This window comes from Amycolatopsis tolypomycina (assembly GCF_900105945.1).
Lineage (GTDB): Bacteria > Actinomycetota > Actinomycetes > Mycobacteriales > Pseudonocardiaceae > Amycolatopsis > Amycolatopsis tolypomycina.
On the sequence record NZ_FNSO01000004.1, the window covers coordinates 5,346,801 to 5,801,862 of the forward strand.

The window sequence follows — 455,062 nt, forward strand, 5'->3', positions numbered from 1 at the left end:
GGTCGAGGATGTCCGCGATCTTCTTCCGCAGCGGCTGGGGGTCGACGCCCCGCTCCTCGTTGTAGGCGACCTGCTTGGCCCGGCGGCGGTCCGTCTCGTCGATCGCGTGCTGCATCGACTCGGTGATCTTGTCCGCGTACATGTGGACCTCGCCCGACACGTTGCGCGCCGCGCGGCCGATCGTCTGGATCAGGGACGTCCCGCTGCGGAGGAAGCCCTCCTTGTCGGCGTCGAGGATCGCCACCAGCGACACCTCCGGCAGGTCGAGACCCTCGCGCAGCAGGTTGATGCCGACCAGCACGTCGAAGTCGCCCGCCCGCAGCTGCCGCAGCAGCTCGACGCGCCGCAGCGTGTCGACCTCCGAGTGCAGGTAGCGGACCCGGATGCCCAGCTCCAGCAGGTAGTCGGTGAGGTCCTCGGCCATCTTCTTCGTCAGCGTGGTGACCAGGACGCGCTCGTCCTTGTCCGCGCGCTCGCGGATCTCGTGGACCAGGTCGTCGATCTGGCCCTCGGTCGGCTTCACGACCACCTTCGGGTCGACCAGGCCGGTCGGGCGGATCACCTGCTCGACGAACTCACCGCCCGCCTGGCCCATCTCGTACGGCCCCGGCGTCGCCGAGAGGTACACCGTCTGCCCGATCCGGTCGGAGAACTCCTCCCAGGTCAGCGGCCGGTTGTCCACCGCGCTCGGCAGGCGGAAGCCGTACTCGACCAGGTTCCGCTTCCGCGACATGTCGCCTTCGTACATGCCGCCGATCTGCGGGACCGTCTGGTGCGACTCGTCGATCACCAGCAGGAAGTCGTCGGGGAAGTAGTCGATCAGCGTGGCCGGCGCCGAGCCCGGCCCGCGGCCGTCGATGTGCCGCGAGTAGTTCTCGATGCCGGAGCAGAAGCCGACCTGGCGCATCATCTCGATGTCGTAGGCCGTGCGCATCCGCAGCCGCTGCGCCTCCAGCAGCTTGCCCTGCTTCTCCAGCTCCGCCAGGCGTTCCTCGAGCTCCTTCTCGATGCCCTGGATGGCCTTTTCCATCCGCTCCGGGCCGGCGACGTAGTGCGTGGCCGGGAAGATCCGGACCTCGTCGACCTCCTTGACGATGTCGCCGGTCAGCGGGTGCAGGTAGTAGAGCTTCTCGACCTCGTCGCCGAAGAACTCCACGCGGATCGCGAGCTCTTCGTAGGCCGGGATGATCTCGACCGTGTCGCCCCGCGCGCGGAACGTGCCGCGCGCGAAGGCGATGTCGTTGCGCGTGTACTGGACGTCGACCAGGGCGCGGAGGAAGACGTCCCGGTCGAGCTGCATGCCGACCTCGAGCTTGCTCGAGCGGTCGAGGTACGACTGCGGGGTGCCCAGGCCGTAGATGCAGGAGACACTGGCGACCACGATGACGTCACGCCGCGAGAGCAGGTTCATCGTCGCCGAGTGCCGCAGCCGCTCGACGTCGTCGTTGATCGACGAGTCCTTCTCGATGTAGGTGTCCGTCTGCGCGATGTACGCCTCGGGCTGGTAGTAGTCGTAGTAGCTGACGAAGTACTCGACCGCGTTGTGCGGGAAGAGCTCGCGCAGCTCGTTCGCCAGCTGGGCGGCCAGCGTCTTGTTCGGCGCCATCACCAGCGTCGGCCGTTGGACGCGCTCGATCAGCCACGCGGTGGTGGCCGACTTGCCGGTGCCGGTGGCGCCGAGCAGCACGATGTCCTTCTCGCCCGCCTTGACCCGGCGTTCGAGCTCGTCGATGGCCGCCGGCTGGTCGCCGGCGGGCTGGTAGTCACTGATCACCTCGAACCGGCCGCCGGTCCGCGGGATCTCCGAGACGGGCCGGAAGTCGGACTGGGCGAGGACGGGGTGTTCGGTTGCGAAAGCCACGTCGACCAGAGTAGGCCGCCCCACCGACAATTTCCGTCGGCCCTGGTCAGCGGGCTCGGAAGACCGTGGTCGAGGTGACATCTGCGCCGTCGACGGCGCAGTGCAGGACCGCGCCGGGGACGGCGTCGTCGGCTTCACCGTCACCTGCAGCGAAGCAGGCGACCAGCACCCGGCCGGGGCCGGTGGCCTGCACCTCGGTGCGCGGGAACTCGGCGAGCACGCCGGCGACCTCGCCTTCGGCCGCCGCCAGGTGCGCGAGGACCACTTCGCGCGGCGACGGCGGCGGCGGGATCGGCAGGCCGTGGCCTTCGAAGAGCCGGTTCAGCTGGTCGGCGGCGGAAACCGCGCGCGGAAACCCGGCGAAGGCGGCGGTCTGGACGACGACTTCGCAGACTTCGGCGGGCGCCAGCCCGGCGGCGAGCCCGGTCCGGAGGTGGACGCTCAGCGGCGGCCCGGCCATCCCGGCGGCGACGATCGCGGCGAGCGTGGCGGCTTCGCGGGTGCGGGCGTCGAGCGCCGGGCGTTCGTGGAGGTGGCCGTAGACGGTGCCGACGGCCAGCTCGCCCAGCGCCGGGACGGTGGCGAAGAGGGCGTCGAGCCGGGCCTCCCCGCCGTCGACGAGCCCGGCGAAGGTTTCCCGGCCCCGCTCGTGGAGGCCGGCCATCGGGTCGGTCATCGTGCCCTCCTCAGCCGCAGTCACAGCAGGAACAGCAGTCACAGCAGTCGCAGTCGCAACCCCAGGCGTCGTGGGGTTTTCCGCTGAAGGGACCAGGGTAGGGGTCGCGGCAGCAGAACTGGCAGGTGCAGCACATGTAGGGGATGAGGGCGCAGCCGAGGAAGGCGTTGCGCTTCTTCGGGGGGACGGCGAATTTGGGGTACCAGAGGCCGCCGCCCTTGCCGTCGTACGGGCCGGATTTGCCGTGCTTCGGGTCCTTGGGGCCGCCGGGACCTCCGGGGTCGTCGGGGCCACCCGGGCCGCCAGGACCACCCGGGCCGCCGGGACCACCCGGGCCACCTGGGCCACCCGGGCCACCCGGGCCACCCGGGCCACCTGGGCCACCTGGGCCACCTGGGCCGCCCGGGCCGCGGCCGCCTGGGCCGTTCGGACCGCTTGGACCGCCCGGGCCACGTCCGCCGGGAGCGCCCGGCGGCGGAACCGGGCCCGGCGGCGGGAACCCGTGCGGCTGCGGAGCGCCCCAGCCGGGCGGAACTTGGTGCGGGTGCTGCTGCGGCGCCGGCCCGCGCCCGATCCACCCCGGCGGCGGCTCGTGCGGGTGCTGCTGCGGAGCGGGCCCCCGCCCGATCCACCCGGGCGGCGGCTGCTGCCCCACGGGACCGCCCGGCCACGAGCCGAGCTCGGGCGGCGTGCACTCGCTGCCCGGTTCGGAGGAGCCTTCCCCCGAGCTCAAGCCGTGGCTGTGGCTGTGGCTGTGGTCGTGGCCGGGCAGACCATGGCCGTGCAGGCCGTGGCCGAAGGCTCGCCGCACCGCTTGTCTCAACTCATGGACCAGCAGCGCGTGCACCAAAGCCGGCTCGGTGAACTCCGCCTCGCGCAACGCCAGCTCCACCCCCAGCACCGCGTCGTCGCACAGGCGGCGGGCCTCCTCCGGGTCCGTTCCCGTCGCCAGCAACGGGTTCCACGCCCCCGCCGCCGCGTCCGCCGGGTAGTCCTCGACCGCGTCCAGCAGGTGTGCCACCCGGCCGAACAGGCGGCCCGCCTCCGCCAGGGCTTCGCGGTTGCCCGGTTTGCCCGCCAGCTCCGCCGTGCGGGCGAAGGCCGCCGCCGTGGCTCGCTCTGCCGGTTCCGTCGCGCACAGCGGCGAGTCGCCCTCGCGGACCGACGACTCCAGTGCGGCCTGGCCCTCGACCGCCTCCGTCAGCACCCTCGTGTCGAACCCGACCCGGCCGCCCGTGCGGCTGCCCTGCTCGGTCCAGCGGGCCGCGACGCGGCGGGCGGCCGCCGCCACCGGGCGCCTGCCGAACGCGCCGTCGCGGTCCTCGACGTGGTCGCCGACCTTCGCCGCCGCCAGCACGAGGGACACCGCCGCCGCCAGCTGGGCTCCTTCGCCGCGGGCCACCGAGGCCGTCCGCATGCCGCGCAGGGGGCACGGACCCGCTTCGCGCCGGCCGTCCGCGCGGGGTGCCTGCGCCTCCACCAGGACGGAGATGATCAGGCCGTCGTAGTTGGTGACGACACGGGCGAGCTGGCCGTGTTCGTCACGCAGCGTCAGGCACAACCCGCACAGGTGCGCCATCCAGTCCGCGTGCAAGCCTTCGGCCAGCCGGTGCCGGCACGGCCTGATGATCCCGAACATCGCCCGTTCCCCCTCGTTCGTCCGGCGCACCCTAGCCCGAACGTGTGACGGCCGTGGCGGGAGTGCGCGTTTCGTGACCGGCCCGGCAAGGATGACCGGCATGGCCGCTCCGCACCCCCCGAAGGTCGAGGTCTTCGACCCCGCCGCGCGCTCGAACACCGACCCGAAGGGCATCCGGCGGGAGGTCGAGGAGTTCCGCCAGGAGCCGTTCGGCCTCTACCTCGCCCGCCCGACGCCGGGCCGCGCGCAGTTCCACTACCTCGAGTCGTGGCTGCTGCCCGGGCTCGGCCTGCGCCTGACCGACTTCTGGTTCTCCCCCGGCCACGAACGCGACCAGGACTTCTACCTCGACGTCGTCCGCGTCCACCGCGACGGCCCGCGCTGGGTCGCCACCGACCTCTACGTCGACATCGTGCTCAAGGACAAGCTCTCCCTGCGGGTGATCGACACCGACGAGCTCCTGGAGGCCGTCGAAGCGGGCCTGGTCACCGCCGAAGAGGCCGAGTACGCGCTGAAGACCACCTACGCCGCCGTCGAGGGGCTGGCCGCGCACGGCTACGACCTCGCCGCCTGGCTGGCCACCCGCGACATCGCGCTGACCTGGCGGCGCCACCCCTGACCCCGGCGGCGCCGAACCCGCACGTAGGGTGCGGGAAGACCGGCGCCGACGAGGAACAGGAGCACGATGGACGCCGTGGCCACGGCCCCCGACCAGGCGAAAACCGCCCTCGCCCCGTTCGCCCGGCGCCCGGTCCTGCTGCTCGCGGCGGGCACGGCCACCGCGCTGCTGCTCACCGCCGGCCGCTACGGCTACTTCGGCGACGAGCTGTACTTCCTCGCCGCCGGCAAGCACCTGGCCTGGGGTTACGCCGACCAGCCGCCGCTCGTGCCCGCCCTCGCCTGGGCGATGAACACCCTCGCTCCCGGCTCCCTGGTCGTCTTCCGGCTGCCCGCGATCGCCGCGACCGCGGCCGGTGTGGTCGTCACCGCGCTGATCGCCCGCGAACTCGGCGGGCAGCGCAAGGCGCAGGCCCGCGCCGCGGCGGCGTACGCGATCTGCGGGCAGTTCGTCGGCAGCGGCCACTACCTCGCGACCTCGACGATCGACCCGCTGCTGTGGACGCTCGTGCTGTGGCTGCTGGTCCGCTGGGTCCGCACCCGCGACGACGCGCTGCTGGTCTGGCTCGGCGTCGTGACGGCGGTCGCGCTCAACGGCAAGCTGCTCATCGCCGCGTTCTGGGTGGTGGCCGGGCTCGCGGTGCTCGTGTTCGGGCCGCGTGACCTGCTGCGCCGCCCGAAGCTGTGGCTCGGCGCCCTGATCGCCGCCGGCTCCCTGGTCCCCACGCTGCTCTGGCAGCGCGCGAACGGCTGGCCGCAGCTCGGCATGGGCGACGCGGTCGGCGCCGAGGTCGACGCGGCGGGCGGCCGGGCGAGCTTCGTCCCGAACCTGCTGGCCGGCGCCGGCTGGGTGATCGGCGCGCTCGGCGTGCTCTACGGCCTCGCCGTGCTGCTGGGCAGCAGGCAGCTGCGGCCGTACCGGTTCCTCGGCTGGACGGCGCTGGGAGTCGCCGCGGTCTTCCTGGTCGCGAACGGGCGGTACTACTACGCGGCCGGGATGTTCGGCGTGCTGTGGGCGGCCGCCGCGGTGCACGTCGAAGCGCGGGAGCCCGCTCGCTGGTGGCGGTGGGTGCCGACCTGGCCGGTGTTCGTCGTGTCCGCCCTGTTCAGCCTGCCGTTCACGCTCCCGGTCTGGCCCGCGCACTGGCTCGTCGAGCACCCGGGCGCGCCGCGGCCCGCGTACGCGGCCGAAGAGATCGGCTGGCCGGACCTCGCCGCCGACGTCGCCGCCCTGTACCGGACGGCGCCGCCGGACACCGCGATCGTCACCGGCGGGTACTGGCAGGCGGGCGCGCTCGACCGGTACGGGTCCGAGCGCGGCCTACCCGAGGCCGCCAGCCCCAGCCGCGGATTCTGGTACTTCGGCCGCCCGGCCGACGACACCCGCAACGTGCTCTTCGTCGGCTACGACCCGGCGAAGATCGCGAAGCACTTCGGCGCCGCGAGGATCGTCGGGCAGGTCGGCAACCGGCTCGGGATCCGCAACGCGAGCGAGCACATGCCCGTCTGGCTGCTCACCGACCGGACCGGGAGCTGGGCCGAGGTCTGGCCGCAGCTCAAGGACATGCGCGCCTAGGGCGTCCAGCCGGTGGCCGCCGCCCACTTCTCCGCGCGGGCGAACACCCCGTTGACCCACTCCTGCTTCTCGTCGGCGTAGGCCGCGACGTTCCCATCGGCGGCGTGCGCCTCGGCCAGCCGCAGCTTGACGTCGCGGTAGTCGTCGCGCTCGTCCGGGTTCACCCGCAGGAAGTCGCGGAAGAGCAGGGCGAGCCGCCACGCGGGCGTCTCCTGCGAGCGGACGTGCAGGTTCACCGCCCGCTTCGGGTCGGCGCCGACGTGCAGGCGTTTGGGCCACGTGCCGTCGCCGTCGAGGGCGTCGTCCCACCAGTCCCCGGCCAGCCGCGGGAACCCGGCGTCGGCCAGCAGCTCCCGCAGCGTGTCCGCGTCGTCCAAAGTGGACACCGTGAGCTGCAGGTCGACGACGTCCTTGGCGGGCAGGCCGGGCACCGCCGTCGAGCCGATGTGGTCGGCACGGAGCGCCAGCCCGCCCGCCGCCGCGCGGACCCGGGCCAGCACCCGCTCGGCCTGGACGGGCCAGGTGAGGTCGTAGCCGGCGATCTTCGGCGACACCGGCGGCCGCGGCCGGCGCAGCCGGACGTTCGCCTCGAACGGCACCAGCCGGTCCGCCCACAGCGCGTCGACCTCGGCCAGCACGGCGTCCTCGGCGCCGCCGTTGTCCAGCCAGACGTCCGCGACGGCGCGGCGCTGCTCGGTGCTCGCCTGCGCCCGGATCCGCGCCCGCGCGTCCTCCTCGGCCATCCCGCGCGCCGACACCAGCCGCCGGACCCGCACCTCGACCGGCGCGTCGACCACCACGACCAGGTGGTAGGCCGTCGCGAGAGCGTTCTCGACCAGCAGCGGGATGTCGTGGACGACGATCGCGTCCGGCTTCGCGGCCGCCATCAGCTCCCCGGTGCGGGCGCCGACGAGCGGGTGCACGATCGCGTTCAGCCGGCGCCGCGACTCGTCGTCGGCGAACGCCTTCGCGGCGAGCACCGGCCGGTCCAGCGAGCCGTCCGCGGCGAGGATCTCGGGACCGAACTCCGCGACCAGCCGGGCGAGCCCCTCGGTCCCGGGCTCGACCACCTCGCGGGCGATCCGGTCGGAGTCCACCAGCACGGCACCGTGTTCGGCGAGCCGGCGCGCCACGGTCGACTTCCCGGCCCCGATCCCACCCGTCAACCCCACACGCAACATGCCGATCACCCTAGTCACGCGCGTGACTCAACCGATATCCGGACACGCCGCGTTGGTTACCCACATCGACCCACGCGGGTGCGTACGGTGCGCGCGACAGCGTCGCCCACGCGGAGGAACGATGGCGGACAGCAAGCACGCCGGGAGGCACCGGCTCGGCACGCCGGGGCTGGTGCACTGCCTTGTCCACCGCCCGGTGGCCGAGGCGCTGGCCGGCTACCAGCGCCCTTGGCTGAGCACGCTGCTGGTCCCGGCCAAGCACAGCTTCGCCGGCCTCCGCCGCAAGGCCCGCGTGGCCGCCCTCGAGCGCATCTGGGTCCCGACGGTCGGCCCGCGGCCGGCCGCGGTGACCGTGCGCGCCGCCTGACCCAGTGTCAACCGAGGCTTCGCCTCGGGCCGGGGGCTTCGCCACCCGGGCCCCCTTGAAAGCGGCCGATTCCCCGCGTTTCGATCGCGATCTCCGACGACAGCGTCCGGTGCACCGGGCACTTGTCGGCGATGAGCATGAGCTTGGCGCGCTGCTCGTCGTCGAGGTCGCCTTCGAGCTCGATCTCGCGGGTGATCCGGCTGAGCAGGCCGCGCTCGGTTTCGCACCGCGCGCAGTCTTCGGCGTGGATGCGGTCGTGGCGCAGCCGGATGGTCGCCCTGGTCAGCGGGATGCCCTTGCGGTCGGCGTACATCCGCAGCGTGATGGCCGTGCACGAACCCAGTGACGCGAGGAGCAGCTCGTACGGGTTCGGGCCGGCGTCGGCGCCCCCGACCGCGACCGGCTCGTCGACGAGCAGCGTGTGGGTCGCCGTGGTGACCTGCTGTGTGTAGGTGCCGTCGCCACTCGCGGTGACGACGACGGTGCCGGGCTCGGGGTGATCCATCCGCGTGCAGTCCTCTCGGCGCGCGTCACCGACGATCCGGACATCCGGAACATTCCCAAGACGCGGCGGATATCGTATCTTCTGCTGCGGGTGGGTCACCCGGACGCCGCCCTGCGCCCGGCTGCCGCAAAGGGGGTGCGCCGTGGCTACCAGGCACTTGCCGATGCGCCCGGCCGATCAAGGCGGCCGCGAGCGCTTTCTCGACGCGGCGCTGTCGGTGCTCGTGGACCGCGGGGTCCCCGGGCTGACCGTCCGCGGCGTGGCCGAGGCGGCCGGCGCGTCGACGCTCTCGGTCTACGCCCGCTTCGGCGGCCGCGCGGGCCTGCTCGACGCCCTGTACGAGCGCACGTTCGACTCGCTGCGGGAACTGCTGGAGGGGCTGCCGCCGTCGACTCGGGACGGCCTCGCGGACCTGCTGCACCTCGCGCTGGAGTACCGGCGGTTCGCCCGCGAGAACCCGACCCGCTACGCGCTGATGTTCGAGCGCCCGGTGCCGGACTTCGACCCGGACCCAGGCCTGCGGTCGGCGGTGCTGCGGACGACGTTCACGCTGTTCATCACCCGGGTCCAGCGGGTGTGCCCGCCGGGCACGGACGCCCGCTCGGCCGCGTACCAGCTGTGGACGGCGATGCACGGGCTGGTCGGCGCGGAGCTGATGATGGCCTCGCGGCGGCCGTTGCCGGACTGGTTCATCCCACCGACCGACGAGGCCAACGAGGCCATGTACCGCGACGGCGTCACCGCCATGATGGCCGGACTCGGCCTGCGCAACCACTGACCACGGCAAACGCGAAGAACCCCCGGCCCACGAGGGGCCGGGGGTTCAGCTCAGCTCAGAGAGCTAGTGCTCACGCACCGCCGGAGAGCTTCTCGCGGAGCGCCGCGAGCTGCTCGTCGGAGGCGAGGGTGCCACCGCTGCTCTTGGAGTCGGCCGGGGCCGAGCCCGAGGTGTAGCTTTCCGCGCCACCCTCGATGCCGGTCGCCGCGTCCGCCGCCGCTTCGGCGTCGGCCTCGACGGCCTTCTGGACCTGCTTCATGTGGGCCTCGTAACGAGTGTGCGCCTCGGCGTACTGGCGCTCCCACTCCTCACGCTGCTTGTCGAAGCCTTCCTGCCACTCCTGGGTGTCCGGGTCGAAGCCTTCGGGGTAGATGTAGTTGCCCTCGGCGTCGTACTCGGCGGCCATGCCGTACTGGGTCGGGTCGAACTCGGTGTCCGGCGTGACACCCTCGTTCGCCTGCTTCAGCGACAGCGAGATGCGACGGCGCTCGAGGTCGATGTCGATGACCTTGACCATGACGTCGCCGTTGACCTGGACGACCTGCTCCGGGATCTCCACGTGGCGCTCGGCCAGCTCGGAGATGTGGACCAGGCCCTCGATGCCCTCTTCGACGCGCACGAACGCACCGAACGGAACCAGCTTGGTGACCTTGCCCGGCACGATCTGGCCGATCGCGTGGGTGCGGGCGAACTGGCGCCACGGGTCTTCCTGGGTCGCCTTCAGCGACAGCGAGACGCGCTCGCGGTCCATGTCGACGTCCAGAACCTCGACCGTGACCTCCTGGCCGACCTCGACGACCTCGGACGGGTGGTCGATGTGCTTCCAGGACAGCTCGGAGACGTGCACCAGGCCGTCGACGCCACCCAGGTCCACGAAGGCACCGAAGTTGACGATGGACGACACGACGCCCTTGCGGACCTGGCCCTTGGCGAGCGCGTTGAGGAACTCGCTGCGCACCTCGGACTGGGTCTGCTCCAGGTAGGCGCGGCGGGACAGGACCACGTTGTTGCGGTTCTTGTCCAGCTCGATGATCTTCGCCTCGAGCTCGCGGCCGACGTACGGCTGCAGGTCGCGCACGCGGCGCATCTCGACCAGGGACGCGGGGAGGAAGCCGCGCAGGCCGATGTCCAGGATGAGGCCGCCCTTGACGACCTCGATGACGGTGCCCTTGACGGGCTCGTCCTTCTCCTTGAGCTCCTCGATCGTGCCCCAGGCGCGCTCGTACTGCGCACGCTTCTTGGACAGGATCAGACGGCCTTCCTTGTCCTCCTTCTGGAGGACCAGGGCTTCGACCTCATCGCCGACGGTGACAACCTCAGCCGGGTCGACATCGTGCTTGATGGAGAGCTCACGCGAGGGGATGACACCCTCGGTCTTGTAGCCGATGTCGAGCAGGACCTCGTCGCGGTCGACCTTGACGATGGTGCCCTCGACGATGTCGCCATCGTTGAAGTACTTGATCGTCTTGTCGATCGCCGCGAGGAAGTCTTCCTCCGACCCGATGTCGTTGATGGCGACCTGCTGGGGCCCGGTGGGGGCGGTCGGGGCGGTGGCGGTGTCGGTGGTCATTAGGCGGGTTGCTCCGGTGGATGGGAATCGAGGGTTGGCAGTTGTCGGCGCCATGGGCGGCATGCGACGACCCTGCAAGCAAACGTCCACCAGTGAACGACCGCGGCATGACCCCGCATACGGTGCGCGACCCGAGTCCCAACCAGAAGCTGAGCGGAAGGCAGCGCGAACCCACTGCGCTAACACTTATCCTACGCGGCAGCCGCTAGGCGGCACAATCAGGGTCCCCCTGGCTCGCTAAGGTCCTCGCGGAAGCAAACCGCACGCACGAGGACGCAGGTGGCGCAGGTGAGCCGCCACCGGGACCGGAGACCCCATCATGCCACCGGAGCAGGCGCCCGCGCCGGGGCGCCACGACGCCGCCGAGCACCGGCTGGGCACCGCGGCCGTCGCCTACCGCGAGGTCGGCGGCGCCGAAGCCGCGGCGGCCAACCTCGCCTGGTGGGACGCCGACGCCGACGACTACCAGGCCGAGCACGGCGGGTTCCTCGGCGACGCCGACTTCGTCTGGTGCCCGGAGGGCGTCCGGGAGGCCGAGGCGCGGCTGCTCGGCGACGTCCGGGGCAAGCGCGTGCTCGAGGTCGGCTGCGGGCAGGCCGCCTGCGCGCGCTGGCTGGCCGCCGCGGGTGCCCACGCCGTCGCGACCGACCTGTCGGCAGGCATGCTGCGCCACGCCCGCGCGGGCAACGCGCGCACCGGGCTCGACGTCCCGCTGGTGCAGGCCAACGCCGAGCACCTGCCGCTCGCCTCGGGCAGCTTCGACGCCGCCTGCTCGGCCTTCGGCGCGATCCCGTTCGTGGCCTCGGTCGACGCGGTCTTCGCCGAGGTGCACCGGGTGCTGCGGCCGGGCGCGCCGTGGGTGTTCTCGGTGACGCACCCGATGCGGTGGATCTTCCCGGACGACCCGGGCCCGCAGGGGCTCACCGTCACCCAGCCGTACTTCGACCGCACGCCGTACGTCGAGGTCGACGACGAGGGCACCGCCACCTACGTCGAGTACCACCACACCCTCGGCGACTACGTGCGCGCGCTGGCCGCGGCCGGGTTCACCCTCACCGACCTGGTCGAGCCCGAGTGGCCGGCCGGGCACACCCGCGTGTGGGGCCAGTGGAGCCCGCTGCGCGGCAAGCTGTTCCCGGGCACCGCCATCTTCCGCACGCACCGCTCGTGACCTCCCTCGAGGCGCAGCAGAACGCGCGGTTCGCCGCGCTCGACCCGCTGCTCCCGCCGATCGCCGCCCCGCCGTCGCCGTCGAACGAGCCCCTGGTCGTGACGGTCGGCGGCCGCAAGGCCGGCGGCCTGCTGACGCAGGTCACGCACGCGCCGGGGTCCTGGCCGGCACTGTGGGGGCCCTCGGACATCCGGGACCTGACCGCGGTGCCGGGCGACAGCGGCGCGGCGGGCCTCGCCGCCCTGCTCGGCGCGTGGCGCGACCGGCTGCGCGGGACATCGGCCGGCCCGGACTCGGGCTGCTCGCTGACCTGGCCGAGCCGCGACGCCGAGGCGTCGGCGGTGCTGCTGGCGCACGGGTTCGCGCCGATGACGGCACTGGCCGTGCGCACCGCAGGCCCGCCCGCCGGCCCTGGGACGGCGCGGGTCACCGTCCGCCGCGCCGGGGACGGCGACGTCGACGCGCTGACCGAGCTGCGGCTGGCCGAGTGGACCTACACCTGCCTGGTCGGCACGGCGGTGCCGCGGCCGGACGCCCGCGAGCTGCTGCGTGCCGAAGTCGTCCGCGCCCTGCGCTTCAGCGGGCTGGTGTGGCTCGCGGAGGAGGACGGCGGGGTGCCGGTCGGCATGGCCTCCTGCGCGCTGGCGTCGGCGGCGCCCGGCAACTCGATCCACGGCAGGCTGCACCCGGGCCGCTGGGGGTACGTCGACACGCTGTCGGTCGCGCCCGCGGCCCGCGGCGGCGGGGTCGGCCGGGCGCTGATGGCGGTGGCGCACCGCGAGCTGCTGACGCACGACGTGCAGGGGACGTTCCTGTTCTACCACCCGGCGAACCCGCTTTCGCCGGTGTTCTGGCACCGGCAGGGCTATCGTCCACTGTGGACCATGTGGCTCCGGCGCCCCGCCTGGTCCTGACCACACGCACGAAGGGGGACCCATGGAGATCGCCGAACCGCTGCTCGCGGCCCACCGGGCGCGCTTCGCCGCCGTCGACCCGCTGCTGCCGCCCGCACCGCCACCGGCCGACGGCGAACGCCTGGACGCGGCGACCGCGGACGGCACGCAGGTCACCGGGGTGCTGCAGCGCGTGCGGCTGGCACCCGGCGACGTCCCGATGCTGTGGTCGGCCGCGGACACGTGGCAGCTCTTCCCGTACTTCGGCGACACCGGCACCGAAGGCGTGGACCTCCTGCTGCGCGCGTTGAAGGGCCGGCTCTCCACGGAAGCGACCGGAGACGATTCGGCGTGCGTGGTCGTCTGGCCCAGCCGGGACGCCGAAGCGATCCGCGCGTTCCTCGACCACGGCCTCGTCCCGCTGTCCGCGCTCGGCGTGCGGACCGCGCCCCCGCCGGAGGCCCGGCCGGAGATCGCGGTCCGGCGCGCGGGGCCGGCCGACCACGACACCGCACTGAAGCTGGCCGAGGCGACGTTCGACTACACCGGGCTGGTCGCCGCTCCCCGCCGGGCCAGCACCGCCTCGCTGCTGGAGCCGGCCCTGCGGACGGCCCTCGCCGAGGACGAGCCGCTCGTCTGGCTGGCCGAGGAGGACGGGGAGCCCCGCGCGCTCGCGCAGTGCGCGTGGGTGGACACGACGCCGGGCAGCGAGGCGGCCGAGCTGCTGCCGCCGGGGCGCTGGGGGTACGTGAACAACGTCGTCACCCTGCCGGGTGAGCGCGGCGGCGGGTTCGGGCGGGCGCTGATGGCCCACGTGCACCGGGAGCTGCACCGGGGCGGCGCGAACCGGACGTATTTGTACTACAACCCGACCAACCCGCTGTCTTCGGTGTTCTGGCACCGGCAGGGTTATCGTCCACTGTGGACGACGTGGGAGGTGCGACCGGCCGCGGCGCTGCGGTGAGGAGCGGCGGCGCTCGGTTGCGCAGGCGAGGGCGGGCCGGGGGTGGCATCGTGGGCGCGACTCGGTCCGTCGACGCCGCTCGGCAAGCGCGGCTCGGCAAGGGCGGACCCGCCCGCCGCGGCGGCGGGCGGTGATTGAGGCGAGGAGGCGGCGACCATGGCCCGTACGACCAGCCCGCCGCCACCGCTCGGCGAGCCCGGCTCGGCGGCGGCGCTCGAGCCGCGATACTCCAGCCGCGGCGCTCCAGCGGCCGCGACCGCCCAGCAGCCCCGCAACCGCCCAGCGGCACCGCGGCACAGCCGAGCCGGCGCAGCGCTCCGGTGATCCACTCACAAGTGTGACGTGCGTCCGGTGATCTTGCCGCCAAACCCCGCGCGGACTAACTTTTGAACTGACCGGTCAGTTCAAAAGTTCGCGAAGCGGGAGAAATCGTGCAGGTCCGAGCCGATCGGGTGTCCCTCGAAGGGCACCACGGCACCTTGTTACCGCCCACGTCGCTGACCCTCGGCGAGGGCGACCTGGCGATCGTCCACGGCGAACCCGGCGTCGGCGTCACGGCCTTCGGCCTCGCCCTGGCCGGCCGGCTCAAGCCCACCACCGGCACCGTGCACGCCGAGGGCGTCGACGCCCCGCTGACCGAGCTCGTCGCCGTCGTCGACGCGCCGGGTGTCAGCGAACCCGACGACGCGCTGCCCCTGCGCGTGGTCGCCGGCGAAGAGCTGGCGCTGGCGCACCGCCCGGCGGGCAAGGAGGACGTCGCCCGCTGGCTCGCCGCGCACGATGCCGCGCCGTTCGCCGGCACGCGGTTCGAAAACCTCGCCCCGGCGCTGCGCACGCGGCTGCTCACCGAGCTGGCCGCCGAACGCAAGGGCGTGCGCGTGCTCGTGCTCGACACCCCCGACCGGCACACCAGTGACGTCGAAAGCTGGGCGGCGCTGGCGCGCGAGCACGCCGAGCGCGGCCTGGCCGTGATCGTGCTGACCGCGACGACGCCGCTGTCCGCGCTGCCCTTCACCCCGGCGCGGATCGGCGCGGCCGAACAGCCCGCGCCGCAGCACTGCGCCCTCCCCGCCGCCCCCGAACCCACCGAAGAGCTCGCCGAGAGCACTGACGGAGCCCCCGAATGAACGCCTTCCGGATCGCGCGCAACGAGCTGCGCCGCCTCTCCACCGGCACCCTGCCGAAGCTCGCGCTGGTCGCGCTCGTGCTGGTGCCGCTGCTCTACGCGTCCTTCTACCTCTACGCGAACTACGACCCGTACGGCCGGCTCAACAAGCTGCCCGCCGCCGTCTTCACCAGCGACACCGGCGCGAAGGACTCGAGCGGGCAGCAGCGCAACGTGGGCCGCGAGGTGACCGACGAGCTGGTCAAGTCCGGCACCTTCCAGTGGCACGAGGTGTCCGAGCAGGAGGCCCGCGACGGCGTCCGCGACAGCAAGTACTCGTTCGCCATCGGCATCCCGAGCGGCTTCTCCGCCGCACTGCTTTCGGTCGGCAACTTCCAGCCGCAGCAGGCGACGATCACGCTGACCACCAACGACGCCAACAACTACCTGTCCGGCACGATCGCGAAGCAGGTGGCCGAGCAGGTCCGCAAGACGATCGCGGAGAAGGTCGGCAGCGAGGCCGCGGACCGGTTCCTGGTCGGCTTCTCCACGATCTACGCCAAGATCCAGGAGGCCTCGACCGGCGCGGCGCAGCTCGCCGACGGCGCCGGGCAGCTCAAGTCCGGCCAGCAGCAGCTGGCCGACGGCGCAGCGAAGCTCGCGGACGGCTCGTCGACGCTGGCCACCGGGCTCGGCACGCTCAAGAGCGCCACCGCGTCCCTGCCTGCGCAGACGCAGCAGCTGGCCAACGGCGCTTCGCAGGTGGCCGCCGGTGACCAGAAGGTCGCCGACGCCGCTTCGATCGCCGCGACGGCGTCGTCCGACATCCAGGGCAAGCTCGACTCCTACCGCAGCCAGCTGCAGGCGGACCTGCGCACCGCGGGCGTGCCGGACGCGCAGATCCAGGAGATCCTGGCGCGCGCCGACCAGCTGCGCTCCCCCGTCGACCAGGCCAACAGCAAGATCCAGCAGGCCAACGGCGACCTCGCGAAGCTCGCCGACGGCGCCCGCCAGGTGTCCGACGGCGCGGCCAAGCTCGCCGCGGCGTCCCTGCAGCTGGCGAGCGGCATCGCCCAGGCCTCCGACGGCGCGAACCAGCTGCGTGACGGCGCTTCGCAGCTCAGCGACGGCGAAAAGACCGCGGTGAACGGCACCAACCAGCTCGCGGACGGCGCGGTGAAGCTGCGCGACGGGCTCGCGGCCGGGCTCAAGCAGATCCCGAACCCCGACGACCCGACCCGCTCGGCGACGGCCAACACGATCGCGGACCCGGTGGCGGTGAACGCCAACGGCGAGGCGTCGGCGGGGACGTACGGCGCCGGCCTCGCGCCGTTCTTCATCTCGCTGGCCACCTGGATCGGCGCGTTCGTGCTGTTCCTGATCCTGCGCCCGCTCTCGACGCGCGCGCTGACCGCGGGCGCGGCACCGTTCCGGGTCGCGGTCGGCGGCTGGCTGTCCTCGGCGCTGCTGGGCATCGCGCAGGTGGTCGTCCTGTTCGGCGCGGTGACGTGGCTGGTCGGCATCCACGTCGCACACCCTCTGCCGGCGATCGGCTTCGCCATCCTGGTGTCGTTGACGTTCACCTCCGTGGTGCACGCGCTCAACGCGTTCTTCGGCGCGGTCGGCAAGTTCCTCGGCCTGGTGCTGCTGGTGCTGCAGCTGGTGAGCGCGGGCGGCACCTTCCCGTGGCAGACGATCCCGGACGCGCTGTACCCGCTGCACGTGGTGCTGCCGATGGGCTACGCGATCGACGGCTTCCGCCACCTGTTCTACAGCGGCGCCTCGACCGGACAGCTGCTCGGTGACATCGGCGTGCTGCTGGCCTACCTCGCAGGCGGGATCCTGGTGTCCACTTTGGCCGCCCGCAAGCGTCGCGTTTGGACGGTGTCGGCGCTCAAGCCCGAGCTGAGCCTGTGAGCGGCGCGACGAAGCAGAAGCTCTTCGAGGCCACGTTGGAGCTCTCGAAGAGCCGGGGCCTGGTGGGCCTGACGGTCGACGACATCGCGGCCGCGGCGGGCGTCGCCAAGGGCACGGTGTACTACAACTTCGGGTCCAAGGACGGCCTGGTCGACGCGTTGCTGCGCTACGGCGTGGACATGCTGGCCGGTCGGCTGCGCGCCGCTGTTTCGGACGCGGATCCGCTGGCCGTGATCGAGGCGCAGGTCGACACGACGCTGGAGTTCATCGCGCAGTACCCGGGGTTTTCGCAGATCCTGGTGAGCGAGCTGTGGCGCACGCCGGGCCAGTGGCACGGGACGCTTTCGCTGCTGCGCGAGGAGATCATCTCGATCGTGAAGGAGCAGCTGACCCGGTTGGAGTCGGCCGGGCGGCTGCCGGCGGGCGTGGAGATCCCGACGGCGGCGGCGGGGTTGTTCGGCACGATGCTGGTGGTGGCGCTGGACTGGCAGGTGTTCGGGGCGCACCGGACCCGCGCGGAGGTGCGGGACGCGGTGATGGTGCTGATCCGCGGCCTGGGTCGTCGTTAGCCGGCGGCCCGGGCGTTCGCCCGGTAGCGGCCGGGGGTCTGGCCGAGGAGGTCGGTGAAGGCGTCGATGAAGCTGCCCGGGTTCGCCCAGCCGAGCCGCGTCGCCGTGTCGGTCACCGACGTGCCGTCACCGAGTTCGAGCAGGGACCGCTGAACGCGCAGCAGCGTGCGCCACTGGTGGAAGCTCATCGCCAGCTCGCTGCCGAACAGCCGGCTGAGCGTGCGCTCGCTCGCGCCGGTCCGGCGGCCCAGCTCGGCCAGCGTCGCCGGGCACGCCGGATCGGCGTGCAGCAGGTCGGTGACGGCCTTGAGCCGCGGGTCGGCCGGTTCCGGGAGGCGCAGGGGTTCCTGCTCGGCGCGGACGAGCTCGGTGAGAACGACCTCGAGCAGCAGCCGGGCGCGCGGACTGCCGTCCGGCTCGGTGTCCAGCGCGAGGTGCCGGTCGGGTTCGACGACGACCTGGCCGGCGAAGCCAACCGCATCCGCGGCTGCTCACCGGCATCCACCCCGCCCGGACCGGCGACCGCCGGCTCAAACGAGCGTTCTTCCTCGCCGCCTTCGCCTCGTTGTCCGACCCGACCAGCCGGCCCTAAGGGCGCCCCCCGGTTTCCACGCTACCGCCTGGCACCGACGTTTTCGGCGCCCGGAACGCGGATCGGCCGCGGTTGTCCACACCCGGCTCAGCCGCGGTCCTCGATCCTCGCGCGGACCGCCGCCGCGTAGGTGTCGACCGCTGTGGCCGCCGCCGTCAGCTCGCAGGGGCCGTCTATCAGCAGCCTTCTCGCCGGGATGTACGCCTGCTCGATCTCCGGGTCGCCCGCCAGCCCGTGCTCGCGGGCCAGCTCGTGGTCGCCTGCCAGCCGGGCCCTCAGCTCCTCGCGGCGGGCCACCAACCCGTCGAGGACTGCGCGCTGGCGGCGACCGTCCTCCACGGCCGGGGCCACCGCGTGCTCGTGGCTGTCGATGTGGCGCTCGACCCACTCCGCGTCGCCGTCCACCTCGGCCGACCGGAGCTGCTTCAGCGCTCCCTTGAGCCGCTGTGCCCGGGCCGGCAACATCGCGACGCCCGTGAAGCGCGTGGCCACGCGCAGCTGGTACGCCTCGATCTCCGCCAGCTCCGCCACCGCCTGGGTGAGGACCTCCAGGCGCCCGGCGAGGTCGTCCGGGGCCGGGCGGGCCTGGCCCGTGCTCGCGCGGACCGCCGCCACCCCCGGGGACGATTCCTCCCGGAAGCCCAGCAGCAGACGCAAACCCAGCTCGGCCGCGCGGCCGGCCAGCGGCGCCAGCACTTCGCCGACCAGCCGGTCGGGCTCCGCCGAGTCGTCGATCGCGTCGACGACCAGGGTGCGGCCCGCGACACCGGTGGTGAGCCGGTCGGCGATGCGGTGGCGGACCGCGTCCGCCGTGCGGCCGGTCGCGTCCACCGCCAGGTCGACGCTGCCCGCCGGGGGCATCTGGCCGAACGCCGGCGGCAGGCCGGGGACGCCGAGGGAACGTTCCCGGTCGGCGAGCACGATCCCGAACCGCAACGCAGCCGCCACCGGTGAGCCTGCCTCGCCGGTGTCCACCACCCAGACCGTGCCCGGCTCGGCCTTGGCGAACCAGTCGGCGACGCGCTGCACGAACGACACGTCGACGGCCTCGCCGACCGGGCGCGAGAAGCTCGCGTCGACGGCCGGGCTGCCGGACGTCCAGATGCTCAGCTGGGGCAGGTGCCCGAGCATCGTCTCGACCGGCACCATCCAGGTGCCGGTGTCCTTGCCGACGACCATGCCGACGACGTGACCGGTCGCCTCGTCGATCACCGCCGTGCCGCCGAACCCGGGGCCGAGCGGCTCGGCTTCGGCCGTGCGGAAGAGGCGGACCCACTCGCCGCCGGTCTGTTCCGGGCCGCCGAGCCGGGCGTGCGTCCAGCGGCCGACCGAGCCCGGCGGGAACCCGAACACGCGGACGAGCTGGTGCTCGCCCAGCGGCATGCGGTGCAGCGGGGCACGGAACACGCGCGACTCCGGGCGTTCCAGGCGCAGCAGCGCGAGATCGCCGTGCCCGCCGCCGTCGGAGGGCACCCAGCAGCCTTCGACGACGGTCGCGGCGCCGGGCAGCGCCTCGGCCAAGCCGACGAAGTCGACGCTCAGCGCGGCTCGCGGGCCACCGGCGGTCTCGACGACGTGCGCGCTCGTGAGCACGTGGTACTCGTCCAGTACCGTGCCCGCCCCGCACACCCGGCCGAGTTCGTCGTGCAACCGGACCCGCCAGCGTCGTCGCTCACGCTCGAACCCCATTCGGCGGACCCTACGCCGTGATCGCCGCGCGCCGCCGCCGACCTCCCTACCCAGGGGTAACGGCTCACCCGAACGGAGTCCTCCGTTCGGCACAACGCGCGTTCAGAAGCGGCCGAACACACTGCTGCCCGGTGCGGCCGGGTCGTCGCCTGCCCAGAACTCGAACCAGTGCCGGGTGAACTCCTCGCGGGACAGGCGGCCGTCGCCGTCGGAGTCGAGGAGGGCGAAGACGTCGCCGGACGGCGTGCCGACGCCGTTCCAGGCCGCGATCATGCGGTCGTACTCGGCGGCGGAGATGACGCCGTCGCCGTTTTCGTCGACGGCTTCGAACATCGCCTCCGCCGTGCCGGTGACGGCCTCCGGCATCGCCGGGAGCACGTCGACGACCTCGAGCACCTGGTCGAGACCGACCTTGCCGCCGCGGCCGGCGGCGTCGTCGAGGGTGCCCCACCAGCCCATCATGATCGCGGCGAGCTTCTCCCCCGCCGGCGTGCCCGCGTCGGTGCCGCGGAGGTCGAGCCACCGCGCGGTGAGCGCGCCGAAGTCGGCCTCCGTCAGGAACCCGTCGCCGTCGGCGTCCATGGCGCCGAAGACGCCGGAGATCTTGCGCCGCTGGAAGTCACTGGCCATGGCGCCCAGCATCGTCGCGGCGGGTGACGCCCGACGACGTCCGCCCGAGTACTTCGGCGCCACGACCCGGTGATCCGGGCCGTGACGCCGAGTGAGCAGAACCTAGTGCGCGGCTTCGTTCCACGACCGGCCGTAGCCGACCGACACCTCGAGCGGCACGGCCAGGGCGTACGCCGAGCCCATGCCGTCGCGCACCAGCTTCTCCAGCTGTTCCTTCTCCCCGTCCGCGACTTCGAGCACCAGTTCGTCGTGGACCTGCAGCAGGATCCGGCTCTTCAGCTTCGCCTCGACCAGCGCGCGGTGGACGTTGAGCATCGCGACCTTGATGATGTCGGCCGCGCTGCCCTGGATCGGGGCGTTGAGCGCCATCCGCTCGGCCATCTCGCGACGCTGGCGGTTGTCGCTGTTGAGGTCGGGCAGGTAGCGGCGGCGGCCGAAGATCGTCTCCGTGTACCCGCACTTCGCCGCTTCGCCGACCACCGAGTGGAGGTAGTCGCTGATGCCGCCGAAGCGGGCGAAGTACGCCTCCATCTGCTCCTTGGCTTCCTCGGTGGAAATCCGGAGCTGCTGGGAGAGCCCGTACGCCGACAGCCCGTACGCCAGGCCGTACGACATCGCCTTGACGCGGTAGCGCAGTTCGGGCGTGATCTCCTCCGGCGGCATCGAGAACGCCCGCGACGCGACGAACGTGTGCAGGTCCTCGCCGCTGTTGAACGCCTCGATGAGCCCCTCGTCCTTCGAGAGGTGCGCCATGATCCGCATTTCGATCTGGCTGTAGTCCGCGGTCATCAGCTCGGTGTAGCCCTCGCCGACGACGAAGGCGTCGCGGATGCGGCGGCCCTCTTCGGTGCGGACCGGGATGTTCTGCAGGTTCGGCTCGGTCGAGGACAGCCGGCCGGTGGCGGCGATCGTCTGCAGCAGCGTGGTGTGGATGCGGCCGTCGTCGGCGACGGACTTGATCAGGCCCTCGACCGTGGTGCGGAGCTTCGTCGCGTCCCGGTGCTCCAGCATGTGCTGCAGGAACGGGTGCTCGGTCTTCTCGAACAGGCCCTGCAGCGCCTCGGCGTCGGTGGTGTAGCCGGTCTTGGTGCGCTTGGTCTTCGGCATGCCGAGCTCGTCGAACAGCACGACCTGAAGCTGCTTCGGGGAGCCGAGGTTGATCTGCTTGCCGATCACCGCGTACGCCTCTTCGGCGGCCTGCGTGACGCGCGAAAGGTAATGCGCCTCCAGCGAGGTGAGCTGTTCGAGGTCGACGGCGACGCCGGCGATCTCCAGCTCGGTGATGACCTCCAGCAGCGGCAGCTCGAGTTCGGCGAGCAGCTTCGCGCCGCCGATCTCCCCGAGTTCCTTCTCGAGCGCGCCGGCCAGCTCGAAGATCGCGCGGGCTTTTACCAGCTCCTCCTGGATCTCTTTCTGTTCCAGGCCTTCCGCGCCGCCGTCGAGCAGGGACAGCTGCCCGTCGCCGCCGTCGGTTTCCGAGCGCAGCTCGCGGTGCAGGTAGCGCAGGGCGAGGTCGTCGAGCTCGAACGTGCGCTGCCCGGGGCGGACCAGGTACGCGGCGAGCGCGGTGTCCATGGCGAGCCCGGCGACGGCCCAGCCGCGGGCGCGGATCGCGTGCAGCGGAACCTTGAGGTCGTGGCCGGTCTTGCGGATCTTCGGGTCGGCGAGCCACGCGGCGAGCGCGGCGTCGTCGGCCTGGTCCATCGCCGTGACGTCGACGTACGCGCCTTCGCCGTCGGCCGCCGCGAAGGCGACCGCGCGCAGGTCGGACCGGACCGAGGTGCCCACGGTGCGGAAGGACAGGGCCACCGGCTCGCCCGGGCCCGCGTGCGCGGTCAGCCACGCGCCCAGCGCGCCGGGTGCCAGCGCGGCCCCGGAGACCTCGAAGCCTTCGTCGGCCTCCGGCTCGGCGCTCTGCAGCGTCGCGAACAGCCTGTCGCGCAGGACGCGGAACTCGAGCTCGTCGAACAGCGCGTGCACCGCTTCGCGGTCCCACGGGCGCAGCTCGAGCCCGGACGGCGCGACCTCCAGCTCGACGTCGCGGATCAGCTGGGTGAGCTGCCGGTTGAGCTGCACCGAGGACAGGTGCGCCCGCAGCGCGTCCCCGACCTTGCCCTTGACCTCGTCGACGCGGTCGACGAGGTCGTCGAGCGAGCCGAACTGCTTGATCCACTTGGCCGCGGTCTTCTCGCCGACGCCCGGGATGCTCGGCAGGTTGTCCGAAGGGTCGCCGCGCAGCGCGGCGAAGTCCGGGTACTGCTGCGGGGTGAGCCCGTACTTCTCCTCGACGGCGTCCGGGGTGAACCGGGTCATCTCCGAGACGCCGCGCTTCGGGTACAGCACGGTGACGTGCTCGGTGACCAGCTGCAGCGCGTCGCGGTCGCCGGTACAGATGAGGACGTCGAAGCCGTCCGCCGTCGCCTGCGTGGTGAGCGTGGCGATAATGTCGTCGGCTTCGAAGTTCTCCTTCACCAGTGACGGGATGCCGAGCACCCGCAGCACGTCCTTGACCAGGTCGACCTGGCCGCGGAACTCGTCCGGCGTGGTGCTGCGGTTGGCCTTGTACTCGGCGTACGTCTCCGAGCGGAAGGTCTTGCGCGAGAGGTCGAACGCCACCGCGAGGTGGGTCGGCGCTTCGTCGCGCAGGAGGTTGATGAGCATCGAGGTGAAGCCGAAGACCGCGTTCGTGACCTGGCCGGTCTTCGTCTTGAAGTTCTCCGCGGGCAGGGCGAAGAACGCGCGGTAGGCCATGGAATGACCGTCGATCAGCAGCAGCTTCGGCCGCTCGGCGGTGGCGGTGGTTCCTGTGGCGTTGGCAACGGTCGTCTTCTCACTCGGGCTCACGGGGCCGAGTCTAGGCTGAGGGTCCGACACTCTTACGTGTCGCATAGGAAGAGGAGCTTTGCGTGACCGACGGTGCCGTCCCCATCGACGTGGACCGGTTGGCCGGCATCGACCCGGCGGCGGCCGACCAGCAACTGAACGACAAGATCGGCATGCAGCTGATCGAAGCGACCCCCGAGCGCGTGATCGGCACGATGCCGGTCGAGGGCAACCTCCAGCCGTACGGCCTGCTGCACGGCGGCGCGAACGCCGTGCTCGCCGAAGCGCTGGGCTCGACGGTCGCGGCGCTCAACGCCGGCCCCGGCCGGGCGGCGATGGGCCTGGAGCTGTCCTGCACGCACCACCGGGCCGTGCGCTCGGGCAAGGTGACCGGGGTGGCGACGCCGCTGCACATCGGCCGCGGCACGATCACCGCGGAGATCGTGCTGACCGACGACGAGGGCCGCCGCACCTGCACCGCGCGGCTCACCTGCGTCGTCCGGGACCGGCCGCCGGGCGCCTGAGCCCCCGTGGACCTCGACGTCGCCCAGGTCCGGGCGTTCGTGGTGACCGCGGAGCACCGGCACTTCGGGCGGGCCGCCCAGGCGCTGTTCCTCACTCAGCAGGCGTTGTCGAAGCGGATCCGGAAGCTCGAAGACGCGCTCTCGGTGCCGTTGTTCCTGCGCACGCCCCGCTCGGTGGAGCTGACCGCCGACGGCGAACGGTTCCTGCCGCACGCGCGCGAGCTGGTCCGGGTGGCCGACGCGGCGGTGGCCGCGATGGGCGCCGACGACCGGCCGCTGCGCCTCGACCTGGTCGACCACCGCCTCGCCCCCATGTCGCTGCTGCGCCGGCTCGCCGCGCACGAGCCGGGCCTGCGCATCGACCGCGTCGCCGGCCGCGGGTTCGCGAACGCGATCGACCCGCTGCTGTCCGGGGAGCTCGACGCCGCCTTCGGCCGGGTGTCCGGCTGCGGGCGGCCGCTGCCGGACGAGCTGGAGCACCGGCCGGTCCGGCTCGAACCGCTGGTCGCCCTGCTCGCGCCGGAGCACCCCCTCGCCGTGCAGGACGTTATACGCCTCGACGAGCTGCGTGCCGACGGGATCTGGCTGCCCGGGCTGGGGGGTCCCGCGGAATGGCTGTCCTACCTGCGGGAGCTGTGCGAGGAGTTCGGCCTGCCGATCGACGACTCCGGCGTCAGCTACGACCTGCGGCACACCCTCGAGCAGACGCGGTACGGCAAGCGGCGCGTCACCCTGGCCGGCGCCGACATGGAACTGGCGCCCGATCTGAACCTGAAGGTGCTGCCGTTCGAGCCGTCCCCGCTGTTCCCGTGGTCGCTGGTCTGGCGGCGCGGCAAGGCGAGCCCGGCGCTGCGCCGGCTGCTGGCGCTGGCCGGGCGCACCAGCCGTGACGAGGACTGGTGCGCCTACGACCCCGAGCACGCCTGGCTGCCGGCCGGCGACGTCAGCCTCGCCACCGCCGCGAGAACCACGCGCTGAACGCCGCGTCGACGCCGGCCGCGCCCGCCGACCCCGGCGGGAAGTCGTGCGCCATGCCCTCGACCGTCACCAGCTCGCCGCCCACCTTCGCGTGCAGCGCCGCCGCGGGCTCGCGCACGGCGATGTCGTCGTCGGCGCCGGTGACGAGCAGCAGCGGCGCGGTCAGCTCGGCGGCCCGGTCCACGTAGTCGTGGCGCGCGGCGACCGCGCGGGACCGCTCGGTCCACGAGTAGGTCACGCCGAACCGCCGTTCGTTGGCGGCGATCATCGGCGCGAGCTGGACGACCGGGCTGGCCACCGCGGCGGCCGCGATCGCCGCGTCGCCGCGCGCCAGCACCTCCAGCGCCACGATCGCGCCTGCCGAACCGCCGAACACCCCGAGCGGCCCGGTCGCGCCCGGCAGCCGGTCGCGCAGCTCGGCCAGCGCGGCCGGGAACTCGTCCGCGGCCTGCGCCGTCACCGGCTCGAAGATGTTGAGGACGGCGTCCTCGCTCGCCCGCCGGAAGACCTCTTCGGGACCGCCATCGGGCAGCCGCGCCCCGGACAGCGGCAGCCCGAGGTACACCCGCCACGCCTGCAGGCCCGCCATCGGGACGGCCGCCGCCATCGCCTGTTCGCTCGACGGCTCGTCCATCAGGTGCCAGCCCGCCAGCAGCGCGGCCGGTGCGGCCGGGTCCGCCGGCGCCGCAGCCACGAACGGCACGCCCGCCGCGACGCCCTCGATCAGCTCGCTCATCCGTCTCTCCCTTGTCTTCTCGGTGGTCTCCAGCCAACAGCCGGGGAGGGGGACGGGTCCAACAGCCGTTCCGGCGGCCACGACAACCGTTGGTTGTGGTGACCGGCCCCGCCCGCGCGGCCTTTCGGGCAGACCTGTCAGAAGGGGGTGGTCCGTTCGGCCGCCCGAACCGGACGTAAGGTGCATCCCTACGGCGGTGCCCGCACCGCCACGACCTCGTCAGGGTGAACAGCGGGTCACCGGGAAAGGGGCCACGCTCCGGTCGCCGAAATGGGCGATGACATACCGGTGAAACACGGCTGTCACCCATTCGCAGAACGAGCTCCGATACTTAGCATCGCTGCGTGACCAGCGGCGGGCCGTCGGGAAACTTTGTTCGCCTTTTCGTGCAATTCGTGTCGGTTGCGATCGTCACGATGTGGACACAGAGTAGTGAGGCTGCCTGTGCACAAGACGGCCGAGAGGGATATCTTCCTGCCCTAACCTAGCCCCTGTGTCGGGGGCAACGCCTACCGGCGGCTGGTTGGTCATGGGAGGTAGTCGGTGTCAGGAGTGCGTTTTGGACGGGTTCTCGCCCTCGCAGCGGCGACGTCGCTCGCGCTGGCGGGCTGCGCCGGTGGCGGCTCGTCCAGCAACAGCGGTGACGGCAGCACGCTGAAGATCGGGTTCATGGGCGACCTGACCGGTGAGAACTCCGGGATCGTGATCCCGCCCAACAACGGGGCGAAGCTCGCCATCGACGAGTACAACGCCACGAACCCCAAGGTCAAGCTCGAGCTGAAGAACTACGACAGCCAGGGCAAGCCCGACCAGGCGACCTCGCTGATCACCACGGCGATCGGCTCGGACAAGATCACCGCGCTGATCGGCCCGGCCTTCTCCGGCGAGTCGAAGGCCATCGGCGGCCAGCTCGAGCAGAACAAGGTCCCGAGTGTCTCGCCGTCGGCGACGAACCCGGGCCTGGCGAAGAACAACTGGTCGTACTGGCACCGCGTCGTGGCGAACGACGACGACCAGGGTCCCGCCATCGCGAACTTCCTGATCACGGCGAAGTCGCCGAAGAAGGCGTTCGTCATCTCGGACGACCAGGAGTACAGCGTCGGCCTCGCGGACGCGTTCGAGAAGACCTTCAAGGAGAAGGGCGTCACGGTCGAGCGCGACAAGTTCCCGAAGGACGCGCCGGACTACTCCTCGACCGTGCAGAAGGTCAAGGCCGCGAACCCGGACATCATCACCTTCGGTGGCTACTACGCGCAGGGCGGCCCGCTGCTCAAGCAGCTGCGTGACGGCGGTGTGAAGGCCATCTTCGCCACCGGTGACGGTTCGCTCGACCCGCAGCTGGTCTCGGCCGCGGGTGCCCCGGCCGCCGAGGGCGCGGTCATCGGCTGCCCGTGCAACATCCCGGACGCCGGCACCACCGACGAGTTCGCCACCAAGTACAAGGCCAAGTTCAACGTCGCCCCGGCGATCTACGCCACCGAGGGTTACGACGCCGCGACCGCCATCATCAACGCGGTCAAGGCGGGCAACACCACCGGCGAGACGATCAACAACTTCCTGAAGACCGTGGACTTCAAGGGCGTCTCGAAGCAGATCAAGTTCAAGGCGAACGGTGAGCCCGAGACCGCCGCGATCAACGTCTACCAGGTCGTCGGCGGCGTCATCAAGAACCTCGGCGCGTCGACCGAAGCCAAGATCACCGGCTGACGCAACAGGGAACAGCACTGCACGGGAGCGGGGGCTCTGTGATCACCACAGCACCCCCGCTCCCGGCCCATATCCCTGTCCTCGCCCTGTCTCGTAAGGCGCTCACGTCATGTTGCAGACCCTGCAAGACCAGTTCCTCGGCAGCACCATCGGCGGACTGGTTCTCGGCTCCATCTACGCCCTCGTCGCCCTCGGCTACACAATGGTCTACGGCGTCCTGCGGCTGATCAACTTCGCCCACTCCGAAATCTTCATGATCGGGACGATGACGTCCCTGTTCATCCTGGCCAGCATCGCCACCTCCGGCAACATCGTGGTGGGCCTGGGCGCGATGATCCTGCTCCTGCTCGCCCTCATGCTCGCCTCCGCGGTCGTCTCCGGCGGTTCCGCGGTCGTCCTGGAGCAGGTCGCCTACCGGCCGCTGCGCAAGCGCGGCTCGTCGAAGCTCGCGGCCCTGATCTCCGCGATCGGCGCGTCGATCTTCCTGCAGGAGCTCTTCGCCCTGATCATCATCCCCGAGGTGTTCGGCAAGTCGGGCCGCGTCCCGCAGAACGCGCCGCGGTTCGTCGACCGCGACACGCTGTTCCCGGTCGGCAACGCCGTCGTCCGCACCGACCAGGTCCTGGTCTTCATCGGCGCGATCCTCGTCATGGTGGTGCTGGACCAGCTGGTGCGGCGCACCCGCATCGGCCGCGGCATCCGGGCCACCGCCCAGGACCCCGAGGCCGCCGTGCTGATGGGCGTCTCGATCGACCGCATCGTGCGGATCACCTTCCTGCTGGGTGGCGCGATGGCCGGTGTGGCCTCCGCGCTCTACCTGATGGAACTCGAGAACACCGGCTACCGCGTCGGGTTCGTGCTCGGGATCAAGGCGTTCACCGCGGCCGTGCTCGGCGGTATCGGCAACCTGCGCGGCGCGCTCCTCGGCGGCATCGTGCTCGGCCTGGTCGAGAACTGGAGCGCGATCTTCCTCGGCTCCGAGTGGAAGGACGTCACGGCGTTCGTGGTCCTCGTGCTCGTGCTGATGTTCCGTCCCACCGGCATCCTCGGTGAATCCCTCCAGCGAGCTCGCGCATGAAAGGCGACGGTGTGACTACCCAGGAAAACACTCGCCGCTCGTTCCAACCGGTGAACGGCGCGCGGGAGTGGTGGCAGCACGCGCCGATGTGGCAGCGCTACCTCGTCTACATCGCGTTGATCGTGTTCGCGCTGATCCTCCCGGCCCCCTGGATCGGCTCGTTCATGTCGCCCGCCTCGGACTGGACGAGCGTCCTGATCTTCCCGATCGGGACGTACATCCTGCTGGCGATCGGCCTGAACATCGTGGTCGGCCTGGCCGGCATGCTGGACCTCGGGTTCGTGGCGTTCTTCGCGATCGGCGCCTACACGGTGGCGATCTTCGGCACGAAGTTCGGCTGGAACGTCTGGCCCACGATCCTGGTCGGGATCGTGCTCGCGGCGGTGTCGGGTGTCATCCTCGGCGCACCGACCCTGCGGCTGCGCGGTGACTACCTCGCCATCGTGACGCTCGGGTTCGGCGAGATCGTCCGGATCGTCGCGCAGAACACCGACGGCATCGGCGGCGCCCGCGGCATCACCAACATCCCGCACCCGTCGCCGATCTTCGGTATGGAGTTCCTGCTCGACCCGGCGCCGTACTACTACCTGATCCTGGTCGCGATCGTGCTGGTGATCGTGTTCTCGGTGCGGCTGCAGAAGAGCCGCGTCGGGCGCGCGTGGGCCGCGATCCGCGAGGACGAGGACGCCGCCGAGCTGATGGGCGTGCCGACGTTCAAGTTCAAGCTGCTCGCCTTCGCGATCGGCGCGATGATCGGTGGCTTCGCGGGCGGCATCTACGCCAGCAAGGCCGTGTTCATCGCTCCGGACAACTTCCCGTTCATCCTGTCCGCGACGATCCTCGCCGCGGTCGTGCTGGGCGGCGCGGGCAACCTGCCGGGCGTCATCCTCGGCGCCTTCCTGGTGGCCTGGATCCCCGAGCGCCTCCGGTCCGTCGAGTGGCTGAAGCACCTGCTCGGCGACCGGGACCCGGCGGAGTTCCGGATCCTGCTGTTCGGCGCGGTCCTGGTGCTGATGATGGCGCTGCGACCCGAAGGCATCCTGCCGTCACGACAACGAAAAGCCGAGCTGCGGGAAGGCACCGGCGGCATGGGCTCGCTCGGTGGCGAAGTGGCCGGACCGGGCACCGAAGCCCCGGCGGAGGTGGCCAAGTGAGTCCCTTGCTCGAGTTCGACAACATCACGATGCGCTTCGGCGGTGTCACCGCCCTGCGCGAAGTGAACGTCTCCATCAACGAAGGCGAGATCTTCGCCCTGATCGGCCCGAACGGCGCCGGCAAGACCACGGTGTTCAACGTGGTCACCGGCGTCTACCAGCCGACCGAGGGCCAGGTGCGCTTCGACGGCGACCGCATCGACGGGATGAAGCGCTTCCAGGTCACCAAGCGCGGCATCGCCCGGACGTTCCAGAACATCCGGCTGTTCCACAACATGTCGGCGATCGAGAACGTCATGGTGGGCGCGGACGCGCACCACAAGACCGGCGCGATCGGCGCGGTGCTCGGCCTGCCGTGGCACCGCAAGGAGGAGAAGCGCGGCCGCGAGCGGGCGCGTGAGCTGCTCGACTTCGTCGGCATCGGCAAGGTGGAGCACGAGACCGCGAAGAACCTCTCCTACGGCGACCAGCGCCGGCTGGAGATCGCGCGGGCGCTCGCCACCGACCCGAAGCTGCTGCTGCTCGACGAGCCCGCGGCGGGCATGAACCCGGCGGAGAAGAACGCCCTGCAGACCCTGATCCGCAAGATCAGGGACGACGGCCGGACCGTGCTGCTCATCGAACACGACATGGGCCTGGTCATGCACATCAGCGACCGGCTGGCCGTGCTCGACTTCGGGCAGAAGATCGCGGAAGGGCTCCCTCAGGAAGTGCAGACCAACCAGAAGGTGATCGAGGCGTACCTGGGGGTGGCCGAAGATGCTTCTTGACGTCCAGGACATCAACGTCCACTACGGCAAGATCGCGGCCCTCAAGGGCATGAGCATCCAGGTCGACGAGGGCGAGATCGTGTCGCTGATCGGGGCCAACGGCGCTGGCAAGACCACGACGCTCAAGACGATCTCGGGGCTGCGGCCGCTCACCAGCGGCAAGATCCTGTTCAACGGCCAGGACATCTCGAAGACCCCGGGGCACAAGCGCGTGCTGCTCGGGATCGGCCAGTCGCCGGAAGGCCGGGGCGTGTTCCCCGGCATGACGGTGCAGGAGAACCTCCTGATGGGTGCCTACACCCGCAAGGACGACCTCACCGCCGACCTCGACGAGGTCTACGAGCTGTTCCCCCGGCTGAACGAGCGCCGCACGCAGTTCGGCGGCACGATGTCCGGTGGCGAGCAGCAGATGATCGCCATCGGCCGCGCGCTGATGACGAAGCCGAAGGTGCTGCTGCTCGACGAGCCGTCGATGGGCCTGGCGCCGATGCTGATCGCGCAGATCTTCGACATCATCCGCGAGATCAACAAGCGCGGCACGACGGTGCTGCTGGTCGAGCAGAACGCCCAGCAGGCGCTGAAGCTGTCCGACCGCGCGTACGTGCTCGAGACCGGTCAGGTGGTCAAGAGCGCCCGCGGGGCCGACCTGCTGGACGACCCGCAGGTCCGGGCCGCCTACCTCGGTGGCGACCTGGGCGTCTGAGTGTGTTTCAAGGGGGCCCGGCTGCTTTTCGGCCGGGCCCCTTTTTATAGCTTGATGTCGGTGCCGGTCAGGTTCTTCATGTCGGTGATGCTGGGGCCGCCGAAGGCACGGAGGGTGACCGGCTTCCGGTCCTTGGGGATGTCCCAGTAGAGGTCGAACTCGACGCGCACGCCGTGGCCGAGGTCGAACTGGCGAGGCTGGCGCTTGATGATCACGGCCTGCTCTTCCGGCGGGTGCGCGACGCCCTGGTCGTCGACGAGCAGCTGCCGTCCGGTGTCGAACAGGACGCTGGAGGTGCCGGTGTTGGTCACGACGAGCCGCAGCCGCACGAACTGGCCCTTCGCGGCGAACTCGGTGTGACTCCCGGTGATGCTGGGCAGCCCGGCGGCGAGGCCGATCAGGGTGAACTCGGTGTCACCGTTCTTGGCGGGCGGCAGCTTGAGGGCGGTCTCGTCGGGCCGCACCTGCCGCGGCGGCAGCTCGTAGGTGGTGGGCGCCGCGGGAGTGCTGGGCTGGGCCGTTTGGCAGCCTGCAGCGAGTGCGAGGACGACAACGACCGGCAGGAGTCTCACCTGGGTGATTCTGCCCGCCGGCCGCTGCTCCCGGCTAGCTCCCGATGCTCTCGACGACGGCCTCGGCGACGGCCTTCATGGTGGTCCGCCGGTCCATGGCGGTGCGCTGGATCCACCGGAAGGCATCGGGCTCGGTGAGGCCTTGGCGGGACATGAGCAGGCCCTTGGCGCGGTCGATGACCTTCCGCGTCTCGAGCCGGTCGGTGAGCCCGGCAACCTCGGCCTCGAGGGCCTGCAGCTCGGAGAACCGGCTGACGGCGAGCTCGATGGCGGGCACGAGGTCACGCTTCGCGAAGGGCTTGACGAGGTAGGCCATGGTGCCGGCATCCCGCGCGCGTTCGACGAGATCCCGCTGGCTGAAGGCGGTGAGGATGACCACGGGCGCAATCCGGTCACCGGTGATCTTGGCCGCGGCTTCGATGCCGTCGAGCTTGGGCATCTTGACGTCGAGGATCACGAGATCGGGCTTCAGGTCGGTGGCGAGCGAGATGGCCTGTTCGCCATCCCCGGCCTCCCCGACCACTTCATAGCCCTCTTCCCGCAGCATTTCGACGAGGTCGAGCCGGATAAGAGCCTCGTCTTCCGCGACGAGCACCCGACGCTGCGGCACGCTGGCCTCGGTAGCCTGATCGGTCACCGGGGTCCTCCTGAAAGACTCGGCGGGACGGTGGGTCTCGCGGCTGCCCGCGAACCTGAAGCCTACCGGGAACGATCCAGTAGCAGAGATGGCGTTCACCACGTAGTGGCGGGCATGACACTTCCCCGGTGGCGGGCCCCGGAGGCGGGTGGGTGCCGGTGATCCCGTAGAGTCACGACGTCACGCCCCCGTAGCCCAACTGGCAGAGGCAACGGATTCAAAACCCGTCCAGTGTGAGTTCGAATCTCACCGGGGGCACGATCCAGAACCCCACCGGCACGCCCGTCGAGCGTCCCTTGCGGGTTCATCTGGTCGCCAATCCTCTCTGCTGTGCCCGCCACCTCGCTGACGTGATCGGCGGGCAAGGTGATCGTCATTGTCGCATGCTCGCCCTCGTCGTGGACCTGGACGCTGAGCTGAACCACCTCGAAGAGGGTCCTCAGGAGGTCCTCGGGCGCCTTCGCCAGGTTCACCGCCAGGTACGGCAGCGCGTCGAGGATCGAGAGAGCGTCGGCGCTCGGCTTGTCCGGCTCGGCTCCGGCTGAATCGTCGATGGCCGCGAGCTTCGCGGCCAGATCGGCACGTTGGGTTTCGAGGTCGTTGTAGCGCCCCCTGAGGGCCTTGGTAAAGGCGTCGTCGGGGTCTCCGTTCATCGCTTGCTCAAGGACCGACTCTTGCCTCTTGGCCAGGCCGTCCAGGGCCCGGCGAGGTGGTCACGCCACTGCGGCGCCTGGGCTTGACAACCCTCGGTACGTTCGCCGCGCTCGCAGAAAGCGACACCGCCGACACCGACCGGTTCCCGCAGGATGCGATCGCCGCTCACCGCCTTGCCCGCGGGCTCTTGCAGCGGCCGCCGCCGCGGGGTGCGCTGCCGCCAGAGCTGACGATCACCGAAGACTGCGAGCACCACTTGAAGCGGGTCGACAAGGCCGCTTTCGTCGCCAAGATCCTCGGCGAGACGGGAGTGCTCGACGCGGCCGGCGAAGTACAGCAGGGAGACTGGACGTCGGTCATAGGGGTACTGCGAAGTCGACGAGGAACTCCGGACCCGACCGATCGGCATGAACAACGCCACTGAATTGCGACCACCAGTCTCGGTTTCGTCCGTACCAGTCCAACGTTGCCTCCAAGCCGGCGCCGAGTCCCGTAGCGGGGCGCCAGCCGAGGAACTTCTCCAACCGGGCTGCCGAGGCGACGAGGCTGGGGCCCCTTCCACCATCACTTTCGTCGATCGTACGGTAACGAGAACCCGGAATCCTGGTGGCAATGTGGTCCACAACCTCTTCCAGCTTCACGCCACAACCAGTCGAAACGTTGTAATAATCTTCCGGCAGCCCAGCTTCCACCAGGCCGAGGATCGCAGATACCGCATCGGCAACGTAGAGGAAGTCTCGCAAGCGACCCGTGGTGACGTACGATTCGACGTTGGAGTACGACTGGGCGATAATACGCGGAATGATACGATCCGGCGACTGCCACGGTCCGTACAGATTGGTAAGGCGGACGACCGTAGCCTTCACCGCATACTTCTGCCGGTAGAGCTGGATCAAGTCCTCACAAAAGACCTTTGACTCTCCATATGGCGACAATGGCGCTCGCGGTGACTCCTCCACGAACAGAGGACCGCTATTTCCTCCATACACCTCTATCGAGGACGTAAAAAGTACGGGCGTACGGTTCCGGTTCGCCACCTCCAGGACAGTCCGCTGGACGCAGATGTTGTTCGCCATCACCTTCTCGCCGAAGTGCATCGAATAGTCGACATGCGCGAGTGCAGCCAGATTGACAATGACATCCGCTCCAGCCAATGCGTCACCGTCACCCGCGGCAAGATTGGCTTCAACCAGCGAAACCTTCGAACCCATGCCGCTGCGCACGTATCTCCCCAGCCGATCACCCTTGTCAACCAGGACAACATCGTGACCGGAAGCCGAAGCAACTTCAGCCAGGTTGATACCGACGAACCCGGCGCCACCAGCGATCGCGATTTTAAGACGCACTGCCTCCCCTTTCGAACAACGCCAAATCACCGGGACCAGACCCGGACCGCCGCCGCATCCGCACAGCGGAACACGTCGAAATCCAGGCCGAAATCACTGAGAGCATTTGCAAGAAAATCAGCATCTTGCACGAAGCGCGGCCCGGAACCACTGTCACGGTCGATGCCGGCCAGGTCCTTGTCATACGACAAAGATGAAACGAATATCGCCGACTCGGAAACCCGCATAGCCTCGGCCAGCATCTCGGAAACATGATGCCAAGGCAAGGCACGCCAGACATCGACGTTCACGACATTGCACAGGGAGCCGTCCCCGGCGAGGAATTGAGTTCCACAGAAACTCGACACCGACCGGTCACGCCAGTCGGCCAGCGAAGATCGGCAGGCGGCTGGTATCCCATGCCACCCCGACATCGTGCCCACACCGAGGAGTAACGAGTTTCCCGCTTCCACTCCCGCCCAACGTTCCACCTCCGGCATCTCCCGGCCGACGACGGCTCTTTTCGCAAAGACTTCAGCCAGCCGTTCGGCCATGATGATCCTCACACATTCGAGGTCGGGAGAAGCTGTCCGGTGCCCCTCCCAGTGAAACGACTTGTAGTGACGGAGCAGCGTTACCTGATTGGTCACCAATTCACTCAGGTTGGCACCGAAATCACGCAGATGCGGGATATGTGCCGATCCAGCCTGCGGGGACCAGCGAATCGACTCCCCCGATGCCAGTTGTTCCCTGACACGAAATCCGAACTCCAGGTCCTCCAAACCCCACCCTGTCAGGTCTTCGTTGAACCCGCCCGAAGCAATAACTGTACTCCTTCGAATGGCGACGTTATGCGTATAGAAAAAGAAGTAGCAGATGCGATCGAAGTTCTCCCGAATAACCCTCTGCTCGATGGCAGGAATCCGGAGGTCCTGCTGCGCACAGTCATGCAAGGCGGCAAAAGAGGTGAGAGACGCGCCCGGAGGCAAGGGCTGGGTATGCAGCGTCCCCGGTCGATGCTCCCGCCGCGCCCCGAGGCTTGCCACGACACCTTCGTCGGCCAGCACAGATAAGTGCCGGCGCACCAAGTCGCCGTCCGGCAGGGTATCCCCGTCCAGGAGGAGAACATTCGACTCGACCACCTCGGCCAGCCCCCGGTTACGCGCGGCCGCACGAGAGATCGCCTTGTCGATCCTGATGCAGCCGATCTCCAGCTTCGACCCGAACGACTCGACCACGGGCAACAATGGTTCCGAACTGCCGTTATCGACAACGATCACACGAAATCGACTCAGCGGAATGTCCTGCCGGCACAATGCCGAGAGAACCATCTCGAGATAGCGCCGCCGGTTGCGCTCTAGGACCACGATAGCGATCTCAGCCACGAACATCCTTCTCATCACCGATTTATTCGGCCTCACACGTCCAGTTCCGTCACCTTGCGCCGGACTTCCGCGATAACGGTGCGGCCCAACTCCTCGAAAGTGGCCAGATAACTCCACAGGATGAACTTCCGGGCGCCGATCTTGTAATATTCGACCAGCGCGTCGGACACCGCGTCCAGGCTGCCCACCAACGCCGGATGGGAGTACGGTGATCCCGTCGCTTTCGCGATCCCCAGGTACAGCGCGTTGTCGAAACGTTCGCGCGCGGACGACAATTCCAGAATACGCTGTGATCCGACGTTCTCCGGAGATGTTCCAGCCCTGGCTTTGACATGCTCATCCTGCTCGGCGTCGGCCCGGATTCGCATCGCTTTCTCCCAGGCTTCTTCGTCAGTGTCACCCAGGACGAGCTGCACGTCGATACCGAGCTGCACCGACCTCCCCTGCCTTCCCGCAACCTCGGAAACCCGGGCGAAATGCCGCGCTGCCTCAGCCAGAGGCTCGGCCCACATGAAATACAGATCGGCATGAGTTCCGGCCAGCTCGACCGCCGCGTCGGACGAACCACCGGAAGAAATCATCGGGTACGGCTTTTGAACCGGCCTGATATCACTGAACGCGTCGTGGACCCGGTAGAATTCACCCGTAAAGTCGAACGGCTTCTCTTCAGACAATTCTTTTTTGAAGACCTTCAGGTATTCCATTCCGCGGCGATACCGATCGTCCTTCTGCAAAAAATCGCCATCCCGCTCCTGCCCGATATTGGAAGACCCATTGACGACGTGCAGGCAGGCCCGGCCACCGGAGTACTGGTCCAACGTCGCCAGTTTCCGCGCCGCCACCGTCGGCGCGACGAAGCCAGGGCGGTGAGCGACCAGAACTTTCAATCGCTCCGTTGCCCGCAACGCCTCCATGGCGACCAACCAGGCATCCGGCGAACTGGACTCATAAACCGTCAACCCGTAGTCGAACCCGGCCTCCTCGAGAATCTTCGCCGACCTGCCCGTCCGATCGGGATCAAATTGGCGGACAGCACGCACACCGGGCTCGTAGAGCCGCTCATCGACGATCTTTCCGGACTCGACAACACCAACGAATTCAACCGGCATCTCATCACAACCTTTTCCCAGTGGAGGATCACCGTGCCGGAGACTCCCGCAGCCGGAACGGGCTCAGTCCCATTCCAGATCGACCAGCAGTTCGGCGAAGTTGCGCCCAAAATCACGTTCTCGCATTACCCGCAGGTAAGCCCGCGAACGCATTTCGGCGTTATCTGCCGAAGACATGGTCAAGGCCCTGGTGATTTCTTCCGCCATCGATCCCACATCCGACGGTGTGAACAACAAGCCGTTCTCGCCGTGCGTGATCTGCTGGGCGTACCCGTCACAGTCCGAAGCGACAACGACCGGTCCGCCCCTTTTCGCCCACAAGGCCACTTCCTGGGGCAGCGTTCCGATCGGTTCACCCCGGGACGGACACGCAACCACCTTGCACGACTCCGTCGAGGCCAACGCCCGCAGCAACAGACGATCGTGGTGAGGAACCAGGACGTAGGGGTAGTCGACATCGGCGAGCATGCGTTCGATGTTGATCAGGTTCGGGTCTCCCGCTCGGTAGGGCACCGCGATCGCGACGAGCCGAAAGGGCACCGTTATGCTTCGTGCCGCCTCGACCAGCAGGTCGAGTCCCTTCACCGGGTCCGTCCGGCCGGCGAAGAGCACGATGGGCAGATCACCGGGTAACGCATGATCTCGAAGCTCTTCTTCAGCCTGACCCTCGTCCAGTTCCGCAAAATCGGGACTCGTCAGTGACAGCGATTGGCGAAAGCGGAGCCCACGCTTTCGCAGGCCATAACTGTCCCGCAGGTGAGCAGTGAAGAACTCGTCGACGTCGGCCAGATCGACTCTCGAATCGGAATTCGCACGGTCGATGCAACACTGCTCCGACTCGATACGTTTCCGGAGCTCGTCGACTCCGTCCACCGGCGCCATGCCCTTGATGCGCCCGGAACTGTACAGCGCATGCACGACGCGCACCTGCCCCCAGCCCGCGCGCCCGACCTTCGCGTCCAGGTACTCCGTGAGCAGGGTGAAGATCGCGTCGACCGCGATCACGACGATCTGGTCGTAACGCGGCAAAACGTCCGCGATGCGCGTCGCGAGGCTGTCGCAGAGTTCGCGCCAAGTCGCGTTGCGCCACAGGATTCCGGCCCCGAACGTCAATGGCCAGCCGACCACCCCGCCTTGCCTGCACAGTTCTTCGCTCACCTCGAGGAGCTCGTGATCGACCTGGTAGCCGATCACTCCGGGGCGCGGTTCCGGGTAGGCGAGAAACAGGTCTTCGACATGCTTGTGCACCTGGGTCGAGTCGGCGGCGACGTATCTCATGAAAGACTGTGTCTGCGTCCCGATCCCGTGGTAGTTCGTGCAAACTCCGTCAAAGGTCGCGTAGATCAAGGCACGACGCATCTGGCTTCCCCGCTTCCGTTTGGGCTTCAGACGATGAGGTAGGGGCGATACCGGGCAGCGGCCGGAGGCGACTGGTGAATCCAGACACCGGACGCCGGACGGTCGCCGATCAACTTCTCCATTGATTCGCCCATCGAGTGCCCCGCCGAGCCGTAGCGCACCTGGGCGCGATCGGCGTCCGCGCATCGCCGCAGGTCGAAGAAGGCACTTTCCTGGAATATCGCCCACCTGCTCGCGATCAGCGAACCATCGGCGATCCCATAGGTGGTCATCGGCGAGATACTGCTCTTGACCGCGGCAGCCACGGATGGATCGAACGCGACCGAAAAGATGCATTCCCGCTCCGCGGCCCCGTCAGCCGGGTGCATACACCGCAACTGCCAGGTGCCGACCTCGGGATTGTTCATCGACGGCACGGAAGCCTGCATGGAAGTATGAAACTTCGGTTCGCCGAACAGCCGCTTGCCTGCCGAGATCGCCAGTTCGTTGTCGCAGGCCACCTGCAGCGGAAAAGTGCCGAAAAGCTTCGTCTGCTCCGCTCCTCTTGCGTAATCGGCGAAAGCGACGCGCGGCACCTCGCGCCTCTTCACCGCCGGGATCGCCAGAACACCGAGATCGATCTCGGTGACGACCACGGAGGCATCCGAGAACATCGCCAGATAGGATTGGTAGCCCACGGTCACGCACGCCTGTCCGTCAAATTCGGCCGGCACGAGCGCGTCACCGGGCAGCTCTGCTTCAACCTGCGCGACGTCGGCCGCGTAGGCGATGGTCATAGCGGTGATGGATCCGTAGAAGAACGGGCTGGCAAAACCCTCCGGAATTTCCGGGAGGACGTTGGTAGACACCTGGAGACTCCCTACTTTCGCGAAACGCGGCTCTCCGCAGTGGTCAAAAGCCTTTGGTCGGCCTGATGACAATTTCGTCCACCGACACGTGCCGTGGCCTGTCGACCGCGTATACGATCGCCTCGGCGACGTCGATTGCGGAGAGAATGTCTCCATCGGGCGGTGGTGGAAACCGCGCCATGGTTTCCGGCCGCATCGAGTTCTTCAGCTCGGTTTCGACCGACCCGGGCACGACGACGGTTACCCGCACATGCCGATCCGTGATCTCCGCGCGCAAGGCATCGCTGAACGCCGCCAGCGCCGATTTCGTCGAACTGTACACGCTGCCGCCCGCGAAAGGGGTCCGGCCGGCTGTCGACCCTATGTTCACGATGTCGGCCACACCACGCTCGGCGCCGGCCGCGGCCTTCAGCAGGTGGGGAAGAGCGGCCTGTGTGACGTGGAAAACCCCAGACAAGTTGACCGCCACCATCCGGTCCCACTCGGCGGTCACGGCGTCTTCGGCCTGGTCAAGGAACATGACACCGGCGTTGTTGACGAGGATATCCAGCCTGCCGTGGCGCGCGACCACGTCGGACACGAGCCGAGCGGCCTGTTCGCGGACGGCGATGTCGGCTTCCACCGCCTCGGCCCGGCCTCCTGCCGCCACGATCTCCCGGCAGATCGTTTCCGTGCGTGCCCGACGGCGCGCCGCGGCCACCACCAGGGCCCCCCTCTTCGCCAACGCTCCGGCTGTCGCCGCACCGATTCCACTACTCGCCCCCGTGACCAGAGCCACGGTCCCGGCCGCCGGCGTCACCTCGCACCTCCCGGTTCCGGTCGTTTCGTGAACAGCCCTCGAAGGATCTCCCGTGGGCTGCCGGGAGTGTTCTCGTACGATTTCCGGCCGTGACTTATCCGGTCGTTGGCGAAAATGACTGCCTGCCCCGGCTCGAGCACTGTCTCCCAGTAGCACTCCGATTCCTGCAGCCTGAGATCGAGCAAGAACCTGATCCCGCGCAGAAGGTCGGTACCCGTGGCGTCGTCGCTTACGTGCCAGGTGTCCGTGCTCGACAGGGAAAACCGCGTGACCAGTCCCTCGTCGAGGATGGAGAACGCCGGCCCGGAGACACTTGCGTCGATTCCCGGCATGTTCGCGGACCGAACCAGGACGTCCGGCATCAGCAACGCCCGGGCCGCGGCGGGGTCTTCGCCTGCCAGCTTCGCGTAGGCCCCCGCCGAGTTGAAGAAGAAGGTTTCGCCCCCGGATGCCGCCGCACCGAGGCACAGCAGGGCCGAGGTCTTGACCTCGCCGATCCGCTGCAAGGTGCCGTCCGTGTGGGTGTCCTGCTTGTTCGTCGTCTGAAAAGACGGATGTGGGCTCTCCCCGCCTGGCCCCGCCGACACGGACATCCGGCTCAGGCCGACCTGCCCGATGCTGGCACTGCCGGCATACACCGGCGGCACGAAGGGGTCGCCCAAACCGAGCTTCCCGGCCAGCACGAGAAGGGACTTCTCACTGCTGACCCCGGCTGCGGCCTGCACGATCGCCAGCCCGGACCGGTGGTACCTCGACGCGATCTCTTCACATTGCGCACTCGTGAGCAGTTCGAAGGAACTTACCGACACCGGGGGCGTCGTCCCGAGCTCCGAAAATGACGGAACATTCTTCAGGACCGGCCGGCTGCCGGACGTTGCCGTGAGTTCTCCGTTCATGATCGCCACCTATTCAGGGTCGAACGTTTCAAGGCGCCACTCGGCCGTGCAGGTCGAAAGCCAGGTGCGTGATGGGCATGCGCGCCGACCACGCCTGCTCCATCTGCCGGGCAACCCGGTCGATCTCATATTGCGGATACGACGGGAACTTCGCTTCCTCCGATCGTGTGCGAAGGCTCAGGAAATGCATGAGAGCGCGAGCGTTGCACGTGGCGTACAGCGATGTATATATCCCCGACGGCAGGACCGTCCTCGCTATCTCCCTGGACACGCCCGCGCCCAGCATGGCCGTGTACGCCGACCACGCCGTCCGGTAGGCGGGTACCACCTGCCGGCGGACCAGCCGGTGATCCTCACTCGTGCCGGCCAGGTACCGGTACTCGCCCGGCTTGCCCTCCTGACGCAGCGCCCGCTCGGAGTCCGGCAGGTAGAACACGGGGTACAGCTGCCGATATCTCGCGCTCTCTTCGTTGAACGACCACATGCGATGACGCATCAGGTGGCGCACCGTAAAGATCGGCGCCTCGACGTAAAAGGTCAAGAGGTTGTGCTCGAACGGACTTCCGTGCCTGTTCCTGATCATGTAGTTGATCAGGCCGGTGCAGTAGTCCTTTCCTTTTTCTTCCAGCAACGAATCGGACCCGACGGTCGACACGCGAGCCGCCCGGACGACATCCATGTCCGTTGCGGAACAGGTCACCAGATCCACGGAGAAGTCGCTTCTCAAGACGACCTCGGGAGATCCGGCGACATCGCCGACCGCACCGGCGGCCTTTTCGCCATTGAACATGAGATTGTTTGTCTGCCCGTCGACCATTTCGGCACACCTTCGATAGGGAATGCGGGAAAGACAAAGCGCACGGTCGCGGCAAGAGTTCCTGTCCGCGGTCTCTCGTGCTACGAGATCATCGTAGGTGACACGACTGCGTCCGGGCCACCGTTCAACGTTTCCGCAGAGGACGGCACATCGGCTCGGCGGCCGGGTTCGCAGGGGCGGCCGGCGGGGTGCTACGCGGCAGCCGCGTCGAGTTCGCGGCCGGTCACCGCGTGCTGCGGCAGCCGGGACCTGAGGAAGCAGAGGCCCACCATGGCCACCACGGCACCAGCGGCGACGATGAACCAGGGCAGCCACGACGTCGTCGAGAACAGCGCGACCACCAACGGCGCGAGGACCCCGGCCGCCGTCGAGGCGTATTGGTAGGCCGCCAGATAACGGCCTCGGGCAGCTCGGGGCGCGGCGGCTTCGGCGAGGGCGTTGGCTCGCGGCCCCAGCACCAGGCTCGCGGCCCCGATGACCAGGGTGACCGCGAGCAGGTACACGGGCTGCCAGTTGGACGGAACCAGCACCGCGCCAACCGAGAGCACCGCCCAGGCGGCGTAGAGACCGGTTCCGTACACCATGGCTGTCATCCGGGTGAGGCGGCGAGTGGCTCGCAGCGCGAAGGTCCCGCCGATGCTGGTGACAACCGACAGCAGCGCGAGGACGGCCCCGGGCAGCCACGTGGGACCGCGGAGGACTTCGAGAACGTAAACCGGCACGCCGACCAGGAAGAAGTCCACCGGGACGACGAACAGGACACTCACCACGATCAGGGCCAGGTACGGCCGGTCACGCAGCACCTTCCCGTCGGCGACGCCGGCTTCGTGATGGACGTGCGGCACCTTGAGGAACAACGTCAGCAGCACGGCGGCGACGATGAAGCTCACGGCGTCGGAAGCCACCGCGATGCGGTACCCGGCCGGGCCCGCACCGGTCAGGATGCCGCCCACGACCAGGCCGCCCAGCCCGAAACAGGCGCTGCGCACCATCCCCACGACCGCAAACGGGCGGTCCTTGGCTCCCGGACCGGCCACATCGGCGACCAGGCCGAACAGCGAGCTGTAGAACGTCTGCTGACCGGCCGCGAGCAGAACCGCGGCCGCGAACACGAGCGCGCCGCTGTCCGCGGCCAGGTAGGCCGCGGCTCCGGCCGCCTGCAGGAACTGGGCGGTGATGACCAGTGCACGGGGACCGAACCGGTCGGCGAGCCGCCCGACCACCGGCGGTGCCAGGAGTCCTGCCGCCGTGCCGACGGCGATGATCGTTCCGGCGACACCGACCGGCAGGCCGACGACGCGGGTCGCGTACACCAACGCCAATGGGAGGAAAAGCCCCGAACCGAAGTTGTCGATGCCGAGCGAAACCAGCAGGACCGCCTGATTCTTCGTCACGCTACCCCATATCGAGCCGCCGCCGAACCCTTTCGGACAAGCTAGCACGATCGACCGGCGTTGATCACCCAGCCGCTACGGTTATTCCAGGTCAAACGACATGAGCGTCTTTCTCATCAGATACGGACCGGACCGGACGGCCGGGTACCGAGGCGGGTTCGCCCCGTCCGTGCAGGTCGGAATGCATTCGATCAGAGCATCGAAGTTCGGCTGGTGGAAGAACGCGATCGAATAGCGTTCCGTCAACGCTTTGTCGCGAGGCGGGTTGACGACGCGATGCACCGTGCTGACCCACTTGCCGTTCGTCCAGGTCTCCATCAGGTCGCCGATGTTGATCACCAGCCCACCGGCCACCGACGGCACATCCAGCCACTTCTTCCCGCGACCGAGAACCTGCAGTCCGCCGGCGGCTTCGTCCCGGTGCAGAATCGTCAGGCTTCCCCAGTCGCTGTGCTCGCCCTTCCGCGTTTGCCCCGGCACCGGCGGAACCAGCTGGGGTGGATAGTAGTTCGCAACCAGGTTGGACATGTGCTTGTCCGTCTTGTCGTCGAACCAGTGTTCTTCCAGATCGAGCGCGATGGCGAACAGCCGCATGAGGTCGGCGGCCAGCCGCTCCATTTCCGCATAGTAGCCCCGGAAGGCAGCGGAAAATCCCCGGATGTCCGGCCACCGGTTCGGCAGCCCGACCAGCGGCGAAGTCCCCGGAGGCAGTAAGGCCGCCCCCTCGGGCTCTCCGAGCCGGTTGACCGTATAGGTCTGGGACAGATCGGGAAGGACCCCCGCCCGCTTCGTGACCCCGTTCGACGCGGCGAGGCTGCCCGCCCTGCCGTAGCCACGCATCAGCGGGTCCCGCGGATGGCTGAGCAGCTCGTGCTTCACCGCTACCGGCAGCGCGAAGAAGCTGCTGACCCCGGCCATCAGCTCGGCGACAGCAGCGTCCGGCACCCCGTGGCCGGTCACGACGAAGAACCCGCTCGTTTCGCACACGCGCCCGATCCGATGCGCCAGAGCCCTTCTCTGCCCGGCGCTCCCGGAACGGCTCCCGCGCAGATCGATCACCGGCACGAAGCCGTCGTCCACCATGAATCCGCCCTCTCCTCGAACCGCCGTTTCGGGTTTCATCGCTCACGTCCGGCTTCCGGATCAGCACTCTCTTCCCGTTGCCGCTCGAGCCGGCCGGCGAGCTCGTGCCACGCCGCCGCGTTCATCCGGGAAATTCTGGCCAGTACGTCTTCGCAGTGCGGGGGGATGTCGTTCACGAACCTCTTCCAGCCTCGCACATCCGCGGTATGTGCGACCAGCCACCGCAACAACGCACGGCCTCTTTCGCTGAACCTGAGCGACGGGTCTCTCGCGAGCGTCCGCAGAATCGTGAGTTCCCCTGTTTCCGGCGAATTCCCGTTCCCCGCTTCGCCCGCCCGTGGCACGACGTTCCGGTTCGGGCCCCGGTCGGCGCGACGCTGGTTCTCGGGGACCGGGCTCAGGCCGGCACGAACCCGCTCACGCACGTCCCGTGCCGTCGCCACCGCTATTCCGGCGGCTCGGGAGATTGCCCGCAGGGAGGCGTCCGGGTTTTCCGCCATCAGCTGCGCAGCCAGTCTGCGACCCGGCTCCGTGCTGAGCGGCCGGACCCGGCCGTCCCGGCCGACTCTTGCCGCCGTCCCGGAGTTTTCGCCACTCGACTGCGCGCGGATGCTTCGTATCGTCTTGGTCGACAGGCCCGTGGCCGAAGCGATCGTACGGTCCGACAAATAGGGCCGGACGGCGCAGATCCGGGTCGCGGCGGCGGCGCGGTCGGCCAGCGAAAGCGGCAGCCCGTGCGTGATGTTCGCACGAACACCCAGGATGAACGAAGAGTCGTCATCGCCTTCGTAATACTGCACGTCGATACGATCTTCGCGGCGAAGTTCGGCGGCGCGCAGCCGATGCATGCCATCGATGACCCTCGATGTCGACTTCTGCACGAGAATCGGAGGAAAGGCGACACCGGACTCGGCCAGCAACCGAATGTGCTCGTCGTTCTCGCCGTCCAGCCTCGGTGAGTCGGCCCGGACAAGGGAGTCGATCGGAACGCTTTCCACCGGCACTCGCGCGAGATCATCGGTGCCTCCTGTCATGGGCACTACTCCCCCCCCACGCTCGAATCGTGGTCCGGTCATGAATGTTCGACCGAAACCGCGTTCCCGGTTGAACACGTCAGAAGGACCGGGGACGGTCCCAGCCATCGGGCAGCGACTCCGGTGGCTCCCAGCCGGCCGCGGGGCGGAAGTCACACCAGGTTCCGTCGAAGGGGAACCGGCCGTGCCGGACGAGCTCGAGGGCGGCCTCTCCGGCGGCCCGGACCGCGTCCGCGTCCTCGACCCAGTAATGGTCGTAACGCAGGAATTCGGTGAACAGATCCTCGTCCTTCCACTCCCACCGGCGGTCGGGAGTGACGACGATGTCGAGGTCGTGATCCGTGGTGTCGATCCCGGCCAATCCGTCGTCCGACCACCTTTCGGACGGTCGTTCGAGGTTGACGTACCAGTTGCGGAACTCGTGGCCGGCCCCGAAGAACCACCAGACGGAGAAGCCGGTGCCCACGGGGTGGAACATCAGAGCATCACCCCTCCAAGGGCTTTCGTCGAAGGATTTCGGGGTGGTTTCCCACTCGGCGAACGGGACCTCGGAAAAGGCCCGGCCGTCCGCCGCGATCACGTCACGGCTCGGGCTGCCGTCCGGAACCCACAGCGCGAGCCCGCGCTCGTCGTCACTCACGGTCCGGCCCACCCACACCCGGGTCAGCCGGTCGTGCTCGAAATGCCTGCGCAGCACCGTGCTGCCGGTCGGCAAGGTCATCGGGGCATCGACTCCGGTCGCTCGGCGGGGGCCCGGTCCTCGGCTCGATCGCCGTGGGCGAAAGCGCCCACCAGCAGGGGAACCGCCATGACCGCCAGACTGGCCATGGCGACGGGCAGGGACACCCACCGGGTGAGCGTCCCGACGAACACCGGGCTCACGAGAAACGCGGTGTAGGAGACCGCAGAAGCGATCGAGACCAGGTACCCGGTCGAGTCTCGCGTCCCCGCGTGGCTCAGCAGCACGGGCACGACCGGCCCGAACGCCAGCCCGGCGATGGCGAATCCGGCCAGCGACACCGGCACGGACGGGGAAAGCGACCCGGCGACGATCCCGGCGGCGCCTCCGATCGCGGCGATCACGATCAGCCGGCGAAGACGCAGCCCCGGCATTTTGCGGACAGCGACACGGGACGCGGTCATCGCCGCCATGTACACCGCCGGCGCTGTGCTCGCCAGGGCCGGCGCCGCCCCGCGGAGGTCCTCCAGCACCAGGACCGACCACTGCTCCACCGCGTTTTCCACCACCAGCACACATCCGCCCAACGCACCGAGCCCGGCGCCCAGCAACCACAGCGTCCGTCGCCGCGCACCGCCCGCCGCCGGCCGGCCGTCGCCGGCCGTCACCGGACGGCGCCCGGTCCGCAGCAACGGCAGCCCCACCAGGAAGAGCAGGACCGCACAGACCACCAGGACGACGTGCGTTCCGGCGCCGAGCTGCCGGGCGAGACCCGTGATGGGGGCGGCGGCGATGACGGCGACGGGGAACGCGGCGTGCACGATCTGGAAGTGCGGTGCCGACGTTTCCCGCTCGTGCCGGGCGGTCGCCGCGTTGAGGCAGACATCCACCGCACCACTGGTCGCCCCGACCGCGAACAGCGTGCCGGCGAGGGCGGTCAGGCCGGTCACCGAACCCAGCGCCAGGACGGCGACGGCCATCGCGGCCACGCTGCAGAACAACGCCCGGTACTCGCGGCCCACAGCGAGCCTGCCGATCAGGGCCATGGCGGGGATGGCGCCGAGGGGCACCGCGGTGAGGACGACGCCCAGCATGGCGGGCGTGGCGCTGTCCGTTTCGGCCACGGCGGGCAGCAAGGCCGACCACGTACCCCAGAAGGCTCCCCACGCCCCGCTCACGACGACGAGCCGACGGCCGGTCGCCGGACGCACCGCGGTACCGGCGGTCACCGCGCCTCCCGGACCGCGGTCGCGGTCCCGGCCACGGCCGTGACGGAGAACCGTTCGCCGTCGACGACCACGTCCGTGGGCTCGGCCGCGCCCGCCACGAGCGGGAACGCGAGGCGATCGACGCGCACCGGGCCGTCGGAGCGGACGACCACCGTGCCGTCGCGACGCTGGACCTCCACCGTGGTCTCCCCGTGCTCGTCCCGGAGCCGGGTGCTTGCCACGCCGTCTCCCCACTGGACGAAGGCCGGGCCCGTGAGGCCGCCTTCCGCCATCGGGATCACCGACGCCAGCCGTACGAACAACGGGATCTGCGCCAGCGGTTTGGCCACCTCGACGTGCCGCCCGCCGTCGTGCACCGCACCGGTCCAGAAGTCGGCCCACCGGCCGGGCGGCAGGTAGACGTGGCGCGCCGGGTCCACGGCACTGACCACCGGAGCGACCAGCAGGTCGGGCCCGAGCAGGTATTCCAGGTCCGCCGCCCAGGCTGCGGGTTCGCCGAAGGCGGCCATCAACAGCGGCCGCATCATCGGCTGCCCGGATCGTCCCGCCTCCACGGCCGCCGAGTACAGGTAGGGCATGAGGCGGTAGCGGAGTTCGAGCGCCTCCTTGACCGCCTGTTCCGCGACGGGACCGAAATCCCACGGAAGCCTGCTCGACGTTCCGTGGAACCGCGTCAACGGGCTGAGCGCGGCGAACTGCGCCGAACGCACGTACAACTCGGCCGACGGGGTGCCGGTGAACCCGCCGGCGTCGTGCGTCCAGAACGGCACGCCGCTGAGCGCGTAGGACAGGCCACCCCGAAGTGTGCTTGCCATGGAGCTGAACGTGGCGTTGGTGTCCCCGCTCCACTGCCCGCAATGCCGCTGCCCGCCGGTGAAGGACGAGCGCGCCCACACCACCCGGTGGCCGTGGACCTCCTGGGTGACCTCGGCCACGACGTCGTTGAAGATCAGGGAATACACGTTGTGCAGTTCCTTGCCGGACATGCCGTTGGCAGCATGTGCGTCGACCGGGACTCCTTCGCCGAAGTCGGTCTTGAACGAGCTCACGCCCTGACGGAGCAACGCTCGCAGGATGCCCTGGAACCAGCCGACCGCGGCCGGATTGGTGAGGTCGATGATCCCGCAGGCCGGCTGCGCCCCGTGCCACGAGTCGGCGACGAAGGTCGACCCGTCTTCGTGCCGCATCAGGATGCCCAAGGCGTCGGCCTCGCGGAAGACGGGACTCAGGTGGCTGATGTAGGGGTTGATCCACAGGCACACCTGGAAATCCAGCTCGGCCAGCTCTTTGAGCATGGCGTCCGGATCAGGGAAGCGGCCGGTGTCCCACTGGAAGTCCGACCAGTGGTCGTAGCGCTGCCACTGGGTGTCCACGTGGATGACGTCGCAGGGAATGCCTCGCTCCCGTATCCGGCGCGCGACCTGGATCACCTGTTCCTGCGAATCCACCAGGCCACCGGAGTGGGTCTCCTTGGCCGCGTAGCCCGTGGAGATCCAGGTGCCCAGTGCCCACTTCGGCGGGACCTCGGGCCGTCCGGTCAGCGCGTGATACCGGTCGATGATCCGCCCCGGGTCTTCACCGGCGATCAGGTAGTAGTCGAGCTGGTCGTCCGGGACGGTGATCTGCACGCACGAGTGAGTGGAATGACAGAGGTCGAACTCGGTCGCCATTCCGCTGTCCACCAGCACTCCATAACCACGGGTGGAAAGATAGAACGGCACGTTCTTGTACGCTCGTTCGGACTCCGCACTGAACGCGTCGTAGTTCCAGCTGATGATTCGCTGCCCACGCTTGTCGAACTCGGTGAACTTCTCGCCGAGCCCGAAGAAGTGCTCGTCCGGCTGCGCGGAGAAGGTCTCGTGGTAGGCGACGATCTCACCGGCGACGGCAGACCGGCCGAAAGGCAGGATCCGCAGACGTTCGCTGATGTCGGTCTCGACACCGTTCTGCTCGGTCAGCAACCGCCCCGTCGAGTCGAAGAAACGCAGCTGCCATGGGTCGAGCACGATCTCCGCGACCAGTTCGCCCGCCGACAGCCTCAGCCCGCCGTCGAATTCTTCGATCAGGGCCTCGTCACAAGTTCCCGGCCGTACCAGCGTGGCGACCGGCGCCGACCGGCCGCGGGTGTCCTGTCCGGGAGCCAAGCGCACCCGGATGACACCGTCACCGGCCGCCACGACCTCGGCGAACAAGGTCCCGCCGGTCGAAGCCGAAACCGTCAGCTCGAATCCGTCCCGGCGGCGCCGCAGCACCTTCGCCGCGATTACCTGGCACAACCCGTTTTCGCCGACCGCCCGGAGCGGCAGATCGACCGGATCCGCGACGTGAATCACCGGCGGCACCAGTGGTTGCTGGTACGGCATACAGTCACCTTCGCTTCCCGGAAAGGTCCCGAACACGCCGGTTCGGAAGCTGGATGCCGATGAAGACTGGCACAAGCTGTGATCGAGCGTCCACCCGTTCCGGCTCTTCGATTACCCGTTCTGTCGATTCGAATCGAATCGCAATCGAACGCATCGAAGTCGCTAGATTGGGCGCGAGCACCACCTGCGCCGGCCCTTCCTGGGGAGAAACGCCTTGGTCACGCCTCCTGCCTGTAGCATTGCTTCAGCTCCAGCCCCTCCTCCGATATCGCCGCTCACCGTCCGGGCGGTTGCGCACGTCGAGGTGTCGGCCGTGTCCGGACTGTTCGATCCCGCCAACCCCTGCCTCGCCGACCGGCTCGGCCCTGCGCGGAAGGTTGTCGTCCTCGCCGGTGAGCGTGCGGACATCACCCCTTTGCGGCGCTACCTCGATGAGCTCTGCGCGGGTGACCGGCTGGCCGGCTATCGGGTACTGCCGGTCGACTTTCCCGGTCCACGACCGACGTTGGCCCAGGTGGAGCACCTTGCCACCGCAGCCGTCGCCGCGGGCCTCGGCCGGAAGGACGCGTTCGTCGTCGTCGGTCACGACGTCGCCGGCCAGGCCGGTCTCGCCGCGGCGGCCCTGCTGCGCCGGCACACGCGCGCGGTCCAGATCGTCGGAGACCTGACCGCGGCCGCGTCGGCTGTGCGGTCCGTGGAACGCCTCACCCTCGGCCAAGGCATGTCAGTGCGGCGGAAGGAAGTGTCGATCCTGATCGACGCCGATCGCGTTCTCGGTGGTCCGGACGCGCTGTCCCCGCTCGCCGCCACCGCGGGGACGACCAGCCGACGGCTCATCTCCCACGTCGAATTCCTCGACGGTGTCTTCTCGCGGCCGGATGCGGGACTGTCCTCGTGGCTGCCGGTCCACGGTCAGGTGCTGGCGGTCGTCGACGCCTTCTCCCCGGGGGTTCTCGCCGACGTCGAAGCCTTTTTGGCCGACCAGCGCGCACGGGGTGTCATTTCTCGCGTGCGCACGATTCCCCTCACCAGCTCTCCTTCGACAAAACGGCGCGAACTGGCCGAACGCCTTCTCGCCGAAGCCGACCGGATGAGCCTGGGGCCCGCCGACCTCGTGATCGGTGTCGGTGGCGGCGCCGTGCTGGACCTCGTCGGAACGGTCGCGCTGTTGCGTGGAGGTAGCACTCCTTACCTGCGGATCCCGACCACGCTGGTGGGAATGATCGACGCGGGGATCGGCCTCAAGGTCGGCGTCGACGCCGCGGGCCGCAAGAACCTGCTCGGTGGCTACCACCCCCCGGTGGCCTGCCTGTGCGATCTCGCCTTCCTCCGCACCTTGCCCCGCCAGGAGCTGCGGTGCGGGCTGAGCGAGGCGATCAAGATCGCCGCCGTGACCGACCCGGCCCTGTTCTCGATGCTGGAAACCCACCACGGAACCCTGCTGGACGGCCCGGTGACGGCCTCGACAGCGCAGATCGTCCGGCAGGCGATCGTGGCCATGCAACGGGAGCTGGCGGCCAACCCGTTCGAGGAAGAGGTGTGCCGCCTGCCCGACTTCGGGCACGAATTCGGCCACCTGCTCGAAGTCGCCTCCGGCTACCGGTTGCGGCACGGTGAAGCCGTCGCCGTCGGAATGGCGCTGGCCGGGGCGCTGGCGGTCGAGAGCGGTCGGCTCGCCGAGCCGGAGTACCAGCGGTTCCTGGCCTTGCTCACCGGCGCCGGGCTGCCCGTCATCGACCCCTTGTGCACGCCCGGCCGGCTGTGGCGCTGGCTCCGCGAAGACATCAGCGCGCACAAGGGCGGCGCACCGCACCTCGTCATCCCCACGGCGATCGGCTCCGGCGGATTCATTCACACGATCGAGGAACTGACCTCGTCGATGCTGAAGCGGGCCTGCCGGCGGCTTTCCGGAGTGACCTCATGAGCGAACGCGGAATCGTCGTCGACGTCGGCGGGACGACCACTCTCCTCGCGATGCACCGCAACGGTGCTCTGGCCGGGCCGATCCGCCGTTTCGCGACTCCTTCCCCGCGCAACCGCCAGGCCGGCGTCGACAGCTTGCGGGCGGAGCTGTTCGACCGGATCGCCTCGGCCGCCGTCGATCTCCGCGGCGAGAACGGCGACAGCGTCGACGATGTCGGAATCGCGTTCGGCGCGGCCGTTACCCATCGCGGCGAGGTTCTCGACGCGAGCGTGCTGTGGCTGACCCCCAGCGTGGGCTTCGACGTCGTGGCAGCCGTGCGCTCCCGCCTCCCGTGGGCGAGGGTGCTGGTCCTCAACGACGTCGCCGCCGCCGCGTGGCACTACCGCCACCTCACCCGGTTCGCGCTGGTCACCGTCAGCACCGGGGTCGCCTTCAAAGTCTTCGACGGCCGCCTCCCCGTCGGGCAGCGGGTGCTCGCCGACGAGGACGGGCTGGGCGGGGAATCCGGCCACACCTTGGTCGAGCCCAACCTGCCGGGCGACCTGCCCGCGGGTCTGGGCGCGGCCGCGGCCGCGGGCGACCGGCAGGCACGGGCCGAACTCGAACGACGGGAACTCCCGTGGTGCGAGTGCGGCGCGGTCGCGGACCTGTGCTCCTACGCCAGCGGCCCCGGCGCCGTTCGGCTCACCACGGCCATGGCACGGCGGCAACCCGCCGCCTTCGCCGCGTCGGCACTGTCGGACCTGGTGAGCGGTGTCCCCGAGCGGATCGGCACCGCGGCGCTGGCCGAGGCGGCCGGCGTCCGCGATCCCTTCACCCTGGCGGCGCTGGGCCACAGCACCCGGCCACTGGCGACCCGCCTGCTGCAGCTCAGTGCCGACCTCGGGCTGCATCGCACGGTCGTGGTCGGGGGATTCGCCCACGCGGTCGGCACGCCGTGGTTCACCGCACTCGGCAGCAACGTCGAAGAGCAGGCGATCGCCGCGGGGTGGTTCCGCAACTGGGCGCCGGGAGACTGGACGAAGCTGGTGCACCAGCCGCCGGACGCCGGCCTGTCGTCCCTCGCCGGCATGGCCGCCTACCTGCACCAGTACCGGGAGCAGGTGCGGACGATCGTCAAGCCCGTCGGGGAGGCCAAGGTCGTCCACCGGCTCCGCCCCCGGGCAGCCTGCGGAGCCGGCCATTTCCTGCTGCGCCCGCTCTTCGCCGGGGTCTGCGGGACGGACCTTCAGATCTTGCGCGGCGACCGGAGCGGTGAGCCGGGTATTCCGGGCCACGAGTGTGTCGGCGAGGTGGTCGAAACCGGAATGGGGGTCAGCGGCGTCGACGAGGGCGACCACGTCGTGCTCAACCCGAACAACCCCCTCGATGACGAAGACAAGCTCGGGCACAACCGGCCCGGCGTGCTCGCCGACGTGCTGCGGTTCGACGCGGGCCTGCTCCACCGGGGCCAGGTCATCGGCCTGGACGGCAAGGCAAGCCCGGAGAGCGTCCTGCTGGAGCCGTTGGCCGCCGTGGTCCGCGCGCAGGATCTCACCGCGTCGCTGCGGCCGCCCCGGCGGGTGCTCGTGGTGGGCGCGGGTACCGCCGGCCTGCTGCACGTCATGCTCGCCCGCCGACGCGGCGCGCAGTCGGTGCACTTGCTGACCCGGTCCGCCGCCTCCCGCCGGCGAGCCGTGACACTCGGAGTCTGCGCCCCGGGACAGGCCGTCACGCCCGGCCCCGGGCTTGCCGCCGAGGTACTGGCCGTCACCGGCGGGGAAGGCATCGACACGGCGATCATCGCGGTCGGCGGTCGCGCCGGGCCGGAAATGACCGCCCTCATCCGGCCCCTGCTGGCCGATGGGGCTGTGGTGCACCTGTTCGGCGGGTTCACCGGCGTCAGCACGCTCACCATCGGCCGCCAGGCTGTTCCGCTCGGTGATCTCAGGTCGCGAGCCGGACACCTCGCCGTGACCGGCTCGGCGGGCAGGCCTGCCGTCCTCACCGGAAGCCGCGGCGGGCTTCGGACGCACTTCACCGCGGCGCGCGAGCTCCTTGCCGCGTGGCCCGGCGAGGAGACCCGGCCGGGCACCCTGATCAGTCACGTCATCTCGCTGGCGGCGGTCCCCGAGGTCCTCGCCGAGCTCGCCGGCGCCGGAACCGTGTGCGGGGAGCCCGCACTCAAGGTCGTCGTCGACTTCTCCCTGGATGACGTGGTCGTGCGTGGCTGCCCGGCGGAGGGTTCGCGATGACCGCGCTTCCCCGCCCCGGTCTGCTGTGGCCGGCGATCACCGCCGCGGCCGGCGGCGGAACCCGCGGACTGGCCGGCGACGTCGCGGCGCTCGCCACGCTCGACGGCGTGCCACGCCTCGGCTGGGTTCACCCCCCGCCCTGGACGTCCGTGCGACGGGTGCTGCAGGACTACGAGGCCGTGACCCGGGCGACTGCCCTGTCCGTCCTCGGCACCGGAGGCTGGGCCTTCAGCGCACGGGCCGCAGCGGAATCGGCGACGACCCGGCGCCCCGTGCAGGTCCTGGACCGGCTCGATCCGGCCACCTTCGGAGCGGGCACCGGGGGCGCGGGCGCAGCCGTCATCGCGGTTTCCGAATCGGGCCGCACCCTGGAAACCGCCCACCTCGCCGATGCCGCCCGCGACCGGTGGGGACTGGACCCGGTGTGGATCACCGGGGAGAAGATCGCCATCGAACCCGGGACGCCTCCGCCCGCGATGTTCGGCGCACCCACGTCGAGTCCCTTCCTGGTGACGGCGATGGCGGCCTTCGCCGACGCGACGGAGCACGCCTACCGGCGTTTCGCCGGAATCGCCACCGAAATCGGCGGTTGGGCGGCCACCACCGCGTGCCGCGTTGCCGCGCAGGCGGGCGACCCGCCAACGCTGCCGAGCCCACGGGCCGGCCGAAGCGGCGGTCTCGAGCTGTACACGCTCCAGGCGTTCCGCCAGGCCCTCGGCGGCAAACGCACCGCGGCCGGGCTGCGCATCGACCTCACCGGAGACCACCGTTTTCCCCTGGCCGCAACGGACCCGCCGGGGAGCGCGCTGCCTCCTCCTGCGGGGCTGATGAGCCGGCTTTACGCAGCTTCCGCGCTCGTGGCGTGCCTGGGCGTGCTCTTCGGCGCGGCCTTCGCCGAACACCACGCCGTGCTGCAATACAAGCGCTTGGTCGGGCAGGTCCGGCCCCGGCCGTTCCTTGTCCCTCCGGGCTTCCCGGCGACCGAGCTCCTCCGCGAGCTGCGGTGCGCTCGCCGTCCCCGTGCGGTCCACCTCGTGGGCTACGAACGCTCCCCGGAACGGTTCCTCGCACCGCTCGCGCGGCAGTTGCGTCGCACGACCGGCACGTGGGTGGAAACCCATCGCGGCAGTTCGTGGAACCACCACAGTTACCAAGCCGTCGCGGCCGACCCGGAGATCGCGGTGCTCGCCTCCGTCCCGCCACCCGGCCGCGATGCCCTCACCGGACTGCAACGCGAAATCGCCGCGGCCACCTGCGCCTCGCTGCCCGGCCGGGCCTTACTCATCCAAGGAGATCCGGTATGAACGCCGCCACCGTGGGCCGGCAGGCCAGCAAGTGGGCCGCACCCAGCCGATCCGGCAAGATCCAGGAAGGCGCCGAGCTCGTCACCGGACTCGCGAGCGCGCGTGCGTCTGGCGGCCTCGTCGCGCTGAGCCAAGGCTGCTTCGACCTGGTCCACCTCGGCCACCTCCGGCACTTCAAGGAAGCGAAGGCCATGGCCGGCATCCTCGTCGTGGCCGTCAGCGCCGATGAGTTCGTCAGTTCCAAGGGACCGGACCGTCCCCTGTTCTCCCTGGCCGAACGGATGGAATTCATCGCCGAGCTCGAATGTGTCGACCACGTCGTCCCCAGCCGTGTTCCCACCGCTGTCGAACTGCTGCGGCTGCTCGAACCCGACATCTACATACGCGGCGCGGAGTACCGGGACACACACTTCGACGATCCCCGTTTCGTCGCCGAACGGGCGGTCATCGCCGCTTATGGCGGTGCGGTCCGCTTTTCCGGCGACCCGCTCGTGCGCTCGTCCACCCACCTGCAACAGCAGTGGTCACCGCAGGGAGGGCGAGCATGACGACGGTTTCGGTCAGCGGAGGCGGCGGCTACGTGGGCAGTGTCCTGGTGCCACTGCTGCTCGCCGGGGGACACCGGGTCCGTGTCCTCGACCTCTTCCTCTTCGGCGAGCAGACCCTGCCCGCGCACCCGATGCTGGAAATCCACCGAGGGGACATCCGGGACGACACCGCCGTGAGCCGCTGGCTGTCGGGTTCGGACGTCGCCATCCACCTCGCCGGTATCGCCAACGATCCGAGTTGCGCGCTCGACCGGGCGCTGTCGTGGGACATCAACGTCGGCGGATCGAGCACGATCATCGACGCCGCACGACGATCCGGGGTGCGGCTGTTCGTCTACACGTCCTCGGCGAGCGTCTACGGAAGAGCCGAAGACCGGCCCGTGGACGAAGAGTCGCCGACCGCGCCGATCACCGTCTACGGCGAAACGAAATTGCGGACCGAAGAGCTGCTTCGCGCCGCGGCCGGCCCGGACTTCCGGCCCGTCATCATCCGGCCTGCCGCGCTCTACGGCTATTCGCCGCGCCTCAGGCTGGATCTGACGGTGAACCTGTTCGCGAACCACGCGGTGCACCGCGGAGCGGTCACCGTCTTCGGTGGGGCACAACTGCGTCCGACCCTGCACGTCGCCGACCTGTGCCGGCTGATCCTCGCGCTTCTGCGGAATTCCTGGCAAGCGCAACACTGTGCCGTCTTCAACGCGGGGAACGAAAACTCCACCGTCCAGCAGATCGCGAGCCGGGTCGTGGACGCGGTGAACAGCAGGCTGGGCACCGCACACAGCCGCGCCACCGTGTCCACGGTGGCTTCGGACGACCAGCGCTCGTACGCGATCGACAGCACCGCCGTACGCCGGATTCTCGGTTTCCGGCCGGCTCGGGCGATGGAAGCCGGAGTGGACGGCCTGTGCGACGCCTTCTCCCGTGATCTCGTCCCGGACCCGCTCGACGACGACCGGTACTACAACGTCCGGCGCGTCCAGCGGCTGCTCGGTTCCCTTTCCTGACCGACCTGCGACAGGAGTGCCATGAAAGTCCCTTTCGTCGACCTCGCCGTCCACGACCCCGCGCTCCGGGCCGAGATCATGGCCGCGATCGAGGGGGTCCTGAAACGGGGTGACTACATTCTGGGTACCGAAGTCGACGAATTCGAGCGTGAATTCGCCGGATACTGCGGCGCGAACCACGCCGTCGGCGTCTCCTCCGGCACAGCCGCGCTGGTGCTCGCCCTTCGCGCCGCCGGCGCCGGCCCCGGCACCGAGGTGATCACCGTGGCGAATTCCTTCCTCGCCACCGTGTCGTCGATCCTGCTCGCCGGCGCCCGGCCCGTCCTCGTCGACGTGGGCGAGGACGAGAATATCGACGTCGACGCGGTACGCCGGGCCATAACCGGCCGCACCAGAGCGGTGCTGGCCGTCGATCTGCGAGGCTACCCCGCCCGCCTCGACGAGCTGGCCGCCCTCGCCGGGGAGCACGGTCTTGTCCTCATCGAGGACGCCTCCCAGGCACACGGCGCGTACCTGCACGGGCGGCACGTCGGAACGCAAGGAGACTTCGGGTGCTTTTCCTTGCATCCGTTGAAGAACCTTCCGGCACCGGGGGACGCGGGCATCGTGCTGGCCCGTGACGAAGAGGCGGCCCGGCGGTTGCGGGCACTGCGCAACCACGGCATGGCGGAACGCGGTTTCGCGACCGTTCTCGGCGACAACGCCCGGCTGGACAGCGTCCTCGCCGCCGTGCTGCGCGTCCGGTTGCGGACACTCGACGCTGCCAATGCGCGACGCCGGTCGATCGCGCGTGCCTACATCGATGCGTTCCGGGACCTCCCGATCACCCTGCCACCGGACGCCGTCGGCCATGTCAGCGCTTTCCACCACTTCGTCGTCCGGGTCGACGATCGCCCGGAGCTGCTCCGGTCGATGACGGACAGCGGGGTCGACGCTCGCGTGCACTACCCGGTGCCCGCGCACCGGCAGCCGGCCTTCCGCGACCACGTCGTCGTGCCCGAGCAGCTGCACCGCACCGAGGACCAAGCCGGCCGGATCGTGTCTCTGCCGTGTACGACCTCTCTGAGCGACGCGCAGGCCGGCATCACCATCGACGCGGTACGCCGGCACTACCGCCGTCGCCACGCGGACCGGGCCACGGCCGCGGCAACCGGGAGGGAATGACCATGCTGGGATTGCCGGGGCACATCACGACCTGCCTGTTCGACCTGGACGGTGTCATCATCCGCTCGACCCATCTGCACAACGCAGCCTGGGGCCAGGCGCTCGGCGAATTCCTGGCGTGGTGGAGCGAGCAGGACGGCCGCCGGGCTGTGGCGCCGTACGACGCCGACACCGACTACCGCAGCTACCTGGACGGCAAGCGCCGAGTCGACGGCGCCCGGTCCTTCCTGGCGTCGAGGGACATCACCCTGCCCGACGGACGGCCCACGGACCCGGCAGGCGCACCGACCCTGCACGGACTCGGCAACCGCAAGCACCAGTTGTCCGACCGGTTGATCAGCGAACGGGGGGTCGCCGCCTACCCGGGGTCACTCGAGTACCTGCGGGCAGTCATGGACAGCGGCCTGAAAACCGGCCTCGTGACGTCCAGCGCAAACTCCGCGAGGATGCTCGCCGGCGCCGGGATCGACGGGCTGTTCGAGGTCCGCGTCGATGCCAGGACCGCAGCCAGTGAGGGCCTGCGGGGGAAGCCGTTCCCGGACACGTTCCTGATCGGGGCGCGATGGCTGAACGCCGAACCGCGCGAGACTGCTGTATTCGAGGACGCACCCGCGGGCGTGGAGGCCGGCCGAGCCGGCAATTTCGGCTACGTCGTCGGGGTGGACCGGATGGACCACGCACCCACACTGCTCGAAAGAGGAGCCGATATCGTCGTCACGGATCTTTCGCATCTCCTCACCTCGGACGTGCACTGACTGCCGATACCGCGTCACGGCTCACCAGGCGCGGCGAAAGCAGCCGAACCTCCGGTTCCAAGTGACTCGATAGCTGCGCCACCACCGTCTCGACCGCGACATCGCTGATTTCGCGAACGGGGATCGTCACACTGGCCGACACCGCCGACTCGGCCGTGAGATGATAATCGGCACCCACGGAAACCACGCAGATATCCTGAGGATTGCGCAGTCCACGACGTTTGAGCTCCAGCAACAACACGGACAACGCGGCTTCGTTGTGGACAACGAGACCGCTCAGCATGGGAAGCCGGCGAAAGAGGGCATCAAGCGACTGCGCCGCCCGGTCACCGGACGGGCCGCAGGGCGTCCAGCAATATTGCAAACGCCTCGCACGAGCCCCCCGCTGGAACCCCTCGATCAACCGCCTCGCATAACTGGTCCCGCGCTGGTACACGAGCTCAGGCGAGCCGACCAGGCCGATCCGCTGGTGGCCGACTTTTGCGAGGTAGTCCACAGCCAGGTCGCCGGCCAGGAAGAAATTCATATCCACGCAGTGCAAGCCGGCGACTCGTTCGGGAAGGCCGATGAGCACCGCCGGATGACCCGCCGAATGCAGAGATTCGGCTCGCGATTCGCGCGTCTCGACGTCCATCACGATGGAAGCGTCGACAAGTCCGCGCTCGAGAGCGTGTTCGATGTCCCGCTCGGCATCAGGGTCGGTGAACAACAAAACGTTGTAACCGCGCAGCCTGGCGGCAGCGTTGATCTCGGAAATAAAGCGCATTATGACAGCACGATCAACAGCATCTCGCAATGGCGCAAAGAGACCCAGCGTACCCGACCTGGTCAAGTGCCGTTCTCGCGCGGATTCCCGCGGATCATATCCCAGTTTGCGAATGCTCTTCCTAATCCGAAGCATGGTATTGGTGGATATCTTCCGCTTTCCACTCAAGGCGTACGAGACCGTACTCGGGGCCACTCCGGCATCTCTGGCAACGTCAACTATTGTGACAACCATCCGCTTTTCATCTCCCCCTCAAAGTTACCTCTCCACCAATCATGTTACAATAACGTTACTTGTACACCAATGGTCCGATCAGGTGGATGATCAAAGCACCGAGAGTTGTCGAATTCGTCGAACATGCCTGCGGCGAGGTCAGATAATCGCCAAAGACATCTTGGGCAGCCGGATGTCCGGATTCGTGACACAGCCGGCTGCGCACGTCACACTGATTCCCGGAGATCTCACTGCCGCGCACGACCCGCCCATCCGACGCTTCCGCCTCTTATCGCGTGAGTCGCGTGAGTCGCGTGAAATGCACCAGACGTGACAGCCCGAACGGGTGATTTCGGGTTCGGGCCGACCTGCGGACTCCCGACCTACTGGGGCGACGAAAAGGACTCCGGCACAGCCGCGCCCCCTCGTGAAGGGCGTTATACAGGCGTCAGCGCAGCCTTGCGGGCCTTGTCCCACAACCGCGCCAGAGTCGACTCGGCGACGTCGCCACCATCCATGCTCCAGAACAGCCGGCCGTCTTCGACGACGGCCGCACTGCTCGAGGTGCTGCTGCCCCGGGGCGGTCAGAGGCGGCGGGCACGGCACCGGCCGCACCTCCCCCTTCGCGCGCTGCTTGAGCTGGCGGCGGTCACGCCGCAGCCCGGTGTCGGTCCAGGCTGCGCCGGCGATCGGCGCTGTCTCCGACACCAGCAACTCGCCCCAGCCCCTTCCGCGGGAGCTTCAGGTCGATGTCGCGCATGCATCACTGCTTCCTCGAGCCGCAGCGCCGAGTAGTACATCGTGGCGAAGCAGGCGATCAGCCGCGGCCCGGACGAGCGGCGTTCCACGATCACCGGCTCCGTCGAGCCTCGCGGAACCCGCATGACCTTCTGGGCGGCCACCGCGGCCAGCAGCCGCGGGCCCTGGGTGGTGTTGACGACGACGCATGTGTCGATCGCCCGGACCCCGCTTGGGTGCCGTCCACTTGACCTCCGGCAGCCGGTTCGCCAGCAGCAGATCCCGCTCCACCGCGTACTCGAGCGCGTTGTAGACGACCGCGCGCTTGCGGTACACCGTCTTCGCCGCGGCAGCTGCTCCGTCCATCTTCAGCGTCAGCTGGTCCAGCAGGCCCCTGAGCACAGTCAGGTCACCCAGCCGCGACACGTTCACGGTGTTCGACTCCAGCCACGCCAGTGCGGCCTCGATCGCCGGGGGCTTGTCGGTCTCGCGCCGGACAGTGTTGAACGCCCAGCCCGTCATGGCCCGGCGCAGCACGGCATCGTCGGGCTTGCCCCGCCGGCATTCCAGCAACGCCAGCGGCGCCGTCGCCAGCGCGTCCGCTTTGCCGGACCGCGCCCAGTCGACTCATCAAGTAGTACTGTCGATCGGCGCGGACCAGGCGAGACAGCTCGGCAATTACGAGCCCAAGAGCGCACGGACGCGACGACAGACCGCGACATCGCCGACACCTTCGCCAACCAACGATGGACGAGACGCCCTTGTCCCACATCACTCGACACCATCCGAAACCTCAAGATCACCACTCTCAACCAGCGGGTTCCAACACTCCTGCTCGTTCCTTCACCGCGGTCTCCTCTGTCAGAACAGACCGACGCTGTCCAGCAGTGGGCCACGACGCTGCGCGTCCGTCGGGGCCGTGACCGCTGGCACGCCGCGACGGCGAGCGCCTCGTCCTGCCACGGCACCGACGGGTGCGCGATGATGATCGGCATGTCGGGGAAGTCGACGGCGACGTCGTCGAGGTGCATCGGGTTCGACTACTTCAGCCGGATACCGCCGCCACCGCGCTGCCCCGCACCGACACCGGTCTGTCCACTGTGGAACAGTGCGACCAAGCCAGCCTCCGCGATCACCTCGTACAAGGGGTAGGCGGCCGGGTCGTTGGGGAAGAAACCCTGGTCACTCGGGTGGAACTTGAAACCTCGGACGCCGTAGTCGTCGATGAGCCGCCGCGCGATCCGCACCGCCGCCGCGCCACGCCCCGGATCGACGCTGGCGAACGGGATCACCGTGTCCGGGAACCGGGCAGCCTGCTCCGCGATCTCCTCGTTCGACACCCGCGGGTCGGCGCCGGTCCTGGTCACCGAGTCCACTGTGAACACCACGGCGGCCATGTCGCGTTCGCGGTAGTAGTCGGCGAGCTCCGGCACGGTCAGCTCGGGGATCGAGCCGAAAGACCTTCGCCAGCGATTCCGAAGAAGACCCGCCGCGGTCCTTCTCATTGACCGAGGCGAGAACGTGCGTGTGCACGTCGATCGCGGTCAGCCGGCTGGTATCCATTTCGGCGCTCCTCGTCGAGTCGTTTCTAACCTATTGGTGATCGTAGGTATCCGCCCGAAGCGCGGACATGGTTCTATGACCGGCCCGGCTCGGCCAAGCCCCACAGGGCATCCGTGACAAATGACGTAGACGCCCGCGACATGGGGCCTGAACTAGGGAATACCGGGTGACGGGTGCGGGTGCCGCGTGCATCCTGGGATGCAACCGTGTCCCGTCGGTGGAAGAGTGCCCTGCGCTTCACCGGAGGTTCGGTCATGACCCGCGTTACGAGCCCGGGTGCCGTCAGTGTGCTCCTCGTCGACGACCAAGCGGTGGTGCGGCGAGGAATCCGTGCTTACCTGGAGGTTCTCGGCATCGACGTCGTCGCGGAAGCCGGCGACGGTCGGGAAGCGCTCCGCAAACAGATGGACTGCGTCACGGCTACCGCGCGCATAACCCGCCGCCACCCGGCCGTGCGCGTGGTCATCCTCACGAGCTTCGGCCAGCAGGACCGGATCAAGCCGCTCTGGCCAACGGCGCCGAACACTGCTTGTTCAAAGACGCGAGTCCGGGCGAAGTGGTTTCGGCGATCCGCTCGCCGAATCGAGATCTGCCGATCGCGGAGAAACCGACGGCGTGACCTCCAATTCTTCAGCGCGTCTACGACATGCGACGTAGACGAGCCGGGACACATGCGCGCGCGAATCCCGTCATCGGAGGCATCCCCCGGCGCCGCCGGACCCATACCGTGAGGGCAGGTCGCGGTGCGGCGGCCACAACCGCCGCCCGCGCCGATGGTGATGCCTACCGGCGCCACGCGCGCCGATTCGAGGAGGACAACATGCTCGACGGCAGAGTTGCCGTGGTCACCGGGTGCCGGCCGCGGGCTGGGCCGGTCCTACGCCCGGGCACTCGCGTCGGCCGGCGCGTCGGTCGTGGTCAACGACCTGGACGCCGACGTCGCCGAGGACACCGTCAAGGCGATCACCGACGCCGGCGGAAACGCTGTCGCCGTGGTCGGCGCAGTGGGGGGTGCCGAGCTCGCCGACGCGCTGGTGAAGCGTGCGGTCGACGAGTACGGCCGGCTCGACATCATGGTCACCAACGCCGGCGCCCTGCGGGACAAGACGCTGCGCAACACGACCGACGAGGACTTCGACCTCGTCGTCGGCAGCCACCTGCGCGGCACCTTCACCTGCGGCCGTGCCGCGGTCCGCCAGTTCCGCGAGCAGGGTGACGGCGGACGCCTGATCCTCGTCGGCTCCCCGGCCGGCCAGCGGGCCAGCTTCGGCCAGACCGCCTACTCCGCTTCGAAGGGCGCCATCGTCGCCATGATGCGGACCTGGGCCGTCGAACACCCCAAGCTCGGGGTCACCGTGAACGCGATCGTGCCGACGGCGCTGACCCGGATGGTCGCGACCATCCCCGGCCTCGGCGAGCTGGTGGCCAAGGCCGAAGCCGGCGAGCCGATTCCCGAGAACGTCCGGCGCAAGGGCCTGGGCACGCCCGACGACGTCGCCCCGGTCATCGTGTACCTGGCGTCGAAGGAAGCCTCGCACGTGACCGGCCAGGCGATCGCCGCGGGCGGAGACCGGATCGCACTGTGGTCGCACCCGGCCGAAACCCACGAGCAGATCAAGACCGACGGCAACAGCAGCAGCGGTGTGGCGATGACGAGTTCTGCTACGACCGGTGCTACCTCGCGTTGATCCGTCGCGCCTTCGCGATGCGGAAACGAGGTGGCACCGCCGTGGCGTACGACGACGTCACCGGAATTCTCGGTACCGAGGACATCGCCGTCGAACAGAAGATGCACGAGGATCCGTCACGCGCCCGTCGTTCCGAGGCTCGGACCAAGCGGAACGGCCTGGCAGGGGCGAGCCCAGGCGCGCGGCGCTCGTCCGGCGCGCCGAGCTGAGCCGGGACATCGAGACCGCGCCGGGCGGGGCGGGTGTTACATCCGGATCACCCGGGAAGGCCGTTTTCGACGGGTTTCGACGAGAAAAGGTTCATCTGCGGATAACCAGCCCCGTCGCGAGGTTGCCTATCTTCGGAAGCTTGACGACGAAGACTTCGGGCGACGCGCGCAGCCTGCCAGCCGAAGCGCTGGAAGTCCTGCGTCGACGAGCCGTTGCTGCCGTGGAGGGTGGGGCCTCGCGGGTTGAGGTTGCACGTGCTTTCGGGGTGTCGCGCAAGACCGTTGGTGCCTGGGTGGAGGCCTACCGGGCCGGTGGGGATCCCGCTTTCCGGCCGAAGCCTCGCGGGCGACGGCCCGGTGAGCAGCTGGTGCTTTCTCCGCCGCGGCAGGCGGCCACGATCGAGGCGATCGTCGCGGGGCCGCCGGAGATCCACGGTCTGCCGCATCGGCTGTGGAACCGGCAGGCGGTGGCGGAGTTCGTCAACCACCGGTACCGCATCCTGCTCAGCCCCACGACCGTCACGCACTACCTCGGGCGCTGGGAGCTGATCGAGGAGCACGCGCTGAAACCCGCTCCTGCGCGGCGGCTCCCGGCCTTCGTCCCCGTCCCGCGCCCCGGGGCCCCCGGCCACGGGCCGTGGCTGCCGGATGCCGAACCGCTGTGGCTCGGCTGGACCCGCCCGCACGCCCCGCCGGACGCCGGTCGCGGGGCGGTTGCCGCGGGGCACAACCTGCTCAACGGCTTCCGCAGCCACTTCGGTGACGTGCACGTGCTGTTCGCCGTCACCAGCCGCGGGGTGCTGCAGTTCCTGGCGCGGCGGGGGCCGTTCGACGCCGCTGATGTCAGTGCGTTCCTCCTCGAACTGGTGGCCAGGACCGGCCGCGGGCTCAACGTCGTCGTCACCCGGTGGCCTGCCGGGGCGCGTGGGGTGCTGCGGGCCGTGCCGGCGGGGTGCCCGGTGCGGTTCGTGCTGCTGCCCGGCTGACCGGCGATCGCGCACTCGGGACAAATCCTGGTGTTCGGTTCCCGGTGCTCGGAGACCTGCTGCCCGGCAGGACCGTGTGCACGCGGCCCGGGTAGAGGTCGAACCGGCGGCCGCCAAACCGGGCGTCGAGAATTCCTAATGCAGGAACCGCACGGTGATCCGCGGGTCCGGGGCGGCCGGCCAGGCTCGCACGCGGCCCGTGTGCGCGGCGGGCCAGTGCCGCACGACCACGGTGATCGGGCGGTCGAGCTGGTCGGCCAGCCTGCCCAGGAAGTCCGTCAGCGCCGCGGCTTCGAAGGGGACGGTCCGGAGGTCGAAGAACACCGAACCCCGGTAGCACACCGCGAGCAGGACCTCCTGCCCCGCGGGCGTCCGGTGCCAGGTCAGCCGGACCCCCTCGGCGGGCCGGTGACCCGGCGGGACGCTCCCCCGCGGCACCGGCGGTCCGGGCAGCACACCCCAGCGCGCCAGGTAGCCGCTCACGGTCTTCAGGCTCAGCGTGATCCGGAACTCGCGGTTGACCAGCTCCGCGATCGCCTGCCGCGTCCACACCCGGTACGGCAGCCCGAGTTCCTCGGGGGTCCGCCCGGTCACGGACTCGAGGACGACGGCCTGCTGCTCCGGCGAGAGGGCCAGTTGCTCCCCGGGACGGCGACCGCGGGTACGTGGCCGGAACGCGTCTTCGCCGAGGTCACGGTAGGCGTTGACCCAGGTCCCGACCGTCTTGCGGGACACCCCGAACAGGCGGGCCACCTCGCTGCGCGACCGGCCGGACTCGACGGCCGCCACCGCCCGGCGGCGCAGGTCCTCCAGCGCGGCTCCGGGCAGGCGCCGCGCGTCGCGCCGGACCATCTCTCCCCCTGCCAGCACGGCCGTCACCGGATCCCCAGCGGGATCCGGAGCGTCGCCTGGTCCACTTCGGACGTCCGGACGACGACGGCGAGCTCCCACTGCCCGGGCACGGCGATCGAGGCGCCGGCGACGTAGTGACCCAGCCCGGCGTAGGCCACCTGGACCGGCAGGGGGCCGAGGGCCCGGTCCGGCAGCCGCAGCTCCGCCCGCAACTCCGCCACCTCGCGCGGCCGCGACTGCGCGTCGAGCACCGTCAGGTGCATCTCGTTCGGCCCGATCCGCCCCGGCGAAATCTCGACGCCGAGCTGCCCGGTCGTGCTTCCCGCGCGGAACGGCAGCACGGTGCTCACCGGGCCGGTGTACGCGGGGATCTTCGGCGCGGCGGCTTCCCGGGCCACCTGCGCCTGCGCCGGTTCGACACTGACCAGGGCGGCGGTGAACCCGAGCACGACGACGGCCACGGCGGCTTCGCACCCGACCGCGCGCCGGAAGCGGCGTACCTCGGCCTCCCCCGGGCCGCGCGCGGCCCGCTTGCGCTGCACCGTCGTCACCGGGACTTCGCCGTAGTGGCGGCGCACCCAGCGACGCGCCAGCCCACCCAGGGCGACGAGCACCGCGACCAGGGCCAGCTTGGCGAGCAGGATCGTGCCGTACGTCGTCCCGGCCAGCGCCGACGGCGTGCCGACCTGGCGCCAGGCCTCGAACGTGCCGGTGACCACCACGACGGCCACGCACACCGCGGCCACCCGCGAGAACCGCGGGATCACCTGACGCAGCCTGTCGACGTCGTCCGGCCGCCGCAGCAGCACCAGCAACGCGACCAGCCCGCCGATCCAGACGCTCATCGCCGTCAGGTGCACGGTGTCGGCGGCGAGCGCGAACCCGACGTGCACGCCGGCGGCGCTGTGGTTCGCCAGGCTCCAGGTCAGCGCGAGCGCGACCCCCGCCGTGAGCACGGCACCGCCGTGCCACCACGGGTTCCGCGGCACGCGCGGCCACCACCCGAGCCACCCCGCCACCACGGCCAGCAGCGCCAGCCGCACCGCGAGCACCAGCCCCATCCGGCTGCCGAGCGTCGAGCCGAGCAGCGCGAAGTCGCCCACCGCGGAGAGCGGCCGCCCGGCGGCGTACGGCCCGTAGGCCAGGAAACCCAGCGCGGTCGCCGAGACCAGCACCGTCCAGCCGAGCCACAGCAGCCGTCGGTCACCGGTCCCGGACACGCCGCCCGGGCCGCGCAGCACAGCCGAGAAAGCCGCACCGAGCAGGATCGCGAGCCCGGCGTAACCGGTCCAGCGCAGCACGCCGTACACCGTCGCGGTCAGGCCACCGCCGCCCTCCGCCGACGCCGGCGCGGCGGCCGCGTCCGAGATCGGGGTGGGCCGTCCGACGCTGAAGCTGAACGCCCCCTGCACCGGGTGCGAGTCCGCGGACACCACCCGGTAGGTCACCGTGTGCGTGCCGGTCGCCAGCGCGCTGGGCACGGTCACCGCGACGGCGTCGCGCCGCCCGTCCGGGTGCACCGGCCGGGGCAGGCCCTTGACGGCGTCGCCGCGCGGGCCGAGCAGCCGGATCTCCGCGAGCCCGGCGTCGACGGGTTCGTTGAACCGCAACGAGATTTCGTGCGGCGACGCATCGACGACGGCCCAGTTGCCCGGGGTCGTGTCCAGCAGGATGGCGTGCGCCGACGCGGTCCCCGGGACGAGCACGAGCAGGAGCAGCGCGAGGACCGGAGCCGTCACGGCGGCCGCGAGCCGCCGGGGCGTTGCTGCGAGCACGAGGTTCCTTTCGCGGGCGGAGGGGACGGGCGGGAAGGCGGTGGCCCGGCCGAGGACCGGCCGGCCGGGCCACCGCCCGCTTTCAGACCCCGACTTTCGGCGTGCGCGCCACCGGGGAGGGTTCGACCGGCTCCGGCCGCGCCCGCCGCCGCGACTGCCACGCCCAGCCGCACGCGGCGATCGCGAGGGCGAGCCCGCCACCGCCGAGCACCCGCGCGGTCGGGTCGGTCGCGACGGCCGCCTGCTCGGGGGCGGCGGCTGCGGGCGCGGCGGCCAGTGTCAGCGTCGGGGCGGGGTGTTCCGGCTCGGCGCCGCTGCCGTCCGGTTCGTCGATCCAGCGCACGACCGAACCGTCCGAATAGGTCTGCAAGGCCTTGAACACCAGCTTGCCGGTGTCCTTGGGGAGCGGGCCCAGCCCGACGAGGAACTGCTGGAACTGGCCGGGCTGCACCTGGCCGCCCTGCCACACGATCGAAGTGACGGCCTCGGTCACCGTGCCGTCGTCGGTCTGCACCGGCTGGGGCAGCTTGGTCTTCTGCGGGGTCACCGTCCAGCCGGGCACCGGCTGCACCGACACGGAGGCGAGCGGGTGGCCGGCGGGCAGCACCACCTCGAGCTTCACGGTCGAGGCGGCCGGCTTCTCGTTGGGGACGTTGAACGCGACCCGGGTGTAGCCGCCCGGTGCGGCGGGGCTCGTCGGGGTGACCGTGACGTGCGCGGAGGCGGCGGGCTGCACGAGGAACACGCCTGCCGCGCCGAGCAGGGTCACGACGGCGGCCCGCCGGACGGAGGTGCGGGAAACGGACATGTCGGCTCCAGGGCTCAGTTGTGCGGCTGGGACTCGGTGACGCCCGGGATGCCGGGCAGCGGGACGGTGGCGGGGTGGACGTCGGCGATGGTGACCATGCCGGTCATCCCCATCGACACCTCGGAGTGCGAGAAGACGTGGCAGTGGATCATCCACTTGCCGGGCCGCACCGGGACCCAGATCAGGTCGTAGGTCTGCCCGACCCCGACGGTCAGGGTGTCCATCTGCTGCGGCACCGCGAGCGGGCGGCCGTCCTGGGCGACCACGGTGAAGTAGCCGCCGTGGATGTGGATGGCGTGGAACATCTCCGGGCCGGTGCCGATGAGCCGGATGTGCACCCGCTCGCCGACCTTCGCCGCGAGCGACGTCGTCGCCGGGTAGCTCTTGGCGTTGAAGACGAACCCGAGGGCGCCGTCGCCGGTCATGATGCGGAAGTCGCGTTCGGCCGGGATGTCGCCCAGCGTCGGCACGACTTCGAGGGCGCCGTAGAGGCCGCGGCCCTCCTGGTCGCCGTCCTCGTGGGAGTGGTACCAGTGGGTGCCGGTCGACACCGCCGTCCACTCGTAGGTGAAGCTCTGGCCCGGCTCGATGTCCGGCTGGGTCAGCATCGGCACGCCGTCCTGGTCGTTCGGCAGCTCCATGCCGTGCCAGTGCACCGCGGTCGGTTTCGGCATGTCGTTCTTGACGACGATCCGCACCTTGTCGCCCTGGTTGACCCGGATCACCGGCCCGGGCAGCCGGCCGTTGAACGCCAGCGCCTGCTTGGTGCGGCCGGGCTCGGTCTCCCAGGTCAGCGGCGCGGCGGTCAGGTGGAACTCCTTGACGCCGTCCTTGAGCTCCCACGCCGCGAGCGTGGTGCCGTCACCGAGGTCGGCTTCGGCCTGCGAGCGCTGCCCGAACGCCGTCCCGAGCGGCCGCTGCAGCAGCTGCGTGGCCGCGGCCTGCTCGACGTTCACCGGTGCGGGGCCGGCCACCGACCGCGCCGGACCGGTGGCCACGGCCGCGGTCAGCCCGACGGCCGAGCCGAGCACGACGTAGCGCAGGGCCCGGCTGCGCGGGAGCCGGAACCGGCGGGCCGGGCCCGCGCCCGGCCGTGGTGGAAGAGGCATCGAATTCCCTTCAGCGTGGCGGAAAACGGCGAGGAAGGGCCGGGGACGGCGCGGGCGCCGCCCCCGGACCTCGTGTTCGACGGCTACTTGCACACGGTCGCGAAGGCGACCGGATTGCGCTGCCGGCAGGTCAACTGGTCGTTGACCGCGTTGCTCGGCGCCTGCTGCACCCAGCCCTCGTAGGCGAGCGGGATCGGCAGGACGCCCATCCCGCCCATGCCCGCGTACCCGGAGACCTGGTCGTCGGTCGCCGTGTTCGGGCCGGCGGTCAGCACCATCCGGCCGACCACCGCGGCGTCGGCGGGGTTGCCGTCGCCGTTCGGGTCCGGGTCCACCACGGACATCGCGTTCGAGAACTTGCTGGAGACGTAGGCGTAGTAGCCGCCGCCCTTCTTCGCCCCGTAGTTGATGCCGTGGCAGCCGGAGTCACAGGGCAGCCACTTGACGATCTTGTCCGTCTTCGGGTCGATCACCGTGATGTTGTTGGTGAGCGTGTTCGCCACCAGCACCGCGGAGTTGTCCGGCGCCACGGGAATCTGGATGTCCAGACCACCCCAGTCCCCGGACGGGCCCTTGACGGGGTCGTAGTTGGCCCACAGGTCGATCTTCTTGTAGTGCTGCTTCGCCCCGCCGTCGGCGACGCACGCGTCGGCCTTCAGCGAGATGCACGAAACGGTGGCACCGGAGAAGTCGGCCTCGTACGCCTTCGAGCCGTCCGGCGTCATGCCCGACGCGATCGGCAGCTCGCCGGTCTGCTCGTGCCGGATCTGCCCGCTCGGGATGTCGACGACCGTGGCGTTGTACAGGTTGACGTTGGGCGTGATCATCGTCGACCCGTCCCCGGTCATCCAGTGGGCGTGTGGGTGCGCGACCTTCTCCCCCGGCAGCTGGACCGGGATGCGCCGGTCGATCTTCGTCGCGTCGGGCGAGAGCTCCATCACCGCCCCGCCCGCGTTGAGCGCGACGTGCAGCTGTCCGGTGTCGGTCCGGCTCATCACGTGTGACGGGTCGGGGCCGACTTCGATCTGCCTGATGAACGCGCCGCTGGCCCGGTCGAAGACGTCCAGCTTGTTGCTGAACCATTCGGTCTGGTAGATGACCTTCTCGTCCTTGTCGGTCCACATGTTGTGTGGGTTGTTCATGTTGACCTGGGGCAGCGCGACCTTCCTCTCCACTTCCCAGTTCTGCACGTTCACCCGCGTCGCGGTCCCCGGCTTGGTCTTGCTCGCCGTGGTTTCCATCTCGGTGTCGACCCAGACCTCGCCGACCCCGGGCACCGCCGGTTTCTTGTTGGCGGCCGGGAGTTTCTTCGGCACGCCCTGGTGTTCCTTGAGGTAGAGGCTCAGCAGCGGGATGAGCTGCGGGTTGCCGGCCTCGTCGTAGGTCAGGATGGGCGCCGGCGGGTAGTCCGACGGGTTCCATTCCGTGTCCTGCGTGCCGCTGTAGGTCTGCCAGTTGCCCGGCGCGGTGATGTTGAAGAACTTCGTCACCAGCTGCGTGATGATGTCCGCGTTGGACGGCACCACCAGGTTGCGGCTGTTGACGTGCAGCTTCTTGCCGAAGTCCAGGCCCGGGGTGAGCGGGTCGTCGACCACGACCGCACCGAGCATGTACGGGTGGATCTTGCACTGGAAGGCGTACAGGCCGGGCTCGGTGAGCTGGACGGTCTGGTTTCCCACCCAGGCCCCGCCCTGGTCGTACGGGAAGCCCTTCGCCCCGTCCGGCCAGATCAGGCTGGTCGCGGTGTGCGCGGACGCCGCGGCGGGCTGGTTGACCCCGAAGTTGACCGTGACCGGCAGCGTGATGTCGTTGCTGGCCCACTTCTTCAGCTCGTCGAGCAGGCCCATCAGGTCCGCCCCGACCGGCAGCTTGTCCAGCGACACCGGCACGTTCGCCGGTTGCGCCGCGACCTGCTGCTGGAACTGGTCGAGCAGGGTGTTCGCCTGCGCCGCCCGGGCGTCACCGGCCGGCAGGACCTGCCCGACCGCGCTGCGCAACGCCCCCATGTTGAGCAGCTGGGCGGGATCGACGCCGAGGTTGCCGACCTGCGGCGTGTTGCTCCCGCTCGGCAGCAGCTTGCTCAGCTGCGAGACGGCTCCGCCCAGCAGGTTGTTCGCGCTCGACCCGTCCAGTGCGCCGTTGCCCAGCAGCGGCAGCTTCGACAAGTCCAGCGACGGCAGCAGGCCGAGCACCTTGCCCAGGTTGAGCCGGGGCAGCTCCGCCACGGCCAGCGACTTGGTGCCGAACAGGTTCAGGTTCGTGTTGTACCAGGCCCCGTTGTCGTCGGTGAGCCGGAAGCTGACCGGCAGTGGCCCGACCCCGATCGGGGCCCCGCCGGGCCCGGTGACCGTCGTCGGGGCACCGCTCGACGGCGGCGCCGTCGTGCCCGGTGGTGCCGTGGTGGTGGGCGGGGCCGTGGTGGTCGGTGGGGCGGTGGTCGTGGTGGGCGGGGCCGTCGTGGTCGGCGGCGTGGTGGTGGTCGTGGGCGGTGCGGTGGTGGTCGGCGGGGCGCCGTCACCGACGTGCACGGCCATGAACATGTCGGGGTGGAACCGGCAGGTGAGGTTCACCGTGCCGGGGCTGCCGAAGGTGTGCGAGAACGACGACCCGGGCGGCATGTCGGGCGAGTTGATCTCGCCGCCGCCGGACTGCACGACGCTGTGCACGCTGCCGTCGGTTTCGGTGTTGGTCCACGTCACGGTGTCGCCGACGGCGATCGAGATGTCGGCGGGGGTGAAGCTGAGGTTCTGCTGCTGCACGGTGAACGTGGCCGCCGACGCCGGAGCGGGCCCGGTGAACACGACACCGAGGGTGCTGAGGACCACGGTCGTGGCCAGCACCATGGCGCGTGAGGCTCCGCGGCGGCGCCAGAGCCCGCCGGAGGAGGACCTGCGCAACGGATGCGATGGACGCATCGTCTTCCCTTCTTTTCGCAGGGGCAGCGCCGGCCACCCGGGGTCCCGGTCGGGGTGGGTGCCCTGGTGGTTCCGGTGCTGCACGGTTCTTGGCTGGGGGAATTCCGCCTGCTGCGCGAACACCGTTCCCGGGTCCGGCCACCCGGGTGAGGGGGAGTCGCGAAGCGTGGGCCGCGCCGGCGGGGCCCGGCCGCGCACGGTCCTTTCCGGTGTTCCCCGTCCGCGTGACTGCTGCGCCATCTGGTCTCCAGTGCTCGACCGAACGCCGTGGACGTGGAGCCACAATTAGGGCGGCGGCGCGTGTACAGCACTTCTCGGCACTGTTAACTGTGGATTACCAGGACCCGGTAAAAGGCTGTTTTCGCGGTGAAAGACGTAATTTTCCGCATGGGCAAATGAATGACCGGCAATGCAAATAGGTGACATCGCCCGAGAGTTCCGAAGCGGCGGCACGTGTCGGCATTCCGGCTGATCGCACGGGTTTCTGTCGGCCGACCGACGGCCGCGGCCGCCTGGCACCTGTTTGCCGCGGAAGCGAATTACCGCCCACCCCGCAACGGATCTGCGAACTAGCCCGACCGGCGGAGCGTGCCACTGACCCGAACAGGCTCCTGAACAGCGGAGATCTCTCACAATCTCACTGCTGAGCGGTCGTTTCCGGCAGGTTAACGCCGGCGCACGCCCTGCCCGCAGCCCCATTTGGCGGCACTGGCCAGAACAACCGGCGGCATGCCACTATGTCGCCACCAAGGCGGCGGGTGAACCCGCGCCTTTCGTCTTCCGACCTTCCCATATCACCGCGCCGGACACCTGAGAAGACGCCAAGAAAGCGAGATTCATCCATGATCGTTTCCGCCTGCCGAAGGAGCCGGCCATGACCACGGGAACGGCGAAGCCGAAACCGGACGGAAAACCTTCCCCGGTGCCGCGGAGCCGGACGTTCCGGCTGGCGCAGCGCACGTGGTGGCTGCCCTGGGTGCTCGGCGCGGCCGCGGTGGCGGTCGCCGTGGTCATCACGACCGAGGTGTTCACCCCGGACCAGCCCGCCGGCTGGGACCAGGTCCGGCTGCCCACGGCCGAGCACCAGGTCGTCTACACCGTGACCGGAAGCGGCAAGTCGCCGGAGATCAAGTACGTGGTCGACGGCGTCAACGGCACCGAGACCGTGGTGAACGGGGATCTGCCGTGGCGCAAGGAGTTCACCCTCAAGGTCGGTCCCGGGCTCGGCGTCGTCCAGGTGCTGGCCGCCAACAACGAGTCCGCGGGCTCGATCGCCTGCACGGTCAGCGTCGACGGCAACGTGGTGCACCAGGCGACCTCGCGCGGGCCGGGCACCCAGGTCTCCTGTTCCTCCGTGATCCGCCCGTCCTCGAGGTAGCCGCGATGGAATTCCCCAGTGTGCGGCGTGTTCTCGCGGCCACGGCCGTGTCGGTGGCGCTCGCCGCCACCACCGCGACACCGTCCGGGGCGGCGCAGCCGGTGGTGCTCGACAGCTGCGCGGTGACCGTGCACGGCGAGCCGGGTCAGCTGGTGTCGCTCAAGCCCGCGGCGGTGACCCCGCACCTGCTGTCGGCCCTGGCCCCGCTCGATCCGCTCAACGTGCTCCGCCCGGCCTTCACCGGGGTCTGGCAGGCGCTGCCGCCGATCACGCTCGGGTCGATCGGCCCGGCCGACGGTCTGATCCCGGGCAGCGCCGTGGCCGACGCCGTGCTCGGCGCGCTGCGCCCGATCCCTCTGCTGGCCCCGGTGATCGACGCGCTGTCCCCGGCGGTGCGCGCGGTGCTGGGCGCGAACTGCGGGGTCACGACCAAGCCCGGCACGCCCGCCCCGGCCCCGTCGTCCCTGCCGTCCCGGCCATCCGGCGGGGCGCGGCCACCGGCGGCCGGGAGCACCCTGACGTCGACGGCACCGGGTACGCCCGCGGCGACCGGTCCGACGTTCACCAGCCCAGGCCTGCCCGAAGCGGTGCTCGGGTCGCAGTTCCCGGCCGGGGCCGGGCCGGGCGGGATCCCCGGGCCCGGCATCCCGCCCGACCGGGTCGCCTACGAGTACGGACCGGCCGCGGTGCCGCAGGTCCCCGCGGTCGACGCACGGATGCAGGGGCTCGGCGGCCAGTCGACCGGTTCGGCGGAGGCCCTGCCCGCCGCGGCGGACGGTGGCGTCGGCCGGACCGTGCTGCTCGCCGGCCTGCTCGTGACCCTCGTCGGAACGCAGCTCTTTCGCCGCTGGGCGTTGAAACGCGGTCAGCAGCCCGGCTGACCCCCGGCCACGACACAGGAGAACGGATGGGACTCACCCGGATCGCCACGGCCGCCGCCCACTTCGGCCGCGACCTCGCGTTCGACCTTCGCCGCGTTGCGGCGCTGATCGAGGAGGCCCGCGGGTCGGGAGCGGCGCTCCTCGTCCTGCCCGACGGCACGCTCGGCGGCGCCTTCGCCGACTTCGGCCGGGTCGACCCCGAGCACCTGCCGCCGGCACTCGACCCGGACGGCCCCGAGGTGCGGCAGGTGGCCCGGCTGGCCGCGGACCTGGTGGTGTGCTTCGGGTACAGCGAAGCCGGCGAGAGCGGCGAACGGTTTTCGGCCGCGGCGTGCGTGTCCGGCGACGGCGTGCTCGGCCGGCAGCGCAAGGTGCACCTGTCCGCCGCCGAGGCGCTCCACCTGCAGCCGGGCGGCGGGTTCGCCGCGTTCGACACCCCGGCCGGGCGGCTCGGGATGCTGCTCGACTACGACAAGGCGTTCCCCGAGTCCGCCCGCGCCCTCGCCGCGGACGGCGCCGGCGTCCTCGCGTGCCTGTGCGCGTGGGCGACGAGCAGCCGGGCTCCGACGCTGACCCGGGACCGCCAGGCCCGGCTGTTCGACGTCTACGACTGCGTGCGGGCGGTGGAGAACCAGGTGGTGCTCGTCTCGGCGAACCAGGCGGGGGTCATGCACGGGACCCGGTTCCTCGGCCTGGCGAAGGTGGTCGGCCCGGAGGGCGCGACCCACGCCCGGACCGGCTCGCGGCCGGCCATGGTCGTCGCCGAGCTGGACGTCGACGCGGAGCTGACCGCCGCCCGGCGCGGCCGCCACCACCTCGCCGAACGACGCCAGGAAGCCTACGTCCCGGACCGGGTCAGTCCTTTGTAGACTTGCGGTCGGCAGCCGGGGACGGCCAGCGGCCGTGGATGCGTTCCCCGGCGGGCGCCGGGTGGTGCACGGTTCCGGCCGTCGGCGCCCATCGGGTGCGGGTGAGCACGGCCAGCTTCAGCAGGGGCCCGACCAGCCGGTCGTAAAGCCGGGGCAGCAGCCGGAAACCGCTGATGACGAGGGGGTTGCCCGGGCCGATCGGCACCGACACGTGCCGGCGGGGCCGGTCGGCCAGCCGGGTGATCGCGGCGGCCACCCGTTCGGGCGCCAGGACCGGCCACGGGGGACGGACCGCGCGGCCGGTGTAGTTGGCCGCCTGGTAGTAGATGGGCGTGTTGATGCTGCCGGGGCTGACGATGCAGACCGACACCCCGGGCTCGTCCCGCGTTTCCTGCTGCAGGGTGCGCAGCACCGCACGCTGGCCCCATTTCGACACCGCGTAGGCCCCCATCCGCGGAACGGTGATCGAGCCCAGCAGCGAGTTGACCCCGATGAAGGTGCCCGTGCGCTGGCCGCGCATGACCGGCAGCACCGCGCGGGCCAGGTGGAGGGTGCCGTGGACGGCGGTGTCGACCACGGTGGTGAACACCTCGGCCGGCATCTCCTCCACGCTGCCGTACCCCATCACGGCGGCGGTGTGCACGACGACGTCGACCCGGCCGTGCCGCTCCAGGGTCCGGGCGACGAGCCGCCCGGCGGCCGCGGGGTCGGTGATGTCCTCGGCGATCGTGTCCACCACGTCGGCTCCGGCACGTCGGCAGGCCGCTTCCGCGGCGTCGAGCGCTTCGGCGCTGCGGGAGACGAGGACGAGCTTGTCGGCCAGTGCCGAGAACGCGACCGCCGTGGCCAAGCCGATTCCGCTGGTGGCCCCGACGATCAGCACGACCCGCGCTGTCCGGGACTCGCCGGGCTCTTGGCGATCGCGCATGAGGCTCCATCCGGGGGCCGTGGGAGTGCTCGGGCGTAGTCGACGATCAGTGCGGCGGTGAGCGCGGGCACGGCCCACTGGACCCACCCCAGACCGCGCTCGGCGCGCACCAGGCGTCGATGGCGGTGCGCATCCAGGTCGGCCTCGGTGGTCACCCGGTCACCATCGAGAGCCGCGTGCTGGATCTGCTTGCCGACGACGTAGCTGTAGGTGGAGGCGGCCATCGCTGCCAGCGTGGTCACCGATCTGATCGCGTGGCTGCGCTGGGGCTTTCCGGTGCCGGCGATGCCGAGGAGGTGCACAGCGATGGCGCAAGCCCCGACGGGTGTCCACCGGGACCAGCCGGTACTGGTGATCCGCGCCGCCGCCACCCGGTCCGCGGCGCGCGCCGCGGTGCCGTTCAGCCCAACCGCGCCCATCAGCGACCCGCCCAGCCACACGGCCAACCCGAGGTCACGCGCACTGCGCCAGGCCGTCTCGCGCTTCATCAGTGGTACCCGCCTCTCGGTATGCCCTCGCAGACGTGGTGTACCCGCCTCGGGAAGCGCAAACGTCAGTGAGGCAGAAAACCGGGGTTCTGTCGTCAGCTCGCCGACCAGGCCCGCCCCTGGTGTGCGGGGACCGGCCCCGCACACCAAGGGACCTCAGGCGACCGTCCGTGACGCGGTGATCGCGGCCCGCCGGGCGAGGCGGTGGGTGCGGCGGATCCCGGCTTCGGCGTACCGGCGGCGGTCCTCCGCGGTCTCCGGCACCACCGGTGGCACCGGCCGCGGGCGGCCGTGGTCGTCGACCGCCACCAGGACCAGGTAGGCCGAGGCCACGTGGACCGGGGGCACCGAACTGTCCCAGCGGTCGGCGGTGGCGCGCACGCCGATCTCCATCGACGTCGAGCCGGCCCAGTTGACCTGGGCGTGCAGGTGCAGCACGTCCCCGACCCGGACCGGCACCCGGAACACCATCTCGTCGACCGACGCGGTCACGGACGCGCCCTCGGAATGCCGGGCCGAGACGACCCCGGCCAGCGAATCGACCAGCTTCATCAGCACCCCGCCGTGCACCGTGCCCATGAGGTTCGTGTCGTGGTCGTCCATGATCTGCGAGAGCGTCAGCCGCGACGCCGACGTCGGCTTCCCCGTCACGCGAGCCCCGCCCGGACCTCGCGCACGGCCGCGACCAGGTTCCGCAGCGCCGGTTCGACCTCGGCGTAGCCGCGGGTCTTCAGCCCGCAGTCCGGGTTGACCCACAACCGGTCCGCGGGCACCGTGCCGGCGGCGGCGTGCAGCAGTTCGCCGATCTCCCCGGCGTCCGGGACGCGCGGGGAATGGATGTCGTACACGCCCGGCCCGATGCCGCGGCCGAACCCGGCCAGCCCGGCCAGCACCTCCATCTTCGAGCGGGCCGCTTCGATGCTGGTGACGTCGGCGTCCAGGGCGTCGATCGCGGGCAGGATCTCGCCGAACTCGGAGTAGCACAGGTGCGTGTGGATCTGCGTGGACCCGGCGGCGCCCGAGGTCGCCAGCCGGAACGCCGAGACGGCCCAGCGCAGGTAGTCCTCGTGGCCGGACCGGCGCAGCGGCAGCAGTTCCCGCAGGGCCGGTTCGTCGACCTGGATGATCCGGATGCCGGCCGCCTCGAGGTCGCGGACCTCGTCGCGGACGGCGAGCGCGACCTGCCGGGCCGTGTCGGCGAGCGGCTGGTCGTCGCGGACGAACGACCACGCGAGGATCGTCACCGGGCCGGTGAGCATGCCCTTGACCGGCTTCGGCGTCAGGCTCTGGGCGTGGCGGGCCCAGTGCACCGTCATCGGGGCCGGGCGCGAGACGTCGCCGTAGAGGATCGGCGGGCGGACGCAGCGCGAGCCGTAGGACTGCACCCAGCCGTGCTCGGTCGCGGCGAACCCGGCCAGCCGCTCGGCGAAGTACTGCACCATGTCGTTGCGCTCGGGTTCGCCGTGCACCAGCACGTCGAGCCCGAGCTCCTCCTGCAGCCGCACCACGCGCTCGATCTCCGCGCGCATCGCCGCCTCGTACGCGGCGGCGCCGAGCGTGCCCGCCTTGTGCGCGGCACGGGCCTTGCGGACCTCGGTGGTCTGCGGGAACGACCCGATCGTCGTGGTCGGCAGCGGCGGCAGCCCGAGCGCGGCCTGCTGCGCTTCCGCGCGCTCGGCGTGCGGCGGCCGGACGGCGTCGTCGGGACGCAGGGCCGCGAGCCGGGCGCGGACGTGTTCGTCGGCCAGCTCGGTCGCCGCCGCCCGGTCCGCGACCGCCTGCCGCGCACCGGAAAGGTCGACGTCTTCGCCGCGCAGCGCCCGGCCGAGCAGCACGACCTCGTCGACCTTCTGCCGGGCGAAGGCGAGCCAGCCCGCCAGCCGCGGCAGCCCGGTTTCGCGCTCGACGTCGTAGGGCACGTGCAGCAGCGAGCACGACGTCGACACGCTGACGGACTTCGCCACGCCGAGCAGGGTCGCGGCCCGGCCGAGCGCGCGCTGCGGGTCCGTGCGCCAGACGTTCCGGCCGTCGACGACCCCGGCCAGCACCTCCTTGTCCCGCAACGCCGGTTCGGCCGCGACGGCGTCCACGAACGACTCGTCGCTGACCAGGTCGACGGCCAGTGCTTCGATCGGCGCGCGAGCCAGCACGCCAAGCCCGCGCCCGAGGTGGCCGAAGTAGCCGGCGACCAGGATCTTCGGCCGCCCGGTCTCCTTGCCGAGCCAGTGGTAGGCGCGGATCAGGGCGTTCAGCTCGGCCTCGGTGCGGTCCCCGGCGAACGCGGGCTCGTCGAGCTGCACCCACCCGGCGCCCGCGGCGCGCAGCCGGCGCAGCAGGTCGACGTACCGCGGCAGCAGGGTGTCGAGCAGGTCCAGCGGGCGGAATCCCGCGGTCGTGGACTTCGCCAGCAGCAGGAACGTCACCGGCCCGACCAGCACCGGCCGGGTCTCGATGCCGAGCGCTTTCGCCTCCAGGTATTCGTCGAGCGGTTTGGTCCCGGCCAGGGTGAAGGTCGTGTCCGGGCCGAGCTCCGGGACGAGGTAGTGGTAGTTCGTGTCGAACCACTTCGTCATCTCCAGCGCCGGAGCGCCCTGGGCACCACGCGCGGCGGCGAAGCAGGTGTCCAGCGGCGACGGCCCGGTGAACCTCTCCGGCAGGGCGCCGAACAGCGCCGCGGTGTCGAGGACGTGGTCGTAGTGCGAGAACGTGTTGGACGGGACGGAGTCCAGCCCGGCCGCCACCAGCGTGCGCCAGGTGCGTTCCCGCAGGTCACGGCCGGTTTCCAGCAGCTCGTCCTGGTCGATCCGGTGCGCCCAGTAGCGTTCCAGGGCACGCTTGAGTTCCCGGTCCGGGCCGATCCGGGGGTAGCCCAGCACCGTGGTGCCGATCTCGGTCACAGCTCTCTCCTCGCGAGCTCGTTCCACCGAGTCCGAGCACGCGAGAAAGCCGCGTTTCGGTCGTGCCCATCCCGCGAGGCCCGGACTCGCGCACGCCGTCGGCGCGCGCACCACGGGCAGGTCTTCGGACTCGTGGGCGCCGAGCTCAGGTCTACCGGCCGTCGCTTCCCGGACTGCGTGTCCAGTGCTTGACCACTCGCGTGGTGACGGCTTTCGTTCCCACATACCGCTGCGGGGCAGTCCCGGATTCACACCGGGTTCCCTGTTGCCTCGCCCACGCGCGTCACCGCGCCCGGGCGAACCAGTGGCGTCCGCCAGCTTAGCCGTTCGTGATCACCGTGTCGCGAAGGTCCATTTCCGCCGAATCGAGGACCGCTCCTGTCCGCTTCCGGTGGCAGGGTGGGCAAGGTCAGCCCGACGACGACCGACGGAGAACCCCGATGAGCCGACACGTCCAGGTCACTTTCGACGCCCACGACCCGCGAGCCCTTTCGGTTTTCTGGCGTGAGGTGCTGGACTACGTCCACCCCGCACCGCCCGGCGTCGAGCTGCCCGAGGGCGCCGACCCCCTGGCCGCGTGGGACGAGTTCCTCGAGCGGGTCGGCGTGCCGGCGGACCAGCGCAACCGCAGCTCCGCCGTCGAAGACCCCGACGGTCGGGGACCGCGCCTGTTCTTCCAGCAGGTGCCGGAGGACAAGACCACGAAGAACCGGGTCCACCTCGACGTCCGGGCCGCCCCGGGCCTGCTGGGCGCGGAGCGGATGGCGGCGCTGGAGGCGGAGTGCGAACGGCTGCTCGCCCTCGGCGCGACCCGGGTGCGCCGCTTCGAGCCCGAACCCCCGCTCAGTGCCGGGTTCATCGTGATGACCGACCCCGAGGGCAACGAGTTCTGCCTGGATTGACGGCGACGCCGACCGGACCAGCCGACGGCCGTGTCGGCTGGTCCGGGCTTCGGGAATCCGGCGTGCCGGCTACCGGGTCAGGTGCAACTCGGGTAGAAGTACATGACACTGCGGGTTTGCCGCCCGTAGCCGCCGTCCGCCGTGATGCCGTGGTAACGCTGGACGGTCTTCAGTGCGTTGTAGGTATTGCCCCCGAAATCGCCGTCCGGACCGTTCGGGCCGACGTACAGGCCGTAGCAGTAGGTCAAGGACACCTGCAGGGCCCACACCCCGTCACTGTTGTTGCCCCGGAGCATCCAGCAATTCGTCACGCCGGATCTGGTCGACGGAAGAAGGCCTTCCGAGTTGGACACGTAGGTCGTGCACTGCGGGTCCGCCGCGCTCGCCGGGGCCGCGTTGACCAGCATTCCCGCGAGTATGGCGCCGACCGCGAGCAGCGCTGCGATGCACTTTTTGCCGAAACCGAAACGAGCCATCGATCCTCCTCATTGTTTTTGATTTCTTCCCGTCGGGCGACGCGTGCAGAGGACTTCCACCCGAGAACAGCGTTCGGCCACGGCGTCGTCGTGCGTCGCGACGATGATGGTTTTGCCGGACTCGTTGAGTTTCCCCAGCAGGTCGAGGATGACCTCGCGGTTCTCGGCGTCGAGGGAGCCTGTCGGCTCGTCGGCCAGGACGATGTCACACGGCTTCAGCAACAGCCGGGCCACGGCGACGCGCTGCTGCTCGCCGCCGGACAACGAGAAGACCCTGCGGTCTCCCGCTCCTGGCATCCCCACCCGCGCGAGCGCCTGGGCGATGCGTTCCCGCTTCGGGGTTCCGCGCTCCGCATAGGTGAGTGCGACACGGAGGTTGTGGGCCACCGACTCGTTGTCGATGAGAGCGAAGTTCTGGAACAGGTACCCCAGCCGGTACCGGCGCTGGAGGTTAGCCGCTCGGGTCCGCGGCCTTGGCGCCTGTTCGCCGAGGATGCGGACCTGGCCGGAATCCGGAGCGTCCAGCAGTCCGATGAGGTTGAGGACGGTGGACTTCCCCGTTCCGCTCGCGCCGGTGAGGACGACGAACTCCCCCTTCCGGATCCGGAGATCGAAATCCGTCAGGACCGGGCGGTCGCCGTAGGTTTTCCGGACTCCCAGGAGTTCACAGGCGAATTCCACTGTCACAGCTCCTTCAGCCGCCTACTCGCGTTTCGGCGTTCCACGGCGAGCACGGTTGCGACGACGACCAGAGCCTCGACCACCAAGGTCACGGCGGCCACGGCCGCCAGTGCCGGCCCCTGGTCGAACGAGCTCGCCTGCTCGCCGGACACCGGGTCGGTACTCGTCGCCAGTACGACGAGGGCAAGACCGGCGAGAAGGGTTTGCCCGAGCCACGTCCCGCCCAGCGTCAGCAGCAGTTCCCGGTAGGTTCGAGCGAACCCGACGCCGTGGAACCGGCGCACGGCCAGTCTTCTGCGCAGCCGGTCGGCGCCGATGATCGTGATCGTCGCGGTCAGCGTCAGCATGACGACCAAGGCCGCGCCCCCGAACACCGTCACCTGGGTGAGGCCGCTGTGCACGTCGTTGGCCTGCGTGGTCAGGGCTTCGTGCACGCTCACGAGGTACTGGAGGTTGTCGGCGAGCTTGAGTTCCGCCAGCTTCGGGGCGAGCCCGTTCAGCACGACGGCGGGGTCTGCGTCGACGCGGACCTTCAACCCGGTGTTCAACCCGCCGGTGATCGAGTTCAGCCGGTCGACGGTCAGGCTGTTCGACGGCGTCATGATCTGGATGACGGGATCCGTGATCAGGTTCCCGTTCCCGGGGTTCACCCGGGGGTCGAAGCTGAACACCTGCTGCCCGGACGCCGTCCAGATGATCCGGACCTGCTGACCGGTGAACCATTCCGGTGGCCGCTCCCCGGTTATCCGCTCTTCCGCCTGAACCGCGCCGGTGATGCCCGCTCCCCCGGTGCGCGTTTCCTGCAGCAGTTTCCTGATCTGCGCTTCGCGTGGCTTGAACTGCTCGGGCACGGCGACCACCCAGGCCCGTTCGCCGTCATCGATCTCGACGGCTTTCCGGGATTCGTCCAGGATCGGGTACCGCTCGAGGTAGTTGGTGTTCACCTGGATCGGCGGTGCCGGCCAGCGTGACGTGGGGTCCCCAGGCGCGCTGGGCTCGTAGTTCGCGGCGTCGATGAAGATCGCCCCCGCACGGTCGAGGACGGGATAGAGGTCACGCGCCTCCGCGACCGACGAGGCGTTGCCCCCGGTTTCGAACTCCTGCTGGTCGTTCCCGATGAGCCGGGGGTAGAAGATGCCGTAGCCCTGGACCTTCTCCCACGGCGCGATCTGCTCCCGCTGGTTCTCCAGGTCGGCGAACTGCTGCCACGCCAAGACGGCCAGGACGGTCACCACCGCTCCGCTCACGGCCTTCACGACCGCGAGCGCCGCGGTGGCGAAGCCGGCGGACGAACGACTCCGAGGAGTGCTGTGCCGCGTTCGATCGTTCACTGCAGGCTTCCTTTGACGAGGTCCGAGACTTGCGCGCGGTCGATGACGATCAGCCCGATGCCCAGCGTCGCGGCGAATCCGGCCGCCGTCACCGGGATCACCGTGCCGGCGAGGGAACGCAGGAACAACGCATCGACACCGGGAACGGCGAGAACGATGGCCGCGCAGGCGACCAGCCCGGCGAGGATCGACCCGGCCTGCACTCGCCCCACGACCTGGTACCAGATGCGCGTCCCGGGGTGGCCGAGCAGCCGCAGCACGCCGATGCGCCTCCCCTCGCGCAGGAGGACGAAGAGGACGATCAACGTGGCCGCGACGGCGAGGAGGGCCGTCAAGGGTTCCAGGCTCGCCCGGTTTTCGGCCGGTGACGGACCCGGCTCCGGTGTCAGGTCCGCGGTCGTCAGGCCGGCCACCCCCGCCTCGGCCAGTCGCTGGTGGACCAGGGCGAGGAAGCGGTCCGTGGCGGCCCGGTCGGGAGCCTCGACCACGTACCGGCCGGCGGTCGGCAAGGCGTCGAAGGCCCGGAACAGCGGTGCGAACGTGAGGTCGTACCGGTCGCCGAGGATCGAAGGCACACCCACGTTGCCCGCTTCCCCGGCGCGCACCGAGGAAACGGTCGCCGGACCGCCGCGCGATTCGGCCGCGGTCAGCCAGCGCCCTTCGCGCAACGTGAATTCGTCCGTGAGGGCCGTCCGGTCCTGCCCGAGCAGAACGTAATGCGTGATGCGCTTCCGTGCCGAGGGTGCCGTGTTCACGGCGGTGCGCAGCACGGCGGAGCGCGTCACCGTGGCCGCCTCGGTGAGAATGCGCAGCGCCACGCCGGGATCGTCGGCGCGTGGGCTCTCGGGCCAGGCGAACGCGACTCCGAGGCGATACGCGGCGGTTTCGCCGTCCGATTCCCGCTCGAGGATCTTGTCGAGGAGAACCACCACCGGGATGGCGAGCATGACCCCCGCGAAGAGCAGGCACAAAGTCAGTCTCATCTGCGATCACTCTCGTCGAGTGGCTGCCGCGGGTGCCGGATCCGGCGCTCGCCGGAACCCGGCACCCGCTTCACGCGATCATTCTTCGTGCGTCAGAAAAGAATCACGCGTTCTGGTTGTACCAGGTGTTGCAGGTCCACTTGAAACCGTTCGTGACGTAGGCGTTGGACCAGGATCCGGCGTTGGCGTACCGCTTGTCGTTCGCGGCGCCGAGGGCCGCGGTCGAGCTGTGGTAGTTGGTCGGGTGGTTGTAGTTGGAGTGGCACGACTTCTTGAGGCCGCTGATCCCGGAGCCGTGGCACCAGTCGCCGCCACCCGCCTTGACGCAGTCGGCCGCCGCGGACGCCGGCCGGCTCGGCGCGGCCTGTGCGGTCGAGACGACTCCCACGGACATGAGCAGCGCGAACGATGCGACCGACGCCACCTTCGCGGCTTTCCCGGACGCGAAAACCTTGGACATTTTCAACCCCATTCCCCTCGATTGCGCAAATTCAACTTCGCCGGCGTTGACTGCCAACGTTCACGAGTGGCGGCGGGGCCACGATGCGATGCCGGTGCCCCGCCGCCGTCTCCCCCTTGCCCCCAGTACCGACGGGCCCCTGGCCGGGGAACCCGTCGCGCTGTGGTTCCACCTTGGGCCCGCCCGGTGGCGCGATCCAGGGGGTGGCCGTCGCCTGTCCTGTTGGCGACGGGCGACGCCTGGGAATCGGGTGTTGTGGTGGCCCAGACTGAGTGGCATGCAGCGACAGGGAGAGTCTCGGATCCGGTCGCCGATGGTCCGGTCCCGGGGCTGGGCCATCGGCCTCCTCGGCCGCTAGCCTGGCACTTGTTTGTCACCAGTCGATGGCACCGGGGGTGCACATGGCTGACCAGCCGGACGCTTTTGGCGCGGAACTGCGGCGCCGCCGCACGACTGCGGGATGGTCGCTGGCGATGCTGGCCCAACGCGTGCACTACAGCAAAGGCCATCTCGGCAAGATCGAAACGGGGACCAAGCTGCCCGGCAGTGATCTGGCGCGGCGCTGTGACGCGGTCCTCGAAGCCGGTGGGCGACTGGTGGCCCTGGCCGGCAAATCCCCGCCCGACAGCCCGTCGACGGTTGTCGCGGCCGAGCACGGTGGCGAAATGTGGGTGATGAGCATGGCCCCGGACGGATCGAGCTGGCTGGTACCCATGGCTCGGCGCGAGGCGCTCGCGACCGGTGCCGCCTCGTTGTTCGGGCTGAGCCTCGGCGGCCAGGGCGTCGCGGCCGCGGCCGAGCACGGCGCCACGGTCACGACCTTCCGCGCGTTGTTCGAGCAGATCCGGCAGCTGGGCCAGACCACCAGCCCCAGCGTGGTGCTGCCCACCGTGATCGCCCAGACCCACACCCTGCGCGGGCTGGCGAACGCCGCCTCCTCCCCCGCACGGGAAGAACTGCTCCGGCTCGCCGCCCGCTACGCGGAGTACGCCGGCTGGATGGCCCAGGAAGCCGGCGACGACCGGGCGGCGTTGTGGTGGACCCGTATCGCGGTGGAAACCGGCACCGCCGCCGGTGACGGGGAACTGGCCACCTACGCCTTGATCCGGCAGGCGCTGATCACGCTCTACCGCGACGACGCCGCCGGCACCATCGACCTGGCCAGGCAGGCGCAGGCCGATCCTCGGATGTCACGACGCGTGCGCGGCCTCGCCGCACTGCGCGAAGCCCAGGGTCACGCGCTGGCCTGCGACTACGACCAGTGCCGGCGGGCGCTCGACCGAGCGGCGGAACTCCTGGACGCCCCGGAGAACACCGCACCGGACGGCCCGGTGATGGGTTCGGCGTCGGTCGCGGGCGCCAGCCTGACCTCCCTGGTGACCGGTTGGTGCCTGCACGACCTCGGCCGGCCACAGCAGGCGGCGGAAATCCTCGACGAGCAGTTCCTCCTCCTGCCGGACACCGCTCGCCGCGCCTACGCCCGCTTCGGTGCCCGCCGGGCACTGGCCTACCTCGCCGCCGGCGAGGTCGAACACGCCGGCGCCCTCAGCCGGCGGGTCCTCGACGCCGCCGAACTGGTCGACTCCGCGACGGTCCGCCACGACCTGCGGCGCCTGGCCCAGTCCTTCGGCCGCTGGCGCACCCACCACTCGGTACGGGACGTGTATCCCCGGCTGAGCAACACACTCCGCACCCCGGCCCTGTAGCGCCCGCCCACCACCCGACACAGGGCCATTCGGCCGATCAACCCCTTGCCATCCCAGGACATCACTGCGAGCCTCGGTACCTTCGGCGACCGATCCATCACGCAATGGTGTTCGTGGGAGATCATGTGGGCGGGGTGTTCATCAACTACCGCACCGGAGACGGCGAGTTCGCGGCCACACTCATCACCAGGGTGCTCTCCTCGCGGTTCGGGACGGAACACGTGTTCCTGGCCAGCAGGTCGATCCGTCCCGGCGAAGACTTCGCCAAGAAGATCCTGGAACGCCTGGCCCAGTCCGACGTCCTGCTGGCCATCATCGGCTCACGCTGGCAGTTCGTCACCGAACGGCAACGCCGACGGGAGCGCGAGGCCCCCGACGACTGGGTCCACCGGGAGATCGCCGAGGCGTTCCGCCACGGCCTGCGGGTCATTCCGGTGTTCCTCGACCACGCGGTCGCCCTGACCGAAGCCGAGCTCCCCGCCGACATCGCCCCGCTCGCGCGCTGCCAGTTCCTGCGGCTGAGCCACCGCAACGACGCGCGGGACCTCGCCCGGCTGGTGGAGGAGCTCGGCGACCTGGTTCCCGATCTCCTCCTCGACCGGGTCTTCACCACTTTCCCGGAGCCGAGCCGGAACCTGGAACCCACCGCGTGGTTGCGCCCCGAGTACCGGATAGCGCCCTTCACCGGCCGCCGCAGCGAGCTCGCCGAGCTGACCGGTTGGCTCGGTGCGCCGAAACCCGTGTCCGCACGGCTGATCACCGGACCGGCCGGGCAGGGCAAGACCCGCCTCGCCCAGGAGCTGTGCCAGGACAGGGCCGGATACGGCTGGGTCGCCGGGCTGGTGCACGACAACGCCGCCATCGCCGACCTGACCAACCTCGGCAAGATCGACAGTCCGCTGCTGGTGGTCGTCGACGACGCCGAGGCCCGGTTCGAGGAGATCCACGCACTGGCCGACGCGCTGACGGAGCGGGCCGCCACGGCACCGCCCGCACGGTTGCTGTTGCTCAGCCGGGAAACCGGGGAATGGCTGAGCCGGTTGCGCACCCACACCAACGACCGCGTCAGCAGCCTGTTCCGGGCTCTCGACGAGCTCGCCCTCGGCCCGCTGGCCCCCACCGTGGCCGAACGGCGCGCCGAGTTCCTCCGCGCGTCGGCCGCCTACGCGGACTTCCTCGACCTGCCGGCCACCGAGCTCGTACCACCGGCCGACCTCGCGCACCACCGCTACTCGTCCACCCGGAGCATCCACGCCACCGCGCTCATCACGCTGCTCGACGAACACGGCGGGCGCGCGGAATCCCTGCCGGCCCCGGACCCGGACCTGCACCGCACCGCACGACCCGAATGTCCTTACCGCGGGCTGCAACCGTTCCAGGAAAAGGACGCCCGGTTCTTCTGGGGCCGCGACCCGCAGATCCGCCGGCTCGAAACGCTGCTCGAACAACACACCACGGTCATGGTCACCGGGGCGTCGGGCAGCGGGAAGTCGTCACTCGTGCGCGCCGGCCTCCTCCCGGCACTGCGCCGGCAGTCCATCGCGGTGACCGTGCTCCGGCCGGCCCCCGGCACCGAGCCGATCGAACTCCTGGCGAACGCCGTCGCGCCGATCCTGGGAGGCAACCCGGTGAGCAGGGACATCCCCCTGCTCGCCGACGCGATCGTCGAATCGGCCGGGCACTGGGTGCTGCTCGTCGACCAGTTCGAGGAACTCGTCGCGGCCGACCCCGAGGCCGCGCGGGACATGCTCGAACTCGTGACCGGCCTGGTGCGCGCGGCGCCACCCCGACCGGCGGGGACCCCCGCGCTGCGGGCGGTGTTCACCGGTCTCTCCGCCGACGCCGGCTCGATGCCGCACACCGTCCCGCTGCCCAGGATGGGGCCGGCCGAGCTTCGCGCGGCCATCCTGGGCCCCACGGACCTGGTGTCCTTCGAACCGGGCCTGGTCGACCGGATCATCGCGGACGCCGCGGATGCCCCCGCGCAGCTGCCCCTGGTGGAGCTCACGGTGACGCGGCTGTGGGAGTCCGCGCAGGGCGGAACGCTGACCCACCGCGCCTACGACGACCAGGGCGGGGTGGCCGGGGCACTGGCCGCCTACGCAGAGGAGGTCTGCACCCGGCAACTGCTCCCGGACGAACGGAAGATCGCCGGGCGGCTGCTGGTACAGCTGGCCAAACCGGGTGAGCACGGCACCTTCACCCTCACCCCGGTCCGCCTCGAGCAGCTCGACCCCGAATCACGCGAAATGGCCAGGACACTCGCGAAACACCACCTGGTGGTGCTCCGGCACGACCCCGGCGAGCCGGAAGTCGTTTCCCTGGCACACGAAGCCCTCGTCCGGCAATGGCGGCAACTCCACGACTGGCTTGTCGCGGCCCGGGATTTCCGGTCCTGGCAGGAACAGCTCAGGACCGCGCTCCGGCTGTGGCGGCAGTCCGGCCGGGATCCCAGCGCGCTGCTGCGCGGCGTCCCGCTGGCCACGGCCGAGGACTGGCTGGCCCGGCACCCGCCCGGCCTCACCGGCGAGGAACGGGACTACGTCGTCGCCGGCCGGGTCCGCCAGCGCCGGACCGTGCTCGGCTGGCGGGTGGTCACCGCCCTGATCAGCGTGCTCGCGGTGAGCGCCACCGTGTTCGCCGCGGTCGCCGTCCACCGCAACCAGCAGCTCGAAGATCGGCTGCGCCGGGCGGCCGCGGTCGTCCTCGGGCAGGAAGCGCAGCGCCGCGCGGACACCGACCCGCTGACCGCGCTGCAGTTCGCGCAGGCGGCCTGGCGCCACGACCCGGCCAGGCCGGAAGCCTATGCGGCGCTGCTGCGGCAGTACGCCGGGTACGCCGCGGTCGACGAGATCCGGTCGGGGTTCTGGTCCGGCACCGTCGACGCGGCCGCCAGCACCGAAGACGGCCGGGTGACCGCCATCGCCGAGGAGGACGGGAAGATCACCGTGTGGACCGGCCTGTTCGGGCCGGCGCCGCTGCGCTGGTTCGTGGCCACCGTCCCCCGGCAGCGGGGACTGCTGCTGAGCGCGGACGGCCGGTGGCTCGCCGTCGCGAGCGAACGCAACGGGGTCACGCTCTGGGACATCGACCAGCGCACCGGCCCGCTCCCGTTGCGCCCCGACGAACCCGAAGTCATCGCGAAACACTCCGTGCTCAGCGCGCGTTTCTCCCCGGACGGGACGGTCTTCGTCATCACGCTGCAGCCCACCGGCCAGGGGGACGACCCGCAGGCCGCCAACCTCGTCGAGGTGTGGGACGTGCGGGTGCGCCGGCCGATCGACGGCCACGCCGGCCCGGAACCGGCGGTGACGGCGCTCTACGTGCGGCGAGTCGAACCGGACGGCAAGCGTGCGTGGTTCGAGGAGCACCGCGCGGACCGCACTCGCCGCTCCGTCCTGCGTGACCTGGCGACCGGCGCGGTCCTCGGCGAGAGCGCCGCCGGCTTCATCACCCCGGGCGGCCTGTTCGTCGACTGCCGGGACGGCGGCCCCCGCCGCCTGGCGGTCCTCGACCGCGCCACCGGGGCGGCCGGACTCACCGCACCCGTGTTCGGCTGTCCCGAGCCGGACGCCGGGGGGCTCACCGATCTGAGCGGCAGGTACGCGCTGTCCGGCAGCCGGTCCGCCGGCGACTCCTCGCGGCGGCTCGACCTCGCCGACCTGAACACCGGCCGGTCCTTCCTGCTGGACGCCCCGCCGGACCCGCACCAGCACCGGGTGAACAACCTGACCGGCTACCGCACGGAACCGATACTCGCGCTCCCGGACGCCTCCGGATCGGGGCCGCCGTCGGTCTTCGTGCTCGCGAAGGGAACACTGCTGCGCACGGCCGCACCGAGCCCGGTCGACGACGCCACCGTGGCGGCCTTCTCGCACAAGCTCGCCGCCACCGCGCTCAGCCCGGACGGGCAGGTACTGGTGGCACTGACCGGCGAGAACCCGGACTTCGGCAGCCACGCCGTGGACACGGCCACCCGGCGGCGCATCGCGGGCACCGCCGACAGCACGCTGCACCTGGGCACGAATCCGAAGATCGCCTTCAGCCTCGACGGGAAGACGCTGCTCGCGACCGGCAACTCGGGAGAGCTGACGGTGCTGCTGGCCTCCGACCTGACCGTGGTGCGCACGATCCACCTCGGCGAATCCCGGCTTCCCGACGCGAGCACCTCGATCGTCCCCCTGCCCGGCGACAAGGTCGCGGTGCTGCACAACGGCGGTCTCACGACATGGCGGATCAGCACCGGCGAGCAGCTCGTGTGGGAGCTCTCCGCCGCTTCCGGCTTCCTCGTCGAGGACGGTCCCGGTGCCGAACGACGTCCCACGGCGGTCCGGTGGCCCGCCCGTCCGGAACAGGTGCTGATCTCCACGACCGCCAACGTCGAGCTGTGGGACCTGACCGGCAGTTCGGCCGTCCGCACGTTCCAGAACGGCTTCGGCACCGGGGCGCCGGCCATCCTGGCCGATCCGGCCGGATCACGGGTCGCGGTGCACTACGAGACCTCCGGCCGGCTCGAGTTCTGGAACCCGGAGCGGGCGGAGATCCGGCACCAGCCCATGCCGGTGCCCGGCGGACAGTCACTGGTGGCCTTCACCGGTGACGGCAAACTGCTCACCACGTCGAGCGGCGAGCTGCACGTCTGGGATGAGGGCGTGAGCGCCGAGATCGCGACCCTCCGGGCACCCGGCGCGCCGGCGAACTGGTCGAGCCACGAGAACACGCTGGTCGCACCGACCCGGCAGGGCCTGCTGACGATCGACATGGACCCGCGGCACTGGATGGCGCACCTCTGCCGCATCAACGACCGGGGCTACACGGCGCAGGAAAGCGAGCTCCTGCCCGCCGGAGCCGATCCCGCGGCGCCGTGCTCGGCCACTCCGTGACGGCGCAGCTCACGCAGCTCAGCCGGGAAGGCAGACGACACCACGGCAGCCGAGAGGATCGCCCGACGACGTGTTGCCTCCTTCGTCCACCACCAGTCCCGGTTCCGCGTTGATGCCGTACCTGGCGTTGTCGCTGGCGCGGTTTCCCGCCACCCTGATGACGCTGCCGGGCCCGGCACTTTCGACACGAACACCGTCCAGCCCCGTCCACTCGTCACCCCCGGTCCCGTTGCCGTCGAACACGTTGCCGGAAATTTCGAGAGGACCGACATCGCTGTCGCCTGCCCGCACCAGGACTCCGTTCCCCTGATTTTGCACGAAACGATTGTCCGACACCACCCCTCGACCGGAAAACACCTGTATTCCGCTCATCCCTCCTCCCGTGAACGTATTCCCGACCACGGTGAACGCATTCCACAACGCCAGCGATTCATCCTGGCTGACCGTGTTTCCCGACAGGTAGGTGTTCGTCGCGCTCGCATCGAAGAGGAGATTGATCCTGCTGTCCCGCACCGTGACCGTCGTGCAGTAAGGGCCGAGGAAGGAAACGCTCACGTCGTCGCTTCCGGCAATGCTCAATGACGAGCTCGTCTTCTCGGGGTCGTCGTTGTAGCAGACGAAGTCACCCACGTGAAGGGAACCGCCCTCGATCGAGCACGAGCTGTCGTGCCGGCAGCGCGCCACGCCTTTCCCCGTGCCGCCCGAGATGATCGACTTCGTCATGACGACGGACGAGTTGTGGCTGAAGTCGAACGGGTTGAACGCGGACAAGGCAATGCCGCGCAGCCGCACCTCGCTCGCCCGCACGCCCACGATCCCCCACGGACCGGCGTTGTCCATGCTGGCCGACACCGCGACGTTCTCGACGGTCACGGCCGCCACATCGGTCATGGCGACACCCGTCGGATACCGGCTGACCGAGCCGTTGCGCACGGTGATGTTCCTGATCGGCCGCCCTGTTCCGATCACGATCCCCTTCGCGTCCGCCGTGGGCCGGTCCGTGGTGATGGTGTGGCCACCGAGGTCGAGGACGACGTCGCCGGCGGCGATCGTGAGCCCGGCTCCCGGGCAGACGAGGTCCTGCGTCACGATGGAGTCGGTGGTGACGACGTCCCCGCACCCCACCTCACGCTGTTCGGGCTTCACGGCGAACTGCCTGCTCCGCCGGTCCGACGCGGCGCCGGCGCGCACGGTGAGGGCCACGGTGTAGTCCCCCGGCGCGGTGAAGGTGTGCCCGAACCGCGGCGCGCCCGACGTGGTCTCGGTACCCCGGGGACCGGTCACCGTCCACTCCGTGCGTTGTGGCGGGCCACCGGTCAGGTCGGCACCGAACAGCACCTGCCGGCCGACCCGGGGCGCCTCCGGCTCGACGGTGATCCGGGCGATGCGAGGCGGTGCGTGCGGATCCTCGACCACGACCCGGGTGGTCGCGGTGGTGACCGTCCCCTGCCGCAGCCGTGCCGTGACGCTGACCGGATAGGTTCCCGGCCGGTTCCACCGGTGCCGCACCGTGCTGCCCGTGGCCCCGGAGCCATCGCCGAAGGTCCACCGGGCGCCGGCGATGCCGGCGGACCCGGTGGCCACGGCGGCGAACTCGAACTCCGCACCGACCATTCCGTGATCACGGGGGCTGACCGAAATGGACACCGAGCTCGTCGACCGCGGGTCGGGGCCGGTGCCACCCTGACCTTCCGCGCGCGAAGTGCCGTCGTCCGGCCCGGGAACGACTTCGGTGGGTGCTTCGCCGGGTGAGTGTTGCCCCGACCGGTACTTGACGATGGGCCGCACCCGGCCTCCGGGGTCGATGACGCCGGCCTGCGCGCTGCCGGGGTCGTTGTAGAAGATCACGCCGTCGCGGGTCAGCAGGTCGAACCGCACCGGACGGTCGAACAGCCGCGGTCGCGCGACCACCCGCGACGTCGTGAGGTCGACGATCGAGACCCCGCCGGTCGCGTAGTCCGGTACCACGGCACGGTTCCCGACCTCGACCGCCTGCCCCAGCGTCGAAGGGCCGTCGCCCAGCGAGACGGGTTTCGTGCACGAGCCGGAGCCGAAGGCACAGCTCAGGAACAGCCCACCCGGACTCACCGAGATCAGCAGCCGGTGCTGCCCGGCGGAACCGGTCACCGCCACGGTGTCGCCGGCCCGCAGGTCCACCGCGACGACCCGCTCGACCGCGCCGGTCGCCGGATCGAGCAGGGCCATCGTGCGACGTCCGGGGTCCAGCAGTACCGGCCGGCCGGCCGCGACGGCGAGCCGGCTCTGCCCGGGGGTGGCCGCCCCGGCTCGCGAGTGCCGGCTTTGGCCGTCGAACCAGACCAGGTCGCCGGTGTGGTCGTCCAGTACCCACAAACGTCCTTCGGCGTCGACGACGGCTCCGTCCGGTGCGGCCTCGACGGCGAGCGGATACGGCTTTCCCCGGCTCTCCAGCGTTTTCGGATCCGCGCTGGCGAGCAGGCCGCGCCGCGTGTCGAGCGCGTAGAACGCGTGCGGCGTCGGGAACACGGCGAGCCGATCACCGCTCTCCGCCACCGGCGACGTCGAACGGGACGGCTCCAGCGTCGCGCCGTCGACCCGGACGACCGACCCCCGGGCACGGTTGAGGGCGTATCCGGTCGTCCCCTCCTGGGCGGCGGACAACGCACTTCCCGGCCGGTCGACCCGGACTCCGGCCGCCACCTCGGCCGAGGCCCCGTCCAGCAGGGTCAGCTGCCCCACCTCGGTGGACGCCACCCAGGCCACCCCGGCGTGCAGCCGCACACCCGGGACGTCGTCGTGCGGGCCGTCCCGGCCGACGGCGATCCCGGCCAGCACCGTGACAGCCACGACGATCCCCGTGGCCACTCGCGGCCACCGCGAAGCGGCGCCGAACGGAGACTTCATGTGATCACCTTGTTCCCCCGGTCATCCCGGCGCCTCTCCCCGGCCGCACGCCGACCGGCGACGAGCGGCCGGGGATCCACGCCGGCGCTGAGCCTGCGCCACGAAAGACGCCTTGGGTACAGCCGGCGTCGCAGCTCGGCCTCCAGCTGCCACGCCTGTTCGACGGCACGGTCGTCCGGCTCGTCCGGCGCGTACACGGCTGCCGTGGTCAGCGGGGCCAGCCGCACCACCGGGTCGGCGGCCGCTCCCAGCACGCTCGTGGCCCGGTCCGCCACCTCGTGGGCCGTCAGCGACGCCGGCATCGGAATGCCGCGTTCGGTCAGCCGGTCGACGGCCTCCTGCCAGGCACCCGCCACCCGCGCCGCGTTGCCGGGCGCGTGGCGGTGCCGGCGACGTCGGCGTGCCTTCATCGCCAGGATCGACGTCACCACGAGCGCGGCCACCCCCATCGCCACGCCGGTCACGAGGGCCGCGTCGCCCAGCACGCCGTGCCGGTCACTCCTCGGCCGGACGGCTTTGTCCTGGCGGTCCGCCGCGGGCGGCGGCGGCACCGCCGGCGGTTCCGGCAGTTCCTCGGCGGCGGCCGGGTCGTCCGGCAGCTCGCCCGACCCGGTCGGCATGCCGGTGGGTTCGAACACCACCCAGCCGTAGCCGTCGAAGCGCACCTCCGCCCACGCGTGGGCGTCGCGGGTGGTCACGGTGTGGGTGCCGGTCGGGCTGTCGCCGAGCCGGTAGCCGACGGCGACCCTGGCCGGGAAACCCGCGGCGCGGGCGAGTACCGCGAACGCGGAAGCGTGTTGCTCCGCATAGCCTTCGCCGCTTCCGGTCAGGAGCCGGGTGAGCGCGGCGTAGGAATGTCCCGGTTGCGCGTCCAGCTGGTACGGCAGGCCGCGCAGGTGCTCCTCGATCGCCACCAGCTTGCCGTACGGCGTGGTCCCGGTGGCCGTGAGCTGCCGGGCCAGCGCGTCCAGCACCGGTGGCAGGCCGCCGGGCAGCGCCGTGTATTCCGGGGCGGCGCTCGGCGACGCCCGCAGGAGCCCGTCATCTCGGTCGGCGACCTCCCCCACGAGGTCGTAGCGGACCTCGTGCAGTGCCGGCGCCGTGCTGACGAGGACGCCGGAGGCAGCGCTGAAGCCGATCGGCTGCCCGGCGTCGCCGTCGATGTCGAGCCGGGCAGGCCGGCCGGTCACGGGCAGGAACGGCCCGTCGAGATCCTCCACCTCGAACCGCGCGGACACCGTCCGCGACCTGGTCATGGCCGGGTCCACGGCGAGGTGGTGGCCGGCGACCAGGAAGCGGTCCGCCGAGGTCCACGACACGCCGTCGAACGCGTCGAGGGCGGCGACGCCGATCCGGTCGACCCGGGCCCCGCCGTCGAGCCGGACGGTGAACAGCCTGCGGGGTGGTTCCGCACGCAACTGCCCCTTGAGCCCGGCCAGCGGGGTGAGCATGTCGGTGCCCCGCACGGGCGGCGGCAGCAGCGCACGGAGGTCGAAGCGGTGCGCACCGGAGGCCGGCGGCAGGTACAGCCCGCCGAGCACCCCCGCCAGGGTCACCACCACGACGACCGGCGCACCGAAAGCGAGCCGGCCGGCCGTCACCCGGCTCGGCTCGCCGCCCGTCCGGCCGGCGCGCAGCAACACCAGTGCCAGTGCGGCGCCCAGGACCAGTGCGGTCGCGGTGACCTGGACACCGGGCTGCCTGCCGACGAACAGCAGCGCGGCGGCGAACGCCAGCAGAGCAGGCAACACCGGTACGAACACCGTCCGGGTGCGCAGGACGAGCGTGCTCGCCGTGAACGCCGTCGCCCAGGTGATCAGGACCGGCGTGATCAGCAGGTCGGCACCCGGGTCGGCCGGAGGCGCCACGGCCAGCATGCGCGCCCAGCCGCCGAGCACACCCTGCACGATCTCCGCCGCGGTCTGCCGGGTCGGCAGGCCGTGTTCGATGGTGCCGCGGAAAACGCCGTAGCCGGCCAGGACGACGAAGCCGCCGATCGCCACCAGCAGGGTCGAGTACGTCCGCCATCGCCGCCACCCGGCCACCGCGGCGGACGCCGTCCCGGTCAGCGCCGCGGCACACACCGGTGGCAGGTACTCCGTGCCGGCGAAGAACCGGCCGTACAGCAGGCCACCCGCCACGGTCGCCGCCGCACACAGGAGAACCTCGGTGAGCCGGTACGGCGCCACCGAGTTCGGCTTCTCCCGGCTCACCGCGGGAACAGTCGGTTCCATCTGACCGCGAACTCCGAGCTGGTGCGGGCGTCGATGGTGCAGACGCCGGCCGACAGCGGAATCGGCTCCGTCCGTCCGATCCGGACGAGCGTGACGGTGGGAAAGTCCCGGCGCATCGCGGTGAGGACGGCCGGCTGCCCCGGGCCGGCGCGTCCGGTGACGATCGTGAGAGCGGCACTCTCCCCGGCGGCGACGACGTCGCGGACGACGTCGGTGAGCGCCGGCAAGCCGCGATCCTCGGGGGAACGCTGTGCGCCGGACAGGAGATCGAGCGCGGAAGTCACCTCGCTGGCCCCGGATGCGTCCTCTCCGGCCGGGTTCGCGGTGGTGCGGCAGGCGAGGGGGAAGTTCGACCGGTCCGCCGCCACGCACACCGACGCGGCCACCTGCACCGCCTCCTCGAACGACTCGTCGTCGTAGGGTTTCGCGCTGGTGTCGAGGACGATCAGGTGGCGCGGCTCGTCCGGGATGACGTTGTGCCGGACCATGAGCGTGCCGTTCCGCGCCGTGGACTTCCAGTGGATGCGCCGCCAGTCGTCGCCGGGCTGGTAGCCGCGCAGGCTGTGGAAGGCGACGCCACCCTGCGGCGAACCGGCGGACGTCGCTCCTTCCACCTCCCGGGGCCCGCCGGCGGGCACCGGGGCGATGGGGTGCACCTTCGGGTGCACGTACAGCACCGACTCGCCGCTCCCGGCCCGCTCGACCTGGAACAACCGCAAGGGGTCGGGGTGGCCGACCGTCGGCGCGGGGATGACGTACCGGCCACGACGACCGGTCGGCAGCGGGTACACCGTGGCGAACTCGTCCCCCGCGGCCAGGCTCGGCACCGGCACGGCGACCCGGCGGCCGTCGACGGTCTCGACCACCAGGGAAGGAGGACTGCGTCGCCTCCCGGTGTTCGTCACGGTCAACACCCCGTAGGCGGCAGCCCCGGCCTGCACCCGGCTCGGGCTGACCTCCCGCACCACGGCCAGCTTCGGCCGCGCGAGCATCCACACCCCCGCCACCACCAGCGCCGCGACACCGGCCAGGCCGAGCATGACCAGCTCGGGGTAGTCGGCCCCCAGCCCGGCGAGCAGCAGCACCACGGCGGCCCCGGCGACCACGGCGCCTGCCTGCGTGATCACGACCGCTCCCGCTGTTGCGGCGCACGGGGAACCGGGACGCCGTCGAGGATTTCCGTCACGATCGCCTCGGCCGTCCGCTTCCGGAACCTGGCCTCCGAGGTCAGCAGCAGCCGGTGGGCCAGCACCGGCACGGCGACGGCCTTCACGTCGTCGGCCGTGACGAACTCCCGCCCCATCGACCCCGCGTAGGACTGGGCCGCGTTGGCCAGTGCGATGCTGCCCCTGGGGCTGACGCCGAGGCGGACGTCGGGGTGTTTCCGGGTCGCCCGGGTGATCGTGGCGACGTAGGCCTGCAGGTTCGCGGAAACGTGGAGCCGGCGCAGGTCGCCGATCATCGCGCGCAGCTGGTCCAGCTCGATCACCGGCTTCAGCTCCTCCGGCCTGCGCCGGGCGATCCCGTCCGCGATGATCGCCACCTCGTCGTCCAGCTCCTCCGGGTAGCCGATGGTGACCCGCATCAGGAACCGGTCGAGCTGAGCCTCCGGCAACGCGTAAGTCCCTTGGTGCTCAACGGGATTCTGGGTCGCGATGCAGAGGAACGGGTGCGGCACCGGGTGCGCCACGCCGTCCACCGTCACCTGGTGCTCGGCCATCACCTCCAGCAGCGCCGACTGCGTCTTCGGCGAGGCACGGTTGATTTCGTCGCCCAGCAGGATGTTGGCGAACACCGGACCCTGCCGGAACTCGAAACTCCCCCTGGCCTGGTCGTAGACCTGCACCCCGATCACATCGGTCGGCAACAGGTCGGGGGTGAACTGGATCCGCCGCACCTCCGCACCGGCGATGGACCTCGCGACCGCCTTGGCCAGCGAGGTCTTGGCCACCCCCGGCACGTCCTCGATCAGCAGATGTCCCTCGGCGAGCAAACACACCAGCGCGAGGCGAACCACATCCGGTTTACCCCGGATGAATTCCTCGATGTTTCCGGCCAGAGCGTGCAGGCGCCGTTGAAACGTCGCTGGTTCGGGCACTTGCATTGCTCCAGACCTTCGCTGTTGCTGCTGCAGGGTGCACCCGGCCTCGCGCCGAGGTTTTCATCCTATCCGAGTTTCCGCCTCACTTCGCCGGAATACCAGTCGTCGCCCGTTGTCCATCGCCGAAAACGAGGGCGACGCTCGATGCCGGTTCGCCGCCGTCGCTGTCCGCTACGCTGCCGAGCGTGAGCGCGAGCGAAGGCGGAACGACCGGTCTTCCTCGTTTGCCGTCGCCGCTTCAGGACCTGCGGGACGAACGGCTCGAACGCCGTGGTGTCCACCTCCGGCTCAAGCGGGACGACCTCATCAGCTCCGAAGTACCGGGCAACAAGTGGCGCAAGCTGCGCCACAACCTCCAGGCCGCCCGGGAGCAGGGGTGCACCCGGCTCCTGACCTTCGGCGGCGCGTACTCGAACCACATCCGCGCGACCGCCGCCGCCGGGCGGCGACGGGGGTTTGACACCGTCGGGGTCATTCGTGGCGAGGAGCACCTGCCGCTCAACGATTCCCTTGCCTTCGCCGCAGGTTGTGGCATGACTCTGACCTATTTGGACCGGACGACGTATCGCCGCAAGACCGAGCCCGCGGTGGTCGCCGCCCTCGTTCGGCAGTTCGGTCCTTCCTATGTGTTGCCCGAAGGCGGCAGTAACGGCCTGGCGGTCCGCGGGACCGCCGAACTGGTCGGCGAGATCACCACGGAATTCGACGTCATCTGCTGCGCCACCGGGACGGGTGGCACGCTCGCCGGCATCGCCGCCGGGCTGTCCGGTCCGAAACAGGCGCTCGGCTTCGCTGTCCTCAACGGCGCGCAGTACCTGGACGCGGAAGTCCGCCGGCTGCAGCAGGAGGCTTTCGGCACGGCCACGGCGAACTGGACGGTCGACTTCGGCTTTTCCTTCGGCGGCTACGCGAAACGCACCACCGTGCTCGACGACTTCGTCCTCGACTTCGGCGAACGCCACGGCGTCACCCTCGACCGGGTCTACGAGGCCAAGATGATGTACGGAATCTTCGCCCGGGCCGAAGCAGGCGATTTCCCGCCGGGCACCAGAATCATCGCGGTGTTGAGCTAGGCGCGGACGTACTGCTCCCCGCCCGATGGGCGGCCGCGTAGTGGGCGGTGGCGATCGCGCCGGCGATGGCCAGGACAAAGCCCACCACGGCCGTGGCCGTGAAGCCCTCGCGGACGCGGTCGTCCAGGAGCACCACCCCGATGAGCGAAGACAGCGCCGTGTTCGTGGTGAACATGATGGCGGTGACCGCGGTCGCCCGGCCGCGTTGCAGGGCCATGGCGAACGCCGCCGCCGCGACCAGCCCGTTGGCGATCATCGCCCACAGTGCCGGCTCCACCGCGAGGTGCCAGACCGGGCCGGACGCGTCGAGCGTCCGGGCCGAGATCCCGACGGTGCTGAACCCCAGCCCGGCGCAGAACCCCAGCACGATCGGCGACCAGCGGCCGGTGCTCCGCTGGGCGGTGAACGCGATCGCCGCGATCACCACCGCCACGCCCACCAGCAGCAGCTTCCCCCCGGGCGGCAGCGACCGTGCGGGACCCGGATCCGCGGACAGCCCGAGCAGGACCAGGCCCGTCGCCCCGACCCCCAGCGCGACCCACCCGGCACCGACCAGCCGGACGCCGAGGATCGCGGAAATGGTCGCGGTCACCCCGACGCTGAACGCGAGCACCGACTGGACCAGGAACAGCGGCAGGCGGTGCAGCGCCGCGGCGGCGAAGACGAACCCGAGCAGGTCCACCCCCACCCCGAGGAAGTACAGCGGCTGCCGGCGCAACGCGATCAGGTCCTGGGGCGAGCCACCGAAGGCACCGGCCCGCCGGACGCCGGCCGACTCCAGGATGGACCCGCTGCCCGAGGCGACCGCGGCCAGCACGGCGAGGACGTATCCGAGGATCACGGCCTCGAGTCTGTCAGCCCGGTGTCCCGCGCCCGGCGGGCACCCGCCGAGGGGCGTGGCGCCGGGCACGCGACATCCGGTCGTAACGCCGAGGCACCCGGCGTCGACCTACTACACATTCCCACGCTGCCCCCAACGCAAGGTTGATCCAGTTGAGCAGAGAAATGGTCTCCGTCGAGAATGGCCACGTCGTCTTCGGAAAGGCCGTTTCCCACCTTGCCGAATCGCTCAATCCACTGGGGGCCGCCGCCAGGGCCGTCGCCGAGGTTTCCGCCTGCATCACGGAACTGGGCCGGCTCAAGGTCGAAAGCAAACGGATCGACGCGGACAGCGGCGAGCGGTTGACCGCCCTGGCCGACCGCCGGGCCGCGGTCGGCGCCGCACTGCAGGAAATGCGCACCAGCGGCGCGCTGGCCGGAGTCAGCGCACGGGGCCTGCTGGAGTGCATCGCCAAGGAACAGCAGCACCTCGTCCAGGCGAAATCGTTCGACCAGCAGCAGCTCCACGCGAATCTGGTCGAGGTGCTCGGCAAGCTGCTCGTGACGGAAACCGCCGCGGGCCGGACGGGGCTGGGCGACCACATCGACAAGGTGCTCAACGGGTCCGGGGCGCCGGACCTCGGCCGCGCGCGGAACCGCAGGCCACAACGGAGCGGCAACGGCCGGCGGAAGTAGGACACCGTGGGTCGGCGGAACTCCGGCTGCGGATTCTGGTTCGTGGCGTTGACGTTCGGGCTCCCGATCGTGGCCGGCGCGATCGCGGCCGTGTTGCTGGCCCTCACCGCCCCGGCCATCGTGCCGTTCCTGATCACCACGGATCCGGCGCAGTTCGCCGAACACGGGACGGCCTGGTGGTGCTTTCTCGGCGCCGCACCGTTCGCCGCGCTGCTCCTGGTCGGCCAAGGACACCCGAAGCGACGCACCGCACGCCGGCGCCGAGTGGACTTCCGCAGGCTGCTGCCCCGCGCGGGGATCCTGTTGCTGGCCGTGAACGTCACCGCGCTGGTGCTCCTGCTGGACGGCAACGTCGCGCACGGCCCGCACGCGGCCCGGCAGACCGCGATCCTCTTCGGCGGCAGCGGTGCCGCCGGCGCGGCCGTGCTGATCGCGTTCCGGGTGCGGGACCGCTGGTTCCCCGCGGGGGAGCGCGTCAAGCCGGTCACCCTCGCCGCGGTGCGGGCGGCCACGGTCGAAGCCGAGCAGACGCTGCAGCAGGTCCGGGCGAACAACCTGCGCGTGAGCCGGCAGGCCGCGGCGGTCGAGCGGCAGCTGCAGGCAGCCAGGCTGACCCTCGACTTCGCCGGCCTGTGCGAGCTGCACTTCGAGTCACGCGGCTGCGCCGACAACGCCTACCAGTACTACGACATGAGCCGCGACGTGGCGCGCGGCCTCGCCGGCATGGTCGTCCGGGCCCGTGCCACCGCGACCATGCGCGTACGTTCGGAAACCAACGCGACCACCGGCCGCCGGGAGCGGCCGAACCGGGCGGCCATGACCGCCGCGGCGGCGAGCCTGGCGCGGACCAGAGCGAGCATCGGCGACGAGGTGGGCAAGGGCCTGACGATGGTCAAGAGCCTGAACGCGAGGACCGCCGACCTCAAGTGTTCGATCAGGGACAACTGCGGGAACCGCGGCCGGCGGTGGTTCGACGAGCTCGAGGCGCGGACGGCGGCCCGCCGCCAGGCAGCAGGCCGTCCGGCGTGAGCCCCATCGCGCGCGTGGCCGGCCGGACACTGGGTAACCACCCCGGCATCGGCACCACGTGACGGACGTGGAGCCCGTGGATCAGGAAGGGGTCCTGCCCCGATGCCGACCGAACAGCGGACGACACCGTTCGACGACTCGTTGCGCGTCATCGCCCTCGAGGTCGCCGACGACCTCGCCGAGCTGGCCAGGGTGCGCGCCTGGGCCGATCAGCTGCTGCAGGACCTGCCCGAAGACCAACGGGTGGACGCGCTCATGGTGGTCGACGAACTGGCCGCCAACGCCCTCCGGCACGGCACACCCCCGCGTCAGGTGCGCCTGCTGCGCAAACGCGACTGGCTCTCGGTGGAAGTCGACGACACCTGCGTCGACCCCGCCTGCCCGCGACCGGCTTCGGCCGACGGCGGGCACGGGCTCAAACTCGTCAGTGCCATGAGCGTGTCGTGGGGGCAATGGCAACGTCCCACCGGGAAGACCGTGTGGGCCGAGATCGACCTCAGCCGCACCGCGGGCTGAAGCCGGCGGCCGAAGGTCACCCGAACGGGTGGCAAAAATTCTCGAGGGCTTTCCGTCCTGGCGAGCCGGACGGCCGCCGGGCCAGACTGGGAGCAAGTCACCTGGCAGGGCCTCCGGGCCGGGTTCGGTGGCCCAGGTCCGCGGCCGGTTCAAACCAGAGCCCCCGCTGACCGCCCTTCCCGCCGAAGCACCAGCACGCACAGGGCGATTTGCCCGAGGCACACGACAACCGCAGCCGTGATCCGCCGAAGCCAACGCGACGGAGGCGCGACCCGGCGTCTTCGGCATCTCGGCTCCTCACCCAGGTACCCGAGGGCGGCGCGGTCGGCTTCAGCCCGGGAACAGCGGCGGGTCCGGGAGTTCGAGCCATTCCAGGTCCATCGGCACCAGCGTCGTCGAAAGCACCAGCTCGCGGAGCAGGTTCACGGTCAGGGTCAGGCCCACCGGCTCCCCCACCTCCTCCCGGCGCAGCCCGTGCACCCCGGCGTCGGAAAGCCGTTGCCGGACACGGGAGACGAGGTGCTCGACGCGCTTGGCCGTCCAGTTCTCGTGCGGCCGGCGCTCGGCGAGCTCGGCGGCCGCCTGCTGGCGGGACAGTGGCAGGGGCTGCGGGTCGTAGCCGAGGTACCGCTGCCCGAGCACCGCGAGCACGAGGTGCTCCTCCGCCGACAGCCGCCAGCGTTTCGGTGGTGCCGTCGGGTGCGTCGGGCGGCGCGTGACGAGGCCCGTGTCGCCGTCGGAGACGAGGAGTTCCAGTACGTGCTCGCGGGTGCCGCGCAGGAACAGCGCGGTGTAGCCGGCGGCCAGCGGCAGCGGCTCGGCGTCGCGGTGCAGCAGGACGCTGTCGGACAGCCGGATCGGGGAGCGGCCCGTGTTGGTCAGCCACCAGCGGTCCCGATCGCGCACGAGCTGCCCGTGGATCCGGCTGATCCGCACGTCTTCCTCGCCGACGCAGACGTCCACCTCCAGCCGGTTGCGGCCGAACGTCACCCGGCTGCCGGGTGCGGGCGGCACCGCCACGCCGCCGGTGACGGTCAGCGCGCTCAACGTGCCCGGGACGACGCCGGCGACGCCGTGGCGGAGGCTGTGCTGGCGGTGCGGGTCGAGGCGTCCGGCGGTCACGACGGCGTCCGCTCCCCGGCACCGCGACAACAGCCGCCACGACAGCCGCCGTGGCGCCCGATCCGCGGCCCCGGCCCGGCGGCCCCCTCGGCCGCCGGGCCGGTCGTGACCGCGGCCGGGAGCGCCACGTCGGTCCGTACCGGTTTCGCCATTTCCGCCTTGCCTCCTCCGGCCCGCGTACCCGGCCTCGGCACCATTTCTAGCCCGGGTTGCCGGGGACCGGTCCCCGGCTCACGGCAGCCGCCGGACGAGGACCTCCGCCAGCGACCGCGCGGTCGCGCACAACGCGTCCCCACCGGCCGCCGTCTTGTCCTCGACCGTGACCACGGCGATTTCCTCCCGGGTCGGCGGCGTGCCCTGCAGCACCGGCAGGGCCGGGGTGTAGCCGCGGTGCACCACCTGCACGGCGCACTCCGGGTGCCCGCCGGGCACCGGCGCCACGACGGCGTTGCGGTTGCCGACGCGGATCCGCTCCCCCGGCACGTCGTCGTCCTTCTCGATCGGCCACTCCCGGCTGAACTCGACGGTGATCGTGCGCGGGTTGTGCTCCCAGGTGCAGCCCCAGTTGCCGAACGCGCGGTCGGGTTCCTTGGCCCGGCCGAGCACGCCGGTCGTCGTGGCGCCGTCCAGCAGGCCGCAGGCGTCGACGTGCGCCAGTGACCACTCCGGCAGCGGGGCGCGCCGCGGCAGGGGCCCGTTGGCGAGCGCGGTCAGCACGCCGGAAAGCACGGAGTCCGAGTAGGAGCACACCGGCGCGTCCTGCGCGGCTTCGATCGCGCGTGAAGTGACGACGACCCGGTTGGCGTCGGCCAGCGAGACGGCCCGCTCGCACGAGCCGTCGTCGCGCTTCTCGGGGTATTCGATTTCGCCCATCTTGCCGGGCACCGGCGGCCGGGGCGGGTACCGCAGTGGGCCGGTCAGCTCGAGCCGGGTCTGCACCTTCCCGGCCTCGGCGGGCAACGTGGTCGTGACGACGCAGGTGCCGAAGTTCAGCACCTCCGGGTCCACGAACGGCTCCCCGAACCCGGTGAGCGAGTTGAGCGAGATCGCCGCGCACGGGTCCGTCCCGGCCGGGTCGGCGCCGAGGGTGTTCGCCCCGGCCGGTGTGCCGCTGGCGGTGGTCCACAGCGGCCGGCTGAGGAAGAACCCCGCCACCAGCGCGGCCACCATCGCCACCGCGGCCCCGGCGAGCAGCCGGCGGCGCAGGCGCCGGTGCGGCCGCCGCGGCACCGGCGCGTCCGCGGTGAGCAGCGTGATCGCCTCGGCGGCGGTGGGCCGGTCGGCGGGGTGCCGGGCCATCAGCGCGGCGAGCACCGGCGCGAACCGCCCGGCGCGTTCGGCGGGCACCGGCCGCCCGGCGGCGGCGCGGCGCATCTGCGCGAACGGGCCGTCGGCGCCCGAGCCCCACGGCGACCGGCCCTCGATCGCGGCGTAGAGGGTGGCGCCCAGGGAGAAGACGTCGGAGGCGGGACCGGCTTCGCCGCCGTCGGCCACCTCCGGCGCGACGTACCCGAGCGTGCCGGTGAGCTGGGCGCCGCCGGTGCGGGTGACCTCGGTCCAGCGGGCGATGCCCAGGTCGGTCAGCTTGGCGACGCCGTCCGCGGTCACCAGGACGTTGCCCGGCTTGACGTCGCGGTGGACGATGCCGCGCGAGTGCATGTCCGCGAGCGCCGCGGCGAGCTGCGCGCCGATCCGCCGGACCTGCTCCTCGGGCAGCGGCCCGTCTTCGTCGACGAGTTCCTCGAGGCTCCGGGCGGCCAGGTATTCGGTGACCAGCCACTGGGCGTCGCCCTCGACGACCGTGTCGAACACCGTGACGACGTTCGAGTGCAGCAGCCCGGCCCCGATCCGCGCCTCCCGCCGGATCTGCCCGGCGTCCTCGCCCAGCGCGCGCTTGAGCGTCACCTGCCTGCCGAGCTCGAGATCGACGGCCCGCCAGACGACGCCCATCCCACCTCGGCCGAGTTCCTCCTCCAACCGGTAGCGGTTGGCCACGACTCGCCCCATGCCCACGCAGGCAGTGTACGAAATCGCGTGTCGATCCGCTGACGCCGTGTCACCGCGGCCCGAGTGCCGGGACCGGTCCCGGTGCCCCGGCCCGATACTCCGGAAGGTGACCGACACGGGCGAGTATCCGCGGGTGCGGCTGGCCTGCGTCCGCAGCGAGCGGCACCGCGAGTACGCCGTCATGGCCAGGACCACCATCCGGTACTCGCTGGGCGACATCCCGGTTTCGCGGCCCGCCACCGGCCTCGTCGAAGCCACGGTGACCTGCGGCGCGTGTGCACGCCGGATTCGGGTGCTGGTGTTCAGCGCCGCCCGGCGCCGGTGGTGGAAGCTGGCCTGGTTCGGCTTGTTCCTGCTCGGAGCGCTGGTCGCCGGACCGGCGACCGGCCGCCTGATCGCGTTGGACGCGCTCGGCGAGCCGGCCGCGCTGCCGTACGTGCTGCCCATGCTCGCCGACGTGCTGGGCCTGGGCGGGGCGGTCGTCGGGGCCCTGTTGTTCTGCACCGACGACGGTGTCCGGCTCACCTCGTTCTGGGGTGACGCCGGGCACCGTCTCCGCCGCTGGTGACCGTGCGGCCTCACGCGAGGGTGCAGGCCGCACCGTTGAGGGTGAACGCGGTGGGTGCCGCGGTGTTGCCGGTGTGGTTGGCCTGGAAGCCGATGGTGGTCGACGCCCCGGCCGCGATCTCGGCGTTGTAGGCCACGTTCGTCGCCGTCACCTGCCCGGACGACGGTGCATAGCCGGCGCTCCAGCCCGAGGTGATGGTCTGGCCGCCGGGCAGGGTGAACACCAGCGACCAGCCGCTGACCGCGGCCGAGCCGGTGTTCGTGATGGTGATGTTCTCGGTCAGGCCGGTGTTCCACGCGCTGACCACGGCGCCGACCCGGCAGGCCCCGGTGCCCGGCGGCGGGTCGTCGGGCGGCGGGGTGCTGGAACCGAACTGCGAGAAGAACTGCCACACCAGCGCGGGCACCCAGGTCCGCGGCCCGCTGTCGCCGGTCGCCCCGTCCTGCGGCGCGGCGATGTGGCCCTCGTCGAACGCCGCCCACTGCACCGGGTACCCGGCCCGGCAGCCCGCGTAGCTCGTCACGCGGTGGGTGAGGCTGCCCTGCGCCGGCTCGGGCGGGTTCTGCGCCGTGCAGCCGTTGTTGCGGACGAACCTGTCCCGCATCGAACGGCCGCCGGAGATGTTCAGGACGTTGTCCCGGAGGCCGTGCACGCCGAGGTACGCGATGGGCTGGGTGCCCCCGCTGCACCCGCTGAGCACCCCGCCGGACTGGACCGCCACCGCGCGGAACACCGTCGCCCGGGAACACGCCAGCGAGTAGCTCATGGCCGCGCCGTAGCTGAAGCCGAGGGCGAACCGCTGGGTCGTGTCGACGCAGAGATCGCCTTCGATCTGCCGGATGATGTCGTCGACGAAGGTCACGTCCTCGCCGCCGGAGTTCGCCCAGCCGTTGTTGAAGCCCTGTGGTGCCACGAAGATGGCGCTGCTGTTCGCGAGCCGCTGCAGGCCGTAGTACGCCCAGGTCCCCGTCTGCACGGTCCGGCCCGTGTCGACGTCGGTGGACGTGCCGCCGAGCCAGTGGAAGCCGAAGATCAGCCGGTACGGGTGGGTGCGGTCGTAGCCGTCGGGGATCCGCAGGATGTAGTTGCGGCTCTTGCCGCTGGTCTGGATGGTCCGCGTGCCGCTCGTCAACGTCGGGGCCTTGCCGCAGCCCGCCGTCGCGGCCTGCGTCCGCATCGGTTCGCCGGCGGCGGTTCCGCCCGCACCCAGCACGAGGAGCGCGGCGGCCACGGCCACCACGACCTTTCTCATCATCACCTGGCTCCTTCCGGTCGAAACAGTCCGGTCGGGCCGGGAGCGCTCCCAAGCCACGACGATATCGGTCCTCGCGGTGGAGGAGAAGCGTTGCCGCCGTCTTTCAGCCGACTTGCAGCCGGCGCCCGTCCCGAGCGAGCCGGACCGGTGAAGTACGCCATGCCGATTCCGGAAATTACGGATGGCGCGGCGGGGCCCGCCTCCCGAAAACTATCGCCGAGGTCAATCGGCTGGTCGGTCCGCAACGTGGTCAACGGCGATCGAAAGTGCTCTGCCGGCTCTTCCTTGGCGCACCATCACGGAGGCAGCACTGATGGCGATCTACTTCATCCGGCACGGGGAATCCCTGGCCAACGAGCGGAACCTGTTCGCCGGGCGGCAGAACACGCCGCTGACGGACCTGGGGGTGCGGCAGGCCCACCAGGCGGGCCGGCGCGTCGCGGCGATCGGCGTCCGGTTCGACGAAGTGCACGTGTCCCCTTTGGACCGGGCGAAGGACACCGCGCGGATCATCGTGGAGCGGATCGGCACGCCGCGGGTGACCACCGTCGAATCGGCGGAACTCGTCGAACGCGATTTCGGCGTTTTCACCGCGCAGAACAAGAGCCTGGTCAAGAAAAGCGTCGGGTTCCGGGCCTACACCGAGTACTTCCACAGCTGCACCGGCTGCCCGCCCGGTGGCGAGAGCTGGCCGGAGATGTACGAGCGGGTCCGGGACTACTACGAGGCCGTGCTGCTGCCCCGGTCCCGGGCCGGCCGGTCGGTCCTCGTCGTCGCGCACAAGTACGTGGTGGAGATGTTCGCGCTGGTGGTGGCCGGGATCCGCCCCACGGAATACCGCGACCTGAAGATCCCGAACGCCCGCCCGCTGGCCGAGGCCGACCTGCGGTGGATCGCCAGGGCCACGGCCCGGTCGGCCGCCGTCCACGACTTCGGGGAGATCGTCGAGATCCGGTTGCCCGTGCTGGTCGCCGGGGCCGCCGCGCTCGGCGTCCTGGCGCAGCTCGCGGTGCGGGTCCCGGTTCCGCCGCAGGCGTTCTCCGCGGTGCTGGTCTCGTTGCTGGCGATCAGCACGTTCTTCGGCATGCTCCGGCTGCATTCCGGGGCCGTGCGGGGGCTCGGCCGCGGCCTGCGCGTCGCCCTGCCGCTGACCGCCGCGCGCGTCGCGGCCGGCCTGGCACTCGTGTCCCTCTCGCCGGGCACGCCGGGCCTGCTGCTCGGGCTGTTCCTGCTGCTGCCGCCGGCCCTGATCACGCCGACGTTGTCGCTGCTGTGGGACGGCGACTACTTCACGTCGGTGCGGCAGACGGTCGCGGCCTCGCTGGTGCTGCCGGTGGCCCTGCTGCTCGCGCTGTGGCTGCCGCACCGGCTCGCCGGCCTGGACTCCGCGCTGACCGGGTACCTCGGGGTGCTGGCCGGGGCGATGGCGCTGCCCGCGCTGGCGGCCCAGGTGCTGCGCCGTCGCAACCCGATCCGCGCCGGCTCGCTGAGCACGAACTGGAACTGGGTGGGCGGCTTCGCCCTGGTGCCACTGGCCGGGTTCGTCACGTTCGCGCTGACACCGGCCGGCGCGGACCACGCCGGCGCCCACCCCGGCCTGGTGGCGTGCGTGGCCGTCGTGGCCGCCGTGCTGCTCGGCCTGCGGATCGCGAGCGTCGCGTTCGTGCGCTGGCGGAAGCTGCCGGCCCGGGTCGCCCGGGACGTGTTCATCACGCAGAGCACGCCCAACGTCTTCCTGTGGTTCGCCGTCGTGGGCGGGGTCGGCTCCGCGGTCGCGGACGCGGCCACGCTGCTGGCGCCGATCACCGCGTGCGGGTTCTTCGCCGCGATGTTCGTCGACGAGGCGGTGATCGTCCGCCGGTTCACGCGCCGGCTGCGGGCGGCAATGGCCGACGTCGGTCCAGCCGCCCCCGTCGCGGCCGCTGGCTAGCCTGGGGGAATGAGCCGATCGATCATGTCCTTGGCCGATCTGGCCACCCCGATGGCCATCCGGGTGGCCGCAACGCTCGGCCTGGCGGACCACGCGGGCGCGGAGGGCGCGACGGCGGACCGGCTGGCGTCCTTGACCGGGACGTCGGCCGCGGCGCTGAGCCGGCTGCTCGATCACCTGGTGACCGCCGAGGTGTTCGTCCTGGACGCGGAATCCGGCCGCTACCGGCCGACGGACCTCGGCGCCCAGCTGCGGGAAGACGCGCCCGAGGGGGTCAGGCCGCTGCTCGACATCACCTGCGCCGGGGGCCGTGCCGACCTCGCGTTCGTCGACCTCCTCGAGGTGATGACCAGCGGCGAGCCGGCCTACCCCCGCCGGTACGGCCGCGACTTCTGGGCCGACCTCGACGCCGAGCCGAAGCTGCGGACGTCGTTCGACGCCCAGATGAACTGGCGGTTCCGTGCGCACGCACCGCTGATCGCCCGGAACTTCGACTGGAGCCGGTTCCCGGAGATCCTGGACGTGGGCGGCGGCGACGGACCCCTGCTCGTCGAGATCCTGCGGGCCCACCCGGGCGTCCGCGGCCGGATCCTCGACCTGCCGCCCACCGCCGCGGCCGCCGCCGGACGGCTGCGGGCCGCGGGCTTCGCCGACCGGGCGGGTGCGGTGCCCGGCAGCTTCTTCGACCCCCTGCCGCGGGGAGCCGACGCCTACCTGCTGTCCGACATCCTCCACGACTGGGACGACGAGCACGCCCGCAGGATCCTGGTCCGCTGCCGCGAGGCCGCGGCGCCGGAGGCGTCCGTCGTGCTGATCGAGCCGGTGCGCGGCTACGGGGCGAGCACCGCGATCGACCTGTTCATGCTGATGTGCTTCGGCAGCAAGGAAAGGACGGTCGAGGAGCTCACGGAGCTGGCCACCGGCTGCGGGCTCGTCTTCCGCGGCGCGGCCCCGGTGAGCGACGGCCGCTGGGCGCTGGAGTTCACGGTCGCGCCTCCGGCGTGCGCAGCTACTTCCGCGCGGCCGCCCAGGGCATGAGCTGCTCGGCGAGCGCCCGGCTGTACGGACGGACCAGCTCCTGCAGCTCCGCGCACGCCGGCTCGCCGATGTGCGCGTAGGGCGCCACGCTGTTCTCGTCGGTCGCCTTCTCGAGCTCCGCCCGGCGGGCCGCCCCCTCGGGCGTGAACGTCGGCGCGTCGTCACCGGTGAGCCAGTCCCGCTCGCGCAGGCCGGCGACGGCCCGGTTCCAGTCCTCTTCGGACCACGCACGGGACGTGCGCAGGGTTTCGGCCGGGACGGCGCCGGACGCCGCGTGGGTGACGAGGGCTTCGATGCCGTTCAGCCTCGCCGTCAGGAGGGCGGCGATGTGCGCGTCGCCGCGGTATTCGCGGAGCAGGGTCTGCGCGTGCCACAGCACCAGGTGCGGCTCCGCCGGCCACTCCAGGGCCGCGTGGGCGGCGAAGAGCGGGCGGCCGGTGACGTCCCCGGTCACGGCCTCGGCGGCCGCGCGCGCGAGCTCCGCGGCCCGGCGCATCTCCGGCGACTCGATCGCGTCGCCCAGGACCGCGCGCAGCGCCCGGTCGGCCGCCGCGTGGCGGGCGGCCAGGACCGCGGCCGGGTCGGTCGTGGACCAGGCCGTGGCGATCGACGCGTGCACGAGGGCCGGGTTGAAGTTGTAGAAGGTCGCGACCACGACCGGGGCCGGGACCGCCCCGAGCGCCGCCGACCGCGAGGCGAAGTAGCCGGCGCGGCCGGTGAGGCCGAGATCCGCGTAGGCGGCCGCGGCTTCGGGGGCGAAGTAGATCATCCCGTGGTAAGGCTCGAGGATCCGCCAGGTCCGGCGCGCCGCTTCGATCACCCGGCCAACATACCATCCAGTCGGTACGGCGGGGGCGCGCGCCGGCGGCACCCGTCCGCAGCATCAAAACGGTTCCGCGTTCTGCGGAAACCCCCGGTCTCGCCGTGCACCGGCGGGCGGGCGCCGATAGCGTCACGAGCGCCATGACCAGCACTGTCCTTTTTGTACAGCAGTGGCTCAACGCCACCTATCGCGACGTCGCCGGGTACCAGCCGTGCCCCGAAGACGGCGTCCCCGGCCGGGCCACGACGTTCGCGCTGGTCCGCGCACTGCAGCACGAACTCGGGATCGCCCCGCTCGCCGACAACTTCGGCCCGTCGACGCTGGCCGCACTCGACCTTCGCGGCGGCGTGCGGCGCGGCGAACCGGCGTCGAACCTCGTCCGGATCGTCCAATCCGGACTGATCTGCCGGGGCTACGACGTCGCGGCGCTCGACGGCACCTTCGGCAAGGCCACCGACGCGGCGATCACGGCGTTCACCACCGACAGCGGCGCCGCCGCCCCCGCGGACGGCTCGTTCTCGCCAAAACTGCTGAAAGCCCTGCTGTCCCTGGATTCGTACCGGCTCGCCCACGACGGTGACCGGCAGGTCCGCGCGGTCCAGCAGTGGCTCAACGGGCAGTACCCGGCGCGCCGGGACTTCTTCGTCGGCGCCACCGACGGCCGGGTTTCCCGGGACCTCGTCACGGCGGTGTCCTACGCCATCCAGTTCGAGCTGGGCATGACCGACGACAACGCCACCGGCACCTTCGGCCCGGCGACCCGCGCCGGGCTCAAGACGCACCCGGTCGCCGAGGGCGACACCGGCGTCTGGCCCCGGCTGTACACGGCGAGCCTGGTCATGAACGGCTACGGCTCCTTCACCGACGTGTTCGACCCGGGGATCGCCGCGGCGACCCGGCGGTTCCAGGAGTTCGCCGCGCTGGACGTCACCGGACAGGGCGACTTCCCGACCTGGGCGCTGCTGATGGCGTCCAACGGGGACCCGGACGGCCCGGGCGCCGCCTGCGACTGCGCCACCACGATCACGCCCGCCCGCGCCCGGGCGCTGTACGACACCGGCTACCGGCTCGTCGGGCGCTACCTCGACCAGCGGCCGGAAAGCAAGCTGGACAAGAAGATCAAGCCGGGCGAGCTGGACGTCATCTTCGCCGCCGGGCTCAAGGTGTTCCCGATCTCCCAGTACGCCGGCGACAGCCTCGGCTACTTCACCCGCGAGCAGGGCCGGCGGGACGCCGCGGACGCGCACCGGGCGGCCGCCGGGTACGGGTTCCCGCACGGCACGGTGATCTACTTCGCCGTCGACTTCGACGCGACCCGCGCCGACGTCGACGGCAACGTCGTGCCGTACTTCGAAGGCGTCGCCGCCGGGCTGGCCGCGGCCGGGCACCGCTACCGCCACGGGGTCTACGGCGCCCGCGACGTCTGCACCCGGGTCAGCGAGCGCACGCACGCGTGCTTCTCGTTCGTCGCCGGGATGTCCACCGGCTACGCGGGGAACAAGGGGTTCCCGCTCCCGGAGAACTGGGCCTTCAACCAGGTCCAGACGCTCTGGGTGGGCGAGGGCGACGGCCGCATCCAGATCGACAAGAACACCCACCGGCCCGGGAGCGACCCCGGCGTCGCGTCGGTGACGGCCCCGGGAGCGAACGCATGACGACCTTGTCCCGGCGCAGCGTGCTGGCCGGCGGCCTCGGCGTGGCCGGCGCGCTCGGCGTGGCTTCCGGCGGCCTGCTCGGCACCGCGTCCGCCGACGCCGCCGAGCCCGGCTGGTCCGGTGCCGTCAGCCTCAACGGCTGGCCCGTGGTGCCCGCGGTGCCGTCGTTCCCGGTGGAGGGCACCGACCTCGCGGTGGCCGTGCTCCCCGGCGACGTCGCCACCACGCTGCTGCACTGCGCCCGGCGGTTCTGCTACGAACTCGGCGGTTCCCTCGCGCCGGGCGACATCACCGGGCACACGCCCGGCCGCGCGGTGGCGGCCGGGTACGAGAGCAACCACCTGTCCGGGACGGCCATCACGATCCGGCAGTCCGCCTACCCCCGCGGCGCCGCGGGCGGTTTCTTCCCCCAGGAGCTCGTGGTCGTCCGCGACATCCTCGCCGAGTGCGAAGGCGTCGTGCGGTGGGGCGGCGACCTGAGCCCGGTGAAGGAGTCGCACCTGCAGATCGACGTGCCCCCGGGCGACGCGCGCCTGAGCCGGGTGGCGGCCAAGATCGCCGGCTGGAAGCTCGAGCCCGGGGCGGGCGCGGGCAGCGACCTGGACCCGTTCACCGAGCCCCGGCGGGCGACGGCCCGGCTGCTCGCCCGCGCCCAGGGCGCACGTTAGAAATCGGTAACCGCGCGAGCGGCGCCGGATGGGTGTTTCGTCCCGTTGAATGGAGCCTCCCGAGAGCGACGACGGAGGAAGACGAGATGAACCGCACCCGGCGCTGGATCCTGGCCATCGCGGTGACCGGCGTGGTCGCCGTCGCGGCCGGGCTCTACTGGTTCCAGCCGTGGCAGCTGGTGGTGGACGAGACCGTGCAGGAGGACCTGCCCGCCGCCGCCCCGGTGGCCGCCGCGCCGTCGCCGCCCGCTCTGCCGTCGCCGTCCGCTCCGCCATCGACCTCTGCCGCGCCGGCCGCGCCGGCCGAAGTCGCGAGCGGCAGCCTGATCAGCCACGAGCACCGGACCACCGGCACGGTCCGGGTCCTGCGGGCCGCCGACGGGTCGCTCGTGCTGCGCCTGGAGAACCTCGACACCAGCAGTGGCCCCGACGTGCACGTCTGGCTGTCCGACGCGCCGGTGAAGCCGGGCAAGGACGGCTGGCACCTGTTCGACGACGGCAAGTACCTCGACGCGGGCAAGCTCAAGGGCAACAAGGGAAACCAGAACTACCCGCTGCCCGCCGGCACCGACCTCACCGCCTACACGAGCGTGAGCGTCTGGTGCGACCGCTTCAACGTCTCCTTCGGCGCGGCGGAACTGGCCCGGCCCACGGTCTGACCCGCGTCAGTCCCCCGCCACCGAGGTGGCCGCCAGCATGTGGGGCCAGATCGCCGCGCCCATCCGCTCGGGGCTACCGGGGCAGCCGCGGCGCAGCCAGTCGATGACCGTGCCGAGCACGGCTCCGGCGATGAACGCCGCCGCGGGGTCGTCTTCGTCCTCGGCGAAACCGCGCTTGGCGTGGGCGGCGGCCGTGATCCGCTCCAGCAGGTGGTTGATCACCCGGGCGCTGCCGTCCGCGCCGAGCAGCGCGCGGTAGAGGTGCGCGTTATCGGCGACGTGCGCGAAGAACCGGGGCAACGGGTTGGGCACCGGACCGCCGCCGGCCAGCGGGGCCGCCGCGACCAGCTCGTCGAACAGGGCCGTGCACGCACACGCGGCCAGCTCCGCCAGGTCGGTGTAGTGCTCGTAGAACGTCGAGCGGTTGACGCCGGCGCGCTTGGTGACGTCGGAGATCGAAATCTGCGGCAGGTCCCGGTCCGCGATCAGCTCGCGCAGCGCGGCCTCCAGGGCCGCGCGCGAGCGCCGGGTGCGGGGATCGACTGACGGTGCGGGCACCCGCGCATCCTATATTTTCCGACACATGTTGGTTATCCGCCAGTTGTCGGATAGCCTGGCGCACACGTCGTGTCGGTTCTGGCGCGCACCCGCCGGGGAACGTCGGCTACGCGGTCACCCCGCGGCACCGGTTCCCCGCGCCGCCGAGCACCGGGCCCGCACGGCCTACGCCCCTCGTCGCGAGGCACCTCAAGACGGCCACCACCAGGGAGGAACCATGACCACACCGCTTCCGGTCTACCCCGGGACCCGCTCCCCGCGCTGCCCGTTCGACCCGCCCGCCGCCTACGCGGACTGGCGGCGGGCCGACGGCCTGCAGCGGGTCACGCTGTGGAACGGCGCCACCGCCTGGGCGGTGAGCCGGTACGCCGACGTCCGGGCCGTGCTGGCCGATCCCCGGATCAGCGCCGACGCGCGCCGGTTCCCGGAGCTGAACCCGGGCGCCGGGCAGGGGCGGCCGCACGCCTTCCCGCGGATGGACGACCCCGACCACGCCCGGCTGCGCCGCATGCTCACCGGCGAGTTCACCGTGAAGCGCGTCGCCGCGATGCGCCCGCACATCCAGGAGCTGGCCGACCGCTTCCTCGACGCGATGATCGCCCAGGGGCCGCCCGCGGACCTCGTGCGCGACTTCGCGCTGCCGATCCCGTCGCTGGTGATTTCGCTGCTGCTCGGCGTGCCGTACGCCGACCACGAGTTCTTCCAGGCCCACAGCACCACGATGAACCGCGCGGACGCCTCCGCCGAGGAGAAGGGCGCCGCCGGCGCCGCGCTCTTCGGCTACCTGGCCGGGCTGGTGGAGCGCAAGCAGCGGGAGCCGGGCGACGACCTGATCAGCAGGCTGCTCGCCGACCGCGTCGCCACCGGCGAGCTCGCCCCGCAGGACGTCGCCATGAACGGCATGATCCTGCTGTTCGCCGGGCACGAAACCACCGCCAACATGATCGGCCTGGCGACGCTGGCCCTCCTCGAGAACCCGGCCACGGCCACCCGGATCCGGGACACCGACGACCCCGCGGTGATCGCGAACGCCGTCGAGGAGCTGCTGCGCTACCTCTCCATCGCCCAGGACATGATCCTGCGCGTGGCCGCCGAGGACATGACCATCGGCGGGCAGCCGGTCGAGGCCGGCGACCTCCTGACGATCAACCTGCCCGCCGCCAACCGGGACCCCGAGCTGCTCGAGGCGCCCGACACCTTCGACATCGACCGCGTCACCCGCGGCCACCTCGCCTTCGGCCACGGCGTCCACCAGTGCCTCGGCCAGTCACTGGCGCGGGCGGAGCTCCAGCTCGCGCTGCCCGCCCTGCTGCGCCGGCTGCCGACGCTGCGCCTGGCGATCCCCCTGGCGGAGGTCCGGCTCCGCCACGACATGTCCGCCTACGGCGTCCACGAGCTGCCCGTCACCTGGTGAGGGCGCGCGAACGCGGCGCTTGACCTTGACACTGTGACAAGGTCTTCACTGCGGGGGAGGAGGTGGTCACCATCAACCACACAACGGACACCCGGCTGCTCGACGCCCTCGGCGCCGCGAACTCGTCCACCCGGCTCCAGGCGGCGCTCGCCGCGGGCACCCGGCCCGACCCCGCGCTTGCCGACGCGCTCGTGGCCCGGTGCGCGGTCGAGCCGGACTTCTTCGTCCGCGACATGCTGACCTGGGCCCTGACCCGCCTCCCGGCGGACGTCACCGTGCCCAAGCTCGTCGCGGAGCTCGGCTCGGGGCGGGCGCAGGCCCGCAGCCAGGCCCTGCACACGCTGTCCAAGATCGGCGACCGGTCGACGTGGCAGGCGATCACCCGGTCGCTGCTGCACGACCCCGACGACGAGGTCGCGCGCAGCGCCTGGCGCGCGGCCGTCGTGCTCGTGCCGTCCGGCGCGCGGAGCGGGCTGGCCGAGGACCTGGCCACCCAGCTCGGCCGCGGTGACCGGGACGTGCAGCTGAGCCTCAGCCGGGCGCTGGTCGCGCTCGGCGACGTCGTCGAGCCCGCCCTGCGGCGGCGGTTCACGAGCGCCGACCCGGTGGTCCGGGCGCACGCCCGCGCCACGGAACGGCTCCTGCACGACCCGGACGCCGGCTTCGACCTGGCCGTCGACGAGGCGAAGCGGATCGTCGCGCTCGGCCCGGAACGAGCGGCGAACCCGGCGTGCTGATCGGCGAGGTGGCCCGCCGGTCCGGGGTGAGCACGCGGATGCTGCGGCACTACGACTCCCTCGGGCTGGTGCGGCCGACCGGCCGGACCGTCGGCGGCTACCGCGAGTACTCCGAAGCGGACATCCGCCGGATCTTCCACGTCGAAGGCCTGCGCTCGCTCGGCATGTCGCTGCGGCAGATCGGCCAGGCGCTGGCGGATCCGGCCTTCACACCGTCCACTTTGGTCGGTGACCTGATCCGGCGGACCGAAGACCGGCTGAAGCGGGAGCAGGAGCTGCTCGAGCGGCTGCGCGCGATCGACGCCTCGGAGCCGTCCGGCTGGGACGGCGTCCTGCACGTCGTCGGGCTCCTGCACGGGCTCGACTCCCCCGATCCCTCACGCCGTCAGCGGGCCGCACTGGCCCCGGTCGAGGACGTCCCGCTGCTGGCCAAGGCGGTGCTGAGCGAAGCGAACCCGAACGTCGCCGGCGCCCTGCGCTGGGCGCTGGCCCGCGCGGGCGCCGACGGCCTGGCCGGCCTGGCCGCCGGGCTGCGCTCGGACGACGTCGACGTCCGGCGGCGTGCCGTGCTGGCCATCGCCGAGCTGCCCGGCGACGAGGCGACCGCGGTGCTCGCCGGCGCGCTCGCGGACCCGGACCCGGCGGTGCGCCGCCACGCCGCGCTGGCCGCCGGCGGCCGCGGCACGACCGCCGCCGTCCCGGTCCTCGTCGGCATGGTGGCCGACGGCACCAACGACGTCGAAGCGGCGGAAGTACTGGGCACCCTCGCGGGGGACGCCGGACTCGGCGAGCGGATCGTGCACGCGCTGGCCGACGAGCTCGCCGGGCCGCCGGCCGTGCGGATCCGCGTGGCGCAGGCCCTCGCCGAGCTGCCGGGAACCGCCGCTCAGGACGCCCTGCGGCGCCTCGGCGACGACGAGGACGCGGCGGTCGCGCTCATCGCCTCGGCGCTGGCCGGGGAGCGCTGATCACCGCACCGCGGAATCCTTCGCTCGATAAGTCGACTTTTTCGCCTGGTTGCCGCACACCTCCATCGAGCACCACCGCCGCGTTCCCGGGCGGGAGGTGTCCAGGAACAACGCCCCGCACCGCGGCCCCGCGCACCGCCGCACCCGGGCGAACTCCGGGGAGGTCACCAGCTCCAGCGCGTCCCGGGCCAGCAGGGCCAGCATCGCCGACGCGGGATCCGCGGCCTGCCACCGCAGTTCGCCCGACGGCGTGAGCGACGGCGCCGGGACCGGCAGTGCCGCGAACCGGTTGAGCCGTTGCCGCGTCGAGGGACGCACCGACGCCGTCAGCAGCTCGTGGATCGCCTCGCGGACCGCGCGGGCGTCCTCGGCCGACGCCGGGCGGACCGGGGTCGCGAACGGGCCGAACCGGTCGATCCACGCACCCCAGGCCGCCGCGTCCGGCAGTTCCTCCGTCTCCGACGGCGTCCCCCGGTACCGCAGTGTCCGGATGAAGTCGAGGCACCGGCGGCCCGCTCCCGAGCGGAATCTCTCCGTCATACGGGTCACAGTACGCGGGAACCAGTTTGACTGGTACCGTCGGGAACCGATCAAACCGGTTCCACGATCTGGGGGCACGATGACCGAGACCGAGCAGAAGGCCCCGCCCGGCTGGCTCGTGCTGCTGCTGGCCGTCTCCTGTGGACTGACCGTCGCCAACCTCTACTACGCCCAGCCGCTGCTCGCCGAGCTGCGGCAGACGTTCGGCGTCGGGGAGGCCGCGGCCGGCGGGGTCGTCACGGCCACCCAGATCGGGTACGCCGCCGGGATGCTGCTGCTCGTCCCGCTCGGCGACCGGCTCGAGAACCGCGGGCTCGTCGCGACGCTGCTCGCCGTCGCCTGCGCCGGGCTGGTCGGCACCGGGGTCGCGCCCGGGTTCGCCGTGCTGCTCATTGCCTCGCTGGCCGTCGGGGCGGCGTCGGTCGTCGTGCAGATCCTCATCCCGTTCGCCGCCGACCTCTCCCCCGACGCCATCCGCGGCCGGATCGTCGGGCGGGTCGTCAGCGGGCTGCTCTTCGGGATCCTGCTCTCCCGCGTGGTCGCCAGCCTGCTCGCCGAGGTGACCAGCTGGCGCGTGGTGTTCCTGATCTCGGCCGGGGCGATGGCCGCGCTCGCCGTCGTGCTGCGCTTCATCCTGCCGCCCCGGGCACCCAAGACCGACGTCCGGTACGGCGAGCTGCTCCGCTCGACGTTCGCGATGGCCCGGAAGTACCCGGCCCTGCGCCACCGCGCCCTCTACCAGTCGGCGATGTTCGGGGCGTTCAGCGCGTTCTGGACGACCATCGCGTTCGTCCTCACCGCGCCGCCGTTCAACTACTCCCAGCTGGGCGTGGGTCTTTTCGCGCTGGCGGGCGCGGCCGGGGCGGCAGTGGCGCCGCTGGCCGGGCGCTGGTCGGACCACGGCCACGGCCGCCGGCTCACCGCGGGCGCGTTCGTGCTCTGCGCCGCCGCCTTCGCGCTGGCGGGGTTCGGCGCGCACAGCGTCATCCTGCTGGCGATCGCCGCGATCGCCATCGACACGGCGGTCCAGGCGACGCTGGTGACCGGCCAGCACGTGATCTACCAGCTCGACCCGGCGGCCCGCGCCCGCGTCAACAGCGTGTACCTGGGCACGTTCTTCATCGGCGGCGCAATCGGTTCCCAGGCGGGATCGATCGCCTACCACCTGGGCGGCTGGACGGCGGTCGTCGTGTTCGCCGGCGTGCTGCCGCTGCTCGGCCTGGCCGGGATGACCCGCACCCGCGTCTAGCGCCGGTCGCCGATGATCGTGTCGAGGTTGGCGCGGGTGGTTTCCAGCTCGCCGATCGCCGCGTCGAGCCGGCTCCGCTGCTGCCGCAGCGCGTCGGCGAGCTCCGGGCAGTCCGGCGTCAACCAGCCGTCCTCGTCGACGAGGCACGGCAGGACCTCCAGGATCTGCGCGGTGTTCAGCCCGGCCGCGAGCAGGATCCTGATCCGCCGCACCGCCGCCACGTCGGCCTCGCCGTAGACGCGGTAGCCGCTGGGCCGCCGCTCCGGCGTCAGCAGGCCCTGCTTTTCGTAGTACCGCAGTGCGCGTTCGCTGACGCCCGTGCGCCGGGCGAGCTCCCCGATCCGCATCCGCACCCCCGGACTTGACTCTGACGTCAATGTCAAGGTTTAGCTTAGCCGCCATGACCTCCGTGACCGTCCTCGGACTGGGCCCCATGGGCCGCGCCCTCGCCGCCGCGTTCATCGCCGCCGGCCACCCGGCCACCGTGTGGAACCGCAGTCCCGGCAAGGAAAACGGCCTTCGAGCCGCCGTCGCCGGAACTGCCGCCGAAGCGATCGCGGCCAGTCCGCTCGTCGTCGTCTGCGTGCGGGATTATGCCGCGGTGCACGCGATCCTCGACGTCGAAGCACTCAAGGGCCGCACCCTGGTGAACGTCACCGGCGGCTCGCCCGCGCAAGCCCGCGAGCTGGCTTGCTGGGCCGCGGAGCACGGAATCGGTTACCTCGACGGCGTGATTGTCGCGACGACCGACGCCATCGGCGGCCCGGACGCCACGCTGTTCTTCAGTGGCCCGGCCGACGTCTACGAAAAGCACCACCACACCCTCGCCGCGCTCGGCGGGAACCCGGCCCACCTCGGCGAAGACCCCGGCCGGGCCGCCGCGTTCGACGCGTCGCTGCAGGACATGCTGTGGACGTCGATGAGCGGCGTCGTCCACATGTTCGCCCTCGCCGAAGCCGAGCGCATCGACGCCACCGACATCGCCGGCCACGCGAAGGCGCTGCTCGGCTTCTTCCCGGACATGATCGACTTCCTCGCCGGCCAGGTCGCGGCCGGCAGCTACCCCGGCGACGCGGGCACGCTCGACGCCACCGCGGCCACGATGGACCACGTCCTCGCCGCCGCCCGGGCGAGGAACCTCGACAACGGCGTCCTGTCCGCGGCCCGCGCCGAAGTGCAGCGGGCCATCGACACCGGGCACGGCAGCGACGGCTTCGGCCGGCTCGCCGCGCTCCTGCTCAGTGACGCGGCCGCAGGGAGTGCTTCGTGATGTACTTGCCCACGCCCGTGCCGAGCGTCGTGCCGTCGACGTCGGCGGAACGGAAGTGGATGCCCGCCCAGATACGGGCTCCGATCACTTCGGCGGTCGCCTGGGAGAAGCGCTCGAAGTGGCGTGTGGTGCCGCTGTCGACGCTGTAGGCGCTGAACGAAACCCTGTCCCGGCCGAAGAAGTGCTGGTACGCCGTCATCTGCGCGGCGGTGCGGCAGGTGTGGCCGGACGGGTAGTCGGGGTTCGGCGGGGTGACCACCAGCGGCGTCCAGCCCGGATCCGCCTCCGTGGCCGGGTTCCCGTCGGCCGCGGCGAGCCGGACGGCGGTGACCGGCCGCCAGAAGTGCCAGAACTCCTTGTCGTTCGCGCAGGCGATCGCGCCGTCCGTGCCGGCGAAGTCCGCCAATGCGTAGAGGCGCGCGGTGTCCAGCACGCCGAGCCGCTGGGTGACCGCGAGGTCGCGCTTCATCCCCCAGCTGACGGACCGCCGGTCGTGCCACCAGAGCGCCGCGTCGGTCTGGTCCGCGGTGCGGGCCGTGCTCGTCGCCGAGCCGAGCCGCTTGACCTCCTCGAAATCGCGGGTGTACGCCCGGCTCGTGAGCGACGGCGGCCCCGGCGTGCGGAACATCGTCGCGTCCGGAATGGCGAACGGCTTCAGGAAACCGACCCAGGCGCCCGTGTTCTCGAAGGCGGGCGGGGTCGGGCGGTACTGCCCCGGCTCGGTGCCGACGGTCCAGAGCCGCGGGTCGAAGGCCCCGTCGTGCTGCCGGGCGGCGAGCATCGCGGCGGCCGCCTCGGCGCCGACCCGGATGCCGCCGCGCTTCGCCGGCCCGTCCGGGAGGCCGGCCAGCCACTCGTCGTACTGGACGCGCAGCCTTTCCCGCTGTTCCGGGAAAATCGCGTCCAGCACGCGGTGGGCGGCCGTGCCGACGGCGGCGTCCGCCGACTCCCGGCCGGTGGCCCGCGGGGCGGTGAGGTAGGGCTCGTACGGCGTCCCCTCGATCGCGTTCACCGCGTCGTAGACCGCCCCGCTGACCATGGCGAACCCCCGCCCGGCGACCTGCGGCGGAGCCTGGTGCGCGACGTCCCAGATCGCCGTCTGCGCGTTGAGGTCCCAGACCACGACGGCGTTCGGTGCCGTGTTCGCGGCAGCGGCCGCCGCCGGTGGCGCGGTGAGAGTGAGAGCCGCGAGAACCGCGGCGCAGCGTGCCTTGACCATAGTCAACCCCATGCGTTTCGCATCGACACCGCTACGCAACGTATCGCCACCCGTCCCGCGGAGGCAATCCCCCTTATGCGAAGACTGCCCGGTTCGCCTCGGCCCATTCGGCGTACGTCGTGCCCGGGCGGCCGAGCAGTTCTTCCACCACGCCGGTCGGCGCCTGCGGGTGCCGCAGCGTTTCTTCGAAGCCTTCGAGCAGCCATCCGACGGCGTCTTCCGGGACGCCGTAGGCAATCCACTGCGTGCGCTGCTCGTCCGGGCTCAGCTCACGGAACCGGATGTCCTTGCCCAGCACCGAAGCCAGGGTTTCGGCCTGCCCACGCTGGCTGATCGCCGCCGGTCCACTGAGGACATACGTGGCGCCGACGTGCCCGTCGGTCGTCAGCACCCGCGCGGCCACCGCGGCGATGTCGCCGAGGTCGATGGGGGTCGATGTCGCGTCGCCGTAGGCCAGCGCCACCTCGCCCGCCCGGACCATGGGCGCCCAGTCGAGCGTGTTGTTCATGAACATGCCGGGCCGCAGGAAGGTCCAGGCGAACCCGCCCTCCCGGACGGCCGCTTCGACGGCGGCGTACTCGTGGCCGCTCGACCCCTCGTGCTCGTCCCCGACACTGCTGCCCGACAGCGCGACGACCCGCTCGACACCGGCGTCGGAAGCCAGCTCGCAGAACCGCCGGACGGTCCGCGCCATCGGGGCGAGGTACACCGCCGAGACGCCCTTGAGCGCCACCGGCAGGGTGGACGGCCGCGCCAGCGACCCGACGACCACCTCGGCTTCCGGTGGGAGTTGCGCGCGGTCCGGGTCCACGGTCAGCGCCCGCACGGCCACCCCCGCGGCCAGCAGTTCGTCGACCACCAGGCGGCCGACGCTGCCGGTCGCCCCTGTCACCAGGATCGTCATGAGCACCCTCCTCGTTCTCGTATGCCGTACGAGATAGTACGGCATACGAGAACTCCGGGGCACCCGGAAAACGGGAGATTCAGGAAGTGATCGTCGGCAGCTCAGGCGCCGCGACGTCGTAGACCTTGCCCTCTTGCGTCAGCAGCGCCGCCAGGACCTTGGCCTTGCGGTCCGTCTGCTCCGCGGTCCCCCAGCGGACGATCTTCCCGTTGGCCAGCGTGAACTCCACGCTCGCCGGCGTCTTCGCCGTCGCCGTCGTGACCTGCTTCAGCAGCTGCTCCGGGATCACCCCGAGCACCGCCGTCACCGCTCGGGTCACCGGGTCGTCCGCCGACACCTTCGGCAGCTTCAGCTCCGGCAGGCCCGGTGGCCGCGCCGGGATGGTCTTGAACACCACGCCGCCGCCGTCGACGAGGTGAACTCCGTCGCCGCCGGGGCCGCTGTCGAAGAACGCGATCGCCGTGCGCTCGGTCACCGTGATCTCGACCGTGTTCGGCCACGAGCGCGACACCTCGACCGTCGCGATGCCCGGCATCGCCGCCACGCGGTCGCGGATCTCGTCGGTGCTCAGGCGCAGCATCGGCTTGTCCGCCGGGACCGCCGCCACCGTGCGGATCTGGTCGGCGGACACCGTGCGGGACCCGTTCACCGCGACGTCCCGCACGCCGAGCATCGAGCTGAAGAACAGCAGGTACACCAGCGCCACCACGGTGAGCACCGAAAGCAGCGCGACCCACCGGCGGCGGATCTCCACCTGCCGGTTGGGCCGGTTGCGCGGTGACGGCCGCGCGGCGGCGGCGCGGGTCCGGCGGCGCTCCTCCTCGGAGCGCCGCCCCCGCCGTTGCCGGGCCAGGGAGGCGCGATCCTCTTCCGCGGCGGAGGAGGACGGCGGGCGGCGTTCCCTGGTCGGACTCATGGCCTCAGCGCTTGTCCAGCTCGGCGAGGATCTCCGGGCCCAGCTGCGTGACGTCGCCCGCGCCCATGGTCACCACGAGGTCGCCGGGCTTGGCCAGCCCGGCCGCCAGCGGCGCCGCGACGTCGAACGCCGGCTCGTAGTGCACCGCCGCGGTCACCTTGTCGGCGATCAGCGCGCCGGTGACGCCCGGCTCGGGCTCCTCGCGCGCGCCGTAGACGTCGAGCACGACGACCTCGTCGGCCAGCGACAACGCCTCCGCGAACTCCGTCGAGAACGTCTTGGTCCGCGAGTACAGGTGCGGCTGGAAGACGACGATCACGCGCCCGGACCCGGCCGCCGTCCGCACCGCGCGCAGCTGGGCGGCCACCTCGGTCGGGTGGTGGGCGTAGTCGTCGTAGACGCGGACGTCGCCGGCCCGGCCCTTGAACTCGAAGCGCCGCCGGACGCCGCCGAACGCCGCGAGCCCCTCGACCATGCCCTCGACCGGCGCGCCCAGCTCGATCCCGGCCAGCAGGGCCGCGACCGCGTTGAGCGCCATGTGCTCACCCGGCACGGCGACCCGCACCGACAGCTCCGAGCCGTCGAGCAGCAGCCGCACGACCCCGCCGTCCGGCGCCGGGGCGTAGTCCAGGACCTGCGCGTCGGTGGCCGTGCGCCCGTAGCGGCGGACCCGGACGCCCAGCTCCGCGGCCTGCTTGCCCAGTTCGTCGGCCGCGGCGTCGTCGGCGCAGACGATGAGCAGCCCGCCCGGCACGATCCGGCTGACGAACTCGGTGAAGACCTTCGTGTAGGCCTCGGCCGTGCCGTGGTGGTCGAGGTGGTCGGGCTCGACGTTCGTCACGACCGCGACCGACGGCGAATACGTCAGGAACGAGCCGTCGCTCTCGTCGGCCTCGGCGACGAAGACGCCGCCTTCGCCGTGGTGGGCGTTGGCGCCGGACTCGTTGAGGTCGCCGCCGATGGCGAACGACGGGTCGAGCCGGCAGTGCTGCAGCGCCACGGTGAGCATCGACGTCGTCGACGTCTTGCCGTGCGTGCCCGCGATACAGGCGACGCGGTGGCCTTCCATCAGCCCGGCCAGCGCCTGGGCCCGGTGCAGCACCGGGATCCCGGCTTCGCGCGCCGCGGCCAGCTCGGGGTTCGTCTCCTTGATCGCCGTCGAGACGACGACCGCGGACGGCGGCTGCGAAAGCGCGGCGATGTTCGAGGCGGCCTGGCCGACGAACAGCTCGGCGCCCTGGGCCCGCAGCGACAGCAGCGCGCGCGACTCCTTGGCGTCCGAACCGGAGACGAAAGCCCCGCGCGCCAGCAGGATCCGCGCGATGCCGGACATCCCGGCGCCGCCGATCCCGATCAGGTGCGCCCGGCGCAGCTCTTCGGGCAACTCAGGCACGGGCGGCCTCCAAAACGATCCGGGCGAGGGTTTCGTCGGCTTCGCGGTGGCCCATGCCGACCGCCGCCGCGCCCATCTTCGCGACGCGGTCGGCGTCGGTGACCAGCGGGACGACCAGCTCGGCGACCTTGGCCGGGCTGAGGTCGGCGTCGTCGATCATCAGCGCGGCCCCGGCGTCGACGGCCGGCCGGCCGTTGGTGGCCTGCTCGCCGTTGCCGATCGGCAGCGGGACGAACACCGCGGGCAGCCCGACCGAGGTCACCTCGGCGACGGTCATCGCACCCGAGCGGCAGATCGCGACGTCGGCGGCGGCGTAGGCCAGGTCCATCCGCTCCAGGTACGGCACCGGCACGTACGCCGGCTTGCCCGGGAACTCCTGCACGACCAGCGTGTTCTTCGGCCCGTGCGCGTGCAGGACGCCGACGCCGGCGTCCGCCAGGTCCTTCGCCGCGCCGGACACGGCCGCGTTGATCGACTGCGCGCCCTGCGAACCGCCGAAGACCAGCAGCGTCGGCGCGTCCGGGTCGAGGCCGAAGAACTCGCGCGCCTCGGCCCGCAGCGCGGGCCGGTCCAGCGCCGTGATCGACCGCCGCAGCGGGATCCCGACGACCTCGGCCTTCGGCAGCGGCGTCCCCGGGACGGCGACCGCGACCCGCGCGGCGAACCGGGCGCCGACCTTGTTCGCCAGGCCGGCCGACTTGTTGGCCTCATGCACGACGATCGGGACGCGCCCGCGCGCGGCCAGGTAGGCGGGCAGGGCGACGTACCCGCCGAAGCCGACGACGACGTCCGCGCCGACTCGGTCGAGGACCTCGCGGGTCTTGCGCACCGAGTCGCGGACCTTCAGCGGCAGCTTGACCAGCTCCGGCGTCGGCTTGCGCGGCAACGGCACCGGCGGGATCAGCTCGAGGGGGTAGCCGCGGGCCGGGACCAGCTTGTTCTCCAGGCCGCGCTCGGTGCCGAGGGCGACGACCGTCGCGTCGGGGCGCAGCCGCATGACGGCGTCGGCCAGGGCGAGGGCGGGTTCGATGTGTCCTGCGGTGCCACCTCCGGCGACCACGACCACGGGCGCCTTGCCCGCGGCGGCTCGCTCGGTTCCCTTGACGGGCTTACTCACCTATGACCTCTCCGGTTCGCGGTACTCCGGGTACCACGGCTCGCTGTTGTCCGCGCGGCCCCGCCGCGAGACGTGGCCGTGCTCGTCCGTGCCGCGCTGCGGCGCACCGGTTCGCGGACCGACCTGCGTCGTTCCTGTGCCGGGGCGGGCCGGGCCGCACGGGGCGCCGGCCGGGCCGCCTTCGCCCCACTCCGCCCCGCCGCCTTGCGCGTGGCGGGCGGGCGGTACGGGTCGGGCGCGGGCAGCCGCAGCAGACGCCCGAATTTACCCGGCCCCTGTGTGCGCAGCGCGGCCACCGCCTCCGGTTCGTGCCGGGCGGCGTTCGCGAGCACGCCCATGATGAGCATGGTGATCACCAGCGAGGTGCCGCCGTAGGAGATGAGCGGCAGCGTGACGCCGGTGACCGGCAGCAGGCCGACGACGTAGCCGATGTTGATGCCGGCCTGGGCCACCAGGAACACCGTCAGCGTGCCGGAGACGATCCGGATCCACGGGTCGATGTTGCGGGTGGCGATCCGCAGGCCCACGATCGCGACCCCGCCGAACAGGGCGAGCACGACGACGCAGCCGATCAGCCCGAGCTCCTCGCCGATCAGGGCGAAGATGAAGTCGTTCTGCACATTCGGCAGGTAGTTCCAGCTGGCCGCGCCCTGGCCGAGGCCCTTGCCGAGGACGCCGCCGTCGGCGAGCGCCAGCTTGGCCTGGTTGGCCTGGAAGCCCTCGGCGCTGACGTCGGCGTCCGGCGAGAGGAACGACATGACGCGGGCGAGCCGGTAGGGCGCGATGACGGCGAGCACGAGCACGCCGGCCAGGCCGCCGGCGAGGATGACGCCGAAGAGCCGTTTCGGGGCGCCGGCGAACCACAGCAGCGCCAGCAGGACGACGGCGAGTGTCACCGTGCCGCCGAGGTCGGGCTGCAGCATGACCAGGGCGAACATCAGCAGCGCGATCGGCACCACGGGCACCAGCAGGTGCCGCCACTGGTGGATCACGTTGTACTTGATCACCAGGATGTGCGCGCCCCAGAAGGCCAGCGCGACCTTCGCCGCTTCGACCGGCTGGAAGGTGAACTCGCCGATCTTGAACCAGCCCTGCGAGCCGTTGACCGTCGAGCCGAGCGGGGTGAGCACGAGCACCAGCAGGCCGAGGCAGATCACCGTCGCGGTGGCCGACATCCGCCGGATCCGCTCCAGCTTGACCCGCAGGCCGAGCCAGAACACGACCGAGCCGAGCGCGACGAACACCAGGTGCTTGATGAACAGCGAGTACACGCCGCTGCCGGTCTTCGGGTTGTAGGAGGCGACCGACGACGCCGACAGCACCATGACGATGCCGATGACGGTGAGCACGCCGGTGAGGGCGAGCACGAGGTGGAACGACGCCAGCGGCCGCGAGAGCCACGCGGTCAGCGCGGTCCGGAAGGCGACGAAGCCGCTCTCCTTGCGCTCGCGGCGCGGCCGCTTCGGCGGTGGTACGGGCTTCGGCTCAGCTGTCGTCACTCGGCTCCCCCGCTGCGTCGTCGCGGAGGACATGCACGGCCGCGGCGAACGCGTCGCCGCGCTCGCCGTAGCTCGAGAACATGTCCAACGACGCCGCGGCGGGTGCCAGCAGCACCACGTCACCGGGTCGGGCCATCGCGCTGGCCGCACTCACCGCCGCAGTCATGGGTTCATCGTCACCCGGACGGAGGCTGTTCACCGGGACATCCGGCGCGTGTCGCGCAACCGCGGCGGCGATCACGGGTGAATCGACGCCGAGGAGCACGACCCCGCGCAGGCGGCCGGCGATGCTGCTCACCAGCTCGTCGACCGAGGCACCCTTGAGCTGGCCGCCGGCGATCCACACGATGCTTTCGTGGGCGCGCAGCGACCCGGCGGCCGCGTGCGGGTTGGTCGCCTTCGAGTCGTTGACGTACCGCACCCCGGCCACCTCGGCGACCTCGACGGCCCGGTGCGGCGCCGGCTGGTACTCGCGCAGGCCCTTCAGCACCGCATCGGCCGAGACGCCGTGGGCGCGGGCCAGCGCAGCCGCGGCCAGGGCGTTCGCGACGTTGTGCGGGCCCGCCGGGCGGACGTCCGAGAGCGTGGCGAGCTCCTCGGCGCTGTTCGCCGGGTCGGCGACGAAGGCGCGGTCGACCAGCAGGTCTTCGACCACGCCCAGCTCGCCGGCGCGCGGGGTGTCGAGCTGGAAGCCGACGCGGCGGGCGCTCTCGGGCGCGTGCTCGGCGGCGATCCGGGTGGACCAGTCGTCGTCGGCGTTGTGCACGGCGACCTTGGCGCGGGCGTAGACCCGGCCCTTCGCGGCCGCGTACTCGTCCATGGAGCCGTGCCAGTCGATGTGGTCCTCGGCCAGGTTCAGCACCACGGCGGCGTCCGGGGCCAGCGTCGAGGACCAGTGCAGCTGGAAGCTCGACAGCTCCACCGCGAGGACGTCGTAGCCCGCGCGGACCGCGTCGAGTGCCGCGTAGCCGATGTTGCCGCAGGCCACGGCGTTCGCGCCGGCCGCCTTGAGGATCGATTCGAGCATGCCGGCGGTGGTCGTCTTGCCGTTGGTGCCGGTCACCACCAGCCAGCACGGCGGGTGCTCGCGCAGCTGCCCGACCCGCCAGGCCAGTTCGACGTCGCCGATGACCTCGACCCCGGCCTCGGCGGCGGCCACGAGCAGCGGCGACGTCGGCCGCCAGCCGGGGCTGGTCACGACGAGGACGACGTCCGACGGTGGCTCGGTCAGGCCCGGCACCAGCTCGGCGCCGAGGCCGTCCAGCTCGGCCAGGCGCTCGGCGTTGCCGTCGGTGACGGTGACGCGGGCACCCAGCTCGACCAGCACCGGCACCACGGACTTGCCCGTGACGCCGGCTCCGGCGACGAGAACGTGACGACCCTCGACGTCCAACGTCAGCCTCCGAGACCCAGCTGCTCGCTGTAGAACAGGCCGAGGCCGAACATGCAGCAGATCGCCGAGAGCAGCCAGAACCGGATGATCACCGTGGTTTCGGCCCAGCCGGCGAGCTCGAAGTGGTGGTGGAACGGCGCCATCCGGAACAGCCGCCGCCGGGTCGTGCGGAACACCGCGATCTGCGCGACCACCGAGATCATCTCGACCATGAACAGGCCGCCGATGACGATGGCGAGCAGCTCGGTGCGGGTCGTCATGGACAGCCCGGCGACCAGGCCGCCGAGGGCCAGCGAGCCGGTGTCGCCCATGAAGATCTTCGCCGGGGCCGCGTTCCACCAGAGGAACCCGACGCAGGCGCCGGTCGCCGCGGCGGCGACCACGGCCAGGTCGAGCGGGTCGCGGACGTCGTAGCAGGCGGGGGCGGGCGCGTTCGAGCAGGACAGCCGCTCCTGCCAGAACGAGATGACGACGTAGGTGGCCAGCACCATCGCCGCCGCGCCGCCGGCCAGGCCGTCGAGGCCGTCGGTGAAGTTCACCGCGTTCGACCAGCCGGAGATCACGATGTAGCAGAAGATCACGAAGATCACCGACGGGAAGGTGATCAGCGCGAGGTCGCGGACGTAGGAGAGGCTCTCCGACGCCGGCGTGATGCCGTGTTCGTTCGGGAAGTTCAGCACCAGCACCGCGAAGGCGATGGTGACCACGAGCTGCCCGACCAGCTTGGCGGTCTTGTTCAGCCCCAGGTTCCGCTGTTTGCGGATCTTGATGAAGTCGTCGAGGAACCCGACGATCCCCAGGCCCACCGCGAGCATCAGGACGAGCAGCCCGGAGGCCGTCGGCGCGCCGCTGCGGGAGTTGAACATCCAGTTGATCAGGTGCGCGGCGAAGTACCCGACGACCATCGCGATGATGATCGCGACACCGCCCATGGTCGGGGTACCGCGCTTGGACTTGTGTCCCTGGGGGCCTTCCTCGCGGATCTCCTGGCCGAAGCCCTGCCGGGAGAAGACCCGGATCAGGTAGGGCGTCAGCAGGATGGAGATCAGCAGGCCCGCCGCGGCCGCGATCAGGATGCTGATCACGCGTCACCACCGTTCGAGCGATTCTCGGAGTTGTCGGTTTCCCGGGGTTCGAGCAGGGCTGGTTCGAGAAGGGCTTCCGCGACCCGCCAGAGGCCGGCGGCCTTGGAGGCCTTGACCAGCACCACGTCCCCGGGGCGGAGCTGATCATGCAGCAAGGCGACGGCGGCCTCGACGTCGGGTACCAAAGTGGATTCCTCGCCCCAGGAGCCTTCCTGGAACGCACCCTGGTGCATGGCCGCCGCCTCCGGCCCGATGACGACGAGCTTGGCGATGTTCAGCCGGACGACGAGCCTGCCGATCTCGTCGTGGGCGTTGACCGAGTCCGCGCCCAGCTCGCCCATCACGCCGAGCACCGCCCAGGACCGGCGGCCGGTCTCCCGCGTCATCGCCGCGAGGGCCTTCAGGCCGGCCCGCATCGACTCGGGGTTGGCGTTGAAGGAGTCGTTGAGGATCGTGACGCCGTCTTCGCGCGTGACGACCTCCATGCGCCGCGCGGACCGCCGTTCGAGGCCGGAGAGCCGGGTGGCGATGTCCGCAGGGCGCACGCCCAGCTCCAGCGCCACGGCCGCGGCGGACAGCGCGTTGCCGACGTGGTGCTCGCCGTGCAGCGGCAGCCGGACGTCGGCCTCGCCGGCCGGAGTGATCAGCCGGAAGGACGCGCGGGCCTCGTCGTCGAGCGTGATGTTCTCCGCCCGGACCTGGGCGGAGGCGCTCTCGCCGACGAACACCACGCGGGCCTTCGTGCGGCTCGCCATGGCCGCGACCAGCGGGTCGTCGAGGTTCAGCACCGCGACGCCGTCTTCGGGCAGGGCCTCGACCAGCTCGCCCTTGGTCTTCGCGATGCCTTCGCGCGAGCCGAACTCGCCGACGTGCGCGCTGCCGACGTTGAGCACGACGCCGATCTTCGGCGGGGCGATCTCGGCGAGGTGGGCGATGTGGCCCGGGCCGCGCGCGGACAGCTCCAGCACGAGGTGCTTGGTCTCCGCGTCGGCCCGCAGCGCCGTCCAGGGGTGGCCGAGCTCGTTGTTGAACGACCCGGGCGGCGCGATCGTCGGGCCGAGCGGCTCGAGCAGCTGCGCGATGACGTCCTTGGTCGAGGTCTTCCCGGAGGAGCCGGTGACGCCGACGACGGTCAGCTCGCCCTCGGCGAGGCGCTGCACGACGTGCCGGGCGAGCTTGGCCAGCGCGGCCAGCACGGCGGCGCCGGAGCCGTCCTTGTCGCCGGTCAGCGCGACCGACCGCTCGTGGGCCTCGCCCGCGGGCAGCGGCGGGACGACGATCGCGGGCGCGTCGACCTCGCGGGCGGCCAGCACGGCCACCGCGCCGGCCTCGATCGCCTGCGCGGCGAAGTCGTGGCCGTCGACCTTCTCCCCCGGCAGGGCGACGAACAGGCCGCCGGGCGTGAGCTTCCGGGTGTCGAACTCCACGGTGCCGGTCACCTGCGCGCCCGGCTCGGCGCGGTGCAGCCGGCCGCCGACGACGTCGGCGATCTCGGCCAGGCTGAGCACGATCACACACTCACCTCGAGTTTGTTGCGGATGGCCGCGGCCAGCTCGTCGCGGTCGGAGAACGGGTGCACGACACCGCCGGCCTCCTGGCCGGACTCGTGCCCCTTGCCGGCGAGGAAGACGATGTCGCCCGGCTCGGCCAGCGCGACGGCGTGCGCGATGGCCTCGCGGCGGTCACCGATCTCGACGACCTCGCCGCCCTCGGCGGGCCCGACCGCGCGGGCGCCGGCCAGCATGGCGGCGCGGATGGCCGCCGGGTCCTCGGAGCGCGGGTTGTCGTCGGTGACGATCAGGACGTCGCTGCGGCGGGCCGCGGCCTCGCCCATCATCGGCCGCTTGGCGGTGTCCCGGTCGCCGCCGCAGCCGAGCACGGTGATGATCCGGCCCTCGGTGCGGGCGCGCAGCGCGTCGAGGCCCTGGGCGACCGCGGCGGGCTTGTGGGCGTAGTCGACGACGGCGGTGAACTCCTGGCCGACGTAGACCCGCTCCATCCGGCCCGGCACCTGCACCTGGGCGAGCCCGGCGACGATGTGCTCCAGGCCCACGCCGGCGGTGCCGAGGATCGCGGCCGCGAGCACGGCGTTGGCGACGTTGAACTCGCCGGGCAGCGGGATCCGGGCCGCGGCGCGGGCGCCGTCCGGGCCGTGCAGGGTGAACGTCTGCTCGCCCTGCGGGGTGGCCTCCAGGTCGGTGGCCTTCCACGCGGCCTCGGTGCCGGGATCGGTCGTCACGGTGATCGTCTGCGGCGTGAGCAGGGCCTGGCCCCACGCGCTGTCGACCACGACGACCTCGTGCGTCGAGCGGCCGTCGAACAGCAGCGACTTCGCGGCGAAGTACTCCTGCATGTCCTTGTGGAAGTCCAGGTGGTCCTGGGAGAGGTTGGTGAAGGCGCCGACGGAGAACCGGGTGCCGTTGACGCGGCCCAGCGCGAGCGCGTGGCTGGAGACCTCCATCGGCACGTGCGTGACGCCGCGCTCCAGCATCACCGCGAGCAGCGCCTGCAGGTCAGGCGCCTCCGGCGTGGTGAACCCGCTGACCAGGCGTTCGCCGGCGATCCGGGTCTCCACCGTGCCGATCAGGCCGGTGGTCAGGCCGGCGGCCTGCAGGCCGGCGTCGACCAGGTAGGACGTCGTGGTCTTGCCGGAGGTGCCGGTGACGCCGAGGACGGACAGTTTCAGGGACGGCTCGCCGTAGATCCAGGCGGCGATCTCGCCCAGTGCCGCGCGCGGGTCGGCGTGGACCAGGATCGGGACACCGGCGTCACGCAGGGCGGGCCGCTCGGCGCCGGCGGCGTCGGTGAGCACCGCGACGGCCCCGGCCGCGACGGCCTGGTCGCTGAAGTCGGCGCCGTGGGCGCGGGCGCCCGGGAGCGCGGCGAAGAGGTCGCCGGGCAGCACGTGCTGCGCGCGCAGCGTGGTGCCGGTGACGGTGAGCTCGGCCGCGTCGGGCGAGCCGGCGATGAGGCGGGCGTCCGCCCTGGCGAGCAGCGTCGCCAGCGGGACCGGGTCGATGCGCGCCGGGCGGGGCGGCGCGGGGACCGCTTTCACCGGGCTTTCCGGCACCTGGGAACTGGACGAGGACACGGACACGGCCAAGAGGCTACCGGCGGGGTGTTCGGGCACCCGCACGCGGTACGGCGATTGCGTGCGGGCCGGGCACATGTGCTAAACGGCGATCTGGACCCTCTTGTCCCGCAACGGTTTCCCCCGCGCCGGCCCAAGTGGACTCTGCCGCGGCCGGTCGTGCCTACTGGATGACGAGCGGGACCTGCGGCGAAGGGCCGTCCGACAGCGGGATCTGGTACCGCTGCGTCAGGTACGAGGCGAGGTTGTGGAACAGCGGGCCCGCGGAGTGCCCCACCGGCAACGTCGTGTCGGGCGCGTCGAGCCGGATGGCGACCACGAACCGCGGGTGGTCGGCGGGCAGGATGCCGGCGAAGGTGATGTTGTACAGGTGGTCGCTGTAGGCCTTCGTCCGCGGGTCGACCTGCTGGCCGGTGCCGGTCTTGCCGGAGATCTGGTAACCCTCGACGGCCGCGGTGGGCGCGGTGCCGCTCTGCTGGCCCTTGCCCTTCTGCGCGACCGCGCGCATCATGTCGCGCACCGTCTTCGCCGTCTGCGGGCTGACCACCTGCACCGTCTTCGGCGCCGGCTCCGGCACGGTCGTGCCGTCCGGGTTCACCTTCGCCTTGACGATCCGGGGTTCGACGCGCAGGCCGTCGTTCGCGATCGCCTGGTACATCCCGGCCATCTGCAGGATGGTCATCGACAGGCCCTGCCCGATCGGCAGGTTGCCGAAGGTGGTCGCCGACCACTGGCTGCGCGCGGGTACCGAGCCCGCGCTCTCGCCGGGCAGGCCGACGCCGGTGCGCTGGCCGAGGCCGAACTTCTTGAGCAGCTCCGCGTAGCGCTCCTCGCCGATCTTCTGCGCCAGCAGCAGGGTGCCGATGTTGGACGACTTCGCGAACACGCCGGTGGTGGTGAACGTCTGGGTGCCGTGGTTCCAGGCGTCGTGCACGGTCTTGTCGGCGATCTGCAGCGAGCCGGGCACCTGCAGCGTCGACTCCGGCGTCGCGATGCCGTAGTCGATCGCCCCGGTGGCGGTGACGATCTTGTTGACCGACCCCGGTTCGAACGGCGTGGTGACCGCCGGGTTGGCCAGGTCGTCGGTGGTCCAGGTGCTCTGGTCGTTGGGGTCGAACGTCTTGTCGTTGGCCAGCGCGTAGACCTCGCCGGTCTTGGCGTCCATGACGACGGCCTGCCCGCCCTTGGCGTGCGACTGCTGGACGTAGTCCGACAGCTGCCGCTGCACCTCGTACTGCAGGTCGGAGTCGATGGTCAGCTCGAGGTCCGAGCCCGGGACGGCGGCCTGCAGGTCGCGCTCGGTGCCCGGGATGACGACGTTGTCGCTGCCGTTCTTGGTGTTGACCATCATCCGCCCCGGCGTACCCGCCAGGTCGTTGTCGCGCAGCAGCTCCAGCCCGACGAGGCCGTGCAGGTTGTGCTTGGACACGTCCTTGTCTTCGGACCGCCAGTTCGCGGCGCCGACGATGTTGGCCGCCAGGCTGCCGCCCGGGTACTCCCGCAGCGCGCGCTTTTCGACGCCGATCCACGCGAAGTGCTTGACGATGTCGGCGGCGACGGACGGCTCGACGTTGTTCACCAGGTAGGTGAAGGACGCCTGCTTGTGGAACAGGTCGAGCAGCTGCTGCTCGGTGATCAGGGCGGGCACCTTGCCGGCGATGTACTTGGCGGCCGCGGCGGTTTCGCTGTCGAACGTCTTCTTGGTGCCGGGGTTCTTCACGGCGAAGTCGTCCATGCTCTTGTGCAGCGCCTTGAGGTTCACCGAGAGCGTGCGCACCTCGACGCTGAACGCCAGCTTCGCGCCGTTGCGGTCCACAATGGACCCGCGCTGCGCCGGGATGTCGATGGTCTGGGTGCGCTGCCGCTCGGCCGCCGCGGACAGCGCCGCGGCGTCGAACCACTGCACCTGCACCAGTTTCACGCCGGCGACGAGCAGCACGGCCACGAGCAGCAGGCGCACGGCGGAGAACCGGCTGCGGTGCCCGCCGTTGCCGCGGCGGGCGGCCGCGCTGCGGGTGCCGGCGGCGTACGTCCGCCGGGCGCTGCCCGCGGCGCGCGCCCGGACCTGGCTGCGGCCCGAAGCCATCACTGGCCGCCTCCCGGCTGGGCCGGCGGCTGCTCCTCGGCGGGCACGGCGGGCTGGTCGCCCTCGATCGGCGCGCCCTGCTGCGACTGCGTGCCGGCGGCGGGCGCGGCGGGCGGCGCGGCCGGCACCACGGGGGCGTCCGCCTTGGCCTTCTTGGGCTCGCCGACGAGCGAGGTCTTCCCGTCCGGGCCGACGACGATCCGCGCCGGGTCACCGCCGGGCACCATGCCGAGCTGCTGGGCCGCGGGGGCCAGCGAAGCGGGCGACTCCGCCTTGGCGACGTCGCGCTGCAGCTGTTCCTTCTGCTCGGCCAGGTTCGCGTTGGTGGTGCGCAGCTGCTCGAGCCGGTAGGAGTCGGCGATGGCCTGCGTGGTCAGCCAGAGGGTGGTCGCCACGCCGGCGGCCAGCAGCGCCATCATCATCAGCACGAACGACGCGCGCGACTTCGGCAGCAGCGACTTCAGCTTGAACTTCGGCTTCTCCACCGTCTCGGCGGGCCGGGCCTTCGGCTCCGGCCGCGCCTCGCGCTCCTTGAGCAGGTCGGCACGCTGGGCACGGCGGGCGTAGGCGCGCTCGGCCGCGGACGTGCGGCCCCGCGAACCCCGTCGCGACGGGGCCTGCGCCGGCTGCTGGTCCGGCTCGACGGCGTCCGTCGAGGTGCGGGCGGCCTCGGTGCGCCCCCGCGTCGCCGGCGCGGCCCGGCGGCGGGAGGACTTCGCGGGAGCGGTCATCGCGGCTCTCCGATCCTCTCTGCGGCCCGCAGCCGCACCGAGGCGGCCCGCGGGTTCCGTTCGATCTCCTCTTCGCCGGCCTTCTCGGCGCCGCGCGTCAGGAGCTTCAGCTCCGGTCCGTGACCCGGCAGCTCCACCGGGAGCCCTTCCGGGGTGCGGGACTTCGCGAGCTCGGCCAGCGCCTGCTTGACCAGCCGGTCTTCCAGGGACTGGTACGACTCGACGACGATCCGGCCGCCCGTCTTCAGGGCGCCCAGCGCCGCCGGCATGGCGCGGCGGAGCACCTCGAGCTCGCCGTTGACCTCGATCCGCAGCGCCTGGAACGTGCGCTTGGCCGGGTGCCCGCCGGTGCGGCGGGTGGCGGCCGGGACGGCGTCGTAGAGCAGCTCGACCAGGCGTCCGCTGGTGGTGAACGGCTCCTGTTCGCGGGCTTTGACGACGCTCTTGACGATCCGCTGCGCGAAGCGTTCCTCGCCGTAGTCGCGCAGGATGCGGACCAGCTCGCCGGGCGCGTAGGTGTTGAGCACGTCGGCGGCGGTGAACCCGGTCGTCGGGTCCATCCGCATGTCGAGCGGCGAGTCCTTGGCGTAGGCGAACCCGCGCTCGGCGCGGTCCAGCTGCATCGACGAGACGCCGAGGTCGAACAGGATGCCGTCGGCGTGGCTCAGGCCGACGCTTTCGAGGGCTTCCGGGAGCCCGTCGTAGACCGTGTGGACGAAGTCGACGCGATCGCCGTGGCGCGCCAGGCGTTCGGCGGACTTCTCCAGCGCGGCGGGGTCGCGGTCGAGCGCGACCAGGCGCAGCCGCGGGAATGCCGTCAGGAGGGCGTCGGAATGCCCGCCGAGGCCGACCGTGGCGTCCACGAGGACGCCGTCGCGGTCGGTGAACACGGGAGTGAACAGCTCGACGATCCGGTCGAGCAGCACCGGGACGTGCTCGGTCATCGTTCCCTCCCCCTTTCTCGCCCGATCGGCCCGGGGGAAATATGGCGGATGCCGTCAGGTCCCTGTCCGCCCGCTGCGGACCTGGTACCGGGGAAGGTGCACCAGGGCTGTTGAGCGGACAGAGGCCTCACGGCATCCGGGTGGGCTTCCCCTCCACGCGCGGGCGGCGAACCTCTTCGTCCCCCGACGACGAAGGTGCACCGCGACCGCACGCCTAGAAGACGCCCGGCAGTACTTCCTCTCGAGCCTTCGCGTAGCTGTCTTCGTGTTCCTCCAGGTACGCCTGCCACGCTTGGGCGTCCCAGATCTCCAGCCTGGTGATCGCCCCGATCACCACGCACTCCTTGCTGAGCCCCGCGTAGCGGCGGAGCTCGGGCGCGATGGTGATGCGCCCCTGGCCGTCCGGACGTTGCTCGTCCGTGCCGGCGAACAGGTAGCGCTGGTAGGCCCGAACCGCCTCGTTCGTGAACGGGGCCTCGGCGACCTTGCGCGCCATCTGCTCGAACTCGGCGCGGGGGAAGACGAAGAGGCAGTGGTCCTGCCCCTTGGTGACCATCAGCCCACCCGCCAAGGCGTCACGGAACTTCGCAGGCAGCGCGAGCCGCCCTTTGTCGTCCAGCTTCGGGGTGTGGGTGCCGAGGAACACGGCCTCCACCTCCCTACCGTCCACGGTGGCGAACCACCCCGGACGGCCACGGGGCTTCCCTTCCGCCCCACTGGCCACCACCGTACCCCACTTTTCACCACAGTCAACGCGACAAACGGGCAGACCACTCCGTCGTGTGTTCCGTTTGCGCAGGTCAGCCGCGTGGGGCCAGGTGGGGGGCGTGGTGGGGGACGGTGGCCAAGATCCCCCGCACCGGGTGCCCGAGCAACCTCAGCTGTAGCCCAGACGTCCGCATAACGGCCGCGAAAGAACCCTCCCGCCCCCAGCGGGGAGCCGGGTGGGTCCCAGTGGGGAACCGAGGTGGCAGGAAGTGGGGAGCGGGCTGAGCCCGAGTCGGAACACCGAAACCCCGGCCAACATGTCATGAAAGAGTCGTTCACTACGCCGGACGCCATGAAAGAGTCGTTCACGACGTCCGGAGTTGTCCACAGGCTGCACGTGATCACGCCGAGTAGTCCACAGATCACGAAATGGCCTGGTATCGCGTAGCTCAGCCGGTCACGATCGAACCGTGAGCAGAGGATCTTGGAGACGTGACGCGGAGCTGATCTTCGCGGCCAGCAGGCGGGGCGTGATCACGGTGACGCAACTGGAGTCCCTGGGCGTGCCCCCGGCGACCAGCTACCGGCGCTGCCTCCCTGGCGGGCCATGGCAGCGGCTTCTCCCCGGCGTGGTGCTGCTGCGCACCGGCGCACCGACGCGGCGGCAGCTGGTCGAAGGCGCTCTGCTCCACTGCGGCGACCACGCGGTCATCACCGGGCTCGAATCGTGCCGCCGGCAAGGGCTGAAGCGCGACGCGCGCCCCGGCGAAGCGATCCACGTCCTTCTTCCGCTGCATCTGAAGACCACCAGCAGCGGCTATGTCCTCGTGGAGCGGACCAAGCGCATGCCAGTCCCGGTGCGGTCAGATGGGCTTCCCCTCGCCCCTGCCGTCCGAGCCGTGCTGGACGAGTGCCGGCGCATGCGCGAGCGCCCGCCGATCCGGGCTTTGCTCGCCGAAGCCGTTCAACAGCTGGGACTCGACCCCACCGACCTGAGCGGAGAACTGGAGACCGGCAGCCGCCGGGGTACCGCATTGCCCCGGGCTGTGCTCCGGGAAATCGCCGGCGGCGCCCGGTCGGCCGCCGAAGCCGAAGCCATGGCTGTGTGGCGCCGCACCGGCCTGCCCGAACCGGTGTGGAACTTCGAGCTCCGCGACGAGTGCGGCAACTACATCGCGATCCCGGACGCCTGGTGGGACAACGTGGCTCTGGCCTGGGAGATCGACTCGTACGAGTTTCATTTCGGGCAGCCCGGCTACGCGTCGACACTCGCCCGGAACAACCGGTACGCCGCCGCCGGTGTCGCGGTGGTGCAGACAGTGCCCAGCCGCCTGCGCACCGATCCTGCCGCGGTCGCCGACGACCTCGTCTCGGCTTATCGCGCGGCCGCCGGCCGTCCGCGTCCTCCGGTGGTCCTGACCGGACGTCATGAAAGAGTCGTTCATGACGCCTGACGTTGTGAACGACTCTTTCATGACGTCCGAGAGCGGGAACGGGTCAGGCGTCCGGGGTGAGGAGGGCGGTGACGCGGGCCGCGAGGCGGGTGCTGTCGACCGGGCTGACCGTCACCCACTCCTGCCCACCCCGGCCCGGCGTCTTCGTCGCGCAGTACGCGCCGACGTCGGTGTCGAACCACGTCAACCCGCCGACCCGCTCGACCCGCCCCGACGCCGACCTGCGGCTCACGCTGAACTGTCCCGCCGCGTACACCGGCCGCGCCTGGATCGCCCGGACCTCCTCGAGCTGCCCCGACGCCGTCCCCGAGGCGGCGTCCGCAGCGAGCGTCGACGCCGGGAGGCTGATGCCGTACCCCGGGCCGGCCGTCAGCTCCGGCAGGACGTCGACGATCGCCGTGCCGAGCTCGCCCTCGCGGATGGAGTCCAGGCCGATCGTCTGCTCCGGCTGGGTCGCCAGCACCCCGCGGCGGCCGCGGGCGGCGGTGACCGCGCGGAACGGCGACGACGCCGTCATGTCCGCGAGCGCCTCACACGCCACGAAAACCTCCCCGGACGCGAGCAGGTCCAGCCGCGCCGAAAGCGCCGGCTCCAGCCGGGACCCGTCATAGAGGCCCCGCGAAGCCAGGTTCTCGTAGACGGCCTTGCGCACCTCGGCGCGTTCGGCGTCGGTGACACCCACGCTGCGGACGCTCAGCGGTTCCGGCGGGCGGTCGTGGCCGAGGTCGGTCCAGAGGATGTCGAACGCTGACGCCGAGACCCGGATCAAGCCCGCCCCAGCGCCGGCGGGGCGGGGAACGTCTCGGCCGGCACGTACCCGCGCAGGGCGGTGTCCCGCGTGCGGAGGACGTCGATGGCCTTCTGCCGCGCGGCCTCCGCCTCGGCGCGGCGAGCCGCCATCTCGCCGGCCAGCCCGGCCAGGGCGAACACGCTTCCGCTGGACGCGGCGTCGCGGATCATCGCCGCCGGGTCGTAGGCCACCGGCGGCGGCATGTCGGCCCGCGCCCGCGCCGCGACCTCCGCCTGCGCGCCGACCGCCTGCCCGACCGACGCCGAGACGGCGGCGGAGTGCGACAGCCACCGCGCGGCCCGGCCCAGTGCCGCCCGCGCCGCGTCGCCCGCCTGGCCGCGCCAGTGCTCGTCCGACGCGGCGACCAGCGCGGCGACGTCGGCGGTGGACTCCTGCAGCCGTTTCGCCAGCCCGTCCCAGCGTGCGCCCGCCTCGCCCGCGGCGACCGGGTCGTTGCCGCGCTCGACCTCCGCGGCCATCGCTTCGTGGCTGTAGGCCTCGTACCGCGCGGTGGGCACGGGTGGTTCGGGCACGGCGCACCTCCTGGTCAGGGCAGCTTGGGTTCGACGAGCCCGGCCACCGTGGCCGCGCGACGGCACGCGAGCGGGGTGTCCGAGAAGCCGCTGTTGCTGACGTCGATCTGGACGCTGGCGCCGTCGCCGACCCCGAGCAGCACGGCGCAGGTGCCGTCGGCGGCCTTCTTGTCGGCGACCTTCAGCGCCGGGTGGGTGCCGACCGTCGTCTTGGTGACGTTCTTCGTGGCGACGTCGAGTTCGGCGAGGCCGTGTTGTTCGTCGTAGGTGACGGTGACGCCGAATGTGCCGGGCACGGTCCAGTCGCAGGCCCGGGCCCCGGCGATGTCCTTGGATTTGCCGAGCACGGTGATGCCGGCGGTCGAGCGGTCCTGCGGGGAGAGCAGGGTGCAGAGGTCGGCGAGTCCGGTGGGCACGGCGGACGGCGGCGGCACGGCCGGACCGGAGGCCTGCGCGGAGGTGTGCCCGACGGCGGCCGGCGGGGCGCTCTGCTGCCCGCACGCCGCCACGAAGAAGAGGAGAAGCGCGCACGCCACCGGGCCCCGCGCACCCACCGCACGGCGCCCCGCGGCCGTCCGCCCGGCACGCACCAGCTCACCCACCGCACGGCGCCCCACAGCCGTCCGCCCGGCACGCACCCGCTCACCCACCGGTGCAGTCCACGCCTCGGGCCGCCTGCTCGTCCGCGTGCTGGTACTTCGCCAGCGCCTCCGCGATCCGCCGCTTGAGCGTCTCCAGCTCCTTGCCGAACGCCGTCAGCTGCTGGACCGCCGAGCCCTGCCCGCCGATGCCGTACTCCGCCATGAAGTCGCCGATCTCGCCCGCGTACCCGCCGCCCAGCGGGACGCTGCGCCCCAGCACCTTGGCCTCGCGGACCATCTCGCCCACGACGTCCTGCAGCTGGCCGAGCTTCGCGTAGGCGTCGGTGGCCAGCTCGGGCGCGACCGCGAAACCGCGCACGTCGAACGGCAGCTGGGTTCGCAGCTCGCTCATAAGCGGTTACGCCTCTCCGTAGCCGGGCGACCTCGAACCGCAGCATACGACAGAGCAGGGCGTCAGCGGGAGCACCCAGAATCGGGTGAATACTCACCCTTTCGAGGTATCGTCCCTGCTTGCGCAGTGTCATCGCGGGGTTCCAGCCCCCGGTTCGCCCGGGTTTGACACACTGGGTGGAAGGCTGGTCGCTGCGCGCGGACAGCAGCGAGGGGGCCGTTCGGCCCGGCCGGGCGCACAATGCGCGCGGCCATGCGCCACCAGGAGGTCGAGTGACGTCGAGAATCCAGTCTGCCGCGCCCGGATCGGGCGAGCAGGCATCCGGGCGGCCGCTTTATCCGGCGGAGCCCTCGGGCAACGGCCGGGCCCACGGTCACCCCGGCAGAGTGCCGCTGGACGAACTGCACGACACCGCCCGGCGGATCGCCGCCAACGTGGAGCGCGTGCTGGTCGGCAAGCCCGACGTCATCCGGATCGCGCTGGTCACCCTGCTCGCCGAAGGCCACCTCCTGGTCGAAGACGTGCCCGGCGTCGGGAAGACGTCGCTGGCCAAGGCGCTCGCCCGGTCGATCGACTGCACGGTCAGCCGTATCCAGTTCACCCCCGACCTGCTGCCGAGCGACGTCACCGGCGTCTCCATCTACAACCGCCAGTCCGGCGAGTTCGACTTCCGCCCCGGCCCGGTGTTCGCGAACATCGTGGTGGGCGACGAGATCAACCGCGCCTCGCCGAAGACGCAGTCGGCGCTGCTGGAGTGCATGGAAGAGCACCAGGTCACCGTCGACACCTCGACGTACCGCCTCGAGCAGCCGTTCATGGTCATCGCGACCCAGAACCCGATCGAGATGGAAGGCACCTACGCCCTCCCCGAGGCCCAGCGCGACCGGTTCACCGCCCGCGTCTCCATCGGCTACCCCGACCAGCAGGCCGAGCTGGCCATGGTCGACGAGCACGCCGGCCACAACCCCCTCGAGGACCTGCAGCCGGTGTCCGACGGCGAGACCGTGCACAGGCTGATCGAGACGGTCCGCGGCGTGCACATCGCGCCGGAGGTCCGCCGGTACGCCGTCGACGTCGTCGCGGCCACCCGCGGTGTCCCGGAGATCCGGCTCGGCGCGTCCCCCCGGGCCACGCTGCACCTGGTCCGCGCGGCGCGGGCGCAGGCGGCGCTGTCGGGCCGCGACTACGTCGTGCCGGACGACCTGCACACGGTGGCGGTCCCGGTCCTGGCGCACCGACTGGTGCTGACCACGGAGGCCCACGCCGCCCGCCGGTCGGCCACCGACGTCGTGCGCGCGGTGCTGCACCGGGTGCCGGTGCCGCAGGGCACCCGGCCCTAGCGGTGACATCCGGGGCTTCGCCCCAGGCCGGGGGCTCCGCCACCCGAACCCCCGAAAAATGTCTGTCGCCCAAGGGGAAGAGAACCGCATGCTGCGTGCCCTGTCCGGCCTGACCACCCGCGGCCGCTGCCTCCTGGCCGCGGGGATCGCCGCCGCGGTGTGCTCGTTCGTGCTCGACGAACGCGACTTGCTGCGAGTCGCGATCTTCGTGGTGGCGCTGCCGCTGCTGGTCGCCGCGTTCATCTCGGCGACCCGGCTGCGCATCGGCGCCACCCGCGCGCTGCGCCCGCAACGGGTCGCGGTCGGCGGCAACGGTGAAGTGCAGCTGGAGCTGTGGCGCAGCGGACGGCTGCCCGCCGGCGAAATCCTCCTCGAGGACGGCGTGCCGTACGCGCTGGGCTCGCGGCCGCGGTTCGTCGTCGAGCGCCTCCCGCACGACCGGCGCGTCGCCCTGCGCTACCCGCTGCAGCCGGTGCTGCGCGGGATCCAGCAGGTCGGGCCGCTGCGCGCGACGATCACCGACCCGTTCGGGCTGTGCGAGTTCGAGCGCGAGCTGATCGGGCACTCGCGGCTGGTCGTGGTTCCCCGCGTGGTCGCGCTGTGGGGCCTCCCGAGCGGCGCGGGCATCGGCGTCGGCGACGACGGCACGGTCCGGCTGCACGCCGGCCAGGGCGAGGCCGACGTGATCGTCCGCCAGTACCGCCAGGGCGACGACCTGCGGAAGGTCCACTGGCGCTCGACGGCCCGCCGCGACGAGATCATGGTGCGCGTCGAGGAACGCCCGTGGCGCGGCGGCACGACGGTGCTGCTCGACCACCGGGCGGCCGCCCACCACGGCAGCGGCCCGGCGGCGAGCCTGGAGTGGGCGGTGTCGTTCGCGGCGTCGGCGGCGTTGCACCTGCGCCGCTCCGGCCACCGCGTCCGCCTGGTCACCGAGCACGGAGTGACGCTGGCCGACACCCCGGGCGAGGGCGGCGACCACTACGACCACGTGGTGCTCGACGCCCTGGCGGCGCTGCAGCCGGCACACCAGCGCGACATCACCCTGGCCGGCGACCCGGCCGAGGGCCAGGAGCTGATCGCGGTGCTCGGCACGGTGAGCACGGAGGCGGTGCACGAGCTGACCCAGTACCGCCCTCGCGGGATCCGGAGCCTGGCGGTCCTGCTGGACACGCCGACGTGGTCGGCCGGGGTGACGGCCCCAGAGCAGCGAGCGGCGGCAACGGAGGACTCGGCGGCCCTGCTGCGCGCGGCGGGCTGGGGCGTGATCGTCGCAGGGCCGGGGTCGCCGATGCCCCAGGTGTGGGCCGAGCTCTGCCGCAGCGGCGCCCGCCGGGGCACGCTGATCGGCGGGCCGCGATGAGCAGCTTCCGGCCTGGCCACCACCACGAGTCCGGGACCGCACCCGGCCCCACCGGCACCCGCGAGGGCACGCTGATCGGCCGGGCCGCGCCGACCGACACTGCTCGCCGCGACGGCTCCCGCCGGGGCACGCCGATCGGGCGGCCCACGCCAACCGACACCGCACCCCGCCCCACCGGCACCGCGGCCCGCCGCACCGTCACCCGCCCCAGCACCTTCATCGGGGGTTCGCGATGAGCACCGCCGCACCGCCGCGCACGTTCGAGCGGCCGGCTCCGCGTCCGGAACGTCCGCTTTCCGCCTGGCGCAGCAGCGTTCTCGCGCCCGTCGCGGCCGGCGTTGCCACCCTGTGCGCGGCGACCTCCGTCAGCAGCGTGGTCGCCGGGCTGGCCTGGTTCGGCTACCTGTTCGTCGCCGTCCTGCTGATCGGTGCCGCCGGGCTGGCCCTTCGCTCGCTGCAGGTGCCGACCGTCCTGGTCGGCCTCGGGCAGCTGCTCGTCCTGCTCTTCCTCATCACCGGTGCCTTCACCACGCACGGCATCCTGCAGATCATCCCCGGCCCGGAAGCGTTTTCCGAGATCGGCACCACGCTGACGGCCGCCGCCGAGCAGATCCGTGTCGGGCTGCCGCCGGTCGAGGGCAGCCAGCCGATCCTGTGCCTCGTCACCATCCTGATCGGGCTGGTCGCCGTCCTCGTCGACACGCTGACCGTGGCCGCCGCGGCTCCCGCGGCGACCGGGCTCGTGCTGCTCTGCGTCTACGCCGTGCCGGCCGCCTTGAGCGACGAAATGCTGCCGTGGTGGACGTTCCTGCTCGGCGCGGCCGCCTTCGCCGGCCTGCTCGCCGTCGACGGCAACCACCGGCACCGGCGCTGGCGCACCCGGGAAGCGCCGGGCCGCAGCGGCAAGCCGGCCGTGCTGTCCGCGCCGGTCGCGGTCGTCTCCGCGGCCATCGTGCTCGGCCTGCTGGGCGGGGCGATCACGTGGGTCGGCACCGTCGGGAGCATGCCGTTCGGCGGCAAGGGAAACGGCGCCGGCGCGGGCTCCGGCGGCTTCGGCATCCAGCCGTTCACCGAGCTGCGCGGCATGCTCGACCAGGGCGCCGACCGCGAGCTGTTCAAGGTTCGCGGCCTCGGCACCGACCGGCGGCTGATGCGCGCGATGACGCTCGACACCTACTACCCCGACAAGGGCTGGGGCCTGCGCGACGACGGCCGTTCGCAGCAGGGCGTCCCGGTCTCGCCGCAGCTGCCGCCCGCCCCGGGCGACGACGGCACCGGCACCGCGCGCAAGATCGACGTCGAGCCCACGAGCTGGCGCGACAACTGGCTGCCGGTGTACGGCGCGCCGCGCGTGATCGACGGCGCCACCAGCGGCTACCTCTACGACCAGGTCAGCGGCACGGTGTTCACCACCCGCAGCGAGGCGCCGCAGCCGTACACGGAATACGCGTCGCTGAAGGAACCGACGGCCGCGGAGCTGCGCGTGACCCCGCGGGTCAACGACCTGCCGCCGCGCTACACGCAGATCGACCAGGTCGACGAGCGCGTCCGCGCGAAGACCGAGCAGCTGATCGCCGGCGCGTCCAACGACTTCGACAAGGCTTCGGCGATCTGGCGCTACTTCACGGCGCAGAACGGGTTCGTCTACGACACGAAGACAGCGCCCTCGGACGGCGGCGACGCGCTCGCCGACTTCATCCTCAAGGGCAAGCGCGGCTTCTGCGAGCAGTTCGCCTCGGCGATGGGCGTGATGCTGCGGGTGGCGGGCATCCCGTCGCGGGTGGCGATCGGCTTCACCCCGGGCGTGCAGGTCAACGACTACCTGTCGATCAGCACCCAGGACGCGCACGCGTGGGTCGAGGCGTACTTCGGCACCAAGGGCTGGGTGACGTTCGACCCGACGCCCCTGTCCGACGGCCGCGGCATCACCCCGTCGTACCTGCAGGCCGGCCCGCAGGACGGCACCCAGCCGGACGACACCCAGGTGGCGCCGAGCACGGTCCAGTCGAGCGCGGCGCCGACCGGCGTCCCGCGTGACAACGAGCAGAACCTGCCGGCGCAGGCGCCCAAGGACGCCACGGGCAGCGACGAGTGGCTGGTCAACCTCGCCCTGCTGCTCGCCGTGCTCGGCGCGGGGGCGCTGTTCGTGGCGGCGCTGCTGCGCCGGATGCTCGACCGCGAACGCGCGAACGCCCGGAAGTCCGCGCAGCCGGAAACGGCCTCGTCGGCCGGACCGGCACCGGGTGACCGGAGCGAGGGCGCGCTGCTCGTGCGAGCCCCGGCACCGGTCCCCACGGCGACGCCGTCCCGGCCGCAGGCGCTGGTGGGCTGGCTGCCGCTGCTGGCGGTGGGGTTCTGGATCACCGCACTCGGCCTGCTGGCGGCGACGGTGGCCTGGTGGCTGGGGGTGCTGGTGGTGGCCCTGCTGCTCGTGGTGGCCGGCCCGGCCATCGTCCGCGAGGTGGTCCGCCGCCGCCGGCTGCAGCGCATCGTCCAGCAGCAACCGGGCGCGGCCGACGCGGCCTGGGCGGAGCTGCGCGCGGAGTGCGCGGACCGCGGCCTGCCGATCCCGAGCAGCGACACGGTCCGCGTGGCGGGCCAGAAGCTGGCGGCCAAGCACCACCTCGACGACGACGGCCGCGAAGACCTCCGGACGGTCATCGGCGCACTGGAGCGGTCCTGGTACGGCGGAGACGACGCACCTCGGCCGGAGCTCCCGCCCGCCTTCGAAGGAGTGCGGCGGAGCCTGCGCCGCAACGCGCCGCTGTCGTGGAAGGGCAAGCTCTTCCCCCGCTCGGTCTTCCGCAGCCGCACCTGACCCACGCGGCCCGTGCGCCAACGGGCATCACGCGTGCTTGGCGAGGCATCACGCGAGTCCCGGGCTGAAGCACGCGAGTCCCGGGCTCAATCACGCGAGTCCCGAGCTTGATCACGCGAGTCCCGGGCCCAATCACGCGAGTCACGGGGCTGGGCACGCGGGTTCGAGCCTCGCAGGCCGCGGGTCACCCGTGTGGGGGTCACCCGCTGTCACTGCGGCCGACCACGGCCATCCAGCGGCGGCGGGCGGGTGGTTGAGCACACAAGAAGATCCGCGTCCCTCCGTTCGGCGGGACGCGGATCTCGTCGTCGTGCGGCGCTACTGTTCCTCGAAGCGCTGGCGGAAGCGCTCTTCCATCCTCTGGGTGAAGGAACTCCGGCGGCCTGCTTGCTTGCCGCCCGGTCCTTGCCCACCGCCCTTGCCGTCTCCGTCGGCGCCGTGCCGAATCGATGTGACGGCCATCATGACTCCGAAGAACATCACGAGGAACCCGAGCACGCTGATCAGCGGGATGTCGGCCACCCGGAACTGCGGCACCACCACGCCCAGCACCAGCAGGGCCACGCCCACTACGAACAGGGCAATGCCCTGAATACGCCGTCGGCGAGCGGGGCGACGCAACCGGGTGCCACGCACCGTGGATGCGAACTTGGGGTCCTCGGCATAGAGCTCGCGCTCGATCTGATCGAGCAGCCGCTGCTCATGCTCGGAGAGTGGCATCTTTCCTCCTCCGGCACAGCTGTCGCGGGCGCCGGGCCGCGCAACGTCCTGGACCCAACAGCCAACCCCAGGCGGGGTGGCACTGTCCAGGATACGAGGCCCGCGCCCGCACGACTACCCGATCCCGCATCCAGAAGGGATCGAATTGGGCTAAATCGAGCCGGGCGGGCGTTGCAGACGGTCACCGTCACAGATCGTGACCATATTGCCGCCAACTCGCCGTTGTGAGGGAACGCCGCGAGCCTCGACCATCACCGCCCGTGCCGTCACCCCTCTTTCGGCCCCAGTAACGACGCCGGCCGCACCGCCGCCGAGCCGAACTTCGACCGCGCGACGTCGGCCGCCACCTCCGCGTCCCGCCAGCGCGGTGCCGGCGAGTCGAACACCAGCTGCTCCCCCGCCTCCCCCGTGTCGAGCCCTTCGACGCGGACGCCGATCAGCCGCACCGCCCCGGTCGGCGCGTGCTCGGTGAGCAGCGCCACGGCCACCGCGTGGATCTCGCGCGCCACGTCCGTCGGCGAGACCAGCGTGCGGGCCCGGGTGATCGTGCGGAAGTCCGCGAACCGCACCTTGATCGACACCGTCCGGCCGCGCACGCCCCGCTCCCGCAGCGTCGCCCCCACCCGCGAGGACAGCCGCAGCAACTCGAGCCCGAGCGCAGCCCGGGAATGCAGGTCGACGTCGAAGGTGTGCTCCGCGCCGATCGACTTCTCCGGCGAATCGACCACCACCGGGCGCTCGTCCACGCCGTGCGCGAGCCGGTACAGGTGCTCGCCCACCGCGACCCCCAGCGACTTCTTCAGCCGCTCCGGCGGGAACGCGGCGACGTCGGCGATCGTGGCCAGGCCCAGGCGCCGCAGGTGCTCCTCGGTCCGCGCGCCGACGCCCCACAGCGCCGACACCGGCAGCGGGTGCAGGAACGCCAGTGTCTCCGCCGCGGGCACCACGACCATGCCGTCCGGCTTCGCCATGCCCGACGCCAGCTTCGCGACGAACTTGACCTTCGCCACCCCCACCGAGCAGGTGATCCCGTGCTCGGCCGCGACCCGCGCGCGGATCTCCGCACCCAGCGACGCCGGTGTCGCGCCCAGCCGCCGCAACGCCCCGCTGACGTCCAGGAACGCTTCGTCGAGGCTGAGCGGCTCGACCAGCGGCGTCAGCTCGCGGAAGATCTCCATCACCCCGCGGGACACCGAGCCGTACAGCCCGGACGTCGGCGGGATGTTGATCAGGTGCGGGCACAGCCGCTTCGCCGTCGAGAACGGCATGGCCGAGCGCACGCCGAACCTGCGCGCCGGGTAGTTCGCCGCGGCCACGACGGCCCGCGGCCCGCCCCCGGACACCACGACCGGCTTGTCCGCCAGCTCGGGCCGGGTCCGCAGCTCGACCGACACGAAGAACGCGTCCATGTCGACGTGCAGCAGCCCGCAGCCGGTGTCGTCCGGCACCGGCTCACCCGGCCGGACGCGGAACCGGCCCATTCCGCCCGGTAGTTCAGCATTTCGCCCCACACCGAGGACGCTACCGGCCACCACCGACATTTTTCGGGGGTTCGGGTGGCGGAGCCCCCGACCTGGGGCGAAGCCCCAGTTGTCACCGACAGTTTTGGGCAAAGAGCGAAACCGCAGGTCAGGCCGGGCGTGCGACCGCGTGCAGCCGTCCCGCGACGTCCCGCAGCGCCGGCGTGCCCGCCGCGACCTGTTCGAACTCCGCCAGCTCGTCGTCCCGGACGTCGCCGGAGACCAGGTCCGCGATCACCCGGTCGCCCTGCAGCAGCGTGACTTCCAGGCCGGCGGCCTCCAGGTCGGCGCGCAGCCCGGCGGCGGAGAAGCGGCGCAGCACCGTGTCGCCCGCGACGACCCCGTCGGCGCTCTCGAGCAGCCGTCGCGCCTCGCCGACCCGGCCCGCGAGCGCGCGGTGGAACACGGCCGCGTGCCGGTTCGCCACCAGCACCGACACCGCGCCGCCGGGCGCGACCGCCGTGGCCAGCGCCGAAAGCACCGCGGCCGGGTCGTCGACGATCTCCAGCAGCCCGTGCGCCAGCACCAGGTCGGCCGACCCGGCCGGGACGTGCCTGCCGAGCGCGTCGGCGTCGTCCGCGACCACCGTGATCAGCTCGGAGACGCCTTCCTCCTCGGCGCGCCGCTGCAGCGTGGCCAGCGCGTTCGGGCTCGGCTCGACGACCGTCACCCGGCAGCCCGCGGCCGCGAACGGCACCGCCCAGCCACCGCTGCCGCCGCCCACGTCGACGACGCGGGGCTGCTCGGCACCCCGGGCGCGAGCGGCTTTCAGCTCGGCCTCGAGCACCCGGCGGACGGCGCCCGAACCCCGGGCGGCCACGGTCTCCGTCTTCATGTCGCACAGGGTAGTGCCCGCCCCCGCCCGCCCCCCGGCCTCCTCCCTTCGAGTGAACGGCCCTTGCCCGGCAGCGCCGCCCGCCCGCACCCGTAGGCTGGTGAACGTGCACACGGTCGCCGTACTCAGCCTCAAGGGAGGCGTCGGCAAGACGACGGTCGCTCTCGGTATCGCGTCCGCCGCCTTGCGTAGGGGCACGCGGACGCTGGTGGTCGACCTCGACCCGCAGGGCAACGCCACCACCTCGCTCGACCCGCCCTACACCGACGCCACCCTCGCGGACGTGCTCGAGACCCCGACCCGCGAGACGCTGGAACGCGCGATCGCCCCGAGCGTGTGGAGCGAGGACGTCGACGTCCTCGTCGGCACCGAAGAGCTGGAGCTGCTCAACGACCCGGACGCCGACAGCGAGCGCCTGGCGAACTTCTCGCGCGCGCTCGACGAGCTGCACCGCACGCCGCTGCGCGAAACGCCGTACGAGCTGGTGATCCTGGACTGCCCGCCGTCGCTGGGCCGGCTGACGAAGTCGGCGCTGGTCGCCGCGGACAGCGCGCTGATCGTCACCGAGCCGACGATGTACGCCGTGGCCGGCGCGCACCGCGCCCTGGAGGCGATCGAAAAGATCCGCAAGGAGCTCAACCCGGACCTGCGCCCGATCGGCGTCCTGGTCAACAAGCTGCGGGTGCGGTCCTACGAGCACCAGTTCCGGATCGCCGAGCTGCGCGAGAACTTCGGCTCCCTGGTGATGCCGACGGCGATCACCGACCGGCTCGCGGTGCAGCAGGCCCAGGGCGCGTGCAGCCCGATCCACGAGTGGCACTCGCCGGGCGCCCAGGAGATCGCGCTGACGTTCAACATGGTGCTGGCGAAGATCCTGCGCTCCAACCGGGCGGGCCGGCACCGCATCGCCGGCGAGGACGCCGAGGGCCCGGACTGGCCCGAAGGCCCGGCGCCGGAGACCCCCGAGGCCCCGGACACGCCGGCCGAGGTGTCCGAATCCGCGGGGTGAGCCGTGCCCGAAGGTGACACCGTCTTCCTGGTCGCCCAGCGTTTCGCGAACGCGCTGACCGGGAAGACGTTGCTGCGCGGCGATTTCCGCGTGCCCCAATTGGCCACTGTGGACCTTTCCGGGCGCGAGGTGCTCGGCGTCGGCACGGTGGGCAAGCACCTGTTCACCCGCTTCTCCGGCGACCTGACGCTGCATTCCCACCTGATGATGGACGGCATGTGGGACGTCTACCCGGCCGGCGCGAAGTGGCGGCGTCCCGGCCACCACGCGCGCGTGATTCTCACCGCGGCCGACGTCCAGGTGATCGGGTTCCGGGTCCACGACCTGAAGTTCGTGGCCACGAGCAAGGAAACCGGCCTCGTCGCCCACCTCGGGCCGGACCTGCTCGATCCGAAGTGGACGGACGAGCACCTCGAGCGGGCGGTCGCGAACCTCACCGCCGACCCGGCCCGCGAACTCGGCCTCGCACTGCTCGACCAGCGCGTGATGGCGGGCGTCGGGAACCTCTACAAGTGCGAAATCGCCTTCCTGCTCGGGGTGACGCCGTGGACGCCGGTGTCCGAAGTGGACGCCGGACGCACGGTCGCGCTGGCCCGCAAGCTGTTGCTGGCCAACGCTCTCGCCGGGCGCTTCGACCAGAGCACCACCGGCCACCTCGACCGCAACCGCAAGAACTGGGTGTACGAGCGCACCCGCCAGGGCTGCTTCCGCTGCGGCGGCAAGCTCCTGGTGCGCACGCAGGGCCACGACGTCCAGCGGCGGCCGACGTGGTTCTGCCCGAAGGACCAGACAGGCCCGTACCCGGCGCAGTAAGCTGGGACACGTGACGACGTTCAAGCTCCCGCTCTACGGGGCCGACACCGAACGCGGCGACCTCGCTCCCTGAGCCGCGCGCTCCTTCCGTCACCTTCTCCGCAAGAGCAACAGGGAGCTCAGTCATGCCCGGAATCCTGACCGGGCAGGCGCTGCGCGCGTTCGCGCACGCCCTGCCCAAGGTCGAACTGCACGTCCACCTGGTCGGCTCGGCGAGCCTGCCGACCGTGCTGGAGCTGGCCCGGCGCCGCCCGTCCGCCGGGGTCCCCACCGACGAACGCGCGCTCGCGGAGTTCTTCACCTTCCGCGACTTCGCCCACTTCCTCACCGTGTACCTCGCGGTCACCTCGCTGGTGCGCGATCGCCACGACATCCACACGCTCGTCACAGGGCTGGCGGCGGACCTCGCCGCGCACCACTGCCGCTACGCCGAAGTCACCGTGACACCGTACAACCACCTGCTCGACGGCATGTCCGGCGACGACCTGCTGGCCGGGCTCGAAACCGGCCGGGCCCGCGCTGCCGAGCTGGGCGTGGAACTGGCCTGGTGTTTCGACATTCCGGGCGAAAAGGGCATCCGAGCCGGGCAGGAGACGCTCGTGTTCGCGCTGCGCGAACGTCCCGACGGCCTGGTCTCGTTCGGGCTCGGCGGCCCGGAGCTCGGCGTCGGGCGCGCGCAGTTCGAGCCGTTCTTCACGCGGGCGCGGGAAGCCGGGCTGCACAGCGTCCCGCACGCCGGCGAGACCACCGGCCCGGCCACGATCTGGTCGGCGCTGCACGACCTCGGCGCCGAGCGGATCGGCCACGGCACCAGCTGCGCGGCCGACCCGGCGCTGCTCGAACACCTTGCGGCACAACGGATCCCGCTCGAAGTGTGCCCGACGTCGAACGTGCGGACCGGCCAGGTCGCGGACCTCGCGGCACACCCGGTGCGCCGCATGCTGGACCACGGCGTCGTGGTGACGCTCAACACCGACGACCCGCCGATGTTCGGTGCCACGCTCACCGGCGAGTACGTCGCCGTCGCCGAGACCCTGGGCCTCACCGCGGCCGAGCTGGCCCGGCTCGCGGAGAACGCCGTCGACGCCTCCTTCCTTGACGAGCAGCGGAAAGCCGGTCTGCGGAGTGAGATCCGGGAAATGACGTTGCACGGCACGGCCGACTTCACCTAGCGTGGCAGTACACGAGAAAGGAGGTGGTCCTAAGTTGTATTCCAACAGGACTCGTGAGGTGGCTGTCCGCTAGCGGATGGCACGTGAAGGACTTTGAGCAGCGATACAACCGAGCCACCTTCGGCTCATCGCCTGCTTCACGTGGTGCCTGATAGCGAATACCAGGCAGCCACCGTGCCCCCGGGGCTCCCGAGCACCAGTCCGGCTCGGGCTCAGGCGTTTGACGGCGCTTGAGAGCAACCCCGGGGGTCCCTTTATTTCGCTCATCTGTGCAGCTGGTGCCACCGGGCGTAGCAAGACGACCGTCCGGCGATCAGTGTTTCGGTGTCCTGTCCCCCGAACGGCTGACGCTCGCTAGCCTGGAGGCATGCTCAGGCCCGACTACCCGATCACCACGGCCCGGCTGATCCTGCGCCCGTTCACGCCCGGCGACCTCGACGCGTTGAACTCCTTCCAGTCCCGCGCCGACGTCGCCCGCTACCTGTACTGGGGGCCGCGCAGCCGCGCCGAGTCGGCGGCCGCGCTCGCGAAGCGCGTGCATAGCTCGACGTTGACGAAGGAAGGGCAGTTCCTGGCCGTGGCGGTCGAACTGGCCGCGACCGGCCGGCTGATCGGCGACCTGAACCTCGAGTGGCTGAGCGCCGAACACCGCCAGGGCGAGATCGGGTTCGTCTTCCACCCCGACCACCACGGCAAGGGCCTGGCCGCCGAGGCGACCACCGAGCTGCTGCGTCTGGGCTTCGAAGACCTGGGGCTGCACCGCATCATCGGCCGCTGCGACGGCCGGAACACCGCGTCCGCCGCGCTCATGGAACGCCTCGGCATGCGCCGGGAGGCGCACCTCAAGGAAAACGAGATCGTCAAGGGCGAGTGGACCGACGAGCTGATCTACGCGATGCTCGAGGACGAGTGGAAGGACCGCCCTTAGTGGGCACTTTCACGTGAAAGTGCCCGCTCGGGTAGCGGCGCGCGGGTGGTTTGGCAGCATAGGGGCGTGTTCTTCGACAAGATCGTCCGCCCGGCGCTGTACCGGCTGTCCGCCCACGACCCCGAGCTGGTGCACGAGCGCACGATCGCCGTCCTCGCTCGGCTCGGCAGGTTCGCCCCCCGCGGCGTTCTGCGTGTCGACGACCCGGCGACCCTGCTGGGTCTGCGGTTCCCCAACCGCGTCGGCCTGGCCGCCGGGATGGACAAGAACGGCCGCGCGCTGCCGGCGTGGGCCGCGCTCGGCTTCGGGTTCGTCGAGGTCGGCACCGTGACGCGGCTGGCCCAGCCGGGCAACCCGAAGCCGCGGCTGTTCACCCTGCCCGCCAGCGACGCGATCATCAACCGCATGGGCTTCAACAACGACGGCGCTTCGGCGCTCGCGGCGAAGCTCGCCCGCGACGGGAAACCGGGTGTGCCGCTGGGGATCAGCATCGGCAAGTCGAAGGTGACGCCGCTCGAAGACGCCGTCGAAGACTACCGGTTCTCGCTGCGCGCGCTCCACCCGTACGCGGACTACTTCGCGATCAACGTCAGCTCGCCGAACACCCCGGGGCTGCGGCAGCTGCAGGACCGCACGGCGTTGGCCGAACTGCTCGGCGAGCTGCGTTCGACGTCGCTCGAGCTCGCCGGCGCGAAGAATCCGACGCCGGTGCTGGTGAAGGTCGCCCCCGACCTCACCGACGACGCGCTGGCCGAGCTGCTGGAAGTCGCGCTCGAGCACGGCGTCGCCGGGATCATCGCCACGAACACGACGTTGTCCCGCGACGGCGTCGCCGCAGCGGAAAGCGGCCTGGCCGGACAGGCGGGAGGACTGTCCGGCCGGCCGCTGACCACCCGCGCGGCCGAGGTCGTGCGGTTCGTGCACGACCACACCGGCGGGCGCCTGCCGATCATCGGCGTCGGCGGCATCACGGGCCCGGACGACGCCATCCGGCTCGTCGACGCCGGCGCGTCGCTCGTACAGCTCTACACGGGCTTCGCGTTGCACGGGCCGGGCCTGGTGCGCCGCGTCAGCCGGGGTCTCGCGGCCCGGCGGTAGAGGCGAACCGGACGTACCCGCGCCAGGACTCGTAGCGGTCCAGACCTGGTCCCTCCGCGGCGAGGCATCGGACGGCCAGGGGCGCGGTGCCGTCGTCCAGCACGACGCGGTCGAGCACGAACGGCTCCTTCAGCGTCGCCGCGAACCGTTCGAACGCGGCCGGGGACAGGCGCCAGCGCTCGCCGTCGAGGGTCGTGGTGCCTTCGAGGACGCCCGGCTGCGGCGGTTCGGTGTCCAGGAGCACCAGCCGGTAGGCGTCGGTGGTCCGGACCGGCCCGGTGAAGCGGGCGCCGAGCTCGACGAGGTCGGCGTTGAGCGGCTGGCCGCGCAGGTGCGCGCCGAACACGACGACGTCCTCGCCCGGCTCCGGGTAGGGCGTCATCGGCTCGTCCGTGCAGACGGTCGCGAGGTCGAGGGCGATCTGGTCCTCGAACGCCCGCGTCAGGAAGGTGACGCCGAACGGGCGGCGGTCGCCGGGCAGCACCGGGACGGTGACCGCGGCCAGGTCGAGGAGGTTCGCGAAGGCCGTGCAGGAGGCCAGGCGGTGCCCCACGCCGACCGGGTCGGCCAGCGCTTCGGCGATCCCCGGGTGCTCCGGCACGGTCGGCACGATGAGCGCGTCGAAGCCGTCGAAACCCCGCTCGGGCAGGGAGATCGGGGTGAGCACGGCACCCGCCGCGGTCAGCCGGGCGACGACGATGTCGAGCGCGATGCGCGCCGCCTCGCCGAGCGGCAGGCCGGTGGGGTAGGCGATCCGCGGGTGCTCGCCCGCGCCGAGGCGGACGTCGGCGGGCCAGGTCCGGTCGCCGCCGGTCATCAGCGTGAGCGCGCGGTGGGCCGCGACCAGGCCCTTCGCGTACACGGAGACGGTGTCGGCGGCCGGCAGCAGGCCGCGCGTCGGCTTCACGGCGGCGACGGCGTTCAGCGCGGCCGGGACGGCGCCCCCGGTGCTCAGCGCCAGGTCGACGACGCCGAGCGCGACGGCGACCGCCGCGCCGTTGCCGCCGGCCTTGGTGCGGTCCCAGGCCCCGGAGATCGGGGCGGTACCGGTCTTGCCGAGCACGACGGCACCGGCGGCGGTGAGCCGGCCGACGACCGGGGCGCTGGTCTCCGGGACGGCGTGGCCGGACGGCTGCCCGGCGACGTCGATCAGGTTCTGGACGGCGATGACCGTGCCGGCCAGCGGGAGGTCTTCGCCGGCTTTGACGCGTTCGTCGACGGCCTTGGCGTCGACGAGGACGTCTTCGACGGCGCGGAGGGTGGTCCAGAGTTCGGGACGGCCGGCTTCGGTGAGGCGTTCGAAGGCCGCGATGACGCGCTGGGAGGCGGTGGGCGGGGTGATCGGCACGGGGTCCGGGTCCGGCGGGAGCGTGTTCACGGGGCGTCCTTTCCTCGGCGGTCGAGAAAGTCCACTGTGTACGGTCGGCGCCGTCGAACCTCAGTCCACGGCGGGCCTCCCGGCGAGTGACACCTCGGCATGCATGACAGAAACGTTAGGGCGCGGACGTTTCCGTAGCCATCAGTTTCCGATTACGCGCGGGTTTCGGCACCGGGAGGTGAACAGGGCGCGACGCCGCGGTGAAACGCACGATCACGCACGCCGCGTGACGACGAGCCGGTACCCCCGGACGGCGGCACCCGAACGGCCGAGTTTCGAATCCCAATGGCCCAGCGAAGCCCGGATCTGCGTGATGGAGCCCGGAACTCGTGGAGTTGCCCCGTGGGGCCGGACACCTTGATTCCAGACAGTGGTCTGGAGGGAGGATGTCCTGATGTCTTCCAGGTCGAAATATCCGGAGCAGTTCCGACGGGACGCGGTCGAGCTGGTCAACTCGAGTGACCGTCCGTTGCGGCAGATCGCCCGCGAACTAGGGGTCAACCACGAGACCCTGCGGGCGTGGGTCAACACCGCCAAGCAGGCCGCCGAGGCCGGGCCGCCGGCAGAAGACCCGGCGGAGGCCCTGGAGGTGACGCGGTTGCGGAAGCAGGTCGCTGAGCTGCAGAAAGAGAAGGAGATCCTGCGGAAAGCGGCCGCCTATTTTGCGCGCGAGATGGATCGATGACCTACCGCTACCGGTTCATCTCCGAACACCGCGCCATCTACGGCGTCAAGCGGTTGTGCCAGGTCCTGGGCCTGCGCCGGCAAGGCTTCCACGAATGGGTCGCCGCCGAAGCAGCCCGGATCCGCCGGGCGGAGGCCGAGGCCGAGCTGGTCAGGCTGATCACCGAGATCCATGCCGAACACCAGGGTGCCTACGGCGTCCCCCGTGTCACCGCCGAACTGCACCGCCGCGGGATCGTGGTGAACCACAAGCGGGTCGAGCGGCTCATGCGCGCACACGGCCTGGCCGGGATCACCCGCCGCAAACGCCGCACCACCACCCGGCCTGCGGCCGGCCCGGTCACCCCAGCACAGGACCTGATCCGCCGCGACTTCACCGCCGAGAAACCCGGGACACGGCTGGTCGGGGACATCACCTGCCTGCCCACCTTCGAGGGCTGGCTCTACCTGGCCACCGTCATCGACCTGCACACCCGGGAGGTCGTCGGTCACGCCATGGCCGACCACATGCGCACCGACCTGGTCTGCGACGCCATCGACCTGGCCACCGCCCGCGGTCTTGTCCAGCCCGATGCGGTGTTTCACAGCGACCGCGGCGTCCAATACACGAGCAGCCAGTTCCGGGCCGCCCTCGCCGAGCACCGGATCCGCCCGTCGGTCGGGCGGGTGGGGTCCTGCTACGACAACGCCGTCGCCGAAGCCTTCTTCGCCACATTGAAGACCGAAATCGGTGTCTCGATCTGGCGCACCCGCGCCGAGGCGCGCCAGGACGTGTTCACCTGGCTGCGCTACTACAACCACAACCGGCTGCACTCAACGGTCGGGCACAACACCCCAGCCGAAGCCCGAACCAGCTACCCTCAGGCCCTGGCTGCCTGAAAACCCCGTGTCCGCCTCACCGGGGCAACTCCACTCGCGTGATTGGAGGGTCGACTCGCGTGATTAGAGGGTCGACACGCGTGATCCGGAGGTCGACACGCCGCGCAGAGGGCCGGTTCGCCGTGTCGACCCTTCAATCACGCGTGTCGTCGCTTCAATCACGCGTGTCGACCTGCGGATCACGGTCAGGAGAGTTCGCGGAGGGCCATGGCGAGGCCGGCGAGGCGGTCGGTGGCGTCGGTGAGGGCCTGCTTGGAGGTGACCAGGCCGTCGTCGGCGGCGGCGACCGTGTGGCCGGCCGCGGCGACCAGGCCGCGGTAGCCCTCGAGGCCGTCGTCGAGCTGCTCGCGGAGCTTGCGGACCGCGGCGTCGAGCGCTGCTTGCTCGCGGGCGGGTGCCGAGTCGCGGCCGCGCTCGATCGCCTGGATGCGGGCCGCCAGGCCGCGGAGGGCGGCGGCCGCCTCGGTCGCCGTCTGGCGGGCGTCCGCGACGGACACCTCCGAGACCGGCGGCGTGCCCACCGAGGACGGCACCGAAAGCTGGCGCAGCAGCTCGCTCAGCGACGCTTCGCACTCGGCGAGCCGTTCCATCGGCTCGCGGGCCGCCGAGCGGGCGGGCGGCAGCGGTGGCGGGCCTGCTGGGGCCGCCGGGATCGGGGTGCGCTTGAGTTCGCGCAGCTTCATGCCGGACCGGACGCTGAACGTGCCGAAGATGACGACCCCGGCGAACGACGTGATCGCCTGCGGCATCATCGCCGCGTGGGTCGGGCTGATCCAGCCCAGGGCGGCCGCCACGGTGACGACGCCGCACAGGATCGTCAGGATGATCCACAGCGTCAGGGCGCGGGACGTGCGGCGCTTGCGGCGTTCGAGCTTCGCGGCCGGGTGGTTCCAGCGGTCCCACTTGGCCCGGGCCTCGGCGAACGCCGGGACCTGGTTCGCCACGGACGACAACGACGCCGTGACGTCGGGCCGCCGGACCGGCGGCCGTTGCAAGGGGTTGGGACGTGCGGGCTTCCCGCCGGCCTGGTCGGCCGGCGGGAAGTACTTCTGCACCTTCTGGAGCTTTTCCTGGGCGCGCACGGCGTAGTCGGGCAGCTTCTCGATGTGCTTCTCCAGCTTCGCGCTCAGCTCGCCGAAGTCACGCCGCCTGCCCTGCTGCGCCATGGTGCTCGCCCCCTCTGGAGTCGTCAGGCCGGGTTCTTGCCCTGCTCGGCCTGCACGCGCGCCTGGATCTCGCGCTGGATGTCGGCCGAGCTGCTCGCGGGCTGCTGGGCCGTCTTGCCGCCGTCGGTGACCTGCGCGACCGAGTCGCCCCGCATCGACGCGCGGATCTGCTCGAGCCGCGAGTGGCCGGCCAGCTGCGTGGTGGAGGCCTGGACCTCCATCATGCGCCCCTGAACCGAGTTCTGGGCGAGCTCCGCCTGGCCGAGAGCCGTGGTGTAGCGCTTCTCGATCTTGTCGCGGACCTCTTCCAGCGACGGCGTGTTGCCCGGCGCGGCCAGCTGGCTCATCTGGTTGAGCGAAGCGGAGACCTGCTCCTGCATCTTCGCCTGCTCCAGCTGCGAGAGCAGCTTGGTGCGCTCGGCCAGCTTCTGCTGCAGCATCTGCGAGTTGCGCTCGACGGCCTGCTTCGCCTGCGCCGCGGCCTGCAGCGACTGGTCGTGCAGCGTCTTCAGGTCCTCGATGTTCTGCTCGGCCGTGACGAGCTGCGTCGCGAAGCTCTCCGCGGCGTTCTCGAACTCGACGGCCTTCTGCTCGTCACCCTTGCTGCGGGCTTCGTCCGCGAGGACGAGCGCCTGCCGGGTCGAGGCCTGCAGCTTCTCGACGTCGCCGAGCTGCCGGTTGAGCTTCATCTCCAGCTGCCGCTGGTTGCCGATCACGGAGGCGGCCTGCTGCGTCAGCGCCTGGTGGTTGCGCTGCGCCTCCTCGATGGCCTGCTGGATCTGTACCTTCGGGTCGGCGTGCTCGTCGATCTTCGACGAGAACGCCGCCATCATGTACTTCCAGAACTTCACGAACGGGTTGGCCATCTCCTCCGCCTGCCTTCTTGCGTCCCACGGGCCTAGGTACTCGGGGTGTGGGGCGTCGCTCCCCTGCTGCCTGTTCAACGCACCAACCCCGGCGTCGGGTTCCATCGTGTCAGGTCGGCCACGTCCATTCCAGGCGACCCGGCCGAATTCAGGGATCCCCCCGATCACTACCCGTAGACAACGCCGACGGCCCCGGGCGGGTTGCCCGGGGCCGTCGGACTTCTGCGCTGGGTCTACGCAGCGATGGTCGACGCCAGCTTGGGCTGGCCGATCGTCGTGCGCAGCGTCGTGTTCATCCGCGGTGCCGGGGAAACCCGCAGGTCGGCGAGGTCGTTGCCGATCAGCTCGGACATCAGGCGGCCGCCTTCGATGCCGGCTGCCGAGGCCTCGGCGCCCCGCTTCTCCCGGGGTGCGCCCTCCACGATCCGCTCGTCGACCGGTGCGACCTCGACGTTGTCGAGGGCCGAAACGTCCGCCGCCACGTTGTGCAGCAGCTCGCCGAGCGGAAGGTCCAGGGCCTGGCAGATGGACGCGAGCAGCTCGCTCGACGCCTCTTTCTGACCCCGCTCCACCTCCGAGAGGTAGCCGAGGCTGACCCTGGCGGCGCGGGAGATGTCGCGCAGCGTACGACGCTGGTTGGTGCGGGCATGACGGAGCCGATCACCGATCGCCTCACGCAACAGCACGGTCATCACGCGCCTCCCTTCCGAACAAGTACCCCCTACGTTACCCAGAGCGGCGCCCCGGGCGCAGGAGTTGGTGTGCGCGTACGCCAAGGGCGAACGCGTGTTTCACGCCAAATGTTCCCCGAGCAGGGCAAACGCGGCCAAGACCGACTCGGTCCTGATCAAGTCACGATCGCCTTCCAAGGCCAGCGTACGGACTGTACGTGTTCCCGGCCCGATGAGCCCGACGTGCACGGTCCCCGGTGGGACGCCGTCCTGCGCCGACGGCCCGGCCACCCCGGTGAGCCCGAGGCCCCAGGTGGCCCCGCACCGGACGCGGGCGCCCTCGGCCAGCTGGGCCGCCACCTCGGGGTGGACGGCGCCGTGCTCGGCCAGCAGCTCCGCGGAGACGCCGGCCAGTGCGGCCTTCAGCTCGGTGGCGTAGACGACCAGTCCCCCGCGCAGCACCGCGCTCGCCCCGGGCACGCGCGCGAGGGTGGCGCAGACCAGCCCGGCGGTCAGCGACTCGGCCGCCGCGACCGTCTCGCCCCGCGCGGTCAGGGTCGCGACCAGGGCCTTCTCGTCCACCCTCAGCTCCCGGTGACCCGGCGCCCGGCCGCCCGCAGCCGCACCGCGCGCACCAGGTAGTCGACGCCGGTCACGACGGTCAGCACCAGGGCCAGCCCCATCAGCGCCCACCGCACCGGGTCCGCTTCCACCGGCAGCGGCAGCAGGTACGCCACGATCGCGGCGATCTGCGCCATCGTCTTGGCCTTGCCGCCCCGGCTGGCGGGGATCACGCCGTGCCGGATCACCCAGAACCGCAGCAGTGTGACGCCGATCTCCCGGACCGCGATGACGATCGTGACCCACCAGCCGAGCTCGCCCAGCACGCTCAGCCCGACGAGTGCGGCGCCGGTGAGCGCCTTGTCCGCGATCGGGTCGGCGATCTTGCCGAAGTCGGTGATCAGGCCGTACTTGCGGGCCACCCAGCCGTCCAGCTGGTCGGTGGCCGAGGCGATGGCGAACAGCCCGGTCGCGAGCGCGCGCCAGGTCGTGTCGTGGCCGTCGCCGACGAACAGCGCGACGACGAACAGCGGCACCAGGACCAGCCGCGACAGCGTCAGGAGGTTCGCGAGGTTGAGCGTCGGGACCGGGGTCGGCTCGGGGACCTGGGCGTGGGCTTCGTGGGTGAGGCCCTCGTCGGCGGCGTCGCTGGGAAGCGCACTCACCGGTCGGCGTCCGGTACCGCGCGGACGATCAGGTCCACGCCCGCCGAGTCGACGACCTCGCAGCGCAGGAAGTCACCGACCTGCACCTTTTCCGGCGCGTCGAGGATGACGCACTCGCCGTCGACCTCCGGCGCCTGGTGCGCGGCGCGGCCGGTGAGCTCGCCGTCGTCGTCCAGCTCCACCAGGACGTCGACGAACGTGCCGATCCGGTCCTCGGCGCGCTGCGCGGTCAGCTCCTCGACCAGCGCCGAGATCCGGGTGACGCGCTCGGCGACCACCTCGGGGTCGAGCTTGCCGTCGAAGGTCTCGGCCTCGGTGCCGTCCTCGTCGGAGTAGCCGAAGACGCCCACGGCGTCGAGGCGCGCGCCGGTCAGGAACCGCTCGAGCTCGCTCAGGTCGTGCTCGGTCTCGCCGGGGAACCCGACGATCACGTTGGTCCGGATCCCGGCCTCGGGCGCGTACTCGCGGATCTGCTCGCACAGGGCCAGGAACGAGTCGGTCGAGCCGAACCGGCGCATCCGGCGCAGCACCTGCTCGCTGGAGTGCTGGAACGACAGGTCGAAGTACTCGGCGACGCCCGGCGTGGTCGCGATGGCCTTGACCAGCTGCGGGCGCGTCTCGGCCGGCTGCAGGTAGGAGACGCGGACGCGCTCGATGCCGTCGATCTCGGCCAGCCGCGGCAGCAGCCGCTCCAGCGCGGTGGCGCCGTCGCGGCCGAAGTCCTTGCCGTAGGACGTCGAGTTCTCGCTGACCAGGAACAGCTCCTTGACGCCGTGCTCGGCCAGCCACATCGCCTCGGCGACGACCTCGTCCGGCTGCCGCGAGACGAACGAGCCGCGGAACGACGGGATGGCGCAGAACGAGCAGCGCCGGTCGCAGCCGGAGGCGATCTTCAGCGCGGCCACGGGCGAGTCGTCGAGGCGCGTGCGCAGCACCCGCGGGCCCCAGCCGTGCTGCGCGTGCCCCGGGACCTCGACGGTCTCCGCGGCGGCGGGCCGCTCGACCGGGCTGATCGGCAGCAGCTTGCGGCGGTCGCCCGGCGTGTGCGAGGCGATCTTGCGGCCGGCGACGACGTCGTCGAGCCGGGCCGAGAGGTCGGCGTAGTGGTCGAAGCCCAGCACCGCGTCGGCTTCCGGGAGGCTGTCGGCGAGCTCGTGCCCGTAGCGCTCGGCCATGCAGCCGACGGCGACGACCTTCTTGCCCGTGTCGGACGCGGCGAGCAGCGTGTCGACGGAGTCCTTTTTGGCCGATTCGACGAAGCCGCAGGTGTTGACCACCACGACGTCGGACTCTTCGGGATCGGCCGCCAGCTCCCAGCCGCCGGCCGCGAGCCGGCCCGCCAGCTCCTCCGAGTCGACCTCGTTGCGGGCGCAGCCCAGGGTCAGCAGGGAGACGCGTCGGGTGGCGGCTGGGTCCGTGGCAGGGGAAGGCACAACGCTCAGGGTAGCCGCCGGTCCCGGGCGACCCGACGACGGCGTAGCCCGGGCTGTGACAACCGGGGCTTCGCCCCGGGCCGGGGCTTCGCCACCCGGACCCCCGAAAGCGGTCGTGTCGCTACGCGCACCGGACGATGTGGCAGGGTGGACGATCGTGCCGTCCGACTCGCTTCCCCCGACCGTCCGCCGCGCCCGGATCGCCGACGTCCGCAAGATCAAGGCCCTGGTCGACTCGGACGCCGGCCGCGTCCTGCTGGAGAAGGACCTGGTCACGCTGTACGAGGACGTCCAGGAGTTCTGGGTCGCCGAAGCCGGTGACGAGGTGGTCGGCGCGGCCGCGCTGCACGTGCTCTGGGAGGACATCGCCGAGCTGCGCACGGTCGTGGTCGACAAGGCCGTCCGCGGCCAGGGTGTCGGCCGGGTGCTGGTCGCCCGGCTGGTCGACGAGGCGCGTGAGCTGGGTCTCAAACGGCTGTTCGTGCTGACCTTCGAGACGAGCTTCTTCGCCGGGCACGGGTTCGTCGAGATCGACGGCACCCCGGTGTCGCACGAGGTCTACGAGGAGATGCGGCGCTCGCACGACACCGGCGTCGCGGAGTTCCTCGACCTGCCGTACGTCAAGCCGAACACCCTGGGCAACTCCCGCATGCTGCTCGAGCTCTGACGCAACCCCTAAGCAGGCCGGATTCAGGGGTGAAAAGCGCCCCACAACCTCCTTTCGGGCGGTGACGCGCGCCACGGCGCTGCCCGAAGCTGATCAGGCACTTGTCCCCCGATCGGCAAGGAAGTCATCGATGCGCACGACACTGCGGAACCTGGGGGCCACCGTCACGGTGGCCGTTTCCGTCGGCGCGGGAGCCCTGCTGGGCACCGGCACCGCGGCCGCCGTCGACATCCCGGCGGTCACCGACCAGTACCTCTTCTCGACGTCCCTGTCCGGGTTCGAAACGATCCGGAACCAGGCGCCCTACTCCGGCCAGCTGGACTGGTCGTCGGACGGCTGTTCCTGGTCGCCGGACACCCCGTTCGGCTTCCAGTTCCTGCCCGGCTGCCACCGGCACGACTTCGGCTACCGCAACTACAAGAAGCAGGGCCGGTTCAGCGACGCGAACCGGCTGAAGATCGACGACAACCTGTACAAGGACCTGAAGAGCGTCTGCGGGTCCAACATCGCCTGCAAGGGCGCGGCCTGGACGTACTACCAGGCGGTCCGGAAGTTCGGCGGCTGAGTCGGCAGACCGCGCGGGCGGCACCACAATGGTGATCATGGAGATCGATCACCTGCTCAGCACCACCCGCGCGGTCCGCCGCAAGCTCGACCTCGACCGGCCGGTCGAGCCCGAAGTCCTCGAGGAGTGCCTCGACCTGGCGCTGCAGGCGCCGACGCCCGGCAACGTCCAGGCGTGGCGCTGGCTCGTGGTGCGCGACCAGGACGTGAAGGACCGGCTTTCCGTGCTCTTCCGCGCGGTCGGCGAGGCCTACCTGGCGGAGCGGGCGAGCGCGGCGCCGTCGCGGATGCTGGCGTCCGGGCGGCACCTCCTCGAGGTGATCGACCGGGTCCCGGTGTTCGTGATCCCGGTCCTGGCCGGCCGCCCGGCCGGGGACAACGCGGTCGACGCGGCCTTCTACGGCGGCATCTTCCCGGCGGTGTGGAACTTCCAGCTGGCCCTGCGCTCGCGCGGGCTGGGTTCGACGCTGACGACGTACCACCTGGCGCGGGAGGCGGAAGCCGCGGCGATCCTCGGCATCCCGGAGGGGCACACCCAGGCCGGGCTGCTGCCGGTGGCGTACACGACGGTGCCGGACTTCAAGCCGGCCGCGCGCAGCCCGCTGGCCGAAGTGGCCTACCTCGACCACTGGGGCACGCCGCTCAGCTGATCCGGACGGTGGCCTCCCCGCCGTCCTCGCTGACGGAGACGAGCTCGACCCGGCTGGCGGCGAACGACGTCGCCCGCGGGCCGGTGCGCGGGCCGCTGTGCAGCTCGGCCGTCGTGCTCTCGCCGCGGCCGGGCTCCTTCAGCAGGAAAGCGAGGGTGGCCTCCCCCTGCCAGAAGCACTGCATCCCGGCCCGGCACCGCGAGTCGGCGACCACCCGCAGGTAGCGCACGGTCAGGTCCTTCCCCTGCACGGCGGCCTCCTGCCCGAGCCGCAGGGTGACATCGTGCCCGGCGGGGGCGCTGACGGTGCCCGGGCCCGGCCCCGCCCCCGGCCCGGCGGCGGGCAGCCCGGCGGCGACCGAGCTCCCGGCGCCCACCGTGACGACGGCGAAGGCGAACAGTCCGGCTACGAATCGCGGTAGGTCCACGCGGTCAGGACGGAAGGGACCGTGGCCGGGGTTGCACCGGGTCAAAGAACCTTCTGCACCAGAGCCCAGACTCCGGTCGCGGGATTGTGCTCGTGTTCGGTGGTCAACGTGTGGCCGGGCTTCAGGGCCCGTTCGACGGCCGCGTCGACGCCGCTCGCGTAGTCCGCGAAGTCCAACGCCGACTTGTCGTATCCGGGCACGTGCTTGCGAAGCCGCTTGGCCACGTCCGAGTAGCAGGTCAGCGGCGCGGTGCAGGCCTCGAAGTGAAGCAGGAGCCAGTATTCGAAGCACGGGTTCGAGATCGCCAGGTTGACCCGCGCCCGTCGAGCCGTGACGACCGCTTTCGCCAGGTCGAACTCATCCACGTCGACGACGCACCAGACCTCGTCGTAGCTGTCCGCGGCGGCGTCCCGCAGGCGGGCCGCGTGCCGCACGACCGTGTCGGGATCGGCGGGTTTCGCCTTCACCTTGATCGTCACGGCCGGGTTCCGCCTCGCCTGTTTGAGACCTTGCAGGTAAGCAGGCTCGGTCGCTTCCGCGCCGCACACGACGAGGAGGCACGATCTCGGTTCCCGGAACGCACTTCGCCGGCGACCGGTGTTCTCCCGTCGCGTCATTCGCGGCCGACCGCCGCCACGAAGTCACCCAGCACGGGCACGGCACCGTAGCTGCCGCTGAGATAACGCCGCTCCGTGTTCTGGTCCTTCCGCGGCTTGAAGTCGGTGAGCGGGTACAGCCGGCTCGCTCCTTCCGAGTCCTTCTCCACGAACCAGATCTGGTCTCGCTCCAGCACCTGGTCGCCGAGCATTGTGCCCAGCAGACTCGTGTCGTGCGTCGTGAAGATCAGCTGGGCTTCGTTCGGGTTGGTCTCGCGGTTCTGGAAGATTCCCACGAGCTGAGCCGTCAAGAGCGGATGCAGGCTCGCGTCGATCTCGTCGACGACCAGTACCTTTCCGTAGTCGACCGCGTCCAGCACCTGCGGCAGCAGTGCCAGCCAGTTCAGCGTGCCCGACGATTCGTCTCCGAGAGGGAAAGCTTCACGTCCGGTTCCGTGCAGAAGCTTGAGTTTCTGTTCCCGTCGGAGTGGTGTCTCGCCGGGGCGGTCGGCCGTCAGCTCCCGGCCGTCCTCGACGACCAGGTCGACGACGCCGACGTCGGCAGCCCCGAGCAGGGAAACCAGCCGGGATACCTGCTCCGGCCTCCGCGACAGGTACCGCCCGACACGGTCGCCGACGAACGAAGGAGAAGTTTGCCCGCGGAGTCTCCGCACGGTCAACCCGCGGGCGAACCACTGGTACACAGGCATCAACGGACCGATCGAAAGGTTGTCGCAGGCACTGAGCAGGAGCCGATCCGGCCTGATGAGCTCCTCCAGCACCTCGAACTTCGCCTTGGAGTCCACCACCGTGCCGCCGACCTTGAACTCGGCGTCTGACCGCTCGAAAAGGATGCGCTTGCGCTTCGCCGGATAGGCGTACAGCCATTCATCGACCACAGCGCGCTCGGTCAGCGTGAAACCGTAGGTGTAGGGAACGTCATCCACGACGATTTCCACCACGAACACCGACTGTTCCTGGATCGGCCCGGCACCCAGCTTGTACGGGCAGACCTCGAACGCCGCCGCGGGGGACATCGACCGCCCGAGAACCAGCATCTGCATGAAGGCGAGGCCGTCCAGCAGATTCGACTTGCCGGAGGCGTTGGCCCCGTAGATGGCAGCCACCGGTACCACCGGCCGCTCGTCACCGGGCAGTGCGGGCATGAGGAGCAGCTCCTGCTCGTCCCGGAACGAGCGGTGATTGCCCAGCCGGAAGCTGCGCAGCACCCTGACCACCTCCCTGGCGACGCTTCGAGCCGTTCCGTACCAGTAAACCGCACAGAACGGCTCGAAGCACCAACCAGGGGTCTGCCTGCTATTCGTCCTCGTCGCCCGCGTCGGCGTCCACCGGGCCGCCGCCGCGGATCATGAACAGGACCGACTCCAGTTCCTCCGGCTTGATCAGCACGTCGCGGGCCTTCGAGCCCTCCGACGGGCCCACCACGCCCCGGCTCTCCAGCAGGTCCATCAGCCGGCCCGCCTTGGCGAACCCGACCCGCAGCTTCCGCTGCAGCATCGACGTCGAGCCGAACTGGGACGTCACGATCAGCTCCGCCGCCTGCAGCAGGACGTCGAGGTCGTCGCCGATGTCCGGGTCGATCTCCTTCTTCTCGCCCGCCTTGGCCGCCGTCACGCCGTCCTGGTACTCCGGCTGCGCCTGCTCCTTCGCGTAGTTGACGACCGCCGCGATCTCTTCGTCGCCGACGAACGCGCCCTGGATGCGGACCGGCTTGCCCGCACCCATCGGCAGGTACAGCGCGTCGCCCATGCCGATCAGCTTCTCGGCGCCCGGCTGGTCCAGGATGACCCGGGAGTCGGTCAGCGACGACGTCGCGAACGCCAGCCGCGAGGGCACGTTGGTCTTGATCAGGCCGGTCACGACGTCGACCGACGGCCGCTGCGTCGCCAGGACCAGGTGGATGCCCGCCGCGCGGGCCTTCTGGGTGATGCGGACGATCGCGTCCTCGACGTCGCGGGGGGCGGTCATCATCAGGTCGGCGAGCTCGTCGACGATCGCCATGATGTACGGGTACGGCCGGTACTCGCGCTCCGAGCCCGGCGGCGCGGTGATCTCGCCCGAGCGCACCTTCTTGTTGTAGTCGTCGATGTGCCGGACCTTGTTGACCTGCATGTCCTGGTAGCGCTGCTCCATCTCCTCCACCAGCCAGGCCAGCGCGGCGGCCGCCTTCTTCGGCTGGGTGATGATGGGCGTGATCAGGTGCGGGATGCCCTCGTACGGCGTCAGCTCGACCATCTTCGGGTCGATCAGGATCATCCGGCACTCGTCCGGCGTCGAGCGCGCGAGCAGCGACACCAGCATCGAGTTGACGAAGCTCGACTTACCGGACCCGGTCGAACCCGCGACCAGCAGGTGCGGCATCTTCGTCAGGTTCGCGGTGACGAAGTGGCCCTCGATGTCCTTGCCGAGGCCGATCACCATCGGGTGGTTGTCCTTGACCGTCGACGGCGCGCGCAGGACGTCGCCCAGGCGGACCATCTCGCGGTCGGAGTTGGGCACCTCGATGCCGACCGCGGACTTGCCGGGGATCGGCGCCAGCAGCCGGACGTTGTCGGTCGCCACCGCGTAGGCGATGTTCTTGGTCAGCGCGGTGATCTTCTCGACCTTCACGCCCGGGCCGAGCTCGACCTCGTAGCGGGTGACCGTCGGGCCGCGGGTGAAGCCGGTGACCTGCGCGTCGACGTTGAACTGCTCCAGCACGCCGGTGATCGCCTCGATCATGGCGTCGTTGGCCTTGCTGCGGGACTTCGGCGCGTCGCCGAGCTTCAGCAGGTCGGGCGGCGGGAGCTGGTAGTCGCCCTCGACCGTCCGGGTGACGGCGAGCGGCGGTTCGACGGCCTTCTTCGGCTTCTTCTCGACGACCTCGGGCGCCGGCTTGGGCTTGGGCGGCTTGATCGGCGTCGGCGCCTCGGCCAGCATCGCGTCGATGTCCAGCTGCTCGGGCGCGGCTTCGCTGGCCTGGCGGCGCCGGGACGGCTTGCGCAGCCGCGCGGCCTTCGGGTCGGCGTCGGTGACCTTCTCCTCGTCGGTCGCGAAGCCCGACCGCTGCGCCTCGGCCTCGGCGATCTCCTCCTCGTCGAGGCCCCAGTTCCGCAACCGGTTCGGGATCTCGCGGACCGGCGTGCCGGTGAACACGAGCACGCCGAAGAACAGCGCGAGGATGAGCAGCGGCACCGCGACCCAGGTGGTGACGCCCATGGTGAGCAGGCCGCCGGAGAAGGCGCCGACGATGCCGCCGGCGTACATCCGGCCGTCGTTGGTCTCCGGCAGCGCGGTGAAGATGTGCAGCATCCCGAGCACCGACAGGACGACCATGATCGTGCCGACGACCATCCGCGGCCGCGTCTCCGGGTGTGGCTCGGACCGCATCAGCGCGACGGCGACGACGACGAGCACCAGCGGGAGCGTGACGGCCCCGGCGCCGAGGACGGTCCGGGTGGCGATCTCCACACCGGTGCCGATCGGCCCGGCCGCCCGCCACCAGACGCCGACGGCCGCGACGATGCCCAGGCCGATCAGGCCCAGCGCGAGGCCGTCGCGGCGGTGTTCCGGCTCGAGCTCGCGGGTGCGGCCGACCGTCCTGGCCAGCGTGCCCAGGCCCTTGGCCAGCAGGTTCCAGGTGCCCCGGACGCCCTTCCCGAAGATCCCCGGCGTCTTGCGGCGAGCGCGGGGCGCGGGCTTGCGAGCGGCCGGACGTGACTTCGCGGGTGTGCGCGGCTTACGCGCCGCCGCCCCCTTCGCGCCGCTTCCCGTGCTTCTCTTCCTCGTCGCCGACCCAGCCATGCCCTCAACGGTAACCGGCCGTCGCCGATCGCCTCGTGCGCCACTCTCGGCCCACGGTGAACTTCTGCCTCACACCGGCGGTTGAGCGGCCATCCGGGTGAACCGATCCGGCCAGTGCGCAAACGGGTGAAATCGGCGTCTGCCATGCTCTGCCCATGGTCGCGCTGAACTCCGACAACACCGCTCGCCGGGCGCCCGCCATCTGGCGGACCATGCTCAACATCGACCGCGGGCTGGTGAACCTCGTCGGACGGCTGACGGTCACCGGCCGGGTGCCCGCGCAGCTGCGGGGCAAGCCGCTGCTGATGGCCGCGAACCACATCGGCGTGTTCGACGCGTTCGTGCTGATGGCGGCGTGCAAGCGGATCGGCATCAACCCGCGGTTCATGCTGGCCGGCGGCATCCTCGACGCGCCCGTCATCGGGCCGGCGCTGCGGGTCAGCGGGCACCTGCGGGTCGACCGCAAGCACGCCGGGACCGCCGTCGGGCAGTTCGCCGAGGCCGTCGAGGCCATGAAGACCACGCGCGAGCCGATCATCGTCTACCCGGAGGGCCGCATCAGCCACGACCCGGGCCTGTGGCCCGAGCGCGGCAAGACGGGCGCGGCGCGGCTGGCGCTCGCGGCGGGCGTGCCGGTGATCCCGATCAGCCAGTGGGGCGCGCACGAGGCCGTGTACTGGGGCACCGAGACGGTCAACGGCCCGGCGGACCTGGTCCCGCTGGCCCGGTCGGGGCTGAGCGCGCCGCTGCGCCGCCCGCGGTTCCGCGTGCACTTCGGCGACCCGGTGGACCTGTCGGAGATCGAGCCGGAGCGGCCGGGCGCCGGGGTGCGCGCGCACGCGAAGATCATGCAGGCGATCACCGACGGTCTCGTGCCGCTGCGCCGCGACGAGCTCGACCGGCCCCGGTTCCACGACCCGACGCGGCCGACCGACACGGTCAGCCCGTGGAAGCCGAAGTCCAGCCTCTGAGACACCTCGGGCGGCACGCCTAGAGTCGGCGGACGTGAGCACACGGATACTCGTCGTCTACTACAGCTCGACCGGGAACACCGCCGCCCTCGCCGAATCCCTCGCCGCCGGTGCGCGGGAGACCGGTGCCGACGTGCGGGTGCGGACCGTGCCGGAGACCGTGCCCGCCGACGCCATCGCGCGGAACCCGCGCTGGCAGGCCTGGGTGGACTCCGGGCCGCACCACGAGCTCGTCACGCTCGGCGACCTCGAATGGGCCGACGGGCTCGCCGCCGGCAGCCCGACCCGGTTCGGCGGGCCGGCCGCCCAGCTGAAGTCCTTTTTGGACAGCACAGGTGGCTTGTGGGCACAGGGAAAGCTGGCCGACAAGGTCGCCACGTCGTTCACGACGGCGTCCACCGCGCACGGCGGCCTCGAGTCGACCCTGCTGGCGATCAACAACATCTTCTACCACTGGGGCGCGATCGTGGTCCCGCTCGGCTACACCGACCCGCACCTGAAGGAGTCCGGCAACCCGTACGGCGGCTCGTTCGTCTCCCGCAAGTCGGCGGCCCCGGACGACGTCGCCCTCGACGCCCTGCGCCTGCAGGGCCGGCGCCTGGCCACCATCACCACGCACGTCGCCACCGGGCTGAAACGCGCCGGGTGACCGGGGGTGCCACCCTGGAGTGGCACCCGGACATCGGTTCAGCGCCTGGCCGCCGCCCGGCGGCGCAGGACCACGGCGCCACCCGCGCCGACGAGCAGGAGCGCGCCACCCGCGACGAGCGCCGGGACGGCGGAGTCGTCGTCGGCCGGCCCACCGCCGGTCTGCGGCGCACCCTGCGGCTTCACCACGACCTGCGGCGCGGGCTTCGGCTTCGGCTTGGTGGGTTTCGGTGCCGGCTTGGTCGGCGTCGACCCGGCGACCCCCGCCGCGTCGTCCCACCCCGGAATCGGGGGTACCCCGACCCTGAAGCGCCGGATGGCGTGGCCATTGCTGCCGTCGAGGCAAACCATGATGGCCTGCCAGTAATCGGGCGCCACATTGGTGAACGTGCGGGTGTACACCTTCCCCTTCTTGGTCATCAAACCCAGTTGCTTCGGCATCTGGCCGCGGTAAATGTCGTAACTCGCTTCGGCCTCGACGCCTTCAGTGGGACACGTACCTGTGACGGTCACGGTGGTTCCCGACACCGTGACCTTCATCGACGTCGGATTGCCCGGCTGCGGCGCGCCGGCCGAAGCCACGGCCGGCAACAACAGCACGCAACCGGCGGCCACACCTGCGGCGGCAGTGGATCTTCGCATTGTTTTCCCTCCGGATCGTTCGCAAGGTTTCAGGGCATTTCGGAAGACGCCCGCCACCGTGCCCGGTTGCGGGCCGAACGTAACGAAACGGGCGGCATCGGCCAGGCCGGATAACCGGGAAAACCACTTCGGCGGTGACGTCGAGATCGCCTACAGTCCGACCGTGACCACCGAACTGCCCGTCGTCGCGCCACCCCGGGTGGCCCACCGCGGCCGCGGCACCTCCTACGTCCTGCTCGCCGCGCTGTTCTTCAGCACCTCCGGCACCCTCGGCAAGGCCACGATGTCGGCCGGCATCACCCCGCAGCAGGTGGCCGCCGCGCGGATCGCGCTGGCCGGGCTCGTGCTGCTCGCCGTCGTCGCCGTGGTGGCGCCGCGGAAGCTGCGGGTGCGCCGGGCGGACCTGCCCGTGCTGGCCGGCTACGGCCTGCTCGGCGTGGCCGGCGTGCAGCTGCTCTACTTCGTCGCCGCGGGCCGGATCCCGGTCGGGATCGCCATCCTGCTGGAGTTCGTCTCGCCCGTGCTCATCGCGCTGTGGGTGCGGTTCGTGCGGCGGCACCGGCTGCCGCGGGCGGTCTGGGGCGGCATCACGCTGGCCATGATCGGCCTCGCGCTCGTCGCCCAGGTCTGGGAGGGCGTCACCCTCGACGGGCTCGGCCTGCTCGCCGGCTTCGGCGCCGCGCTGTGCTCGGCGGCCTACTTCCTGCTCGGCGAACGCGCGGTGGCCGGCGTCGAGCCGCTGGGCCTGGTCACCTGGGGCATGGTGATCGGCGCGGTCGCGATCAGCTTCGTCGCGCCGCCGTGGACGTGGCCGGCCGGGCTGCTCGGCGTCCCGGTCGGATTCGGGACCTGGCACCCGCCGGTGTGGCTGCTGCTGACCCTGCTGGTGCTCGTGGCGACGGTCCTCGCCTACGCCTGCGGCATTTCCGCGCTGCGGCACCTGCCCGCGTCCGTGGCGAGCGTGCTCGGGCTGGTCGAACCGGTGATCACGACGGTCGCGGCGTGGGTGCTGCTCGGCGAGCAGCTCGCCTGGCCGCAGCTGCTGGGGTCGGCGATCCTGCTGGGCGGCGCGTACGTCGTGCAGCGGAACTCGGAGATCCTCACCACCTGAGGTTGCGCAACTTCTGCGTCGGCCGTCGCGCGGGTGGAGAATTTCCGCGATCGACGTCCACCCGGGGAGGAAGCACCTTGGCGACGAAGTCCGGGCTGCGGCCCGAGTTGCGGCAGCGGCACGTCCGGATGATCGCCCTCGGCGGCATCATCGGCGCGAGCCTGTTCATCGGCAGCGGCGCGGTGATCCACACCGTCGGCCCGGCCGCGGTGCTGTCCTACGCCATCGGCGGGCTGCTCGTCGTGCTGGTGATGCGGATGCTCGGCGAGATGGCGACCGCGGCGCCCGCGCTGGGTTCGTTCATGGAGTACGCGCGCGACTCGCTCGGCGGCTGGGCGGGCTTCACCATCGGCTGGCTGTACTGGTACTTCTGGGTCGGCGTGGTCGCGTTCGAGGCGGTCGCGGGCGCGAAGATCCTGCAGGCCTGGATTCCCGACGTGCCGCAGTGGGTGTTCTCGCTGGCCCTGATGCTGCTGCTGACGGCGACGAACCTGGCGTCGGCGCGGTCCTTCGGCGAGACGGAGTTCTGGCTGGCGTCGATCAAGGTCGCCACCATCGTGGTGTTCCTCGTGCTGGGCACGCTGTTCGTGCTCGGGCTCTGGCCGGACGCGCACTTTTCGGTCGGCAACATCGGCCTCGACGGCTTCGTCGCGAACGGGCCGTTTTCGGTGGTGCACGGCGTGGTCATCGTGATCTTCTCGTACTTCGGCGCGGAGATCGTCACGATCGCGGCGGCGGAGTCCGACCAGCCGGAGACGGCGGTCCGCAAGGCGACGTCGACGATCGTCTGGCGGGTCATCGTGTTCTACGTCGGCTCGGTGGCGCTGCTGGTGATGATCACGCCGTGGCGCGACATCCCGAGCGAGACGAGCCCCTTCGCGGCGGCGTTCGGCCGCTTCGGCGTCCCGGCGGCGTCGACGATCGTGTCGGCGGTGGTGCTCACGGCGGCGCTGTCGGTGCTGAATTCGGGGCTGTACACGGCATCCCGCATGCTGTTCGCCCTGCGCCGCCACGGCTGGGCCCCGGCGTGGATCGCGGACACGAACGCGCGCGGCGTCCCCTGGAAGGCGATCCTGGCGTCGACGTCGGTCGGGTACGTGGCGGTGGTGATGAGCTACGTCTCCCCGGACAAGATCTTCTCCTTCATCATCAATTCGGCGGGCGCGGTGGCCCTGTTCGTGTACGCGATCATCTGCGGCTCCCAGCTCCGCATGCGGCGGCGCCTGGAGGCGACGGAGCCGGAGAAGCTGAAGCTGCGGATGTGGGGCTACCCGTGGCTGAGCTGGGTGACGCTGGTCCTGACGCTCGTGGTGGTGGCGTCGATGTTGTTCGTGGACTCCGACGCGCGGGCGCAGCTGTACCTCAGCCTGGTCAGCCTGGCCGTGATCCTGGGCGTCTACGCCCTCATCCGCCGGCGCACCTCCCGTGATTCCTCACGTGTTTCGCGTGATTGAACCCGGAACTCGCGTGATTGAACCCGGATCTCGCGAGTTCCGGCCCCAATCACGTGGGATACGGCCCTGATCACGGCGGATACGGGAACTCAGCCGCCGGCGATCCGGGACAGGGCCCCGAAAAACACGTCCGTGATCTTCGCCGGGTCCGGGGCCACGAAGGTCTGGCCGCCGGTCGCCGACGTCAGCTGGGTCAGCTCCGCCTGGTCCGCGTCCGGGCCGATGCCCACGCCGATCAGCGGGATCGGGCGGCGGGGGTCCTGCAGCTTCGCCAGCTCGGCCAGCACCTCCGGGCGGGAGATGCCGCGCGGGTCCTCGTTGCGGCCGTCCGTCATCACGATCACCAGGTTCAACCGGCCGGGCTCCCACTCGCGGCGGGCCGTGCGGTAGGTGTCCAGGACGCTGTCGTACAGTCCCGTGCCGCCGTCCGCGGTGGCCCGCACCCGGGCCAGCTTGTCCAGGGCGCCCGTCGCCAGGTGCTGGGCGACCGGGGCCATCGGCAGCAGCTCGCGGTAGTCCTTGTCGCCGTCCAGCCGCGTCGAAAACGCCAGCATCCGCAGCTGGGTCGCCGGCTTGAACAGGTGCATCGCCTTCGCCGCCGCCTGCATCGTCACCTGCATGCGGTCCAGGCCGGTGCCGGGGACCTGCGCGTTCATCGAGCCCGACACGTCGATCAGCACCTGCACCCGCGCGCTCAGGTTGATCCCCGCCCACTGGTTGAGCAGCTCGTCGACGGCGGCCGCGGGCGGGAGGTTCGCGGCCCGGATGCCCTGCGGCGACACCCTCGGGTCGTCGGTGTGCTCGCGCAGCGCCTGGCCGCCCGCCGCGCGCAGGCCGGTCTTCGAGATCGCGTCGGCGCCCGCGTCGCCGAGCACCGCGTCGCGCAGCGCGTCGACGATCGGGCGCTGCTGCGGTGTGATCCCGCCCAGCTCCGCGAACGGGTAGTCCAAAGTGGGCACGGCCGTCGAGTAGACGGCGACGAGCGGCGACTTCGCGTCCTCGATGTTGTGGCGCAGCAACGAGTTCTCCGACGCCGGGAACGCCGTCACCGCGGCCGTGCCGCCGCCGTCGCTCGACCCCGGCAGCCGCGCCATCAGGTCCGTCTCGGCGCCGAGCGTGTTGGCCGAGAAACGCCGCAGCGTCGCCACGTACGCGGCCGACGGCTCGGGCGCTGCCTTGACGCTGTCCCGCAAGCCGAGCAGCGCCACCGCGCCGACCGCGTCACGCGCGGGGTCGGGCATCCCCGGGACGACGCCCGGCGCGGCCAGCACCTCGGCCCACGTGGGCGCCCGGTCGGGCCAGCCGATGCCCTTGGCGACGTCCGCGGCGACGGCGAGCACCACCGGCGAGCTCGCCACCGACGCCCCGGTTTCCGGGACATCGTCGGCACCGAGCTGGTGCGCGCGGCGCAGGGCGAGCGTGGAGTCCGGCACCCAGACCTGCGGCCGCGGGCTGCCGTCCGACAGGGCGAGCCGCTCGGCGGCCTGCGTGGCTTCCCGCGTCTGGATTTCGACGCTGCCGCACTGCAGGCCGAGCCCGCGCGCGACGAGCGACAACGCGGGCGCGATGTCCGCCGACGCGGTGACGAGGACCTTGGCGGGCTGCTCGCAGGTGGGCCGGGCACGCACGGTCTTCACGGTCGCCCACGCGGCGGCGCCGGCGACGAGCACGAGGACGGTCGCGAGGGCGGGCACGAGCAGCCGGCGTCGTCTGCCGTCCGAATGACGTCCCATCGGCGCGGCCTCTCTGCGCGAGGCGGGTGGGGATCAAGGTTATCCCGCGGCAAAGCGGCGGCTCGTGGGCCGGACGGCCTAACAGGCGGGCCGACTCATCCCCGGGAGGGACCCGGCTCCGCCCCGGGCGGGATGTCCCCTGCCGCGGACGGCGAAAAACTGGGCCCCGTGAAGCCGACCCGAGGGGAACAGCGCAGGGCGCGCCACGCACTGCTGCGGCAGACCGTCACCGTGGCCTTCGCGCTGCTGCTCGCCAAGCGCCCCAATGTGGCGTTCGGTGCGTCCAGCGCACCCAATGTGGCGTTCGGTGCGTTGGACGCAACCAACGCCACATTGGGGCGTTCGGGACGAGCTAGACCGGGATGACCGTCGGGACGATCATCGGGCGGCGGCGGTAGGTGTCGGCCACCCAGCGGCCCACCACCCGGCGGACCGCCTGGGCGATCCGGTGGGTGTCGGTGATGCCCTCGGCCTCCGTGCGCGCCAGCTCCATCTCCACCAGCGGCACGACGGCGGCGAGCGCCTTCGGGTCGTCGGAGAAGCCGCGGCCGGACACCGTGGGGCTGCTGACCGCGCGGCCGGTGCTGGAGTCCACCGCGACGCTGATCGAGATGAACCCGCCCTCGCCGAGGACCAGCCGGTCCGACAGCGTCGACTCGCCGACGTCGCCGACCGACAGGCCGTCGACGTACACGTGCCCCACCTCGACGCGGCCGGTGCGGGATGCCTTGCCGTCGACCAGGTCGACGACCACGCCGTCCTCGGCGATGACCACGTTCTCCGGCGCCACGCCGGTGCGGATCGCCAGCTCGCCGTTGGCGCGCAGGTGCTTCCACTCGCCGTGCACCGGCATCACGTTGCTCGGGCGCACCGCGTTGTACAGGTAGAGCAGTTCCCCCGCCGACGCGTGGCCGGACACGTGGACCTTGGCGTTGCCCTGGTGGACGACGTTCGCGCCGAGCCGGGTCAGGCCGTTGACCACGCCGAACACCGCCGTCTCGTTGCCCGGGATCATCGAGCTGGCCAGCACGACGGTGTCGCCCGCGCGGATCGAGATCTGCCGGTGCTCGCCGCGCGCCATCCGCGACAGCGCCGAGAGCGGCTCGCCCTGCGAACCCGTGGAGACGAACAGGACCTTGCTCTCCGGCAGGTTGCTCGCCTGGTCGAGGTCGACGAGCAGGCCGTCCGGGACGTTCAGCAGGCCCAGCTCGGCCGCGATCCCCATGTTGCGGACCATCGACCGGCCGACGAAGGCGATCCGGCGGCCGTGCCGCTCGGCGGCGTCGAGGACCTGCTGGACGCGGTGCACGTGGCTGGCGAAGCAGGCCACGATGACACGCTGGTCGACCTTGCGGACGACGTCGTCGAGCACCGGGCCGATGTCACGCTCGGGCATGACGAACCCGGGCACCTCGGCGTTGGTCGAGTCGACGCAGAACAGGTCGACGCCCTCGTCGCCGAGCCGGGAGAAGCCGGCCAGGTCGGTGAGGCGCCCGTCGAGCGGGAGCTGGTCGAGCTTGATGTCGCCGGTGTGCAGGACCACGCCCGCCGGGGTGCGGATCGCGACCGCGAGGGCGTCCGGGATCGAGTGGTTGACCGCGAAGAACTCGAGGTTGAAGACGCCGACGTCGCGGCGCTCGCCCTCGCGGACCTGGATCAGGTTCGGCCGCTGCCGGTGCTCCTTGGCCTTGGCCGCGAGCAGGGCGTTGGTGAACTTCGAGCCGTAGATCGGCAGGTCCGGCCGCAGGCGCAGGAGGAACGGGACGGCACCGATGTGGTCTTCGTGCCCGTGGGTGAGCACCAGGCCGTCGATGTCGTCGAGGCGGTCCTCGATCGCGCGGAAGTCGGGCAGGATCAGGTCGACGCCGGGCTGGTCGTCCTCGGGGAAGAGCACCCCGCAGTCGACGATGAGCAGCCGGCCGCCGTACTCGAAGACGGTCATGTTGCGCCCGACCTCGCCGATGCCGCCCAGCGCGACCACGCGCAGGGCTCCCTCGGGCAGTGCGGGCGGGGCGTTGGTGGGGCCTGGACCTGGGGGAAGTGAGCTCACCGAGGCAGGGTCCCAACGCTGGTGTGCGAGGTCGGCGCCACGTAGGCCGCTCGCGAATCTGCTTGTGCCACCCGCTCACCATGCCAGTCCTGGGCCGCCGTGTCGCCCAGCGGCACGCCGCCCTGGGCAAGATCAGCGGCGATCAGGGCCGTCTGCTCGGGGGTCGGCGCGACGATCGGCAGCCGCGGGTCGCCGATGTCGAAGCCGCGCAGCCGCAGCGCCGCCTTGCTGAAGGCGACCCCGCCGACCCGCGACATCGCGCGGAGCACGGGAAGCATGGCGCGGTGGTTGGTGCGCGCGGTGGAGGTGTCGCCGTTCTCGTAGGCGTCGATCATGGCGCGGATCCGGCCCGCGACGACGTGACCGATCACACTCACCACGCCGACGCCGCCGACGGAGATCCACGGCAGGTTCAGGCCGTCGTCGCCGGAGTAGTAGGCGAGGTGGGTGTTGGCGATGACCTCGGAGCCGGCGATGAGGTCGCCCTTGGCGTCCTTGACCGCGACGATCCGCGGGTGCTCGGCCAGCCGCAGCAGCGTGTCGACCTCGATCGGGACGACCGAGCGCGGCGGGATGTCGTAGAGCAGCACGGGCAGGCCGGTGCTGTCGGCGACGGTGGTGAAGTGCGCGTACAGCCCGGCCTGGCTGGGCCGCGAGTAGTACGGGGTGACGACCAGCAGGCCGTGCGCCCCCGCCTCTTCGGCCTGCTTGGCCTGCTCGATGCTGTGCGCGGTGTTGTTGGTGCCCGCGCCGGCCACGACGGTCGCGCGGTCGCCAACGGCCTCGACGACAGCGCGGACGAGCTGCTGCTTCTCCGCGTCGCTCGTGGTCGGGCTCTCGCCGGTGGTGCCGTTGACCACGAGGCCGTCGTTCCCCAGCTCCACGAGGTGCTCGGCCAGCTCCTGCGCCCGCTTCAGGTCCAGCGCGCCGTCGGCGTCGAACGGGGTGGCCATCGCGGTGAGCACGCGCCCGAACGGCCGTCCGGGCGCTGCGGTAGGTGGGTTGGACATGGGGAGAACGGTACCTCGCCGGTCCGGCGAAAACCGCGCCGACCTGGTCACCAGGAGATTTTCCCGGACCCGGCCGCTCGTCGCGGAACTTCTACTTGACCTTGGTCACGATCGGCGCGGAGATGGGCCCGCCGTCGGCCTTGGTGAGGATGCAGTAGAACTCGCGTGCCGGGTCGTCGCTCGGCTTGTCGGGCTGGCTCTGCCACTGGCCCTGGGTCGGCACGAGCGCCCGGTACTTGAGACCCTCGCGCTGGGTCTCCGGGACGATCGACGAGCGGAACGAGGCCGCGCAGCGGGCTTCGGCGACCGCGGTGACGGCGGCCAGGCCCGGGTAGGCGGCGAGCGCCGCATCGCTGTCGGACCAGCTCGTGACGCCGATGACCTCCCCGGCGTCGTAGATCTCGACGGTGTGGCTCTTCTTGCAGTCGCCGCTGTTCTCGTCGCTGATGACGCCGCCGTCCTGGACCGGGGCGTTGTAGCAGAGGTAGCTGGAACTGGCGTCCACGCCCATCTGCCCGCCGAGGCCGAACGTCATGGTCGGCAGCTTCTGGGCGTCCGCCGTGGGGGTCTCGAAGGCCTTGCCGGCGAAGAAGCCGCCGACCAGGGCGGCCACAACGAGCACCGCGGCGGCCGTGAGCCAGAGCGCGCGGTGGGACTTCTTCGCGGGCGGCTGCGGCGCGGGGGCGCCGAGCATCGCGGTGCCGTGGGGCGGGGTGGGCCGCGTGCCCTGCGCCGTGGTCAGCAGGTTCTGCGCCTGGGCGGCGGTGAGCCGCGCGTCGGGGTTGGCGACGAGCAGGCCGAGGATCGCCGCGGCGAGCGGGCCCTGGCCGCGGGTGAGGTACGGGATCTCGGTCATGATCGCGTGCAGCGTCGCGGCGGTGGTCGCCCGCTCGAACGGGATGGCGCCTTCGACGGCGAAGAACAGCGTCGCGCCGAGGGACCACAGGTCGGACGCGGGCATGGCTTCCCGGCCCTCGACGCGTTCCGGCGCCATGAAGGCGGGCGAGCCGACGATCATGCCGCTGGTGGTCAGCCGCGGGTCGTCGACGGCGTGGGCGATGCCGAAGTCGGTGAGCTTCACGCGGCCGTCCGGCGCGACGAGGATGTTCGCGGGCTTGACGTCCCGGTGCACGATCCCGGCGGCATGGGCGGCCTGCAGCGCGGCGAGCACCCGCTCCCCCAGCTGCGCGGCCTGCGCGGCGGGCATCGGGCCCCGCTGCCGCACGAGGTCGGCGAGGCTGGGCGCCTCGACGAGCTCCATGACGATGAAGGTGGTCCCGCCGTCGGTGACGACGTCGTAGACGGTGACGATCGCGGGGTCGTTGAGCCGCCCACCGGTGCGGACCTCGCGGAGGGCGCGTTCGGAGAAGACGGCGGCGGACTCGGCATCGGGCAGCCGCAGTTCCTTGACGGCGACCTGCCGCCCGATGACCTGGTCCTGCGCCCGCCACACGACGCCCATCCCCCCGCGGCCGAGTTCGCCGAGCAGGAGGTAGCGGCCGGCGACAACCCGCTGACCAGGCATGGCAGGCGCCTGCGGCGGATAGGGCCGGGTCTGTTCGTCGGTCACGGTGCTCCTTCGGGCGGCGGTCGCGCAGATGCTAGTCGGACCGTCGCGGGGCGCTGCAGGTTCCGCGGAATTCGTGACCCGGCGGGGTTCTCGCCCGTGAAGAAGCGACGTCAGCCGGCGAAGGTGAGGTAAATGAGCACCAGGTTGAGCGCGATGATCACCGCCGCGATCACCGAGGCCAGCACCGTCGTCAGGCGGCGGTTCGTGTCCTCGCCCATCAGCGACCGGTCCGCTGTCAGCCGGATCAACGGCACCAGCGCGAACGGGATCCCGAACGACAGCACCACCTGCGACACCACCAGCGCCGCGCTCGGGTCGGCGCCCAGTGCCAGCACCACGATCGCCGGCGTCAGCGTCACCAGGCGGCGCAGCACCAGCGGGATCCGCTTGTGCAGCAGCCCCTGCATGATCATCGCGCCCGCGTACGCGCCCACCGACGCCGAGGCCAGGCCCGAGGCCAGCAGGCCGATCGCGAACATCAGCGCGATGCCGGGGCCGAGCGCCGACGCCACCGCGCCGTGCGCGCCCTCGATGCTGTCCACGCCTTCCTGGCCCTGGAGGTTCGTCGCCGCCAGGAGGAGCATGCCCAGGTTCACCGCGCCCGCCAGCAGCATCGCCAGGCCGACGTCGACCCGCGTCAGGCGCAGCAGGCGACGTCGCTGCAGACCTTCGGGACGACCGTGGCGGTCGCGAGCCAGGCCGGAATGCAGGTAGACCGCGTGCGGCATCACCGTCGCGCCGAGCATCGCCGCCGCGATCAGCACGCTGCCCGCGCCGTCGAACCGCGGGACGAGACCGCCCAACGTCGATGCGGCCGACGGCGGCTCGACGAACAAGCTCGCCAGGAAGCCCACCGCGATCACCAGCAGCAGGCCGGTGACCACCCGCTCGAACGTCCGCTGGCCGCCGCGGTCCTGGACCGCCAGCAGCGTCAGCGACACCGCCCCCGTGATCACGCCGCCGACGATGAGCGGGAGGTCGAACAGCAGGTTGAGGGCGATCGCGCCGCCGACCACCTCGGCCAGGTCGGTCGCGATGGCGACGACCTCCGCCTGCGCCCAGTAGGCCAGCCGCGCCGGGCGGGACAGGCGGCCGCGCAGGGCCTCCGGCAGCGACATCCCGCTGACCAGGCCCAGCTTCGCCGACAGGTACTGCACCAGCACCGCCATCAGGTTCGCCGCGACGATCACCCAGACCAGCAGGTAGCCGTAGCGGGCGCCGGCGCTGATGTTGGAGGCGACGTTGCCGGGGTCGACGTAGGCGATGGCGGCGACGAACGCCGGCCCGAGCAGGGCCGACCCCGTGCGCAGGCGCGTCGCCAGTCTCGGCCGGACAGCCTCGGTCACAGCCATGACGCCACCTCTCGAAAACCGGATGTCGGGGACCCTAAACCGAAGTTTAGGCACGCCGAACTTTCTTTTTCAAGGGTGACTGGGCCCACCCCGTCCCCCGGATACCCCGGGAAACGGCCCCGAAAAGTCAGCCGTGGGCGACCTCGTGGCCCGACTCGCGCAACGCCGTGACCGCGTGGTCGAGGTCGGTGCCACGGACCAGGATGTGGTCGGTGTCGTACGTCGACATCGAGAACAGCGCCACCCCGGCCGCGGCCAGCTCCGAGGCCAGCGCCGCGATGATGCCGGTGAGCGTGAACTCCAGCGGGCCGCGCACCGACAGCAGCCGCCAGCCGTCCTCGGCCGCCGTGGCCCCGCCGGGCTCGCGGCCCGCCGGGCAGATGACGGACAGTTCTTCGGGCGTCCGCGTCACCGACACGAACGCTTCGCCGGGCTCGAACAGCTCGGCGGGCACCGCGGCGTCGGCGGGCAGCCGCACCACGGCGTACTCGCCGGGCCGGACATCGATCGCGAGTCGCTTCATCAGCCTTCCAAAACCTTCGGGCTCGTGGCGATTTCCGTGCCGTCGGGCAACGTCGAGATGGTGAAGTCCGCGAACACGTTCGCCGCGGCCTTCTGCAGCTGGCGCAGGCACTCCACGGCCAGCTCGCGGATTTCGACGTCCGCGTGCTCGGTGGCGCGCATCGCGACGAAGTGCCGCCAGGCGCGGTAGTTGCCCGTGACGACGATCCGCGTCTCGGTCGCGTTCGGCAGCACCGCGCGCGCGGCCTGGCGGGCCTGCTTGCGGCGCAGGGTCGCGCCCGGGACGTCGGCGAACTTCTCCTCGAGCCCGGCCAGCAGCTCGGTGTAGGCGTCGACGCTCGCCCGCGTCGCGGCGACGAACTTCTCGTGCAGCACCGGGTCGTTCGCGATCACCGCCGGCTCGACGAACTCGGCGTCGCGTTCCGGGACGTACCGCTGCGAGAGCTGGGAGTAGGAGAAGTGGCGGTGCCGGATCAGCTCGTGGGTCAGCGACCGGGAGATGCCGGTGATGTAGAAGGTCACCGACCCGTGCTCCAGCACCGACAGGTGACCGACGTCGATGATGTGCTCGAGGTAGCCGGCGTTGGTCGCGGTGGCCGGGTTCGGCTTCTGCCACGACTGGTAGCACGCGCGACCGGCGAACTCGGCGAGCGCTTCGCCGCCGTCGGCGTCGGTCGACCACGGCACGTCCGGTGGCGGGAAGAACTCCGTCTTCGCGATCAGCTGCACTCTGGGTGACACGGTTGCGGTCACGTCAGCACTCCTTCTCCGGCTTCCGCGCAGCCTAACCGCGTGAGGGCGGTCACTCCCGGGGGACACGTGACACCACCGCCGCCTTGACTGACACCACCCTTGACGTCATAGTGGTGTCATGGACCTGACGCCGTACATCGCCAACCTTCGCGAGGACCTCGCGAACACGGCTGCCGCCGGGGACGAGCAGACCCGGCGAGCGGCCGCGCTGCTGTCCTCCGCGCTCGAACCCGCCGTCCGCCTGACGTTGATGAACGCCCTCGCCGACCTCGCCGCCGAGGTCACGGCCGCATTGCCGGGCCAGGTCGTCGACGTCCGGCTCGACGGCCGGGACGTCCGCGTGGTCGTCACCGGCACCGCCGAGGAGACGACGGCACGCGAGACACCACGTGACACCACTCCGCCACCACCGATCGACGGCGGTGACATCAGCCGGATCACCCTCCGGCTGGTCGAGCAGATCAAGGGCCAGGCCGAGCGCGCGGCCGCCGCCCAGGGCGTCTCGCTGAACACGTTCGTGTCGCAGGCGGTCCAGGGCGCGCTGGGGCACGGCGGGGGCTGGAGCGGTGGCCAGAAGCACCACGGCAAAAGCGGCGGGAGCGGATCGCACCTGCACGGCTGGGTCGAAGGCTGAGGGGACGGAACCGATGAGCGAAGAGCAGACCACACCGGCCGGAGAGCCGGACGAGGACAACACCGAACTGGTCCGGATCGACGAGTTCGAGACCGACGTCCCGCTGGAGCTGGACGTGAGCGTCACGATCGGCCGCGTCGAGGTCGTCCTCGAAGGCGACTCCGGCGCGCGCGTCGAGCTGCGGCACGACCAGGGCGAGCAGCAGCCGTGGGTGGCGGGGGTCAACAGCCTGCTGTCCTGGGTCGGCGAGCGCTTCGGCGACCAGCTGGGCGTCGACCCGGGCGCCTCCCCCGCCGAGGCGGTGCACCAGAGCCGGATCGAGAAGCTCGGCAACCGGCTGGTCGTGAGCGCGCCGAAGGCGTGGCAGCTGCGCAACGTCGCGCTCGCGGTGAAGGTGCACGCGCCGGCAGGCTCGCACGTCGAGGTGCGGGCGGGCGCGGCGGACGTCACGGTGACCGGCTCGGCCGGCCGCGTCGACCTGCTCACCGGCTCCGGCGAGGTGAAGCTCGACCGCGCCGACGGCTCGGCCACCATCCGCACCGGCAGCGGCGCCGTCAAGCTCGGGCCGACGCTGGGCGGGCTGCAGCTGCGCAGCGGCAGCGGCCACGTCGAGGCGTCGTCGATCAGCGGGTCCGCGACGCTGGCGACCGGCACCGGCGACGTCTGGCTGGGCGCGGTCTCCGGCGAGGTGATGGCCCGCACCGGCAGCGGCGACCTGTCCGTGGCCGACGCCGCGTCGGGCACGCTCGACCTGATCACCGGCTCCGGCGAGGTCCGGATCGGCATCCGCGGCGGGACGTCCGCCGAGGTCGACCTGACCTCCAGCGGCGGCCGCGTCTCCAGTGAGCTGGACGTCGCCGACACCGCCCCCGAGGGCGGCGTGAAGCTGAAGGTCCGCGCCCGCACGGGCACCGGCAACGCCGTGGTGACGCGCGCGGCGGGGTGAGCAAGGGGGAGGAACGGGCCGTTCCCGGTGGGGGCACCGGGAACGGCCCGTTCGCGCGAAATACCAGAGAGCACGCTCGGCAGAAATCCGGCGAACGAAGGGTGAATTCGTCGAAATTCCGTTTCAGGTGATTACACACGGATTTCTCGACTTCGTCTTGAACAAATCGCGAGGCTGTCTCGTTCACAACGGTTGACCGCGCCGGCCTGGCGAAAGGTGACCGAGTGTCCGCGCTGATCCGCCCCTCCTCGTTGTCCGGCCTGACCGCCGCCGACCGCGTGCTGTTCCAGCGGTTCGGCACCGGAAATCCCGCCGGGGTTCCGTTCCACCGCATTCATGACGCCGTATTGGCGCAGGCGCGAGTCCGTCCGGACGCGCTCGCCGTGGTGCACTCGGGTGAATCGCTCACGTACGCCGAACTCGAGCGCAGATCGGCGGCGCTCGCCGCCGCGCTCGCCCGCCTCGGGGTGCGGCCCGGGCACCACGTCGGGCTGTTCCTCACCCGGTCGATCCCGATGGTGGTCGGCATCCTCGCGGTGCTCCGCGCGGGCGCGGCGTACGTGCCGCAGGACATCCGGATCACGCCCGCCGCGCAGCTGCGGCACATCGTGGCCACCGCGGGCATCGACGTCGTCCTGACCACGCGCGAGCACGCCGCCGCGCTGCCCGCCGGCCTCGGCCGGGTCGTCGCCGTCGACGGTGAGCACCCGGACCACGACGCTCCTTTTGTGACCGGCGGCGGCACCGCGATGGTGATCTTCACGTCCGGGACGACCGGGCGGCCCAACGGCGTGCAGGTCACCCACGCGAACCTCGCCAACGTCCTGCTGACCGCGCCCGGCTCGCTCGGCATCCGGCCCGGCGACCGCGTGGCGCAGCTGCTGAACATCGCCTTCGACATGGCCGCCTGGGAAATCCTCGGCACCCTCTCGCACGGCGGCTGCCTGCTGGTCCGCGGCAAGGACATCGAAGAGACCGCCCGCGAAGCCGACGTCCTCATCGCCACGCCGGGCGTGCTGTCCACAGTGGACCCCCGGGCCTGCCCGCGGGTACGGACCGTCGCCGTGGCGGGCGAACGGTGCCCGATCGCGCTGGCCGACGCCTGGTCGCGGCGGGCGCGCTTCCACAACGCCTGCGGCCCCACCGAAGTGACCATCGTCAACACCGTGCAGCGCTACGACCCGCGGCTCGGCCGGCTGACCATCGGCCGCCCGGTGCCGAACACCACGGTGTACGTGCTCGACGACGAGCTGAGACCGTGCCCGATCGGCCAGGTCGGCGAGATGTGGGCGGGCGGCGCGTGCGTCACGGCGGGGTACGCCGGCAACGACGTCCTCACCGCCGAGCGCTACCGGCCGGACCCCTTCCTCGGCGGCGCGCACCGGATGTTCCGCACCCGGGACCTCGTCCGGTGGACCACCGACGGGCAGCTGGAGCACCACGGGCGGACCGACGACCAGGTGAAGGTGCGCGGCTTCCGCGTCGAGCTGGACGCGGTCACCGCGACGCTGGAGCGGGCGCCGGGCTGCGAACGGGCCACCACCTTGCTGTACGAGGGCGGGCTCGTCGGCTTCGTGACTCCCTCGACGGCCGAGCCGGAGCTGATCCGCCGTTCGGCGGAAGCCGCGCTGCCGTACTACAGCGTGCCTGCGATGATCGTCCCGGTGGACCACCTGCCGCTCACCGAGCGGGGCAAGGTCGACCGGCGCGCCCTGCTGTCGCGTTTGGACAGTCGTGAACCCGCGGAGACGGTGGCATGACGGCGACGCTGCCCACCGCCACGGAGTCCGTGCGGGCCCGGCTGAAGCGGCGGCCGTGGACCCACCACAACCGGCTGGCCGCCGCCGTGGTCGCCGGCAACGTCGTCGCCGCCACCGCCGGCCCGCTCGACGTCGGCGTGCTGACGTGGCTGGTGCTCGGCAACCTGACCCTGGCCGTGGTGATCCGCCAGCAGCTGGTGATCAACCTGCTGTTCCGGCTGGCGACCGCCGCGCCGCTGCGGCGTTCGCTGCGGCTGCGCTGGACGCTGGGCAAGGTCTACCACTTCGGCGGCCTGCACGTCGGCGGCACGCTCTGCGCCACCGCCTGGTTCTTCGTGCTCACCGGCGTGCTCACCGCCCGCGGCGGGCCGGCGGCGCTGCTGCTGACCAGCTGGGCGATCGCGGTGGTCCTCACCGGCATGATCGTGCTCGCGCTGCCGCGGCTGCGGGCCCGGCGGCACGACCTGTTCGAGCGCTCGCACCGGTTCGGCGGCTGGTCGCTGCTGGTGCTGTTCACCGTCCACTCGGTGCTGCTGGCCGGGCCAGACTTCGTGGGCTCGGGACCGTTCTGGGTGCTGCTGGTCGTCGTGACGAGCGTGGCGCTGCCGTGGCTGCGGCTGCGGCGGGTGCCGGTGCGGATCACCCGGCCGTCGCCGCACGTGGCGCTCCTGTCGTTCGACTACGGCGTCACGCCGTTCGCCGGTTCGTCGACGGCGCTGAGCCGGAACCCGTTGCTGGAGTGGCATTCCTTCGCGAACGTGCCCGCGCCCGGGCGAACCGGGTTCCGGCTGACGGTGTCCCGGGCCGGCGACTGGACCGGCGCCCTGATCGACGACCTGCCGTCGCACCTGTGGGTGAAGGGCATCCCGACCGCGGGCGTCGGCAACATCGACAAGCTGTTCCGCCGGGTGGTCTGGGTGGCGACCGGCAGCGGGATCGGCCCGTGCCTGCCACACCTGCTGTCCGGCGAGACGCCCGCGCGGCTCGTGTGGTCGACCCGCCACCCGCGGCGCACCTACGGCGACGAGCTCGTCGACGAAATCCTCGCCGTCCAGCCGGACGCCGTCGTGTGGGACACCGACAGCGCCGGCAAACCCGATCTGGTCGAACTGGCCCTGAGCGCGCACCGGGACTTCGACGCGGAAGCAGTGATCTGCATTTCGAACAAGAAGACAACGTGGCACGTCGTCGAGGCGCTGGAAGCCCGCGGGGTTCCGGCCTTCGGCGCGATCTGGGACTCGTGAGGGAGACAGCATGGACCGGACCGTCGTAGTCGACCTGCAGGCGCCCGTGGCGACCGTGACCGTGGACCGGCCGGCGGCGCGCAACGCGCTGTCGTCCCGGGTGCTCACCGAACTGCTCGACGCGTGCGCGTCGCTGGGCGGGAACCCGGCGGTCGCGGGCGTCGTCCTCACCGGCGCGCCGGGACCGGCGTTCGTCGCGGGGGCCGACATCCGCGAGATGGCGGCCCTGGATCCTTCGCAGGGAGCGGAGTTCGGGGCGCTCGGCCAGGAGGTCACCCGGGCACTGGAACGGCTGCCGGTGCCGGTGATCGCCTGCGTGGACGGCTACGCGCTGGGCGGCGGCTGCGAACTCGCGCTGGCGTGCGACTTCGTCTACGCGACGCCGAAGGCGGTGTTCGGCCAGCCGGAGGTCCTGCTGGGCCTGATCCCAGGGTTCGGCGGCTGCGTCCGGCTGCGCCGCCAGGTGGGGCCCGGCCGGGCCCGCGAGCTGATCTTCACCGGCCGCCACGTGGACGCGGCGGAGGCGCAGCGGATCGGGCTGGTGACCGAGCTGTTCGACAGCCGCGAAGCCATGCTCGCCGGGGCCCGCGCGACGATCACGGCGGTGTCGCGGAACTCGCGCGACGCGGTGGCGCTGGCGAAGAAGGCCCTGAACGCCAGCCGCGGCCGCACCGTGGACGACGGCCTGGAGCTGGAGCTGTCGGCGTTCCGTTCGGCGTTCACGAGTCCCGACATGCGCGAAGGCACCAGCGCGTTCCTCGGCAAACGGGAACCGGTGTTCGGCAGCGGGATCGCGCGCTGACCGGGTGGGTGCGCCATCAACGAGACGCACACGGCCCTGCTCCAGGCGCTGCACGACGAGCACGCACCTGCGCTGTGGCGGTACGCCCTGCGCCTGACCGGTGACGACCAGCTCGCCCAGGACGTCGTCCAGGAATCGTTGCTGCGGCTGTGGAACAGCCCGGAGATCCTGGAGCAGGGCGAACCGGCGTCGCGCGCGTGGCTGTTCACGGTGGCGCGCAACGTGGTGATCGACGAGCGCCGCAGCGCGCGGTCGCGCCGGGAGGTGCGGTCGCCGGACCTGCCGGACGTGTCGCGTACGGACCCGATCGACTCGGCGCTGGACGCGTGGGTGATCACGGACGTGCTGACGCAGCTGACTCCAGACCACCGGACGGTGATCGTCCGCGCCTACTACATGGGGCAGTCGGTCGCGGAGCTGGCGGCGGAGCTGGAGGTCCCGGAGGGAACGGTGCGCTCGAGGTTGTTCTACGGCCTGCGCGCGTTGCGGCTGGCGTTGCAGGAGAGGGGGTTGACGAGGCGTTGAGCGATCCGTACGGCGAGTGGGACGCGGCGTACGTGCTCGGTGCGTTGTCGCCCGGAGAGCGCCGCGAGTACGAGCAGCACCTGGCCTGCTGCGGCTCGTGCGCGGCGGCGGTGGCGTCGTTCGCGGGGATGCCGGGAATCCTGTCGGTGGTGCCCCGCGAGACGACGGTGGAGCTGCTGGGGCCGGTCGTGCCCCGGGGTTCGTTGCTGCCGGGCCTGGTCCGCGCGGCCCGCACATCGCGACGGCGAGCCCGGGCACGGCTGGCGGCGGCACTGGCGGGCGCAGCGCTGGCCGGCGCGGTGGCCGGGTCGCGGCTGTTCGCACCGGGGTGTTCACCGGACCCCCGGATCGACCGGACGGCCCCGGCCCCGGCCACGCCACCGAGCACCCGCCTCGACCCGGCCGCCGTTTCGTCCGGCCACCGGACACCCTGAAGCGCCCCAATGTGGCGTTGGTTGCGCCGGACGCACCCAATGCGGCGTTCGGTGCGCTGAACGCACCCAATGCGGCGTTCGGTGCGCCGGACGCACCCAATGCGGCGTTCGGTGCGCCGGACGCACCCAATGCGGCGTTCGGTGCACTGGACGCACCCAATGCGGCGTTCGGTGCACTGGACGCACCCAATGCGGCGTTCGGTGCACTGGACGCACCCAATGCGGCGTTCGGTGCACTGGACGCACCCAATGCGGCGTTCGGTGCGCCGGACGCACCCAATGCGGCGTTCGGTGCGCCGGACGCACCCAATGCGGCGTTCGGTGCGCCGGACGCACCCAATGCGGCGTTCGGTGCGCCGGACGCACCCAATGCGGCGTTCGGTGCGCCGGACGCACCCAATGCGGCGTTCGGTGCGCCGGACGCACCCAATGCGGCGTTCGGTGCGCCGGACGCACCCAATGCGGCGTTCGGTGCGCCGGACGCACCCAATGCGGCGTTGGTTGCGCTGGACGCAACGAACGCCACATTGGGGCGCTCGAGAACCGGCCGGGAAAGGGTCAGCGGACCAGCTTCGCCAGCGGTGCCGCCAGGTCGCCGCGGGAACCCACCGCCACGCCCGACAGCCCGAGCCACTCCGCCGTGTGCCGCAGCTCTGCCGCCAGCTCCGGGAGCAGCCGGGCCACGTCCGCCCCCTCCTCCGCGAACGCTCCCTGCACCCGCAGCACCCCCGCCGCGCGGTCGGACTTCAGGTCCACCCGCGCCACCAACGAGCCGTCCAGCAGGAACGGGAACACGTAATACCCGTACACCCGCTTCGGCTCCGGGACGTAGATCTCGATCCGGTAGTGGAACCCGAACAACCGCTCCGTCCGGGCCCGCTCCCAGATCAACGGGTCGAACGGGCACAGCAGCGCCCGGCCCGTCACGTTCCGCGGCAGCCGGGCCGCCGTGTGCCGGTACGCCACCTGCTTCCAGCCCCGGACCGTGACCGGCTCCAGCTCGCCCGCCTCCACCAGCTCCGCCACCGCCTGGCGGGCCGGCGCCGGACCGAGGCGGTAGTAGTCGCGCAGGTCCGTCTCCGTCGCCACCCCCAGTGCCCGGGCCGAGCGCGAGATCAAGCCGCGGGCGCCCTCCTCCGCCGACACCGACCGGGACAGGATCTCCGGGGGTACCACCCGCTCGGTGAGGTCGTAGAGGCGCTCGAAGGACCGCCGCGTGCCCGTGGTCAGCTGGCCGATCCCGAACAGGTACTCGCAGACGCGCTTGACCTCCGAGCGCTCCCACCACGAGCCCGGCCCGCGCCGCTGGGCGTCGGCCGCCACCGCGCGCTCGATGCCGCCCGCGCCGATCGGGCCCAGCTCCTTCACCACCGACAGGATCTCCTCGACCAGGCCCGGGGACTTCTCGATCAACGACCCGTAGTGCCGCCACCAGCCGTCGCGCTTGGCGCCCGAGCGGATCAGAGGCCAGTCCTCGATCGGGAGCAGGCTCGCCTCGTGGGCCCACGTCTCCACCAGCAGCCGCGGCCGGCGCGCCGAATGCGCCCACGCCGCTTCGTCGAGCAACGCCGGGTCGTACGCGCCCAGCCGGGAGAACACCGGCATGTAGTGCGCGCGGACCGCGACGTTCACCGAGTCCAGCTGCAGCAACTGGACCCGGGACAGCACCCGTTTCAGGTGCTGCCGCGAAGGCACGCCGGAGGGACGCGGGTCGGTGAAGCCCTGTGCGGCCAGGAACGTCTTCCGGGCCGTCGAGACGCTGATCGTTTGCATGGTGAACTCATGGTGCCACCCACCACCGACAAAAACCGGCGCCCCGATATCTTCAGCCCATGAGCGACGCCGCCGTCCGTCCCGCCGATCTGTCCGACGCCGCGGAGATCGCCCGCATCCAGCGCGAAACCTGGCACGCCGCCTACGAGGACCTGCTCGGCAAGCAGGCCCTCGCGCAGCTGGACGCCACCGACCTCGCCGGCACCTGGACCGAGACCATCGACTACCCCGGCAGCCTCGTCTACGTCGCCACCGAGGGCGAGTTCACCGTCGGCTTCTGCGTCGCCGGCCGCGCGCCCGAGGACGAGGTCGCCCAGGCCGACGGGAGCCTGCCCGAGGACGCGGAGACGACCGGGCTGATCGCCACCCTGCTCGTCGAGCCGCGGTGGGGACGCCGGGGGCACGCCGGACGGCTACTCGCGACGGCCGCCGCGGGCCTGCGGGCCGACGGGGCTTCCCGCGGCATCGCCTGGGTCGCGCAGGGCGACCACGCCACCCTCGGCTTCTACCGCCGGGCCGGCTGGCACCCCGACGGCACCGTCCGCACCCTCGACACCGGCGAGCGCACCCTCCGCGAGGTCCGGCTCACCGGCACCCTCGACCTCACCCTGAGCTGAGTCCCGGAAGATCACCCACCGCAGCACGGCGTACATGAACACGCCCTCGCACGCGCCCGCGAGCAGCCGCGAGACGTGGTATTCGACGCCCAGCGCCGTCAGTCCCGCGCCGACACCCAGCAAAAACGCCGCGTAATTGACGGCAATCGCCACGATGTAAAGCGCCAGCTGGATTCCGACGGCCGCGTGGGAATGGAAGTTGAACGTCCGGTTCAGCGCGAAACTCAGCCCGAACGCGCAGCCGTACGCGAGCGTGATCGCCAGCCACACCGGCCAGCCGAACAGCCCGTGGAAGACGGTCAGCAGCGCGAGGTCGACGCCGAACGTGAACCCGTTGATGAGGCAGAACCCGAGAAACGTCGGCGCCACGACCCGCGACAGCCCCAGTGGCAGCACGCGCACGACGGCCCGGCACAGGGCCCCGAATCGGTCAGCGGGCGGAATGGGTTGTTCGGCGGCCACCCCGCCAGTGTTCCGGCGACGGGTGACGGGAAGCCGTCGAGCAGGTGATCTTCTGGTGCGGACCACCGGCCGCAGAGGGGGGTTAACCCCCGTGCGCCGGGAGCGGCCGAATCGGTAACTTGGACGAACGCGAGCGATTTTCGGAGGTGACACGATGAGCTGGATCCTGCTGACGCTGGGCGTCGCGTTCGGTTCGGCCATCGTGCCGCTGGTCAGCGCCGAGGTGTTCCTGATCGGATTGTGCGCCACCCAGCCGGGACTGCACTGGCTGTGGCTCGGGGCGGCGGTGGCCGTCGGCCAGGTGGCCGGGAAGACGCTGTACTACCTGGCGGCTCGCGGCACGATCAAGCTGCCGAAGCCGCTGCTCGACCGGCTGCACCGCGAGCGCCCGATGACGCCCCGGCGGGTGCGCTGGCAGCTGCGGACGAAGCGGGTGCGCGCGTGGTTCGACCGGCTCCGCGAGCGGTGCCACCGCCACCCGCACTGGATGGCAGGCACGTACGGGGTGAGTTCCCTGGTGGGCCTGCCCCCGTTCATGGCGACGAGCGTGCTGGCCGGCCTGGTGCGGATGCGGCCGGTGATGTTCGTGACGACCGGGCTCGCCGGGCGGTGGATCCGCTTCAGCCTGATCGCCGCGTCACCCGCGGTGTTCGCCGGGTGGCTGCACCACTGAGCGGTCGCCACCGGGCGAGCCGGCGTCAGCGGTCGGCGGCTTCCAGCTCGACGGCCTTCTTCATCGTCTCGCGCGCCCGGCGGCGGTCGCCCGCGATGTCGTACGCGTAGGCGAGCTTGTACCAGGCCCGCCAGTTCTCCTGGTCGGCCTCCACCTCCGCGCGGCGCTCCTCGAACCACGCGTCGGCCGCCTCGCGGTCGACGCGGCCCGAGGGCCGGCGCGGGAGGTCCGAGACGTCCGGGAGCGCGCCTTCGGCGTCGAGCCGCCGGGACAGGCGCTGGATCTGCAGGCCGTTGCGCCAGGTCACGACGACCACCCAGACACCCAGGATCGGCAACAGCAGCACCCCCGCGCCCAGCGCGATGCCGACGCCCGTGCCCGTCTTGAACAGGGCGAACGCCCGGTCCGCCAGCAGGAACAGGTACACGACCAGCGCCGCCGTCAGCAGCAGCGCCACATTGCGGGCCTTCACAGGTCGAGGACGTTTTCCAGGCCGACCGTCAGGCCGGGGCGCTTCAGCACCTCGCGCACGCCCAGCAGCACGCCCGGCATGAACGACGTCCGGTCGAGGGAATCGTGGCGGATGGTCAGGGTCTCCCCCTCGCCGCCGAACAGGATCTCCTCGTGCGCCACCAGGCCCGGCAGCCGGACCGAGTGCACGCGGACCTCCTCGACCAACGCGCCGCGAGCACCGTCGAGCTCCGACGTCGTCGCGTCCGGGCCCGGCTCCACGCCCGCTTCCGCGCGCGCGGCCGCGATCATCCGGGCGGTGTGCGCCGCGGTGCCCGAAGGCGCGTCGGCCTTGCGGTTGTGGTGCAGCTCGATGATCTCCGCCGAGGCGTAGAACTTCGCCGCCTGGGCCGCGAACCGCATCGCGAGCACCGCGCCGAGCGCGAAGTTCGGCGCGATCAGCACGCCCAGGGACGGCTTCGGCTCCAGCAGCGCGCGCAGCGACGCCAACCGCTCGTCGCTGAAGCCCGTGGTGCCGACGACCGCGTGGATGTCGTGCTCGACCAGGTACTCCAGGTTGCCCATGACGGCGTCGGGGTGGGTGAAGTCGACGACCACCTGGGCGTCGGCCAGCGCCGCGAAGTCGTCGCCCGCGTCCAGCGCCGCGACGAGCTTCATGTCCGAAGCGCCTTCAACGGCGTTCACCACCGTCGCGCCCATGCGGCCGCGCGCGCCGAGCACACCGACGTTGATGGTCATGAAGCGATCACCTCGTGCAGGTCGTCAGGAAGGTCGTCGGCGTGAGCGTACGGCCCCACCACCGCCGCCGCCGAGACGCCACCGGGCCGGGCGAACAAAGTGCGAGCGAGCGCACACACGTCCTCGGTGGTCACCGCGTCGATGCGCGCGATCGTGTCGTCGACGCCCAGGTAGCGGCCGTAGTTGAGCTCGTTCTTGCCGATCCGCGACATCCGCGACGACGTGTCCTCCAGGCCCAGCACCAGCCCGCCGCGCAGCTGGCCCTTCGCACGGGCGACCTCGGCGTCGGTGAGGCCGTCGACGCCGACCTTGTCGAGCACCTCGCGGATGACGCCGGCGACGTCGCCGAGCTTCTCCGGCTGGCAGCCCGCGTACACGGCCATGTGCCCGGTGTCGGCGTAGCTCGCCACCGACGAATACACCTGGTACGCCAGCCCGCGCTGCTCGCGGATCTCCTGGAACAGCCGCGACGACATGCCGCCGCCGAGGGCCGCGTTGAGCACCGACAGCGCGAAGCGCCGGTCGTCGTGGCGCGACAGCGACCGCAGGCCGAGCATGACGTGCGCCTGCTCGGTGTCGTCGGTGTGCAGGGCCAGCTTCGGCAGCGTCTTGATCCGGGCGCGGCCCTCGCGCGGCGCGATCGGCGTCGCGGTGCCGGCCAGGCGCTCGCCGAGTGCCTTGCGGACCAGCCGCAGCACCTGGTTGTGGTCGATGTTGCCGGCCACGGAGAGCACCATGCGCGGCAGCGTGTAGCGGCGCTTGTAGAAGTTCCGCAGCGCGGCCGGGGACATCTCCACGATCGACTTCTCGGTGCCGAGCACCGGGCGGCCGAGCGGGTGGTCGCCGAGGATGGCCGTCACGAACGTCTCGTGCAGCAGGTCCTCGGGGTCGTCGTCGCGCATCGAAATCTCTTCGAGGACGACGCTGCGCTCCATGTCCATGTCGCGGTCGGTGCACAGGGCGTCGAACACGACGTCGGTGACCAGGTCCATGGCGAGCGGGAGGTCGGCGTCGAGCACCTGCGCGTAGTAGCAGGTGTGCTCCTTCGCCGTGAAGGCGTTGAACTCGCCGCCGACCGCGTCGATCTCCTCGGCGATCTGCGTGGCGTCGCGGTGTTTCGTGCCCTTGAACAGCAGGTGCTCGAGGTAGTGCGCGGCGCCGGCGACGGCGGCCGGCTCGTCGCGGGAGCCGATGCCGACCCACAGCCCGACCGTGGCCGAGCGCGACGCCGGGACGTGCTCGGTGATCACGCGCAGGCCGCCGGGCAGGACGCTGCGCTTGACGACCGCACCGTCCGAAGTGGACTCCAGCGTGCGGGTGGTGCCGACGGGCTGCTCGTGCCCGGAAACCTGCCGTGCCATGGGTTCCTTACTCAAGATGCCACCGAGGGGCACTTTCACGTGAAAGTGCCCCTCGGGAAGCCGCGGTCGTGCTACTTGGCGTCGGCCTTGTCGGCGTCGGCCTTCTTCTCGTCGCCCTCGGCGGGCTTGGCGGCCTCGTCCTCCTTGACGACGATCAGGCTGATCTTGCCGCGGTTGTCGATGTCGGCGATCTCGACGCGGAGCTTGTCGCCCACGTTGACCACGTCCTCGACCTTGGCGATCCGCTTGCCGTTGCCCAGCTTGGAGATGTGCACCAGGCCGTCCTTGCCCGGCAGCAGCGAGACGAACGCGCCGAACGCGGCCGTCTTCACCACGGTGCCGAGGAAGCGCTCGCCGACCTTGGGCAGCTGCGGGTTGGCGATGGCGTTGATCTTGTCGATCGCCGCCTCCGCCGACGGGCCGTCGGCCGCGCCCACGTAGATCGTGCCGTCGTCCTCGATGGAGATGTCGGCGCCGGTCTCCTCGGTGATCGAGTTGATCATCTTGCCCTTCGGGCCGATGACCTCGCCGATCTTGTCGACCGGGATCTTCACGGAGGTGACGCGCGGCGCGAACGGGCTCATCTCGTCCGGGCTGTCGATCGCCTCGGCGATGACCTCGAGGATGGTGTTGCGGGCGTCCTTCGCCTGCTTCAGCGCGGCCGCGAGGACCTCCGACGGGATGCCGTCGAGCTTCGTGTCGAGCTGCAGCGCGGTGATGATGTCCTTGGTGCCGGCGACCTTGAAGTCCATGTCGCCGAGGGCGTCCTCGGCACCGAGGATGTCGGTCAGCGCGACGTACCGCGTCTCCCCATCCACTTCATCGGACACCAGGCCCATCGCGATGCCCGCGACCGGCGCCTTCAGCGGCACGCCGGCGTTGTACAGCGCCATGGTGGACGCGCAGACCGAGCCCATCGACGTCGAGCCGTTGGAGCCCAGCGCCTCGGAGACCTGGCGGATCGCGTACGGGAACTCGTCACGCTTCGGCAGCACCGGCACCAGGGCGCGCTCGGCGAGCATGCCGTGGCCGATTTCGCGGCGCTTCGGCGAACCGACGCGGCCGGTCTCCCCGGTGGAGAAGGGCGGGAAGTTGTAGTGGTGCAGGTAGCGCTTCGTCGTCTCCGGGGAGAGCGAGTCGATCTGCTGCTCCATGCGCAGCATGTTCAGCGTGGTGACACCCAGGATCTGGGTTTCGCCGCGCTCGAACAGCGCCGAACCGTGCGCCCGCGGGATCACGGCGACCTCGGCCGAAAGCGACCGGATGTCGGTGAGGCCACGGCCGTCCATGCGGATCTTCTCCGTGAGGACGCGCTGGCGCATGATCTTCTTCGTCAGGGCCTTGAACGCCCCGCCGATCTCCTTGTCGCGCCCCTCGAAGGCCTCGCCCTCGCCCAGGCCGACCTTCTCGATGACGGCGGCCTTGACCTCGTCGGTCGCGGCGTCGCGGTCCTGCTTGCCGGCGATCTGCAGCGCACGGGCCAGGTCGTCGGTCGCGATCGCGGCGACGGCCTCGTAGACGTCCTGCTGGTATGCCGGGTAGACCGGGAACTCGCCGGTCGGCTTGGCGGCGTCGGCGGCCAGGCGCTGCTGCGCCTCGCACAGGACCTTGATGAACGGCTTGGCGGCCTCGAGGCCCTCGGCGACCGAGGTCTCGTCGGGCGCCTTGCCGCCGGCGGCGATCAGGTCGAGCGTGTGCTCGGTGCCCTCGGCCTCGACCATCATGATCGCGACGTCATCGCCGACGATGCGGCCGGCGACCACCATGTTGAAGGTGGCCTTCTCCAGCTGGGTCCACGTCGGGAACGCGACCCACTGGTCCTCGATCAGGGCGACGCGCACGCCGCCGACCGGGCCGGAGAACGGCAGGCCGGCGATCTGGGTCGACGCCGACGCGGCGTTGATGGCCAGCACGTCGTACGGGTCGTCCGGGTTGAGGCTCTGGACGGTGATGACGACCTGGATCTCGTTGCGGAGGCCGTCGGCGAACGACGGGCGCAGCGGGCGGTCGATCAGGCGGGCGGTGAGGATCGCGTCGGTCGACGGGCGGCCCTCGCGGCGGAAGAACGCGCCCGGGATGCGGCCCGCGGCGTACATGCGCTCTTCGACGTCGACGGTCAGCGGGAAGAAGTCGAAGTGCTCCTTCGGGTGCTTCGACGCGGTCGTCGCCGAGAGCAGCATGGTCTCTTCGTCGAGGTACGCGACCACGGCGCCGGCGGCCTGGCGGGCCAGGCGACCGGTCTCGAAGCGGACAGTGCGGGTGCCGAACCGGCCGTTGTCGATGACGGCTTCGGTCTCGTGCACGGTGACTCCGGTGGAGTCGGTCATAGATGCTTCTCCTCTTTGGTTCCTTCTACTGGCGCGAGTCTCCCACCCTGGGACCCGTTTCGCCTGAGGACGCTCGAGGAATGAGGCCGGTCTTCGATCGAAGCTCCCGGGACGCTTCCCGGGAACCACTACCGAGGACCGGCGGACGGACCCTCGTGCGCGCTCGCGCCGTGTGGTGACGAGGGGGAGCGACCGCGTGGTCACTCCCCCTCGGTTGAAGCTATCGGCGCAGGCCGAGGCGCTGGATCAGCGCACGGTAACGCTCGATGTCCACCTTCATCACGTAGTTCAGCAGCCGGCGGCGACGGCCGACCAGCAGCAGGAGCCCGCGACGCGAGTGGTGGTCGTGCTTGTGAGCCTTGAGGTGCTCGGTGAGGCCGACGATGCGCTTGGTGAGCAGCGCCACCTGGGCCTCGGGGGATCCGGTGTCCGAGTCGTGCACGCCGTACTCGGCCAGGATCGACTTCTTCTCTTCGGTGGACAGCGCCACTTGTGTTGCTCCTCGAAATAATCAGTGCCGTGCGGCCCCGGACGCCGGATGCACGCCGGGAAGACGGTCACGGCCGCCACGGACTGCAGCCGGACCCGGTCGTTGAGGTTACCAGCCCGCTGAACAGGCTGTTCAGGCGCGGTCCAGCTCGAAGACGCGGGCCACCCGGTAGCGGGGACCACCCGGCTCGCGCTCGCTGGTCATCAGCGCCACCTTGGTGGCGCGCCACCGCCGGCTGGTGAAACCGGCCAGCGTGGAAGTCCAACGCGCGGCGAGCCCGGGTTCTTCCCGGGGGAACCGCGCCAGTGTCAGGTGGGCCCGGTAGGGCCTCGGTTCGGCGCCGGCGCCCGCGGCGTGCGCGAGCGGCGTCAGCTCCGGTCCGGCGACAGTCAACCACAGCACCCCGGGGAACGTCGCGGCCTTTTCCAGCCGGACGTCGACGCCGCCGCGCCCGGCCAGCCGCTCGCCCAGCCAGGCGGCGCGCGTCCCGACGTCGTCCTGGCCGTAGTAGGCGAGGGTGACGTGCCAGCGCTCCGGCGGCTCCCAGCGCAGGCCGTCCTGCCGATCGCCCAGGGCCGCGGTGATCTCCCCGACGACGTCGTCCGGCGGGAGCAGCGCACTGAACAGGACCGGCATCAGGCGCCGTTGCCCGCCCGGCGGAGCAGGTCGGCGATGGCCGGGAACTCGTCGTCGAGGCGCTTGGCGGCCTCGCCGAGGTCCTCGTCCTCGGCCAGGTCGCGCAGGTAGGCGAGGACCTTCTGGTCTTCGTTGACCACCGGGATGTTGTCGCGGCCGACGGTCGGGCGGGAGTCGCGGACGTCCTCCATCGCGGCCAGCATCGCTTCGCGGTTGCCGGCGGCGACCTCGGGCACCAGGATCTTGCGCTCGAGCATGATCATCCTGGCCAGCACGACCGGGTTGCCGATCTTCGCCCGCCGCCCGCTCATCACCTGGCTGAGCATGGGGGCGCTGATCCCGAGGACCTCGGCCAGGAACGCCTGCGAAACGTCGAACGCGACGACGAGCCGGCGCACGCGGTCGCCGAGCGGCTCCCCGTACCACTCGCGCTGCAACGCGATGTTCCGCTGGACGATCTTGTGGTCCTCCACCAGTCCCGCTCCCCTAACCCCGCTTCGCGCACACCGTCCGTGAGCATCTTGCCATCGCCGTCACGGGAACGGACGCGGAATCCCCTATTCGTCCCCGTCGGAGAGCGCCTTGCGGGTGGCGACGACGTCCTCGTCGATCTGCGCGGCCAGCCCGGCCGAGTCGGCGAACCGCACCTGGTCGCGCAGCCGCGCCACGAAGTCGATGGCCACGTGCTGGCCGTAGAAGTCCTCGTCGACGTCGAGGACGAAGGCCTCGACGGTCCGCTCGCGGCCGGAGAAGGTCGGGTTGGTGCCCACCGAGACCGCGGCGCGCAACCGGCGCGTCGGGTCAGCCGAACGGGTGAACCACGCGCTGTAGACGCCGTCGGCCGGGACGGCGGCGAAGCGCGGGGTCGACAGGTTCGCCGTCGGGTAGCCCAGGTCGTGGCCGCGGCCGGCACCGCGGACGACGATGCCCTCCAGCCGGTGCGGGCGGCCGAGCGCCTCGGCGGCGGCGACCACGTCACCGGCGTCGATGCACGACCGGACGTAGGTGCTCGAGAAGGTGATGGCCGACTGGTCCTCTTCGGACAGTTCCTTGCCCTGCAGCTCGGCACCGTAGGCGGCGAAGCCGAACCGGCGGCCGAGGGCGCGCAGCAGTTCGACGTCGCCGGCCGCCTTGGCGCCGAAGGTGAAGTTGTCGCCGACGATCACCGCGGCCGCGTGCAGCCGGTCGACCAGCACCTCGTGCACGAACTCCTCCGGCTGCAGCCGGGACAGCTCGAGGGTGAACGGCAGCACGCAGAAGACGTCGACGCCGAGGCTCTCGACGATCTCGGCCTTGCGCCGCAACGTCGTCAGCTGCGCCGGGTGGCTGCCCGGGCGCAACACCTCCGACGGGTGCGGGTCGAACGTCAGCATCACGCTCGGCAGGCCGCGCTCGGCCGCCGCCGCCACCGTCCGGCTGATCAGCTCCTGGTGTCCGCGGTGGACACCGTCGAACACGCCGATGGTGACCACGCACCGGCCCCAGCTGCCGGGAAGGTCCCCCAGCCCACGCCACCGAAGCACGTCAGACTCCCGTCTCTCGAGCCCACCCTAGGCGGGCAGCAACACGACAACCGCGCGGGACACGCCCTGTTCGTCGGCGGCCAGTGCGAGCACCCGGCCGTCGGGACCGAAGAGCCCGTAGGTGCCCTCGACGCCGGCCGCCGGGATGCGCTGGCCGTGGCGGACCGCTTTCGCCGTGGCGGCGTCGAGGTCGCGGCGCGGGAACGCGGCGGCGACGGCGGCGTCGAGGTCGAGGCTCAGTTCGGGCTGCTGCTCGAGCTGGTCGAGCGTCCTCGCCTTGGCGAGGGTGAAGGGCCCGACGGTGGTGCGCCGGAGGGCCTTCAGGTGACCGCCGACGCCGAGGTCCGCGCCGAGGTCGCGGGCCAGCGCGCGGACGTAGGTGCCCGAGGAGCACTCGACGACGGCGTCGACCTCGACGTGGTCCTCCTCGTGCCGGACGGCCAGGACGTCGAACCGGTAGACGGTGACCGGGCGGGCCGGGATGACGACGTCCTCGCCGGCGCGGACGCGGGCGTAGGCGCGCTTGCCGTCGATCTTGACCGCACTGACCGCGCTGGGGACCTGCTGGATGTCGCCGGTGAGCTTGGCTATGCCCGCGGCGATGTCTTCGTCGGTGGTGGCCTTCGTGTCCGCGGTCGTGAGGACTTCGCCCTCGGCGTCGTCGGTGGTGGTGCTGCTGCCGAGGCTGAGGGTGGCCAGGTAGGTCTTGCGGTCCAGGGCCAGGTGACCGAGCAGCTTGGTGGCGCGCTCGATGCCGAGCACCAGCACACCGGTGGCCATCGGGTCGAGCGTGCCGGCGTGTCCGACCTTGCGGGTGCCCATGATCCGGCGGGCGCGGGCGACGACGTCGTGCGACGTCATGCCGGCGGGCTTGTCGACGATGAGGAGGCCGGGAGGCGGGGCGGGGCGGCGGGGCGGTTTCGAGCTCGACACGCGGCAAACCCTAGCGGCCGCTTGTCGTGGATCGATCAGCCCGCTCGGCCGGGCCCTCGCCAGCGCCCCAATGTGGCGTTGGTTGCGTTGGACGCACCCAATGTGGCGTTCGGTGCGTCTGACGCACCGAACGCCACATTGGGGCGCTTGGGTCTGCCGCCGCGATCGGGGTCTCGCGCGTGCCGGCGCCGTGCGGCTCGCCGGGGAACCGGGCTGGAGCGGGTCACCCCTGCACTCGTCGCCGCGGGCCGTACCCGCTCACGAGCGGCGCGGGTCACGGCGCGGCGGGTGATCAGGCGGCCACGATCGGCGTCTCCGGCAGGGCCGCGTCCCAGCGGCGGCGGGTGATCCGCACCGGCAGCTCCTCGCCGCGGGCCTCGGCGAGGAACAGGTGGGTGCGGGTCCGGCGCCACCACACGAGCATCCGGACCGTGCCGAACGCCAGGACCGCGACCAGGGCCAGCAGCGACAGCCGGAAGTCGCCGCCGGTCAGCTGCAGGAGGACGCCGACCGCGAGCGCGGCGATCGTCGTCGCCACGAAGCCGCCGACGTTGACCACGCCGGTCGCCGTGCCGACGCGGCTGAGCGGGTTGTAGTCGCGGGCGAGGGCGAAGCCGATCATCGACGCCGGGCCGCCGAGGGCGAGGAGGGCGAACGCGGGCACCAGCACCGGCAGGGGCACCTGGCCCGGCCAGCCCAGCAGCACCGCCCAGACCACCGCGGCCCCGCCGATGTAGCCGCCGACCAGCGGCATCCGCAGCGACGGGCGGCGGCCGATCAGGCCGCCGAGGAACGGGCCGCCCGCCATCGAGCCGAAGACGAAGACGGTGAGCAGCGCGCTCGCCGTCGCCTTCGACTGGCCTTGGCCCTGGACCAGCCAGGGGACGCCCCACAGCAGCGTCAGGGCGTTCGGGGCGAACATCGTGCTGAAGTGGACCCAGAAGCCCAGGCGCGTCCCCGGCGTCCGCCAGGCCTCGGCGACCTGGTGGGCGAGCTCGCGGGGACGGACCTCTTCGCGGACGGGTCGCTGTTCGCCGGCCGGGACGTCGCGGACCCGCAGGGCCACGACGACGGTGTAGAGGACGGTGACGGCGCCGACCGCGAGGAAGGTCGGGGTCCAGCCTGCACCGTCGAGGACGAGGGCGAGCGGGACGGTGGCGGCGAGGTTGCCGATGTAGCCGACGGCCGCGGTGAACGACGTCAGCAGGGCGTACTGGCGGCCCGGGAAGTGGGCCGCGACCAGGCGCAGGACGCTGACGAAGGTGAGCGCGTCGCCGAGGCCGAGGACACCGCGGGCGACCAGGCCGACGCCGTAGGAGCCGGCGACACCGAGCAGGAGCTGGCCGGCGCCGAGCACCAGCACGGCGACGGTGAGGACGCGGCGGGGACCGTAGCGGTCGACCAGGACGCCGGTCGGGATCTGCATCGCGGCGTAGACGCCGACCTGCAGGACGGTGAAGGTCCCGAGCGCGGCCGCGCCGACACCGAAGCGTTCGGCGGCCTGCAGCCCGGCGACGCCGAAGGACGTCCGGTGGAAGACGGCGAGGAGGTAGACGGTGACGGCGGCGAGCCAGATCAGCCAGGACCGGGCGGTGGCACGGCCGGGGGCGGGCACAGGTTCCTCCAGGGTAGAGCGGGTGCGGGGCGCAGGACGCCCACGCTGCCGTCCCTAGTACTTGTATCGCCTAAGCAACCACGAACCATAGCCACGACCCGGGTGGTTTTCCCCACAGGTAACCCCCACCCGTGCTCAGGGGCGTGACTCGCGTGATTGAGGCCGGAACTCGCGTGATTGGGGCCGTCACTCGCGAGATCCGGCTCTGATCACGCGAGTGACGGGTTTGATCACGCGAGTTACGGGTTTCAGGCGGGGCGGGTGGCGCCGGTGATCGCCCAGTTTCCGGAGCGCCAGCGGGCCAGGACCGCCGCCAGGCGGAGGACCATGAACAGCGAGAGGCCGGTCCAGATGCCCGTGAGGCCCCAGCCGAAGCCCAGCGATGCCCAGATCAGCGGGAGGAAGCCCAGCGCCGCGCTGCCGAGCGTCGCGTTGCGGAGGAAGGCCGCGTCGCCCGCGCCCAGCAGGACTCCGTCCAGGGCGAAGACCACGCCGGCGATCGGCTGCAGGGCCACGAAGAACCACCACGCGTGCGGGATCTCCGCCAGCACGCCCGGGTCGGACGTGAACGCGTGCGGCAGCACCCACGCCAGCGCCGCGAACAGCACGCCCAGGAAGCAGCCCATCAGCAGGCCGTACCCGGTGATCTGCGACGCGACCCCGCGCGCCTGCCGGGCCGCGTTCGCGCCCAGTGCCGCCCCGACCAGCGACTGGGCGGCGATCGCCACCGAGTCGAGCACCAGCGCGAGGAACGTCCACAGCTGCAGCACCACCTGGTGCGCGCCGACCGCTTCGGTGGACGTGCGGGCCGCGACGGCCGCCGCCGAGACGAAGCACGCCTGGAACGCCAGGCTCCGCAGCACCAGGTCGCGGCCGAGGCCGAGCTGGGCGCGCATCACCTTGAAGTCCGGCCGCAGCCCGACCTTCTCGCGTGCCAGGGCCGCGAAGAACAGCCCCGCCGAGATCACCTGCGCGGCGACGTTCGCGATCGCCGAACCCTCCAGCCCCAGCCCCGCCCCATAGACGAGCACCGGGCACAGCACGGCCGAGATCCCGTTGCCCGCCAGCACGTACCGCAACGGCTTCGCGGCGTCCTGCACTCCGCGCATCCAGCCGTTGCCCGCCATGGTGACGAGGATCAGCGGCGCCCCGAACAAGGCGATCCGCAGCCACGACACGGCAGCGGACGCGATCTCGTCGCTGCCCGAGAGCACCCGCGCGACCGGCCAGGCCAGCAGCTGCCCGGCGGCCAGCACGACGAGCCCGACGAACACGGCCAGCCACGTCGCCTGCACGCCTTCGCGGACGGCGTCGGCCCGGCGGCCGGCGCCGTGCAGCCGCGCGGTGCGGGACGTCGTGCCGTAGGAGAGGAACGTCAGCTGGCTCGACACCTGGGCCAGCACGACGCCGCCGAGCGCGAGCCCGGCCAGCGACAGCGCATCGAGGTGGCCGACCACGGCGGTGTCGACCAGCACGTACAACGGCTCGGCGGCCAGCACGCCCAGCGCGGGCACGGCCAGGCCGAGCACGCGCTTCGCCGGAACCCGCTCGGTTTCCTCCACGTTCACCACGAACCGGACTCTAACCGCCACCACCGACAGTTCTGACCGGCGGGAACCGGGGAACTTTCCGGCCCCGCCATCCGACGCGCCACCTCCGGACGTCATGAAAGAGTCGTTCATGACGCCGGATGTCATGAACGACTCTTTCATGACGTCGCGGGTGAGGCGCTACAGCAGCGGCGCCCGTTCCAGGGCCTCGCGCAGGCCGGCGACGACGTCCGACGCGGACCCCGCGATCGTGCACCCCGCCGCCTGCCGGTGGCCGCCGCCGCCGAACTCCGCCGCCACCGCCGAGACGTCGATTCCGATGCTGCGCAACGAGATCTGCCACTGCCCGGGCTGGGCCGGGTCCTGTTTGAGCACTGCCGCGACCGCCGCCTCGCGGACCGAACGGATGACGTCGATCACCGACTCGACCTCCTCGCCGCGGACACTCCGCGCCGCCTCGAGGCCGACCACCGCGTGCACGAAACCGCGGCCCTGGGCGGCTTCCGGCTCCAGGCGGGCCTCGCGCAGCACCGCCGAAAGCATCGGGAGCCAGGCGAACGGGCGCTCGTCGACGATCTTCCGCACGATGGCCTCCGGGTCGGCGCCCGCCTCCAGCAGCCGGGCCGCCATCCGGTGGGTTTCCGGGCTCGCCCTGCGGAAGCCGCTCGTGTCGGTGACGATCCCCGCGTAGAGCCCGCGGGCGATCGGCTCGTCCAGCTCGGCGCCCAGCGCCTCCAGGACGCGGAACACCAGGACCGCGCTGGCCTCGGCGCGCTCGTCGACGACGTGGCAGGTGCCGTAGTACGTGTTCGTCGCGTGGTGGTCGATCACCAGCACCGCACCGGCCAGCTCGACGCGCCCGGCGAGCCGGCCGAGCCGCTTCGGTGTCGGCGTGTCGACACACACGAGCAGTTCCTCGGAGTCCGGGAGGTCGTCCGGGTGGGTGAGCAGCCCGTCCTCGTCGAGCCACCGCAGCGTCTCCGGGGCCTCGTCGGGCTCGCCGAAGGAGACGCGCACCCGGGCGCCGCGCTGCCGCAGCGCCCGCCCGAGGGCCAGCGCGCTGCCCAGCGCGTCCGCGTCCGGCCGCACGTGGCCGAGGATCGTCACGTCGCCGGCCGACGCGAGCAGTGCCGCCGCGTCCCGGATGTCCTGCGCCGAAGCCGAAGTAGAGGTCACAGTGCGTCACGCTACGCTCTGCGGGATGCCTGAGTACGCGATGCTGGTCTACCCCTCGGCCAACCGGGTCTACGCCGCCTCCTCCCCCGCGCTGCTGCGCGCCGAACTGGCGGTGTTCGGCGCGGGCCTGGCGGCCGAGCTGTCCGCGATCGAGGAGGTCGAGCTCGGCGGCGTCGGCTACGTGCGCTTCACCAGCTCGGCGCCGCTGGGCGAGCGCGACCTCGCGCTGCTGTCGAACGTCTCCTCGCTGTACGCGCTGTTCGAGCTGGGCGAAGGCGTCCTGCGCCCGGTGCCGGTGACGCCGCTGGCGAAGGCCGACTCCGACCTGCTGACCATCCAGAAGTACGCGGGCAAGACCAACGAGCTGTTCACCAAGCTGCTGGTGAACGTGACGCTGCTGGCGACGGCCGACCCGTTCTCGGACCGGCCGAAGTACCTGCTCGACCCGCTGTGCGGCCGCGGCACCACGCTCAACCAGGCGATGATGTACGGCCTGCACGCGACCGGCCTGGACGTCGACGCCAAGGACTTCGAGGCCTACGAGGCCTTCATCAAGACGTGGCTGCGGAACAAGCGGGTCAAGCACACCGCGGAGTCGGGCCAGCTGCGGCGAAACAAGGTCCGGCTCGGCCGCCGGCTCGACATCGAGTACGCGCTGGACAAGGAAGCGTACAAAGCGGGCGACACGCGCAAGCTCACCTACTTCAACGCCGACACGCTGACCACCGACGAGGTGCTGCGGGCCAACTCCTGCGACGTGATCGTCACCGACGCGCCCTACGGCGTCCAGCACGGCAGCCACCGCGAGGCGGGCCTGCAGCGCAGCCCGCGCGACCTGCTCGCCGCGGCCGTCCCGGTGTGGACGCGGGTGCTCAAGCCCGGCGGGGCGCTCGGGATTTCGTGGAACACCACCGTGCTGCCGCGGGAGGAGCTCGTCGAGGTGCTGCGGAAGGCCGGGCTCGACGTCCGCGAGGGCGGGCCGTGGGCGGAGTTCGCGCACCGGGTGGACCAGGCCATCCTGCGCGACCTGGTCGTCGCGGTGAAGCCGGCTTCCTGAAGCGCCGTCGCTATACTCTCCGAACGTGACCGTCGAGCAACGTCCCCTGCGCGCGGACGCCCGGCGCAACCGGGAAGCGCTCGTCGCCGCGGCGCGGGAGGTGTTCGGCGCCAAGGGCGTCGACGCCCCGCTCGACGAGATCGCGCGCCGCGCCGAGGTCGCGATCGGCACCCTCTACAACCGGTTCCCGACGCGGGCGGACCTCATCGAAGCCGCCTTCCTGCCCGCGCTGGAAGAAGGGCAGGCCGTGCTGGAAGAGGCCCTCGCGTGCGAGGACCCGTGGGCGGGTTTCGTCCTGTTCCTCGAACGCACGGTGCAGATGCAGGTCGCCGACCGCGGCTTCACCGAAGTGTGCTCGCGGACGTTCGACCCGGCTTCGGCGCTGGAGAAAGCCAAGCAGGCCAACGGCTCCCGGCTGGACCGGGTCATCTCGCGCGCCCAGGAGGCCGGCGCGCTGCGGCCGGACTTCCGCGGGCCCGACCTCGCGATCGTGTACGCGGCGGCGACGGCCGCCCCGGACTGGCGGCGCGCGCTCGGCATGGTCCTCGACGGTCTGCGCGCGCGATGACCTGGCTCGCGGACACCGCCACCTCGTACGACACGGTCGCCGAGAGCTACGCGGAGTTCGTTTCGGACGCGCTCGAGGAGCAGCCGTACCTCAAGGCGGCGCTGACGCTGTTCGCCGCGCAGGTCGACGGGCCGGCGGTGGACGTCGGCTGCGGCCCGGGGCACTTCACGGCGTACCTGGCTTCGCTGGGCGTCGACGCGTCCGGGATCGACCTCTCGCCGGGCATGATCGAGCTCGCCCGCCGGTCACACCCCGGACTGCGCTTCGAGGTGGGGTCCATGACGGACCTCGCGCTGCCGGACGCGTCGGTGGCGGGGGTGCTGGCGTCCTGGTCGCTGATCCACGTCCCGGACGAGGCGGTGCCGGCGGCGCTGGGCCACTTCCACCGCGTGCTGCGGCCGGGCGGCCTGCTGGTGATCGGGTACCACGTCGGCGTGGGCACCCGGCTCAAGACCGAGGGCTACGGCGGGCACCCGATGCGGGTCAACGTCCACCTCCGGCAGCCGTGGTGGCTGGCCCGGCGGGTGCGGGAAGCCGGGTTCGCCGTGGACGCGGAATGGCTGCTGAACCCCGAGGCCGAGGTCTCGCAGGGAATTCTCTTCGCTAGCCGAACGCCTGCTCTGCGAAGCTGAGTCCCCCGCGCTGGGCCATGGTCAGGACCTGCCGGCCGACGTGCTGCGGCGGCCGGCGGAAGTACTGCCGGAAGCCGCGGGCGCGGAACTTCAGGTCGAACTCGTGCCCCTCCAGGTGCCACGCCGGGTACGGCTTGTCGTCCGGTGGATCGAGGCGGTGGACCTCCGAGAGCTCCAAGCCGTCGTGCAGGGGGCCGAGGTTGCCGGTGATGTCCCACGCCTCGTCGAACACGAGAGTCGCCGGGGCGATCCAGAACGTGAAGTGCTTCTCGCGCCGGGCCGGCTCGACCCAGCGGACGATGTAGTCCAGGTCAAGCACGAGCCGGTCGGGTGGGAGGTCGTCTTCGGTCTCGACGAGCGCAGCCGCGTGGACGTGGCTGTCGTGCCAGCCCATCTGCGGGAAGTCGGCGTCGGTCCAGACGGCCTTGGACAGGCCCGACAGGTCGGTCACGACAGGCGCTCCCCCACGAACTCCACGATCTCCGGCAGTACTCCCCGCCAGTATTCGTCATCGTGCGCGCCCGGCGTGAACCGGGACACCTCCGGGTTCACGGCTCTCACCAGCTTGCGGTCCGCGCCGAGGAACGGGTCCGACGCGCCGCACCACACGCCCAGGCCGCCGGGGCGCAGCTCGGCCGGGTGCAGCAGGGGTTCCTCGGCCCGCCAGTTCGCCTCGTCGGCGAACACCTTGCGACTGCGGGCGTCCGGCCAGCTGACGAACAGCGCCGCGCTCGCCGTCGCCACCGCTTTCAGGTCCGGGTGGGCGCGGGCGAACCGCAACGCGCCGAAGCCGCCCATCGAAATGCCGAACACCGCCGACGGCGGACGCAGGTCGCGGGCTGCCAGCCAGCCCGGGACTTCGTCGGTGAGCATGCGTTGCGGGTCGTCGGCACCGCCGGTTTTCACCCAGTAGTGGTCGCCGTCGAGGGCCGCGACGGCGAACGGCGGCGTTCCGGCACGGACCGCGGCCGTGAGCACCGCCGGGACGCCCAGCGAGAGGAACGTCCGCGCCCGGGCACCACGGCCGTGCAGGGCCAGGCACACGGGCAGTCCCGTGGCCGGGACGCCTTCGGGCGTGATGAGCACCAGGTCGACGTCGGTGCCGCGGGCGGCGGAGTGCATGCGCTGCACCGTCACCGGCTCGGGCAACGCCGACGGGCGGGTCGGCGCCGGCACCGGGGGCGGGCCGGGCGGGGGTTGCGGAGCCGAGCAGCCCGCCAGCAGCGCCAGTGCGCTGCCGGCGAGCAGGTCGCGGCGGGAGAGCACGGGTCAGCCCCGGCTCTCCTCCTCCGCGAACTCGTCGTCTTCGGCGTCTTCGGTCTCGCGAGGAGCCTTGTACGGATCGGCTTCGCCCGCGTGCTGGGCTTCGGCGGCGCGACGCGCGACCTCCGCGTCGGCCTCACGAGCCTTGGCGAGCAGGTCCTCGATCCGCTTCGACTCCTCGGGAATCGTGTCGGCGACGAAGGTCAGCGTCGGCGTGTAGCGGACGCCGGTGCCCTGCCCGACCTTGGTGCGGAGCATCCCGCGCGCCGATTCGAGCGCGGCGGCGGCACCGGCGAAGTCCGGCGGGGCGTCCAGCTTCTCCCCGAGGACCGTGTAGTACACCGTGGCGTCGTGCAGGTCGCCGGTGACCTTCGTGTCCGTGATGGTCACGTAGTCCAGCCGGGTGTCCTTGACCTCGTGTTCGATCGCCGACGCGACGATCTGCGAGATCCGCTTGGCGAGCTTGCGAGCCCGAGCAGGATCGGCCATGTCGTTCTCCTAGGAAGATTTCAATCGTCCGGTCCGAGCAGCCGACGGCGCGCGGAGAGCAGTTCGAACTCCGGCCGGCTCGCCACGTACCGCTCACACGAGTCGAGCACGTCACGCACGTGCTCGCCACCTTCGGCGACCACGGCCACCCCGATGAGGGTGCGGCGGTGCAGGTCGGCGTGCCCGGCCTCGGCCACCGACACGGCGAAGCGCTTGCGCACCTCGGCCAGCACCGGACGGACCACGGATCGCTTCTGCTTCAGCGAATGGACGTCGCCGAGCAGGATGTCGAGCTCGAGAGCTCCGACGAACATAGGCAGTTTTGGTGGTGTAGTAGGGAAGCGCCGGGTGCGCGCGGGACTTCCCGCGCGCACCCGGCCCTGAAATCAGGAACGCGGCTTTTCGCGCTGCTCGTACGTCTCGATCAGGTCGCCGACCTTGAGGTCGCCGTACGAACCGAGCGTCAGACCGCACTCGTAGCCCTCGCGGACCTCCACCACGTCGTCCTTGAACCGCCGCAGCGAGCTGATCGGCAGGTTCTCCGCCACGACGGTGCCGTCGCGGAGCAGACGGGCCCGGGCGTTGCGCCGGATCTCGCCGGACATGACCAGGCAACCCGCGATCGTGCCGATCTTGGAGGACTTGAAGACCTCGCGGACCTCCGCGCGGCCCAGCTCGACCTCTTCGTACTCCGGCTTGAGCATGCCCTTGAGGGCCTGCTCGATCTCGTCGATCGCCTGGTAGATGACCGTGTAGTACCGGACGTCGACGCCCTCGCGGGTGGCCCGCTCGGTCGCCTTGCCCTGGGCGCGGACGTTGAACCCGAGGACGATCGCGTCGGACGCGGTCGCCAGGTCGATGTCCGACTCGGTCACGCCACCGACACCGCGGTGGACCACGTTCAGCTCGACCTCGTCGCCGACGTCCAGCTGGAGCAGCGAGGCTTCGAGGGCCTCGACCGTACCCGAGTTGTCACCCTTGATGATCAGGTTGAGGCTGTTCGTCTCCTTCAAGGCGGAGTCGAGGTCCTCGAGGCTGACCCGCTTGCGGCGCGACGCGTTGAGCGCGTTGCGCGTGCGAGCCGACCGGCGCTCGGCGATCTGCCGGGCGACGCGGTCCTCGTCGACCACCAGGAAGGTGTCGCCCGCGCCGGGCACCGACGTGAAGCCGATGACCTGGACCGGACGCGAGGGCAGCGCCTCGGTGACGTCGACGTTGTGCTCGTCGACCATCCGGCGGACGCGGCCGTAGGCGTCACCCGCCACGACCGAGTCACCGACGCGCAGCGTGCCGCGCTGGACCAGGACGGTGGCCACCGGGCCGCGGCCGCGGTCGAGGTGCGCCTCGATCGCGACACCCTGGGCCTCCATGTCCGGGTTGGCCCGGAGGTCCAGAGCGGCGTCCGCGGTCAGCAGGATCGCCTCGAGCAGGCCGTCGATGTTGATGTTCTGCCGCGCGGAGATCTCGACGAACATCGTGTCGCCGCCGTACTCCTCGGCGACCAGGCCGTACTCGGTCAGCTGCTGCCGGATCTTGTCCGGGTTCGCGCCTTCCTTGTCGATCTTGTTGATCGCGACCACGATCGGGGCCTTGGCGGCCTGCGCGTGGTTGATCGCCTCGACCGTCTGCGGCATCACACCGTCGTCGGCCGCCACCACGATCACCGCGATGTCGGTCGAGTTGGCACCACGGGCACGCATGGCGGTGAACGCCTCGTGACCCGGGGTGTCGATGAAGGTGATCAGCCGCGGGTTGCCCTCGAGCTCGGTCTCGATCTGGTACGCACCGATGTGCTGCGTGATGCCGCCGGCCTCGCTCTCGCGGACCTTCGTCTTCCGGATCGTGTCGAGCAGGCGGGTCTTACCGTGGTCGACGTGACCCATGATGGTGACGACGGGCGGCCGGACCTGCAGGTCCTCTTCCTCGCCGGAGTCTTCGCCATACGTGATGTCGAAGGTCTCCAGGAGCTCGCGGTCCTCCTCCTCGGGGCTGACGACCTGAACGTTGTAGTTCATTTCGCCGCCGAGCAGCTCGAGGATGTCGTCGGACACGGACTGCGTCGCGGTGACCATCTCGCCGAGGTGGAAGAGCACCTGCACCAGCGAAGCCGGGTTGGCGTCGATCTTCTCGGCGAAGTCGGTCAGCGAGGCACCGCGCGGCAGCCGGATCGTCTCGCCCTGGCCCTTGGGCAGGCGGACGCCGCCGACGCTGGGCGCCTGCATGTTGTCCATGTACTCCTGGCGCTTCTGCCGCTTCGACTTGCGGCCCTTGCGCGAGGGACCACCGGGACGCCCGAAGGCACCCGCGGTACCGCCACGGCCACCGGGGCCGCCACGACCGCCGCCGCCACCGCGGAAGCCGCCGCCACCGGCCGGGGCGCCGCCCCCACCGGGACCGCCGCCACCCGGGCGGAAGCCGCCGCCACCGCCGCCGCCACCGGGGCCGCCGCGGAAGCCACCGCCGCCGCCACCGCCACCGGGACCGCCGCGGAAACCGCCGCCGCCACCGGGACGACCGCCGCCGCCGGGGCCGCCACGGGCGCCGCCACCGGGACCACCGCGGGCACCGCCGCCGGGACCGGCGGGACGCTGCGTGCGGCCCGGCATCATGCCGGGGTTCGGCCGCGGGGGCATGTTGCCAGGGCTCGGCCGGTTGCCACCGGCGCCACCACCCGGCCGCGGGGCCGGACGGTCACCGCCGGCGCCACCGCCGGGACGCGGGGGCCGGTTGTCGCCGCCCTGGCCGCCACCCGGGCGCGGAGCCTGCGGGCGCGGGGCCGGGGCGCCGGAACCGACGCCGAACGGGTTGTTGCCGACGCGCGGGGTGCGCGGGCCGGGCTTGGGACCGCCGGGCTTGGGGCCCTGCGGCTTCGGCGGGACGACCGAACCGGTGCCGCCCGCGGGGGGCGTGGCCGGGGTGTCCTGCTTGGGCGCGGCGGGAGCCTCGGCTTTGGCGGCCGGGACCTGCTGCTGGGGTGCGGGCGTGGCCGGGCGCGGGCCGGGCCGCGGGCCGGGGCGCTGCCCCGGGGTGGCCGGCTTCGCCGCCGCGGGCGCCTGCTGCTGGGGTGCGGCCGGAGCCGACTGGACCGACGGAGCCGACTGGGCCGCCGGAGCCTGCTGGGCAGGCGCGGGAGGCTTCGGGGCGGCGGGTCCGGGCTTGGCGGCCGGCGGGCCGGGGCGCGCCGACGGACCGGGAGTGGGGGTGGGCTTCTTGGCGCCCTTGGGGGCGTACGCGTCGCGGAGACGGCGGGCGACGGGCGCCTCGACCGTGGACGACGCGGACTTGACGAACTCGCCCTGTTCCTTCAACTTCGCGAGCACGTCCTTGCTGGTGATGCCGAGCTCCTTCGCGAGCTCGTGTACGCGGGCCTTGCCTGGCACAACTCTCCTCATCTAGGGGAGGCCAGGCGGAAAACCCCGCTGACCTCGTCCTTATTGTCTGACGCTCATGGCTTCAGCTTCACGGCTGACTCATGACGGGTCGACCTGCTTCCTTGCTTCCTCGCGACCCCGGGGACGTCCCGGGTTCGTGGTGCGTGGTCCGTGGTGCCTCGGTGCGCCCGATGCGCTCGCGGACCTCACGGGCGTCGAGCGCCCCGGGAGCCCGCAGGGCCCTCGGGAAGGCTCGGCGCCGTTCGGCCTTGGCCAGGCAGTCCGGGTCGGGGTGCAGCCAAGCCCCCCGGCCCGGCAGCCGCCGACGCTCGTCGACGACCACCCGCCCGGCCACCGCGACCACGCGCAGCAGCTCACCGATCAATGCCCGCCGCTTGCAGCCGACACAAGTCCGCACCGGGGAATTCCGGTGGGGCTGGTGCTCGGCTACCCGCCGCGGGCTTCGAACCACTCCTGAGTCTAGCGCTTCGACCTTCACTCAGCCGAACCGGTTGTCGCGGCGGGCCGCGGCGGACGTGCGTGGTCTTGATCACCCTCGTCGTCCGCCGGTGCGGCGTCGCTGCGGATGTCGATCCGCCAGCCGGTCAGGCGGGCGGCGAGGCGGGCGTTCTGGCCCTCCTTGCCGATCGCCAGCGACAGCTGGAAGTCCGGCACCACGACGCGGGCGGTCTTCGCCCGTTCGTCCACGACTCGTACCGAGACAACCTTCGCGGGCGACAGCGCATTCCCGACGAACCGAGCGGGGTCCTCGGAGTAGTCGATGATGTCGATCTTCTCACCGGCCAGCTCGCTCATCACGTTGCGCACGCGCGCGCCGACCGGGCCGATGCAGGCGCCCTTGGCGTTGACGCCCGGCACGGTGGACTTGACCGCGATCTTCGTGCGGTGCCCGGGCTCGCGCGCGACGGCGGCGATCTCGACGGTGCCGTCGGCGATCTCCGGCACCTCGAGCGCGAACAGCTTGCGCACCAGGTTCGGGTGCGAGCGCGAGAGCGTGATCTGCGGGCCGCGGTTGCTGCGCGACACGGTGACCACGTACGCCTTGATCCGGCTGCCGTGCTCGTAGGACTCCCCGGCGACCTGCTCGCCGGACGGCAGCACGCCCTCGGTGTCACCCACCTGGACGACGACCATGCCGCGAGCGTTCGCGCGGGCGTCGCGCTGGATGACGCCGGCGACGATCTCGCCCTCCTTGGTGGAGAACTCGCCGAAGGTCTTCTCGTGCTCGGCGTCGCGCAGCCGCTGCAGGATGACCTGGCGCGCGGTGGTGGCGGCGATCCGGCCGAACCCCTCGGGGGTGTCGTCCCACTCCTCGTCGACCTGGCCGTCGTGGGTCAGCGTGTGCGCGAGCACGCGCACCAGGCCCGTCTTGCGGTCGATGTCGATGCGGGCGTGCGGCTGGTGGCCCTCGGTGTGCTTGTACGCGGTGAGCAAGGCCGTCTCGATGGCCTCGATCACCGTTTCGAAGGGGATGTCCTTGTCCCGTTCGATCGCCCGCAGCGCGGCGATGTCGACGTTCACTTCGACCCCTTCTCCGTCTCGGCCGCGATCAAGCCGGACGCGTCGTCTTCGAGCAGTTTCAGGTCCTCGGCGGGCGGCTGCTTGAACTCGATCTCCACGACCGCCTTCGCCACGTCGGCGTAGCGGACGTCGCGGATCTTGCCGCCTTCGAGGACGCGGGCGGCGTGTTCGCCCGCGTGGCCGACCCGGCCGACGAAGGCCGCGCCGTCGTTCGGGGTGACCTTGACCAGCCGGAACCGCGCGCGCCGCCAGTGGCGGGCCTGGGTGAGCGGACGGTCGAGCCCCGGCGAGGTGACCTCCAGCGTGTAGGCGCTCGCCAGCACGTGGTCGTTCTCGTCGAGCGCCGCCGAGACCTTGCGGCTGACCTCGGCGACCTCGTCCAGCCCGACCCCGTCGTCGGCGTCGACGACGACCTTGACCAGCTGCCGCCGGCCGGCCTGCTGCACCTCGAACGAGTCGAGGTCGAAACCCGCGGCGGTGACGGCTTCGGCCACTATCGGCTGAAGCCGGCTGGCGAGTTCTCCTGGCACGTGGGGGTCTCCTTGCTCGGGCTGGGTGGTCGGGTCGGTGGTGGACCAGCTTATCCGGTCGCCCGCTCACCCCGCGCGAGCGGCGGGGCCGCCCGGGGGCCTGGCAGGATGGGGCGGCGTGACCGGAAGACCGACCGAGCTGACCCGCCGCGGCGCCCTCCGCGCGGGGGCGCTGGCCGCACTGGCCGTTCCCCTCGCCGCCTGCGGGCCCGGCTACGACGAAAGCCCCGACCCGCTCCAGCCGCTGCTGGCCGCCGCCCAGGCGGACGCCGACGCCGCGCGGGCACTGGCCAAGGGCGCGGACGCCGACGCCGCCGGCCAGCTCGCCGACGCGCGCGCGGCACACGCGGCCGCCCTCAAGTCCGAAGTGGACCGGCTGAACCGGCCCACGCCCACGCCGTCGCCGAAGCCGCCCGCGCCGGCGGACCTGGGTGCCATGAAGGAGCGCCTGGCGGCCGCGCGCAAGCAGGCCGAAGACCTCGTCGGCGGGCTGCCGCGCTACCGCGCCGGGCTGGTCGCGGCGGTGGCGGCGGGCTGCGCGTCGCTGCAGCGCATCGCCCCGGCGCTGGGCCCCGGCGAGGACGCCCCGAAGGTGGGCACGGTGCCGGCCGGCGCGGTGCCCGCGGAGGCGGTGGACCCGCTGCAGGGTGCGCTGGCGGCCGAGCACGCCGCGGTGTGGGTGTACGGGCTGGTCAGCGCGTTCCTGCCGGGCGACTTCGGCGACGCGGAGAAGGCGGGCGCGGCCGAGCACGCCCTGCGTCGCGACTACCTCCAGACGGCGCTCGCGGCGGCCGGGGCGACGCCGGTGGCCCCGGAGGCCGCGTACGTGCCGAAGAACCCGGTGACGGACGCGAAGTCGGCGGCCCAGGTGGTGGCGACGGCCGAGGCGGACTGCGCGTCGGCGTGGCTCGCGGTGATCGACCACACCGACGACGCCGGCCTGCGCACCACGGCACTGCACGCACTGGTGGCGGCCGCCCGCCGGGGCACCCCCTGGCGCGCCGAGGCGGGCGAGAAGCCGGCCGCGATCGCGATGCCCGGCCGGAACAGCTGACCCGGCTCAAGCGCCCCAATGTGGCGTTCGGTGCGTCCAGCGCACCCAATGTGGCGTTCGGTGCGTTGGACGCAACCAACGCCACATTGGGGCGCTCGGGGCCCGGGTCAGGAGTGCAGGTCGGCCGACAGGCGGAGTGCGTCGTCGGCGATCCGCTCGATCAGGGCCTTGTCCTTGTGCTTGGCGTAGAAGTCGGCCAGCACGATCGTCGTGTTCGTGCCGTCGACCTTCGACGAGTACGCCGCGTCCTTGCCGCTCACGCTCGGGGTGCCGGTGCCGGCGAACGTCTTGTCCTTCACCAGGTCCGTGACGTTGCCGGTGCCGTCCTGCTCGGTCAGCTCCTTGAGGGCCTTCGCCGCCGTCGAGTCCGGCATGCCGACGAGCGCCACCGACACCAGCGCCTTCGCGCCGCCGGACTCCGTCGTGTACAGCGCCCGGACCAGCGACTGGCACGGGGTGTCCTCGAAGAAGTCCTTCGTCTTGCCGTAGGACTTCTCGGCGCAGTCCGTCGTCCTCGCCGGCCCGGAGACCAGCGTGAACTTGAACTGCCCGGTGTTCTGGGCCGGCGGCTGCGCGACCGGCTCGTCCGGCGCCGAGTCGTGCCGGATCAGGAACCACAGCAGCCCGGAGACGACGGCGATCGCGACCAGCCCGGCGCCCTTGAGCAGCAGCGACCGGGTGTCGCGGGCCGGCGGGCCCGGCACGGGCGGGCGGGGCTGCGGGGGGACCGCGCCCAGCGGGGCCGTGTCGGACGGGCCTGGGGTGAAATGCGCACCAACCACGGGGACATACGGTAGTTCACCCGCCGGCCGCGGTTCACTCGAATGCGGGTAAGAGGCGTTCGACGTCGTCAAGGGTGTTGTAGAGGTGGAAGCCGACCCGCACCCGGCCGCCGCGGACGCTCGACACGACGCCCGCCGCCGCCACCCGCTCCGGGTCCGCGTCGAGCGACACGATCGCGGTGCCGCGCGGCGGCAGGCCGAGCTTCTCCAAGAGCGTGTCGGCCAGGCCCGTGTTGTGCGCCTGGACCTGGGCGAGGTCGAGACCGGCGAAGTACTCCAGTGCCACCGCCGACCCGACCTGGGCCAGCCAGACGGGCGAGACGTCGAACGCGCGGGCGTCGCCGGCCAGGCGCAGCGGGAGGCCGTAGACCGTGGCCCACGGGTCGTCGCCCGCGTACCAGTTCGCCGCGACCGCCCGGGTGCGCTCCTGCGCGTCCGGCCGCACGGCGAGCCACGCGGTGCCCCGCGGCGAGCAGAGCCACTTGTAGCCGGCGCCGACGACCCAGTCGGCCCAGGCGACGTCCAGCGGCAGCCAGCCGACCGCCTGGGTCGCGTCGAGCAGCACCGCCGCCCCGGCGGCCTCGGCCGCGGCCCGCAGCGCCGCCAGGTCGGCGATCCGGCCGTCGGCGGACTGGACCACGCTCACCGCGACGACGTCGTGGCCCTCGACCCGCGACGGCAGCACGTCCAGGGGCACCTCGGTCACGGTGACGCCGGGGTTCGCCGCGAAGGGGAAGGTCACGCTGGTGAAGTCGCCCTCGGCGGCGAGCACGCGGGTGCCCGCGGGCAGCGCCGCGGCCACGTTGGCGACGAGCTGCGAGACCGACGCGCCGCTCGCGACGCGCCCGGGTTCGACGCCGAGCAGCCGCGCGAACCCGGCCCGCGAGCGCGCCACGTACTCGTCGAACTCCCCCGGCCGGGTCGCGCCGGTCCGCCACCGTTCCACGGATTCGGCCACGGCGGCGGCGACCGGGGCGGGCGGGATGCCCACGCTGGGGGTGTTCAGGTATCCGGGCGGGGCGGCGAAGTCGGTTCCGAAGGCGCGCATGCGTCCAGGCAAGCAGATCCGGGCGGGCCGGTTCACCCGATTTACGGCAGCAGTGCGGTGACGTCGGCGTACGACGGCGGCGTCAGCGGCAGGTCACGGCCGTCGCGCACGGCCAGCGCGGTTTCGGCGGCGGCGGCGAGCGCCATCCGGTACGGCAGCGACCCCAGGCTGATCCGCGCGACGCCGAGGTCCGCCAGGCCGGCGACGGTGACCTTCCCGGGCAGGAACAGCAGGTTGAGCGGCAGGCCGGCGGCGACGATCCGCTCGACGTCACCCGGCTCGGCGAGGCCGGGCACGAAGACGCCGTCCGCGCCCGCCGCCGCGTACGCCCGCACCCGCCGCTCGGCCTCGGCGAGCGAGCGGTCACCCGCCCAGTGCGTGTCCGTCCGGGCGTTGACGAACAGGCCGGGCACCCGGTCCTTGACCGCGGCGACCAGTGCGCACTGGACGTCGACCGGGGCGAGCGAGCCGTCGGCTCTGCCGTCTTCGAGGTTGACGCCGACGGCACCGGCGTCGGCCAGCTCGGCCGCGAGGCCGGCGACCGCAGCCGGGTCCGTGCTGAAGCCGTCGGCGATGTCGACGCTGACGAGCGCGTCCAGCCGCGCCAGGCGGGTGGCGAGGGCGACGGTCGCTTCGCGCGTCGAAGGCGCGCCGTCCGGCTCCCCCGCGGCCGCCGAGACGCCGAGGCTGGTCGTGCCCAGCGCGCGGAAGCCCTGCGCGGCGAGGAAGGCGCCGACGCCGAACTCCCACGCGTTGGGCAGCAGCAGCGGGGCTCCGGGGACGTGCAGGGCACGGAATTCGTCCATGCCCGGCAATCTAGGTCCGCGACGCTTCGGCAGGCGCCGAAGTCTCGAGGAACGGCGTCAGCACCCCCGGCACGGCGGCCGCCGCGAACGCCAGGCCTTCGCCGGTGTCGGCGTCGAGGATCGCGTAGGCGCCGGTGCCCGCCGCCGTGGTCGCGGTGAAGGTGGCGAGGCCGCGGCGGCGCTGGAACACCGACTGCTTCACGGTCCAGCCGATGACGCCGTCCCGGGCCAGCACGGCTGTGGCGCGCCGGACCGCGCCCGCGCGCGTGACCAGGTACCGGCCGTGGCGGCCGTGGCCGAGGCCGCGGTAGGCGTCCCGGGCGAGGAGAACGGCGACCGGCAGCGCGACGACGGCCAAGGCGCCGGCGACGACCAGCAGGACGTCGGTGAGCAGCACGCCGAGCAGGAGCAGGACGAGCACCGGCACCAGGACGGCGGCCGTCGCCCACCGCAGCCGCCGTCCCCGGGCGGCGAGCGGGTGCGGCACGAGGTCGACGGCCTCGATGCGCTCGCCGAGGACCCGCGCCGCGACGTCGTGCGCGACGGCTTTCGGCGCCGCGGGCAGGAGGGTCTTGGCCTCGGTCTTGTCGTCGTCCTCCTGCTGCAGGCCGGTGGCGATGGCGTCGACGCGGGCGGCCCCGGCGAGCCGGGCACCGAGCGGCTCGACGAGTTCGACACCGCGCAGGCGCCGTTCCTCGATGGTGGTCGACCGGGTGGTGAGCAGCCCGCGGCGGACGCGCAGGGTGCCGCCGGGTTCGCGGTCCAGCCGGTAGTGCCACCACATCTCGGCGAACAGCCCCAGGGCACCGAGCACGCCGGCGGTCATCGCGAGGACCAGCAGGAGCAGGATGCTCACGGCCAGCGGCAGGTCGCCGAAGAGGCCGAGGAGCCAGTCGAGGAGGCCGCCGCCCGCCCCGAACCAGTCGGCGACCTTGAACAGGGCGCCGAACGCGGTCAGGCCGAGCGTCGGGGCGACGAAGGAGACGGGCGCGTAACGGATCCACCGTGGATCGAATGTCGCGAGTGGACCGTCGTGAGTGGACTGTGCCCGGTGCAGGAGCTCGGTGCGCAGCGCTTCGGCGTCGGCTTTGGCGAGCGGGGACAGGGTGATCCGCTCCTGCTGCCCGGTGCCGATGGAAAGCGCCGCGACGCCGAACGCGCGGTGCAGCGGGTTGGCCGTCAGGTCGACGGTGCGGATGCGTTCGCGGGCCAGGGATTTGCGCGTGTGGACGGCGAAGCGGAACTCGACTTCGAGGCGCTCGGCGGTGCAGCGGAACCGGGTGTACCGCCAGCGGAGGTATTCGACGAGCACGCCCGCGCCGACGAGGAGCACCGCGGCGGGGACGAGCCACAGCGAGCGCGTCCCGATCGCGATCGGGGTGCCGGCCGACACGGCGATCCCGGCCGTGACGACCGCGGTGACGCCGAGAGTCCGCCGGTCGAGCCGGCGCCAGCCGCTCATGTCGCGTCCCCGGGTGTGGCGTCCGTGCGTTCGGTCAGCCGCTCGGCCACGTCCGCCGCTACCTCGGCGTCGAGGCCGCGCAGCCGGACCGCTCCGCGGGCCGAAGCCGTCGTCACCGTGACCGTCGCGAGCCCGAAGCGTTGCTGGAGCGGGCCGCGCAGGGTGTCGACCGTCTGTACGCGCGACAGCGGCGCCACCCGCCACTCCTGCCACAGGAACCCCGAGCGCACGTACACCGCCGTCTCGGTCACCTCCCAGCGGTGCAGGCCGAACCACCACCGCGGCAGGACCGCGCACCACGCCACCCCCAGCACGGCGACCACGACGGCCGGTCCCAGCAGCCAGGCCGCCGCCGGTGGGATCAGCAGGCCGAGGACCGCGAGCACGAGCACCGCGGGCCCGAACGTCAGCGCTCCCTGCGTGCGCCACCAGGCGATAGCGCGGCGGTCGAGTGCGTGCCGTGGTGGCCGCAGCCGCAGTTTTCCGGTCTCCACCGGTTACCCCCCGAGGTTGTTTTACAATGCGACCGCATCGTAACCGCGAGCCCCCGGGTTTCGCAATGCGGTCGCATGACAACGGGAGCGGACGTGCCGAAACAGGTGGACCACGAGCAGCGCCGGGTGCAGATCGCCGAGGCGCTGCAACGGCTGACCACCCGCGCCGGGCTGGAAGGCGTCAGCCTGCGCCAGGTCGCGGCCGAAGCCGGCCTGTCCATGGGGTCGGTGCAGCACTACTTCCGGACCAAGGACGAAATGCTGCGGTACGCCCTTGAGCACCGCCACAAGCTCCGCAGCGAGCGGATCACCGCGAAGGTGCTCGCCGAAGGCCCCCCGACGCCGCGGTCGATCCTGCGCGCCTGCCTGGTGGAAATGCTGCCCCGCGACCCCGACAGCGAAGCCGACTTCCTGATCGGCGTCGCGTACTTCATCCGCGCCGTGGCGGACCCGGCGATGGCGAAGGCCTTCGGGGAGGGCATGCCGGAACTGCTGGCGTTCTTCGCCGGCCAGGTCCGCGAGGCCCAGCAGGCGGGCGACGTCCCGGCGTCGGCCGACCCCGAGACCGAGGCGTCCCTGCTGTGGGCCATCGCGGACTCCCAGGGCTCGGAAATCCTGATGGGCCACCGCACCCCGGCCCAGGCGGTCTCCACAGTGGACTACTACCTCGACCGCCTCTTCACCCCCTGACCCCGTGTCGTCCCGCCGATCACGCGTGTCGACCCCTCAATCACGCGTGTCGACCCTTCGAACACAAGCCGGCTGTGCGGGAAGGGTCGACGCGCGTGATCCCGGGGTCGACACGCGTGATCAGGAGGTCGACACGACGTCAGCCGCCGCCTCCGCCGCCTCCGGACGTCATGGCGACCGTTGCCGAGCGGGCGGCCTGCAGCTCGCGGATCACCGTGCGCAGGGCCGGGACCGCGGCTCCCGACTGCTCCGCCAGCCGGGCCAGCCGGTCGCGGTGACGCCGGCGCGAAGCGCGCGGCAACACCGCGCCGAGCTCGACCGCCGCGGCCAGGGACGTCAAGGCCGCGACGTCCGCGGAGACCGGTGCGTCGCTGCGGACCGCCGCCCGCACCGACTCGTGCAGCGCGGCCGCGGAAGCCGGGTCGCGGACCTCCGGGCGGCGGCGCGGGAACACCCCCAGGACCCGTGACGTCCGCAGCGTGATCACTCCCGCCGCGTCGAGCTGGGCCTCCAGGGACCGCAACGTCTCGCGCGCACCCCGGCGCACCCGGGCACGCCACTTCCGGTGCGGGTCGGCGGCGAGCTCGGCGAGCAGGTCGTCGAGCACCAGGTGGCCGGTGCCGCCGGCACCGGCCACCACCGGACGGCCGCCGTCGTCGGTGATCCGGCCGCGCAGCACCAGGTCCGTCAGCGCCGCCGCGCGGACCAGCAACGCCACGCGCTCCCGGTCCGGCAGCCGGTTTCGCCCGGTGTCGCACGCCAGCAGGTACGCCTGTGCGGGCAGGGACAGCTCGTTCATGTCCCCAGTCCACCGCCGGCCGCCACCCCGGCGAAACCCGACGACGTCGCTGCTCGCGCCGACGAACGTTGCGCACCCGGCAACTTTGGTTGCGCATCCGGGGCGACGGCCCGCGGCAGCGGATACCGTGATCGCGTGACCAGCACCCGGCGGCCGATGTGGCCCAGCCGCGCCGACGCCTTCTGGCTGTTCCTGCCGGCGGTGGTGTTCGCCGGGCTCAACGTCCTCTACCAGGTCCTCGGCGAGCGGACGACCGGGTCGCTCGGCCCGGCGGCCGGCCTGGTGCTGCAGGTGCTCTGCGACTTCTCGCTGGTGCTCCTGTTCCGGTTCCCGGCGCTGGTGACCGGGTTCGTCACGGCCGCCGCGTTCGCGATGCTGGCCTCCGACCTGTTCGCGCCCGGGCTGCTCGTGCCGGTGCAGCCGATCGCGCTGACGACCGTGCCGACCATCACCCCGGTGCTGCTGGCCCAGGCGGTGCGGGTGCTGGACCGGCGGACCGTGCTGTGGCTGGCCGGGATCCTCGCGGTCGTGGCCATGCGGCCGTGGACGCCGAGCTGGGCGACCACGCCGTTCGGGCTGCTCAGCACCGCGCTGCCGGTCGCGATCACGCTCTACGTCGAGGCCCGCAAGCAGCTGCTGCAGTCCCTGCGCGACCGGGCCGAACGCGCCGAACGCGAACAGCACCTGCTCGCCGAGCAGGCCAGGGCCGCGGAACGGCGGCGGCTCGCGGGCGAGATGCACGACGTCGTCACGCACCGGCTCAGCCTGATGGTGCTGCACGCCGGCGCGCTCGGCGTGACGTCGGCCGACCCGGCCGTGCGGACGGCGGCCGAGGACATCCGCCGCGAAGGCGCGCTGGCCCTGGACGAGCTGCGCGACCTGGTCGGCGTCCTGCGCAACGGCGCCGAGACCGGGCCGCGGACGCTCAGCCCGGCCGAGCCCGGCGACCCGGCGCGGCTGGTCGAGGAGTCCCGGTCGGTCGGGGTGGCGACGGAACTGGTGGTGGACGGCGATCCCGCGCAGGTGTCGCCGACCGTCGCGCGCACGGCGTACCGGCTCGTGCAGGAGGCGCTGACGAACGTCCGCAAGCACGCGCCGGGCGCGTCGGCGACGGTGGGCCTGCGCTACCACCCGGGTGGTCTGGACGTCTCGGTGGCGAGCACGGCGGCCGCGCGGCCGCCCGACCCGGCGCTGGCCGGCAGCGGCTCCGGGGCCGGGCTGGCGGGGCTGCGGCAGCGCGTCGAACTGGTCGGCGGGCGGTTCGCCGCGGGCCCGGAACCCGGCGGCGGGTTCCGGGTCGGTGCGATACTGCCCGCCTACGTCCCGACGGCGGAAGGCGCGCACAGTGATCCCGGTGCTCGTGGTCGATGACGAGCCGATGGTGTGCGCGCACCTGCGCACGATCCTGGGCTCGGCGGACGACATCGAGGTGGTCGCCCAGGCGGGCGACGGCGCCGAAGCCGTCGAGGCGGTGATCCGGCACCGGCCGCGCGTGGTGCTGATGGACCTGCGGATGCCGGGCGTGGACGGGCTGACGGCGATCGCGCGGATCACGGCGTTGCCGGACCCGCCGGCGGTGGTGGCCCTGACGACGTTCGACGCGGACACGTACGTGATCCGCGCGCTGCGCGCGGGCGCAGCGGGCTTCCTGGTGAAGTCGACGCCGCCGGAGGACCTGATCGGCCTGGTCCGCGTGGCGGCGGACGGGCACACGGTGCTGTCGCCGTCGGCCGCGCGCCGCCTGGTGGCGCTGTCGTCGGACGGCCGCGAACGCGGCGAAGACGCCCGCCGGCGCACCGCGGGTCTCACCGAACGCGAGCGCGACGTGCTGGCCTGCCTCGGTTCCGGACTGTCCAATGCGGACATCGCGGCGAAGCTGCACCTGGCCGAGGCGACGGTGAAGAGCTACGTGTCGCGCATGCTGGTCAAGCTCGGCTGCGCCAACCGGACCCAGGCCGGGTTGCTGGCCCACGAAGCGGGTCTGGTGGCCCGCTAGGGCCACAGCAGCGGGAAGGCCTGCCACACCGCCCAGCCGTTGAACACGAACCACCCGCCGATCCACACCGGCGACGGCAGGGCCGTGCGCCGGGCCAGTGCGGCGGCGTCGTCCGTGCGGTCGCGGAAGCCGGCGCGCATGCGGTTGACGACGAGGATCCGCACGCCGTCGATCTCGCTGGTCAGCAGCAGCCAGGCTTCGGTGTAGGCGATGCCGGTGCGCAGCCACTCCGGGGCGTGGCGCAGGGCCGCGTACACGACCGCCCCCACCACGACGATCACGGCGACGGTGAGCAGGTCCCGGGCGAACAGCAGCAGGAACACCAGCGCGGCGAGGGTCAGCACGAGCACGGCCTGGACGTGTCCCCGGTGCAGCAGCACGGCCGCGCCCAGCCCGGCCAGCGGCGGCGTCGCGTACCCCGCGGCGGTGGCGAGCACGGCGGCGAGGGCCGAGCCGTGCTGCTGCTGGGTGAAGCCGCCGCCCGGACTGGTGATGGCGACGCGCGAGACGTCACCGCCGGTCAGCAGGCTCACCAGCGCGTGGCCGCCCTCGTGGAACAGGGTGCCCAGGACGTTGGCGTTGCGCAGGAGGCTCGGCCGGCCACTGGGCGGCGTGACGAACGAGGTCAGGGACACCGCGAAGGCGAACAGTGCGGCGACCCCGGCGACCTCCCAGCCCGGTGCGGGCACGGTCTCGTTGAGCACCGCGACAGTGTCCCCGCGGACTGGACGGGTGACGCCCGATCGGGCGGAACTGTCCAGGAGCTGTCAAGTGCTACGCGGACGCGGGGGTGTGCTCCGCGTCGTAGGCGTCCCGCGCCTCCTGGACCGAGGCCATGTGCTGCCGCGCCCAGCGGTCCAGCATCTCCAGCGGCTCGGACAGGTTGCGCCCCAGTGCCGTCAGCTCGTATTCGACCTTCGGCGGGATCGTCGGGTACGCCGTGCGGGCGAGGATGCCGTCGCGGACCAGGCTGCGCAGGGTCTGGGTCAGCACCTTCTGGGAAATGCCGTCCACCCGGCGGCCGATCTCGGTGAACCGCAGGGGGCCGTCCGAGAGCGCGCCGACGATCAGCACCGTCCACTGGTCGCCGATGCGGTCGAGCAGCTGGCGGGTCGGGCAGTTGCGGTCGTACGGATCGGGGCCCACGGCGCGCCTCCTCGCTCTCCCGGGGAGAGTAACACGCCGGTCAGGCGGTGGCGCGCGCCAAACCCGCGGCCACCCGCCGGATGAAGGAGCCGAGGAACCAGCGGTAGAACCAGCCCGTGCCGGGGATCTTCGGCTCGAACGTCGAGTGCCAGTGGATGTCGGTGCCGCCGTCGCGCGGCGAAAGGTCGACGTACGCGACGTAGTCCCGCAGCGGCAGGCCGCGCTCCAGCGCGTAACCGAACCGGCGGCCCGGTTCCAGCGCGACGATCTTCTCGTACGACCGCACGCCGCCGGTCTTGAACAGCCGGATCGCGCCCAAGCCCTCCGGCTCGCCCGCCCCCGCGCGGACCAGCTCGAACGACCCCAGCGGCGACCACCGCGGCCAGCTCGCGCCGTCGCGCAGCAGGGCATACACGGCGTCGGCCGGTGCGGCCGTGCGGGCGCGCACCGAAATCCTTTGTACCATTTGGTACGTGTACCATCTGGTACATGATCGACACAAGCCCGCGCGGCAAGCTGCTCGACGCGGCGATCGACCACATCGCCCACCACGGCGGGGCCGACCGCAGCCTGCGCGCGCTGGCCGCGGACCTCGGCACCAGCCACCGCATGCTGATCTACCACTTCGGCTCGAAGGAAGGCCTGCTCACGGCGGTGGCGCGCGAGGTCGAGGCCCGGCAGCGCGCCGCGCTCGCCGGCCTCGGCCCGGCGGAGTTCTGGCGCCGGCTCACCGACGATGACCTGCGTGCCAACGAAAAGCTGTTCTTCCAGCTCTACGGCCAGGCCCTGGGCGGCACCCCGGGCACGGCGGAGTTCCTCGACGGCGTGATCGACGACTGGCTCGGCCCCATCGAAGCCCGGCTCGCCCAGCTCGGCGTCCCGGCGGCCGACCGCCCCGCCCACGCCCGGCTCGGGCTCGCCGTCACCCGCGGGCTGCTGCTCGACCTCGTCACGACCGGCGACCGCGAAGCCGTCGACGCCGCGATGGAGAAGTTCCTGGCGCGCTACGAAAAACCGTGATCCTCTGGTCCGATGCGACTGCTACTGGGGTTTTTGGCCGCTTTGCTCACGACCGCGGGACTCGCCGCCCCGGCCGCCGCCGCGGAAAGCCGGCCGGTTCATTCCTACGCCGACGCCATCCGCGAGACGGCGTGGGTGGAGACCGGCACCGACCACGACCGTGACGGCAGGCCCGACCGCATCGCCGCCGACGTCATCCGGCCCGACACGCGCGAGCGCGTCCCGGTGATCCTCGACGTCAGCCCGTACTACGCCTGCTGCGGCCGCGGCAACGAAGCGCAGAAGAAGACGTACGCGCCCGACGGCACCCCGCAGCAGTTCCCCCTGTTCCTCGACAACTACTTCGTGCCGCGCGGGTACGCCGTCGTGCTGGCCGACGTCGGCGGGACGAACCGGTCGTCGGGCTGCTTCGACGACGTCGGCTCCGGCAACGCGGTCGTGAACTGGCTGGGCGGCCGCGCGAAGGCGTTCGACGCTCCCGACGGCGGCCGTCCGGTGACCGCGGGCTGGGCCACCGGGGACGTCGGCGCGATCGGCAAGTCGCAGGACGGCGCGACCGCGATCGGCATGGCCGCGTCGGGCGTCACCGGGCTGAAGACGATCGTGCCGATCGAGGGCGTCGCGAACAACTACGCCCAGCTCATCGCGAACGGCGCGCCCCTGGCCACGCCGGAGAACACCGGGTCGGCCTTCACCTACAACGAGCGCGCCGCCGAGCTGTGCAAGCCGTTCGAAGCCGACGTCAAGGCCCGAGCGGGCGCGAGCGGCGACTACAACGCCTACTGGGAGAGCGTGAACTACACACCGCGCCCCGGTCAGGCGAGCGTGCTCATCGCGCAGGGCTTCGGGGACTGGGCCGTGACGGCGAACCAGTTCGCCGGCTACTGGGCCGCGCTGGGCCGGGCCGGCGTCCCGCGCAAGGCGTGGCTGAGCCAGGCCGGCCACACCGACCCCTTCGACCTGCAGCGCGCGCTGTGGGTCGAGACGCTGCACCGCTGGTTCGACCGCTGGCTGCTCGGCCTGCACAACGGCGTCGAGCGCGAACCCGCCGTGCACCTCGAGACCGCGCCGGAGCAGTGGACCGACGTCCGGAGCTGGCCGCCCGCGACGCTCCCGGCGACGCTGCGCCCGTCGGCCGGCGGCACGCTGGGCCTGACCGGGTCGGGCACGGCGAGCGTCGTCGACGACCCCGCCGTCACGCGCGAGGAGTGGGCGGCCGGGGTGTCGGCCGCGCGGTTCACCGGGCCGCCGCTGCCCGCGCCGGTGCGGATCGCCGGGTCGCCGTCGGTGACGATCACGGCGTCGTCGGACAAGACGGCCGCGCGGCTCGGCGTCGCGCTCGTCGACTACGGCCCGGCCGAGACGCGCAACACGGCCTTCTACGGCAGCGGGGTCAGGAACCTGGCGACGCGGTCGTGCTGGGGCGCGAGCGGTGCGGTCGACAGCGCGTGCTTCCTCGACACCGCCACCGACGTGGTGCGCGTCGACCACCGGATCGTCGCCGCCGGCTGGGCCGACCTCGGGCACCACGCGTCGCTGCGGCACGGCGAGCCGCTCGTCCCGGGCCGGGCCTACACCATGACGTTCGACCTCACCGCCCTCGACCACGTCGTCCCGGCGGGCCACCGGCTCGGGCTGCTCCTCGGCGGCACCGACGGCCTGCTGTTCGACCCGGCGCTGCCGAACTTCGGGAACACGCTGACGTTCGACCTCGCGCGGACGTCGGTCACCCTCGGCCTTACAAAGCCCGAACACTAGGCGGACGCCCTTCGAACACGACCCCGCCAGAGTTCTCCTCGTACCCCGAACGGAGACGAGGAGAGACGATGCGAGGAACCACCTGGACGCGGCTGGCGCTGGCGGGCGGGGCGACCGCGGCCTGCCTGCTGGTGGCGGCGCCGCTGGCGTCGGCCCAGACGGCGCCGATCACGCTCAGCCCCGAGGAGTCGCAGCAGGTCTGCTCGGACTGGGTGCCGAAGCTGCAGAAGCGGGCCGCGAACCTGGAAAAGCGGATCAACGGCGGCCCGGAGGTCAAGGGCTCGGTCGCCAACCTGAAGGCGCGGGCGGCCGACCAGCGGGCCGCCGGGCACACCGCCCGCGCCGACCAGCTGGACCAGCGGGCCACCAAGCGGCAGGGCCGGATCGGCGAGCTGACCACGGCCAAGCAGAAGCTGGACGCGTTCGCGGCCGCGCACTGCAAGCCGGCCAAGTGAGGCGCGCCGGGATCGCCGTGGCCGCGGCGCTCGTCGTGCTCGGCTGCGCCGGCTGCCGGGACGACCTGATGGGTTCGCCGCCGCCGACGTCGTCGTCGCCCGCCGAACTGAGCGGGATCGAGTCGACGCTGAACGGGATCGAGTCCGACATGAACAGCGATGGCTCGCCCTGACCGGCTAGCGTCTCCCCTCTGAACACGGCGGAGACGGGAGCAGGCATGGGGTCACCGGGACGCGGCCTCGTCCTCGTGGTCGAGGACGAGGCCGCGATCGCCGAGCTGGCGGCGCTCTACCTCCGGCGCGACGGCTTCGGCGTGCACGTCGAGGCCGACGGCGGCCGGGCCCTCGAGGCGGTCCGGCGGCTCAAGCCGGTGGCGATCGTGCTCGACATCGGGCTGTCCGGAATGGACGGTATCGAGATCTGCAAGGCGCTGCGCGCGGCCGGGGACTGGACGCCGGTGCTGTTCGTCACCGCCCGCGACGACGAGCTCGACCGCCTGCTCGGCCTGGAGATCGGCGCGGACGACTACCTCACCAAGCCGTTCAGCCCGCGGGAGCTGGCGGCCCGGGTCCGGACGGTGCTGCGCCGCGCGTCGGGGCCCGCGCCGGCGACGTTCGCGGTGGGCGGCGCGCGCGTCGACGTCCTGTCCCGGCGGGCGTGGGCGGGTGAGGTCGAGATTTCGCTGACGTCGACCGAGTTCGACCTCCTCACGCACCTGCTCCGGCACCCGGGGCAGGTGCTTTCGCGCGACCAGCTGCTCAGCGCCGTCTGGGGGTACGCCGCGGCCGCGGGGACGCGGACGGTCGACGTCCACGTGGCGCAGCTGCGGGCGAAACTGGGGGCGTCGAGTCCGATTCGGACGGTGCGGGGCATCGGGTACGCGGCGGATCCGGCATGAGGGGCTCCCTGGCCGGGCGGATCACGCTGGTCTGCCTGGCCGTCGCGGGGGTCGCGGTGATCGTGGCGGGGCTGGTGGCGTCCCGGCTGATCCGGACCACGGCGGACAACGTGCTGCAGTCGTCGCTGGCCGCGCAGGCCGACGTCGTCGCGTCGCAACTGGACGAAACGGGCATCGGCAACCGGCTCGGGGTCGGCAAGGTGGCCGACGTCGTGCGCGGGCAGGGCATCTCGGTGGTGGTCCGCCGGGCGGGCGGGCAGGCGCTCGGGGACGCCGCCGCCGTGCAGGCCGCCGGGAAGCTCGGGCTCACCGCCGACCGCTCGGGGCGGGTCACGGTGGCGGGGTCGCAGTACCTGGTCGAGACGCGGGTGGTGGGCACGCGCGGGGCGGCGTTCGCGCTGGTCCTGCCCGCGCGGAACGTCGAAGCGACGCAACGGGCCTTGGTGCGCAACATCCTGCTGGCGCTGGGCATCGGCCTCCTGGTGGCGGCGGTCGCGGGCTTCGTCTCCGGGCGGCTGCTGGGCCGTCCGCTGCGCCGGGCCGCGCTGGCCGCGGGCTCGCTGCGGGCGGGCCGTCGCGACGTGCGGGTGCCGGTGCAGGGGCCGCGCGAGGTGGCGGAGGTGGCGGGGTCGCTGAACTCGCTGGCCGACGCGCTGGCCGTCAGCGAGGCGCGGCAGCGGGAGTTCCTGCTGTCGGTGTCGCACGAGCTGCGGACGCCGCTGACGGCGGTGACGGGCTTCGCCGAGGCGATCGCGGACGGCGTGGCCTCGGGGCCGGACGCGGTCCGGGCCGGCGAGACGATCCAGCGCGAGGCGGCGCGGCTTTCGCGGTTGGTCGAGGACCTCCTGGAGCTGGCGCGGCTGGGCGCGGACGAGTTCCGGCTGGACATGGCTCCGCTGGACGTGGCCGCGTTGGTGCGCGACTGCGCGGAAGTGTGGCAGCTGCGATGCGCGCGGGAGGAGGTTTCCCTCTCCGTCTCGGTGCCTTCGTCGCCGGTTTTCGTGCTGGCCGACGCCCGGCGGCTGCGTCAGGTGATCGACGGGCTGGCGGAGAACGCCCTGCGCGTCACGCCGGCGGGGGCGCCGATGGTGTTCTCGCTGTCGGCGTCCGATGCGGTCGTTTCACTGGCGGTGCGGGACGGCGGGCCGGGGCTGGCGGCGGAGGACTACCCGGTGGCGTTCGAGCGCGGGGTCCTGAACGCGCGCTACCGCGACCGCCGTCCGGTCGGGTCGGGCATCGGGCTGGCGTTGGTCCACGCGCTGGTCACCCGGATGGGCGGGACGGTGACGGCCGGGCCGGCGCCGGAGGGCGGGGCCGCGTTCACGCTGACGTTCCCCGCTGGGCGGCACGGGCGGTGACGGCTCACCTCCCGAACCCGGTCCGCCGAGCCGTGTCGACCTCCCCGTCACGCGTGGTCGTTAGGGTCGGGGTATGGAGATGCTGCACCTGCGCTACTTCGTCGCGGTCGCCGAGGAACTGAACTTCTCCGCGGCCGCGCGGAAGCTGCACATGGCCGCGTCGCCGCTCAGCCAGCGGATCAAGGACCTCGAACACGAGCTCGGGCAGCAGCTGTTCGACCGGAGCACCCACCACGTCACCCTGACCGATGCCGGGGCCGCCCTGCTGCCGCTCGCGCGGGACGTCCTCGAGCAGGTCAGTGCCATTCCGTGGAAGCTCGCGGAGGCCACCAAGCCGCAGCGCAGCACCGTTTTCCTCGGCATGCCCGCCGGGGTGCACCCCGACCTGCGGGACCGCGTGAACGCCCTCGCCGAGCGCGTCCGGGACAAATACGAGCTCAAGCGCTGGCCCGGCACCACCGCCGACCTCGTGCAGGGCGTGCACGACGGCAAGCTCGCCCTCACCCTGGCCCGGCTGCCCGTCACCGATCCCGCGCTGGAACAGCTGCCCGTGATGACCGAACGGCTCGGTGCCGTCGTCCCGGCCGACCTCTTCGCCGGGCGGGACTCCGTCAGCCTCGCCGAACTCGCCGACTTCCCGTACGTCGCCTCGCCCGAAGAAATCACGCCCGCCTATTTTGACCAGCTCGACCACCAATTGAACGAACTCGGCATCAAAAAACGCATCCGGCTGACCAACACCGGATATGGCGGCACATCCGAAATCATCTCCAGCGGCGAAGCCTTCTCCATTTCCATGCTCGACGACCGGAGCCCGATGCACGGCTACCGGCTCGACAACGTCACCGTGCTCCCCTTCGCCGATTTCCGCCCCCAGCTGGACACCGGCCTGCTCTGGCGGCGCGACCGCACCGACGGCGACCTGCGTGACCTCGTCGACGCCGCGAAAGAGATCTTCGCCGAACCGCTCAGCAGCTAGAACAATGGTATGACCACCAGAGTCATACCATTGTTCGCATCATGATCATTCCCTTTTCCGCCAGACGCGCCTACGTTCGTAAGTAGAGCAAGACAGCAAGGCGCGAAAGGACGGAAAGATGACGACGACCGGACCGCTGGACGGCGTGCGGGTGATCGACCTCTCGACCGTGGTGATGGGCCCGTACGCGGCGCAGATCCTCGGTGACCTGGGCGCCGACGTGATCAAGATCGAGTCCCCCGCGGACACCGTGCGGGTGGGCGAGTACCGCACCACGCCGGGCATGACCGCGCTGAACCTCAACGTCAACCGCAACAAGCGCAGTGTGGCCCTCAACCTCAAGGACGACGCCGAGCGCGAGCAGGCCCTCAAGCTGATCGACACGGCCGACGTGCTGATCACCAACATGCGCCCGGGCGCGCTCGCCCGCCTCGGCCTGAACTACGCCGACGTCGCCGAGCGCAACCCCCGCCTGGTCTACGCCCACGCGCAGGGCTTCCGCAGCGACTCCGACCGGGCAGGCCACGCCGCCTACGACGAGACCGTGCAGGCCTCCTCCGGCCTGGTCGACGTGGCCAACCGGGCGCTGGGCGAGCCGGTCTACCTGCCGACGATCATCGGCGACAAGGTCTCGTCGCTGACCATCGCCTACAGCGTGCTCGCCGCGCTGGTCCACCGGGACAAGGCCGGCGAGGGCCAGCAGATCGAGATCCCGATGACCGACACGCTCATCGCGTTCAACCTGGTCGAACACCTCGCCGGGCACACCTACGAGCCGGCCGAAGGCCCCACCGGGTTCGCGCTGTCGATGACCAAGGGCCACGCCGCGGTCCGCACGAAGGACGGCCTCGCCTGTGTCATCCCCTACAACCCGCAGAACTTCCGCGACTTCTTCGCCGCCGCCGGGCGCCCGGACCTCGCCGCCGACCCGCGCGTGAACGGCGACGCGATCAACCGCGCCGACAACGAGTGGCTGAGCGAGCAGATCGCGGTCTGCGCCCCGGCGCTGACCACCGAAGAGTGGGCCGAGGTCTGCGCCAAGCACAGCATCCCGATGGCCCCGGTCCTGGAGCTGGACAAGGCCCACGAGGACGCTTACGTCCGCGACGGCCACCTGCTCGACACCGTCGAGCACCCGAGCGAGGGCACCATCCGCACGGTCGGCATCCCGGTGAAGTTCTCCGCGACGCCCGGCTCGATCCGCCGCCTGGCCCCGCTGGCCGGCCAGGACACCGCCGAAGTCCTCGCGGAACTGGTCTGAACCATGGGCACTTTCACGTGAAAGTGCCCCCTCGGGAAGGGGAAGTCATGAGTGAAGTACGTACTGAACGGATCGGCAGCACCCTGCTGATCACGATCGATCGGCCCGAGGCCCGCAACGCGGTCAACGCCGCCGTCGCGACCCGGCTGGCCGCCGCCCTCGACGACCTCGAGAGCGACCCCACGCTCCGAGCGGGTGTCCTCACCGGCGCCGAGAACACCTTCAGCGCCGGCATGGACCTCAAGGCCGCGCTCAAGGGCGAGTCCCCGGAGATCCCCGGCCGCGGGTTCGGCGGCCTGACCGAAGCCGAGCTGGCCAAGCCGCTGATCGCCGCCGTCGAGGGGTTCGCCATGGGCGGCGGGTTCGAACTCGCCCTCGGCTGCGACCTCATCGTCGCCGCCGAAGACGCGAAGTTCGGACTGCCCGAGGTCAAGCGCGGCCTGATCGCCGCGGGCGGTGGCGTGATCCGGCTGCCCCAGCGGATCCCGCACCACCTGGCGATGGAGTTCCTGCTCACCGGCGAGCCCGTCACCGGCCGCCGCGCCGGCGAGCTCGGCCTGGTCAACCGCGTGACACCGACCGGGGACGCCGCCGCCGTCGCGCTGCAGCTGGCCGAGAAGCTGGCGGAGAACGCGCCCCTGGCGCTCGCCGCCGTCAAGAAGATCGTGCGCGCCGCGGACCCGAAAGCCGCGGAACGCGAAGAGATCAAGAACCTGATGCAGTCCAAGGACGTCCGCGAGGGCATGACCGCCTTCGCCGAGCGCCGCGCTCCGAAGTGGACAGGCGAATGAAGATCGACGAAGTCCGCCGGCACGTGACGACCCCGCTGACCGCCCCGGCGTTCGCGCCCGTCGTCCCCCGGTTCACGAACCGCGAGTACCTCAACATCGTCTACCGCACCGACGCCGACGCCCTGCGCGCGGTCGTCCCGGAGCCGCTGCAGGTCGAAGAACCGTTGGTGCGCTTCGAAGTCATGAAGATGGGCGACGTCTCCGGCTACGGCCCGTACACCGAGTCCGGCCAGGCGATCGAGGTCAGCTTCGACGGCGAGCGCGGCGAGTACCTGCACGCGATGTACCTCGACAACTTCCCGGCCACCGCGTCCGGGCGCGAGGTCAGCGCGTACCCGAAGACCGTCGGCAGCCCGAATCTCTATGTCGACAACGGCGTCCTCGTGGGCACGCTGGACTACGGGACGCTGCGGGTGGCCACCGCGACCATGGGCTACAAGCACCACGAGCTGGACGCCCGCGAAGCCGAGCGCCAGATCACCGTGCCGACGTTCATGCTCAAGACGATCCCCGGCTACGACGGCGCCCCGCGCGTCCAGGAACTGGTCCGCACCGAGATCACCGACGTCGTGGTCAAGGAGGCCTACACCGGCCCCGCGCGGCTGCAGCTGTTCCAGCACGTCCTGGCCCCGCTGGCCGATCTGCCGGTGCTGGAGGTCGTCTCCGCGAGCCACATTCTCACCGACCTGACGCTCGCCCCGGTCAAACCGGTCTTCGACTACCTGAAGGGAGCCCAGGCATGAAGAACGCCGCAGTCATCGGCGCCGGCACCATCGGCCTGTCCTGGACAGCGCTGTTCGCCCACCACGGCCTGACCGTCCGGGTCACCGACCCCCGCCCCGACCTCGCCGACGCCGTCTCGCAGGCGCTGGCCCAGTTCGCCCCGCACCTCGGCACCACCGCCGACGAGCTGGCGAGCCGGGTGCAGATCGCCGCCGACGTCACCGAAGCCGTGCGAGACGCGGATGTCGTGCAGGAGAACGGCCCGGAGAACGTCGAGTTCAAGAAGGACCTGTTCAAGCAGCTCGTCGACGAAGCACCGGCGCACGCGCTGCAGCTGAGCTCGTCGTCCGCCATCCCCTCGACCGCGTTCACCGGCGAGATCGACGGCAGCCGGGTCCTCATCGGACACCCGTTCAACCCGCCGCACCTGATCCCGCTGGTCGAGGTGGTTCCGGGCGAGCGCACCAGCGACGAGGCCGTGCAGCAGGCCGTCGACTTCTACACCTCCCTAGGCCGCACGCCGGTCGTGGAGCGCAAGGAGATCCCCGGGTTCGTCGGCAACCGGCTGCAGAACGCGCTCAGCCGCGAGGCCATCTACCTCGTCGAGCAGGGTGTCGTGACACCGGAGGACCTGGACAAGGTCATCACGAACTCGCTCGGCATCCGCTGGGCCACGGTCGGGCCGTTCCTCGGCTCGCACCTCGGCGGTGGCCTCGGTGGCTACCGGCACATGGCCGAGCACATCGGCAAGTCCATGAAGCAGATGTGGGCCGGGCTGGGCAACCCCAGCCAGAGCCCCGAAGAGCAGGAACAGCTCATCGAAGCTGTCGAAAAGGCTTACGGCTCCTCCACGTACTCGGAACTCGCCGAGACGCGCGACCGCAAGCAGCTCGCCGTCCTGTCCGCATTGGAGGAGAACTGACATGAACATGGAAGCACTCGAAGACCAGCTGACCGCCGACTTCTACAACTACGAGACGCTGCTGGGCGACGACGAGCGCAAGCTGCTGGTGAAGGCCCGCGACTTCATGCGCACCGACGTCAAGCCGCTGGTGAACGAGAACTGGGAGGCCGGCACCTTCCCGAAGGAACTGATCGGGATGTTCCGGGAGTCGGGCCTCGCGGGCCTGCCCTACGAGGGCTACGGCGAGCACAAGCCGGCCGTCAGCCACCTGCTCACCGGCATGATGGCGATGGAGATGAGCCGCACGGACGCCTCCGTGGCGACGTTCTTCGGTGTCCACAACGGACTCGCGATGTACTCGATCTACAGTGGAGGGAGCCAGGAGCAGCGGGACCGCTGGCTGCCCGAGATGGCCGCGATGGACAAGATCGGCGCGTTCGCGATGACCGAGCCCCTCGGTGGCTCGGACGTCGCCGGCGGCATGCGCACCACGGCCAAGCGAGACGGTGACACCTGGGTCCTCAACGGCGCCAAGAAGTGGATCGGCAACGCGACCTTCGCCGACTACGTCGTGGTGTGGGCACGTGACCTCGACGACAACCACGTCAAGGGCTTCGTCGTCGAGAAGGGCACGCCGGGCTTCGTGGCGGAGAAGATCCAGGGCAAGACAGCCTTCCGGATCGTCGAGAACGCCGAGATCACGCTGACCGACGTCCGGGTGCCGGAGGAGAACCGCCTGCAGGGCATCAACTCCTTCCGCGACGTCGCCGAGATCCTGCGCGCCACCCGCGGCGGCGTGGCCTGGCAGGCACTGGGCGTGATGGTCGGCGCCTACGAGCTCGCCCTGGACTACGCCAAGGAGCGCAAGCAGTTCGGCCGGCCGATCGCCCGCTTCCAGCTGGTGCAGGACCTGCTCGTGAAGAGCCTCGGCAACATCACCGCCTCCTGGGGCATGCTGGTGCAGCTCGCCCGCCTGCAGGACGCGGGGATCTTCCAGGACGAGCACTCGTCGCTGGCCAAGGCGTTCGTCACCGCGCGGATGCGCGAGGTCGTCGCCTGGAGCCGGGAGATCTTCGGCGGCAACGGGATCGTCCTCGACTACGACGTCGCGCGGTTCTTCGCCGACGCCGAGGCGATCTACTCCTTCGAAGGCACGCGCGAGATGAACACCCTCATCGTCGGCAAGGCGATCACCGGACAGTCCGCGTTCGTGTAAAGGCTCAGTTCACGCAGCCGGCGGCCGTGTTGGTCGCCGGCTGCTTCGTGTCCGAGGAAGGAGCCGGCGCCTTGGTGCCGGTGGCGGCCACCGGCTTCACGCCCCCGCTCGTGTCGTCGCCCGAGGCCTGGACGGCCGCGGTGTTGATCGCCGTGCGGACGAACTGCTGGACCTGCGCCGGGTCGACCTTCACCGCGTCGCCGTCGGACGGCGTCGCCAGCGAGAGGCTCTGCACCGGGATGGTGGCGAACGCGATCGCGCCCGAACTCATCCCCCGCAGCTGCTGCGCGAAGCTCAGGATGTCCCAGCCCTTGTCCAGCACCACCGAGCCCTGCACGGCGCCGACCAGGGAGCTCAGCTTCGACGGGTCGGTGAACGTGCCCGCGCTCAGCACCTTCTTCGCCATCCCGGACAGAAACGCCTGCTGCCGCGCGATGCGGTCGAGGTCGCCGTTGAGCAGCCCGTGGCGCTGCCGGACGAAGGCCAGCGCCTGCGCTCCCGACAGCGTTTGCGGGCCGGCCGCGAAGTTCGCGCCGGAGTACTTGTCCTGCACCGGTGCCTTGAGGCAGACCTCGACGCCGCCGACGGCCTGCGAGAGCGCGTCGAAGCCCGCGAGGTTGATCGCCGCGTAGTGGTTGATGGTCAGCCCGGTGAACTTCTCCACCGTCTGGATCGCGGTCTTCGCGCCCGCCTCGTTCGCCGCCACCTCCAGCTGCGCGCCGGACAGCCCCTGGGCGCGCAACCCGGACATCGAGGCGTTCTTGCCGCGGCTGTAGGCCGAGTTGATCTTGTGCTTGCCGTACCCGCCCGCGATGTCCACATAGGAGTCGCGGGGGATCGAGATCGCGGTGGCCGCGGCGCCGCCGGCCGGGATGTGGACCACGATCATCGTGTCGGTGGTGTCGCCGCCGTCGTCGCCGCCCCCGGCGTGGAGGGCGTCGAGCACGTTCTGCGGCAACGGGTTGCCGTACGCGTCGGTGCGCGCGTCGATCCCGACGAGCAGGATGTTCTGGGCGACCTGCAGCGGCTCGCCGGGCGGGGTGTCCTCGGTGTCGATCTGCGCGGCGGGCGGGATGACGTCGGCGGTGACGAGGCCGGCGTCGAGGGTGCTCAGCTGCGTCCAGAGGTAGCCGGTGGCGCCGAGCACCACCGTCGAGACGACGCCGAGCGCGACCCGGCCGCCGATGCGGCTCCCCCGCGACGACAACAACACGACGTTCCCCTTGCTTCCCTGTGTTTCCCCTCCTTCGAGGATCACCGGGTTTGCTGGGAATCAGCTGAGAAAGTTGTCGGAAACCTGTGACGCTGCCCGATCGGCCGAGCGGAATCGGGCCTATCGGCCGGTTCTGCCACGCACCGTAGGGGTTCGCGCACGAGAACGGGCTGTGGCACCGGCCACAGTGGCCGGCGCTATCGCGTCACCGCGGCAGTTTGCGCCAGATCGCGCGCGGCAGAAGGCGCATCGCGAAGAAGACCGGACGGAGCATTCCGGGCACCCAGACGACCCCGCGGCCCCGGCGCAGCGCCGCCACGGTCGCCTCGGCCACCTGGTCCGGCGTGCTGGAGAACGGCGCCGGCGTCATGCCTTCGGTCATCCGGCCGATCACGAACCCGGGACGGACCAGGAGCAGCTGGACACCCGAACCCCTACGCTTTCGGGGGCCCGGGTGGCGGAGCCCCCGGCCCGGGGCGGAGCCCCGGTTGTCACTGTGCAGCGCGTCGGCGAGGCCGCTCGCGAAGCCGTCGAGACCGGCCTTGGCCGAGCCGTAGACGTAGTTCGCGCGGCGCACGCGCACCCCGGCCACGGAGGAGAACACGACGAGGCGGCCGTGCCCCTGGGCGCGCAGCAGGTTCGCGGCGTGGGTCAGCACCCCGACCTGGGCGACGTAGTCCGTGTGCACGATCGCGGCGGCGTGGGCGGCGTCGCGCTCCGCGCGCGCCTGGTCGCCGAGGATGCCGAAGGCGAGCACGACGGTGTCCAGCGGCCCGTGCTCGGCGGCCACCTTGTCCAGGAACGGGCCGTGCGCGGCGAGGTCGTCGGCGTCGAACTCGGCCGTTTCCACCGTCTCGGCGCCGGCCTCGCGCAGCGCGGCGACCTCCCCGGTCAGGTCCGCGCCCGGCCGCGCGGCCAGCACGAACCGCCGGACGTCCCCGCTGACCAGGCGTTTCGCCACGGCCAGGCCGATCTCGCTGCGTCCGCCGAGCACCAATACCGTTCCACTCACCGCAGCAGTGTCCCAGCCTCGGTGCGCTAGCGTGCCCGGGTGGGTCAGGACTTCGAAGCGCTCGTCGAACGGCACCGCCGGGAGATCCAGGTGCACTGCTACCGGATGCTCGGGTCGCCGGCCGACGCCGAAGACCTCACGCAGGAGACGTTCCTGCGCGCGTGGAAGGGCCGGGACGGGTTCGAGGGCCGGGCGAGCGTGCGCACCTGGCTGTACCGGATCGCGACGAACGCCTGCCTCGACGTCCTCGCCCGCCGTCCGCGGCGCGTGCTGCCCGACCAGCTGGGCCCGCCGGGGGAACCGGTGGGCCCGATCGAGGCCGCCGACCTGCCGTGGCTGGAGCCGTACCCGGACCGGCTGCTCGATCACGGCGCCACCCCCGACGACACCGTGGTCGAGCGGGAGACGATCGAGCTGGCCTACCTCGCCGCCGTCCAGTACCTGCCGCCGCGCCAGCGGGCGGCGCTGGTCCTGCGCGACGTGCTCGGCTGGTCGGCGAAGGAGACGGCGGCGCTGCTGGAGACGAGCGTGGCGTCGGCGAACAGCGCCCTCCAGCGGGCGCGCGCGACGTTGCGTGAGCGGTTGCCCGCGCGGCGTACAGAGTGGACGGTCGGCGAGCCGACGGCCGGGGAAACGGCGTTGCTCAAGCGGTTCATCGCCGCCTACGAGGCCGGCGACCCGGCCGCGGTCGCCCGGCTGCTGCACGAGGACGCCCAGGCGATCATGCCGCCGTACACGCTGTGGTTCGCCAACCGCGCGTCGATCGTCCAGGCGCTGACGCTCTCGCTGGACCCGGCGTCGCCGGAGTGCGTCGGGCGGTTCCGGATGCGGCCGGTGTACGCGAACCGCCAGCCCGCGGTGGCGACCTACCTGCGGCGGCCGGAAGAGCACGATTACCGGTGGTTCGGGGCCACCCTCCTCACGATCGAGGACGGGGCGATCACGGCGATGGCCGCGTTCGAGTCGGTGACGGCGGCGGCGTTCGGGCTGCCGGAGACGTGGCCGGGTGCGCACGATGACCACATGCCGGCGGGAAAGATGCAAAGCGGCGCATAGATATCGCGCGGCGAAAAAAAGCCCGGGTGGGTGATTCACGGAGAATCACCCACCCGGGCGCGCACACGGCCGGAATCGAATTTCTTCCGGATTCGGTGGTTGTGCTCGAGGCCGCCGGGAAGAGGTCACCGGCCGGGCCGTCAGGCCACTCGGTGCCGTTGCGGTGCGGTGCGCACCAGCCGGCGACGTTCGTCCGCGGTGGTGCCGCCGAAGACGCCGTGGTCGAGGCCGTTGTCGAGCGCGTAGCCGAGGCATTCGGCGCGCACGGGGCAGCGCGCGCACACGGCCTTCGCCTGCGCCGTCTGCCGGGCGCCGGGGCCGACCTCGGAGATCGGGAAGAACAGTTCCGGGTCCTCGTCCTTACAGGCCGCGAGTTCCGCCCAGCCCGTCATCGTGGCTTCCATTTCCTTCGTTCACCTCCTTCTCTTACTGCTTCCCATTGTTGGGGCGCGTCAACCGATTTGACTTCGGCGGGCGCGCGAACGCATCCGCCTGGGTCAAGGGGGTTTTGGCTTCGGTCCCCGGCTCACCCTCCGGGCAACCAAGACTGCAACACATGAGAGTACGCCCTTCTTCCCGGGATCTCGATGTCGATCACGTCACCCGATCGGCGAAGTCCGCGCCCGCGGCCACCCACCCGTGGTGACCGCCCGGTGCCGCCGGACCGCCTCAGCGCGCGGGTCTTTGCCGCACTCCGCAAGGCTTTCCACCCCAGGCGCGGCCGAAACACCGCCGCGGCGGCCGGGTGTCCCCGGCGGCCGGCGGCACGGCCTGCCGCCCGGCGGCGCCGTGACCGGAATCCGCCGTTCGCGGACCCGTGGGCCGCCGATCGCCGGAGGCCGGGTGCGCGGCCTCCGGGAGCGGACGCTCGAGGGTGTCTCGGTCGGTCATCGCCAGAGGGGTACCCCGGCCTTCCCGCAGCCATTCGTCACGAGCCGTCACCGACGCAACGCGGTCCATTACTCCGCCCGGGCAGTCTTGATCGAATCGTTACACGTAGCGGTCACCTCAGCGCACCTGTCCTTGTGAGGGCGAGGGGATGGTGAGGGGTCCGTGGGCGGTCACGACGAGTTCGACGCGTTCTTCCGCGCCGACTTCCCGGCCCTCGTGGCGTTCCTCTGCAAGGCCGGGTTCGAGGTCGAGACCGCGCGCGACGTCGCCGCCGAGGCGATGCTGCACGCGCTGGAGGCGTGGCCGACCGCCGAGGACCCGCGGGCCTGGGTGCGCCGGGTGGCAGGCCGGCTGCTCGACGCCGCGGGTGACGCGCGCGCGGACTGGAGCCTGGCCGGCGACCCCCGGGACGACGAGGAGCTCGCCGGGCTGGTCGAGCAGCACGCGGGGCTCATCGACCTGCTCGCCGCCCTCCCGGGCAAGCAGCGGATGGTGCTGGCGTGGTCGCTCGACGGGTTCACGCCGGCCCAGATCGCGGAGGCGCTGCGGATCGCCCCCGCGACCGTCCGGTCCACCCTCCGCCACGTGCGGGAACGCCTCAGGCGGCTCCGGGCCGCACAACCCGGTGACCAGCGGGACAGGGAAAGGTGAGCGAAATGCCGGCAACCGAGTACGGGGATCGGGCGATCACCGAGCAGCTGCGGGAGTCCAACGCCGCCCTGCACGACTCGCTGCGCGCCGGGCTCGACGTGGAGGGCACGCTGCTGCGCGTCCGCAGCCGCGCGCTCGTCCGGGAGATCGCGGCCACCCAGCCGCCTGAGGCGTTCCCGGCCCACTGGCGGCGCCACGACGAGCCGGTGGCGGCGGCGATCGCCGGTGACGAAGCCGCGACGGCCCGCCTGCTCGCCACCATCCGGCCCCTGGTGGTGCGCTACTGCCGGGCCCGCGTCGGCCGCCACGAGCGATCGTTCGCCTCGGCCGACGACGTGGCACAGGAGGTGTGCCTCGCGGTGCTGACGGCGCTGCCGTCGTACCACGACCAGGGACGGCCGTTCCTGGCGTTCGTCTACGGAATAGCCCAGCACAAGGTGGCCGACGCCCACCGCGCCGCGGCCCGCAACCGCACGGACCCGGTGCCCGAGGTCCCGGACGGCGTCAGCGAGACGGCGGGGCCGGAGCAGCGGGTGCTGCGGTTCGAGCTGAACGAGCGCCTGGCCCGGCTGCTGGCGGTGCTGCCGCCGAAGCAGCGGGAGATCGTGGTGCTGCGGGTGGTGGTCGGCCTGTCGGCGGAGGAGACGGCCGCGGCGGTGGGATCGACACCGGGCGCGGTGCGGGTCGCCCAGCACCGCGCACTCGGGCGGCTGCGTCGCCTGCTCACCGGCGAAGAGGGGTAGCGCCGCAACGGCAGTCAGGCGAGTGGGTGGCCGCGGCAGTGGCCGAGCCGGGCTTGCTGGTGCCGCAGCCCGCGGGGGCGGCCGCTCGCCGCCCCCGCGGAGTACGGCCCGGCCGGGTGCGGGACGCTCCCGCTACCGCGCGGGCAAGGCTTCCGTCCAGGTCAGCGGCAACGCCTCCGGCCCCCGCTGGCGCCGCCCGGCCAGCCACGGGACCTCCTCCGGCTCGACCGCGAGGCCGAGGTCCGGGAACCGGTTCAGCAGCGTGCCGATCGCCACCCGCAGCTCCACCCGGGCCATCTGCGCGCCGAGGCAGTGGTGCGGGCCGTGGCCGAAGCCGACGTGGTGGTTCCTTGGGCGCGCCACGTCCAGTTCCTCGGGCCGCTCGAAGACTGCGGCGTCGCGGTTCGCCGCGTCGAGGTCGGCGAAGACCGCTTCGCCGGCGCGGATGAGCCGGCCGCCGATCTCCACGTCCTCGGTGGCGATGTGGGCGAAGCCCGTGCTGGCGTTGAGCGGGACGAACCGGACCAGCTCTTCGACGGCCGAGGGCAGCAGGCCCGGGTCCGCGCGCAGGCGGGCGAGCTGGTCCGGGTGGGTGAGCAGCGTGTACGTCAGGTTCGCGATGTGGTTCGCGGTGGTTTCGTGGCCCACGGCCAGTATCCCGCCGGACAGGTCGATCAGCTCGCCCTCGGTCAGCCTGCCCTCGTCGTCGCGGGCCCGCACCAGTGCGCCGATCAGGTCGTCCGTGGGGTTCTCCCGGCGTTCGGCGACCAGGCCGGCGATGTAGCCCCAGAGCTCGCGCTGCGCGTTCATGATCTCGGTGAAGTCCTGGCCCGCGCCGCTGAGCGAAAGCATCGTGTCGGTCCACGAGTGGACCTTCTCCCGGTCCTCGCGCGGCACTCCGAGCAGCTCGCACAGCGCGATGATCGGCAGCGGGATCGCGAAGTTCCGCACCAGGTCCACCGGCGGCCCGGCCTGGATCATCCCGTCGGCGAGCTCGTCGGCGAGCTGCTGGATGCGGGGCTCGAGCAGTTCGACGCGCTTCGGCGTGAACGCCTTCATCACCAGGCGCCGCAACCGGGAGTGCTCGGGCGGGTCCATGGTGATGATCGAGCTTTCGCTTTCGATGGCCTCGGTGGCCCGCGGCGCGTCCTTGCCGACCGTCAGGCTGCGCATGAACCTGCGGTCGACCAGCATGGCCCGCACGTCGGCGTAGCGCGTCAGCAGCCAGGCCTCCCCGCCGAACGGCAGCCGGACCCGGCTCACCGGCTGCTTCTCGCGCATCGCGGCGAACCGCGGGTCGACGGTGAGCCGGTCGGGCTCGAACGGATAGGGCAAAGCTTCCGCAGACACAGCAGGCACCACAGTCACAACGTGCTCCCAATCGCCAGAGGGGTGGGGGTCGGCAGGGCGGCCAGCCAGGCCTCGACGGCGCGGGCGGTGGTGTCCGCGTCCGCTTCGACCAGGCTGAAGTGATCTCCGGGTACCGTTTCGCGGCGGTCCGCCCGCCAGGTGCTCCGCCAGGAGCCGGCCCGGTCGTCGAACGGGCTTCGGGCCCGCAGCAGCAGTGTCGGCGCGCCGAGGTCCGGGCGGCCGGCCTCGGCCAGCAGGCCGAGGTAGCGCCCCATGGCGGTCAGCTGCGTGCGGTCGAACCCACCGTCCTGCCTCGCGAGCAGGCCACCGGCCATCTCCCGCGCGACGGGGCTGTCGAGTTCGTAGGTGTCCAGCAGGCAGACACCGGCCGGGCCGTCGCCGGTTCGTTCGAGCTCCGCGGCCACGGCGTGCGCCAGCAGCCCGCCGGAGGAGTAGCCGAGCAGGGCGAACGGCTCGCCCGCCGCTTCCTCGCGGGCGCCCGCGGCGAGAAAGCCGACGAGGGTCCCGAAGTCCCCCGGCAGCGGCTCCTCCGCCACGAACCCGGGCAGCGGCAGGACCGAGACGCGCCGTCGGTCCCGGAACCACGCCGCGAAGCGCGCGTACTGGACGGCTCCGGTCATCGCCGCCGGGGACGGGACGGCCACGAGCGACGGTCGGTGCGGCCCGTCGGCAACGCGCACGGGACGAGACGTCACCGGCGCGTCCGCCGGCGAACCGAACGAAGGACGCAGGTTCGCCGCCGCGCCCAGCACGGCGATGCCGCCGGGCACCTGGCCCGCGGCCACCGCCTCGGCGAACAAGCGGTGGACCGGGTCGTCGGTGGTCGCCGGCGCCACCCGGTCCCGCCGCAGCTCCTCGTGGAGGAAGGCCGCCAGTGCGGCCGCGTCCGGGTGGTCGAAGGCCAGGGTGGCGCTCAGGGTGAGCCCGGTCAGCTCGCCGAGCCGGTTGCGCAGCTGCACCGAGGTCAGCGAGTCGAAGCCGAGCGCGGAGAACGTCCGCTCCGGGTCGGCCGGCTCGGCCGGGTCGTGGCCGAGCACGGCCGCGGCGTTCGTGACCACCAGCTCCCGTAGCTTGCCGAGCCGTTCCCCGGCGGGCAGCCGCAGCAGCCGGTCGCGGAGCGAGCCGCTCGCCGTCCGGCGTGCCACCGGCACGAACCCGCGCAGCAGCTCCGGCACGTCTCCGGCGGCCCGCCACGCGGCCACGTCCAGCTTCATCGGCACGAGCACCGGCTCGTCCGCGCCGGCCGCCGCGTCGAACAGGGCCAGGCCGTCGGCCGCGGTCAGCCCGCTCCGCCCGGCCGACTCCCACATCCCCCAGGCCAGCGACTGCGCCGGCAGGCCGAGGGCCCGGCGGTGCCGCGCGAGCGCGTCCAGGAACGCGTTGGCGGCGGCGTAGTTGCCCTGTCCCGGTGCGCCGAGCACGCCCGCGGCCGAGGAGAACAGGACGAACGCGCTGAGGTTCGTGGCCAGCTCGTGCAGGTTCCAGGCGGCCTCGGCCTTCGCGGCGAACACCGCGTCGACCTGCCGCGGGGTGAGGGAGGTCAGGACGCCGTCGGCCAGCACGCCCGCGGCGTGCACGATCGCGGTGACCGGGTGTTCGGCGAGCAGGGCCGCCGTCGCGGCGCGGTCGGCGAAGTCGCACGCGGCCACCCGGACGTCGGCCCCGAGCGCGGCGAGCTCGGCGACCAGGTCGTCGGCGCCGCGGCCGCTCCGGCCGGCCAGCACGAGCCGCCGCACGCCGTGCCGGCGGACCAGGTGCCCGGCCACCAGCCGCCCCAGCCGGCCGGTGCCGCCGGTGACCAGCACCGCGCCGTCGCCCCAGTCCGGGACGCCGGTCTCCGTCCCGCGCACCAGCCGCGGCACCCACGCGTCGCCGCCCCGCACCACCAGCGCGACCTGGCCGGCCGCGGCCGCGAGCAGCTCGGGCGTGGGCTCGGAGTCGACGTCCAGGTGCGCGATCCGGCCGGGGTGCTCGGTCTGGGCCGAGCGGACCAGCCCGGCCACCGCGGCCCCGGCGAGATCGGCGAGCGGCTCACCCGGCAGGGCCACCGCGCCCCGGGTCAGCACGACGATCGGGCGGCCGGCGTCGAGCCCGTCGCGCAGCCTGGCGAGCACGCGGTGGGTCTCGCGGCGGGCGGCCCGGACGTCGGTGCCCGCGGTCACCCGCAGCACCGTCACGTCGGCGGAGCGCGCTTCCGGCACCGCCGTGCGGACCCAGTCCAGCCGCAGGACGGCGCCGGAACCGCCGCGCTCGGTCGGCTGCCTGCCGGACGGCGGGCGGAGCGCGAGCGCCCCGACCGACGCGACGGCGGCCCCGGTGTCGTCGGCCAGGTCCACCGAGAAGGTGTTGTCCGCCAGCGGTTTCACCCGGACCCGCACCGAGGACGCGCCGGCGGCGGACAGCTCCACGTCGGACCACGAGTAAGGCAGCAGCACGCCCTCGCCCGCCGCCGGGCTCAGCCCGATCGCGTGCAGCGACGCGTCGGCCAGCGCCGGGTGGAGCCCGAACGCGCCCGCCTCGAGCTGCGCCTCCTCCGGCAGCCGGACCTCGGCGAAGACTTCGCCGCCGCGCCGCCAGGCCGCTTTGAGGCCCTGGAAGAGCGGGCCGTATTCGACTCCCCGTTCGGCGAGCAGCTCGTAGGTCCCCGCGACGTCGAGCACCTCGGCGCCCGCGGGTGGCCAGGCGCCCGGGGCGGCCGGGCCGGGGACGCGTCCGGCCACCAGCGTGCCGTCCGCGTGCCGGACCCAGGACGAGTCCCCCGCCTGCGCGTCGATGCGCACCGGGCGGCCGCCGTCCTCCGCCGGGGCACCGACGCGCACCTGGAGCCGGACGGCGTGTTCCCCGAGCACCAGGGGCGCGTGCAGGGTCAGCTCCCGCACCCGCGGGCACCCGGCCTCGTCCCCGGCACGCACCGCCAGCTCGAGGAAGGCGGTGCCGGGCAGCACGATCGCGCCGCCGATCGCGTGGCCGGCCAGCCACGGGTGCGTCGCCACCGAAATCCGTCCGTGCAGGACGAGCTCGTCCCCGCCGCCGAGCTTCGCCGCCGCGCCGAGCAGCGGGTGCCGCACGGGATCCAGGCCGGTGGCGGTCACGTCCCCTGAGTCGGTGGCGGCGTCGAGCCAGTACCGTTCGCGTTGGAACGCGTAGGTGGGCAGGTCGGCGGCGGTCGCCCCGCGCGGCGCGAAGAACGCGTGCCAGTCCGGCGAAACCCCGTGGACGTGCAGGGCCGCGACGGCCCGGGCGACGGCCACGTCCTCGGGCAGATCCCGCGCCAGCGCGGCGACGGCCACCACGTCGTCCGGCATGACCGCCGTCAGCGGGCCGTCCGGGCCCAGTTCGAGGAACCGGTTCACCCCGTGGGCCCGCAGCGTCCGGACGGCGTCGGCGAAGCGCACGGTCCGGCGGATGTTGCGCACCCAGTAGCCGGCGTCGAAGGCCTCGGCGAACTCGCCGGTGACGGTCGAGACCACCGGGAGCGCCGGCGCGGCGTGCGGCACGCTCGCGGCGACCTCCCGGAACGCCGCCAGCATCGGGTCCATCAGCCGGGAGTGCGACGCGACCGGGACCCGCAGCGTCTTCGTGCGCCGGCCCGCCCCGGCGAACTGCCGGGCGACCTCCAGCACGCGGGCTTCGTCGCCGGACACCACGACCGAGCGTGGCCCGTTGATCGCGGCGACGTCGACCGGGTACCCGGCGAGTTCGTCGGCACCGGCTTCCAGTGCGACCATCACCCCGCGCGGCAGCGCCTGCATCAACCGGGCCCGGGTGACGACCAGTTCCGCCGCGTCCGCCAGTGACAGCACCCCGGCGCAGTGCGCCACGGCCAGTTCGCCGCCGGAATGTCCACACAGGACATCCGGGTGCAGGCCCCACGACTCGGCCAGCCGGAACAACCCGACCTGGACGGCGAACAACGCGGCCTGGCTGCAGGCGAACTCGGCGAGGGCGGCCGGGTCCTCGACGGCTTCGTGCAGTGACCGGCCCAGCTGCCCGCTCAGCTCGGCGCAGGCGGCGTCGTAGGCCGCCGCGAACGCCGGGTACGCGGCCGAAAGCTCCCGGCCCATGCCGGGCCGCTGGGAACCCGCCCCCGAGAACAGGAACGCGGTCGTGCTCTCGCCCCGGACCACCCGAGAGGGGCACTCCGCGAGCGCGGCGAGGAGCTCGTCCCGGTCCCGGGCGACCACGGCCGCGCGGTGCTCCAGGTGGGTGCGCCGGGTGGCCAGGGTGTACGCCACATCGGCCGGACGCAGGCCCGGGTGCGCGCGCAGGTGCTCGGCGAGGCGCTCGGCCTGGGCCTGCACGGCTTCGGGACTGCGCCCGCTCAGCACCACGGGCACCGCGGCGCCGGTCCCGGCGGGCTGGGGGTCGGCGGGCTCCGGCGCCTCTTCGATGATCACGTGGGCGTTCGTGCCGCTGAGGCCGAACGACGACACCGCACCCCGGCGCGGTCCGTCGCCGCGCGGCCAGGGCACCGGCTCGGTGAGCAGCTCGACTTCGCCCGCCGTCCAGTCGACGTGGGAGCTCGGCGCGTCGACGTGCAGGGTCCGGGGCATGACTTCGTGCCGCAGCGCGGAAACCAGCTTGAGCACACCCGCGATGCCGGAGGCCGCCTGGGTGTGCCCGAGGTTGGACTTCAGCGAACCCAGCCGCAGCGGCGCCCCGCCGTCGCGGTCGCGGCCGTAGGTGGCCAGCAGCGCCTGCGCCTCGATCGGGTCGCCGAGCGGGGTCGCGGTGCCGTGCGCCTCCACGAGGCCGACCTGCGCGGGCGACAGCCGCGCGTCGGCCAGTGCCTGCCGGATGACCTTCCGCTGCGCCGGGCCGTTCGGCGCGGTCACGCCGTTGGAGGCGCCGTCGGAGTTGACCGCGCTGCCGCGGACCAGCGCGAGCACCGGGTGCCCGGCGCGGCGGGCGTCGGAGAGCCGTTCCAGCACCACGGTCGCGCAGCCTTCGGACCAGGCGGTCCCGTCGGCGGAGTCGGCGAAACTGCGGCAGCGGGCCCCCGGGGACAGGGTGCCGTCGAGACTGAATTCGACGAAGGTGCGCGGCGTCGACATCACGGTGGCGCCGCCGGCCAGCGCGAGCGAACACTCGCCCGCGCGCAGCGCCTGGACCGCCAGGTGCAGCGCGACCAGCGACGACGAGCACGCGGTGTCCACGGTGACCGTCGGCCCCTGCAGCCCGAAGGTGTAGGCCACCCGGCCGGAGATCATCCCGGACGCGGCGAAACTGCCCCGGTAGTCGTGGTACATGGCCCCGGCGAACACGCCGGTCGCGCTGCCGCCGAGGGAAAGGGGCGGGATCCCCGCGCGTTCCAGCGCCTCCCACGAGGTTTCCAGCAGCAGGCGCAGCTGCGGGTCCATCAGGACGGCGTCCCGCGGGCTGATGCCGAACAGAGCCGCGTCGAAGTACGGCGCCTCGTGCAGGAAACCGCCTTCCCGCACGTAACTCGAGCCCGGCCGCCCATCCGCGGAATCGTGCAGCAGCCCGAGGTCCCAGCCGCGATCGCCGGGGAACCCGCCGATCGCGTCCCCGCCTTCGGCGAGCAGCCGCCACAGGCGGTCCGGGGTGTCGACCCCGCCGGGCAGCCGGCACGCCGTGCCGACGATCGCGATCGGTTCCGCACCCGCCTCGGCGAACCGCCGGTTCTGTTCCTTCAGCCGTTGCGTCTCCTTCAGCGCCGCGCGAAGTGCGTTGACCAGTTGCTGTTCGGACTCGCTCACGAATCCCCCAGAGCAGACGATGCGACGGACCTCGATCCGCGAATCACGATACGAATCCCCGCGCCGCCGGGGCGACCCCTCAACCGGCCGCGGATTCCGGGTCCCCTAGCGCCCGACCCGCTCCACCACGAACTCCGCGAGCGCCGCCGCCGGGCCCGCCAGCGACTCCCGCGCCAGCAGCACGAACTCGATGTCACCCGGCTCCGGCAGGCCGGCCAGCTCGGTCAGGTCGGCCGGGATCAGGCTCCGGGCGTGCAGCGTGACGCCCAAGCCGGCCGCCGCCGCGGCGCGCAGGCCGGTCAGGCTCGACGTCTGGCACGCCGCCCGCCACTCCAGGCCCGCGCGCTCGAGCACCTCCACCGCCAGCTGCCGCGTGATCGACGGCATCGGGTACTGCACCAGCGGCACCGGACGGCCGGGCTCCAGCACCGTGGCCGCCGAGCCGATCCAGACCAGCGGCTCCCGCCGGAGCAGCCGGCCGTGGTGCGCGCCGGGACGGCGCTTGCCCAGCACCAGGTCGAGCTGCCCGGCCCGCAGCCGCTGGGCCAGCACGTCCGACAGCTCGACGGTCAGTTCGACGTCCACCAGCGGGTGACTGCGGCGCAGCCGTTGCAGGATCTCCGGCAGCTCGCCCAGCGCGAAGTCCTCCGAGACGCCGAAGCGCACGCGGCCGCGCAGCTCGGCGCCGCGGAAGTGCCGCTGCGCGCGCTCTTCGGTGTCGACGACCGTCTGCGCGAACCCGAGCATCGCCTGCCCGCGCGCGGTGAGCTCCACCGTGTGGGTGTCGCGGTCGAACAGCAGGCCACCGGCGTCCCGCTCGAGCCGTCGCACGTGCTGGCTGACGGTCGGCTGGCCGACACCCAGCCGCCGCGCGGCCACGGTGAAGCTGCGCGTCTCGGCGACGGCGAGGAAGGAACGGCACAGGCGGGGGTCAAGCACGCGGGCAGCCTATCACGATTCGCGATGACAGTCAGTCCGGTCATCGGGGTTCACAATGATCACGCGATCGCCGAGAATTGCTGTGGAAGGAGATCCATGTCCCGCTTACGCCTCGACCCGTTCGTTCTCGCGATCCTCGCCACCGTCGGCGTCGCCACCCTGCTGCCCGCCTCGGGCGCGGTGGCCGACGGCTTCGGCGTCGCCACCACGATCGCCGTCGGCCTGCTGTTCTTCCTGTACGGCGCCCGCCTGTCCACGCAGGAAGCACTCGACGGGCTGCGGCACTGGCGGCTGCACGCGGTGGTGCTCGCGGCGACGTTCGTCCTGTTCCCGCTGCTCGGCCTGGCGTTGTTCCTGCTGCCGTCGTCGGTGCTGCCGGCCCAGCTGGCGGCGGGGGTGTTGTTCCTGGCCGTGCTGCCGTCGACGGTGCAGTCGTCGATCGCGTTCACGTCCATCGCCCGCGGCAACGTCGCGGCGGCGATCTGCAGCGCGTCACTGTCCAATCTGGCCGGCATCGTGCTCACGCCGCTGCTGGTGGCGCTGCTGCTGGCCGGGGACGGCGCCGGCGTCGACGGCTCGGCCGTGCTCGGGATCGTGCTGCAGCTGCTCGCGCCGTTCGTGGCCGGCCAGCTGGCGCGCCGCTGGATCGGCGGCTGGATCAGCCGTCATTCCGCGCCGCTGAAGCTGGTCGACCGCGGTTCGATCCTCCTGGTCGTGTACACGGCGTTCAGCGCGGGCATGACGGAGGGCATCTGGCACCGGCTCGACCTGGGTCACCTCCTGGTGCTCGTCGTGGTGTGCTGCGCGCTGCTCGCGGCGGTGCTGGCCGCGACCGGCGGGGGCGCCCGGCTGCTGGGGTTCGCGCGGGCGGACCGGATCACGATCGTGTTCTGCGGGTCGAAGAAGAGCCTGGCCAGCGGCCTGCCGATGGCGACGGTGCTGTTCGGGCACGCGCAGGTGGGGCTGATCGTGCTGCCGCTGATGCTGTTCCACCAGATCCAGCTCATCGTCTGCGCCACCCTGGCGCGGCGGTACGCCGCCGAGCAGGAGCGGGAACTGGTCCCGGCCTGAGCTCACCCCACCAGGATGTTCTTGTAGAAGAGGTTGGCGTAGCGGTTGACGTTGTCCATGCTGCTGCGCGAACCGAACCCGAGGAACAGGCGCGTCTCGCCGTCGGCCGTGCGGTAGACCGCCAGGCCCTCCGGTTCGCGGAAGACGAGCGTCGAGCCGGCCCTGGTGATGTCGCGGGCCTCGACCGTGCCCGTGTTCATGTCGATGCGCGTCACGTACGAGTCGATGTCGGCCGAGTCGGCGTGCCCGGAACCGTCCAATGTGTACAGGCTGCTGCCGAGGATGGTGTAGCCCTGGAACACCACGCTCGTCGTGCTGAGCGCGGGCTGCGGGAAGTGCGCCAGCGGCTTGGAGAAGTCGCCGGCGGCGGCGCTCGCGAGCGGGAACACGGAGTACCACATCCGGCCGCCTTCACTGCGGCGCACCGCGATCCGCTGGTACACCGGGTCGGTGGCGCAGGTGATCGTCTTGCTCCCGGTGAGGAACTTCTTCATCGACGGCGTGCCGCCGTTGACGAACTTGAAGCGGGCCAGCGCGGTGCCGCGGGCGTCGGTGGTCGTGCCGTCGGCGTCGCACTCCATCCAGATGTAGGACGCGGTCCCGACGGGTTCGACACCGATCGACACGCCGTGGCCGGCGTGCGGCACGTGCATCGAGCCGAGCACCTCTCCGCTGAAGCTGAGCTGGTTGATGCACAGGTCGTCGCCGGAGGTGCCGTTCTGCAACTGGACGACGAACAGCCGCCGGTTCACGTTGTCGAAGGCGAAGCCCTGCATGACGTGGTGCGACTCGTGCAGCATCTTGCTGCGGAACAGGTCCGACGACGGCCCGGTGATGTCGATGTAGGGCGACGCCGGGATGCCCTCGCCGTCGACGGCCGCGGCGGTCCCGGTGAGCAGGGCACCGGCACCGAGCGCGACGGCGGTCGCGGCTCCCGCGCGGAACAGCGAGCGCCGGGAAAGCGCTCTCGAGGTGATGCACTGGACGGGGTTCTGCGACACGGCTCGCCTCCTGGTTCGAACGTCGGCGAGAGCGTCCATCGGCGGCGTACAGAGGCCGTACAAGCCGGATGTACGGGGTAACGGCAGAGTGCGGTGCAGCGATGCGGGCTGCATCACCACTCTGGAGGGACATTTCATGGGGACCACAGCACGAACGGCACTCGCCGCACTGGCGGGCGCGGCAGCGGTCACGGCGGGCGCGATGGCGTTCGCGGGGGCATCGAGCGCGGCCGGCCCGGTGCCGGGACCGCAGACCCAGGCGGGCCAGCTGAGCTGTGTGATCGACAGCAGCGGCTACTGCACGGTGCAGCACTACCTCGGCGTGGTGCCGGAGGCGGTCCTGGTCTCGCCGGTCACGCCGACGACGGCCGGCAGCTACTTCCTCAGCACGGTGCAGGGTTCCTACACCGCGACGACCTTCCGGGTGCGGGCGATGGTCACCCAGAGCACGCCGAAGGCGGCCGGCCAGATCTGGTTCAGCTACGCGATCTATCCCCCGCTCACGCCGCCGGCCACCTACACGCCGCCGACGCCGACGCCGACCGGCTACACCTCGACGGCGCCCCCCAACCCGTCCGACACGCCGACCTACACGCCGCCGAGCACCACACCATGGCCCAGCAGCGGCCGTTGAGCGGAATCCGCGGTTTTCGCCCGGCCCGCGGGGAATTCCCGTCATCGCGGGCGGGGCGAAGGCTTCTTTCCCAGCTCTTCGGCGAAAATCGCGTCGACCCGCGAACCCGCGCGCCGCAACGCCCGCACAGCCACGCGGATCAAATAACCCGAAGCGAACACGAGCAGCAGCGCCACGCCGATCACCCCGGGATTCGCCACGACGACCTCCCGGTACTCGTGCGCGAGGTAACCCAGGCCGGCCCCCGCGGCGAATGCGTCCAGCAACGCCAGCCGGACGACCCGGGAACGAGACGAGGTGGCAGAGCCCATTCCTACTCCCGCCGTTCCGGTCAGCGGTGACGCCCTTGCAACCTAGACGAGCATGCGCCGGTCGGCGGCCACTTCAACCTGTTTGGCCTACCGGATCTGCCCGGATGGCCGCTGTGATAACTTGAAGCAAACCGAGCGTTCTGTGCACATGCAAACCCCGGGTGGCTTGCGCACGGAGCCAGGGGGCGGTAGCTCAGTTGGTTAGAGCAGGGGACTCATAATCCCTTGGCCGCGGGTTCGAGCCCCGCCCGCCCCACCACTCGTGAGCCCTTGCTTCGCCGCTTCGCGTCGAACCCTTGCTCGACGCTTCGCGTCTCCGCCGGGCTCTCTCGCTTAGTCATGCTCCTCTGGGGGTGCAACCCCCAGACCCCGCCCGGGGGCTTCGCCCCCGGACCCCCCCGGCTGTGGTCGCCTTGCGTCTGAGGCTGCGGTTTGGTGCTGGGCACCTTTTGGTCTTGGACGAAACGTTGCCGCTCGTCTTGGTGGGCTGGGGGCTAGTGGCCTCCGTGGCCTGGGGGGTGGCCCGGGTTGCCTGGGTTGCCTGGGTGCATGTGGAAGCGGCTTATCTCTGGGGGGTGGACCACGAACGGGCGCATCATGCCCTCGTCCTCGTGGTCCAGGATGTGGCAGTGGTACATGAACTCGCCCGTTGCGTCTTCGAAGTGGCCGGCGACTCGGAGCCACTCGCCTGCCCACAGGGTGAACGTGTCCTTCCAGCCCTGCTCGTGCTTCTCGATCGGCGGGCCTTCGGCCGGGGCCGGTAAGGGGCGGGAGGTGCCGCCTGCCGCGATGTCGAACGCCGTCAGGTCGGCGAACTTGTGCCTGGTCAGCAGCTGGAAGCGGGCCATGTGGATGTGCATCGGGTGTGGGGCGCCGCCCAGCTGGATCAGGTTCCACACCACCCAGCGGCCGCGGTCGATGAAGATCGTCGTCGTGTCGTCGAAGAGGCGGGCGACCTTGCGGAACGTGCGCACGTTCCCCGTCGCCGGGTCGGTCAGCTGGATGACGCCTTCCTCGGGAAAGCGTGCCGGTGGGTCGGTGATCTCCTGCAGCTCCCACATTTCCGGGTGCGGACGGCCCGCCACCCCCGGCGGCGTTGTCGCGACGAACACCTCGTCGTGGTCCTCCGGAACGTGGTCCAGCCGGGCGTACGACGCCGACAGCGCGGCCGGCAGCCGGAACGGCTCGGGACGGCGGCGGCTCTCGACGCGGAACTCCATGATGTCCGGCTCGATCGACGCCCCCGTGTTGACCAGCCGCAGGCGCTGGCCCGGGAACCGGCCGAAGTCGATCAGCAGGTCGGCGCGCTCGGCCGGGGTCAGCGTCAGCCCGCCCGCCGGCACCGCCGCCGGCGACGGCAGCAGACCCGCGTCCGTGCCCGCGATCCGGACGGCGTCGTTGTGCACGACACCCGCCTCGTCGACCAGGTCGAGGCGGAAGAACCGGCCGTTCGCCATGTTGAGCACGCGGAAGCGGTACCAGCGCGCGTCGACGTCCAGGTGCGGCCAGACACCGCCGTTGACGAGGGTGAACGGGCCCGTCACCGGCGCTGTCGTGCCGGACGCGGGCAGGTACTGGAACTTGAACAGCAACTGCCCGGTGAGCGCGCCGGTCACCGGGTCCGTGTCGAAGTTGCGGTCGGCCAGGACGAGCGGGATCTCGTGGTCACCACCGGGCAGGCGCAGCCTGTCCTCTTCGTCGTCGCGGATCAGGTACAGGCCCGCGAGTCCGGAGTGGACATTGAAGCGCGTCACGGCCATCGCGTGGTCGTGGTACCAGAGCGCGGTGGCCGGCTGGCGGTTCGGGTACTCGGTGAGCTGCGTGCGCCCCGGCGAAATCCCGTTGTGCGCCCAGCCGTCGTTGCCGGCGTCCGTCAGCGCGCCGTGCAGGTGCACCGCGTTCCACGGCGGCAGCTCGGCGACCCCCTCGACCAGCTCCACCCCGGCGGGCAGGCTGCCGTCCGCGGCGCGGTAGCCGGGCCGGTTCGCCGGCGTCGGCACCGCGTACGGCGCCCGCACCGCCACGAGCGGGACGGTGCCGCGCAGCTCGTTGGCCCACGCGACCCGCAGCCGCTGACCGGCGCGCACCTCGATGGTCGGGCCCGGGAAGTGGCCGTCGTAGGTCCACAGCGTGGTTTCCGGCAGCTGCGAATGCAGCCGGGTCCGCGCCGGCGTCATGGTGACCGTGAGCTCGCCCCGGTACCGCCGCGAATGCGCCTGGATCACCGGCGGGATCCGCAGCGGGTCGAGGAACTTCGCGAGCCCGAACTGCGGCGCCGCGGGCGGCGCCGGTGCGCCGGTCGCCGCACTCGGACCGAGCAGGTTCACCCCCGCCACGACCCCCGCGGAGCCGAGCGCCGCGGCGGCCAGGAAGGTGCGCCGGTCGAGAGAGTCGTCCACTTTCCCTACCAGGCGACCGGAAGGGCGTTCAGCACCTGGAAACCCGCGGTCGGGTTGAACGGGATCTCCTCCGCCGGCACTGCGAGCCGCAGGCCGGGCAGGCGCGCGAGCAGCGTGCCGAGGGCGACCTCCATGGTGATCCGCGCGAGGTTCTGGCCGAGGCACTGGTGGGCGCCGAACCCGAACGAAACGTGGTCCCGGGCGGTGGTGCGGTGCCAGCCGAGCGCGTCCGGTTCCTCGTGGACGGCCTCGTCGCGGTTGATCAGCGAGGTGATGAAGAAGACGCCGTCACCCTTGCGGATGGTGGCGCCCTCGACCTCGATGTCGTCGACGGCCAGCCGGGAAACACCGTCCGGGATGGACAGCACCCGCAGCAGCTCGTCCACGGCGGTGGGCAGCAGCGACGGGTCGGCGCGCAGCTCGGCGAGCCGTTCCGGGTGCTGCAGCAGGACGAACGTGCTGAGCGAGATCATCGTCCCGGTGGTGCCGTGGCCGCCGGCCACCTGCAGGACCAGCGTCGAGACCAGTTCCTCGTCGACACCCCCCTTGTCACCGCGTTCGGCGAGGAGGTCGTCGAGGACGCTGTCGCCGGGGTTCCGCCGCTTTTCCGCGATCAGCGCGTGCATGTAGGCCATGAGCTCGTCGTAGGCCGAGTTGGCGTCGGGGCCGGCCGCGAGCTGGTGTGACTTCCGCTCGAAGTACTCGTGATCGCCGTCCGGGATGCCCATCAGCCGGTACAGCACGGTCACCGGCACCGGGCCGGCGAAGGCGGGGATCAGGTCGGCGGGCGGGCCGGCCGCGATCAACGCGTCCAGCCGCTCGTCGACGATCGCCTGGATCTGCGGGCGCATGGCGTTGATCCGCCGGGTCGTGAAACTCGGGATCAGCAGCTTGCGCCGGGCGTTGTGCACCGGGCCGTCGACGCCCACCAGCGCGGTGACGATCTTCATGACCTTCTGCTGGACGTCGCTGACGGTGGCGGCGATGCTGGCGAACATCATGGGCCACGCCGAATTCGTGCGGTCACTGGAGATCCGCGGGTCGATCAGCAGCTTGCGCGCCACGTCCCGGCTGGTGATCGCCCAGACGCGCCGCCCGTCGTAGAGCGCGACCTGCGCGAGCGGTTTCTCCTCCGCCAGCGGGAGGTAGGCCGGGGCCGGCTGGTAGGGGCAGGTGCGGTCCTGCGGGAACACGACGGTGTCAGCGGTGGTCATGACGCCCCCTTGCGCGTGGGAATTCGGCGAACCGCACGGGGGTGGAACGGGTGGTGCGGCTCGGATCCGGAACGTTAGTGAGGGGACGAGCGGCCGCGCATCCCCTCACTTGGTATTCCTCGCACCGGGTGCAGTGCTAGTCCGTGAAGTCCGCCTTGTGGTCTTCGGCCCACTCGGCGAAGCTGCGCGGCGGCTTGCCCAGGACTTTTTCGACGGTGGGGTCGATTTCCTCGGGCCCGTCGAGAGCTTCTTCGTAGTAGCGGATCCGCGTCTCGATGATGCTCGACGCGTCCCCGCGGCCGACCGTCCCCTCCTCGACCAGTTCCTCGAAGCGGCCGCCGATCCGGGCCCGGAAATCGGCTCGGGCGGCGTCGCCCGTGAGGTCGGCGAACTCCAGCTCGCGGCCGATCGCCCGGCCGATGAGCGCGAGCTGCTCGGCCTGGGTGAGGCTTTCGCCACCGGTGATGTGGTACTTCGCCCCGGCGTGGCCGTCCTGCAGCAGCGCGGTGGTGCTCACCTCGGCGATGTCGCGTTCGTGGATCGAGGACAGGTAGGAGTGGGCGTAGAGGATCGGCACCGGCTCGCCCTTCTTGACGAACTCGGCCCACTGCAGGGAGTTCGCGGCGAACGCCCCCGGCCGCACGAACGTCCAGGCCAGCCCGGACCGCTCGATCGCCTGCTCTTCGCCCAGGTGCCAGCGGGCGATCCAGTGGTCCGGATCGCGCCCGGCGGCGGCCAGCGAAGACAGCAGGACGACGTGCCGGACCCCGGCGGCCTTCGCGACGTCCAGCACGCCTTCGATGCCGGACGGCTGGGTGTACAGGAAGAGTTTTTCCACGCCCCGCAAGGCCGGCGCGAACGTCTCCGGCTCGGTCAGGTCCGCACGGCGGACGTCGACGCCCGCCGGCACGTCGAGCGCGTCCGGGTTGCGCGAGGTCGCGCGGACCTCGGCACCCGCCAGTGCCAACAGGTCTACGACGTTTCGGCCGACGTTGCCGGTCGCACCGGTCACCAGGATCGTCATGGTTTCCCCAGGTAGCTTGGCTTGCACGGGATTCAGGCCGACGAAGTGTCCATTGTGGACCATTCGGCTTCGCCTCCGGTGAGCCAGTATCGGCGAGCCACCCGGCGCCGTCAACCGACGCGAGGGACGGCGGGCCGGCTCGCGTCAGGAGAAATCCGGTTCCGGGAGCCAGCGCAGGCCGTAGGCGTACCCGAGCTGCGGCGCGGCGAACTCCTGCGCGACTTCGCACGCGCCGTCGAGCGGCAGGGCGTCGCCCGGCTGGGGCGGGTCGGCGAGCACCGACGGCGGGACGCGGTCCAGCCGCCACACCACCCGCGGCGGCCGCCGCGGGTCGAAGCGGACGCGCACGTCGAACGACTCGCAGCTCACCAGCGGCACGAACACGTACGACGGCCGGATCGGCAGGCCGTCGCGGATGCGGTGCACCAGCGAATACGTGTGGCTTTCGCCGCGGGACAGCGGGCGCGGCAGGTCGAGCAGCCAGCGGAAGTGCCGCAGGCCCTCCCGGGTGCCGCCGGTGATCCGGACGCCGTGCCGGGCGTCGACGGCGACGTCACGCTCGCCTTCGCCGCCGTCTTCGGTGCGGGGCACGGTGAACTGCGCGGAGATCCGGTCGAGGCCCTCGCGGGTCGCCACCACCAGCCGTTCCTCGGTGACCTCCGGCTCGGCGGTGTCGAGCCGGACGAGCACGTTCAGCCGTTTGACGAACCAGCCCTCGTCGGGGTCGGGCACGCCGTTGCCCGGCCGCGTGCCGGCCTCGATCTCCGCGGCGAGCCGGGCGAACGACCGGTCGACCCGCCGCCGGGCCGTGCGCTCGGAGATGCGCAGCCGATCGGCGAGGACGCCGATCCGGGCGCTGAGCAGGGCGTGCTGCGCGCCGGGGGCGATGCCCAGCGCGACGTTGACCGCCAGCTTGTCGTCGGCCGGGAATTCCGCGATCGCGGCCGAAATCGCCGCCCGCAGCACGCGCCGCGCTTCGCGGTCGCTCGTCGTGCGGTGGATTTCGCACCAGCCGGAAACGAGCGGCCCGAGCCGGCTGCGCAGCCGGTCGGCCTCCAACCCCCAGCCGCGCCGCAAGGTGATGAGTTCCCGGAGCAGCCCGTCCTCGTGTGCCATGGGATTCCCATTGTGACACGCACGGTTGGCGGCGATCGGCGGCACGGGCTGCGCCGATCAGGTGGTTCCCGGGTGGCCAGGCATTGGCCAGTTCCCCGCGATTTCGGCCCGCGCGTGGCCTTTTCCCATTCTCCGGCTGCCCGACCATTTTCCCGTCGACATCGGGGAGGACGCTTGCTCGACACGACCCGCCCGGCCGACGTCGCCGGGGTGCGCCGGCTGGCCCGCGACGGCCTGCTCGCCGGCTCGGCCGCGGCCGCCCGGCCCCCGGCCCTCGCCCGGTTGCGCGGCGGCGTCTATTCGGTGGCCTGGCCGCTGGTCTTCACGCGGATCACCAAGCCGCTGGAGCACCGGCGACGGCACGCGGACTGCGCCCGCGGGCTCGAGTGGCTGCGGCCCGACTGCCTCGACCGCTTCCACGACGACGTCGAGGCGGTGGTCGAGCACGCCCTCCGGCGCGCGACCGGCCCGATCGACAACCTCGAGGGCTGGCTGGCGACCCGCCTCAACCCGGCCACGGTCGACGCCCACCGGCGGCGGCGCGGCGAGATCGGGGCCCTGCAGCGCCCGCGTCTCCCGGCGTGGCTGCGCGAAGAGCTCGGCGGCGACCCGTGGCTGTGCGACCTGGCGGTGCAGATCCTGGTCTGGGTGGGCGTCCCGGCCACGGCGGGCGCCGAGCTGTGGCCCCTGGACGGCTGGACGGCCCGCCGCGCGGAGGTGACGGGCGAGCCACCGCCCGGCCGCGACACGCTCGACCACGAGGTGGCCCGCGTGCTGGCGGCGATGCGCACCCGGCCGCAGTGGCACGCCGAGCACGTCGAGCGCCCGCTGGGGCACAAGCAGGCACCGGTGGCCCCGATGCCGGCGGAGCTGCCGGCGTTGGAGCTGGTCGCGTCGCACGAGGTGGCGGACGCCCGCCTCGCGGGCCTGGCGGAGCGCGCCCTCCGGGCGATCGAGACACGGCTGGACAGCGGCGAGACGGCGATGGCGGCGGTGTCGACGGTGGTCAGGACGGTGTTCGGCGAGCACCCGGGCGACGACTGGGTGGCGACGGCACTGGCCGACCCGCAGCGCCTCGAGGGGATCGTGGCGACGGTCTTGGCGGTCCTCGACCGCTGACCGCTCCCCCGCCGGCCCGGCTGCCACGGAGCGCCCCAATGTGGCGTTCGGTGCGTCCAGCGCACCCAATGTGGCGTTCGGTGCATCCAACGCACCCAATGTGGCGTTCGGTGCATCCAACGCACCCAATGTGGCGTTCGGTGCATCCAACGCACCCAATGTGGCGTTCGGTGCATCCAACGCACCCAATGTGGCGTTCGGTGCATCCAACGCACCCAATGTGGCGTTCGGTGCATCCAACGCACCCAATGTGGCGTTCGGTGCATCCAACGCACCCAATGTGGCGTTCGGTGCATCCAACGCACCCAATGTGGCGTTCGGTGCGTCCAACGCACCCAACGCCACATTGGGGCGCTTGGGCCGCGCCACTAGCAGCCGTCCTCGAGGGAGCGGCTGCGGGCGTCGAACACCGAGGTCAGGACGTCGGGCGGGCATCCGGCGGCCCGCGCCCGACGGCCGGCCGCGGTCAGTTCGGCCAGCAGCAGGGCGCGGACCGCCGCGCGGGTCGCCTCCGGGAGTGTCGAGAGCGGGGCCGCAGCGTCGGTCACCCTCGGCCTCCTCTCTCCGGCACACCAGACTTCCCCTGACGGACACGCGCCGGCCAGCGTCACCGGAGCGGCGGGCACCGGCAGTTCCACGGCCAACCAGCAAGTCACCGCCACCACGGCGGCGGAGGCACCGGCAACCGCAGCGGGCAGCCTGTGTGGCGGCCCGTCCAGCAGTCCGCCAGCCAGCGGGTCAGTGCCACCGGGCCGAGGAGGCTGTCCTCCCACACCGGTGTCAGCTCGCCCGCCCGGCGCAGTACCGCCTCCGCCGTGCCGCAGAAGGACACCACCGTCGCCACCGCCGCGTCGGCGCGCTCCGCCGGCCAGGCGACCGCGGCTCCGGGCAGCCGGGCCGGGATGGCCAGGCCGGTTCCCACGGTGCAATTGCGCGCCAGCTGCACGGCGAGATCGAACTCGACCGCTTCGGCGTGACGCTGTCTGGCCCGCCAGCGGGGCGAAGCCGCGGCGGCGTACAGCCCGGCCAGCCGGGCGGCGACCAACCCGTCCCACACCGTCATGAGCACCGCTCGCGTGTCGGCCGGATGGGCGTCGGCGAGCTCGTGGGTGACGGCGCTGAGCCAGGCACACGGGTCCTTGACTTGACGATCAGCGGCGACGGTCACGGCAGTCAGTTTCCCACCGCTGCCCGGAAGCAACCCCGAGCTGATCATGCTTCACCCGAGGACCACCCGGTCGGTGGCGGACCGTTGAGCGGCGTCGTAACCCAATCGGGCACTGGGCGTGACCGAATCGTCACTGCTGTGCGATCATGTCCGCGCTCAGTGCCGAGCACGCCCTCCGTAAACCCCCGTGAAAGGCCCCCGAGTGATCAAGATCAGCAAGAGCCGGGCCGGCACCCAGCGCGTCACCTTCAGCCTGCCGATCGGCGCGCCGCCCGGGCGGGTGAGCGTCGTCGGCTCGTTCAACGACTGGACGCCCGGCCGCCACCACCTCACCCCGCGGTCCAACGGCCGCCGGTCGGCGTCGGTCGACGTCGTGCCGGGCACCGTCCTGCAGTTCCGCTACCTCGGCGAAGACGGCCACTGGTTCGACGACCCCGACCTGGCCGACCGCGCCGACGGCAACTGCGTCTGCACGACGTCGTAGCCGCTCACCCCCGGCGGCGCCGCTTCCCCGGCGGCCCGCCGCCCCGCCGCGCCGGTTTCACCGCGGCGGGCTTGCGTTCGGCGGGCTTGCGTTCCGGGCGCTTGCGCTCGGCCGGCGCCTGCGGCCGCCCCCGCGTGCTGTTCACCGTCCGGCCGCGGACGATCCCGATGAACTGCTCCATCAGGTCCGTCGTCTCCTCCTCCAGCCACGACAGCGCGACGCTCGACTGCGGCGCGTCCTCGACCGGCCGGTACGTCAGGTCACGGCGGTGGTGCAGCCGGGCGAGCGACTGCGGGACGACGAGCACCCCGACCCCGGCCGCGACCAGCTCGATCGCGTCCGCCGTCGTCTCGGGCCGGGACACCGCCGGACGCCCGGGCCTGCTCTCCCACGCCAGCGTGTCGTCGAGCGGGTGCAGCACGACCTCGTCCGCCAGGTCCACGGTGGACACTTCGTCCGCCGCCGCGATCAGGTGGTCCTTGGGCACCACGACCACCGACGTCTCGGTGTAGAGCGGGATCGCGTGGAGGCCGTCGCGGTCGATCGGCGACCGCAGCAGCGCCGCGTCGGCGTCCCGGGCGCGCAGCAGCCCCGCGGCGTCGGCGGCGGCGACCGGGACCAGGGTCAGCGGCACCTCCGGCACCCGCTCACCCCAGGTCCGCACCCACTTGGCGGGCGTCGCTCCCGGGACGTACGCGAGCTTGAAAGAGGTCACCGGGTCAGGTTACCGGGAGTGACGCTGGCTACCCTGGACGGCATGACGTCGCACAAGACCACCCAGACGATGAAGCCCGCGACGGCGGCGAAGAAGCTGGGTGTGTACCTCGAAGCCACCCCCGCGGAGTTCCGGGAGGGCGTCGTCACGCGCGACGAGCTCAACGCCCTGCAGACCGACCCGCCGGAGTGGCTGCGCGAACTGCGCCGCACCGGCCCGCACCCGCGCCCCGTGGTCGCGGCGAAGCTGGGCGTCTCGATCGGCGGCCTCACCCGCGGCGGGATCACCGAGCCGCTCACCACCGAGCAGATCGACGCGCTGAAGGCGGAAAGCCCCGAGTGGCTGGTCCGGGAGCGTGCCACCCAGGCCGAAGTACGCAAGGAAGCGGTACGGCTCAAGGAAAAGAACTGAAGGCCGACCTCTCGGCCGAGGCCGCGGACCGCCTCGACGCCGAAGACGAGCTCGCCGCCTTCCGCGCACGGTTCGTCCCGATCACCGATCCCGGCGTCGTCGCCTACCTCGACGGGAACTCGCTGGGCCGCCCGCTGCGGGCCACCGCCGAGCGGCTGCAGGAACTCGTCGCGCACGAGTGGGGTGCCCGGCTGATCCGGTCGTGGGAAGAACGCTGGCTCACGCTGCCCGAAGAGATCGGCGACGAGCTCGGCCGCGTCGCGCTCGGGGCCGCCGCCGGGCAGACCATCGTCGCCGACTCGACGTCCGTGTGCCTCTACAAGGCGCTCCGGGCCGCCGTCGCGCTGCGGCCCGGCCGCGACGAGATCGTCACCGACGCCGCGAACTTCCCCACCGACCGGTTCCTCGTCGAGAGCGTCGCCGCCGAACTCGGGCTCACGGTCCGGTGGGTGGCGGACGACGACATCGCCGCGGTCACCGGGCCGCGCACCGCCGTGGTCACGCTGTCCCATGTGGACTACCGGTCGGCGGCGATCACCGACCTGGCCGGCGTCACGCGGCTGGTGCACGAGCGCGGCGGCCTCGTCGTCTGGGACCTCTGCCACAGCGTCGGCTCGATCCCGGTCGAGCTGGACGCGGCCGGCGCCGACTTCGCCGTCGGCTGCACGTACAAGTTCCTCAACGCCGGGCCCGGCGCGCCCGCGTTCCTCTACGTCAACGCGCGCCACCACGAGACGTTCGGCCAGCCCCTCACCGGCTGGATGGGTGCGGCCGACACGTTCGGCATGGCCGCGGAGTACGTGCCCGCGCCCGGGATCCGGCGGGCGCTGTCGGGCACGCCGCCGGTGCTGGGCATGGTGGGCGTCCGGGAGGGCGTGGCGCTGCTGGCGGAGGCGGGCGTCGACCGCGTACGCGCCAAGGCCGTCGCGCTGGGCCGCTGGGTGATCGCCCTCGCGGACGCGTGGCTCGTCCCGCTCGGGTTCACGGTCGCGTCGCCGCGCGAAGACGACCGCCGCGGCGGGCACGTCACCCTCCGCCACCCGGACGCCGAGCGGCTTGCGCGCGTCCTCATCGAGCACGGCGTGCTCATCGACTTCCGCCGTCCCGACGGCATCCGCATCGGGCTGAGCCCGCTCACCACCGGGTTCGCCGAGGTCCGGCGGGCCATGGAGCGCATCCGGGAGCTCGCGGGCTGAGCCCGGGCGCTCTCCGGCGCAAACAGTAGCCATGTAGATAGTAGCCATGTACTGTACTGGGCATGAGCACTCCCGGCCACCTCGTCTGGCGGCTGTCCACGAAGTGGCGGGTCGCGGTGGACCGCGCCCTCGCCCCCGTCGGGCTGACGCACGCGCAGTACGTCTTCCTGGCGTCGCTCGCCGGCATGGAGCGCGCCGGGGCGAGCCCGAGCCAGCGCGAACTGGCCGACCACACCGGCTTGGAGGCGCTCTACGTCTCCAAGCTCGCCCGCACCCTCGACGCCGAAGGGCTCGTCGAGCGCACCCGCGACCCGGCCGACACCCGGACCGTCCGGCTGCGCCTCACCGCCCGCGGCCGCGAGGTGACCACCCCGGCGATCGCCACCGTGGCCGAACTGCTCGACCGGCTCCTCGCCCCGCTCGGCGGCCGGCACAGCGACCGCGCGGCGGCACTGGCCCGCGAGCTCACCGTCCTCCTCGAAACCCCGTTGGAGTCCTGAAAGCCATGCTCCACCACGAAGAAACCGGCACGGGCACCCCGATCGTCTTCCTGCACGGCAACCCGAGCTCGTCGCACAGCTGGCGGAACATCCGCCCGCACGTCGGCGGCGGACGGCTGCTGGCCCCGGACCTCATCGGCATGGGCCGTTCCCCCAAACCGGACATCGCGTACACGTTCGCCGACCACGCCGGCCACCTCGAAAGCTGGTTCGACGCGCTCGACCTGGAGGACGTGGTCCTCGTCGGCCACGACTGGGGCGGCGCGCTCGCCTTCGACTGGGCCGCCCGGCACCCCGGCCGCGTCCGCGGGGTCGCCTTCTTCGAAACCATCGTGAAGCCGATGGCCTGGGCCGACCTGACCCCGCAGGCGGCCGGGCGCTCGCGCAAGATCCGCACGCGCGGTGTCGGCGAAGACATGGTGCTGACGCAGGACCTGTTCATCCGCCAGGCATTCACGGGCGGCGTGCGCACGCCGGTCGGCGAGGACGACCTGGCGGCGTACCTCGCCCCGTTCCCGACGCCGGAGAGCCGTCGCCCGGTGCTGGCTTGGGCACGGCAGCTGCCGTTGGGTGGCGAGCCGGCCGAGCTGGTCGCGCGCATCGAGGCCTACGACGAGTGGCTGGCCACGAGCGAGGGGACGCCGAAGCTGCTGATGACGTTCGAAGGCTCACCGACGTTGCTGATCGGCGAGAAGATGGCGCGGTGGTGCGCGGAGAACATCGCGGCGTTGGAGGTCGTCGCGTGCGGAGAGGCCGGGCACCACGCCCAGGAGGACCGGCCCGAGGTGATCGCCGCGGAACTCGCGGGGTGGCTGGACCGGCACGGGCTGCGCACGAGCTGACCGAGAAGAAAGGTGGCCATGACAGAGGTCCGGCTCGATCCGATGACCAGCGAGGAATACGTGGCCTACCACGGCGACGCGGTACTGGCCTATGCCGAGGCCCATGTTTCGGCCAAGAGCTGGCCGGCCGACGGTGCGCGGCAGCGCGCCGTCGACGAGTACGCCGCGCTCCTGCCCGAGGGCGTGGCCACACCCGGCCACCACCTCTACACCGCGCGGACGGGCGACCAGGAGATCGGCATGATCTGGTTCGCCGAACGCGCCCACGGCGCCGGCCGGATCGCCTACCTCTACGACATCCGGGTCGACGCGGACCTGCGCGGCCGGGGGCACGGCGAAGCACTCATGCGGGCGATGGAGCACGAGGTCCGCGCCGCCGGCCTGGAAGCCGTGCGGCTCCAGGTTTTCGGCAACAACGCGGTCGCCCGGTCGCTGTACCGGAAACTCGGCTACGCCGAGACCAACGTCGTCATGATCAAGGACCTCGACCGGCACCCCTGGGGTCGCGCGTCCGAGGTTCGCTGACAGCGGCCAGGCGATGCGCCCCAATGTGGCGTTCGGTGCGTTGGACGCACCGAACGCCACATTGGGTGCGTCAGACGCAACCAACGCCACATTGGGGCGCTCTGGACACGCGGCTTCGGCCACACCGGACCCGCACACGACTTGCGACGGCGAACCCTAGCTGTGTCGCAGCGGCGGGTTCGCCGTCACCCCGAGCACCCGCGCGACCAGCCAGGCGAGGGCGTCCGCGGTCCGCGCCGGTGTGTCCGACGGCTGCATCACGTGGCTCAGCACCGCGCGGACCACCAGGTCGATCACCACCGCGACCCGGTCGTCGGCCAGCGGGGGGTGGTAGGCCGCGACGCGCCCGGCCAGCATGAGCTTCGCCTGCCTCAGCAGCGCGCCTGCGTCCGTGGTCAGCAGCGGCAGGAGCTCCGGTGCCGTGCCGTGGGTTGCGGAGACAATCGCGCGCAGCAGCGTGTTGTCGTCGGCGAGCTCGAGGACTCCGCGGACGGCGTCGTAGATCGCCTCGACCAGGTCGTCCGGGTGGCGGTCGAACGCCGCGGCGACGACGGAGAGGAACCGGTCGAGCTCGTGCGCGACCATCGCCTCGGCCAGCGCCGCCTTGGAGCCGATCTCGTTGTACACGGTCTGGCGGCTGACGCCGGCCAGCTCGGCCAGGCGCGCCATCGTGACGGCCTGCCAGCCGGACTTCGCCGTCAGCTCGATCGCCGCGGCGATGATCGGCCGCCGGTGCTGACCACCTTCCGCCGGCACCGGAACCGCCCTGCTCATGATCGGCATTCTAGGGCCCGGCCGGGCCCACCCGCCCCGGTGCCACGAAGTCGACCTTCTCGCGCACGCCGCAGTCCGGGCAGCACCAGGTGTCCGGGATCGCCGCCCACGGCGTGCCTGCCGGGAAGCCCTCCCGCGGGTCGCCGCGCCGCTCGTCGTAGACGTACCCGCAGCCGGGGCACATGCCGCCTTCGGTGGCGTCGCCGTGGGTGTCGGCGATTTCCCGCGAAGCCGCCGTGACGCGGGTTCCGTAGCGCGCCAGCACCCGGGCCCGCTTGCCGGGCTGGATGTTGGCGCGCGAGATGTCGCCGTCGTAGTGGGCGAGCACCCGCGGGTCCATCACCCGGCGCCACAGCGGCGGGACGAGCGCCAGCACGATCATGCCGGCGTACCCGGTGGGCAGCACCGGCGACTCGGCGAAGTCGCGCAGCGTCTGGTAGCGGCGGGTCGGGTTGGCGTGGTGGTCGCTGTGCCGCTGCAGGTGGTAGAGCAGGACGTTCGTGGCGATGTTGTTGGAGTTCCAGCTGTGGCTGGGGTCGACGCGCTCGTACCGCCGCCGCCCGGGCGCCCCGACCCGCTGCCGCAGCATGCCGTAGTGCTCCATGTAGTTGACGACCTCCAGCAGCGAAAACCCGACGACCGCCTGGATCACCAGGTAGGGCAGGACACCCGGGCCGAGCCACACCACCATCGCCGCCCACAGCACCGCGGACATCAGCCACGCGTTGAGCACGTCGTTGCCGAGCCGGTAGGGATGGCGGTCACGCCGGGCGTAGCGCTTGCGCTCCAGCCGCCACGCCGACTTCAGCGAACCGAAGACGGTCCGCGGCCAGAAGCGGTAGAAGCTTTCGCCGACGCGGCTGCTCGCCGGGTCCTCCGGTGTGGCCACGCGGACGTGGTGACCGCGGTTGTGCTCGATGTAGAAGTGCCCGTACCAGCTCTGCGCGAGCGCGATCTTCGACAGCCAGCGCTCGTGGCTCTCCTTCTTGTGGCCGAGTTCGTGCGCGGTGTTGATGCCGATCCCGCCGACGCACCCGATCGACACGGCGAGCCCGATCTTGTCGGCCACGGTGAGCTCGCCCCGCGCGATCAGCCAGAACGCGGCCGCGAAGCCGAGGTACTGGACGGGCAGGAACGCGAAGGTGATCCACCGGTAGTAGCGGTCGTTCTCCAGCCGCGCGATGACGTCGTCGGGCGGGTTGCTCCGGTCCAGCCCGGCGACGAGGTCGATCAGCGGCACGATCACCAGGATCACGACCGGCCCGATCCAGAACCAGCCGCCCCACCCGGTGGCGGCGTGCAGCCCGATGGCGAGGAACGCCAGGGAGGGCACGACCAGGCCGATCAGCCAGAGGTACCGCTTGCGGTCGCGCCACAGCTCGGTCGAGCCGGCGGGCAGGGTCCCGGTCGCTTCGCTCATCACACCCTCCTTGGCGGCTGAGTGGACATGACGATAGCGGATGTCGAGTCGGCTTGACAATCACTCGGCTGATGTAAAGCACTGCGGCAGCTCGACATCCCGGCCGGACCGAATCCCGTTTTCAGTCGACGAGGTCGTGCGGATCCCGCGCGGCCAGCGCGGCCGCCTCGGAAACCCCCGCGCGCCGGGCGACCCGCCGCCGGGCCCGCACCTGCGCCGCGGTCCGGGGCCGGAACTCCGGCGCACGACCGCACCCGCACGGCTCGAAGCCCTCGTACCGCAACCCGGCTTCGACGACCGCCGCGACCGCCGCCCATCCCGAGCCGTCCCGGCGCGGGGGCGCCGCGAAGTCGTGGCCGGCGAACACCATCGGACGGCGGCACTCCGGGCAGAGGTGCTCCGCGCCGTCCCAGGCGTGCTTGCCACTCCGCCGGCAAGGCACGCAGACGTAGTGGACCTTGTAGGTCGACTCCGCGTACCGGCACATGCCACCCACCCTATCGGCCACCCCTTCCGCCGAGGGGACTTCCGGGCACCGCCGGTTCCCTTCTTTCCTCCGCCGTGAACCAGCGAACACACCGATCCGGCGGAATTCACTTTCACCCGTTCGGCCCAGTGCTCGACAGCGTGAATTCACCCGCACCGCCAGTACCAGAGGAAATGCCGGTAATCACCCCGGAGCAGATGGTAAACGCCGTTCGCCGCCTCGCGGACGAGTGTCCGCAAGGCGGGCCGCGCCGAACGGCTGTCAGGGGTTCGTGGTAAAAAACGGACCCTGATCGATTCTGCGGCAACACGGAGGGTGAGGCGAAGACGGGTGACGGCGGCCGCTGTGTCCCATCGTCGTGTCCGCTTCCTCGTCCGGGTCCCCATTCCTCGCCGACCGTCACTCAGGAGTTCGTGAACCGCCGTGCTGAACAAAGACCCCAGGGACGAGTCGGACAAGCCGTACGACAAGTCGATCCGCAAAAGGCTGACCAGGACCGTTCTCATTCCCAGTGTGACACTGCTGGTGCTCTGGATCGCCGTCTCGTCCTACTTCCTCTTCAATGGCGTATACGTCCGGTTGGTCGCGGCTTCCGTCCGTGAGGTCTCCATCCCCGCCGCCACCGCGCTGGCCGAGTTCCAGAAGGAACGCCAGACCGCGCTGCAGTACCTCGACGACCCGGCACTCGGGCCGGCGCGGCTCCAGCAACAGCAGAAGGCCACCGACGAAAAGCTCTCCGCGCTGAAGGACGCCTTCGCCGCGACGATCTCCAACGCGCCGGACGAGATCGCGTCCAAGGTGAACGCGCTGAAGTCCCAGTTCGACCAGCTGCCCGTGCTGCGCTCGCAGATCAGCTTCCGCAGCATCGACCGCGCCCAGGTCAACTCCTACTACAACGGCGTGATGGACACCGCGTCCAACCTCTTCGACACCCAGGCCCGGGTCGTCCCCGACGCCGAGGCGGCCACCGGCGGCATCACGGCGACGTCGGTCTTCCGCGCCGGGGACATGATGTCGCGCGAGACGTCGCTGGTCTCGACGGCCTTCGCCGCCGGCACGTTCGCCCCGGACGACTTCGCCCAGTTCGCGCGGCTGTCCGGGATCTACCGCACCCAGCTGGCGCAGATCGAGCCGTTCCTCGACCCGGGCGTCCGCCAGAAGTACCAGGCGCTGACCGCCGGCACCGCGTGGCGGCAGCTGGCGACCGCCGAAGAGGCGATCGTCAAGCACGGCCCGTGGGCCGCCGGCGAGCAGAACTCCGTGCCGGTGTCCGAAACGGACTGGCAGAACGCGACGACCCAGGTCGCCCAGGGCCTCAACGACCTCGCCATCACCCAGGCGGACAAGGTCTCGGCGGCGGCGATCGACGCCGGTGACGCGCAGCTGCGCAACGTCATCATCGGCAGCATCGTCGCCCTGCTCGCCTCGCTGGCCGCGATCATCGTCGCGGTGCGGGTGTCCCGCTCGCTCGTCGACCGCGCGCTGATGACTCGTCTCGCGCGGCTGCGCAACGACTCGCTCGACCTCGCCCGCAACCGGCTGCCGGACATCGTGGAGCGGCTCAAGAGCGGCGAACCCGTCGACCTGACCGAAGAGCTCCCCCGGCTCGACCACGGCCGCGACGAGATCGGCCAGGTGGCCGAGGCCTTCAACGTCGCCCAGCTGACCGCCGTCAACGCCGCGGCCAGCGAGGCCAAGGCCCGCAGCGGCGTGCACAACGTGTTCCTCGGCATCGCGCACCGCAACCAGGTGCTGGTCCACCAGCAGCTGCAGATCCTCGACGAGATGGAAGCGCGCGAGGACGACTCGACGCAGCTGGCGGCGCTGTTCCAGCTCGACCACCTCGCCGCCCGCGCCCGCCGCACCACCGAGAACCTGATCATCCTCGGCGGGAAGCAGCCCGGCCGCCGCTGGCGCAAGCCGGTGCCGCTGATGGAGGTCCTGCGCGCGGCCGTCTCGGAAACCGAGCAGTACGCCCGGGTCCAGGTCGAGCAGGTGCCCGACGTCGCGATCGTCGGCGCCGCGGTGGCCGACACGATCCACCTCGTCGCCGAGCTGGTCGACAACGCGACGTCGTTCTCGCCGCCAGGCTCGCCGGTCGAGGTGACCAGCCGGATGGTCGCGCGCGGCGTCGTCGTCGACGTGTCGGACCAGGGGCTCGGCATGAAGGACGGCGTCCGCGAGTGGGCCAATGCCATGATGGCCGAGGCGCCCGAGTTCGACGCGATGGCGCTGCGGGCCGACTCCAGCCTCGGCCTGTTCGTGGTCGCGCGGCTGGCGGCCCGGCTCGGCATCACCGTCACCTTCGACCCGTCCCGCTACGGCGGCCTCCGCGCCACCGTCCTCATCCCCGCCCAGCACCTGGCCGGCGAGCACGCCGACCAGACCGGGGACACCTCGCCGGCCGAGACCACCGCGGTCCTCGCCCCGGTGGGTGCCCCGGCGCCGCAAGCGGCAGAAAGCTCGCTCCGCACGATGGACTCGCCCAGCTCGTTCAGCGGTCAGATCCCGATGAAGCGAGACAGCAAGCCGAGGCCGTACCCGGCACGCGCCCTCACCCCGCCCGACGCGCTGCCCTCCGTGCCGGCGGTGACGCCCGAGCCGGCCGCGGCGATCACGCCGGCCACGGAGGTGAAGCCGACCGACGACCGGCCCCGGCTGCCGCGGCGCGAGCCGCAGCAGAACCTCGTCGCCCAGCTCGAGAAGGAGCCCGACGACAGCGAGGACGAAGTCGTGGCGCCCGGTGAGGGCACCGCGCGCACGCTCGCGGCGTTCCACAAGGGCACCCGCCGCGGGCGCGGCGGCCCGGACGACGACTCGTAATCCCCGGCAGCACACAGGAAAGTCCACACAGGAAAGTCAGGGTCTGACGTCGAATGAACGAGTACGGGAACCCCAAACCCGATCTCAACTGGCTGCTTGACGACATGGTGAACCGCGTGGTCGGCGCGCAGAACGCCATCGTGCTGTCCGCCGACGGGCTGCTCATCGGCAAGTCGGCCGGGATGAGCAAGGACGACTCGGACCAGCTGTCGGCCATCGCCTCCAGCCTGCAGAGCCTCGCCAAGGGGGTGAGCAAGCAGTTCAACCGCGGCCCGGTGCTGCAGAACATGATCGAGATGGAGCGCGGCTACCTGTTCGTCTCCGCGGCCGGGCAGGGCGCCTGCCTCGCCGTGCTGGCCGCCGACAACGTCGACGTCGAAATGATCGCCTACGAGATGAGCCGGCTCGTCAAGCGCGTCGGCGACTACATGGCGTCCGCGCCGCGAGAAGCGGCGTCGGTGCTCCGGGAGGCCACATGAGTGCCGAAGACGGCTGGTACGACGAAGCCGCCGGGCCGCTGGTCCGGCCGTACACGATCACCAGCGGCCGGACGCCGGCCGGCACCGCGCGGCTGGACCTGTCGACGCAGGTGATGACCCTGCGGTCGGAGCAGGAGCCGACCGGGCTGGGCCCGGAGCACGTGGCGATCGTGCAGCTGTGCCGGCACCCGGTCTCGGTCGCCGAGATCGCCGTCTACGTCAAGATCCCGCTGGGGGTCGTGCGCGTGCTCGTCGGCGACCTGATCGAACGCGGCCTCGTCATCACGCGGTCCCCTGCCCACAACCCGGCGCAGTCGCCGGACCTCGAAACTCTCCAGGCGGTTCTCGATGGCCTCATCAAGTACTGACGGCACCGGGGCCGAGCTGGTCCCCACGCCGGTCAAGATCATCATCGCGGGCGGGTTCGGCGCCGGGAAGACCACGATGGTCGGTTCGGTCAGCGAGATCCCGCCGCTGACCACCGAAGAGGTGCTCACCGAGGCGAGCGCCGGCATCGACGACCTGTCCGGCGTCGAGCGGAAGACGACCACGACCGTCGCGCTGGACTTCGGCCGGATCACCATCTCGCCGCGGCACGTGCTGTACCTGTTCGGGACGCCGGGCCAGGCGCGCTTCTGGTTCATGTGGGACGACCTGGCCCGCGGCGCGATCGGGACGGTCGTGCTGGTCGACACCCGGCGGTTGGAGACCAGCTTCGCCGCGATCGACTTCTTCGAGCGCCGGAAGATCCCGTTCGTCGTCGCGGTGAACTGCTTCGACAACGCCCCGCGCTACACCGCCGACGAGATCCGCGAGGCCCTGGTCGTCCCGGACCGTGTGCCGATCGTCATGTGTGACGCACGCGACCGCGACTCCAGCAAGCTCGCGCTCATCCGGCTCGTCAAGCACGCGATGACCGTGGTGCCGGCGCGGGTCTGAGACCTGCGCGTTGTCCGCTTTTGTCCGCACTGGACGTCCCCGGTGTCCGTTGTGGCCCTGCGTGGCCGCGACGGGCACCGGCGTACCCACATGGCCCAATTGACTGGACCACCCGGGTGCAGACTTTTAGTTGAGCAAGCATCCAACTGATAGCATCCGGGCGTGACGAGTCGCGTGCCCGAGTTTCCTGAATATATAAGGGAAAACTATCCGGCACAGGGTCGTCTCTTCGGCGATTTCCTGTGCGGCATGTGGTCCACCGCGTGCGATGCGCTGGATGTCCCGGTGGAGCAGTCCGTCCGGACCACCCGGATGCTGCGGTCCCTGCTGCCGACGTGGGCGCACGAGCGGATCGGCCCGGTCCCCGCCCAGCCGTCCTATGTGGCGGACGACGGCTTCCCGGCGGAGATGTCGGTCAACTGGTCCGGCGCGCGGCCGGAGCTGCGGGTGCTGTTCGACAGCCTCGACCACGAGGTGGTCTGGCCTGGTGAGAGCGTTTTCCGCAGCCGGCGCCTCGACCACGTCCGCGAGACGTTCACCCCGCGCGCGGGCCGGCCGTCACCGGCGCCGCTGTGGCACTCGATCGCCTGGCGGCCCCCGTCCGAGGTCGTCCACAAGACGTACTTCGGGCTGTACTCCTGGCCGCACGCGCACCGCGAGGCCGCCGTGGCCGAAGCCATGGCGCGACTGGGCATGGCCGAAGCCTGGGACGACACCCGGCGCCGTGTCGAAACCGTCGAAGGCGACCGCGAAATCGAGTTCTTCGCCGTCGACCTGACCGACGACGCGCAGGCCCGCGTCAAGATCTACTACCGCAACCACGGGGCCGGGCTCGCGGAGGTCGAGCGCGTCGCCGCCGTCGCGCGGAACCACGACCCGGCCCGGGCGCGGGCCGCCTACCGGACGCTGGCCGGCGCGGGCGCGGACGCCGGTGAGGCGGCGCTGAGCTGCCTGGCCTTCCGGTCCGGTGTGGACCGCGCCGCCGAGTCCACGACGTACCTGCGGCTGCCCGCGCTGGCGCCCGACGACCGCGAAGCCGTGGAGCGCACGGCCACGCTGCTGCACGGCGAAGGCGTCGACCCCGGCCGGTTCCGCACCCTCGCCGCCGCGCTGGCCCCCGGGCCGCCGGGCGACGCACGGGGCGTGCTGGAACTGGTGAGCTTCCGCGCGGCGGGCCGCCGCGGCGACGTGACCACGTACTTCCGGTTCCCGGTCTTCGACCGGCCGGCCCCCGCCCCGCTTTCGCCCGTCGACCTCGGATGAACCACCCTAAGGAGCAGATCGTGACCGAGCAGGACGTCGAGCGCGTCGCCCGCCACAACGAGCGGCGGCAACGGGAGTACGAAGCGTCGGACCTGATCCGGCTGCTGACCGACGAGAACACCACCGCCGAGACGAAGAAGGCGGTGCTCACGTACCTGCAGCCGTGGTCGAACGCGTTCCAGCGGATGATCAGCGCCCGGGTGACCTTCGAGAGCGACCCGCAGCTGCGCGCGCTCGCGTGCGAGCACCAGGCCGAAGAGGTCGGCCACGACAGGATCCTGGCCCGCAGCCGCGCGGACGACCGGGAACTGGTGTGGGACCCGGTGATCGAGATGGGCGCCTCCTGGTTCGTCGACCAGTTCACGATCCTGCCCGGAGTGCAGCGCGCGGTCCTGGCGCACCTGGCCCTGGAGGCGGGCAGCCTGGTGTTCAGCCAGGCCGGCACGAAGGCGTTCCCCGACGACGAATACTTCGAGCTGCACGACGAAGCCGACGTCGAGCACCTCGAGATGGGCTACGAGGTGCTGCGGGGCCGCAGCGACTGGACGCCGGAGGCGGTGATCGAGGTGCTGGACCGGGCGTGGCAGGTGATCGGCGTGGTTTCCGACCGCATCGCCGAGTGCGCCCGCCGCGATACGGTGGCGGCATGACGACCACCGAACCGGCGGTCGCGGCCCGCGAAATCGCCGTCGAGGCCGCGCACGCCTACCAGGAAGCGTTGGGAGAGCGCCTGATCGGCGCGTACCTGCTGGGCAGCCTGGCCTACGGCGGCTACTCCGCGGCCGCGAGCGACATCGACCTGGCCCTCGTCCTCACCGAAGCCGGCGACGACGTCCGTTCGGCAGTCGAAGCCACGACGGCGGCGCTGCAGGAGCGAAGCCCGTTGCACCGCAAGCTTTCGGTGTTCTGGGCGTCGTTGCCGGCGTTGCGCGAGGGCCGGGAAGACGGCCGGTTCCCGGCCCTGGACCGCCTGCAGCTCGCCGACGACGGCCGGGTGCTGGTCGGTTCGGATGTCCGCGCGGAGGTGGCTCGCCCCGAGGCGGCGGAGCTGTTGCTGGAGAGCGCGGGGTTCGCGATCGCGGTCCTGGCGACGGACGAGGTGACAGCCGAGTTCACGGCGCCGAAGCGGCTGCTGGTGGACAAGGTGTGGTTCACCAAGGCGGTGCTGTTCCCGGTGCGGTTCCTGTATTCGGGCACGACCCCGACGGGCCGCGCGGCGAACAACGACGAAGCGATCGAGTGGTACCTGGCGCAGCCGGACGCCCCGGCGGCGTCGCTGGTCCGGCTGGCACAGCGGGTCCGCGCGGGTCACCAGCTCGAGCCCGCCGAAGTGGAGCCCGAGCTGGCGGCGGGGCTGGTTCCGCTGTACCGGTACTACATCGAGGCGGAATCCCGCCGCCTTCGGGAAACCGGCGCACCGCAGGAACTGGTCGACGCCTTCGCCGGCTGGGACAAGCGGCTGGGGTGAAGCCGGATCCGGCGGCGTGCGGGGAAGCACACCGCCGGATCGTCAGCTCAGTGGATCTGCACGTTCCCGCCGTCGAGGGTCTGGCCGTACCCGGCCGAGTACCCGTTCGCCAGCAGCAGTTCGAACCGGTCCGCGCGGCCGGGTTCACCGGCGTCCACGAGGTGGAGCCGGAAGCCCGTGGTCACCCCGTTCAGCACGGCGTGCCCGAACACGTAGGCGTCCTGGCCGGACACCGAGATCCCGGTGATGTCCGAGGTGTGCAGGTCGATCCCGTTGCCGTGGTCGTTGTATTCGAGCGTGCCGCGCGGGCCTTCCTTGCGCTGCATGAACTCGAAGCCCGCGGTGGCGGTGCCGCCGGGCACGAGAACCCGGATCCCGCCGGTGATCTTGCCGGGCTGCGAGGTGACGAACGGCGGCGCGACCGCGGTCGTCCCGCACTCGGCGACCGTGACGGTCTTGACGATGGCGAACTTCCCGTCCAGTGACGTGAGGTCCGCATCGGTGGTGAAGACGCCGTCCGGCAGGGTCAGCGTGACCCGGTAGGTGCCGGGCAGCAGCCCGCCGACGGTCGCGCTGCCCGACGCCGTGCGCGGGGCGGGCGGGTCGTTCGCCAGGACGCCCGGGACGGTCACCTCGTCGACGCGGACCGCCACGCCGTCCGGGGCGGTCACCGCGATCGAGCCGAGGCAGACGTTCCCGAAGTCGACACCGCCTGCCACCTGGCCGCTGGTCACGGTGACGGTGGTGCTCCCCGAGGCCGGCGTGGTCCGGCGCCAGCCGGCCTGCTCCCGTTCGCGGACGGTGTATGTGCCGGGTCGCAGGCCGGAGAAGCCGTACCCGCCGTCGGATCCGGTGACGGCGGTGGCGCCGTTGTCCAGTTCGAACGTCCAGTTCACCAGCCCGGGATCGCCGGCCCCGCCGCCGTCGGCCCCGTGGTCGTCGAACTTCCGGCCCCCGATGGTCGCCGGCCGGTAGTTCCCGAAGTCGTTCCCGCCGAAGTGCGCCTGCCCCACGCCGTACCCGACGGCGACGGGCGCGGGAGCGTGCGACTGGACCCACCCCGCCTGGGGCCGTTCGGCCAGGGTGTAGGTCCCCGCACCGATCGGCATGTCGTTGGCGTTCAACGAGAACGAGTAGGCGCCACCGGCGTCCGTGCCGGCCGTCGCGACCGGCGTCCCGTTGTAGAAGAGGTCGATCGTCCAGCCGGGCAGGCCCGGTTCCCCCGCCTGCCGGACGCCGTCGCCGTTGACGTCCTCGTACTTGGTCCCGCTGATCACCGGCTTCGGCCCGGTGCCGCCGTGGTTCCAGTTGCCGCAGGCCACGCCGATGAACGCGCCGTTCCAGTACTTGACGTGGATCTGCCCGGTGGCGATCTCCTCGTCGATCCGCTGGAGGCCGTCGCGGACGTGGGGGCAGAGACCACCGGTGTTCCCGTCGCACCCGTTCCAGTACTCGTGCGGCCGGTCGATCGCCACGATCGGCGCCCAGACCATGAAGTTGCGGTCGAAGCCGCCTTTCGAGCCGTAGAACGCCGTGACCGCGGGCTGCGCGAACTGCTCGTGGGAGATGGTGTTCCCCACGCCGACGTCGTAGATGTAGGAGTAGCGGTAGGTGTTCGTGGTGATCATGGCCTGTTCGTCGGCCCAGAGCACCGTCGCCGACGCCGCCGGCGCGAAGCCGACCGCGAGCGCGACCGCGCCGCACAACACCAACGGGATGCGGAGCACCCCGGAGATTCTTCGCATGGTGGCAACCCTTCCCTGGCGTGCCAGGATTCCGATCCGCCGAGGCCGGGGACGAGCCGTCGTGCCCGCGGGGTTCGCGTGCGCAGCCAGGGTCGCGCCGCGCCGGTTCCCTGTTACGGGAACCGGCTTCTTTCCCCCTCAGCGCAGGGTCAACGGCGTCTCCGACGCCACCCGCGTCAGCTTCTCCGGGTTCCGGACGAAGTACAGCCCGCTGATCCGGCCACCCTCCACCCGCACCGCCATGATGCCGTCGAACTCGCCGTTCACGTGCAAGGCCATCGCCGGGTTGCCGTTGACCACGGTCGGCGCCCCGGCCACCGCCACCTCGGCCCGGCCGATGCCGCCGATGATGAACCGGACCACCTTGTCCGCGCCCGACACCGGGCGCAGGGCCGCCTGCTTGACGCCGCCGCCGTCGCTCATCAGCACCACGTCCGGGGCCAGCAGGTCCAGCAGGCCCTGCATGTCCTGGCCCTCGAGCGCGCGCTGGAACGACTCCAGCACCGCGCGCGTCTCCTGCGCCGAAACCGCCTCGCGCGGCCGCCGCGCGTCCACGTGGCGGCGGGCGCGGCTCGCGATCTGCCGGACCGCGGCGGGCGTCTTCCCCACCGCCTCGGCGATTTCGTCGTACCCGACGTCGAACACCTCGCGCAGCACGAACACCGCGCGTTCGGTCGGCGCCAGCGTCTCCAGCACCAGCATCAGCGCCATCGACACGCTCTCCGCCAGCTCGACGTTCTCGGCGACGTCCGGCGTCGTCAGCAGCGGCTCGGGCAGCCACGGCCCGACGTACGCCTCCTTGCGGCGCTGCATCGTGCGCAACCGGTTGAGCGAGAGCCGGGTCGTGATCCGGACCAGGTACGCGCGCTCGTCGCGCACGCCGGCCAGGTCGACCTCGACCCAGCGCAGCCACGTCTCCTGGAGGACGTCCTCCGCGTCGGCCGCCGACCCGAGCATCTCGTAGGCGACGGTGAACAGCAGGTTCCGGTGGGCGACGAAGGTCGCGGTCGCCGGGTCGTTCATTGACGTCTCCTTCGATCACGCGGGGAAGGGACCGAACCGGCCCCAGGCGGCGAACGCCGCCACGGCCAGGTAGGCCAGGTTCAGGAACGCGAACGCGGCACTGCCGTGGCGGACGTGGGTGATCATCGCACCCACCATCAGCAGCACCCGGCGGACGGCGGTCACCGGCACGAGCACCGGCGCGATCCCGGTCACCGCGGGCAGGCGGCGAGCAGTTCCAGCGTCCCGATGCCCTTGCCGAAGCCGGGCGCGGCGGCGGCCGGCCGCGAGGCACAGGGCCAGGTCCATGACGTTCTCCTCTCGAACGGGGTGTCCGGCCACCAGACACCGCCCGGCCGGGAGTTGTGACAGCCTTGTTTCTGTACCTACTGGTATGTACAGTCCGGGGTCATGGGAACCAGGGACCAGCTCGTCGACAGCGCCCGCGCGCTGTTGTGGGAACGGGGCTACGTCGGCACCAGCCCCAAGGCCATCCAGCAGCGGGCGGGCGCGGGCCAGGGCAGCATGTACCACCACTTCGCGGGCAAGAAGGACCTTGCGCTGGCCGCCGTGCAACGCAGCGGCGAGGAACTCCTGGCGGCCGCCGACGCGCAGCTGCGCAAACCCGGCACCGCCGTCGAGCGGATCACCGCGTACCTGCGGCGCGAACGCGAAGTGCTCAAGGGCTGCCCCATCGGCCGGCTCACCCAGGACCCCGACATCGTGGCCGACCCCGAGCTGCGCGCCCCGGTGGACGAGACCCTCACGCGCGTGCGCGCCCGGCTCACCGAGGTCCTCGACGAAGGCCGCGCCGCGGGCGAACTGCCCGCCGGCCCGGACACCGCCGCGCTGGCCGCCACGATCGTCGCCGTCCTGCAGGGCGGGTACGTGCTGGCCCGTGCCGCGGACTCCCCCGAGCCGTTCGACCAGGCCGTCTCCGGCGTGCTCGCGCTGCTCACCGCCCGCTGAACCCCAGGAGGCTCCGCATGCCCGTCCCCCCGGCCATCACGCGCACGGTGCTGATGAACCAGCAGCTCCCGGCGCCCCGCGTCATCGATCACGTCGAAATCCGCCGGATCACCATCGCCCCCGGCGCACACCTCGGGCTGCACGTCCACAACGGACCGGTCTTCGGCAGCATCGAAACGGGCTCGGCCATTTACCAGATCGAGGGCGAACCTGAAACCCTGCTCACCGCCGGCGACGTCTTCCACGAGCCCGAATCGGCGCGGATCGCCCGGTTCGACCCGCAGGAGGACGGCGTCACGTTCCTCGCCTACTTCCCGGTCGGACCAGGCGAGACGCCCAGCCTGACCATGCTGGACAGCTGACCCCGCACTCCACGCCTCACCTGGGTACACGGCTCCCGGTTCATTGCGGTTCACCACATTTCCGAACTCTTTCCTCACGCGACAAAGCACTGGACAACGGGGCGCGCACGGGTCACGATTACGCCGTGCCCGCCGCCCGTTGATCTCCCGGAAAGAATCGGTTAGCTCTTCACAAGGCGGACATTGTTACCGCTAACAGAGAACCGTGCCACTGGTGTCGGGCCAGTGGATTCTCTTCCCTTTGAACCCCATGGAGTCCCTTCATGCCCGGAAACGCGGGAAAGCACCGCATCTCCCGACGAACCAAGATCGCCACCGGCGTCCTCGCGCTGGCCGTGGCCGCCGGCGGCATCGCCGTGTCGACGACGTTCGGCACTCCCGGCCAGGCCAGCGCGGACCCGGCCGACCCGGCGCTCTACATCGACATCCTCAAGGTCCCGCCGAACAACTTCGCGCCCGCGAACTCGCGCGGCGCGTCCACCGGCACCTTCACCGTGGACTGCGGCCGCAACGAGAACCAGCACTTCAACCCGGACAACTTCGTCGCCCAGCCCGGGGTGCGCAACGGTGCCCAGCACCTGCACGACTACGTCGGCAACCTCTCGTCGAACGCGGATTCGAACAACAAGAGCCTCGAAGCCGCCGGGACCACGTGCAAAAACGGGGACAAATCCGCCTATTTCTGGCCGGTTGTCCGAATCGACACCGAGGACGAAGAGAAGAACCCGCCCGCGAAGCCCGCGGACGGCGACCGCGACCAGGCCGCCCAGGACGCCGCCTCCCCGGCGATCACCTGCCCGGACGTCGCCAGCAAGCTGCCCGACGTCCCCGACTCGGCGATGGCCGAGGTCAACCGCAACCTCGACCTGCTCGACACGCAGATCGACGAGGCCAACAAGCGGCTGGTCAGCACGCGCGGCCAGGGCGGCCCCAACTTCGTCCAGAACGCCATCCTCGGCCCGCTCAAGGACAAGCGCGTCGCCACCACCGACCGCATCGCGATCGCCATCGGCCGCACCGCCGCCAAGCCGCAGGGGCTCGGCTCCCTCGCCCCCTGCGTGCTCAAGGAGCAGGCCGGCAGCGGCGGCAGCGGTGTGAGCAACGGCGGTGGCGCCCCCGGGGGCGCGGCCCAGCAGATCACCTGCCCGGACGTCGCGAGCAAGCTCCCCGCCGTACCGGCGTCGGCCAAGGCCGAAGTGGACCGCAACCTCCAGCTGCTGAACACGCAGATCCAGGAGGCGAACCAGCGGCTCGTCAGCACCCAGGGCCAGGGCGGCCCCAACTTCGTCCAGAACGCCATCCTCGGCCCGCTCAAGGACAAGCGCGTCGCCACCATCGACCGGATGGCCATCGCCATCGGCCGCACCGCCGCGCGACCCCAGGGCCTCGACGCCCTCGCGCCGTGCACCCTCGGCCAGGGGAACAACAACAACGGCAACAACGGTGGCGCGACGGCGACGCCGCCGCTGCCCGGCCCGGACGCGAACAACGAGCTGCCGGACAACGACGGCCAGATCCAGCGGCCGGCCAAGGTCAGCATCACCTTCCGCGGCAGCGCCGCCGGCAAGGTCGTCGCGATGCCGAAGTTCCTGCGTGCGCTGTCCGGTGACGCCAAGCCGTCCATCAACGGCACCAAGAACACCCGGGCGGCGTGGACCTGCACCGGCTTCGAAAACCGGCTGACGGACAAGTACCCGATCTGCCCCGAGGGCAGCAAGGTGGAGCGGATCCACGACTTCCCGAGCTGCTGGGACGGCAAGAACACCGACAGCGCCAACCACCGCACGCACATCGTGTTCCCGGACAAGGCCGGGCGCTGCGCCGCCGGGTTCAAGGCGGTGCCGCAGCTGCGGACCACGCTCGTCTACGACATCCCGCACGACATCCAGGTCAAGAAGCAGTACAAAGTGGACTCGTTCCCGTCCGAAGAGCACAACCCCCTGTCGGACCACGACGACTTCGCGAACGTGATGTCGCAGAGCATCATGAACCAGGTCGTCAACTGCATCAACCGCAACAAGACCTGCAACGCCTGACCCCGCGCGGGTGCCCGCCGCGGTCCGCGGCGGGCACCCGTGAGGAGACAGCGATGACGGTCCCGATCGTTCCGGGATTCCACCCCGACCCGTCGATCTGCCGGGTCGGCGACACGTACTACCTGGCGAATTCGAGCTTCGAGTACGTGCCGGGCGTCCCGATCCGGCGCAGCACCGACCTCGTCACCTGGGAGCTGGTGGGCCACGCGCTGACCCGGCCGAGCCAGCTGCCGCCGAGCGAGGGCGCGGCGAACACGGGCATCTACGCGCCGACACTGCGCCACCGCGACGGTCTCTTTTACGTCGTCACCACGAACATCCTGCATCCGGGCCAGCTGATCGTGACGGCGGAGGACCCGGCGGGCCCGTGGTCGGACCCGGTCCCCGTGCCGGGCTGTGACGGCATCGACCCGGACCTGTGCTGGGACGACGCCGGCGTCTGCCACCTCACGTGGGCGTCGTTCCGGCCGGACCTGCGGGGCATCGCGAGCGTGCCGATCGACCCGGCGACGGGCGCGACGCTCGCCGAGCCGCGGCTGCTGTGGAACGGCACCGGCCTGGCCGCACCGGAAGGCCCGCACCTGTACCGCGTCGACGGCTGGTGGTACCTGCTGCTCGCCGAAGGCGGCACCGAACGCGGCCACGCGATCACGATCGCCCGCGCCCGGGCCGTCGAAGGTCCCTACGAGCCGGCCCCGGCGAACCCGATCCTGACCCACCGCAGCACGACGCACCCGGTGCAGAACACCGGGCACGGCGACCTGGTCGAGTGCGCCGACGGCAGCTGGGCCCTGGTGTACCTGGGTGTCCGGCCCCGCGGCAAGACACCGCAGTTCCACGTCAACGGCCGCGAAACCTTCCTGGCCGGCGTGGACTGGGTGGCCGGCTGGCCCGTCGTCGACGAGGACCGGTTCCCGGTCGCCCCGGCGGACCACAGCTTCACCGACACCTTCCCGGCGGCGGAGCTGCACCCGCGCTGGGTGGCGCCGGGCGCGGCTCCCCGCACCGACTGGACCGGCCCCGGCGAGCTGGTTCTGACGCGCGCGTTGCTCACCAGAGCGCTCGACGAGCACTGGACGGCGGTGGCCCGGCTCGACGTTTCCCGCGGCACGGCCGCGTTCGTGGTGCGGATCGACGAACGGCACTGGTACGGCCTCACGGCGGACGGCGCCACCGTGACGGCGACGGTCGCGATCGGCCCGGCCGTGCACCCGGTCACGACGGTCGCGGCCGGGCCGGTCGTTTCCTTGCGGATCCGGGCGCTCGAGCCGCCCCCTTCGGGCCCGTTCCGCGAGGCGGCCGAGCCGGATCTCGTCGAACTGTCGGTGCTGCGCGAAGACGACCGGGCGGAGGTACTGGGCACGTTCGACGGGCGGTACCTGTCCACCGAGGTCGCGGCGGGCTTCACCGGCCGGATGATCGGCGTCGAGGTGCGCGACGGAAGTGCCGTCCTGCACGAATTCGGCTACTCCACGGGCAGCTAGGCGGCGACGCCGGCGAGCGCGTCGCCCCGCCGAGCACCCTGGCCCTCGTCCTCCGGTACACTGGACTCCTACGCCCGGCCAACGGCCGACGTTGCCCGCCGGACGGCAGGTGGCAGTGAACTCGGGCAGCCCTGCGCCGCGTCCGGCCCGACCGGCCGTTCGGCGGCTTCCCGGGGTGCCCGGTTTGTCGTAATCTCCCCACGGGGATCTCACCTTGGGGGAAACATGAAGCTGCGCAGAAGAGTGCTGTCCGCCGTCCTGACCGGGCTGCTCGCGACCGTGCCGCTGGCCGCGACGCCGGCCGTGGCGAGCGCCGGGGCGGCGGCAGCCGCGGCACAGGCGAGCGTGGACCGGGAGCTGGCGAAGCGCGTCGCGATGGCGCCGGCGGCCGTCCACGTCTGCTACGCCGTGCACGTGGCCGACCTCGGCTGGCTGCCGACCGTTTGCAACGCCGAAGAAGCCGGCGTTCCCACGCTGGGCAAGCAGATCGAGGCCATCCGGATCGGCGTGAACGGCGGCGACGTCGGCGTCTGTTACCGCCCGCACCTGCAGAACATCGGCTGGGCCGGCGAAGCGTGCGACCTCGCGCGGGCCGGCACCGAAGGCGAGTCCAGGCGGCTCGAGGCGCTCATGGTCTACGGCCGGAACGTGCGCCTGTGCTACACGGCGACGGGCCAGGGCTACGAGTACCAGGAACCCGTGTGCCAGCCCGCGTACGTCGGCACCGTCGGGCAGAGCCGGTACATGAGCGGCATCGCGATCTGGGTCGCCTGACCGCCCCGAACGCGAAAACGGCCGAGCAACCGAAACTGCGCCGTGGTGCGCAAGCCCCTGTGCCAACCGGCGGGTTGTTCGACCAAAATCATTTGAGTACGGTCGTGTCCAGGCCGGCGAAATCACCGGCCGGACATTTATCCGAGGGGAAACAATGATCTTCAAGCGAAGATCGATGCTGGCCGCAATTTCCGCCATGACGCTCGCCGCGTCAATGCTGATCACCGTTCCGGCCACGGCAGGAACCGTGGCAAAAACCGATTCGATGACCGGCTCCGCCGCGCAGGTATGGGACGAAAGCGCGGGAGCGCAGCGAACCGTCTCCGCCGAGGACGCGCAGCGGATCGTTTCCGACTACTGGACACCGTCCCGGCTCGCCTCGGCCGTTCCCGCCGCCGCGCCCGCCGGCCCGGCGGACAAGGAACTGCCCGCGCTGACGGCGAAAGCCGTGACCGCCGCCGACCCCGCGCTGCCGACGGGCGACAAGGCGACCCGGGACGCCTGGTTCTCCTACACCAACGGCAAGATCTACTACGTCGACCCGCGGGACAGCAAGCGGTACATGTGCTCCGGCAGTGCCGTGAACAGCGGTTCGAAACGGCTTGTCGTGACCGCCGGCCACTGCGCGGTCGTGGGCGGCGGCAACGGGCAGGTCATGCTGAACTGGATCTTCATCCCGGGCTACGACCACGGCTCCGAGCCGCGAGGCCGGTTCTCCGCCTACTGGTTCCACTACTCGACGGGGTGGTCGGTCAGCAACAACTGGCAGCGCGACTTCGCCTTCGTGGTGACGAACACCAACGGTTCCGGCCAGAAGGTGGTCAACGCGGCAGGCGGCCACGGTTTCCGCGTCAACGGCAGCTACAGCCGTTTCGTGCACATCGCGGGATACCCGGGAGACCGGGACAGCGGCGAAGTGCAGTGGTACTGCTGGGGCACGACCGACCGCTGGCCGAGCGCCAACGCCTATCGGCTCGGCTGCAATTTCGGCGGCGGTTCGAGTGGCGGACCGTGGCTCGAGGACTATCAGTCCAACGGTCTCGGTTACGTGATCAGCGCCATGCAGGGTAATCTCGACGGAAACAATTCCGGGCCGTATTACGACAACCACGTGCTGGCTGTCTTCAACGCGGCGAAGGACCACGCCCCGTAAGGAGGCCGCGGTGATTCCCCGTAGGCGCACGGTCGTGGTGGTGGCGCTGGCCGTGGCGGCGGTCGCGCTGGGTGCCGCCGCGGTCGCCGGGTTGCTGGACGCCGGCGGTCCGGCCGCACCCGCGGAACCGCCCGCCCCGGAGGTGGCCGGCGGACCGGCGGTGCACACCGACCCGGGCTACTGGACCGAGGACCGCCTGCGCGGGGCAGAACCGGCCCCGATGCCGGCACCCCCCGAGGGCCGGTAGCGCGAAGTCGATCGAAGCCGAAGGCCCGTTCCCGCCCGCACGGCGGAAGCGGGCCTTCGAGCCGTGCGCGACGCACTCAGTTCCGGGTCCGTGACCGCCTGCGCACCAGGAACACGACGGCGGCGGCCAGCAGCACCGGCACGCCGGCCGCCCACAACCACCACAACGCCCCGGAACGCGACGCGGACGCCACTTGCGGGGTCGTGGCGCCGGAACGGGCCGCGCCGGAACCGCCGGTCAGGACGACGTCGTTGCCGTCGCCGCCGTGGTAGGTGAGGCGGAACGCGCCGACGGCCGCACCCTCGGGCAGCCCGTCGAAAGTGCCGGCGACCGGTTCGGTCCCCTGGTTGTCGACGATCACGCCGGGGCCGGGTACCGAGTTCGGCGCGAAGGTGCCCGCGAGCTGCACCGCGCCGGTGACGGTCAGCCGGGTGCCGGTCAGGCGTGCACCGGGCCGCTGGGTGTAGGCGCCGCGCACGGTCAGGCCGGCGGCGTCGACCGTGCCGGCGTTGTCCACGGCCGCCTGCACCGTGCCGGTGGACCGCAGCGCGCCGGTGGGCGCCACCGCGAGCTGCCGGGCCTGGACGGACCCGGCCAGCGCGAGCGTTCCGTCCCGGACGGTCCAGGCGCTGTCCGGGGTGGTGTGCTTGCCGGTCAGGGTGAGCGTTTCGGCCCCGGTCTTCGTGACATCGCCGGTGGCGTTCAGGGCACCGCCGAACGTCGTCGCGGTGGTGGCCCGAATCGTCAGCGCGCGCCCGCCCGCCACGGTGCTGCCCTCGGCTCCGGAGAGGTTGGTGACCGTCGGATCGCCGGCCCGGGTCAGGTCCAGCTTCGTCCCGGCCGACGGCAGGTCGACCGCGGCGCTCGCGGCGAGGGAACCGCCGGTGACCTCGAGCGTGCCCGCCTTCACCGTGGTCCGGCCCGTGTAGGTGAGCTCGCCGGCCAGCGTGGTGGTGGCCGGGCCGGCCTGGGTCACCGAACCCGTCCCGCCGATCCGGCCCAGTTCGGCACCCTTTGCGGCGTTCTGCACGATCAGCTCGCCGTTGTCGACGATCTTGCCGGTCGGCAGCAGCGCACTGTCGCCCTGCGGGCTGCCGTCGCCCAGCCGCAGCGACGCGCCGTCGCCGATCGTCGTGTCGCCGTCGTAGTTCTGCGGCGCGGTGAAAGTGACCGCGTTGCCGCGGGTCGCCGCGATGACGACGTCGCCGCGGCCGACGTCCGCCATGGTGTCGTGGTAGCGGCCGCCGGAGATGGGCGCGGCCAGGGTGACCGGGCCGTTGTAGTCGAACGTCAGCACGCTGCGGGCGCCGCCCGGGTCCGCATGCAGGTTGATGTAGACGGTGTTTTCGTTACCCGGCAGGAAGAACCGGTTGCCCGTGCCGTCGCCCCACGTCACCGTGGCGCCTTCGATGTTGATACCGCGCTTGTTGTCCCGGTGCGGCACGGTGGCGAAGTTCCGGGCCGGGTCGCTGAGCGCGGGGTCGGTGTCCGACCCGTTGTCCGACCAGCTGTACACGCCCGACATCCGCACCACACCGGAACCCCAGGTGTGGAAGTTGATGTCGTTGCCGTAGAACTGCGAGTAGATGTCGGCGGCGTCGGTGACCACTTCACCGTCCGGTGCGTTGTGGATGAACGATCCCTGGTTGACCACCTTGCGCACGTTCGGCATCGCGGTGAGGTAGTTCACGCTGCCGTAGTCCGCGCCGGTGCCGACGTACAGCGTGCCCGAGAACGGGTGCGTACCCGGCAGTTCGATGCCCGGCCAGGTGCCCCGCCGTTGCTTGACGAGTCCGGTCCCGCTGATCACGCCCAGGCTCACCTGCCGGTGCACGGCAAGGTCCAGGGTCCCGTCGATCCGGTGGTTGAGCGTGTTCAGCGACACTCCGGGCGCCTGGGCGAAATGCCCGATGCTGCCGTCTCCGCCCGATCCGCTCCCGTACTGGAGCGTCGCCCCGCGTTGCACGATCACCGCGGGCGGGTCGGGGTTCTCGATCGTGCTCACCGGGTGGTTGCCGCCCACCGTGACGATCTTCTGCCGGCGGCGATCGTCGGGCAGGGTGAAATCGCTGTCCTTCACGAGCACCAAGGTGCCGGTTCCGCCGACGGTGAAGGCGCCTTTGCCGCGAATCACTCCCGCGTAGGCGGTGACGCCGCCGGTGAGCCGCACGACCGCGTCCCCGCTCAGCGTCACGTCCCGGTTCGCGAGGATGTCGGCGGTGACGTCCCGGCCGCCGGGCTGCGCGGACGCACTCGGCGCCGGCGGTGCCGCCACGAGGATGGCGACCACCGCCACCGCGAGCCGGCAACCACCACGCTGTGTGCGCACGAAGAACTCCGGGATGTTAGCGATAACATTTTGCCGGGTCAGTGTTCGTGGCCGACGAAGCCGTGTCAACCCCGTGCCGGGCGGCAACCTTTTCGGGCTCGGCGGCAACTGGGTGGCGAAACCGAGGACGACCCGAGGAGCGCTGCCGTGAGAAAGACCGAGCCCACCGTGCCGCGCCGGCGTCACCGCGGCCGCTGGACATCGATCGCCCTGGCACTGGGTGTCCCCGCGCTCGTCGTCCCGTACCTGCTGCTCACGCGGGGTGACGCGGAACCGGTGCAGGTGGACTCGGCCGCCTACTACCAGTTCGTCTCCGTGCGGGACGGCAGCGCACTGGACGTGGCCGGGGCCGAAGACGGCGCCCGGATCCAGCAGGAGAAACGCGCCACCGGCGCGGCGAGCCTGTGGCAGCTCAAGCCCGTGCCGGGCGGTTTCTTCCAGCTGGTCAACCACACCAGCGGCAAGGTGCTCGGCGTCCGGGGTCCCGCCACGGCGGAGGCCGACGTCGAACAACAGCCGGACACCGGCGCCGCCGCTCAGCAGTGGCAGCTGCTCGACACCGGCGACGGGCAGCTGAAGATCGTCTCGCGCGACAGCGGGATGATCCTGGGCGTGACCGAGGGCACCGGCCGGCGCGCGGTCGTCCAGTCCCGCGACCGGGGCGGCGCCGACCAGCGGTGGAGCCTCGCGAAAGCCGCCGGGCCGCCGGGCAGCCACACCTGGCGCGACGCGCGGATCGGCGGCGCCCGGCAGCGGATCACCGGCAGCGGCGGCGTACTGTACGCCGGGCCGTCCTGACCCGCACCGGGCCGGCGACCGCGCCGGCCGGGCCGCGGGCCGACACTGGCAGGTTGCCGCCTTGCACGGGGGCACGGGTAGGAAGAGGACAGCCGAGACACATGCTCCTCGATGACACGTCGGCGGAGTTCCACGACTTCTTCGAACGCCACTACGCCGGGCTCGCCCGGTTCGCCTTTCTCCTGACCGGCGAACCGGACGCCGCCGACGACCTCGCCGCCGACGCCCTGATCGCCCTGTGGCAGCGCTGGGACCGGCTGCGCAAGGCCGAGCACCCGCTGGCCTACGCCCGCGGAGTGGTCGCGAACCTGGCCAGGGAGCGGGTCCGCAGCATGACACGCGAGCGCCGCCGGATCGCGCTGTTCTGGTCGCCGGGTGCGCACCAGGAACGGAGTCCCGACGTGGCCGCCGTGGTGGACGTGCGGGCGGCGCTGAACCGGCTGCCGTTCGGGAAACGGGCCTGCGTCATCCTCAGGCACGCCTTCGACCTGCCGGAAAAGGAGACCGCTCGTGCCCTCGGCATCTCGGTCGGTGCGGTGAAGAGCCAAACCTCGAAAGGACTGGCCGAGCTGGAACGCCTGCTCGGCGCCGGCGCGGCCGGGCACCTGGCGACGGAGAGGGGAAGCCGGTGAACGAAGAGATCGGCAAGCGGCTGCGGGCAGCCGCCGAGGCACACCAGCCCGACCACGACCGGATGCTGGCCCGCGTGCACCGCGGCATGGCCGCCACCCCGGTCCGGCGGCGGCCGGGCATCGCGCGGTCCTGGCCCAAGGTGGTGCTCGCCGGCTCCGCCGCGGCCGGCATCCTGGCCGTCGCCGGCTTCGCCGTCGCCGGCAGCGTCCCGGCCCCGCCGGCTGCGACCACGCTCACGGTCCCGACCACGAGCGAAGCGCCCAGCTCCACCCGATCCCCCGACAGCCCGGTCCCGCCGCCCGCGACGGGACGCCCGGCCCCGGCGACCACCGGCCGGCCGGCCTCGAGCACTCCCCCGGCCACCCCGGCGGGCAACCGGGTCGCGGACGGGCCGCTGTCGGCGCAGGGCACCGTCGACCCCCACAGCACGGTCTACTGGGCCCAGAGCACCCTCGACCTCGACACCGCCCGGCCGCTGACCGCGCTCGTCGTGGAAGTGCGCATCACGCAAACCGGCGGCGTGCAGCGCACCGGCCAGTGGCAAACCGGGCCGGCCGACGACTTCGCCGTCACCACCCAGGACAGCGGTGACGCCGTGGTGTACCGCTGGGAGCTCAAGCCGGGGCGCACGCTCCCGGCCGCGGCACAGGTGTTCGCCGTCCAGTACAACCACGCCGCCGGCACTCGCCACGCCGACCTCGACAGCTACCGCGTCCAGGCCACCACCACGGACGGCAGCCACACGCTCCGGGGCGGCTTCACCACGCCCTGAGGTACCCGGGCGGCGGTTCCGTGCAGGTTACGTCTTGACGTCGCCGAGGTTATCGTTCACAGTCCTCTGGTGCGCTCAGCCGCACGTCCACTCGACCAACTGTCCCCTTTTCACTCCGCCCTCTCCCTCTCGCTCCCCTGAACTGTTAGCGCTAACAATCGTCGTGTCCACGTTCCCAACGAAGGGAAAGATGCTATGTCGGTTGGATTCCCGCGTGTCGCGAGGTGGCGCCGCCGGTGGCGGTCGGCGGTGGCCGGTGCGGTCGTCGTGCCGGTCGTGGGCGGGCTGCTCACGGTGGCCCCGACCGCGGCGTCGGCCGCCACAGTGGACACCGCCGCCTGGTACGTCCTGCTGAACCGCAACAGCGGCAAGGCACTCGACGTCAGCGGCGCGTCCACGGCCGACGGCGCCGGCCTCATCCAGTGGAGCCGCAGCAACGCCACCAACCAGCAGTTCCAGTTCGTGGACGCCGGTGGTGGCTACTACAAGCTGCGCGCGCGGCACTCCGGCAAGCTCGCCGACGTGCAGGGCGCCGCCACCGCCGACGGCGCCGCGGTGGTGCAGTGGAGCGACAACGGCGGCGCCAACCAGCAGTTCAGCCTCGCCGACGCCGGAACGGGGTACGTCCGGCTGGTCAACCGCAACAGCGGCAAGGCACTCGACGTGCAGGGCGCCTCCACGGCCGACGGCGCCGCCGTGGTGCAGCAGACCGGCTCCACGGCCAACGACCAGCAGTGGCAGCTCGTCCAGGTCGACGGGGGCAACGGCACCGGCGCCTGCACCCTGCCGTCGACGTACCGCTGGTCGTCGACCGGCCCGCTGGCGAACCCGAAGGCGGGCTGGGTCTCGCTCAAGGACTTCACGAACGTCGTCTACAACGGCAAGCACGTCGTCTACGCCACGACGCACGACACCGGGTCGAGCTGGAAGTCCACGAGCTTCACCCCGTTCACCAACTGGTCCGACATGGCCACCGCCACCCAGAACTCGATGTCCTTCGGAGCCGTCGCGCCGACGCTGTTCTACTTCGCCCCGAAGAACATCTGGGTGCTCGCCTACCAGTGGGGCTGGCCCGACACGTTCTCCTACCGCACCTCGAGCGACCCCACGAACCCCAACAGCTGGTCGGCGCAGCAGACGCTGTTCACGGGCACGCTCCCCAGCGGGGCGCCGATCGACCAGACCATCATCGGCGACGGCACGAACATGTACCTGTTCTTCGCCGACGACAACGGCGGCATCTACCGCGCCGGCATGCCCATCGGGAACTTCCCGGGCAGCTTCGGCTCGAGCTACACGAAGATCATGAGCGACACCGCGCTCAACCTGTTCGAAGCGCCCGAGGTCTACAAGGTCCAGGGCCAGAACCAGTACCTCATGATCGTCGAGGCGCGGGGAACGAACGAGCGCCGCTTCTTCCGCTCGTTCACCGCAACCAGCCTCAGCGGCACGTGGACCCCGCAGGCGGCCACCGAGAGCAACCCGTTCGCGGGCAAGGCCAACAGCGGCGCCACCTGGACCAACGACATCAGCCACGGTGACCTGGTCCGCACCAACCCCGACCAGACCAAGACGATCGACCCCTGCAACCTCCAGTTCCTGTACCAGGGCCGCGACCCCGGCTCCGACGGCGTCGACTACGGCCTCCTGCCGTACAAGCCCGGAGTGCTGACCCTGCAACGCTAGTCACCCGGGCGGGCTCGGCCCCCACGGCCGAGCCCGCCCGCATGTCCGCCTCGTGTCAGGGCCGTGTCAGGAACCGTGGCCAGCATCGTCGTCATGGATGACACGAACGGGCCCACGGTCGCGACCGAGTCCCGCCCCCTCCACGGAGCAGCCAAGCGGCTGCTCGCCGACCGGCACTCGCTGCCCCTGTCGATCGCTCTGCACCTGGTCCCCGGCGCCCTGATCGTCGCGGTCTACCTGTTGTTCGCCGAACCGTTCGTCCTGGCCATCGGCGCCCCGGTGTTCCTGGGCTGGGCGATCGCGCTGTGCGTGGTCCTCGGCCCGCTGATGGCGGGCCTGTACTGGCTGGGCCACCAGCGCAACGGCAGGTTCTCCTTGCGCGGGGTGCTGCACTACACGGGCAAGCCGTTGCCGAGGGGAAAGCTCGTCGCCATGGCCATCCCGATGTTCCTGTGGATGATGGTGCTGTCGACCGCGCTCATCCCCTTGGACAACTTCGTCTTCGACCACTTCTTCACCTGGCTCCCGTTCGCCGACGCGGGCGGCAGCGCCACCACGTACCTCCAGGGGAGCGGCCGCTCGGCCATGCTCGCCACGCTGGTGGTGTGCCTGCCGCTGACCGGGATTGCGCTGCCGCTGATCGAGGAGTTCTACTTCCGCGGGTTCCTCATGCCCCGCCTCGCCCACCTGGGCCGCGGGGCGCCGGTGCTCAGCACGGTCCTGTTTTCGCTGTACCACTTCTGGGCACCGTGGACGTTCGTGTCGAAGCTGGTGTTCTTCTTCCCGGGCCCGTGGTTCGTGTGGAAGAAGAAGGACATCCGCCTGTCGATCGCGATGCACGTCGGAACAACCTCGATCTCGACGGTAGGCGGTATCGTCGCGATCGCGTTCAACATCGTGTGATCCGCGCCCGGAACACTGCCGAAACACCCACCAGCTCGCCGCGAACAATCTGCAGTTGCCGTTACCAGGCAACGGGTCCGAGGCGATCGATGAAGATCCCGGTCGGTCCGTCGGCGTCGAGCGTCGCGAGTTCGATGATCGGGTCGGTGCCCTCGGTGACCGTCAGCTGGCCGGTGTGGTTGTTCATGTCGGTGGCGGTGAACTTGTGGTTGACGACCTCACCGGGGGTGATGGCGTTGAACTTGATATTCGGGAGCGCCTGGGTGTACCGGACGGTGATCATGTTCAGCGCCGCTTTCGACGAGCTGTAGGCGAGCTCGTGCATTTTCGAGGCGGGCTGCGTGGGATCGGCCATGACCGCGAAGGAGCCCACGGCGCTGGACACCATCACCACCCGCGGGTTGTCCGCCGCAGTCAGCAGGGGCAGGAACGCGTGCGTGACCCTGACCGGCCCGTACACGTTGGTGTCGTAGACGGAGTGGATCTCCTCGGCCGTGGCGTCCGCGGGCGGGACAACGTTCCCCGGCGCGCCGGCGTTGTTGATCAGCACGTCCAGCCGGTTGGTGTGCTTCCGCACGAGCCGCACGGCGTCGGCCACCGACTCGTCCGAGGTCACGTCCAGCGGGACCATGACGACGTTCGCGCCGCCCGCAGCCAGCTTGTCGGCGGCCGCCTGGCCCCGGCTTTCGTCCCGTGAGCCGAGGAAGATCGTCCAGCCCCGCTCGCCGAGCCGCCGAGCCGATTCGAAACCGAGCCCCTTGTTGCCTCCGGTGATCAGCACCGAGGTCTGTTCTGTGTGCGTCATGCCCACCAGACACCGCGTCCCGCTCGGTTGTGACCACCTGTGAACGAGCTCACACGGACGATCGCCGACTCCGGCAACGGCCACTCCGCGGCAACGAGGCTGAGCCGGTCCCCGTAAGGGAAACGATCACCCTCGTCGGCAGGTAACGGCCCGCGGACGAAGCACCGGTGCAGCAGCAGTTCGCGTCGCTGGTCCAGCGGTTCCGGCTCGTCCTCGGACCAACCGGCCGGAAGCACCGGAGGATCGCCACCGATGTCCGCCTCTCCGTCCCAGTTCAGGAGTCCGATGGCGGAGAAGAACTCCGTGTGCATCGCCGGCCCGCTGTCGTCCATGCTGTCGGCGCAAAACCGCTCGATCAGATAGTCGCTGACCCGGCTGAGCCCGTACAGCTTTCATGAGCCGCCAGGGCTGCTCGTCGTCCTCGGTGTACCCGCCGGCGGGCAACCGCTCCCGATGACGCAATGGTTCCAGTTCGGCCAGGTGCTCGGCCGCTGCCGTCCGCCGGCCGCTCAGGTACTGCCGGCACGCATCGGGCTCGTCACCGCAATCGAGCAAGCCCTCGTACAGCCGCCGGAAGTACAGCCAGGCGAGTTCCACGCCGTGATCATGATCCAGCCGGCGAGCATCCGCAACGAGGTTCCTCGCCGGCGAAACGTCCGGTGGGATCAGTGGGGTCGGGACAGCCGGCGGCGACGGATGGTTCGTCGGACGACGGCGTAGGTGTAGAAGTCGGTGAGTACGACCACCGGGGTGACGAGCACGACCGGCAGGAGCACTCGGTCCCAGCCGCCGCCGAGGAGCGCGTGGATCAGGGTTGCGAGGAGCCAGCAGAGGTAGCCGCCCCAGGTCAGGATCATGACCACCTGCCACGGTCGTTTGTGGAGCAGGATGTCGGCGATGCCGGGGCGAGGGGCTTTGTCCCGGGGGGTCAGTGCCATGTGGGGCGTCCCCGTGGAGTACCGGTGCCAATGGTCGAATCGTTGGTAGATGTAGTCGATGATGTCCGGTTCGGCTGGTGCGGTTGGTTCGCGGAGATCGGCGAGCAGGTTGTCCAGTTCGAGTCGGGTCGCGGCGGCGTAGGCCGCGGCGACCCGGTCGTCGTACTCGGCGAGGTCGAGCTGGCCCTTGGCGTGTGCCCGGCGCAGGGCGCGGGCGGCTTCGTCGCGTTCGCGGTGGGAAACGCGGTGGTCGGCGGGTTCCGAGCGGCGCCGTCCTCGTCGCGGCCGGTGCAGGTCGGCGAGCAGTGCGGCCAGTTCGTGGTCCGTGTCGGCTGCTGCCGCCGCCCTCGCTCGGTCGGTGTGTTCGGCGGGAGTGAGCCGCCCGTCGGCCAGTGCCTGGTCCAGTTCGGCACGCGTGGCGTCGCGTTCGGCGGGACCGGCCCGCAGCTCCAGGTCGGCCGCGAGCGCGTCGAGCTCGCGCTGCCGCACGGCCTGGTCGATCCACGCCGCGGCGCCGTCCCACGCCTGCGGATCCACCCGGCCGCTGGTGATCGCCGCCTCGACCTCGGTCAGCGCGGCCTGCCGGTCGGCCGTGGACAGCAGAACGTCGGCGGGTGCCGTGCCGGGCGTGTCCGGCATCGTGATCGCCTCGCCCGGGTCGGGGACGCCTTCAAGGCGTGCGTGGTGCCACACACCATCTACGACCGGGTGGATCATGAGGGGATCGATGTAGATCACCGCGGCTGTCATGACGCTCGGCCCCACGTGAAGTCGGCCAGCGTGTCGGCTGCGGCTGAGTTCCTTTGTGCCTGGCGCTGAAGGGCTTTTGCGGTGCCGGAGTACTTGTTGAGGAGTGCCTTCTCGGTGAGGTATGTGGTGCAATGGACGTTTTTGAACGCTACCGCCATCGGAGTGCGTCGGTCCTCGAAGAGAGTGAAAGCGTGCGCCGGGCTCGGATTGTTTGCTGTCGTCGGGACGATCCGGACGGTGACGTGGTGCAAACTCGCGACGCTTCGAAGGCTTCGGATCTGTGCGTCTGCGTCAGGTTCGTCGCCCGCAGAACGTAAGGCGTCCTCGCCGATGAGGAAGAGGTAGCGGCGAGGGCCGTTCAACATCCCTTCCCGGCGAACGGTTCGTTCAAATGGTTCGAGTTCGGGACAGGCAGGCTCTTCGTCGGTGCCGGGTTCGCGATCAAAGTGTTGCGGAAGCCGCAGGAGATCCGGAAGGCAGAAAGGAGACCATTCCACAACCCGGTCGGACAGTTGCTCGTACGTCCACATCAGACTGAAGGACCGCATATCATCGGTTGCGACGAGGTTGTCGTCGTAGACGTGCTTGGCCGACTCCATGAACTTCTCGTATTCGACGCCGCTGATCCCGAGGAAGCCGAGGATGTGGGAGACGGCGGGAGGATGCGGGATGTGGGTGCCGAGCTCCAAGCCGGACAGGCGCGCCGGTGACATGCTGAGCTTGTCGGCGAGACGGCGCAAACCAATCTTTCGCCGCTCGCGTGCCTCGCGAAGGCCCGCACTGACGAGCAACACGGCAGGGCGACGGATGGTTGGCAATGACATGATCGATCTCTCTGGTGGTGGTCGTTCTGCGGGGTGCGTCCGGGAGCGAAGGCCCGTTACCGCCAGCGCTCCGGCAGCGGGCGCGGTGGGCCGAACTTCGGCCAGAAGACGTCCAGTACCAGCGTGGCCGCTTGATGGTCCGTTTCGGTCAGCTGCTCGCCGGGTTTGCGCGGTCGACCGAGCTGCTGGAAAGCGGCTTCCAAGGAACCTGCGTCATCCGGTTGGGACGCCGCGGGCAACCAACTCCGACCCGAAGGGGCAACCTGGCGCTCGGGCGAAGCGCCTGAGCCGTCGGGCATCTTGTTGTAACGAAGTGCTACCGCTGTCGCTTGCATGGGTGTCAGCGTGCAGTGGAAGGTTGCGGCCGCAAACGACGTCGGCGTATGAGTTTTAGCAGGTAGGAGTCGCGTGGTGCCGGATTCCATACATCAGGAGGATGGAATCCGGCGCCATGTTGTGTGCGATCGAATACACTGCGTGTCAAGTGGTGGGAGGAGGGAGACCGACGTGCAGACGCCGACGAGAAGGTGCGAGAAATGCGGTGCGCGCCTGGCTCGTGATCGCGTGAGCAACCACTGCGGACCATGCATCCGCCTGTTGATCGCGCACGAGGCGCCACCCCAGCCGGACACCTTCTGGGCCGCCGACAGCATCCGCGCTGCGCTGAAGGACCGCCATTTCGGCAGGCTCTTTGCCGCCTACCGTAAAGAATCCAACCCGCACGTGTCGCAGGCTGCGCTCGGCCGTTGGCTTGGCCTGACGCAGGCGCAAGTCAGCCGGCTGGAAGCGCCGGGCGCCCGCCCTCCGAGCAACCTGGTGAACCTCGAACGCTGGGCGAAGGCTCTGCAAGTCCCTCCAGCACTGCTGTGGTTCAGCGTTTCTCATACTGTCAACGAGTTGGCGGGCTCAGGCGACGACATTAGCCTCGGTCGCGTGCAAAGGCGACAGTTCTTCAGGACCGCAGGTGTCGGTGCCACGGCCATCGGCGCATCACTACTCGGCGCCGGACCGGCCGTCGCGGCAAGCCCGCCGAAGCCCCGCAGCACGGACGTCGAGATCGTACGCGACATGACAGCCACGTTCCGGCGTCTGGACAACCGCTTCGGGGGCGGACATAGCCGCGCCACGACGACGATCACAAACTACCTGACATCGACCGTCGCGCCGATGCTGAAGGACACGACCAGAAAAGCCGCGGCACGAGAAGAACTGCTCGGCGCGGCCGCCGAGTTGCACCAAGTCGCCGGCTGGATCGCGTTCGATGTTGGCAACGCTGCGGAAGGGCAACGGCGCCTCCGCGATGCGTTGAAGCTGTCTCAGGACGCGGGCGATGATGCCCTCGAAGCCGAGATGTTGGCGGCCATGAGCCATCACGCCGCATTCAACGGTGCCCCCGAGGTTGCCGTCGACATGGCGCTCGCCGCACGGCGTACGGCGAAGAGGTCGGGTCTGGCAGCTCTGCAGGCGGAGGCCGCCGTGCTCGAAGCGCATGGCCATGCGCTGCAAGCGAACTCCTCGGCTTGCTTCGCGGCCCTGCACGAAGCCGAGCGTGCCTTCGAACGCTTCTCGCCCGGATCGGGACCGGCTTGGCTCAACTACTTCGACAGCGCGTACCTGTCGGCGAAGTTCGCTCACGTGTTCCGTGACCTCGGCTCCGCGCCAGAAGCCGAGCAGTTCGCTCGCCGGGCGCTCGGAATGGACGACGGATACGAGCGGGGGAGGCTGTTCAACACCGCGCTGCTCGCGTCGACGCTGGCCGACCAGGGGCGCGTCGACGAAGCGTGCGTGGAGGCCACCGCCGCGGTGCGCATGAGCGAGCAGGTCCGATCGATCCGAGGCGGTGCCTACCTCGCCGACGTCGGCCGTCGGCTCAGCCCTTACCGCGGCGATCGGCGGGTGCGTGCGCTCTACACGCAGATGGACGCCGCCGGCGTGCCCACCCCGATTCAGCGATAGAACGCGAGGACGTGGAGCAGCGCGACCTGCGAAGCCGCGCCGACGATCTCACCCTTGGTGATGCGCTCACGGACTGTGTCGAGCGGGATCCACGCGACCCGCTCGGCCTCGTTGATGTCTTCGGGCTCACCGACGTACTCCGCTCCGCGGGCGATGAAAAGCAGGTTCTCGGCGTCGGCGCTCCCGACGGTGGGCTGCATCGATCCCAACGGTTCGACGTTCAACGGCCGCCAGCCGGTCTCCTCCTCGACCTCGCGGACAGCGGTCGCCGCGGCGTCCTCTCCGGGGTCGACGTAGCCGCCAGGAAGCTCCCAGACCCATCGGTCGATGATGAACCGGTGCCGCCACATCATGAGGACGCGGTCTTGGTCATCAAGGACCGCCATTATCGCGGCCTTGGGCATGCGGAGCACGTACTGCTCGAACTTGACGCCGTCGGGTAACTCGACCGAGGCGATGCTCAACCGCAGGCGGCGGGTGTCGTCGACGACTCGCTCGCCGTGGATCTTCCAGCGCGTCTGCTCTTGCCCGTTGGGTTCGATGGCCACATCACGAGATGCTACGACGTCGCCCGCGGGGTGCGCGCGCTATCGGACGAGGATCACTCTCAGTGCGCCGTCCCGTCGGGAGCATCGGTGCACAGTCCTTCGCCCGGTCGGCGGTGTCACTCGCGCAGGCCCTGCGAAAGTGCGAGGAGTTCCCTCAAGTCCGCCTCCATTCCAGGGTCCGCCGGTCGAGCAACGACGTGTACGCCAGCCCGGGGCTCGCCTCCGGTGCTTCGAAGAAGACCCTCTCGTAGTCGTTCCGCGGACAACGTCGATGAGCCGTCGGTGGCCTCGTCCGGCTCGAGGTAAGGGCTCAAGCAGACCAGGCCATCCCTGCATTCGATGGCTCGGCGGTAGAAGTGCAGCCGCATGTGGCGCACGCGGAAGGCCTCGCGGGCTTGCGATGTCGTCGGAAGCAATGTGATGTCCGGAAAGGCCTGGCGCAAGGAAGTCCACAACGGCCTCAGCCGGCGGTAGTGCTTGCGATCCATGAACCACAATCGAAGCTTCACGACTCCGGCGCGAACCCCAGGGTATGCGACCCCGAAGAAGAAGATGGAGATGCCCAGAGCCAGAAAGGGAGTAGTCCATAAACCGCTCCCGGGAACCACGTCATGCCGAAGTCCCAGTCGGCCGGTAGTCGAAGCGATCCGAGGTAGATGCGTTCCCAAACAACAGATGACAAGGCCCGCACCCGCGACGCGCAAACTGAGCCGCACCCGCGACTGACCTTGGTCTCCGGCCCGCCAGGTCAGCACCGCGCCGCGCCCTGTGGCGTAGGCCATGTAGACATTGCCGATCAAGTAGAAGAGCAGTTGCATCGTCGCCGAACCCGCTGCCTCGTAGCTGAAGCTGCCGGAGCTCTTGTCGGCGAGTACGAAGGTGGCTGCCAGGCCGCAGCTGGCGACGAACGCGATCCCGATCTCGACCATCCCACGCGACGCGACACCACGAGAATCCACTATGGACTCAAGTAGGATGATCAGCAGGGCGAAGAAGAACGTTAGCACGACGTTCTGCAACAGCTTCGGCAACTGGCTCGAGGCTCCCGGCAGGGCGGAGGCGGGATCTGCCGCGAGCTGCGCGGTCAACGCGAGGAAGACGAGAAAGGTGCATGCGGTGATCACCCGAAGGTCGCGGTCGACCGGAACGCGGATCAGCTGGGAGATCTTCCATCCGGAGGCCCCCGCGGCCGCACCCCACATCGCGAGGTTGGGCACGCTCATCACAGCCAGCCCTGGTGGTCGTCGAAGGCCCCATGCAATCGTCGGCTGGCCTTGCTCCCCTGGACAGGAGAGAACTTCAGGGCTTCCAGTAAGGTCGCCCATTCCTTGATGACCGTGGCGACCATCTCGGCCTCGCGTTCCGCGACGAGGCTGTAGCCGTCGCGGCGCAGAGCGTCCCTGACGACCTCGGGTGGGATGTCAGGGAACAGCGCGGCGAGGCCGGTCGCGCCGCCTTCGGTGCTGTGACCGCTGATCATGTGCCCGACCTCGTGCAGGATGATGTGGTCCTGGTGCGCGGCGGTGGTGTGCTGCTGGAACAGGATCCGGTCGGCGTCGGCGAAGGCAATCCAGAGCCCGAAAGCCCCCGGCACCGGCAGCGGATACGGCACGAGCTCTATCGGCCGCCCGCGGTGCTCGGCTAGCTTCAAGCACAGGGCGCGGACGTCGAGTGGCGTGTCGACGTCCAGATCTCGGAGAAGCCTCTTCACTCCTCGGCGCAGATGCAGGTCGTTGCGCCAAGTGCCTTCGCGAGGACTACGACGTGAGCGCAACTCGGTCGAAGATTCTCGTGATCGCCGCCGCTGTCGCCTTCGGGTGGCTGACCAACCCGTTGTGGCCGCCGGGCAGCTCGGCGAACGGGACGCCCAAGTCGCCGGCGAGCTGCTCGGCGCAGCGGTACTCCCATTGACCTCGGGAAAGATCGCCGCCGGTGAGAACTGAGCTTCCCCCCGTTCGCCGGACACGGCGGGTGTGGGGTCAGGCCGGCGCGTCTGGTGGCCGGTTGAGGGCCTCAAACGTGGCGGGGCTGTGCATCCCGATCTTGGAGTGTCTCCGTTTCGGGTTGTACCAACACACTATCCATTCGAATATCGCGTTGGCAAGTTCGTCGCGGGTTTTCCAGGTTTTCGAGTCGAGAAGTTCGAGCTGGAGGGTTCCCCAAAACGATTCCATCATGGCGTTGTCGTAGCAGTCACCGACGGTGCCCATGGAGGCGAGCAGGCCTGCGGCGCGGAGGCGTTGCCCGAATGCCCACGAGGTGTATTGCGATCCGTGGTCGGAATGCAGGATGGTTTTTCTGCCGTCGGGTTGGCGGCGGAGAATGGCCATGCCGAGGGCGTCGGTAACCAGTTCGGTGCGCATATGGTCGGCGATGGACCAGCCGATGATGAGCCGGGAATAGGCGTCCATCACGGCGGCGCAGTAGACGCGGCCTTCCTCGGTGGGGTGTTCGGTGATGTCGGTGATCCACAACCGGTCTGGGGCGTCGGCGGTGAACCGGCGGTTGACCAGGTCGGCACGGGGTTGCCCGGCCGGGTCGCGGACCGTGGTGACATGCCGCCGGCGACGGTAGAGGCCCTGGATGCCGGCTTCGCGCATGAGCCGCTCGACCCGTTTGAGGTTGACCGGCATCCCCAGACCGAGCCGCAATTCGGCGTGCACCCGCGGCGAACCATAGGTGCCGCGGGAATCGGCGTGGATCTGTTCGATGTGTTTCAGTAACAGCGCGTTCTCCTCCTCTCGAGCCGAGGCCGGCCGGTCGCGCCATTCGTAATAGCCGGAGCGGGACACGTTCAATACCCGGCAGGCCACCGCGACGTCGATACCGTCGGCGGCGAGCTCATGGACCAGCGGGAAGGTTACTTTGGGAGGATGTTCTCCCGCGCGAAGTACGCCGCCGCGCGTTTGAGGATCTCGTTCTCCATCTCCAGCTGCCGGTTCTTGCGGCGCAGCTCGGCGAGTTCCTTCTTTTCCGCGCTGGTCAACCGGGTGGCTGAGCCGTTGGTGTCGGCGTCGGCCTGGGCCATCCAGTTGCGCAGGCAGGACTCGCTGATGCCCAGTTCCTTGGCCAGCGCGGCGACCGGTTTGTCGCCCAGGCGGGCCAGCTCGACGGCACGCTGACGGAACTCAGGCGGGTGTGGTGCAGGCATCGGAACATCCTCCCTGGTGACCGGCGGTCACCTCAGGTCAGGTGTCCGGACAACCGGGGGAAGCTCAACTGGCGTACCGTGCTGGCCGCGGCGCGCTGACGTTTGTGTCCGGGCAATACGGAGAGCTGTCCGACTTCTACGACAGCAGCTTCAACGAGACGATCCCCGTCGGAGCCACTCCGCAGGAAGCGCCCCTCGGCGAGCAACTCCGCGGCGTTTCTCCCTCGGACTTCTCGTCCTTCGCGGAGCAGTTCGGCATCGACGCGACCCCGGACTTCCCCATCGTGGCCGACGTGGCCGCGACCACGCCAGCCGGTACGCCGGTGACGGTCCGCCCGGACACGAGCGACCCGGCCGGGCACCCGTTGACGTTGGTGGCGGATCAACCACCGGCTCACGGCACCGTCGCCGTGGACGGCACGGCCGTCACCTACACGCCTGCGGCCGGGTTCTCGGGCACCGACACCTTCACCGTGAAATCGACCAACGGCACCCTCAGCTCCGACCCGGCGACCATCACGATCACGGTCACCCCGGCCGTGGTGAACCACGCGCCGGTCGCCGGAGCACAGGCCGTCACCGCGGTGGCCGGTCAGCCGTTGCCGATCACGCTCACTGGCACCGACCCCGACGGGGACAACCTCGCCTACACCGTGCTGACCGCTCCGGTCCACGGCACGCTCAGCGGGACGGCCCCGAACCTGACGTACACGCCGGCACCCGGGTTCCAAGGTCCGGACTCGCTCACCTTCAAGGTCAACGACGGCAAGGTCGATTCCCCGGCCGTCACGGTGGCGATCACGGTCGTGCAGGCCGCCGGCTGCCAAGCGGCGCCGAAGCTCGACACGCAGGTGAGCGCGACCAGCGGCGGTGGCCGAAACAGAGTCACCTCCCTGCCGGTCACCACACGGGGAAGCGGCGAACTCTTGCTGGCCTTCATCGGCGCCGACGGCCCTCAGGGCCGCCAGCAGCGCGTGATGACCGTCGTCGGCGGAGGCCTGAACTGGACGCTCGCCGCACGGGCGAATACCGGCGGGGGCACAACCGAGGTGTGGCAGGCGTACGCGAAGCGTCCACTGGACCGTATGAGGGTCACGACGATCTTCGCTCGAGGCGGGTTCGACAGCACCATCACCGTGGCCGCCTACAGCGGTACCGCTCGCAAGCTCGGCGCCACCGGTTCGGCGGCCTCGCGATCGGGCAATCCCGCCGTGGCGGTCTCCACGACGAGTTGCAACGCGGTGGTGTGGGCTCTGGGCCATGACCTCTCCGACGCCAAGGCGCCCACCGTGTCGCCGGGGCAGACGATCGTCCACCAATTCCTCGATGGCCGTGCGCGAACCTCTTACTGGGTCAAGCGGACCGACAATCCCGTCCCCGCACGCACTCGGGTTGTCTTCACCGACTCGAAGATCACCAGGGACAAGTGGGCGTACGTCGCCGTGGAGGTGGTCCCGGCTCGATAAACAACGGGAACCGTCGCCGGCCGGCAACCTCAGGATTGCCGGCCGGCGGCCCATGTCAGCTGCCTGGCGTGGCGGTCCAGGAGGGCCTGCGCGAGGGCGTCCTGCGGTCCCCGGGTGGCGGCGGTCAGCGCGATGCTGTCGTCCCCGACCTTGTTGATGACCGACCCGCGTTTCTGCCGGCACGGGTGCCGGACTCGCCCGGGATTGCCGGCCAGTCGAGCCGGTCGAAGTCGAGCAGGTCCAGCTCTCCGCACAGGCGGTCACCTGCGTCAGCGATCTCGGCAGGATCGTCGCACCAGTCGCCGACGACCAGTTCGAGGTCCGCCATACGACACGGCCCGCCGAAATCCTGTTCGGCTGGATCCAGGCCCGGTCGCCTGCAGATTGCGCCGGACGTTCGATAGGGAGCGCGGCCAGTTCTCTCACCAATTTCACTGGGGCACAGCTGGGGCAAACCCCCTCCTCGGACCGCGCTAAGCCGCACGGAACTGCACCCAACTGCCCCAGACTGCCCCAGTCGACCCTGGCAGTGAGGGGGTCAGGGGTTCGAGTCCCCTTAGCTCCACTGGTCCGAAGCATCGGTAGCCCCTACACCGGCGTTGACCTGCAAATTATGCGGCTCAAGGGGGTTACCGATCGGCTTACGACCCTGTGACAAAACCCGAACTCTCGGGCTGATGCGAGCGTGATCCAATGACCGCTGTCCGTGCGCGGTCCATACCGGACGATGTCGCCGTCGGACACCCTGGTCTTCGTACTGGCGCCCTCCGCGATGTGCGCCCTTGAGTGAGCAGGTCTGGCTAACGTCACTAGCGGCTGCTGCGATCCCATTGACTGATAACTTCAATAAGACCCATCCGGTTGAGAGGCCAATCAGGCTTCCGTCTTCTGGCCAGCAGGTTGTTCAGCCCTGATGATCGACACCAGCGGTCGCGCGCGGGCGGCGCCAATACGCCGCTTTCGAGAAGACGAACGCCCCCGCTTGACAGTGAAGTGGACACGACGACAACGGCGTAGTCAGGAACCAACGCCGTTGTCGGAGCCGACGCACTCTCAGGCAGCCGTGACCGGCAGGTCGATGAGCTTCATGAAGTGGCTCAACGCGGCGTTCTGCCGTTCGGGCGTCCACAGTTCGGGGTGCTCGATCGCCGAGAGCACCATTCCGCTGGTCCACAGGCGGATCAGGTCGACCGTGGGTTCGATTTCGCCGGGGCTGATGAAGTCGCCGATCGCGGTGGCGATCAGGTTACGCATGCCCGGTTCAAGGAGGGCGAGGTGACGCTCGATCGCCGGCTCGACGTTGCGGTGGCTGACCAGGGCGACGCGGGCGCGTTCGATGGCCATGCCTTCGTCGTTGTCGGGCATGAAGTAGCGCACGATGGCCTCGAGCCGCTCGTGCGGGTCCTCGATCGCGATCAGCTCGTCCTGAACGGTACGTGCGTCCTCGAGTGTTTGCTGCAACATCGTGTCCAGCAACGCGTCGCGGCTCGGAAAGTAGTGCGTCACCATCGTCACCGACCCGCCGAGGCGGTTGCTCACCGCTCGAAGGGTGAACTTGGCGAACCCGAGATCTCCGAGCACCCGGATCGCCGCATCCACGATCTTCTCCCGCCACTCGTCGTGATCGACGAAGATCGGCACCATGCCTCCCAGACAGCTTCGTTATACAACGACGGTTACATAGTAGTGGGCGGCCAGGCTGCACACCACCAAACCCTCAGGATCTGGTGTCGATCACGCCCTCGTGCAGCGGGTGCGGCTCCTGTTTGAGCGCCGCTTTGTGCACCTTGCCACTGGGCGTATACGGAAGCTCCGCACGGAATTCCACGTACCGTGGAACTTTGAACGGCGCCAGCCCACCGCGAGCCCAGGCGACGACCTGCTCGGCCGTGAGCTCCACACCCGCTTCCGGCACCACGATCACCTTGACCTCTTCCTCACGATCGGGGTCCGGCACCGGCACCGCGGCGACGGCTTCGACGCCGGGCATGCCGTCGAGATGCAGTTCGACTTCGGCGGCGGAGATGTTCTCGCCACTGCGGCGGATCATGTCGCGAAGGCGGCCGCGGAAGTAGTGCTGGCCGTCGTGGTCTTTCACGACGAGGTCGCCGGTGCGGAACCAGCCGCCGGGCAAGAACAGTTCGGCGTTGGCCTCGGGACGGTTGTGGTACCCGAGCATCATGCCGGTGCCGCGGACGCACAGCTCGCCCACCGTACCGGCCGGGACTTCTCCAAGATCCTTGTCGATGACTTTGGTTTCCCGGTTGGGGTAGCAGAAACCCATCGAACCGGTGCCGGCGAGGTCGTCGCGGTCGAACGGGACGGCCGTTCCCGAGCCGATCTCGGTGCTGGCGTAGCACTCACGGGCTTTGATCCCGAACCGCTCTTCGATCGGCGCGTACGCGACAACGGGCAGGCCGGCGACCGGAGCCTGCTTGAGGGCGAGTGACTTGTCGCGCGGATCCTCGGGAAACTCGAGCATGTCCTCGTCGATCCAGGCGAAGTCGATGCGGTAGTCGTGCAGCCAGCCCATGAACTTGCGCCGACTCAGCCCCGGGGTGATGTACAGCGCGGCGCCCCGGACGACGGCGAGCATGAAGTACGCCTGATTCTGCATGTAGTAAAAGGGGTGGTCGGCGAGGATCCGCCTGGCCTCCTGCTCCAGGGCCACACCGTAGAGCCCCAGTTCCATCCAGTACTCGTGGGTCAGCAAACATCCCTTCGGCAGCCCGGTCGTTCCCGAGGTGAACTGGATGTTGGTGACTTCCAGGGGGTCGATCGCCGTGCGGCGAGGGGTCGGGGTCGACGCGACGAGCTTCTCGTAGCTCAGCCCGGCACGATCGCTCGCACCGATCGCGACGACCCGGTCGAGTCCTACCGGGCCGACCCGTCCGTCGGTGGCGTGTTGCTCGATGAGATCTTCGGTGCCGATGAGCCACGTTGCTCCGGCGTCACCGAGCACGAACGCTAGTTCGCGATAGGTGTACTTCGGATTGAGGGGCACGATGGCCGCACCCGCCTCGACGATGGCGAGCCAGGCGATGGGAAATTCCACCTGGTTGCGGGTGATGACCCCGACCTTGTCACCGGGACGCAGTCCCGTCGCCTCGAGTCCCGAACGCACGCTGGTGACCGCGGTCCGCAGTTCGCTCCAGGTCAGCGAGCGTTGCTCACCCTCGATCTCGTGCAGGGCCGCGCTGTCCGGCCACGCCGCCGCGGCGGCGTCGAGGGCATCGGGCATGGTCTTGCCCAGCAGGGACTGCTGGTGCGGGGTCAAGTCGGCACGCAAGTGCGTCATGAGTCACTCCTGGCGTCGGTGGAACCGGACTCTGCGGCCGGGCCGGCCTCGTCGTCGGTGACCCACAACGCGCGCTGTGTCGCGACGAACGCGGGCTTGTCACGGCCGTCGACGCGGGCGGTGAGGTCGAGCACGACCAGGTGCCCCTGGGCGCCGCGGTCCACGACCTCGCGGACGGTACCGGTGATGCGGAACCGGTCGGTCACGCGGACCACCGACACGAACCGCACGTGGTCGAGCCCGTAGTTCCACGGCACGCACCGGAACTCCGGCACGAGCACGTGGTTGAGCAGGTAGTCGATCATCCCGAGGAGGTGAAATCCTTCGACGAGCCCGGGACCGTAGCCGTCCCCGTCGCCCTCTTCGCAGGGGTGGGGGTAGCTGTCGAGGTACGTGGCGAACTCGAACTGCTCGGAGCGGTCGGGATCGACGGTGAACCACGGTGTCGTGAAGGAACGGCCGACGAGCCCGGGAATGGCCGCGGGCGAGTCGACGGTGATGATGACGACCTCGGAGGTGTCGGAGAGGTCAGCAGCCAAGATTCTATGCTCCTCGTTATATAAGATTCGTTCTATTTCCGAGTCAGGTGAATGCTCGGGCAGGCGAGCCAGCCTCAGCCGGAGCGACGGCGGGGCTGCCAGCCTGGCCGGGGTACCGCGTCGACCAGAGCCTGCGTGTAGGGCTGTTGCGGAGAGTCGAGGACGTCGATCGTGCGCCCCTGTTCGACAATCTGCCCCTTCCGCAGCACCACGCAGGTGTCGCTGACCTGTCGCACCACGCCCAGGTCGTGCGACACGAACAGATACGTGATGCGGGTTCGCTCGCGGATGTCTGCCAGCAGGTTGAGCACCTGGGCCTGCACGCTGACGTCGAGGGCGGAGACCGCCTCGTCGAGGATCAGCAGTGTCGGCTCGAGCGCGAGGGCACGGGCGATCGCGACGCGCTGGCACTGGCCGCCCGAGAGCGATCGTGGGTGGTGCGCGGTGTGCCGCTCGTCCAGGCCGACCGAGTCCAGCAGCTCCGCCACCCGGTCCGCGCGGTCGGCTTTGCGCCGCATCCCGTGGACTCGCAGCAGCTCGTGCAACCCGGCCCCGATCGCCTGACGGGGGTCCAGCGAGCCGTAGGGATCTTGGAAGACCATCTGCACGCCGCACCCGGATCCTGCGCTGGCCAGCTCCACCGAGCCCTCGGTGGCGGTTTCGAGCCCCGCCACGATCCGGGCCGCAGTGGTCTTGCCCGAGCCGGATTCGCCCACGACCGCAAGGCATGAGCCGCGTTCGACGGAGAAGCTGACGTCGCGCAGCGCTTCGTGCGCACCGCCGGCTCGGCTGTGAAACGTCTTGCCCAGTCCGGTGACGTCGAGGACGAGGTCCCGGTGAGTGACGGCCGTCATGACGCACGCTCCGGCAAGCGGTCCACGATGTCCTCGGCGTGGTGGCACGCGACCGACCGTCCCTGGACCGTGCGCTGCTGAGGCCGTTGCGTCCGGCACTCGTCGGTGGCGAAGGAGCACCGCGGCGCGAAGGGACACCCCTCCCCCACCTCGTAGGCGGCGACCGGTCGCCCGGGGATCGCGGTCAACCGGCGGACTTCGGTGGTCGAGGGACGAGAGGCCAGCAGGCCCGCGGTGTAGGGGTGCAGCGGGCGCTCGCAGACCTCGGCGGAGGTCCCGGTCTCCACAATGGACCCCGCGTACATGACCGCGACCCGGTCGGTGACCGCGGCCGCGAGGTCCAGGTCGTGGGTCACGAACAGCATCGCCAGCTGCCGGTCGCGGATCTGCTCGAGCAGGATCGCCAGGACGTCGGACTGGACCGTCACGTCCAGGGCGGTCGTGGGCTCGTCGGCGAAGATCAGGCGTGGTGACGGGAGCAGCGCGGCGACGATCATCACCCGCTGCAGCAGTCCGCCGGAGAGCTGGTGCGGGAACTGCGCCATCCGCCGCGGGGCATCATCGATGCCGACGTCACGCATGAGGGTGCACGCCCGTTCGATCGCCTCGTCCTCGGACAGCTGCCCCGCGCACACGACGCCTTCGGTCACGAACTGGGCAATGGTGCGGGTGGGGTTGATGTGCGCACGAGGATCCTGGTGGATCAGGGCCACGTCGCGCGCCCGGTACCGCGCGAGGTCGCGACGGTTGAGTTCCAGGACGTTGCTCGCGTCGAATCGGATGTGTCCCTCGGCGGTCATGCCCGGCGGCAGGAGGCGCATCGCGGCTTTGATCGACATCGACTTGCCCGAGCCGGACTCACCGACCAAGGCGACGGACTCGGCGGTGTCGACGTCCAGCGAGACGTCGCGCACCAGTGTGCGCTCGGTTCCACGCGCGCGTACGCGCAGGTTCCGGAGCGTCAGGAGTGGAGCGGGGGTCATGGCCGGCCTCCGGATCGGGACGAGAGCTGGGCGCCCAGGACGTTGAAGGCGACGACCGTGACGACGATCAACGAGCCGGCGACGAGACTTTGCTGAACGGCGCCATCGAGCAGTTCGGAGCGCCCGTCGGAGACCATGACGCCCCATTCGGCCGCCGGGGGCTGGATGCCCAGGCCGATGAACGAGATGGCCGCGAAGTCGGCGAGCGCCGAGCCCAGTCCGTAGGTGCTCTGGGCCACGACCATCGGCAGCACGTTGGGCACGAGGTGCCGCAGCGAGATCCGCCACGAGGACAGGCCGGCCAGCTGCAGGCTCTCGACGTATCCCCGCCGGCGCTCCCGGACGGCGACGCTGCGCACGACCCGCGCCATGTAGGGCGTGTAGACGACTCCGAGCGCCAGCACCGGCGCCCAGAACCCGGCGCCGAACACCGCCGAGGCCAGAACGGCGACCAGGATGCCGGGAACCGAGAACAGGACGTTGAGGAACCGGTTGACCGTGCGGTCGACCCAGCCGCCGTGCCAAGCGGCGAAGAGGGCGAGAGTCGTGCCGAGGGTCGAGCTGATCAGCACGATGACCGCGGGCCCGGCGAAGCTGAGCCGGGCGCCGGCCAAGGCACGCGAGAGGATGTCGCGGCCCAGCGAATCGGTGCCCAGCAGATGCCCGCCACTCGAGCCCTGGCCGGCCGCCAGCACGTCGGTCGCGGCCGGGTCGTAGGGCGCGATCCACGGGCCGATGATCGCCAGCAGGGTCAGGACACCGGCGAGCACGGCCGAGACCACCAGGGCCGGCCGGCCCAGTGACGCGTATCGCCGCCGGACGGTGGTTCCGGCGAACCGCCAGGTGATCGCCATCAGGACTTGGCCCTCTCCCGCGGATCCAGGAGCACCTGGACCAGGTCGATGATCGTGGTGACCCCGACGAACACCGCCACGATGAGCAAGCTGACCGCGGCGACGACCGGGTAGTCCTTGCTGGACACGCTGCGCACCAGCAAGGCGCCGATGCCGTCGATTCCGAATGTCTGCTCGACGACGACGGTGCCGGCCACCAGGCCGCCGACCGCGAGCCCCGACGCGGTCAGCACCGGCAGCGCGGCGTTGCGCAACGTGTGGCGGCGCAGGACGACACCGGCCGGCACGCCCCGCCCGTAGGCCGTCGTCACGTACTCCTTTTCGGCCTCCTCCGAGACGGCGGCGGAGGTCAGCTGGGCCACGTAGGCGCCATAGCCGATCGCCAGCGCGACGGCGGGCAGGGTCAGGTGCCACACCTGATCCGGGACGCCTGTGCCGCCGCCATAGGTCGGGAACCACCCGAGCTGGACGGCGAAGATGCCGATGAGCGCGTTGGCGGCCACGAAGCCGGGCACCGCGACGCCGAGGCCGACCAGCACCGACACGACCGGCCGCCCGCGGCGGCTGACCCCGCCGGCCACGCCGAGCCCGATGCCGATCACGATCACCAACACCGCGGCCATGACCACGAGCAGGACCGTCGTGGACAGGCGCGGTCCGAGCAGGCCGGTGACGTCCTGGCGCGCGGTCAGCGACGTACCGAAGTCGCCGTGCAGGACTCCGGTGAGCCAGTGCCAGTACCGCTCGAGCAGCGGGTCGCCGAGCCCGAGGCGCGCCCGCAGGTCCGCGCGGGCCGCGTCCGTGGCCTTCGCACCCAGGATCTGCGCGACGGGGTCGCCGGGGGCCGCGGCCAGACCGGCGTAGATCACGAACGACGCGGCAAGGATCGTCACGATGGCGCCGGCCACCATTCCGGCGATCCGCCGCGTCAGGTCATTGCGCAGCACCGACATAAGCCATCTGCGGCATCGACCAGTACGCGAACGAGGTGACCGCTCCGGTCAGCTTGTTGCTGAGGAACGTCGCCGTGTTCGTCGAGACGAGGGAGATCATGGCCGACTTCGGCTCGTAGAGCGCCTGGGCCTGGACGATCAGCTCGGCGCGCTGCTTGGGGTCGAACGACGCACGGGCGTCGCCGAGCAGTTTCGTCACCGCGGGATCGTCGAAATCGGTGTAGTTGTAGGGCTGGCCCGGCAGCAGGTCGAACCCGAGTGGCTCGAGCGGGTTCTGCTGCGAGTTGAAGTTCGAGGTGTAGAGGAGGTCGACGCCGGCACGTTTGGTCGCGTCGTAGCTGGCCTGGGCGAACACCAGGGGCTGCATGGTCTGAATCTTGATCTTGACCCCGATCGCGCTCGCCTGCTGCTGGAACAGCTGCGCGACGCGGGAGGACGCCTCGTCGCCGCCCTGGATCGCCAGCACCAGTTCACTGCCGTCGTAGGACGACTCCTTCACCAGCTGCTTCGCGGCGTTCACGTCGTAGGAGCGCGCCTTGACCCACTGGTCGTACGCTGGCTGGTAGACGGCGCGCTCGGCGGTGGGCCACGTCATCGGGGTCAGCTCGGTGTAGTTGGCCTGTCCGGCACCGTTGAAGACGACCTTGGCGATGCCGTCCCGGTCGACGGCTCGCTGCAGGGCATCACGCAGCTTCTGGTTCCGGAGCGGGCCGTCCGGACGGGCCACGAGCAGCTCCGTGCTCTGGGTCGAGGGACCGAACACCACCCGGCCGGTCTTGGCCGCCGTCAGTTTCGGCAACGTCGAGACGGGCAGCTCGTAGGCGCCGTCGATCTCGCCGGCCCCGAGGGCTTGGGCCAGTGCGGTGTCGTCGGAGACGAACGTGAAGTCGACTGTCTTCGCCTTTGGCTTCAGCTCGGTGTTCCAGTATTGATCGTTGCGCTCGATGGTGATTCCGCTGCCGGCCCGCCACGAGCCGAACTTGTACGGGCCTGTGCACATGAGGCCGCCGGTGGACGTCCCGACCTGGTCGCCGGTCTTCTCCGCCCACGCCTTTTCGAGGACGACCCCCGCCACGGTCGCCAGGTAGCCGATGAACGCCGAGTCAGGCTGCTTGAAGCTCACCGTGACTTCCTTGGCGCCGGTGACCGCGATGTCCCGGACGGAGGTGAAGCCGAAGCTGACGACCGAGTCCTGCGCCGCGGAGCGCTGCAGGCTGTAGGCGACGTCGCCGGCGGTGAGCGGCGTGCCGTCCCAGAACTTCACCCCATCGCGGATCGTGAGCTTCAGTTCCGTGGGCGAGACCTGCTGGTAGGTCGCCAAGTTCGGGCTGATGGCGAACTTGGCGTCCATTTTGAGCAGACCCTCGCACATGTTGCGCACGATCTGGCCGGAGCCGTAGTTGACCGCGTTGCGCGGGTCCAGGGTGTCGGGTTCGCCGGTGACGTTCCAGGTGATCTTGTCGACGTCTGCCTTGGCGGACGGCAGGGAATCGACGAGTTGCGACGCGTTGATCGGCTGGGAGCCCGCGGCGCCTCCGCCGCTGCAGGCCACCAGTGTGCTGCTCGCGATGAGTGCCGCGGCAGCGGCGGTGACTCCGCGCGCTGTCCGGGGGGCGATTTTCATGGGTTCTCCTTCAACCGGGGCGAGTACTCAGAGTTCGGGGTGCCGGGTGTGCCAGCTGGTCGCGCGCTCGTACCGCGCGGCCACCGACACCACGTCGGCGTCGGCCCAGAGGCGTCCGATGAACTGCAGGCCGATCGGCAGGCCTTCGGAAGTGAACCCGCCGGGTACGGACAAGGCGGGCAGTCCGGCATGGCTGGGGGGCTCGGTCATCTGGTGGATCAGCACGCCAAGGGGCAGCGTCTCCTGCCCGTCGACCAAGCGCGTCGGTCCGCGATCACCGCCGTGCGGGAAGGCGGCGACTGGCGTCGTCGGGGTCACCATGACATCGGCGTCGCCCATGGCGGCGAGGAAAGCGTGGTAGATATCGGTCTTGCCCCGGCGTAATGCCGTGTGGACCTGCTGCCCGGTCAGCGTCTCCGCCCGCTGGGCCAGTTCGAGGACCATGGGCCACACCTCCAGCCCCTTTTCTTGCATCTCCTGGGCGATTTCGAGGTACTCGTAGCCGTTGTAGTGGTCGAAGAACGTCATGGTGTCCGGCAACTCGATGCCGACCTCCTCGACGATCGCGCCCGCGGAACGCAGGTCCTCGATCGCCTCGGCGAAGAGTTTCCGGACGTCCGGATCCAGCACACGCTGCCCCAGGTCGGTGCAGGCGGCGACCCGCACACCGGTCAGGTCGCCGGGGGCGCGTGCCGTCTCGGCGTAACTGCGCGTGTCACGCGGAATCGAGAACCGGTCGGCAGGGTGGTGGCCGGCCGTCGCGTCGAGGACCAGGGCGGCGTCGAGCACAGTCCGCGCGATCGGACCGTCGGTCGTGTCACCGTCGGTGTTGCCGGCCGTCGGTACCCGGCCGATCGAGGGCTTGATCCCCACCGCGCCGCACAACGATGACGGCACCCGGATGGATCCGCCGCCGTCCGATCCCCAGGCGATCGGGCCGACACCCGCCACCACCGCCGCGGCGGCGCCCCCGCTCGAACCGCCCGCGTTGTACCCCGGTTTCCACGGTGTACTGGTCGAACCAGTCAATTTGCTCTCGGTGACACCGAGCAGGCCGAACTCGGGCGTCGTGGTCTTGCCGAGCAGGATCACGCCCTGCTCCTTGAGCCGGGCCCACCCGATCGCGTCCGTGTCCGGCACGAACTCCGCGAAAGCCGTGCAGCCGTAGGTGGTTCGCACTCCCGCGGTCTCCGCGAGGTCCTTCACGGTCATCGGAATCCCGTACAGCGGCGGCAACTGCTCGCCGGTCTGCAAGCGCCGCTCGGCTTCCTTCGCCGCCGCGCGGGCCTGATCGCCGGTGGGCGTGACCATGATGTTCAGCGTCGGGTCGACCCGCTCCATCCGGTCCAGGACCGCGTCCACCACCTCGACCGGCGACACCGCGCGGCTGCGATAGAGCTCGGCGAGCTCCGCGGCGGTCTTCCAGTGCAGCTCATCCGGCATGCCGGCTCCTCTGGTCGGGAACGCCAGCAGTATGTGTCACGCTGGTTGTGTAACGCAAGACATACAAAAAATTTCCCGTGAAAACTTGGCCGACATCGACCGGGATTGACCTCTTCCCAAGGGGATTATGTGTGACGTACGTTGTGTAACGTCATCGATATCTCGGTGTTGATGTCCGCCTCGCGGCCGGACGACCCCGGGCCGGCGAGAGCAGAGGAACCCCCGCATGACGGCTTCACTGGCGGATTCGATCTTGCAGCCGTTGTGGCTGGACACGCCCGACCGGCCCGCACCGCGGCCTGCGCTCGACGACGACATCGCCGCCGATCTCCTGGTGGTCGGTGGCGGCTTCACCGGTCTGTGGACTGCCCTGCGCGCGGCGGAACGGAACCCGGGTGTGCGTGTCGTGCTCGTCGAGCGTGATCGACTCGCCGAGCACGCCACCGGCCGCAACGGCGGGATCTGCGAGGCCAGCATCACCCACGGCGAACACAACGGCCGCGCTCGCTGGCCCGGGGAATACGACCACTTGCACCGCCTCGGCCTGGAAAACCTGGACGCCATCGAAGAAACCATCGACCGGTACGGAATCGAGTGTGGCTTCCAGCGCGGCGGGAGCCTGACCGTCGCGACGCGTCCACACGAAGTGGCCGCGCTTCGCCCTGGTCGGGAAGGCTTTCTCGACGCGATGGCCGTTCGCGAGATCATCGACTCGCCGACCTATCTGGCCGGACGATATGCCCCGCGGGACTCTGCGGTGCTCGACCCCGCCCGGCTGGCCTGGGGACTGGCCGCGGCCGCCGAGGCACAGGGCGTGCGCATCTTCGAGCACACCGGCCTGACGTCGCTGACCAAAAAGGACGGTCACGTCCTCGCGTCGACGACCGGGGGCGCCGTGCGGGCGGACAGGGTCGCGCTCGCGACCAACGTCTTCCCCGGGCCGCTGCGTCGTACCCGCTGGCCGGTGGTGCCCGTCTACGACTACGTGCTCGCGACCGAACCCCTGACCGACGCGCACCTCGACACGATCAAGTGGGATCCGGCGATCAGTGCCACCGACTGCGGCAACCAGTTCCACTACTACCGCATCACGCCCGACCGGCGGATCCTGTGGGGCGGCTACGACGCGATCTACCACTTCGGACGGTCCATCCGCGACGAGTCGGAGGACCGCCGGGCGACCTTCGAGAAGCTCGCCCGGCACTTCGCCGAGACCTTCCCCCAGCTCGAAGGCATCCGTTTCACCCACCGCTGGGCCGGGGTCATCGACACCTCGACCCGCTTCGCCGCGTTCTTCGGCCGCGCCCACGGCGGCCGGACCGCCTACGCCGCCGGCTTTACGGGCCTCGGTGTGGGAGCCTCGCGGTTCGCCGCCGACGTCATGCTCGACCAGCTGGCCGGCCTCGACACCGAGCGCACGCGGCTGCGCATGGTGCGGGACAAGCCGCTGCCGTTCCCGCCGGAGCCGATCGCCTGGCTCGGCATCCAGTTCACCCGCTGGTCGCTGGACCGCGCGGACCGCACCGGCCGGCGCAACCTGTGGCTGCGGTTGCTCGACCGCCTCGGTCTGGGGTTCGACTCATGACCGGCGCGCTCGCGGCCGCCCGGCTGATCAGCGCCGACCTCCACACCGCCGGACTCGAACCGGACGGCGCGTCCGCCACACTGGCGACCGCGTCGATCAGGCTCACGCACCTCGGGCGCACTGAGGTCGGGCTGTGGGAGGCCGGGCCGGGCACCGACGTCGACATCGAGGCCGACGAGGTATTCCTGGTCCTGGCCGGAGCGGGCACCGTCGAGTTCACGGACTCCAGCGTGCTCGACCTGCGGCCGGGGACGCTGGTCCGGCTCCATGCCGGTGACCGCACGACGTGGCGGGTCACTGATCGGCTTCGCAAGCTCTACTTGATCTGACCGGAGGACGGAACGTGCCCGACAAGGTTTTCTGCAACGTCATCGACGGCGAGGTCGTCGACGCCGCCGACGGCCGGACCTACGACGTCGTCGACCCCGCGACCGGCGACGTCTACGCCCAGGCCGCGCTGTCCGGTCAGGCCGACCTCGACCGGGCCTACGCAGCCGCTGGCCGGGCGTTCGAGCAGTGGGCTCGGACCACACCGCAGGAGCGGTCACTGGCCCTGCTGCGGATCGCCGACGCCCTGGAGTCACGAGCGAAAGAGTTCGTGGACGCCGAATGCCTCGACACCGGCAAACCGCGACACGTCACGCTGTCGGAGGAGATGCCCCCCACCGTCGACCACCTCCGCTTCTTCGGCGGCGCCGCCCGCGTGCTCGAAGGAAAGTCCGCCGGGGAGTACCTGCCCGGCCACACCTCGTATGTGCGACGCGAACCGATCGGCGTCGTGGGTCAGGTGACGCCGTGGAACTACCCCCTGCCGATGATGGTGTGGAAGATCGCGCCCGCGCTCGCCGCCGGCAACACCGTCGTCCTCAAGCCCAGCGACACCACGCCGGCCACCTCCACCATGCTGGCCGAGCTGTGCCAGGAGTTCCTGCCACCGGGAGTCCTCAACGTCGTCTGCGGCGACCGCGACACCGGCCGCACGCTCGTTGCCCATCCGCGGCCGGAAATGGTGGCGATCACCGGCTCCGTGCGGGCCGGCATGGAGGTAGCCGGCTCGGCCGCCTCCGACGTCAAACGCGTGCACCTGGAGCTGGGCGGCAAAGCCCCGGTGCTGGTTTTCGACGACACCGACATCGAGAAGGCCGCCGCCGGGATCGCCGGGGCGGGATTCTTCAACGCAGGACAGGACTGCACCGCGGCCACCCGAGTGCTGGTGAGCGAGCGGATCCACGACGAATTCCTGGCAGCGCTGGCCGGACAGGCGCGCGCGACCGTGCCCGGCGGGCCGGACAATGACAACGCCACCTACGGCGCGTTGAACAACGCGGCTCACCTCGCGCGCGTCGCGCGGATGGTCGACGAGCGACCCGGCCACGCCCGGCTCGTCACCGGCGGACACACCGTCGGCGAGCGAGGTTACTTCTACGCGCCGACCGTGCTGGCCGACCTGCGCCAGAGCGACGTCCTGGTGCAGGACGAGGTGTTCGGTCCGGTCATCACCGTCCAGCGCTTCACCGACGAGTCCCACGCGCTGCACCTGGCCAACGACTGCCGCTACGGCCTCGCCTCCAGCGTGTGGACCCGCGACCACAGCCGGGCGATGCGCGTGTCCAAGGCACTCGACTTCGGTGTGGTGTGGATCAACACCCACATCCCGTACCTGTCGGAGATGCCGCACGGCGGGTTCAAGCACTCCGGCTACGGCAAGGACCTGTCGGTGTACGGACTCGAGGACTACACCCGCGTCAAGCACGTGATGTCCTGGATCGGGGAGTGACCGGCATGCACGACGTGATCATCGTTGGGGCTGGCGTGACCGGGCTGACGGCCGCGTGGCGCCTGGCCGAGGCCGGCCGCGACGTGGTGGTGCTGGAAGCCCGGGACCGGGTCGGCGGCCGGCTGCTGACCGAGCGGCACCGCCAGGGCGACGAGGCGGACTTCGAGATGGGCGGGCAGTGGGTCGCCCCCGACCAGACGGCCTTGCTGGCGCTGCTCGACGAACTCGGCCTGCCGACGTTTCCCCGCTACCGGGCAGGCCGGTCGCTCTACGTCGACCGGGCCGGGATGGCGCACCGCTTCGACCACGAGCTGCCCGTTCCGGCCGCGACGGCGGCCGCGATCGAGACGCTCACCACGAAACTCGACGCGCTCACCGCCGAGGTCGACCCTCAGCGTCCCTGGGAACACCCGGACGCCGAGCGGCTCGACCGGACCTCGTTCCGTGCCTGGCTCGAGCAGCAGAGCCACGACCAGGAAGCTCGCGACAACATCGCGCTCTACCTCGGACCCGCGATGCTGACCAAGCCGGCCCACGCGTTCTCGTTGCTGCAGGCTCTGCAGATGTCGGCGAGCGCGGGCTCGTTCAGCAACCTGGTCGATGCCGACTTCATCCTCGACCGTCGCGTGACCGGCGGGCTACAGTCGGTCCCGCTGGCGCTGGCCGCGCGGCTCGGCACCCGGGTGCGGCTGGGAATCGACGTCACGAGCATCGAGTGGGATGAGCACGGCGCCACCGTGCACAGTCCTGATACGGCGATCCGGGCCCGCCGTGCCGTGCTGGCCGTGCCGCCGCCGTTGATGCGCCGGATCCGCTTCTCCCCCGCGTTGCCGGCCGAGCGCCGGATGGCCCAGGACCACCAGTCGTTCGGGTTGGTCATCAAGGTCCAGGCCGCCTACGAGACCCCGTTCTGGCGCGAGCAAGGTCTCAGCGGCACCGGATTCGGGCCCTACCAAACCGTGCACGAGGTCTACGACAACACTCCCGAGAACGATTCCCGCGGATTCCTGGTCGGCTTCGTCTCCGACGTCAACGCCGACGACGTCGGACGGCTCGACGTCGCCGCACGGCGTGAGCGGATCCTCGACTCGCTCGCGGCCTACTTCGGCGACCCCGCGCGCGACCCGCTTCTCTACGTGGAATCCGACTGGCAGCACCAAGAGCTGACCGGCGGCGCCTACGGCAGCACCTTCGACCTGGGCGGACTGACCCGCTACGGCGCGGCGCTTCGGCGTCCAGCCGGGGTCCTCGAGTTCGGCAGCAGCGACGTGGCCGGACACGGATTCCTGCACGTCGATGGCGCCGTCCGAGTAGGCGAAGACATCGCCGCGCGCCTGCTGAAATGACCGATGGGCAATCACCAATTCGAGCCGCTTCCCCCATCGCGAGGGCTGCCGCGCCTGGCCGGGCACAACGACGAAGTCTCGATCCAGCCCAAGGTCTACCTTGAACGGCTGGAACCTGAGATCGATGTCGAAGCGGCGCACGAACAAATGCCGCCGATGAGCACGGTGTGAACCCCTGGCGGACGAAGACGCCAATCATCCGGCATCACGCTCGCGCCTGCGTCGCCACCTCGGCCTGAGCCGATCGCCCTTGCGCGTCAGCTCGGATCATCGCCACAAGCAGCCTGGAGCGGGCGGCGCCGATACGGAGCTTCCGCCGAAGCGTGTCCGCGGAGATCGGCCGGTGACACGCATCCCAGTGACGCGCGTCCTCCTCCCTCGCCCGCCCAAGCAGATCGTCATCAACCAACCTGGAAGCTGGCCGATTGCCCGGCTTGCATACCGACGTACCATCGGGTGTCGCGTCGTCCCCAGATGATTCCGGCACCGTCTGACCGAACGCGGCTGGTTCGTCGGCGCGCGGAGCCTGCACCGGCCCCACGTCTTCCGGCGATGCTTCGGCCACACGACTCGCGGTACTCAGCGCCCTCAGCAGATCCGGGCCAACCTCAGCCCATCCGATCAGCAACAACGGACCCACGGCGTCAAACGCAGCCCGGCCATACTCACCGGCTACGACCGGGTCGGCCACGTTGAAAGCCAGGGTCACCACGCTCGCGAACAACAGCAGTCGGCGAGCCGGCCGCAGTTGCGCTGCTGTCACCCCCGCCAGGGCCAAGTGCCGACTGCCGATCAGAAGCCCGAGGATCGAGAGATCGACTGCAGGTGCGACAAGTGGAGCAACCCAGACGGGCACGCCGAGGCGAACCGCGAGATTGAGAACGTTTCCGAAACCGAACAGGAAAGTCAGGCCGACAACGACACCCATGATCACTGTGACAGCTCGAACGACACGAGCCCCATCCGAACCTGATCGACCTGACAAATCAGCTGCGGGCTGGATCATCGAGCATCACCTGCCTCGACGCGCGGACGCCCATGGGTGTCTCGGGTGGGGATGCCACGTTCGCGCAGCTTGTTCAGCACGGTGACGTGATCGACCCCCAGATGCCGACCGACTCGCGCCAGGGACCAGCCGAGCTCGTAGAGATGGATGGCATCGTCGACCTGCTCGGGCGAGAGGCCACGGCGGCGCATCGGCACGCCGTACCGACGGAGGATGTTGCTGACCGTCCGTCGTTCGATTCGGAACCGGTCAGCCAGTTCATATACCGTCGCGCCAGATCGATACCCGGCGATCAACTGCTCGACTTGATCAGTGCCGAGCCGCCGGACACGCCGGGGTCGGTCCCGCTCGACCGACGTCAGCTCGGACGTATCGAGGCTGGGGAGCTTCTCGCGGAGCTCTTCCAAGGCCCTGACCTGGTCTTTTGTGTTCGAGTAAGGTCCCCTAACCTCCACACCGTAAGGAACCCCTTCGTTTCAGCCTTCCGGGCTGGTCGGAGGGGTTTTCTGCGTTCCGGGTTCGATCATCGGTGATCGGCTTGCGGCGTGATCTTGTGCTCCTGGCGGGGCAGAACTGGAGCACTGCCCCAGCCCCGTTCCGGCGTCGGCGTGGCATTCCAGCTGCTCCCGGCCCCGGCCGGCGAGTGACCCCTACCGTGGCGAAGAGGGGGACAACCGCCGCCATCCGCCCGCTGTCGACCACACTCGGTGACGGCGTCGGCGGTAGCGGGGCCGCCGCGTGCCAGCGCCGTTCGAGGTCCTCCAGTAGCCGCTGCTCGACCTCCGGCGCAACGTGGGAGTAGGTCTCGATGACCCGGTTGTCCAAGTGGTGCCCGAGCCGGCGGGCCTGGGCGATCTCCGGCGCGCCGCCGGAGATCAGCCACGTCTTGTGGCTGTGCCGCAACCCGTGGAATGTCAACCCCGGCCGCACCGCCGCGCAGCCCGCCTTGGTCCCGGACGCCTCGCTGCCGTCGACCGCCGGGCGAAAGACGCGCCGCAGGAACGTCGAGCGCCACAACCACGTCCCGCTCGGCGTCTTGAACACAAACTCATACCGGTGCCGCGCAAGGTGCTCCCGCAGCAGCGCGACCAGGAACGGCGGCAGCGCGATCCTCCGCGCCGAAGCTCGGGTCTTCGGCGGCCCGAGCCACCGCATCGACCCCGACTCGTGCAACGCCCCCACCAGCGGATCGATCACGATCACACCCCGCCGGAGATCGACATTGTCCCGGTGCAAGCCGGCCAGCTCACCCCACCGGCAACCGGTCCACGCCGCGGTGATCACCAGCAGCCACGCGATCGGCCCACCGAGCACACCGGCCTGCTCGGCGATCCGCACCACCTGCTCCGGCGTCGCCCACACCCGCTCCGGCACCGCCCGTCGCGACCGCCGGCCGCGACGCCTCCGCCGGTGTACCGGGTTGAACGGGATCAGCCGCTCGTCGGCCGCATCAGTCAGAAGCATCGACAGCAGGTTCAGTTGCGAGCTCACCGTCGACGGGGCGAATCCTGCCCGCTCCAGCTCCCGAGCCCACTCGGCCACCCCCAGCGCCGTAATCGCACCCACCGGCATACCCCCGAACTTCGGGAGGATGTGACACCGCAACCGGCTGCGGTAGCTCTCGATCGTCCGCGGATCCAGATCCAGCGACCGGAACCACCGCGCCACCCACTCCTCCACCGTGACCGCGCTGTCGGCCGGATCGATCCACACTCGCCGACGCCGATCCACCTCCAACCCAGCAGCGTAGGCCGCAGCGTCACGCCGCGAGCCGAAACCGGACACCGAGCGAACACCGCACCCCTGCCGCCGATACCTCACCCGCCACGACCTGCTGCCACACTGCTCCACCCACGCCACAACGACCTCCCGCACCAAGCTGCGAACAACGAAGCGTCGTTCCGCAACAGGTGTAGTTCCCCAGCGCAGACAACTCCAACGGCCACTCCTCACGAGGATGCAGGCGCCGACCGCCATCCAGGAAGCACCAGCCGGACCCGGTCCTGCTGCCCAGTTTTAGGCAGCTGATGACGGACGCTTCTGCGCATTCCGCTTAGGCATCGCCGGACACGCTTGGGTAACACGGTGCCCACGAACGCCGACTGCCAGGTATCGGGCGAAGGCGGCTACCGGATCGGACCACCGTGACCAGCCGGTCCTTGCGAGCCAGGCTCACGCTCGTCTACACCGCCGGCATCTACCTGGCGGGGGTCGTCGTCCTCGCCGTCGTCACGCTGCCCTTCATCGGCATCCAGTCGACCGCACCCGGCCCCGCCTCCACGCCCACGGCGCCGGCCGCGATCACCGGAACCGGCCAGGGAATCGGCCCCACACCAGCTCCTCACCGGATCCGCCGTCGCGCTCGCCGTACTCGCCCCCGTCGCCTTCGCCGGCGGCTGGTTCGTCGCCGGCCGGTTCCTCCGGCCACTGCGGGCCATCACCACCGCCGCCAGGGCCATCTCCGCCGGCAACCTCGACCAGCGCCTCGACCTCGGCGAGCCCGTCGACGAGCTGACCGAACTGGGCCACATCCTCGACGACCTCTTCGCCCGGCTGGAAGCCTCCTTCACCGCCCAACGGCACTTCGTCGCCAACGCCTCCCACGAGCTGCGAACACCCCTAGCAGGCCTACGGACCCTGCTGGAAGTCGCGCTCGGCGACCCCGATGCCGACACCGGCACCCTCCGTACGGCCTGTCAGGAAGCTCTGGCCCTCGGCGGGCTCCAGGAACGGCTTGTCACTTCGCTGCTCGCCTTGGCCACCAGCGAACGCGGGGTCACTCACCGGCAACCGGTCGACCTCGCTCACGTCGCCACCGGAATCCTGCGCTCCCGCCGCGACCAGGCCGCCGAGAAAGGCATCGACATCGCCGAACACCTCACCCCCGCAGTGACAACCGGCGACCCGAGACTGATCGAAAGCCTCATCGCCAACCTCGTCGACAACGCCATCCGCCACAACCACCCGGCGGGCCGGGTGGTTGTCACAACCGAAGTTTCGCGGCTGGGCGCGGCTATCACGGTCACCAACAGCGGCCCCGACATACGCGAAGACCAGCTCCATCGGCTGTTCCAGCCCTTCCAGCGGCTCTCAGCCGACCGCAACGACCACCACAGCGGCCACGGTCTCGGCCTCGCCATCGTCAACGCCGTGGCCGAAGCCCACCACGCCACCCTCACCACGATCGCACGCCCCCAGGGCGGCTTGACCGTCACCGTCCACTTCGTACCGTTACCTGAGCGTGCCTCGCCGCAGGATGCGCCCGGGGTCATGCGTTGACCGCACGTTGGTTCGGAAGGGAGGGTCCCAAGATCACCGGATAGACCCGCAAATCGCGGCGCGGGCCCTCCCCAAGGTCTAGCGGGCAGGTGCGCCCGCCACGCGGAGTGGTGCGCTCACCTCGTGCAAGTGCTGCAGGACGTAGTGGTAGGTCTTCAGCAGCCCGCACTGGGCGTAGTCGATTCCGTGCTCGGCGCAGAACGCGCGCACCAGAGGCTGCGCGCGGCGCAGGTTGGCCCGCGGCATGCTCGGGAACAGGTGGTGCTCGATCTGGTGGTTCAGCCCCCCGAGCGTGAAGTCCACCCATCGGCGGCCTTGGACGTTGCGGCTGCTCAGCACCTGCTTGCGCAGGAAGTCGAGCTCGGTCTTGTCCGTGTAGGTGGGCATGCCCTTGTGCCCCGGCGCGAACGAACAGCCCATGTACACGCCCCACAGTCCTTGGTGCACGGCGATGAACGCCAAGGCGACCGGCGGGGACAACACCACGAACACCGCCCCCAGGTACACCACGACGTGCGCGGACAGCAGCACCGCTTCGAGCCACCGGGTCTTGACCTCCCCGCGCCACACCGCCTGGATGCCCGCCCAGTGCAGGCTCAGGCCTTCCAGCAGCAGCAACGGGAAGAACAACGCCGCCTGGTGCTTCGACGTCCAGCGCACGAACCCACTCTTGTGCTCCGTCTGCCCGCGGGTGAAGGCCAGCAAGGGGATGTCGATGTCGGGATCGTCGCCCTCGTGGTTGGGGTTGGCGTGGTGGCGGGTGTGCTTGCCCATCCACCAGCCGTAGCTCATGCCGACGATCCCGCCGAACGCGTAACCGGCGCGGTCGTTGGCCCGCCCGGTGCGGAAGACCTGGTTGTGCCCGGCGTCGTGACCGAGGAACGCGACCTGCGCGAACATCACCGCGAAGAACACCGCCGTGACCAGCTGCCACCACGAATCGCCCAGCAGCACGAACGCCGCACAGCCGCCGGCGAAGGCCAGCAGGGTCAGGCTGATCTTCACCGCGTAGTAGCCGTAGCGCCGGTCAAGCAGGCCTTCATGCCGCACGAGGCGGCCGAGAGCGCCGAAGTCGTTGCGTGACGCCGCCCGGAGGCCGGCGCCCTCGCTCACCGAAGATACGTCCATGGGAGTCCTTCCCCGAGTCCTGCGGGCGCCGGGGACTGGGGCGGCCACTCGATACCCGATCCGGATTCCCGGCCGCGCCGCTGATCAAACCAGGCCGACCGGCGTCTCAAGCGCTCGGGACGGACTTCCGGCCCCACTCGGTGATGGTGGCCAGCCCGGCGTTGAGCAGGCGCACGACCTGGGACCGGGACCAGCCCGTCTCCGCGGCGACCTCGGCGATCGGCCGGTGCCGGACCGCCACCGACCAGACGGTGAAGCGCTGGCGAGGGGGCAGGAGCACCAGTTCGTCCCGCGCCACAGCGTCGGCCAGGGCGTCGTCGAACACCGCCGGGTCACACCGACGGCTGCGGGCCCGCACGGCGGTCGCCACGGCGACCCGGCCACGCCGCGCCGCGGCCAGGCGGTGACCGGGGGAATCCGGCGCGCCGGCGGACGAGACCACCAGTTCGGGGACCAGGCGGGTGCACAGCCGAGCGGCGGCACCGGGCGACCGGCCGGTGCGGCGCGCGAGGAAGTACACCATCTCCAGGATGCGATCCACGTCGCCGACCTCGGCGCCGCGGACCCACGGAGGTTCGACGGGGTGGCGGTCCTCCGCCCCGGTCACCGGCCCCGCCCGGCTGGGACGCAGCAGGCGATACCCGCGGCCTCCAGTGCCTTCCTCAGGTCCTCGTCGGCGTTCAGGACCCGGATACCACCCCGGTCCCGGCCGTCCCGGGTGAAGGCGGCCCGCACGCTGCCGACGACGTCCACGGCCGGGAGCGTGCAGGCCGACACGTCGACCAGGACGACGCCGCGGCAGAGTTCGGACGCCTGCCGCAGTTTTTCGGTCAGCGCCTCGGCCGCACCGGCCCGCGCCCCGCCGGTGGCGGTGACCAGGATCGTCGCATCCGCGACGACCGTCCGCACGACCATCGGGGCGGCGTCGGCCACCGCGTCGTCCAGGCGGCGGTGCACGGTCAGGAGCCGGTCCACCCCGGTGAGGTGGATCGGCCGCCACGAGGCCCGTGAGCCGGCGACCACGGCGAAGCGAGTCCGATCACCCGTCAGCTGATGCGCCGCGAGGAGGACCGACAGGCCGGCGCAGGCGAGGAACGTGGTCGGAGTGAGGTCCACGACGAGCGTCGGTGGCCGCTGAGCGATGGCGCCGGCCAGCGATTCACTCAGGTCGGGGGTGGTGGACAGGTCGATTTCGCCGGCCGCGGTGAGCACGAGGACGTCTCCCCGGCGCATCGACGCGAGCCGCAGCAGCGGCCGGGAAACAGAGGTACTCGAGTGTGGTCTGAGGCCATGGCCAGATTCGGAGTGGTTCACGATCAGCTCCTACGCTGACCTCCGCGGCGCGGAACACGGCCAGCTGTCGATCGGCGATCGTCGCGAGCGCGTGGTCTCGGCCCTCCCGGCGCGGTACCCACAGGGTAAGCCCTCACCGGCGGCTCGGCAGGCCAGCCGGCGTCGGCGGCCCGGCGGTCACGCGCATGCCGTTCGCCTGGTACCCGGCGGAAGGGCCGAAAGCTGCCCGATCGGTGACCAGCGGCCCTTTCTCCGGCGGAGCCGGACCGGCGAGGCTCGGCAGTCCGACCGAAGGACGGAGCCGGGCCGTGGACGCGCGACTTTTGCTGCCGGAGGGTGACGCACTCACCTTCGGCGTAGAGGAGGAATTCGTCCTCGCGGACCCCGTGACCGGCGCGGTGGCGCTCGCGGCGCCCCGCATCCTGGAACTGCTCGACGGTGAATCCGCGGTGATGCCGGAGTTCCTGCGCTTCCAGATCGAAACCGCCACCGGCATCCACACCGGCCTCGACGAGCTCCGGACGGAGCTGCTCGGTTTGCGCGGCCTCGTGGCGGGCGCGGCCGCCGACGCCGGGTGCCTGCTGCTGGCGTCCGGCACACCGCCGTGCGGCGACCTACCGGGCCTGCCCGCTGTCACCGCCGAACCGCGGTACCGCGCGCTGGCCGGCCGATTCCCCGCGCTTCTCCCGGAAGCGGGCACGTGCGCCTGCCACGTGCACGTCGGTATCTCCTCCCCGGCGCTCGGCGTCCGGGTCCTGGCCGGGCTGCGTCCTTGGCTTGCCCCGCTCCTCGCGATCAGCGCGAACTCACCTTTCGCCCACGACGTGGACTCCGGGTGGGCCAGCGGGCGGTACCCGCTGTGGTCGCTCTGGCCGACCGCGAAGCCCCCGCGGGACTGGCCGGACGCGGCCGCCTACGCCGCGAGCGTCGACGACGTGGTTCGCCGTGGTGATGCGTTGGACGACCAAGGCGTCTACTTCTACGCCCGGCTCTCCCCGAACCACCCGACGGTCGAGGTCCGCATCGCGGACGTCGGGCTGACCGCCGAGGACGCCGTGCTGCAGGCGGGACTGGTCCGCGCCCTGGCCGTCACGATCCTCGCGGAGGCCCGGGCGGGCGTCGCACCGCGGCCCGTCCGGGCTCCGCTGGTGGCCGCGTCGCTCACCGCCGCGGCGCGTGCGGGTTACCCCGGCCTCGGCATCGACCCCTTCACCGGCGAATTCCTCTCGCAGGAGGTACTCACCGACCGGCTCCTGGAGTACGTCCGGCCGGCCCTGCGAGCCACCGGGGACCTTGCGGCAATCGACCGTCAGCTCGCCGTGGTGCGGGCGGGCCGAACCGGCGCAGCGCGCCAACGCGCGCTGTTCGCGGGAGCCGGCTCGCCGGCCGCGTTCGTGGCGGAGCTGGCAACGGTGACCCTCGCCGGGGCAGCCTGGCCCGGCTCGCCGCCGGTGCCCCGCCCCGCCGCCGTCCACGACGGCCGATCGGCGCCGGCGACCGGAGCGCGAACCGGAAACACCGCTTCTCCCGGGTGACCCATCCGGGGGATTCCCGGCCGGTGAACAGTGGACAACGCCTAGGCTGACCGGACCGCCCCGGACCCCGGCGTGCCCGCGGTTCCACGTAGCCCGTGGAACCACTCCCACGGCCGAGGAGCAGACGATGACCTCCGGGCAGCCGGACCCCAGCGCGACGGCGGGCCCCGGCTTGCCCTTCCCGCCTCGGCGGCAGATCGCGTTCAGCGTCGGCAACTGGCGCGTCACCTACGCCGGGACGGATCCACACTCGCCGCGGACCGGCACCCTGGTCGGGCCGCCCGAGTTGGGCCCAGGGGGAGGCCGTGTCCCGGTCATCGCCGACGGCGGGGACACGGCCGCGGTGCGCTGGCTGGACGTCCAGGACGTCATCGCCGTGACCGCACCGCCGGCCGGGGAACCACCGGCTTCGCGATGCCCTCCGACAGGTGAGAGCCGGCATCCGTGACACGGAACCGGCGCCCACCGCGGCCGGTTCCTCCTCAAGCCGGGCCGAGGATGCCGCTGGCGGTCAGGATCAGCACGGCGGAGCCGCTCGCGTCCGGCGCGGTGGCCGCTGCCAGCGCTCGCTCCGCCGCGGGGGCAGCGGCGTCGGGTGGCACCACCAGCAGGGTCAGCCGGCGGATGCGCGGTCCGATGACGACGATCGTATGCCGGTCCAGGCCGAAGAACCCCGCCAGCTCCACGAAACCGGATTCGAGCGCGAGCTTCCCGGGGGGCAGATCCCACATCGCCGGGTTGAAGCCGATCCGGTCCACCGGGCCCGAATCCACGGCGAGCGCGGTGACCAGGGCGCTGAATTCCGCCACCGGTTCTCGGGAGCGCGGCCACCAGGCGCCGTCGAAGCAGCCCTTGACCGCACCCGGCGTTTTCAGCCGCAGCCGCCGGTCGAGGGCCGGTGAGCCGACCACGGGACCCGCGGCGTCGTCCGGCGCAAAAGTCATGCCCGGCGCTCCTTCCGCGACGACGGCCGGACGAACCGGCCCGCGGGTTCCCCGAAGGCGTTCATGACGAGCCCTTCACTTCGCGACCCGCATCGCCGTGGTCACCGCGGCGTCCGATGCACCAGTGCACACGCATCCGCGGTGGAACCCGCCCGCCTGCGTCGCCGTGCAGAACCGGCGCGCGATCACATCGTGCGATTCCGGGGAATGGGGGCACACCGCGCAGGCGGCCGCGGCCGGATCGCCGATTTCCGCGGCGGCGGCGCCGGTTTCGAGATCGAGGGACGACATGCCGGATCTCCTTCTGCCGGTGCTGATCATCCGGGCGCGGGACCGATGAGCAACCGGGACTCGCTCGAACTTCCGGCTTCGGGCCGGCTCCAGGGGACACGCCGAGGTCCGGGGCGATACCGCCACCTTACGCCCGTGCCGGCCTGACCACCCGGCCGGAGAACCACTCGCCCGGGCGAACCACTCCCGGCGCTTTCCCGCCTAGGCTGGATGACCGCGCCCCGGACCCCGGCGATCGATGACGTGCACTCTGAATGCACCGTGAGCGAAGGCGGCGCCGGTGGACGACGAACAGACCGATTGGCCACCGGCCGGGCCCGCGTACCGGGACTGGCCCACTCGCCACGGCGGTGGCTACCCACCCGGCTGGCTCGTCCGCTACCGCAGCCGCGTGCGCCGGATCGGGCCGCCGTGCGCGGCCCCGGTGTGGCGTGAGCATTTCGGGACCATCGCCGGGCACAGCCTGCGCGACGAACACACCAGCACGACCTGGGTGCCCGTCCGCCCGCAGGGGGCCGCCGCCGATGCACCGGCCGGCCTGGTGCGAGCCACCGACATCCTCGACGCCCACCCACCGCGCTCCGGCGCTTGAGGCCGGAACCGGACCGTCGCCGGCGAGGAGCGAAGCCCCGTGGCGTGGCCGATCGAAGGAGACGGATGACGGCAACGGCAACGGTTTCCCGGGTTGCGCGGCCGGGCCGGTGACCCGGTTGCGAAGGTCCCCGGAGCGCGGCGCACCGAGCCCGCTGAGGACGGTCACGAGCCGGCGTGCCCGTCCTGGTGCCGGATGGAGTCCCCGCCCTTGCGGTGATCCGTCCGGCCGTACATGCTCTCGAGCACGCTCTCGAGTTTGTGCACCGCACCCCGGCACGCCTCGCCGACCGAACCCGCGTGATGGCTGACGGCCACCGTCCGCCGCCCGGCCGGCCGGGCTTCGAGCACGCAGCACCGGTCCTGCCCGTCGTCGGCGGTTTCTTCGCTGAAGTGGGCGTCCAGCCGCGTGATGTGGTCGCTGAACCGCGACAGCCTGGTGGCGAGCTCCACCTCGAAGTGCCGGATCAGCGCCTCGTCGCCGTGCACGGCCTGGTCCGTGCCGATCTGGATCAGCATGCGTGGTTGTCCCCTTCGACGGCCGGCCCGGATGAGCGCGAAGTGGCGTTCCGGTAGCCACCACCTTGCTCGTCCGGGCCACGACTGCCCAGGGTCACACGTCATCTGCCGGGGGGCCGAAGGAACCTTTCGCCGCGCACGAGGTGTGGATGACCAAGGTTTCGCGGAGCCGGACGAGCCGCCGGCTCCTGACTGTCCTCAACAGACCTCAGGCGCGGCGTGCACGTCATCGGTCGCCGGGTCCGGGGCCCGGTCGTCCGGATCGGCAGGATGAGCGGTTCCCGCAGGCGAGTCGCTCTCCGGCCGGGTGGTCAGGCTGCGCACGCCCGAGCTGAAGACGGCGAGCAGCGGGACGGCCAGCAGGGCGCCGACGATCCCGGCGGTGACGAGCCCGACGGCGAGGGCGAGAACGACGGCCAAGGGGTGCAGCCGGACGGCCCGCCCGAGCAGCAGTGGTTGCAGGACATGGCTTTCCACCTGCATCACACCGACGACGACGGCGAGCACGATGACGGCCGTCCAGACGCCGTTGGCCACCAGGGCCACGAGGACGGCGATCCCGCCGGCGAGCACCGAGCCGATGACGGGGATGAACGCGCCGAGGAAGACGAGCGTGCTCAGCGGAGCCGCCAAGGGGACCCCGAGGATCACCAGGCCGAGGCCGATGCCGGCGGCGTCGACGAACGCGACGGCGGCTGTCCCGCGGACGTAGTGGGCCAGGGTGGTGAACCCGCTGCGCCCGGCGATGTCGACGCGCTCGCGCAGCCGGGTGGGTACGCCCCGGATGAGGAACGCCCAGATCGGGTTTCCCTGGGCGAGGAAGAAAATCAGGCAGAACACCGTGAGCAGGGCTTCGGCGAGCAGTTCCCCGACGGTGACCGCGGTGGTGAGGGCGCCCGAGGCGATCACGGACTTGTTCCGGCCGAGCATGGCGGTCAGATTGCCGAGCGCTTGGTCGAGCTGGCCCTGGCTGAGGTGCAGGGGGCCGGCGCGCAGCCAGGTGTGCAGGTCGGTCAGGCTCACGGTGACCTGGTCGATCAGCGCGGGCATGCCCACGGTGACGGTGATGACGACGAACGTCACGACCCCGCCGGCCAGCGCGATGCCCACGATCAGCACGATCGCGGTGGCCAGTGCGCGCGGGACCTTCCTGGCCGCGAGCCAGGTGACGGCGGGCGAGAACAGCCCGGCGAGCAGCAGCGCCACCGCGACCGGGACGACCACCGAGGCCAGCCGGGTGGCCACGAAGCCGAGGACGGTCAGGGCCGCCGCCACGACCAGCAGGCGCCACGAGACCGCGGCCGCGACGCGGAGCCCGTACGGCACCGGAGAGGCCCCGGGGCCGCTCTGCGGATCAGCGCGTGGTGCTGAGGGGGAATTCATGAAGAACCTGCTCCTGGCGATGACCGGGCACGAGACCGGTCGGGGTGAGAGCGGGGTCTGGGCGCTGTTTCCCGAGCATACCGCCGGCTGGATGCCCCCGCGGGCCGGTGAAGAACCACGGGAGCCGGACCGCGGTCAGCCGTTCGGGGCGTCGCCGAGGTAGGGCCGCAGCCGCTCGGCCAGCACCCGGCGGGACACGTCGGCGGCCGGTCCGGCCGACGCCTGGCCGGGGGGACGGCCGGCGGCGGTGTCGGCGACGAACCGGGCCACCGCGTCCGGGGCGGGGACGAGGTCGTCGCCGTGGTGCGCGAGGACGACCGCGGCCGCGCCGGGGTCGGTCTCCACCGCGAGGGACCACCCCCGGCGTTCGTTCCAGACCAGCATGACGTCGTGGCCGGGCCGGCCGGGCCACCGCCGCGGCAGCCCGAGGTAGGCCGTGGCGGTGTCGCTGATCTCCACCGTGGTGCCTTCGGCCGGGACACCGACCGCGGCCGCCACCGCCCGCACGTACTCGCCGAGGGCGCGCTCGAGCGTTCGGGCGTCGGGTTCGGGGTGTTCCATGACCGCCACGCTAGAGGGCCGCCGACCGGCGTGCCGGATGGGCCCGGGCCGGTCGGCATTCGAAGGGCCAACCGTACGGGAACCATTCCGGCGGGTCGTTCGTTGTGACTATTGGTTGCTCTCGCTCACGTAGCGGGCCTCAGCGGTGAGGACGTCCCGGCAACCTCCACCATCTCCCGGTTTCAGGCCGCCGTCAGCGGGCTACCCGGAACTTGATCGCCCCAGACCCTGGCGAACAGGTACGTCAAGGAAAGAGCGATCGACATGACACAAACGCTGCAACGGCCACCCAACACCGCGGAGCCGATGCTCGCGGGCGAAAAGTCCCGCACCGAAACCTTTCTGGTCAAGCTGTTCGCGGTCGTGCCGCTGCTGGCGCTGGCCGCCGCGGTGCCGTTCGCGTGGGGCTGGGGCCTCGGCTGGACCGACGTCGCCCTGGCCATCGGGTTTTACTTCCTGACCGGCCTGGGAGTCACCATCGGCTTCCACCGCTACTTCACCCACGGCGCCTTCAAGGCGAACCGCGGCCTGCGGATCGCCCTCGCCGCCACCGGCAGCATGGCCATGCAGGGCCCGGTGATCGGCTGGGTCGCCGACCACCGCCGCCACCACGCCTTCGCCGACCGCGAGGGTGATCCGCATTCCCCGTGGCGTTACGGCACTTCGGCCGCCGCGCTCGCGAAGGGTTTCTGGCACGCTCACATGGGCTGGCTGTTCGACCGGGAGAAGACCAACGCGCAGCGGTTCGCCCCCGACCTGCTCGCCGACGGCGACATCGCCCGGATCGACCGCTGGTTCCCCGCGCTCACCGTCGTCACCCTGCTGGCCCCGGCCGTGATCGGCGGGCTGGTGACGATGTCCTGGTGGGGCGCGCTGACCGCGTTCTTCTGGGCGAGCCTCGTCCGGGTGGCCGTGCTGCACCACGTCACCTGGTCGGTGAACTCCCTGTGCCACCTGATCGGCGACCGGCCCTACGCCGCCCGCGACAAGTCCGCGAACTTCTGGCCGCTGGCCATCGCCTCCATGGGCGAGTCGTGGCACAACTCCCACCACGCCGACCCCACCGGCGCCCGCCACGGCGTCCGCCGCGGCCAGCTCGACATGTCCGCGCGCCTGATCTGGCTCTTCGAAAAGGTCGGCTGGGCCACCGACGTCCGCTGGCCCAAGCCGGAACGCCTGGCTCGCAAGCTCAACCCCGGCTACACCGCGGCGCCCCGCGGGTTCGGCAAGGCGGAACGCGGCCTGCTCACCGAGACCCCGGACCGGAGCCGGTCGTGACCACCGTTGGTGACGAGGTCCGCCTGCAGCTGAAACCGGCCGCCGGCGGCGGGTACGTCGACGGCGCGTGGTGGCCGCGGTCCCGCGACGCCCGCGTCGAGTTCCCCGACGTCCTCGCGGCGGTGCGCGACCAGGTGGGCGAGGTCGAGCGGATCAGCTACCCGCTGGGCGACGGCTGGGAGATCGCCCACCGCAAGCTCGTGGTGGACGGCCGTGTCGTCCGGCTGGAAGGGTTCCACTCGATGCAGGCGCACACCGTCGCGCTCATCGGCACGCAGCGGCGCCTGATCCTGCTGGTGGTGGCGCCGGATACCGCACGCGACGCCGCCACCGCCACCCTGCGGACGGCTGCTGACCCGGACACCACGGCCAGTGCGGAGGACATCCTCGCCGGGGCGGGGCATGCCGGCAGCGATCCCGCGCCGTCCTTGACCACGTGAAGCCATCAGGGCACCCGGCCGGGTACGCTCGGTGCACGCAGCCGCGGCAGCGGTGCTGATCCGGGCCCGGTGTCCGTGTTGGTGTGGCGATCACGAACACCGACCCGGAAGGAACCGGATGCCGGAACGCGGAGCTCGCCGGTGGTGGGTTCGCGGTGGCTGAGGTCGAGGACCTGCGCGCGAGCGTGCTGGCCGCCCTGGGTGAAGCTGGGCCCGGCAGCGGGGTCGACGTCGTCGGCCGGGTGTGCCGGGCGTGTGTGCGCCTGTTGCCGGTGGACGGTGCGGCGGTGTCGGTGGTGGCCGGCACCGGGCACCGCGAGATCGTCTACGCCAGTGACGCGGTGAGCACCGCGCTGGCGGAGCTGCAGTTTTCCCTCGGCGAAGGACCGTGTTTCGAGGCCCAGACCTCGGGCGGGCCGGTCCTGGTGCCCGATCTGGCCGCCGGACCGCCGCCGGCGTGGCCGATTTTCGCCGCGGAGGCCGCGGCGCAGCCGGTGGCCGCGTTGTTCACGTTCCCGGTGCAGATCGGGGCGGTCCGGGTGGCGACCCTCGACACCTACCGCTCGACACCGGGCTCGCTCGACGCCACCGAGCTGTCGACGGCGTTGCAGGTCGCCGACATCGCCGCACTCGCCTTGTCGGGGCTGCGGGACGGCGGCGAGCGCTGGCTCGACGGTGACGGGCGCTGGATGGAGGGCGCGGGGATGCGGTTCCGGGAGGTGCACCAGGCCACCGGGATGCTGATCGCGCACCTGGACCTGCCCGCCTCGGCCGCGCTGGCCCGGCTGCGGGCCTACGCGTTCGGCCACGGGCGTTCCCTGCGGGACGTCGCGGCCGACATCGTCGCCGGGCGGCTGCGATTGGACGAGGAGTTCCGGTGAGGATCACCATGAAGGCAGCTGACGATTCAGGAGATGGTGGGCATGCCCGACCGTGAACGACAGGTGACGCGCGCGTTCGTCGCACTCGCTGACACGCTGGTCGACGACTACGACGTCGCGGACCTGCTGCACACCCTGGTGGTGCAGTGCGTGGAGCTGCTCGACGTCGCGGCGGCCGGGCTGACCCTGGCCGACGAGCGGGGCGGGCTGCAGGTGCTGGCGTCGTCCACCGAACAGGCACGGCTGCTGGAGCTGTTCCAGCTCGACATCGACGAGGGCCCGTGCGTCGAGTGCTTCACCACCAGCACACCGGTCCTGGTGGCCGACATCGCCGCACAGGCGGCACGGTGGCCGCGGTTCGCGGCCGAGGCGGCCAGGGACGGGTTCGCGTCGGTGCACGCCGTGCCGCTGCGGCTGCGCCGGCAGACGATCGGCGCGCTGAACCTCTTCGGGCACTCCCCGGGTGAGCTGTCGGCGGACGACGTGGCACTGGCCCAGGGGCTGGCCGACACCGCGACCATCGGCATCCTCCACGAACGAGCCTTCCGCCAGGGCGAGCTCCTCTCCGAGCAGCTGCAGACCGCGTTGAACAGCCGGGTGATCATCGAGCAGGCCAAGGGCGTGCTCGCCGTCAGCGGGCAGCTGAGCATGGACGCGGCGTTCACGGCCTTGCGCGGCTATGCCCGGCGGAACAACCGCCGGCTCAGCGACGTGGCCCGTGCCCTGGCCGACCGCACCCTCGCGCCCGCGGTCGTGCTGACGCCGTCGACGGTGCGCCACCCACGCTGAGAAGTCCTTTGTGGACTGTCGAGCAAAGGTGCCGAACGGTCCGCTGGTGGTGACCAACGGCCCTCCCGCCCGCGGTCACGGTGCGGTCATGCTGGCAGACGGCCAACCGGCTTCCGATGGCAGGAGTGCCCCATGCGGTTCCGTGATCGCCGGGAGGCGGGCGAACGACTGGCCCTCCGCCTGCGCCCGCTGCGCGGCGACCGGGCAGTGGTCCTCGGCCTGTCCGAGGGCGGGCTCGTGGTCGCCGCCGAGATCGCCGACGTCCTCGGGGCGCCGCTGGACATCCTGCTCACCGCCCGGATCGAGGCCGCCGGGCCGCCACCGGTGCTGCTCGGTGCCGTCGGGGAGGGCGGCCTGGTCGTCTGGGACCACGGCGCCATCCGCCGGTTCGACATCTCGGCGGACGAGCTCACCCGGCTCGCCGATCAGGCGCGGGGCAGTCTGGCCAGGCAGGTCGCCGTCTACCGGCGCGACGTCGCGCCGGTGCCGATCGCGGGCCGGACGGTGGTACTCGCCGACGACGGCGCCGCCACCGGCACGACCGCGCACACGGCGATCCGCGTCCTGCGCGCCCGCCAGGTGCGCCGGATCGTGCTGGCCGTCCCGGTCGCGCAGGCACCGGTTCTCGACCGGCTCGCCCGAGAGGTCGACCAGTTCGTCTGCCTGCACCCGCTGCCCTGGCTGCACGCGGTCCGCAACAGCTACCGGAAGTTCCCGGCGGTCGCCGACACCGACGCGCTCGAACTGCTGCACCGCGAACCCCGCCTGCCGACCGAGGTCCCGCGGTGACGTCCATAGTGGACTGACAGGTGGCCGGCGGCAGGCTCGGCGGGGTCGCCGCGACCGGGGCGGTGATCGCGCCGGGAACGACGGCGGGCCTGCACCCCGGACGGGATCCGGGTACACCTGCACGCCCGCCTCGACGCCCCGCCGCCCGGATCCGGCGGCGAAGCGACGGAGGACGGCTACGCGCCGGCAGGTCCCGCTTGGGCGGGGAGCCGGCCGCCTTCGACCTCCCAGCGCTGCACCGCTGTGCCCTCGTCAAGGGCGGCGAGCAGCGTGTCGACGGTGTCGTCATTGCCCCGGCGCGCCGCGGTCAGCAGCGCGTGGTGCGCGAGGTCCGGATCGGCGTCCGGCGGGATCACCAGCAGCGTCAGCCGGTGCCGCGGGCCGATCACGGTCAGGGTGGCGGCGTGCGGCGACCGGAAGCCTTCGAGCCGGACGTCGCCGTGCTCGTCGCCGGAACGCAGCCGGCGCGGGGTGGGTGGCCAGGCCGCGAGGTGGTAGGTGACCCGTTCGATCCGGCCCAGCCGGGCGGTCAGTGCCGGGAGCAGCGACGGCAGTTCGGCGGTCAGGTCCAGGGAGCGGGGCCACCAGGCGCCGTCGACCCAGCCGGTGGTGGGTGCTTCCGGCTTCAGCCGCAGCCGCGGCGCGTGCTGGCGGAGTTCTTCGGCCACTTGCGCGAAGCGCATGGCGTGGGTGGTGTGCGGGACCGACTTCATGCCGGTGCTCCCGTCCCCGGCCGGAGGACACCGGCCGGACTTGAGGCCGAGAACGACGCGGGCTCGATCGCCAGCGTACGAAATGCTCTCGGACAATGTCCATTCTACTCCGGGGAAGGGGCGTTTCGTTCCGCGGCAGCGGGCTGTTCGCGCTGCAGTCCCGGCCGGAACGGAATGCCCAGCGCCGCGAAAACGCCGAGCATTTTCGCGTTCTCCGCGCCGGTGTCGGCGACGAGCATCCGCACGCCTTCGTGTTCGGCCGAGACGACGAGCTGTTCGAGCAGCAGGGCCGCCACGCCGAGGGCCGGGCCGTGGCCGTCGACCACCAGCGCGACCGCCGCTTCGGCCGGGTCGGCCAGGATGTCGTAGCGGGCGACACCGGCCAGCCGGGAGTGCACGAAGCAGCCCACAGCGGTGTGCCCGACGCCGGAGCTGTGGGACAGCTGCGTCGAGAGCTCGGCCAGCCCGGCCACGCCGAGACCGAAGAACCGCACGTGCCGATCGCGCCCGGAAAGCCGGGCCCGCAGCGCGAGGACCGCGGCGGCATCCCCGGCTTCCAGCTTGCGCACCCAGGCGGCTTCGCCGTCCGGGAGCAGGACTCGTACCGGCGGGGTGGCGGTGGTCATGATGTCTCCTCACGGATCCGGTGCGCGACCCGGGTCCACAGTGCTCTGTCCTTTTCGCACAGAACACTGCGGAGTCCCGGGGGCCGGCGGCGGTCAGCGCTCGTCGGCCCTGGTGCCGTTCACGGCCGCGGGCGGCGGCACGATCGCGGCGGTGGCGGCCGGTTTCGGCTGGGCCGCGGCGGCGCTCTCGCGGGCCAGGAACGAGCCGAGTTCGCCGATGGTGCTCATCAGCGGGGCGGGGAACACGACGGTGGTGTTCTTGTCCACGCCGATCTCCACCAGGCTCTGCAGATTGCGCAGCTGCAGCGCGAGCGGGTGCGCCATCATCGTGTCCGACGCGTCGCCCAGCGCGGCGGCGGCGAGGGATTCGCCTTCGGCACTGATGATCTTGGCGCGCTTTTCGCGTTCCGCTTCGGCCTGCCGGGCCATCGCCCGTTTCATCGTGTCGGGCAGCTGGATGTCCTTCAGTTCCACCAAAGTCACTTCCACGCCCCAGTCGAGCGTGGTGACGTCCAGGATCCGGCGGATGTCGACGTTGATGCTGTCGGTCTCCGACAGCGTCTCGTCCAGCGTGTGCTGCCCGACGACCTTCCGCAGCGTCGTCTGGGCGATCTGGTCGATCGCGGCGTAGACGTTCTCGATCGCGACGACCGACTTCACCGCGTCCCGCACCCGGAAGTAGGCGACCGCGGACACGTCCACGCTCACGTTGTCACGGGTGATGATGCCCTGGGACTGGATCGGCATCGTGATGATCCGCAACGGCACCCGGCGCAGGACGTCGACGACCGGGATGATCAGCCGCAACCCCGGCTCGCGCACGCCCACCACCCGGCCGAGCCGGAACAGGACCCCCTGTTCGTACTGCTTGACGATCCGCACCGCGGACGCCAGGAGAAGCAGCAACGCGGCGGCGATGACGATGATCACGAAAACGTTCATGGTGCTCCAGAGGTCGCGGCTCGTGCCGGGGCGGAGGCTCAGCCGGTGAGCTGCACCTGGTTGTCGACCGCGGTCACGCCGGGGGCGAACCACGCGGTCTGCTCGGCCGACCGGCGTTCGGCCGGGGTGGGGACGGCGCCGGTCAGGGTGACCTGGCCGTCGTCGACGGCGACCTCGACGTCTTGGGCGGACCCGGGCGCGTGCCGGGCCAGCGCCGCGAGGATCTGTGCTTTGGTCTCGGCCGCAGTGGCTCCCGGCGCGGGCCGCAGCGTGATCAGGTTCCGCACGCCGCTGACCCCGGGGAGCGCGGCCACGGCCCGGCGGGCGGCTTCGCGCTCGTGGTTCCAGTCCACTGACCCGCGCAGGGTGATCACCTGGTCGCGCACGTCGACCTGCACCGAATTCTTCGGCACGAGCACCGTGCGGCGGTCGAACACGGCCATGGCTTCGCGGGCGAGGTCCACGTCGGCCGGAATCGCGTGGCCGTGCCGGACGAGGATCCGGTCCACGGTCGTGGTCACGCCGTGCACCCGGGTCGCGGCGCGCAGGGCCGCTTCCTTCTCGGGATAGGTGCCGACGTGCCCGGCCAGCGTCGCGGCACCGCCATCGACGCTCACGGCGATTGCTTCGGCGTTGACACTGGGAGTCCAGGCGAGTTCGTCGGTGACGGCCGTCTTGAGGTGGTGGTCGGGCCGGTGCTGGATCTGTGTCATTCCTCCAGCGTGGTCCGCCCGCGCCGCGCGGCCTAGAGTCGCGGGGCCTCTGTTCGGGTGCCGTTCGGCGTGGCGGGCGTAGCCTGGGGTGGTGGATGACAGCTCGCAGCGCGCTCTGCCCGTCATCACGGTCTTCCTGGTCGACGACCACGAACTCGTGCGGCGCGGCGTCGCCGAACTCGTCGGCGACGAACCCGACCTGAGCGTCGTCGGGCAGGCTTCGTCGATGGCCGAAGCGCTGGCCAGGGTGCCCGCGCTGCGCCCGGACGTGGCGGTGCTGGACGTCCGGCTCCCCGACGGCAGCGGCGTGCAGCTGTGCCGCGACCTGCGCGCGGCGCTGCCCGGCCTGCGATGCGTGATGCTGACGTCCTTCACCGACGCGGATTCGATGGTCGACGCGGTCCTGGCCGGTGCCGAAGGTTATGTGATCAAGGACGTGAAGGGGCTGCAGCTGGTCGACGCGATCCGCCGGGTGGGGTCGGGTGAGACCCTGCTGGACGGCCGGGCGGTCGCCGCGCTGGTGGCCGAGCTGCGCGCGAAGACCGGGGAACCGGGTCCGCTGGCGGGGCTGAGCGAGCAGGAGCTGGTGCTGCTGGACCTGCTCGGGGAAAGCCTGACGAACCGGCAGATCGCCGAGCGGATGTTCCTGGCCGAGAAGACCGTCAAGAACTACGTGTCCCGCCTGCTGGCGAAACTCGGGCTGGAGCGCCGGTCCCAGGCGGCGGTCCTGGTCACCGGGATCCACGGCGCGCAACGGCGGCCGGGCGGTTAACGGCCGAACGGGTGCTCGTCGCTGATCACGACGTCTTCGAGCTGTGTCTGCGTGGGGGACGCAACGGCGGTGCCGTGGCCGAGCCGCAGCATGACCTGCGGCCAGAGCCCGCCGCCGAGCAGCTGCCGCAGTTCACGCCGGGCCGCCGGTACGGCCATCACCTGCGAGGAGAGCGCCGCCGAAAGCCCTGCGGCGGCGGCCGTGAGCAGAACCCGCTGCAGGGCTTGACCGGCCTGGAGCCGGCCGAGAGCGGTGTCGTGCAGCGAGCCGATCACCACGACCAGCCGACCGGGCTCGATGTCGAGGTCGCTCCCACCACCGGGGCCGGGCGTGGCCGGCGGGAGTTCCGTGCGGTGCATGATGTCGCGCAGCTGGGGCACCTGGTCGTCGGTGATGGTGGCCAGCCAGGCGCGTTCCACCTCGGCCGCCCGCCGGAGCTGGCGCCGCACCGCGTCGGGGACGACGGCGGCGGTGAACGGGCGGCGGTTGCTCTGCCGTCCGGCGATGGCCGCCACGAGCTCCCGGTCCACCGGGGCGATCGTCTCGTAGCCGTTCGGCCGCACGACGGCGAGCAGGTCGGGCCGGTCCGCGGTGGGGAACAGGCGCGTATCGGCGTGGCTGCTCTGCGCCTTGATCGCCAGCCGGAGGTTCAGCAGAGCGGCCCCGCAGTCCAGCATGCGTTCCCGCTGGTCGCTGTCGGTACCGGTGGAGAGCGAATCCGCGTACAGCTCGACGGCGTCCGGCGTGCACTGGAACCGCCACGGCCGCCCGCGGCGCAGCGGCGGCGGAGCCGTGGCCGCGAGAAGCACGGATCGCATCTGGCTCTCGCTGAGGTGCCCGACGGGCATGACACCGGTCTTCATGGACGGCTCCGAACTCCTGGAATCATGGCTGTCCCTCACCGTCCGCCGGGCTCCGGCGCGGGCCAAGGGCCGAACGGCACCCGTGGCCGGGCGAAGGTCGCCGGTTGCGAACGTGGTTCGGTTCCCCCGGAACCCGCCACGGGCCGCACCGCCGTGCCACTGTGGTGGCATGCCCGAGGAAACGACGTCGGGCCGGGACCGGATGGACGCGCTGCCCGCGGCCGTCCTCGCCTTCTCCGCCGGTCTGGAGCTCGAGACCACGCTGCACCGGATCGTCACCGCCGCCGCCGGCCTGATCGGCGCCCGCTGCGGCGCGCTGACCCTGCTCGACGAGAACGGCCGGACCACCGGGTTCGCCGCCACGGGCGTCGACGACGCGACCTCGCGCCGCCTCCCGCCGATGCCGGCAGTCCTCGACGTCCCGCTCGTGGTCCGGGGCGCGGTCCTCGGCCGGCTGTGCCTCGGCGGCGAGCGGCCGTTCACCGCCGACGACGAACGGGCGATCGTCGCGCTGGCGGCGGCGGCCGGGATCGCCGTGGACAACGCGCGGCTCTACGAGGAGAGCCGGAGCAGGCAGCGGTGGCTGGAAGCGACCGGGGAGATCTCCGCCGAACTCCTCGGCGGCACCGACGTCCACACGGTGCTGCGCCTGGTCGCGAGCCGGGCCGCCGAACTCACCGGCGCCGTGGACGCGCTCATCGCCCTGCCCGTGCCGCCCGCTGAGGCACTGGTCGTCACGGTGTGCGCCGGCCCCGACGCCGAGGAGCTGACCGGTCGCCGGATCCCGCTCGACGGGTCGACCTCCGGCGCGGTCCTGCGCGACCACGTCCCGCGCAGCGTGCCGAACCTGGCCTACGGCCTGGGTGCGGACCTCGGGCCGGCGCTGGCGGTGCGGTTGCGCTCCGGCGAGTCCACCGCGGGCGTGCTCCTGGCGATCCGCGCTTCCGGCGCACCGGGTTTCGACGAGCACGAACTCCAGCTCGTATCCGCCTTCGCCGACCAGGCCGCGCTGGCGCTGCGGGACGCCGAAAGCCAGGCCACCCGCCGCGAGCTGGACGTGGCGGTGGACCGGGATCGGATCGCCCGCGACCTGCATGACCACGTCATCCAGCGGCTGTTCGCGGTCGGCATGGGCATCGAGGGCACCCGCCGCCGGACGGACTCACCCGCGGTCACCGCCCGGCTCACCCGGCACATCGACCAGCTCCAGGACGTCATCGAAGAGATCCGCAGCGCGATCTTCGCCCTGCACAGCCGGCCGGGAGCGGGTCGTGGCCTGCGGGCGCGCCTGCAGAACGCGATCACCGACGGCTGCGCCGACTCCGCCATCCACACGACGGTCCGGCTGTCGGGAGCGTTCGACCGGGTGCCCGCCGGGCTGGCCGAACACGCCGAGGCGGTGGTGCGCGAAGCGGTCAGCAACGTCCTGCGGCACGCGCGTGCGGCGGAGCTGGCGGTCACCGTATCCCTGGACGAAGACCTGGTCGTCGAGGTTTCCGACACCGGGATCGGGATGCCGGAAGCCGTGGCCCGCAGCGGGCTGCGCAACCTCGCGCAGCGTGCCGCGGAAGCGGGCGGGTCGTTGCGGCTCGAACGCCCCGCCGACGGTGGCACCTGTCTCAGGTGGACGGTTCCGGTGCCTTGAGCCGCAGCGTGTGCGGGTATTCCGTGGCGCGCTTCTGGAAAGAGAGGATCGCGGGGTTGCGGATCGTACCGTCCCGGATCTCGACGGCCCGTCCCACCGTTTCGGTCTCCTCCCAAGTGGACTGTCCGGAAAGGACTGTCCGCAGGTGCGGCAGCAGCGCTTCGCTGATCTCCCAGGTCGCCGAGTTCCACAGGTAGGAGGGACTGTGGTCGACGGCGTAGTAGGTGACGCCGTGGCCGACCGGGAAGGTCGGCCGGGTGAACGTGGTGGGCCGCGCCCAGCTGAAGCCCATGCCTTCGTCACAGGAGACGTCGACGATCAGGCTGCCCGGGGCGAACGCGGCGAGGTCGTCCTCGATGAGGAAGGTCAGCGGCGCGTCGGTGTCCTGGAGCACGCAGTTGACGACGATGTCGTGCTCGGCGAGGAAGCCGGCCAGCGGCACCCGGCCGCGGTCGGTGTGCGCGTGGCTGCGCCGGGGGTCGCCGGGGTGGTTCTTGTCGTGGTCGAAGTGGACCATCGTCGCGGAGTGGATCGGCGAGGCGACCGCGCTGAGGCCGCGGGCCGTGAGGACTTCGACGTCGTGGATGCCGTGGGCGTTCAGCGCGGTCACCGCGCCGCGGGCGGTCGCGCCGAAGCCGATCACCACCGCCCGCAGCCGGCGGCCGTAGTCGCCGGTCGAGCCGATCAGCTGCAGCGCGTGCAGGACCGAGCAGTAGCCGGCCAGTTCGTTGTTCTTGTGGAAGACGTGCAGCCCGAACGAGCCGTCGCGCCGCCAGTGGTTCATGGCTTCGAACGCGATCACGGTCAGCCGCCGGTCGATGGCCAGCTGGGTCAGTTCGGCGTCCTGCACGCAGTGCGGCCAGCCCCACAGCACCTGGCCTTCCCGGAGTTCCGCGACGTCCTCCCGCAGCGGTTTGGCCAGCAGGACCACGTCGCACTCGGCGATGAGCTGCTCGCGTGTGCGCAGGCCCGCGACCGCGCGCGCCAGGTGTTCGTCAGGCACGCCGAAAGGTTCGCCGTACCCGTGTTCGAGGTAGATGCGTTCCCGCAGATCGGCGTCGATCCGGTCCAGGTGGTGTGGGTGGATCGGTAGCCGCCGTTCGTTCTCCTTACGGGAACGCGCGATGACGCCGAGACTGAGCTGGTCCACGAGGGCCCCTTTGCTAGAACCCAGTCTTAACACACCCGGCGCGGCCGTCGTGTACTCTGGGTGTTGACCGAGAGCATTTCGCGCGCAAGTGGTCGAACCTGCGCCGTCCTCGGCCCCAATCCGGCGCTGCCAGCGGCCGGGGACGGGAGCACCGACATGCCGTCGGACCCGAAAGCCACCCTCGCCGAACTACGGCCGCGCTGAAGCCCGGGCACGTCGCTCGGTGAGCTGTTCCGCGGCCCGGCCCGCCGCTTGCACTTCCGACGCCGCCCTCCGGCGGCGTACCCGAAAGGATTTCCTGATCAGTACTCCCACCATGGACAGCTCGTTGTTCAGCCATCCCATCGCGGAACAACCCCGTCCCGGAACGCTCACCACACCCCAGGACAGCCGGTACGGGAGCTTGTTCCGCCAGCCGGTGTACACGCCAGCCCCCGCTTCCGGAGACGAGACCGAACGCTTTCCGCAGCGCCGGTCCGCCGCGCCCGGCAAGCGAGCGTACGACCCGTCCGGCCGCGCCCGGCGGTGACATCGGTCCTTCGGGACGAAGTGCTTTTCCCGATCTGATCGAGCCGGACATCCCACCACCGGATGTCATCGAGAGAGAAGAAGGTCAGACATGGACTTCGTGTCCCGTTACGAGCAGCGGGTGAACCTCGTCGAGAACACGGTGAAGGAGAATTCGCCGCTGTCGGCCGAAGAAGCCCGCACGCTGGCGATCCGCTTGCTGCGGACGCTCGAAGAGATCCCTGAGAAGATCCGGTGAACGCACTCGTTCGTGGTGGTGACTGGTGACCGCCACGAATTCAGGGGTACCGGCGCCTCAGTGTCTGTTGCGCAACCGATGAGGCGCGTCGCGATACCACCCGAAGAGACCGGCGCCATGGCGCTCACGCCCGAGCAGCGGTATCGCGGTGCCCGGCTGGTCGCCTCAGCCGCAAGCGACGCCGAAGATTGCGCTTCGTTGCTCGCCGCGCTCGGCCTGGAGGCCGCCGACGGCGTGTCGGGGAGACCGTCGGACCCGGGCCGATGACCGCCGGCGGCGTCGCGGGGGCGAGGCGAGTCCGTGACTGGTGAAACCGGGTTGCACCTGGTGCCGCATTACCGGGCGGAGTCGACCGTGGCGACTTTGACCGGCGCCTTGACCGAGGCTGGCTATCGGGAGCTGCGTGACGGCGTGCTCAAGCTGGCCACGGACGCGCCGGAGAGCGTCATCGCCGACATCCACGGTCTCGACGTCGACGACGACAGCCTCTTGAGTGTGTTTACCGTCATCGCGCTGCGGATCGGCGACTGGCCCGGGCTTCCGTTCGCGGTGGTCACCGACCGCGCGGATCACGTGGCCCAGCTGGCGGCGCGCGGAGCGAATCTGCCGGTCCACGCCGACGTCCTCGCGGCCGAACAGGCACGCGAGCGCCCGTCCCGCCTGCGGGCGGCGCAGCTGCTGGCCGCGTCGCCGCACGCCTCCGCGACCGCCCGGGCGTTCGTCGGCCGGACCTGCGCGCAGTGGAACGTGCGCGAGCACGTCGACGACGCCCTTATGGTCGCGACCGAGCTGGTGGAGAACGCGATCCTGCACACGACATCGCACCCCCGGCTGCGGCTCGAACTGCGCCCGGACACTTTCACGATCTCGGTCGCCGACGACGACCCGCGACAGGCCGTCCTGCGCGAGCGCCCCAAAGAGAACGGTCTCGGACTCCGGCTGGTCGCCCAGACCGCACACCGCTGGGGATGCAGCCCATCTTGGGTCGGCGGCAAGGTCGTCTGGGCCGTCCTGCTGCCGAACCGGCGGGGACATCCGATCGCCGAAGTGCCCGATCCCCGAGCGTCCGGGCCGGTACGGCGGCGCCACCGTGACAGGTGATCGGAAGCGGTGGGGGCGCGCCGCCGAACCGGTGCCGTGATCGCCGGCGGCATCACCCTGGCGCCTGCTCCCCGGCTCGCCAGCACCCTGGTCACCGTCACCGGGGAACTCGACCTCTCCGGTTACCGGTTTCTGCGTGACGGCCTGCTGAAGGTGGCCGCCGATGGCCCGCCCGGGCTGATCGCCGACGTCGACGGGCTGGTCATCGACGCACTGTCCCCCGCCACCGTCTTCCCCCTGGTCGCCCGCCGGATCGGGCACTGGCCCGGCATCCCGTTCACCCTGGTCACCCGTCAGCGGGTGCATCTGCACGCCTTACACGGCCACGGCACCGACCGCCTTGTCGCGGTCTGTGACGACGTCGAGACCGCCGAAAACAGCCAGAAGATCCCCACCCGCCGATGGGCCCAGCGGAAGTTCCCCCGCACCGAGGACGCGCCGGAGCTCGCTCGCACGTTCCTCCGGGACCGCATCACGGATTGGGGCGTGCCCGAGCTGGCCTACGACGGGCTCCTGGTAGTGGGCGAGCTCGTCGACAACACGCTCCAGCACACCAGGTCCGCACCTGACGTGCGCCTCGATCTGCGCCGGGGCCTGTTCACCATCGCAGTCGCCGACGAGCACGCCGGTCCGGCGATCCTTCTGGAGCGATCCGGCCTGCGCGACCCGGGCATCGGCCTGCAGATCGTCACCCAAACCGCGACGTCGTGGGGAAGCAGCCGGCGCTGGTCGGGCGGAAAGGTGGTGTGGGCGACGCTCGCCTCCGCAAGCGGCAGCTGACCCTCGCGCCGGGCGCCGAATCGCGTGCCCGTGACGGGCCTGCACGTCCTGCTCGATGCCCGGCGAACGCGTCACCGGATCAGTGTGCGGCAAGGTGCCGGCGCAACGTGGTGAGGGCGCGGTGCTGGCTCACGCGGACCGCGCCCGAACTGGCGACGCCGAGCGCGGCAGCTGTTTCCCGGGCGGACAGGCCGAGCATGACCCGCAGCACCACGACATCGCGCTGTTCCGGCCCCAACAGGGCCAGCAGGAAGCCGACCCGCTGACACAGCTCGAGCCGTTCGACTTGGCGCAACGGCCCCGGCCGGTCGGAAGTCAGCGGGGCGAACTGCGAAACCGGGCGGCTCGCATCGCTTTCCCGGCGGCGGTGAGCGTCGACGACCTTGTGCGACGCGACGCCGTAGACGAAGCTCATGAACTGGGCAGCACCGTAGCGATAACCCGGCAGCGCACCGAGCACGCCGAGCAGCACCTCCTGCGCGCAGTCGTCCGCGTCGCTGTCGCGGTAGCACCGGTTTCCCAGGCGCGCCTGGCAGTACCGCAGCACGCCCGGGCGCAACCAGCCCAGCAGCGCCTCGGTCGCGGCGCGATCCCCTGACATCGCCGAAGCGAGAAGCGCGCCGTCGACCATCGCCATGATGAGCCTTTCGGTCGGTCAGGTCCGGGTGGTCAGGTACGGAGCGGGATCACCGCCGGCCCGGGCGCCATCGGCCAGCCAGCGGAGGAACCCGCTGCGGTCCCGTCGTTCGATTTCGTCGAGGAAGTCCTGCCGGCGCTCGACGACGAGCCGACGCGCCTGCAGATCGGCGGCGAGGAGCAGGAGGAAGTAGCTGCGCCGCCACGCCAGGCACAGCTCCTCGGTCGCCATGCCGGCCACCGGGACGGGCGGTGGTACCGAAGACCCGGGCGGCTCGGCCGCGGCGGGTGCCGGGCCCACCGGTGGCTCGGGCCCGGCCGTCCCGGCGTCGCCGCGCGCCAGCAACGGGACAAGGAAAGCCACGAGCAGCCCGGCGCTGCCGCCGAGCAGCAGCCAGCCGACCCGCGGCAGGGCCGGCGCACCGATCGTGGTCAAGACGCAAGCGGGACCGAGCAGACCGGCCAGCACCACGCGCCCCACCATCGTGTCCTCACGTCCGGTTCGGTTGCCGGCTGACGCGGCCGGCAACGGGAAACAGGATCGCCGGGGTCTGGGGCGTTACGGGCAGTCTAGTCCTCGGAAGAGGAAACGGGGTTGGTCTCTTCGGTTGCCGCCGGGCCGGGATTGCCGACGTCTTCCGCTCGCCCCCAGACCCAGCGTGAGCCCACCCGGTGGTCTGCTCACCGAGCTGACCGGTCGTGGCCGATGACGAGGACACAGTCACCAGTTGTCGCTGCGTGGGGCGGCTGGACGGGGCAGATGGCCGCCGATCGGCCTCGTTGTCGGAAAGGGACGCCCGGGGCCTACACCGGTCCGCGGAACAAGCTCCCGTGTGGATGTCTGCAATGGACCAAAGGACCGCAAGCCGCGCGCAAGAACCGTCGGCCTCGAGGGAAATGCACGCCGCTAGGGTGGCCCGCCGGTGCTGCCGGAGGATGCCGCCGGACAGGCGATGCCGGACTTCGCGCAGCCGAGCACGCCCCACACGACCTTGCCGTCGTCGTGGTGACTGACTCCCCAGGCCGAGCGGTCGAAGCCGGAGTCGCCGGGATAGCTGCCGTCGTTGTTGGCCGGCAGCACGATCCCGTCGGCGTGCAGTGCGTCGAGCGCGTACTCGGCTTCGGCGAGCGCGCCGTCGACATCGGGTAGCGTGGGGTGCGGCGAAGGACCGAAGCGGCCGGGACGGTCGAGGACGACTTCGGCGGCGAACTCGTTGACGTCGCGGACCCAGCGACGGGCTTCGGCGACGTCGCCGAAGCAGACGCCGGGCGTGGAAAGCAACAGAATCCCGTTGCCACCCATGAACTTCAGTGTGGTGACGGCGCCCACCCATCAGGTGGCGGTCTCTCCGCTCACGGCAGCAGTACTGGTTGCGCCGATCGCTTGCAACAGGCCAGGGCCGACTTCCGACCATCGGACCAGGAGGAGCGGCCCTACCGCGTCGAACGCCGCCTTACCGAATTCGCTCGCTACGAGAGGCTCTGCCACGTTCAGCGCGAGCGTGATCACGCTGGCGAAGATCAGCAGCCGACGCGCCGACCTCAGCACCTCCTCCGGGGATGCACCGGTGAGAGCCAGATGCCGGGTGCCGAGCAGAAGCCCGAGGATCGAAAGGTCAACCGCGGGAGCCACGAGCGGAGCGACCCAAGTGGGCACGCCGAGCCGCAGCGCGAGGTTGAGGACGTTGCCGAAGCCGAAGAGTAAAGTAAGTCCGACGACGACGCCCATGATCACGGTGACGGCCTGCACGACGGAGGCCCTGTCCGAAGCAGATCGCATCGACACAGCTGCACGCCTGGTCATCGAGCAACACCTGCTTCGACGCGCGGACGCCCGTGGGTGTCACGCGTGGGGATGCCGCGTTCACGCAGTTTGTTCAGCACCGTGGTGTGGTTGACGCCCAGGTGGTCGCCGACTCGGGCCAGTGACCAGCCGAGGTTGTAGAGGTGGATGGCGTCATCAACCTGCTCGGGCGAGAGGCCGCGGCGGCGCATCGGCACGCCGTGCCGGTGGAGGATGGTGCCGACCGTTCGCCGTTCGATGCCGAACCGGTCACCGAGCTCGTACACCGTCGCGCCGGACCGGTAGCCGGCGATCAGTTGCTCGACTTGCTCGGGGCCGAGTTTCCGGGCGCGGCCGGGACGATCCCACTTGACTGGCGACGGCTCGGGGGTATCGAGCCTGGGGGGCTTCTCGCGAAGCTCTTCCAGAGCCCTGACCTGGTCTTTTATGTTCGAGTAAGCTCCCCTGACCTCCACATCGCAACGAACCCCTTTGCTTCAGTCGTTTTGGCTGGTCGGAGGGGTTTTCTGCATTGCGGGTTCGATCTTCGGTGATCGTCTTGCGGCATGATCTTGTGCTCCTGGTGAGTCACCTCGTAGCAGCCAGCCGTAGCTCGGATGTTCATCGAGGACATCTCTTGACTGCCTACCAACTAGAAGGTAGAAATACGACGTGACCACGACAGCGGATCGGATCCTGGACAGCGCTCAGACGCTGGTGCAGGTTCGGGGGTACAACGGCTTCTCCTACGCCGACATCAGTGCCGAGCTGTCCATCACGAAGCCGAGCATCCACCACCACTTCCCCACCAAAGCCGCACTGGCCGAGGCCCTGATCGCACGCTATCGGGAACGGTTCGCCGCAGCGCGAAAGGAAGTCGACGACGAGGCGGCGGGCGCACGGCAGCGCCTGGTGGGTTATGCCGGACTGTACGCCGAGACCTTTGCCCAAGGCGGCCGCATCTGCCTCTGCGGCGTCTTCGCCGTGGACGCGGAGAGCCTGCCCGTTCAGGTACGGCAGGCGACGGACGCGTTCTTCGCCGATCAGCGACAATGGGTGGCCGGCGTGCTGGCCCAGGCGGGCATGCCCGCCACCCGGACCGGTGCGGCAGCCGAGGCTTACCTGGCGTCCCTGGAGGGCGCACTGCTCCTGGCCCGCGCTCACGGGCAGCCGGACGGCGTCGCCGGACAAGATCGGGATGTGGTGCGGTCGGTGGCGGCGACCTTGGTCGACGCTCTGCTCTGAAACGCACCACCCAAGGCCGTCACACGTGGCACCGCGGCGACCTTTTTGCATGACCAATCAACCTTCCAACTAGTAGGTAGTCAGATGAGGAGAACCGCCATGGGACAGGACTTCACCGGTCGCAAGCTCGTCGTCGTCGGCGGCAGCAGCGGCATGGGCCGTCAGATCGCCGAGGACGTCGTCAGCCGCGGCGGCAGCGCGGTCGTCGTCGGTTCCCGCCTCGAGCGGGTCGAGAAGACCGTGGCCGACCTGGCCACCCGCGGACAGGCGTGGGGCGTTACCGCCGACCTGCGCGACCCCGCCGAGGCGACCAGGGTGCGCGAGGAACTGGCCGACCAGCACGCTGACGCCACGTTGCTGGTCAACGCGGCCGGCGTGTTCAAGCCGCTGCCGTTCCTCGACCACACCCCCGCCGACTACGACGCCTACCTGGACCTGAACAAGGCCACCTTCCTGATCACCCAGACCGTGGCGCAGAACATGGTCAACAGCGGCCACGGTGGCGCCATCGTCAACATCGGCAGCATGTGGGCAAAACAGGCCATCGCCGCGACCCCGTCATCGGCGTACTCGATGGCCAAAGCCGGTCTGCACGCCCTGACCCAGCACCTCGCCCTGGAACTGGCCGCTCACAAGATCCGGGTCAATGCCATCTCCCCGGCCGTGGTAGCCACGCCCATCTACGAGGGCTTCATCCCACCGGCCGAGGTCGACACCGTCCTGGCGGGATTCAACGACTTCCACCCGATCGGCCGGATCGGCACCACCGAGGACGTCTCCGCCGTGGCCACCTTCCTCCTCTCCGACCAGGCCGGCTGGGTCACCGGCGCGATCTGGGACGTCGACGGCGGCGTCACAGCAGGCCGAAACCAGTAACCACCGAGGCGCAGCCAGGCCTGTACGGGTTTCACGGTTCGGAGCCCGTACAGGCCCTCACCCCCTTGCGCGCTCAGCAGTTCGCCCACCACAAAGCACAACTGCGGATACCACCGGTTCGAGACCAGCCGAACATCCGCTCATGTAGCCGCAGAGCGTGCGCCGCGGTGAGCCACTCTCGGCGGCACCACTACGCGGGAGGACCCTCAAGCAACGCCGCTCATGACAGTGGCCCGGCCACACGACACGGCCCGGCCTGATGTTGCTCGGGTGGATCCAAGCCCGAGTCGCCTGCCGGCTGCGCCGGATGTTCGATACGAGCGCGGCCATTCCTCTCACTAATTTTACTGGGGCACAGCTGGGGCAAACCCCCTGTCACAACTGCACTCACCAACACACAGTTGCCAACAACGGCGATCAAGCACACCATTCCACTAGGCGATTCCCTATCGCCACAGGTCAGGACCATGATCGGCCCACACTGGCAGTGAGAGGGTCAGCAGCGCTGTTCTTGCTGGTCAAGGACCCCGCCGCCCCAGACCAACCTTGCTGGAGCTTCGCGGCGGCGGTCAGAAACCCGGCGAGAAAGATCGAGCGCACCGCCCGCAGCGAGATCCACCGCGGAAACCGCGTGCACTTGAACGAGATCGGTCGCAAGGTTTGGACCCGCGCAAGCCGCTTCACTTACCCATGGCCGCGAGCGTCTCGTTCATGTCTACCTCGCTCGCGCCAACACGACGGACCGTAGGTCACCTCCCACACACCACCGACGCCGTACGACACGGTCAGTCGACCGGCGGCAACAGGAGGTCATCGAGGTTGGGTGCCTCGGTCGTGACCACCTCGGCCCGCCGGGCCCATTCCCGCAGGCTCGCGACCGTCAGGGGATGACCGCCGACGCATTCGCGCAGATCCTCGTCGTCCGCCGCAAGAATCGCTTCGGGTGTGACACAGCCGCTGTCGGCCAGGTCGAGATACACCTGACGAGTCAGCCCGGCGCCGGCCACGCGTGCCAGCGGGACAGCGTCCGCCGGGATACCGAGTTCCAGCTGCGTCGGGATGAGCTCGCCGAGCCGGACGAGCACCGCGTCGACGTCGGGGTGGATCTCGCGGCCAATCGAGATCACCGTGTCGATCACATCGCGCACCCGCGCCGCGACGGCGCGGACGGGACCGATCACATCCTTGCCCGGCATGTGCTTCATGAGGGCGGGTTCCAGCTGCGCGGCAGGTGTGCCTTGCATCCAGAGCAAGCAGGCCACGGCTTTCTTCGCCCGCCGCGCGGGCAGACTCGGCTCCGGCAGTCGCGTCACGCTGAGCTGCCGCACCGCGGCGGGTGCCGCCCCCTGCCGGTGCAGTGCAGGCCCGAACGTACCCAGCTCGGCGCGATGACCGCGGTGGTGGACCGGGAAAAGTACCTGGTCGACCTCGGCGGTCAGCTGGGCAACCGTGATGAGGGTGGCGCGGTTGAGCTGGTCCTGGGTGAGCGACCGCAGTGCGCGCGTGACACTCAGTGCTGAGCGCACGGACAGCGCGCTTCGGGAGACCAGCGTCCCGAGCGGAGTCAAGACCAACGCGCCCTGCTCCGTCTCGGCCACGAACGCCTGGTTGCGGAGCTCGTCGAGCACGCCCAAGACAGTCGAAGGGTCGAACAGCTCGTCCGCGCCCGCAAGCCGGCGTTGGTGGGACGCGAAGCTGTTGGCCAAGACCGAGACGACGTCATGGATCGTGATGCCGCTGCCGGTTCGACTGGAAGCGACCAGCACGACGCGCAGCACGAGAGTGTCGATGTCGAGGTCGGGGTGCAAGAGGCTCGAGGTGATGTCTTCCGGGGTGCCGGTGACATAGCGGTTCCACTTGTCATGCTCGTCGGCGGCACCGTAGGCGAGGACGATCGCCGTCCCCGCTTCGGTGAGTCCGAGCCGCCCGGCCCGGCCGGCGATGTTCTTGTATTCGGCAGTCGTGTACGGCACGGACCGGCGGAGCCCCAGGGGATGGTCGAGCTCGGCGATCACCACGGTCTCGACCGGCAAGTTCAGGCCTTGGGCCAGTGTGGTGGTGGAGGCGATGACGCGAATCGGGCTGTCCGGCCGACGGAAGACTTCCTCGATGACGCGCTTTTCGTCGCGTTGCAGGTCGGCGATGTGGAATGCGACGCCGCCTTGCAGGCACTGGCGCAGCTCCTGCGAGAGCACGGTCGGGTCTCCCGCGGGCAGCGCCTCGATCGCCTCGGGAGCTGCCGGCAATCCGAGGGCTTCCGACAGGTAGCGAGCGCTGCCGCGCGCGGCACCTTTGCTGCTGCGGAAGACGATCACCTGCTGGCCGTCACCGACTAGCTTCCGCACCAGTGGCACGAGGAAGTCCCGAGCACGCCCGGCGTAGCGAAGCGGCAGGAACTGTTCGACGCGTTCTTCACCGTCTTCGAGGGCCCGGAACACGCCGTTCGGACGGAGGATGCCTTCGACCAGGGCGACCGGCCGTTTCGTCCAACGGACCGGCTGAGCCTCGAGCCACGAGTCGAGGCCACCGAAGTCGCCAAGGACGGCGGACAAGCACACCAATTGCGGAGCGATGCCGTCGTCGCGGCGCGACTTGATTGCGGTCAGCAGCAGCTCGAGCAGCGGCCCGCGGCCGGTGTCGACGAGCGTCTGGACCTCGTCCACGACGATCACCGACAGCATCCGGAGGATGTGCGAGGAAGAGAGCGCTAGGCCGGTGAACTTCTCGTAAGTCAGGATCGCGATGTCGAACTGGCCGAGGACGAACTCCGGCAGCTGGTCGCTGATCTCCCCGGTGGCACGCACGACCCGGATGCCGAGGTCGCCGTACGTCTTCGTGAAGCGGTCGAACTGCTCGTTCACCAGAGCACGGGTCGGGAGGAGGAACACCGATCGGCCGCCGCGCCGGGACGCGCCCAACGCGGCCAGCTCACCGAGCATCGTCTTGCCCGACGAAGTCGGTGCGGACACCAGGACGTTCTTGCCGACGAGCAATCCCGCGTTGTTGATCACGCTCTGCTGTAGCTCGTTCAAGCCGGGGAAGGTCTCAGCCCACCGGTCAAGCACCTCGTCGGCGATGCCGTGGCCTTTCAGGCTGTCGATGGCTGCGGTCACCGGAGCCGTCGACCGCTCTGGGAACAGTTCCCGGAACCGCGGGCCGGGCGCGAAGACCGGCCAAGTGGGCGCGCCGTCCAGCTGGCCGCGCAGCGTCGGCTCCTGACGCGCGGCCATGGTGCCTGACGCGGCGGCGATGACCCTCGTGGTGACGTAGGCCAGGAGGGCGTGGATCGGGACCCGGCCCTTTTCGACCACGCTCTCCTGCCCAAGCAACGCTGTAACAGGTGGTAGGTCAACAGGCCGTGGCCGAGGACCGGGTCTTCGTAGGCCGGCTGGTCCGCTGTCGATGCGGTGAGGATCAGCCGGCCACGGCCCGCGAGCTGATCGAGCCGGGCCGCGGTGGACAGCAGAGCGCCCCCGGAGACCGACCCACGGGGCTGATACTGGGCGTGCAGCACCTTGGCACCGGCACCGCCGGAGAAGCAGCAGTCCAGGACGACGACCAGCTGGCGCGCCGGGATCGCGGAGACGCGTTCGGTCAGGTCGTCCAGCAGCAGGCAGGAACCGGCGAAATCCGCCGGGTCGGCGTCGTAGGTGACCAGCTCGTGGGTGTCGGTGCCGTGCCCGGAGAACGTGATCACGACGACGTCGTCCGGGCTCGCGGTCTCGGTCAGCACGTCCAGCTCGGTGACCAGCCGGTCGCGGGTGGCGTCCTGATCCAGGAGCCGGACAGTGTTGCCGCCGAGGTTGTCCTCGAACAGCGCGTGTAGTGCTGCGGCGTCTCGTACCGCAGAGGCCAGGTTCGGGATCCGCGGTGATTCGTACCGGTCCACGCCGACGAACAGGCCGCGCAGACGCGGCACGATCTGCTCCGCTGTCGCGTCTGCCAGCTCGTCCGGGTGCATCGCGAGATTCTCTCACCCGGGTTGACGCGTACACGATCCGGTGAATTGTAGCCACGAGCGCGGCCCGACGCGGGTCTCCTCACCCGGGTAAATTCGACTTGCAGACGAAGAAGCGCTGGCCGAAGTCCAGGGGGCCGTTAGTGGCCAGCAACGTCGTCGCCTTGTCACCAGCCGGCCACGGTCGCTTAGCTGGTGCTGCAGCTCGCAGCCGAAGGCGAGGGGGCTCGCCGCGCGCAGATCGCGCGCCCTTTCATCGCGGTTGTCCGATCGGTCCCCGGTGACGTACTCACAAACCTCGGCACCACCATCCGCGACTGCGGCTCCGATGCCGATCATTGAAATCACGCTCGCCGAAGGCGACTCCACGACTCAGCTGCGCGAGTCCGACTGCTCGCATGGTCCTTTGAGGACAGTAGAGGCCTCGGTGCCAACTCGTACGGCCGATGTGCGACGGACAGAACAATTTCGCCGGCCGGCGCTCCCGCGCTCTTCGCCCCCGCGACGAGGACGAGGGCCAGTCGAATTCAACCTCGACCTCGGGAGTTCACGACTTCTGACGCTCGTACGTCTCAGCCCGCTTTCGGAAGATGTCGCGAGGTTTCGGCTCCTTGGGGAGTAACATCCGCTGGATGTCCAGCACGACAGCGGAAGAGTCTGATTTCGATCTTTCCCGGGAGAGGATCACGGAACTCGCCGCACTCGCGGATGCCGCTGCCGCGGAAGCGAAGCGCGGCTGGTACGAGATCTCCTCCGCGCTCACGGACAAGCGCGGCGCAGCGGACGTCGACGCCATCGCGATCGCCTTCGACTACCGCCTGCAGGAGCGCATCGACGGGAACAGCAACCCCGTGTTCCACGCCGCACAGCTGACGCCTCTTGCGGAGCTGCCGACGTCCGTTGCGGACCTATGGGCGAACGTCGTGGGCGCCACCGCGTCGGTGCCGGTTCGCGCGCGCCTGCACGATCTCCTCTTCACCCTCGGCAGGCAGCCCAAGCACAAGCACGCCGACCAAGCCTGCCGGGCCTACCTGGAAGTGGGCGCGGGGAACTGGGGTTCGCTGTACCGCGTACGCGCCCTGGCCCGCGCGCTCGACATCGCCCGGCAGATGAACCGCAACGACCTTGCGGACGACGCGATGAAGCAGATCATCGCTAACGCCCGGGAGTCCCTCGACGGCGTTGAATGGCAGCCCGGCGTATCCCTGCGTCTGATCGGCCGCCTCGCCGAGGAGAAGAACCCGCCGACCGGTGTCGACGATCTCCTGGTGGAGGCGCGAGCACGTTACGCCGGAGACCCCTACATCGAGGTCGACGCGGCTATGTTGCAGCGCCGCCTCGCGAAGGGCGACAAGGACGCACTGGGGCGGATCGACCGGGAGGTCGTCGGGATCTGGACGAAGGCCGCAGAGGCGTCGACCGGGCTCCAGAGGCTGGGACATCTCACCAAGGCGGTCGACTATGCCAGAGACCACGGGCAGACCGGCCTACTCGCCGCGGCCACCACCGCCCTGCAGGCGATCGGCATCGATGACCTGGGGATGCAGACGTTCCGTGTCCCCGTCGAGATTCCCGACGAGAAGATCAGCAAGTGGATCGGCTACTTCACCCAGGGCGATGACTGGCGCGTATGTATCGCGCGGTTCGAGAACGGCGAGCACGGGACGCCTCCAACCGGCCGAACCGCGGAGAACCGCTCCCAGATGGCCAAGGACACCTCGCTGTACTCGATGATTCCGCACTCGAAGATCGGTGGTGACGGGCTCCCGCGGTGGGAACCGCAGAACGAGGACGACCAGGAAGAGCAACGTCTGTCCGATGTAGAGATGTTCAGGATGCAGCTGTGCGCGCCGCTGCTCGCCAAGGCGTTGCACGAAATCGGGGTCGTCCACCACCCGATCCGCGAGGAAGTCGAGGAGTTCTTCGCTGAACGGATCTTCCTGCCGCCGGACATCCCCCGGGTCTTGGCCGACGCATTGACGAGGTACTGGCGCCGAGACTACGAAGCCTGCGCCTACCTGCTCGCGCCGAAGATCGAGACGATGCTTCGCGTCCTCGCCAGGGCGATTGACGAGCCGGTTTACCTGACCCAGCGGAAGAACACTCCGGGGAAGTACGTCGGACTCGGGACTCTGATCTCGACGCTCGGTAAGCACGGCCTGGACGAGTCCTGGGGCAGGTACCTCTCCACACTGCTCGCCGGCCCGACGGGGTGGAATCTGCGGAACGAGCTGGCACACGGGTTCGTCGACGAGGTTTCCGCGCCCATGGCCGCGCTGCTGATCCAGGCGACGCTCTACGTCGCCAACCTCGCCCCGCGCGGACGAGCCGCCGCCGACGCCAGAGGCCGAATAGGCGCACCGCTCGAGGCGTGCATGCAGACCGGCCGCGGCCTGCGCCCCTTCGAGAGCACCGGGCAGCTGGCCACGACTCGCCGCCGCGGAGGCTTGGGAGCCGGCCGGACACAGAGTCGACCGTAGCGAGCGGCGCCGAGTTCGCCCCGTCCTACGGGTTACGCTGCGCGTCGGCGAACCGCTCCTCCAAGAGTTCGTACTTGCCGAGGACGATGTCGTCCTGCTGCCGAAGTAGCGGACGAACCGGCCACCCCTCCGGCCGGGCACGGTAGCCTTTAAGCACCCCGTTCTGCGTACGACGCGTCGCAGAACGTCGTACGGACCCACCCTGCCTGGCCACGGTTCGGCATGCCGCGTCGCTGCGTGGCACGCCGTGGTCTGCTGGTGCACGAAGCCGGGCAGCGTTGCGCCTATCCTTGGACGATCGTCAAGATAGACACTAAATCGCCCCTACTCATGGGTAGCAAAAAAGCCCAGGTCATCGACCTGGGCTTTGCTCCCCCGCTTGGACTCGAACCAAGAACCCTCCGGTTAACAGCCGAATGCTCTGCCAGTTGAGCTACAGGGGAATGTTGCTCACTTCCGGTGCCGGTCTCTCCGACCGACAAGAAGAACTTTAGACCATGCCCCGGAAGCGCCGCACACCACCCCCCACTTAGCGCAACCGCCCCCGCGGCGGCGGTTTTCCTGGACAATGGACAGTCGGACGACCTAACGACGGAAGGATGCGGATGAAGAAGTTCCTGCTGGGGGCAGGCCTGGGGTACGTACTGGGCGCCAAGGCAGGCCGGGGGCGGTACGAGCAGCTCGTGCGCACCTACCGCCGGGTCGTCGACCACCCGATGGTCCAGGGTGCCGCCGGTGTTGCGCGTGCCAAGATCGGGGAGAAGCTCAAGCGCTGACTCGGGCCACGAAGAACACCCGGCGGAACTCGAACCACGTGACGCCGTCGGGTCGGGGCGGGTACGCGGAGTCCAACAGCGGTGCCAAAGCCGCGCGGAACTCCGCCCACTCATCGTCGGGCAGGGCCGCGCGGATCGGGCGCAACGCCGTCCCGGTGATCCACTCCAGCACCGGGGACGGGCCGCGCAACGGCTGCACGTACGTCGTCTCCCAGGCGTCGACCTCGCAGCCCGCGTCGGCCAGGAGGTTCGCGTACTCCAGGGGGCTCGACACCGCGTCGTCCTCGCGCAGCACCACCTCCGCCAGGCGGGATGCCCAGGTCGGGGACGCCGCCAGCTCGCGGGTCAGCACGTGCGAAGGTGCGGTGAAATTGCCCGGCACCTGCACCGCCAGCCAGGCGCCCGCAGGCAACCCCGAGGCCCAGCGGCGCAGCAACGCAGCGTGGTCCGGCACCCACTGCAGGACGGCGTTCGACACCACGACGTCCGTGTCGGGCGACGGTGTCCAATCGCGGACGTCGAGCAGGCTCACGTCGAGGCCGCGGGCGCGTGCTGCCGCCACCATTTCGGGTGAACTGTCGCTGCACTCCAGGGTCGCCGACGGCCAGCGGTCACGCAGGGACACCGTCAGGTTGCCCGGGCCGCAGCCGAGGTCCACCACGCGCCGCGGGGACGTGGCGCCGATGCGCGACACCAGGTCGTGGAACGGCCGGGCCCGCAGGTCGGCGTAGTCGAGGTACTTGCCCGGATCCCACACGGCGGCCTCCCACAGAAAACAGTACGCCTGTACTGAGTACGAGCGTACTGCTACTCCGCCGGGTTGACCAGCTTCGCGGCGACCTGCTCGGCGATGGCCTCGACCAGCGCGACGTCGGTGCCCGGGTCCGGCCGGACCTGCAGCACGGTGCCGTCGCGGCCGGGCACCTTGCGCTGGACGAACCACGCTCCCCCGGCCCCGATCTCCTGCCGGTGCCGCGAGCGGATCGAACCCTCCACGCGCTGGTAGGCCTCGCGCGGCAGCTTGCCCGGCGACGGCAGCCGGAACCGGACCGGCGGGAGGTCGGCCAGCACGACCGCCGAGCCCGCCTTCCCCGCCTCGGACGACTCCGTCAGCGTGAACACGCCGTCCGCCCAGGCCGCCTTGCCGATGAGGTGCCAGCCGACGCGGCGGGCCCCCTCCCCGGCCGGGATCCACAGGCCCAGCGCCGTCACGACCAGGTGGCCGCCGCCCTCGACCGGGGCGCTGACGACGACGTCCTCGCCGGGTTCCAGGGTGGCGGCGAACCCGTCGGGCGTGCGGTCGCCCAGCAGCCGGCGCAGGAAGCTCATCTCAGCTCCACGCGCCGGCGGCCGCCTGCTCGCCGAGCGACTTCTTGTACTGCTCCAACGCGACGAGGTCGCCGAACAGCGCTCGGTAGTCGTCCGGGGCCTCGACCGGCGACAGCCGCTGCAGCTTGCCCTTGATCTCCGCGATCTGCCGCCCGACCAGGCTCTCCTGCAGCCGCGCGAGGATCGACGAGATGTACCGGGAGTCGACCTCGTCCTTGGCCTGCAACGGTTCCACGGCCAGCTCCGACAGCACCCGCCGGACCGTCCCTTCCGGACAGTGCGGGGCGGCCGCGTCCAGCAGCGCCGGCCCGGTCAGGCCCGATCCCGCGCCGCCGGCCTTCAGCACGGCTTCGTGGACGGCCACGTACACCGGGTGCGTGAAGGCTTCCAGCGGCAGCGCGTCGTACTCCGGCCCGGCGATCGCGGGCTGCTGCAGCGCCGCCTTGAGCGCCTCGCGCTGCACGGCGAACCGCGGGTCCTTCGGGGCCGGGCGGGCGACGTCCTGGGTGGGCGCCGCCGGGGCCGCCTGGGCCCGCGCCGGCTGCCGGACGGGGGCGCCGCCGCGCTTGTCGGTCGCACCCGCCGAGCCGCGGACGCGGTTGACCACCTGCGCGACGTCCTGCCAGCCCACCCACCAGGCGAGCTTCGACGCGTAGCCGTCGCGGGCCGCGCGGTCCTTGATCGACGCCACCATCGGCACGGTCTTCTGCAGCGCCGCGACCTGGCCGTCGACCGAGTCGAGGTCGTAGTTCTTGAGCGTGCTGCGGATGACGAACTCGAACAGCGGCGTCCGCCGCGCGACCAGGTCCTTCACCGCGCTGTCGCCCTTGGCCAGGCGCAGTTCGCAGGGGTCCATGCCGTCCGGCGCGACCGCGATGTACGTCTGGCCGGCGAACGTCTGGTCGCCCTCGAACGCCTTCAGCGCCGCCTTCTGGCCCGCTTCGTCGCCGTCGAAGGTGAAGATGACTTCGCCGCGGAAGGCGTCGTCGTCCATCATCAGCCGGCGGAGCACCTTCATGTGGTCTTCGCCGAACGCCGTGCCCGACGACGCCACGGCCGTCGGCACGCCCGCCGCGTGCATCGCCATCACGTCGGTGTAGCCCTCGACCACGACGACCTGGTGCCGCTTCGCGATCTCGCGCTTGGCCAGGTCGAGGCCGAACATGACCTGGGACTTCTTGTAGATCGGCGACTCGGCGGTGTTGAGGTACTTCGCCGAGATGCGGTCGTCTTCGAACAGCCGCCGCGCGCCGAAGCCGACGACGTCGTTGCCGACGTCGCGGATCGGCCAGACCAGCCGCCGGTGGAACCGGTCCATCGGGCCGCGCTGGCCCTCCTTGGACAGCCCCGCCGTGAGGAGCTCCTTGACCTCGAACCCGCGGTTGAGCAGGAACTTCGTCAGCTTGTCCCAGCCGCCGGGTGCGTACCCGCAGCCGAACGTCTTCGCCATCGCGGCGTCGAACCCGCGCTCGGACAGGAAGTCGCGTGCCGCGCGGGCCTCGTCGGTGACCAGTTGCTCGGCGTAGAACTCCTGGGCCAGCCGGTGGGCCTCGACCAGCCGGGTGCGGCTGCCGCGGTCGCGCTGGATCGTCGCGCCGCCGCCCTCGTAGGTGAGCCGGATGCCGACCCGGTCGGCCAGCCGCTCGACGGCTTCGACGAACGAGATCAGGTCGATCTTCTGGATGAACTTGATCACGTCGCCGCCCTCGCCACAGCCGAAGCAGTGGAAGGTCCCGTGCGTCGGGCGGACGTTGAACGACGGGGTCTTCTCGTTGTGGAACGGGCAGAGGCCCTTCAGGCTGCCCCCACCGGCGCGGCGCAGCGCCACGTACTCCCCGACGACCTCGTCGATCCGGTTCCGCTCGCGCACCTCCGCGATGTCGCTCTCCCGAATCCGTCCTGCCACGCAGCCCACTCTAGTCTTTCCCGTTTCCCGGCTCCTCCCGTGTGCGGCACACTCGGGACATGGCCTCCACGACCACCACCCAGGACTCCCTCGCCGCGCAGTTCGCCGAGCACCGCAGTCACCTGATCGGGGTGGCCTACCGGCTGACCGGCACCCGCGCCGACGCCGAGGACGCCGTCCAGGAGTCCTGGTTCCGGCTGGCCGGGCTGGACGACGCCGGCCGGGCGGGGATCCGCGACCTGCGGGCCTGGCTGACCACGGTCGTCGGCCGGATCTGCCTCGACCGGCTCAAGTCGGCCGCCGCGCAGCGGGAGCGCTACGTCGGCAACTGGCTGCCCGAACCGGTCGTCACGCCGTTCGGGCGGCCGGTGAGCGAGGACCCGCTGGACGTCGCCGTCCGCGACGACGGCCTGCGGATGGCCGCGCTGGTCGTCCTCGACAAGCTGACGCCGGAGCAGCGCGTCGCGTTCGTCCTGCACGACGCCTTCTCGGTGCCCTTCGCCGAGATCGCGGACGCGCTCGGCGTCTCGGTCGACGCCGCGCGCCAGTACGCCTCCCGCGGCCGCAAGGCCCTCGCCGACGCCGACCCGGCACCGCGCGTCCCGCTCGACGACCAGGCGAAGGTCCTCGAGAAGTTCGTCGTCGCGCTGCAGGCCGGCGACGTCCGGGCGATGACCGAGCTGCTCGCCCCGGACGTCGTGCTCATCGGCGACTCGAACGGCAAGGGCCGCACCACGCGCCAGCTCATCGTCGGCGCGGACAAGATCGCCCGGTTCTTCATCGGTCTCACGAGCAAGTACCCGCCCGGCGTCCTCACCGGTGGCACGCCGGTGCTCGTCAACGGCGATCTGGGCGTGTACCTCGCGCCGCAGCCGGGCGAGGACGGCTTCTTCGCCCTCGACGAGCACGTGCAGGCGATGACGGTCCGCGACGGGAAGATCGTCGCGATCTACGACGTCGTCAACCCGGACAAGCTGGCCCGGATCACGCGTCCCGGCGACGCACCTTCGTGATCCCGGCGGCCAGCAGGAGCACGGCGAAGGCGCCGAAGTAGGCGAGCGCCCAGCCCGGGCTCAGCGGCGAGTCGGACAGCACGGCCGCGTTGCCGCCGTCCCGGCCCGCGTTCGCCTCGCCGCTCCCGCTGAGGAACTTCGTGACGGCGTTCAGCGGCAGCCACCGGTGGATCTCCTGCCCGGCCCGCGGGATCAGCTGGACGACGTTCTCCGCCATCAGCGGGTAGGCGACGACCACGGCCACGGCGCCGGCCGTGTGGCGCACGAGCAGGCCGACGCCGACCCCGCAGACGGCGGCCAGTGCGAACACCGGTCCGGTGCCGGCGACGATCCGCCAGTCCGCGGCGCTGTCCAGGGCCAGGTCGGCGTCCGGGGCGAGGACCCTTGCCACCAGCCAGGCCGCGAACGCGGCGGCCTCGCCGAGCCCGAACGCGTACCCGGCGACGAGCGCACCCTTGGCCAGCAGCACCGGCGTCCGGCTCGGCACGACCTGGAAGGTGCCGTGGATCGTGCCGGAGTGGTACTCGCTGGTCACGGCGAGCGCGCCCAGCACCAGCACGGCCACCAGGGCCAGCTGGTAACCGAACTGCGTGCTCGCGACCGTCGGCGGCAGGCGCGACTCGGTGGCGGTGAGTGCGGTGAGCGCGGCCGGGAAGGCCAGCGCGACCACGGTGAAGACACCGCACACCCAGGGCGTGGCGATGCTGAAGAGCTTGATCCGTTCACTGGCGACGAGGTGCATGGGCAGAACGGTCCCGCGGCAGACCCCGCCGGCGCGTCCCACCGGGGTCGGGTTCGGCGCCTCCTACGGGAGCGGGACCCGGCACGCGTCGCCGGAGGTGAAGCCCTGGTCGACGATGCCGAGCGCGCTGTTCATCCGGGCGCGGGAGTTCTCCAGCGCGATCTGGTAGGTCAGCTCGAGGACGCCGGCGCGGCCGAACTCGCGCTCGAGCTCGGCGACCTGCTCGTCGGTCACGGTCACCTGGTCACCGGACATCGCGTCGGCGTAGGCGAGCGCCAGCCGCTCCTGGTGGCTGAAGGCGGGCGAGGTCGCGTAGTCGTCGATCTTCTTGAGCCGCTCGATGTCGAGGCCGTCGTGCTTCTGCAGCATGGTGCCGAAGTCGACGCACCAGGAGCAGCCGATCCGCGTCGCGACCCGGTAGACGGCGAGCTCGCGCACGTTCGCCGGGATCTTCGTCGACGCGCGTTCGGCCAGCAGCTCGTGCACCACGGACGTCCGCAGCAGCCCGGGGTGGTGCGCGGTGACGGCCAGCGGCTCGGGCACGGCGCCGAAGCGGCGGCCGGCGAACCGGTAGGCGAGCTTGAGGAACAGCCCGGCCTCGGACGTCTTCTTCGCGGGGATGCGCGGCATTTCGGTCTCCTTCGTCTCGGTCCTACGAGCTGGACGAGACGGCTCCCGAAGACGTGACAGCGGGCGCTGTGAGCCAGGCCACGAGCAGGATCGCGGCCGCGGCGGCGAACACGACGGTGAGCCCGGCCGCGCCGAGGCCACCGGCCGTGGCCAGCGCGAGCCAGCCGAAGACCGCGGTCCCGGCCAGCCCGCCGGCCTGCCGGGCGAAGGTCAGCGACCCCAACGTGACGCCCATCAGGTCCCGCTGCGCGCGGGTCTGGCCCAGCACCGTGTACGCGGAGGTGCAGACCGCGAAGGCGGCTCCGATCGCGAACAGCCCGGGCGCGAGGAGCCAGGGGTTGCCGTCCAGCGCGGCCGCGACGGCGACACCGGCGAGCCCGGCGGTGCCGAGCAGGCAGCCGAACCGGCCCCACGCCGGCATCTCGGGGTGGTTCCGAGCCAGCGCGGCGAAGGAAACCGACAGCGCGAGCTGGCCGGCGGTCATCGCTACGAGCAGCAAGCCGGTGCCTGCCGCGTTCGCGCGCAGCGCCGCGACCAGCGCGACGTAGGTGAAGGTGCCGTAGAGGGCGGCGCCCGCGAGCCCGTTGACCACCACCGCGCGCGCCAGGACGGCGTCGGCGAAGACCTTCGGCGAGATCAGCGGGCTCGGCACCCGGCGCTGCCTGCGCACGAACAGGAAACCGGTGAGCACGGCGGCGCCCACCAGCAGCGGTGTCCACAGTGGACTGCGAGCGAGGTCGTCGAACGTGCCGAGCGCGACCACGGCCGACCCCGCCACCACCAGCAGGACGCTGCTCCGGCCGTCGAACTCGCCGGTCGCGTGCCGGGGCCGGGCGGGCAAGCCGCGCAGGCCGAGGACCAGGGCCGGCACGCAAAGGGGCAGGTTGACCAGGAAGATCCACCGCCAGCCGGGGCCGGCCGCGAGCAGCCCGCCCAGCGGCGGCCCACCCAGGGTGGCGGCCGCGAAGACGGCCGTCTGCCAGCCCTGGCGGCGCAGCAGCTCGTCGCGGTCGAACAGCTCGCCGAGCGCGCTCATCGCCGTGACGACCAGGCCGCTGCCGCCCAGCCCCTGCAGCGCGCGGGCGGCGATCAGCGACCCGACGCCGGGTGCGGCGGCGCACCACGCCGACCCGGCGGCGAACACGAGAACGGACAGCGCGAAGGAGACCCGGCGGCCGTACAGGTCACCGAGCCTGCCGTGCAGCGGCGTCGCGACGGTCAGGGTCAGCAGGCCGGCGGCGGTGACCGCGACGAGCCCGGTGCGCGCGTGCAGGTCGGCACCGATCGAGGGCAGGGCCGCGGTGAGGACCAGGCCGTCCAGCTGGGCCATGGCCATGCCGAGCAGCAGGCCGGCGTAGGCGAGGTTCCGAGATGCGTGCATAAAGCACACGTTATAGCGTGTCTTATGCACACATCAAGCGAGGGTGGCCCGGCCCTGTTCCGCTTGGTCCGGCACTGGGCCCGCCAGTGGGGCCCGGACGTCGTCGAGCGCTTCGGCGAGGACTCCCCGCCGTCGTGGACGGTGCCGAACCTCTTCGTCATCCAGGCGGTCGACGGCACGGCCGGTGCCGAGGTGACGGTCGCGGACGTGGCCCGCCAGCTGGGCATCGACCGCTCGGTGGCCAGCCGGATGGTGACCGAGGCGGCACGGGCGGGCTTCGTCGAGCGCTCGACGTCGACCCGCGACGCCCGCCGCGCGGTGCTGACCCTCACGGACCCGGCGAAGGAGTTCCTCGACGCTGTGCGGGCGCACCAGCGCCAGGCGTTCGAGGGGCTGGTGGGTCACTGGGCGGAAGAAGACCGCGAGCGGTTCGCCGGTTACCTGGGCCGGCTCGCGGACGAGGTCCTCGGCTGACCCCCGGCGGCTACTCCCCCGAGCTGCCGTCGATCGACTCGCGGATCAGGTCGGCGTGGCCGTTGTGCCGGCAGTACTCCTCGACCATGTGGACCAGGATCCAGCGCAGGCTCGGCGTGCTGCCGTCACGCAGGGCGCGCCGGGCCCGCCGCGAGAGGTCGCCGTCCGCCTCGGCCAGCGCCGCGCGCGACCGCTTGACGGCGTCCTCCCAGAGGCCCACCAGCTGGTCCGGGGTGTCGTCCGCGGCGGATTCCCAGTCCCAGTCCGGCGTGGCCCTCCAGTCGACCGCGTCGAACGGCGCCATCCGGTCGCGGCCCCGCAGCACGTACGAGAACCAGTGGTCCTCCACGTAGGCCAGGTGCTTGAGCAGCCCGCCGAGCGTCATCGAGGACGGCGGGTGCGTCGCGCGCAGGCCCGCGCTGTCCAGCCCGGCGCACTTCCAGGCCAGGGTCGCGCGGTGGAAGTCCAGGAAACCCAGCAGCGTGGTGACTTCGTCGCCGTCGAGGGGCGGCTCGGGCCGGCCCTGTTCGTCCACAGTGGTCACGAGGCCGACGCCGTCAGCGGGCGGACGTCCCAGACCCACACCCCGCCGACGAACTCCGCCGGCTTGCGCAGCAGCAGCTCCACAGTGGACTTCAGGGCCTCCTGGTGCTGCCGCGGCCCGACCACGAGCACGCTCGCCTTCCAGGCCCGCAGGTCCGCGAGCGCCTGCGTGCGCTCGGCTTCGGTGACCTGCGCCGCCTGCCCGGTGCGCTCCACCTCCGCGAACAGGTCCGACGTCGGCAGCGGGACGGCGCCGTAGCGGCCGCGGCGGTCGTCCGGCGAGGTCGGGCCGACGAAGTAGCCCTCCGGCATCGGGTAGCCGAGGCCGGCGTCGACCTGCCAGTGCAGCGGCTCGGCCTCCCCGGTGCTCGGCAGCGGCACCGGCACCAGCGAACCGCCGGGGGTGACGTACTGGCGCCAGATCCCGTCGGCGAAGAACGGCGGCGAGAGGGGACGCTGGTGCGTCACCAGCTCGGTCGGCGCGATCGGCAGCAGCACCGCGACCACCGCGCCGATCCAGATCATCTTCAGCGGGAACCGTTGCTTGCCGTCGAGCGGTTCCGGTTGCTCGGCCGCCGCGGTCCACACGCGGTGCGTCGCGATCGCCAGCAACGCGCCCACCACCGGGATGCAGCCCATCGCCAGGCGGGATTCGAGCAGCGAGTCGAGCAGCGGCAGCTGGCCCAGCCACTTCCACAGCCCGGGGATGCCGGTGTCCTCGTGCGCCACCGTGATCTCGATGCCCAGCGAGAGGAACGCCATCACGTACATCGTGATGGCGAGCGCCCGCGAAACGACGTCACGCCACAGCCAGATCGTCAGCACCACCATGAGCACGATCAGCGGCCAGCCGAAGAACGCGTTCTCCTCGGTGCGGTTCATCGACACGTCCGCGGCCGCTTCGGGCGCGCCGGCGATCGACTGCGTCGCGAAGCGCGTGAACGCCGCCGTGTCGTTGCCCGCCGAGCCGTGCAGCAGCGAGTGGAAGCTCTGCGGGCCGAAGAACTGCCAGTACAGCGGGAAGCCGGTGATCAGCAGGGCGACGACCGCGCCGATCCCGATGCCCTTGCCCAGCGGGGCCAGCATGCCGCGGATCTCCGCGCGGCGCGGGACGAGGTAGGCGACCGCGAACACGATGAAGGCGATGGCGAAGATGGCGAGCGGCTCTTCGCCGAGCAGGATCTGCCAGGCGACGAGCAGCCCGAGCACGATCCCGTTGCGCACCGGGCGTTCGCCGCGCGCGACCTGGATCGTCTTGAGCGCGATGAACGGCAGCACGAACAGCACGACGAAGTTCGGGTGCGCGTTGCCGTGGGAGATCATCGGCGGCGCGAAGCCGGAGAACGCGCCGCCGATCGCGGCCGCCGTCCGGTTGGGCACCAGGTGCCGGGAGAACACCCAGTACCAGCCGATCGCGGTGCCAGCGAGCCCGGCCGTGAGCACGATCGCCCAGGTGAGCGTGGCACCGAAGGTCAGCGTGAGTGGCGCGAGCGGGATGTTGAGCCCGAACATCGCCGCGTTCGCCGCCATGTTGACGCCGAGCGGGTAGTTCTGCAAGTCCGTGGTGAACGGGTTCTCGAAGTGCAGGACGGCCTTCGCGACGACCGTCGAGTACCACTCCCACTGGCTCTGGTCGGCGCCGCCGTTCCAGAGGTAGCCGCGCTTGAGGTCGAACCACAGCCCGTTGTAGAGCAGGATCGTGAAGAGCAGGAACCCGCCGGCGATGGCGGAGTCCTGCCAAGCCCAGCGCTTCGGGCCTTCCGGCGGTTCGGGAGCGGGCGGCACCAGCTCGGGAACGGCTTCGGACTTCAGGCTCACGGTTCGACCACCCTGGCGAGGAAGTAGAGCGCTCCGGTACCGGCGTGCCGGACCAGCAGCAGGAACGGCCGGTCCACCGTGACGGCGACCGGGTCGTCGATCATCATCGAGGTGAGGCGCATGACCAGCGCGGTGGCCGCGGCCCCCTCGAAGCCTTGTTCGTCGACGCGCAGCACGGCCTGGTGCAGCACCTCGGACACGGTCAGCCGCGGATCCGGCGAGAGCCCGGACAGGTCGGCGTCGTCGGTGAAGATCGTGCGCACGCCGAGCCCGCCCAGCACGCCGGCGAGCTTGCTGGACACGTCGAGCGAAATCTTGGGGAGCGCGAGTTCCACCCGCTTGAAGCGGATCTTGCCGAGCAGGCTCGCCAGGGTGGTGTGGTCGAGCCGGCTTTCCGCTTCGGCGAGGTCGCCGTCGGGCAGCAGCACGACGGCCTGCAGGCCACCGGCCGCGGCCAGCTGCACCGCCTGCCAGCCGCCGGCGTGCGCGTAGCCGAGGTTCTCGCCGAGCCACATGGTCGGCACGTCCCGGGTGCCGGACGGCGCGTGGAACGGCGCGTCGCTGGTGTTGGCTTCGCGGAACGGCAGTTTCCACGCGGCCTTCAGGTAGAGCGCGTTGACGAGCACGGCGGCGACGTCGGAGTCGATCGAGCCGGGCGGCAGCAACTGCGGGATCAGCCCGCGCGTGGTGCGCCCGACGTCGTCGTTGATGAGGGCGCGGGCGGTTTCGGGCTCCTTTTCGAAGGGCGCGCTCGCGACGGCGGCACCGGGCCACTCGGCGAGTGCGCCCTTGAAGGAGTCTTCGAGCGGGAGCCGGTCGTCGGCCCACAGCGTGTTGGCGACGGCCAGCTCGGGTTCGTCGTCGGCCAGGCGGGTGGCCTCCCGCAGCAGGACGGTGTGCTCGTCGGGGTCACCGAGCAGCGCGACGAGCTCGTCCCGCGTCTGCCCCCGCGCGGCGCGCGCGGCGAGGGTCAGCGCACTGGCCACCGAATACGGCGAGAAGCAGGTGTTCCCGCCCCCGGCACCGAGGGCCGCGTGGACGGCGAGGGCGAACCGGAGGTGGCTGTCCGTGGCCATGCGGGCGAGACTACCGGAACGCCACCCCCCACCGGCCGCCCACGCGCAACTCCGCCCAAGGATGACAAAACTCGCGAAATTTTCGCGGCGGCCACCGGATGTCAGGAAAGGGTCGTTCATGTCGCCGGACGTCAGGAAAGAGTCGTTCATGACGTCCGGATCCGCTGCCCGGACGCGGGTGGGTCAGCGGTGGAGGCGGGTGACGTGCCAGGAGTACCAGGCGTGGGCCTGGGCGTCGGTGAGGGAGGCGACCTGGTCGACGACCACGCGGAGCAGGCCGGCGTCGTCGGCGGCCGAGTTCCAGGCCGGGACGAACAGGGGGTCGAGGGACTCCGGTGCGCGGCGGGCCAGCGCGTGGACCAGCTCGGCCAGCAGCTCGCGCTGGCCCTCCTGCATCGCCAGCCGGCGGCGGTCGCTCATCACGTACCGCAGGGCCAGTGCCTTCAGCAGGGCCACCTCGGCCGCCACCTGCTCCGGGACGCACAGGTCCGCCCCGTACCGCACCAGCGGTCCCTCGCCGAACTTCTCGCGCGTGCCGGTGACCGCCGCCGTCGTGAAGCGGCCGACCAGCTCGCTCGTCAGCCGTTTCAACGCGACCTGGGCCCCCGGGGACCCGTCCGGCTCGGCCGACACCAGCGCCGCCACCACCGGCAGCTCCAGCAGTTCCGCCGCCGCATCCTCCAAAGTGGACACCGACTGCGCCGAGAAGTGCTTGGCGGCGGCCTCGGCGACGGCCGCGCGCTCGTCCGGGTGGGCGAGCACGCGCAGCTTGATCCGGCCGGCCAGCACGCCGTCCTCGACGTCGTGCACCGAGTACGCGACGTCGTCCGCCCAGTCCATGATCTGCGCTTCCAGGCACCGCTGCCCCGACGGCGCCCCGGCACGGAACCACTCGAACACCCCGGCGTCGTCGCCGTACACGCCGTACTTCGCCTGCCCCGGCCGGCGCGGCCACGGGTACTTCGTGGTCGCGTCCAGGCACGCGCGGGTGAGGTTGAGCCCCACCGGATCACCCTCGGCGGACAGCAGCTTGGGCTCCAGCCGGGTGAGGATGCGCAACGTCTGCGCGTTGCCCTCGAACCCGCCGCACGACGCGGCCACCTCGTCGAGCGCGCGCTCGCCGTTGTGGCCGAACGGCGGGTGCCCGATGTCGTGCGCCAGCCCCGCGGTGTCCACCAGGTCCGGGTCGGCGCCCAGCTCGTCGGCGATGCCGCGGCCGATCTGGGCGACTTCGAGTGAGTGCGTCAGCCGGGTGCGCGGGACGCCGGTGACCTCGGCGCCCTCCCCCGGCCCGACCACCTGGGTCTTGCCGGCGAGCCGCCGCAGGGCGGCGGAGTGCAGCACCCGGGCCCGGTCGCGGGAGAACGCGCTGCGCCCGTCCGCCCGGGCGCCGGGCAGCGCCGCGCCCTTGGCCGCCTCCGGCAGCAGGCGGGCGGTGTCGTGCTCGGTGTAGTCCACGTGACCAGCCTAAACGCGACCACTGACATTTTTCGGGGGTTCGGGTGGCGAAGCCCCAGATGTCACCGACAAAAAGCTCGACTCGCGCTCGACGCAAGAAGCGGCTCTCAGCCCAGGAAGGTCGCGAACAGGTCGTCCGCGGGCGTCTTCGTCAGCCGGTAGTACAGCAGCGCCCCGGTCTCGCGGACGATGTACCGCACCTGGGTGACGCGCTCCTGGACGATCGGCCCGCTGTGCGTCGGCGCTGTCCAGGCGTCGAGGCCCAGGTCGTCGGCCATGGTCCGAGCCCGGAACGAGTGCCACGGGTCGCTGACCAGCACCGCCGTCCGCCAGCCGCGGGCCTCGACCTGCTGGGCGACCGCGCGCAGGCTTCGCAGCGTGTCGCTGCCTTCGCCGACGGCGAGCGTCGCCGACGACGGCACGCCGCGCCGGGTCAGCCAGAGCTGGCCGGCCCTGGCCTCGGTGAAGTTGTCCTCGGCCTTCTTCCCGCCCGCGGTGACGATCGTCTTCGCGACGCCCGCGTCGTACAGCTGCTTGGCCTTCGCGAGCCGGGCGGCGTAGATGTCCGACGGCTTGCCGTTGTACTGCGCCGCCCCCAGCACCACGATGACGTCGGCGGGGGTCCGGTCGTTCTCGCGGGCGACCTGCCAGACGCGGAACGCGGTGCCGCCGACGAGCGCCACCAGCACGAAGAGCGTGCCGAGCGCGATCCGGCGCGCCCAGCTGGAGAGCGAGGGTTTGGTGCGTTCAGCGGTACCCACCCGGCCCATTCTTTCAGAGGCGGTTCAGAGCCAGCCACGCTCCTCCGCGACGCGCACCGCTTCGGCCCGCGTCCGGGCTCCGGTCTTCCCGATCGCGGCGGACAGGTGGTTGCGGACGGTGCCCTCCGACAGGTGCAGGGCACGGGCGATGTCGGCCACCGTGCTGCCGTCCTCGGCCTCCCGCAGCACGTCCCGCTCGCGCCCGGTGAGCGGGCTGGCCCCGGTGGCGAGGGATTCCGCGGCCAGCGCCGGGTCGACCACACGCAGTCCACTGTGGACCCGGCGGACGGCCTCGACGAGCTGCTCCGGCGGCGCGTCCTTGACGACGAACCCGGCGGCACCCGCCGCCATCGCGCGGGCGAGGTAGCCGGGACGGCCGAACGTCGTGCAGATGATCACCCGGCACGACGGCAGGGCGGCCCGCAGGTCGGCCGCGGCTTCGAGGCCGTCCTTGCCCGGCATCTGGACGTCGAGCAGGGCGACGTCCGGCCGGGTCTCGCGCGCGGCAGCCACCACCTCGTCGCCGGAGCCGACCTGCCCGACCACTTCGATGTCGTTCTCGAGGCCCAGCACGGTGGCCAGCGCCCCGCGGACCATGGCCTGGTCGTCGGCCAGCAGCACCCGGATCAAGCGAGTCCTCCCGCGGGTTCGGCGCGCACGGCCGGGGTGGCCGGGCTCGGCGCGGGCAGCGCGACCTCCGCCCGCACCAGCAATCCTCCCCCGGGCCGCACCGACGTCCGCACCGTGCCCCCGATCGCGGCCAGCCGCTCGGTGAGCCCGCGCAGGCCGTTGCCCGCGACGACGTCGGTGGCGGTGCCGTCGTCCTCGACCTCCAGCCAGGTGTCGCCCAGCCGCACGCGGACCCGCTTGGCGCCGGAGTGCCGCAGCACGTTCGTGACGGCTTCGCGCAGTACGTACCCGAAGGTGGGCTGAAACTCCGGCCGGACGTTGTCGACGGCGTGCGGCAGGTCGGCGTCGATCTCCGCGGCCCGCAGCGCCGCGCGGGCGCCGACGAGCTCCGCCGACAGCGACACCTCGCGGTTGGCCGACACGGTCGCGCGCACGTCGGAAAGCGCGCTGCGGGTGAGGCTTTCGACCTCGCGGATCTCCTCGACCGCCCGCGGGATGTCGCCGGCGCTCTCGAGCACCCGCCGGGCCAGCCCGGCCTTGACGGTGATCGTGGTGAGGCTGTGGCCGAGCAGGTCGTGCAGGTCGCGGGCCAGGCGCTCCCGCTCGTTCGCCACGGCGAGCGTGGCGATCTCCTCGTTCGCGCGTTCCAGCCGCCGGACCGCGCGAACGAGGTTGCCCATGAAGAACATCGCCAGCGTGATCGACCCGACCGTGATCAGGTCGCCGTAGTCCGCCAGGAACCGGCCCTGCACCAGCAGGATCACCGCGCCGATGGCGAGCGCGGACAGGTCGATGATCACCGACCAGGCCGGCGGGACCAGGAACACCACCACCGCCGTGCCGTAGAGCAGGACGAACCCGCTCGCGCTGGTCGACGCCAGCGCGAGCACCCCGAGGACGTTCATCCCGATCCCGAAGGCCAGCTTCACCCGGCGGTTCCGCCCGGACACGAACGGGAACCCCAGGTAGCACAGCGAATACGTGCCGACCACCACGCCGGTGAGCACGGCTTCGACGGTGACCTCGGGGCCGGCCAGCAGCGACCGGGCGACCGGTACGAGGAACGGCAGCAGGAACCCGACGGCGATGATCGGCCACCGCCAGCTGCCCGGCCCCTTGTGCTCCGGATCGGGGATCGGTTCTCCCCACCACGCCTCGCGGTTGTCCAGCCCGAACCGGCGCTTCGCCATCTTCGTTCCCCTCCGGCCCTCAGACGCGGGCGCCGTCCTTACGGTAACGCCTGATCACCAGCGCGCCGAGCACGACGGTCCACGCGCCGAGCACCCCCGCGGCCTGGGGCAGCGAGACCACCATGTCGCCGGTCACGGCGGGCCGCGCCACCTGCAGCACCCAGTACGTCGGCATGATCTGGGCGACGTCGTGCATCCAGCCCGGCATCGACTCGATCGGGATCCACAGCCCGCCCAGGAAGCCCATGCCGAGCGTGACGAGCATGGTGATCGGCTGCATCGAGTCCGGCGTGCCGAACTGGCCGAGCAGCAGGCCCAGCAGCACCAGCGGAATCGTGCCGAGCCAGATGCCGGCGAAGATGCGGACCCAGCCGCTGCCGTCGACGTGCACACCCTCGGCCAGCACGCCCACCAGCGGCACGAGGACCAGCGCGGGCAGCCCCACGAGCATCCCGGAGATCCCCTTGCCCGCCAGGTAACCGGTGCCGGTCAACGGGGTCAGGCGCAGCTGCCGCTGCCAGCCGACCGCGCGTTCGAGGGCCAGCCGGGCGCCGCTGTTGGTCGCCGCGGCGAACACCCCGAACGTCATCATGTTGATCATGATCACGGCGGCGATCTCGGCGTGGTGCGGGTCGCTCGCCTTGGTGAAGACGTTGGCCTGCAACAGGAACATCAGGACCGGGAACGCGACGACGAAGATCAGGAAGCGCGGCGCCCGGAAGTTCCGGCGGATCTCGGTGCTCAGGTAGGTGGCGTTCATCGCACGGGCTCCGCGGTCTCGTCGGCGGTCAGGGACAGGAAGGCGCCTTCGAGGCCGACGGCGCCGATTTCGACGTCGTGCACGGCCGGCACCGCGGCCTTGAGCGCCCAGAGCGTGGCGTCGGAGTCGGCGCTGGAGATCGCGACGCGGTCGCCGCGCAGCTCGAACTCCTTGACGCCGGGCAGCGCGGCGATCACCGCGCCGGTGGCGCCCGGGACGGCGGCGCGCAGGGTGCGGCCACCGGCCAGCGCGCGGACCTCGGCGACGCTGCCGTCGGCGACGACCCGGCCGCGGCGCATCAGCACCACCCGGTCGGCGAACTCCTCGGCCTCTTCGAGGTAGTGGGTGGCGAACAGGACCGTGCGGCCGGACTCGGTGAAGGAGTACATCGACTGCCAGAACTCGCGCCGGGTGCCGACGTCCATCGCCGCGGTCGGTTCGTCGAGGATCAGCAGGTCGGGGTTGCTGACCAGGGCGACGGCGAAGCGCACGCGCTGCTTCTGCCCGCCCGACAGCTTGTTGGCGCGGCGGCCGGCCAGCTCTTCGACGCCGGCGGCGCGCAGGGCCTCGGCGACCGGCATCGGCTTGCGGTGCAGCGCGGCGACCATGCCGACGGTCTCGCCGACGGTCAGGTCGTCCATCAGGGCGCCGCCCTGCAGCATCGCGCCGATCAGGCCGGCGCGGACGGCGTCGATCGGCGTGCGGCCGAACACGCGCACGTCGCCGGCGCCGGGGCTGGTCAGGCCCAGGATCATGTCGACGGTGGTGGACTTGCCTGCCCCGTTGGGGCCGAGCAGGGCGACCACTTCGCCCGGGGCGATCGTCAGGTCGACGCCGTCGACCGCGTGGACTTCGCCGTAGTGCTTGCGCAGGCCGGTGAGGTGGATCGCGGCCCCCGCCGCCACTACCGGTTTTCCGGGGGTCCGGGTGGCGGAGCCCCCGGCCCGGGGCGAAGCCCCGGATGTCACCGCCTGGGTGTCTGTTTCTCGCATGCCCCCAGGCTGCCGCCACGAAGGCCCGGGTCCCCAGCCCGTGCGTCACGACCTGGCCGTGACAGGTGTCAGGGGTACCCGGGCCCCAAGCGCCCCAATGTGGCGTTGGTTGCGTCAGACGCACCCAATGTGGCGTTCGGTGCGTCTGACGCACCGAACGCCACATTGGGGTTTTCTCAGTAGCGGCCGTGGTGTTCGTGGTGGGTGAGGACGAGGGCTGCTTGGACGATGTGGCCGATGCGGTGGGGGCAGAGGGTGATTCGTTGGAGTGCTGACCAGCGGGTTTTGAGGAGTGCCATGGCGCGTTCACCCAGGGCGCGGGCTCGGGCGTGCAGCAGGTTGTGGACCCGTTGCCGGGCGTTGAGGGGTGGTTGACCTGCGGTTTTCTTGAACGGGGTGAGGATGCCGATCCCGGCGGCGTGGTAGGCCTTGTCGGCCAGAGTTCTCAGGCCCTGGCCGGCGGCGGCGGTCAACGCGCCGACGATTCCGTGGTCGCGGGCGGCGGAGAGGTCGTTGCGGGAGCCGGGCAGCACCGCCGAGACCCACAGCGGGAACCCGTCGGGGCTGGCCAGGAACTGGATGTTCCCGCCGAAGGCGCGGTGCTTGCCCGAGTACCACAGGTGCACGATCCGGCCACGGTTCTTACCTTTGGTTTTGATCGTGGTCGCCGCGACCCGGTCACACGGGATCAGGGTGCCGTCCAGGATCACATGCGTGTCACCGGCGGCGTGCCGCTCGCGCAGGACCTGATGCAGGTCCGGGGCGCAGGCGGCGAGGGCGGTGATCGCTTCGTGCAGGTAGCGGTAGGCGGTGGCGACGCTGATGCGATGGTCGGCCGCCAGCCGGTGCAGAGGGGTGGCGTCGCGGAACCAGCGCAGCACCAGCACCGCCTGCCAGTACGGGGTCAACGCGCGCCGGCCCCGGCGGGTGCCACGCCGCCGACGCTCGGTGTGCAGGACACGGGCAACGAACCAGACCAGTTCACGCGCCACATCGAGGGTGGCACCATAATGGATCACGTGGGGCCTCTGGAACTCTAGGATTCGATCTTCGCAAATCCAGTCCTACCAGGGGCCCCACGCCTCATCCCACGCCAACACGCCCACCCGAGCCCAGCCCTACTGAGAAAACCTCATTGGGGCGCTCGAAAGCCGGGTGGGTCAGCAGCCGATGAGGCGGGCCGCCAGGTACGACTCGAGCTGGTCGATCCCGACCCGCTCCTGCGCCATCGTGTCGCGGTCGCGGACCGTGACGGCGTTGTCGTCGAGGCTGTCGAAGTCGACCGTCACGCAGTACGGCGTGCCGATCTCCTCGTGCCGGCGGTAGCGCTTGCCGATCGAGCCGGCGTCGTCGAAGTCGACGTTCCAGTGCTTGCGCAGCACCTCGGCGACGGCCTTCGCCTTCGGCGTGAGGTCGGCGTTGCGCGAGAGCGGCAGCACCGCGGCCTTGAACGGCGCCAGCCGCGGGTCGAGCTTCAGCACCACGCGCTTGTCGGTGCCGCCCTTGGCGTTCGGCACCTCTTCCTCGTAGTAGGCGTCGATCAGGAACGCCATCATCGACCGGCCGACACCCGCCGCCGGCTCGATGACGAACGGCCGGTAGCGCTGCTTCGACGTCGGGTCGAAGTACGACAGGTCCTGCCCCGAGTGGTTCGAGTGCGTGGTCAGGTCGAAGTCGGTGCGGTTGGCGATGCCTTCCAGCTCGCCCCACTCCTGGCCCGCGTTGAACGCGAAGCGGTACTCGATGTCGACGGTGCGCTTCGCGTAGTGCGAGAGCTTTTCCTTCGGGTGCTCGTAGTGGCGCAGGTTCTCGGCCTTGATGCCGAGGTCGGTGTACCACTTGGTGCGCTCGTCGATCCAGTACTGGTGCCAGCGCTCGTCCTCGCCCGGCTCGACGAAGAACTCCATCTCCATCTGCTCGAACTCGCGGGTCCGGAAGATGAAGTTGCCCGGCGTGATCTCGTTGCGGAAGGACTTGCCGATCTGGCCGATGCCGAACGGCGGCTTCATCCGCGACGTCGTCTGGACGTTCGAGAAGTTGACGAAGATGCCCTGCGCGGTCTCCGGGCGGAGGTAGTGCAGGCCCTCTTCGGACTCCACCGGGCCGAGGTAGGTCTTCAGCATCATGTTGAAGTCCCGCGGCGGGGTGTACTGGCCGCGCGTGCCGCAGTTCGGGCACGGCACCTCGGACAGGTCGTCCTCGGTGGTCTCCTTGCCGGTGCGCGCCGCGAACTCCTCGGCGAGCTGGTCGGCGCGGAACCGCTTGTGGCACGACAGGCACTCGATCAGCGGGTCGGTGAACACGTTGACGTGCCCCGAGGCCACCCACACCTGGCGCGGCAGGATCACCGAGGAGTCGAGGCCGACGACGTCGTCGCGGCCCTGGACCACGGTCTTCCACCACTGGCGCTTGATGTTGTCCTTGAGCTCGACCCCGAGCGGTCCGTAGTCCCACGCCGAGCGGGTACCGCCGTAGATGTCTCCGCTGGCGAAGACGAAGCCACGGTTCTTGCACAGGCGGACTACGGTTTCAATGGTGTTCGTGGGCACTCCACGCTCCGGAAAGCTTGCGGGGACGGTCATCGGACTAGAACGTCTAGGGTATCCGCCGGGGCCCACCGCTTTTCGCGCAGGTGAGCCTACGGCCGCGTCACCAGCGACGCCGTCACGACGCGGTTGTCCTCGTAGCCCTCGCTGCCGCCGACGTACTCGCCGCCGCACGTGACGAGCAGCAGCTTGTGCGGGCCGTCCGGGTCGAACAGCTGCTCCGACCGGCCGGCGAGGTCCGACTTGTGCACGGTCTCGGCGGCGTCGATCCGGTACACCCACGCGCCGCCCCCGGCGTCGGTCAGCTTGACCTCCTGCCCCGGCTTGACCTGCCAGAGCTCGGTGAACGGGCCCTTCTTGCCCTTCCAGTTCACGTGCCCGGACAGCAGCGCGACGCCGCGGTCGGCGCCCAGCTTCGCACCCCACCAGGCGGCCTCGTCGAGGCCTTCGGGGATCTTCAGGGCACCGTTCGCGTCGAGGTCCTCCTGGACCAGCTTCGCGGTGCCGCCGCCGGGCAGGGCCAGCTGCGCCGGTGCGTGGCCGGTGTCCGGCTGGGTGCCCTGCGGCGCCTGCCGGCCGGCGACCGGAACGGGTGTCCCGGTGCCGTTCGCGTCGGCAGGTTCATTCTTTCCGGTGAACACGAGCAGGGTCGCGACCAGCGCCGCGACCACGAACGCCCCGGCGACGCCGACGATCCACCAGCGGCCGAAGCCCTTCTTCGGCTCCTCCGGGTTCCGGTCCTGCATGGGTTTGTGCTCCTTCGCTGTCATGGCCAGTGCACGGACAGGCATGCCGCGAAGGGCGTGTCGGGTTGCAGCGAATCGATCAGCCGGTGGGGCGCGTCACCAGCTCGGCCGTGACCAGGCGGTTCTCGTCGTAGCCCTCGGTGCCGCCGACGTAGTCGCCGCCGCAGGTCACCAGCACCAGCCGGTGCGGGCCGTCCTGGCCGAACCACCGGGCGGCCTGGGCCGGCAGCTCCTCCTTCGGCAGCGTCACGATGTCGTCGACGCGGTAGACCCACCGGCCGCCGCGCGCGTCCACCACGCTGACCTGGTCGCCTTCGCGCATGCGCCACAGCTCGTCGAACGGCCCGCGCCTGCCCTCCCAGTTCACGTGCCCGGACAGCAGCGCCGCGCCCCGGGCCGCGCCCAGCTTGGCGCCCCACCAGGCGGCGTCGCCGAGGCCGCGCGGGATCGGCAGCACGCCGGTGTCGGTCAGCTCGGTGCGGACCAGGCGGGCGGTGGCGCCGTCCGGCAGCCGGACCGTGCCCGGCCGCTGCTGCGTCGCGGTCTCGCTGTCCGCCGGGAGCACCGCCGGGGCCGCGTCCTCGCCCGGCAGCGCACCGGGCGGAGGTGCCGCCGAAACCGGCGTCGCGGCCGGTGGCAGCCAGGTCAGCACGACGATCCCGGCCGCGAAGGCGGCCACGGCCAGCGCCGCCGAAACCGCGGCCAGTGCGGTCCGCAGCACCTAGTCCGTCCCGGGCTTGCGCCGCCTGCCCAGCAGCAGGGCGACCGCGGCGAAGAAGACGCCGCCGAAGAGCAGGCCGATGCCGAGCGGGACGCGGGAGCCGTCACCGCCGGTGTCGGGGGCGGCCGCGCCGAGGTAGCCGGCCGGGACCTGCGTCGGCACGGCGGGCTGGGTGGCGTTCGTGCCGCCGTTCGTGCCGCCGGCCTTCGCGACGAAGCCCTTCGGGATCGAGCAGCTGACCCCGCCGAGCACGATGGTCGTCTTGACGTCCTGCAGCGCGGCGCCGCCGGCGTCCTTGACGTGGGTGGTGATCTCGACCCGCCAGCCGGCGACGGCGGTGAAGTCGCCCCCGCGCCAGCCGTCCTGGCGGATCAGCTGGTCGAAGGCGGTGACGCGGGTCAGCTTCAGGTCCGAGACCGTGGTCGCCCGGTCGGCGTTCGCGATGTCGCCGGGCGGACCGAGGCGCAGGTTGCTCAGCTGCAGGCCGGCGTTGCCGCCGGGCACCGGGACGATGCCGAGCCCGCCGCCGGCCTGGCGCACCCACAGCCGCGTCACCGACGACGTGGCCGACAGCTTCGCCGGGCCGGTGCAGTCCACCGACGTCTTGGCGCCCTCCAGCACGAGCACGGTGTTGTCGGCCGGCTTGGTGCCGCCCTGCCAGGTGTCCCGCAGCGCGTAGTTCGTCTCGGCGGTGGCGGTGGGCACGGTGGTGGTCTGCAACGCGGCGAAGACGTTGTGATCGCGGCTCGCGACGCCCGGCGGGTACGGGTTCTGGGACGCGCTGTACCGGCCGAGGGCGATCTGGTAGTGCCCGCCGAAGGTGGCGCGTTCGCCGTCGTCCTTGGGGACCGAGACGCGGTCCGCGGCGAGCTTGGACTGGCCGGGCAGCAGCGGCGATCGTTGCGTTTCGGTGATCAGGGCGCCGCCGCGCTGGCCTTCGTCGCCGATCCGCACCGACGCGATGTTCGCGAACGAGACCGGACCGGTCTTTTCGTCGACCGCCCGGGTCTGCGCCCCGGCGACACCCACGCCGACCAGCGGGAACACCGCGGCCACCAGGGCGGCTGCCTTCGTCACCAAACGCGTCATGTCTCCCCACTGCTTCTGCTCGGGACGGGTCGCCGGCGTCCGGGAAACGGCGAAACGCTCCGCGACAACCTTGCACCGTCGGCGACGACATGCGAAGCCGCAGGGCCAATATCCCACGAACTCACCCGTTCGGGGTAATACGACCGGCCGTACCTCGCAGCTCGACGCCGAAGCGGGGGTCCCGGACGGGGGAACACTAGGATGGACGTGACCGTTATCGGCAATGACTACGGAATTCATGGTCGCGGGCAGCGTGGAGGCGGGAATGGCGACGGTCACCGGGAGTGGCGCCCAGCCGGGGCTCGCGGACTGCACCCCGGCGGACACGGTGTCGCCGGCCCACCCCCCGCAGTCGGTCCTGACGGACGCGGGCGACCTGCTGCGCGCACTGGCGGCGCCGGTCCGGATCGCGATCGTGCTGCAGCTGCGCGCGGCCGACCGGTGTGTGCACGAGCTGGTGGACGCGCTCGACGTCGCCCAGCCGCTGATCAGCCAGCACCTGCGGGTGCTGAAGACGGCCGGGGTGGTCCAGGGTGAGCGCCGCGGCCGCGAGGTCGTCTACCGCCTCGCCGACGACCACCTGGCGCACATCGTGGTCGACGCCGTCGCCCACGTGCAGGAAGGAAAGTGATGAGCACCGCCGCGTCGCGCAGCCAGGCCCCGGTCCCCGGGCGCCGATCCACCCGGCAGCGGGCCGCGGTCGTCGAGCTGCTCAGCACGATCGACGACTTCCGGTCGGCCCAGGAACTGCACGACGAGCTGCGCAAACGCGGCGACGGCATCGGCCTGACGACGGTGTACCGCACCCTGCAGTCCCTGTCGGAGGCCGGCGAGATCGACGTCCTCCGCACGGATTCGGGCGAAGCGATCTACCGCAGGTGCTCGGCCCACCACCACCATCACCTGGTGTGCCGCATCTGCGGCCGCACGGTCGAGGTCGAGGGCCCGGCGGTGGAACGCTGGGCGGAGAAGATCGCGGCCGAGCACGGCTTTTCGGAGATCTCCCACACGGTGGAGATCACCGGCACCTGCGCCGAGCACTGACGTATCGCGCGCGCCCTCGCGTGCTTGGCCGGACGACACGCGTGACTGGGCGGACGACACGCGTGCTTGAACAGACGACACACGTGGCTGGGCGGTCGGGCCGCGCACGCGGGCGGTTGGCGCGGCGGGGCGGTCAGGGGCGGGATGCTGCGGGCCAGGCCACGTCGTCGATGGCCAGCCACGGAGCCCTCGCCAGCTCGGCCGGGGTCAGGCCCGTGATCGCGCGGGTTTCGCGGTTGAGGTGGGGCTGGTCGGCGTAGCCGCTCAAGGCAGCCGCCGTCGCCGCGGGGTGGCCTGCCGCCAGGAGGCGGGCCGCGTGGTCGAAGCGGACCAGACCCGCCGCGCGCTTGGGCGTGACACCGAGCTGCGCGCGGAAGCGGGACCACAGGCGTTTGCGGCTCCAGCCGACCTCCTCGGCCAGCCCGTCGATCCGCACCCGGCCGCGGGCGGCCCGCGTCCGGTGCCACGCCCGGGCCACCTCCGCCTCCACCCTCGGCGCGGCCGCCAGGCACCGGGCGAGCACGTCCGTCGCGATCGTGAAGCGCTCGTCCCAGGTCGGGGCCGCACGCAGGCGGTCCTCGGTCCGCCCGGCGTCGCGGCCCCAGACGTCCTCCAGGGTGACGACCGTGCCGGTGAGCTCCGGCGCGGGGAGCACCGCGGCCGCCACCGCCGGGGACAGCCGGATCTGGAGGCACACGCCCTCGCGTCCGCCGGTCCGCAGGCGGCCCGGAAGCAGCCCGGCGACGAAGCTGCCGCGCCCGGACGTCCCGCCGGCGTCCCGGACGATGCCCCCGGTCTCGCTCAGGTCCAGGATCAGCGTCACGGCCGGGTGTGCGACCATCGCGATCCCGGCGTCCCCGGCGGTCCCGCCGGCCTGCTGGCGGAACCCGGCCATCGCGACCCCCGGCAGGCGGAGCCGGCGGCGCGGCACGGCGACGTCCACGTCCGCCCACTGCCAGCCGCTCACCCTGCCCAGCCTAGGCCGCCGCGAAGCGGAGCAGGAGTTCGCTCGTCGGCTCGGGCGCCTCGAAGAGGGGGATGTGCCCGACGCCGGGCAGCATTTCGACGCGCACCCCCGGCACCACGTCGTACTCGTGGGCCGAGCGCGGGTTCCAGCGGGGATCCGCCGCGCCGAAGACGACCAGCACGGGCCGGCCCAGCCCCGCGAGCCGCGCGGGAACGCTCCGCTCGGCGACGTAAGCCGAGTTCTCCCGCAGGATCTCGCGGAACGTGCGGTAGCCGATGTTCCTCAGCTCGGCGACGGCGTCGTCCGGGACGGCCACCGGACGCGCGGTCGTCGCGCTGATTCCCTTGCGGATCAACGCATCCGAGCGCAGCCGCCAGAGCAGCGGACCGAGCGGCGGGGCCGACAGGGCCCGGATGAGCCACGGCTGCGGCAGCAGTGCGCCGAGGCTCGGGCCGGTGCTCACCAACGCCAGCGACCGCACGAGGTCGGGCCGTTGTGCCAGCAGCGACGTCGCGACGTAGCCGCCGCTGGAGTGCCCGGCCACCACGACCTGCCGCAGCCCGAGGTCGTCGAGCACCGCCGCCACCCGGGCAGCCTGCCCGGGCACGGCGTACGACGGTGCGAGCGGCGACTGGCCGCACCCCGGCAGGTCGACGCGGACGACGTCGTGGCGGCCGGCGAGGAGTCCGGCCACCGGCCCCCAGGAGGCGCCCGAAGCACCCGATCCGTGGACGAGCAGCACCGGCGGCGCCTCCCGCGGGCCGTCGCGGACGACGTGGATCCCGTGCGCGTGCGTGCTGTTGCGAACGTTCATGCGCCGGACGGTAGGCCGCGGCCGCCGCGGCGTCTTGGACGAATGTCAGTACTCGTACGGGTCTTTCGGTGCGGAGATCGGTGTCACCGAGGCCGGGGTGAAGTCCGGGGTGTAGCTGTTGTCCTTCGTGGCCGTGCCCGGGACGACCTGGCCGGTGACCTGGATCCACGCGTCGCTCGCCAGGTGGTCGGCTTCGCCGCCGCGGAGGCGGACGGTGACCGGGAACGCGTCGGCCGCGCAGCAGCTGATCACCAGGCGGGCCAGCAGGGTGTGGCCTTCGGTGTGCACCACGAAACCGGTCAGCGAAACCGTGCGGCCGTTGAGCGTGCCCGCGGCGTCCCAGCCCGCGCGGCTGACGAACTCGTTGACCGACAACGGCACCACGTTCCCCGCCGGCAGCGGCGGGAAGGCCGCCGCGTTGGCCGCCGCCGCGCTCGCCGGGACCCGGGCTTCGGTGCGGATCACCGAATCCGCGCCCAGCGCCGGTGGGGCGACCAGGAACACGGCGAGCACCGGCACGAGCAGCAGCCAGGCCGGCCGCGCCGAGTGCGCATGCTCGTGGCCGTCGGAGTCGTCGTGTGGCCCGGCGGTCGCGGCGGCCCGCGCGGCGAGGAGGTCACGCACGATCGCGACGGCACCCAGCAGCACCATCACCGCCCCACCGGCGATGACCCACGGCTGCTGCGCCGGCTTGACGTACCGCAGGTAGTCGCCGTTGACCGCGATCTTGACCAGCGCTCCGCCGAGCAGGATCAGCAGGATGTTCTGCGTTTCCCGTTTCACGCCACCCCCACCAGGAATCCGGCCCCCAGCGCGCAGGCCACCGCCACCACGAACGTCACCGGCGCGAACCGCACCGCGAACGACCGGCCGAACGTGCCCGCCTGCAGCGCGAACAGCTTCACGTCGATCGCCGGGCCCACCACCAGGAACACCAGCTTCGGCAGCAGCGGCAACGCCGTGAGCGACGCCGCGACGAACGCATCGGCCTCGCTGCACAGCGCCAGCACCACCGCCAGCACCGCCATCACCACCACGCCCAGCACCAGCTGGGTGCCCAGCACCCCGAACCACTTGGCAGGCACCAGCACGTTCAACGCCGACGAGATCAGCGCCCCCAGCACGAGGAAACCACCCGCTTCGACCAGGTCCGTGCGCGCCGTCTCGGCGAACACCCGCCAGCGCTGCCCGCCCGCCACGTCCGGCAGCCGCCGCAGGGCCCGGGCGGTGATCCACTCCAGCTTGCCCCAGCGGGCCCACAGCCAGCCCATCACCATCGCCGTGGCGAGCGAACCCGCGAAGCGCGCCAGCACCATCTCCGGCTTGCCCGGGAACGCCACCGCGGTGGCCACCAGCACCACCGGGTTCACCGCCGGCGCCGCGAGCAGGAACGTCAGCGCCGCCGCCGGGGCCACGCCCTGCCCCATCAGCCGCCGGGCCACCGGCACCGACGCGCATTCGCAGCCCGGCAGCGCGACCCCGGCCAGCCCGGCGACGCCGACCGCCGCGCCCGCCCGGCGTGGCAGTACCTTCTCCAGCACGCGGGCGGGCACGAACGCGGCGATCGCGCCGCTGATCAGCACGCCCAGCACGAGGAACGGCAGCGCTTGCACGCAGACGGCGACGAACACGGTCGAGCCGGTGCGCAACGCGGGCACGTCGAACACCTGCTGCAGCCAGCCCTGGGCGAGGATCGCGATCAGCAGGATCGCGCACAGCACTTCGACCGAGCTGATCCGGAACCGGCGGGTGGGCCGGCCGGGCTCGGTTTCGGTGTCGGAAACGATGCTCACGACCGCGATGATGCCAGGACCGTCCGACAGGACGGGACCCGCACGGGCCGCGAACGGAGGATCACGGTCGGTTTTGGTACCCGATCCTCCGTTCGCGGCGGAAAATCCACCCCGGACGGGTCAGTCGCCGGGCACGATTCCGGGCAGATCGGTCCGCAGCTGCGAGGCCGTCGACACCACGAGCATCAGCAACGTCCCGAGCGCGGCCGCGTCCAGCCCGGCCGCCGGGAAGGCGTACCGCAGCGTCACGTCGGCGCCGTTGTCCGAATGCCCGACCCCGAGCGTCCCGAACAGCCCCTGCCCGGCCCGCTCGGCGACGGCGATCGAGAGCGCGGGCGCGTCCGCCAGGTCCCAGCCGACCACGCAGGTCAGGGTGAGCACCGTGAGGCCTTCGCCGAGCCGGGTCGCCTGGATCACGCACGGGACGCCGCCGTGGGAGAACGTCAGCGCGCCGTCGTCGTCGACGTGCACCTCGAGGTAGCGCTCCAGCGCCTCCCGGGCCCGCGTCAGCAGCTCCGCGGTCTCGACCGCTTCGGTCGCGCTCACGAAGAAGCCGCCTGGTCGACGGCGCCGCCGAAGCGGCGATCCCGCTTCGCGAACTCCAGGCAGGCCCGCCACAGGTGGGTCCGGTCGAAGTCGGGGAACAGCGTGTCCTGGTAGACCATCTCCGCGTAGGCCGACTGCCACAACAGGAAGTTCGACGTCCGCTGCTCGCCCGAGGGCCGCAGGAACAGGTCCACGTCCGGCATCTCCGGCTGGTAAAGGTACTTCCCGATGGTCTTCTCGTTGACCTTGTCCGGGTTCAGCTTCCCCGCCGCGACGTCCTGCGCGATCCGCTGCATGGCGTCGCCCAGCTCGGCGCGGCCGCCGTAGTTGACGCACATGGTCATGTTCAGGGCCGTGTTGTGCTTGGTCTTCTCCTCGGCCGCCTGCAGCTCCTTGATGACCGACGCCCACAGCTTCGGCCGCCGCCCCGCCCAGCGGATGCGCACGCCGATCGAGCCGAGGTAGTCGACCTGGCGGCGGATGGTGTCGCGGTTGAAGCCCATCAGGAACCGCACCTCTTCGGGGCTGCGCTTCCAGTTCTCCGTCGAGAAGGCGTACACCGAGAGCCACTTGACGCCGAGCTCGACCGCCCCGCTGGCGACGTCGATCATCACCGCTTCGCCGCGCTTGTGGCCCTCGATCCGCGGCAGGCCGCGCTGGTTGGCCCAGCGGCCGTTGCCGTCCATGACCAGCGCGACGTGCTTCGGCACCAGCTCGCGCGGGATTTCCGGTGGCTTCGCGCCCGACGGGTGCGGATCCGGGGCCCGCAGCTCGTATCGCGACGCCTTGTTCTCGCGTCCCCTGCGCAGCACTGCGAGCCTCCCTGGATGGGTGAAACCGGTCGGGCCCGACCCTACTGCCCCCGTACCGCCGACTCCCGGGCACGTCGCTCGACCAGGGGCAGGGAGCGCAGCTGCCGCTCCAGGTGCCACTGCAGGTGCGCCGCGACCAGGCCGCTCGCGTCGCGGCGGGTGCCGGGCAGGGTCGCCTCGGCCTGCGGCCATTCGCCGTGCAGCAGGGCGGTGAGCAGGTCCAGGACCTCGGGGGCGGGGTGCACGCAGCCGGCGATCCGGCAGTCGGAGCACATCGAGCCGCCGGCGGCGATGCTGAACGCCGGGTGCGGGCCGGGCAGGCCGCAGCGGGCGCACTCGGTGAGCGCGGGTGCCCAGCCGGCGTAGGACATCGCGCGGAGCAGGAACGCGTCGAGCACCAGCGACGAATCACGCTGTCCCTCGGCGAGCGCGCGCAGCGCCCCGACGACGAGGAGGTACAGCTTCAGCACCGGCTCGCCCTCTTCGGCCGAGAGCCGGTCCGCGGTTTCGGCGATCGCGCTGGCCGCGGTGTAGCTCTGGTAGTCGGCGACCAGCGGCAGCTGGAAGGCGTCGACGGTCTCGACCTGGGTGATCACGTCGAGCGTGCGCCCGGTGTAGAACTGCACGTCGACGTGGCCGAACGGCTCCAGCCGGGCCCCGAACCGCGACGAGGTGCGCCGCACGCCCTTCGCGACGGCGCGGACCTTGCCGTGCCGCCGGGTCAGCAGGGTGACGATCCGATCGGCCTCACCGAGCTTGTGCGTGCGCAACACCACCCCGGTGTCGCGGTAGAGGTTCACCACCCCGACATCGTCCCACTTCGGGGTGATGCCGGGGTGGAGCGCCCCGGGGAAAACGGGTATCAGCAGTAGGAGCCGTAGCAGCTGCTGGCGGCGACGGCCGCGATGATGATCCAGAGGATCGTGAACAGGCAGCCCAGCCCACCGATGATGGAAGCGATCAGGCAGAGCGTCTTCGTGGTGCGCGAAGCCTGCTCCGCCATCGCGTAGTTGCCCTGCATCTTGTACGTGCCGACCTCGTTGGACTTCATGATCGCGAAGATCGCGAGGATCCAGCAGAGGAAGATGCAGCCGATCGCCCAGCCCTTGTAGTCCTTGATGGCGTTGATGTCGCCACCGCCGGGCATGCCGTAGCCGGGGGCGCCGAAACCGCCGGTGGGCGGCTGGCCGTACGGCGCGGGCTGCCCGTACGGCGCCGGCTGGCCGTAGGGCGCGGGCATGCCGCCGGACGGCGGGCCGTAGCCGGGCTGCTGCGGCTGCTGGCCGTAGGGCGGCTGCTGCTGGCCGTAGGGATTGGTCATGACGTTCTACCCCAACTATTCGTGAACTTCCGCCGGGTGACTCCGGCGGTGGTGCGGAAAGGACCGGGTCAGCGCTGCTCGTTCGGCGGCTGGCCGAACCGGCCCGGATCGATCTTCTGGGTCGCCTCCGGCTCCCCCTGGGCTTCGGGACGCAGCATCTGCGTGCGCTCGGCCTGCTCGTCGAAGGCGTTCCCGGCGCCCGGGCGGAGCATCTGGGTGCGCTCCGCCTGTTCGTCGAAGGCACCCCCACCCGGCGGCGGGGCGAGCGGCTGGCCGGGCTGCTGCCCGAAGCCGCCCGGCTGCGGGGGCTGCGCGGCGAAGCCACCGGAGGACGGCTGGCCGAAACCACCCGAGGCGGGCTGCTGCTCGAACCCGCCGGGCGACGGCGGCTGGCCGAACCCGCCCGGCTGCGGCTGGCCGAACCCGCCCGGCTGCGGCTGGCCGAACCCGCCCGGCTGCGGCTGGCCGAAGCCACCGGGCGCGGGCTGCTGTTGCTGCTCGAAACCGCCGGACTGCGGCTGCTGCGGGAAGCCACCGGACGCGGGCTGCTGCGGGAAGCCGCCGGAGGGCGGCTGGCCGAACTGACCGGGCTGGCCCGGCTGCTGTCCCGGCGGCGGGAAGCCGCCGGCGAACGGCTGCGCGCCGGGCTGGCCCGCGCCGGGCTGGCCGAACGGCGCGGCCGCGGAGTCGTCGGCGTTGACGACGACCGTGCCGATGATCTTGTCGGCGAGGGTCTGGGACTTGTCGTCCCACAGCGGCCACAGCCAGCCGACGTAGCAGAGGACGTTGTCGACGAAGTGGGCGAGGTCGCGCACGAACGCCGTGCCGGCGCCGACCGGCTGCCCGGTGTCCTCGCGGACGAGCTTGATCTTCGCGACCTTCTTGCCGAGCGACTGCCCGGTGTTGCCCTGCTGGATCCACCGGTTGTAGACGCACCAGCCGATCCAGGCGAGCCCGCCGATCACGGCCAGCATCGAGAAGGCGTCACCGCCGGCGAAGGCGAAGGGGATGAGGATCAGGTACAGCAGGACGACCGGGCCGAAGTCGATGAGCCAGCCGAAGGCGCGCTGGCCCCAGCTCGCGTAGTTCCGCGACGGCCCGAAGGGGTTGCCCTGCTGCCCGAACGGCGCCGGCTGCCCGAACGGCGCCGGCTGCCCGTAGGGCGCGGGCTGGCCGAACGGCGCCTGCCCCGGCTGCGGCTGCCCGAACGGCTGCTGGCCGCCGGGCGGCTGCCCGAAGGACTGCTGACCGTAGGGATCGGTCATTGGGTGTCTTCCCCTCGCTGGTCACTTCCCCGACACGCGGAACGGATCCGCCCTCATCGGTCCGGTCCGCGGGAGCGTACTCGGTTCACCTTCGGCCGCGCCGCCCAGGCTTCAGCTGTCCGGGTGAATCGCCTGCCGGTCCGACGCGGTGCGCGCCGCCCCGGTTCCCGGCGGCCGGAGATCAGACGCGCAGGCCGGTGAACGGCGCGAACGGGAGGTTGCGGATGACGAACCAGACGACGAACACGATGGAGAACACCAGCGGCGTCCACCGCCAGTGGAGCCAGCTGTCCAGCGCGCGGCCGCGCAGGCGCCCGAGCGTCCACGCGGCGATGCTCCACACCATCAGCAGCACGACGACGAACGACACGGCGTTGTAGTGCAGGGCCGCGGGAATGTCGCCGTGCATCAGGCTGTACGCCATCCGCATGCCGCCGCACCCCGGGCAGTCGATGCCGAGCAGCGCCTTCGTCGGGCAGACGGGCAGGAACCCGCCCGGCGTCGTCGGGTCGCCGACCCAGACCGCGACGCAGCACGCGCCGAGCCCGGCGACCACGGCCATCGGCGCGCCGAGGGCACGCAGCGTGGCCTTGGTGCCGCGGGCGGGGTATCCCGTGTAGACGGTCGTGGTCACGGTGTCAGCCGGCTCGAGTTCGCACCGACGAACACGATCATCACGACGATGAAGATGACGTAGAGCAGCAGGAGGATCCCGGTCGTGATGGCCGACCACATCGCCCACTTGCGGGCGTCGGCGGCGGCCTTCTGCGCCTCGGCGTGGGCGCCCTGGAACCAGAGCGACTGCACCTGGCTGGACTTCACGATCGCGACCACGCCCAGGGGCAGGCAACAGAGCACGGTGCTCAGGATCGCCCACACCATGTTGTTGTCCGGCGGCGGCCCGTAGGGGTTCGGCGGCGGGTAACCGTAGCCGTAGCTGGGCCCGCCCGGGGGCGGGTACGGCGGTGGGTACTGGTCGGTCACCGGGATCCTTCCTGCTGCTCGGGCTACCTCAGTATGACGAGGTGCTGGTGCCCATGCCCGCGAAGACACCCGCGACCATCAGGATGATCCACAGCACGAGCCACGCGACGCCGACGATCGCCGAGATGATCGCCCACTTCTTGGCGGAGTTGGCGGCCTCCTGCGCGGCGGCCGTCTGGCCCTGCGCCCAGAGGCCGTTGACCTTCGCGGCCTGCACGATCGAGACGATGCCGAACGGGAGGCAGCACAGGATCGTGGTCAGGATCGCCCACACGAGGTTGTTGCTCGGGGGCGGGCCCGGCTGGTAGCCACCCGGCTGCCCACCGGGGTAGTTCGGCTGCCCGCCGGGCTGGTTCGGCTGGTCGCCGGGGTAGTTGGGCATGCCCTGGCTGTCGGTCATGATCGGTTGTTCCCCTTCGTCGTGCTCCCTGGACGACCACCGGAACCGCCGCCGCCCCGATCGGCCGCGGTGTGGTCGAAGCCGAGACTGTAGGGGGCGACGTGCCCGCGTGTCCGGTGATTCATCCCGCCGCGACCGAATCGAGATCAGGAATTCGGCTGCGGCTCCCCGAACCGCGGAAGTCGCAGGTCAGAAGCCGAGCCGGCGTAACTGACGGGGGTCGCGCTGCCACTCCTTGGCGACCTTGATGTGGAGGTCGAGGTAGACCTTCGAGCCGAGCAGCCGCTCGATGTTCCGGCGGGCGGCCGCCCCGACCTCGCGCAGCCGCTCACCCTTGTGCCCCAGGATGATCCCCTTCTGGCTGGGCCGTTCCACGTAGAGGAACGCGTGCACGTCGATGAGGTCGTCGCGGCCTTCGCGGGGCAGCATCTCCTCGACGGTGACGGCGATCGAGTGCGGCAGCTCGTCGCGGACGCCTTCCAGCGCCGCCTCGCGGATCAGCTCGGCGACCAGGGTCTGCTCGGGCTCGTCGGTGAGCTCGCCGCCCGGGTAGAGCTGCGGCCCCTCGGGCAGCCGCTGGACCAGCAGGTCGGCCAGGGTGCCGACCTGGAAACCGTCCACTGCGGACACCGGGACGAGCTCGGCGAAGTCCATCACCTCCTGCAGGGCGAGCAGCTGCTCGGCGACCTGCTGGGGCTGGACGAGGTCCGTCTTGGTGACGATGCCGACGACCGGCGTCCGCTTGGCGATCTTCTGCAGCTCGGCGGCGATGAACTTGTCGCCGGGCCCGATCTTCTCGTTCGCCGGGACGCAGAAGCCGACGACGTCCACTTCGGACCACGTCGTGTGCACGATGTCGTTGAGCCGCTCGCCGAGCAGCGTGCGCGGGCGGTGCAGGCCGGGCGTGTCGATGAGGACGAGCTGGGCGTCCTCCCGGTGGACGATCCCGCGGATCGCGTGCCGGGTGGTCTGCGGCTTGCTGGAGGTGATCGCCACCTTGGTGCCGACGAGCGCGTTGGTCAGCGTGGACTTGCCGGCGTTGGGGCGGCCGACGAAGCAGGCGAAGCCGGAACGGTGCTCGGTCATCGGGTGAGCACCTCGAGGACTTCGCCGTCCGGGTCGGCGAGGATGATCGGCGCGTGCTTCGCGATGTCGCGCACGGCGTGCACCGACGCGCCCTTGAGCAGCCCTTCGCCGGAGACGACGGCGGCGGCCTCGATGCCCTCGGCACCGCTGGACAGCGCGGCGGCCACCGCGGCCTGGAGGGCGGTCAGCTTGAACGACGGCTGGTCGACCGTGCCGGCGGCGTAGGTGCGGCCGTCGGTGTCGCGGACCGCGGCCCCTTCGGGGGCCTGGATGCGGGCGCGCGAGGACCGGGCCAGCGTGACGAGTTTCTGGTCCTCGGCCTCGAGGTCAGGCATGTTCGACGCTCCTGTCGCGTTCGTCGGGGTGGGGCAGGCGCGTGCGGCGGCGCGTCCGGTCGACGGGGTCCGTCATCGCCTCCGCGTCGGCCGGGTGCACGACCACGGAGGTGATCCGCATGCGGCCGCGCCGGTCCTTGCCCCCTTCGGCGAACAGCCGAAGGCCGGCGACCTCGGCTTCGGCCCCCGGCAGCGGGACCCTACCCAGTCGTTCCGCGAGCAGCCCGCCCACGGTCTCCACGTCGTGGTCTTCGAGGTCGATGCCGAACAGCTCGCCGAGGTCGTCGACGGTCATCCGGGACGACACGCGGACGGCGCCCCCCTCGAGCTCCTCGACCTCGGGGCGCTCGTCGGCGTCGGACTCGTCGGTGATCTCGCCGACGATCTCCTCGAGGACGTCTTCGATGGTGAGCAGCCCGGCCGTGCCGCCGTACTCGTCGACGGCGATCGCCATGTGGTTGTGCGACCGCTGCATCTCCTTGAGCAGCTCGTCGAGCCGCTTCGAGTCGGGGACGAAGGACGCCGGGTTCATGACGGAGTCGACGACGGTGCTCGGCCCGTCCGGGTCGAGGTAGCCGGTCATCAGGTCCTTGATGTTGACGACGCCGACGATGTCGTCGACGGACTCGTCGATCACCGGCAGCCGGGTGAACCCGGTGCGCAGCGCCAGCGCGAGGGCCTGCCGGACGGTCTTGGTGCGCTCGATCCAGACGATCTCGGTGCGCGGCACCATGACCTCGCGGGCGACGGTGTCACCGAGCTCGAACACCGAGTGGATCATCTCGCGCTCGGAGTCCTCGACGACGCCGCGTTCCTGCGCCATGTCGACGAGCTCGCGCAGCTCGACCTCGGAGGTGAAGGGGCCTTCGCGGAAGCCCTGGCCGGGCGTGATGGCGTTACCGATGAGGATGAGCAGCCGGGACAGCGGGCCGAGGACCGAGCCCAGGACGCGGACGGGCCCGGCGACGTACCGGCCGATGCGGTAGGGGTGCTGGCGGCCGAGCGTGCGGGGGCCGACACCGATGAGGACGTAGCTGACGACGACCATGACGACCGCGGCGACCAGCACGGCGAGCCCGAGCGGCGCCAGCCGGGTGCCCACGAACACCGTGACGAGCACGGTGGCGGTGAGCTCGCAGCCGAGCCGCAGCAGGAGCAGCAGGTTGATGTGCCGCCGCCGTTCGGCGACGACGGCGGCGAGCTGGCGGGCGCCGGGCAGCCCGAGCCGGGCGAGACCGTCGGCCCGGGCCTGCGACACGGTGCTGATCGCGGCGTCCGCTGCCGCGAACACGCCGGCCAGGAGGACGAGCGCGATCGCGAAGAAGAGCTGATCCATGGCTGGCGCCTAGGGCGTTTCCGAGGCCCGGCCGCAAGCGCCCCAATGTGGCGTTGGTTGCGTTGAACGCACCGAACGCCACATTGGGTGCGTCTGACGCACCGAACGCCACATTGGGGCGCTGGGGCTGGGGCCGGGAGCGGGGGCGGGGGCGCGTGACACTAGGGCGTTTCCCCGGTGGGTGGCTCGGCGGCGGGAGCCGGGGCGGGGGCCTCCAGCCCGGCGATGCCGAGGACGCGGTCGTCGGTGCTGCGCTGGGCGTCGCGCTTGTCCAGGGCGGCGACGGCGTCCTGGTACTCGCCGAGGATGCGCTTCTGGAGCGCGAACATCTCCCGCTCCTCGGCGGGCTCGGCGTGGTCGTAGCCGAGGAGGTGGAGGCAGCCGTGCACCGTGAGGAGGTGCAGCTCGTCCATCAGCGAGTGCCCCGCGGTCTTGGCCTGGTCCTTGGCGAACGCCGGGCAGAGCACGATGTCCCCGAGCAGCGCGGGCGACGCGTCGGGCGCGTCCGGGCGGCGGGAGGAGTCGAGCTCGTCCATCGGGAAGGCCATGACGTCGGTGGGCCCCGGGAGGTCCATCCAGCGTTCGTGCAGGTCTTCCATGACGTCGAGGGTGACGAGGAGGATGGACAGCTCGGCGAGCGGGCTGACCTCCATCTTGTCGAGGGCGTAGCGGGCGGCCGAGACGATGGACGTCTCGTCGACGTTCACGCCGGACTCGTTGGCGATCTCGATGCTCAACGCCGGTTGCCCTTCCAGCCGTCGTTCTGCTGGGCGTCCTGCACGGCCTGCCACTTCTCGTAGGCGTCGACGATGCTCGCGACGAGCCTGTGCCGGACGACGTCCTGGCTGGTGAGCTCGGCGAAGTGGAGGTCTTCGACGCCGGTGAGGATGTCGCGCACGACGCGCAGGCCGCTGCGCTGCCCGCTGGGCAGGTCGACCTGGGTGATGTCGCCGGTGACGACGATCTTGGACCCGAAGCCGAGCCGGGTGAGGAACATCTTCATCTGCTCGGGCGTGGTGTTCTGGGCCTCGTCGAGGATGATGAAGGCGTCGTTCAGCGTGCGGCCGCGCATGTAGGCCAGCGGCGCGATTTCGATCGTGCCTGCCTGCATCAGCCGCGGGATCGACTCCGGCTCGACCATGTCGTGCAGTGCGTCGTACAACGGCCGCAGGTACGGGTCGATCTTCTCGTTCAGCGTGCCGGGCAGGTAGCCGAGGCGCTCGCCTGCCTCGACGGCCGGGCGGGTCAGCACGATCCGGGTGACCTGCTTGGCCTGCAGCGCCTGGACGGCCTTCGCCATGGCCAGGTACGTCTTGCCGGTACCGGCGGGGCCGATGCCGAAGACGACGGTGTGCTTGTCGATGGCGTCGACGTACCGCTTCTGGTTGAGCGTCTTGGGCCGGATGGTCTTGCCGCGGCGCGAGACGATGTTGAGGCTGAGGACTTCGGCCGGCGAGGCGTCGCCGGTGGAGAGCATGCCGACGGTGCGCCGGACGGTGTCGGGCCCGACCTGCTGGCCGCCCGCGGCGAGCTGCACGAGCTCGGCGAAGACGCGTTCGGCGAACGCGACGTCGGCGGGCGTCCCGGTCAGGGTGACTTCGTTGCCGCGCACGTGCACATCGGCAGCCAGCAGCTCTTCGGCGACCCGCAGGTTCTCGTCGCGGGAGCCGAGCAGGCTCAGGGCGGCGGCGTCGGGGATGGGGAACCGGGACTGCGCGGCCTGAACGGCGGCATCCTCGGCCTTGGCGACGTCTCCGGGGACGTCGGGTCGGGCGGCTCCACCCGGTACGGTTCCGGCCACGTGGCCTCAGGCCTGCTTTCTCGGTGAGGGACTACGGACCCCACCGATGCTACTGGCACCCACCGACAAGACGCAGGCCGGTTTCCCCAGCCGCCACTCAGTCCTCGTCCGGCGCGCCGAACAACCCGAGCGGCTCCCCGCCGAGCACGTGGGCGTGCACGTGGAAGACGGTCTGCCCGGCGTCGGAGCCGGTGTTGAACACGACGCGGTAGCCGCTCTCGACGATGCCCTCGAGCTCGGCGACCTTGCGCGCGGTGGCGACGACGTCACCGAGCAGCTGCGGATCCGCGGCGGCGAGCTCGGCCACGTTGCGGTACCGCTTCCGGGGCACGACGAGCACGTGCACCCGCGCCTGGGGGCTGATGTCGCGGAACGCGAAGGTGGTTTCGTCCTGGTGCACGACATCGGCGGGGATCTCGCCGGCGATGATCCGTTCGAAGAGGGTGTCGGCGTCGGTTTCGCTCATGGCGAGCACCCTATCGACAGGAGAGTCCGAGATGCCGCGGCGCGGTAGACCCTGGGGGTCGATCTACCGCAACCGCGGCGGCCGCCGGACCGAGGGGGGAGGTGCCCGGCGGGGTCTGTGTCTTCCCAGTGGCGCACCGAAACGATGAACGGTGCGTTAGTAAATGAGAGTAACGGGTCGGAGCGTGATCGCGCCATAACTGGGCGCAAAAATATACCCCTGTTTTCGCCGCGATCTACTGCCAGCGGGTGGTGAGCGCGCCGAGCGCCCCGAGCGCGACCGCCGCGGCGGTAGACGTCCGCAGCACGGTCGTGCCGAGCCGGACGGCCCGTGCGCCGGCGTCCCGCAGGGCCCGCAGCTCCTCGTCCGTGACCCCGCCCTCGGGCCCGACGACCAGCAGCACGTCTCCGGTGTCGGGCAGCTCGAGGTCGGTGAGCCGCTCGGGCACGTCGGACTCCAGCACGACGGCCAGCGACATCGTCGCCACGAGCCCGGCCAGCTCCCCCGTGGTCACCGGCTCGGTGACCTCCGGCACGTGCGCCCGCCGCGCCTGCTTCGCCGCCGCCCGGGCCGTGGCCCGCCAGCGCGCCAGCGCCTTGTCGCCGCGGCCGCCGTCTTCCCACTTCGCGACGCTGCGCGCCGCCCGCCACGGGACGATCGCGTCGACCCCGGCCTCGGTGGCGAGCTCGACGGCGAGCTCCCCGCGGTCGCCCTTGGCCAGCGCCTGCGCGACCAGCACCCGCACCGCCGGCGGCTCCTCGGTCCAGTGCTCCTCGACCACCAGCGTCAGCAGGGCGTCCCGCCCGGCCTGGACGCCTTCGACCACGCACCGGGCCATCGCGCCGGCGCCGTCGGACAGCACCAGCCGCTCGCCGACGCGCAGGCGGCGGACGGTGGCCGCGTGCCGGGCCTCCTCGCCGTCGAGGACCGCGCGCCCCGAAGCCGGCACCGACGCGGCCAGGAAGACCGGCAGGGTGGTGTCGGGCACGGTCAGCGGTGGTTCTTGGCGCGCAGCTTGGCGAACAGCCCGCCGTGCTTGGTGCCGTTGGACGCCAGCGTCGGGACCTCTTCGCCGCGCTGCTGGGCCAGTTCGACGAGCAGTTCGCGCTGGGCTTCGTCGAGCTTGGTCGGGACGACGACGTCGATGTGGACGTGCAGGTCGCCGCGGCCGTCGACGCGGCCGGAGGACCGCAGCCGCGGCATGCCCTTGCCGGTCAGGACGAGCTCGGCGTTGGGCTGGGTGCCCGGCTCGACGTCGAGTTCGTAGTCGCCGTCGACGAGGGTCGAGATCGGCACCGTGGCCCCGAGCGCGGCCGTGGTCATCGGGATGCGGAAGTTGCAGTGCAGGTCGTGGCCCTGCCGGACGAAGACCTCGTGCGGGGTTTCGTCGATCTCGACGTACAGGTCGCCGGCCGGGCCGCCGCCGGGGCCGACCTCGCCCTGGCCGGACAGCCGGATGCGCATGCCGTCGCCGACGCCCGGCGGGATCTTCGCCGTGACGTTGCGGCGGGCGCGGATGCGGCCGTCGCCGCCGCACTGGCGGCAGGGGTCGGGGATGACCTCGCCGAAGCCGCGGCAGACCGGGCAGGGGCGGGCGGTGACGACCTGGCCGAGGAACGACCGCTGGACGGACTGGACCTCGCCGGCGCCGCCGCAGGTGTCGCAGGTCTTGACCGAGGTGCCCTCGCTGGTGCCCGCGCCGCGGCAGAGGTCGCAGACGATCGCGGTGTCGACGGCGATCTCCTTGTCGACGCCGGTCGCGCACTCCTCGAGGGTGAGGCCGAGCCGGATCAGCGCGTCGGAGCCGGGCTGGACGCGGCTGCGCGGGCCGCGCCCGCGCCCGCCGCCACCGCCGGCCGCGCCGAAGAAGGCGTCCATGATGTCGCCGAGGCCGCCGAAGCCGGCGAACGGGTCGCCGCCACCGCCGCCGCGCGCGCCGCCGTCCATCGGGTCGCCGCCGAGGTCGACGATCTTGCGCTTCTGCGGGTCGGACAGCACCTCGTAGGCCGTCGTGACCTCGGCGAACTTGTGCTGGGCGTCGTCCGACGGGTTGACGTCGGGGTGCAGCTCCCGGGCCAGCTTCCGGTACGCGCGCTTGATCTCCTGATCGCTCGCGTTCTTGGCCACCCCGAGGATGCCGTAGTAGTCCCTCGCCACCGTCTCTGCTTCTCCTTCTGCTCTGCCCGGCTCAGCGGCCGTGCAGGATCTGCCCCACGTAGTTGGCGACCGCGCGGACCGCGGCGATCGTGCCGGGGTAGTCCATCCGGGTCGGGCCGACCACCCCCATGCCGCCGAGCACCACGTCGTCGCGGCCGTAGCCGATCGAGACGACCGAGGTGCTGCGCATCTGCTCGTCCTCATTTTCCTCACCGATGCGCACCGTGATCGCACCGGGGTTGCGCGCGGCGGCGAGCAGCTTGAGCACGACGACCTGTTCCTCGAGGGCCTCGAGGACCTGGCGCAGCGAGCCCGGGAAGTCGGCGACGTTGCGGGTGAGGTTCGCGGTGCCGCCGAGCACCAGGCGTTCTTCGGGGTGCTCGGCCAGCGACTCGACCAGCACGGTGGTGACGCGGATGAGCGCGTCCCGCAGCTCGCCGGGCGACTTGTCGGGCAGCTCGGCCACGCGCGCGGCGGCGTCGTTGAGCCGCCGCCCGGACATGGCCGCGTTGAGCACGGTGCGCAGCCGGGCGACGTCCTCTTCGGTGACGACGTCGCCGAGGTCGACCGTGCGCTGGTCGACGCGCCCGTTGTCGGTGATCAGCACCAGCATCAGCCGCGCCGGGGTGAGCGGCACCACTTCGAGGTGCCGCACCTTGGCGTTGGTCAGCATCGGGTACTGGACGACGGCGACCTGCCGGGTCAGCTGCGCGAGCAGCCGGACCGAGCGCTTGAGGACGTCGTCGAGGTCGGTGCCGCTGTCGAGGAAGGTCGTGATGGCCCGCCGCTCGGCGGTGCTCAGCGGCTTGATCTCGGAGAGCCGGTCGACGAAGAGGCGGTAGCCCTTGTCGGTCGGCACCCGGCCGGCACTGGTGTGCGGCTGGGTGATGTAGCCCTCTTCTTCGAGCGTGGCCATGTCATTGCGCACCGTGGCGCTCGACACACCCAGGTTGTGCCGCTCGACGATCGCCTTGGACCCGACGGGTTCCTGGTTGGACACGTAGTCCGCGACGATCGCGCGCAGCACTTCGAAGCGGCGCTCCTCCGCGTTGGCCACCGGTTCCTCACCTACCTCGCTCGCTGCTCGATCCGAGTTTACGGAAGCCTGAGCCGGTTGCGCTCAACACGGGCGGCCCAGACCGGGTAAAGAGCACTCAAACCTTTTCCCATGCATTGTTCTGGAAATACTTTTCCCGCTTGAACGGGGAACCGAAAACCGGTTTGCTCCCTCTGAGCCACACATCCTTCCCCGACTGACGAGGTCGCCGTGAACAATTTTGACCCGGCTTCGGCCGGAATGCCCGAAATCGCCCGGCGCGCGGCCGAGGCGAAGGCGCGGTTGCAGCGTGTCTCGGCGACCGCCACGAGTGCCGACGGGGCCGTCACGGTCACCGTCAACACCGCCGGTGCGCTGCAGGAACTCACCTTCGGCCCGCGTGCCGACGAGCTGCCGCGGACCCGCCTGGCCCAGGCTGTCCTGGCCACCGCGCGCCGGGCGCAGGTCGACGCGGCGCAGCAGCTGACCGGCATCATGGCGCCGGTCGTCGGCGAAGGCAGCGAGGCGATGGAATTCCTGCGGGAACAGATTCCGGCGCCCGAAGTCCCCGCCGAAGAAGTACGCCGGAAACCGCCGTCCGACGACGACTTCGGCAGCCCGATCCTGCGCCGGGGGCTCTGATGGCGGTGCAGGCCCTGAAGGTCGACTTCGACGTCCTCGGCGGCCACGAGGACGAGATCCGCGAGATCGCCGCCAAGGTCCAGCAGGCGCTCGACGCCGCCGGCACCGCGCAGGCCCTCGACTTCGACGCGTTCGGCCTGGTCGGCCAGGTCTTCGCGCTGCCCATCCAGGCGTGGGTCGACACCGCCGACAGCTTCCTCGCCGCGGCGGTCGAGGCCGGCCACGAGGTCGCGGACCGGGTGAAGACCGCGCACACGGCGTTCCGCGAGCACGAGCACACGACGAAGTGCCTGATCGAAGGCATCGGCAAGGAGCTGCCCGCATGACCGAGAACGCGCTGGTCGCGACGGCCGAGCCGGCAGGTGGCTTCTGGAGCGGCATGGGCGACGGCTCGAAGGGCGAGCTGGACAACCTCAACGCGCAGACGGGCGGCGCCGGCATCTTCAGCGACGCCGCGTCGACGCTCACCGACGCCCGCAACGGCGACTGGGGCAACTTCGCCATGGACGTCGGCACGGACGCCCTCGACCTGCTCGGCGCGGCGATGGACCCGCTCGGGACACTGGCGAGCGCGGGGGTCGGCTGGCTGATCGAGCACATCAGCTTCCTCAAGGACGGCCTCGACAAGCTCGCCGGCAAGCCCGAAGCCATCACCGCCAAGGCCGTGACCTGGACGAACATCGCGAAGCAGCTCACCGAGACGGCCGAGAGCTACGAGCAGCAGGCGCGCGAGGTCGGCCGGTCGTTCAGCGACTGCGGGTCGGCGGAGGCGTACCAGCGGACGGCCGAGAGCTACGTCGGCGTCCTGCGCGGCGCGGCTTCGCACGCCCAAGGCGCGTCGACGGCGATGAACGTCGGCGCGGCCCTGGTCGGCACCGAGCGCGGGCTGATCCGCGACATGATCTCGTCGTTCGTGGGCGAGCTGATCGTCAAGGCACTGGCCGCGCTGGCGGCGTCGTGGTGCACGTTCGGCGGGACGATCGCGGCGTTCATCGCGGACACGGTGATCGAGGGCGGGGTGCTGGCGGAGAAGATCAGCACGCGTATCGCGAAGATCGTCGAGAAGCTGGAAGCCCTGGCCAAGGGCGCGGGCAAGTCGAAGGCGGCCCTCGAAGGCGCGGCGAACGCCCTGAAGAAGGCGGGCAAGGCGGCCGACCGGATCGTGGACCGCAGCGTCGAGACGGCGGCGGGCATCGAGCGCCGGGCGAACGAGCTGAAGCAGGCGGGCCGCGAGGCGAAGTCGGCCGAGGAGACGGCCGAAGGCTGGAAGGACGCCTGGCGGGAGAAGGTCCCCGGCGGCGAGAAGCTGGAGGGCCCGGGCAAGGCGTACTCCGAAGACGGCCGCAGCGTGCTCAAGCCGGCCGCGTGGCAGCAGGCCGGCGGCTACCCGGGGTGGAAGCCCGCGGACACGGTCGGCGTGGTGACCGAAGGCCGCCGCCAGGAGAACGAGCAGTTCGACCGGTACCACGAGGCCCGGGAGGCGTACGAGAAGGAGCACCCCGAATGATCGAGCGGGCCGAGGTGGAGCTGGCCAACCGCACCGGCCGGCTCCACCCGTCGCAGCGCGGCAAGCTGCTCGACTTCAACTTCTGGACCGCAGCGGTGCTGGTGATCGCCGGGCTGGTGCTCGCCGCGATCGCGGTCGCCGACGGTGCGGCGGCCGCCGCACTCCCGATCCTCGCGGTCACCGCCTGGTTCGCGTTCGTCTGCGGGCGGCGGCTGGCGGAGGTCGGCAGCGGGCGGCTGGTCGTGGTCACCGGCTGGACCCACGACTTCGGGAAGGTGCACGGCAGGCGGCCCGAGCGCGGGCAGTACCCGATCTACCTGTACACCGTCATGGAACGGATGTGGTTCACCTACCTGGTGGTCCAGGACCACAGCTTCCGCCTCGACGACCGCAAACTCCGCGCGCGGATCCAGGCGGAGCGGACCAACGCCGTCTACCTGACCCCGCGCACGAAGACGCTGATCAACGTCCTCCCGGCCTAGACCGCCTTCGTGAGGGCGTCGAACTCGGCGTCGGTCAGCTCGATGTCCGCGGCGGCGACGTTGTCCTCGAGGTGCGCGACCGAGGACGTCCCCGGGATCGGCAGCACGACCGGCGACCGCTTGAGCAGCCACGCCAGCGCGAGCTGCGACGGCGTCGCGTCGTGCTCCTTCGCCAGCGTGGTCAGCGGGCTGTCCGGACCGGCCAGTGCCCCGGTGGCCAGCGGGAACCAGGGGATGAACGCGACGCCGTGCTCGGTGGCGTGCGCCAGCAGGGGCTCGGCGTCGCGGTTGGCCAGGTTGAACAGGTTCTGCACGGAGACGATCTCCGCGGTCTGCTGTGCCTCGACGAGCTGGTCGACGTCGACCTCGGACAGGCCGATGTGCCGGATCTTGCCCTCGTCCTGCAGCTTCTTCAGCTCCCCGACCTGCTCGGCCACCGGCACCTTCGGGTCGATCCGGTGCAGCTGCAGCAGGTCGATCCGGTCGACGCCGAGGTGACGCAGGCTCAGTTCGACCTGCTGGCGCAGGTACTCGGGCCGGCCGACCGGGGTCCACTGGCCAGGGCCCTGGCGGGTGAACCCGGCCTTGGTCGCGATGACCAGGTCGTCGGCGTACGGGTGCAGCGCCTTCTTGATCAGCAGGTCGGCGACGAACGGGCCGTAGGCGTCGGCGGTGTCGATCAGGTTCACGCCCAGCTCGACCGCCCGCCGCAGCACGCGGACGGCCTCGTCGGGGTCCTTCGGGTCGCCCCAGACGCCCGGCCCGGTGAGCTGCATCGCGCCGTACCCGAGGCGGGTGACCGGGAGGTCGCCGCCGATGGTGAAGGTGCCGGAGTTCTTCGCGCTCATTGCTTCGTCCTAACGTCGTCCGCGGGTCCCCCTGGTGCCAACCCGGCGGACCCGCGGACGATTCCCGGCTAGGAGTTGCGCGGGAAGCCGAGGTTCACCCCGGCGTGCGAGGTGTCCGGCCACCGCGAGGTGACCACCTTCGTCCGGGTGAAGAAGTGGAACCCCTCCGGCCCGTAGGCGTGGCTGTCGCCGAACAGCGAGTCCTTCCAGCCGCCGAACGAGTAGTAGCCGACCGGGACCGGGATCGGGACGTTGACCCCGACCATGCCCACCTCGACCTCGTTCTGGAACCGCCGCGCGGCCGCGCCGTCGCCGGTGAAGATGGCCGTGCCGTTGCCGTACGGGTTGGCGTTGATCAGCTCCAGCGCCTCGTCGTAGGAAGCCGTGCGCGCCACCGACAGCACCGGGCCGAAGATCTCGTCCGTGTAGATCGACATCGCCGGGCGGACGTGGTCGAACAGCGTCGGGCCGAGCCAGAAGCCGTCGCCGGGCACCTCGATCCCGCGGCCGTCGACCACCAGGGAGGCGCCCGAAGACACCCCGGCGTCCACATAGGACGAGACGCGGGCGTGGTGCGCCGCCGTCACCAGCGGGCCCATCTCCGACGACGGGTCGCGGCCGTCGCCGACGCGCAGCCGGCCCATCCGCTCGGCGATCTTCGCCACCAGCGCGTCGCCGACCGGGTCGACGGCCACGACCACGGACACCGCCATGCACCGCTCCCCCGCCGAGCCGAACCCGGCCGACACCGCCGCGTCCGCGGCCAGGTCGAGGTCGGCGTCCGGCAGCACCACCATGTGGTTCTTCGCCCCGCCGAGCGCCTGCACGCGCTTGCCGTGCCGGGTCCCGGTCTCGTAGACGTACCGCGCGATCGGCGTCGACCCGACGAACGAGATCGCCTTGACGTCGGCGTGTTCGAGGAGCCCGTCCACGGCCACCTTGTCGCCGTGCAGCACGTTCAGCGCGCCGGCGGGCAGCCCGGCCTCGGCGAACAGCTCCGCGATGAACACCGCCGCCGACGGGTCCTTCTCACTCGGCTTCAACACGACGGTGTTTCCGCAGGCCAGCGCGTTGGGCACGAACCACAGCGGCACCATGGCCGGGAAGTTGAACGGCGAGATCACGCCGACCACGCCGAGCGGCTGGGCGATCGAATAGACGTCGACGCCGGTCGAGGCGTTCTCGCTGAACCCGCCCTTGAGCAGCTGGGCGGCGCCGCAGGCGAACTCGACGTTCTCGATCGCGCGGGCGATCTCGCCCGCCGCGTCGGACTCGACCTTCCCGTGCTCGCTCGTGATGATCTTCGCCAGCTCGTGCTTGCGGGCGGACAGCAGCTCGCGGAAGGCGAACAGCACGCGCGTCCGGCCGGCCAGCGACGTCCCGCGCCAGCCGGGCAACGCCGCCTTGGCCGCGGCGACGGCGGCTTCGACCTCGGCGTCACCGGCGAAGTCGACGTGCGCCCTGACCTGCCCGGTGGCCGGGTCGAACACCTCGCCGGTCCGCGCGGCGGTCCCGCCGAACGGCTTGCCGTCGATCCAGTGGCTGATGCGGTCGGTCACGGCAGGCACTCCTCGCACTCGGCAACATCCCGTCACGAGTCTCCGGGCGGGCGCCACGCCAGGCCATCGGCAACGTGTACGGACTCGCCACCGCGGCCGTACAGTCTGTCCCCTGCCGCTGATCACACTCCGAGGAGCCATGTACCCGACCGTCGCCGAGGTCCTCGCGCTGCCGGTGCTGCGCCAGGGCCGCCCGCACGTCGTCGCCGGCGCCGCCGGGCTGGACGCGCCGGTGCGCTGGGCGCACGTCGCCGAGGTCGCCGACATCGCGCACCTGCTGCGCGGTGGTGAGCTGGTGCTGACCACCGGCGTCGCCCTGCCGGACGACGGCCCGGCGCTGGCCCGGTACGTCGCCGACCTGGCCGGGGTCGGCGCGGCCGGCGTCGTGGTCGAGCTGGTCCGGCACTGGAGCGACAAGCTGCCCGCCGCGCTGGTCGACGCGGCCGAGGAGCACGGGCTGCCCTTGGTGACGCTCTCGCGGGAGACGCGGTTCGTGAGCGTCACCGAAGCGGTGAACGGCCAGATCGTCGACGCCCAGGTCGCCGAGCTGCGCGCCGCCGAGCGCGTGCACGAGACGTTCACCGCCCTGACGGTCGCGGGTGCCGAACCCGGCGTCGTCCTGGGCGAGGTCGCCCGGCTCACCGAGCAGCCGGTGGTGCTGGAGACGCTGTCGCACGAGGTCCTCGCCTACGACGCGGCCGGCACCGACCCGGCCGAGCTGCTCACCGGCTGGCCGTCCCGGTCGCGGGTGGTCCAGGTCGGCGAGCGGACCGGCTACCACCCGGGTTCGGGCTGGCTGGTGACCGTGGTCGGCGCGCGCGGGCACGACTGGGGGCGGCTGATCCTCGTCTGCGCCGACCAGCCGCCGCACCGCCACCGGGTGGTCGCCGAGCGGGCCGCGTCCGCGCTGGCCGTGCACCGGCTGGTCGCCAAGGATTCCGACGGTCTCGAACGCCAGGCCCACCGCGCGGTGCTCGCCGAGCTGCTCGCCTCGCCCGCGCCGACGGCGGAGCTGCTGGCCCGCGCGTCGGCGCTGGCCGTGCCGCTGCCCGGGCGGCAGCTGGTCGGGCTGGCCGTGCGGCCGCGGCTGACCGGCACCGGACGCCCCGCGCTGTCGACCCCACCGGTGCTGCGCGAGCTGGCCGAGGCGACGGTGCTGGCGGCCCGGCGCGCGAAAGTGTCGGCACTGGTGGCGACGGACGACCTCGGCGTGCGGGCGCTGATCGCGCTGTCCCCGGAGGCGAACGCCGACGCGGTGCTGCACCGGCTCGCCACCGACGTCCACGAGGCCCGCGGCAGCGCGCCGGGCGTGCTCGCGGTCGGCACGACGGTGGCGTCTCCGGCCGAAGCCCGCCGGACGTTGCTGGAGGCGAGCCAGGTCGCGGCGGCGGCACTGGGCGCGGGCGCGGAGCGGGTGGTGCACCGGTTGTCCGACGTCCGCCTGCGCGGCCTGCTGCACCTGCTCTCCGGCGACGAGCGCGTGACGGCGTTCGCTTTCCGCGAGCTGGGCCCGCTGCTGCAGCGCGACGCGGCATCGGGCAGCCGGCTCGTCCAGGCGTTGCGGCACTACTGCGAGCAGGGCGGCAACAAGTCGGCGGCGGCCGCGGCGGCGCACACGTCCCGGACGGCCTACTACCAGCAGCTCGCCCGGATCGAGCAGGTCCTCGGTGTCCGGCTGGAGGACCCGGAGTCGATGTTGTCGCTGTATGTGGCGCTGCTGGCGTGGGACCTCACCCGGCCGAGCGAAGAAGACTCACCCGGACGTGCCGTGCAGTGATCGGCTGCGGACGGCCGATGACACCGATATGGCCCTAATCCCCTTCGCAGCCTGTTTGATGAGCCTCGGCTGTCTCGCGCCGGCACACCCGCCGGCCTCGGCGCTGCAGCTGACCACCCACGACACCGCCGGCCGGATCGGCGCGGTGGCCCTGACGTGCGACCCGGCGGGTGGCACGCACCCGAAGCGCGACAAGGCGTGCGCGGTGCTGTCGGCGGCCGGGGGTGACTTCTCGCGGATCACCGCGCGGCACCAGGCGTGCACGCTGATCTACGCCCCGGTGGACGTGACGGCGACCGGGACCTGGCGCGGCAAGCCGGTGTCGTTCCGCACGACGTACGCCAACCGGTGCGAGGCCGATCGCGATTCGGACGAGGTCTTCGCGTTCTGAACGCGCGGAAGCCGCCGGGCCGCCCCCACGACGGCCCGGTGGCTCCCGCGTAACTCTTAACCACGCGCTGCTCGCCGGTCCGGTTCAGCGGCACGGCGTGACGGGGCCGAACGTCACATCGCGCGCCGCCGAGCGGCCGAGGTTCCAGGCCGGCCAGCCGTCCGGGGTGTCGTCACGGAGCACCTGCCGCAGCACGCACGAGCGCAGCGGTTCCGCCAGGCGCGCCGAGACGACCGGGACCACGTCGGCGGAGAAGCCGGCCAAGTAGCGGTCGTCCAGTGGCTTGCCGGCCGCCGCGCGGTCGAGGTTGGCCTCGGCGATGAGCCGTTCCGGGTCGAGCACGGCGAGCACGAGCAGCGCCGCCGCGGCCGTGCCGATCGCCGCGCGCGGCAGCCACGCCGGCCGCAGCCGGACCAGCGCGGCCAGCACCAGCACGAACACCGCCCCGAACCACAGTTCGCAGACCTCGACCAGCAGCCGCAGCACGGTGAAGCCGTACGCCTGCTGGTATGTCCACATGCGACTCAACGCCGAGCCGACGAGCACCAGGCTCAGTGCGCTGAGCGTCCCGAGCAGCACGCGCTGCCGGAGCCGGTCGCCCTTCGTCGCGTCCGGTGCCCACCGCAGTGCGGCGGCCACGATGGCCAGGGTCAGCACGGTGACGGCGCACAGCTGCCAGAACCCGCCGCGGGCGTACTCCGCCGACGTCAGGTTGCCGGTGCGCAGGACGTATTCGGTGCCGCCGAACAGCACGACCAGCCGGACCCCGACGAAGGCCCCGAAGAGCAGCACGAGGACGCCGAGCGGGACCGTCCACTCCAGACCGTACTTGGTCCGGTGTGGACGGACAGCCGAAGCCCGCGGCTCGGGCGCGGCGAGGAAGTAGCACGCCCCGGCGGCAACCAGGGTGACGACGGCGAAGACGACGCACCACCGCACCAGCGTCGCAACGCTGAGATCGGGAAGCACGGCGTTGACAACGGCGGCGAAGGCGGCATCGGCACTGGCCAGCAGCGGCACGAAGACCCCGACGAGCGCGGCGGCGGCGAGCACGGCGAGCGCGATCCGCCGGGCCACCCCGTCCCGCCGGCCGGCGAACTGCCCGGCCCCGCGCGCGACCCACGGAACGGCCCGGAAGGCCTCGATCGGAACGGCGAACATGTCGTAGAGGACGGAGTGCACGGTCCGTTCCCCGACGACGGAGAGCGACCCGGCAACAACGGCGGCGACGACGCAGAGGGTGAACAGCCACCCCGACGCCCGCACGAACCCGACGGCGAGCAGCGCGAGCGCGAGCCCGGCCCAGGCGCCATTCCGCCAGGTGAGGGCACTGGAGCCCTCTTCCCGCGACCGCCGATCAGCCACGACGACAGCGGCGACGACGGCCAGCCCGGAGAGCAGCCACCCGATCCCAGGCCGGTCGACGGGCAGCAGAAGGGCTCCGGCAGCACCCGCCAGCCCGGAGGCGGGCAGAACGGCGGAGGCCATCGGGACAACGACGAACTTCGGCGGCGGCACCGGCCGCAGGAGAACGGGCGGAGCAGCCACGGCAACCCCACCGGCGCCGATCGGCGCACCATCGGCCACCCCACCAGCCGCGGCCGGTGTGCCGGCCCCAGCCGCCCCGCCAACGCCGACCGGCGCACTACCGGCCCCCGCCCCCCGCACCGCCCGCTTCCCCCGCGGCACCTTCCCCGGCTCCCCGACCCCACCCACACTGCTCTTCGGCATCTCAGCCCACTTTCCGTTCACGTTTGCGAATACCGGCGGCCCGAAACGCCATGAAAGAGTCGTTCACAACGTCTGGCGTCATGAACGACTCGTTCATGACATCGCCGCCGGGCCCCTCCGACGAGCAGGAACTAAGCCGGCAACGTCACCCGGATCCGGCTCCCCGTCCCCGGCGACGGGTCCACCACCCCGATCGTCCCGCCGTGCAGCTCCACCGCCCACCGCGCGATCGCCAACCCCAGCCCCGTCCCCCCGCCGGACGGCCGCTCGCCGCGGGTGAACCGCTCGAACACCCGCTCGCGGTCCGCCGGCGCGATCCCCGGGCCCTCGTCGCACACGTCGATGCGCACCTCCCCCGGCCGCACCTGCGCCACCACCCGCACCTGGCCGCCCGCCGGGCCGTGCCGGGCCGCGTTCTCCAGCAGGTTGGCCACCACCTGGAACAGCCGCCCGCGGTCCGCCGTCACCACCGCTCCCTCCGGTGACACCGACACCTCGAACGTCACCCCGCGGCCCGCGAACGCCGCCTCCCCGACCACCTCCGACAACAGCGACCACAGCGAAAACGACGTCAGGTGGAGCGAAGACGCACCCGCGTCCAGCCGCGACAGGTCGAGCAGCTCGTCCACCAGCGTCGCCAGGCGCTCGGTCTGCTGCAGCGCCGTCTTCAACGTCGCGGGATCGGGGTCTTCGACGCCGTCGACGAGGTTCTCCAGCACGCCGTTCAACGCCGTGATCGGCGTGCGAAGCTCGTGGGACACGTTCGCGATCAGCTCGCGGCGCTGGCGGTCCGCGTCGCCCAGGTCGCCCGCCATCTGGTTGAACGCCTGGGCCAGCACCCCGACCTCGTCCCGCGTGGTCGCCCGGATCCGCCGCGTGTAGTCGCCCTTCGCCATGGCCCGCGCCGCCGCCGTCATCTCGCGCAGCGGCCGCGTCATGCCGTGGGCCAGCACCTGGGACAACACCAGCGCGAGCAGGATCGCGGTGAGCGTCGTCTTCGGCGGCAGCCAGCCGATCTGCCAGTTGAAGAAGCCGAACGCGATGCCGCCGGAGGCGACCATCAGGATCGCCAGCTTCAGCTTGATCGACCGGATGCGGTCGAGGGGCCGCGGGATGAAGTTCACGCTCCCGCCTCCAGCGCGTAGCCGACGCCGTGCACGGTCCGGATCAGGTCCGCGCCGAGCTTCCGCCGCAGCGCCTTGATGTGGCTGTCCACCGCCCGCGTCCCCGCGGACGTGCCGTGGACGTCCCAGTCCCACACCTCCGACAGCAGCCGTTCCCGCGGCTGCACCACCCGCGGCCGCCGCGCGAAGTGCACCAGCAGGTCGAACTCGATCGGCGTCAGCTGCGCCGCCACCCCGGCCCGGGCGACGCGCCGCTGGTCGACGTCGATCTCGAGGTCGCCGAGCACGATCCGCGCACCCGAAGGACCGGCGGACGACCGGTCCACCCGCCGCAGCAGCGCGTGCACCCGCGCGGTCAGCACCCGCATCGAGAACGGCTTCGTGAGGTAGTCGTCGGCGCCGACCCCCAGGCCGACCAGCATGTCCGTCTCGTCGGCCCGCGCGGTCAGCATCAGCACCGGCACCGGACGCCGCCCCTGGATCCGGCGGCACACCTCCAGGCCGTCGAACCCCGGCAGCATCACGTCGAGCACCACCAGGTCCGGCTCGGAAGCCGCATCGGCCTCGACGGCGGCCGGGCCGTCGTGGACGACGTCCACCGCGAACCCCTCGGCCCGCAGCCGGGCCGCGATCGACGCGGCGATCGTGACGTCGTCCTCGACGACGAGCACGCGCCGCCCTCCCAGTTCCATGGCCACGACCCTAAGCACCCCCGGTGGAGACGGTTCGCGTGAAGTGTGAAGATCCTGTGGAGACGTTTCACCCGCTTTGCCGGTTCGTAACGGCCGCAGGTGTGACGCAGGTCATGCATTACGGAGGCCGTTCGCGCAATCGACAGACTGCACTCCTGATCAGCGAAGAGTGAACAGACTGCCGTTGCCCCGGCGATGACCAGGCGCGCAGGATTCCGCAATGGCGCCGACACCCGCAGACCAGCGCGTGCACGACGACGGCCGGGTCGAGCTCGACCCCGCCGACGTCCGGTCTCTCGAAGGCAGCCGGTTCTTCAACGAGGAACTGGCCCCCGTCCCAGTCGAAAAACGGACCTGGACCACCTACAACTACTTCGCGCTCTGGATGGGGATGGCCCACAACATCCCCAGTTACGCCCTGGCCGCGTCGCTCATCGCGCTCGGCATGAACTGGGTGCAGGCGCTGATCACCATCACCATCGGCAACATCGTCGTGCTCGCGCCGATGCTGCTCAACAGCCACGCCGGCACCAAGTACGGCATCCCGTTCCCGGTCTTCGCCCGCGCGTTCTACGGCCTGCGCGGCGCCAACCTGGCCGCCCTGCTGCGCGCGTTCATCGCGTGCGGCTGGTTCGGCATCCAGACCTGGGTCGGCGGCGAGGCCATCTACGTCATCCTCGGCCGGCTGCTCGGCTCGTGGTGGCGTGACTCCGCCGTCGTCGCCGGGCAGCACTGGACGCTCTGGCTGTCGTTCGTGGTCTTCTGGATCGGCCAGATGCTCATCATCTGGCGCGGCATGGAGGCGGTCCGCCGGTTCGAGAACTGGACGGCGCCGCTGGTGTCGGTCGGCTTCCTGATCATGCTCGGGTACGTGCTGGTGAAGGCGGGCGGCTTCGGCCCCATCCTGTCCGAACCCGGTCAGCTCGGCTGGGGCCCGGACTTCTGGAAGGTGTTCGCGCCGGCGCTGATGGCGATGATCGCGTTCTGGTCGACGCTGTCGCTGAACATGCCGGACTTCACCCGCTTCGGCGGCAGCCAGCGCAAGCAGGTCCGCGGCCAGATCCTCGGCCTGCCGACGACCATGACGTTCATCGCGATCGTGGCCATCCTGACCACCTCGGGCGGCAAGCTGCTCTACGGCGAAGAGCTGTGGGACCCCTCGAAGCTCGCGGACAAGTTCGCCAGCCCGATCGTGGTCGTCGTGGCCCTGATCGCGCTGGTGCTGGCGACGATCTCGGCGAACCTCGCGGCCAACGTCGTCAGCCCGTCCTACGACTTCTCGAACGCGTTCCCGAAGAAGATCACCTTCGCCGTCGGCGGCGGGATCACCGGCGTCATCGGCATCCTCATCCAGCCGTGGCGGCTGTACTCCGACCCGAACATCTACATCTTCGCCTGGCTCGGCTTTTACGGCGGCCTGCTCGGCGCGGTTGCCGGGGTGCTCGTCGCCGGGTACTGGGTCATCAACCGCACGAAGCTGCGACTGAAGGACCTCTACACACCCGATGGGGTGTATTGGTTCACCGGCGGCTGGAACTGGCGCGCACTGGTCGCCACGCTGGTGGGAGCCCTGCTGGCCGTCGGCGGTGCCTATGGCGGGCCGTTCCCCGCGGACGGGCTGATCCCGTTCCTCAAGCCGCTTTACGACTACAACTGGGTGGTCGGCCTGGTCGGCGCGTTCGTCGTCTTCGCCGCCCTCTCCATGCCCCTGTCCACAACGAAGGAGGAAATCAGTGAGCGTGGTTCGAGCCGGCCTGATCCAGCAGCGGTGGACGGGTGACAAGGAGTCCATGATCAAGGCGGCGGTCGACCACATCGGCACCGCCGCTTCCCAGGGCGCCCAGGTCGTCTGCCTGCAGGAGCTGTTCTACGGGCCGTACTTCTGCCAGGTGCAGGACGCCGACTACTACTCCTACACCGAGGCCATCCCGGACGGGCCCACCACGAAGCTCATGCAGGAGGTGGCCGAGCGCCACGGCGTCGTGCTGATCGTGCCGATGTACGAGGTCGAGCAGCCCGGCGTCTACTACAACACCGCCGCGGTGATCGACGCCGACGGCACCTACCTCGGCAAGTACCGGAAGAACCACATCCCGCAGGTCAAGGGCTTCTGGGAGAAGTTCTACTTCCGGCCCGGCAACCTCGGCTACCCGGTGTTCGACACGGCTGTCGGCCGCATCGGCGTCTACATCTGCTACGAGCGGCACTTCCCCGAGGGCTGGCGCGCGCTCGGCCTGGCCGGGGCGAAGATCGTGTTCAACCCGTCGGCGACCAGCCGCAGCCTGTCGCAGTACCTGTGGCAGCTGGAGCAGCCGGCGGCCGCGGTGGCGAACGAGTACTTCGTCGGCGCGATCAACCGGGTCGGCGTGGAACCGCTGGGCGACAACGACTTCTACGGCCAGACGTACTTCGTCGACCCGCGCGGCCAGCTCGTCGGCGACGCCGCGTCCGACACCGAGGACGAGGTGGTGGTGCGCGACCTCGACCTCTCGCTGCTCGAGGAAGTCCGGAACACCTGGGCGTTCTACCGCGACCGCCGCCCGGACACCTACGGCCCCCTCGCGGAGGCCTGATGACCACGCTCATCCAGGGCGGCCAGGTCGTTTCGCCGTCGGGCGCGCTCCTGGCGGACGTCCTCGTCGACGGCGAGACCATCGCCGCCGTCGGGGCGCCGGGAACGCTGTCCGGCGACGAGACGATCGACGCCACCGGGAAGTACGTGCTGCCCGGCGGCATCGACGCCCACACGCACATGGAGATGCCGTTCGGCGGCACCCACTCGGTCGACACGTTCTCGACCGGGACGACGGCGGCGGCGTGGGGCGGGACGACCACGATCATCGACTTCGCCGTGCAGGCCAAGGGCACGTCACTGCTGTCCACACTGGACAAGTGGCACGCCAAGGCCGACGGCAACTGCGCGATCGACTACGGCTTCCACATGATCATCAGCGACGTCAACGACCAGTCGCTGAAGGAGATGGAAGCCTGCATCGACGGCGGCGTCGGCAGCTTCAAGATGTTCATGGCCTACCCGGGGGTGTTCTACTCCACGGACGGGGAAATCCTGCTGGCCATGCAGAAAGCGCGCGAAACCGGCGCCACGATCATGATGCACGCCGAAAACGGCATCGCGATCGACCAGCTGGCCGCGCAGGCGTTCGAGGCCGGGCACATCGATCCCGTGCAGCACGGGCTGACCCGGCCGCCGGAACTCGAAGGTGAGGCGACGTCGCGGGCGATCCAGCTCGCGAAGGTGACCGGCTCCCCGCTGTACATCGTGCACCTGTCGGCGTCGCAGGCGCTGGCGGCGGTCGCGGAAGCACGCAACGACGGCCAGAACGTCTTCGCCGAGACGTGCCCGCAGTACCTGTACCTGTCCATCGAAGACCTGGCCAAGCCGGACTTCGAGGGCGCGAAGTACGTGGCTTCGCCGCCATTGCGGGAGAAGTCGCACCAGGCCGACCTGTGGCGCGGGCTGCGGACCAACGACCTGTCCGTGGTGTCCACCGACCACTGCCCCTTCTGCTTCAAGGACCAGAAGGAAATGGGCCGCGGCGACTTCCGGGCCATCCCCAACGGGATGCCGGGCGTCGAGCACCGGATGGACTTGCTGCACCAGGGCGTCGTCGCGGGTCAGCTGTCCCTCGGGCGGTGGGTCGAGACGTGCTCGGCGACGCCGGCGCGGATGTTCGGGCTGTACCCGAAGAAGGGCGTCATCGCGGCGGGCTCGGACGCGGACATCGTCATCTACGACCCTTCGGCCACACAGACGTTGTCGGCCGAGACGCACCACATGAACGTGGACTACTCGGCCTACGAGGGTCTGGAGATCACGGGCCGGGTGCACACCGTGCTGTCGCGCGGGCGTGTCGTCGTCTCGCCGGACGGGTTCACCGGGTCGACGTCGCACGGGAAGTTTCTGTCCCGCTCGCTGAACCAGTACCTGAACTGAGGGAGTCATGGACTTCGGGATCGTGCTGCAGACCGACCCGCCCGCGCGGGACGTCGTGCGGCTCATGAAGGACGCGGAGGACGCCGGGTTCCGGTACGGGTGGACGTTCGACTCCTGCGTGCTGTGGCAGGAGCCGTTCGTCATCTACTCGGCGATCCTGGCGGCGACGTCGTCGCTGGTCGTCGGGCCGATGGTGACCAGCCCGGGGACGCGGGACTGGTCGGTGATGGCGTCGACGTTCGCCACGCTCAACGACATGTACGGCAACCGGACCGTCTGCGGCATCGGCCGCGGCGACTCGGCGCACCGAGTGGTCGGGAAGGCGCCGTCCACCCTGGCGACCGTCCGCGACTGCATGCGCGTGGTCAAGGACCTCGCCGAGGGCCGCTCGGTGACCATGAACGAGAAGACCGTGCGGATCCCGTGGATCTCGAACGGGCAGCTCGAAATGTGGATGGCCGGGTACGGGCCCAAGGCACTGCAGACGGTCGGCGAGCACGCCGACGGCTTCATCCTGCAGTGCGCGGACCCGGCGATCGCCCGCTGGACGATCGGCGCGGTCCGCGACGCGGCCCGGGCGGCCGGGCGCGACCCGGCGGGCATCACGATCTGCGTCGCGGCGCCGGCGTACGTCGGCGAAGACCTGCCGCACCAGCGCGAACAGCTGCGCTGGTTCGGCGGGATGGTCGGCAACCACGTCGCGGACCTGGTGGCGCGGTACGGCTCGTCGGGGGCGGTGCCGCGGGAGCTGACCGACTACATCCGCGAGCGGGAGGGTTACGACTACAGCCACCACGGCAAGGCGGGCAACCCGTCGACGGAGTTCGTCCCGGACGAGATCGTCGACCGGTTCTGCCTGCTGGGGCCGGCCGCTTCCCACGTCGAACGGCTGCAGGAGCTGGCGGAGCTGGGCGTCGACCAGTTCTCGCTGTACCTGATGCACGACGACCGCGAGGCGACACTGGCGGCCTACGGGTCGCAGATCATCCCGAAGCTCACCGCGTAGGGCCCGCCCCACCCCGGTTCCGGGGGCGCGCACCAGCGCGCCCCCGGTCCTGGTGCCGGGAGGATCGGGCGATGAACCTTCGCGTTGCGCTGGCCCTGGGGACGGCCACTCTAGCGGTGGGCGCCCTCGCCCCCGCGGCCGCGGCGAGCCCCGCCAGGATTGTCTGGGAAGCCTCCTGCACGGCCGGCTACGAATGCGGCCACCTCGACGTCCCGCTGTCCTATCAGGACCCGGCCCTCGGCACGGTCCGGCTGGCCGTGGCCCGCCTCCCCGCCACCGACCAGGCCGGCAAGCTCGGCACGATCTTCTACAACCCGGGCGGCCCCGGCTCGTCCGGCCGGTTCGCGCCGGCGCTGACACCCGCTTTGCACGCCCGCTACGACATCGTGGGATTCGACCCGCGCGGCGTCGGGGCGAGCTCGAAGATCCACTGCTTCACCGATCCGTCCCAGCTCGAAGTGCTGCAACGGGCGCTGGGCACGTTCCCGCTGACCCGCGAGGCCGAGCGGCAGCAGATCGCGGACACGCGCACGGTCACCGACCTCTGCGAGCGGAACGCCGGCCCCCTGGCCGGCCACCTTTCGACGGGAACGATCGCCCGCGACCTGGACCGGCTGCGCGCGGCGTTCGGCGAGCCGAAGCTGCGCTACTACGGCAAGTCGTACGGCACGTACCTCGGCGAGACGTACGCGAACCTGTTCCCCGGCCGGGTGGGTTCGCTGGCTCTCGACGCGGTGGACGACCCGGTCCGCTGGTCGACCGGTCCCGGCCCGATGAGCTACCGCCTGGCGGGCTTCGCCGACGCCCCACGGGCTCTTCAGTCCTTCATGGACGCCTGCGGCACGCGCTGCACCTTCGACTACTCCGCGATCCTCGACCGGCTCGAACAGGGCCCGATCACCGTGACGGACACGACCGGCCGTCAGGTCGTCGTCAGCTACCAGGGCGCGTTCGCCCGGATCCACGGCTCCCTGACCGACGCCCAAGCGGCGCCTTCGCTCGCGGCCTTCCTCCAGGCACTGGCCGACCCGGTGGCGAGCCGCGCTCCCGCCGTCCAGGGCGGCCCGCCGGACGTCGACTCCCTGCTGGGCGGCGGCGCCACCCTCTGCTCGGACGCGGCCAACCCGCGGGACCCGGCAGTCTGGTGGGACTACGCCCGGCGCGCGGACCGGACCGGGCGCGGCTTCGGGCCGTACGACGTCTACAAGACGCTGCCGTGCGCGACCTGGGAGGTGACCGACCCGGGCCGGTACGCCGGGCCGTGGAACCGCCCGACGGCACCGATCCTGCTGCTGGCCAACCGCCAGGGCGACCTCGAAACGCCGTACGCCGGCGCCCAGCGCACGGAACGGCTGCTGGGCAACGCGCGCCTGCTGAGCCTGGACGCGTACGGCCACGGCGCCCGCGGCAAGAGCGCCTGCGTCGACGCGTGGCTGGACCGCTATTTCACCACCGGTGCGGTGCCGGCCCCCGGCACGCTCTGCGCCCCGGACCGCGGCCCCTTCGGCTGAACGGCGACGGCCGTCATGCGCGCTCGGCGGTCACCTCCCGGAGGTACCGCATCGCCGCTTCCGGGTTGCCGAGCCAGTCCTCGTAGTCGGCCGGGTTCTCGAAGAGGTGCGCGAACCGGTGCGCCACCGCGGGCACGCGCTGGGCGGTGTCCAAGGTGGCCAGTACGTGCTCAGGTGGCGGGGCCAGGAGGTCGTTGTTGAAGCGCGTCGCGTGGCGGGCGTGGTGCCAGTACCGCGCGAAGGCGTCGTGCATGAACTCCTCGTCGAACGGCCGGTCGGCGCGGTCGACGATGGCCTCCTGGTAGGCGCGGGCCGCCCGGGCGGCCATGTTGGCTCCCTGGCCGCCGACCGGGTCGTTGGTCACCGCGGCGTCGCCCATCGCGAGCACCTTCGTCCCGGACGGCAGGGTGCCCACCGGGTGGCGCACCACCGGCGTGATCCGGCCGTGCAGCAGCTCGGTCGGCGCCACCGGTTGCGCGTCGTCGAGCAGCGTGGCCTGCCACGGGTAGTGCGCGCGCAGCAGCTTCCGCGCCGTCTCGTGGTGCTGCTCGACGTCGGCGACCTCGTCCCAGACGTCCATCGGGCCGCCGGGCACGCCGAAGAACCCGATGCCGTGCACCGGCCCGTGCACCGAGAGCACGGGCAGCAGGAAGCACTCGCCGACGGGCGCCATGCCGAACGTCAGGCCCGGCACGGCGTCCAGCGTCCCGGTGACGTACAGGATCCCGATCGCGCGCTGCGGTTCGCGGTACGGCGAACGCTCGTCGTCGCGCGGGAAGAGCGCGTCGAACTGCGACCCGCGGCCGGCCGCCACGATGAGCAGCTCGAACTCGCGGGCGCACTCGTCGAGCTCGGCCGGGGCGACCCGGCGGATCCGCAGGTCACCGCCGAGGCGTTCGAACTCGGCCAGCCAGTCCGACACCTTCACGCGCTGGTCGACCGACTGCGCCGGCCGGTCGAGCCCCACCCGCCACGCCATCGACGGCTCGCTGCCGTCGCCCGCGGCGGCGAAGGCGACTTCGCGGACCGGCGGCGCTTCGGCGTCCCAGAAGTTGATGCCGAGTTCGCGTTCGCGCTGCAGGGCCGGGGCGAACAGGCACTGGTTGGAGATCAGCCGCCCGGCCCGCACCTCCCCGGCGGGCCGCTCGGCGAACACCGTGACGTCGTAACCCCGTTGCCGCAACCCGATGGCGAGGACCAATCCCGCCTGCCCCGCTCCGACGATCCCGATCCGCCGCATGGCCGCCCTCCCCGGAAACCCTTTACCGCCAACGTACTCGGCGCACGGGGTGGAAGGCCTGCCCGATCGGGCCGAATCAACCTCCCCCGGCGTCGCGACGCAGCCGGAAGCCGGCGAAGCTGACGAGCAGCAGCACCGCACCCGCGATGAGCACGAGCAGGGCACCGCCCACGGCACCCCCGGTCAGGTCCCAGACGGCTTCCGGGACGGCGATGCTCACGGCGGCGACCCCCGCGACGAGCAGCACCCAGCTCCGTTCCCACCGCAGCAGCGCGAGACACCCGGCCCCCAGGACGAACGTGAGCAGGTAGGCCGCCGGCTCGGCGCGCTCGTCGCCGAGGAGGTGCTGGAAACCGGCGACCGCGAGCGCCAGGCCCGCGACCAGCCCGGTCTCCCGGTGCGGCAGCACCCGCCCGAAGGCGAGCCCGGCGACGAGCAGTCCCCCGCCGGCAACGGCGAGCCCCGCGTTCAGCGCGGTGATGCCGACGGTGGCATCGAGGGTGAAGAGAAGCGTCGCGGCCAGGAACCCGGCCGAGGCGAGCACCCCGGGCACGGACGGAACGAGCACGTACCCCACGACGGCAACCACCAGCCCGGCCCCGCAGGCGACGGCCCCGGCCCCGGCCCGATCGCTCAACGCCACCCCAACGGTGGCGGCCACGGCCCCGGCACCGAGCGCCAGCAAGGTCCCCGAAACCCGCCCGCGCACCGCCGACCGGCGGCCCAGCCCCCCACTGGCCCCACCCCCGGCGGCAAGCAGCACGACGGCCGCGGCCCCGGTGACGAAGATCCGGGCGAACTCACCCCACCGCCCCCACGACGTGGCCACGAGCAGAACGGCCCCGACGAGGACCAGCCCACCCCCGAGATAGCCGGCCACTTCCGCCCACGGAACCCGCCCCCGCCGCGGCTCACGAGCTCGCAGAGCCCGCTCGACGGCCTCGGCCTGCTCCGGCGACAGCACGGCATCCCCGACGAGCCGATCGAGAACTTCCCGCACGGACGGCTCACGCTTCATGCCGGAATTGTCCGTCCGACTTCCGCTCGGCGACAGGGCCACAGGACCTCACCGGAAAGTGTCACGCTCACCTCGAAGGCGGCGCACTCACAGCCGGGGGAAGAATTTGCGTTCGAGCCGAGCTCCGCGTTCTTTCTTGACCGCTGCCGGGAATTCCCCGGCAGCGGTAACACACGGAACGACCCTGCCGATCTAGACGGCAGGTTCCACGGCCAAGCCGGGACGATCATCGACCGCATCTCTCTCGACCGCATCATTTCGCACAGAACGGTACCGGCATGGACATCGCGGAGCGCGCACAAGCACTTGCCTTGAAGATCCGCAAGCACAAGGAAGGCATCGAAACCGAAGAGGCGACCAAGAACGCCTTCGTGATGCCCTTCATCAGCACCGTTCTCGGTTACGACGTGTTCAACCCGGCCGAAGTCATCCCCGAGTTCACCGCCGACGTCGGCACCAAGCGCGGCGAAAAGATCGATTACGCGATCGTACACAACGGCCAGGTTCAGGTTCTCGTCGAAGCCAAGAAGATCAACGATCCGCTCCGCATCGAACACGCTTCCCAGCTCTTCCGTTACTTCGCCGTCACGAACGCCCGGATCGCCGTTCTCACGAACGGCCAAGTGTACGAGTTCTACACCGACCTCGACGCGCCGAACCGGATGGACGCCAAGCCGTTCCTCATGCTGGACTTCGCCGACATCGACGACACCCTCCTGCCCGAGCTGGCCAAACTCACGAAGGAATCCTTCGACCTCGACTCGGTGATCAGCGCCGCGGGCGAGCTGAAGTACATCGGGCAGCTGAAGCGGATCCTCGCGGCTCAGTTCAAGGAACCCGAGGACGAATGGGTCAAGTTCCTGACCACCCGGGTGTACGAGGGGGCGTTCACCCAGAAGGTCCGCGAGCAGTTCGGCCCCTTGGTGGCCAAGGCGACCCGGCAGTTCCTGAACGAGCAGGTCAACGACCGTCTGAAGAACGCTCTCGGCGGCCCCGACTCCTACGTGAGCGTGTCCAGCGGCAGCACTGTCCAGCAGGAACAGCCGGAGCCGGCGCCGGTTGCCGAAGCCGGTCCGCCGGAGGACGGTGAACGGGTCGTCACGACCGAGGAAGAGCTTGAGGGCTACCGGATCGTGCGCGCCATCGTCTGCGCCGAAGTGCCGGCTTCCCGGGTCGCCGCCCGGGACACGCAGACGTACTTCGGTGTCCTCTTGGACGACAACAACCGGAAGCCGATCGCGCGCCTGTGGTTCAACCGGTCGAAGAAGTACCTCGGTGTGTTCGACGAGAACAAGGTCGAGACCCGGCTGCCGATCACCACGGTCGAGGACATCTACCAGTACGCGGACCACCTGCGGACGACCGTGGCGAGGTACCTCTCCTCCGGGCGCGCGCAGGTGCCCGAGCCGGCTCAGTCCACCGGCGCCTGGTAGACCGGGGCTGCCCTGCTCAGCGGCGCACCTGGTAGCGCAGGTGCAGCACGCGGTTGCCCTGGATCACCGCGTCGGGGTCCGCCAGCAGGTGCTGTGCGTCGACCGTGCCGAAGTAGCGCTTGCCTGCTCCGAACACGACGGGGACGACGTCCATGCGTACCTCGTCGACCAGGCCCGCGGCGAGGACCTGGCCGCCGACGTCGCCCGCGGCTACCTCGACCGTGCGGTCGCCCGCGAACTGCTGGGCCTTGGCCACCGCTGCCTCGATGCCGTCGGCGAAGTGGAACGGGGCCGCGGGGTTCCAGCCCTCGGGGGCCGGTCGGTGGGTCACGACGACCACGTGGTCGATCCCGCCCGGTGGCGTCCCGTCCCAGCCGTCCGTCAGGTCGAAGACGTGGCGGCCGACGATCGTTGCGCCGATTCCGTCCCAGTACCGGCGGGTGTAGTCGTGGGACGTCTGCGACACCTTCAGTGCGCCGCTCTCGTCCAGCGGCACCGTGCCGCTCGTCAACCAGTCGAACAGCGGGCCGGGCTGGTCCTTCTCGTCCGCGATGAAGCCGTCCACCGACACCGAGCTGTACATGACGACCTTGCCCACGGGACCTCTCCTCTGTTGGGGGTGCCCGGAAATTAGCGTCTCGGGAGCCGTCGGTCTTGTAAGAAATCAATCGGCCGGCAGGGGCCAGCCGTCGAACGGGTGTCCGGGGTGTTCGCGCAGGAAGCGCCGCCGGACTTCGATGTACCGCGTCGGCGTGAGCCCGGTGAACGCCCGGAACTCGTGGCCGAAGTGGGCCTGGTCGAAGTAGCCCGCGCCGCCGGCGAGGCCGCCCCAGTCGATCGGGGCGGTGGGGTCGATCGAGAACACGGTGGCGGCGAAGCGGTAGGTGCGGGCCAGCCGCTTCGGCGTGACGCCGACCAGCTCCTTGAACCGCTGCGCCAGCTGCGTGCTGCTGACCCCGGCCGCCGTGCTCAGGTCGCCGATCGCCGCCGCTCCGCGGGTCGCCGCGATGACGCTGCTCACGTGGCGGACCAGTGCCAGGCCGGTGGTCTCGCGCAATCGTCGCCTCAGTTCGTCTTCCAGGAGCGTCAGCATCCTGCGCGGGTCGTCCGCCGTGGCCAGCCGGTCGCGCAGCTCGGCGACGGCGGCCCTGCCCCACACCTGTTCCAGGGTCACCGGCCGGTCGCGCAGCTCGGCCGCGGGCATCGGCAGGAACGACGCCGGCCCCCACGGCTTGAAGTGCACGCCGACGGACCGGGTCGGCCGCGGGTAGCCGAACTCGTACGCGCGGGTGGGCGTGGTGATCACGCAGCCGTCGGCGTACTCGGCCGTCTCGAGGTCGGTGCCGGCGCGGATGCGGAACGGCGCCCCGAGGTTGACGACGAGCAACGCCGACGGCGCCGGCGGCAACGTCAGCCGGGCGTACGGCGGCGCGCCCTCGAGGTAGTAGAGGTCGTCGATCAGCTCGTCCAGCGGCGGCCGCGGCACTCTGGACACGTACTCCACGCCCCCAGCATCGCCGACGCCCCGGCGCTCAGTCCACCAGTGCCTGGTAGACCAGCTGCCGCAGCTGGGGCCGGAGCCGGTAGGTGCTCGACGGCAGCAACTGGGTGTAGAAGCCCACCGTCAGGTCCTCGTCCGGGTCCACCCAGAACGCCGTCGAGGCCGCGCCGCCCCAGGCGAACTCCCCTGCCGAGGACAGGGTCCGGGCCTTCACCGGGTCTTCCAGCACCGAGAAGCCCAGGCCGAAGCCGTGGCCGTCGAAGGGCATCTCGGCGAACAGGGGGCGGCCGAACGCCTCCAGGTCCACGCGGCCCGGCAGGTGGTTGCTCGCCATCAGCGCCACGGTTCGCGGGGACAGCAGCCGGACACCGTCGAGGGCGCCGCCGCGCAGCAGCATTTCCGTGAACCGCCAGTAGTCCGGTGCCGAGGACACCAGGCCGCCGCCGCCCGACAGGCAGTCCGGGCGGGCGGCACCCCAGCGGCCGAAGGCGTCGTTGCGGACCGCGCGGCCCGAGGCCGGGTCGCGGACGTACATCGCCGCCAGGCGGGCCGGGGTCGAGGCCACGAAAGCCGTGTCCGTCATGCCCAGCGGCGTGAAGACCCGTGACGCGAAGAACTCGTCCAGCGGGAGACCCGACACGACCTCGACGAGCCGGCCCAGCACGTCCGTCGCCACGGAGTAGTTCCACTCCGTGCCGGGCTGGAACAGCAACGGCAGCGCCGCCCACTGCGCACAGCACTCCGCCAGGTCCGCGCCGCGCGGCGTGCCCCACTCGAAGCCCGCCGCGCGGTAGATCGCGTCCACCGGGTGGCCGTGGTGGAAGCCGTAGGTCAGGCCCGCCGTGTGCGTCAGCAGGTGCCACACGCGGATCGGCGACGTGGCGGGCTCGGTCGCCGGGGCCAGCGCCGACCCCTTGACGTACACCCGCGGCGACGCGAACTCCGGCAGCCACTGCGCGATCGGGTCGTCCAGCTCCAGCAGGCCTTCTTCGGCGAGCATCATCGCCGCGACCGAGGTGATCGGTTTGGTCATCGAGAAGATCCGCCACAGCGTGTCGGTCTCGACCGGCAACGCAGCTTCGACGTCCCGGTAGCCGCCACGGCCCACGTGGACGATGCGGCCGTGCCTGCTCACCACCGCGAGCCAGCCCGGCAACCGTCCATTGTCGACATACCGGTCGAAATGCGCGTCGATCCGGGCCAGCCGCGTCGCGTCGAAGCCGGCCTCGGCCGGGTCGACGTCCACCTCGAAATCCGCCATGCGGCGAAGGTTACTTCTCCCGCGCCCGCTCGGCCGCCTTCTCTTCGCGCCAGGCTTCGTCGTTCTTGCCGTACCGCCAGTAGCCGGAGATCGACAGCAGCTCGCGCCGCACCCCGCGCTCGTCGAGCAGGTACCGCCGCAGCTCGCGGACGAATCCCGCCTCGCCGTGGACGAACGCCTGGACGACGCCGTCGCGCCACGGCAGCTCGCGCACCGCGGCCGCCACGTCACCGCCGGACGCCCGGTGCAGCCAGGTGATCTGCGCGTCCGCCTTCGTGACCAGCGGCTGCTCCTCGGCCGCGTTCTCGACGAGGATCACCGCCTGCGCCGGGACACCCGCGGGCAGCGCTTCGAGCGACGCCGCGATGGCCGGCAACGCGCTTTCGTCCCCGGCCAGCAGGTGCCAGTCCGCCGCGCCGCCGGGCGCGTACGCCCCGCCCGGCCCCAGCACCAGCAGCTCGTCGCCCGGCTGGGCCGACGCCGCCCACGGACCGGCGATGCCCTCGTCGCCGTGGTGGACGAAGTCGAGGACGAGCTCGCCGGCCTGCGCGTCGAACGCACGGACCGTGTACGAACGCTGCCGCGGCCAGTGCTCGCGCGCCATCGTCGCCCGGCACTCCTGGACGTCGAACGGCTCCGGGTACTCCACGCCGGGCACCTTGAACAGCACCTTCACGTAGGCGTCGGTGAACTCGTTCGGCGTGAACTGCGCGATTCCCTCGCCGCCCGCGACGATCCGGATCATGTGCGGGGTCAGCCGTTCGGTTCGCAGCACCCGCAGCCGCACCGCGGGACGCCCGGACCGCCGGGGTGCTTCAGCCATCGGCCACTCCAACCATCACTAAGGCTTACCTAAGTCACCCTACGCGCCAAAATCGGCACGCGGCCACTCAGGTGTACCCAGTTCCGCGAGCAACCTCCCGAACCCGGCACTCACCTCCTTCCGGAACCCGACGAAGAACCGGTTCGCCACCGGCACGCCCCACCTTCCCCACGACGCCGCGTTGACCACCCGGTGCTCGACGCGCGCCCCGCCCGGATCCGCCGTGACGCGGTACTCGCCGCGGTACCACCAGCCGCCCTGCACCGCGACGAACCCCCGCGCCCGCTCGACCTCCATCCGCATCGGGTGGCCGCCGCCACCCAGCTTCGACACCAGCCGTTCGAACACCTCCGCCGGCGGCCGCGCGACGACCCCGGCGGCCTCCGCAAGCGTTTTCACCCGCGCGGATCCGAAACCCGCGTGTTCTGGAACGCCGTGATCAGCCACTCGCCCTCCTCCCGGACGAGCACGAACGAAACGGTCGACTCCCGACCCTCGTCACCGACCTCCGCCCCGGTCAGCGACGAGCCACCGCCGACGACGGCCACGGCGACATCCGGCCGGACGAATCGCACCTTCGCCGCCCGGCCGGGCGAAGCGGTCAGCTTCACCCCGCGCAACGACCCCTCGAACAAGGCCCGGTGCGAACTCTCGATCGCCTCCCGCCCCGGGAAGTTCAGCCCGAAGAACGTCACGTAGTCCGCGTCTTCGGTGAACAACCGCCCGTACGCGGCGGCGTCCCCGGCGTTCCACGCGTCGGTGAGCCGGCCCAGCACTCCACGCACCTCAGCCTCGGCAGTAGCCGTCATCAGATCCCCCTCGATCGAACGTCGTTCGTCTTACAAACACCGTTCTACTCTCGAACGGCGTTCGCGTCAAGTACAGTGTTCGGGTGACTGCTCCTCCGCCGCCGTGGCGCAGGCCGCCCCGCCGCCGCGCCGCCAAACCCGTTCTCTCCCAGGCCTCGATCGTGCGCGCGGCCTTGATCGTCTTGGACGACGAAGGGATCGACGCGGTCACCATGCGGCGGGTCGCCCAGGAACTGGAGACCGGGCCCGCGTCGCTCTACGCGCACGTCGCGAACAAGGACGAACTGGCGGAGCTGATGCTCGACGCCGTGCTCGCCGACATCCTGGTCCCGCAACCGGACCCGGCGCGCTGGGACGAGCAGGTCAAGGAACTCGTCCGCGACCAGATCCACGCGATGGCCGCACACCGCGGCATCGCGCGCATCGCGTGGGACATCGCCGTGCCGGTCACGCCCAACTCGCTGAAGCAGGGCGAAGGCATGCTCGCCCTGCTCCGCGCGGGCGGGTTGACCCTCAAGCAGGCGACCTTCGCGGGCGACGCGCTTTCCCTCTACGCCAAGGCATACGCCTACGAGGCGAGCGGCTGGACGTGGGGCGAGATCGATCAGAACGACGCCGGCGAACGCGGCAGGCAGATGGTGGCGTACATGCGGTCGCTGCCCGCCGCGTCGTTCCCCAACATGCTGCAGGTCGGCGAGTTCTTCTCCGCCGAAACGGCGAAGGAACGCCTCGAGTTCGCGCTCGAGGCGTTCCTGGCCGGGCTGAAAGTGCTGGCGAAGACCTAGGGCCGCAGCACGATCTTGCCGCGCGTGTGCCGCCGCTCCAGCTCGCGGTAGGCGTCCCGGACCTCGGCCAGCGGGTACACGCGGGCGATCGGCAGCGTCAGCAGGCCCTTGTCCAGCAACAGGCCCAGCTCGCGCAGCACGTCGGCCGACGCCGCGGCCGCGTTGCCGTCGGTCTTCACGTTGTACTTCTCGGCCGCCGCGAAGTCGATGATCGTGTTGATCCGCCCGGGGTGGATCCCCAGGTGCAGCGCCAGTTCCACGTACCCCGAGCCGAAGGTGTCGACGAACGCGTGCACGCCGGACGGCGCGGCTTCGCGGATCCGGTCGAGCACGCCCTCGCCGTAGGCGACCGGGATGACGCCGAGCTCGCGCAGCCACTCGTGGTTCGCCTCGCCGGCCAGGCCGATCACGGTGGCGCCGGCGAGGCGGGCCAGCTGCACCGCGAGCGCGCCCACGCCGCCCGCCGCGCCCGAGACGACGACGGTCTCGCCTTCCCGCGGGCACACCGCGCCCACCGCGGCGTACGCGGTGGTGCCGGCGACGAACAGGGAGCCGGCCACCTCCCACGGGACCCCGTCGGGCCGCGGCGTGAGGTTCGCCGCCTCCGCGACGACGAACTCCGCGTGACTCGACCGCGTGTCGACGAACCCGATGACCTCGTCGCCGACAGCGACGTCCGAGACGCCTTCGCCGAGCGAAGCGACAACCCCCGCGAAGTCACTGCCCTGCCCCGAGGGGAACGTCGCCGGGAACCGCGAATGCAGCAGCCCCTTCCGGATGCTCGCCTCGCCCGGGTTGATCCCGGCGGCCCGCACCTCGACGAGCACCTGACCCGGTCCCGGGACCGGCCGCGGGACGTCCTCGACCCGGAGAACCTCCACGTCGCCGTACTCGTCGAACCTGATCGCGCGCGCCATGAGGCCTCCTCCAAAGTCGTTGCTGAATACAAGCAACGACCGGGGGCCCGGTTTTAATCCCTACCCGGCGAGGCGGCGGACCACCCCGTCGGCCAGCAGCCGGCCGCGGTCGGTGAGCACCGCACGGCCCCGGGAGTCCAATGCGGACGGATCGAGCAGCCCTTCGGCCGCGGCCGCCCGTGCTTCGGCCAGGCCGGTCTCGTCGAGCGCGTCCAGCGGCAGCCCTTCGGCGACACGCAGTTCGAGCATGATCCGCTCGAGGTGCTGGTCGTCGTCGGTGAGCACCTCGCGCCCGCCCGCGGGCGAGTCACCGGAGGCCAGCAAGGCGGCGTAGCGCGCCGGGTGCTTGACGTTCCACCAGCGCACCCCGCCGACGTGGCTGTGCGCGCCCGGTCCGGCGCCCCACCAGTCGTCACCCCGCCAGTAGCCGAGGTTGTGCCGGCACCGGGCCGCGTCGGACGCCGCCCAGTTCGACACCTCGTACCAGCGCAGTCCCGCCGAGGACAGCATCGCGTCGATCATCTCGTAGTCCGCGGCCAGCACGTCGTCGTCGGGCGCGGGCAGCTCGCCGCGGCGCACGCGGCGGGCCAGCGCCGTGCCCTCCTCGACGATCAGCGCGTACGCCGAGACGTGGTCGACGCCGGCGGCCAGCACGGCGTCGAGCGTCGCGCGCAGGTCGTCGGCCCGCTCGCCCGGCGTGCCGTAGATCACGTCGAGGTTCACGTGCTCGAACCCCGCCGTCCGCGCCTCGGCGGCGGCCTTCCCCGGCCGGCCCGGCGTGTGCACCCGGTCGAGGATCTTCAGCACGTGCGGCGCGGCCGACTGCATACCCAGCGACACCCGCGTGTAGCCCGCTTCGCGGATCCCGGCGAAGAACTCCGGCGACGTCGACTCCGGGTTCGACTCCGTCGTCACCTCGGCCCCGGGCGCCAGCCCGAAGACGTCGCGGACGGCGTCGAGCACCGACCGCAGCCCGTCCGCCCCCAGCAGCGACGGCGTGCCGCCCCCGACGAACACGGTGTCGGCGGCGGGCGGCACGACGAGCACGCGCGCGGCGAGCTCCAGCTCGCGCCGCAGCCCTTCGAGCCAGGACTGCGGCGACGAACCGCTGTCGAGCTCCCCCGCGGTGTAGGTGTTGAAGTCGCAGTACCCGCAGCGCGTGGCGCAGAACGGGACGTGCACGTACACCCCGAACGCTCTGCTGCCCAGCCCCTTCAGCGCGGATTCCGGCAACGCCGGATCGATCGGTGTGGCGGGGTCGGGACGCAGCTGGGACACGCGAGAATTGTCCACCCCGTCACGCCCGGTCGCCTCAAGGGGCCGATCGGGTCAACACCTGTTACGACACGGGCACGTCGGCCGCCGGGAGGTTGGCCGCCGCCCAGTCCGGGTCGACCGGGATCAGCTCGATGACGTCGAGCAGCACGCCGTTCGGGTCGGCGACGTAGAAGTGCCGCTGCCCGTAGACCTCGTCGACCACCGGGGTGACCAGTTCGACCCCCGCTTCTTCCAGCCGCTTCGCCTCGGCCCGGGCGTCCTCGACGATCAGCCCGAACATCAGCCCGGCTGCCTCCTGCGCACGGTAGGCGGGCGGCACTGTCTCGTGCCCGCGCTGCACGAAGCTGATCTCGTAGCCCGGCGCGCCGGCGTTGACGCTGGCGAACCAGTCGAGCTCGACGGTGACCGGCAGGCCGACGACGTCCGCGTAGAAGCGAGTGGTCGCGGCGACGTCGTCGACCAGATAACCCGCCCCGAAACCCTTGACCTGCATCCCCGGTTCCTCTCACTCAAAGCACTGTACTTGAAGTACTCTACATGTAGTGGTTTGAAGAGGCAACCGGGGTGGGTTGACACGGTTTGCGCAGGTAAGTGACCCATCTCCCACCATGCGGGCAGGCCTGGACCACATTGTGGACGCGTGGCACGCTGACGTCGTGACTCATGCCGGTGTTCTCCTCGTGGCCCGCCGCCACGTCGACCTCCTGCGGGTCGCCAGCGCCCTCTGCGTACCCGTTCGCTGACTCCCGTCGCCACCACCTGCCACGAATTTCGGACAGCCGGCGCCGGAGGACACCCCCGCGAGCCGGTGGTCCTCCGCCGCCACGAAAAGCCTCTCGGAGGACGCCGCCATGGCCACGCCCCAGACCCCAGCCCGCCCCGCGCGCGCCAAGCAGAAGCGCGGCGAAGGGCAGTGGGCGCTCGGTTACCGGGAGCCGCTGAACCCGAACGAGCGGTCCAAGAAGGACGACCACCCGCTCAACGTGCGGGCACGCATCGAGAACATCTACGCCCACCGCGGGTTCGACGCGATCGACCCGGGCGACCTGCGCGGCCGGTTCCGCTGGTTCGGCCTCTACACCCAGCGCAAGCCGGGGATCGACGGCGGCCGCACGGCGACGCTCGAGCCAGAAGAGCTCGACGACCGCTACTTCATGCTGCGGGTCCGGATCGACGGCGGCGCATTGACCACCGGCCAGCTCACCGTGCTCGGCGAGATCTCGCAGCAGTACGCGCGCGACACCGCCGACATCACCGACCGGCAGAACATCCAGTACCACTGGATCCGGATCGAGGACGTGCCGACGATCTGGGCCAAGCTCGAGAACGCCGGCATGACGACGATGGAGGCCTGCGGCGACAGCCCCCGCGTCATCCTCGGCTCGCCGGTCGCGGGCATCGCCGCGGCCGAGGTGATCGACGGCACCCCGGCGATCGACGAGATCAAGCGCCGCTACATCGGCAAGCCCGAGTACGCCAACCTGCCGCGCAAGTTCAAGACCGCGATCTCCGGCCAGCCCGACGTCGCCCACGAGATCCACGACGTCGCCTTCGTCGGCGTCGACCACCCGGAGCACGGGCCCGGCTTCGACGTCTGGGTCGGCGGCGGCCTGTCCACCAACCCGATGCTCGGGCAGCGCCTCGGCGCCTGGATCCCCCTGGCCGAGGTCCCGGACGTCTGGGAAGGCGTCATCTCGATCTTCCGCGACTACGGCTACCGGCGGCTGCGCTCGCGGGCCCGTATCAAGTTCCTGGTCAAGGACTGGGGCGCGGCGAAGTTCCGCCAGGTGCTGCAGGACGAGTACCTCAAGCGCGAGCTGATCGACGGCCCGCCGCCGGTCGACCCGGCCGTCCCGATCGACCACGTCGGCGTGCACCCGCAGGTCGACGGCAAGTTCTACGTCGGCGCCGCGCCGATCGCCGGCCGCTCCTCCGGCGGCACGCTCGTGGCCGTCGCCAAGGCCGCCGAGCGGGCCGGGTCGAACCGCGTTCGGCTCACCCCGCAGCAGAAGCTCGTCGTGCTCGACGTTCCCGAAGCCCAGGTCGCCACGCTGTCGGCCGAGCTGGCCGAGCTGGGGCTGGAGACGAAGCCCTCGCCGTGGCGGCGCGGCGTGATGGCCTGCACCGGGCTGGAGTTCTGCAAGCTCGCCATCGTCGAGACGAAGGCCCGCGCGCAGCAGCTCGTCGCGGACCTCGAGAAGTCCCTCGCCGACATCCAGGACGGCCTCGAGACGCCGGTCACCGTGCACCTCAACGGCTGCCCGAACTCCTGCGCGCGGATCCAGACCGCGGACATCGGCCTCAAGGGCCAGATCGTCACCGACGCCGACGGCAACCAGGTCGAAGGCTTCCAGGTGCACCTGGGCGGCGGGCTCGGCCTCGACGCCGGGTTCGGCCGGAAGCTGCGCGGCCACAAGGTGACGTCCGGCGAGCTGACCGGGTACGTCGAGCGGGTCGTGCGCAACTACGTCGCCGGGCGCGAACCGGGCGAGCGGTTCCCGCAGTGGGCCGCCCGTGCCGAGGAAAGCGCCCTCCAGTGACCTCATCCGAGCGAGCAGCGCCGTACTACTGCCCTTATTGCGGCGACGAGGATCTCCGGCCGGAAGAGAACGGCGGCTGGCTGTGTTCCAGTTGTCGCCGGGTTTTCTCGGTCAAGTTCCTCGGACTGTCCCTTCCGGAGGTTTCCCGATGACCGCCACCGCCGACTACAAGACCCTCGCCGAGCGCGCCTCGAAGGAGCTCGCCGACGCCACCGCGGAAGAAGCGATCCGCTGGACAGTGGACACGTTCGGCGACGACTTCATCGTCGCGTCCAACATGCAGGACGCCGTGCTCATCGACCTCGCCACCAAGGTCAAGTCCGATGTGGACGTTCTGTTCCTCGAGACCGGCTACCACTTCCCCGAGACGCTCGGCACGCGTGACGCCGTCCAGACCGTCTACCCGGACGTTCGCATCGTGAACGCGCAGGCCGAGCAGAGCGTCGCCGAGCAGGACGCCGAGTACGGCGCGAAGCTGCACGACCGTGACCCGACGCTGTGCTGCAACCTGCGCAAGGTGGTGCCGCTGCGCAAGACCCTCGCCAACTACTCCGCGTGGGTCACCGGCGTCCGCCGCGTCGACGCGCCGACCCGCGCGAACACGCCGATCGTCACCTGGGACGACCGCAACGGCCTCGTCAAGATCAACCCGATCGCGCCGTGGACCGACGACGAGTTCAACGGCTATATCCGCGAGCACGGCATCCTCGAGAACCCGCTGGTGTCGATCGGCTACCTCTCGATCGGCTGCGCGCCCTGCACGGCTCGCGTGGAGCCGGGGCAGGACCCGCGCAGCGGCCGGTGGGCGGGCCAGAGCAAGACCGAGTGCGGACTGCACGGCTGAGGAAAGGGACGCATGACGACCTTGGAGCCCGCGACCGATGCGGCACAAGACAACCTCGCGGCACTGGAGTCCGAGGCCATCCACATCTTCCGGGAGGTGGCGGGCGAGTTCGACCGGCCGGTGATCCTGTTCTCCGGCGGCAAGGACTCGACGCTGCTGCTGCACCTGGCGATCAAGGCGTTCTGGCCGGCGCCGGTGCCGTTCCCGCTGCTGCACGTGGACACCGGGCACAACTTCGACGAGGTCATCGAGTTCCGCGACCGCGTCGTCGAACGCCACGGCCTGCGCCTGGTCGTCGCGAAGGTACAGGACTGGATCGACGACGGCCGTCTGGAAGAGCGCGCGGACGGGATGCGCAACCCGCTGCAGACCACGCCGCTGCTCGACACGATCGCGGAGAACAAGTTCGACGCCGTGTTCGGCGGCGGCCGCCGGGACGAGGAACGCGCCCGCGCGAAGGAGCGCATCTTCAGCCTCCGCAACGCCTTCGGCCAGTGGGAGCCGCGGCGCCAGCGCCCCGAGCTGTGGAACCTCTACAACGGCAGGCACCGCCCGGGCGAGCAGGTCCGCGTCTTCCCGCTGTCCAACTGGACCGAGGCCGACGTCTGGAACTACATCGCCCGCGAGAAGGTCGAGCTGCCCTCGATCTACTACGCGCACCAGCGCGAGGTCTACCTGCGCGACGGGATGCTGCTGGCCGAGGGCCCGTGGGGCGGTCCGCGGCCGGGCGAAGAGGTCCGTGAGCTGACCGTGCGCTACCGGACCGTCGGCGACGGCTCGTGCACCGGCGCGATCGAATCCACCGCGGCCACCGTCGAAGACGTCATCGCCGAGGTGTCGGCCTCGCGGCTCACCGAGCGCGGCGCGACCAGGGCCGACGACCGGATGTCCGAAGCGGCCATGGAAGACCGCAAGCGTGAGGGGTACTTCTGATGAGTTCGCTGCTGCGCCTGGCCACCGCCGGGAGCGTCGACGACGGCAAGTCCACCCTCGTCGGCCGGCTGCTGTACGACACGAAGTCGGTGCTCGCCGACCAGCTCGACGCCGTCACCCGGGCGTCCGTCGACAAGGGACTGTCCACACCGGACCTCTCCCTGCTGGTGGACGGCCTGCGCTCGGAGCGCGAGCAGGGCATCACCATCGACGTCGCCTACCGCTACTTCGCCACGCCGAAGCGGTCGTTCGTGCTGGCCGACACGCCGGGGCACGTGCAGTACACGCGCAACACGGTCACCGGAGCTTCCACCGCACAGCTGGCCGTGCTGCTGGTCGACGCGCGCAAGGGCGTCATCGAGCAGACCCGGCGGCACGCGGCCGTGCTGGCCCTGCTCGGCGTGCCGCAGCTGGTGCTGGCGGTGAACAAGATCGACCTGGTCGGCTACGACGAGGCGACGTTCACGGTGATCGCCGAGGAGTTCGCCTCGCACGCGGAGTCGCTGGGGTACACACGGGGTTCCGTCCTCGCGATCCCGGTGTCGGCGCTGGAAGGCGACAACGTCGCGACGCGGTCGGAGCGGACGCCGTGGTACACCGGGCCCAGCCTGCTGGAGCACCTGGAGGAGGTGCCGGTCGCGCCCGACCCGCACGACTCGGCCCTGCGGTTCCCGGTGCAGTACGTCATCCGGCCGCGCACGCCGGAGTACCTCGACTACCGCGGCTACGCGGGCCAGATCGCCGCTGGCACCGTGCGCCCGGGCGACGAGGTCGTCGTGCTGCCGCAGGGCATCCGCAGCCGCGTCGAGCGGATCGACACCGCGGACGGGCCCCTGGCCGAAGCCGGCGCCGGGACGTCGGTGACGCTGCTGCTCACCGACGACATCGACATCTCCCGCGGCGACCTGATCGCCGCCGCGGACGCGCCGCCGCGGGTGACCGACGAGATCACCGGCACGCTGTGCTGGCTCTCGTCCAAGCCGCTCAAGCCGGGCGCGCGCGTGCTGGTCAAGCACGGCGCCCGCACGGTGCAGGCGCTGGTGGACGAGCTGCACGCGCGGTTCGACGAGCAGACACTGTCCAGTGTGGACTCCCCGGCGTCGCTGGAGCTCAACGACATCGGCCGTGTCACGCTGCGGCTGTCGGAGGAGCTGGGCGTCGACGACTACGGCGTGAGCCCGCGCACCGGCGCGTTCCTGGTGATCGACCCGAAGGACGGCGACACCCTCGCCGCGGGCCTGGTGGGTGAGCGCTTCTCGTGACACCGCCGCTGGTCGCCGTCGCGCACGGCAGCCGTGACCCCCGCTCGGCGGCGACCGTGCGGGCACTCGTCGACGTCGTGCGCGACCGGGCACCGGGCGTTGCGGTGCACGAGTCCTTCCTGGATCTGTCGGCCCCGCTGGTCACGGACGTGCTCCGGGGGCTGTACGCCGACGGCCACCGCACAGCGGTCGTCGTGCCGCTGCTGCTGGGCAGCGCGTTCCACGCCCGGGTCGACCTGCCGGCACTGATCGACTCGGTCGTCGCGGACTGCCCGGGTCTCGTCGTGCGGACGTCGGACGTGCTGGGTGCCGACCCCGCGCTGGAGGCGGTCGCCCTGGACCGGCTGGCCGCGGCGCCGGTGGCCGGCCGCGGCGTGATCGTCAGCGCGGTCGGCTCGTCGAACGCCACGGCCAACGCGGTCGTCGCTTCCCTGGCGTCCCGCTGGGAGGAGCGCCTGGGCGTCCCGGTGAGCGAGGCGTTCGCCTCGGCCGCCCAGCCGGACATCCCGGCGGCGGCCGCGGCGTTGCGGGCGCGGGGCGCGCGGCACTTGGTCGTCGCGTCGTGGTTCCTGGCGCCGGGCTTGCTCCCGGACCGGATCGCCCGGCTGGCCCGCGAGGCGGATCCGCAGGCGTTCATCGCGGCGCCACTGGCCGACGACCCGCGCGTGGCCGACGTCGTCGTGGCGCGGTACGCCACCGCGGTCAGCGGACTGCTGCGGCAGTACGCCTGACTCAACCCTCGGCGATCGCGTCCATGTCGTCGGCCTTGGGCCGGCCACCGGCCGCCGTCGGTGCCCAGTTCGAGCACCCTGCGTACCCGGGGCCGCCGCACCACCGCCAAGAGGTGAGACAAATTCACATTTCTGTTACCCAGTGCGCATGGGAACAGTGAATCCTTGACATGTTACTTAACTCGCCGGTAACAATCTGAACGGCTGCGCAGCTTTCTTCCCTCCCCTCGTGAAACCGCAGGTAGGTGGACACAGATGAAAGCTCTTCACTTCTCCCGGCTCGCCGCGCTGACCGCGGCCGCGGTGCTCCCCATCGCCCTCGCCGCTCCGGCGTCGGCCGCCACCAGCGTCACCTTCGACTGCCAGGCGAACGCCCCGATCGTCGGGCCGCAGAAGGTGGCGCTGAACCAGGACGCCGACGTCAGCGCGCCCGCCACGGTGGCGCCCAGTGCCGCGTTCGACGTCGTCATCGATCCGGCGCCGAACACCGTGCCGAGCGAGGTGAGCGGGAACAAGGTCAAGAACATCAACACCTTCGCGCTCAAGATCCCGATCCCGGCCAACTCGTCGTACGTCGGTGCGACGCTGTCCGGCGGGTCCGGCCTCGGCTCCACCCCGCCGGCCATCTCGGTCGCGAACGGCGTCGCCACGCTGAGCTTCCCCGGCCCGATCGCCGGGGGCGCCACCTTCGAACTGCCCACCGTCACCGCGCACCTGACGGCGGGCCAGTCGGGGACCATCCAGACCAAGCTGGGCGGCACCAGCTACACCGACCCGGGCCTGACGTTCAAGGCGGTGGCGAGCACGATCATCGGCGACCTCACCGCGCCGACGGCCTGCTTCCCCAACCCGAGCCCGGTCTTCACCACCACGACCATCGGCTGAGCGCCGGGCCACCCCGCGGGTGACGAGCCCGCGGGGTGGCCCGCGTAACACCGGCCACGCGCCGCGGATGTGCAAGGGTGACGGGCATGGCTGACGAACTGGTGCACTACGACGTGGTGGGCGGCACCGCCACGATCACCCTGGACTCCCCGCACAACCGCAACGCGCTCTCGGCCCAGTTGCGCCGCGAACTCTCGGGCTCCCTCGACAAGGCGGCCACCGACAGCGCCGTGCGCGTGATCGTGCTGACCCACACCGGGCCGGTGTTCTGCGCGGGGATGGACCTCAAGGAGGCCCGCGGCGCCGGCGCGGGCGACCAGGGCGTGAACGAGTTCCCGCACATCCTCGAGCAGCTGTGGACCAGCCCGAAGCCGGTCGTCGCCCGCCTGGCCGGCCCCGCCCGCGCCGGCGGCATCGGCATGGTGGCCGCCTGCGACATCGCCGTGGCCGTGCCGGAAGCGACGTTCGCCTTCTCCGAAGTCCGCATCGGCGTGGTGCCGGCGATCATCTCGCTGACGGTCCTCCCCCGCCTCACCCCCCGCGCGGCCCACGAGCTCTTCTTGACCGGCGACACGTTCGACGCCCGCCGCGCGGTGGAGATCGGCCTGCTGAACTCGGCTGTCCCGGCCGAGCAGCTCGACGACGAGGTCGCCCGGTACGTCAAGGCTCTCGCGGCCGGCGGCCCGAAGGCACTGGCGGAGACGAAGGCGCTCCTGAGCCGCCCCCGCCCGGCGACGCCGTCGGACGGCTTCGACGAGATGCTCGGCCTGTCCGCGAAGTTCTTCGCCGGCGAGGAAGGGCAGGAGGGCATCCTGGCCTTCGCCCAGAAGCGCAAGCCGAACTGGGTGCCGCAGGACTGAAGCGCCCCAATGTGGCGTTGGTTGCGTCCAACGCACCCAATGTGGCGTTCGGTGCGTTGGACGCACCGAACGCCACATTGGGGCGCTTGGGACTGAACCGGAACGCGGGCCGGACGCGGCTCAGGCGTCCGGCAGCACGACGGTGAGCCGCCACGAGCCGGCGCCGCGGCCGCTCGGGCCCAGCGCACGCTGGGCGTCCGAGAGCACGCTGCGGATCGCCAGGTACGTCTTGGGTTCCGCCTTGCGCAACGCGTCCGAGCCCGGCCAGATCAGCACGTGCTCGCCCGGCGGCAGCCACGACAGGTCGGTCAGGCAGTCGTAGAGCGCGTCGAGGTTGTGGCCGAAGTAGTCCGGAAAGGACAGTGCCTCGGCGAACGCGGTGAGCGTGCTGGCCTTGTCGACGGTCGGCCGCGAGTTCACCAGGTGCGGGTACGCGCCCCGGGAGAACGCCTCCTCCGCGGCGGCCTTCGCCTGCTCGTCGGCGCTCATCGGGCCGGATCCACGACGACGAACGACGCGTAGTGGTCGCCGGTGTAGTACAGCTCGCGCGCCTGCCCGGTGATCAGCCGCCGGGCACCGCGGTCGGGACTCCCCGGCGTCTTCACCGTGTACTCGTGGTAGTAGCCGGACTTCTTGCCGGGCAAGCGCTTCTCCCGGTTCTCGAAGACGACGTCGTCGTTGCGCGGGTAGGGGTACGGGCCGCCCGCCTCGATCAGCTTCCACGTGTCCGCGGCCTGCGGCGGCAGTGCGGAAAGCGCCTTCACGGGCAGTCCGGAGTCCGCGCCCGGCACGGCGGCACCGCCCTTGGCGGGCGTGGCCGACACGCTCGGGGAAGGACTCGGTGCCGACGAGCCGCTGCCGAGGTTGTCCTTGACCAGCCAGCCCCCCAGCACCAGCACGAGGAGCCCGATCAGCGCGGCGGTGATCCGCCTTCGGTTGAACATGGTGCGCGAGCCTATGCCGAGGAGTCCGAGTCGTCGTCACGCCCCGGAGCCAGCCGGCGGGCGAACAGCCCGACGACCTTGTCGAGCACCCACGCGGCGGCCAGGCACAGCGGCACGACGACCACCATGACCAGCACGAACTGCACCGGGAACCAGGCCTGGGCGAGCCACAGCTCGACCCCGTCCCACCAGTCGGCAAGCCCGTTGAACACGGTGTGAGCCTACGCGCGCTCTGCTGCCACCGCGTGCCAGGGCCTCGCTTCTGAAATCGGCGGAGCCGATTGCGACGGAGGCGAAGCCACCCGACGGAGTCGGGTTCGGTCCCACCGTCGCAGGGCCCGTTCACCGTGTCTCGCGACACGCAGCACAGGGTTTGGAGAGGCGGTACGTTGCGAGGCATGTTCGCCGTGTACGCGCAGGAACCCAACGCCGACAGCCCGCTGGACTCGCTCGTCGTCGGCGAGCGCCCCGAACCCGACGTGCCCGACGGCTGGGTCCGCGTGCACGTCAAGGCGGCCAGCCTCAACATGCACGACCTCTGGACGCTGCGCGGGGTCGGGATCAAGCCGGACCAGTTCCCGATGATCCTCGGCTGCGACGGCGCGGGCACCCTCGACGACGGCTCGGAGGTCGTCATCCACTCGGTGATCAACGCGCCGGGCTGGCAGGGCGACGACACCCTCGACCCGAAGCGCACGCTGCTCACCGAGAAGCACCAGGGCACCTTCGCCGACCAGGTCGTCGTGCCGGCCCGCAACGTCGTCCCGAAGCCCGCGGCGCTCAGTTTCGCCGAGGCCGCCACCATGGGCACGGCCTGGCTGACCGCGTACCGGATGCTGTTCGTGAAGTCCGGGCTGCGGCCGGGGCAGACGATGCTGGTGCAGGGTGCCTCCGGCGGTGTCTCGACGGCGCTGGTCCAGCTCGGCCGCGCGGCCGGGTTCCGGGTCTGGGTCACCGGCCGCACCGAGGAGAAGCGGGCCCTCGCCACCGGCCTGGGCGCGCACCAGGCGTTCGAGTCGGGCGCGCGGCTGCCCGAGCGCGTCGACGCGGTGTTCGAGACCGTCGGCAAGGCGACCTGGTCGCATTCGGTCAAATCGCTCAAGCCGGGCGGGATCATCGTCGTTTCCGGGTCGACCAGCGGTCCGGACGCGCACGCCGAGCTGCAGCGCGTCTTCTTCCTCCAGCTGCGCGTCGCCGGCTCGACCATGGGCACCCGCGACGAGCTCGCCGACCTGCTCGCCTACCTCGACCTGACCGGCGTCCGCCCCCAGATCGGCGCGGAACTGCCGTTTTCCGAGGCACCCCAGGGGTTCCGGGCGATGCTCGAAGGGGACACCGCGGGCAAGATCGTCTTCGCCCGCTGAGACAGCCGTGAGCTGGGCGGATCCCCGGATCCGCCCAGCGCGGAAACCATTTCGTCATCTGGTGATTTTTCGACGTCTTCACTTCGAGACCGGGTCGTTAGCCCCTAAATTCCACCTAAACCCAAGCGTGGCCAGGTAATCTGTGGTCATGACCGCGACGAAGCGGCCCGCGCCGGCAGAACCGGGCGGCCGGCCCAGTGACGAGACCCCGATCCGGGTCTCCTTCCGGCGCTACGCCGGCGTCCGCACCCGTGTCCTCGAGGTCGGCGAACCCGGTCCCGAGCCGGAGGTGCCGCGCCGCTCGCTGCGTCGCCGGGCCGCCGCGCCGCACGTCCGGCCCAGCGCGCCACGGCTGGTGCTGCTGCACGGCTACTGCGACAGCGCCGACACCTGGCGCCCCGCACTGGAGCAGCTCGCGGCCGCCGGGATTCCGGCGGTCGCGGTCGATCTGCCCGGGTTCGGCGACGCCCAGCCGCTGCGCCCCGGCCCGATGCTGCCGCAGCTCGACGCGTTCGCCGCCGCCGTCGTCCGCGAGCAGGCCGTGCTCGGCTCGGTCGTGCTGGCCGGCAACTCCCTCGGCGGCACCATGAGCCTGCGCGCGGCGCAGAACAGCAGGCTGCCGATCTCCGGCGTGGTGTCGATCGCCGCGCCCGGGTTCGTCGACTCGTGGCTGATCCGCGCGGTGGCGCGCTACCCGCTGCCGCTGCGGCTGTACTCGTCGCTGCCCGTCCCGGTGCCGGGGTTCCTGGTGCGCAAGGTCGCCGAGCAGGTCGTCCCGCGGCTGCTGTACGCCGACTCGGGCGCGGCCGACGCCACCCAGGTGCAGCGCTTCACCGCGCTCTTCCCCGACTACCGCGCGACCAAGAACCGGCTGGAGGAGGCCCGGCAGCTCGTCGCGGAGCTCGCCGACGCCTACCGCCTCGATTCGGTCGAGGTCCCGCTGCTGGTCGTCGCGTGCGGCAAGGACAAGCTCGTCACCGCCGCGTCCGGGCGCCAGCTGCACACGCTGGTGCCGCACAGCAGGCTGCTGGTCCGCGAGGACTGGGGCCACTGCCCGCAGCTCGACGACCCGGTGGAGATCGCGGAACTGCTCACCTACTTCGCGGCGAGCGCGGTCCGGACCACCCAGGCCAAGCGGGCCGCGGCGACGGCGCCCACGGCCGTCAGCGAGGACACCGCGGCGGGCTGACGCGCTCAGGCTGTCGGCACCCGGAGTTGGCGGTAGGTTCCGGCGAGGGCCCGTGATCCGGGTCCGCCACCGACCGCGCGGGAGGCGATGATGTCCGCTCCTCGGGGTGCCGGCTCCGGCATCTTCCGGCGCAAGCCGATCGACCAGATCCAGGACACGACCGAAAGCGGCGGGCTGCAACGCACCCTGGGGCTGTGGCAGCTGACCGCCATCGGCATCGGCGGCATCATCGGCGCCGGGATCTTCGCCCTCGCCGGCAGTGTCGCGCACGGCGACGACGCGGCGGGCATCCCCGGCGTCGGCCCGGCCGTGCTGATCTCGTTCCTCATCGCCGGCGTCGCCAGCGCCGCGGCGGCGTTCTCCTACGCGGAGTTCGCCGGCCTGATCCCGAAGGCCGGCTCGGCCTACACCTACGGCTACGCGGTGCTCGGCGAGGTCGTCGGCTGGTTCATCGGCTGGGACCTGCTGCTGGAGTACACCGCGATCGTCTCGGTGGTGGCGATCGGCATCTCCGGCTACTTCAACTTCCTGCTCGGCCAGATCGGCCTCGACCTGCCCGCGTGGATGCTCGGCGCGCCCGGCACCGGGCCGGGCCACAAGGTCGACCTGTTCGCCGCGCTGCTGTGCCTGCTGATCGCGTACCTGCTCAACCGCGGCATCCGCAGCGCCGCCCGGTTCGAGACGGCGATGGTCGGGATCAAGGTCCTGATCGTGCTGGTGGTCATCCTGGTCGGCTTCTTCTACGTCAAGACCGGCAACTACACGCCGTTCGCGCCCGCGGGCTTCGGCGGCGCGGTGACCGGCGCCGCGACGGTGTTCTTCGCCGTCTTCGGCTACGACGCGATGTCGACGGCGGCCGAGGAGTCGAAGGACGCGCAGCGGCACATGCCGAAGGCGATCATCTACTCGCTGGCCATCTCTATGGTGCTCTACGTGCTGGCCTGCCTGGTGCTGACGGGCATGCAGAAGTACACCGAGATCGACCCGAAGAGCGGCTTCTCGACGGCGTTCAAGTCGGTCGGGCTCGACGGGCTGGCCACGGTGATCGCGGTCGGGGCGATCGTCGGCATCCTCACCGTGCTGTTCACGTTCCTGATGGGCGCGACCCGCGTCGGCTACTCGATGAGCCGCGACGGCCTGCTGCCGCCGTGGCTGGGCAAGACCAACCCGAAGCGCCAGGTGCCCAGCCGGATGACGTGGATCCTCGGCGGCGCGTCCGCGATCATCGCCGGCGTGCTGCCGATCGGCGAGGCGGCCGAGCTGACGAACATCGGCATCCTGCTCGCGTTCGTCGTCGTCTGCATCGCGGTGATCGTGCTGCGCTACAAGCAGCCGGACCTGCCGCGGACGTTCAGGACGCCGGGCATGCCGGTGGTGCCCGCGATCGGCGTCGTGTTCTCGATCTGGCTGATCACGTTCCTGCAGCCGGCGACCTGGCTGCGGTTCGCCGTCTGGTTCGTCATCGGCCTGCTCGTCTATTTCCTCTACAGCAAGCGGCACTCGGTGCTGAACCGCGGCCCGGACGCCTAGCGGATCCGGTCGAGGCGCGCGGCGGCTTCGCGGGCCTCGACCTTCAGCCGTTCGATGATCACGGCGGCCGAAGCGTCGTAGCCGAGCGGGTACGTCTGGCCCGCCCAGAGCGAGATCGCTTCCGGGTCACCGGCCTTCGCCGACGCCCGGCGCACCGGCCCGGCCAGGTGGTTGAGCTGCGGGTAGGCGGCGGGCGCGCCCTCGGACAGTGCGTCCATGAACTTGTTGACCAGGCCGCGCGCCGGGCGGCCGCTGAAGGCGCGGGTGAACGCCGTCTCGCGCTCGGCGACGGCGAGGGCCTTGCGGTGCGCCTCGGACGTCCCGGCTTCGTCCGCGCGCAGGAAGACGGTGCCGAGCTGGGCGGCCGCGGCCCCGGCGGCGAGCACGGCCGCGACGTCGGCGCCGTGCACCAGCCCACCGGCGGCGATCAGCGGCAGGTCGACACGGGCGGCGACGAGCCTCAGCAGCGCGAGGACGCCGTACTCGGCGCCACCACCGGGCTGGTGCGGGTCGTCGGTGAACAGGCTCCGGTGCCCGCCGGCTTCGAAGCCCTGCACGACGAGCGCGTCGGCGCCGAGGTCCGCGGCCCGCTGCGCCGCCTCCGGCGTGGTGACGGTGATGACGACCGTGCTCCCGGCGTCCTTCAGGCGCACCACGTCCGACGGCGTGGGCGGGCCGAAGGTGAAGGACACCACGGGGACGCGCTTCTCGAGCACGACGTCCAGCTTCGCGGGGTAGTGGTCGTCGTCCCACTTCGGCTCGCCGAGTTCGACGTCGTACTCGCGGGCGAACTGTTCGAGCCGCTCGCGGTGTGCGCCGATGTCGGCCCCGGTGTCGGGCTGCGGGACGAAGAGGTTGACTCCGAACTCTCCTTCGGTCAGCTCCCGCGTACGGTCGATTTGCGCGCTCAGCGCCGCGGGCGTGAGCATGCCGGCGGAGAGGAAGCCGAAGCCACCGGCCTCGGACACCGCGGCGACCAGCTCCGGCGTGGTGGGACCACCGGCCATCGGCGCGGCGACGACCGGGAACGTCAGCTCGTCGAACATGCCACCGAGCGTAGTCCTCAGGCGGGCAGCAGCATCGTGTAGAGCTTCTTGATCACCCCGTCCGCGACGAGGGCGACGTCGATCCCCCGCACGACCGGCGGCGCGCCTGCCGGGCCGAATTCCCAGGCGAGGTGGCCCAGGTCGTGGTTCACCAGAACCGGGCCTGCCGGGGCGAACACGAATCCCGGCGACTGGGCCAGCAGCCCCTTCGCCTTCGCGTTCAGATCGTCGTGCCCGGTCACCACCCCTTCGGGGTCGGCGAACTCGACGTCGGCGGCGTAGGTCGCCGCGATCGCCTTCGCGCGCCGCTCGTCGTCGCGCTCGTTGAAGACGTCGAGCAGGTTCGCCCGCATCAGTTCCGCCACCGTCGCCATCGCGTCCTCCTCGTGTCGCGACCATATTAGGTGACATGTCACGCAAATGTCAGGGGTGGTCGTCCGGCCGCGGCAGGGTGCCGTGCTCGACCAGCGTGTCGTAGACCCGGTCGAGCAAGGTCGTCAGCTGCGCCAGCTCGCCGGGCGCGAGGGCGTCGAGGAAAGCCCGGCGCACGAATCCGACGTGATCCGGCGCCGCCTGGCGCAGCGCGGCCCAGCCGGCCTCGGAGAGCACCACCTCGGTGACCCGGCGGTCCTCGGCGGCGGTCCCGGTCTCGACCAGACCGCGGTCCCGCATCCGCTTGAGGTGGTGCGACAGCCTGCTGCGCTCCCAGCCGATGCGGATCGCGAGGTCGGTGACCCGCATCCGCCCGCCGGACGCGCTCGTGAGGGCGACCAGCACGTGGTAGTCGGCGAGCGAGAGGCCGCTGTCGGCCCGCAGCTGCCGGTTCAGCTCGTACTCCAGGCGGAGGTGCACCTTCATGTAGGCGTACCAGGCGGCCGTTTCGGCGCTCGAGAGCAGCGCGAACGGCGACCCGGGCGCGAACTCCTGCGTCACGGCGCGAGCTTAACCACCCAGACTGGTCTAGACCACGAGCGGCGGAAATGCGACGATCCGGGCAGGCGTGACGGCGAGGTCGCGCCCTTCCCGCCAGGAGGTCCCCCGGTGAAGAACCCCTTCGCGCGGCGACTCGGCCGCGCACTCGCCGTGCTGGCGCTGGTCGGCGCCGGCACCCAGGCCACGCCGGCCGCGGCGGCCACGCCGGCGTTGCAGTCGATCGTGCCGGTACCGGTCTCGGTGACCCCGGCGGCCGGGGTCGCGTTCCCGCTGGTCTCGACCACTTCGATCGTCACCGAAGCCGGTTCGGCCCCGGCCCGGCAGGTCGGCGACTACCTGGCCGGCGTCCTGCGGCCGTCGACCGGCTTCCCGCTGCCGGTGTCCGACGCCCCGGCGTCCGTGCCGTCCGGCAGCATCGCGCTGCTGCTGAGCGGCGCGCCCGCGGCCGTGGGCGCGCAGGGTTACCAGCTGGTGTCGACGGCGTCGTCGGTCACGGTGCGCGCGACGACCGCGGACGGGCTGTTCGCCGGAGTCCAGACGCTGCGGCAGCTGCTGCCCGGCCGCGTCGAGAGCGCGTCACCCCAGCCGGGTCCGTGGAGCGTGCCGGGAGCGACGATCCTCGACTACCCGCGCTTCGCCTACCGCGGCGCGATGCTCGACGTCGCCCGGCACTTCCACCCGGTATCGACGGTCAAGAAGTACCTCGACCAGCTGGCCCAGTACAAGATCAACAACCTGCACCTGCACCTGTCCGACGACCAGGGCTGGCGCATCCAGATAGACAGCTGGCCCCGCCTGACGACGTACGGCGGAAGCACCCAGGTCGGCGGCGGCCCGGGCGGTTACTACACGAAGGCGCAGTACACGGAGATCGTGAACTACGCGGCGGCACGCCACATCACGGTGATCCCGGAGATCGACATGCCGGGTCACGTGAACGCGGCACTGGCGTCGTACGCGGAGCTGAACTGCAACGGGGTGGCGCCCGCGTTGCGCACGGACATCGCGGTCGGCTACAGCTCGTTGTGCATTTCGAAGGACATCACGTACCAGTTCGTGGCGGACGTCCTGCGCGAGCTGGCGGCCCTCACCCCGGGCCCGTACATCCACATCGGCGGCGACGAGGCATCGTCCACCTCGGCGGCGGATTACCTGACGTTCGTCAACAAGGTCCTCCCCCTGGTGGCGGCGACGGGCAAGTCGGTGGTGGGCTGGCACGACATCGCCAAGGCGTCCCTCCCGGCCTCGGCAACACCGCAGTTCTGGGGAACATCGACATCGGACGCGGGCGTCTCGACGGCGGTTTCCCGCGGCAGCAAGGTGATCCTGTCCCCGGCGAACAAGGCATACCTGGACATGAAGTACAACAGCGCAACCCCGATCGGCCTGTCCTGGGCGGGCTACATCGAGGTCCAGGACGCGTACGGCTGGAACCCGGGAGCGTATCTGTCGGGCGCGGGCGAATCGGCGGTCCGCGGCGTGGAGTCTCCACTGTGGACGGAGACGGTGGTGACAGGGTCCGATATCGAGTACCTGGCATTCCCTCGCTTGGCGGCGCACGCGGAGCTGGGCTGGTCACCGTGGTCAACGCACGACTGGACGACGTTCCGCACCCGGTTGGGAGCGCAGGCCCCACGCTGGGTGGCGCAGGGGATCAACTTCTACCGGTCGTCCCAGGTGCCGTGGGACACGGGCGGGACGAACCCGGGAACCTGCGCGGACCCGGCGTGGAGTGCTTCGCAGGTGTACACGGGCGGGAACGTGGTTTCGCACAACGGCCACAAGTGGACGGCGAAGTGGTGGACACAGGGCGAGGAGCCGGGAACGACGGGCCAGTGGGGAGTCTGGACCGACAACGGGGCTTGCTGAGGTGAGAGGCCGGGTCGCTTTGCAGACCCGGCCTTTCCCGTGGGGAAGCGCTCCTCGGCGACCTCATTGCGCAGAACCCATCGTAACGCTCGTCGCCCAGGGGCCGACTACGAGCACAACCAAGCAGTGACACTCGAGATCGACATCCGAATCTTGCGTGAATTCTTCGCCGACGGCACCGCGGTACTCCCGGCGAGCTCGGGTGGATGGATGTCGACTGGCCCGGGGCGCCTCGCGCGGACGTCGATCTCCTGTGCGGACGGTTATCGCCGCACTTCGGCCGGTGAAGATCGGACATTCGGGGCGGCTGGCGGGCTAGGTTGGGGCCATGAGCGCTGATCTCGAGCAGGTTCGCACGCTGTCGCTGCAGGAGCACGGCCTCGCCACCGTGGCCACCACGCGGGCGGACGGCACCGTGCACGCCTCCGTCGTCAATGCCGGCGTCCTCGACGATCCGGTCACCGGTGCGCCCGGTGTCGCCTACGTCGCGGTCGGGAAGGCGCACAAGCTCGCCTTGCTGCGGCGGGCCGGGCATGCCACCGTCACCTTCCGGCGCGGGTGGAACTGGCTCTCCGTCACTGGCGCCGTCCACCTCGTGGGGCCCGACGACCCCGATCCGGGCTTCGATCCCGCGGGCCTGCCACAGCTGCTGCGTGACGTCTTCATCGCCGCCACCGGGACCCATGACGACTGGGCCGAGTACGACCGTGTCATGGCCGAAGAGCGGCGGGTTGCGGTGTTCATCCGGGCGGACCGGATAATCGGCAATCCCTGACCCCTCCGGCCCCAGGAGTCGTCCCGTTGTCCGAGTCCCCGCCCCGCGTCACCACCCCGGTCAAGGTCCTCGTCGGCTTGCTCGTCGTCGCCGACGCCGGGTTCGGCGCGGCGCTCGCCTTCGGGCTCGTGCGCGGCCTCTCGCCGTGGCTGATCGGCGGTGCCTACGCGGCCAGCGTGCTCGCCGCCGTCGTGGCCTACCGCGTGTCCCGGGCTCGCGACCTCAAGCGCGGGTTCGAGGCTCTCCACGACCTCACCGTCGGCGAGGAGGGCCTCCGCCTGCCCGCGGGCACGCTGAGCACGCGTCTCGTTCCCTGGCCGGAGATCGCCGAGGTCACCGTTCGCCGTTCGGCCCGCTTCGGCGACGGCTACCTGCGTGACGCCCTCTGGGTCGACCTCGTCACCGGCGGAGGCGTCGAGAGCTCGGTGCAGCGCTACGCCCCGCGCGGCAAGCTCCAGCCGGCGCCACCCGAGCGGCGGCAGTTCGAGCAGACGGCGATCCTCGCCCCCGCCCTGTTCGACGCGGTGCTCGACCGGCTCCGGAAGGAACTGCGCCACCGGCAGCTGCACGCCCAGCTCCGCGGCACTCGCTTCCGGCCACACTGACGCAGGTCAGCCGAGCCGGCCCAGCAGCTCCTTGGGCACGATCCGCACCGGGAACGGCCGTTCGAGCTCGACCGCCTCGTCGCCCGCCGCCTTGGCCACCTGCTGGTAGCGGCCGTCCGCGTCCAGCTCGAACACCGTCAGCGCGGGTTCCTTCGGGTCGATCACCCAGTAGCTGCCGGTCCCGAGCCGCTCGTAAACCGCCGTCTTGAGGTTCAGGTCGTAGATCGCCGTGCTGGGCGATAGCACCTCGACGGCCAGCACCGGCGGTGCCGGGAGATCCTTCTCGGTGAAGTCTTCGTCCCGACCAACCAGGATGTCGGGCTGGAGTTCGGTCTTGTCACCGTCGTGCACCGCGAACGGTGCGCCGACGACGTAAAACTCAGCCGGGCACACGGCCTCGAGCACTCCGTAGAGCCGATATCCGATGGTCTGGTGTCTGAGTCCCGGCGCAGGGCTCACGATGAGTACCCCGTCGATGAGTTCTCGGCGTCGGCCATCGTCCGGCATCCCCTCGAGGTCGGGCACCGTCAGGGGGCCCGACCCGGCGGGAAGCTCGATGTCTGCCATGACTGTCATGGTGCTCTCCTTTCGCTCTTCGCACCAGAGCAAAGCAGACAGCACCGACAGAAACCGCATCGAACGCGAGTTCGGCACCCATATTCACTCGGCGGTGTGAATATGGGTGCCGCTGTCACATCAGCAGAACAGTTACTTCTTCTTTCCGGAGTCCTCAGTGGACAGAGCGGCGACGAAGGCTTCCTGCGGAACCTCGACCCTGCCAACGGTCTTCATCCGCTTCTTGCCTTCCTTCTGCTTCTCCAGCAGCTTCCGCTTCCGCGAGATGTCACCGCCGTAGCACTTGGCCAGCACGTCCTTGCGGATCGCGCGAATCGTCTCGCGGGCGATGATCCGGGAACCGACCGCCGCCTGGATCGGGACCTCGAACTGCTGGCGCGGGATGAGCTCGCGCAGCCGCGTCGCCATCCGGTTGCCGTAGCCGTAGGCCGCGTCCTTGTGCACGATCGCCGAGAACGCGTCCACGGTTTCGCCCTGCAGCAGGATGTCCACCTTGACCAGATCCGAGATCTGCTCGCCGGCCTCTTCGTAATCGAGAGACGCGTAGCCGCGCGTACGCGACTTCAGCGTGTCGAAGAAGTCAAAAATGATTTCCGCGAGCGGGATGTTGTAGCGCAGCTCGACGCGATCCTCGGACAGGTAGTCCATGCCGAGCAGGCTGCCGCGCTTCGTCTGGCACAGCTCCATGATCGTGCCGACGAACTCCGACGGCGCGAGGATGCTGACCTTCGACACCGGCTCGTGCACCTCGGCGATCTTCAGCCCGCTCGGCCAGTCGGACGGGTTCGTCACGACGACCTCGCTGCGGTCCTCCAGCACCACGCGGTAGATGACGTTCGGCGCCGTCGAGATCAGGTCGAGGCCGAACTCGCGCTCGAGCCGGTCGCGGGTGATCTCCAGGTGCAGCAGGCCGAGGAAGCCGCAGCGGAAGCCGAAGCCCAGCGCGACCGACGTCTCGGGCTCGTAGTCCAGGGCGGCGTCGTTCAGCTGGAGCTTGTCGAGGGCCTCGCGCAGCTCGGGGTAGTCCGAACCGTCCACCGGGTAGAGGCCGGAGTAGACCATCGGCTTCGGTTCGCGGTAGCCCGCCAGCGCCTCCTTGGCGCCGTGCCGCTCCGACGTCACGGTGTCGCCGACCTTCGACTGGCGGACGTCCTTCACGCCGGTGATCAGGTAGCCGACCTCGCCGACGCCGAGCCCCTTGCTGGGCTTGGGCTCGGGCGAGATGATCCCGACCTCGAGGAGCTCGTGCGTGGCGCCGGTGGACATCATCTTGATTTTCTCGCGCGGCGTGATCTTGCCGTCGACGACGCGGATGTAGGTGACGACGCCGCGGTAGGTGTCGTACACCGAGTCGAAGATCATCGCGCGGGCGGGCGCGTCGGCGTCGCCCTGCGGCGCCGGGACCTGCTTGACGACCTCGTCGAGCAGCTCGCCGACGCCCATGCCGGTCTTGGCCGAGACCCGCAGCACGTCCTCCGGTTCGCAGCCGATGATGTGGGCGAGCTCACCCGCGTACTTGTCGGGGTCGGCCGAGGGCAGGTCGATCTTGTTGAGCACCGGGATGATCTGGAGGTTGTTCTCCAGCGCCAGGTACAGGTTGGCCAGGGTCTGGGCCTCGATCCCCTGCGCGGCGTCGACCAGCAGGATCGCGCCTTCGCACGCCTCCAGGGCCCGGGAGACCTCATAGGTGAAGTCCACGTGGCCGGGCGTGTCGATCATGTGCAGGACGTGGTCCTGCCCGTCGACCTTCCAGGGCAGCCGGACGTTCTGCGCCTTGATCGTGATGCCGCGCTCGCGCTCGATGTCCATCCGGTCGAGGTACTGGGCCCGCATGGCGCGCTCTTCGACGACGCCGGTGAGCTGCAGCATGCGGTCGGCCAGGGTCGACTTGCCGTGGTCGATGTGCGCGATGATGCAGAAGTTCCGGATCAGCTCCGGCGGCGTGAAGGTGGTGTCGGCGAACGTCGTCACTCGAATGAGTCCTCGGAAAGTCGGGGATGGCCACCTCTATGTTCCCATGGCCCTCCGGGTGCGGGTGGGGGTCATCCCCGATGCGGCATTTCGTGATCCGTGGTGCCCTCGAAGTATGAGCAATACGCACCAGCCGGCACCCCCTCCCCAGCCGGAGACCAGCGGGTTCGCCCGCGTCCTCGACCGGACGTTCGGTCACCCCTCCGGCGCACTCGGCCGCCTCGGCGGCTGGGTCATGGCCCGGGGCAACGCCGCCACCGAACACCGCATCGTCGACCTCGCGAAGATCGAGCCGCACGAAACCGTCCTGGTCGTCGGCCCCGGCCCCGGCGTCGGCCTGGACGCCGCCGCCCGCCTGGCCGGGCGCGCCGTCGGCGTCGACCCCTCCCCCGAGATGCTCACGCTGTGCCACGAGCGCTGCGGCAACCGCGCCGAGCTGCGCGAAGGATCGGCGGCGCGCACCGGCGAGCCGGACGAGTCCGCCGACGTCGTCCTGAGCGTGAACAACGTCATGCTGTGGGACGACCGCGCAGCCGGGTTCGCCGAGCTGTTCCGGGTGCTGCGCCCCGGCGGCAGGCTCCTGCTGTCCGCGCACGAGAAGTGGCTGCCCGTGAGCAGGCACGTCCTGGCCGACGAAGCGGCCGCCGCGGGCTTCGCCGACCTGCAGACCTGGACCTGGGAGCCACCGGGCTTCGCGGCGCTCGCCGCGCAGCTGCGCGGGGTCAAGCCCGCCTAGCGGGTGTCCGTGCGGATCGGGTGGCCCTCGGGCACCTCGACCAGCACGATGCGCGTACCGTCCGGATCGGCGATCCAGGCCTCGTCGAGGCCCCACGGCATCCGTTCGGCGTCGCGCACCGGTTCCAGACCCTTCGCCTTGAGGTCCGCGAGGGTGCCGGCGAGGTCCCGGACCTGCAGCCAGAGCACCAGATCGGGTGACGAGCCCGTCTCGCCCGCGCCGGAGACCTCGAGGGAGCCGTGGCCGAGGAAGAACACGGTGCCGCCGGGGAACTCCCGCTCCACGGCCAGGCCCAGGGTGTCGCGGTAGAACGCCGTCGACGCGGCGACGTCGCGCGGGCGGATCAGCAGCCGGCTCTTCAGGATCTCCATCCGACCATCCCTACCGGACGGGCTCAGGCGGCCGCAATCGCCGCGATGCCGGACAGCACGATGACCGATCCGGCGAGCCGCCGCACGGCGTTCTGCTCGCCCAGCACCAGCCACGCGGCGAGGCCGCCGAGCACGATGCTCAGCTCCCGCGCCGGCGCGACCAGGCTGACCGGCGCCATGGTGAGGGCGAACAGCACGAGGATGTAGGCGACCGGCGACAGCACGGCGACGACCAGCACCTCGCGGCGGTGTTCGCGCCAGACCCGCGCGACCTCGGCGCGATCGGCCAGCGCACCGGGGACGAGCAGCACGCTCTGCAGGATCGAGCCGAGGCCGAAGTAGACGACCGGCGGCACGCCGAGGCCGGTCACGGAGTGCGCGTCCCAGAGGGTGTAGCCGGCGATGACGGCGCCGGTCAGGAGGCCGTAACCGATGCCGGCCTTCACCGCCCGCGGGTCGTCGGCCGCGCGGCCGGTGCTGATCACCAGCACCCCGGCGACGACCAGGAAGGCCCCGGCCAGGCCGAGCGGGCCGGGCCGTTCGCCGAGCACCAGGACGGCGGCGAGCACGGACAGCAGCGGCCCGGTGCCGCGCGCGACGGGGTAGACGACGGAGAGGTCGCCGACCCGGTACCCGCGCTGCAGCACGATGCCGTAGGCGATGTGCAGGCCGGCGGTGACCACGGCGGCCAGCAGCCAGCTCCACTGTGGACGGTCGGCGCCGACGGCGAGCAGCACCACCGTGATCGGCAGCATCAGGACGGCACCGGCGGTGTAGTAGAGCCAGACGAACTGGGTGCCACCGGAGGAAATCCGCTTGGCGGCGAGGTTCCACACGGCGTGCACGACGGCCGCGACGAGGACCAGGGACAAGGCGGTGGCGTTCACGGGATCCCTTCGGGCTTTCCGCGCGCGCGGAAAGCAGGTCCTCCAGGCTTTTGCCCCGTCAGATGAACGACCGGCCGTCCGGGCCCGCCGATGGTGCCGCTCGGACCAGCCCCGCCGGCCCTGGTTGTGTGGTGCTGTTTCTTTCCCGGGCGTGCGGACCGGCGGCGGAACCCTAGGCACTGACCACGGTCGAGGGTACTCCCGGCGCCGGGCGACGGCGGCCAGGCTGTTAGAGTGGTCGCTCGCTGCCCGTGCGGCATTCCGTCATGGAGGAAACCCGGGTTCACCGGGGCCACTTCAGCGCGGCAGCGATCTCACCGAGTGAAACAGGAGTTGCCCTATGGCCAACATCAAGTCGCAGATCAAGCGCATCACGACGAACGAGAAGGCGCGTCAGCGCAACCAGGCGATCCGGTCCTCGGTGAAGACCGCGATCCGCAAGGTCCGCGAAGCCGCCGAGGCCGGCGACAAGGCCAAGGCCGCCGAGCTGCAGCGCGACGCCGCCCAGAAGCTGGACAAGGCCGTCTCGAAGGGCGTCATCCACGCCAACCAGGCCGCCAACAAGAAGTCGGCGCTGGCCAAGCGCGTCAACGCGCTCTGACCTGCTTGATTTCTGGAAAGGCCCCGGCTTCGGCCGGGGCCTTTCTCGCGTCCGGGGGTGCGGCCTGGCGGGTGGTGGGGTGAGCGCGGCCACACGGAACCCGCGGGGCTCGGAGGGTCGCGGAGACCGGCGGTAGCCGGCACGGCCGGTCACGGTGGTCGGCGGCAGCCCGCGCCGTCGGGTGCAGGGCCGCAGGCTTGGCGCACCGGCTCGGCGAAGGTCAGCAGCGCCCACTGTTCCCGCTCTGCCCGCGCGTCGGTCAGCGGTCGCCCTTGGCGGCCGCCACCTCCAGGACCGCTCGCTCCAGTGCGTAGCCCGGGTCTGCCGCCACGCCCTTGACCTCGGCGTTCAGCCGTGCGACCACGCGCATCGCCGTCGCCAGGCCGTCGGGGTTCCAGCCGCGGGACTGGCCCTGTGCCTTGCGGATCTTCCAGGGCGGCATGCCGAGCTCGCCCGCCAGCTGGTTCGGATTGCCCCGGCCGGCGCCGGAGACCCGGGCGATCGTGCGGACCGCGTCGGCCAGTGCGTCGGCCACCAGGACGTGCGGGACGCCGAGCTGCATCGCCCAGCGCAGGGACTCCAGCGCCGCCGCCCGGTCGCCGCTGACCGCCTTCTCCGCGACCGCGAAGCCGGTCACGTCCGCGCGGCCGCGGTGGTAGCGGCGGACCGCGTCGGCGTCGACCGCGCCGCCCGTGTCCGCGACCAGCTGCGTCGCCGCCGAGGACAGTTCCCGCAGGTCGGAGCCCACCGCGTCGAGGAGGGCCGCGACGCCCGCCGGGTCGATCTTGCCGCCCACCCGGCGGACCTCGTGGCGCACGAACTGCTCCCGCTCGGCGGGCTTGGTCAGCTTCGGGCACTCCGTGACCTCGGCGCCGGCCTTCTTCAGCACCGCCGGGAGCGACTTGCCCGCCTTGCTGCGGCCGCCGCCGGTGTGCACGACGACGAGCACGACCCCGTCCGCCGGGTCCTTCAGGTAGGCCGCGACGGCGTCGGACAGCTCCTGCGAGATGTCCTGCGCCGACTCGAGGACGATCACCCGGCCTTCGCTGAACAGCGACGGGCTCACCAGTTCGGCCAGCTCGGGGGCTGTGAGATCGGACACCCGGACCCGCGTCAGCTCCGCCGTCGCGTCCGTCGCGCGGGCGGCGGCGAGCGTCTCGCGGACGGCCCGCTCGATCAGCAGTTCTTCCTCCCCCAGCACCAGGTGCAGCGGGGCCGGGGCGGTGGCTTGCGCGGTCACCCGGGAATCCTCTCACTTGCGCTTCCGTGCCCCCGCTCCGGTGATGTCGAGCGGGCACCGTGGCACGGCCCGCGCACGATGTCGTACGGTGTAGCCGAGGCAGCCGCCCCGGAACTTCCGGCGTGCGTGCACCGACAACCGAATACCGCTCATCCAGAGGGGCAGAGGGAACGGCCCGACGAAGCCCCGGCAACCGGCGTACAGCCCGTCATCCTGCAAACGCGGGATAGCTGACGACCACGGTGCCAATTCCGGCCCGCTTCGGCGGGGCAGATGAGGAAAGGAACCTCGCGATGACCGCCACCCTCGGCACGACCTCCACCACGAAGACCCCGGATCTGGGCCCGGCCGTCGAACTGGTGTCGAAGGAAGAGGGCCACCGGCAGCCGCTCGCTCCGGAATTCGTCTCCGCCGAAGACTTCTCGCCGCTCGAGGTCGCCTACGACTTCGGCCGCGTCCGCCGCGAAGACATCGAGGCCGGCCCCAAGAACATCTGGCGCTACAAGAAACTCCTTCCTGTTCCGTCCAACGTCGAAGAGATCCCGAACACCGAGCCGGGTGCGACGCGGCTGGTGCGCGCCGACCGCCTCGCCAAGGAACTCGGCCTCAAGCGCGTGTGGGTCAAGGACGACACCGGCAACCCGACGCACTCGTTCAAGGACCGCGTCGTCGCCGTCGCCCTGGCCGCGGCCCGCGAGTTCGGCTTCGAGGTGCTCGCGTGTCCGTCGACCGGCAACCTGGCCAACGCGACGGCCGCCGCGGCGGCCCGTGCCGGCTGGCGGTCGGTCGTGCTGATCCCGAAGACCCTCGAGCGCGCCAAGATCCTCACCACCGCGGTGTACGACGGCGACCTCCTCGCCATCGACGGCAACTACGACGACGTCAACCGCCTCGCCACCGAGCTCGCGGGTGAGCACCCGAAGTGGGCGTTCGTCAACGTGAACGTCCGGCCGTACTACTCGGAGGGCTCGAAGACGCTGGCCTTCGAGGTCGCCGAGCAGCTCGGCTGGCGCATCCCGCCGCAGATCGTCGTGCCGATCGCCTCCGGTTCGCAGCTGACCAAGGTGGACAAGGGTTTCCGCGAGCTGGGTCAGCTCGGTCTCGTGGACGCCAGCCCGTACAAGGTGTTCGGCGCGCAGGCCACCGGCTGCTCGCCGGTGTCGGCCGCGTTCCGCGAAGGCCACGACGTGGTCCAGCCGGTGAAGCCGGACACCATCGCCCGCTCGCTGGCGATCGGCAACCCGGCCGACGGCCCGTACGTGCTCGACATCGTCAACCGCACCGGCGGCGCGATCGAGGACGTCTCCGACGAAGAGGTCGTCGAGGGCATCCGCCTGCTGGCCCGCACCGAAGGCATCTTCACCGAGACGGCGGGCGGGGTCACCGTCGCCACGGCGAAGAAGCTGGTCGAGACGGGCAAGCTGGACCCGGACGCCGAGACCGTCCTGCTGATCACCGGCGACGGCCTCAAGACCCTCGACGCCATCGAGAACCACGTGGGCCCGAAGGCGACGCTGCCGCCGTCCGCGGCCGCGGTGAACGAGGCGCTCGGCTACTGATCACCGCCGGGGCGGGCCACGCGGCTCGCCCCGGCGAACGATCGCCGGGGCCGCCCGCTCGCCGACCACCGCGGTGTCGCCGTCCACGTCGGTCCGGGCGACCAGCGCGCCGAGCGCCCCCAGCGTGTCCATTGTGGACTTACTCGGGTGGCCGTACGTGTTCCCCGCACCCACGCTGACCAACGCCACCCGCGGAGCCACCGCCGCGAGGAACGAAGGCAGCGAGTAGCGGCTGCCGTGGTGGGGCACCTTCAACACCTCCGCCGTCAGATTTCCGATGTCGGCCAGCAGATCCGCCTGCGCGGCCAGTTCGACGTCGCCGGTCAGCAGGACCCGGCCCGCCGTGGTCTCCGCGCGGAGCACCACCGAGCTGTTGTTGATCGTCGTGCCGTCCTGTGGATCCGTCTGCCGCGCCGGGACGTACCGCGGGCCCAGGACGTCGAGCGCCAGGCCCGGCCAGCCGAGCCGCTCGCCCGGGTTGAGCTCTACCAACGGCACCGCCCGCCGGGCTGCCTCGGCGGCGACCTGGCGCCACGCCCACCCCGGTGACCGCCCGGGGCCGACGGCGATCGCGCCGACCGCGCGGCCGTCGAACACCGAGGTGAGGCCACCGATGTGGTCGGCGTGCAGGTGGCTCAGCACCAGCAGCGGGATCCGGTCGATCCCGAGCCGGTGCAGGCACTCGTCGACCGGGCCCGGCTCCGGTCCGGCGTCCACGACGACCGCCCGGCCCGGTTCGGCGGTCGCCAGCACGACCGCGTCGCCCTGGCCGACGTCGCACTCGACCATCGCCCAGTTCCGCGGCGGCCACGCCGGCGCCAGCACCCGGACCGGCACGAACACCAGCAGCGCACCGGCGACGACCGCCGCCATCAACACCCGCAGGCACCGATGCCGGGCCGCCAGCACCAGCACGCCCAGCACGGCCGCGGCGAGGAGCCCGCCCAGCCAGCCACCGGGCCAGGCGATGACCGCGCCCGGTGCCCGCGCGCCGTGCCGGGCGACCGTGATCAGCCACTCGGCCTCCGGGTCGGCCAGGTGCACCAGGACCTTCCCGGCGCCCGGCCACCACGGGCCGGTGACCGTCGCCAGCACACCAAGCACCGTCGCCGGGGCGACGACGGGCGCGGCGAGGACGTTGGTCAGCACCGAAACCAGGCTCACCGACCCCGCCATGCCGGCCAGCACCGGCGCCGTCACCAGGAAAGCCGCCAGCGGGACCGCCAAGCCCTCCGCGAACCCCGGCGGGATCCCGCGACGCACCAGCGCGCCGGCCCAGCGCGGCGCGAGCAGCACCAGGCCGCCGGTGGCGCACACCGACAGGGCGAACCCGAAGTCCGTGGCCATCGCGGGATCCGACACCACCAGGAGGCACACCGCGAAGGCCAGCGCGGGCAGCGCCGAACCCCGCCGTCCCAGCGCCAGTGCCAGCAACGCCACGGCCGCCATGACGCCCGCACGCAGCACGCTCGGCTCCGGGCCGACCAGGACGAGGAAGCCGGCCAGGCACGTCCCGGCCGCCGCGGCCGACAGCCGGGGCCCGAGCCGGAGGAGGCGCAGCAGGAGCAGCACCGCTCCGCAGACCACCGCGAGGTTCCCGCCGCTGACCGCGGTGAGGTGCGCGAGACCGGCGGAGACGAATTCCTGCTCGACGCGAGGGGACAACGCGCTCGTGTCGCCCAGCACCAGGCCCGGGAGCAGGCCCGCCGGTTCCTCCGGCAGGACCTGGCACAGGTCGTGCAGGCCCGCGCGCAGCCCGGCCGAAGCCCGCTGCCACCACGGTGCCGGGCCGGGATCCACCGGCGGGCCGCGTACCGACAGGACGGCCACGGTCAGGTCCGCACCGCGCGGCGGCATCAGCAGACCGGTCGCGGTGACCTCCTGTCCCGGCAGCAGCGGGGCCCAGTGCGCGACCGGCGCCAGCAGCAGGACGCGGCCGGACGACGGGACCGGCCGTCCGTCGACCGATGCCGTGCGCACGTCGGCGGCCAGCACGACCGAGCGGGCGCCGGCCTGCCGGTCGGCGTACCCCGCGCTGCGCACCGGCTTCGGGCGTTCGGCGACGACGACGCGCAATGCCGCCGGCAGGCCTTCCGCCGCTGGGGCACGCAGTTCGTCACGCTGCGCGTCGCGGATCCGCCAGGCGACCGGGCCTGCGGTGAGGAGGCCCAGGACCAGGAGGGCTGCCGCCGCGTCGCGCGCACGGGGACGGCCGCGGGCTCGCCACAGCACCAGCGCGGCGAGCACAGCCGAGGCGAGCCCGGCTGCGACGGCCGTCCACCAGCCGAGGAGCAGGCCGGCCAGGGCCGCCAGCCAGCACGCGGATGTCGCGGGGAGCAAGCGCATGTCCTGACGGGTGTCGGTTGTGGGGAGGGAGGTCATGTGGGGGTCACCTCGCGCGGGCGGGCTGATGCGGGCTTGCCGACGGCGCCTGGCGGGAGTAACCCGGTGTCGGCTACGGGAGGAGTGGTCATGGGGCCGTCACCTGCTCCCGCAAGCCGCAGGCAATGCCGGGCAGCGGCCAGGGAAAGGGGGCTCATCCGACCGTCACCTTCTCCCTCATTCGCTGGAACTTGCTTTCTCCGATGCCATCGATTTCGCGCAGTTGCTCGACCTTGGTGAAAGCGCCGTGGTCGGTGCGCCACTGGACGATGCGCTTGGCCATCACCTCGCCGACTCCGGGGAGGGTGTCCAGCTGGGCCACCGTTGCCGAGTTGAGGTCGAGTTTTCCGCCGCCCGGCGGAGCCTCGGGGTCCGGTGGCGCCGCCGCGGGGATGCCGACCGCCAGCTGCTCGCCGTCCGTCACCTTGCGGGCCAGGTTCAGTGCTGCCAGGTCCGCGCCCGGCTCGGGTCCGCCGGCCGCGCGCAGCACGTCCGCCACCCGGGATCCCTGGGGCACGGTGATCAGCCCCGGGGAACGGACGCGGCCGATCACGCTGACCACGAGGCCCGCCGGAGGCGCCGCGCGTGCTTCCACCGCCGGTTTCGCGCTGGGCAGCGCGGGCGGTGACTCGGGCGCCGGACGGCTGCCAGCCAGGGTGACCGCGGCGAGGACGATCACCACGACCGCCGCGAGGACGCCGGCCAGTGCCCACCGGCGGCGGCCGGCTCCGGCCGGCAGCCAGCGCCGGATCAGCCGACCGCCCGGGCCGACCGTGCTCGCGTCGGGCGAGAGCTGGTCGGCCA

Annotated in this window: 447 protein-coding genes, 3 tRNA genes, 6 pseudogenes and 2 riboswitches (2 of these 458 only partly in view); of the genes and pseudogenes, 192 read left to right on the plus strand and 264 right to left on the minus strand. The window is 71.3% G+C overall.

Features of this window, described 5'->3' with window-relative positions:
- The 3 genes in view from uvrB to BLW76_RS50100 are tightly spaced (at most 46 nt apart) and all read right to left on the minus strand, a layout consistent with a single transcriptional unit that may run on beyond the window.
- Positions 1–1,861 carry the 5' portion of an excinuclease ABC subunit UvrB gene (gene uvrB / locus BLW76_RS33995; RefSeq protein ID WP_167384822.1) on the minus strand. Its footprint begins 296 nt before the window's first position, so 1,861 of the gene's 2,157 nt are visible here — the first part of the coding sequence; its start codon is at positions 1,859–1,861; its stop codon lies beyond the left edge, outside the window.
- A 46-nt stretch (positions 1,862–1,907) separates the two neighbouring features.
- Positions 1,908–2,537, minus strand: coding sequence for a carboxymuconolactone decarboxylase family protein (locus BLW76_RS34000; protein WP_091315244.1), 630 nt, complete (start codon positions 2,535–2,537; stop codon positions 1,908–1,910).
- Between the two features lie 10 nt (positions 2,538–2,547).
- Positions 2,548–4,176 carry a DUF5685 family protein gene (locus BLW76_RS50100; RefSeq protein ID WP_143060734.1) on the minus strand — a complete coding sequence of 543 codons (1,629 nt, stop codon included), beginning with the start codon at positions 4,174–4,176 and terminating at the stop codon, positions 2,548–2,550.
- A 100-nt stretch (positions 4,177–4,276) separates the two neighbouring features.
- Here BLW76_RS50100 and BLW76_RS34020 point away from each other — a divergent pair, with 100 nt between their 5' ends.
- The gene (locus BLW76_RS34020) at positions 4,277–4,795 is read left to right on the plus strand and encodes a ribonuclease FAU-1 family protein (RefSeq protein ID WP_091315246.1); all 519 of its coding nucleotides are present in this window, start codon (positions 4,277–4,279) and stop codon (positions 4,793–4,795) included.
- 66 nt (positions 4,796–4,861) lie between these two features.
- On the plus strand, positions 4,862–6,370 hold the full coding sequence (locus BLW76_RS34025; protein WP_091315249.1) for an ArnT family glycosyltransferase: 1,509 nt from the start codon (positions 4,862–4,864) through the stop codon (positions 6,368–6,370).
- Here the strand turns inward: BLW76_RS34025 and coaE are convergent.
- The gene (gene coaE, locus BLW76_RS34030; RefSeq protein ID WP_091320208.1) at positions 6,367–7,551 is read right to left on the minus strand and encodes a dephospho-CoA kinase; all 1,185 of its coding nucleotides are present in this window, start codon (positions 7,549–7,551) and stop codon (positions 6,367–6,369) included. The two genes, BLW76_RS34025 and coaE, sit on opposite strands and share 4 nt — an antisense overlap.
- Positions 7,552–7,672: 121 nt before the next feature.
- Between coaE and BLW76_RS34035 the strand changes: the two genes are divergently transcribed.
- Positions 7,673–7,918, plus strand: a complete 246-nt coding sequence (locus tag BLW76_RS34035; RefSeq protein ID WP_091315251.1) for a hypothetical protein — start codon at positions 7,673–7,675, stop codon at positions 7,916–7,918.
- Positions 7,919–7,925: 7 nt separating this feature from the next.
- Here the strand turns inward: BLW76_RS34035 and BLW76_RS34040 are convergent, their stop codons facing one another.
- Positions 7,926–8,423, minus strand: a complete 498-nt coding sequence (locus BLW76_RS34040; RefSeq protein ID WP_091315253.1) for an OsmC family protein — start codon at positions 8,421–8,423, stop codon at positions 7,926–7,928.
- Positions 8,424–8,586: 163 nt separating this feature from the next.
- On the opposite strand from BLW76_RS34040, the gene BLW76_RS34045 reads away from it, so the two are divergent.
- Positions 8,587–9,201, plus strand: coding sequence for a TetR/AcrR family transcriptional regulator (locus BLW76_RS34045; RefSeq protein ID WP_091315255.1), 615 nt, complete (start codon positions 8,587–8,589; stop codon positions 9,199–9,201).
- Between the two features lie 70 nt (positions 9,202–9,271).
- Here BLW76_RS34045 and rpsA read toward each other — a convergent pair whose 3' ends face one another.
- Positions 9,272–10,771, minus strand: coding sequence for a 30S ribosomal protein S1 (rpsA, locus tag BLW76_RS34050; protein ID WP_003098851.1), 1,500 nt, complete (start codon positions 10,769–10,771; stop codon positions 9,272–9,274).
- A gap of 319 nt (positions 10,772–11,090) precedes the next feature.
- Here rpsA and BLW76_RS34055 point away from each other — a divergent pair, with 319 nt between their 5' ends.
- From BLW76_RS34055 to BLW76_RS34080, 6 genes are all read left to right on the plus strand, one after another.
- Positions 11,091–11,942 (plus strand): class I SAM-dependent methyltransferase, encoded by an 852-nt coding sequence (locus BLW76_RS34055; protein ID WP_091315258.1) that lies wholly within the window; start codon positions 11,091–11,093, stop codon positions 11,940–11,942.
- A complete protein-coding gene (locus tag BLW76_RS34060) occupies positions 11,939–12,856 on the plus strand; it encodes a GNAT family N-acetyltransferase (RefSeq protein WP_091315259.1) in 918 nt (305 codons plus the stop codon). The genes BLW76_RS34055 and BLW76_RS34060 overlap by 4 nt, the downstream gene beginning before the upstream one ends.
- A 22-nt stretch (positions 12,857–12,878) precedes the next feature.
- The gene (locus BLW76_RS34065; protein WP_091315262.1) at positions 12,879–13,799 is read left to right on the plus strand and encodes a GNAT family N-acetyltransferase; all 921 of its coding nucleotides are present in this window, start codon (positions 12,879–12,881) and stop codon (positions 13,797–13,799) included.
- A 431-nt stretch (positions 13,800–14,230) separates the two neighbouring features.
- The gene (locus BLW76_RS34070) at positions 14,231–14,926 is read left to right on the plus strand and encodes a P-loop NTPase family protein (RefSeq protein ID WP_091315264.1); all 696 of its coding nucleotides are present in this window, start codon (positions 14,231–14,233) and stop codon (positions 14,924–14,926) included.
- Positions 14,923–16,821, plus strand: a complete 1,899-nt coding sequence (locus BLW76_RS34075; RefSeq protein WP_091315266.1) for a YhgE/Pip family protein — start codon at positions 14,923–14,925, stop codon at positions 16,819–16,821. Before BLW76_RS34070 ends, BLW76_RS34075 begins: the two co-directional genes overlap by 4 nt.
- Positions 16,818–17,390: a TetR/AcrR family transcriptional regulator gene (locus BLW76_RS34080; RefSeq protein ID WP_091315268.1), complete on the plus strand. Its 573-nt coding sequence runs from the start codon at positions 16,818–16,820 to the stop codon at positions 17,388–17,390. Before BLW76_RS34075 ends, BLW76_RS34080 begins: the two co-directional genes overlap by 4 nt.
- On the opposite strand, the gene BLW76_RS34085 is transcribed toward BLW76_RS34080, so the two are convergent.
- The 4 genes from BLW76_RS34085 to polA all read right to left on the minus strand — a co-directional run bounded on the left by BLW76_RS34085 (position 17,387) and on the right by polA (position 23,145).
- On the minus strand, positions 17,387–17,818 hold the full coding sequence (locus BLW76_RS34085; protein WP_425266065.1) for a helix-turn-helix transcriptional regulator: 432 nt from the start codon (positions 17,816–17,818) through the stop codon (positions 17,387–17,389). The two genes, BLW76_RS34080 and BLW76_RS34085, sit on opposite strands and share 4 nt — an antisense overlap.
- A 251-nt stretch (positions 17,819–18,069) precedes the next feature.
- Positions 18,070–19,671 (minus strand): S1 family peptidase, encoded by a 1,602-nt coding sequence (locus tag BLW76_RS34090; RefSeq protein WP_091315271.1) that lies wholly within the window; start codon positions 19,669–19,671, stop codon positions 18,070–18,072.
- A 102-nt stretch (positions 19,672–19,773) separates the two neighbouring features.
- A complete protein-coding gene (locus tag BLW76_RS34095; RefSeq protein ID WP_244170448.1) occupies positions 19,774–20,301 on the minus strand; it encodes an EF-hand domain-containing protein in 528 nt (175 codons plus the stop codon).
- 102 nt (positions 20,302–20,403) lie between these two features.
- Positions 20,404–23,145: a DNA polymerase I gene (gene polA / locus BLW76_RS34100; protein ID WP_091315277.1), complete on the minus strand. Its 2,742-nt coding sequence runs from the start codon at positions 23,143–23,145 to the stop codon at positions 20,404–20,406.
- Between the two features lie 62 nt (positions 23,146–23,207).
- Here polA and BLW76_RS34105 point away from each other — a divergent pair, with 62 nt between their 5' ends.
- Complete coding sequence (locus tag BLW76_RS34105) at positions 23,208–23,648, plus strand: PaaI family thioesterase (protein WP_091315279.1); 441 nt, start codon at positions 23,208–23,210, stop codon at positions 23,646–23,648.
- Between the two features lie 6 nt (positions 23,649–23,654).
- A complete protein-coding gene (locus tag BLW76_RS34110; RefSeq protein ID WP_091315281.1) occupies positions 23,655–24,626 on the plus strand; it encodes a LysR family transcriptional regulator in 972 nt (323 codons plus the stop codon).
- Here the strand turns inward: BLW76_RS34110 and BLW76_RS34115 are convergent.
- Entirely contained in the window at positions 24,592–25,362 is a 771-nt protein-coding gene (locus tag BLW76_RS34115) for an alpha/beta hydrolase family protein (protein WP_091315284.1), read from the minus strand. The two genes, BLW76_RS34110 and BLW76_RS34115, sit on opposite strands and share 35 nt — an antisense overlap.
- Before the next feature lie 552 nt (positions 25,363–25,914).
- Between BLW76_RS34115 and BLW76_RS34120 the strand changes: the two genes are divergently transcribed.
- The 5 genes from BLW76_RS34120 (at position 25,915) to BLW76_RS34140 (ending at position 30,774) form a co-directional block, all read left to right on the plus strand.
- Positions 25,915–27,069 (plus strand): branched-chain amino acid ABC transporter substrate-binding protein, encoded by a 1,155-nt coding sequence (locus BLW76_RS34120; RefSeq protein ID WP_091315286.1) that lies wholly within the window; start codon positions 25,915–25,917, stop codon positions 27,067–27,069.
- Positions 27,070–27,178: 109 nt separating this feature from the next.
- Positions 27,179–28,147 carry a branched-chain amino acid ABC transporter permease gene (locus tag BLW76_RS34125; protein ID WP_091315288.1) on the plus strand — a complete coding sequence of 323 codons (969 nt, stop codon included), beginning with the start codon at positions 27,179–27,181 and terminating at the stop codon, positions 28,145–28,147.
- Positions 28,144–29,301 (plus strand): branched-chain amino acid ABC transporter permease, encoded by a 1,158-nt coding sequence (locus BLW76_RS34130; protein ID WP_091315290.1) that lies wholly within the window; start codon positions 28,144–28,146, stop codon positions 29,299–29,301. The genes BLW76_RS34125 and BLW76_RS34130 overlap by 4 nt, the downstream gene beginning before the upstream one ends.
- A complete protein-coding gene (locus BLW76_RS34135) occupies positions 29,298–30,071 on the plus strand; it encodes an ABC transporter ATP-binding protein (protein ID WP_091315292.1) in 774 nt (257 codons plus the stop codon). The genes BLW76_RS34130 and BLW76_RS34135 overlap by 4 nt, the downstream gene beginning before the upstream one ends.
- A complete protein-coding gene (locus tag BLW76_RS34140; protein WP_091315295.1) occupies positions 30,061–30,774 on the plus strand; it encodes an ABC transporter ATP-binding protein in 714 nt (237 codons plus the stop codon). Before BLW76_RS34135 ends, BLW76_RS34140 begins: the two co-directional genes overlap by 11 nt.
- A gap of 44 nt (positions 30,775–30,818) precedes the next feature.
- On the opposite strand, the gene BLW76_RS34145 is transcribed toward BLW76_RS34140, so the two are convergent.
- Complete coding sequence (locus BLW76_RS34145) at positions 30,819–31,355, minus strand: DUF4352 domain-containing protein (protein WP_091315296.1); 537 nt, start codon at positions 31,353–31,355, stop codon at positions 30,819–30,821.
- A 25-nt stretch (positions 31,356–31,380) separates the two neighbouring features.
- Entirely contained in the window at positions 31,381–31,983 is a 603-nt protein-coding gene (locus tag BLW76_RS34150) for an ANTAR domain-containing response regulator (protein WP_091315299.1), read from the minus strand.
- 184 nt (positions 31,984–32,167) lie between these two features.
- Between BLW76_RS34150 and BLW76_RS34155 the strand changes: the two genes are divergently transcribed.
- Together BLW76_RS34155 and BLW76_RS48070 are read left to right on the plus strand one after the other, a co-directional pair.
- A tRNA-Leu gene (locus BLW76_RS34155) sits at positions 32,168–32,241 on the plus strand.
- A 451-nt stretch (positions 32,242–32,692) separates the two neighbouring features.
- Complete coding sequence (locus BLW76_RS48070; protein WP_143060735.1) at positions 32,693–33,061, plus strand: hypothetical protein; 369 nt, start codon at positions 32,693–32,695, stop codon at positions 33,059–33,061.
- Here the strand turns inward: BLW76_RS48070 and BLW76_RS34160 are convergent.
- From BLW76_RS34160 to BLW76_RS34220, 14 genes are all read right to left on the minus strand, one after another.
- A complete protein-coding gene (locus BLW76_RS34160) occupies positions 32,994–33,983 on the minus strand; it encodes an NAD-dependent epimerase/dehydratase family protein (RefSeq protein WP_167384823.1) in 990 nt (329 codons plus the stop codon). The genes BLW76_RS48070 and BLW76_RS34160 overlap by 68 nt on opposite strands.
- 26 nt (positions 33,984–34,009) lie before the next feature.
- Entirely contained in the window at positions 34,010–35,347 is a 1,338-nt protein-coding gene (locus BLW76_RS34165) for a glycosyltransferase family 2 protein (RefSeq protein ID WP_167384824.1), read from the minus strand.
- 32 nt (positions 35,348–35,379) lie between these two features.
- The gene (locus tag BLW76_RS34170; protein WP_091315306.1) at positions 35,380–36,456 is read right to left on the minus strand and encodes an LLM class flavin-dependent oxidoreductase; all 1,077 of its coding nucleotides are present in this window, start codon (positions 36,454–36,456) and stop codon (positions 35,380–35,382) included.
- A 63-nt stretch (positions 36,457–36,519) separates the two neighbouring features.
- Positions 36,520–37,734, minus strand: a complete 1,215-nt coding sequence (locus BLW76_RS34175; protein ID WP_167384825.1) for a glycosyltransferase family 4 protein — start codon at positions 37,732–37,734, stop codon at positions 36,520–36,522.
- 107 nt (positions 37,735–37,841) lie between these two features.
- Complete coding sequence (locus tag BLW76_RS48930) at positions 37,842–38,663, minus strand: hypothetical protein (protein ID WP_167384826.1); 822 nt, start codon at positions 38,661–38,663, stop codon at positions 37,842–37,844.
- 43 nt (positions 38,664–38,706) lie between these two features.
- Positions 38,707–39,462 (minus strand): SDR family oxidoreductase, encoded by a 756-nt coding sequence (locus BLW76_RS34180; protein WP_091315312.1) that lies wholly within the window; start codon positions 39,460–39,462, stop codon positions 38,707–38,709.
- A complete protein-coding gene (locus BLW76_RS34185; protein WP_244170703.1) occupies positions 39,459–40,358 on the minus strand; it encodes a TauD/TfdA family dioxygenase in 900 nt (299 codons plus the stop codon). Before BLW76_RS34185 ends, BLW76_RS34180 begins: the two co-directional genes overlap by 4 nt.
- A gap of 28 nt (positions 40,359–40,386) precedes the next feature.
- On the minus strand, positions 40,387–41,175 hold the full coding sequence (gene thyX / locus BLW76_RS34190; protein WP_208613448.1) for an FAD-dependent thymidylate synthase: 789 nt from the start codon (positions 41,173–41,175) through the stop codon (positions 40,387–40,389).
- Positions 41,176–41,366: 191 nt separating this feature from the next.
- Positions 41,367–42,569, minus strand: coding sequence for an MFS transporter (locus BLW76_RS34195; protein ID WP_091315319.1), 1,203 nt, complete (start codon positions 42,567–42,569; stop codon positions 41,367–41,369).
- A gap of 81 nt (positions 42,570–42,650) precedes the next feature.
- The gene (locus BLW76_RS34200) at positions 42,651–43,652 is read right to left on the minus strand and encodes an isopenicillin N synthase family dioxygenase (protein WP_091315322.1); all 1,002 of its coding nucleotides are present in this window, start codon (positions 43,650–43,652) and stop codon (positions 42,651–42,653) included.
- A gap of 35 nt (positions 43,653–43,687) precedes the next feature.
- Positions 43,688–44,686: a ParB/RepB/Spo0J family partition protein gene (locus BLW76_RS34205; RefSeq protein WP_091315325.1), complete on the minus strand. Its 999-nt coding sequence runs from the start codon at positions 44,684–44,686 to the stop codon at positions 43,688–43,690.
- 79 nt (positions 44,687–44,765) lie between these two features.
- Positions 44,766–45,407: a ribonuclease FAU-1 family protein gene (locus tag BLW76_RS34210; RefSeq protein ID WP_091315328.1), complete on the minus strand. Its 642-nt coding sequence runs from the start codon at positions 45,405–45,407 to the stop codon at positions 44,766–44,768.
- Positions 45,404–46,594 (minus strand): MFS transporter, encoded by a 1,191-nt coding sequence (locus BLW76_RS34215; protein ID WP_091315331.1) that lies wholly within the window; start codon positions 46,592–46,594, stop codon positions 45,404–45,406. The genes BLW76_RS34210 and BLW76_RS34215 overlap by 4 nt, the downstream gene beginning before the upstream one ends.
- Positions 46,591–48,957 carry a TIM-barrel domain-containing protein gene (locus tag BLW76_RS34220; RefSeq protein ID WP_091315334.1) on the minus strand — a complete coding sequence of 789 codons (2,367 nt, stop codon included), beginning with the start codon at positions 48,955–48,957 and terminating at the stop codon, positions 46,591–46,593. Before BLW76_RS34220 ends, BLW76_RS34215 begins: the two co-directional genes overlap by 4 nt.
- Before the next feature lie 313 nt (positions 48,958–49,270).
- Here BLW76_RS34220 and BLW76_RS34225 point away from each other — a divergent pair, with 313 nt between their 5' ends.
- From BLW76_RS34225 to BLW76_RS34250, 7 genes are read left to right on the plus strand one after another with little or no spacing between them, the layout of a single operon-like run.
- Positions 49,271–50,881, plus strand: a complete 1,611-nt coding sequence (locus BLW76_RS34225; protein ID WP_091315337.1) for a 3-dehydroquinate synthase family protein — start codon at positions 49,271–49,273, stop codon at positions 50,879–50,881.
- Complete coding sequence (locus tag BLW76_RS34230; RefSeq protein ID WP_091315340.1) at positions 50,878–53,115, plus strand: ROK family protein; 2,238 nt, start codon at positions 50,878–50,880, stop codon at positions 53,113–53,115. Before BLW76_RS34225 ends, BLW76_RS34230 begins: the two co-directional genes overlap by 4 nt.
- Positions 53,112–54,419 (plus strand): hypothetical protein, encoded by a 1,308-nt coding sequence (locus BLW76_RS34235; protein WP_167384827.1) that lies wholly within the window; start codon positions 53,112–53,114, stop codon positions 54,417–54,419. The genes BLW76_RS34230 and BLW76_RS34235 overlap by 4 nt, the downstream gene beginning before the upstream one ends.
- The gene (locus BLW76_RS48935) at positions 54,416–54,967 is read left to right on the plus strand and encodes an adenylyltransferase/cytidyltransferase family protein (protein WP_167384828.1); all 552 of its coding nucleotides are present in this window, start codon (positions 54,416–54,418) and stop codon (positions 54,965–54,967) included. The genes BLW76_RS34235 and BLW76_RS48935 overlap by 4 nt, the downstream gene beginning before the upstream one ends.
- Positions 54,964–55,971, plus strand: a complete 1,008-nt coding sequence (locus BLW76_RS34240) for an NAD-dependent epimerase/dehydratase family protein (RefSeq protein ID WP_167384829.1) — start codon at positions 54,964–54,966, stop codon at positions 55,969–55,971. Before BLW76_RS48935 ends, BLW76_RS34240 begins: the two co-directional genes overlap by 4 nt.
- A gap of 21 nt (positions 55,972–55,992) precedes the next feature.
- Positions 55,993–57,135: a DegT/DnrJ/EryC1/StrS family aminotransferase gene (locus tag BLW76_RS34245; protein WP_091315344.1), complete on the plus strand. Its 1,143-nt coding sequence runs from the start codon at positions 55,993–55,995 to the stop codon at positions 57,133–57,135.
- Positions 57,132–57,890, plus strand: a complete 759-nt coding sequence (locus BLW76_RS34250; RefSeq protein ID WP_341866525.1) for an HAD family hydrolase — start codon at positions 57,132–57,134, stop codon at positions 57,888–57,890. Before BLW76_RS34245 ends, BLW76_RS34250 begins: the two co-directional genes overlap by 4 nt.
- On the opposite strand, the gene BLW76_RS34255 is transcribed toward BLW76_RS34250, so the two are convergent.
- From BLW76_RS34255 to BLW76_RS50105, 4 genes and pseudogenes are all read right to left on the minus strand, one after another.
- On the minus strand, positions 57,871–58,722 hold the full coding sequence (locus BLW76_RS34255; RefSeq protein WP_244170450.1) for a LacI family DNA-binding transcriptional regulator: 852 nt from the start codon (positions 58,720–58,722) through the stop codon (positions 57,871–57,873). The genes BLW76_RS34250 and BLW76_RS34255 overlap by 20 nt on opposite strands.
- A 36-nt stretch (positions 58,723–58,758) precedes the next feature.
- Positions 58,759–58,890: pseudogene (locus BLW76_RS50830) on the minus strand (LacI family DNA-binding transcriptional regulator); the annotation flags it as partial.
- A gap of 720 nt (positions 58,891–59,610) precedes the next feature.
- On the minus strand, positions 59,611–60,180 hold the full coding sequence (locus tag BLW76_RS34265) for a hypothetical protein (protein ID WP_244170739.1): 570 nt from the start codon (positions 60,178–60,180) through the stop codon (positions 59,611–59,613).
- 362 nt (positions 60,181–60,542) lie between these two features.
- Positions 60,543–61,170: pseudogene (locus tag BLW76_RS50105) on the minus strand (amidohydrolase family protein); the annotation flags it as partial.
- A gap of 836 nt (positions 61,171–62,006) precedes the next feature.
- Between BLW76_RS50105 and BLW76_RS34275 the strand changes: the two are divergent.
- From BLW76_RS34275 to BLW76_RS34280, 4 genes and pseudogenes are all read left to right on the plus strand, one after another.
- Entirely contained in the window at positions 62,007–62,858 is an 852-nt protein-coding gene (locus BLW76_RS34275) for an SDR family NAD(P)-dependent oxidoreductase (RefSeq protein ID WP_341866526.1), read from the plus strand.
- Positions 62,859–62,899: 41 nt separating this feature from the next.
- Positions 62,900–63,067, plus strand: a complete 168-nt coding sequence (locus BLW76_RS48940; protein WP_167384831.1) for a hypothetical protein — start codon at positions 62,900–62,902, stop codon at positions 63,065–63,067.
- A gap of 140 nt (positions 63,068–63,207) precedes the next feature.
- A pseudogene (locus tag BLW76_RS50835) lies at positions 63,208–63,417 on the plus strand (helix-turn-helix domain-containing protein); the annotation flags it as partial.
- Positions 63,418–63,435: 18 nt separating this feature from the next.
- The gene (locus BLW76_RS34280) at positions 63,436–64,053 is read left to right on the plus strand and encodes a hypothetical protein (protein WP_425266072.1); all 618 of its coding nucleotides are present in this window, start codon (positions 63,436–63,438) and stop codon (positions 64,051–64,053) included.
- Between the two features lie 135 nt (positions 64,054–64,188).
- On the opposite strand, the gene BLW76_RS34285 is transcribed toward BLW76_RS34280, so the two are convergent.
- The 5 genes from BLW76_RS34285 to BLW76_RS34305 all read right to left on the minus strand — a co-directional run bounded on the left by BLW76_RS34285 (position 64,189) and on the right by BLW76_RS34305 (position 71,440).
- Complete coding sequence (locus BLW76_RS34285; protein WP_244170451.1) at positions 64,189–64,923, minus strand: helix-turn-helix domain-containing protein; 735 nt, start codon at positions 64,921–64,923, stop codon at positions 64,189–64,191.
- 5 nt (positions 64,924–64,928) lie between these two features.
- A complete protein-coding gene (locus BLW76_RS34290) occupies positions 64,929–66,680 on the minus strand; it encodes a copper resistance CopC/CopD family protein (RefSeq protein WP_091315354.1) in 1,752 nt (583 codons plus the stop codon).
- Positions 66,681–66,762: 82 nt separating this feature from the next.
- Positions 66,763–67,488: a YcnI family copper-binding membrane protein gene (locus BLW76_RS34295; RefSeq protein ID WP_091315357.1), complete on the minus strand. Its 726-nt coding sequence runs from the start codon at positions 67,486–67,488 to the stop codon at positions 66,763–66,765.
- 14 nt (positions 67,489–67,502) lie between these two features.
- Complete coding sequence (locus BLW76_RS34300; RefSeq protein WP_091315360.1) at positions 67,503–68,597, minus strand: multicopper oxidase domain-containing protein; 1,095 nt, start codon at positions 68,595–68,597, stop codon at positions 67,503–67,505.
- A gap of 83 nt (positions 68,598–68,680) precedes the next feature.
- A complete protein-coding gene (locus BLW76_RS34305; RefSeq protein WP_091315361.1) occupies positions 68,681–71,440 on the minus strand; it encodes a plastocyanin/azurin family copper-binding protein in 2,760 nt (919 codons plus the stop codon).
- A 946-nt stretch (positions 71,441–72,386) separates the two neighbouring features.
- Between BLW76_RS34305 and BLW76_RS34310 the strand changes: the two genes are divergently transcribed.
- The 3 genes from BLW76_RS34310 to BLW76_RS34320 are packed head-to-tail and all read left to right on the plus strand — an operon-like array spanning position 72,387 to position 74,640.
- Entirely contained in the window at positions 72,387–72,890 is a 504-nt protein-coding gene (locus tag BLW76_RS34310; protein ID WP_091315364.1) for an MmpS family transport accessory protein, read from the plus strand.
- Positions 72,891–72,895: 5 nt separating this feature from the next.
- The gene (locus tag BLW76_RS34315) at positions 72,896–73,771 is read left to right on the plus strand and encodes a hypothetical protein (RefSeq protein ID WP_091315365.1); all 876 of its coding nucleotides are present in this window, start codon (positions 72,896–72,898) and stop codon (positions 73,769–73,771) included.
- Positions 73,772–73,797: 26 nt separating this feature from the next.
- Complete coding sequence (locus BLW76_RS34320) at positions 73,798–74,640, plus strand: carbon-nitrogen hydrolase family protein (RefSeq protein WP_091315368.1); 843 nt, start codon at positions 73,798–73,800, stop codon at positions 74,638–74,640.
- On the opposite strand, the gene BLW76_RS34325 is transcribed toward BLW76_RS34320, so the two are convergent.
- The 4 genes from BLW76_RS34325 to metE form a co-directional block, all read right to left on the minus strand.
- Positions 74,627–75,568, minus strand: coding sequence for an SDR family NAD(P)-dependent oxidoreductase (locus BLW76_RS34325; protein ID WP_091315370.1), 942 nt, complete (start codon positions 75,566–75,568; stop codon positions 74,627–74,629). The two genes, BLW76_RS34320 and BLW76_RS34325, sit on opposite strands and share 14 nt — an antisense overlap.
- The gene (locus BLW76_RS34330; protein WP_091315372.1) at positions 75,517–76,056 is read right to left on the minus strand and encodes a hypothetical protein; all 540 of its coding nucleotides are present in this window, start codon (positions 76,054–76,056) and stop codon (positions 75,517–75,519) included. The genes BLW76_RS34325 and BLW76_RS34330 overlap by 52 nt, the downstream gene beginning before the upstream one ends.
- 156 nt (positions 76,057–76,212) lie before the next feature.
- On the minus strand, positions 76,213–76,707 hold the full coding sequence (locus BLW76_RS34335; protein WP_244170452.1) for an acyl-CoA thioesterase: 495 nt from the start codon (positions 76,705–76,707) through the stop codon (positions 76,213–76,215).
- Positions 76,704–78,953, minus strand: a complete 2,250-nt coding sequence (metE, locus tag BLW76_RS34340; protein ID WP_091315375.1) for a 5-methyltetrahydropteroyltriglutamate--homocysteine S-methyltransferase — start codon at positions 78,951–78,953, stop codon at positions 76,704–76,706. The genes BLW76_RS34335 and metE overlap by 4 nt, the downstream gene beginning before the upstream one ends.
- A 98-nt stretch (positions 78,954–79,051) precedes the next feature.
- Positions 79,052–79,274, minus strand: a riboswitch (cobalamin riboswitch).
- A 119-nt stretch (positions 79,275–79,393) separates the two neighbouring features.
- Here metE and BLW76_RS34345 point away from each other — a divergent pair.
- On the plus strand, positions 79,394–79,855 hold the full coding sequence (locus tag BLW76_RS34345) for a VOC family protein (protein ID WP_091315376.1): 462 nt from the start codon (positions 79,394–79,396) through the stop codon (positions 79,853–79,855).
- A 77-nt stretch (positions 79,856–79,932) separates the two neighbouring features.
- Here the strand turns inward: BLW76_RS34345 and BLW76_RS34350 are convergent, their stop codons facing one another.
- The 5 genes from BLW76_RS34350 to BLW76_RS34370 all read right to left on the minus strand — a co-directional run bounded on the left by BLW76_RS34350 (position 79,933) and on the right by BLW76_RS34370 (position 83,786).
- A complete protein-coding gene (locus BLW76_RS34350; RefSeq protein ID WP_091315379.1) occupies positions 79,933–80,331 on the minus strand; it encodes a peptidoglycan-binding domain-containing protein in 399 nt (132 codons plus the stop codon).
- Between the two features lie 9 nt (positions 80,332–80,340).
- Positions 80,341–81,018, minus strand: a complete 678-nt coding sequence (locus BLW76_RS34355; protein WP_208613449.1) for an ABC transporter ATP-binding protein — start codon at positions 81,016–81,018, stop codon at positions 80,341–80,343.
- Positions 81,015–82,343 carry a hypothetical protein gene (locus tag BLW76_RS34360; protein WP_091315382.1) on the minus strand — a complete coding sequence of 443 codons (1,329 nt, stop codon included), beginning with the start codon at positions 82,341–82,343 and terminating at the stop codon, positions 81,015–81,017. The genes BLW76_RS34355 and BLW76_RS34360 overlap by 4 nt, the downstream gene beginning before the upstream one ends.
- Positions 82,340–83,326: a hypothetical protein gene (locus BLW76_RS34365; RefSeq protein ID WP_143060738.1), complete on the minus strand. Its 987-nt coding sequence runs from the start codon at positions 83,324–83,326 to the stop codon at positions 82,340–82,342. Before BLW76_RS34365 ends, BLW76_RS34360 begins: the two co-directional genes overlap by 4 nt.
- Before the next feature lie 103 nt (positions 83,327–83,429).
- Positions 83,430–83,786 (minus strand): lactococcin 972 family bacteriocin, encoded by a 357-nt coding sequence (locus tag BLW76_RS34370; RefSeq protein ID WP_167384833.1) that lies wholly within the window; start codon positions 83,784–83,786, stop codon positions 83,430–83,432.
- 401 nt (positions 83,787–84,187) lie between these two features.
- Between BLW76_RS34370 and BLW76_RS34375 the strand changes: the two genes are divergently transcribed.
- Together BLW76_RS34375 and BLW76_RS34380 are read left to right on the plus strand one after the other, a co-directional pair.
- Positions 84,188–85,492, plus strand: coding sequence for a helix-turn-helix domain-containing protein (locus BLW76_RS34375; RefSeq protein WP_091315388.1), 1,305 nt, complete (start codon positions 84,188–84,190; stop codon positions 85,490–85,492).
- A 113-nt stretch (positions 85,493–85,605) separates the two neighbouring features.
- Complete coding sequence (locus tag BLW76_RS34380; protein WP_167384834.1) at positions 85,606–90,375, plus strand: nSTAND1 domain-containing NTPase; 4,770 nt, start codon at positions 85,606–85,608, stop codon at positions 90,373–90,375.
- Between the two features lie 18 nt (positions 90,376–90,393).
- On the opposite strand, the gene BLW76_RS34385 is transcribed toward BLW76_RS34380, so the two are convergent.
- Genes BLW76_RS34385 through BLW76_RS34400 form a run of 4 tightly spaced genes read right to left on the minus strand, consistent with a single transcriptional unit; the run spans position 90,394 to position 97,596 of the window.
- Positions 90,394–93,258: a PKD domain-containing protein gene (locus BLW76_RS34385; RefSeq protein ID WP_091315392.1), complete on the minus strand. Its 2,865-nt coding sequence runs from the start codon at positions 93,256–93,258 to the stop codon at positions 90,394–90,396.
- Positions 93,255–95,471 (minus strand): transglutaminase TgpA family protein, encoded by a 2,217-nt coding sequence (locus BLW76_RS34390; RefSeq protein WP_143060739.1) that lies wholly within the window; start codon positions 95,469–95,471, stop codon positions 93,255–93,257. Before BLW76_RS34390 ends, BLW76_RS34385 begins: the two co-directional genes overlap by 4 nt.
- The gene (locus tag BLW76_RS34395; protein WP_208613450.1) at positions 95,468–96,619 is read right to left on the minus strand and encodes a DUF58 domain-containing protein; all 1,152 of its coding nucleotides are present in this window, start codon (positions 96,617–96,619) and stop codon (positions 95,468–95,470) included. Before BLW76_RS34395 ends, BLW76_RS34390 begins: the two co-directional genes overlap by 4 nt.
- Positions 96,616–97,596 (minus strand): AAA family ATPase, encoded by a 981-nt coding sequence (locus BLW76_RS34400; RefSeq protein ID WP_091315397.1) that lies wholly within the window; start codon positions 97,594–97,596, stop codon positions 96,616–96,618. Before BLW76_RS34400 ends, BLW76_RS34395 begins: the two co-directional genes overlap by 4 nt.
- Between BLW76_RS34400 and BLW76_RS34405 the strand changes: the two genes are divergently transcribed.
- Positions 97,596–98,666, plus strand: a complete 1,071-nt coding sequence (locus BLW76_RS34405; protein ID WP_244170453.1) for a 1-aminocyclopropane-1-carboxylate deaminase/D-cysteine desulfhydrase — start codon at positions 97,596–97,598, stop codon at positions 98,664–98,666. The genes BLW76_RS34400 and BLW76_RS34405 overlap by 1 nt on opposite strands.
- Here the strand turns inward: BLW76_RS34405 and BLW76_RS34410 are convergent.
- The gene (locus tag BLW76_RS34410) at positions 98,647–99,507 is read right to left on the minus strand and encodes a hypothetical protein (protein WP_091315401.1); all 861 of its coding nucleotides are present in this window, start codon (positions 99,505–99,507) and stop codon (positions 98,647–98,649) included. The two genes, BLW76_RS34405 and BLW76_RS34410, sit on opposite strands and share 20 nt — an antisense overlap.
- Before the next feature lie 143 nt (positions 99,508–99,650).
- Between BLW76_RS34410 and BLW76_RS34415 the strand changes: the two genes are divergently transcribed.
- The 3 genes from BLW76_RS34415 to BLW76_RS34425 all read left to right on the plus strand — a co-directional run bounded on the left by BLW76_RS34415 (position 99,651) and on the right by BLW76_RS34425 (position 101,726).
- A complete protein-coding gene (locus BLW76_RS34415) occupies positions 99,651–100,181 on the plus strand; it encodes a hypothetical protein (protein WP_167384835.1) in 531 nt (176 codons plus the stop codon).
- Positions 100,182–100,187: 6 nt separating this feature from the next.
- Complete coding sequence (locus BLW76_RS34420) at positions 100,188–101,210, plus strand: hypothetical protein (protein WP_091315406.1); 1,023 nt, start codon at positions 100,188–100,190, stop codon at positions 101,208–101,210.
- Positions 101,211–101,312: 102 nt separating this feature from the next.
- The gene (locus BLW76_RS34425; RefSeq protein WP_091315409.1) at positions 101,313–101,726 is read left to right on the plus strand and encodes an ATP-binding protein; all 414 of its coding nucleotides are present in this window, start codon (positions 101,313–101,315) and stop codon (positions 101,724–101,726) included.
- Positions 101,727–102,056: 330 nt separating this feature from the next.
- On the opposite strand, the gene BLW76_RS34430 is transcribed toward BLW76_RS34425, so the two are convergent.
- From BLW76_RS34430 to BLW76_RS34435, 3 genes are all read right to left on the minus strand, one after another.
- Entirely contained in the window at positions 102,057–102,848 is a 792-nt protein-coding gene (locus tag BLW76_RS34430) for an FHA domain-containing protein (protein ID WP_244170454.1), read from the minus strand.
- Positions 102,845–103,000, minus strand: a complete 156-nt coding sequence (locus BLW76_RS48945; RefSeq protein ID WP_167384836.1) for a hypothetical protein — start codon at positions 102,998–103,000, stop codon at positions 102,845–102,847. The genes BLW76_RS34430 and BLW76_RS48945 overlap by 4 nt, the downstream gene beginning before the upstream one ends.
- Before the next feature lie 79 nt (positions 103,001–103,079).
- Positions 103,080–104,855: a serine/threonine-protein kinase gene (locus BLW76_RS34435; protein ID WP_244170705.1), complete on the minus strand. Its 1,776-nt coding sequence runs from the start codon at positions 104,853–104,855 to the stop codon at positions 103,080–103,082.
- A gap of 106 nt (positions 104,856–104,961) precedes the next feature.
- On the opposite strand from BLW76_RS34435, the gene BLW76_RS48950 reads away from it, so the two are divergent.
- Positions 104,962–105,423, plus strand: coding sequence for a hypothetical protein (locus BLW76_RS48950; protein ID WP_167384838.1), 462 nt, complete (start codon positions 104,962–104,964; stop codon positions 105,421–105,423).
- Positions 105,424–105,433: 10 nt separating this feature from the next.
- Here BLW76_RS48950 and BLW76_RS34440 read toward each other — a convergent pair whose 3' ends face one another.
- Positions 105,434–106,678, minus strand: a complete 1,245-nt coding sequence (locus BLW76_RS34440) for a CE1 family esterase (RefSeq protein ID WP_167384839.1) — start codon at positions 106,676–106,678, stop codon at positions 105,434–105,436.
- 313 nt (positions 106,679–106,991) lie between these two features.
- Here BLW76_RS34440 and BLW76_RS34445 point away from each other — a divergent pair, with 313 nt between their 5' ends.
- On the plus strand, positions 106,992–108,608 hold the full coding sequence (locus BLW76_RS34445; protein WP_167384840.1) for a histidine phosphatase family protein: 1,617 nt from the start codon (positions 106,992–106,994) through the stop codon (positions 108,606–108,608).
- A 9-nt stretch (positions 108,609–108,617) separates the two neighbouring features.
- Positions 108,618–109,646, plus strand: coding sequence for a methyltransferase (locus BLW76_RS34450; RefSeq protein WP_091315415.1), 1,029 nt, complete (start codon positions 108,618–108,620; stop codon positions 109,644–109,646).
- Here the strand turns inward: BLW76_RS34450 and BLW76_RS34455 are convergent.
- A complete protein-coding gene (locus BLW76_RS34455) occupies positions 109,618–110,466 on the minus strand; it encodes an SCO6745 family protein (RefSeq protein WP_091315418.1) in 849 nt (282 codons plus the stop codon). The two genes, BLW76_RS34450 and BLW76_RS34455, sit on opposite strands and share 29 nt — an antisense overlap.
- 143 nt (positions 110,467–110,609) lie before the next feature.
- Here BLW76_RS34455 and BLW76_RS34460 point away from each other — a divergent pair, with 143 nt between their 5' ends.
- The 3 genes from BLW76_RS34460 to BLW76_RS34470 all read left to right on the plus strand — a co-directional run bounded on the left by BLW76_RS34460 (position 110,610) and on the right by BLW76_RS34470 (position 113,451).
- Complete coding sequence (locus tag BLW76_RS34460; RefSeq protein WP_091315420.1) at positions 110,610–112,124, plus strand: glycoside hydrolase domain-containing protein; 1,515 nt, start codon at positions 110,610–110,612, stop codon at positions 112,122–112,124.
- Positions 112,121–112,792, plus strand: a complete 672-nt coding sequence (locus tag BLW76_RS34465) for a hypothetical protein (protein ID WP_091315423.1) — start codon at positions 112,121–112,123, stop codon at positions 112,790–112,792. Before BLW76_RS34460 ends, BLW76_RS34465 begins: the two co-directional genes overlap by 4 nt.
- Positions 112,793–112,878: 86 nt before the next feature.
- Complete coding sequence (locus BLW76_RS34470; protein WP_091315425.1) at positions 112,879–113,451, plus strand: DM13 domain-containing protein; 573 nt, start codon at positions 112,879–112,881, stop codon at positions 113,449–113,451.
- A gap of 6 nt (positions 113,452–113,457) precedes the next feature.
- Here BLW76_RS34470 and BLW76_RS34475 read toward each other — a convergent pair whose 3' ends face one another.
- On the minus strand, positions 113,458–114,009 hold the full coding sequence (locus BLW76_RS34475; protein WP_091315428.1) for a TetR/AcrR family transcriptional regulator: 552 nt from the start codon (positions 114,007–114,009) through the stop codon (positions 113,458–113,460).
- 217 nt (positions 114,010–114,226) lie between these two features.
- On the opposite strand from BLW76_RS34475, the gene BLW76_RS34480 reads away from it, so the two are divergent.
- The 3 genes from BLW76_RS34480 (at position 114,227) to BLW76_RS34490 (ending at position 117,128) form a co-directional block, all read left to right on the plus strand.
- Positions 114,227–115,423, plus strand: coding sequence for a cytochrome P450 (locus tag BLW76_RS34480; RefSeq protein ID WP_091315430.1), 1,197 nt, complete (start codon positions 114,227–114,229; stop codon positions 115,421–115,423).
- A 62-nt stretch (positions 115,424–115,485) separates the two neighbouring features.
- Entirely contained in the window at positions 115,486–116,160 is a 675-nt protein-coding gene (locus BLW76_RS34485; RefSeq protein WP_091315433.1) for a HEAT repeat domain-containing protein, read from the plus strand.
- Positions 116,154–117,128 (plus strand): HEAT repeat domain-containing protein, encoded by a 975-nt coding sequence (locus tag BLW76_RS34490; protein WP_091315436.1) that lies wholly within the window; start codon positions 116,154–116,156, stop codon positions 117,126–117,128. Before BLW76_RS34485 ends, BLW76_RS34490 begins: the two co-directional genes overlap by 7 nt.
- On the opposite strand, the gene BLW76_RS34495 is transcribed toward BLW76_RS34490, so the two are convergent.
- Positions 117,129–117,668 (minus strand): CGNR zinc finger domain-containing protein, encoded by a 540-nt coding sequence (locus tag BLW76_RS34495; RefSeq protein WP_091315439.1) that lies wholly within the window; start codon positions 117,666–117,668, stop codon positions 117,129–117,131. It lies immediately after the preceding gene.
- 79 nt (positions 117,669–117,747) lie between these two features.
- Between BLW76_RS34495 and BLW76_RS34500 the strand changes: the two genes are divergently transcribed.
- Positions 117,748–118,917, plus strand: coding sequence for an MFS transporter (locus tag BLW76_RS34500; protein WP_091315442.1), 1,170 nt, complete (start codon positions 117,748–117,750; stop codon positions 118,915–118,917).
- On the opposite strand, the gene BLW76_RS34505 is transcribed toward BLW76_RS34500, so the two are convergent.
- Positions 118,914–119,264, minus strand: a complete 351-nt coding sequence (locus BLW76_RS34505) for a MerR family transcriptional regulator (RefSeq protein ID WP_091315445.1) — start codon at positions 119,262–119,264, stop codon at positions 118,914–118,916. The genes BLW76_RS34500 and BLW76_RS34505 overlap by 4 nt on opposite strands.
- A 53-nt stretch (positions 119,265–119,317) precedes the next feature.
- Here BLW76_RS34505 and BLW76_RS34510 point away from each other — a divergent pair, with 53 nt between their 5' ends.
- Positions 119,318–120,187 (plus strand): NAD(P)-dependent oxidoreductase, encoded by an 870-nt coding sequence (locus BLW76_RS34510; RefSeq protein ID WP_091315446.1) that lies wholly within the window; start codon positions 119,318–119,320, stop codon positions 120,185–120,187.
- On the opposite strand, the gene BLW76_RS34515 is transcribed toward BLW76_RS34510, so the two are convergent.
- The 14 genes from BLW76_RS34515 to mraZ all read right to left on the minus strand — a co-directional run bounded on the left by BLW76_RS34515 (position 120,156) and on the right by mraZ (position 137,211).
- Positions 120,156–121,406: a vanadium-dependent haloperoxidase gene (locus BLW76_RS34515; RefSeq protein ID WP_208613451.1), complete on the minus strand. Its 1,251-nt coding sequence runs from the start codon at positions 121,404–121,406 to the stop codon at positions 120,156–120,158. The two genes, BLW76_RS34510 and BLW76_RS34515, sit on opposite strands and share 32 nt — an antisense overlap.
- A gap of 73 nt (positions 121,407–121,479) precedes the next feature.
- Complete coding sequence (locus tag BLW76_RS34520; RefSeq protein WP_091315451.1) at positions 121,480–122,310, minus strand: NAD(P)H-binding protein; 831 nt, start codon at positions 122,308–122,310, stop codon at positions 121,480–121,482.
- A 79-nt stretch (positions 122,311–122,389) separates the two neighbouring features.
- Positions 122,390–123,226: a cell division protein FtsQ/DivIB gene (locus BLW76_RS34525; protein WP_091315455.1), complete on the minus strand. Its 837-nt coding sequence runs from the start codon at positions 123,224–123,226 to the stop codon at positions 122,390–122,392.
- Positions 123,227–123,230: 4 nt separating this feature from the next.
- Positions 123,231–124,619 (minus strand): UDP-N-acetylmuramate--L-alanine ligase, encoded by a 1,389-nt coding sequence (gene murC / locus BLW76_RS34530; RefSeq protein WP_091315457.1) that lies wholly within the window; start codon positions 124,617–124,619, stop codon positions 123,231–123,233.
- Positions 124,612–125,736, minus strand: coding sequence for an undecaprenyldiphospho-muramoylpentapeptide beta-N-acetylglucosaminyltransferase (gene murG / locus BLW76_RS34535; RefSeq protein WP_091315460.1), 1,125 nt, complete (start codon positions 125,734–125,736; stop codon positions 124,612–124,614). The genes murC and murG overlap by 8 nt, the downstream gene beginning before the upstream one ends.
- Positions 125,733–127,235: a putative lipid II flippase FtsW gene (gene ftsW / locus BLW76_RS34540; RefSeq protein WP_091315463.1), complete on the minus strand. Its 1,503-nt coding sequence runs from the start codon at positions 127,233–127,235 to the stop codon at positions 125,733–125,735. Before ftsW ends, murG begins: the two co-directional genes overlap by 4 nt.
- Positions 127,222–128,628, minus strand: coding sequence for a UDP-N-acetylmuramoyl-L-alanine--D-glutamate ligase (gene murD / locus BLW76_RS34545; RefSeq protein WP_244170455.1), 1,407 nt, complete (start codon positions 128,626–128,628; stop codon positions 127,222–127,224). Before murD ends, ftsW begins: the two co-directional genes overlap by 14 nt.
- Positions 128,629–128,630: 2 nt before the next feature.
- On the minus strand, positions 128,631–129,713 hold the full coding sequence (gene mraY / locus BLW76_RS34550; RefSeq protein WP_091315466.1) for a phospho-N-acetylmuramoyl-pentapeptide-transferase: 1,083 nt from the start codon (positions 129,711–129,713) through the stop codon (positions 128,631–128,633).
- Positions 129,710–131,227 carry a UDP-N-acetylmuramoyl-tripeptide--D-alanyl-D-alanine ligase gene (locus BLW76_RS34555; RefSeq protein ID WP_091315469.1) on the minus strand — a complete coding sequence of 506 codons (1,518 nt, stop codon included), beginning with the start codon at positions 131,225–131,227 and terminating at the stop codon, positions 129,710–129,712. Before BLW76_RS34555 ends, mraY begins: the two co-directional genes overlap by 4 nt.
- A complete protein-coding gene (locus BLW76_RS34560) occupies positions 131,224–132,768 on the minus strand; it encodes a UDP-N-acetylmuramoyl-L-alanyl-D-glutamate--2,6-diaminopimelate ligase (protein ID WP_091315472.1) in 1,545 nt (514 codons plus the stop codon). Before BLW76_RS34560 ends, BLW76_RS34555 begins: the two co-directional genes overlap by 4 nt.
- A 199-nt stretch (positions 132,769–132,967) precedes the next feature.
- Positions 132,968–134,890 carry a peptidoglycan D,D-transpeptidase FtsI family protein gene (locus tag BLW76_RS34565; protein ID WP_167384841.1) on the minus strand — a complete coding sequence of 641 codons (1,923 nt, stop codon included), beginning with the start codon at positions 134,888–134,890 and terminating at the stop codon, positions 132,968–132,970.
- On the minus strand, positions 134,890–135,621 hold the full coding sequence (gene ftsL / locus BLW76_RS34570) for a cell division protein FtsL (protein ID WP_091315476.1): 732 nt from the start codon (positions 135,619–135,621) through the stop codon (positions 134,890–134,892). Before ftsL ends, BLW76_RS34565 begins: the two co-directional genes overlap by 1 nt.
- Complete coding sequence (rsmH, locus tag BLW76_RS34575) at positions 135,618–136,565, minus strand: 16S rRNA (cytosine(1402)-N(4))-methyltransferase RsmH (protein ID WP_091315479.1); 948 nt, start codon at positions 136,563–136,565, stop codon at positions 135,618–135,620. Before rsmH ends, ftsL begins: the two co-directional genes overlap by 4 nt.
- A 214-nt stretch (positions 136,566–136,779) precedes the next feature.
- Entirely contained in the window at positions 136,780–137,211 is a 432-nt protein-coding gene (gene mraZ, locus BLW76_RS34580; protein WP_004561064.1) for a division/cell wall cluster transcriptional repressor MraZ, read from the minus strand.
- A 565-nt stretch (positions 137,212–137,776) separates the two neighbouring features.
- Between mraZ and BLW76_RS34585 the strand changes: the two genes are divergently transcribed.
- Positions 137,777–138,727 (plus strand): hypothetical protein, encoded by a 951-nt coding sequence (locus tag BLW76_RS34585; protein ID WP_091320226.1) that lies wholly within the window; start codon positions 137,777–137,779, stop codon positions 138,725–138,727.
- Between the two features lie 43 nt (positions 138,728–138,770).
- Here the strand turns inward: BLW76_RS34585 and BLW76_RS34590 are convergent, their stop codons facing one another.
- From BLW76_RS34590 to BLW76_RS34605, 4 genes are read right to left on the minus strand one after another with little or no spacing between them, the layout of a single operon-like run.
- On the minus strand, positions 138,771–139,496 hold the full coding sequence (locus BLW76_RS34590) for an ESX secretion-associated protein EspG (RefSeq protein ID WP_091315482.1): 726 nt from the start codon (positions 139,494–139,496) through the stop codon (positions 138,771–138,773).
- Complete coding sequence (locus tag BLW76_RS34595) at positions 139,493–140,050, minus strand: PPE domain-containing protein (RefSeq protein WP_091315485.1); 558 nt, start codon at positions 140,048–140,050, stop codon at positions 139,493–139,495. Before BLW76_RS34595 ends, BLW76_RS34590 begins: the two co-directional genes overlap by 4 nt.
- Positions 140,051–140,064: 14 nt before the next feature.
- Positions 140,065–140,652 carry a DUF3558 family protein gene (locus BLW76_RS34600; protein WP_425266033.1) on the minus strand — a complete coding sequence of 196 codons (588 nt, stop codon included), beginning with the start codon at positions 140,650–140,652 and terminating at the stop codon, positions 140,065–140,067.
- A gap of 40 nt (positions 140,653–140,692) precedes the next feature.
- Positions 140,693–141,043 (minus strand): hypothetical protein, encoded by a 351-nt coding sequence (locus BLW76_RS34605; protein WP_091315487.1) that lies wholly within the window; start codon positions 141,041–141,043, stop codon positions 140,693–140,695.
- 272 nt (positions 141,044–141,315) lie between these two features.
- Between BLW76_RS34605 and BLW76_RS34610 the strand changes: the two genes are divergently transcribed.
- The 4 genes from BLW76_RS34610 (at position 141,316) to BLW76_RS34625 (ending at position 146,564) form a co-directional block, all read left to right on the plus strand.
- Entirely contained in the window at positions 141,316–142,383 is a 1,068-nt protein-coding gene (locus BLW76_RS34610; RefSeq protein ID WP_208613452.1) for an AAA family ATPase, read from the plus strand.
- An 88-nt stretch (positions 142,384–142,471) separates the two neighbouring features.
- Complete coding sequence (locus BLW76_RS34615; protein ID WP_091315492.1) at positions 142,472–143,746, plus strand: DUF58 domain-containing protein; 1,275 nt, start codon at positions 142,472–142,474, stop codon at positions 143,744–143,746.
- Positions 143,743–143,982 carry a hypothetical protein gene (locus BLW76_RS34620; RefSeq protein ID WP_091315494.1) on the plus strand — a complete coding sequence of 80 codons (240 nt, stop codon included), beginning with the start codon at positions 143,743–143,745 and terminating at the stop codon, positions 143,980–143,982. The genes BLW76_RS34615 and BLW76_RS34620 overlap by 4 nt, the downstream gene beginning before the upstream one ends.
- The gene (locus BLW76_RS34625) at positions 143,979–146,564 is read left to right on the plus strand and encodes a transglutaminase TgpA family protein (RefSeq protein ID WP_091315497.1); all 2,586 of its coding nucleotides are present in this window, start codon (positions 143,979–143,981) and stop codon (positions 146,562–146,564) included. The genes BLW76_RS34620 and BLW76_RS34625 overlap by 4 nt, the downstream gene beginning before the upstream one ends.
- 318 nt (positions 146,565–146,882) lie before the next feature.
- On the opposite strand, the gene BLW76_RS34630 is transcribed toward BLW76_RS34625, so the two are convergent.
- The 3 genes from BLW76_RS34630 to BLW76_RS34640 all read right to left on the minus strand — a co-directional run bounded on the left by BLW76_RS34630 (position 146,883) and on the right by BLW76_RS34640 (position 149,639).
- Positions 146,883–147,284 (minus strand): DUF3040 domain-containing protein, encoded by a 402-nt coding sequence (locus BLW76_RS34630; RefSeq protein WP_091315500.1) that lies wholly within the window; start codon positions 147,282–147,284, stop codon positions 146,883–146,885.
- Between the two features lie 266 nt (positions 147,285–147,550).
- A complete protein-coding gene (gene dinB / locus BLW76_RS34635) occupies positions 147,551–148,765 on the minus strand; it encodes a DNA polymerase IV (protein ID WP_091315502.1) in 1,215 nt (404 codons plus the stop codon).
- Positions 148,766–148,913: 148 nt separating this feature from the next.
- On the minus strand, positions 148,914–149,639 hold the full coding sequence (locus BLW76_RS34640; protein WP_091315504.1) for a methyltransferase domain-containing protein: 726 nt from the start codon (positions 149,637–149,639) through the stop codon (positions 148,914–148,916).
- Positions 149,640–149,745: 106 nt separating this feature from the next.
- On the opposite strand from BLW76_RS34640, the gene BLW76_RS34645 reads away from it, so the two are divergent.
- From BLW76_RS34645 to BLW76_RS34665, 5 genes are all read left to right on the plus strand, one after another.
- On the plus strand, positions 149,746–150,648 hold the full coding sequence (locus BLW76_RS34645) for a ParA family protein (RefSeq protein ID WP_091320231.1): 903 nt from the start codon (positions 149,746–149,748) through the stop codon (positions 150,646–150,648).
- A 3-nt stretch (positions 150,649–150,651) separates the two neighbouring features.
- Positions 150,652–151,461, plus strand: a complete 810-nt coding sequence (locus tag BLW76_RS34650; protein WP_091315506.1) for a DNA-formamidopyrimidine glycosylase family protein — start codon at positions 150,652–150,654, stop codon at positions 151,459–151,461.
- Between the two features lie 125 nt (positions 151,462–151,586).
- The gene (gene add / locus BLW76_RS34655) at positions 151,587–152,633 is read left to right on the plus strand and encodes an adenosine deaminase (protein WP_091315509.1); all 1,047 of its coding nucleotides are present in this window, start codon (positions 151,587–151,589) and stop codon (positions 152,631–152,633) included.
- A 367-nt stretch (positions 152,634–153,000) separates the two neighbouring features.
- Positions 153,001–153,561, plus strand: a complete 561-nt coding sequence (locus BLW76_RS34660) for a GNAT family N-acetyltransferase (RefSeq protein ID WP_091315512.1) — start codon at positions 153,001–153,003, stop codon at positions 153,559–153,561.
- Between the two features lie 66 nt (positions 153,562–153,627).
- Positions 153,628–154,659: a quinone-dependent dihydroorotate dehydrogenase gene (locus BLW76_RS34665; RefSeq protein WP_091315514.1), complete on the plus strand. Its 1,032-nt coding sequence runs from the start codon at positions 153,628–153,630 to the stop codon at positions 154,657–154,659.
- Here BLW76_RS34665 and BLW76_RS34670 read toward each other — a convergent pair.
- Complete coding sequence (locus BLW76_RS34670; protein WP_091315516.1) at positions 154,631–156,037, minus strand: allophanate hydrolase-related protein; 1,407 nt, start codon at positions 156,035–156,037, stop codon at positions 154,631–154,633. The two genes, BLW76_RS34665 and BLW76_RS34670, sit on opposite strands and share 29 nt — an antisense overlap.
- Positions 156,038–156,431: 394 nt before the next feature.
- On the opposite strand from BLW76_RS34670, the gene BLW76_RS34675 reads away from it, so the two are divergent.
- Positions 156,432–156,722 (plus strand): transposase, encoded by a 291-nt coding sequence (locus BLW76_RS34675; RefSeq protein WP_091304319.1) that lies wholly within the window; start codon positions 156,432–156,434, stop codon positions 156,720–156,722.
- Positions 156,719–157,600, plus strand: a complete 882-nt coding sequence (locus tag BLW76_RS34680; RefSeq protein WP_091315520.1) for an IS3 family transposase — start codon at positions 156,719–156,721, stop codon at positions 157,598–157,600. The genes BLW76_RS34675 and BLW76_RS34680 overlap by 4 nt, the downstream gene beginning before the upstream one ends.
- A 185-nt stretch (positions 157,601–157,785) precedes the next feature.
- Here BLW76_RS34680 and pspM read toward each other — a convergent pair whose 3' ends face one another.
- From pspM to rimO, 6 genes are all read right to left on the minus strand, one after another.
- The gene (pspM, locus tag BLW76_RS34685; protein WP_091315523.1) at positions 157,786–158,766 is read right to left on the minus strand and encodes a phage shock envelope stress response protein PspM; all 981 of its coding nucleotides are present in this window, start codon (positions 158,764–158,766) and stop codon (positions 157,786–157,788) included.
- Between the two features lie 23 nt (positions 158,767–158,789).
- Entirely contained in the window at positions 158,790–159,632 is an 843-nt protein-coding gene (locus BLW76_RS34690; protein WP_091315526.1) for a PspA/IM30 family protein, read from the minus strand.
- Between the two features lie 233 nt (positions 159,633–159,865).
- On the minus strand, positions 159,866–160,324 hold the full coding sequence (locus BLW76_RS34695) for a helix-turn-helix domain-containing protein (protein WP_043785204.1): 459 nt from the start codon (positions 160,322–160,324) through the stop codon (positions 159,866–159,868).
- Between the two features lie 99 nt (positions 160,325–160,423).
- On the minus strand, positions 160,424–160,885 hold the full coding sequence (locus BLW76_RS34700) for a CinA family protein (RefSeq protein WP_091315529.1): 462 nt from the start codon (positions 160,883–160,885) through the stop codon (positions 160,424–160,426).
- A 2-nt stretch (positions 160,886–160,887) separates the two neighbouring features.
- On the minus strand, positions 160,888–161,529 hold the full coding sequence (gene pgsA / locus BLW76_RS34705) for a CDP-diacylglycerol--glycerol-3-phosphate 3-phosphatidyltransferase (protein WP_091315531.1): 642 nt from the start codon (positions 161,527–161,529) through the stop codon (positions 160,888–160,890).
- Positions 161,526–162,962 (minus strand): 30S ribosomal protein S12 methylthiotransferase RimO, encoded by a 1,437-nt coding sequence (gene rimO / locus BLW76_RS34710; protein ID WP_091315534.1) that lies wholly within the window; start codon positions 162,960–162,962, stop codon positions 161,526–161,528. The genes pgsA and rimO overlap by 4 nt, the downstream gene beginning before the upstream one ends.
- 157 nt (positions 162,963–163,119) lie before the next feature.
- Between rimO and BLW76_RS34715 the strand changes: the two genes are divergently transcribed.
- The 3 genes from BLW76_RS34715 (at position 163,120) to BLW76_RS34725 (ending at position 164,843) form a co-directional block, all read left to right on the plus strand.
- The gene (locus BLW76_RS34715; protein WP_091320233.1) at positions 163,120–163,629 is read left to right on the plus strand and encodes an amino-acid N-acetyltransferase; all 510 of its coding nucleotides are present in this window, start codon (positions 163,120–163,122) and stop codon (positions 163,627–163,629) included.
- Between the two features lie 130 nt (positions 163,630–163,759).
- Positions 163,760–164,194, plus strand: a complete 435-nt coding sequence (locus tag BLW76_RS34720; RefSeq protein ID WP_091315537.1) for a phospholipase — start codon at positions 163,760–163,762, stop codon at positions 164,192–164,194.
- A gap of 37 nt (positions 164,195–164,231) precedes the next feature.
- Positions 164,232–164,843 (plus strand): nitroreductase family protein, encoded by a 612-nt coding sequence (locus BLW76_RS34725; RefSeq protein ID WP_091320235.1) that lies wholly within the window; start codon positions 164,232–164,234, stop codon positions 164,841–164,843.
- Here BLW76_RS34725 and BLW76_RS34730 read toward each other — a convergent pair.
- The 4 genes from BLW76_RS34730 to BLW76_RS34745 all read right to left on the minus strand — a co-directional run bounded on the left by BLW76_RS34730 (position 164,836) and on the right by BLW76_RS34745 (position 169,670).
- Positions 164,836–165,270 carry a hypothetical protein gene (locus tag BLW76_RS34730; RefSeq protein ID WP_244170456.1) on the minus strand — a complete coding sequence of 145 codons (435 nt, stop codon included), beginning with the start codon at positions 165,268–165,270 and terminating at the stop codon, positions 164,836–164,838. The genes BLW76_RS34725 and BLW76_RS34730 overlap by 8 nt on opposite strands.
- 41 nt (positions 165,271–165,311) lie before the next feature.
- Complete coding sequence (locus tag BLW76_RS34735) at positions 165,312–165,818, minus strand: RloB family protein (protein ID WP_091315540.1); 507 nt, start codon at positions 165,816–165,818, stop codon at positions 165,312–165,314.
- A gap of 65 nt (positions 165,819–165,883) precedes the next feature.
- Entirely contained in the window at positions 165,884–167,095 is a 1,212-nt protein-coding gene (locus BLW76_RS34740; protein WP_091315543.1) for an AAA family ATPase, read from the minus strand.
- Between the two features lie 88 nt (positions 167,096–167,183).
- Positions 167,184–169,670, minus strand: coding sequence for a DNA translocase FtsK (locus BLW76_RS34745; protein WP_091315545.1), 2,487 nt, complete (start codon positions 169,668–169,670; stop codon positions 167,184–167,186).
- A 155-nt stretch (positions 169,671–169,825) separates the two neighbouring features.
- Here BLW76_RS34745 and BLW76_RS34750 point away from each other — a divergent pair, with 155 nt between their 5' ends.
- The gene (locus BLW76_RS34750) at positions 169,826–170,641 is read left to right on the plus strand and encodes a lysophospholipid acyltransferase family protein (protein WP_091315547.1); all 816 of its coding nucleotides are present in this window, start codon (positions 169,826–169,828) and stop codon (positions 170,639–170,641) included.
- Positions 170,642–170,675: 34 nt separating this feature from the next.
- Positions 170,676–171,290 carry an NAD(P)H:quinone oxidoreductase gene (wrbA, locus tag BLW76_RS34755; protein WP_091315550.1) on the plus strand — a complete coding sequence of 205 codons (615 nt, stop codon included), beginning with the start codon at positions 170,676–170,678 and terminating at the stop codon, positions 171,288–171,290.
- 38 nt (positions 171,291–171,328) lie between these two features.
- On the opposite strand, the gene BLW76_RS34760 is transcribed toward wrbA, so the two are convergent.
- On the minus strand, positions 171,329–171,889 hold the full coding sequence (locus BLW76_RS34760) for a hypothetical protein (protein ID WP_244170457.1): 561 nt from the start codon (positions 171,887–171,889) through the stop codon (positions 171,329–171,331).
- A 205-nt stretch (positions 171,890–172,094) separates the two neighbouring features.
- Here BLW76_RS34760 and BLW76_RS34765 point away from each other — a divergent pair, with 205 nt between their 5' ends.
- Complete coding sequence (locus BLW76_RS34765) at positions 172,095–173,042, plus strand: EamA family transporter (RefSeq protein WP_091315555.1); 948 nt, start codon at positions 172,095–172,097, stop codon at positions 173,040–173,042.
- A gap of 77 nt (positions 173,043–173,119) precedes the next feature.
- Positions 173,120–174,496, plus strand: coding sequence for an amino acid permease (locus tag BLW76_RS34770; protein WP_091315557.1), 1,377 nt, complete (start codon positions 173,120–173,122; stop codon positions 174,494–174,496).
- Positions 174,497–174,585: 89 nt separating this feature from the next.
- Here the strand turns inward: BLW76_RS34770 and BLW76_RS34775 are convergent, their stop codons facing one another.
- The 7 genes from BLW76_RS34775 to thyX (BLW76_RS34805) all read right to left on the minus strand — a co-directional run bounded on the left by BLW76_RS34775 (position 174,586) and on the right by thyX (BLW76_RS34805) (position 183,486).
- Complete coding sequence (locus BLW76_RS34775; protein WP_208613453.1) at positions 174,586–176,229, minus strand: VWA domain-containing protein; 1,644 nt, start codon at positions 176,227–176,229, stop codon at positions 174,586–174,588.
- Between the two features lie 352 nt (positions 176,230–176,581).
- Entirely contained in the window at positions 176,582–178,279 is a 1,698-nt protein-coding gene (locus BLW76_RS34780; RefSeq protein ID WP_167384842.1) for a ribonuclease J, read from the minus strand.
- The gene (dapA, locus tag BLW76_RS34785; protein ID WP_091315560.1) at positions 178,276–179,289 is read right to left on the minus strand and encodes a 4-hydroxy-tetrahydrodipicolinate synthase; all 1,014 of its coding nucleotides are present in this window, start codon (positions 179,287–179,289) and stop codon (positions 178,276–178,278) included. Before dapA ends, BLW76_RS34780 begins: the two co-directional genes overlap by 4 nt.
- 91 nt (positions 179,290–179,380) lie before the next feature.
- The gene (locus tag BLW76_RS34790) at positions 179,381–180,859 is read right to left on the minus strand and encodes a serine/threonine-protein kinase (RefSeq protein WP_091315562.1); all 1,479 of its coding nucleotides are present in this window, start codon (positions 180,857–180,859) and stop codon (positions 179,381–179,383) included.
- A gap of 110 nt (positions 180,860–180,969) precedes the next feature.
- Positions 180,970–182,211, minus strand: coding sequence for an Nramp family divalent metal transporter (locus BLW76_RS34795; protein WP_167384843.1), 1,242 nt, complete (start codon positions 182,209–182,211; stop codon positions 180,970–180,972).
- Positions 182,212–182,338: 127 nt separating this feature from the next.
- The gene (locus tag BLW76_RS34800; protein WP_091315563.1) at positions 182,339–182,734 is read right to left on the minus strand and encodes an ACT domain-containing protein; all 396 of its coding nucleotides are present in this window, start codon (positions 182,732–182,734) and stop codon (positions 182,339–182,341) included.
- A complete protein-coding gene (thyX, locus tag BLW76_RS34805) occupies positions 182,734–183,486 on the minus strand; it encodes an FAD-dependent thymidylate synthase (RefSeq protein WP_091315566.1) in 753 nt (250 codons plus the stop codon). Before thyX (BLW76_RS34805) ends, BLW76_RS34800 begins: the two co-directional genes overlap by 1 nt.
- Before the next feature lie 118 nt (positions 183,487–183,604).
- Here thyX (BLW76_RS34805) and BLW76_RS34810 point away from each other — a divergent pair, with 118 nt between their 5' ends.
- The 7 genes from BLW76_RS34810 to BLW76_RS34840 all read left to right on the plus strand — a co-directional run bounded on the left by BLW76_RS34810 (position 183,605) and on the right by BLW76_RS34840 (position 189,831).
- On the plus strand, positions 183,605–184,120 hold the full coding sequence (locus BLW76_RS34810; protein ID WP_091315567.1) for a toxin-antitoxin system HicB family antitoxin: 516 nt from the start codon (positions 183,605–183,607) through the stop codon (positions 184,118–184,120).
- Between the two features lie 13 nt (positions 184,121–184,133).
- The gene (locus tag BLW76_RS34815) at positions 184,134–185,066 is read left to right on the plus strand and encodes a DUF4097 family beta strand repeat-containing protein (protein ID WP_091315570.1); all 933 of its coding nucleotides are present in this window, start codon (positions 184,134–184,136) and stop codon (positions 185,064–185,066) included.
- Between the two features lie 224 nt (positions 185,067–185,290).
- The gene (locus BLW76_RS34820) at positions 185,291–186,826 is read left to right on the plus strand and encodes an amino acid adenylation domain-containing protein (protein WP_091315572.1); all 1,536 of its coding nucleotides are present in this window, start codon (positions 185,291–185,293) and stop codon (positions 186,824–186,826) included.
- Positions 186,823–188,070 (plus strand): ferredoxin reductase domain-containing protein, encoded by a 1,248-nt coding sequence (locus BLW76_RS34825; RefSeq protein WP_091315573.1) that lies wholly within the window; start codon positions 186,823–186,825, stop codon positions 188,068–188,070. The genes BLW76_RS34820 and BLW76_RS34825 overlap by 4 nt, the downstream gene beginning before the upstream one ends.
- 10 nt (positions 188,071–188,080) lie before the next feature.
- Positions 188,081–188,872: an enoyl-CoA hydratase/isomerase family protein gene (locus tag BLW76_RS34830; protein WP_091315575.1), complete on the plus strand. Its 792-nt coding sequence runs from the start codon at positions 188,081–188,083 to the stop codon at positions 188,870–188,872.
- Positions 188,873–188,887: 15 nt separating this feature from the next.
- Positions 188,888–189,397 (plus strand): sigma-70 family RNA polymerase sigma factor, encoded by a 510-nt coding sequence (locus BLW76_RS34835; RefSeq protein WP_091315577.1) that lies wholly within the window; start codon positions 188,888–188,890, stop codon positions 189,395–189,397.
- Complete coding sequence (locus BLW76_RS34840; protein ID WP_091315579.1) at positions 189,394–189,831, plus strand: zf-HC2 domain-containing protein; 438 nt, start codon at positions 189,394–189,396, stop codon at positions 189,829–189,831. Before BLW76_RS34835 ends, BLW76_RS34840 begins: the two co-directional genes overlap by 4 nt.
- A gap of 558 nt (positions 189,832–190,389) precedes the next feature.
- Here BLW76_RS34840 and BLW76_RS34850 read toward each other — a convergent pair.
- The gene (locus BLW76_RS34850; RefSeq protein ID WP_091315581.1) at positions 190,390–191,604 is read right to left on the minus strand and encodes a winged helix-turn-helix domain-containing protein; all 1,215 of its coding nucleotides are present in this window, start codon (positions 191,602–191,604) and stop codon (positions 190,390–190,392) included.
- A gap of 59 nt (positions 191,605–191,663) precedes the next feature.
- On the opposite strand from BLW76_RS34850, the gene BLW76_RS34855 reads away from it, so the two are divergent.
- Positions 191,664–192,221: a GNAT family N-acetyltransferase gene (locus BLW76_RS34855; protein ID WP_091315584.1), complete on the plus strand. Its 558-nt coding sequence runs from the start codon at positions 191,664–191,666 to the stop codon at positions 192,219–192,221.
- A 66-nt stretch (positions 192,222–192,287) separates the two neighbouring features.
- On the opposite strand, the pseudogene BLW76_RS34860 reads toward BLW76_RS34855, so the two are convergent.
- Positions 192,288–192,884 (minus strand): annotated as a pseudogene (locus BLW76_RS34860) (GtrA family protein); the annotation flags it as partial.
- Here BLW76_RS34860 and BLW76_RS34865 point away from each other — a divergent pair.
- Positions 192,838–193,356 carry a YqaA family protein gene (locus tag BLW76_RS34865; protein WP_091315587.1) on the plus strand — a complete coding sequence of 173 codons (519 nt, stop codon included), beginning with the start codon at positions 192,838–192,840 and terminating at the stop codon, positions 193,354–193,356. The pseudogene BLW76_RS34860 and the gene BLW76_RS34865 sit on opposite strands and share 47 nt — an antisense overlap.
- Before the next feature lie 25 nt (positions 193,357–193,381).
- Here BLW76_RS34865 and BLW76_RS34870 read toward each other — a convergent pair whose 3' ends face one another.
- The 12 genes from BLW76_RS34870 to BLW76_RS34925 all read right to left on the minus strand — a co-directional run bounded on the left by BLW76_RS34870 (position 193,382) and on the right by BLW76_RS34925 (position 206,176).
- A complete protein-coding gene (locus tag BLW76_RS34870; protein WP_167384844.1) occupies positions 193,382–193,828 on the minus strand; it encodes a tetratricopeptide repeat protein in 447 nt (148 codons plus the stop codon).
- Positions 193,825–194,565: a 4-hydroxy-tetrahydrodipicolinate reductase gene (dapB, locus tag BLW76_RS34875; RefSeq protein ID WP_091315590.1), complete on the minus strand. Its 741-nt coding sequence runs from the start codon at positions 194,563–194,565 to the stop codon at positions 193,825–193,827. The genes BLW76_RS34870 and dapB overlap by 4 nt, the downstream gene beginning before the upstream one ends.
- The gene (locus tag BLW76_RS34880) at positions 194,562–195,926 is read right to left on the minus strand and encodes a M16 family metallopeptidase (protein ID WP_091315592.1); all 1,365 of its coding nucleotides are present in this window, start codon (positions 195,924–195,926) and stop codon (positions 194,562–194,564) included. The genes dapB and BLW76_RS34880 overlap by 4 nt, the downstream gene beginning before the upstream one ends.
- Positions 195,927–195,997: 71 nt before the next feature.
- Positions 195,998–198,253, minus strand: a complete 2,256-nt coding sequence (locus BLW76_RS34885; RefSeq protein WP_091315595.1) for a polyribonucleotide nucleotidyltransferase — start codon at positions 198,251–198,253, stop codon at positions 195,998–196,000.
- A gap of 220 nt (positions 198,254–198,473) precedes the next feature.
- Entirely contained in the window at positions 198,474–198,743 is a 270-nt protein-coding gene (gene rpsO, locus BLW76_RS34890) for a 30S ribosomal protein S15 (RefSeq protein ID WP_003084034.1), read from the minus strand.
- Between the two features lie 132 nt (positions 198,744–198,875).
- Positions 198,876–199,379, minus strand: a complete 504-nt coding sequence (thpR, locus tag BLW76_RS34895; protein ID WP_091315598.1) for an RNA 2',3'-cyclic phosphodiesterase — start codon at positions 199,377–199,379, stop codon at positions 198,876–198,878.
- On the minus strand, positions 199,379–199,852 hold the full coding sequence (locus BLW76_RS34900; RefSeq protein WP_091315600.1) for a helix-turn-helix domain-containing protein: 474 nt from the start codon (positions 199,850–199,852) through the stop codon (positions 199,379–199,381). Before BLW76_RS34900 ends, thpR begins: the two co-directional genes overlap by 1 nt.
- Positions 199,853–199,936: 84 nt before the next feature.
- Positions 199,937–200,902 carry a bifunctional riboflavin kinase/FAD synthetase gene (locus BLW76_RS34905; protein WP_167384845.1) on the minus strand — a complete coding sequence of 322 codons (966 nt, stop codon included), beginning with the start codon at positions 200,900–200,902 and terminating at the stop codon, positions 199,937–199,939.
- Positions 200,903–200,929: 27 nt separating this feature from the next.
- Positions 200,930–201,835: a tRNA pseudouridine(55) synthase TruB gene (truB, locus tag BLW76_RS34910; RefSeq protein ID WP_091315604.1), complete on the minus strand. Its 906-nt coding sequence runs from the start codon at positions 201,833–201,835 to the stop codon at positions 200,930–200,932.
- A 292-nt stretch (positions 201,836–202,127) separates the two neighbouring features.
- The gene (locus tag BLW76_RS34915) at positions 202,128–203,450 is read right to left on the minus strand and encodes an MFS transporter (protein ID WP_091315606.1); all 1,323 of its coding nucleotides are present in this window, start codon (positions 203,448–203,450) and stop codon (positions 202,128–202,130) included.
- A 248-nt stretch (positions 203,451–203,698) separates the two neighbouring features.
- A complete protein-coding gene (locus tag BLW76_RS34920) occupies positions 203,699–205,018 on the minus strand; it encodes an MATE family efflux transporter (protein WP_091320250.1) in 1,320 nt (439 codons plus the stop codon).
- Between the two features lie 162 nt (positions 205,019–205,180).
- Entirely contained in the window at positions 205,181–206,176 is a 996-nt protein-coding gene (locus tag BLW76_RS34925; RefSeq protein WP_091315609.1) for a DHH family phosphoesterase, read from the minus strand.
- Between the two features lie 25 nt (positions 206,177–206,201).
- On the opposite strand from BLW76_RS34925, the gene BLW76_RS34930 reads away from it, so the two are divergent.
- The 3 genes from BLW76_RS34930 to BLW76_RS34940 are packed head-to-tail and all read left to right on the plus strand — an operon-like array spanning position 206,202 to position 208,433.
- Positions 206,202–207,233, plus strand: coding sequence for a TRM11 family SAM-dependent methyltransferase (locus BLW76_RS34930; RefSeq protein ID WP_208613454.1), 1,032 nt, complete (start codon positions 206,202–206,204; stop codon positions 207,231–207,233).
- A 25-nt stretch (positions 207,234–207,258) separates the two neighbouring features.
- Positions 207,259–207,801 carry a TetR/AcrR family transcriptional regulator gene (locus BLW76_RS34935; RefSeq protein WP_091315614.1) on the plus strand — a complete coding sequence of 181 codons (543 nt, stop codon included), beginning with the start codon at positions 207,259–207,261 and terminating at the stop codon, positions 207,799–207,801.
- Complete coding sequence (locus BLW76_RS34940; RefSeq protein ID WP_091315617.1) at positions 207,798–208,433, plus strand: class I SAM-dependent DNA methyltransferase; 636 nt, start codon at positions 207,798–207,800, stop codon at positions 208,431–208,433. The genes BLW76_RS34935 and BLW76_RS34940 overlap by 4 nt, the downstream gene beginning before the upstream one ends.
- On the opposite strand, the gene BLW76_RS34945 is transcribed toward BLW76_RS34940, so the two are convergent.
- From BLW76_RS34945 to rimP, 8 genes are all read right to left on the minus strand, one after another.
- Entirely contained in the window at positions 208,405–208,884 is a 480-nt protein-coding gene (locus BLW76_RS34945; protein WP_091315619.1) for a hypothetical protein, read from the minus strand. The two genes, BLW76_RS34940 and BLW76_RS34945, sit on opposite strands and share 29 nt — an antisense overlap.
- Complete coding sequence (locus BLW76_RS34950; RefSeq protein ID WP_091315622.1) at positions 208,881–209,699, minus strand: alpha/beta hydrolase; 819 nt, start codon at positions 209,697–209,699, stop codon at positions 208,881–208,883. Before BLW76_RS34950 ends, BLW76_RS34945 begins: the two co-directional genes overlap by 4 nt.
- A gap of 3 nt (positions 209,700–209,702) precedes the next feature.
- A complete protein-coding gene (rbfA, locus tag BLW76_RS34955) occupies positions 209,703–210,185 on the minus strand; it encodes a 30S ribosome-binding factor RbfA (RefSeq protein WP_091315625.1) in 483 nt (160 codons plus the stop codon).
- Positions 210,186–210,205: 20 nt separating this feature from the next.
- Positions 210,206–210,499, minus strand: a complete 294-nt coding sequence (locus BLW76_RS34960) for a DUF503 domain-containing protein (RefSeq protein ID WP_091315631.1) — start codon at positions 210,497–210,499, stop codon at positions 210,206–210,208.
- A 72-nt stretch (positions 210,500–210,571) separates the two neighbouring features.
- The gene (gene infB, locus BLW76_RS34965) at positions 210,572–213,565 is read right to left on the minus strand and encodes a translation initiation factor IF-2 (RefSeq protein WP_091315634.1); all 2,994 of its coding nucleotides are present in this window, start codon (positions 213,563–213,565) and stop codon (positions 210,572–210,574) included.
- Between the two features lie 79 nt (positions 213,566–213,644).
- Entirely contained in the window at positions 213,645–213,974 is a 330-nt protein-coding gene (locus BLW76_RS34970; protein ID WP_091315636.1) for a YlxR family protein, read from the minus strand.
- A 77-nt stretch (positions 213,975–214,051) separates the two neighbouring features.
- A complete protein-coding gene (gene nusA, locus BLW76_RS34975; protein ID WP_043785288.1) occupies positions 214,052–215,098 on the minus strand; it encodes a transcription termination factor NusA in 1,047 nt (348 codons plus the stop codon).
- Complete coding sequence (gene rimP / locus BLW76_RS34980; RefSeq protein ID WP_091315638.1) at positions 215,095–215,628, minus strand: ribosome maturation factor RimP; 534 nt, start codon at positions 215,626–215,628, stop codon at positions 215,095–215,097. Before rimP ends, nusA begins: the two co-directional genes overlap by 4 nt.
- A gap of 118 nt (positions 215,629–215,746) precedes the next feature.
- Between rimP and BLW76_RS34985 the strand changes: the two genes are divergently transcribed.
- Complete coding sequence (locus BLW76_RS34985; RefSeq protein ID WP_091315641.1) at positions 215,747–216,682, plus strand: ferritin-like domain-containing protein; 936 nt, start codon at positions 215,747–215,749, stop codon at positions 216,680–216,682.
- A 107-nt stretch (positions 216,683–216,789) separates the two neighbouring features.
- Here BLW76_RS34985 and BLW76_RS34990 read toward each other — a convergent pair whose 3' ends face one another.
- The 5 genes from BLW76_RS34990 to BLW76_RS35010 all read right to left on the minus strand — a co-directional run bounded on the left by BLW76_RS34990 (position 216,790) and on the right by BLW76_RS35010 (position 221,274).
- Complete coding sequence (locus tag BLW76_RS34990; protein ID WP_091315642.1) at positions 216,790–217,386, minus strand: hypothetical protein; 597 nt, start codon at positions 217,384–217,386, stop codon at positions 216,790–216,792.
- Positions 217,387–217,498: 112 nt separating this feature from the next.
- A complete protein-coding gene (locus tag BLW76_RS34995) occupies positions 217,499–218,512 on the minus strand; it encodes an aminotransferase class V-fold PLP-dependent enzyme (protein WP_091315645.1) in 1,014 nt (337 codons plus the stop codon).
- Positions 218,513–218,553: 41 nt separating this feature from the next.
- Positions 218,554–219,318, minus strand: coding sequence for an isocitrate lyase/PEP mutase family protein (locus BLW76_RS35000; RefSeq protein ID WP_091320251.1), 765 nt, complete (start codon positions 219,316–219,318; stop codon positions 218,554–218,556).
- A 10-nt stretch (positions 219,319–219,328) separates the two neighbouring features.
- Positions 219,329–220,780: a PH domain-containing protein gene (locus tag BLW76_RS35005; protein WP_091315647.1), complete on the minus strand. Its 1,452-nt coding sequence runs from the start codon at positions 220,778–220,780 to the stop codon at positions 219,329–219,331.
- Positions 220,777–221,274, minus strand: coding sequence for a PH domain-containing protein (locus BLW76_RS35010; protein ID WP_091315649.1), 498 nt, complete (start codon positions 221,272–221,274; stop codon positions 220,777–220,779). The genes BLW76_RS35005 and BLW76_RS35010 overlap by 4 nt, the downstream gene beginning before the upstream one ends.
- Positions 221,275–221,367: 93 nt before the next feature.
- Between BLW76_RS35010 and BLW76_RS35015 the strand changes: the two genes are divergently transcribed.
- A complete protein-coding gene (locus BLW76_RS35015) occupies positions 221,368–221,964 on the plus strand; it encodes a TetR/AcrR family transcriptional regulator (protein WP_244170458.1) in 597 nt (198 codons plus the stop codon).
- 139 nt (positions 221,965–222,103) lie between these two features.
- On the opposite strand, the gene BLW76_RS35025 is transcribed toward BLW76_RS35015, so the two are convergent.
- Positions 222,104–222,763: a GOLPH3/VPS74 family protein gene (locus BLW76_RS35025; RefSeq protein WP_091315654.1), complete on the minus strand. Its 660-nt coding sequence runs from the start codon at positions 222,761–222,763 to the stop codon at positions 222,104–222,106.
- A 135-nt stretch (positions 222,764–222,898) separates the two neighbouring features.
- Between BLW76_RS35025 and BLW76_RS35030 the strand changes: the two genes are divergently transcribed.
- Together BLW76_RS35030 and BLW76_RS35035 are read left to right on the plus strand one after the other, a co-directional pair.
- Positions 222,899–224,134 carry a sensor histidine kinase gene (locus BLW76_RS35030; protein WP_091315657.1) on the plus strand — a complete coding sequence of 412 codons (1,236 nt, stop codon included), beginning with the start codon at positions 222,899–222,901 and terminating at the stop codon, positions 224,132–224,134.
- Positions 224,109–224,759: a response regulator gene (locus BLW76_RS35035; protein WP_091315658.1), complete on the plus strand. Its 651-nt coding sequence runs from the start codon at positions 224,109–224,111 to the stop codon at positions 224,757–224,759. Before BLW76_RS35030 ends, BLW76_RS35035 begins: the two co-directional genes overlap by 26 nt.
- Here BLW76_RS35035 and BLW76_RS35040 read toward each other — a convergent pair.
- The 3 genes from BLW76_RS35040 to BLW76_RS35050 form a co-directional block, all read right to left on the minus strand.
- Entirely contained in the window at positions 224,756–225,463 is a 708-nt protein-coding gene (locus tag BLW76_RS35040) for a M50 family metallopeptidase (protein ID WP_091315661.1), read from the minus strand. The two genes, BLW76_RS35035 and BLW76_RS35040, sit on opposite strands and share 4 nt — an antisense overlap.
- 70 nt (positions 225,464–225,533) lie before the next feature.
- Entirely contained in the window at positions 225,534–225,905 is a 372-nt protein-coding gene (locus BLW76_RS35045) for a winged helix-turn-helix transcriptional regulator (RefSeq protein WP_091315663.1), read from the minus strand.
- A 40-nt stretch (positions 225,906–225,945) separates the two neighbouring features.
- The gene (locus tag BLW76_RS35050) at positions 225,946–226,371 is read right to left on the minus strand and encodes an SRPBCC family protein (protein WP_091315665.1); all 426 of its coding nucleotides are present in this window, start codon (positions 226,369–226,371) and stop codon (positions 225,946–225,948) included.
- Positions 226,372–226,394: 23 nt separating this feature from the next.
- Between BLW76_RS35050 and BLW76_RS35055 the strand changes: the two genes are divergently transcribed.
- From BLW76_RS35055 to BLW76_RS35110, 12 genes are all read left to right on the plus strand, one after another.
- A complete protein-coding gene (locus BLW76_RS35055; protein WP_091315667.1) occupies positions 226,395–226,925 on the plus strand; it encodes a TetR/AcrR family transcriptional regulator in 531 nt (176 codons plus the stop codon).
- Between the two features lie 12 nt (positions 226,926–226,937).
- Positions 226,938–228,683: a CocE/NonD family hydrolase gene (locus BLW76_RS35060; RefSeq protein WP_091315669.1), complete on the plus strand. Its 1,746-nt coding sequence runs from the start codon at positions 226,938–226,940 to the stop codon at positions 228,681–228,683.
- A gap of 68 nt (positions 228,684–228,751) precedes the next feature.
- Positions 228,752–229,138 carry a hypothetical protein gene (locus tag BLW76_RS35065; RefSeq protein WP_091315672.1) on the plus strand — a complete coding sequence of 129 codons (387 nt, stop codon included), beginning with the start codon at positions 228,752–228,754 and terminating at the stop codon, positions 229,136–229,138.
- Entirely contained in the window at positions 229,135–229,311 is a 177-nt protein-coding gene (locus tag BLW76_RS35070) for a hypothetical protein (protein WP_091315675.1), read from the plus strand. Before BLW76_RS35065 ends, BLW76_RS35070 begins: the two co-directional genes overlap by 4 nt.
- A 45-nt stretch (positions 229,312–229,356) precedes the next feature.
- On the plus strand, positions 229,357–230,037 hold the full coding sequence (locus BLW76_RS35075) for a response regulator transcription factor (RefSeq protein ID WP_091315678.1): 681 nt from the start codon (positions 229,357–229,359) through the stop codon (positions 230,035–230,037).
- Positions 230,034–231,395, plus strand: coding sequence for a HAMP domain-containing sensor histidine kinase (locus tag BLW76_RS35080; protein WP_091315680.1), 1,362 nt, complete (start codon positions 230,034–230,036; stop codon positions 231,393–231,395). The genes BLW76_RS35075 and BLW76_RS35080 overlap by 4 nt, the downstream gene beginning before the upstream one ends.
- Positions 231,396–231,468: 73 nt before the next feature.
- On the plus strand, positions 231,469–232,374 hold the full coding sequence (locus BLW76_RS35085) for a LysR family transcriptional regulator (RefSeq protein WP_091315683.1): 906 nt from the start codon (positions 231,469–231,471) through the stop codon (positions 232,372–232,374).
- A 118-nt stretch (positions 232,375–232,492) separates the two neighbouring features.
- Complete coding sequence (locus BLW76_RS35090; RefSeq protein WP_091315686.1) at positions 232,493–233,635, plus strand: CaiB/BaiF CoA transferase family protein; 1,143 nt, start codon at positions 232,493–232,495, stop codon at positions 233,633–233,635.
- Positions 233,636–233,682: 47 nt separating this feature from the next.
- The gene (locus BLW76_RS35095; protein ID WP_091315689.1) at positions 233,683–234,426 is read left to right on the plus strand and encodes a crotonase/enoyl-CoA hydratase family protein; all 744 of its coding nucleotides are present in this window, start codon (positions 233,683–233,685) and stop codon (positions 234,424–234,426) included.
- Positions 234,423–235,169: an acetoacetate decarboxylase gene (locus tag BLW76_RS35100; RefSeq protein WP_091315692.1), complete on the plus strand. Its 747-nt coding sequence runs from the start codon at positions 234,423–234,425 to the stop codon at positions 235,167–235,169. Before BLW76_RS35095 ends, BLW76_RS35100 begins: the two co-directional genes overlap by 4 nt.
- Positions 235,166–236,071: a 3-hydroxyacyl-CoA dehydrogenase NAD-binding domain-containing protein gene (locus BLW76_RS35105; RefSeq protein WP_091315695.1), complete on the plus strand. Its 906-nt coding sequence runs from the start codon at positions 235,166–235,168 to the stop codon at positions 236,069–236,071. Before BLW76_RS35100 ends, BLW76_RS35105 begins: the two co-directional genes overlap by 4 nt.
- Before the next feature lies 1 nt (position 236,072).
- On the plus strand, positions 236,073–237,269 hold the full coding sequence (locus tag BLW76_RS35110) for an acyl-CoA dehydrogenase family protein (RefSeq protein WP_091315697.1): 1,197 nt from the start codon (positions 236,073–236,075) through the stop codon (positions 237,267–237,269).
- Between the two features lie 4 nt (positions 237,270–237,273).
- Here BLW76_RS35110 and BLW76_RS35115 read toward each other — a convergent pair whose 3' ends face one another.
- Both BLW76_RS35115 and BLW76_RS35120 read right to left on the minus strand, forming a co-directional pair.
- On the minus strand, positions 237,274–238,482 hold the full coding sequence (locus BLW76_RS35115; RefSeq protein WP_091315699.1) for an LCP family protein: 1,209 nt from the start codon (positions 238,480–238,482) through the stop codon (positions 237,274–237,276).
- A gap of 205 nt (positions 238,483–238,687) precedes the next feature.
- The gene (locus tag BLW76_RS35120) at positions 238,688–239,494 is read right to left on the minus strand and encodes an SDR family NAD(P)-dependent oxidoreductase (RefSeq protein ID WP_091320254.1); all 807 of its coding nucleotides are present in this window, start codon (positions 239,492–239,494) and stop codon (positions 238,688–238,690) included.
- Between the two features lie 39 nt (positions 239,495–239,533).
- On the opposite strand from BLW76_RS35120, the gene BLW76_RS35125 reads away from it, so the two are divergent.
- Positions 239,534–240,550, plus strand: coding sequence for an RNA polymerase subunit sigma-70 (locus BLW76_RS35125; protein ID WP_091315702.1), 1,017 nt, complete (start codon positions 239,534–239,536; stop codon positions 240,548–240,550).
- A gap of 140 nt (positions 240,551–240,690) precedes the next feature.
- On the opposite strand, the gene BLW76_RS35130 is transcribed toward BLW76_RS35125, so the two are convergent.
- Positions 240,691–240,954, minus strand: a complete 264-nt coding sequence (locus BLW76_RS35130; protein ID WP_091315704.1) for a WhiB family transcriptional regulator — start codon at positions 240,952–240,954, stop codon at positions 240,691–240,693.
- A gap of 649 nt (positions 240,955–241,603) precedes the next feature.
- Here BLW76_RS35130 and BLW76_RS35135 point away from each other — a divergent pair.
- Both BLW76_RS35135 and shbA read left to right on the plus strand, forming a co-directional pair.
- Entirely contained in the window at positions 241,604–242,092 is a 489-nt protein-coding gene (locus tag BLW76_RS35135; RefSeq protein ID WP_091315706.1) for an RNA polymerase sigma factor, read from the plus strand.
- Between the two features lie 146 nt (positions 242,093–242,238).
- Complete coding sequence (gene shbA, locus BLW76_RS35140; RefSeq protein WP_167385042.1) at positions 242,239–242,835, plus strand: RNA polymerase sigma factor ShbA; 597 nt, start codon at positions 242,239–242,241, stop codon at positions 242,833–242,835.
- A gap of 132 nt (positions 242,836–242,967) precedes the next feature.
- On the opposite strand, the gene BLW76_RS35145 is transcribed toward shbA, so the two are convergent.
- The 3 genes from BLW76_RS35145 to BLW76_RS35155 form a co-directional block, all read right to left on the minus strand.
- The gene (locus BLW76_RS35145; protein WP_244170459.1) at positions 242,968–244,185 is read right to left on the minus strand and encodes a cytochrome P450; all 1,218 of its coding nucleotides are present in this window, start codon (positions 244,183–244,185) and stop codon (positions 242,968–242,970) included.
- Positions 244,186–244,199: 14 nt separating this feature from the next.
- Entirely contained in the window at positions 244,200–249,926 is a 5,727-nt protein-coding gene (locus tag BLW76_RS35150; protein ID WP_091315714.1) for a type I polyketide synthase, read from the minus strand.
- Between the two features lie 105 nt (positions 249,927–250,031).
- A complete protein-coding gene (locus tag BLW76_RS35155) occupies positions 250,032–250,865 on the minus strand; it encodes a LysR family transcriptional regulator (RefSeq protein ID WP_091315717.1) in 834 nt (277 codons plus the stop codon).
- Between the two features lie 96 nt (positions 250,866–250,961).
- Between BLW76_RS35155 and BLW76_RS35160 the strand changes: the two genes are divergently transcribed.
- Positions 250,962–251,936, plus strand: coding sequence for a bile acid:sodium symporter family protein (locus tag BLW76_RS35160; protein ID WP_091315720.1), 975 nt, complete (start codon positions 250,962–250,964; stop codon positions 251,934–251,936).
- Positions 251,937–251,938: 2 nt separating this feature from the next.
- Here BLW76_RS35160 and BLW76_RS35165 read toward each other — a convergent pair whose 3' ends face one another.
- Positions 251,939–252,937: a phage baseplate protein gene (locus BLW76_RS35165; RefSeq protein ID WP_091315724.1), complete on the minus strand. Its 999-nt coding sequence runs from the start codon at positions 252,935–252,937 to the stop codon at positions 251,939–251,941.
- A gap of 136 nt (positions 252,938–253,073) precedes the next feature.
- On the opposite strand from BLW76_RS35165, the gene BLW76_RS35170 reads away from it, so the two are divergent.
- Positions 253,074–253,571: a hypothetical protein gene (locus BLW76_RS35170; RefSeq protein WP_091315727.1), complete on the plus strand. Its 498-nt coding sequence runs from the start codon at positions 253,074–253,076 to the stop codon at positions 253,569–253,571.
- A gap of 41 nt (positions 253,572–253,612) precedes the next feature.
- On the opposite strand, the gene BLW76_RS35175 is transcribed toward BLW76_RS35170, so the two are convergent.
- Positions 253,613–253,882 (minus strand): hypothetical protein, encoded by a 270-nt coding sequence (locus BLW76_RS35175; protein ID WP_091315730.1) that lies wholly within the window; start codon positions 253,880–253,882, stop codon positions 253,613–253,615.
- 182 nt (positions 253,883–254,064) lie between these two features.
- Between BLW76_RS35175 and BLW76_RS35180 the strand changes: the two genes are divergently transcribed.
- A tRNA-Ile gene (locus BLW76_RS35180) sits at positions 254,065–254,141 on the plus strand.
- A 235-nt stretch (positions 254,142–254,376) separates the two neighbouring features.
- Here BLW76_RS35180 and BLW76_RS35185 read toward each other — a convergent pair.
- From BLW76_RS35185 to BLW76_RS35200, 4 genes are all read right to left on the minus strand, one after another.
- Positions 254,377–256,281, minus strand: a complete 1,905-nt coding sequence (locus BLW76_RS35185; protein WP_091315734.1) for a multicopper oxidase family protein — start codon at positions 256,279–256,281, stop codon at positions 254,377–254,379.
- 5 nt (positions 256,282–256,286) lie between these two features.
- Positions 256,287–257,495 (minus strand): cytochrome P450, encoded by a 1,209-nt coding sequence (locus tag BLW76_RS35190; protein ID WP_091315737.1) that lies wholly within the window; start codon positions 257,493–257,495, stop codon positions 256,287–256,289.
- Positions 257,496–257,631: 136 nt separating this feature from the next.
- Positions 257,632–258,519 carry an NAD(P)H-binding protein gene (locus tag BLW76_RS35195; protein WP_091315739.1) on the minus strand — a complete coding sequence of 296 codons (888 nt, stop codon included), beginning with the start codon at positions 258,517–258,519 and terminating at the stop codon, positions 257,632–257,634.
- Between the two features lie 144 nt (positions 258,520–258,663).
- Positions 258,664–259,635: a hypothetical protein gene (locus tag BLW76_RS35200; protein ID WP_091315741.1), complete on the minus strand. Its 972-nt coding sequence runs from the start codon at positions 259,633–259,635 to the stop codon at positions 258,664–258,666.
- 174 nt (positions 259,636–259,809) lie between these two features.
- On the opposite strand from BLW76_RS35200, the gene BLW76_RS48955 reads away from it, so the two are divergent.
- Entirely contained in the window at positions 259,810–260,754 is a 945-nt protein-coding gene (locus BLW76_RS48955) for a hypothetical protein (protein ID WP_091315744.1), read from the plus strand.
- Between the two features lie 368 nt (positions 260,755–261,122).
- Here BLW76_RS48955 and BLW76_RS35210 read toward each other — a convergent pair whose 3' ends face one another.
- On the minus strand, positions 261,123–261,302 hold the full coding sequence (locus BLW76_RS35210; RefSeq protein WP_091315747.1) for a hypothetical protein: 180 nt from the start codon (positions 261,300–261,302) through the stop codon (positions 261,123–261,125).
- A gap of 104 nt (positions 261,303–261,406) precedes the next feature.
- On the minus strand, positions 261,407–261,922 hold the full coding sequence (locus tag BLW76_RS35215) for a hypothetical protein (protein ID WP_091315750.1): 516 nt from the start codon (positions 261,920–261,922) through the stop codon (positions 261,407–261,409).
- Between the two features lie 202 nt (positions 261,923–262,124).
- On the opposite strand from BLW76_RS35215, the gene BLW76_RS35220 reads away from it, so the two are divergent.
- The gene (locus BLW76_RS35220; protein WP_091315752.1) at positions 262,125–262,406 is read left to right on the plus strand and encodes an early set domain-containing protein; all 282 of its coding nucleotides are present in this window, start codon (positions 262,125–262,127) and stop codon (positions 262,404–262,406) included.
- A gap of 4 nt (positions 262,407–262,410) precedes the next feature.
- On the opposite strand, the gene BLW76_RS35225 is transcribed toward BLW76_RS35220, so the two are convergent.
- Positions 262,411–263,121, minus strand: a complete 711-nt coding sequence (locus tag BLW76_RS35225; protein ID WP_091315755.1) for a LysR substrate-binding domain-containing protein — start codon at positions 263,119–263,121, stop codon at positions 262,411–262,413.
- 42 nt (positions 263,122–263,163) lie between these two features.
- Here BLW76_RS35225 and BLW76_RS35230 point away from each other — a divergent pair, with 42 nt between their 5' ends.
- From BLW76_RS35230 to BLW76_RS35250, 5 genes are all read left to right on the plus strand, one after another.
- Positions 263,164–263,532, plus strand: a complete 369-nt coding sequence (locus tag BLW76_RS35230; protein WP_167384846.1) for a DUF5997 family protein — start codon at positions 263,164–263,166, stop codon at positions 263,530–263,532.
- Positions 263,529–264,728: a kynureninase gene (locus tag BLW76_RS35235; protein WP_091320258.1), complete on the plus strand. Its 1,200-nt coding sequence runs from the start codon at positions 263,529–263,531 to the stop codon at positions 264,726–264,728. The genes BLW76_RS35230 and BLW76_RS35235 overlap by 4 nt, the downstream gene beginning before the upstream one ends.
- 62 nt (positions 264,729–264,790) lie before the next feature.
- Positions 264,791–265,228 (plus strand): MarR family winged helix-turn-helix transcriptional regulator, encoded by a 438-nt coding sequence (locus BLW76_RS35240; protein ID WP_091315760.1) that lies wholly within the window; start codon positions 264,791–264,793, stop codon positions 265,226–265,228.
- A 5-nt stretch (positions 265,229–265,233) separates the two neighbouring features.
- The gene (locus BLW76_RS35245) at positions 265,234–266,070 is read left to right on the plus strand and encodes a haloalkane dehalogenase (RefSeq protein ID WP_091315762.1); all 837 of its coding nucleotides are present in this window, start codon (positions 265,234–265,236) and stop codon (positions 266,068–266,070) included.
- A gap of 18 nt (positions 266,071–266,088) precedes the next feature.
- Positions 266,089–266,595 (plus strand): GNAT family N-acetyltransferase, encoded by a 507-nt coding sequence (locus tag BLW76_RS35250; RefSeq protein WP_091315764.1) that lies wholly within the window; start codon positions 266,089–266,091, stop codon positions 266,593–266,595.
- 156 nt (positions 266,596–266,751) lie between these two features.
- Here BLW76_RS35250 and BLW76_RS35255 read toward each other — a convergent pair whose 3' ends face one another.
- The 3 genes from BLW76_RS35255 to BLW76_RS35265 form a co-directional block, all read right to left on the minus strand.
- Positions 266,752–267,378 carry a TetR/AcrR family transcriptional regulator gene (locus BLW76_RS35255; protein WP_091315767.1) on the minus strand — a complete coding sequence of 209 codons (627 nt, stop codon included), beginning with the start codon at positions 267,376–267,378 and terminating at the stop codon, positions 266,752–266,754.
- 1 nt (position 267,379) lies between these two features.
- On the minus strand, positions 267,380–268,789 hold the full coding sequence (locus BLW76_RS35260) for a fatty acid desaturase (protein WP_091315769.1): 1,410 nt from the start codon (positions 268,787–268,789) through the stop codon (positions 267,380–267,382).
- A gap of 121 nt (positions 268,790–268,910) precedes the next feature.
- A complete protein-coding gene (locus BLW76_RS35265) occupies positions 268,911–269,276 on the minus strand; it encodes a hypothetical protein (RefSeq protein WP_208613456.1) in 366 nt (121 codons plus the stop codon).
- Between the two features lie 423 nt (positions 269,277–269,699).
- On the opposite strand from BLW76_RS35265, the gene BLW76_RS35270 reads away from it, so the two are divergent.
- The 7 genes from BLW76_RS35270 (at position 269,700) to BLW76_RS35300 (ending at position 276,248) form a co-directional block, all read left to right on the plus strand.
- Entirely contained in the window at positions 269,700–272,099 is a 2,400-nt protein-coding gene (locus BLW76_RS35270) for a sensor histidine kinase (RefSeq protein WP_091315772.1), read from the plus strand.
- A gap of 53 nt (positions 272,100–272,152) precedes the next feature.
- On the plus strand, positions 272,153–272,578 hold the full coding sequence (locus tag BLW76_RS35275; RefSeq protein WP_086851216.1) for a roadblock/LC7 domain-containing protein: 426 nt from the start codon (positions 272,153–272,155) through the stop codon (positions 272,576–272,578).
- The gene (locus tag BLW76_RS35280) at positions 272,575–272,946 is read left to right on the plus strand and encodes a DUF742 domain-containing protein (RefSeq protein ID WP_091315774.1); all 372 of its coding nucleotides are present in this window, start codon (positions 272,575–272,577) and stop codon (positions 272,944–272,946) included. The genes BLW76_RS35275 and BLW76_RS35280 overlap by 4 nt, the downstream gene beginning before the upstream one ends.
- Positions 272,927–273,517 (plus strand): GTP-binding protein, encoded by a 591-nt coding sequence (locus tag BLW76_RS35285; protein WP_208613457.1) that lies wholly within the window; start codon positions 272,927–272,929, stop codon positions 273,515–273,517. The genes BLW76_RS35280 and BLW76_RS35285 overlap by 20 nt, the downstream gene beginning before the upstream one ends.
- A 249-nt stretch (positions 273,518–273,766) precedes the next feature.
- Complete coding sequence (locus BLW76_RS35290; protein ID WP_244170460.1) at positions 273,767–274,780, plus strand: hypothetical protein; 1,014 nt, start codon at positions 273,767–273,769, stop codon at positions 274,778–274,780.
- Between the two features lie 20 nt (positions 274,781–274,800).
- Positions 274,801–275,430 (plus strand): hypothetical protein, encoded by a 630-nt coding sequence (locus BLW76_RS35295; RefSeq protein WP_091315777.1) that lies wholly within the window; start codon positions 274,801–274,803, stop codon positions 275,428–275,430.
- The gene (locus BLW76_RS35300) at positions 275,427–276,248 is read left to right on the plus strand and encodes a hypothetical protein (RefSeq protein ID WP_091315778.1); all 822 of its coding nucleotides are present in this window, start codon (positions 275,427–275,429) and stop codon (positions 276,246–276,248) included. Before BLW76_RS35295 ends, BLW76_RS35300 begins: the two co-directional genes overlap by 4 nt.
- A gap of 47 nt (positions 276,249–276,295) precedes the next feature.
- On the opposite strand, the gene BLW76_RS35305 is transcribed toward BLW76_RS35300, so the two are convergent.
- The 3 genes from BLW76_RS35305 to BLW76_RS35315 all read right to left on the minus strand — a co-directional run bounded on the left by BLW76_RS35305 (position 276,296) and on the right by BLW76_RS35315 (position 279,304).
- The gene (locus BLW76_RS35305; protein WP_143060744.1) at positions 276,296–277,993 is read right to left on the minus strand and encodes a post-COAP-1 domain-containing protein; all 1,698 of its coding nucleotides are present in this window, start codon (positions 277,991–277,993) and stop codon (positions 276,296–276,298) included.
- A gap of 138 nt (positions 277,994–278,131) precedes the next feature.
- The gene (locus BLW76_RS35310) at positions 278,132–279,016 is read right to left on the minus strand and encodes an RNA polymerase sigma-70 factor (RefSeq protein WP_091315783.1); all 885 of its coding nucleotides are present in this window, start codon (positions 279,014–279,016) and stop codon (positions 278,132–278,134) included.
- A 15-nt stretch (positions 279,017–279,031) separates the two neighbouring features.
- Positions 279,032–279,304 carry a DoxX family protein gene (locus BLW76_RS35315; protein WP_244170461.1) on the minus strand — a complete coding sequence of 91 codons (273 nt, stop codon included), beginning with the start codon at positions 279,302–279,304 and terminating at the stop codon, positions 279,032–279,034.
- A gap of 102 nt (positions 279,305–279,406) precedes the next feature.
- Here BLW76_RS35315 and BLW76_RS35320 point away from each other — a divergent pair, with 102 nt between their 5' ends.
- The 7 genes from BLW76_RS35320 to BLW76_RS35350 all read left to right on the plus strand — a co-directional run bounded on the left by BLW76_RS35320 (position 279,407) and on the right by BLW76_RS35350 (position 286,020).
- Positions 279,407–279,964, plus strand: a complete 558-nt coding sequence (locus BLW76_RS35320) for a TetR/AcrR family transcriptional regulator (protein ID WP_091315785.1) — start codon at positions 279,407–279,409, stop codon at positions 279,962–279,964.
- A 17-nt stretch (positions 279,965–279,981) separates the two neighbouring features.
- Positions 279,982–280,326 carry a cupin domain-containing protein gene (locus tag BLW76_RS35325; protein WP_244170462.1) on the plus strand — a complete coding sequence of 115 codons (345 nt, stop codon included), beginning with the start codon at positions 279,982–279,984 and terminating at the stop codon, positions 280,324–280,326.
- A gap of 263 nt (positions 280,327–280,589) precedes the next feature.
- The gene (locus BLW76_RS35330; protein ID WP_091315787.1) at positions 280,590–282,362 is read left to right on the plus strand and encodes a DUF1996 domain-containing protein; all 1,773 of its coding nucleotides are present in this window, start codon (positions 280,590–280,592) and stop codon (positions 282,360–282,362) included.
- Positions 282,363–282,415: 53 nt separating this feature from the next.
- A complete protein-coding gene (locus tag BLW76_RS35335; RefSeq protein WP_091315789.1) occupies positions 282,416–283,846 on the plus strand; it encodes a glycoside hydrolase family 43 protein in 1,431 nt (476 codons plus the stop codon).
- A gap of 225 nt (positions 283,847–284,071) precedes the next feature.
- Positions 284,072–284,620 carry a hypothetical protein gene (locus tag BLW76_RS35340; RefSeq protein WP_091315792.1) on the plus strand — a complete coding sequence of 183 codons (549 nt, stop codon included), beginning with the start codon at positions 284,072–284,074 and terminating at the stop codon, positions 284,618–284,620.
- 196 nt (positions 284,621–284,816) lie between these two features.
- The gene (locus tag BLW76_RS35345; RefSeq protein WP_143060745.1) at positions 284,817–285,773 is read left to right on the plus strand and encodes a trypsin-like serine peptidase; all 957 of its coding nucleotides are present in this window, start codon (positions 284,817–284,819) and stop codon (positions 285,771–285,773) included.
- A 10-nt stretch (positions 285,774–285,783) separates the two neighbouring features.
- On the plus strand, positions 285,784–286,020 hold the full coding sequence (locus BLW76_RS35350; RefSeq protein WP_143060746.1) for a hypothetical protein: 237 nt from the start codon (positions 285,784–285,786) through the stop codon (positions 286,018–286,020).
- Positions 286,021–286,096: 76 nt separating this feature from the next.
- Here the strand turns inward: BLW76_RS35350 and BLW76_RS35355 are convergent, their stop codons facing one another.
- Positions 286,097–288,349 carry an autotransporter-associated beta strand repeat-containing protein gene (locus tag BLW76_RS35355; RefSeq protein ID WP_244170463.1) on the minus strand — a complete coding sequence of 751 codons (2,253 nt, stop codon included), beginning with the start codon at positions 288,347–288,349 and terminating at the stop codon, positions 286,097–286,099.
- 147 nt (positions 288,350–288,496) lie between these two features.
- On the opposite strand from BLW76_RS35355, the gene BLW76_RS35360 reads away from it, so the two are divergent.
- From BLW76_RS35360 to BLW76_RS35380, 5 genes are all read left to right on the plus strand, one after another.
- Positions 288,497–289,147 carry an RICIN domain-containing protein gene (locus BLW76_RS35360; protein ID WP_091315799.1) on the plus strand — a complete coding sequence of 217 codons (651 nt, stop codon included), beginning with the start codon at positions 288,497–288,499 and terminating at the stop codon, positions 289,145–289,147.
- Between the two features lie 101 nt (positions 289,148–289,248).
- Entirely contained in the window at positions 289,249–289,779 is a 531-nt protein-coding gene (locus tag BLW76_RS35365; protein ID WP_091315802.1) for a SigE family RNA polymerase sigma factor, read from the plus strand.
- Positions 289,776–290,552, plus strand: coding sequence for a hypothetical protein (locus tag BLW76_RS35370; protein ID WP_091315807.1), 777 nt, complete (start codon positions 289,776–289,778; stop codon positions 290,550–290,552). The genes BLW76_RS35365 and BLW76_RS35370 overlap by 4 nt, the downstream gene beginning before the upstream one ends.
- A gap of 195 nt (positions 290,553–290,747) precedes the next feature.
- Entirely contained in the window at positions 290,748–292,238 is a 1,491-nt protein-coding gene (locus BLW76_RS35375) for a non-reducing end alpha-L-arabinofuranosidase family hydrolase (protein WP_091315809.1), read from the plus strand.
- A gap of 93 nt (positions 292,239–292,331) precedes the next feature.
- Entirely contained in the window at positions 292,332–293,141 is an 810-nt protein-coding gene (locus BLW76_RS35380; RefSeq protein ID WP_091320268.1) for a CPBP family intramembrane glutamic endopeptidase, read from the plus strand.
- A gap of 61 nt (positions 293,142–293,202) precedes the next feature.
- Here BLW76_RS35380 and BLW76_RS35385 read toward each other — a convergent pair whose 3' ends face one another.
- From BLW76_RS35385 to BLW76_RS35405, 4 genes are all read right to left on the minus strand, one after another.
- Positions 293,203–293,946, minus strand: coding sequence for an SDR family oxidoreductase (locus BLW76_RS35385; protein ID WP_091320270.1), 744 nt, complete (start codon positions 293,944–293,946; stop codon positions 293,203–293,205).
- Positions 293,943–294,278, minus strand: a complete 336-nt coding sequence (locus BLW76_RS35390) for a hypothetical protein (RefSeq protein WP_091315811.1) — start codon at positions 294,276–294,278, stop codon at positions 293,943–293,945. The genes BLW76_RS35385 and BLW76_RS35390 overlap by 4 nt, the downstream gene beginning before the upstream one ends.
- Before the next feature lie 333 nt (positions 294,279–294,611).
- Complete coding sequence (locus tag BLW76_RS48960; protein ID WP_208613458.1) at positions 294,612–295,634, minus strand: DUF1707 domain-containing protein; 1,023 nt, start codon at positions 295,632–295,634, stop codon at positions 294,612–294,614.
- Positions 295,631–296,458, minus strand: a complete 828-nt coding sequence (locus tag BLW76_RS35405) for a Scr1 family TA system antitoxin-like transcriptional regulator (RefSeq protein ID WP_143060747.1) — start codon at positions 296,456–296,458, stop codon at positions 295,631–295,633. Before BLW76_RS35405 ends, BLW76_RS48960 begins: the two co-directional genes overlap by 4 nt.
- Positions 296,459–296,965: 507 nt before the next feature.
- On the opposite strand from BLW76_RS35405, the gene BLW76_RS35410 reads away from it, so the two are divergent.
- Positions 296,966–298,414: a helix-turn-helix domain-containing protein gene (locus BLW76_RS35410; protein ID WP_244170464.1), complete on the plus strand. Its 1,449-nt coding sequence runs from the start codon at positions 296,966–296,968 to the stop codon at positions 298,412–298,414.
- Here BLW76_RS35410 and BLW76_RS35415 read toward each other — a convergent pair.
- The 3 genes from BLW76_RS35415 to BLW76_RS35425 all read right to left on the minus strand — a co-directional run bounded on the left by BLW76_RS35415 (position 298,405) and on the right by BLW76_RS35425 (position 300,574).
- A complete protein-coding gene (locus BLW76_RS35415) occupies positions 298,405–298,962 on the minus strand; it encodes an NUDIX hydrolase (protein WP_091315817.1) in 558 nt (185 codons plus the stop codon). The two genes, BLW76_RS35410 and BLW76_RS35415, sit on opposite strands and share 10 nt — an antisense overlap.
- A 116-nt stretch (positions 298,963–299,078) precedes the next feature.
- Complete coding sequence (locus tag BLW76_RS35420) at positions 299,079–300,185, minus strand: MAB_1171c family putative transporter (RefSeq protein WP_091320277.1); 1,107 nt, start codon at positions 300,183–300,185, stop codon at positions 299,079–299,081.
- Positions 300,185–300,574, minus strand: a complete 390-nt coding sequence (locus BLW76_RS35425) for a CUE domain-containing protein (protein ID WP_244170465.1) — start codon at positions 300,572–300,574, stop codon at positions 300,185–300,187. The genes BLW76_RS35420 and BLW76_RS35425 overlap by 1 nt, the downstream gene beginning before the upstream one ends.
- A gap of 152 nt (positions 300,575–300,726) precedes the next feature.
- On the opposite strand from BLW76_RS35425, the gene BLW76_RS48965 reads away from it, so the two are divergent.
- Positions 300,727–300,873 carry a hypothetical protein gene (locus BLW76_RS48965; protein WP_167384848.1) on the plus strand — a complete coding sequence of 49 codons (147 nt, stop codon included), beginning with the start codon at positions 300,727–300,729 and terminating at the stop codon, positions 300,871–300,873.
- A gap of 68 nt (positions 300,874–300,941) precedes the next feature.
- Here BLW76_RS48965 and BLW76_RS35430 read toward each other — a convergent pair.
- Positions 300,942–302,113, minus strand: a protein-coding gene (locus BLW76_RS35430; RefSeq protein WP_425266034.1) for an IS3 family transposase whose coding sequence is annotated in 2 segments (ribosomal slippage) — positions 300,942–301,825 and positions 301,825–302,113 — 1,173 coding nt in all. Because the reading frame shifts where the segments join, the coding sequence is not laid out codon by codon here.
- Positions 302,114–302,397: 284 nt separating this feature from the next.
- Here BLW76_RS35430 and BLW76_RS35440 point away from each other — a divergent pair.
- Complete coding sequence (locus BLW76_RS35440; protein WP_425266066.1) at positions 302,398–303,579, plus strand: Ig-like domain-containing protein; 1,182 nt, start codon at positions 302,398–302,400, stop codon at positions 303,577–303,579.
- 1,053 nt (positions 303,580–304,632) lie between these two features.
- On the opposite strand, the gene BLW76_RS35445 is transcribed toward BLW76_RS35440, so the two are convergent.
- The 9 genes from BLW76_RS35445 to BLW76_RS35485 form a co-directional block, all read right to left on the minus strand.
- Complete coding sequence (locus tag BLW76_RS35445; RefSeq protein ID WP_091320279.1) at positions 304,633–305,220, minus strand: TetR/AcrR family transcriptional regulator; 588 nt, start codon at positions 305,218–305,220, stop codon at positions 304,633–304,635.
- 76 nt (positions 305,221–305,296) lie between these two features.
- On the minus strand, positions 305,297–306,877 hold the full coding sequence (locus BLW76_RS35450) for a class I adenylate-forming enzyme family protein (protein ID WP_091315827.1): 1,581 nt from the start codon (positions 306,875–306,877) through the stop codon (positions 305,297–305,299).
- Complete coding sequence (locus tag BLW76_RS48970; protein WP_091315829.1) at positions 306,874–307,416, minus strand: hotdog family protein; 543 nt, start codon at positions 307,414–307,416, stop codon at positions 306,874–306,876. Before BLW76_RS48970 ends, BLW76_RS35450 begins: the two co-directional genes overlap by 4 nt.
- A gap of 74 nt (positions 307,417–307,490) precedes the next feature.
- Entirely contained in the window at positions 307,491–308,270 is a 780-nt protein-coding gene (locus BLW76_RS35460) for an ABC transporter ATP-binding protein (RefSeq protein ID WP_091315832.1), read from the minus strand.
- Entirely contained in the window at positions 308,267–309,253 is a 987-nt protein-coding gene (locus BLW76_RS35465; RefSeq protein ID WP_091315835.1) for an ABC transporter ATP-binding protein, read from the minus strand. The genes BLW76_RS35460 and BLW76_RS35465 overlap by 4 nt, the downstream gene beginning before the upstream one ends.
- Positions 309,250–310,107 carry an ABC transporter permease gene (locus BLW76_RS35470; protein WP_091315837.1) on the minus strand — a complete coding sequence of 286 codons (858 nt, stop codon included), beginning with the start codon at positions 310,105–310,107 and terminating at the stop codon, positions 309,250–309,252. The genes BLW76_RS35465 and BLW76_RS35470 overlap by 4 nt, the downstream gene beginning before the upstream one ends.
- Positions 310,107–311,054, minus strand: coding sequence for an ABC transporter permease (locus BLW76_RS35475; protein WP_208613459.1), 948 nt, complete (start codon positions 311,052–311,054; stop codon positions 310,107–310,109). The genes BLW76_RS35470 and BLW76_RS35475 overlap by 1 nt, the downstream gene beginning before the upstream one ends.
- Positions 311,041–312,684, minus strand: coding sequence for an ABC transporter substrate-binding protein (locus BLW76_RS35480; protein ID WP_091315839.1), 1,644 nt, complete (start codon positions 312,682–312,684; stop codon positions 311,041–311,043). Before BLW76_RS35480 ends, BLW76_RS35475 begins: the two co-directional genes overlap by 14 nt.
- A 27-nt stretch (positions 312,685–312,711) precedes the next feature.
- A complete protein-coding gene (locus BLW76_RS35485; protein WP_091315842.1) occupies positions 312,712–314,127 on the minus strand; it encodes an amidase in 1,416 nt (471 codons plus the stop codon).
- A 226-nt stretch (positions 314,128–314,353) separates the two neighbouring features.
- Here BLW76_RS35485 and BLW76_RS35490 point away from each other — a divergent pair, with 226 nt between their 5' ends.
- Genes BLW76_RS35490 through BLW76_RS48975 form a run of 5 tightly spaced genes read left to right on the plus strand, consistent with a single transcriptional unit; the run spans position 314,354 to position 319,006 of the window.
- Complete coding sequence (locus tag BLW76_RS35490; protein ID WP_091315844.1) at positions 314,354–315,712, plus strand: NAD(P)/FAD-dependent oxidoreductase; 1,359 nt, start codon at positions 314,354–314,356, stop codon at positions 315,710–315,712.
- A complete protein-coding gene (locus tag BLW76_RS35495; RefSeq protein WP_091315847.1) occupies positions 315,709–316,041 on the plus strand; it encodes a cupin domain-containing protein in 333 nt (110 codons plus the stop codon). Before BLW76_RS35490 ends, BLW76_RS35495 begins: the two co-directional genes overlap by 4 nt.
- Positions 316,042–316,055: 14 nt before the next feature.
- The gene (locus tag BLW76_RS35500; protein ID WP_091315850.1) at positions 316,056–317,489 is read left to right on the plus strand and encodes a gamma-aminobutyraldehyde dehydrogenase; all 1,434 of its coding nucleotides are present in this window, start codon (positions 316,056–316,058) and stop codon (positions 317,487–317,489) included.
- A gap of 5 nt (positions 317,490–317,494) precedes the next feature.
- A complete protein-coding gene (locus BLW76_RS35505; protein ID WP_091320284.1) occupies positions 317,495–318,835 on the plus strand; it encodes a flavin monoamine oxidase family protein in 1,341 nt (446 codons plus the stop codon).
- Positions 318,836–318,838: 3 nt separating this feature from the next.
- A complete protein-coding gene (locus BLW76_RS48975) occupies positions 318,839–319,006 on the plus strand; it encodes a hypothetical protein (protein ID WP_167384851.1) in 168 nt (55 codons plus the stop codon).
- Between the two features lie 34 nt (positions 319,007–319,040).
- Here BLW76_RS48975 and BLW76_RS35510 read toward each other — a convergent pair whose 3' ends face one another.
- The 4 genes from BLW76_RS35510 to BLW76_RS50110 form a co-directional block, all read right to left on the minus strand.
- Complete coding sequence (locus BLW76_RS35510) at positions 319,041–319,769, minus strand: hypothetical protein (protein ID WP_091315852.1); 729 nt, start codon at positions 319,767–319,769, stop codon at positions 319,041–319,043.
- A gap of 68 nt (positions 319,770–319,837) precedes the next feature.
- Complete coding sequence (locus tag BLW76_RS35515; protein ID WP_167384852.1) at positions 319,838–320,248, minus strand: helix-turn-helix domain containing protein; 411 nt, start codon at positions 320,246–320,248, stop codon at positions 319,838–319,840.
- A 37-nt stretch (positions 320,249–320,285) separates the two neighbouring features.
- The gene (locus BLW76_RS35520; protein WP_244170711.1) at positions 320,286–321,572 is read right to left on the minus strand and encodes a tyrosine-type recombinase/integrase; all 1,287 of its coding nucleotides are present in this window, start codon (positions 321,570–321,572) and stop codon (positions 320,286–320,288) included.
- Positions 321,573–322,142: 570 nt separating this feature from the next.
- Complete coding sequence (locus BLW76_RS50110) at positions 322,143–322,418, minus strand: hypothetical protein (protein ID WP_244170466.1); 276 nt, start codon at positions 322,416–322,418, stop codon at positions 322,143–322,145.
- Between BLW76_RS50110 and BLW76_RS50840 the strand changes: the two are divergent.
- Positions 322,299–322,553: pseudogene (locus tag BLW76_RS50840) on the plus strand (histidine kinase dimerization/phospho-acceptor domain-containing protein); the annotation flags it as partial. The gene BLW76_RS50110 and the pseudogene BLW76_RS50840 sit on opposite strands and share 120 nt — an antisense overlap.
- Positions 322,554–322,595: 42 nt before the next feature.
- Entirely contained in the window at positions 322,596–323,120 is a 525-nt protein-coding gene (locus BLW76_RS50115; protein ID WP_244170467.1) for a sensor histidine kinase, read from the plus strand.
- Positions 323,121–323,198: 78 nt separating this feature from the next.
- Here BLW76_RS50115 and BLW76_RS35530 read toward each other — a convergent pair whose 3' ends face one another.
- The 3 genes from BLW76_RS35530 to BLW76_RS35540 all read right to left on the minus strand — a co-directional run bounded on the left by BLW76_RS35530 (position 323,199) and on the right by BLW76_RS35540 (position 325,481).
- On the minus strand, positions 323,199–324,248 hold the full coding sequence (locus BLW76_RS35530; protein WP_091315860.1) for a fatty acid desaturase family protein: 1,050 nt from the start codon (positions 324,246–324,248) through the stop codon (positions 323,199–323,201).
- A gap of 106 nt (positions 324,249–324,354) precedes the next feature.
- Positions 324,355–324,789: a hypothetical protein gene (locus tag BLW76_RS35535; protein WP_143060751.1), complete on the minus strand. Its 435-nt coding sequence runs from the start codon at positions 324,787–324,789 to the stop codon at positions 324,355–324,357.
- Positions 324,790–324,851: 62 nt separating this feature from the next.
- On the minus strand, positions 324,852–325,481 hold the full coding sequence (locus BLW76_RS35540) for an STAS domain-containing protein (RefSeq protein WP_091315864.1): 630 nt from the start codon (positions 325,479–325,481) through the stop codon (positions 324,852–324,854).
- Between the two features lie 368 nt (positions 325,482–325,849).
- On the opposite strand from BLW76_RS35540, the gene BLW76_RS35545 reads away from it, so the two are divergent.
- Positions 325,850–327,076 carry a carboxylate-amine ligase gene (locus tag BLW76_RS35545; protein WP_091315867.1) on the plus strand — a complete coding sequence of 409 codons (1,227 nt, stop codon included), beginning with the start codon at positions 325,850–325,852 and terminating at the stop codon, positions 327,074–327,076.
- 127 nt (positions 327,077–327,203) lie between these two features.
- A complete protein-coding gene (locus BLW76_RS35550; protein ID WP_091315869.1) occupies positions 327,204–327,524 on the plus strand; it encodes a hypothetical protein in 321 nt (106 codons plus the stop codon).
- Positions 327,525–327,558: 34 nt separating this feature from the next.
- Here the strand turns inward: BLW76_RS35550 and BLW76_RS35555 are convergent, their stop codons facing one another.
- Together BLW76_RS35555 and BLW76_RS35560 are read right to left on the minus strand one after the other, a co-directional pair.
- A complete protein-coding gene (locus BLW76_RS35555) occupies positions 327,559–328,020 on the minus strand; it encodes a DUF5994 family protein (protein ID WP_091315871.1) in 462 nt (153 codons plus the stop codon).
- 75 nt (positions 328,021–328,095) lie between these two features.
- Entirely contained in the window at positions 328,096–328,311 is a 216-nt protein-coding gene (locus BLW76_RS35560; RefSeq protein WP_091315874.1) for an RGCVC family protein, read from the minus strand.
- 280 nt (positions 328,312–328,591) lie between these two features.
- Here BLW76_RS35560 and BLW76_RS35565 point away from each other — a divergent pair, with 280 nt between their 5' ends.
- Entirely contained in the window at positions 328,592–328,903 is a 312-nt protein-coding gene (locus tag BLW76_RS35565; RefSeq protein ID WP_091315877.1) for a hypothetical protein, read from the plus strand.
- A 164-nt stretch (positions 328,904–329,067) separates the two neighbouring features.
- Here the strand turns inward: BLW76_RS35565 and BLW76_RS35570 are convergent, their stop codons facing one another.
- The 3 genes from BLW76_RS35570 to BLW76_RS35580 form a co-directional block, all read right to left on the minus strand.
- Positions 329,068–329,421 carry a ribosomal subunit interface protein gene (locus BLW76_RS35570; protein WP_091315882.1) on the minus strand — a complete coding sequence of 118 codons (354 nt, stop codon included), beginning with the start codon at positions 329,419–329,421 and terminating at the stop codon, positions 329,068–329,070.
- 198 nt (positions 329,422–329,619) lie between these two features.
- Positions 329,620–330,804 (minus strand): AI-2E family transporter, encoded by a 1,185-nt coding sequence (locus BLW76_RS35575; protein ID WP_091315885.1) that lies wholly within the window; start codon positions 330,802–330,804, stop codon positions 329,620–329,622.
- A 135-nt stretch (positions 330,805–330,939) separates the two neighbouring features.
- On the minus strand, positions 330,940–331,365 hold the full coding sequence (locus BLW76_RS35580) for a DUF6292 family protein (RefSeq protein ID WP_091315888.1): 426 nt from the start codon (positions 331,363–331,365) through the stop codon (positions 330,940–330,942).
- A 264-nt stretch (positions 331,366–331,629) separates the two neighbouring features.
- Here BLW76_RS35580 and BLW76_RS35585 point away from each other — a divergent pair, with 264 nt between their 5' ends.
- The 5 genes from BLW76_RS35585 (at position 331,630) to BLW76_RS35605 (ending at position 335,542) form a co-directional block, all read left to right on the plus strand.
- The gene (locus BLW76_RS35585) at positions 331,630–332,643 is read left to right on the plus strand and encodes an acyl-CoA desaturase (RefSeq protein WP_091315889.1); all 1,014 of its coding nucleotides are present in this window, start codon (positions 331,630–331,632) and stop codon (positions 332,641–332,643) included.
- Positions 332,640–333,083, plus strand: a complete 444-nt coding sequence (locus BLW76_RS35590) for a DUF5994 family protein (protein ID WP_091315891.1) — start codon at positions 332,640–332,642, stop codon at positions 333,081–333,083. The genes BLW76_RS35585 and BLW76_RS35590 overlap by 4 nt, the downstream gene beginning before the upstream one ends.
- A 155-nt stretch (positions 333,084–333,238) precedes the next feature.
- Positions 333,239–333,964, plus strand: a complete 726-nt coding sequence (locus BLW76_RS35595; protein ID WP_091320286.1) for a GAF domain-containing protein — start codon at positions 333,239–333,241, stop codon at positions 333,962–333,964.
- A gap of 42 nt (positions 333,965–334,006) precedes the next feature.
- Entirely contained in the window at positions 334,007–334,753 is a 747-nt protein-coding gene (locus BLW76_RS35600; RefSeq protein WP_091320288.1) for a GAF and ANTAR domain-containing protein, read from the plus strand.
- A gap of 132 nt (positions 334,754–334,885) precedes the next feature.
- On the plus strand, positions 334,886–335,542 hold the full coding sequence (locus BLW76_RS35605) for a phosphoribosyltransferase (protein WP_091315894.1): 657 nt from the start codon (positions 334,886–334,888) through the stop codon (positions 335,540–335,542).
- A gap of 176 nt (positions 335,543–335,718) precedes the next feature.
- Here the strand turns inward: BLW76_RS35605 and BLW76_RS35610 are convergent, their stop codons facing one another.
- The 4 genes from BLW76_RS35610 to BLW76_RS35625 form a co-directional block, all read right to left on the minus strand.
- Positions 335,719–336,255 carry a DUF5994 family protein gene (locus BLW76_RS35610; RefSeq protein ID WP_208613460.1) on the minus strand — a complete coding sequence of 179 codons (537 nt, stop codon included), beginning with the start codon at positions 336,253–336,255 and terminating at the stop codon, positions 335,719–335,721.
- A 104-nt stretch (positions 336,256–336,359) separates the two neighbouring features.
- A complete protein-coding gene (locus BLW76_RS35615; protein ID WP_091315895.1) occupies positions 336,360–336,881 on the minus strand; it encodes a GNAT family N-acetyltransferase in 522 nt (173 codons plus the stop codon).
- Between the two features lie 93 nt (positions 336,882–336,974).
- A complete protein-coding gene (locus BLW76_RS35620) occupies positions 336,975–337,823 on the minus strand; it encodes a slipin family protein (RefSeq protein WP_091315897.1) in 849 nt (282 codons plus the stop codon).
- A gap of 38 nt (positions 337,824–337,861) precedes the next feature.
- Complete coding sequence (locus BLW76_RS35625; protein WP_091315900.1) at positions 337,862–338,536, minus strand: BON domain-containing protein; 675 nt, start codon at positions 338,534–338,536, stop codon at positions 337,862–337,864.
- 91 nt (positions 338,537–338,627) lie between these two features.
- Here BLW76_RS35625 and BLW76_RS35630 point away from each other — a divergent pair, with 91 nt between their 5' ends.
- Positions 338,628–339,308: a response regulator gene (locus BLW76_RS35630; protein WP_091320291.1), complete on the plus strand. Its 681-nt coding sequence runs from the start codon at positions 338,628–338,630 to the stop codon at positions 339,306–339,308.
- Here BLW76_RS35630 and BLW76_RS35635 read toward each other — a convergent pair.
- The gene (locus BLW76_RS35635) at positions 339,305–340,171 is read right to left on the minus strand and encodes a nitroreductase family protein (protein ID WP_244170469.1); all 867 of its coding nucleotides are present in this window, start codon (positions 340,169–340,171) and stop codon (positions 339,305–339,307) included. The two genes, BLW76_RS35630 and BLW76_RS35635, sit on opposite strands and share 4 nt — an antisense overlap.
- A gap of 169 nt (positions 340,172–340,340) precedes the next feature.
- On the opposite strand from BLW76_RS35635, the gene BLW76_RS35640 reads away from it, so the two are divergent.
- Positions 340,341–341,816, plus strand: coding sequence for a sensor histidine kinase (locus BLW76_RS35640; RefSeq protein ID WP_091315902.1), 1,476 nt, complete (start codon positions 340,341–340,343; stop codon positions 341,814–341,816).
- Here the strand turns inward: BLW76_RS35640 and BLW76_RS35645 are convergent.
- Positions 341,791–342,966, minus strand: a complete 1,176-nt coding sequence (locus BLW76_RS35645) for a N(5)-(carboxyethyl)ornithine synthase (RefSeq protein ID WP_091315904.1) — start codon at positions 342,964–342,966, stop codon at positions 341,791–341,793. The genes BLW76_RS35640 and BLW76_RS35645 overlap by 26 nt on opposite strands.
- A 619-nt stretch (positions 342,967–343,585) precedes the next feature.
- Between BLW76_RS35645 and BLW76_RS48980 the strand changes: the two genes are divergently transcribed.
- From BLW76_RS48980 to BLW76_RS35665, 3 genes are all read left to right on the plus strand, one after another.
- Entirely contained in the window at positions 343,586–343,732 is a 147-nt protein-coding gene (locus tag BLW76_RS48980; RefSeq protein ID WP_167384854.1) for a DUF6307 family protein, read from the plus strand.
- A gap of 327 nt (positions 343,733–344,059) precedes the next feature.
- Complete coding sequence (locus BLW76_RS35660) at positions 344,060–344,833, plus strand: ATP-binding protein (RefSeq protein ID WP_341866551.1); 774 nt, start codon at positions 344,060–344,062, stop codon at positions 344,831–344,833.
- A 36-nt stretch (positions 344,834–344,869) separates the two neighbouring features.
- On the plus strand, positions 344,870–345,613 hold the full coding sequence (locus BLW76_RS35665; protein WP_167384855.1) for an ATP-binding protein: 744 nt from the start codon (positions 344,870–344,872) through the stop codon (positions 345,611–345,613).
- Positions 345,614–345,692: 79 nt separating this feature from the next.
- On the opposite strand, the gene BLW76_RS35670 is transcribed toward BLW76_RS35665, so the two are convergent.
- The 5 genes and pseudogenes from BLW76_RS35670 to BLW76_RS35690 form a co-directional block, all read right to left on the minus strand.
- Positions 345,693–346,250: a sigma-70 family RNA polymerase sigma factor gene (locus BLW76_RS35670; RefSeq protein WP_091315912.1), complete on the minus strand. Its 558-nt coding sequence runs from the start codon at positions 346,248–346,250 to the stop codon at positions 345,693–345,695.
- An 18-nt stretch (positions 346,251–346,268) separates the two neighbouring features.
- Entirely contained in the window at positions 346,269–346,685 is a 417-nt protein-coding gene (locus tag BLW76_RS35675; protein WP_242546745.1) for a hypothetical protein, read from the minus strand.
- Positions 346,686–347,156: 471 nt separating this feature from the next.
- On the minus strand, positions 347,157–347,552 hold the full coding sequence (locus BLW76_RS35680) for an amidohydrolase family protein (protein ID WP_244170471.1): 396 nt from the start codon (positions 347,550–347,552) through the stop codon (positions 347,157–347,159).
- Between the two features lie 45 nt (positions 347,553–347,597).
- Positions 347,598–348,053, minus strand: a pseudogene (locus BLW76_RS35685) (hypothetical protein); the annotation flags it as partial.
- Positions 348,050–348,508: a helix-turn-helix domain-containing protein gene (locus BLW76_RS35690; protein ID WP_091315914.1), complete on the minus strand. Its 459-nt coding sequence runs from the start codon at positions 348,506–348,508 to the stop codon at positions 348,050–348,052. The pseudogene BLW76_RS35685 and the gene BLW76_RS35690, both read right to left, overlap by 4 nt.
- A gap of 196 nt (positions 348,509–348,704) precedes the next feature.
- On the opposite strand from BLW76_RS35690, the gene BLW76_RS35695 reads away from it, so the two are divergent.
- On the plus strand, positions 348,705–349,277 hold the full coding sequence (locus BLW76_RS35695) for a TetR/AcrR family transcriptional regulator (protein ID WP_091315917.1): 573 nt from the start codon (positions 348,705–348,707) through the stop codon (positions 349,275–349,277).
- 99 nt (positions 349,278–349,376) lie between these two features.
- Positions 349,377–350,153: an SDR family NAD(P)-dependent oxidoreductase gene (locus BLW76_RS35700; RefSeq protein WP_091315920.1), complete on the plus strand. Its 777-nt coding sequence runs from the start codon at positions 349,377–349,379 to the stop codon at positions 350,151–350,153.
- A gap of 785 nt (positions 350,154–350,938) precedes the next feature.
- On the opposite strand, the gene BLW76_RS35705 is transcribed toward BLW76_RS35700, so the two are convergent.
- Both BLW76_RS35705 and BLW76_RS35710 read right to left on the minus strand, forming a co-directional pair.
- Complete coding sequence (locus BLW76_RS35705) at positions 350,939–353,266, minus strand: DEAD/DEAH box helicase (protein WP_167384856.1); 2,328 nt, start codon at positions 353,264–353,266, stop codon at positions 350,939–350,941.
- The gene (locus BLW76_RS35710; protein ID WP_091315926.1) at positions 353,263–354,114 is read right to left on the minus strand and encodes a caspase family protein; all 852 of its coding nucleotides are present in this window, start codon (positions 354,112–354,114) and stop codon (positions 353,263–353,265) included. Before BLW76_RS35710 ends, BLW76_RS35705 begins: the two co-directional genes overlap by 4 nt.
- A gap of 629 nt (positions 354,115–354,743) precedes the next feature.
- Here BLW76_RS35710 and BLW76_RS35715 point away from each other — a divergent pair.
- Positions 354,744–356,591 carry a DUF4209 domain-containing protein gene (locus BLW76_RS35715; RefSeq protein WP_167384857.1) on the plus strand — a complete coding sequence of 616 codons (1,848 nt, stop codon included), beginning with the start codon at positions 354,744–354,746 and terminating at the stop codon, positions 356,589–356,591.
- A gap of 370 nt (positions 356,592–356,961) precedes the next feature.
- Here the strand turns inward: BLW76_RS35715 and BLW76_RS35720 are convergent.
- A tRNA-Asn gene (locus tag BLW76_RS35720) sits at positions 356,962–357,034 on the minus strand.
- A gap of 162 nt (positions 357,035–357,196) precedes the next feature.
- Between BLW76_RS35720 and BLW76_RS48985 the strand changes: the two genes are divergently transcribed.
- Positions 357,197–357,367, plus strand: coding sequence for a hypothetical protein (locus BLW76_RS48985; RefSeq protein WP_003097798.1), 171 nt, complete (start codon positions 357,197–357,199; stop codon positions 357,365–357,367).
- On the opposite strand, the gene BLW76_RS35725 is transcribed toward BLW76_RS48985, so the two are convergent.
- From BLW76_RS35725 to dnaG, 3 genes are read right to left on the minus strand one after another with little or no spacing between them, the layout of a single operon-like run.
- Positions 357,357–358,124 carry a trans-aconitate 2-methyltransferase gene (locus BLW76_RS35725; RefSeq protein ID WP_091315930.1) on the minus strand — a complete coding sequence of 256 codons (768 nt, stop codon included), beginning with the start codon at positions 358,122–358,124 and terminating at the stop codon, positions 357,357–357,359. The two genes, BLW76_RS48985 and BLW76_RS35725, sit on opposite strands and share 11 nt — an antisense overlap.
- A gap of 50 nt (positions 358,125–358,174) precedes the next feature.
- Positions 358,175–358,696: a hypothetical protein gene (locus tag BLW76_RS35730; RefSeq protein ID WP_208613461.1), complete on the minus strand. Its 522-nt coding sequence runs from the start codon at positions 358,694–358,696 to the stop codon at positions 358,175–358,177.
- A gap of 1 nt (position 358,697) precedes the next feature.
- On the minus strand, positions 358,698–360,611 hold the full coding sequence (gene dnaG, locus BLW76_RS35735; protein WP_091315933.1) for a DNA primase: 1,914 nt from the start codon (positions 360,609–360,611) through the stop codon (positions 358,698–358,700).
- Between the two features lie 50 nt (positions 360,612–360,661).
- On the opposite strand from dnaG, the gene BLW76_RS35740 reads away from it, so the two are divergent.
- Positions 360,662–361,615: a sigma-70 family RNA polymerase sigma factor gene (locus tag BLW76_RS35740; RefSeq protein WP_091315934.1), complete on the plus strand. Its 954-nt coding sequence runs from the start codon at positions 360,662–360,664 to the stop codon at positions 361,613–361,615.
- On the opposite strand, the gene BLW76_RS35745 is transcribed toward BLW76_RS35740, so the two are convergent.
- The 3 genes from BLW76_RS35745 to BLW76_RS35755 form a co-directional block, all read right to left on the minus strand.
- Positions 361,587–362,357 carry a hypothetical protein gene (locus BLW76_RS35745; RefSeq protein WP_091315937.1) on the minus strand — a complete coding sequence of 257 codons (771 nt, stop codon included), beginning with the start codon at positions 362,355–362,357 and terminating at the stop codon, positions 361,587–361,589. The genes BLW76_RS35740 and BLW76_RS35745 overlap by 29 nt on opposite strands.
- A 63-nt stretch (positions 362,358–362,420) precedes the next feature.
- Positions 362,421–362,987, minus strand: coding sequence for a carboxymuconolactone decarboxylase family protein (locus tag BLW76_RS35750; RefSeq protein WP_091315938.1), 567 nt, complete (start codon positions 362,985–362,987; stop codon positions 362,421–362,423).
- Positions 362,988–363,009: 22 nt separating this feature from the next.
- Positions 363,010–364,368 (minus strand): MFS transporter, encoded by a 1,359-nt coding sequence (locus BLW76_RS35755; RefSeq protein ID WP_091315941.1) that lies wholly within the window; start codon positions 364,366–364,368, stop codon positions 363,010–363,012.
- A 24-nt stretch (positions 364,369–364,392) separates the two neighbouring features.
- Here BLW76_RS35755 and BLW76_RS35760 point away from each other — a divergent pair, with 24 nt between their 5' ends.
- The gene (locus BLW76_RS35760) at positions 364,393–364,842 is read left to right on the plus strand and encodes a MarR family winged helix-turn-helix transcriptional regulator (protein WP_091315942.1); all 450 of its coding nucleotides are present in this window, start codon (positions 364,393–364,395) and stop codon (positions 364,840–364,842) included.
- A 10-nt stretch (positions 364,843–364,852) separates the two neighbouring features.
- Here BLW76_RS35760 and BLW76_RS35765 read toward each other — a convergent pair whose 3' ends face one another.
- From BLW76_RS35765 to BLW76_RS35830, 14 genes are all read right to left on the minus strand, one after another.
- A complete protein-coding gene (locus tag BLW76_RS35765; protein ID WP_091320303.1) occupies positions 364,853–365,386 on the minus strand; it encodes a DinB family protein in 534 nt (177 codons plus the stop codon).
- On the minus strand, positions 365,383–367,203 hold the full coding sequence (locus BLW76_RS35770) for a glycosyl transferase (protein WP_244170473.1): 1,821 nt from the start codon (positions 367,201–367,203) through the stop codon (positions 365,383–365,385). Before BLW76_RS35770 ends, BLW76_RS35765 begins: the two co-directional genes overlap by 4 nt.
- Entirely contained in the window at positions 367,200–368,279 is a 1,080-nt protein-coding gene (locus tag BLW76_RS35775; RefSeq protein WP_091315945.1) for a serpin family protein, read from the minus strand. Before BLW76_RS35775 ends, BLW76_RS35770 begins: the two co-directional genes overlap by 4 nt.
- Positions 368,280–368,462: 183 nt before the next feature.
- Positions 368,463–369,737: a deoxyguanosinetriphosphate triphosphohydrolase gene (locus BLW76_RS35780; RefSeq protein WP_091315948.1), complete on the minus strand. Its 1,275-nt coding sequence runs from the start codon at positions 369,735–369,737 to the stop codon at positions 368,463–368,465.
- Between the two features lie 107 nt (positions 369,738–369,844).
- A complete protein-coding gene (locus tag BLW76_RS35785; RefSeq protein WP_091320305.1) occupies positions 369,845–370,498 on the minus strand; it encodes a YdcF family protein in 654 nt (217 codons plus the stop codon).
- 24 nt (positions 370,499–370,522) lie between these two features.
- Entirely contained in the window at positions 370,523–371,128 is a 606-nt protein-coding gene (locus BLW76_RS35790) for a response regulator transcription factor (protein ID WP_091315950.1), read from the minus strand.
- On the minus strand, positions 371,125–372,318 hold the full coding sequence (locus BLW76_RS35795) for a sensor histidine kinase (RefSeq protein WP_091315952.1): 1,194 nt from the start codon (positions 372,316–372,318) through the stop codon (positions 371,125–371,127). Before BLW76_RS35795 ends, BLW76_RS35790 begins: the two co-directional genes overlap by 4 nt.
- Before the next feature lie 19 nt (positions 372,319–372,337).
- Positions 372,338–373,078 (minus strand): ABC transporter permease, encoded by a 741-nt coding sequence (locus BLW76_RS35800; protein ID WP_091315953.1) that lies wholly within the window; start codon positions 373,076–373,078, stop codon positions 372,338–372,340.
- The gene (locus BLW76_RS35805) at positions 373,075–373,983 is read right to left on the minus strand and encodes an ABC transporter ATP-binding protein (protein ID WP_091315956.1); all 909 of its coding nucleotides are present in this window, start codon (positions 373,981–373,983) and stop codon (positions 373,075–373,077) included. The genes BLW76_RS35800 and BLW76_RS35805 overlap by 4 nt, the downstream gene beginning before the upstream one ends.
- 263 nt (positions 373,984–374,246) lie before the next feature.
- Entirely contained in the window at positions 374,247–375,089 is an 843-nt protein-coding gene (locus BLW76_RS35810) for an HARBI1 family protein (protein WP_091307434.1), read from the minus strand.
- Positions 375,090–375,230: 141 nt separating this feature from the next.
- Entirely contained in the window at positions 375,231–376,619 is a 1,389-nt protein-coding gene (locus BLW76_RS35815; RefSeq protein WP_091315958.1) for a glycine--tRNA ligase, read from the minus strand.
- Positions 376,620–376,708: 89 nt separating this feature from the next.
- The gene (locus tag BLW76_RS35820) at positions 376,709–377,362 is read right to left on the minus strand and encodes a class F sortase (RefSeq protein WP_091315961.1); all 654 of its coding nucleotides are present in this window, start codon (positions 377,360–377,362) and stop codon (positions 376,709–376,711) included.
- A gap of 79 nt (positions 377,363–377,441) precedes the next feature.
- Positions 377,442–378,083, minus strand: a complete 642-nt coding sequence (locus BLW76_RS35825) for a class F sortase (protein ID WP_091315963.1) — start codon at positions 378,081–378,083, stop codon at positions 377,442–377,444.
- Positions 378,084–379,172 carry a hypothetical protein gene (locus BLW76_RS35830; protein WP_091315966.1) on the minus strand — a complete coding sequence of 363 codons (1,089 nt, stop codon included), beginning with the start codon at positions 379,170–379,172 and terminating at the stop codon, positions 378,084–378,086.
- Between the two features lie 265 nt (positions 379,173–379,437).
- On the opposite strand from BLW76_RS35830, the gene BLW76_RS35835 reads away from it, so the two are divergent.
- Positions 379,438–379,803 (plus strand): ArsR/SmtB family transcription factor, encoded by a 366-nt coding sequence (locus BLW76_RS35835; RefSeq protein ID WP_091315968.1) that lies wholly within the window; start codon positions 379,438–379,440, stop codon positions 379,801–379,803.
- Positions 379,803–380,216, plus strand: coding sequence for a Fur family transcriptional regulator (locus BLW76_RS35840; RefSeq protein WP_091315971.1), 414 nt, complete (start codon positions 379,803–379,805; stop codon positions 380,214–380,216). The genes BLW76_RS35835 and BLW76_RS35840 overlap by 1 nt, the downstream gene beginning before the upstream one ends.
- Positions 380,217–380,349: 133 nt before the next feature.
- Here BLW76_RS35840 and BLW76_RS35845 read toward each other — a convergent pair whose 3' ends face one another.
- The 21 genes from BLW76_RS35845 to hrcA form a co-directional block, all read right to left on the minus strand.
- Positions 380,350–381,183 (minus strand): helix-turn-helix domain-containing protein, encoded by an 834-nt coding sequence (locus tag BLW76_RS35845; RefSeq protein ID WP_244170474.1) that lies wholly within the window; start codon positions 381,181–381,183, stop codon positions 380,350–380,352.
- Positions 381,184–381,193: 10 nt separating this feature from the next.
- A complete protein-coding gene (locus BLW76_RS35850; protein ID WP_091315972.1) occupies positions 381,194–381,997 on the minus strand; it encodes an alpha/beta fold hydrolase in 804 nt (267 codons plus the stop codon).
- A gap of 45 nt (positions 381,998–382,042) precedes the next feature.
- The gene (locus tag BLW76_RS35855; protein ID WP_091315975.1) at positions 382,043–382,780 is read right to left on the minus strand and encodes a TIGR03943 family putative permease subunit; all 738 of its coding nucleotides are present in this window, start codon (positions 382,778–382,780) and stop codon (positions 382,043–382,045) included.
- A complete protein-coding gene (locus tag BLW76_RS35860; protein ID WP_425266035.1) occupies positions 382,777–383,790 on the minus strand; it encodes a permease in 1,014 nt (337 codons plus the stop codon). The genes BLW76_RS35855 and BLW76_RS35860 overlap by 4 nt, the downstream gene beginning before the upstream one ends.
- 120 nt (positions 383,791–383,910) lie before the next feature.
- The gene (locus BLW76_RS35865) at positions 383,911–384,336 is read right to left on the minus strand and encodes a YbjN domain-containing protein (protein ID WP_091315978.1); all 426 of its coding nucleotides are present in this window, start codon (positions 384,334–384,336) and stop codon (positions 383,911–383,913) included.
- Positions 384,333–385,148, minus strand: coding sequence for an isoprenyl transferase (locus tag BLW76_RS35870; RefSeq protein WP_091315980.1), 816 nt, complete (start codon positions 385,146–385,148; stop codon positions 384,333–384,335). The genes BLW76_RS35865 and BLW76_RS35870 overlap by 4 nt, the downstream gene beginning before the upstream one ends.
- 41 nt (positions 385,149–385,189) lie before the next feature.
- Positions 385,190–385,951 carry a DNA repair protein RecO gene (gene recO / locus BLW76_RS35875; protein ID WP_091315983.1) on the minus strand — a complete coding sequence of 254 codons (762 nt, stop codon included), beginning with the start codon at positions 385,949–385,951 and terminating at the stop codon, positions 385,190–385,192.
- A 59-nt stretch (positions 385,952–386,010) separates the two neighbouring features.
- Positions 386,011–386,469: a CD225/dispanin family protein gene (locus BLW76_RS35880; protein WP_091315985.1), complete on the minus strand. Its 459-nt coding sequence runs from the start codon at positions 386,467–386,469 to the stop codon at positions 386,011–386,013.
- A 68-nt stretch (positions 386,470–386,537) separates the two neighbouring features.
- Positions 386,538–387,734 (minus strand): RDD family protein, encoded by a 1,197-nt coding sequence (locus tag BLW76_RS35885; RefSeq protein WP_091315987.1) that lies wholly within the window; start codon positions 387,732–387,734, stop codon positions 386,538–386,540.
- A gap of 181 nt (positions 387,735–387,915) precedes the next feature.
- A complete protein-coding gene (locus tag BLW76_RS35890; RefSeq protein WP_091315990.1) occupies positions 387,916–388,368 on the minus strand; it encodes a DUF2752 domain-containing protein in 453 nt (150 codons plus the stop codon).
- A complete protein-coding gene (locus BLW76_RS35895; protein ID WP_091315992.1) occupies positions 388,365–388,718 on the minus strand; it encodes a CD225/dispanin family protein in 354 nt (117 codons plus the stop codon). Before BLW76_RS35895 ends, BLW76_RS35890 begins: the two co-directional genes overlap by 4 nt.
- Before the next feature lie 28 nt (positions 388,719–388,746).
- Positions 388,747–389,118 carry a CD225/dispanin family protein gene (locus BLW76_RS35900; RefSeq protein ID WP_091315995.1) on the minus strand — a complete coding sequence of 124 codons (372 nt, stop codon included), beginning with the start codon at positions 389,116–389,118 and terminating at the stop codon, positions 388,747–388,749.
- 189 nt (positions 389,119–389,307) lie between these two features.
- Entirely contained in the window at positions 389,308–390,204 is an 897-nt protein-coding gene (gene era / locus BLW76_RS35905) for a GTPase Era (RefSeq protein ID WP_091315996.1), read from the minus strand.
- The gene (locus BLW76_RS35910) at positions 390,201–390,539 is read right to left on the minus strand and encodes a cytidine deaminase (RefSeq protein WP_091316001.1); all 339 of its coding nucleotides are present in this window, start codon (positions 390,537–390,539) and stop codon (positions 390,201–390,203) included. The genes era and BLW76_RS35910 overlap by 4 nt, the downstream gene beginning before the upstream one ends.
- Positions 390,532–391,875 (minus strand): hemolysin family protein, encoded by a 1,344-nt coding sequence (locus BLW76_RS35915; RefSeq protein WP_091316004.1) that lies wholly within the window; start codon positions 391,873–391,875, stop codon positions 390,532–390,534. Before BLW76_RS35915 ends, BLW76_RS35910 begins: the two co-directional genes overlap by 8 nt.
- Positions 391,876–392,036: 161 nt before the next feature.
- Complete coding sequence (gene ybeY, locus BLW76_RS35920) at positions 392,037–392,612, minus strand: rRNA maturation RNase YbeY (protein WP_091316007.1); 576 nt, start codon at positions 392,610–392,612, stop codon at positions 392,037–392,039.
- Entirely contained in the window at positions 392,609–393,676 is a 1,068-nt protein-coding gene (locus BLW76_RS35925) for a PhoH family protein (protein ID WP_091316010.1), read from the minus strand. The genes ybeY and BLW76_RS35925 overlap by 4 nt, the downstream gene beginning before the upstream one ends.
- Positions 393,677–393,773: 97 nt before the next feature.
- Positions 393,774–394,142 (minus strand): histidine triad nucleotide-binding protein, encoded by a 369-nt coding sequence (locus tag BLW76_RS35930; RefSeq protein WP_091316012.1) that lies wholly within the window; start codon positions 394,140–394,142, stop codon positions 393,774–393,776.
- 235 nt (positions 394,143–394,377) lie between these two features.
- Entirely contained in the window at positions 394,378–395,130 is a 753-nt protein-coding gene (locus BLW76_RS35935; RefSeq protein ID WP_091316015.1) for a 16S rRNA (uracil(1498)-N(3))-methyltransferase, read from the minus strand.
- Between the two features lie 2 nt (positions 395,131–395,132).
- The gene (dnaJ, locus tag BLW76_RS35940) at positions 395,133–396,299 is read right to left on the minus strand and encodes a molecular chaperone DnaJ (RefSeq protein ID WP_091316021.1); all 1,167 of its coding nucleotides are present in this window, start codon (positions 396,297–396,299) and stop codon (positions 395,133–395,135) included.
- Between the two features lie 31 nt (positions 396,300–396,330).
- Positions 396,331–397,356 carry a heat-inducible transcriptional repressor HrcA gene (hrcA, locus tag BLW76_RS35945; RefSeq protein ID WP_091316023.1) on the minus strand — a complete coding sequence of 342 codons (1,026 nt, stop codon included), beginning with the start codon at positions 397,354–397,356 and terminating at the stop codon, positions 396,331–396,333.
- 210 nt (positions 397,357–397,566) lie between these two features.
- Here hrcA and BLW76_RS35950 point away from each other — a divergent pair, with 210 nt between their 5' ends.
- The 4 genes from BLW76_RS35950 to BLW76_RS35965 are packed head-to-tail and all read left to right on the plus strand — an operon-like array spanning position 397,567 to position 399,966.
- Positions 397,567–397,977 carry a YbaB/EbfC family nucleoid-associated protein gene (locus BLW76_RS35950; RefSeq protein ID WP_091316025.1) on the plus strand — a complete coding sequence of 137 codons (411 nt, stop codon included), beginning with the start codon at positions 397,567–397,569 and terminating at the stop codon, positions 397,975–397,977.
- Positions 397,977–398,303, plus strand: a complete 327-nt coding sequence (locus tag BLW76_RS35955) for a type VII secretion target (protein ID WP_091316027.1) — start codon at positions 397,977–397,979, stop codon at positions 398,301–398,303. Before BLW76_RS35950 ends, BLW76_RS35955 begins: the two co-directional genes overlap by 1 nt.
- Positions 398,300–399,484: a hypothetical protein gene (locus tag BLW76_RS35960; protein ID WP_091316029.1), complete on the plus strand. Its 1,185-nt coding sequence runs from the start codon at positions 398,300–398,302 to the stop codon at positions 399,482–399,484. The genes BLW76_RS35955 and BLW76_RS35960 overlap by 4 nt, the downstream gene beginning before the upstream one ends.
- Complete coding sequence (locus tag BLW76_RS35965; RefSeq protein ID WP_091316031.1) at positions 399,481–399,966, plus strand: hypothetical protein; 486 nt, start codon at positions 399,481–399,483, stop codon at positions 399,964–399,966. Before BLW76_RS35960 ends, BLW76_RS35965 begins: the two co-directional genes overlap by 4 nt.
- Here BLW76_RS35965 and BLW76_RS35970 read toward each other — a convergent pair.
- Both BLW76_RS35970 and BLW76_RS35975 read right to left on the minus strand, forming a co-directional pair.
- Entirely contained in the window at positions 399,963–400,814 is an 852-nt protein-coding gene (locus tag BLW76_RS35970) for an aldo/keto reductase (protein WP_091316033.1), read from the minus strand. The two genes, BLW76_RS35965 and BLW76_RS35970, sit on opposite strands and share 4 nt — an antisense overlap.
- A 68-nt stretch (positions 400,815–400,882) precedes the next feature.
- The gene (locus BLW76_RS35975; protein ID WP_167384858.1) at positions 400,883–402,373 is read right to left on the minus strand and encodes a CoA-acylating methylmalonate-semialdehyde dehydrogenase; all 1,491 of its coding nucleotides are present in this window, start codon (positions 402,371–402,373) and stop codon (positions 400,883–400,885) included.
- 139 nt (positions 402,374–402,512) lie between these two features.
- Between BLW76_RS35975 and BLW76_RS35980 the strand changes: the two genes are divergently transcribed.
- Positions 402,513–404,150, plus strand: a complete 1,638-nt coding sequence (locus tag BLW76_RS35980) for a PucR family transcriptional regulator (protein ID WP_091316039.1) — start codon at positions 402,513–402,515, stop codon at positions 404,148–404,150.
- Between the two features lie 58 nt (positions 404,151–404,208).
- Complete coding sequence (locus tag BLW76_RS35985; RefSeq protein WP_167384859.1) at positions 404,209–404,541, plus strand: SSI family serine proteinase inhibitor; 333 nt, start codon at positions 404,209–404,211, stop codon at positions 404,539–404,541.
- Positions 404,542–404,625: 84 nt separating this feature from the next.
- On the opposite strand, the gene BLW76_RS35990 is transcribed toward BLW76_RS35985, so the two are convergent.
- The 3 genes from BLW76_RS35990 to BLW76_RS36000 form a co-directional block, all read right to left on the minus strand.
- Entirely contained in the window at positions 404,626–406,272 is a 1,647-nt protein-coding gene (locus BLW76_RS35990; protein WP_091316043.1) for a DUF4153 domain-containing protein, read from the minus strand.
- Positions 406,273–406,403: 131 nt separating this feature from the next.
- A complete protein-coding gene (locus BLW76_RS35995; protein ID WP_091316045.1) occupies positions 406,404–407,396 on the minus strand; it encodes a HAMP domain-containing sensor histidine kinase in 993 nt (330 codons plus the stop codon).
- Complete coding sequence (locus BLW76_RS36000) at positions 407,393–408,088, minus strand: response regulator transcription factor (protein ID WP_208613462.1); 696 nt, start codon at positions 408,086–408,088, stop codon at positions 407,393–407,395. The genes BLW76_RS35995 and BLW76_RS36000 overlap by 4 nt, the downstream gene beginning before the upstream one ends.
- A gap of 220 nt (positions 408,089–408,308) precedes the next feature.
- On the opposite strand from BLW76_RS36000, the gene BLW76_RS36005 reads away from it, so the two are divergent.
- From BLW76_RS36005 to BLW76_RS36025, 5 genes are all read left to right on the plus strand, one after another.
- Positions 408,309–409,868 (plus strand): NCS1 family nucleobase:cation symporter-1, encoded by a 1,560-nt coding sequence (locus BLW76_RS36005; RefSeq protein ID WP_091316050.1) that lies wholly within the window; start codon positions 408,309–408,311, stop codon positions 409,866–409,868.
- Between the two features lie 10 nt (positions 409,869–409,878).
- Positions 409,879–410,661: a nitrilase-related carbon-nitrogen hydrolase gene (locus tag BLW76_RS36010; RefSeq protein WP_244170712.1), complete on the plus strand. Its 783-nt coding sequence runs from the start codon at positions 409,879–409,881 to the stop codon at positions 410,659–410,661.
- Positions 410,661–412,043, plus strand: a complete 1,383-nt coding sequence (gene hydA, locus BLW76_RS36015; RefSeq protein ID WP_091316054.1) for a dihydropyrimidinase — start codon at positions 410,661–410,663, stop codon at positions 412,041–412,043. The genes BLW76_RS36010 and hydA overlap by 1 nt, the downstream gene beginning before the upstream one ends.
- 7 nt (positions 412,044–412,050) lie before the next feature.
- A complete protein-coding gene (locus tag BLW76_RS36020; RefSeq protein WP_091316056.1) occupies positions 412,051–413,049 on the plus strand; it encodes a TIGR03842 family LLM class F420-dependent oxidoreductase in 999 nt (332 codons plus the stop codon).
- Positions 413,050–413,120: 71 nt separating this feature from the next.
- Positions 413,121–414,560 carry an alpha/beta hydrolase gene (locus BLW76_RS36025; protein ID WP_091316058.1) on the plus strand — a complete coding sequence of 480 codons (1,440 nt, stop codon included), beginning with the start codon at positions 413,121–413,123 and terminating at the stop codon, positions 414,558–414,560.
- Positions 414,561–414,573: 13 nt separating this feature from the next.
- On the opposite strand, the gene BLW76_RS36030 is transcribed toward BLW76_RS36025, so the two are convergent.
- Positions 414,574–415,800: a styrene monooxygenase/indole monooxygenase family protein gene (locus BLW76_RS36030; RefSeq protein WP_091316061.1), complete on the minus strand. Its 1,227-nt coding sequence runs from the start codon at positions 415,798–415,800 to the stop codon at positions 414,574–414,576.
- 76 nt (positions 415,801–415,876) lie between these two features.
- Complete coding sequence (locus tag BLW76_RS36035; protein WP_091316064.1) at positions 415,877–416,818, minus strand: hypothetical protein; 942 nt, start codon at positions 416,816–416,818, stop codon at positions 415,877–415,879.
- 278 nt (positions 416,819–417,096) lie between these two features.
- Between BLW76_RS36035 and BLW76_RS36040 the strand changes: the two genes are divergently transcribed.
- Positions 417,097–418,251 carry a type I restriction endonuclease gene (locus BLW76_RS36040; protein WP_091316067.1) on the plus strand — a complete coding sequence of 385 codons (1,155 nt, stop codon included), beginning with the start codon at positions 417,097–417,099 and terminating at the stop codon, positions 418,249–418,251.
- A 16-nt stretch (positions 418,252–418,267) separates the two neighbouring features.
- Here the strand turns inward: BLW76_RS36040 and BLW76_RS36045 are convergent, their stop codons facing one another.
- The 6 genes from BLW76_RS36045 to BLW76_RS36070 all read right to left on the minus strand — a co-directional run bounded on the left by BLW76_RS36045 (position 418,268) and on the right by BLW76_RS36070 (position 422,645).
- Positions 418,268–418,849 carry a dihydrofolate reductase family protein gene (locus BLW76_RS36045; RefSeq protein WP_091316069.1) on the minus strand — a complete coding sequence of 194 codons (582 nt, stop codon included), beginning with the start codon at positions 418,847–418,849 and terminating at the stop codon, positions 418,268–418,270.
- Between the two features lie 66 nt (positions 418,850–418,915).
- Entirely contained in the window at positions 418,916–419,737 is an 822-nt protein-coding gene (locus BLW76_RS36050) for an AraC family transcriptional regulator (protein ID WP_208613606.1), read from the minus strand.
- A 46-nt stretch (positions 419,738–419,783) separates the two neighbouring features.
- Positions 419,784–421,013: a serine hydrolase domain-containing protein gene (locus tag BLW76_RS36055; protein WP_091316074.1), complete on the minus strand. Its 1,230-nt coding sequence runs from the start codon at positions 421,011–421,013 to the stop codon at positions 419,784–419,786.
- A gap of 10 nt (positions 421,014–421,023) precedes the next feature.
- On the minus strand, positions 421,024–421,836 hold the full coding sequence (locus BLW76_RS36060; protein ID WP_208613463.1) for a siderophore-interacting protein: 813 nt from the start codon (positions 421,834–421,836) through the stop codon (positions 421,024–421,026).
- 39 nt (positions 421,837–421,875) lie between these two features.
- Entirely contained in the window at positions 421,876–422,235 is a 360-nt protein-coding gene (locus tag BLW76_RS36065; RefSeq protein ID WP_091316077.1) for a hypothetical protein, read from the minus strand.
- Positions 422,232–422,645, minus strand: a complete 414-nt coding sequence (locus tag BLW76_RS36070; RefSeq protein WP_091316080.1) for an SgcJ/EcaC family oxidoreductase — start codon at positions 422,643–422,645, stop codon at positions 422,232–422,234. The genes BLW76_RS36065 and BLW76_RS36070 overlap by 4 nt, the downstream gene beginning before the upstream one ends.
- 83 nt (positions 422,646–422,728) lie before the next feature.
- Here BLW76_RS36070 and BLW76_RS36075 point away from each other — a divergent pair, with 83 nt between their 5' ends.
- The gene (locus BLW76_RS36075) at positions 422,729–423,430 is read left to right on the plus strand and encodes a TetR/AcrR family transcriptional regulator (RefSeq protein WP_279627719.1); all 702 of its coding nucleotides are present in this window, start codon (positions 422,729–422,731) and stop codon (positions 423,428–423,430) included.
- Here BLW76_RS36075 and BLW76_RS36080 read toward each other — a convergent pair.
- Genes BLW76_RS36080 through BLW76_RS36090 form a run of 3 tightly spaced genes read right to left on the minus strand, consistent with a single transcriptional unit; the run spans position 423,427 to position 426,118 of the window.
- Positions 423,427–424,347: an NADP-dependent oxidoreductase gene (locus tag BLW76_RS36080; protein ID WP_091316086.1), complete on the minus strand. Its 921-nt coding sequence runs from the start codon at positions 424,345–424,347 to the stop codon at positions 423,427–423,429. The genes BLW76_RS36075 and BLW76_RS36080 overlap by 4 nt on opposite strands.
- Before the next feature lie 60 nt (positions 424,348–424,407).
- Complete coding sequence (gene hemW, locus BLW76_RS36085) at positions 424,408–425,640, minus strand: radical SAM family heme chaperone HemW (RefSeq protein WP_091316088.1); 1,233 nt, start codon at positions 425,638–425,640, stop codon at positions 424,408–424,410.
- Between the two features lie 46 nt (positions 425,641–425,686).
- Positions 425,687–426,118: a VOC family protein gene (locus tag BLW76_RS36090; RefSeq protein WP_091316090.1), complete on the minus strand. Its 432-nt coding sequence runs from the start codon at positions 426,116–426,118 to the stop codon at positions 425,687–425,689.
- Positions 426,119–426,233: 115 nt separating this feature from the next.
- On the opposite strand from BLW76_RS36090, the gene BLW76_RS50845 reads away from it, so the two are divergent.
- From BLW76_RS50845 to BLW76_RS36130, 9 genes are all read left to right on the plus strand, one after another.
- Positions 426,234–426,368, plus strand: a complete 135-nt coding sequence (locus BLW76_RS50845; protein WP_354849046.1) for a putative leader peptide — start codon at positions 426,234–426,236, stop codon at positions 426,366–426,368.
- 108 nt (positions 426,369–426,476) lie between these two features.
- Positions 426,477–428,165 carry a nitrite/sulfite reductase gene (locus BLW76_RS36095; protein WP_091316092.1) on the plus strand — a complete coding sequence of 563 codons (1,689 nt, stop codon included), beginning with the start codon at positions 426,477–426,479 and terminating at the stop codon, positions 428,163–428,165.
- A complete protein-coding gene (locus BLW76_RS50125) occupies positions 428,162–428,317 on the plus strand; it encodes an eL43 family ribosomal protein (RefSeq protein ID WP_091316095.1) in 156 nt (51 codons plus the stop codon). Before BLW76_RS36095 ends, BLW76_RS50125 begins: the two co-directional genes overlap by 4 nt.
- Positions 428,314–429,009, plus strand: coding sequence for a phosphoadenylyl-sulfate reductase (locus BLW76_RS36105; RefSeq protein ID WP_091316099.1), 696 nt, complete (start codon positions 428,314–428,316; stop codon positions 429,007–429,009). The genes BLW76_RS50125 and BLW76_RS36105 overlap by 4 nt, the downstream gene beginning before the upstream one ends.
- 12 nt (positions 429,010–429,021) lie before the next feature.
- Entirely contained in the window at positions 429,022–429,942 is a 921-nt protein-coding gene (gene cysD, locus BLW76_RS36110; protein ID WP_091316109.1) for a sulfate adenylyltransferase subunit CysD, read from the plus strand.
- On the plus strand, positions 429,942–431,204 hold the full coding sequence (locus tag BLW76_RS36115; protein WP_091316112.1) for a sulfate adenylyltransferase subunit 1: 1,263 nt from the start codon (positions 429,942–429,944) through the stop codon (positions 431,202–431,204). The genes cysD and BLW76_RS36115 overlap by 1 nt, the downstream gene beginning before the upstream one ends.
- Complete coding sequence (locus BLW76_RS36120; protein WP_091316115.1) at positions 431,201–431,935, plus strand: sirohydrochlorin chelatase; 735 nt, start codon at positions 431,201–431,203, stop codon at positions 431,933–431,935. Before BLW76_RS36115 ends, BLW76_RS36120 begins: the two co-directional genes overlap by 4 nt.
- A 255-nt stretch (positions 431,936–432,190) precedes the next feature.
- On the plus strand, positions 432,191–432,820 hold the full coding sequence (locus tag BLW76_RS36125; RefSeq protein ID WP_091316127.1) for a cyclase: 630 nt from the start codon (positions 432,191–432,193) through the stop codon (positions 432,818–432,820).
- A gap of 86 nt (positions 432,821–432,906) precedes the next feature.
- Positions 432,907–433,680 carry an enoyl-CoA hydratase family protein gene (locus BLW76_RS36130; protein WP_091316133.1) on the plus strand — a complete coding sequence of 258 codons (774 nt, stop codon included), beginning with the start codon at positions 432,907–432,909 and terminating at the stop codon, positions 433,678–433,680.
- Positions 433,681–433,800: 120 nt separating this feature from the next.
- On the opposite strand, the gene BLW76_RS36135 is transcribed toward BLW76_RS36130, so the two are convergent.
- Genes BLW76_RS36135 through BLW76_RS36145 form a run of 3 tightly spaced genes read right to left on the minus strand, consistent with a single transcriptional unit; the run spans position 433,801 to position 434,836 of the window.
- A complete protein-coding gene (locus BLW76_RS36135; RefSeq protein ID WP_091316134.1) occupies positions 433,801–434,169 on the minus strand; it encodes a barstar family protein in 369 nt (122 codons plus the stop codon).
- On the minus strand, positions 434,166–434,624 hold the full coding sequence (locus BLW76_RS36140) for a guanyl-specific ribonuclease (RefSeq protein ID WP_091316137.1): 459 nt from the start codon (positions 434,622–434,624) through the stop codon (positions 434,166–434,168). Before BLW76_RS36140 ends, BLW76_RS36135 begins: the two co-directional genes overlap by 4 nt.
- 11 nt (positions 434,625–434,635) lie before the next feature.
- Positions 434,636–434,836 carry a hypothetical protein gene (locus tag BLW76_RS36145; RefSeq protein WP_043777727.1) on the minus strand — a complete coding sequence of 67 codons (201 nt, stop codon included), beginning with the start codon at positions 434,834–434,836 and terminating at the stop codon, positions 434,636–434,638.
- Positions 434,837–435,022: 186 nt separating this feature from the next.
- Here BLW76_RS36145 and BLW76_RS36150 point away from each other — a divergent pair, with 186 nt between their 5' ends.
- The 3 genes from BLW76_RS36150 (at position 435,023) to BLW76_RS36160 (ending at position 438,707) form a co-directional block, all read left to right on the plus strand.
- Positions 435,023–435,988: a quinone oxidoreductase family protein gene (locus tag BLW76_RS36150; protein ID WP_091316138.1), complete on the plus strand. Its 966-nt coding sequence runs from the start codon at positions 435,023–435,025 to the stop codon at positions 435,986–435,988.
- Positions 435,989–436,136: 148 nt separating this feature from the next.
- Positions 436,137–437,177 (plus strand): alpha/beta fold hydrolase, encoded by a 1,041-nt coding sequence (locus tag BLW76_RS36155; protein WP_091316139.1) that lies wholly within the window; start codon positions 436,137–436,139, stop codon positions 437,175–437,177.
- A 90-nt stretch (positions 437,178–437,267) separates the two neighbouring features.
- Complete coding sequence (locus BLW76_RS36160) at positions 437,268–438,707, plus strand: amino acid permease (RefSeq protein WP_091320312.1); 1,440 nt, start codon at positions 437,268–437,270, stop codon at positions 438,705–438,707.
- Here the strand turns inward: BLW76_RS36160 and BLW76_RS36165 are convergent.
- Genes BLW76_RS36165 through BLW76_RS36175 form a run of 3 tightly spaced genes read right to left on the minus strand, consistent with a single transcriptional unit; the run spans position 438,704 to position 440,686 of the window.
- Positions 438,704–439,753, minus strand: coding sequence for an NAD(P)H-dependent flavin oxidoreductase (locus BLW76_RS36165; RefSeq protein ID WP_091316141.1), 1,050 nt, complete (start codon positions 439,751–439,753; stop codon positions 438,704–438,706). The genes BLW76_RS36160 and BLW76_RS36165 overlap by 4 nt on opposite strands.
- A 17-nt stretch (positions 439,754–439,770) precedes the next feature.
- Positions 439,771–440,127, minus strand: a complete 357-nt coding sequence (locus BLW76_RS36170) for a nuclear transport factor 2 family protein (protein WP_091316143.1) — start codon at positions 440,125–440,127, stop codon at positions 439,771–439,773.
- 49 nt (positions 440,128–440,176) lie between these two features.
- Entirely contained in the window at positions 440,177–440,686 is a 510-nt protein-coding gene (locus BLW76_RS36175) for a MarR family winged helix-turn-helix transcriptional regulator (RefSeq protein WP_091316145.1), read from the minus strand.
- 108 nt (positions 440,687–440,794) lie between these two features.
- Here BLW76_RS36175 and BLW76_RS36180 point away from each other — a divergent pair, with 108 nt between their 5' ends.
- From BLW76_RS36180 to BLW76_RS36195, 3 genes are all read left to right on the plus strand, one after another.
- Positions 440,795–442,555 (plus strand): family 20 glycosylhydrolase, encoded by a 1,761-nt coding sequence (locus tag BLW76_RS36180; protein ID WP_091316148.1) that lies wholly within the window; start codon positions 440,795–440,797, stop codon positions 442,553–442,555.
- A gap of 328 nt (positions 442,556–442,883) precedes the next feature.
- Positions 442,884–443,330, plus strand: a complete 447-nt coding sequence (locus tag BLW76_RS36190) for a pyridoxamine 5'-phosphate oxidase family protein (protein WP_091316150.1) — start codon at positions 442,884–442,886, stop codon at positions 443,328–443,330.
- A 26-nt stretch (positions 443,331–443,356) separates the two neighbouring features.
- On the plus strand, positions 443,357–443,935 hold the full coding sequence (locus BLW76_RS36195; RefSeq protein ID WP_091316152.1) for a hypothetical protein: 579 nt from the start codon (positions 443,357–443,359) through the stop codon (positions 443,933–443,935).
- Between the two features lie 6 nt (positions 443,936–443,941).
- Here the strand turns inward: BLW76_RS36195 and BLW76_RS36200 are convergent, their stop codons facing one another.
- Together BLW76_RS36200 and lepA are read right to left on the minus strand one after the other, a co-directional pair.
- Positions 443,942–444,511, minus strand: a complete 570-nt coding sequence (locus tag BLW76_RS36200) for a Uma2 family endonuclease (protein WP_091316155.1) — start codon at positions 444,509–444,511, stop codon at positions 443,942–443,944.
- Between the two features lie 132 nt (positions 444,512–444,643).
- Positions 444,644–446,482 (minus strand): translation elongation factor 4, encoded by a 1,839-nt coding sequence (gene lepA, locus BLW76_RS36205; RefSeq protein ID WP_091316157.1) that lies wholly within the window; start codon positions 446,480–446,482, stop codon positions 444,644–444,646.
- A 115-nt stretch (positions 446,483–446,597) separates the two neighbouring features.
- On the opposite strand from lepA, the gene BLW76_RS36210 reads away from it, so the two are divergent.
- On the plus strand, positions 446,598–447,218 hold the full coding sequence (locus tag BLW76_RS36210) for a class I SAM-dependent methyltransferase (RefSeq protein ID WP_091316160.1): 621 nt from the start codon (positions 446,598–446,600) through the stop codon (positions 447,216–447,218).
- Here BLW76_RS36210 and BLW76_RS36215 read toward each other — a convergent pair.
- Both BLW76_RS36215 and BLW76_RS36220 read right to left on the minus strand, forming a co-directional pair.
- Positions 447,215–447,589 carry a VOC family protein gene (locus tag BLW76_RS36215; protein ID WP_091316166.1) on the minus strand — a complete coding sequence of 125 codons (375 nt, stop codon included), beginning with the start codon at positions 447,587–447,589 and terminating at the stop codon, positions 447,215–447,217. The genes BLW76_RS36210 and BLW76_RS36215 overlap by 4 nt on opposite strands.
- Before the next feature lie 23 nt (positions 447,590–447,612).
- Positions 447,613–448,476, minus strand: a complete 864-nt coding sequence (locus BLW76_RS36220) for a DMT family transporter (protein ID WP_091316167.1) — start codon at positions 448,474–448,476, stop codon at positions 447,613–447,615.
- 340 nt (positions 448,477–448,816) lie between these two features.
- Here BLW76_RS36220 and rpsT point away from each other — a divergent pair, with 340 nt between their 5' ends.
- Entirely contained in the window at positions 448,817–449,077 is a 261-nt protein-coding gene (gene rpsT / locus BLW76_RS36225; protein ID WP_091316168.1) for a 30S ribosomal protein S20, read from the plus strand.
- A 259-nt stretch (positions 449,078–449,336) separates the two neighbouring features.
- Here rpsT and holA read toward each other — a convergent pair whose 3' ends face one another.
- Positions 449,337–450,317, minus strand: a complete 981-nt coding sequence (gene holA, locus BLW76_RS36230; RefSeq protein ID WP_091316169.1) for a DNA polymerase III subunit delta — start codon at positions 450,315–450,317, stop codon at positions 449,337–449,339.
- 146 nt (positions 450,318–450,463) lie between these two features.
- A riboswitch (SAM riboswitch) is annotated at positions 450,464–450,597 on the plus strand.
- Between the two features lie 13 nt (positions 450,598–450,610).
- Here holA and thrC point away from each other — a divergent pair.
- Positions 450,611–451,876 carry a threonine synthase gene (gene thrC / locus BLW76_RS36235; protein ID WP_091316170.1) on the plus strand — a complete coding sequence of 422 codons (1,266 nt, stop codon included), beginning with the start codon at positions 450,611–450,613 and terminating at the stop codon, positions 451,874–451,876.
- Here thrC and BLW76_RS36240 read toward each other — a convergent pair whose 3' ends face one another.
- A complete protein-coding gene (locus BLW76_RS36240; RefSeq protein ID WP_091316171.1) occupies positions 451,877–454,258 on the minus strand; it encodes a ComEC/Rec2 family competence protein in 2,382 nt (793 codons plus the stop codon).
- A gap of 154 nt (positions 454,259–454,412) precedes the next feature.
- On the minus strand, positions 454,413–455,062 hold the 3' portion of the coding sequence (locus BLW76_RS36245) for a ComEA family DNA-binding protein (RefSeq protein WP_091316172.1). 58 nt of this gene lie beyond the right edge of the window; the window shows 650 of its 708 coding nt (coding positions 59–708); its start codon lies off the right edge, out of view; it ends in the stop codon at positions 454,413–454,415.

Coding starts and splice junctions, on each gene's coding strand:
- BLW76_RS35200 (WP_091315741.1), bottom strand. CDS start 259,635: ATGGCACACGAGGACGGGCTGCTCCGGGAACTCATCACCTTGCGGCGC.
- rpsT (WP_091316168.1), top strand. CDS start 448,817: ATGGCCAACATCAAGTCGCAGATCAAGCGCATCACGACGAACGAGAAG.
- thyX (WP_208613448.1), bottom strand. CDS start 41,175: ATGGTCGACGGGCAGACAAACAATCTCATGTTCAATGGCGAAAAGGCC.
- BLW76_RS34140 (WP_091315295.1), top strand. CDS start 30,061: ATGCTTCTTGACGTCCAGGACATCAACGTCCACTACGGCAAGATCGCG.
- BLW76_RS35700 (WP_091315920.1), top strand. CDS start 349,377: ATGGGACAGGACTTCACCGGTCGCAAGCTCGTCGTCGTCGGCGGCAGC.
- BLW76_RS34510 (WP_091315446.1), top strand. CDS start 119,318: ATGACCTCCGTGACCGTCCTCGGACTGGGCCCCATGGGCCGCGCCCTC.
- BLW76_RS48985 (WP_003097798.1), top strand. CDS start 357,197: ATGAAGAAGTTCCTGCTGGGGGCAGGCCTGGGGTACGTACTGGGCGCC.
- BLW76_RS35600 (WP_091320288.1), top strand. CDS start 334,007: ATGCCCGACCGTGAACGACAGGTGACGCGCGCGTTCGTCGCACTCGCT.
- BLW76_RS35375 (WP_091315809.1), top strand. CDS start 290,748: ATGTCGGTTGGATTCCCGCGTGTCGCGAGGTGGCGCCGCCGGTGGCGG.
- thpR (WP_091315598.1), bottom strand. CDS start 199,379: ATGCCGGTCCTGTTCAGTGCGCTGCTCCCGCCGGACGACGTCGTCGGG.
- BLW76_RS34605 (WP_091315487.1), bottom strand. CDS start 141,043: ATGAGCGAGCTGCGAACCCAGCTGCCGTTCGACGTGCGCGGTTTCGCG.
- BLW76_RS34065 (WP_091315262.1), top strand. CDS start 12,879: ATGGAGATCGCCGAACCGCTGCTCGCGGCCCACCGGGCGCGCTTCGCC.
- BLW76_RS34040 (WP_091315253.1), bottom strand. CDS start 8,423: ATGGATCACCCCGAGCCCGGCACCGTCGTCGTCACCGCGAGTGGCGAC.
- BLW76_RS35285 (WP_208613457.1), top strand. CDS start 272,927: ATGGCCTCATCAAGTACTGACGGCACCGGGGCCGAGCTGGTCCCCACG.
- BLW76_RS34435 (WP_244170705.1), bottom strand. CDS start 104,855: ATGGGGCGAGTCGTGGCCAACCGCTACCGGTTGGAGGAGGAACTCGGC.
- BLW76_RS34565 (WP_167384841.1), bottom strand. CDS start 134,890: ATGGCTTCGGGCCGCAGCCAGGTCCGGGCGCGCGCCGCGGGCAGCGCC.
- BLW76_RS35175 (WP_091315730.1), bottom strand. CDS start 253,882: ATGGGCTCTGCCACCTCGTCTCGTTCCCGGGTCGTCCGGCTGGCGTTG.
- BLW76_RS35910 (WP_091316001.1), bottom strand. CDS start 390,539: ATGCCTGACCTCGAGGCCGAGGACCAGAAACTCGTCACGCTGGCCCGG.
- BLW76_RS35485 (WP_091315842.1), bottom strand. CDS start 314,127: ATGCCGGATGAGCTGCACTGGAAGACCGCCGCGGAGCTCGCCGAGCTC.
- BLW76_RS35570 (WP_091315882.1), bottom strand. CDS start 329,421: ATGCTGATCCAGATCGGCACGGACCAGGCCGTGCACGGCGACGAGGCG.
- BLW76_RS35325 (WP_244170462.1), top strand. CDS start 279,982: ATGCCCGTCCCCCCGGCCATCACGCGCACGGTGCTGATGAACCAGCAG.
- BLW76_RS36140 (WP_091316137.1), bottom strand. CDS start 434,624: ATGTTCAACCGAAGGCGGATCACCGCCGCGCTGATCGGGCTCCTCGTG.
- BLW76_RS35105 (WP_091315695.1), top strand. CDS start 235,166: ATGAAGAACGCCGCAGTCATCGGCGCCGGCACCATCGGCCTGTCCTGG.
- BLW76_RS34020 (WP_091315246.1), top strand. CDS start 4,277: ATGGCCGCTCCGCACCCCCCGAAGGTCGAGGTCTTCGACCCCGCCGCG.
- BLW76_RS36200 (WP_091316155.1), bottom strand. CDS start 444,511: ATGACAGTCATGGCAGACATCGAGCTTCCCGCCGGGTCGGGCCCCCTG.
- BLW76_RS34865 (WP_091315587.1), top strand. CDS start 192,838: ATGAGCTGGATCCTGCTGACGCTGGGCGTCGCGTTCGGTTCGGCCATC.
- BLW76_RS34885 (WP_091315595.1), bottom strand. CDS start 198,253: ATGACCGACTCCACCGGAGTCACCGTGCACGAGACCGAAGCCGTCATC.
- BLW76_RS35840 (WP_091315971.1), top strand. CDS start 379,803: ATGAGCACCGCCGCGTCGCGCAGCCAGGCCCCGGTCCCCGGGCGCCGA.
- pspM (WP_091315523.1), bottom strand. CDS start 158,766: ATGGCGCAGCAGGGCAGGCGGCGTGACTTCGGCGAGCTGAGCGCGAAG.
- BLW76_RS34245 (WP_091315344.1), top strand. CDS start 55,993: ATGAAAGTCCCTTTCGTCGACCTCGCCGTCCACGACCCCGCGCTCCGG.
- BLW76_RS36000 (WP_208613462.1), bottom strand. CDS start 408,088: ATGGAACTGGGAGGGCGGCGCGTGCTCGTCGTCGAGGACGACGTCACG.
- BLW76_RS36240 (WP_091316171.1), bottom strand. CDS start 454,258: ATGACCTCCCTCCCCACAACCGACACCCGTCAGGACATGCGCTTGCTC.
- rpsA (WP_003098851.1), bottom strand. CDS start 10,771: ATGACCACCGACACCGCCACCGCCCCGACCGCCCCCACCGGGCCCCAG.
- BLW76_RS34045 (WP_091315255.1), top strand. CDS start 8,587: ATGCGCCCGGCCGATCAAGGCGGCCGCGAGCGCTTTCTCGACGCGGCG.
- BLW76_RS34115 (WP_091315284.1), bottom strand. CDS start 25,362: ATGAGCGAGCTGATCGAGGGCGTCGCGGCGGGCGTGCCGTTCGTGGCT.
- BLW76_RS34725 (WP_091320235.1), top strand. CDS start 164,232: ATGGAGATCGATCACCTGCTCAGCACCACCCGCGCGGTCCGCCGCAAG.
- BLW76_RS34775 (WP_208613453.1), bottom strand. CDS start 176,229: ATGGGACGTCATTCGGACGGCAGACGACGCCGGCTGCTCGTGCCCGCC.
- BLW76_RS35460 (WP_091315832.1), bottom strand. CDS start 308,270: ATGACGGCCGTCACTCACCGGGACCTCGTCCTCGACGTCACCGGACTG.
- BLW76_RS36005 (WP_091316050.1), top strand. CDS start 408,309: ATGGCGCCGACACCCGCAGACCAGCGCGTGCACGACGACGGCCGGGTC.
- BLW76_RS35090 (WP_091315686.1), top strand. CDS start 232,493: ATGACGACGACCGGACCGCTGGACGGCGTGCGGGTGATCGACCTCTCG.
- BLW76_RS35955 (WP_091316027.1), top strand. CDS start 397,977: ATGGCGGTGCAGGCCCTGAAGGTCGACTTCGACGTCCTCGGCGGCCAC.
- BLW76_RS35170 (WP_091315727.1), top strand. CDS start 253,074: ATGGGGACCACAGCACGAACGGCACTCGCCGCACTGGCGGGCGCGGCA.
- BLW76_RS34315 (WP_091315365.1), top strand. CDS start 72,896: ATGGAATTCCCCAGTGTGCGGCGTGTTCTCGCGGCCACGGCCGTGTCG.
- dapA (WP_091315560.1), bottom strand. CDS start 179,289: ATGTCCAACCCACCTACCGCAGCGCCCGGACGGCCGTTCGGGCGCGTG.
- BLW76_RS35835 (WP_091315968.1), top strand. CDS start 379,438: ATGGCGACGGTCACCGGGAGTGGCGCCCAGCCGGGGCTCGCGGACTGC.
- BLW76_RS35065 (WP_091315672.1), top strand. CDS start 228,752: ATGCGAGGAACCACCTGGACGCGGCTGGCGCTGGCGGGCGGGGCGACC.
- BLW76_RS35275 (WP_086851216.1), top strand. CDS start 272,153: ATGAACGAGTACGGGAACCCCAAACCCGATCTCAACTGGCTGCTTGAC.
- rbfA (WP_091315625.1), bottom strand. CDS start 210,185: ATGGCCGATCCTGCTCGGGCTCGCAAGCTCGCCAAGCGGATCTCGCAG.
- BLW76_RS34825 (WP_091315573.1), top strand. CDS start 186,823: ATGACGGCGACGCTGCCCACCGCCACGGAGTCCGTGCGGGCCCGGCTG.
- BLW76_RS34235 (WP_167384827.1), top strand. CDS start 53,112: ATGACCGCGCTTCCCCGCCCCGGTCTGCTGTGGCCGGCGATCACCGCC.
- BLW76_RS34240 (WP_167384829.1), top strand. CDS start 54,964: ATGACGACGGTTTCGGTCAGCGGAGGCGGCGGCTACGTGGGCAGTGTC.
- BLW76_RS36025 (WP_091316058.1), top strand. CDS start 413,121: ATGAACCTTCGCGTTGCGCTGGCCCTGGGGACGGCCACTCTAGCGGTG.
- BLW76_RS35985 (WP_167384859.1), top strand. CDS start 404,209: ATGAGCCTCGGCTGTCTCGCGCCGGCACACCCGCCGGCCTCGGCGCTG.
- BLW76_RS35450 (WP_091315827.1), bottom strand. CDS start 306,877: ATGACGCACTTGCGTGCCGACTTGACCCCGCACCAGCAGTCCCTGCTG.
- BLW76_RS35605 (WP_091315894.1), top strand. CDS start 334,886: ATGCGGTTCCGTGATCGCCGGGAGGCGGGCGAACGACTGGCCCTCCGC.
- BLW76_RS35480 (WP_091315839.1), bottom strand. CDS start 312,684: ATGAAAATCGCCCCCCGGACAGCGCGCGGAGTCACCGCCGCTGCCGCG.
- BLW76_RS35380 (WP_091320268.1), top strand. CDS start 292,332: ATGGATGACACGAACGGGCCCACGGTCGCGACCGAGTCCCGCCCCCTC.
- BLW76_RS34425 (WP_091315409.1), top strand. CDS start 101,313: ATGCCGACCGAACAGCGGACGACACCGTTCGACGACTCGTTGCGCGTC.
- BLW76_RS35310 (WP_091315783.1), bottom strand. CDS start 279,016: ATGAACGACCCGGCGACCGCGACCTTCGTCGCCCACCGGAACCTGCTG.
- BLW76_RS34230 (WP_091315340.1), top strand. CDS start 50,878: ATGAGCGAACGCGGAATCGTCGTCGACGTCGGCGGGACGACCACTCTC.
- BLW76_RS35505 (WP_091320284.1), top strand. CDS start 317,495: ATGCACGACGTGATCATCGTTGGGGCTGGCGTGACCGGGCTGACGGCC.
- BLW76_RS34300 (WP_091315360.1), bottom strand. CDS start 68,597: ATGCCTCTTCCACCACGGCCGGGCGCGGGCCCGGCCCGCCGGTTCCGG.
- BLW76_RS35830 (WP_091315966.1), bottom strand. CDS start 379,172: ATGACGCGTTTGGTGACGAAGGCAGCCGCCCTGGTGGCCGCGGTGTTC.
- BLW76_RS34130 (WP_091315290.1), top strand. CDS start 28,144: ATGAAAGGCGACGGTGTGACTACCCAGGAAAACACTCGCCGCTCGTTC.
- BLW76_RS35915 (WP_091316004.1), bottom strand. CDS start 391,875: ATGGATCAGCTCTTCTTCGCGATCGCGCTCGTCCTCCTGGCCGGCGTG.
- BLW76_RS34465 (WP_091315423.1), top strand. CDS start 112,121: ATGACGACCTTGTCCCGGCGCAGCGTGCTGGCCGGCGGCCTCGGCGTG.
- BLW76_RS34450 (WP_091315415.1), top strand. CDS start 108,618: ATGAGCCGATCGATCATGTCCTTGGCCGATCTGGCCACCCCGATGGCC.
- BLW76_RS50100 (WP_143060734.1), bottom strand. CDS start 4,176: ATGTTCGGGATCATCAGGCCGTGCCGGCACCGGCTGGCCGAAGGCTTG.
- BLW76_RS35990 (WP_091316043.1), bottom strand. CDS start 406,272: ATGCCGAAGAGCAGTGTGGGTGGGGTCGGGGAGCCGGGGAAGGTGCCG.
- BLW76_RS35315 (WP_244170461.1), bottom strand. CDS start 279,304: ATGGACCTGGCCCTGTGCCTCGCGGCCGGCCGCCGCCGCGCCCGGCTT.
- BLW76_RS36060 (WP_208613463.1), bottom strand. CDS start 421,836: ATGGCTGAAGCACCCCGGCGGTCCGGGCGTCCCGCGGTGCGGCTGCGG.
- BLW76_RS35260 (WP_091315769.1), bottom strand. CDS start 268,789: ATGAGCGAAGCGACCGGGACCCTGCCCGCCGGCTCGACCGAGCTGTGG.
- BLW76_RS35495 (WP_091315847.1), top strand. CDS start 315,709: ATGACCGGCGCGCTCGCGGCCGCCCGGCTGATCAGCGCCGACCTCCAC.
- BLW76_RS34520 (WP_091315451.1), bottom strand. CDS start 122,310: ATGACGATCCTGGTGACAGGGGCGACCGGCAGCGTCGGCCGCCTGGTG.
- BLW76_RS35610 (WP_208613460.1), bottom strand. CDS start 336,255: ATGAAGTCGGTCCCGCACACCACCCACGCCATGCGCTTCGCGCAAGTG.
- BLW76_RS35330 (WP_091315787.1), top strand. CDS start 280,590: ATGCCCGGAAACGCGGGAAAGCACCGCATCTCCCGACGAACCAAGATC.
- BLW76_RS34125 (WP_091315288.1), top strand. CDS start 27,179: ATGTTGCAGACCCTGCAAGACCAGTTCCTCGGCAGCACCATCGGCGGA.
- BLW76_RS35640 (WP_091315902.1), top strand. CDS start 340,341: ATGCCCGAGGAAACGACGTCGGGCCGGGACCGGATGGACGCGCTGCCC.
- BLW76_RS34515 (WP_208613451.1), bottom strand. CDS start 121,406: ATGGTCAAGGCACGCTGCGCCGCGGTTCTCGCGGCTCTCACTCTCACC.
- BLW76_RS34205 (WP_091315325.1), bottom strand. CDS start 44,686: ATGACAGGAGGCACCGATGATCTCGCGCGAGTGCCGGTGGAAAGCGTT.
- BLW76_RS34525 (WP_091315455.1), bottom strand. CDS start 123,226: ATGAGTCCGACCAGGGAACGCCGCCCGCCGTCCTCCTCCGCCGCGGAA.
- BLW76_RS35305 (WP_143060744.1), bottom strand. CDS start 277,993: ATGCGAAGAATCTCCGGGGTGCTCCGCATCCCGTTGGTGTTGTGCGGC.
- rsmH (WP_091315479.1), bottom strand. CDS start 136,565: ATGACCGAGCACGTCCCGGTGCTGCTCGACCGGATCGTCGAGCTGTTC.
- BLW76_RS35280 (WP_091315774.1), top strand. CDS start 272,575: ATGAGTGCCGAAGACGGCTGGTACGACGAAGCCGCCGGGCCGCTGGTC.
- BLW76_RS35550 (WP_091315869.1), top strand. CDS start 327,204: ATGACCTCCGGGCAGCCGGACCCCAGCGCGACGGCGGGCCCCGGCTTG.
- BLW76_RS35320 (WP_091315785.1), top strand. CDS start 279,407: ATGGGAACCAGGGACCAGCTCGTCGACAGCGCCCGCGCGCTGTTGTGG.
- BLW76_RS36030 (WP_091316061.1), bottom strand. CDS start 415,800: ATGCGGCGGATCGGGATCGTCGGAGCGGGGCAGGCGGGATTGGTCCTC.
- BLW76_RS35080 (WP_091315680.1), top strand. CDS start 230,034: ATGAGGGGCTCCCTGGCCGGGCGGATCACGCTGGTCTGCCTGGCCGTC.
- BLW76_RS35250 (WP_091315764.1), top strand. CDS start 266,089: ATGACAGAGGTCCGGCTCGATCCGATGACCAGCGAGGAATACGTGGCC.
- BLW76_RS35575 (WP_091315885.1), bottom strand. CDS start 330,804: ATGAATTCCCCCTCAGCACCACGCGCTGATCCGCAGAGCGGCCCCGGG.
- BLW76_RS34750 (WP_091315547.1), top strand. CDS start 169,826: ATGGTCGCGCTGAACTCCGACAACACCGCTCGCCGGGCGCCCGCCATC.
- BLW76_RS34345 (WP_091315376.1), top strand. CDS start 79,394: ATGAGCCGACACGTCCAGGTCACTTTCGACGCCCACGACCCGCGAGCC.
- BLW76_RS34400 (WP_091315397.1), bottom strand. CDS start 97,596: ATGCAAGTGCCCGAACCAGCGACGTTTCAACGGCGCCTGCACGCTCTG.
- BLW76_RS35800 (WP_091315953.1), bottom strand. CDS start 373,078: ATGAACGCCACCTACCTGAGCACCGAGATCCGCCGGAACTTCCGGGCG.
- BLW76_RS35580 (WP_091315888.1), bottom strand. CDS start 331,365: ATGGAACACCCCGAACCCGACGCCCGAACGCTCGAGCGCGCCCTCGGC.
- BLW76_RS35160 (WP_091315720.1), top strand. CDS start 250,962: ATGTCCCGCTTACGCCTCGACCCGTTCGTTCTCGCGATCCTCGCCACC.
- BLW76_RS35740 (WP_091315934.1), top strand. CDS start 360,662: ATGGCCTCCACGACCACCACCCAGGACTCCCTCGCCGCGCAGTTCGCC.
- BLW76_RS34210 (WP_091315328.1), bottom strand. CDS start 45,407: ATGACCTTGCCGACCGGCAGCACGGTGCTGCGCAGGCATTTCGAGCAC.
- BLW76_RS48960 (WP_208613458.1), bottom strand. CDS start 295,634: ATGACAGCCGCGGTGATCTACATCGATCCCCTCATGATCCACCCGGTC.
- BLW76_RS34295 (WP_091315357.1), bottom strand. CDS start 67,488: ATGTCCGTTTCCCGCACCTCCGTCCGGCGGGCCGCCGTCGTGACCCTG.
- BLW76_RS34930 (WP_208613454.1), top strand. CDS start 206,202: ATGCCTGAGTACGCGATGCTGGTCTACCCCTCGGCCAACCGGGTCTAC.
- BLW76_RS35710 (WP_091315926.1), bottom strand. CDS start 354,114: ATGCACCCGGACGAGCTGGCAGACGCGACAGCGGAGCAGATCGTGCCG.
- BLW76_RS35005 (WP_091315647.1), bottom strand. CDS start 220,780: ATGAGCGGCTGGCGCCGGCTCGACCGGCGGACTCTCGGCGTCACCGCG.
- BLW76_RS36135 (WP_091316134.1), bottom strand. CDS start 434,169: ATGAGCGCCGACGAGCAGGCGAAGGCCGCCGCGGAGGAGGCGTTCTCC.
- BLW76_RS36165 (WP_091316141.1), bottom strand. CDS start 439,753: ATGTTCGACGAGCTGACGTTCCCGGTCGTCGCCGCGCCGATGGCCGGT.
- BLW76_RS34855 (WP_091315584.1), top strand. CDS start 191,664: ATGAGCGACGCCGCCGTCCGTCCCGCCGATCTGTCCGACGCCGCGGAG.
- dapB (WP_091315590.1), bottom strand. CDS start 194,565: ATGACCATCAACGTCGGTGTGCTCGGCGCGCGCGGCCGCATGGGCGCG.
- BLW76_RS34460 (WP_091315420.1), top strand. CDS start 110,610: ATGACCAGCACTGTCCTTTTTGTACAGCAGTGGCTCAACGCCACCTAT.
- BLW76_RS35960 (WP_091316029.1), top strand. CDS start 398,300: ATGACCGAGAACGCGCTGGTCGCGACGGCCGAGCCGGCAGGTGGCTTC.
- BLW76_RS35560 (WP_091315874.1), bottom strand. CDS start 328,311: ATGTCGTCCCTCGATCTCGAAACCGGCGCCGCCGCCGCGGAAATCGGC.
- BLW76_RS48945 (WP_167384836.1), bottom strand. CDS start 103,000: ATGGCGAAACCGGTACGGACCGACGTGGCGCTCCCGGCCGCGGTCACG.
- BLW76_RS35930 (WP_091316012.1), bottom strand. CDS start 394,142: ATGAGCGAAACCGACGCCGACACCCTCTTCGAACGGATCATCGCCGGC.
- BLW76_RS34640 (WP_091315504.1), bottom strand. CDS start 149,639: ATGAAGACGGAGACCGTGGCCGCCCGGGGTTCGGGCGCCGTCCGCCGG.
- BLW76_RS34995 (WP_091315645.1), bottom strand. CDS start 218,512: ATGCGCGCCTTCGGAACCGACTTCGCCGCCCCGCCCGGATACCTGAAC.
- add (WP_091315509.1), top strand. CDS start 151,587: ATGCCCGGAATCCTGACCGGGCAGGCGCTGCGCGCGTTCGCGCACGCC.
- BLW76_RS35230 (WP_167384846.1), top strand. CDS start 263,164: ATGACGTCGCACAAGACCACCCAGACGATGAAGCCCGCGACGGCGGCG.
- BLW76_RS36055 (WP_091316074.1), bottom strand. CDS start 421,013: ATGGCGGATTTCGAGGTGGACGTCGACCCGGCCGAGGCCGGCTTCGAC.
- BLW76_RS35055 (WP_091315667.1), top strand. CDS start 226,395: ATGATCGACACAAGCCCGCGCGGCAAGCTGCTCGACGCGGCGATCGAC.
- BLW76_RS34365 (WP_143060738.1), bottom strand. CDS start 83,326: ATGAGACTGACTTTGTGCCTGCTCTTCGCGGGGGTCATGCTCGCCATC.
- BLW76_RS35540 (WP_091315864.1), bottom strand. CDS start 325,481: ATGCGCCGGGGAGACGTCCTCGTGCTCACCGCGGCCGGCGAAATCGAC.
- BLW76_RS35335 (WP_091315789.1), top strand. CDS start 282,416: ATGACGGTCCCGATCGTTCCGGGATTCCACCCCGACCCGTCGATCTGC.
- BLW76_RS35075 (WP_091315678.1), top strand. CDS start 229,357: ATGGGGTCACCGGGACGCGGCCTCGTCCTCGTGGTCGAGGACGAGGCC.
- BLW76_RS35555 (WP_091315871.1), bottom strand. CDS start 328,020: ATGACTTTTGCGCCGGACGACGCCGCGGGTCCCGTGGTCGGCTCACCG.
- BLW76_RS36020 (WP_091316056.1), top strand. CDS start 412,051: ATGGACTTCGGGATCGTGCTGCAGACCGACCCGCCCGCGCGGGACGTC.
- BLW76_RS34480 (WP_091315430.1), top strand. CDS start 114,227: ATGACCACACCGCTTCCGGTCTACCCCGGGACCCGCTCCCCGCGCTGC.
- BLW76_RS34660 (WP_091315512.1), top strand. CDS start 153,001: ATGCTCAGGCCCGACTACCCGATCACCACGGCCCGGCTGATCCTGCGC.
- BLW76_RS36160 (WP_091320312.1), top strand. CDS start 437,268: ATGTCCGCTCCTCGGGGTGCCGGCTCCGGCATCTTCCGGCGCAAGCCG.
- BLW76_RS36190 (WP_091316150.1), top strand. CDS start 442,884: ATGAGCGCTGATCTCGAGCAGGTTCGCACGCTGTCGCTGCAGGAGCAC.
- BLW76_RS35050 (WP_091315665.1), bottom strand. CDS start 226,371: ATGGTACAAAGGATTTCGGTGCGCGCCCGCACGGCCGCACCGGCCGAC.
- BLW76_RS35385 (WP_091320270.1), bottom strand. CDS start 293,946: ATGACGCACACAGAACAGACCTCGGTGCTGATCACCGGAGGCAACAAG.
- BLW76_RS34960 (WP_091315631.1), bottom strand. CDS start 210,499: ATGTTCGTCGGAGCTCTCGAGCTCGACATCCTGCTCGGCGACGTCCAT.
- BLW76_RS36080 (WP_091316086.1), bottom strand. CDS start 424,347: ATGGCGCGCGCGATCAGGTTCGACGAGTACGGCGACGTGGAGGTTCTC.
- BLW76_RS35390 (WP_091315811.1), bottom strand. CDS start 294,278: ATGGACGACAGCGGGCCGGCGATGCACACGGAGTTCTTCTCCGCCATC.
- BLW76_RS35750 (WP_091315938.1), bottom strand. CDS start 362,987: ATGCCGCGCATCCCCGCGAAGAAGACGTCCGAGGCCGGGCTGTTCCTC.
- BLW76_RS35190 (WP_091315737.1), bottom strand. CDS start 257,495: ATGACCACCGCTGACACCGTCGTGTTCCCGCAGGACCGCACCTGCCCC.
- BLW76_RS34830 (WP_091315575.1), top strand. CDS start 188,081: ATGGACCGGACCGTCGTAGTCGACCTGCAGGCGCCCGTGGCGACCGTG.
- BLW76_RS35490 (WP_091315844.1), top strand. CDS start 314,354: ATGACGGCTTCACTGGCGGATTCGATCTTGCAGCCGTTGTGGCTGGAC.
- BLW76_RS35195 (WP_091315739.1), bottom strand. CDS start 258,519: ATGACGATCCTGGTGACCGGTGCGACCGGCAACGTCGGCCGAAACGTC.
- BLW76_RS35730 (WP_208613461.1), bottom strand. CDS start 358,696: ATGAGCTTCCTGCGCCGGCTGCTGGGCGACCGCACGCCCGACGGGTTC.
- BLW76_RS34940 (WP_091315617.1), top strand. CDS start 207,798: ATGACCTGGCTCGCGGACACCGCCACCTCGTACGACACGGTCGCCGAG.
- BLW76_RS34680 (WP_091315520.1), top strand. CDS start 156,719: ATGACCTACCGCTACCGGTTCATCTCCGAACACCGCGCCATCTACGGC.
- BLW76_RS50845 (WP_354849046.1), top strand. CDS start 426,234: ATGCGGGCAGGCCTGGACCACATTGTGGACGCGTGGCACGCTGACGTC.
- BLW76_RS35365 (WP_091315802.1), top strand. CDS start 289,249: ATGCTCCTCGATGACACGTCGGCGGAGTTCCACGACTTCTTCGAACGC.
- BLW76_RS34440 (WP_167384839.1), bottom strand. CDS start 106,678: ATGATGAGAAAGGTCGTGGTGGCCGTGGCCGCCGCGCTCCTCGTGCTG.
- BLW76_RS35340 (WP_091315792.1), top strand. CDS start 284,072: ATGAAGCTGCGCAGAAGAGTGCTGTCCGCCGTCCTGACCGGGCTGCTC.
- BLW76_RS34200 (WP_091315322.1), bottom strand. CDS start 43,652: ATGGTGGACGACGGCTTCGTGCCGGTGATCGATCTGCGCGGGAGCCGT.
- BLW76_RS36095 (WP_091316092.1), top strand. CDS start 426,477: ATGGCCACGCCCCAGACCCCAGCCCGCCCCGCGCGCGCCAAGCAGAAG.
- BLW76_RS34330 (WP_091315372.1), bottom strand. CDS start 76,056: ATGAAGCGCGAGACGGCCTGGCGCAGTGCGCGTGACCTCGGGTTGGCC.
- BLW76_RS35850 (WP_091315972.1), bottom strand. CDS start 381,997: ATGAACGTTCGCAACAGCACGCACGCGCACGGGATCCACGTCGTCCGC.
- BLW76_RS34495 (WP_091315439.1), bottom strand. CDS start 117,668: ATGACGGAGAGATTCCGCTCGGGAGCGGGCCGCCGGTGCCTCGACTTC.
- BLW76_RS35680 (WP_244170471.1), bottom strand. CDS start 347,552: ATGGGTGGCAACGGGATTCTGTTGCTTTCCACGCCCGGCGTCTGCTTC.
- BLW76_RS34185 (WP_244170703.1), bottom strand. CDS start 40,358: ATGAACGGAGAACTCACGGCAACGTCCGGCAGCCGGCCGGTCCTGAAG.
- BLW76_RS48980 (WP_167384854.1), top strand. CDS start 343,586: ATGGACTTCGTGTCCCGTTACGAGCAGCGGGTGAACCTCGTCGAGAAC.
- BLW76_RS34175 (WP_167384825.1), bottom strand. CDS start 37,734: ATGAGATACGTCGCCGCCGACTCGACCCAGGTGCACAAGCATGTCGAA.
- BLW76_RS34325 (WP_091315370.1), bottom strand. CDS start 75,568: ATGCGCGATCGCCAAGAGCCCGGCGAGTCCCGGACAGCGCGGGTCGTG.
- BLW76_RS36155 (WP_091316139.1), top strand. CDS start 436,137: ATGACCGCGACGAAGCGGCCCGCGCCGGCAGAACCGGGCGGCCGGCCC.
- BLW76_RS35970 (WP_091316033.1), bottom strand. CDS start 400,814: ATGAGCGCGAAGAACTCCGGCACCTTCACCATCGGCGGCGACCTCCCG.
- BLW76_RS35670 (WP_091315912.1), bottom strand. CDS start 346,250: ATGGCGATGGTCGACGGCGCGCTTCTCGCTTCGGCGATGTCAGGGGAT.
- BLW76_RS34385 (WP_091315392.1), bottom strand. CDS start 93,258: ATGAAGTCTCCGTTCGGCGCCGCTTCGCGGTGGCCGCGAGTGGCCACG.
- BLW76_RS36130 (WP_091316133.1), top strand. CDS start 432,907: ATGGCTGACGAACTGGTGCACTACGACGTGGTGGGCGGCACCGCCACG.
- BLW76_RS35000 (WP_091320251.1), bottom strand. CDS start 219,318: ATGGACGAATTCCGTGCCCTGCACGTCCCCGGAGCCCCGCTGCTGCTG.
- thrC (WP_091316170.1), top strand. CDS start 450,611: ATGACCGCCACCCTCGGCACGACCTCCACCACGAAGACCCCGGATCTG.
- BLW76_RS35100 (WP_091315692.1), top strand. CDS start 234,423: ATGAAGATCGACGAAGTCCGCCGGCACGTGACGACCCCGCTGACCGCC.
- BLW76_RS35745 (WP_091315937.1), bottom strand. CDS start 362,357: ATGCACCTCGTCGCCAGTGAACGGATCAAGCTCTTCAGCATCGCCACG.
- BLW76_RS36115 (WP_091316112.1), top strand. CDS start 429,942: ATGAGTTCGCTGCTGCGCCTGGCCACCGCCGGGAGCGTCGACGACGGC.
- BLW76_RS34350 (WP_091315379.1), bottom strand. CDS start 80,331: ATGGCTCGTTTCGGTTTCGGCAAAAAGTGCATCGCAGCGCTGCTCGCG.
- BLW76_RS35615 (WP_091315895.1), bottom strand. CDS start 336,881: ATGACCACCGCCACCCCGCCGGTACGAGTCCTGCTCCCGGACGGCGAA.
- BLW76_RS35760 (WP_091315942.1), top strand. CDS start 364,393: ATGCACACATCAAGCGAGGGTGGCCCGGCCCTGTTCCGCTTGGTCCGG.
- BLW76_RS34095 (WP_244170448.1), bottom strand. CDS start 20,301: ATGGCCAGTGACTTCCAGCGGCGCAAGATCTCCGGCGTCTTCGGCGCC.
- BLW76_RS36105 (WP_091316099.1), top strand. CDS start 428,314: ATGACCGCCACCGCCGACTACAAGACCCTCGCCGAGCGCGCCTCGAAG.
- BLW76_RS35240 (WP_091315760.1), top strand. CDS start 264,791: ATGAGCACTCCCGGCCACCTCGTCTGGCGGCTGTCCACGAAGTGGCGG.
- BLW76_RS34035 (WP_091315251.1), top strand. CDS start 7,673: ATGGCGGACAGCAAGCACGCCGGGAGGCACCGGCTCGGCACGCCGGGG.
- BLW76_RS36090 (WP_091316090.1), bottom strand. CDS start 426,118: ATGCAGGTCAAGGGTTTCGGGGCGGGTTATCTGGTCGACGACGTCGCC.
- BLW76_RS34630 (WP_091315500.1), bottom strand. CDS start 147,284: ATGCCACTCTCCGAGCATGAGCAGCGGCTGCTCGATCAGATCGAGCGC.
- hydA (WP_091316054.1), top strand. CDS start 410,661: ATGACCACGCTCATCCAGGGCGGCCAGGTCGTTTCGCCGTCGGGCGCG.
- era (WP_091315996.1), bottom strand. CDS start 390,204: ATGACCGAGCACCGTTCCGGCTTCGCCTGCTTCGTCGGCCGCCCCAAC.
- BLW76_RS34880 (WP_091315592.1), bottom strand. CDS start 195,926: ATGGCACGGCAGGTTTCCGGGCACGAGCAGCCCGTCGGCACCACCCGC.
- BLW76_RS35110 (WP_091315697.1), top strand. CDS start 236,073: ATGAACATGGAAGCACTCGAAGACCAGCTGACCGCCGACTTCTACAAC.
- BLW76_RS35965 (WP_091316031.1), top strand. CDS start 399,481: ATGATCGAGCGGGCCGAGGTGGAGCTGGCCAACCGCACCGGCCGGCTC.
- BLW76_RS35060 (WP_091315669.1), top strand. CDS start 226,938: ATGCGACTGCTACTGGGGTTTTTGGCCGCTTTGCTCACGACCGCGGGA.
- BLW76_RS35025 (WP_091315654.1), bottom strand. CDS start 222,763: ATGAACGAGCTGTCCCTGCCCGCACAGGCGTACCTGCTGGCGTGCGAC.
- BLW76_RS34695 (WP_043785204.1), bottom strand. CDS start 160,324: ATGACCGTGCTGTTGCGTGAGGCGATCGGTGATCGGCTCCGTCATGCC.
- BLW76_RS34620 (WP_091315494.1), top strand. CDS start 143,743: ATGAGCAGCTTCCGGCCTGGCCACCACCACGAGTCCGGGACCGCACCC.
- BLW76_RS34310 (WP_091315364.1), top strand. CDS start 72,387: ATGACCACGGGAACGGCGAAGCCGAAACCGGACGGAAAACCTTCCCCG.
- BLW76_RS35085 (WP_091315683.1), top strand. CDS start 231,469: ATGGAGATGCTGCACCTGCGCTACTTCGTCGCGGTCGCCGAGGAACTG.
- BLW76_RS34375 (WP_091315388.1), top strand. CDS start 84,188: ATGGCTGACCAGCCGGACGCTTTTGGCGCGGAACTGCGGCGCCGCCGC.
- BLW76_RS35885 (WP_091315987.1), bottom strand. CDS start 387,734: ATGACCGATCCCTACGGTCAGCAGTCCTTCGGGCAGCCGCCCGGCGGC.
- BLW76_RS35980 (WP_091316039.1), top strand. CDS start 402,513: ATGTACCCGACCGTCGCCGAGGTCCTCGCGCTGCCGGTGCTGCGCCAG.
- BLW76_RS35420 (WP_091320277.1), bottom strand. CDS start 300,185: ATGAGCGTGCCCAACCTCGCGATGTGGGGTGCGGCCGCGGGGGCCTCC.
- BLW76_RS34850 (WP_091315581.1), bottom strand. CDS start 191,604: ATGCAAACGATCAGCGTCTCGACGGCCCGGAAGACGTTCCTGGCCGCA.
- BLW76_RS35300 (WP_091315778.1), top strand. CDS start 275,427: ATGACGACCACCGAACCGGCGGTCGCGGCCCGCGAAATCGCCGTCGAG.
- BLW76_RS35465 (WP_091315835.1), bottom strand. CDS start 309,253: ATGACCCCCGCTCCACTCCTGACGCTCCGGAACCTGCGCGTACGCGCG.
- BLW76_RS35130 (WP_091315704.1), bottom strand. CDS start 240,954: ATGGAAGCCACGATGACGGGCTGGGCGGAACTCGCGGCCTGTAAGGAC.
- BLW76_RS34720 (WP_091315537.1), top strand. CDS start 163,760: ATGCGCACGACACTGCGGAACCTGGGGGCCACCGTCACGGTGGCCGTT.
- BLW76_RS34815 (WP_091315570.1), top strand. CDS start 184,134: ATGAGCGAAGAGCAGACCACACCGGCCGGAGAGCCGGACGAGGACAAC.
- BLW76_RS36210 (WP_091316160.1), top strand. CDS start 446,598: ATGAGCAATACGCACCAGCCGGCACCCCCTCCCCAGCCGGAGACCAGC.
- BLW76_RS35820 (WP_091315961.1), bottom strand. CDS start 377,362: ATGCAGGACCGGAACCCGGAGGAGCCGAAGAAGGGCTTCGGCCGCTGG.
- BLW76_RS34795 (WP_167384843.1), bottom strand. CDS start 182,211: ATGGCTGTGACCGAGGCTGTCCGGCCGAGACTGGCGACGCGCCTGCGC.
- BLW76_RS35880 (WP_091315985.1), bottom strand. CDS start 386,469: ATGACCAATCCCTACGGCCAGCAGCAGCCGCCCTACGGCCAGCAGCCG.
- BLW76_RS35755 (WP_091315941.1), bottom strand. CDS start 364,368: ATGCACGCATCTCGGAACCTCGCCTACGCCGGCCTGCTGCTCGGCATG.
- BLW76_RS34800 (WP_091315563.1), bottom strand. CDS start 182,734: ATGAAGCGACTCGCGATCGATGTCCGGCCCGGCGAGTACGCCGTGGTG.
- BLW76_RS34025 (WP_091315249.1), top strand. CDS start 4,862: ATGGACGCCGTGGCCACGGCCCCCGACCAGGCGAAAACCGCCCTCGCC.
- BLW76_RS36150 (WP_091316138.1), top strand. CDS start 435,023: ATGTTCGCCGTGTACGCGCAGGAACCCAACGCCGACAGCCCGCTGGAC.
- BLW76_RS34055 (WP_091315258.1), top strand. CDS start 11,091: ATGCCACCGGAGCAGGCGCCCGCGCCGGGGCGCCACGACGCCGCCGAG.
- cysD (WP_091316109.1), top strand. CDS start 429,022: ATGACGACCTTGGAGCCCGCGACCGATGCGGCACAAGACAACCTCGCG.
- BLW76_RS35290 (WP_244170460.1), top strand. CDS start 273,767: ATGTGGTCCACCGCGTGCGATGCGCTGGATGTCCCGGTGGAGCAGTCC.
- BLW76_RS35715 (WP_167384857.1), top strand. CDS start 354,744: ATGTCCAGCACGACAGCGGAAGAGTCTGATTTCGATCTTTCCCGGGAG.
- BLW76_RS34305 (WP_091315361.1), bottom strand. CDS start 71,440: ATGGTGCTGGCCACGACCGTGGTCCTCAGCACCCTCGGTGTCGTGTTC.
- dinB (WP_091315502.1), bottom strand. CDS start 148,765: ATGGGCCGGTTCCGCGTCCGGCCGGGTGAGCCGGTGCCGGACGACACC.
- BLW76_RS35265 (WP_208613456.1), bottom strand. CDS start 269,276: ATGTGCCGGTACGCGGAGTCGACCTACAAGGTCCACTACGTCTGCGTG.
- BLW76_RS35255 (WP_091315767.1), bottom strand. CDS start 267,378: ATGCCGATCATGAGCAGGGCGGTTCCGGTGCCGGCGGAAGGTGGTCAG.
- BLW76_RS34320 (WP_091315368.1), top strand. CDS start 73,798: ATGGGACTCACCCGGATCGCCACGGCCGCCGCCCACTTCGGCCGCGAC.
- BLW76_RS34445 (WP_167384840.1), top strand. CDS start 106,992: ATGGCGATCTACTTCATCCGGCACGGGGAATCCCTGGCCAACGAGCGG.
- BLW76_RS34000 (WP_091315244.1), bottom strand. CDS start 2,537: ATGACCGACCCGATGGCCGGCCTCCACGAGCGGGGCCGGGAAACCTTC.
- BLW76_RS35095 (WP_091315689.1), top strand. CDS start 233,683: ATGAGTGAAGTACGTACTGAACGGATCGGCAGCACCCTGCTGATCACG.
- BLW76_RS35470 (WP_091315837.1), bottom strand. CDS start 310,107: ATGGCGATCACCTGGCGGTTCGCCGGAACCACCGTCCGGCGGCGATAC.
- BLW76_RS34220 (WP_091315334.1), bottom strand. CDS start 48,957: ATGCCGTACCAGCAACCACTGGTGCCGCCGGTGATTCACGTCGCGGAT.
- BLW76_RS35620 (WP_091315897.1), bottom strand. CDS start 337,823: ATGAACGTTTTCGTGATCATCGTCATCGCCGCCGCGTTGCTGCTTCTC.
- coaE (WP_091320208.1), bottom strand. CDS start 7,551: ATGTTGCGTGTGGGGTTGACGGGTGGGATCGGGGCCGGGAAGTCGACC.
- BLW76_RS35625 (WP_091315900.1), bottom strand. CDS start 338,536: ATGACACAGATCCAGCACCGGCCCGACCACCACCTCAAGACGGCCGTC.
- BLW76_RS35775 (WP_091315945.1), bottom strand. CDS start 368,279: ATGGCCACGGACAGCCACCTCCGGTTCGCCCTCGCCGTCCACGCGGCC.
- BLW76_RS34675 (WP_091304319.1), top strand. CDS start 156,432: ATGTCTTCCAGGTCGAAATATCCGGAGCAGTTCCGACGGGACGCGGTC.
- BLW76_RS35795 (WP_091315952.1), bottom strand. CDS start 372,318: ATGGCGAAGCGCCGGTTCGGGCTGGACAACCGCGAGGCGTGGTGGGGA.
- BLW76_RS35635 (WP_244170469.1), bottom strand. CDS start 340,171: ATGAAGACCGGTGTCATGCCCGTCGGGCACCTCAGCGAGAGCCAGATG.
- BLW76_RS36040 (WP_091316067.1), top strand. CDS start 417,097: ATGGACATCGCGGAGCGCGCACAAGCACTTGCCTTGAAGATCCGCAAG.
- BLW76_RS34090 (WP_091315271.1), bottom strand. CDS start 19,671: ATGGGGTTCGAGCGTGAGCGACGACGCTGGCGGGTCCGGTTGCACGAC.
- BLW76_RS36125 (WP_091316127.1), top strand. CDS start 432,191: ATGAAAGCTCTTCACTTCTCCCGGCTCGCCGCGCTGACCGCGGCCGCG.
- BLW76_RS34370 (WP_167384833.1), bottom strand. CDS start 83,786: ATGTCCAAGGTTTTCGCGTCCGGGAAAGCCGCGAAGGTGGCGTCGGTC.
- BLW76_RS35245 (WP_091315762.1), top strand. CDS start 265,234: ATGCTCCACCACGAAGAAACCGGCACGGGCACCCCGATCGTCTTCCTG.
- BLW76_RS34075 (WP_091315266.1), top strand. CDS start 14,923: ATGAACGCCTTCCGGATCGCGCGCAACGAGCTGCGCCGCCTCTCCACC.
- ftsL (WP_091315476.1), bottom strand. CDS start 135,621: ATGACCGCTCCCGCGAAGTCCTCCCGCCGCCGGGCCGCGCCGGCGACG.
- BLW76_RS34500 (WP_091315442.1), top strand. CDS start 117,748: ATGACCGAGACCGAGCAGAAGGCCCCGCCCGGCTGGCTCGTGCTGCTG.
- BLW76_RS36035 (WP_091316064.1), bottom strand. CDS start 416,818: ATGAAGCGTGAGCCGTCCGTGCGGGAAGTTCTCGATCGGCTCGTCGGG.
- BLW76_RS35345 (WP_143060745.1), top strand. CDS start 284,817: ATGACGCTCGCCGCGTCAATGCTGATCACCGTTCCGGCCACGGCAGGA.
- BLW76_RS36170 (WP_091316143.1), bottom strand. CDS start 440,127: ATGGCGACGGTGGCGGAACTGATGCGGGCGAACCTGCTCGACGTCTTC.
- BLW76_RS34745 (WP_091315545.1), bottom strand. CDS start 169,670: ATGGCTGGGTCGGCGACGAGGAAGAGAAGCACGGGAAGCGGCGCGAAG.
- BLW76_RS36215 (WP_091316166.1), bottom strand. CDS start 447,589: ATGGAGATCCTGAAGAGCCGGCTGCTGATCCGCCCGCGCGACGTCGCC.
- BLW76_RS34625 (WP_091315497.1), top strand. CDS start 143,979: ATGAGCACCGCCGCACCGCCGCGCACGTTCGAGCGGCCGGCTCCGCGT.
- BLW76_RS34615 (WP_091315492.1), top strand. CDS start 142,472: ATGCTGCGTGCCCTGTCCGGCCTGACCACCCGCGGCCGCTGCCTCCTG.
- BLW76_RS48975 (WP_167384851.1), top strand. CDS start 318,839: ATGGGCAATCACCAATTCGAGCCGCTTCCCCCATCGCGAGGGCTGCCG.
- BLW76_RS34470 (WP_091315425.1), top strand. CDS start 112,879: ATGAACCGCACCCGGCGCTGGATCCTGGCCATCGCGGTGACCGGCGTG.
- BLW76_RS35530 (WP_091315860.1), bottom strand. CDS start 324,248: ATGGACGTATCTTCGGTGAGCGAGGGCGCCGGCCTCCGGGCGGCGTCA.
- BLW76_RS34170 (WP_091315306.1), bottom strand. CDS start 36,456: ATGCCGGTTGAATTCGTTGGTGTTGTCGAGTCCGGAAAGATCGTCGAT.
- BLW76_RS48935 (WP_167384828.1), top strand. CDS start 54,416: ATGAACGCCGCCACCGTGGGCCGGCAGGCCAGCAAGTGGGCCGCACCC.
- BLW76_RS34505 (WP_091315445.1), bottom strand. CDS start 119,264: ATGCGGATCGGGGAGCTCGCCCGGCGCACGGGCGTCAGCGAACGCGCA.
- BLW76_RS36010 (WP_244170712.1), top strand. CDS start 409,879: ATGATCAAGGCGGCGGTCGACCACATCGGCACCGCCGCTTCCCAGGGC.
- BLW76_RS35585 (WP_091315889.1), top strand. CDS start 331,630: ATGACACAAACGCTGCAACGGCCACCCAACACCGCGGAGCCGATGCTC.
- BLW76_RS34810 (WP_091315567.1), top strand. CDS start 183,605: ATGGACCTGACGCCGTACATCGCCAACCTTCGCGAGGACCTCGCGAAC.
- BLW76_RS34250 (WP_341866525.1), top strand. CDS start 57,132: ATGACCATGCTGGGATTGCCGGGGCACATCACGACCTGCCTGTTCGAC.
- BLW76_RS35900 (WP_091315995.1), bottom strand. CDS start 389,118: ATGACCGACAGCCAGGGCATGCCCAACTACCCCGGCGACCAGCCGAAC.
- BLW76_RS36070 (WP_091316080.1), bottom strand. CDS start 422,645: ATGACGGCTACTGCCGAGGCTGAGGTGCGTGGAGTGCTGGGCCGGCTC.
- BLW76_RS35405 (WP_143060747.1), bottom strand. CDS start 296,458: ATGTCATTGCCAACCATCCGTCGCCCTGCCGTGTTGCTCGTCAGTGCG.
- BLW76_RS34690 (WP_091315526.1), bottom strand. CDS start 159,632: ATGGCCAACCCGTTCGTGAAGTTCTGGAAGTACATGATGGCGGCGTTC.